Raw genomic sequence first — 461,373 nt, 5'->3', positions numbered from 1 at the left:
TCTTGAAGATACATCTATTTCCTATTATGCCCCCCTTCACACAAATAATAAGTATTTAGCTCAAATGCCACCCACTTTAATTTTTGTTGCGGAATACGATCCTTTATGTGATGAAGGAGAATATTTTGCAGAGACATTAAAAAATACTGGTGTTGATGTAAAACTTGTTCGATTTGATGGAAACGTTCATGGTTTTATGCAAAGTTTTCCGGGTTCACCAGATTACATGCGGGGATATGAAATAACTGCGGAATTTTTACTACGATGATGAACAAAAGTCTGTGCCTGTTAAGTAATGTTGGCACAGACTTTTAATTATTAACTGAACAAGAGTAGGCTTCATCAGCGCGAACTTGTATGCATCTGCACAAGTTTGTGGTTCAAGTGATGTATTCATCCGTATGAGCGATTCAGTTATCTGCACAAGTGATATATTCATCCGCACGATTATTCATTTATCCGCACAAGTGTTCTGCTTTTTCGCACGAGCGATTTAGTTATCTGCACGAGCAATATCTTCATCCGCACAAGGGATATATTTATCTGCACAAGCGACATATTCATACGAACAAGCGTTTTATCTATCCGCACGAGGAGATATATAAACTGTACGATAAAGCATTTTAATGGATTCACTATTTCCATCACACTTTTTTATTTTCTTCTTGGAAAATTTATGAGATAAATATTGATAAGGATAGGAGAGAGGAGTGGGGGATGTGAGCCAAATACAAACAGTTGTTGAATGGATTCGTTCATCGAAAAAAACAATTGTATTGACTGGTGCGGGTATGTCAACAGAAAGTGGGGTGCCCGATTTTCGTTCTGCATCTGGTTGGTGGACAAAAACTGACCCGCAGCAAGTTGCAACAGTTGATGCTTTAGAATCCAATTATCCGTTGTTTCATGAATTTTATTCTATGAGAATTAATTTACTGGACAAATGTTCTCCCCATGAAGGACATTATATTCTTGCGGATTGGGAGAAAAGAGGAATCCTTCAACACATTGCTACTCAAAATGTCGACGGATTCCATTCAAAAGCAGGCAACACCCAAGTAGAAGAGTTGCACGGATCCATCTATACATTTCGTTGCCATTCGTGTGGAAGAAGCGCTTCAAAAGAAGCTTTTTTAGCCAAGGAACATTGTGCTCATTGTCAAGGAAACTTAAGACCAAATGTTGTGTTATTTGGTGAAATGCTTCCTGAAAAAGCATGGCACAATGCATTATTAAATATTCAAAGTGCAGATTTAGTCATCGTTATTGGAACAAGTTTGGAAGTATATCCGGTAAACCAACTTCCTAAGATGACCAAAGGAAAAAAAGTGTACATCAATAAAGAAATTGCACATCATTCAACCTACTTTGATTGTATATTAGAAGGAAAAGCCAAGGAAGTTTTAATCAATTTACAAGAGCGATTAGAAAAAAATTATTAACTCAGCTTTCGCAGTCCAAAATCTTGTTTAAATGCTTGATGTAAATGGTTTTGGGAAGTACAAAATTATCATTTGACATTTTTTAAAACATAAAGAAAGACACCTATTCTTTTGGTAAAATATTGGTGACGAAACCAAATCCAAAAGAAAGGTGTCACCACTATGATAACGAATAAAGACTACTTTGCGCAATTACCAAAAGAAATTAAACAAGGATTTTCCGAATTAAATATTGGATATCATTTAAGAAAAGCGAATATTACGAAACTTTCCGGGTATTCTTGTCTTACTGTTTTCAAACTGATTTTTCTTTTAGTCTTCCAATATAAGAACTGGTTTCGTGCTTTTATGAGTAAACGATCTCAGGATCTGCCCGGAAAGGATACAGTCTATCGCTTTTTAAATACACCAACCTATCATTGGAGAAAGTTTCTGCTTTCATTAAGCAGTGAAATGATCCGTCTGCTTCAACCATTAACTTCAAAAGATCGTGTCACAGCTTTTGTGATTGATGATTCTGTCTTTTCACGAAACCGTAGTAAGTCGGTTGAACTGTTGGCTAAGGTTTTTGATCACTCTACCCATCAGTACTTGAAAGGGTTTCAAATGCTTACCCTTGGCTGGACCGATAGTTTTACTTTTATTCCCGTTGATTTTGCTCTTCTAAGTTCACCGAAAAAGGAAAATCGCCTGCAAGAAATCAATACCAATATTGATAAACGAACATCTGGCTATAAGCGTCGCCAGGAAGCTCTGAAATCAAAACCGGACGTGGCTTCAGCTTTACTTGATCATGCGCTTGAAAAAGGGATTATAGCTGACTATGTTCTCATGGATTCCTGGTTTACACAAGCGCCTTTAATTGAGAAGATTACGAACAAAGGGTTATTTGTCATTGGCATGGTGAAGCAATTAAAGCAGCGATACGTTTACAATGGTGAACGTTTCACACTGAATCAACTTTACAAATTGGCAAAACCTCACATGGGTAAAAAAGACATTCTCGGATCCGTTTATGCTACTTTAGACAATGGAATTCCAGTAAAAATTCTATTTGTACGAAACCGTAATAAACGGAGCGAATGGCTTGCCATTCTCAGCACAGATACAACATTAGAAAATGAAGAGATCATTCGTATTTACGGCATGCGTTGGGACATTGAAGTCTTCTTCAAATGCAATAAATCCCTTTTAAATTTAGAGAAAGAATTCCAGGGACGTTCCTACGACATGTTAATTAGCCATACAACCATTGTTTTTACACGATATATTCTCATTGCTTGGCAAATGCGAAAAGAGGAGGATCCTAAGACGATTGGCAACCTTTTTTACATCCTTTGCGAAGATGTAAAAGACATAGATTTTATTACTGCCCTTCAATCACTTATTGACCTTTTCCAAACTTTGGCGGAAGCCGAGGTTTCTTTGAACATGGACATCTTTAAAAATCAAATGAATAAATGGTTGGCCACTATACCTAATTATATCAAGCAATGCTTAAATATTTCTGTGTGCGAAAGTTGAGTTATTAATATTGTTTTATGTACTGGACCCTTCTCCATTGGTTTGAGGTGGGTCCATTCTATTTGAGTTATCATTATAGCAAATAACATAAGGTAGAAAATATGGTGAAAATAAAGAAAATTATTGATTGAAAAATCATTGAAATTTTCAATGTATAGAACCTAAAATAGAATGAATTACATTTTGCAAGAGGTGCTTACTTATGTGGGTCGGGGCAGCATTATCTACCATGTTTTGTTTTGGTGCAAATAATATGATTTTTAAATGGAGTACTACTAAAGGGTACTCAAAAATACATATTCAACTTTATTTTTATTTGATTGCTTTTATTTTAACATTGATTTATGGTTTAATTGTTGGATTACATAATCTGAACTTTGCTTCGGTTGTACTTGGAGCGATAATCGGAGTATTAAATACAAACGGCAACATTCAAATGTCTAAAGCCTTTGAAAAAGGACCAGCAAGCATCACCAGTTCATTAATTAGTATGAATGCAATCATTCCTATTTTAAGCGCAGCATTAATTTTTCATGAACATATTACGCTCCTGCAATGGATTGGCATTATCATCATGATTTGTTCAGCCGTTTTGATTCAATACACTCCTTCCAATCATATGCATATAGAATATTTACCTTGGATGATGAGAATTAGCTTTGCCATTCTCTCACTTGGTGTTCTCGGTATCTTGATGAAAGCATCTACATATTTGCACATTCAGCCACTCAGCATGTTAATTTGCATGTACGGCGGAGGTACCGTCTATTTAATGATTAACAGCTTCATTCAAAAAGAGAAATGGCAGACACCGGAAGCAAAAATTGGTTTTGTGGTAGGAATAATTAGTGTAATTGGATATAGTTGTTATTTCTTTGCTTTACAAACGGGAATTGCAAGTATAGTATTTTCCATTGTATCATTAAGCTGCTTAGTCGTAGTTTGTGGAAGTTTTGTCGTATTTCATGAAAAATTAAAATTGTATCAAATCGTCGGAATAATCACAGCTTTGATAGGAATTATTTTTACAAAGATATGATTCAGTGAGGGTCAAATGCGGCCCTCATTTTTCATTTCTATGAACAATTGTTGCTACATTTCAATATATATAAATAGTGGAAACACTAATAGAAAAGAGGTACGGAAGTGGTTACTTATCATTGGGGTGTTGATTCATCACAAAAAGTGACGACAGACCTTTACAATTGTGTTTTAAATAATTATGGGAAACCTGAGTTTTGGGGGAGATATTTAACACGTGTAGAAGGAGCTTCTGACGGTTTAGATCGCGAAGAAATTGAACTGCTCCACAATAGCGGAACAAAGATACTCCCAATATATAACGATTTTAAAAGAGCAGTTGGAGAGAACGAAGGAAGAATGGTTGCAATGTTTGCGTCTTATCATGCAAAACGGCTCGGTATTCGAAAGGGAACTCCGATATTTGCAAATGTTGAACGGTTTTTTGAAGTAGACAGCAATTGGATTCGTGGTTATGTCAATTACTTGTATAACACTGATTTTAAACCGGGCTTTTATCATGATCCGACGGAAGGAAACTTTGCAAATGCTTATTGTCAAGCTGTCAGCGATGATGAACTCGTTGCCAATCAAGCTATATTATGGAGTGCAGAACCAGCACCTGGCGTAACGAAAGCACAATTAGCACCGAAATTCGATCCAACAAAAGTATCATGTAAAGGAAATGTATGGATATGGCAGTATGGTAGAGATTCAAAAGTATGCCCAATCGATACGAATATTGCGGACAGCCGTTTATTCGAAATGTTGTATTAACTTTTATTTATAAAATCGATTGTTAATTTGGTTTACAAAACAATTTATGAACAACATTATTAAAATCATATTCAAATACGTTTGTGTTGTTTTTAAGGAGAAAAATCTGCTCAGTGCGGAATTTTCTCCTTTTTTTAGAAAATTATGTTAGAATAATAGAAAAAATGAACATAAATTACAACCATTAAATTACTATTAAGTTATTTATTTCTAATCGTTTTAGTTATATAATAAATTGAAAAATCTAAAAATTACATTTATTGGGAGAGGGTTCATTTGGGGGAAATTAAAAGTTTACATGCAAAGTATAGCATTAAAAAGAAGTTTATCGGTTGGTTTTTACTGGTTTCAGTGCTTTCCATTAATTCTAGTTTCATTTGTTATTCAAAACATGAATAGTAAAATTACTGTCAAAAAAGAAGAAGAAGCAATGCACAATCTTTTGTTAAGTAAAGCGGAATTTGTCAATCAATGGTTTTCCGCACAGATGGGAGAAATGCAAGTTGCAGCAGAAAGTGATGTTATGAAATCGATGGATTCTGAAAGTATGATTCCATATTTACAAACTCTTGAAGCGCGATCAAAAATATTTGAAACGATGTTTGTGCTTAATACGGATGGAACCGTTATAGCTCATTCAAAACCTGAAAGTATTGGATCTGATTATTCCGATCGTAGTTATTATCCAATTGCTTTAAAAGGAGAAAGTACATATTCTGAAGTATTAATATCTAAAGCTACCGGTAATCGAATCATCGTAGGGGCGACACCCATTAAAGATGACAACGGTAATGTAATAGGAATTATGTGTGGCTCTGCAAATTTTGAAATATTGGTCGACACACTATTAAAAAATGATGAAGATGTTTCTTCTAATTTAGTTTTAATTGACAATTTAGGATATATCCAAGTTGCTAATAATGAAGAAATAATTGGCAAACATATTGATGAGTCTAATCTTGAACAAGAAACAGTCAATATTCTAAAATAGAGCTTGAATAGTTCGGGCATTTCTTCTCTTCGTATAAATGGTGAACAATACATATTTGCACATGCTCCTATTGAATCAGTTGGCTTTGGATTAATTTTAGAAACGCCGGAAAAAATTGTATTAAATGAAGCGAAAACGATTCAGCATACTACATCACATTAATGAAGTATTAAATAGCTCAATGCAAACATCAAGCAGCATTCAAGAAATTGCTTCTGCATCAGAACAGCAACATGGTACAATGCAAGAAATTGTTTCGGCAGCAAATGAATTAGCAAAAATGGCAGAAACCTTAAACGAAACAGCGCAAAAATTTAAATTTTAAATAATTTTTTTCTAGTTTATTTACTTAGGGTTTCTAGAGAAATTTTTGACACCCTTACTTCTTCATAACAATTAACTTATATAAATCTCCCCTCCTCCGACAATCAAAGCAAGTTTCCTTCGCTGCAAAATTAATCCGTACATGACAATTAACCATCCAAAATGATTTTTCAGACTGCTCATTTTTCGTGTACAAATAGGGAAACATAATTATAAAAATATTGATTAGGTTGTGTTGATAGTTGATGAAGAAGTTATTTGTATTTTTCAGTTTATTACTGTTTCTGAACCAGCCTTTTGTGAATGCTTCCACGATTGATTTTCTTTTTTCTAATAATCAATCCATCAACATCGAGATAATTGATCCCGAATCAAAGGAGATAGTCCATTCCTTTCATCCGTATGATTATGACATCGAATTAGACTTAAATATCTTCAAAAGTGAAGTGGAACGATGGATTCATGAAATTGAACCATATTACTACAAAGAAATGTCCCTTGATCGAATTGATGAAGATGGTGAAATTATTAAAGGTTCCCCAAGAATTGAAGTCAATACTACACAGTTGTTAGAAGAAATATTAAGCCGCTCATTTACTGGTGGAAAGATTGAAATCCCATTAAAGATTACCGATAGCAACTATCGACTTACTGATGTTCCTCATTTAAAAGAAGTTGTACTCGCTTCCTTTACTACATTCTTTAATCCAAATAAAGCAGGGAGAAGTAAAAACATCGAGATTTCAGCTGCAGCTATTCATAACATCATTGTTGGCAGCGAAGATACTTTTTCCTTTAATGCAGTCGTTGGACCTAGAGAAATTGCTTACGGTTATCAAATAGCACCTGAAATCGTGAATGGAAAATTGGTAATGGGGATTGGTGGAGGCATATGTCAAACTTCTTCCACATTATTTAATGCTGTTGATCAGCTTCCAATTAAAATCATCGAAAGACATCATCATTCCATGGATGTTGGATACGTTCCAAAAGGAAGAGATGCTACGGTTTCATTTGGAGGCTTAGACTTCCAATTCCAAAATACAACTGGAATCCCTTTTCTCATTCAAGGTTATTACAGACCTGGGGCGATTACGGTTGAAATCAGAACTTCAAAAGAATATGAGGAATTATTGAAAAATGAATTAATGGAATCGGAACCAAATTCTTAAGCAATCCCAGATGCATATTTCATATTATTCGACTCACACTAATACTGAATTTTTTGAAGGAGGAGGAGCATTCAATGGCAAATCGAAAACCGAATCCAGACAATCGTTCAAACAACGTAGAACGATTACAAACAATGGTGAAAAATACAATTAAAAATATTCATGAAGCAGAAGCAAGTATGGAATTTGCAGGTCCTGAAGAAAGAGAAAAAATTAGAGAAAAGAATGAGCGTCGCCGTAAAGCAATTGAAGGTTTCCGTGAAGAAATTAAAGATGAAGCTGCTGCTCGTAAAAGAGGAGAAGTATAAAATAGTGAGAAACTGGCCTTATGTCAGTTTCTTTTTTATTTGAATATGATTGCTTTTTTTGAACTAGATTTTATCCTATTTACATTTAATTTTGATAAAATAATGAAGTGGATAATAGTTAAGTATGTTGGGGAGGGTCATTGCATATGAATATGGTTGAAACGCTCGTAAATCAAAGCCGTAATGTAATGGATCTAATGAAACAATTAAAAAAAATTGCTTCAGTCAAAGGAAAAAAACGTACCGAATTAATTGAAAAATTTACTGCTAACCAGCATTCATTTAATGTTTATACATATGCAAGCGAGGAAGCGAGACAATCGCAACAAGTAGAAACTCTTAAAGTGAAATTAAATGAATTTAGTAGCCAATTTGATGTTGCACGCTATGAGATGGATGGAGAAGTAAATGAAGAACAGGTAAACCTTTTATATAATGAAGTGTTAAATGCATATAACGAAATGGTAATAGCACTTGGATACGAAAAAGAAGTTATCGATATAAAAAAATTTTAAAGTAAAAAAGAAAGTGGATTTTTTGATCCACTTCCTTTTTTTATTTTTTATAGTCGTAAATTAATTCATCCGTTTTTGAATCAATAGAAACATATAAGTCATGATTATTGAAAAACCATTCATCATCTTTTTCAACATAAAAATGGATGCCATCTACAACCGTTTCAACCCCGATATTATGAGGCTTTTCACGGTTCATTCCTAAAGAAAAAGCTTCATGGAAAGGGGAAGAACCACCGTAACGAGCGTAAAACCTTATGTAATCACCTGATTCTACTTCCATTTCTTCTTTGAACCAAGCCAACGCTTCATCCGAAATAATAATTTTCATTTACGCCAAATCCTTTCGAAAAACATTATAACCACTTAACTTTCGGTTCCGTACCTTCTTTGATGCGTTTGATATTGGATTTATGTCGATAAAATATAAAAGTTGCTAAAATCAATACTAAGATAAATAATGCGTAATCACCAGTAAGTAACCAGTAAATAATGCTATAAATCACGGCTATGACAGATACAACCATTGACGATAAACTAACAATTTTCGTCAGTTTTAAACTGATGAAGAAGCCGATGATTAAAATTATAAAAAACGGCCATGAATAACCTAACAATACACCGCCTGATGTTGCCACAGCTTTTCCGCCACGAAAACCTGCAAAGATTGGGAACATATGTCCAACCGCGGCTATTGCTCCTAAAATAAGAGGATGTACTATCGTATCACTGAAAAACGGAAACATTGGTAGTATCGTTGCTACTGTACCTTTTAAAATATCCATGATGGTAACAACCATTCCAGCTTTTTTTCCTAATACGCGGAATGTATTTGTAGCACCTAAGTTACCGCTTCCATATTCTCGAATATCCGTTTTATAAAAGATTTTTCCAATCCATAATCCAGACGGAATCGAACCGATTAAATACGCACAAATGACTGCTATTACATTAATCATACCAAGATTCCTTTCAAAATAAACGTTTTACTATTAGCGATAATCATTTTACACTTTTTCTCTTATAAGAAAAAGGTCATTTTCGCTTTTTTCTATTATTCGCGAAAAAATATAGTACAGAAGAAGGAAATCATATGTGTAATCGTGAATCAAAGAAATGTCTTCATTTATTATATATGTTATCCTTTGTAAAATAAATAAAGCGATTGTGTTGGAAAGTATATTTATTAGGCAATCTTTTATTTTTTAAGATGAAAACAGTACAAAGTACACTTTATGAAAAATTTTCTTTTTTCTTTTCAAAAATTTGTTAAAATGAAAAGGATGCTCGAATGTACTAGTGATTGACAGATGGAACGATTCTCTGTACGATTTGTGATATAGAACGGATGTTTGTATTTGGAGGGATTTAATTTGGCAATCAATCAAACAGGGATCACATATGATGCCGATGCCATTCAAGTATTAGAAGGTTTGGATGCTGTACGGAAACGTCCAGGGATGTATATTGGATCCACTGACAGCCGAGGTCTTCATCACTTAGTTTATGAAATTGTAGATAATGCAGTGGATGAAGCCCTTGCTGGATTTGGTTCACATATCATCGTCAAAATCCATAAAGATCATTCCATTAGCGTTCGAGACTACGGTCGTGGAATGCCAACAGGAATGCATAAATTAGGTAAACCAACACCTGAAATAATATTCACTGTGCTTCATGCTGGTGGAAAATTTGGTCAGGGTGGATATAAAACAAGCGGTGGTCTACACGGTGTGGGATCATCCGTTGTAAATGCTCTATCTAGGTTTCTTGAAGTAACGATTTATCGTGATGGTCAAATTCATCGCCAACGCTTTGAAAATGGTGGAAAACCGGTAACAACCCTTGAATTAATTGGGACGACAAAAGAAACTGGAACACTCGTTCACTTTTTACCGGATGATACGATATTTTCCACAATAAAATTTAATTATGATACATTAGCTGAACGATTACGTGAATCAGCTTTTCTCTTAAAAGGTTTGACAATTGAACTGATTGATGAAAGGGAAGAAGGAAAGCGGGAAGTATTTTGCTATGAAAACGGAATTCAAGCATTTGTTGAATATTTAAATGAAGAAAAAGATGTCATCCATCCAGTAAAATATGTGGAAGGCACTCATGATGATATAGAAGTAGAATTTGCCTTCCAATTTAATGATGGGTATTCCGAAACTATTCTTTCCTTCGTCAATAATGTTCGTACTCGAGATGGCGGTACTCATGAAACTGGTGCCAAGTCTGCATTAACTCGTATCTTTAATGAGTACGCACGAAAAGTCGGTTTATTAAAAGAAAAAGATAAAAACCTTGAAGGTACCGATATAAGAGAGGGACTTTCCGCCATCATTTCCGTTCGAATTCCAGAAAGGTTATTACAATTTGAGGGCCAAACAAAAAGTAAACTTGGAACTCCCGAAGCCCGCACTGCTGTAGAATCTGTTTTATCAGAAAAATTGTTATATATTTTAGAAGAAAATGCAGAATTATCCGCATCTCTTGTTCGGAAAGCAATTCGAGCTGGACAGGCAAGGGAAGCAGCGAGAAAAGCTAGGGAAGAAGCACGAAACGGTAAAAAGGGCAAAAAAGCTAAAACAATTCTTTCTGGGAAGTTAACACCTGCCCAATCTCGCAATCCCGAAAAAAATGAATTATACCTCGTGGAAGGTGATTCTGCAGGGGGATCTGCAAAACAAGGTCGCGATCGCAGGTTCCAAGCGATATTGCCACTCCGCGGTAAAGTTATTAATACAGAAAAAGCAAAACTTACGGACATTATGAAAAATGAGGAGATTGCTACCATTATTCATACAATCGGAGCCGGAGTAGGTCCTGATTTTAATTTAGAGGATGCGGCTTACGATAAAATTATTATAATGACCGATGCAGATACTGACGGTGCCCATATCCAAGTTTTGCTACTCACATTTTTCTATCGCTATATGCGGCCATTAATTGAGGCGGGAAAAGTATATTTAGCATTGCCACCTTTGTATAAAGTGTCAAAAGGAAGCGGCAGAAACGAAATTGTAGAATATGCTTGGACTGAGCGAGAACTGCAAGAAAAAATCAAAAAAGTTGGCAAAGGATATATCATCCAACGTTATAAAGGTCTCGGAGAAATGAATGCTGATCAACTGTGGGAAACGACAATGAATCCTGAAACAAGAACGCTCATTCGAGTAACGATTGAAGATGGCGCCCGTGCAGAACGTCGCGTTACAACTTTAATGGGGGATAAAGTCGAACCTCGCCGTAAATGGATAGAATCAAATGTTGATTTTGGTATGGAAGAAGATACAAATACTTTAGTAACCGATTTCATCCAACATAAGGAGGAAGAATAATGGCGTCAACCGAACGATTTCATGAATTAACTTTAGAAGACGTGATTGGTGATCGTTTTAGTCGCTACAGTAAATACATTATTCAAGACCGAGCGATCCCCGACGCTCGAGATGGATTAAAACCTGTGCAACGTAGAATTCTTTATGCGATGTATAGGGAAGGGAATACCCATGAAAAACCATTCCGAAAATCTGCGAAAACAGTCGGTAATGTTATTGGTAACTACCATCCTCATGGGGATTCATCCGTATATGAAGCAATGGTACGACTTAGCCAAGATTGGAAAGCTCGCTATCCGTTAATTGAAATGCATGGAAATAACGGTTCGGTTGATGGTGACCCCCCAGCAGCAATGCGTTATACGGAAGCGCGCCTTTCCGTTGTAGCTGCAGAAATGCTAAAAGATATTGATAAACAAACAGTCGATTTCGTTCCAAACTTTGATGACCAAGACACTGAACCGACTGTGCTTCCTGCTAAACTTCCTAACTTACTTGTAAACGGTGCTACTGGTATTTCTGCAGGTTACGCAACAGATATACCACCTCACAACTTGTCAGAAGTATTAGATGGAATATTGATGCGTCTAGACCATCCAAATTGTACTGTAGATGATTTAATGACAGTCATAAAGGGGCCTGATTTTCCTACTGGTGCAATCATAGAAGGGATTGATGGCATTAAAAAAGCCTATGAAACAGGCAAAGGAAAAATTATTATTCGCTCCAAAGCAACAATAGAACCCATTAAAGGTGGAAAAGAGCAAATTGTCATCACTGAAATCCCTTATGATGTGAATAAAGCACAACTTGTAAAGAAAATTGATGAAATGCGTTTTGATAAGCGTTTAGAGGGGATTGCTGACATTCGAGATGAATCCGACCGAACAGCAGGACTCCGAATTGTCATTGAATTAAAGAAAGATATTGATGGAGAAGCCATTTTAAACTATCTATATAAAAACACAGACTTACAAATCACATATAACTTTAATATGATTGCTATTCATAATCGGCGTCCAACAATGATGACACTTCCATTAATGCTAGATGCATATATCGATCATCAAAAGGATGTTGTAACAAGAAGGACGAAATTTGACCTTCAAAAAGCAAAAGATCGATTACATATCGTTGAAGGTTTGATAAAAGCTTTATCCATTTTAGATGACGTCATTCAAACAATTCGTTCTTCTAAAGATAAACGAGATGCAAAAAACAATTTGCAATCGAAATTCCAATTTACTGAAGCACAAGCAGAAGCAATTGTTAACTTGCAATTATATCGTTTAACAAATACAGATATAACGCAGCTCCAAAAAGAGCATGAAGAATTACAAAAAACAACAGAAAAACTATCGAAAATATTAAGTAGTGAAAAAGAATTAATTAAGGTCATTAAAAAAGAAATCCAAGAATTGCGTAAAAAGTTTGACGAGCCTCGACGTTCCACTATCCAAGCTGAAATTAAAGAAATCAAATTGTCTCTAGACGTTTTAGTGCCAAGCGAAGATGTTGTCGTGACTGTTACAAAAGATGGTTATGTAAAACGGACAAGTCTACGATCTTATGCAGCGTCAAGCCCGGAAGATATTGCAATGAAAGAATCGGATTATTTACTATTTGAAGAGACATTGAATACTCAACATTACCTATTAATTTTCACGAATAAAGGTAACTACATTTATCAACCAGTTCATGAATTGCCGGATATTCGTTGGAAAGACTTAGGTCAACATATTTCAAGTATTGTTCCGATTGAAGAAGGCGAAAAAGTAATAGGTGCTATTGGCGTTGAAAACTTTGATGATGAAAACTTACATGTATTAACGGCATCAAAACAAGGACAAGTGAAGCGTTCGAGTCTAGCTGAATATCAAGTATCTCGATACTCCAAACCAATTAAGTCAATGAACCTAAAAAATGACGATGAAATGATTTATGCAAACCTTGTATCTTCCGATAAGGATGTTATCCTAACATCATATTTAAGCTATACAGTACGATTTAACATGGAAGAAATACCGATTACGGGTGTCAAAACAGGTGGGGTTAAAGGCATCAATTTAAAAGATGATGATCTATTAGCCGCAGTTAATGTAATTGAAAAAGATGCTAAACAAGATGTACTTGTCGTTACCCATCGAGGTGCAATCAAACGGATGAGTATTTCCGAAATCGAACGAACAGGCCGAGCTAAACGTGGTCTTGTCATATTGAAAGAATTAAAAACAAATCCTCACCGTATCTTTAACGTTTTGGTTGTTAATGAAGAAGATTCGGTACTTGTAGCAACGAAAAAACAAGTACAAGAGAAATTTGCAATTTCTGAACTCACTAAAGCAGATCGTTATTCAAATGGTTCATTGAAATTCGATATAAACAACGACGGTGAATTATTATTTGTAAAAATTCTCAAACCTATTCAAGAAGTCATAAAGGATTTATAATTAATAAGAACATAATATTGTGGATGACTCTATTATGGAGTTGTCCACTTTTAAATTGAAAAAAATTCGAAAACGGTTTACTATTGTTATCATCGTTTATTTTGGGGGAATCATTATGGGGAAATTAGTGTTATCCATTGAACATCGTTCGAAAGGAATGGCGTTAGTAATTCTTGCTGCATTGTTTTGGGGAATATCCGGTACTGTTTCCCAATATATGTTTCAACATTTACATATCAACACAGAATGGTTTACAACTGTTCGGTTACTACTTGCTGGATTGTTATTATTAATCATTGCCTATAATAAAGAAGGAAAACATATTTTTGACATATGGAAACAAAAAAATGACGCCATTCCATTAGTCATTTTCGGAATATTTGGTATGATTGGTGTTCAATATACATATTTAGCTGCTATCAAACACGGAAACGCGGCAACAGCAACGGTTTTACAATACTTAGGTCCAGGATTAGTGACAATGTATTATCTTATTATTGCCAAACGTCTACCAACATTAAAAGAACTGATTGCAGTTTTTTCAGCACTTTTTGGAACTTTTTTGCTTGTCACACACGGAAACTTTCAAACATTAACGATTTCAAAAGAAGCTTTTTTATGGGGGATTCTGTCCGCCCTTGGTTTAGCATTTTACACGATTTATCCAATTAAATTATTAAAAAAATGGGGATCCTTTATTACCATTGGCTGGGGAATGTTAATAGGGGGAATCGTTTTTAGCATTATAAGAGCTCCTTGGCAATTTGAAGGACAATGGCATATTGAGGCAAACTTTGCTTTCTTATTTGTCGTTGTTTGCGGAACCGTTCTTTCATTTTATTTTTATTTAGATAGCTTAAAATATTTAAGCGCCTCGGAAACAAGTTTACTAGCTTGTTTCGAACCATTATCCGCAACATTAACATCAGTAGCATTCTTAGGGGTTGCTTTTGGATGGATTGATTGGATTGGATCGTTATGCATTTTACTAACAATAGTTATTTTATCGAGAGAGTAGGGAAGGGAACCATCGAATTGAATAAAATGATAAAAAGAGGAAAGCTCATCTGCCTTCCTCTTTTTGTTTTGAGTAAAATGCATTGTTTATTTTTCTAATGATTTTGTTGTTAAAAGCCTTTTTTATTGGCTTATTTCACCAACATATGTGGCTGGATAAGTTGCTTCATCAAATTTATAAAGATACAATTTTGCGTTGATATTATCGCCTTTTTCATCAAAAGAAACGTCTGTTAAAACGCCTTTATAATCTTTGACGGATCGAACTGCTTCTGCTACCTCTTTTCTAGATGGTAACTCACCGTTATTGGCATGAATGGCTTTTTCTAATCCTTGTAAAAATACTCCCATCGCATCGTAAGCATATGCAGAATACGGCTCGATATCTTTATTAAATTTCGCCTTATAATTTTCAATAAACTGTTTACCTTCTGTTGTAGAGCTCGCATCTCCAGCAATATTTGTAATATACACATTTTTCACTGTTTCACCTGCAATATCGACAAGCGCCGAGGAATAGAGCGCATCTCCACCCATAATTGGAATTGTTATGCCTTTCTCACGTGCCTGTTTTATAAGAATTCCACCTTCGCCAAAAATACCTCCAAAGTAAATTAAATCAGGCTTTTTATTTAACACTAAGTTTAATACGCCATTGAAATCTTTTTCGCCAACAGTAATTCCCTCATACCCTACAATCTCAGCACCTAGATTTTCAGCTTCCTCTACAAAGGCGTCTGCCAATCCTGTTCCATATGTTGTTTTATCTTGAATAACAAAAATCTTTTTTGCTCCCAATCCATTCACCGCATATCTTGCTCCTGCAGGCCCTTGATGATCATCTCTTGCAACGATGCGATTAACTGTTGCCAGCCCCCGATCTGTCACTTCTGTTGCTGTACTTGCAGGGTTGACCATTGTAACATGATACTTTTCATATATTTCGGAAGCCGCAATCGATACGCCAGAGTTATAATGACCGATAACGCCGTAAATAGATTCATCTGCTCCAATCAAATTGGCATTGGATACGCCTTTTTTTGGATCTGCCTGATCATCGTATGGTTCCAATTGTAATGTAAAACCCATTTCCTCAAACTTCGCTAATTCTTCCTCTAATTTCATTTGAGCGCCTAATTTGATGGCTTCACCAATGATAGCATTACTACCAGACATTGGTGCATGAGCAGCAATTTTGATGACTTTAGAATTTGTTGAATAGGAAGTGTTATTAGAAGTATTCGATGTGCTGGTAGAACAGCCTGCTAGTATTCCAAATAAGAAAAGCAAAGTTAAAATAAGAATGGTAGTTTTCTTCAACATTACACCCTCCAAACCCGTCATATTCCAACTGCATACCAATTAAAGTTATTAAAGCTTTATGTGACAGATTTGTGATATATACCATCTAGCAATAAAAAAATAAAAATATTTCTACTATAATAAGAATTAAATAGAGAATAACAATTGGAGAAAAGAGTAGGGGAGTAATGGATAAAAGATGTGCAATTAAAAAATCCTTGAGTTATGAAACTCAAGGATCAAAGGGTTAGAATTAGTGAGAGACTTTATTAACGGAAATACCAGTTTGTGCGCGAACTTCAACTTCGCTATATTTTGCATAATCAGTTTCTTTAGATAAAATAGTTCCAATCCAACCGCAAATGAAACCAACTGGAACAGAAATAATTGCTGGGTTTGTTAAAGATACTAATGGCGTACCTACGAAAATCGCTTTACCTGGTTCTGGATTCCATACGTTTGGTGAAACTGCCACAAGAACTAAAGCAGTAATTAATCCACCAATGATAGCCCATACAGCACCATTAGAATTGAATCGTTTCCAGTAAATTGTGTAAATGATTACTGGTAAATTAGCAGATGCAGCAATACAGAATGCTAATGATACCAAGAACGCAACGTTAAGTGTTTGAGCTCCTAATGCAAGTAAAATAGAAATAACGGAAATGACTAATGAACCAATACGAGCAGCAATAACTTGCTCTTTTTCAGTAATTTTGCCTTTTTTAACAATTTGACCATAAATGTCATGAGATAGGGCAGAAGCACCTGAAAGTACTAGACCTGCAACTACCGCTAAAATTGTTGCAAAGGCAACAGCTGAAACGAATGAGAATAAAATATCTCCACCTAAAGCTTCAGCAAGTAATGGTGCAGCCATGTTACCAGCAGGGTTTGCAGCAACAATAGTTTCTTTACCAACGAATGCAGCTGCTCCAAATCCTAAGAAGATAGTTAATACATAGAAAATACCAACGATCCAAGTAGCCCAAATTACTGAAGAACGTGCAGTTTGAGCATCTTTAACTGTGAAGAATCGCATTAAAATGTGTGGAAGACCAGCAGTACCTAATACTAATGCTAATAATGTAGAAATTGTATTAATACCGCTCTTATAAAGCATACCAGGATTTAAATAAGCTTCACCTGCTTCGGTAGCAGTAGCCATTTCAGAGAACATTCTAATAATACTGAAATCAAATCTCCATAAAACTAAAAGTGAAATAATTGCAGTACCAAACATTAATAGAACAGCTTTAATAATTTGTACCCAAGATGTAGCAGTCATTCCTCCGAACAATACATAGATTGTCATCATGACGCCAACGATTAATACAGAAACCCAATAAGGAATACCGAATAATAATTGAATAAGTGCACCTGCACCAACAAGCTGTGCAATCATGTAGAACAATACGATAACAATTGTACTTAATGCAGCTGCTCCACGAACTTTTGCCATATCGAAACGAGCAGTAATCATGTCTGCTAAAGTGAATTTACCTAGATTTCGTAAAGGCTCAGCAACAATATATAATACAACTAAATAAGCTACTAAATAACCGATGGAGAAGTAGAAACCATCATATCCATATAAAGCAACGGAACCTGCAATCCCTAAGAATGATGCAGCAGATAAATAATCCCCCGAGATCGCTAGTCCATTTTGCCAACCTTTAAGGCCGCCGCCAGCAGTATAGAAATCACTTGCAGTGCTGGTTCTTTTAGAAGCCCAATAAGTAATATACAAAGTAACAGCAACAATAGCTAAGAACATGACTATAGAAGTAAGACTCATTGACCAGCACCTCTTTCGTATTCATCAATAATTTCTCTTGCTTCTTTGTCAAATTTGTTCGCTCTTCCCACATAGAAGTGTGCCAGTCCCCAAACCATTATAAAGAGACCAAATGAATAGAACCATACCCACGTAATTTCTCCAATTGCTTTTTGATGCAAAATTTCTGTGTACGATGTTAAAACTGGAAGAAGCATGTATAAGACAAAGAAAATTACTGCCATCGTCCAGAGAAATGAGTTTTTCTTTCTAGATAACTGTCTGAACGATTCCATTTTGGCGATTCTTTCGTAATCAATTTGCTTTCCGCTATCTTTCGCCATAAACATACCCCCTTATTTTTGATTTTTTTTTCTGTTTTGTGTGCGCAAAATTCTTTTTTAAGAATTTTACAACCTTAATTTTATTTAACAGTTCAAAAAATTGCAACAACTTTTTCTATAAATATTCCAATTTTTTTTAGTAAAAAACAAGATTAAAAGAGAAATTTTTTTCAAAAGTTAAGAAATATACAGTATGATAGATCTAATTGTTTACCAATTATTATACATATTTTTAGGATATTATAACAATGAAGGATAATGAAAAAAACAAAAAACAGAAAAAAGGGAAAAAAAGTTAGGAACAATGACCGAAGAAATGGGTGTGAATAGAAGTTAAAAATTATTGAAGGAATAACAATTATAGGAAAGTACAAGATCAACATATGTGAAATAATGATGATTCTATATATAGTTATGTATAACTGAAACATTTTATTAATTTAACAGTTCATATTATTAAATTTTTATTAATTTAAACTAATAAATCGGTAAAATAAATACAGTTATTTTAATTCTGTCTCACTATTACAAGTATTCTTAAATTTTGAGATATAACTTCTGATAAGATATATTATGTAAACTAAAAACAGAAATAAAAAATTAGTTTATTTTCATTCCATAAAATATGAATTCTTTCCCACCCATTGAATAATCAATAAATGGTTGAGTATCAATTTGTTGGTTTCAAAAGATTAAGACGGATGATTAATTGTTTATCAAAAGTTTTATTTAATTTGACTTTCCACATGTATTTTTGTCAGTATTTTTCTACTTAATTGATTTACACACGAATCACCCTCAATAACACTTTACTTTTGATATTTTAATCCAATTAACCGTAAATATAAGTGATTTCCCAACATCAATCTTTACTTATCAAAACTAAAATTGATATGTTTGGCCACCTATATATTATAATTAGAAAATTTATTATCTCGAGAGAAATGCTACTGAGGTTTTGATCGTTCCAGTGGCAGCAAAATATACTCCATCTCCATATTATATTTCGTTATAAATTGCTCTCGCTTTTTTCAGCAATCACTATTATATACGGTTGTTCCGTATATCATAAACAATTCTAAAATCAGACATTTCATTCATCGGAGATTTGCTTGGACTAAAATAAGTAATAGAGGATGGGTTATCAAATAATATATAATGTAAGATACAGATTTTTTCTATTTAACCTCTCTTCTGGGAATAATTATCTTTTAGAGCCCTACTTAGTAGTGCAATTGAACGGTCGATGTCAGCTTTAATCGTATCTTTGTAGGCTTTTACCTTCTCTTTGTCTCCCAGCCTATAAATATAAATCGTCTGCATTTCTGTCCCTTCTTTTGTTATTGGCTCCCTAACAACATAGCCCTCTTTTAACAACTCATGCAATGACTTATAAATTTCAGATTTTGTTGGTTTATAACCGAGATCTTTAAAATGATTTTGTAATTCTTCTAATATTTGAAGTCCATAAAGTCTTCCCTTCTCTGCTGCATGAAGCATATAAAGTTTTAAGTAAGCTCTTTGTTTAATGACAAATGTACTTTTCCCCATTTTATCCCTCCATAATAGCTGTACGTGTTTTTACTACATTTTAATAAATCGTTCGGAGCGAGTGTTTTCAATAAATAAAGGATTTTTCAGAACCATCCTCTATAAGAATATAATAAACGAGTTTATTGATAAAAGTAATAGGGCCTGACGAACTTTTTGTCAGGCCAAACCACTTATTATATGATTTTAAAATTTCTCTCCAGGTCGAAATTTATTGCTTTATAAGCATCAAATGGCTACTAAAAATTGCTTTTCAAAGGCACTTCAATTGTTCAGTTATCATAATAATGAGAGGATTTTATCTGAGATTGCTTGTTCAACATCGCCGCGCATCGATAAACTTTCCTTCGCAAAAGGTGCTAGTTGTTCGTTTGAACCAATCATCACGTTATGGAATGCATGTTCAAACATGGATATATCATTTGCATCATTCCCGAATGCAATATAAGTATTTTCCTCAATTCCCAATGACTTTAAAGCACTTCCTTTATGAATCCCCTTTGGACTAATATCTATTACATCTTCATTGCGATGTCTATGTACAAAAACTTCAAGTTTTAAGACCTGTTCAGATAATTTATCCATATCATTAGCTGTTAATAATAATACTTTTACAATTTTATCAAGAGAATCTATATTTACTTGTTTAGCTAATTTTCCTGGATCAATATTATGAAAAATTGGGTGTGTTTTCGGTCCAGTATAAGCATAATTCCATTCCCCATCAATCAAATAAGTAGCTTGATACAGATTAATCAGTTCTTTTAATTCTTCCACTACCTTCTTTGGAAATGTGTGACTTTTTATCACTTTTCCCTCTTTCCATATTAAAGAACCATTTCCGCCTATCATTGTCAGATCATGAAATTCTTTATCTATTACAGGCAGCATATCACGAATGGGGCGCGCTGAAGCAAAAATGATTTCATGCCCTTCTTCCCTCAACTTTTTTAACGATTGAAGAATTGTTTTTGATATCGGTTGCCCATTAAACACAATCGTCCCATCTAAATCGAACACATATATCAATGAACTCACCTTTTCTATGGAATAATACCATTTTAATGGTAGACTAAAATAGAGTACTTGTAAATAAACCCCAACAACATCTTTGTTTATGTCATATACACTGCTTTTCGCTCTGTAGTTCAAATCAAAATACGCTAGTTACAGAAACTGTGTAACTAGCGCTCGACAAATTGAGGTCGCCTACATATTGCATTGAGACGCCCTTTATATTTTAATTAGATTATGCTCTAGCAATGGTTAAGTTAGTAGTATCTGTACTTAATAATCTTGTTGCTCCGCTAATGAAAGTTACCCAAACTAAGAAATTATCTTGGAATGCAATGAAGATTCCTTGTTGGTTTGAAAAACCATTGCCTCCTACCAAAATAGTGTCACCGAATTCTAATCCTAAATTGTTAAAGTGTTTATCCATCACTTCATTCACCTCCATTCTTGAAGTTACTATAATAAATGCAAGTTTTAATAATTGATTTGAGTCATATGTACTAGAAATGAAGGAAAAAATTTCACATTTTTATAGAAAACATCTAACGTAAATCTCCTTCTACAAATGCCTATTCCTATTAAATAAAAATAATAACTACAGGCAAAATAACAGTAATTAGACAATCACTAACTTCCTGTATTATCTAAAATTTTTATATAATCCTTCAAATTTAATTGGAGTAACCATATCATTTTTACGTGCTAGTCCTTCCCCTTCCCCACTTCCCTTTTATCAACTCGAAAATATTTTCTTCAGCAATGAAAAGACTATCAATATTATTTAGGATGAATTTCCTCTACCTTAATTTTTTGATCTGCCCACTTGAGTTATATTGCCTCTCTTACAAATTTCGAGGAAAATTATTCTGTTACAAAACTAGCAACCTGGTTTTTCTAATCATTTTTGCTGCTCCATTTAAAAACATTTTTTTAGAAGTTCTATTTTGAATAAAAAATCATCCAAACTTTCGTGGATGATTTTTTTATAAATGATCATTTTTTACTTAATTATTGTTCATGTTCAATCAAACAAAATGAAGAATTTGTTAAAATTAATAAAATTAAATGCAAATTATTCATGATTATGATATAACTTTCATAAACTTTACAAGATAGTCTATTCGTACATATACATGGAGATACTGTTGTTTTTTCCATCAATTTATTCAAACAATTTATTCTACGTTATTATTCCTAAAAGGGTATAATAACAATATGGAGGTCGAGCATGCTTAAAATTAAAAAAATCGAATTTATTAAAGCAATATATGATGAATCTTTATCTCATAATATTTTTTCAATTGCTAACATCTATTTTTCAAATTATCCGCCTATTCTAGGTGCGTTAATATATTGGAAGAAAAATAATTCGCGGTCTGAATTTACTCGTGAAGGCGAATATAAATTTTATTACAATCTTGATGACATTACTTATTTTGCTGCTGTAAAATTTCCAAAAAATACGAAGTTAACGAGAGATCAAAAACAAGAATTATCCTATATTTTATTAGACGAAAGAGGTTCCATCGGGACATATACCATCAAAACTCATTCAAGCCGTCGAAAGCGATTTAATCCGAAAAAAACCCTTGAACAATTAAACATTCCTGATGATTTTGATGTCACGTCCATACCTGTTCATTACGGTCCGATTATTGATGAAACAAGTGCAGAAGAAATCCAAAGAGACAATCCGCATTTATCAAAGAAATTTATAATGGATTATTGCTACTGGAGATATAGTTTAATAAAGTTGCATCCAACGGAATTTGAGCCATATTTAAAATATGTAGATTTTGCTTATGTATGTTATGCATGTGATCAAATCACTGAAAAATATTTAATCGATCATTTAGATTTAGTAGATGTTGCCGCGCTGCAATATAATTATCCAGTACTCGCAAGACTAACTCCTTCATTTAAAAAATATATTGTTGACGAATTAATACGTAAAAAAGAAGAAATCAATCCTCATTTTGCAGATGAAATTGATGAATTTATTGAAGATGACACTTATTTTAGTGAATATGCAACCATTCATTTAATAGATGATGATGAATATGAGGAAGAAGAGGAAAAAATAGATTTCCAATTTTTTGAGTTTGATCGCGGTCCATTTAAATGGCCTGGCAGCGAACACATGGTAAAAGGGATTCCTTCCCTCGCTTGCCAGTTATATGATGACATGGGTTATAAAAAGCCAACAAATGAAGAAATGGATGAGCAATTTAACAAATACAATGCAAAACAAATTTCATTAATTAGTGCGATTTTAGAGCCCCATTGGTTAAATCGATTTAAAGATAAAATTGATTGGAAAATCGTATGTTTATATAATAAACATTTAACGGATGAATTTTTAAATGAGCATATAGAATACGTAGACTTTGAATGCTTAGGAAACAATTTAAGGTGTGTTTTATCGGAAGAATTCATTGAAAAACATATGAACCAATTCAATCACGATAAACCGGTACCATTAATTATTCGCTTTTTAACAGAGCAAATGTATTTAAATCATAAAGATAAAATCAAAGTAAATTCCGACTTACTTTTCCAATACTATGATTGTATTGGTGCTCCCGAATACAATCGTATACTCGATTTATTGGATGAATAGCTTCATTATCTTTTTAATTGAACGCCATTTTTAATGAAAATGGTGTTATTTTTTTACATACTGCAATTTTTTGCAAATAAATACCTCACTTGTTGTTACAAAACAAGTGAGGCTTTTAATCGACTTCAATTTTAAATATATCCAAATTATTAACCTCTTTCCTATAATCTAGCGATTTTATCTGATTATTTAACTTGTTCTTTCATTATTCGTGCATGCTCATTAAATCTGTCTAACTGTTCTTGAGATAAATGTTCGATAAAGTTTGTAAAATTGATTGGTTCAAGACCAAACTGCTCACATTTTGAAACATAATACTCATAGCCTTCTTGATAAATTGTCATACATATCCCCCTTTTATATTGTACTATAACAGTTGTTTTATTTTGATTCTAATATAGTACAGTTTTAATTTTCTGTCAACGGTAAAATGAAAGACTTGTCTAATGATTTAAACAAGTCTTTGCTAACCTTATATGAGGTTTTTCACCATTTTTGCGATTGTTGCTCCATCAGCCTTGCCAGCAAGGAGCGGTTTTGCAATTTTCATCGCCTCGCCCATATTCATTCCTTTTGTAATACCTGCATCCTCTAAAATTTTGACAATTTCTTCTTCTGATAATTGTTTTGGCAAGAAGCTTTGTAATATTTCCAGCTTACGATTTTCTTTTTCAATTAAGTCTTCACGGCTCGCTTGTTTTGCACCCTCTAACGCTTGTTGAATCTGTTTCAATTCACGATGAATAACCGCTACTTCTTCTTCAAATGAAAGTTCAGAGCCTTTTTCTTTTTCTGCTTGATCTAATGCAGATTTTAATAATGTTAGAACTCCTTTCGCCACAACATCTTTTTCTTTCATGGCTTGTTTTAATTGTTCAAAAACTGCTTTTTTCAACATAATTATGCTCCTTTATTGATGTTTTATGTATTTCATTATAATAAAAATATTCAACTATATTAATTAAAAGACATTCATTGCAATGGCTTACACTACATTTTATATAAATATGTGCTCGATTGAGCTTGCAGTATCACTACGACGATTGGAGCAGATGGTCATCTCAATGTTTCATTTCTTTTCATTCCTCCTCCCTACCCTTCCTAAATAAATTTGACGATTATTTCTGAAAATTGTTTAATTTATTGTGAATATTGAAATAGCTGTAGGATAATTTACTTAATTCAAGTAATATGAAACTAATGTAAAGGAGGCATTGAGAATGCAAGTTCGTACGACGAGACTCGAAGAAGAAGAAGCAAAAATTGTCTATCAAGAAACAGCTGGTTTAGCCATTATCACCATTCATCGACCGCAATTAAAAAACGCTTTGACAGCAAAAATGTGGGATCAACTAGCAAAAATCGCTACGCAATCTATAAAAAATCCAAAAAATAAAGTATTAATTCTTCGGGGATCTGGTGAGAATTTTACTGCTGGTTCAGATATAAAAGAATTCAATCGCATGTCATTAGAAGAAGCTGAAGAGGCCTTTGTTCGAATGGAAAATACAATCTCGACTATCGAAAACTTACCACTCCCTACCATTGGTGTCATTAACGGTCCAGCGATGGGAGCAGGTCTTGAGCTTGCATTAGCTTGTGATATACGAATTGGTTCTGAGAAAGCTCGCATGGGAATTCCGGTTGGGAAGCTCGGCATTACATTGAATAATAAGTTTGCAAAACGACTCGTTGATTTAGTTGGCCCATCAACGACAAAAGATTTTGTTTTCACTGGCCGTACATTTAAAGCAGAGGAAGCATATAGAGTCGGTATGTTAAACTACTTAGTACCTGAAAAAGATTTAACCCGTTTCTCTATTCGATTGGGAAAACTAGTGGCGAGCATGTCCCCTGCTTCATTACTGGCGGTCAAAAATTCGGTAAAAGAGTGCGTTAACTCAACTCCAGCTCTATGGCAAGGCTCCACGTCTTTTGTCGATCCTGAGGATTTTCCTGAAGGAGTACGTGCTTTCGTTGAGAAACGAATGCCTCAGTTTAGACGGAAAAACTAAAGCTTTGTGGGCTTTAGAAAAATCATTAGTAAATCCAAATCACGGCTATCGATTCCCTTTCGCCTAAAATCAATAACTGCAAGTAGATGTTTTCATATAATTCACACAAAATGAATAGTAAGACTGTCCGAAAAAGTATTGTAGTTTTTGGACAGTCCTTTACATTATTCCTTTAATAAAAATTTGCATTTGCATTGGTTCAAATTCAAAATGGCGTTGAAATTCAATGGAAATCTGCTTTTGCAATTCTTCGATAGCATTGACCACATCGTAATGTACTGGTGCTTTCATCTGAAGGGATATATAAATGTTGGGCGTCAATTTCTTCATTGTGAATTGTATAGAATCTACTTTCGCGATAACCGGATAATTCGAAACAACATAGTGAATTAAATCAATAAAAACATTCGGTGATATTTCAATTGTTTGACGATGAAAATCAGGTTGAACAATCGTCGTTTCTCCTAATTTCACTCGGTTCTTTGAAAAAATATCAAACCCTTTTTGAATAAAACGTTTAAAAAAATTTTGCTCTACTTGACGATAAGGAATGGGCATTAAATGTTTACCTTGAGTCGAGCGAATAAATTGAGCTAATTTAATCTCATTTTTCGATCGTATGTTATCAATATAATAAAACTGTTGAATTGGACCAATGTTCAATTGTTCAGCAATTTTTTTTGTCATTTTATCGCTCGTTCCAATAATTAAAATCGATTGAATATGATGTTTTTTTATTGCATCCATTACTTCTTTTCTATGTAATTCATCTTGAAAGATCGCTCTTCGAATAGCTTTTATCGTATTTTTTTCAAATTTTGCTGAAATACCTGCAATTTTTTGACCGTTCTTAATTAATAATCCATCATCAATGATTGCTTCAATTCGATGATCATGGGCGAACTGTAAAGCGCTCGTGCTTTTTCCAGAACCACTTGGACCACTTAGGGAATACACTCTCATATTTTCATCTCCAAAACTTTTACTATTTTTCTTGTATCATAAACAAAATTGTTAATTAAATCAAAAAACTTAATATTTACTGTATTGAAGAAAGATTAAAAGTATTGAAAGATATGTTAAAATATTTTTTAAATTCGAATTCGTCAAAATTAAGGAGTGTTATTATTGAATATTGTACCTTCTAAGAAGATGTCATTATTCCAACCAGCAATATTCGGTCAATTAAAGGATCATGCAAAAACATATCAAGAAAAAGGAATGAAAATGATTGATTTGAGCCTTGGAAGTCCAGATCTACCACCTCATGAAATGCTTCGGAATCACATGGCGGAAAAAAGCAAAAATCCTGCTGCCTATGGGTACACATTAACAGGAACAATGGAATTTAATGAGGCAGTTGCACGCTATTATAAGAGAGTCAATAAAGTAGATGTTAATGCCGAGTCAGAAGTTTTACTCACAATGGGTTCTCAAGAAGGACTAGTTCATTTACCAATCGCCTTTTGTGAGCCTGGCGATATCGTTCTCACGACAAATCCTGCTTATGTCGCTTATATTGCCGGCATTCACTTGGCAAGTGCCCGCCCCTACTACATACCATTAAATAAAGAAAGAGGGTTTCTTCCAGAATTAACAGCAATTCCTGAAGAAATTGCCCAGCAAGCGAAATTGCTCATTTTGAATTTACCAGGTAACCCTGTTCCGGCAATGCCTACTATCGAATATTTTACGGAAGTTGTAGAATTTGCAAAAAAATATAACATTATCGTACTACATGATGCGGCCTACTCAGAATTTTACTTTACTGGAGAGAGACCAATCAGCTTCTTAAATGCTCCAGGTGCAAAGGATGTTGGAATAGAAATCAATTCTCTATCAAAAAGTTTCAGCTTAGCTGGCGCCCGAGTAGCTTACATCGTTGGCAATAGAGAAATGATAAATATTATGAAACAATTGAAATCAAATTTAGATTACGGTATTTTTGAACCGATTCAATCCACTGCCGCACTTGCTTTAGACAATTCGGAAGTTATCACTGATCATTTACGTAAGACATTTGCTGAAAGACATCAAGTCATTACAAAAGGGCTAGAAAAAATCGGTTGGGAATATGCCCCATCAAACGGAGGGATGTTTGTTTGGGCGAAATATCCTTATTCCATTGATAGTGTGTCTTTCGCATTTAAAACTATAGAACAATCAGGAGTAATCATGGTCCCAGGAATTACATTCGGATCTGAAGGAGAAGGATATGTACGCATTGCCCTCGTTCAAGAAAAAGAATTGTTAGAGGAAGCGATTGAACGGTTACGCGAATTAAAAATTTAATATTATTCGAATTGATAAGCTATCATTCAATTGAATAGTTGAATGATAGTTTTTTCTTTATTTAGAACTGCGTTTATTACTTTAGTCTTGCAAGTTATTTCTTCTAAAAAATAAAAAACCGGCTAATAAATAGCCGATTTATTCTACATGATATTTATTCGTTTCATCTTCTTCAAATCGATTATAGCGCCTTTTAAATAATTGGAACATGTATGTCACTAACACTTTCAGCAAGGCATATCCTGGAATTCCTAATACGACACCAGCCACACCAAATAATGAACCCGCTGTTAATAATACGAAAATAATCGTAATTGGATGAATCTTTAATGAAGAACCCATGATATTCGGTGTAATAAGCTTTCCTTCAATTAATTGTACTATCGTCCATACTATAATTAATTTCAACACCATCAATGGTGAATTTACGATTGCAATGATGATGGCAGGTGTGATGGCGATGGCTGGCCCTAAATAAGGCACAACACTTGTAATCATCGCTAAAAATCCAAGTAAAAACGCATAATCTAACCCAATGATTAAAAATCCGATTGTCATCATGACGCCGATGCAGAAAGAAACTAAAATTTGACCCTGTATGTAATGACTGATTTGATGATCCATTGCTTTCATCACTTTGGATGCATCATTTCGCATGCGAGGAGGAAAAATACTTAAAATGAATTTTGGGAATTTTTCTCCTTCATACAATAGATAGAATAAAATAAACGGTACTGTTACTAAAGATAAAACGATTCCCGTTACCGTTGAAACAAATCCTGTGATACCACTCGCTACAGTAGTTGCTAAATTCGCAAAAGTTTCCCTTACCGTCGTAATTAAATTGTTCGTTACATCCAGTAATACTCGGTCATAATCAATATTGTATTTCGAGAATAGTTCATTCACACCAGAATTATTTAAAAACGTAACAATCCCTTCTACAACTGCCATGAAATAAACAGGAAACTCATGTACTAAATTCGTAAATTGATCCCGCAAAAATGGGAAGACAAGTAATACCAATAATGTAATGGCGCTAATCGCAATAATGAATATTAAAATAATTGACCAAATTCTCGGGATCCACCGTTCCAACAAATATAATAACGGTCTAAATAAATAATATAAAATGACAGCAAGAACTCCTGGGAGTATTACTACTTCAAACAATACTTGAATCGGGTAAAAGATAAACGAAACTTTATTAAAAACGAAAATTACGCAGCCTAATAATAAAAGAACGAATAGTGAGAAAAGTAAATTTTTACCTCCAAGGAATCGAATGTATTTTGTTGTCTGAAACATGGAATATTTATTTTGTTTTACTTCTTGCTCTAATTCTTTGTCTTTTTCCAAAAAATCACCTCATCAAATTTCGACAAAATTATTTTATCATGAATAATTTCTGAAAAAAACTTCTCTACTCCCCTATTTTTAAAAATTCATGCAATTTTTTCTTATTGGCCTCCAAGTCAATTTCAATGACCGATCCTGCATGTTGATAGGAGTTAAATCGATATGTCCCTTCTACAGGAATTGTCATCTTTTCGATGGAAGGTGATCCACCTTTTGCAATTGATAAAGCAGTTTTTAGTTCCTCTACAGAAGACATATCCGTGATGATATAGCCTTGTGCTGCACCGATAAGCTTTGGTAAATTTTTTACATTTTTCGGTTTTAACAATTCGTCTTTTAATGCTTCAATGACTTTTTGTTGACGCTCTACTCTTCCAAAATCACCTTCAGCATCGTGTCGAAATCTCGCATATCCTAATAACTCTTTACCGTCTAAACGTTGCAAACCTTTTGTTAAGGATACGCCAATATAAGCAGACATGTCTTTTTCAACTTCTATTTCAATACCATTTGGTGCCAAAATATCAATCATCGCTTCAAAGCTTTTGAAATCAATCACCATATAATGATGAATCGGGATTTCAAACATATGATTTAATGTATCTTTCAACAGTTGTACCCCACCTAAATAATAAGCGGTATTTAATTTCCAACGATCATATCCTGGTATATCTGCATAAATATCTCGCATGAAAGAAACTAACTTTAAATCGTTGGTTTCTTTATTCCAAGAAAGAACCATCATCGTATCGGATCGGGATTTTTCCTCTCCCCTACTATCCACACCAATGATTAAATAATTCTCGATTTTTTCTTTAGGTTCATCGGGTGTAAATTCTATTTCTTCTTTATTCTCTTCGCCAGCTAGTTCTAACCCCGTACGATATTGGTGAATAGAATATGCAATGATTGCAATCAGCACAATGAAAATTGAAAATAGTATTACTCTACCTTTACGTAAACGTTTTTTCTTATAACGTTTTTCACTTCTACTACGAACTTGATTTTCTTCCATATTCATTCCCCTCAGACATATAACTTTATAAAAATATAACGATAATCAAAACGATAAGTTCGATATCAATTATTATACTATGCTATTTTACGAAAAGCTTTTTTTGCATATGAAAGTTGTAAATTTGATACTATAAAGTTATCTTGTAACATTGTTAAGAATTTTAAGCAATAGGAAGTGAAAAAAATGGAAAAAGCAACATTTGCTGGTGGATGTTTTTGGTGTATGGTAAAACCATTTGTTGAATGGGATGGAATTGAAAAGGTAACATCAGGTTATATGGGAGGTCATGTTGAAAATCCTACATATGAAGAAGTTAAGTCTGGGAAAACTGGACATTTAGAAGTCGTACAAATCGAATTTAATCCAGATGTATTTCCATATGAAAAGCTTCTTGAAATTTATTGGATGCAAATTGACCCAACGGATGATGGAGGTCAGTTTCATGATCGCGGGGAATCTTATAAAACAGCCATTTTTTATCATACAGAAGAGCAACGAATCTTAGCGGAAAAATCGAAGAAACAACTAGAAGCAAGCGGCAAATTCAAAAAGCCAATCGTAACGGAAATTCGACCTGCCACACTCTTCTATGAAGCAGAAGAATATCATCAAGATTATTACAAGAAAAATCCCGAACATTACCTTGAAGACCGAAAAAAATCCGGAAGAGATGAATTCATACAAAAATACTGGAATAAATAAATGTTGAGCGGTTAAAAGTATGTTACTTTTGCCGCTCTTTTGATTTCTTTTAAAAACGCTCATTATGATTTGAAAGTTACTTCCCTGCTTTCCTAACTAAAAAACTTCCTTTTTATTTATCGGTAATTAGTTTACATAATATTTATATATTCATCTTAAATGGTGAAAAGTATTATTCAATAATCGATAGAAACATTCAATGTAACTGGGATTGGATTTAGATCTACTCATTACCTAAAGACTTTTGTAACCTATATCATTTCGTAGAACAAAATTGCTATAGGTGAAAATGATTAGATCACATCCATTTTTTTATAAAACAGTAGTGAAAAAATGAGAAAATTATTGTAAAATTTAATTATTCATTTCAATATTCCTTTTTATACCTTTTTATTACATTTTATTCCATCATGCGGAGGGAATGAGCATTGACTACATATGTTACAAATACTCGTTCAAATGAACCAACAATTTTTAACTTCACTGGAAACAAAATCAAAACAGAAGACAGAGAAATTGATGTATTGGTAAAATTTGAGGAACCTTTAGTCGTTGTACTGGGTTCTGTATTAGATGATGAAGAATGTGACAGATTAATTGAATTATCAAGAAATCGTCTTCAACGTTCCAAAATTGGTGTAGAAAAAATTGTTAGCGATATCCGAACTAGTAGTGGGGCATTTTTGTCGGATGTTCAAGATGACCTTGTATCAACAGTTGAAAAAAGAATTTCTTCTATTGTAGGTATCCCTGTTGAACACGCAGAAGGTTTGCATATTTTAAATTACAAACCTGGACAAGAGTATAAAGAGCATTTTGATTATTTCGCAGCAACAAGTAAAGCAGCAAGCAATAATCGAATTTGTACAGTTGTTTTATATTTAAGTGATGTAGAAGATGGCGGAGAAACCTATTTCCCAAAACTTGGATTAAAAGTGTATCCTAAAAAAGGAATGGCTGTATATTTTGAATACTTTTACAACAACCAAACTTTAAATGAATTAACATTACATGGCGGCGCTCCAGTTAATATAGGTGAAAAATGGATTGCAACGCTTTGGTTTAGGAGAAAGAAACTCGATTAATTTAATATGACAAATTTCCTTCTTTTCTTAAAAGTCATTGCCTATACATTATAATCCTCTTTTGCATTCCCCTTCCTACATAAAAATGCAGAATTGGATTACTCATGATTCCAATTCTGCTTATATTTTGTTAACCAGTCCCCATTTCATTACGTTGTTTTTATTCTATTCTTTCAAACTAATTCATCGTTGAATGCCAAACCTTCTATAGCTTTTCCCTTCACTTCTTGATATAATGGTGCCATTATGTGTAAAAGAGAAAAAGAAGTTAGATTCCATCTTTTTTGCACATTGAAGTAGTATTAAAGGAGGAACTTACATGATTCAAGTAAGTAATGTAGGTCTTCGTTATGGTGATCGCAAACTTTTTGAAGATGTAAATATTAAATTTACACCTGGGAACTGTTATGGTCTCATCGGAGCAAACGGAGCGGGAAAATCTACGTTCCTTAAAATATTATCAGGAGAAATCGAACCACAAGAAGGTCAAGTAATCATAGGGAAAGACCAACGTTTAGCGGTATTAAAACAAAACCATTTCGAATATGACGAATATACGGTATTAGAAACAGTGATTATGGGACATAAGCGCCTGTATGACGTAATGAAAGAAAAAGACGCCATTTATATGAAAGAAGATTTTTCAGATGAAGATGGCATGCGTGCTGCCGAACTAGAAGCGGAGTTTGCAGAATTAAATGGTTGGGAGGCTGAATCAGAAGCGGCCACTCTATTACATGGCTTAGGTATCAGCGAAGATAAACATTATATAAAAATGGCTGATTTAGAAGGTTCAGAAAAAGTTAAAGTATTGCTTGCTCAAGCATTATTCGGCAAACCAGATGTGCTGCTATTAGACGAGCCAACAAACCACTTAGATTTAAAAGCTATTCGTTGGTTGGAAGAGTTTTTAATCAACTTTGAAAATACTGTAATCGTTGTTTCCCACGATCGTCACTTCTTAAACAAAGTATGTACACACATTGCTGATTTAGACTTTGGACGAATTCAAATTTATGTGGGGAACTATGATTTCTGGTATGAATCTTCCCAACTAGCTTTAAAAATGGCACAAGAACAAAATAAGAAAAAAGAAGAAAAAATTAAAGAACTTCAGGAATTTATTGCCCGTTTCTCAGCAAACGCTTCTAAATCAAAACAAGCGACTAGCCGTAAAAAAATGCTCGAAAAAATACAATTGGAGGATATTAAACCATCCAGTCGAAAATATCCGTACATTAATTTCCAAATCAATCGCGAAATTGGAAATGACTGTCTATCTGTAGATGGCTTAACTGCAACACAAGATGGTCAAGTATTATTCAAAGATATTCGTTTCTTGATGAATCGCGATGATAAAATTGTGTTGTTAGGGAATCCTTTAGCAAAATCCGCATTGCTCGATATATTAATGGAAGAACGACAAGCTGATAGCGGTACATTTAAATGGGGCGTAACGACTTCGAGAGCCTACTTCCCTATGGATAACTCAAAATACTTTGAAGGCAATGAGAAAACATTAGTGGATTGGTTGCGCCAATTCTCTCCAGAAGATCAAACAGAAACATTTTTACGTGGTTTCTTAGGACGTATGCTCTTCTCAGGAGAAGAAGTAAAAAAATCACCTTCCGTGTTATCCGGAGGCGAAAAAGTTCGCTGTATGCTAGCAAAAATGATGCTTTCTGGTGCAAATGTGTTACTACTAGATGAACCAACAAACCACTTAGACTTAGAATCCATTCAAGCTCTGAACAACGGTTTAATTGCCTTTAAAGGTGCGATGATTTTCACATCCCATGACCATCAATTTATTCAAACAATAGCAAACCGCGTCATTGAAATTCAAGATGACGGGACTATTCTTGATAAACAATGCACATATGACGAATTCCTTGAATGGAAAGAAGCGCAAGGATTATTGTAATTTAGTGCAAGGCTGTTCGGATATTATTCCGACAGCCTTTTTTTGTGTATACATTAAGATTAGGTGAACAACAACACTTTATAGGATTATAACCAACATTCTTAGCAAGTTGCTTGCTCCAACGATAAACAAAACGATTTAATAGTCAAAATGATGAATATAATAGTCATTCTTTAACAAATATTAGTCAAACTTGCATCGATAATAGCCAACCACTAATTTTCCGCTTCAAAAATTTGTTTTATTAGTCAAAATAATCGATTTAATAGTCATTCTTCCAGTTATAATAGTCAAATTTTCATTAATATTAGCCAATCGCTAATTTTTCGCTTCAAAAATTTGTTTTATTAGTCAAAATAATCGATTTAATAGTCATTCTTCAAGAAATAATAGTCAAATTTCTATAAATAATAGCCATTCAATAAATAAACCCATTTTTGTTTACATAATATTATTATCATTAATTTAGTGTTTGAATTTATATAAAACTATATAATGATAAATACTAACCAATGAAAGGAGTCGATAACACTGAAGGCTTTTTATCTTTCTCTCTGCTTTTTGTTCCTGTTGATTGGCTGCCAACCCCAAGAAAACACAACTAATCAAAACGATGTTTCCCCAACCGATCAAAATGCTTCAGAAAATAATCATGAAGACTTAAGTCAATTTTTTAAACCTGATAAATCCATTGCGAAGTTCTTAGGAGACGGGAATGAATTTGCAACGTATACTGAAAAAACAACTTGGTTGGACAAAGAATATGTAGGCACGATTGTCGATAACGGCGGCGTAACCATGATGAATATTTACAAAATCGGCGATGATAAAATTGAAATCATTTACAAAGAACCGGTTGACCACGATGCAACTTTCCCTGGATTAGAAGAAATCAAATCAATGCAGCCAATTGAGACTTATTTTGCAAAACCAATTCAAGTCGGTACAACGTTCGGCAATTGGAAAATTGTCGACACAGGTATAAGTGTTGAAACCCCATATAAAACATTTGAAGATGTAATTGTAATTGAAGAAAACGGTGATAACTATGTAAACCGTAAATATTTCGCGGAAGGATTTGGAGAGATTAAAACTGAATATAAAATGAATACAGATCAAGGCGAAAAATATATTGTCACTTCCACTTTAGAATCCATTACAATGGATTAAAGTTTATACTTAATACTCAGCAATCACCAGACAAAAGGAATAGAAAAACCGAACGATTTTTTGAAACTCTATATTTAGTTTCAATATCGTTCGGTTTTTATTGTGATTGAAATAACAAAATACATATTAAATTTTATGAAAGTTCATTTTAGTTCTAACCCTACCCTCTTCTCCCATTATTCTGCGCCTTAGCCATCTAGAATATAAATTTCCAGTATTTCTGAGCATCTAGTACAATTTTCTCAAAATATGTTTCCCTAGTTTTTTGATGGAGACAACGGATTTCATGTAAAACTCATTTTCTAAGTGGGCATTTATAATTGTTGTTATATAGGATGATACATGTATAACTTCTACCAAATTCTTCATCAATAGCAATTTAATTTTTAAAATAGAATCTTTATCATGCATAATATGCTAAGCAATCATTCATTAAATTTGAGCTCTTCTTCGCAATCATATGATTAATTTTATATATGTAAATCAATGAAAATCATTTTCTGCTACTTTTGACTTATTTAATATAATGGATCTATTTTTAGAGATTAATTTCTACCCTTTTACATACGTATTAATGAGGAATTTCTGAAAATATGTAAGAAATTTCTTGAGAATTCTAGAATTTTACAAAAGGGAGGTTTTTTATGGTATTAGGATTTATTGCGCTTCTAGGTAGTTTAGCATTAATGATTTATTTGACGATGAGAGGCGTAAACTTGCTGATTGCAGCCCCTTTCGCAGCATTTATAGCGGCAATATTAAGCGGTATTACAATTTTCCCACAATTAGCTACTGAAGGAGATCCTGATTTTATTACAAGTTATATGGGCGGATTTACGGGATTCATTAGTTCTTGGTGGCTCATGTTCTTAGCGGGAGCAATATTCGGAAAGGTGATGGAAGATAGCGGTGCTGCAGATAGCGTTTCAAAATGGATTATCGAAAAAATCGGTGCTAAACATGCCATTTTAGCAGTTGTTTTTGCATGTGCTGTTCTTACTTATGGTGGTGTTAGTTTATTCATTGTTGCCTTCTCCGTATTCCCAATGGCATTAAGCCTATTTAAAGAAGCCAATTTACCAAGAAGATTCATCCCTGCTGCTTTGGCATTGGGATCAGTAACGTTTACGATGACTTCTGCTGGTTCACCGGAGATTCAAAACTGGATTCCTATTCAATATTTGGGGACGACGCCTTATGCTGGGTGGCAAGTTAGCTTAATTGTGGCCATCTTTATGGCTGTCGCAGGGTATTTTTGGCTAAAATGGATGGTCAATCGTGCTGTTGCGAAAGGTGAAAAATTTGTTGCAAAAGAAGCAGATAACCTAGATAAAGGGGAAAATCGTGCACTTCCTAGTCCTTTACTTAGTCTTTTGCCATTAATCGTTGTGCTCGGGTTTTCGTTTATTTTCCATGAAAAGTTAGGAACATCGGCATTAATCATCGCTCTACTAGGTGGAATTATTACAACTTATCTTATTAGCTTCAAGTATATGCAAAATCGTGATAAAGCAATTGCAGAAGGTGCACTGGGAGCCGTGATTGCCATTGCGAATACAGCAGCTGTGGTTGGTTACGGCGGCGTTGTAAAACAAACAGAAGCCTTTTTAACGACGGTTGACTATATGACAAGCATCCCTGGCAGTCCACTTATCGGTGGTGCTATTGCTGTTGCTGTATTAGCAGGTCTGACTGGTTCATCTTCTGGCGGTCAATCTATCGCTTTACCGTTAATTGCACCACATTACTTAGATATGGGGGTCAATCCGGAACAATTGCACCGTGTTGTTGCCATTGCTTCTGGATCGTTAGACACATTGCCACATAGTGGTTACGTTGTTACAACCATCACTGCCATTGCACAAGAATCGCATAAAGATGCTTATCCAGCAATGGGTGCTTTAACAGTCATTATTCCGTTACTCGGAACTATTCTAGCAATCATTCTATTCTCTTTAGGTTTATAAAAATAATGTTGGAGGTCCAAACATGAAAGGAAAAACACTTTTTGTTACAGGAAGTGCACAGGGAATTGGATTTAAAATCGCAAAAAACTTTGCTGAAGCGGGTGCAAATGTCGTCATTTCGGATATTCATCAAGAAAAATTAGATCAAGCATTAAAGGACTTACCTGATAATGTTTCAAGTGTTGTCTGTGATGTAACGAGCGAAGAACAAATTAAACAGGCAATTGATTTCACTGTTGAAAAATACGGTTCGATTGACATTTTAATAAACAATGCAGGCATACAACATGTAGCGTTCATTGAAGATTTCCCTACCGAAAAATTTGAATTAATGATTAAAATTATGTTGACTGCCCCATTTATTACGATGAAATATGCGATTCCACATATGAAAAAGAATCAATTCGGCAGAATCATCAATATCGCTTCGATCAATGGTTTAATTGGATTTGCTGGAAAGTCAGCATACAATTCTGCAAAACACGGTGTAATTGGTCTAACAAAAGTAGCCGCATTAGAAACAGCACCGCATCAAATAACTGTGAACGCGATATGTCCAGGCTATGTAGATACAGCTTTAGTTCGAGGACAATTTGAAGATTTGGCGAAAACTCGCAATATAGCAGTTGAAAATGTGTTAGAAGAAGTCCTTTACCCTTTAGTTCCTCAAAAGCGGCTAATTTCGGTAGATGAGATTGCTTCCTTAGCGCTTTTCTTAGCTAGCGATGCCGCTAAAGGAATTACAGGGCAAGCAGTTGTGTTAGATGGAGGTTATACCGCTCAATAAGCGAATGTTCAACATTTACTTAGATTGAAATAGTAATTAACATAATTTAAAGCAACATCTTCTCTTGGGAGAAAATGTTGCTTTTTGAATTGTTGTTGAAATTTATTATTCATTTACAACTTGTTCTTCTGTATCCTCATCAATTTTTTCATTCGTAGTTGGAGGTAAAATTTCTTTCTTCACAGTTTCGTCAGTGATTTTACTACTTGCATATTTCTTTTTCAATTCGAAGTATACATCCAATACTTCTCGGGCAATTTGATTGTTATGTGAAATATATTGGCTGAAGTTTGTTGTCACCCAAGGAATCACCACAGCATAAGCAACCTCAGGGTTTTCAAATGGAGCAAAGCCAACATGAGATACTGTTTGAGTTAATGTGCCAAATTTTTCTCGAATCGGACCATAGTAAACTACTTCCGCAGTACCTGTTTTCCCTGCTGCTGTAAACGGTGCATTTGCAAATTGAGCGCGGGCAGTACCTTGGCTGCCAATATATACTCTGCGAAGCCCTTGTTTTACATGATTAATTTCTTCTTCAGTATTTGAGATTCTATTCAAAATTTTCGGTTGGACTTCTTCAATTAACGGTCCTAAAGTTTTTCCATCTTTAGATGGTTCACGAATTTCTTTTAATAGTCTTGGCTGCACTCGATATCCACCGTTTGCTACCGTTGAAATATATTGCACCAATTGCATCGGTGTATACGTATCGAATTGTCCGATTGCTAAGTCTAGAATTTTACCAGGAGTATCCATGTTCCCTTGGAATCCTGCAAATTCATTCGGTAAATCAATTCCTGTATTGACACCTAAACCAAATTCAGCATAACCATTTCTCATTTTTTTCAAAACATCTTCTTTTAATTGTAGCCCCATATTATAGCGATAGTTTACTCCACCAATTTTCATAGCAATTTGGAACATATAGGAGTTTGAAGAACGCTCTAACGCTGTTAAATCATTCATTGCAATGCGGCCACCTCTGTTGAAGATGGAACTTTTCGATTTTGTACCTGCAAGCTTAATTGGTTGGTCAATTAAAACTGTACCAGGTTTTATAACGCCCTCTTTATATCCCATTAATATAGTAGCCGCTTTCACCGTTGAACCGGCTTCATAAGCTGTCGTAAATGTTCCGTAAGAATAATCAATCACATATGGTTTTCCCGTTTCTGGATCCTTTTCTATTTTCTTTCCAACCATCGCTAGTATTTCACCAGTATTCGGATTCATCATCACGAAAAAGGCACGATCCAATAAGGAAGATCCACCCATCGATTTTAATTGCAGCAATTTCTCTTCAACAATTTTTTCAGCAGCTGCTTGCAATTCAATATCGATCGTTGTTACTAAATCATTCCCAGGTTTCCCTTCAAAGGTCGTAATCATATCTATGACTTCGCCTTTTTTGTTCGTAATATTTTTCACAACAGATTTATGGCCTTGAAGTAATTCTTCATATTGCGATTCAAAATAACTTTCTCCAACCCGATCATTTCGGGAATAACCACGGGCTAAATAATAATTTAATTCAGACTTTGGAATCCCCTTACTAGGGACTGTTGTTCTACCTAATACCGATAAGGAACTTAACTTCACCCTTTTCCAATCGGTCGTCGTATTGACACCTGGCAATTCATATAATCGTTCAGAAACACGTGCAAACTCTTCATCGGATACATTTTCACTTTTAATAATTTGTGGAGACAAATAATATCCAGAAGACATTTCACGATAAATTGCTAACACTTCCAAATCAAAAGGCGTTAGCTCCGCCAATTCTTCTTCGGTAATTCGATCTCTCACTAATTGGTCGATTTCTGCTTGAGCCTTTTTCTCATCTTCATGTTTTTCCTTTATTTTTTTCTCTTCTGCTTTCGAAACTTTCGCATAGGCTTTTTCTGTATTTTTTAAAATCCAAAAGTCTTGCTTATCACGAAGCGTTACTCGTTTCGTTGGTTGTTCAATTAGCATAGCCAATTTTTCAGCGACTTCTAACATTTCTTCTTGAGACGTTGATTGAAACTTTGTATATGTAATGGCGTTTTGCGGATCGTTATCTACGAGAATTCTTCCATATCGATCATAAATTCTTCCACGAGGAACACTCGTATTGACCGCTACTTCTTCCGTTCTTTCTATTGCCCGAACATATTCTTCTCCTTTTACGATTTGTAAATAACCTAAGCGAAAAATGAGCATGGAGAACAAAACAAAAATCGAAATAAACAGGACGTTCATTCGAAATGAAAGACTGGTACGAGAGTTTCCTTTATTGTTTGTTTTCTTTACATTTCGCATATGTCCCCCCCTTTCAAAAAAACCCATACATGCTCTTTAGTATATCATTTTAAAGTTTGAGAAAAAAGGAGATTCCCTTCTTGATTTGTAACGGTTCTTTTTATTTTTAGGTTTCCTTTTTTAACATAAAGATATTACTTGGATTTTTCAAATTAAACATTCTTCGATGATTAGTTTAATAAAAATTAAAAAACATCAATAAATAAACGTTGATCAACTTTTTCTATAAAATAGAAAACGACTCAAGCTTCCTACATTATGAAGCCTAAGCCGTCAAACATTTTTATGTTGTTAACTTAGTAAATATTATTTTTTCAAATTGATAGGACTATCAGCAATAGTTCTATCAATTAAAATTGAATAATTTTCGGATCGTTTCCTTTCGAATTCATGATGCGAATTTGAGAAGGAACGATTTTTAAAACTACCATATTCGGATCATCTGGACCATCGAACCAAAATCTTAATACTTTGTTCCACACTTTTTCTTTCATTCCTTCATCGGATGAAACTTCCGCTTTTCCTTCTATTTCTAAATAGGCATCGCCAAATCCTTTCCCATCATAACCAATTAAAATATGTGTGTATGGATTTTTCGAAAGTTCTTCAACTTTATGGGTATTTTTGCTCGTAACCGTATACAAAGTGAAATTATCGTTATAAAACGTCATATAGCGAGTGTGAGGTTTATCTCCTTCAATGGTAGCCATTGTTCCAATTAACTGATTATTTAATATTTTTTCAGCAATTTCTTTATCTGTTTTTGGCATTGCAACCACTCCATTTGACCTTTTAAATTTTAGTATTTCATAAATTCTTAAAAATATGTGATTGTTAAATAACGGGTCGCCAATTTTTTAAAAATTCTTCAGTTCTTGCTCTTCCCAATTGAATTAATTGCTCTTTTGCATCATCATCTAAATCAAATTGTGTAGCACTATATTGTTCAACAGGAATGAAGATAATATTTTTTTCGTGTTTTCTTGAGATATATCGATTATCGTGGGCATTCATCATCGACTTAAATAATGCTTCAAATAAATTTAACCCATTATCAATTATCTGTGGTGGAATTTCTCCTTCTGGTCTGCTTAGTTTTAATCCTAGTAATGGCCTTTTTCTTTTACCGTTATCATAAATCCATAATGGAAAATTGCTTAATACACCACCGTCGACGAATACGGAATGTCCTTTTCCATTACTTAACATGACCGGCTCAAAGAAAAAAGGAATACCACAACTCATTCTCAACGCTTTTGCGACAGAAAAATCTCTCCAGTCCTTTCCATATAAATGCAAGTCATCAGGTATAACAATTATGCGACCATTCGTTAAATCGGAAGTGACAACTTTCAACGAATCCTTTGGCAAATCCCCAAATGCATACACATCTTTTTCTGCTAGTTTTTTGTACAACCATCTTTCTAGCGCTTTTCCTTTGTACAATCCTAATCGAAAATATAAATTCAGCCATTTTATAAAAGGAAGAGTTTTTGAAAATTTGGGTGGATCAAGAAGCGATTTTGTATCTAATTCTTCCAATGCCTTTTCAATCTCTTTTACGGTAAACCCTGCCGCGATAAATGCAGCTACAATTGAACCAGCACTCGTTCCTGCTACTCTTTTAAAAGTAAAACCCTTCTCACTCAAAACTTGATAAGCGCCAACAAACGCAAAAGCTTTTATTCCACCACCTGAAAAAACACCATCAATTTCCATTTTCTCTCTCCCTTATTTTTCATTGCTATACTTTAAGAAAAAATAAGGGATTTTAGAACGATTTATCGAAAATAATCGAATCAATAAGAAAAAATTCGCAAGTTCCATCATGATAACAGTGCAGACTGTTTATTCGGAAAGCTTGCGAATTTTTGCTAATATTGATTACTCATTTAAGATAGAAGGATTTTGCTTACTAGAGGGTTTACGTTTATTTTCATTTTGATTTTCTTTTTTAGCTTTTTCATTTTGACCTATCACATCTAAATCATCGGGACTTAAATCATATCCATATCCATACTCTTCCCGATCTAATTGATTTCTTTTCTTCTTTGACAATGTAGTCACCTCCATTGGACTTAATTTGTCACAAACCCATTATTTTATACTGGAATAGGAATCACTAATAATTACATCATTGAAATAGTAAAAAAAAAAACGAACCCAAATGATTCGCCTCTTACTTTAAATTCTCTTCTTATCCAGTTCTCTTCTATCCAATGTATAGTAGAAGCAACCGTTAAAAACGGAGACAATAAATCTTTTAAAAATTTTATAGAAGGTATTCCAAATGTGGAGTTTTGTTACCGTATATTAATAAAAGCATGCTTTATGCTTAAACTACAATTTGAAAGCTTTTCCAAGGTAGAAGAGTTTATCAATGATGTAAGTCCATACGCAACTAACGTCAACCATTTCATTTTTTCCAAGGTTCAAACAACGATGAAATTTAGTGAATGAAATTTAATATCTAGGCGCGGTCAAACTTACCGATAATCTTTTCAAAAATAAAAAAAGGAAAACCTATGTTTAGGCTTTCCTCATTTTTTAAAGTTAATTATTTTGCTGCAGCGTATTTTTCTGCTACAACGTCCCAGTTTACTACATTCCAGAATGCAGCAATGTAGTCAGGACGACGGTTTTGATATTTTAAGTAATAAGCGTGTTCCCAAACGTCTAATCCAAGGATTGGTGTTTGGCCTTCCATGTATGGAGAATCTTGGTTTGGCGTAGAAGTGATTTTTAATTCACCGTTATCTACTACTAACCAAGCCCATCCAGAACCGAAGCGGCCAGCAGCAGCTTTTGCAAACTCTTCTTTAAATGCATCGAAGCTACCGAATTTCGCATCAATTGCAGAAGCTAACTCACCAGTTGGAGTTTTTGAACCTCCAGGTGTTAAAATTTCCCAGAATAATGAGTGGTTTGCATGTCCGCCACCATTATTGCGAACTGCAGTTTGTTTATCAGCTGGAAGAGCATTGATATTTGAAATAAGTTCAATTAAATCTTTATCAGCGTATTCAGTACCTTCTACAGCAGCGTTTAAATTTGTTACATACGTATTGTGGTGTCTTGTATGATGGATCTCCATTGTTTGTGCATCAATGTGTGGTTCTAAAGCATCGTAAGCATAAGGTAATTTTGGTAATTCGAATGCCATTAGAATTTCCTCCTTTGTATAAATCAGTAATTTCCTACCTCTATAAGATTATCAAAATAGAGGTAGTCATTCAATGATTTAGCTCTTTCTAAGTGATTTTCATACTTTTGGCTGAAATCAATCCATTGTTTGTCTTTTACCAGTGACACACTGATATTTCAACCAAACTCACTATTTCCTTTTAGATGATTTTTTATACAAAAAACATATTATGCGATTGCAATTACAAAAACAATAATCATCACTAATTGGATCATCGTTTTTGTTGCAACAGATGTTAAGAAGCCAACAAGCGAGCCAATACCAGCTCGAACCGCTTGGCTAAATTCTTTTTTCGCAACTAGCATTTCCCCAATTACTGCACCTATAAATGGCCCGATAATAATGCCCAGAAATGGTATGATAAATGGTCCTGCTAATAAACCAATCGTGCTGCCCCAAAGTCCAGCCTTCGTTCCGCCAAACTTTTTCACGCCAATCAGATTCGCTAAAGTATCCGCCACAAACAATAAAATAACGAAAAGAATCTCGATGATCCAAAACCACCATAAAAGTTCTGCAAAGGAGAAAAACAAACCATAAACGATAAATCCTAATAGTATAAATAATACCGATGGAATGATTGGATAAACTAATCCTACAAAAGCCACGATAAAACAAATAATAATGAGCAACCAAGCAATGATTTCCAAGTTCTTCCCTCCATGATACAGTTTACGGACAGGTTTGCAAAAAGTTTCAATAAAATGTTTTTGTATGTTTTTTCTTTTCTTCATTTCATGATAAACTCTCAATGGAGGAGAAGAAAATGGTTACTCATTTACAAATATTCATACACAGCCTGTTTCAACCAAACAAGCTAGCTGCTTATCGACTATTAACAATCGGTAAAGTAATTCAATATGTATTTATTCTAATTGCGATTGTTACGATTTTTTCGTTTATACAATTTTTAACAGGGGTATCGAAAACTACTATTCAATTTGAAGGGTTGCAACAATATGTTGCTGATATTCAATGGCTGCTCTATCCTTTTGCACTTCTTTTATTACTCTTAACTTCTACCGTTTTATTATTTGTGAGAATTACCATTTACGCAGCCATCGGAACATTATTATTAAAAATATTCAATCGTCGCGGGGAATATCGACATATGTGGAGAACGACCGCATTAGCGATTACATGGTCAACACTACTATCTATCCTATTTTCATTTATGAATATATCTAGTTGGTTTGGAACAGTTGTTAATGCCATCATTACCATCATTCTATTAACAATTGCATCACTAAAATATCCAAAAATAGAAAAAAAGAAGTTCTGAATCCTTCCTTGCTTCATATAGTGGAGCAAGGAGGGTTTTTATATGAGATTTTTTCTATTAACATCTATCATCATCATAATCGTTACGGTCATTAAAATAGATTTAACTGAAGGAACAGTACCATTAATCGCGTTTTCTGAAAGCGTTGGCCAATGCAATGAACAACTAGCTGTAAAAACAGTACCTGTTATTACAAAAGAAGGGGATACTGTACAAGGGTTACTCGCCCAATATCCAACAGATGAAAGAATTTCAGTACCAGAACGAATGGCGGATTTTTATAAATTTAATCCACATATAAAAAATCAAGTCATAGCACCAGGTGAATTAATCAAAATACCGATTTACTCAAATAACCATGAATGTAAAAAATAAAAAAACGTGTTTCTTCCTTGTCGACACTATTTTACACTGCTAAAATAATGGAAGTGAAGGTACGGAAAAAGTACCTCAAGAAGGAGAGAGTTATTGATGAGTGAAATTATTCATCGTTCGAAAACACGTCCAGTACGTGTCGGCAATTTAACAATCGGCGGTAGTAACGAACTAATCATCCAAAGTATGTGTACAACGAAAACTCACGATGTGGAAGCTACTGTTGCTGAAATTTTACGATTAGAAGAAGCAGGGTGTCAGCTAGTACGTGTTGCTGTTCCAGATGAACGAGCTGCAGCGGCGATTCCTGAAATAAAGAAACGCATCCATATCCCTTTAGTAGCGGATATTCATTTTAACTATAAACTTGCCTTGATGGCTATAGAAAACGGTATCGATAAAGTACGCATTAATCCCGGAAATATTGGTCGTCGCGAGAAGGTTGAAGCCGTAGTGAATGCGGCAAAAGAAAGAGGTGTTCCAATTCGAATTGGTGTTAATGCAGGTTCCTTAGAACGCCATATATTAGAAAAATATGGCTATCCTACTGCAGATGGAATGGTTGAATCTGCTTTACATCATATTAAAATACTGGAAGATTTAGATTTCCATGATATTATCGTGTCGATGAAAGCTTCTGATGTAAATCTTGCTATCGAAGCTTACGAAAAAGCTGCACGTGCATTTGATTATCCATTGCACTTAGGTATTACAGAATCTGGAACGCTCTTTTCCGGTACAATTAAATCCGCTGCTGGTTTAGGTGCTCTTTTATCCAAAGGAATCGGCAATACATTACGTATTTCTCTTTCTGCTGATCCAGTAGAAGAAGTAAAAGTAGCTCGAGAATTATTGAAAGCATTTGGTCTTGCATCAAACATGGCTACTTTAGTTTCATGTCCAACATGTGGTCGAATCGAAATCGATTTAATTTCCATTGCTAACGAAATAGAAGAGTATATTTCAAAACTGAATGTACCATTGAAAGTAGCGGTATTAGGCTGTGCGGTAAACGGGCCGGGAGAAGCGAGAGAAGCAGACATCGGAATCGCAGGTGCTCGAGGAGAAGGATTACTCTTTATGAAGGGTAAAACCGTACGAAAAGTACCAGAAGAAACAATGGTAGAAGAATTGAAAAAAGAAATCGATAAATTAGCTGCAGAAATGTTAGCAGAACGAGAACAAAAAACAAATTGAATCTTAGGGGGTCCATATGAAGCAAAATAAGCCTCGTTTCGGTATTGATATTGATGGAACAGTAACGACTCCTGATACGCTGATTCCACATATAAATAAACAATACAATACAAACATCGTACTTGATGATGTCATCGAATATGATTTTTTAAGCGCATTCCCCCATCCGGTTGATCGAAACGAGTTTGCTCGTTGGTTTAAAGAAAATGAACCTTATTTATATTCAGTAAGCAAAATTGCAAACGATGCTCAACAAATCTTAAACAACTGGCATAAACAATATGAATTGTATTATATTTCCGCTCGAGACTTGCATTTATATGATGTGACGAAAAAATGGTTTGAACAGCATCAAGTACCTTATGATCATATTGAATTAATAGGTAGTCATGATAAATTGGAAGCTGCAAAAAAGTATCGCGTAGATGTTTTTTTTGAAGATAAACATGATAATGCGGTGATACTTGCAGAAGAACTCCAAATTCCCGTACTGTTATTTGACACGCCATACAATCGTAAAGTTATACCTTCCAACGTGATTCGAGTTCATAATTGGAAAGAAGCAAACGAATGGATTGAGCGTCATTTTTAGCCACATTTCAATCGCTAGACTTGTCCAACCTAATTGTGACATCGTCTAGCGATTTTTTTGTGAACGCTATTCGTTTTAAATCTCTAATGTTCCCCTCACCCAACGTTCAACAAATGTTTCAAAAGTAATTCCATATCGATTATAAATATCATGATATACAAAATACACTCCTAATTTTTCCAGCAGTTCATCATTGATTTTCATGAAAACTTCCCTTCTATTAAAGTTGAAAAACAAGAAATGTAAAGGAATTTTCTAAAATCTCCTAATACAACGATGAATTTTTTCGCTATGATGAAAATAGCCAATAGTTTGAACACTAGGAGGTTTTATAATGAGAAACATACATATTTCTGTTGTATTACTACTTGCTATGTTTCTATTAATAGGTTGCAAAAGTTCCGTCAGCGACATAAAGGAGGCAGTTTCTGGCATCCATACACAAGCAGAAAAAGCAAAAAGCGGTCTAACAATCGATGCATATACTTTGCGTGAGTATGAGATTGAATATAAAGACGAATTATTTACAGTTGACGAATTATTTAAAACTATTCTACGTGATGTCCAATGGGAATATGAAAAAAATCATAATAAGCATATTTTGCTAGTAAAAGGTACATGGAAGGAACCATTATTTGAACAATTACAGCTTACGGATGATGTAAAAGAAAAACTCTCAAAGAGCGGTAAAATTTTTATTGAATTAGTATTTATAGATGGACTGCTAAATTCAAATGAAACAACGGTCAGCATGAAATTAAATGAAGAATTGTTAGTGGATGAAAAAGGAGCAGAAAACCTTTATTACTTATACGATATTTATTTACAACAGAAAATGTAATGAAAATTTACTCTAGTAGTACTAACCATCACAAGGTTTGTACTACATTTTTTTAATGACTTATTCAAAATAAAATGCATAAACCCACAATTTTATTAAAAAATAACAATTTTTAGAAAAACCATTTCAACTTTTCAAATACCATTCTCTTCTGCCAAAAATACGACAAATTAAACATAAAACACTATCATTATTTCAAAAAATTATTAATGCATGTCAATAAATACTTTTGTTATAATTACTTTACAGTATTATCAAAATTCGGTGGGAAGTATATGTTTAAACAAGAACTAATCGACCTAACAAATGATGATTTATATTTATATTTATACACGATAGGTGAACAACTTCAACAACCAATTATAATCATTGATTTAAAACGGCAACCACTTTCCATTAAGTATTACAATCAACCATTTGCCCAATTAACTGGTTATGATATGGCTGAATTATTTAACAAGCATATTTCATGTTTATGCGGTCCAAATACCCTTCCCGAAACCGAACAAGATCTGGAGTTTCATATATTAAATAAGCTCACCTATGAAACAACAATGATTCATTACAAAAAAGATGGTACTGCTTTTTGGAACCAGCTTAGTATTCAACCAATTCAAAACTCCAAGAAAGAAACAACCTTTGTGCTTATTCAATGCAAAGATATTACTTCCGAAATGTTGGAAAAAATGCTTCACAAAATTGAACATGAAGTATATGTCGAATTAGGAAAGGATAGTAAACTAGAAGATATACTTCAACGAATTACCGCACAGGTAGAAAAAAATTATATTAGACAAGTTTATTGTGCTATACATGTTCTTCAAAAAGATGGTACTTTAAAGGCTATTGCCAGTCCCACGATACCCTTGAGTTGGATAGAGAACCTCGTCGGAATGGAAGTTAGTCCAACGACGGGTAATAGTGAAAATGCAATTTATATGAAAGATTTATCTTATATACAATCCATTCGCTCACAAGAGGATCATGAAAAATTACGGAAAATTATTTCAACCTATAACATTCAGTATTGCTGGTCAAAGCCAATTGTCGACAACGAAAAAAAGATGATTGGCACATTTACGATCTATATTCAAAAAAATTTATATTTGAAACAATCGGATATTGATTTTTTAAATAAACTGTCCCCTATTATCGCCTTGACAGTCAAACATTTTAAACAAAAAAACCTATTAAAACAATTAGCTTATTATGATATAAATATAGGAATTCCAAATTACCATTATTTTCATAAAAAATTAAACGAGTGGATTCAAAACGGTGTTGAAGGAGTCATTTTATTAATACAGCCAGGAGAATATACTTCCATAGTCGATATGTATGGGCGCAAAGTTGGCGACCGTTTAATTAAACAAATCGTTCATCGCATTGAAATGATTACTCAAAAAAGCCGAACGAATTTCAGTCGTTTTTCAAATTCTACTTTTATTTTAGGGAGCGTCATTCCTGTTAATAAAGTAGATGATTTCATTCATAAGATCATTAAATGCACTTCCCAACCTTTTGATGTAAATGGAAGGGAAATGTTTATATCATTAAAAATTGGCGTTAGTTATTTTCACCAACAACTGTCGATTGATGAAAGTATACGGCAAGCAAATATTGCTATCACAAAATCAAGAAAAAAAATAGGAACTGTCATTTCCCATTTTGAAAAAGAAACCGATCAACAAATACAAAGAGAACTGAACGTATTAAACGAATTAACAACTGGATTAAAAAATGATGAATTTTCCGTTTATTTGCAACCAAAAGTCCATTTATTGACAAAGGAAATTATTGGATTCGAGGCTCTTGCGAGATGGTATTCTCCTGTACTTGGAAATGTTTCGCCGGCTGAATTTATCTCGATAGCCGAACATAGCGGAAAAATTAGGGATATCGATCATGCTATTTTTGAAAAAGTATTACGATGGCAATGGGAAAGAAAGAAGCAAGGCCATCAATTGTATCCTGTATCCATCAATGTATCACCTGTACACTTTTATCATGATTCTTTTGCAGATGATTTATTAACCCTTGTCCGCCAATATCAAATTGACCCAAAATTTATTAAAATCGAAGTTACTGAGAACTTTGAATTATTTGATTTTGAAAAAGCAAAGAACATCTTATTAAAATTAAAGGAACATGGCTATGAGAGTTCGATTGATGATTTTGGAGTCGGATTCTCGTCATTAAGTTATCTACAACGGCTGCCTTTTTCAGAAATTAAAATTGATAAATCGTTTATTAATGAAATACATGATTCAGGTATGTATGCAATCGTAAAATCAATTGTTCAACTTGCAAAAAGTTTAAACATGCATGCGGTAGCGGAAGGGATCGAAACGTTGGAACAATATAAAACCCTTGTACAAATTGGTTGCCATACAGGTCAAGGTTATTATTTCCATAAACCAATGCCGATTGTAGAAGCTGAAAAATTAATCAATTCAAAATGAGGCTGGGACATAAACAAAAAATTAAAGGGGCAGTTGAAAGAGTTTTGATAAAAAATGGATATAACGAAAAATTGATTGTAGTGACGGGGCAAGTTTCTGTCGCGCACGCTTAGTCGCAAAGCGAAGCAAGTTCAAGGAAGTAAATTCAAAGCTTTCCTGCGACGATCCCTCTCGAGACACCGCAGGAGTGAAGGAATGAATCAGAGGAGGCTCGAGCCCAATGTCAGAAACTTATACAACCAATAATTTACAGTTAGTAGGCAACCATCTAGCTGTCTACTTTTAAAAATACTATTCAACCTACAAAGTGTTGATAATTTTCTAAAATCGGCTAAAAAAGGCAATAGGATGCCCGGGGCTTAAATTTTTATTTTTTTAAGCCCCTAATTTATTTACATTTAATAAACAAATAGGTTATATTTATCCTATGTATTGTTTATAGACACCTTTTTTGGTTTAGGGGATACTTTGTTGAGGACAGACCATTCCTTCGTGGGTAGCTTCTCCCAGATCGAATAGGTGTCTTATTTCTTATAATCACTTTCATGATTTTTGTAAACATTCTCTCTCTTTTGATTGGACAATCTTCTAATAATAAGTGAACCATCCTATCTTTTAATTTTCCTATTAAGATATTTGTGTTTACTTGATAATCATGTTTTCGTCTTTTTTTCTTACTCTCCTCATTAATTGTTTCATTGGCATCATTTCTCAATAAACTGACCATATTCGATAAATATATTGATGCATAGAAATCTTGTTCAATTGCGATTTTCGAACTACCCGTGAAATTTTCTATTTCGATTTTATTTTTCACATCATTATATTCTGTTTCAATTCCCCAGCGTTTAAAATAAAGAGATTTAAACTCAGAGATACCAAACTCTTCCTCGGTTAAATTTGTGACAAGTATTTCTTCCGTGCCAGAATCCAGTGGGAATCTAACTACACGAGCAGTAATCACTTGTTTCCTATGTATTATATGAATGTTTTGATCAGCATCTTTCGCTTCGACAATTTCCTTTATCGTATTTTTTTGACATCGCATCACATATTTGATACCAAGGGCATCTAAATAGGCAATAAAATCTCTCGATGGATACCCTCGATCAAATAAAAAAAGATCATTTTTTAATCCAATTTGTACGAGTTCTTCAATCATATCCTTTGCACTATCTCGCTCAGCTACCTTATATGGATTGATTCTAGAAGTAATAATGATTCCATTCTCAAGATCGTAAATACAAGAGGCACTAGCTCTTGCATAACTTGTCTTATGATTTTTTCCATACCCAAAATAATTTCGAAGCTCCTCAGTATCAGGGATTTGGAGCACACTTCCATCGATTGCGCAAAGTCTAAATCCACGATAAGTTTTAAAGGAATTTTCTTCATAATACCAATTCACAATCGCTTTTGTAAGTTTTACAAAAGCGAGAGGAGAAATCTTTTTTCGTGCGGCTGAATAGCCTTGTTTGGAAATACTAATTTCTGATAAATTAAATTTGTCGAAAAAGTCGTCAAGTTCAATTTGGAGGCTCTTTTTAACAAAGTTTAAGCTAAATAGAATAGTATTTTTAAAATTTAACTTCTTTTCTTTTCGTGTAAAATACGTTTCTTTTGTCCGAGATTCAAGCATAAACATCACATCATTCAGCATCTTTCGAGTAATCTCAATTGCGCCTAAAAAAGTACTTTTCGTTTTCAAAAAAACCACCATCCTCGTTTTATTAACCAAAAATTGGTATCTAAAACGATTTTGGTGGTTTTTTATAAAATACAAGAGTCCTTTTACCTATTTTTGTGAATGTTAAATTAAAGATTAATTTTCAAATAAACTTCCATTAAATGTAATCTTAAGTTGATGACATTGGGCTCGAGCCGGGCCCGCGGAAAAGCGTCCCCGGAACGGAAATCAATTTTAATAACATATCAAAAAAACATCATTTTCTCCAAGGAGAAAATGATGTTTTTTTAGATTTGTCCCAACCTCATTTAATTTCTTCCAATATAAAATGAACAAAATCTCTCATATTTTCTGGCGAAACGCCGTGTCCTACAGGATAGGTTTTATAAACAACTTTCGCTCCATGTTGCTCAAAAAATTCTTTACTTTTTTCACTCCACATAATTGGAAAATCGTAATCATACTCCCCGTGAGAAATGAATACTTTCGTTTCATCCATTTTATTTTTGTGATATTGTTCTTTCACAAAATCTGGTAAAAACCCTGACATTGATGCACATGCTTTAATTTGATTTCCCATCACGATGCATAATGTTTGTGCGATGACTGCTCCTTGATTAAATCCTGCAATACATATCTTCGCCGGATCTAATTGATATTCTTTAATTGCTTGTAAAATAAAATCTCTTGTAACAGCAATCACTTTATCAAAAACAGGTTGAATAGGCTTTCCTTCCTCTACAAAAGTATAGAAGGCATAACCTGGATCATGACTGATTGGTCCCCTTAAACTAAAGACATGGCAAACTTCTTTTATTTCACCTATGATTTGTAATAAATCTTCTTCATCGCTTCCTAATCCATGAAATAAAAAAATAGCTGGACTTTGTTTAATATTAATTTTCGGTTCAATATGTTTGAATGTATATAACGATTGCATTCTATTTCCTCCTCAAGTTTCCCTTACCTACAACGATTCATTCCCAAATCTTTTTTCCAAAATATTATTTTATTCTTAATTTCTATTTAAAAATAGTATGTTTCATTTACTAAAAATAACTGAAATTTATCAAAAATTTTGTCGATAACATAAATCTTTCTTATTATTTTTTTAAAATTTGTCTGATTTTTGAAATATGATTTGGAAAAATAGTTTTTAAACGATAAACTATTAGTAGAGTTGGTTAAAAATGTCTTGTTTTGACTGGGTGAATACAAAACAACATTCTTAGCAAAGGGGTGTTTGGAATGTATAGGGAAATTACAGTAGAACGAAGCATACTATATATTGAGCAATATCATGTAGACAAATTTATTGATTTAGCGAAACAAAATAGCCAATTCAATTATCTAGTTAAAGAAGGCGCATTAAATACCATCGATGCTTGGATTATCGCCTTCAATATTTGGCTTTTATTGCTGCCCAATAAATACAATATCATTCACTCAGCTGAGAAAACCTTATACTACTCCTCGAATTTCGTTATACTAAATGCTCTTCAAGACAATGTACATTTTAACCAATTAAAGTTCCGTGAAAATCGCCCAGAACTATTATATTATATCATGTCACTCCAACTAGCTACAGGATTAAACGAATGGATTTTACGCGTGATGATCAAACATGATTTAACATATATGATTGAAAGAAATAAAAAACGTATCTATTTTGATGCTCATTTAGGATCAGAAGATGAAATTCAATCCTTTTTAGAAGATCAATCGAAGTTTGTAAAGGCAGCTGTGAAACAACTGCATTCTACTAATTCATTTGATCGAATGATAAGAAATGCAATTGATGAAGCATACAAAGTATATAATAAACATCGTGAACGGTTAGCAAAAGAAAAATTGAAACGAGGATAGTACAATCTTGTTTCGACTACTTCAGGAGCAAAGGTCTATAAATTAGAAGCGAGGGTGTCCAGAAAGTTTTCGGCTTTCTAGACACCCTCTTTCCTATTTAATCATTAATTGTTTTCTAATGTTGAGACAACTTCAGAAATGACGATTACATTTTCGATTGTAGGGGCTTCTTCGCTATTACCGCTTGGACGTTTATGAGCTTCTTTAAATGCATCACTTGCTCTCCACGCCTCAAATTCTTCCAGTGAATCCCAATACATAACGACGTTCATTTCATCGTAGTCTTCAAATTGTGTACTTACGAGTACTTCTACTTTACGAAATCCTTTAAACGTTAATAATGGACCAGGTTGCGTGAAGAGTGGTGCCATCTTTTTTGCCAAGCCTTTTTTCACTTTTATTCGATTAGTAACTGTATACATATAAACAAAACTCCTTTTTTATTTTTGAAAATCATTGTAATTATTAGAACATGATTTTATTCGAACTGCAATTTATAGCCCTCAATCATCTAGTAAAATATCAAAATGGAACGTTTCATCCGTGATAGGCTCTACTTTTGCTAAGGCATATGTGGAACCCTTTTGAGAAAAGAAATCATATGTGGAACCTTCATTTCGTATTCCATTCATCACAATTGGATGAATTTCTTCTTCAGGAAACATTGTATCGAACCCTAAATTCATTAATGCTTTATTCCCATTATAGCGGATATATGCCTTCACCTCATCTTCCAAACCTGTTCCTCGATAAATTTCATCTGTATAACGCAATTCATTATCATATAAATCTAGCAATAATTCATAGCCCCAATTTTTTAATTCATCTTGTTGTTCTTTAGAAAATTGATTAAAAATGTTTTGTGCGAATATTCCAACAGCCACCCCATGAATGGATTCGTCCCTCAATATTAGCGAGATCACCTCCGCGCTGTTCCTTAAAATGCCTTGTCCCCCTAAATAAAGCGGATAGAAAAAACCAGAATAAAATAAAAAGGATTCGAGCATGACGGAAGCAAACATTGCTTTCCATAGGCTGACTAAATCATTTTCCTTAATAGACGAATATATATTGGCAATTTTTGAAGCCTTATATTGTAATTGTTGATTCTTTTTTACCCATTGAAAAATTTCTTCGATTTCGTCGTTATGACAAAGGGTTGTAAAAATATACGAATAGGATTTCGCATGAATGGCTTCAAAGGCACCAAATACCGTTAATACAGCTTTTTCTTGTAAATTGGGATTGTATTTTGCTATTTCATTCATCCCGATATTTGTTTGAATTGTATCGAGCAGCGTCAGTCCACCAAACACTTTTTTGTATGTTTCTTGATGCTCAAAATTTCTCCATTGTTGAATATCCTTTGAAACTGCAATTTCTTCTGGAAACCACATTTGTTTCCATTGTTGATCCCAAAAAATTTTAGCAAGACTGCTTGCTGACTGATTCCAATTGACTGCTTCGTATGTTAAATTGTACATGCTACACATTCCTCCAGTGATTGTAATCGTTGGCGTACATAATAGACCGTTTTGATTCCTCGCATCCAAGCATAAATATAGGCTTTCGCTAATTGTTCCGTCGTCCACTTGTCTGTTACATATAAAGTCATTGAGATACCTTGATCAACATGCTTTTGTGCAGCGACATATAAATCAATGATTTTATAGACATTCATGTCATATGCTTCTACGTATAAATGTTGATTGTCATTATTTAAAAATGGCATCGGATAAATCGTGCGGCTATCTGCATAATCTCGTATCTCTACTCGCTCAGTAATGGGTGCAATGGATGCCGTGCAAGAACGAACGTAAGAAATCGAGCCGGTTGGTGCGATTGCTAACCGATAAGCATTAAATAATCCGTATTTCATTACATCTTCTTTCAATTTTCTCCACATTTCTTTTGTAATGATTGGAACATTACCTAAAGCTTTTTTCACCAATTCACTAGGTTCCTTTTCCAATTTATTCACGTACTTTTCAAAATAATGACCATTTGCATATTCGCTTATTTCAAATCCGTAAAAAGTTTCACCTTTTTCTTTCGCAAGTAGCATCGATGCTTTTAATGAAAAGAAGTTCAATGCTTCCATAAAGTAATCGATAAATTCAATTGATTCTTTTGAACCATATAATATATTTTGAGTTACAAGATGTCCGTGCAAATTCATAACACCTAATCCGACAGAATGCATCATCTGGTTTGCTTTTTTTACAGATGGAACGTTTTTTATATTGGTCATTAAAGACACTTGTGTTAACAAACGCATGGCTGTATCTACTAACTCTTCAAAATGATGAAACTTTGTCGCATGGTGAATATCTAATGATCCAAGATTGCAAGATACGTCTAATCCATATTCATTTGGTGTATCTTGATCATTAATGATGCTCGTTTGTTGAACTTGTAAAATTTCAGTACAGAGGTTGGACATTTTGACTCTTCCAAGTTTTTTTAGTGGATGTTGTTTATTTACATTATCATCAAATATTTCAAAAGGATATCCGGATTCGAATTGGCTCTTTTTGATTTCCGTATATAGTTTTCTAGCATTGATTTGCTTTAACTTTCGTATATTTGGGTTGTTCAACAACTCCCCGTACATTTCCGTTATGCTTATTTCAGACATTCTTTTTCCGTATTCTCGATAAATATCATAAGGACTAAAAAGAACGATATCTTCATCTTTTTTCATCAGTTCAAAAAATATATCTGGAATAATGACACCAGTCGATAAAGTTTGTAACCGAATTTTTTCGTCGGCATTCGGCTTCTTAGAAGAAATAAATTCTTCAATATCCGCGTGGAAAATATTTAAATAAGCAACACCTGAACCATTCCGTTGTCCTAATTGATTGGAATAAGAAAAGGCATTTTCTAATAATTTTGCAACGGGCATAACACCGCTTGCCCGATTGGCGATACCTTTTATCGGATCACCCAAAGGTCTTAAATCCGTTAAATTTACCCCTACCCCTCCGCCAAGCCTTGAGAGTTCTAAACAATAACCGAGGTTTTCTGCAATGCTATTCATCGAATCATCCATGGATAATTTAAAACAACTTACCAATTCCCCACGCGCTTTTTTACCGCTATTCAGTGTGGTTGGTGTTGCTGGTTGAAAAGCCTCCATCATCGCACGAATTGCTTTTTCTGCCAACAATTCATCACCATTCGCTAAATATAAGGCGATAATGCTCATCCGATCCTCATAAGTTTCTAAAATTTCTTTTCCATCTCGACTTTTCATTGCGTAACTTTCAAAAAATTTGCTCGCGCTCATAAATGTCTGAAATCGAAAACGATAAGAATACGCAATGTCAAAAATTTTATTTATAAATTCGAAAGAATATTTTTGTAAAAATTCTTTCTCATAATATCCTTCTTCAATGAAAAAGCGAATCTTTTCTTCCAAACTAGAAAACTTCCGCATTTTCTGATTAACATGTTCGATAAAATATTGACGAGTAGCCTCTCGATCTTTCTCTAAATCAATTTTTCCTGTTTGGTGGTAGTGATTCAAAATTTCATTATTCAAAGTTAAATAGCTTTTCATCACTAAATCTCCTTTTGAATTACTCTGTTATAATAATCAATTATGGCATCATAATTTTTCTGAAATCCGCGTAATTCTATCTTTTGAACAATGGGAATTCCGTACCTTTCGTTAATCAAATGAGCAGAACGGCAAAAATAAGCATGGCCGAAATTCGAGTTCCCACTTGCAATAACACCCTTACAGAAACGAACATTATGTTGTAAAAACGTTTCCACGTTTCGTGGTACTTCGCCTAATCCATCGGTATAGGTGAACAATAAGAAGGGTTCATTCAAAATAAGATCATCGCGAATTTCAATGTGGGGTAATTCTAATTGATGAACGATAAAACGCACGTTGCCCGTTCGAGAAGCATAAGCAATCATACTGTGATCCTGCTAATGAATTTTTTTATATTTTCTATGTTATCCATTAGCTCTCCATCGATTTCGATTACAGGGACAGAAAGGAATCCAGCATTCAATAATTTTTCTTTCGCTTCTTCATTGTTATCAATCAAAATTTCTTCATATTTCCCTTCATAACCAAGTTGATTTAATTCGTATTTCATCAACAAACATTTTGGGCAAACTTTTTTTGAATATAATTTCATTTCCTTCTCCCTTTCTACCATTCTTTTATGAAAATAAAAAAGCCATACCTTTTTCGGTATGGCTTTGAAATGGAAACAGTCAGGTACTAGGAAATGGACCGTCTTGCTTCCATTTCCTAGCCCCCGAAGAAATGAGCAATTCACGTTTATTAGGCAGGTCTCCTGGCTTATGCTTCATCCTCCAAGTTCCCTTCCCATACAAATTTGTACAGTGGATTTGAACTTTTCGTCAGCAATTACAGTTGCGGGGACAGCGTCAGATTTTCACTGACTTCCCTTTTAATCTACTATATATAGTAGAACCTAATAAACGAAATGCTATATATTGTGTTTTCGTGTTTCATTGTAACATGTAGTATTGTTAATTACAAGCTTATTTGGTAAATGATACAGTATCTACTAAAATCATTCACTCGATACGTAGAACTTAAGAACGGTTGGTTAATTTTCCTCTTTTAATATCTCAGGAATACCATACCAAACGCGAATGACTTTCTCACTTTTCTCAAAAAGTTGTTGATACAATCTACCACAAGTATCTCTCAAATGACGATCCTCTTTTGAAAGCGGCACTATTCCACGTCCGATATCCGTACAAATACAAATTAGGTTTGTCTTATAATCTAAATTCATTAATTTCCCCATTATTTGTGATACGATTTCATCTTCCGATAAATCCGGGACGAGCAAAATCATTTTTTCAAAACTACCTATAATAACGTATTCATCTTTTGTAAAAGGGCCTTCCGGTATTTCGCCTTCATAAAAATAACAGCGATTCGCACCTATTTCTTTTAACATGTTACTTACAAATTTTCGTTTACCATTATAGGCGCCTCCAATAACTGATTGCATTCTCTTCCCCCTTTCAAAGATTCAATATCATCCCAACATAGGGTATAAATCATCCGATGCTGTGCAATAACATCTTGAAAACTTTTCTCTTTTTGAAATTTCGATAGGATAACACGAATGACACCACCGTGGACAACAAACACATATTCTCCACCACAGCTCACGATTTGATGAAAACAATTTAAAATCCGTTCTTTAAACGAAACAAAAGATTCACCATTTGGTGGCGCAGCTTTCTCTGGTGAATCAATCCACTGCCGATACGCTGGATTATCTTTTAATTCATCATAAGTTTTCATTTCAAAATCTCCAAAATGTAATTCCCTTAATTGAAAAAAAGGATGGTATTTTGCCTCGGGGAAATAAAGTTGCGCTGTTTCTATGCAGCGCTTTAAGTCACTGCCAAATACATCCTTAGTATGAATCGGTACTTGACAATTTGCTGTTTGTATGTATATCGATTCATTCGTCCATCCAATATATTTTCGCTCTAAATTCGCTTTCGTTTTTTCATGCCGAATTAAATGAACAGTAACAGCATTCCCCATAATGCCAATTCCATCCCTTCATATAAAGCACCTAGCAAGTCTCCCGTCATTCCGCCAAAATGGCGATATGTCCAATGCCGATAAATCCAAGTCATCACAAACATGCTAAATGTTAAAACAAATAGTTTATATTCATTTAACACAAAACCTGTTATGAGGATAATGAATATATAACACGCAATATAAATCCATAACGATTTTGCCTTCACATGTTTTTTAAAGTAGGCTGCCAATCCAGATTCCTTCACATTTACTGACAGATTGAAATAAATCAATATTGCTAATCGACATAAGACAGGTATGATGATAAAAAATAAATAAAAGTTTGTTGGGCGCTGATGTAAATACTCATAAAATATGCCGATTTTCAGTAGAACAATGAGCACTAGATTAATAGCACCAAAAGCTCCAATACGGGAATCGCTTAATATTTCTAGTCGTTTTTCTTTATCTCTATAAGAAAAATAAGCATCGCTTAAATCGATCCAACCATCGAGATGCAACCCACCCGTCATCATAATATTGATAATGACAATGATAATTGCTAAGAAAAGTGGAGTAAAATTGAAATAAACATCATTCAGTAGAATGACAAGTACAACGATTACCCCCATAAAGAAGCTAATGAAAGGCATTGTGCCAAACATCGCTGTAACAGTTTTATTATTCATTGGAAGTGTCTTCCGAATGGGGAAAGAAGTAAAAAATTGAAGAGATAATAATAACCCTACAATAATATTTTTCACAAAAACACCGCCTATTTTCTGCGTACGCGAATACCATAATCCAACTCATATGCTTCATCACAAATTGAGACAATCCATTGATGAAGAGTTCCGAGGAGTTTTCGATATAGTTGGACTTCTTTGAATGAAGATGGTACTTCATCAAGCACTTCATTTGAAACAATTAAGATGATAACACCATTTTCTTTCCATTGCGTTATTGCCTGTTGAAACTGATGCATCCAATGATAGATTTTATGTAATCGGTCTTCTTTTAAATGTTCGGTCTTGTATAAAATATTGTTCAGCCAAGTTGTTATACAATCCCATAATACAATGTCATTCTCTTGAAACCTTTGTACAGGCAAGTCATCAATTACGTCTATTGTATACCATGGCTTTTTCGAGCGTTCTCGATCCTTTTGATGTCGAACTATTCGACTTTTCATTTCTTCATCGAAGGGGACACCGGAAGCTAAATAATAGAGGCCTTTTTGGTTTTGGTCGAAAAACTTTACAGCCACACTTTCTGCAAAGGAACTTTTACCACTTCGAACCCCGCCTGTAATAAAAATGATTTTTCCCATTCTCTCCCCTCCTCTAATCTATTTTCCCCCAAAAATAGAGCTGTCCAAAATGAGTATATCATTTTATGGACAGCCTGCGAAAAATATATTTTATTTATCATTTCCATTCCATTCCGACACGCAAAATCTTATAATCCATTTTGACTTGAATATCCATCTCTTTATAAATTTCACGCCAAGCATCTTCTGTTTTTACATTTTCTTCCCAATATTTCGGATGATATGCACGCACCCTTGCACCAATTGCAAGTATATCCGATTCATCTTGCTGCAATTTTTTCACTAGACTATTTAAGGCTTTTCCTCCCAACTCAGATGCTGATTTTTCAAGTTCTTGTAATTTTTCTTTACTTAAATCATTCGTATAAAGTTGTTCTTCAACAAAACCTTCTACTTTGACATCGATAAATACTTTCGGTTTTCCGTCTTGAATTTCTACTGAGATTTTTGAAATTCTTTTGAATGGCTTTACAAGATAAACCCCTTTTTTATCACCAGGTACAATTACATTAGAATAACCAGCAGGATTTATTCCCTGCATCGCTAAAATAGCTCCTGTTTCCGTTGGCGTTAACGTACCAACCATTTGATAATCTTTAAAATAAACGAGTCCGTCAACCAAAATATGATCTCCCATCGGCTTTGCAAGAGGAATGATTGCATCCACACCTTCATCAGAAAAATCAATCCACACTTTCCCTAAATGCTCTTTCGGTAACTTTCCGAACTTTACAGCTTCTCTTAACGTATTAGCTAAATATAAAGAAGGGACTGTTTGAATGGGTGGTGTAGCATTTAATATTTCTAGTGCTTCCCCTTCCGTAACCATAATCCACGCAGTTCTTCTTACTTCAAAATCTCTTTTTAAAAAATCCATAATATCTTCAAGACCTTTTTTTGCAATTTTGTCACTGACAACAATCAATTGAATATGTCCTAAATAAATTTTTTCTGCAAGTTCTTGTTGTAAATTGGATAATACATCCTTCATTGAATATCCATATGTTACTAACAGCCAATCAGTCTCTGCGGAATTTGTATCTCCTCCTTCGGGTCCAAGCATAATTTTTCCTGGTACTGCTAATTGGGCTGCCACTTTATAAATGATTTTTTCCTCTGCTGGAAACTCTCCTTTCGAATGGGTGACTTCAGGCATTTCAATGTCTTCACCTTCTTCAGCAATATCAATCGATAAAGCTAAAATATTTGCCCTTTCTTCAAGTTCATAACGATCCCAACAACCACTTAACAAAAAGACAGCAATCAGAACAAAAGCGAATTTTAATTGAAACCTTTTCATTGCACTCCCGTCCTTTTTCGAAAATGGCCAATGATTAATAAACAAACTGGGAGTATAATAAATAGAAATAGACCTACATAAGTAATTTTTGAAGCATATTCATATATTTCATAAACATTATTTGGAATTAACGCAAAAACAAAAATTACCGGAATCATGAGCATTGTAATGAAACTATATTTATCTGTACGAAATAACTCTGCAGTGCCACGTACAATCACGAAGTAATACGAAAGCAATGTCGTAAATACAGCAAAAATCCAAGTAATTAAAATAATGGCGTCGATTCGTGATAAAACTTCTCCGGGTATTTGGATAATTCGACTAAGGGATAAAATAGGCGAATACATTTCTTGTAATTCCTTAGCACCAAATACCCCTAGAGAAACCACAATGCAATAAAGAATGGCTAATGCTCCTAAAAAGAACCCCCAAATTCCATTTTTAACACAATTTTCGTAATCCTTTATATACGGTATTAACATGGCAATAACAAAATAATTCGTTATGACCTGCGTCATGATGATGGCCCCAGACAAAAACTGTTTCACCGATAAATTATGGCCTAAAATCGGCAGTAAATGATATGTTTCAATATCTTCTAGGGCAAACAAAAAGAAAAACATTGGAATTAATAAAAATGGTAAATAAAAAAAGTGAATATAGGTGAAGGTAGAAACATTGCTATAACCGACTAAAGCACAAATTATAATCATGATAAGAATGGAAATTTCAATGGGTGTATTGGGCAAAAGCCCAGTTGCTAATACTTCCGCAAACTGTCTTACTTCAAGACCCATAATGACAATAAACACAATGACAATCATGTAATTAAATAAATTTCCAAAATATTTTCCTAACAATAGTCGATTACATCCAATGATTGTATGTTCTCGAAACTTCCTTGCTAATAGGGTAATAGCAATCACACTAATTAACGAGATGAGTATTCCAACGATACTTGCAAGTATGGCTGCTTCTCCTACTTCAGCAGCAATGAATCGAGGTAATACCAATAAAGATACACCGATGATTGTACTTGCAATTATGACAGCTAATTGAATCGAACTGATGGAATCTGTATGTTTCATATTTTTTCCCTTTCTTCTTCATCAAGGAAATTGTAATTCGTATAATCCTTCACTGTTTCTCCCACACGAACTGTATTCTTCGGATGAATGTTGGATGGACGTCTTTTTAATTTATGGAATGGAGCTCGAATAATGCTATCTTTTAAAGCTTTTATATTTAATGGTGCATATGGATCCATATATGGAACACCAAAGGATCGCAAAGAAAGCATATGATTGACAACGATCATGAGTCCTACGGCAAGTCCCAATAAACCAAGTGTACCAGCTAAAATGATCAGCAAAAAACGCAACATGCGGAAAGTATTGGCTGCATTATAAAATGGAACAGCAAAGGAGCCGATTGTAGACATTCCAATAATTACAACGGAGATTGGGCTGACAAATCCCGCTTGAACAGCAGCCTGACCAACCACAAGTACACCTACAATCGATAAGGCACCACCAACTTGCTGCGGCATTCGAACACTGGCTTCCCTCAACACTTCCATCGCCAATTCCAACAACAATACTTCAACGACGACCGGTAATGGAATGCTTTGCCTTCCACTGGAAGCTGCAACAACATATTTTGCTGGTATCAATTCCGGATGAAAAGAAATGACGGTTACGTATAAAGAAGAAAAGGTCAATGAAAAAACAAGTGCTAGGATTCGGAAAAATCGTACAAATGAAGAGATAATCCAATGCTCATTATAATCATCCGTTGCGTGATAAAACTGATTAAAAGTAGCAGGCGCAATTAATGCAGATGGACTGCCATCCATTAATATAGCAATGCGACCTTCCAGAAGATTCCCAACTATTTTATTCGGTCTTTCAGTATTGATGAGCTGAGGGAAAGGAGATGCCGGATTATCCTCTAGAAACTGTTCAACATAACCTGAATCTAAAACCCCATCAATTTTAATTGCATCAATTCTCTTCTTAACTTCTGTCACTAATGTGGGATTTACAACATCCTCAATATAACAGACAGCGAGTTTTGTTTTTGTACGAGTACCAACTTCCGTTTCTTCTACGCGGAATTCTGGAATGGGAAGGCGATATCGAAGCAATGCAACATTGATAGGCAATTGTTCAATAAACCCATCTCTCGGTCCTCGTACAACCCGCTCCGTATCCGGCTCCTCTATACTTCTTTTTTCTTTTTCAATTGCATCGATTTCCAGTGCTTCTTGAATACCATCAAAAAAGACAATCGCTTTTCCTTGAACAATGGCGCTGATAATTTTCGGTATGTCTTTAATCGCTTTCACATCATTAAAATAGAGTATATTCTCAATAATATATTGGGGTAAAATTATATTTTTTTCTTCATCCATCTCATGATCTTGAAGGGGTTTAATAACATCGTTATTAATGATGTCTTTATTGGCTAATGAATTAAGATAAATAATTGTAGATTGGGTTTCGTGAAATAATTTAAATGTCCGAACAGAGAAATCCATATCTTTTTGAAATATTTCTTTAAAAATTTGTACATTTTCTTCAAGACGATTTGTGATTTGTTTGTCTTTGTATTTATTGACAATATGACTTTCTGGAAATATTGGGGTTCTGTCTACATAATGATTGCTTTTCTTAAAGAACGGTGACAATCTGAATCACCTTCCTATTCTTTCATCATTTGCTGTTATTATGGCTCAAAATAGAAATAACATACATCTTCTTCATCCACTTAGTTATTGTTCAATTCTTTCTTTGCTTGATTTCTTTACCAACATATTTTAAGCTTTTCTTATTACAAAATCCCTTTCATTAAAAGGAGTATTACCGCTTTGGATACTATGAATCATGTTTCATATAATCGTAGTTTAATTGTCAGCATTTTACTTGCAGCATCCTTTGTTTCTTTACTTAATCAAACATTGTTAATTGTTGCTTTACCGTCTATTATGAATGAATTCTCAATCAGCCCAACCGAAGCTCAATGGGTGACAACGGGATTTATGTTAGCAAACGGAATTATGATTCCTATTACTGCATTCTTAATCGAAAAATTTAGTAGTAAATCTTTACTAATTACTGCTATTAGTATTTTTGGAGCAGGTACACTTCTCGGTGCTATTACTCCACACTTTTGGCTATTGATTGTTGCTCGTATCGTGCAAGCGATTGGTGCGGGGATGTTAATGCCATTAATGCAAACAGTCATTTTTTCAATTTTCCCAGTGGAAAGACGAGGTACTGCAATGGGGATGAGCGGTTTAGTGATTGGTTTTGCTCCAGCCATTGGACCAACTCTTGCAGGGTGGATCATTGATCACTTTTCATGGAGATCATTATTTTATACAGTCTTGCCATTTACACTAGTGGTGCTGGTATTAGCAATCTTTTTAATGAAAAATGTGACGGAACAAAAGGAAAGAAAACTCGACATATTGTCCGTCATATTATCTTCCATTGGATGGGGAGGTATACTTTACGCATCGAGTTTAGTAGGTACGTATGGATGGGGTAGTTTAAATGTCATCTCATCTCTTATAATTGGAGCATTTGCTTTAGTATTCTTCATTCGAAGACAGTTTAAGTTAAAGCAACCTATGTTGAATTTTAGCGTGTTTCAGTCAAAAGAATTTACACTCACAACAATCCTATCAATTGTTGTATTTGGGTTGTTAATCGGCATTGAAACAATCTTGCCGATTTATGTGCAAAATGTTCAACAAGGTTCTGCACTTACTTCGGGGGCAATGCTGCTTCCGGGGGCGATTATCACTGGAGCAATGTCGCCAATTTCAGGGAAATTATTTGACAGATTCGGGGCAAAAGGATTATCCATCGTCGGTTTTGGATTTACGGTTCTTTCGGCCATTTTATATACCTTCATCAACCAAGATACATCCGTTATCGTCATTACTGTCATATTTTCCATTCAAATGCTAGGCATGTCATTACTAATGATGCCATTAATGACTGCTGGAATTAATGCATTGCCACAATCATTAATTGCCCATGGAACAGCCATGCATAATACCATTCGAACTGTTGGTGCTTCAATTTTCACTGCACTCTTGGTTTCGGTGATGAGTTTGGGTAAATCGCAACAGATAACAAATAGCGATGAAATCTTTCAAGGAATTAAACTCGCATTTCTAGTGGCACTCATTTTTTCTTTTCTCGGACTTCTTCTATCTTTCTTCTTATCAAAAAAGAAAAAAACTCCGATGGAAAGTGTGAATTAAATTATAAAGGCTATGCCCTAAAAAAGTAAACGAGCGAATTGGAAAGAATTTCTCCATTCGCTCGTTTTTGCACAAATTGGGATAAAGCCCTGCCTTTTAATCTTCAAATAATTCTGGGTAAGTAGCTCGAGCAATTAATTCCCCACCATCAACAACTGTATATAAATAATCGGATTTATGTTGATCTGTTTCCTGTGAAGTTCCATTTTCTTTATTGTTCACAGCCTGCTAGTATCACGATTAATAATACAGTTAAGAACTAAATACGCTTCAATTCTTTTCCCTCGTTTCCATTTGCTTTTCTCTTTATACTTTTTCAACTAAAACTTCCTTCTCAAATCATTTCGGTGAAAAATATTTTTTTCTGGAGTGACAGTATTGCCTTTCAAGTATGAACCTTATCCGTTACATTGTGGACATTTCCCATAGATTTCAAATTTATGGGATTCGATTGTATATCCGGGAAGTATTGCTTCCAACTTTTCAATTGGACATAACGAAACTTCCTTCACATTTCCACATTCCATGCATATAAAATGATGGTGATGATGATCGATTTCGCAATGCATTCGGAAATTTCTCTCTCCATTGAATTCCGTTTCTTCTAATATACCTAATTCAACAAATGTTGCTAGATTACGATAAATGGTATCATAACTCATTCCAGGATAGTCTTTTTTTAATACTTCCAATAAATCACGAGCTGTTAAATACTTATCTGTTTCCTCAAACATTGATAAAATTAGCTCACGTTTATCTGTTTTTTTATATCCATGGGCTTTTAATATTTCCCACGCTCGTGTCCGATTCACAGCTGTGACTCCCTTCTAATCGAATTTAAACCATTTCTTGAATAAGATTACTACCACTAAAATGATGATCGATGTTATGACAATTGTTCCACCTGGTGCAAGATTTAAGTAAAACGCCAATATTAAACCAATAATAACCGCTAATTCGCCAAATAATACAGAATATATTACCGTTGCCTTAAAGCCTTTCGACAATCGCATGGCGCTGGCAACTGGCAACGTAATTAATGATGATACGAGCAATATTCCTACAATTCTCATACTAGCAGCAATCATTAATGCAACAACGAGCATAAATAATAGATGAATCATTTTTGAAGGAAGCCCTGATGCATTCGCATATTCTTCATCAAAGGATAAGACAAATAACTCTTTAAAAAATAAAGCTAAAAATAGGATTACAATAATCGCAATCGTAATCACAACAAATAAATCTTGCCTTGAAACAGCAGAAACAGTACCAAAAAGATACCCCATCACATCGGTACTAAAACCTTTTGCTAAAGAAATAAATATAGCACTTAATCCAATTCCACAAGACATAATGATTGGAATGGCTAATTCCTCATAATGTTTATATATAGCCCTTAACCGTTCAATCAAAATGGAACCAAGTACACTAGCCGCAATTCCAAAATAAATAGGATGAATAAAAAAGAAAACAGCGATATTTTGACTTAAAAATAACCCTCCTGTAATTCCGGCTAATGTTACGTGGGACAGTGCGTCGGCAATTAAAGACATTCTACGAACAACTATAAATACTCCAAGTAATGGAGCTATGAAGCCAATTATAAGTCCAGAGATGAAGGCATTTTGTAAAAATTCATAGTTGAGTAATGCTTCGATCATAGCCCTCTCTCCTTACATCGCCCGTACGGAATGACCGTACCACTTATAAATTTGTTCTTTTGAAATTTGATTGTATTGTTCGATGTCTCCGTAAAATAGAATTCTCCCATTTAAAAAAGCAACATGGCTGATTTGATTGGATGGTGTTTCAATGTCGTGCGTCACTAAAATAATGGTTAAATTATGTTTCTTATTTAATTCACCTAACATATCATAAAATGATTGTACGTTTTTCATATCAATTCCAACAGTTGGTTCATCTAATACGAGTAATTTTGGTTCAGAAATTAATGCTCTAGCAATGAATACTCTTTGTTGTTGGCCACCGGATAATTCTCCGATATTGCGATTGATAAATTTATCCATTCCTACAGCGCTTAACGCATCATTTACTCTTTTATTCGTATCTTTTGGGAGTTTTTTAAATAAACCAACTTTTTTCGTTAATCCGCTTTGCACAACTTCTTTCACCGTTGCAGGAAAGGCAGAATTGAAGGCATTTGATTTTTGCGAAACATATCCAATCCATTCACGGTGTTGGAATGAAGTGAATGGTTCACCAAAAAGTTTTATTTCACCTTTAGGTTTCAATAATCCTAAAATGATTTTCAGTAAAGTAGATTTACCAGAACCATTCGGTCCAACAATCGCTAAAAAATCCCCTTCATTCACATTAAAAGAAATATCATCTAATACAAGGCTCGAATTATATTTAAATGAAACATTCTGTAATTCCACAAAAGTTTTTTTCATCATTTCTCTTCTTTCTAATTCATAATCATTACGATTTACATTTTGTTAGTATAAGGGATTTAATTTTCTTTGTAAAGATTTCTTGCTTGATGAACGGAAAGGATGATGTTATGAATGCGATTGAATTTTGGGAATCCCTAATTTCGAAATCCGATAAAGAAATTCGGAAATTGGCGAAACAATATGGTGTGGATTTAACGATTGAGGAAATCCAACAGCTTCGTTCACTAGCCCAACAAGCAAACATCACCTGGCTTATTACAGGCATTCCTGAGAATGTGTTGAAACAAGCCGAGCAGATTTTAGGTTCTAAGAAGTATAAAAAATATAAAAAAATGCTTGATGATTTAAGAAATTAAATTTCTCTCAAGAAGCACTTAAAAAACGATGCGTTAGTTCAAAAAAGATACTACTGGCAATTGTGAACGAATGAAGGCTGTTTAGAAAGGTTTTCCTTCCAAGACAGCCTATTTTTTTTAAATGTTTGTTTAGTATTGTTCAATAATCGATTCCACAACTTTGTCAATGTCTTTTATTTTGTTAGTTGTTTGATTTTGCGTCATGATTGCAAATGCATACATTTTCCCACTATTAGCTTTTACATATCCTGCTAACGTATATACACCAGTAATGTGGCCAGTTTTGGCAAATACTCGATTTTTCAAATGTTCACCTAAATATCTTTCTCTTAACGATCCCCCGATTTGTCGATTCGTGTCACCTCCCACAGGCAAGCTGCTAAAAAAGATCGGGAAAAAAGGTTCTTCTTGAACTTTTACTAATAAGTTCGTTAACTCATTAGCAGTTGTACGGTTATAATGTGAAATCCCTGAACCATCTTCAAACTTCCACTGTTCCATTTTTAATCCTAAATCTTTGCCATATTGTTGAATGACCTTTAATCCATTTTCAAAATTTCCATTTCCATATACTTTTTGTCCCATTGTCTTTACTAAAATATCCGCAATGCTATTATTGCTTAATTTCAAGAATGTATGGTTGATATATTTCAGAGGGGGGGATTGTTTTCTATAAATCAACGTTGCATTTTTAGGTACAGATTTTCGAACAACAGATGTTTCATAAAATGCAATCCCTTCTTCCTCCAACGTGATTTTGAGAGCCTCGAGCGTGTTGAGCGTTGGGTCATATAATGTCACCCAATCTTTATGAGATGCCCCTAACGGAATATTTCCTGAAATTACCACCTCATTTGAATGATATTTACGAATGATTTCGATAGTATTTTTGTTATTCGAAGGAACCGTCATTGCGTAGTTCAATAAAATCATCCCACTATCATTCGGTTCCGTTTGTATGATTGGTTTATTTCCAATGGAAGTAGGGATTACATGAACAATGAGCGTTCCTGCATCGTAATCTCCATCCGGTGACATCGTTAATGCGCTTATTCTTGATGCGTAATAAAAACTTTCATCTTCTTTTGAAACGCCAGGAGAGAGTGCTTCACCATTAAAATAAAAATCATCGCCATATAAATTGCCTCTTACCGAATAAATGCCTAACAACTTTAAAATATCTGCAATTTGTAAAAAATGTTTCTTTTGAAAAGTAGGATCACCTTTTCCTTTTACATAAAGATTACCTTGAAGTTCCCCGTTGTTTACTTTCCCATCAATATAAACTTCTGTTGCAAACTGATGCTGTTGTCCCAATATATGTAATGCACTAGCTGAAGTAAGCAATTTTAATGTGGACGCGGGTTTCATTCCAATATCCCCATTTTTCGTATATAATAGCTCTCCAGTTTCTAGATCGCGAATGGACACGCTGATATCCTTTGTACCTAAATGGTGTGTTATTTTTTCATGGAGTGACATCGCTTGGCTTGGATGAAGATATTGGAAAAAGAAAAACACGATAACAATACATAATACACACTGTTTTTTCATCATGGCAGCCACCTTGAACCATTCTTTTACATTCTATTATGCTCGTATACGCCTTCTTTTATCGTCACTTTCACTTAAAATTTCCTTCATTAAAAAAAGGGACTTATTTCAGTCCCTAGTTGCGTAATGCTTCAATCCATTCCGGTTGAAATGTACTTGTTTTAAACATTTCAATTTCTTCTTTATATGGTGGCTTTTTATTTTTTGAATCTGTACCTACCCAAGGTGTTTCAAGTATTTTTGGGATTTCTTTAAATGCTTCGTGATGTACTATGTAATTTAATACATCAAAGCCGATATGGCCAAATCCAATATTTTCGTGGCGGTCTTTTCTTGCCCCTCTCTCATTTTTGCTATCATTTATATGAACCACTTTAATGCGGTCTAGACCAATGATTTTATCGAATTGTTCTAGAACACCATCAAAATCTTCTACAATATTATAGCCTGCATCATGAGTATGGCATGTATCAAAACATACGGAGAGTCGCTCATTATTCGTAACCCCGTCGATAATCATCGCAATTTCTTCAAAGTTTTTGCCACATTCTGATCCTTTTCCAGCCATTGTTTCTAATGCAATTTGAACAGGAGAATCGACTGACAACACTTCATTTAATCCTTCAATAATTTTTTTAATCCCCTTTTCTTCCCCTGCTCCTACATGGGAACCCGGATGTAAAACAATTTGTGTTGCACCGATCGCTTCTGTGCGCTCAATTTCTTTTTGCAAAAATTCCACCCCTAAAGCAAACACTTCAGGTTTTACAGTATTTGCAATGTTAATGATGTACGGTGCGTGGACAACAATATTTGAGATACCGTGTTCTTTCATATGCTTTAATCCTGCTTCAATATTTAAATCTTCAATAGCTTTTCTTCTTGTGTTTTGGGGTGCCCCCGTATAAATCATAAAGGTCGTGGATCCATATGATACAGCTTCCTCACTAGCAGCAAGTAACATCTTCTTGCCGCTCATGGATACGTGCGATCCAATTAACATTCTCTTCCCCTCATTTCTAGCGATTTCTTTTTCTTCTTTCTCTCTTCTTAATCTGTTCCATTTTCATTTTCATTGCCTTTTTATAGCCCGGCTTTACTTTTTTCGGTTTGCGCACTAATGCTTTAGCGAGTTGGTCTAACTCGTTTTCCTGTTTCACTCGTTTTTTTCGAGCGTGCCGTTCTTTTAACTCAATCCATTCACCTTTTTTAACATCTTTCTGTTGGAATGGAATACCCATTTTTTCAATTCGGGCTAAATCATTTTCATCGTCCGGTCCATATAAGGTAATCGCTGTACCTTGAAGTCCAGCACGCGCTGTTCTACCTACACGATGGATGAAAAATTCTAAATCCTCAGGTATTTCATAATTAATAACATGAGAAACACCTTGTATATCAATACCTCGAGCAGCTAAATCTGTCGCTACGATATATTGATACTCTAAATCTCGAATTTGCTTCATCATCTTTTTACGCTCTCTAGGCGTTAAATCACCATGTATTTGTCCTGTACGTATGCCATTTTCCGCTAAAAAGTCTGCAACTTCCTCAGCAGTTTTTCGCGTATTGCAGAAGATGACACATAAAAATGGATTAATCGCCTCACAAACTTCTAGTAGTCGAGTCGTACGAGATTTAGAGCGAATCGGTACAAGGAAAAATTCGATTCCTTCCGCCACCGGTTTTCGATCGTTCATTTGAATGTGTACTGGGGATTCCATATATTTTTTGAGGAATGGTTGCAATTTAACAGGGATTGTAGCAGAGAACACATACATTTCTAAATCTTCAGGCATTCGAGCTGCAAATCCATCTATTTCTTCAATGAATCCCATATCGAAGGCTAAATCCGCTTCATCTACTACTAAAATAGATGCTTTGTGAACTAGTAAAACATTTTCCTTTACTAAATCATGAATTCTCCCAGGTGTTCCTACAACGATTTGCGGTTGATTTTTTAATTTTTCAATTGTTCGCTGCTTGTCCGTACCCCCAATTAATAATTTTGCGGAAATTTCAGTGCCTTCTATCAATTGCTTTAGATGTTCAAAAATTTGAGTCGCTAATTCCCTTGTTGGTGAAGTAATTACTGCTTGGACTTCTGTATTCTCTACATCTATTCTTTGAACGATCGGTAATAAAAACGCATGGGTTTTGCCTGTCCCTGTATGGGCTTGTCCAATCGCACTCTTCCCTTGCAATATTAACGGAATCATCTCTTTTTGGATGGGAGTTGGTTCTTTAAAGCCGAGCTTTTGAATAGCATCCATAATAAATGGTTTGAATTGAAAATCTGTAAAGTTCGACATTTTTCGTACCTCCTAACATGAATATTATTGTACCAAATACGCTTTCTAAAGAACAATAAACAACTTTCGTTCATCATGCTTTCAACAGCGATTATTAAATAGGAACAATTAAACTTTTTGTCTAACAAATGGAAGCAAATAATAATACATAATTTTTTCATTGTTGAAATATGTACCGATTGTTTAATTAAAATGGAATATTAATAATAATAAAAAAATATCATAAAGTAATACTTTTGTTCTTGATTGTAAATAGATAGGAGGGGCACCATATGCATCATTTAAATAATGAAGTTGTTTTCATTGAAATCATGGGCGGGAAAATATTTAACGGCTCCTTAATTGATTCAAGTGATGAAATTTTCGTGATCCACGTAAATAATCAATTTGTATATTTGCCAACTGACCATATATATACTTTGGAAAGGGATATTGATAATGAAAATAATATTCAATCCCCTTCAGAAATACCGCAATTTATTACAAAAGTCAATCAAGATTTGACGTTATTCAATATTCTTTCCATGGCAAAAGGACTGCACGTAGAATTAATGGTGACAAGAAATGAAGCACTACATGGCGTCATTACGTCTGTAATGGATGACTATTTTGTATTTCAGTCACCCATTTATAACACTATGTACATTCCAAATAAACATTTAAAATGGATAATACCTCATATTAAAAATGATCTTCCTTACGGCATCAGTGAAACTGAATTCTTATCCTTATCGAAAAATAAGTTTCCAACATTTAAAAAGCAATTTGCTGAACAAATTGCCGAATTAAAAGGTCAACTGGTTATTTTAAATTTAGGCAAAGATTTTTCTCATATCGGAAAAATTAATCATGTAGAGGGACGATTCATTGAAATGAAAGATGGAAAGTCAAATACTATATACTGCAATCTTTCACACATACAAGTTGTCAATCCTGTATAAAAAGTTAAGTAAACTTTCAATTATTCGCACTCATTTCACTTAAATCTTACATAATTCTTAACATTCTACTTAAACGATAATTATTATATGATAGATTATTCATTTTTCCCCTTCGGCTTATAAAACTAGCGATAAAATGAAAAAGGGGTAGTCTGAAAAGTCATTTTGAGACGCCCCCTTTGCGGCTGTCGCTAGAGCTTTCGCCGCAGATAATTTGCGGCTGTCGCACAAGCTTAGCCGCAGATAAATTGCGGCGAGGAGGCGCGTTTGATGCCACCGCAGGAGCAAAGTTTTTAAGAGAAGTTTACTATAAGAAGTAAGGCTGTTCAGAAAGTGTTCGACTTTCTGGACAGCCCCTTTTACTCGTTTGGAAGAATAACGTTAATAGGTTTTGGTTCTTTAATTTTTGGAAGTATTTTATCCAGTGTCACAGTACGCTTTATTTCATGAGTAGATGGATCATTTTTATCAAACTTCTCTAAAAATGATATGACTTCCTTCACAATAGGAGTTGGTGTCGAAGCACCTGCTGTAACAGCAACTTTTTCAATATCCATCAACCACTCGATTTTTAACTCTGATATATCAGCAATGCGGTAGGCTGGGGTACCTGCAATTTCTTCAGAAACTTGAGTTAAACGATTTGAATTGTTGGAACGAGGATCTCCTACTACAATAAGTAAATCCGCTTCTCCTGCTTGATTTGCTACCGCTTCTTGTCGTACTTGAGTAGCCATGCAAATCTCTTTATGCTCTTCCACATGGGGATATTTTTCTTTAATGTAATCCATTAAATCCTTAACATCCCATTGGCTCATAGTTGTTTGATTTGTCACTAGCAATTTATCATTTTGTAAATTTAGATTGTCAATATCTTGTTTATTTTCAACTAAATAAACGTGGTTCGGTGCAACTCCAATTGCTCCTTCAGGCTCTGGGTGATTCTTTTTCCCTATATAAATAATGTCATATCCTTGCTGAGTCTTTTCACGGATTAATTCATGAGTGACTGTTACGTCTGGGCATGTAGCGTCAATTGCTACAAGTCCTTTTCTTTTCGCCATTTCTCTTATTTCAGGTGATACTCCATGAGCAGTGAAAATAACAGTCCCTTTATCTACTTTTTCAATGATTTCTTTTCGATTGCTTCCGTCAAGAGTGATAATCCCCTCTTTTTCAAAAGCATCCGTTACATGTTTATTATGAACAATCATTCCTAAAATGTAGATTGGTCTTGGCAATGATTTATCCAATGAAGCATTTCTTGCAATAACCATTGCATCAACTACACCATAGCAATAGCCTCGAGGATTTATTTTAATGACTTCCATCATGACAACTCCTTTTGTTGGTACATAACTTTATTATAACGGAGCTATGGTGTTATTACAAAGTTTCTATTCAAAATAATCGAACGGCGGTTGATAGATTTTTGGAATTGACGGTCTACTAATTTCCTCTTGTTTTAGATTTTTTTCATTTCTTCTTTCTTGTCTTGAATAATTTGAATGTGATATTTGTCTTTTTCCTTCCTCATTTGATTGTTTCCCTTGAGTTTGAGTTGGAAGCCCTTGAAACCCTTTATATAATTTCCATAGTGCAGGCAAATTCCGAAGCATCGGCGCTGCTTGTTGGATATAAGGTTGAAAACTTTGTGCTGTCGCTAAAAATCGATTAGCTGTTTCTAAAATGGAGTCCAATCTCGCTGTTCCTTTTGGTGGTTGAAAACCAGGTGGCATTGGTGGCGGATATGGTCCTGGTCTAAATCCGTATTGAGGAGGTCTTGGTGCGTAAAAATTAGGTCTTCCTGGAGGCATTTGGTTTGGAAAGTGATGTGGACGCATAGAAATCTCCTTTCTGTTTATTCCAAATGACGTAAGCTTTCTAAAAGCTATCATATGCAAATGCATTTTGAAAGGTACAGCAACAGGTAGTAGGCTATGCTGAAAAGTTGGTAAAATTCATGTCTTAGAATTTGGCAATTAATTTGCAAAATTTGACTATTATCTTTAGTAGTTTGACTAATAACTGTTAAGTTTTGGCTATTATCTTACTTTTCAGAGGTTATTTTTTTTAGATTGACTATTAAAATGACAGGAATGACGATTATTATTTTATGATTGGCTATTATTGTAACGAATTTGACTATTATCTTATTTTTCAAAAGTTCTTTTTATCCATTTGGCAATTATGTTCACAAGTTTGACTATTATCCACTGGAGATTGGCAATTATTGTCACATATTTGACTATTATCGGACCTTTCGTATACGAATTTTTCTCGCCTGTTTTCTGTACTCAAATAAAAATTGAGCGAATGAAAAACAAATTGTTTTCTCATTCGCTCATGTAACTTTAAATTTCCTATATAAAAATAAATGGTTCTGTATTTACTTCTGATTCAATAAATTCTACATCAAGCTTATTCTCCTTACACAGGCTTGTCATTTTTTCTTTAACGCCTTTAATCATCACTTTTTCAACATGATGGCCAGGGTCCACAATATTTAAACCAATCGCTTGTGCATCTTGAGCAACATGGAAATATATGTCTCCCGTTACAAATACATCAGCACCAGCTCTTTTTGCAATATGGATATATTTATTTCCATCTCCACCAAGTACCGCAACTTTTGAAACTGTACTGTTTTCATTCCCTACTATACGAACCATCGGAACTTGTAGTCGTTCTTTTACATATTCAGCAAATTGTCGCAAACTCATAGGTTCCTTCAACATTCCGATGCGTCCAATACCGTATTCATTCGTTTCTTGAGCTAGAGTATAAAGATCATATGCTGGTTCTTCATATGGATGTGCATTTAACATCGCTTTTAATATTCGGTTTTTCATTGATGTTGGAAATACTACTTCTATTTTTTCTTCATCGGTTACTTCGATCTCTCCAACATCACCGATATATGGATTGGCACCTTCTAATGGACGAAAACGCCCTTTCCCATCCGTTGAATAACTGCAAGAATCATAATTCCCAATCTTCCCGGCACCTGCTTTTGCTAGGACATATCGAAGTTCATCCGCATGCTCATCAGGTACAAACACTGCTAACTTCATTAAATGTTCTGAATACGTTTTTTCTAAAATTTCACGATTTTGTAATTGTAAAGCATCAGCCAGCAAATCGTTGACGCCGCCTTCAGCAACATCTAAATTCGTATGAGCTGCATAAACAGCAATATCATTTTTCAATAGCTTTTCATATAGTCTTCCGCTCGGTGTATCTGTTCTTAAATTCGACAATTTCCGGAAAATAGGTGGATGGTGGGCAATAATTAATTGGCACCCTTTCTCTATTGCTTCATCTGCAACTTCTTGATTGACATCAAGAGTAACTAGCACTTTTGTAACTACTTTATTTAAAGTGCCTATTGCGAGTCCAATCGGATCATTTTCCATACAAGCAAGTTTTTTCGGTGACCAGCTCTCAAAAAGTTGAATGATTTCGTTTCCATTAGCTTGTTTCATGAATGGATTACCTCCTCAACTAGTGCTATTTGATGAAGTAATTCTTGACGTTTTTCAACGATTTCAGGAGTCGGCTCCGCATTTTCTAATGATTTAAGTACTTTTTTCCAATGGTTTACTTCATTCGACCATTTTTTTAGAAATACCTCTGATTTTTCTTGAATTAATATGTTCCCCATGAAAATTTCTGCTTCAGTTAATTCCATGTTTCCTCGTTCTAATACGATGATTTCATAAATTTTTTGATCTTCCTCGACTATAGCTTCTTCAATAATCTTCCACTTGTTTTCTAATGCCCATTGTCGAATGACGCGTGCATGAATATTTGGTTGTAAGATGAGGCGATTAACGGTTTCGAGTTTTTCAGGATTTTTTTCTAAAATAGAAACGATTAAGGAACCACCCATTCCTGCAATCGTGATTGTATCAACATGATCGCTGCTCTCAATTGCTTCTAATCCGTCAGCAAGTCGAACAGTAATTTGATTTTCTAACCCTTCTTCTTTTACTTTCTTTAACGCTGACTGATAGGGTCCTTTCACTACTTCTCCTGCAACAGCTTTTTGGATGATTCCTTTATGGACTAAATAACATGGTAAATAGGCATGATCTGAACCAATATCTGCAACAATTGCCCCTTTTGGCACAAAAGAAGCAACTTTTTCTAGTCGTTTGGAAAGATTTTGTGCATTCATGTTGTACCCGCCTTTATTGTAAAATTCTAACTCTCATTATATAAAAAAATAAACCCTTAGTCGCCTTTTGCAACTAAGGATTTATTTTTTTATTCTAATGAACTGATGTACTCAGCAATCGCGCGAGCTTCGTCACCAGTTTTAAGACCTGGAGTCATTGGAGTTCCTTCAATACCGTTTTCTAAAACGTCAACGATATAATCTGCATCAAGTCCAATTAATGAAGGTCCCATACCACCTTTTAAGTCGCCGCCGTGGCAACCAATACAAGATTGAACTAGTGCTTCATCTCCTCCTGCACCTTCTTCAGTTGTTCCATGTTCACCTTCAGCTAATTCAGCTTGTTTTCCAACTCCATCTAATGACATAAAGAAGATAAGTGCGATACCGAATGCCATAATGAGGATATAAGGAACGATCGGATTATTTTTCATGTCTTTACCTCCCTTGTAGAATCATCAATGCTATAAATATAGAATATAGTCAACAACAATTATTGTACTTCATATTTCTTAAAACGAAAAGACCTAAACCATAACTTTTACAAGGAATGTAACAATTTCGACATTTTTTCACAATTTAGCCAAAGAATAAATTTCCGATTGAATAATGATATATTCATCATTTTTTCTATCAATTGTCTTTATTATTTCCTTTCAACAAAAAATTATATTTTAAAAATGAAATGAAAGTAACTTTTCGATGGAATTATAGGAAAAACAATTGATATACAATAATGATGATGAATCCTAGTACACCAGAAATTGTGAAATATAATAGTTTTAATTTAATACCTGTAATCGTCCACATAAAACAATTAGCTACTAATAAAGTATAAAGTACAACATTATTATTTTCGAAATATACTAAACTAACTTTTACTGAAATTCCAAAAATTAATAGCGCCGCAGCTACTTGCAAAATGGGAGCAATCAAATCATGCTTCTTTGCAAATTTGTATGAATATACAAGAAAAAGTATTGCTATTATTCCGACCATGAAAGCAGCGATATAAAAATATGCTGTCATAAGGAAAAGGAGTATTAAGAGTGCTGCTGTTATCGCCATTATTAATAAAGAAATAGTTGTTTTTTTACGTTTTTCTTTCATTTTAATTGATTTTTTAATACTAATATGATTTTGAAGTTGAATGTCTTCACCTTCAGTATAAAGTGTCATTAAAAAGTCGCAGTAATGTTCTGGTAATAACTTGTTTTGCTTCCAAAATAAGATTTCATTGATTATGATTTGTTTTTTCGGATTATCCATAAACATTCACCAAATTTGTTTATTTATGTATTATTGTATAGTATTTTCTATATTTCGACATCCGTACAAAGTATTACCAAAGAAAATTTTTTATACTTTCATAATAAAAAAGGTACCTAAAATTAGGTACCTTTACATTCCTCAGAATGATGTTACTCAAGAAAATCTTTTAGTCGCTTACTACGAGATGGATGACGTAATTTTCTTAGTGCTTTTGCCTCAATTTGGCGAATACGTTCACGAGTCACCCCGAATACTTTCCCTACTTCTTCAAGAGTGCGTGTACGACCGTCATCTAAACCGAAACGAAGACGAAGCACATTTTCTTCTCGATCTGTTAATGTATCTAAAACGTCTTCAAGCTGTTCTTTTAACAGTTCGTATGCTGCATGGTCAGCAGGAGATTGCGCTTCATGGTCTTCGATGAAATCGCCTAAATGCGAATCGTCTTCCTCACCAATTGGTGTTTCTAATGAAACCGGTTCTTGGGCAATTTTTAATATTTCACGAACTTTTTCAGGCGTTAAGTCCATTTCCTCTGCGATTTCTTCTGGCGTTGGTTCACGCCCTAAATCCTGCAATAATTGACGTTGGACGCGGACTAATTTATTAATCGTCTCCACCATGTGAACTGGTATACGAATCGTTCTTGCTTGGTCCGCAATTGCTCGCGTAATAGCTTGACGAATCCACCAAGTGGCATAAGTAGAAAATTTAAATCCTTTTCGATGGTCGAATTTTTCTACTGCTTTAATTAATCCCATATTTCCTTCTTGAATTAAATCTAAGAAAAGCATTCCACGACCTACATAGCGTTTAGCAATCGAAACAACTAATCTTAAGTTTGCTTCCGCAAGTCGTTTACGAGCTTCCTCATCACCTTGCTCAATACGTTCTGCAAGTTCAATTTCTTCTTCAGCAGTTAATAAATCTACACGCCCGATTTCTTTCAAATACATTCTGACAGGGTCATTGATTTTTACACCAGGAGGAACGCTTAAATCATTCAAATCAAATTCTTCTTCACTTGCTTCCTGTTTCGCAAGTGCTTCTTCTTCAAACTCTTCTTTTCCTTCCACACGAATATCATATTGGCTTTCTAATTCTTCAGCAAAATGAAAAATTTCCTCAGGTTCCAATTCAAATGGATCTAATTTTTTTGAAATATCATCCATGGATATACCATCATTTTTTGCTTTTTGTCGAAGAAAATTTTTCGCTTCTTCCAAGTTTTTTTCCAAAATTTCTCTTGAACGTTCTGACATATTGTCTGCCATAAACCTTCCTCCTTATAACAACCAATATCACTCAAATCGCAGATAATGTTTTTTTCAGTTCAATCATTCGTTGGACGAGTTCTAAAGCTTTTTTATATTCATGCATTCTTTCAGCTTCTTGGGAATCGTGCATGAGTTTTTCTATTTCAAGCTTTATGCGATGTTTTTTTAGTTGTTTTAAACAATCTTCAATCTCAGCCTCTTTAAATTCTGGATCACGCTCTATTAACGCAGCTTCCATAACAATTTTTCGAAGTTCTGCATCATCCAAAATTTCTAAAAACCTTTGATAATCCGCCGTGCCATGCTCTTCGTAAAAGCCGATTAACCGAACAAACACTGCCATATACTCATCATGAATAAATGGTTGCGAATCATCACTGTGTAAAATATTTTTCACTAGTTCCATATCAAACAACATATGTGAAAGGAGCAATCTTTCAGCACGTTCAGTCGCATTTAAATTTTTGGAATGAATTTGGCCACTAAATATTGTATTTTTTTGTTCAGCTCGTTTATAATTTTTAGAAAAGTCAGCATCTAATTTTCTGAATTGTGCATAAATAGCTTCTTCCGATATTTTTGTTTCTTTCGATAGTTCTTTAATATAAAGTTCTCGTTCGATAGGCGATGATTTACCAACAAGATGCTCAAGCACTTCTTGAATATATTGCAAAATATCATTTTCAAATTGAAAATTTTTATTGCGCCGTGCATACATCATCATAAAAGCCATGTATGCATGTGGTTTTTCAATCATCTGTACAAAGGACTCTGAACCATACTTCCGAATGTATTCGTCAGGATCTAATTGATCGGGTAGTATGACAACTTCAACATCCATTTGTTCGTTGTAAATCATTTCTGCGGCCCGTTTCGCTGCTTCCCAACCTGCATAATCACCGTCATAACAAACCACTACGTTTCGAACTAAGCGTTTTAGCCTTGTGATATGCTCTTTTGTTAAGGAAGTGCCCATCGTTGCCACAGCGTTGTCTATACCTGCTTTTTGCGCAGCAAGCACGTCCATAAATCCTTCCATCAATATAACTTGACGTTTTTTACGAATTGAAGCTCTAGCCTTGTCCAAATTAAAAAGAACTTCACTTTTTCGAAAAATCGGGGATTCTGGACTATTTAAATATTTCGCTTCTGATTCATTTGCCTCAAGAATTCGACCAGAAAAACCAATCACCTTTCCAAATTCGTTGCGAATTGGAAACATGATACGTCCTCGAAAGCGATCAAAGTAAGTATGGTCATTTTCCTTTTGGATAATGAGTCCACATTCAACCATTTCATCTAACGAAAAACCTTTTCGCTCTAGTAATACAGTCACTGAATCCCATACTGGCAATGAGTATCCTATACCATTGGATTCGATATCTTCCCTTGTAAATCCTCTTTTTAATAAATAATTTAATGCTTTTTCGCCTTCTTCTGTGTTCATCAATAAATGATGATAAAATTCAGCAACAAATTGATGGGCATTCATCATATTTTCTTCTTTTGGTGAATATCGGCGAAAATTTTTGTCCATACTTTGATTTTGGATATCAAGATGTATGCCGATGCGCTCCCCTAATTTAGAAACCGCTTCAGGAAAGGATACATTTTCGATATCCATGACAAAGGTTATAACATTGCCCCCTGCACCACAACCAAAGCAATGGAATATTTGTTTGTCTTCAGAAACAGAAAAAGAAGGTGTATTTTCACCGTGGAAAGGACATAATCCAAACCAATTTCGCCCTCTTTTTGTTAACTGAATATATTCGCTGATCACATCAACGATATCCGATTCTGTTCGGATTTTTTCAATTAATTCTTCAGGAATTTTGCCTATCATTCCATCACCAACTTTGTTGCTAAATAACACAATTCGATAAAAATTTAAAAATTCCTTTAAAATGCGACAAAAAACTTCACTTTTTAAAATATTTATTTATTATAAATATTTTTACCACAATTTTATTATTATAAAACATTCTTTATGATTTTTCTATACTTTTTTGTAAAAAAATGAAAAAACCTCCTCGATAATCTGGAGGTGTAAATAATTACTTATTTTTTAAACGCTCTAGTCGCTCAATGATGTCATTCGCTGTTTCTTCAACAGCTTTATTTGTAACATCGATGACTTGACAACCTAATTTTTCTACCACTTTATAAAAATGCGCAATTTCCCGTTCAATGCGATCTCTTTTTGCATAAATCGCATCATCACTTAGACCCAATGCAATTAACCTTTGTTTACGGATGACGTTTAGTTTTTCAGGAGAAATCACTAAACCAAAACATTTTCTTGAATCTACTTGAAATAATTCTTCAGGCGGTTCGACTTCTGGAACGATTGGAACATTGGCTACCTTATATCTTTTATGAGCCAAATATTGTGATAGTGGAGTTTTTGAAGTTCTGGATACGCCAATTAACACCACATCACTCAATAATATTCCTCTCGGATCTCTTCCATCATCATATTTTACGGCAAACTCGATCGCTTCTACTTTTTGAAAATAGTCATCGTCTAACTTATGAACTATTCCAGGTTCTTCTAACGGAGATTCTTCAAGTCTATGACTAAATAAATGAATAATAGGACCTAATAAATCAATGCAATCAATGTTATTTTGTTGACATAAATTATACATTAACTGACGTTTTTGTTTTTCTACTAATGTATACACTATAATTGCACCTTGCATCGCCGCAATTTCTACAATGTTTTTTATATGGTTATCATTTGAGATATGTGGGAATCTTCGGATAATGATGCCATCAAAATTTGGTCTAAATTGTGTAGCAGCTGCTTTAACCACTTGCTCTCCAGTTTCTCCAACAGAATCAGATACGACAAAGATTTTTAAGTTTTTCAAATTAGCACCTCTTACAAATCATTCGTCTCAGCTAATGAAATAAAAGCTTTTGTAATATTGGTTTTGGTTATACGACCCACAATTTCTAACCCATCTTCTTTCTCTTCTACAACTGGCAATGAGTCAACTTGTCGCTCGATCAATTTTTTAGCAGCATGAATGAGTGAATCATTCTTATGACAATACACAATATTCGGCATTCTCGTCATAATAATATGAACGGGAATCTTAGTTATAGCTTGAGTTCCAATACTTGTGCGAAGTAAATCTTTTCTTGAAAGCACACCTTGCAAACGGGAGCGATCATCTACCACAAACAAGGTTCCAACATCTTCTAAGAACATTTGACAAATAGCATCATAAGCTGTCATATTCTCAGATACAACAACTGGCATAGATTGGAAATCTTTAACTTTTAAATTCATCATTGACTCTGTTACAGAAGCCATCGTTTTTTTGCCAGAATAAAAATACCCGACTCTAGGTCTGGCATCTAGAAACCCTGCCATTGTTAAAATTGCTAAATCTGGTCGAAGGGTTGCTCGAGTCAAGTTTAATTGTTCAGCAATTTTCTCCCCTGTTATTGGACCCTTCTCTTTAACAATTTGCAGAATTTTATCTTGACGTTGATTGAGTTCTATTGGACTCACCGCCTCAATTAGTGTTATACTTTTCTTAAATATTATATACTATTTTCTTTATAATTGCTAAGAAAAGTCCTACATGATAAAATAATGTCACAACTAATTAAAAAATTACTATATTCAAATATTTTGGGCAATGACAGGACTATAAGTATCTTTTCAACAAACAGCGAGTAGGGATGGTGAAAGCCTACACGAAAAGAGAAACGGCATCCTCGAGCCATGATGAAAAAAAGAGGATTGCAATTCTATGAATGAAATGCAATCAATCGGGGTGGAACCGCGGGTGTAATTATGTATTCCAGCACTCGTCCCCGGGCTTATGCCCGGAGACGAGTGCTTTTCTATTATTATTATGAAAAATAAAAACAAATAGGAGGAACAAAAATGGCTGTTCAATCAATGGAAACTATTGTGAATTTATCAAAACAACGTGGATTTGTATTTCCAGGTTCTGAAATATATGGGGGACTTGCTAATACATGGGATTATGGTCCTCTTGGTGTGGAACTGAAAAATAATATTAAAAAAGCATGGTGGCAAAAATTTGTTCAAGAGTCTCCTTACAACGTTGGACTTGATGCAGCAATTTTAATGAATCCACGCACTTGGGAAGCATCAGGACATGTTGGAAACTTCAATGACCCAATGATTGATTGTAAACAATGTAAAGCAAGACATCGAGCTGATAAGTTAATTGAAGAAGCAGCTCTACAAAAAGGTGATGAAATTATCGTTGACGGCTTATCATTTGAAAAAATGGCAGAAATCATGAAGCAATATGATGTTTCCTGCCCTGATTGTGGTGCACAAGATTTCACTGAAATTCGCCAATTTAACTTAATGTTTAAAACATTCCAAGGTGTTACAGAAAGCTCTTCTAACGAAATTTATTTAAGACCGGAAACGGCTCAAGGTATTTTTGTTAACTTTAAAAACGTTCAACGTTCTATGCGCAAAAAACTTCCATTTGGTATTGCACAAATTGGTAAATCTTTCCGAAACGAAATTACGCCTGGTAACTTTACATTCCGTACGCGTGAATTCGAACAAATGGAGTTGGAGTTCTTCTGTAAACCTGGTGAAGATTTAGAATGGCAAAATTACTGGAAAGAATTTTGTAAAAACTGGTTGTTAAGTTTGGGCATGAGCGAAGAAAACATTCGCCTTCGTGATCATTCCGAAGAAGAATTATCCCACTATTCGAAAGCAACAACAGATATCGAATATAAATTCCCATTCGGTTGGGGCGAACTTTGGGGTATTGCAGACCGCACAGATTATGACTTGAAGCAACATATGCAATATTCTAATGAAGATTTCACTTACATTGACCCAGTCACAAATGAGCGTTACGTTCCTTACTGCATCGAACCATCTGTCGGAGCAGACCGTGTAACATTGGCATTCCTATGTGATGCATATGACGAAGAACAACTAGAAGATGGAGACAAACGCACAGTGCTTAGATTCCATCCGGTTATCGCTCCATTTAAAGCGGCAATTCTTCCACTATCGAAAAAACTGTCAGAGGAAGCAACTGAAGTTTGGAACGAATTGCGCAAATATTTCCCAGTAGATTATGATGAATCTCAATCCATCGGTAAACGTTATCGCCGCCAAGACGAAATTGGAACACCATTCTGCATTACTTATGATTTCGATTCAAAAGAAGACGGTCAAGTGACTGTGCGTCATCGAGATTCAATGGAGCAAGTGCGCATGCCAATTGCGGATGTAAAAGCTTATATTGAAAAACACTTACAATTCTAATATTGCTTACATGATGAAGAGGCTGGGACATAACTAATAAAGTGAACGAGCTGCAAAAAGATTTTTTGTAAAAAATTGATTGGAGTGACGGGGCAAGTTTCTGTCACGCACCCTTAGTCGCAAAGCAAAGCTTTCCTTCGACGATCCCTCTCGAGACCCTGCAGGAGCGAAGGATTGAATCAGAGGAGGCTCGAGCCCAATGTCATCAACTTAAGATTACATTTAATGGAAGTTTATTTGAAAATTAATCTTTAATTTAACATTCACAAAAATAGGTAAAAGGACTCTTGTATTTTATAAAAAACCACCAAAATCGTTTTAGATACCAATTTTTGGTTAATAAAACGAGGATGGTGGTTTTTTTGAAAACGAAAAGTACTTTTTTAGGCGCAATTGAGATTACTCGAAAGATGCTGAATGATGTGATGTTTATGCTTGAATCTCGGACAAAAGAAACGTATTTTACACGAAAAGAAAAGAAGTTAAATTTTAAAAATACTATTCTATTTAGCTTAAACTTTGTTAAAAAGAGCCTCCAAATTGAACTTGACGACTTTTTCGACAAATTTAATTTATCAGAAATTAGTATTTCCAAACAAGGCTATTCAGCCGCACGAAAAAAGATTTCTCCTCTCGCTTTTGTAAAACTTACAAAAGCGATTGTGAATTGGTATTATGAAGAAAATTCCTTTAAAACTTATCGTGGATTTAGACTTTGCGCAATCGATGGAAGTGTGCTCCAAATCCCTGATACTGAGGAGCTTCGAAATTATTTTGGGTATGGAAAAAATCATAAGACAAGTTATGCAAGAGCTAGTGCCTCTTGTATTTACGATCTTGAGAATGGAATCATTATTACTTCTAGAATCAATCCATATAAGGTAGCTGAGCGAGATAGTGCAAAGGATATGATTGAAGAACTCGTACAAATTGGATTAAAAAATGATCTTTTTTTATTTGATCGAGGGTATCCATCGAGAGATTTTATTGCCTATTTAGATGCCCTTGGTATCAAATATGTGATGCGATGTCAAAAAAATACGATAAAGGAAATTGTCGAAGCGAAAGATGCTGATCAAAACATTCATATAATACATAGGAAACAAGTGATTACTGCTCGTGTAGTTAGATTCCCACTGGATTCTGGCACGGAAGAAATACTTGTCACAAATTTAACCGAGGAAGAGTTTGGTATCTCTGAGTTTAAATCTCTTTATTTTAAACGCTGGGGAATTGAAACAGAATATAATGATGTGAAAAATAAAATCGAAATAGAAAATTTCACGGGTAGTTCGAAAATCGCAATTGAACAAGATTTCTATGCATCAATATATTTATCGAATATGGTCAGTTTATTGAGAAATGATGCCAATGAAACAATTAATGAGGAGAGTAAGAAAAAAAGACGAAAACATGATTATCAAGTAAACACAAATATCTTAATAGGAAAATTAAAAGATAGGATGGTTCACTTATTATTAGAAGATTGTCCAATCAAAAGAGAGAGAATGTTTACAAAAATCATGAAAGTGATTATAAGAAATAAGACACCTATTCGATCTGGGAGAAGCTACCCACGAAGGAATGGTCTGTCCTCAACAAAGTATCCCCTAAACCAAAAAAGGTGTCTATAAACAATACATAGGATAAATATAACCTATTTGTTTATTAAATGTAAATAAATTAGGGGCTTAAAAAAATAAAAATTTAAGCCCCGGGCATCCTATTGCCTTTTTTAGCCGATTTTAGAAAATTATCAACACTTTGTAGGTTGAATAGTATTTTTAAAAGTAGACAGCCAGATGGTTGCCTACTAACTGTAAATTATTGGTTGTATAAGTTTCTGACATTGGGCTCGAGCCGGGCCCGCGGAAAGCGTCCCCTGAACGGAAATCAATTTTCTTCAATTATCAAAAAAACACTATTTTCTCCCGTGAGAAAATGGTGTTTTTTATCTTTTGTCCCAGCCTCTTCTATTTTTGATATGTTGTTCATTATTTTAAAATCAGAATTATCTGAATTTAATATACATATTCTTCTCCCCTCTAGTATAATTGAGTTAAGGGATTTTGGATTAGGGGGGAGCTATATGCTGTTTAGTTCATTTACAAGTTTTAAGAAACAACAAGAACTTCAAGTTAGCGACGTTTTCAGCCAATTAAAGAATATTGTGACAGCGATATTAAAGCGAGAAGTACATTCCAATAGTTCCAACAGTCAATTAATATTCAATACAAATTTGAAAATTCAACAATATTTTCATGCGGCACAATATCACCGAAAACAGATCGATCTTACTACATCGCTTGGTGTGTTTCATAAAGAAGCTTACGAAAGTACAATAAAAAAATATAACCAACTTAAACTTTTGATGGATAGTTTTATTATTCTAAATATTGAAGAAGAACGAGAGAAAATTAATCATCGAATGAGACTTGTCGATGACAAAATTGAAAAGCTGTATTTGGAATTGAAAAATGTTAAACCCTTCCTAATTCCTGAGCAAGAGGAAAAATTTTGGCAAGCTTTTAAAGAAGATTTAATGCCTATTTTAGCTGAATTAAGATAATGATAGAAATATTAACACATTATAATTATCAATAGAAACAGGCGTCTAAAGTTTGTCGCCTGTTTTGTCTTTATTGTCTTTTTGTAACGAGTACAAAGCTTCTGATTTTTCAAGCTGTTCAATAAATGAACGAGACTTTAAACGCATACCTGTTTGTTCTTCATAAATCGTCGTTACAATTTTCTTGATAAAGTGTTTCGTTTCACGCTTTAACTCCAACTTTCCAATTTTCTCAATTGGAATAGTAGCAAACATGCGAATTAATTTTAATTGTGTTGGACTTAACCGAATAATATAGGGGTCAACATGAAAACAACGGTGGCAAAGAAATCCTCCTTGTGAAAAGGAAAAGGCAAATTCCCCTTCTACCGCACCACAGGATGCACATTGATGCAAAATAGGCCTTACCCCTGCATAAGGAAGAAACTTCCAATCAACGAACAATGCGATTGCTTCTGGATCATGCTCATCTTCAATCGCATATAAAGCTTGTTTCAACACTTCGTAAGGAAATGGTTGCGGATTCCCCTCTTCTATTAATCGATCTACCATTTCCACAATGTAACTAGCATAAGCTGCTCGTAATATATCGGTTTGAATATGTCGCATCGAATTGATAAGCTCACCTTGCTGTAACGTGCCTATACCCGAAGATCGTTGTACAATGAAAATACCATGCATAAAAGTTTGAGATATTGACGCTAACCTGCTCCGCGGTTTCTTAGCACCTCTAGCCATCACTGCAACTTTTCCAGCTTCTTTTGTCAACAGTGTAACAATTTTATTTGATTCCCCATAATCTCTTGTTTTTAAAACAATGCCCTCTAATTTACTTAGCATCTGTTGCACATCCCTTTTCACTGAGGCATTCTAGAATCTTATTTAATAATGATTTCGATAAAAGGACGATGAATAAATATTCATAAAGAGTGCGTCGTAAGGTATTAGACGCACTCTTAAACATTTTAATATTCATCTTCTCGATATCCAAAGTCTCTTAGGTATGTGATTTTATTTCGCCAATCCTTTTGAACCTTTACCCAAAGTTCTAAATAAACTTTTGAACCTAGGAGCATTTCAATATCTTTTCTTGCTTGAGTTCCGACTTCTTTTAGCAAAGAGCCGCCTTTACCAATGATAATCCCTTTCTGCGAATCCCGTTCAACCATAATCGTGGCATTCACGTGAATGAGGTTTTCATTTTTTTCATCCCTGCGAATTTTATCAATGACAACCGCTACAGAATGAGGTATTTCTTCTCTCGTTAAATGTAAGACTTTTTCACGAATCAGTTCTGATATGATAAAGCGCTCTGGATGATCTGTAACTTGATCGCTTGGATAATATTGAGGCCCCTCCGGTAAGTAGTTTTCAATTGTTTCAAGCAATCGTTCTACATTATTCCCTTCCAAGGCAGAGATTGGAATGATTTCTGCAAAATTCATTTTTTCTCTATAAGCATCAATAATTTCTAATAATTCATCTGGATGAATTTTATCTATTTTATTAATCACTAAAAACACCGGAGTATTCGTTTCACTTAACAATTCCATAATGAACTCGTCGCCTTTGCCAATCTTTTCTTCTGCATTAATCATAAACATAATTAAATCTACTTCACGCAGTGTATTTTTAGAGACCTTCACCATAAATTCGCCTAGTTTATGCTTCGGTTTATGAATTCCTGGTGTATCAATAAATACCATTTGGCTTTTTTCTCTCGTCAATACACCTTGTATTTTATTTCGAGTTGTTTGAGGTTTATCCGACATAATAGCAATTTTTTGGCCAATTACACGATTTAAAAATGTCGATTTTCCTACGTTTGGTCTACCAATAATTGAAATGAATCCTGATTTAAAACGATGATTGTCATGCATCTTTCATATCCTCCGAATTAAAAGCACTTGGTAATAATTGTTTTACAGTTGTTTTTTGTATTTTTCCTTGTAAATTTGCTAAATAAACAGGCATCTCTGGTGAACAAAATTCAGCCATTACCTGTCTACATGCACCGCATGGAGAAACGGGATTTTTTGTATCGGCAATGATAGCAATTGCCTCAAATTCTGTTTCCCCTTCTGAAACGGCTTTAAAAATTGCAGTTCGTTCTGCACAATTTGTCATACTGAAGCTAGCATTTTCAATATTACAACCGTGAAAAATTCTCCCGCTCTTCGTCAATAATGCGGCTCCAACAGAAAATTTAGAGTAAGGAGCATAGGCTTTTTCACGGGCGTGTTTCGCTTCATTCATTAACTTTTGTACTTCCATATGTACGGATACGCCTCCTATTACATGAGAAACCATTTAGGCAGAAAAATAATCAATCCAATGAAAATGCTTGCGATTGCGGAGATGAGGACTGCACCAGCCGCTACATCCTTGGCTGCTTTTGCAAGAGCATGATATTCTGGTGAAACAAGATTGACGACTGTTTCTATTGCAGTATTCACCATTTCTAACGCAATCACAAGGGCCATCGTTAAGATTAACACCAGCCATTCCGCTGAACTTAATTGCGAATATAAACCTGCAATCGTAACCAATACAGCACAAGTAACATGGATGCGCATATTTCGTTCTTTCATTGCAAATCGTATTCCTTCAATTGCATAGTGGAAAGAACGAAAAAATTTACGCATGCAAATCACGACCTAAGCCGTATGATGTGAGAATTTCCTCTTGTCTTGAAAACATTACTTTTTCGTCTTCTTCCGTCATATGATCATATCCTAATAAATGCAAAAATCCATGTACGGCAAGAAAACCAAGTTCTCTTTCAAATGTATGCCCGTACTCTTCTGCCTGTTCCCTCGTTCGATCGACAGAAATAATAATATCACCTAGAACACGAGGTAATTCTCCAACTCCAATAATTTCGATTTCTCCTTCGCCCATTTCTTCTAGGGCGAAGGAAATAACATCTGTCGGCTGGTCTTTGTCACGGTATTCACGATTTATTTCATGTATCTTTTCATTAGTTACAAAGGTAACAGAAACTTCTGCATTGTTGATATTTTCTAGTTTCGCAGCATGTTGAAGCAATTTTTCAACAAGTTCGATATGTTCATCGCTTAATTTATTTGTCTCATCTAAAAAATCAATTGTTAAAGTCATAGTCCCTCCTAATTTTTATCCTCTTTTGGATACTCAATTCTAGAGTGGAACGTGCCATTTAGTGTTTCACAAAGCACTTCTTCAATTATTTTTAACTCCTTAATGGAAATATCGCATTCATCAAATTGTTGTTCCTCTAATTTATTTTTAATAATCGATTGCACTAAATTGCGAATTTTGTCAGCATTAGGTTGCTTCATGGAGCGAGCGGCCGCTTCTACACTATCAGCGATGCTAATGACCGCAATTTCTTTCGTTTGAGGTTTTGGCCCCGGATAGTGGAAGATGGACTCATCTTTAACGACGCCTTGTTCTTTTGCTTTATGCAAAAAATATTTTAACGAACTTGTGCCATGATGTTGAAGTGCAATATCAATAATTTCTTGTGGCATTTTATGTTTTTGTAAAATTTCTGCTCCATCATTTGTATGGGCTATAATAATTTCCGCACTTCTTTCTGGTGGCAGCGAGTCATGTGGGTTGATGCCTGACATTTGGTTCTCGACGAAGAATGCAGGGCGTCTCGTCTTCCCAATATCATGATAATAACTTCCTACTCGAGCGAGCAATCCATCTGCTCCAATGGCTTCACAAGCTGCTTCCGCTAAATTTGCAACCATGATGCTATGATGATACGTTCCAGGTGTTTCAGTTAATATTTTTTTCAATAGCGGATGATTTGGATTCGATAATTCGATTAATTTCATTGTCGACAAAATTCCAAAGGCTGATTCAAAGAATGGCAACAATCCCATCGTTAAAGCGCCAGACAACAAACCTGAAACTACTGCTGCCACTCCGTAAAATAATAATTCTAACGGTTCATAATGGGATTGGGACATTAATAAATAGAATGCAATAAATAATATATTAATAATAACTACAATTCCACAACCCTTTAATATATCAGAACGATTTTCAATCGATTTCATAAAGTAAATGCATGCATAGCCACCAAGCAATATATACAATGCAATTTCCATTTGCAATACTGCCGAATACCCTTCTTGGAATATAACACCTGCCGATGCGGCCGTGAGTAATGTAACTAGGCTTGCAACTTTATGAGATGCTAATAAACTTACAAGCATAGTCGTTAAAGCAGAGGGAAATAAAAAGGCTATTTGGACTTCAAAATCATCTAACAAATTAATAAGTTCCATAAATCCGATTGAAAATAGATAAACAATTACCGTTGCAACAACTTGTTTTCGCTTTTTTTGCACATCGATATTAAGTTTGTCAAATAGTAAATAAAGAAAAGTCATTTGCAATATAACTAAAATGGCTAGTCCCAATATTGGTTTAATAGATGCCTTATTATTTGTCATCCCTAATAATTCCAGCTGTCGATATTTTTCTCTGTCGATCAATTCTCCTTCTTGTACGATAATTTGACCTTGTAAAATGCGAGTTGGTTCAACTGCTTCCCGTGCTCGTTGTTTTAATTCTTCAGTTTTTTCTTCATCCAACGTTTCCGTTTCGACAACTGCTACCCTTCCTAAAATAACTAATGGTGGTATAAGGGAATTACTAATACTCTCATGTACACGAATTTTTGATTCTAATTCATTGCGCACGGATGTGACATTTTCCTTGCGTATTGGGACCGATAGAGTATCTTTCACTAGTTGAATCAATGTGGTATGAGCTTTACTTAATTCCTTTTCATCCACAGTGATAAAAGACCATAAATGTTCATCTGTGAATCGCAGGGAAGTTTGACTTTCAGTGATTTCCTTTAATTTATCTTGAAGCAGTTGAATTTGCTCTTCTTTCAATAGTATTCTAGTACCGTTTCCGGAAATTTCTTTTCGGACGTCCAAAATAATTTCATATATTGTTTCAATAAGTGCCACCCGATGATCGACAATTTCTTCATCAAAGACATATACGGGTTCCACAGCATCTTCTGCTGCTTGTCTTTCCTTCTCTGTTTTCTCAGTATCTTCTACGGTTTTCACAGCTCGTATTGTTTCTGGAGCTAATTGAAATGGTTGGACATCATATGTATCTCCTCGAACATTGCCAAACATGATAAAAAACTGTAATAGGCCAGTAATAAATAATATAGAAATCAGTAATAGACGAAAACCGAACATGTCCAGTAATTTTATTAAGTGCTTGTCCATAATGCACCCCCAATATTGTATATTAATAGTTTATCAATTTCTCGTTCGTTTTTCATTGGTATAATTGGATTCTTTAGTAAATAAAAAATGTGTACGAACAGGCGTACACATTGTTATAGTTCTTGATCAAAATAGGCTTGAATAATTTTTGCCACAAGAGGATGCCGTACTACATCTCCTGCTTCCAAATAGGTAAAATGAATATCTTTCACATTTTTCAATACTCGTTCAGCAATCATCAATCCAGATTCTACATTTTTTGGTAAGTCGATTTGAGATTTATCTCCTGTAATAACCATTTTGGAACCAAATCCTAAACGAGTTAAAAACATTTTCATTTGCATATGGGTTGTATTTTGAGCTTCATCCAATATAACAAAAGCATCATCTAACGTACGACCACGCATATAAGCAAGTGGAGCAATTTCAATTGTTCCCCGCTCAATTAATCGTTGAGTATGTTCTGTTCCATAAATATCGTGTAAGGCATCGTATAATGGCCGTAAATATGGGTCAACTTTTTCTTTTAAATCCCCAGGTAAAAATCCGAGCGACTCTCCTGCCTCTACAGCTGGACGTGTTAGAATGATTCGTTTAACATGTCCATTTTTTAATGCTTGTGTTGCCATGACTACTGCTAAATATGTTTTCCCCGTACCTGCAGGCCCGATGGCAAAAACTAAATCATGAGAACGAATAGCCTTTATATATTCACGTTGACCAATCGTTTTGGCACGGATAGGCTTGCCATTATGAGTTCTACCTATTTCAACGTCATATAACTCTGAAAAATATTCAAGTGTTCCTTTATTTAACATTTCAATGGCACTGGAAACGTCTCTTAAATCAATATTAATGCCTTTACGAATAACTTTTAATAATTCTTTTAGCAACAATGTTACTTGCTTCTTTTGTTCTACTTCACCTGTAATTTGAATGATTTCACCGCGAGTAATGATACGACAATTAAATGATTCTTCAATTAACTTTATATTAGCATCGCCCATTCCTAGAAGCATAATTGCTTCATTTGGGTTTTCAACATGTAACTCTGTTAATTCTTCAGCCATATCTAATCTCCTTGACTAATTGGATATTCTTTCGCAATATTTTCGTTTACCAAAAAAAGGACTTTCCCTTTAACTTTATCATCATCGAAGGTAACGTGCAAAATATTTTCTTTCTTGATAATCGTTTTTGGAGGTAGTGATTTTAAAATTTTTTCGTGCAATAGCGGCAAAATAAATGAGTCGATTTGATCTTCTGACAGTTCTTGTACAGTTGTTATATAATTTTGCGTCTTTTTGATTTCGATGTAATTTGAAATCCAATTTGGCAATTTGATTTTTTGAAACGATGGCTCTTTCTCCTTTTCATCGCTATTTTTCAATCCAAATGTCCACTTGCTGTCAGCGGCTGAAATGTATTTGACTTTCCTCGGTATCTCAAAACTCGTTTCTAGCCAGTAATCAGCATATACTTCTCCCTGCGCGCCCACAGCCATATATTCATCTTCACCCACAGTAATGACTCCTGATACAAGAACATCTCCTTTATAAACAGTCATATTTGGCATGACTCGACGTTCACCGCTTGTAATATTAAAATGAGTTATCACGCCACTTTTCGAAGCAACTAAATGATATAGTCCGTCGCTTTTCTTTTCTTTATTTTCTGTTATTGGTGCTAGTTGAGGAACAATCGTCATACTGCTCCCCTTTTTGATAATATGCACCCAAGAAAGATCACGTACTTCTTCCATAATGGTTTGTCGTATTTCAAAATCGGATACAAGTTTTCGTTTTAACACAGGTTTGTCTAATTGTAATTTTTCATCTATTATCATTTCAACTTTCGCCTTCAATTCTGGCGTACTTGCTTCCACTTCAACTTTCCAAATAAATTGTGAACAGATGATGGGGATGAAAATCAACAGTATAATGCCAATAATTGTCCAACTAGTTTTTTGAAATATCCTTGATTGTTGCAAGTAACGAATTTTTACTTTCAAATTTAATTTTTTCCGCAATGAACGTACAATAGTCACATCTTTTCTAGAAATTTCAAATTTGACTTCATCCTCTAAAAACTCTAATTCTCGTAATTTCACCCGATTTTGTTGCAAGCGTCGAATCAATTCATGAACGTTTCCACTACGGGAAACACGAATTTCTACAGGGCGGCTATCGTATAATTTCATTTTCATTCACCTGTCGCTTCATTTCAAAATTTTTTAACTGATCAACATGTACTAAAATTTCTTCTTCTTTTAGTACATTAATATGTACTTTGTCAGCCTCAATCATCACGAGAAAGCCTTCATAATAAAACTTGCAATGATGCTCCGATGCTTCTAAAAATTTATAGTTACCAATCATCCGTAATTGGCGACAATTCATCATTTCAATTATAGGGTCAATCTGGAATAATTTTTTCAAAAAAAACTGCCCTCCCTTTCACCAAGTATATGCTTAGGAATGGGAGGACATGATTTTTTACCGTTTTTTCGATTTTGGTGGTCCTAAAATTTCTTGTGTAATGATAGCATTCCTTAACGCTTCTTTTGAAGATAAGAAAGGAAGTTTGTGATTTACCCTTGGATGAGATGTCGTTTCTTTCATTTTGACAGGTGTTTGATTTGAACGTTCTTTTAATTCGATTTTATTGGGTACAGGTTGTACTTGTTGTTGTATTGGTGATGGTTCTTGCGGTTTCATATCTACCATTACCGGCTCTTTTTTCTGGTTTTCTTCCTTTTCTTCCGTTAATTGTTTCATTACTTCTTTTGCAAATTCATCTAATGTTTTGATTTCAATTTTTGGTCTTTGACGATGCTTTTTTTGAATAGGAGGGGTAGATTGATCATGCCGCTTTTTCGACGAGCTAAAAAATGAACTAACTAGGGCTATGATGATAAATAGAATTAAACTCTCCAACTATAACACTCCTTTCTGGAGGAGTATCTCTTAATCCTCTTGTTGATTCTTTGTCACATTTGCAATAGAATCACGCATTGCAGTGTCCGCTTGAATATTTTTGTAATTCATATAATCCATAATTCCTAAATTACCAGAGCGTAAAGCTTCCGCCATTGCCAACGGTATTTGTGCTTCAGCTTCTACTACTTTTGCTTTCATTTCTTGAGTTCTAGCAACCATTTCTTGTTCTTTCGCTACTGCCATTGCACGACGTTCTTCCGCCTTTGCTTGAGCGATATTTTTATCTGCTTGAGCTTGCTCAATTTGCAATTCTGCCCCAATATTTTTACCAACATCCACATCTGCAATATCGATGGATAAAATCTCAAATGCTGTTCCGGCATCTAACCCTTTTTTCAACACTGTTTGAGAAATCAAATCTGGATTTTCTAAAACTTTAGAATGGGATTCACTCGAACCAATCGTTGAAACAATCCCTTCACCAACACGGGCAATCACCGTATCTTCACCGGCACCGCCGACTAAACGGTCTAAATTTGCACGTACAGTAATTCTTGCCTTAGCCTTTACTTCAATCCCGTTAAGGGCAACACCAGCAATAAACGGTGTTTCAATAACTTTAGGATTTACTGACATTTGAACCGCTTCTAATACGTCACGACCAGCTAAGTCGATTGCAGCAGCACGTTCAAAAGATAATTCGATATTTGCTCTTTGCGCAGCAATTAATGCATTTACAACGCGGTCAACGTTACCACCAGCTAAATAATGGGACTCCAATTGATTGATTGTCACATCTAAACCTGCTTTATGAGCCTTAATTAATGGGTTCACAATACGACCAGGAATTACTCGACGTAATCTCATTCCAATCAACGTTAAAATGCTAACTCGCACGCCGGCAGCTAAAGCGCTAATCCACAGACCTACTGGCACGAATGTAAAGAAAATTCCTAATACAATGATTGCAAAGACAATTCCAACAATGGAAGTGATGAATAAACCATCAATCAACATCATGTTTAATCTCCCTCTTTCTCTTTTATTTCTCTAACAACAATGCGTGATCCCTCTACTTCAATCACTTTAACTTTTTTGTTGGAATCGATGTAACTTCCTTCTGAAACAACATCGATTCTTTCATCATCCACTAAAACCGTTCCTGAAGGACGCAATGGTGTAACCGTTATTCCTTCTTTCCCAATTAAATCAATTCGATTGACGTTGGATACATAACCTTCTTCTGTGGAGGTTGCCTCCTTCAAGACGAGTTTGCTAAAGACATGTAAATTTTTTCCGAAAAATTTCACTAATACCACCATTCCTATTATGGCAATTGCCAATGCTATGATAATTGAATAAGCCATATGAACGATGCTTTCACCAGCAAATAATAGACTGATGATCATAATAGCACCACCAATGAGGCCTAAAATTCCTCCAGGTACAAATAGCTCAGCAATTAGTAAAACAAAACCAATTATAAATAGTATAATCGTTTCAAAACCAGCAAAACCTGCTACTGTGTGGCCGAAGAAAAATAAAATGAATGAAATTATACCAATGATACCCGGTGCCCCAAAACCAGGAGAAAATAGTTCTAGCACTAAACCTAGAGAGGCGATTGTTAACAATAAGGTTACCACAATCGGGTTCGTTAAAAATCTAGCCAGTTTTTCAGCAAATGTTTCATGAATGGAAAAAACTTCGCTATTCTCAAAACCTGTTTTCGCTAACAATTCATTTAAATTTTCAACCGTTCCATTAGAGTATTCTATTCGATAGGCTTCTTCAGCTGTTAGTGTTAACAGTTTCCCTTTCGGACTATTCAATTCTGGCAAATCAAGGCTAGCATCCGCCATCGCTCGAGCATAATCTGGATTTCGATTGGTTGATTCTGCTGCAGCTTGCATATTTTTAATCCATGCGCTATTCGCTTTTTCACTTGCAGCATTTCCATTCATATCGATAATTTGTGCCGCTCCCATCGTCGCATTTGGTGTCATATAGATTTCATCTGCATGAAGAGCGATATAAGCACCTGCTGAAAGAGCTTTTGAGTTAATGAATGCTATAATTTTGGCAGGCGTCTCATCCATTAATTTTCCGATATCGTAAGCGACGTCAACATAGCCACCAGGGGTATGTATTTCAAGTACGATAGCATCTGCTTTATTTTCAATCGCCTCTTTAAAGGAACGTTTTAAAAATTCATATAAACCTCTTTCGACTTCATTTTCTAAAGGAATGTGATACACTTTTTCTTTCGCAAAAGTATTATTCGGAAATAAGAAAAACAATGTAGCTGCTAAAAGTACAATCCATCGGAAAATGTGCGGCTTATTCATTTGTTCCCTCCTTCCTCAATATGGTTTACGTCTCAATTGAATGAAAAGTTTCAAATTTTTCATTTAATACTTAATTATATTGTACATGAAAATCAATTGTTGTTCCTCTGTTAAGTATGTTAATGATTAAATCATTAATGCAAAAAACCCTAGTATTTGCTAAACAAATACTAGGGTATGATTTACTAAGCTAAAGTGTATCTTACGCGTGTTACGAACGAAGGGTATAATTAGATTACCACTTGCGTTTACGTGCAGCTTCAGATTTTTTCTTACGTCTTACGCTTGGTTTTTCATAATATTCGCGTTTTCTAATTTCTTGAATTGTACCACTTTTAGATACAGTTCGTTTGAAGCGACGAAGAGCATCTTCAAGTGTTTCGTTTTTTCTTACGACAGTTTTTGTCATCTCTTTTCCCTCCCTCCGAACACACGTCAATACACAGAAAACATGCGTTAATTGTGTACTCGAAAATTATAGCGTATTGTAAAAATTGAGTCAATAGAAATCCTATAAAGTTTCTTCAATAATTCTGACTCCGCTGCTAGTACCAATACGATTTGCTCCAGCCTCCAACATTTTTTTCATATCAGAAAAACTTCTAATTCCACCTGAAGCTTTCACGCCAACATGTTGGCCAACAGTTTTTCGCATTAATGCGACATCTTCTACAGTGGCACCTTTTTTTGAGAATCCTGTTGAAGTTTTGACAAATGCTGCACCAGCATCAACTGCCAATTGACACGCTCTCACCTTTTCTTCATCGGTTAACAAACATGTTTCAATAATTACTTTTACAATTTTTCCACCCGCAGCATCAATAACGTGTTGAATATCTTCTTTCACTCGTTCATAATCACGCGTCTTAAGCAATCCGATATGAATGACCATATCAATTTCATCTGCACCTTGTTCAATTGCTTGTTTTGTTTCAAATATTTTTGTTTCCGTCGTTGAAGCTCCGAGAGGAAAACCAATGACTGTGCAAACTTTAACGCAAGTGTCCTGCAATAAACTTTTACAATACTTTACCCAATATGGATTCACACAAACAGATGCAAAGCCATATTTTCTTGCTTCTTCGCACAATTTTCCAATTTGTTCTTCCGTTGCATCTGGTGAGAGCAACGTATGGTCAATATATGAAGCATAGTTTGTTGTCATAGTAATAGCTCCTTTAATGTATTATTTATTCTTGTCCAATTGCCATTATGATAACATACGAAAATCATTCATATTAAGGTGAAAATTGTTCAATGAATAAAAAATGCGCATTCCTGTATCTGTACAAGAATGCGCAATGATTACTATTGAACTTGTTCTTCTAATACACGAACAAATTGCCCCTCATTATATGGATATCCCGCTTTTGTAATCTTCACTTTAACTAGTTTTCCAATGAGATCTGGCGTTCCTTCAAATACAACTCGCAAATAATTATCTGTATAACCGGCTAACATGTTTGGTCCAAATTCTTTCACATGTTCTTCAGGAATAACTTCCAATACTTCCCCCTCGAATCGAGAAGCGTATTCTTTCGCCAATTGATCATTTAATGTAATCAAGCGATGTACTCGTTCATTTTTAACTTCTTCGTCAATTTGGTTTTCCATTCTTGCCGCTGGAGTTCCAGTTCTTTTTGAATATGGGAATACGTGTAGCTCTGCAAATTTATGTTCAGCTACAAAGTTGTACGTTTCCATAAACTCTTCTTCCGTCTCACCCGGGAAACCAACGATGATGTCAGAAGTAATTGCCAAATTTGGCAATGCTTCTTTTAATTTATTTATTCTTTCCGCGAAGAAATCCATTGTATATTTTCGGCGCATACGCTTCAATACTGTATCAGAACCAGATTGGAGCGGAATGTGTAAATGATTCACAACGATTTTAGAATTTCTCAATACGTCAATGACTTCATCTGTTATTTGAGAGGCTTCAATCGATGAAATGCGCAAACGTTTAATTCCTTTTACATTCGCTTCAATATCGCGTAACAATTGAGCTAAATTATAATCTTTAAAGTCTTGACCGTATCCACCTGTATGAATACCCGTTAACACGATTTCTAAATAGCCTGCATTTACAAGTGCTTGAGCTTGTTTGATTACTGCTTGTGGATCACGTGAACGCATTAATCCGCGCGCCCATGGAATAATACAGAAAGTGCAGAAGTTGTTGCAACCTTCTTGTATTTTTAACGAAGCACGAGTGCGATCTGTAAAATAAGGAACATCCAATTCTTCATATACTCTATTTTTCATAATATTATGTACTGCATTGATTGGCTGTCTCTCTTTACGGTACTGTTCAATATAATCAAGCATTTTTACTCGATCTTGCGTACCTACCACAATGTCCACACCTGGAATTTCTAAAATTTCAGCAGGTGAAGTTTGTGCGTAACATCCTGTTACACATATCACAGCATCCGGATTTTGACGAATAGCTCTACGAATAACTTGGCGGGACTTTTTATCTCCAGTATTTGTAACAGTACATGTATTTATGACATAAACATCTGCTTGTTCTTCAAAATCAACACGTTCGTAACCCTGTTCTTTAAATAATTGCCAAATGGCCTCAGTTTCGTAATGATTTACCTTACAGCCTAATGTGTGAAACGCCACCGTTTGCAAGGCAACACACCTCTTTCATTCAAATTCATATGATATGGCAGAAAGGACATATAATGGCGCCGTTTCTGCACGTAAAATTCTTGGACCTAAAGCAACACTGAGTGCACCATGTTCTTTTAGAAGTTCAATTTCTTTCCTTGAAATTCCACCTTCTGGGCCAAAAATAAATAAAATGCACTTCGATTCACTATCATACACTTTTTTTAGCTGATCCGCAAATCTTGTGCGCTTACCCTTAGCCTCTTCTTCATCAGCAACAAATACTGCATCATATGAAGGAAATGTTTCCAATAGTTGTTTAAATGAAAGAGGAGGGGAAATAATCGGTACAAATGTTCGATGGGATTGTTCAGCAGCTTCCTGAGCGATTTTGGATAGCCGTTGGATTTTCTTATCACTCTTTTTTTCATCCCATTTGACGATGGATCGTTCTGCTACAAAAGGAATTAATGCATGCATGCCAAGCTCTGTCCCTTTTTGTGCTATAAATTCAAGTTTATCTCCTTTAGGCAAACCGCAAGCAATGTCTACTTGAATGGGCATTTCTGGAGAAGGAATTGTTTCACCCGTTTGCTCTACTAACACATCTTGTCCAACAGAAAGAATCGTACAAAGATAAGCAATTTCCTTTTGCACGACAATAATTTTGTCTCCTTTTTGCATGCGCATTACTTTCGAAATATGCCGAGCACTTTCGCCTGTAATTGTCAATTGTTTTTGTTCATTAAATGGTTCATCAACAAAATACCTTTGCATTATTTCCTCCTAAAAGTAAGGAGTTGCCCTAAAGACAACTCCTAAAATTATTTTTTCGCAATGATGGATACCCAATCCTCCAGCATTAATACTTCTTCAATATTAAAACCTGATTTTTCAAGAGCACTTTTCACAACTTCTTTTTTCGCACCGATGATTCCAGATGTAATAAAGAATCCACCCGGCTTGATAATCGAATATGCATCATCTGTAAATGTCATGATGACTTCAGCTAAAATGTTCGCTACGACAACATCCGCTTCCGTTTGTACCTTTTCTAATAGATTTCCTTGCTCCACTTCCACAATTTTCTCGACATGATTTAGCTGAACATTTTCTTGTGCTGACTTCACAGCTACAGGATCTAAATCGAAAGCATGCACTTTATTTGCACCTAGTAGAGCTGAAGCAATGGATAAAACTCCTGAACCGGTACCAACATCAATGACTACGTCGCCCGCTTTCACCGTTTTTTCAAGAGCCTGTAAACACATGACCGTCGTCGGGTGAGTTCCTGTACCAAAAGCCATGCCAGGATCTAACTCAATTATGATTTCGTCTGAATTTTTTGGATGATAATCTTCCCAAGTAGGTACAATCGTAAATCGCTCTGACACCTTAATTGGATGATAGTATTGTTTCCAAGCAGTCGCCCAGTCTTCTTCGTGAACTTCACAAGTTGTTAATATATTTTCACCGACATTAATATCAAAATTCTTTAAATTTGCGATTGCAAGTTTTATCTCCTCGATAGTTTCCGCTAAGAAGCTGGATGCAGGAAGATAGGCTTTAACGACCACCCCTTGTGCTGGATAATCATCGGGATTTAATTCATAAATTTCTCCATATTGATTTTCACGATTTTTACTAAGTTCTGAAGATTCTTCAATGACAACTCCGCTTGCTCCAGCCTCATGAAAAATATTCGATACCGCTTCCACCGCTTCAGTTGTTGTTAGTACTGATAATTCAGTCCATTTCACTTGCAATCACACTCCACTTTTCTATCATTATTCCTTATTTTGTTTCACCTTTAAAAGTTTTTTTCAATTTATCAAATAATGAACTTCCTTGTTCTTCAGAAATATCACCGCTAATTTCAGCAAATTCCCGCAATAGTTGTTTTTGCCGTTCTGTTAATTTCGTCGGAGTCACAACTTTTACATTCACGTATTGGTGACCTCTTCCATATCCATGAATATTTTTTACACCTTTATCTTTAATTCGGAATTGAGCGCCCGATTGAGTACCTGCTGGAATTTTTAATTTCACTTTTCCATGAATTGTTGGAACTTCAATTTCATCCCCTAAAGCTGCTTGAGGGAACGTAATTTTTAATTCGTAGTAAATATCGTCTCCATCTCGTTCAAAATAAGGATGTTTTCCAACACGAAAGACAATATATAAATCCCCAGGTGGTCCACCATTAATGCCTGGTTCTCCTTGACCAGATACGCGTAATTGTTGACCGTCATCGATTCCTTCTGGGATAGTAATTTTAATTTTTTTCCTTCTTTGTACAGTTCCTTTTCCAGCACAAGTCGAACATTTTTCCACGATTATTTTACCAGTGCCCTGGCAATAGCTACAAGTACGACGGTTGACAATGCGGCCTAATGGAGTATCAATAGCTTGGCTCATTTCCCCAGTACCGTTACACTTATCACATGTTTTTGGTGTTGTACCAGGTTTTGCACCAGAACCGTTGCACGTATCACATTGTTCTTCCCTCGGGATTTCGATTTCTGTTTGTTTACCAAATACTGCATCTTCAAAAGAAATGTTCATACGATATTGTAAATCGTCACCTTTTCGAGGGGCATTCGGATCTCTTCTGCGTCTTGAACCACCAAAGAAAGTATCAAAAATATCTTCGAAACCGCCAAAGCCACCGAAGTCACTAAATCCTCCGCCGCCAAAACCGCCTTGTCCATTGACACCTGCATGGCCAAATTGGTCATATTGTGCTCTTTTTTGATCATCACTTAATACTTCATATGCTTCACTAATTTCTTTAAATTTTTCATCTGCACCAGGTTCTTTATTAAGATCGGGATGATATTTTTTCGATAATTTTCGATATGCCTTTTTTATTTCATCCTTCGTTGCGTTTTTGCTTACGCCAAGGACTTCATAATAGTCGCGTTTCATACCTCACACTCGCTCTCTTTTACATAAGGTCTATTTTATCATATATGCTAAAGATTGAAATGAAGTTTATTTAAACCATGCAAATAAAAGATGAAAAAATTTAACACAGTTTTCTATTTCTATGATGTATCTGCCACAAACGCTACATTAAAAATTGCATTATTTTAATGTAAGCGTGTGCGAAAGATACTTTACCTTATAATGCTATCATTCAGTCTATATCATGGAAAAAGTCAAAGACCAAAAACGGCTTTGACTTTCTTGCTTTCCATTTATTCAATCAACCAATATTGACAATACAAATCGAAAGGCGGTCAACGAAGGAGGGTTTATTTATTAGAACCGCCTTTCGCTTATATCATTGGCAATTTATTATTTATCGTCTTTTACTTCCTCAAAGTCTGCATCTACTACACCGTCATCTTTTTTGTCTTCTCCTTGAGCATTGTTTGCTTGCGCTTGTTGTGCAGCTTGTTGATATACTTTCATCACTAACGGTTGTAAAACACCTTCAAGTTTTTCTTTTGCAGACTTGATATCATCAATTGAACCTTCTTTTAATGCTTTCGTTAACTCTTCTTTTGCATCTGTCACAGATTTCTTTTCATCTTCTGTAATTTGATCGCCTAAATCCGTAATTGTTTTATCAACTTGGAACACTAATTGGTCTGCTTCATTTCGAAGGTCTGCTTCTTCTTTACGCTTTGCATCCGCTTCAGCGTTCTCTTCTGCTTCTTTAATCATGCGTTGAATTTCTTCTTCTGATAAACCAGAGTTCGATTGAATAACAATTTTTTGCTCTTTGCCAGTGCCAAGATCTTTTGCTTTAACAGACACAATACCGTTTTTGTCGATATCAAATGTTACTTCAATTTGTGGTACACCACGTGGAGCTGGTGGAATATCTGTTAATTGGAATCGACCTAATGTTTTGTTATCTGCTGCCATTGGACGTTCTCCTTGTAAAACGTGAATGTCCACAGCTGGTTGGTTATCTGCAGCAGTAGTGAAAATTTGTGATTTTGATGTTGGAATTGTTGTGTTGCGTTCAATTAATTTCGTAAATACTCCACCCATTGTTTCAATACCTAATGAAAGCGGAGTTACGTCCAACAATACGATATCTTTCACGTCACCAGAGATTACGCCACCTTGGATAGCAGCTCCCATCGCTACCACTTCGTCTGGGTTTACCCCTTTATGTGGTTCATGACCTGTTTCACGTTTCACAGCTTCTTGTACAGCAGGAATACGAGTAGAACCACCAACAAGGATTACTTTATCGATATCAGATGCAGAAAGTCCAGCATCAGAAAGTGCTTGACGTACAGGGCCCATTGTGCGTTCTACTAAGTCTTTTGTTAACTCTTCAAATTTCGCACGTGTCAATGACATTTCAAGGTGTAGAGGACCTTCTGGGCCAGCTGTGATGAACGGTAATGAAATTTGTGTAGAAGTAACGCCAGATAAATCTTTTTTCGCTTTTTCAGCAGCATCTTTTAAACGTTGCATCGCCATTTTGTCTTTAGATAAGTCAATGCCATGTTCCTTTTTAAATTCTTCAACTAAATAGTCAATAATTTTTTTGTCAAAATCGTCTCCACCAAGTTTATTATCACCTGCAGTAGCAAGCACTTCGAATACACCATCACCAAGTTCAAGAATAGATACGTCGAATGTACCTCCACCAAGGTCGAATACTAAGATTTTTTGGTCTTCATCTAATTTATCTAAACCATATGCAAGTGCTGCAGCAGTAGGTTCGTTAATGATACGCTCTACTTCAAGACCTGCAATTCGTCCAGCATCTTTTGTCGCCTGACGTTGTGCGTCGTTGAAATAAGCTGGTACTGTAATGACAGCTTTTGTTACTTTTTCTCCTAAATAGTCTTCGGCATAGCTTTTCAAATATTGTAAAATCATTGCAGAGATTTCTTGAGGAGTGTATTCTTTATCCTCAATCTTTACTTTATAATCAGTCCCCATGTGAGACTTAATAGAGAGAATTGTATTTGGGTTTGTTATTGCTTGGCGTTTTGCCACTTCCCCAACTAGACGTTCTCCATTTTTAAAAGCAACAGCAGAAGGTGTTGTACGGTTTCCTTCTGGGTTCGGGATGATTTTAGGTTCTCCACCTTCTAATACAGCCACACAAGAGTTAGTTGTTCCTAAGTCGATACCAATAATTTTACTCATATTGAATTTTGCCTCCTATTTCACACAAATTTCATTCAAATTTCAATTATTCATTTACTGAAACCATGGAAGGTCTTAATACGCGATCTTTCAATTTATAGCCTTTTTGTAATTCCTTCAAGACAATGCCAGATTCTTTTTCTGAATCTGATTCTTGCATTACAGCCTGATGAACATTTGGATCAAATGGTTCACCAACAGCCGGAATCACTTCTAGCCCTTCTTTTTTCGTCGCATCTATGAGGGCATTATAAACCATTTCAATTCCTTTATATAGTGATTGAGCATCTTCTGAAGTAACTTTTACTTGAAGCGCCCTTTCGAAGTTATCAATTATCGGTAATAAATCTGTTAATAAGCTTTGAGCACGATATTTTTCTGCCGCTTGCAGGTCGAGCTGACTACGGCGACGCAAATTTTCAAAATCTGCTCTTAATCTTAAATAACGATTTTCTTCTTCTGCTAATTTTGCTTCTAACTCGGCTACTTTTGTTTTATATTCTTCTACTGAAAGTTCTGCTTGTGAACTTTCATCAGCCGATGTATCTTCCTCTACATTCACGACTTCCTCGCCTATTGTTTCTTCTGAATTCGAGAAAGTTGCTTCTTCTTTGAATGTTTGTTTTGTTTCACCGTTTTCAACTGCTTCTTCTAGTTGGTGTTTGTTTTCTGTTGTTTCGGACACTGATAATCCTCCTTACTGTCCATCATTCAATTTTTCCGAAAAAGTTCTTGATAAACCTCTTCTTACAATGTCAAGTAACGTCACGACCCGCTTATAGTCCATTCGCGTTGGCCCGATAATGGCAATGGCTCCGCTCTGCTCTTCACCAGCAGTATAGGAAGCGGTAATTACACTGCAGTTTTCGACTGCAATATGATTGTTTTCAGAACCGATTCGAATCGTAATGCCCTGTTTCACTGGCTGAAACAGTGAAATTACTTGGTTTTTCTTATCCATTAATTCCATCAACTGGCGGACTTTATTCAAATCATGAAATTCCGGCTGATTTAGCATATTTGTTTTTCCGCCAAAGTAAATTTTACTATCATTTTCCACAGATGCAACTTTTATTAACGAAAGAATGAGGGAATCAGCCATCTGAACATGTTGTTTTAATACTTCATATGTTTCTTTTTCTAATTTACTTTGCAAATGAATTAACGGCACACCAATTAACCTTTCATTAAGAATGTTAACTGTTTTTTCAATATCGGAAGCATCAAAACCTTCAGGTAATGCTATAACTTGGTTTTCTACATGACCCATATCTGTTACGATAATCGCAACAGCTGTTTGTTTTGAAAGAGGTATAATTTGAAAGCGTTTAACCCGATGATCCGTTACATTTGGACCAAGTAGAATCGCTGTATAAGATGTTAATTCGGATAAAATGCTTGCTGATTCACGTATGATTTGTTCAATTTCAACCTTTTGTTTTTCAAAAATGGATTGTATTAAATTTATTTCATGAACAGACATACGTTTCGGTTGCAGTAGGTGATCTACGTAATAACGATATCCTTTTTCTGAAGGAATACGTCCAGAAGAAACATGTGTCTTTTCTAAATACCCAAGCTCCTCTAAATCTGCCATTTCATTTCGAATTGTGGCAGGTGAGTAATTAATTCCTTTTTTCTTGGAAATTTGACGTGATCCAACAGGCTGAGCTGATATCACAAAATCATCAACGATTACTTGCAATATTTGTAATTGACGATCAGTTAACATTGAAACCACCTCTGTTAGCACTCATAAAAAGAGAGTGCTAATACTATAATTAAATTAACAAAACTATGAATTAGTGTCAACGAAATAACCTACTCGTACAATAAAAATTGTTGAAACACTTCATTTCCTAAAAAACGACCTTTTCTTGTTAGTTTTACTCGACCTTCCTCTTCCATCACTAACCCTTCATCCATCAGTTTGCTTATAATCTCACCATATTTTTCATTTAATGAAAATCCTATTTTCTTTTCAAACTGGTGGTACGAAACTCCTTCATTTTTTCGTAATCCGAGAAACATTTCTTCTTCACATTTTTCGTTAATCGAAACTTGATGGCGATGAAGAATTGGCAGCTGTCCCATATGGATGGATTGTAAATATTTTTTGATAGGTCCATAATTGGAGTAGCGAATGCCATTCATATACCCATGGGCACCAGCACCGAAGCCTGCATATTCATCGTTATCCCAATAAATTTTATTGTGAAGCGATTGAAAACCTTCTTTTGCAAAATTACTAATTTCGTATTGAGAAAGGCCGCTATCCTCCATACGCTCCATCAACAAATCATACATTTTCGCTTCCTGTTCTTCAGGTGGCAAATGCAACATTCCTTTTGAAAACTGAATGTAAAAAATAGTCTTTGGTTCCACAATTAATGAATATGCAGAATAATGAGGCAAGTTTAGTAGAAGAGCTTTTTCTAAAGTATCTTCCCACAGTTCAATTGACTGTCCAGGTAGCCCGTACATTAAATCAATGTTAATGTTCTGAAAACCAACAGCAATCGCATTGTCAATTGCTTTATAAACATCATCATTGGTATGTGTTCTCCCCAGTTTTTGAAGAAGTTGTTGGTCAAATGATTGAACCCCTAAACTTAAACGGTTGACCCCACCATTTTTCAATGCTCTTAATTTTTCTATTGTTAATTCATCTGGATTAGCTTCAGCAGTGAATTCTATTACATCGATGTTTAAATGTTTTGCAATTAATTCTAGCAAACGGCTGATTTGATTGGGAGATAATGCTGTTGGTGTACCTCCACCTAAGTAGATTGTTTCTATCTTTTCAAATTGCTCCGGCATATTATTTACAGCCATTGCAATCTCTTTCCCAACTGCTTCAATATATTCATCTACTGGCTGATTGTGAAAAAACACTTTATTAAAATCACAGTAATTGCATATTTGATGACAGAAAGGAATATGGATGTAAACTCCTCGAACCATTCTATCCCTTCTTTCTTTAACACTATTTATCTTACTATTGTACCGTTTCAATCATAAAATTCAATGTAACAAATAAAAAGCCACCCGATTATCGAATGGCTTTTCCAAATTTTTGTTTAACTTAGTTCTTTTCGTCATCCATTTTTAATACTGCCATGAATGCTTCTTGCGGAATCTCAACAGATCCTACTTGCTTCATGCGCTTCTTACCTTCTTTTTGCTTCTCAAGGAGTTTACGTTTTCTGGAAATGTCTCCTCCATAACATTTCGCTAACACATTTTTACGTATTGCTTTAATTGTAGAGCGGGCAATAATTTTTGTTCCAATAGCCGCCTGTACAGGTACTTCGAATTGTTGACGCGGAATAATATCTTTTAATTTTTCAACAATGACTTTTCCTCTTTCGTACGCAAAATCACGATGTACAATGAAGCTTAATGCGTCGACTTGATCACCATTGATTAAAATATCCATTTTCACAAGTTTCGAAGGTTTATAGCCAATTAACTCATAATCGAATGAAGCATAACCTTTTGTATTCGATTTTAAGTGATCGAAGAAATCATAAACGATTTCTGAAAGTGGCATTTCATAAAAGATGCTCACTCGTGTTGAATCAATGTAATCCATGTTGATAAATGTGCCACGCTTTTTTTGGCATAATTCCATTACCGCACCAACATAATCGTTTGGCACCATAATGGTTGCTTTGACATATGGTTCTAACACTTGGTTTATTTTTTGTGGTGCTGGCATCATGGAAGGGTTATCCACACTAACTTTTGAACCATCCGTTAATTCCACTTCATAAATAACAGATGGAGCTGTCGTAATAAGGTCAAGCTGGAACTCTCTTTCTAAGCGTTCTTGCACAATTTCCATATGCAATAAACCTAAGAAACCACAGCGGAACCCAAAACCTAATGCTTGAGATGTCTCAGGTTCAAATTGTAATGCAGAATCATTTAGTGCAAGCTTTTCTAATGCGTCTCGTAAATCGTTGTATTTTGCTGTATCGATTGGATAAAGGCCGCAAAATACCATTGGATTTAGCTTTCGATAACCTGGCAAAGGTTCTTTCGCCGGACGATCCGCATGGGTGATTGTATCCCCCACATTCGTGTCATGAATATTCTTAATTGAAGCAGTAATGTAACCTACATCACCAACCGTCAACTCTTCAACAGGAGTCACTCTCGGCGTATGTACACCTACTTCTACCACTTCATATTCCGCATTTGTTGCCATAAATCGAATTTTATCTCCAGGTTTTACTGTTCCGTTTACGATTCTTACAGAAACAATAACACCTTTATAAGCATCATATAATGAGTCGAAGATTAATGCTTGCAGAGGTGCATCTGGATCTCCTGATGGAGCAGGTACTTTTTCAACAATTTGCTCCAAAAGCTCATCAATACCGATGCCTGCTTTTGCACTCGCTAACACCGCATCTTCCGCATCGAGACCAATCACATCTTCAATTTCATTGCGAACTCTTTCTGGATCAGCTGCAGGTAAATCGATTTTATTTATTACCGGCAATATTTCTAAATCATTATCCAACGCTAAATAAACGTTTGCTAGTGTTTGCGCTTCAATTCCTTGCGCAGCATCCACAACTAAAATAGCTCCTTCACATGCAGCTAAACTTCTTGACACTTCATAAGTAAAATCGACGTGTCCTGGAGTGTCGATTAAATGGAAGATATAAATTTCCCCATCTTTTGCTTGATACTTTAGCTGAACAGCGTTTAATTTAATTGTAATTCCACGTTCTCGTTCTATGTCCATCGAATCTAGTAGCTGTTCTTTCATTTCTCGCTCTGTTAAAGCTTTCGTTTTCTCCAAAATGCGATCCGCTAATGTAGATTTTCCATGGTCAATATGAGCTATTATTGAAAAGTTTCTAATGCGTTCTTGTCGTTTTAAGCGTTCTTCACGATTCATATTTCCACTCCTAACAAATGCCTCCATGCGATTTGAATCTAACCAAAATCATTGTTTCGCAGGAGGCTTCTCACCTTTCACTATATACAGCTATTTTGTGTTGTTTTTCAACATGATTTTACAAAGTTACAATAAACTAAGTTGAATTATACTATGAAGTATGGCGTAAGCACAATAATAAACAAGATAAGCAAATAAAGGGAATCTTTATTCTTATTCTATAAAATAATCATAATTGCCTTATGAAAATAAAAAATAGCGTTTAAAAGCCATTCTCTTAAACGCTACTTGCAAATATAAATTTATTGTTTTGCAATACTATTCGCCACCGCTTGCGCCATTACGGCAACAGTACGATAAACTTCATCTTCTGTATTATCAATGCCACCAATCTCCACTAATATCATTTCTTTTGCCAAATCTTGATTATATACCCCATCCACACCGCTGCCTTTTTTCTCAATAATACCTCTTGAAATATTTGGTATAATTTGATTCATTGAATCACTTAAGGCTTGAGCAAGCGTTTTATTAGATTTATAATTTGGATTTTCTGCACCAATAACAAAAGCTACTTTCGCATAGGAAACATTTTTATGAACAATCGTTGTTTTATTTCGAGAAGTAGAATCTCGATGAATATCCAAAATCAAATCATAATGATTTGATTTTAATTCTTCGGCAATATATGGCCTAGCTGTTTTATAAGCCTCATGAAAAGCTTTGCCATTCTGCTTCATGACATTCATTACATCTACATCAAGAGTTGTCGCAGAAATTCCATTTAACCGAAAATAATCTTCAAACAAACTTTGCATGGAAAATAAATTTGAATGATCATCGTATACAGCGACCATTCCCTTTTCATTCTCCACGAAAGGCTTATACGTTTCATGGGAATGGGTAAACACGAGCAACACTTTAAAAGGATCTATTGGAGGCGCAACATCAGATACTACTAAATCATTCGATGCATAGACTATCTTTTCTTCTGGTGTGGCAGGAACAAATTTCTCGTTGTTTGGAAAAGGTAATAGTCCTGTAATGATCGGTAACAAGAAAAAGAAAAGCAATAACAGTACAAATCCTTGAATTTTTTTCATCAAAGCATCCTCTCCTTCCACTACGTTATGGAAGAAAGAGAATTTTTAGAACTAGTTCAATCTATCTTCTACCCAATTAAATAAACCATTGCTAATCAATACCGAATACTTCGTCATCCAAATGTCGACTTCTTTCGGCGTAACAATAAGTCTTTGCGAACCAGATAACAATACTTCCTCAAATAGTTGCCTTCTTTCAGCCTTTGACCAAGTCGACCATTCTCCAAAAATCGGTCGAACAACATTTAAATCGACATCTGAATTTGAATCCGATGTCCAAGATGTGACAGAAAGTTTGCCAGAAGGCTTGTCTTTCTCTTGAATTTTTGTCGCAATGGAACGAAATACCTTATCTACCGCATCGGCAATAATAACCGTAGCATCAACGACCGTTGGAACACCGATTGCGGTTACAGGAATACCTAACACTTCTTTTGATATTTCTGCCCGCTGATTTCCGACACCTGACCCTGGATGAATTCCGGTATTAGTTATTTGGATTGTTTTACATAATCTAGCTGTTCCTCTCGTTGCTAAAGCATCGATGACGATAACTAAATCGGGTTGAATTTTTTCTGATAATGCAAGTACAAAATCACTCGTTTCAAACCCCGTCTGCCCAGTTACACCCGGAGCATATAAAATAAATTGTTCATTATGTTCTTCTAACTGTCTTGATTGCATTGCATCAATAGTAAACGGACCTATCGCATCAGGTGTGATCGTCTTATTGCCGAGTCCAATTACTAATATTTTACTCTTCTTTGTTAACTTAATATTTTGATGAATTTCATCGATATATTTAACAAATGTTTTTTCCAACTGCTTCATACCATCGTGATCGTCAATATTCAATGTTGGAACAGTTAAGGTAAAATATTGGCCTGCTTTTTTTCCAATCTCTTTAGCTCCTTCTTGATTGACGGTCACCTTTGTCACTTTTACTCGATTTTCGTAAAATTCTTCAAATTTGACGCCTTCTGTCTCATCTAGTTTCTCTTTTTGTTGTTTCGTTTGATGTTGAACAACCTCTTCTGTTTCATCAATTAAATCGGTTCTATTCCAGATATTTTCTTGCATTTTTATCACCTCTTCTCTATCATGTTCAATCTGTCAAGTAAATATTCTTTCCATTTATGTATTGCAAATATAGATTACCTTCTGTATAATGTTTTTTGTTGTATTGACAAATGTTATTTTTGAAAAATTGTCATCTCGTATTTCAACTAGGAGGTGAAAAAATGCCAAATATTAAATCAGCAATTAAACGTGTAAAAACTACGAAAAAAGCAAACGTTGCAAACGCTCAAGCTAAATCAGCAATGCGTACTGCTGTTAAAAAAGCTGAACAAGCAATCGCAAGCGGTGCTGAAAACGCTCAAGAATTAGTGATTCAAGCTACAAGAGCTCTTGATAAAGGAGTAAGCAAAGGAATCATTCATAAAAATGCTGCAAGCCGTAAAAAATCACGCCTTGCTAAAAAATTAGCTCAAGCTAACTAAAATAAAAAGATCAATTGTTATTAAAACAATTGATCTTTTTTCGTCCAAACTTAATTTATGAAAACACTTAGGCTGTATAAAAAGCATAGTTACACAGTCTTTTTTGGATTCTTATTATGAATGCAAATTTATAAACTTTTTAATAAAAACATTTCCAAATATCTTTCCCGGTTTCCTCCAGTTGTTTTTAATAGGATATCAATTTCAGCAAGTTCATTTAGCGCCTTCAATAACCGCTCTTCACTTGGACGATCCCTTTTTTCTAGCATTAATTTTACTCTGTAAGGATGAATCTTCAATTGTTTCGAAATTTGTGTCGGAGGATAACCTTTCTTATGTAAATAGTAAACGTTATTCATCGTCCGTATATTGTTTGCTAATAAACCAACTAATTTTATGGGTTCTTCCTTTTGACGCAACAAGTCATGATAAATTCGAAGCGCTTCTGAAACGTTATGAGCAAGGTAAGCATTTAACATTTTAAACGCATCGTGTTCAAGGGTTTTTGCTACGAGATTTTCCACTAAATCGCTTGTAATCATTTTATCTTCGCCTAGATAGAGAACAAGCTTTTCAATCTCCCTTTGAAGCTGATTCATATTTTCTCCAACCATTTCAACCAGCTTGTCTATCGCTTCGTCTTCAATTTTTTTCTCAAAGCTCGCAACCTCACTTTGAATCCAAACAGCTAAATCTTTTTCCCCTAGCGCTTCTGCATGAAGCATGACGGATAATTCCTTCATCAACTTTGTGATTTTTTTTCGTTCATCCAATTTTTCATATGGCGCTGTAAAGATTGTTACTGCAAAATCGGAAGGATGATGTAGCCAGTTTTCTAGTCGCTTGACGTCATGCTCAACTTTTTCCGAACCTTTTTCGGCAGCTTTTAAAAAGGTTGCATTTTTCGCAATGATTAATTTACGCTCTGATAAAAATGGATATGTATCCGCTTCATCTATGACAAAGTCGACCGGTGACTCTTCCAAGTCAAACATCGTCATCTCCACTTCCTCGTCAACACTCAAGGCTTTTTTTATGCGTTCAATTGTTTCATCTATAAAGTAAGTTTCTTCGCCATAAATACAATATACTGGAGCGATTTTTCCATTTGCTATTTCTTTCCATGCCTTCGTAAACATTTCGTAAACCTCCAAACAATTCGTATTCATTAGTATACACGAATTATGAGAAGAACTGTATTTTTTGTATAAAATGTGTCAAAATAAAATAGAAATCAAAAAGAAATTCAATAATCTCTTATAGCTTTTTACTATCTATTGACTTATAATGGACTTTGAGTAGGAGGTTATCATATGGCAAATCATAATGAAAATTTCGTTACACATAACCCGTTCGAAGGTGATAATGCTTCTTGCAAACGTAATGATGCTATTGATGGTGCGGTTGGTTTCACGGTATCATTCTTATTTTTCACATTAATGTTCATTATTGCCGTAGTTATTGATGTTGTCGCTTAATATTTAATAGAGTGTAGACAAGGTTTCTCCCTTTGTCTACACTCTATTTTTCTTTTCAGTCAATAGTTGTTGTCACGGTTCTTATTTTCATTTCATGCGCTTTTGCGATAATTTCAATCGTCCCAACTTCCCCTGTCGTAAATGTTTTTAAACCCATTCGTTGAAATCGTTCTACAACTTCTTTATGAGGATGTCCAAATCGATTATTTTCTCCTGCACAAAAAATCGTGATTGCAGGCTGTAATTGTCGAATAAATTCTTCACTGCTGGAGGTCTTACTACCATGATGGCCTGCCTTCAATAAATCGATGGATGATAAAGTAGGATATCTTGAAAGCAGCTTTTGTTCTCCCTCCTTTTCTAAATCCCCAGTAAACAATGCATGAAAATGACCATGTTGAACATATAAAACGAGCGAACCATTATTCCCTTCATAATCCGTATCAAAAGGCCAAAGATATTGAAAAATCACTTCTCCATCACGCCATGCATTTCCAGCCATTTGTTCCTTAATAGGAACTTTTTGAATCTTTGCCTCAACCATTAAATCATTCATAACTGGCTTTTTCAAAGAAGAAGGCGTTACATGTATTTCTCGAACGCGAATCTCTTTTAATATTTCTTCAGCTCCTTCCACATGATCACTATCAGCATGTGTTAATATAAGCGTATCAATGCTTGAAATTCCCTTTCCTTTCAAATACGGAACGACTACTTGTCTTCCCACTTCATATCGAGTACCTTCTTTCCACTCTTCCTGTTGAAATCGTAAAACCCCTCCTGTATCAATCATGTACACTTTTTTTCGAAAAGGAAGTTCGATGACGATACAATCGCCTTGTCCAACATCCACAAAGGAAATAATTAAATGAGGGTTTATTTTTCCTTTAAAATGTAGTAGAAATACAGGAATTAGTAATACCAACACGATATATCGGATTTTTGCTCGACAATCGATGAAGTATAATGCCATCAACACACTGACATAAGCCAGTATCATCAAAAATAAGGAAGGTTTGCCTGGCACCCACATTTGGTAAGGCACAGATTGTAGTACGAAAGTAAATTTTGTTATGAGAAGCCGAAAAGGTTCATACACTGTAAAAAATAGATTGGATAAAGGAATTGGAATAAATGAAAGGATTAACAAAACAATATTGATTGGCAAAATAAGAAAGGAAAACAGAGGCACATAAAATAGATTGACGATAAACGAGGAGATACTTAGTTCATAAAAATGATATAGCAATAGAGGATAAACGATTAACTGGCAAACAAAAGTAATGAAAAACGATTTTAACCACCAAGAATTAATCGAATGCAAAAATCTACTAGAATAAATTAAACTAACTGTAGCTAAATAAGATAGTTGAAAGCCAACTTGATAGATAACCCATGGCTCAATCATCACAAAACCGATGAAACTGATGGCAAGAGCATCATCTATTGCAAGGCGACGTTTGTATCGTGAAATGATGATCAGCTCCAGAACAGTTACCGCCCGCCAAACAGAAGGAGCTCCACCTGCAACAATCGCATAAATTGGCAATAGAATTATTAGAAGAATGGTCGCAATCTCTTGCCTTATACGCAAACGAATTAGCCCTTCATAAATAATGAAAGCAAAAATCGCAATGTGCAATCCCGAAATGGCGAACAAATGAGTAATACCTAATTTTTGATAAGCCCTCGTTGTTTCATCATCCACATCATCTTGTAAACCGATTAGTAAAGCTTTTGCTTCAGGAGCAAGAGATGTTGGAAACGTCTTTTCAATATGTTTTTTCAAATGAAAACGCATAACACTAATTTTTTGATGGAAAGATGATTTCGTGTCAATATATTGAAGTCTATGAATTTCAAAGATACCTGTCGCACCTTTACTTTTTAAATACTTTTTCATATTAAAACTATAGGGATGTTGGGGTCTTTTAGGTTCCACCATTTCCCCTTCAACTAAGAATCTCTTTCCTTCTAAAGGCATCGATTCGAAAATATGTTTTTCTTCTTCAGAGCTGAGTTTATATGTCACATAGACTTTCCTACCATTTTCATCTTTCATCAACCCTCTTATCTTATCGCCATTTACTTTATATTCATGCGTCCACGTATAAATTCCCGTCAAGATGATGGGCTTTTCTATTTCTTTTAATTGGGTGGAGAAATAGAGAAAAACACTAATACTACAAAATAAAAGTATAGTAATTTGCACTGGATGAAACTTTATCAAATAAGCATGCAAAACTAGCGGTATAAGTAACAATAAAAGCCATGTGGTCTCATGCGCACTGAGGGAGGCAATGAGCACCGACAAGGCATAGTAAATCCACTTATGTTGAAATATCAAATAACTCCTTCACCTTCTCTTCATATAAGGATAATTCTTCTTTATCGGCGCCACTTTGTCGTAACTTCTCCAACAAATCTAAAACTATTTGATATTTCTCGTCTTTTAAAAAGTCAATTTTTGATTTATTAAACGGCACATGAACAACATTTACTCCGGCTTTATTTAATATTTCGATAGCATATGGATCATTTTTATAATCACTAGCATAGTAAACATTTTTAATGCCAGATTGGATGATTGCTTTAGTGCATTGCAAACAAGGAAAATGAGTGATATATATATCTGCTCCATTTGTTGAAATACCGTATTTTGCACATTGTAATAGAGCGTTAATTTCTGCATGGATTGCGCGCACACAATGGTTATCTCTTATATAACAACCTTCATCAATACAATGTTCATCACCTGATATGGAGCCGTTGTAACCTCCCGCAATGATTCGTTTATCCCGCACAATCGTAGCACCAACGCTCAAACGTGGACATGTGCTTCGTAAAGCCAATAAATGACTTTGAGCCATAAAATACTGATCCCAAGTAATGCGCTCCATATGATTACCTCCAAATGATTTCTATTTACTAGTATAGAAGAAAATAATTAAATATTAGTTATATCGTGATAAAATCCTTCAATTTTTCAAAGGTTTTTTCACCGATGCCAGAAACACTTTTTAAATCCTCGATTTTTTTAAACGGTCCATGTTCTTCACGATACTGGATGATTGCCTGAGCTTTTGAAGGACCGATTCCTGGCAAAGTTATTAATTTGGACTCATCGGCGGTGTTAATGTTTACTAACGACTCTTTCTTGCTTGATGAATGGCTTTGTTGAAGAGCTTGTCCTAACGGTTGGTATTCTTCATCCCGAAGAAGTTCACCTTTTTTTGGTATATAAATAACCATCTCATCTTGCAATTTTTGTGCATGATTAATATAGTTTGAATCAGCTTCTTCTTCATAACCGCCCGCTAATTGAATGGCATCGATAATTCGATCTTCTGTTGTTAATTCATATACGCCGGGAAATTTTACAGCCCCTTTTACATCAACAATGACTTTTGTAGAAGTGGATTCTTCCGATTGAAGGGTTTCCATATCATCGAAAATTTGTGGTTGAGGAATGGTTGAAACGAGTTCAGCGTCATCCGAACTGTCTTGCTGAAGTAAATAGATAGCAATGAATAGGCAAAGGATTCCAGGTGCTACAAGCATTTTTCCATACTTCTTTAAGAAATCGTGGAAAATCATAGAGCACCCCTTCTAGAAGGTAAATCATATGGAGTCACCTTTATCATACTCGATTTACCTTCTAAAGAAAAGATGTCATTTCACTGCACGAATAAAAATACGTTCACTTGTGTTGGTAGGTGATTGGTCTTCCCAATCAGCAGTTATAAATATTTGTGAAAAACCAACTTCCTTTAACCAATTTTCATAAGTTTCAATTGAAAAGGTTCTCTGATAATGTTGTTCATCAAAACGCTCATAAAGATTCGTTAAATCTTCCATTACAAAAAATGTGATGTCATGAACAACAGAATGCTCTTCTTCCCCTTTTTCTGTATACCAGATATAGAAAATATCGCCGTCATCATACGTAAAAGGGCTTTGTAAAAAGATTTCATCCATTTTATAAATGGAATGGACATCAAAAAATAGTTGACCTCCCACACGTAAAGTTGAATATACTCTTTTGAACGTTTCTTTCACTTGTTTTTCACTTTGTAAGTAATTGATTGAATCAATGGGAATGACAACAACATCTATATTTGAAAAGCCCTCTAAATCATCCATTGACATTTGGTAAAACGGTATCGTCAAATCCTCTTTTTGGGACCGTTCTTGAGCAATTGTAAGCATTGATTCAGATAAATCAATGCCACTAACTTGATAACCCGCTTTACTAAACAGTATCGATAATGTACCAGTCCCGCATCCGACATCTAATAATGTGGGATAATTGGAACTTGGTGCAAAGGCAGTAACCCACTTAACATACTGATCATATGGGATGTCTTCCATGAGAACATCGTACACTTCGGCAAAACGTTCGTAACTATTCACTGACACTCGGCACTTCGATTTGTGGTGCATCTCCCCATAATCGTTCTAAATTATAGAATTGTCGTTCTTCCTTATTGAATACATGAACGACCATATCACCTAAATCGATTAAAATCCAACGAGCAGAATCGTATCCTTCCATTCTTCTAACATCAAAGCCATTTTCTTCAGCTTTTTCCTTCACTTCTCTAGCAATCGCTTGAATTTGACGGTCTGAATTTCCATGACAAATAATAAAATAATCTGCCAGTAATGAAATGTTTTTCATATTTAAAATGACGATATCTTCTGCACGCTTATCGTCTAATGCTTTATAAACTACTTGCAACAAATCTACCATTGAGTCACAATTCCTCTCCTTTTTGTATTTACTATCTATTTTTTCGAATTGTCAAAAAAGCTAAACAAATTATTTATAATAATGATTATAACATTCGATGGAATCAGGGAAAATCGGCTGCTTTGTATGAACTAAAAAGGCAATGGAATGACGAATACATGCACACATCGCTTGATTTAAATCTTGTTGTGCTTTATTTCTTAACTTTTCTACTCCATCAAATGATCGATTCGGTTCAATCATATCGGCAATATAAATAATTTTCTCCAATTTCGACATGCCTGCTCTACCTGTCGTATGGAAACGAATGGCATTTAAAATATCTTCATTGGATATATGAAATTCATGTTCGGCAATCCAAGCACCTACAGGACCATGTAAAATTTCTGGCCCCCAATCCAACAATCTTGTATCCAGACCGTGTTCCTTTACGATATTTTTCATCCAATCTTCATCCGCATATTTCGCAACATCATGCAAAATGGCAGCTGTTTCTGCTGCTTTCACATCTGCTCCATATAGTTCAGCTAATTGAATTGCCGTTTCCATTACTCCTATTGTATGAATATAGCGCTTTTCTGGCATTCGAGATTTAATTCGATTCAATAATTCACTTCGCTCCATAAAGTCCTTCCTTTCGAATATAAGCTTCCACTTCCGGTGGTAATAGAAATCTTAATGTTCCACCTGTGGCAAACCGTTCACGTATTAATGTGGAAGATAAAGCTATATCTGGAGCTTCTACCATAATAATGTTATAAGGTGACTCCGACTTGGCACCAGGGCGCTTAATACCAACAAACTGAACAATTTTTACGAGTTCATCGATATGATGCCAAGTGTGGAGGGTATCAATCATATCTCCACCAATAATAAAATAAAACTCGACATCCGGCTCTCTTTCTCTTAATGCCACCATCGTGTCATAAGTATAAGACACTCCACCACGTTCCAGTTCAATCGTTTCCACCGTAAATTCTTTATAAGGTTTTATTAGTAATTGCACCATTTGCAGGCGATTTTCATCGGTTGATTCGTCTTCCTTTTTTTTATGTGGAGCAATTGCGTTTGGCATAAAGCGGACTTCATCAAGTTGTAAGGCATGATACACTTCATTTGCCATGATTAAATGTCCGATATGTGGAGGATTAAAAGTTCCCCCTAATATGCCGACTTTTTTCATTAAAGAACACCTGACTTTAAATTTTATTTAGGTAATTGAATTCTTTTATTTTTCTTTGAAGGTTTATATAACACAACTGTAAGGCCAATTAATTGTACAAGTTCAGAATTTGTTCCCGAAGCCAATGCTTCTGCTACATCGTGTTTATCTTCTTCACAATTATCTAGAATGCGAACTTTAATAAGCTCTCTGGCTTCAAGAGCATCTTCTATTTGGCGAAGCATTTGTTCATTCACTCCGCCCTTCCCTACTTGAAAGATCGGATTTAAATGATGGGCTTCTGCCCGCAAAAATCTTTTTTGTTTACCTGTAAGCATAGGTTCCTCCTAGTAATCTATTTTAATTGCTCTATTAATTTCTCCATCATTTTTTCGGTGTTTGGATATTGACCTAGCCAATGGTTAAATGCGATTGCTCCCTGATGAATAAACATTCCTAGCCCAGTTACAATCTTTGCTTGTCGTTTTTCAGCTTCTAACAGGAAAGGCGTCATTAACGGATTATACACGATATCGGCAACAATTGTTCCCTCTTGTAATAGATCCAATGAAATTGGGAGCTTGTTTTCTCCAGTTGAAAGCCCTAGAGAAGTTGCTTGAATAATAATACCATATTGATCTAATTGTTTTTCTGCTTGTTCAAGAGAAAGAGCAATCCCTTCACCGAGTTCTTGGATGATTGCTTCTGCTTTTGAAACAGTGCGATTGGCAATATGGATTTGTTCATAACCATATTGCTGCAACGCAAAAGCAATTCCCCTGCTTGCTCCTCCAGCTCCAATCATAAGCACTTTCTTCTCTTTGTTCTTTCCGACCGCCTCTTCTAAAGCATGTACAAAACCAGCACCATCGGTATTATAACCTTTTAATGAGCCATCATTTAGTCTAACAACTGTGTTGACTGCCCCCATCTTTTGAGCAATCGGATCGATGTCATCTAATAAAGGTATAATGGATTCCTTATGGGGAATTGTCACGTTCCATCCACTAGCACCTAGCAATTTTAAAGCAGCAACGGCTTCCTCCAATTGTTCGCTTTTCACGTGGATTGGAATGTAAGTCGCATCAATTCCCATTTCATGGAACCACGTATTATGCATGAACGGCGATTTTGAATGAGCGATCGGATCACCAATAACAGCAAACCATTTCTTCATTACCTAACCCTCTTCCAATACTTAAATTAAAGAAGAACGTATAAATACTTCTACACCTTTAGGCGCATGACAAGCAACGACAACATTTGGTTGTTGCACTGTAATCCACCCTAGCCCGGAAATGACGATATCTGTTTTACCTTCTTTTATCGAAAACTCGTGACGAACCATTGGAGGTAATTGGTTGATATACTCTTCCGAAGGCGGAGATAATAACTTGCCTCGGTGTTCATCATATAATGCGTCGGCTTTTTCCAATTTCGTACGATGGATTGGAAGTTCGTTTGATACATACACAGTAAACGAGTTGCGATTACCTTTAATAAAATCAAATCGAGCTAGTCCACCGATAAATAATGTCTGTTCAGCATTTAATTGATACACTTTTGGCTTAATTTCCTTCTTCGGTGTAATATACTTTAACTCACTTTCATGAATATGATGAGCCATTTGGTGATGATTGATAATACCGGGCGTATCGTAAATTGCTTTTCCATCTTCCATTGGAATTTCAATCATATCTAGCGTTGTTCCAGGGAAATGAGATGTTGTAATTAAATTCCCTTCTCCAGTAGCGCGTTTGATAATGCGGTTAATAAATGTAGACTTTCCTACATTGGTACAACCGACTACGAATACATCTTTTCCTTCACGATATTGATCAATTGTTTCAATGACTTCATCCATTCCGTGTCCTTTATGGGCACTTACTAGTTTTACCTCGACAGGATGTAATCCAAATTCTCGTGAAGCTCTCTTTAGCCAACGTACCACTTTTTCTCGTTTCACAGATTTCGGTAACAAATCCGATTTATTTGCTACTAGTAATACTGGATTATTTCCAACAAATCGATGAATACCTGGAATGAAACTTCCATTAAAATCAAAGATATCTACAATTTTTACAATCAGTCCATCATGATTACCTAAGCCATTTAATATTCTTAAAAAATCATCATCAGTTAATCGTACCGGTTGAATCTCGTTATAGTTTTTTAATCGAAAACATCTTTGGCAAATGACTGTTTCTTTTTCTAACGTTTTTGGCGGCGCATAGCCTGTTTCTTCTGGATTTTCAGTTTGAATTTTTACACCGCAGCCAATACAAGTTGGCATTTCTGTCATTATTGTTCCTCCCACATCGTAATTCCTTTTCTTTTTAATACTTTGAATAAGCGTCTTTCAACAAAACGGTTAAAGCGCGTAACAAAGCCATCCGACTCCGCTACAGGTCGAACTAAAAAAGTATAAAGTTGCAATCGTTTTGCACCTAAAATATCGGTAAGCAACTGATCGCCTACCATTGCCACTTCATTTCTATTTAATTGCAATTTATGAAGAGCAGCTTTATAAGCTTGTCCAAGCGGTTTTTTTGCACGATAAATATACGGTATTTTCAATGGTTCTGCAAACCGTTTTACTCTTTCTTCGTTGTTATTGGAAGCAATGATGATTTGGATACCTGCTTCTTGCATCAATCTCATCCATTCTGCAATTTCTTTCGTCGCGTCCTTTCGATTCCATTCGATTAATGTATTGTCCAAATCGGTTATTATACCTCGAATTCCAAGTGATTTTAATTTTTCTGGAGTAATTTCAAACACTGATGCAACAAATTCATTTGGTAAAAATAACTTATACAAAATCTTTTCCCCTCTTACAAAAATTTATTTCCCATTATAGCATATCCTTCAATTTGAAACCTATGTAGCACGAACATAACGATGGAACTCAATGCTACTCACATAATACTACAACAATTGAAACATTTACTAAACTATCAAATGTTAAACAGTTCTTTCAAGCCTTTTCTTATGAATTTTACTTTTTTCTACAGAATAAGCGTCGTTACGCATTTTTCCATACTTCAATTCATATAATGTCGAAAAAAGCGGAAAGGATGACCTCCTTGAGCGGAATATTGGCATCACTGATTCAGCTTTGGTTAGATATTCCCGCATTTCTAGGATACCTTAAAGGTCAGGCATTTCATAAACCATTCACATCAGAAGAAGAAGCAAAAGCGATTGAACGATTTTTAGCGGGCGATGAGCAAGCGCGACTTGATTTAATTGAACGAAATATGCGGCTTGTTGCCCATGTGGTAAAAAAGTTCCATCCCCCACACGAACAATTAGACGATTATATTTCAATCGGAACGATCGGGTTAATGAAAGCTGTGAGCAGTTTTACACCAGATAAAAAAACTCGCCTCGCAACATATGCAGCCCGTTGCATTGAAAATGAAATACTCATGCACCTTCGAGCACAAAAAAAAGTGCAAAAAGATGTATCTTTGTTTGAACCTATTGGGGTGGATAAAGAGGGACAATCTTTGCAAATACGAGACATCTTACAACTAGATGAAAAACCTGCAATCGAAAAAATCGAACAAAAAGAAAGTTTCGAACAATTGTATACGTATCTCAATACATTGGATACGAGAGAATTGGAAATTATTATTTACCGTTACGGATTAAATAATGAAGAACCTTTAACTCAAAAAGAAATTGCAAAAAAATTAAACATATCCCGAAGTTATGTATCTCGAATTGAAAAAAGAGCTCTTGTGAAATTGTACCAACAATTTAAACATAATCAAAATGAAAGAGAAAGAGAACGGGAAAAAAAGTAAAACAATGAGGGGCTGTCCAGAAAGTCGAACACTTTCTGAACAGCCTTACTTCTTATAGTAATATTCTCTTAAAAACTTTGCTCCTGCGGTGGTCACAAAACGCGCCTCCTCGTCGCAATTCATCTGCGGCGAAAGCATGTGCGGCAGCCGCAATTTATCTGCGGCGAAAGCTTGTGCGACAGCCGCAATTTATCTGCGGCGAAAGCGATAGCGACAGCCGCAAAGGGGGCGTCTCATAATGACTTTGCAGACGCCCCCTCAATTTTTATAATAAATAGAAAAAGCTCATTTAAATATTAATTTAAACGAGCTAATTGTTTATTATTTTGATTTTACAGAACCGTCATTTGCACCGTACCAAGCAATCAATCCAACAAGTGCAGTAATTGTTACAGAAACTAACATTAATGTTAACATCATACCTTTACCTCCTCCAAAAATGCATAACGAGCTTACATATATATTACTTTTTACCAAATGATGCAGTCAAGACCTTCTAGAATCCTTATAATTTCTCTATCGTTTTCAGAACAATTGCCGTTGAATGTTTCGCCGCCAATGGTAAAAACTCATCAAATGAAATGTCGGATTCTTTCCCTGCAATATCCGATAAGGCGCGAATGACTACAAATGGCGTTTGAAATTGATAACATACTTGGGCAACCGCAGCAGCTTCCATTTCACATGCTTTCATTTGCGGAAAATGTTTTCGAACCGCTTCAACTCGTTCAGGGTCATACATAAATGAATCACCGGAACAAATGAGCCCTACTCCATATTGATGTTCCCCTACTTCTTTTACCGACTCAACAGCCAGTTTCATTAACTTTTCATCTGCTTTGTAAGCAGGTGGCATTTGCGGTACTTGCCCCATTTCATATTTAAAAACAGTACAATCCACATCATGGTGTCTAACTTCATCTGATATTACAACGGAACCTACTTCTAAATCAGGGTCATAGCCGCCAGCAGAACCTGTATTGATAACAACATCTGGTTGAAAATGATGAAGTAAAATCGTTGTGGACATGGCAGCATTCACTTTTCCAATTCCGCTTTTCAATAAAACGACATCTTTTCCTTTATATGTACCAGTAGTATATTCACAATTTGCAATGGTCGTAACGGTTTTATTTTCTAATGCTTTTCGCAATAATTCAACCTCTTCTTCCATTGCACCGATAACTGCAATTTTCATATTTTAATTCCTCCTTGAAATCCACATCTATTCCAACTTAACGGAAATATCCATTGCAGTCAATTCATTACTTCATACGTGCCATCAATTTTTTTTAGTATTTCTACTTTAATTGGAATCCATCCTGCATTTTCAATCCATTTTATGTGAACTCGATATTTTTCTGTTTGATCTTTTGATGATACAACGGCAACTGCCCCTTTTCCTGTGCCATCATTTCTTACAGACCAATAAATAATATTATCTTCTTGTAATTCCACAGCATTTCGAATCGTCAATAATTTTTCTTCATAATCTACATGGCCCTCTTCAAAAGCAGAAACGTGCTCACCAGTTTGTCTCGTAGGCGTCACTTGCCAGTTGTTATTAACAATGACTTTTTCCACATTGGCATCTGAGGAAGTAGACACGATAATTTCATCATTGTTTTCATCATGAATGGACGAATTGTCTTCTTGCAGATTATTTGGCTCTTCATTTTTATTTGAAGCGTCTAAAGATTCTTCTTCATCCTTTTTACTATCCTGCTCCTCCAATTCTTCACTATCTTCATGTTCTTTTAATTCTTCCACTTTCGTATCTTCTCTAGCCACTTCATCTTCTTCATCATCTTTTACGATGAAATAAATATTGATCACAATTAACGTAAATACAATGGCTATCAATACATTGAGTATACGATTCATTTTTCGTTTATTATCTGAATAACGTTTCATTCTACGGCTATTTAATTCTTGTTTTTCCTTCGCCATATGATTCCTCCTTATATTTCTTTTTCCATATTACCAAGAAATTGAGATAAACAAATACTTCAACTAAATTTTTAATATTGTTGTCATATGAATATTACAAATGAAAAAGTCGACAAATTTTTATAAAATTTGTCGACTTTATTATCCATTAGTCGTTTGAAGAACGAATTGCTACGATTTTAACTTCCATTTCGCCGCCAGGAGTTGTTATTTTCACTACATCTCCAACTTTATGACCTAATAATGCTTTCGCGATTGGAGAATCGTTCGAAATTTTTCCTTCAAAAGGATCTGCTTCTGCAGAACCAACGATTACATACTCTTCTTCTTCGCCATCCGGCAATTCAATAAATGTTACCGCTTTACCAAGGGTAACGATATCTGCATCTTCTTCGCTTTCTTCAATAATCACTGCGTTACGCAACATATTTTCAATTGCAGAAATACGCCCTTCTACAAATGCTTGTTCTTCTTTTGCAGAATCATACTCGGAGTTTTCAGATAAATCTCCAAAACCACGAGCAACTTTAATACGTTCTACAACTTCTTTTCTTTTTTCTGTTTTCAAATATTCAAGTTCTTTTTCTAATTTTTCTTTACCCGCTAAAGTCATTGGGTATTGTTTTTCGTTTGACAAGACACTCACTCCTTAAGAAACATCACTTTTTCATCCAATCACATTACCATATTTTGTAATGCAATCGTTTTCTTTTTCTGAAGAAAAATTTCTTATATATGATAAAACCCGGTTATTAGAAAAGCATATGTTGCCTTTGGACAATTTAGAAGAATCCAACGGACGCTTTCTAATAACCGAATTTTATTTCAACAATATATCAAATTGTCATTTAATAGTGAATAATGTAAAAATCATGCAAAAGAATCAATACCATACTCATCATATTATACTATGAGTTTTGTTTCAAGAGCAGTTCTTATTTATTTTTTCTTCTCATCATATTGTATCGGTGAAGTGGTTTTTCGACTTTAAATTTCACGATTTGAAGTGGGTGGTTCGCCACCTCAATCGGTTCATTCTCTTCATTCCACATTTGACCGACTGTCATCGTAAATGTATCGATTTCTGGACCGAAGAATTCTACCGTATCTCCTGTTTTGAAGTAATTGCGCTGCTGCAATGTAACCATTTGTGTTTCCTCATCATAATCAAATACAAATCCAGCAAAATCCCATTCCGGCTTCTTCGCATGGAAACCAAACATTTGTTGTTTATAGCTTGGTTCCCCTTCAAAGAAAGCTGAAGCTGTGGCGCGGTTAGCACAACGATCCAACTCTTCCAGCCATTCCCGTTTAATTTTGAAGTTATCCGGATCGGCACAATAGCTGTCAATCACTTTACGGTAAACGGAAATTACTGTCGCCACATAGTGGATGGATTTCATGCGCCCTTCTACTTTTAATGAATCAATTCCTAATTCTATCATATGAGGAATGGATTCAATTAATTTTAAATCTTTCGGGCTCATTGCAAAAGGTGCGTCTCCTTCATTAAATAAAGGCTTTTCTTCCCCATTTACATTTTCATATAGATCATAATCCCAACGGCAGCTTTGACAACAACCGCCACGGTTTGAGTCACGAGCTGTCATGTGATTTGATAACACACAACGCCCAGAATACGCAATACACATAGCACCGTGAACGAATGTTTCAATCTCAATATCCACTTTTTCTTTGATTAGACGAATCTCTTCCGCACCTACTTCACGGGCTAAAACAACCCGATCCAAACCTTCAGATTTCCAGTATTTTACCGCTTTCCAGTTCGATAAAGATTGCTGAGTTGAAAGATGGATTTCCAACTCTGGCGCTACTCTTTTACATGTTTCAATAATTAATGGATCTGCTACAATGATTCCTTTTACACCTACGTCAGCAATTGCACGCAAATATTCTTCTAGGCCTGCCATATTTTCATTGTGGGCAAAAATATTTGTTGTTACATAAATTACTGCACCATATTTTTTGGCAAACTCAACACCTTCACGCATTTCTTCAATGGTGAAATTATCTGCATTGGAACGCAATCCAAATTCTTGACCACCGATAAATACTGCATCAGCACCGTAATGCACAGCTACTTTTAATTTTTCTAAACTACCCGCAGGAGCAAGTAATTCCGGCTTTTTCGTAATAATGCGTTTGCCATTTATTGTTTCACGAATGCTTTCATTTTCAATTAATTGTAACAATGGAGATCCCCCTTTCTTAATAAACTGTTTCCTTATAAATAAATCCAGTATCTAATGGACGTAATGGTGGTTGAATCGCTTTAATTTTTTCGAATAATTCATCTTTTATTTCATCATAAGCATCTTCCCCTTCATCGAAATAAGCATCAATTGCTTGTCGATAAAGGCTTGTTACTGTCGTAATATATTCTTCAGTTTGCAAAATTCCATCAATCTTCAACGAATCGATTCCCGCTTCGAAAAACTCTGTTAATTCATCAATTAAACAAATATCATTTGGCGAAAAAATATGCGTTCCATTCAAGTCTTCATATATCGGATATTTGTTGTTACGTTCTTTATCGTGTAAGAACATGTTTTTATTTTCTTTTCGATTTTCAATTTCCATTACTTCTCCTCGGTAAAGGAAATAATTTCCCAATAATTTCCGTTTTGATTGGAACATGCAAGTCATCCCATGTACTTGTACTTCAATTTCGTATTTGGAGTTTTCTTTTATTTCTAAAATCTCATCAAGGGATAACTCACGGGCTAATACTGCACGCTTCGCTCCTCGTTCTCCCCAATAATTTACTTGGAACCAGTTTGTTGCTGTTGTTTCTGGATTCCAATGTAGGGGAATTGTAATACCAAATTCTCGAACTGACATGAGAACTGCAGGGTCACCGAATAAAATCGCATCAGGTCCAATTTGTTGTAATTGTTTTAAATATTCATCCAACGCATCAATGCGATCATTATGGAATAAAGCATTGCAAGAAACATAAACTTTCTTACCTGCTTCATGGATGATTTGCGTGGCTTCTTTTACTTCGTCAATGGAAAATTCTCCGGCAAGTCTCAATCCAAATTTTTGTTCACCGATAACAAATGCATCGGCACCAGCCTCGATTAATTCTTTAATATGGGGTATTGATTTAGGCGTCACGAGTAATTCTGGTTTTTTCAAATGTCTTCACCTCTTTAAACAAATTAGTAAACCATCGCCAACGGGGACAAAGGTCGTAGAATAATCTGAATGGTTTTTAATCCACTCGGTAAACTCTTTTAAATTGCGAATCATCGAGCGTTTTCGTTTTGGTACTTCTTCCAATGGAATGTCCGATAATCCGTGCATGTAAATATTGTCAATATAAATGACTCCACCTGACGGAACTAGGGGAGAATATTTTTCAAAAAAGCGCATATTTTGCCCTTTCGCTGCATCAATAAAAACAGCATCAAAAGTAGATTGAAACTTCGTTACATCTACTTCTAACGCATCTCCTTCAATCACCGTAATTCGGTTTCCAACGTGACTTTCCTCAATAAACTGCTTAGCAAGTTGGACGCGTTGTTCATCTCTTTCGATTGTAACGATACGGCTATCAGGCACCGCTTCAGCAATGCGAATAGCCGAATAGCCAATTGCTGTACCAATTTCTAAAACTGTCTTCGGTCGTTGAATACGCAATATTTGAGTTAATACTTCGATTGCCGAAGCTTTCATAATCGGAACATGGTGATTTTGTGCATATTGTTCCATTTTTTGCAGCAATTCATTCCGAGGATGAATGAAGGACTCTATGAACTGATCTGAAAACTCCATGTTTTCTCTCCTTCAGATTATATATAAAAAGAAAAAAACCAAACGAGTTGGCTTTAATCAACTACACTATGGAAAAATCACATCTAATCATAACATGAAAATCAATGGAAAGCGAACATTCTTTACGATTTTCATATTGAAAAGTTTAGAATTCAGACTATTGACCGAATGATAAACAATATCGGAATGGAATGAATAAAAAATAGCAGTTAACCAACATGGTTAATTCTGCTATTTATCCTATCTTATTTATTATTTAAATAAAGACTTTTGTTTTGTAGATGTTCATCGTATGATTTCGCGAAGTGATTGTTCCCTTCTTTATCCGCTAAGAAATAGAGATAATCCGTATCTGTAGGATTTAAAGTTGCTTCAATTGAAACGACACCTGCATTGGCAATTGGACCTGGTGGTAATCCTGGGTTCACATAAGTATTGTATGGACTTTGAACTTCTAAATCTTCATATAATACTCTTTCTTTATGTCCGCCTAATGCATATAATACAGTTGGGTCCGTTTGAAGCGGCATGCCGATTTCTAATCGATTATAAAATACGCTTGCAATCGTCTCACGATCCGTCTTTTCAGTTGCTTCCTCTTCCAATAATGAAGCAAATGTTAATAGCTCATGAACTGTCATCTCTTTTTCTGCAATTAAAGCTTGATACTCATTGATGACATCGTTTGTTTTTTTAATCATCGGAATAATGATATCATCTAAAGTAACATCTTCTTCATAGAATGCGTAAGTCGCAGGAAATAAATATCCTTCTAACGGATAACGGATGTTGGAATCCAATACCTCTTCCGTAATAAGTTCAGGATAAGAAGCCATCATGCTATGAATGAATTCCTCGCTGTTTACCTTCTCCATAAACTGTTCTTTTGAGTATTTCGTCTTTTTTTCAATAATGTTAGCAATCTGCTCTAATGTTAATCCTTCTGGAATCGTTATCGCTAATACAGGTTCTTTATATACTTTTCCTGTTTTCAAGCTTTCTAAAATTTCATCTAAAGTCATGCTTGGCGACATCGTATAATTGCCTGCTTGGAAATTCGATTGATTATTAAATTTTGCGTAATATTTAAAGATAGTCGCATTTTTTATAATGCCATGTTCTTCTAATATTTTTGAAATGGTAGATAACCCAGAGCCCATAGGAATTTCTACTTGAATTTGTTCTTCCGATTGTGAATCAACAGGCTGTAATGCACTTTTTACAAATAACGTGCCAGACAACCCCACAATTACAATTAACGTCAAAATAATTAGCGTTACTGTTGTTACAATTCGACGAACTACTTTTCCTTCTTGTTTACGCAATTTTACTTTATCCATTATTTCATTTTTCTTTTGTTCTTGCTCCACTGGTTTCCCCCCTTGCGACTCTTAACATATGATATAAAATTATAAAAGAATTCACAATATTGAAATGCGCTTTCGGTTTCGCTTTGTATATGTATTTGTACGTTATTTCATAAGAAAAAGTTCTATCAATCTATAACTTTTTAATACATATGAATTTTCAAACAACAATTTATAACCATGATCATTCAATAAATGCTTTTATCATGTTTCCCTGCGGCATGAAAAATCAAACCGCAGGAAGTCTTCAGCCAAAACGAATGATTTGATTTTATTGATTCAAAAACTCAACTGTTTCTTCAATTTTTTTCCATTCCTCATCTGACTCGACTGGGAAAATTTCTTGTATTTCACCATCTTCAGAGTCGACGTAGCTTGCAACATAAAGGTTTTCAATTGGTTCCGTTTCATCGGTTGTATACACGACATATTTTTTTCCGAATTCATCTAATGTAAATCGATAAATAACTTTGCATTCTATTTCATTTCCTTCTTCATCCGTTGCAATAAATGCGTCTCTTTCTTCTTCAGAAAATGTATCAACTAGTGTATTGTATACTTCTTCAACCATGTCCCACTCTTCTTCTGTTTCCAATTCCTGAAAATTCGTCATTTCTAAATTTTCATCAAGTTCATATCGTACTGCTGAAATTTCTTCGCTTTCATTACCATCTTCATCGATTATCGTATAAATGCAATAAGAATAGTCGTCTGTATCAAAGGTAAATAATACTTTGCATTTCATCTCTACACCATCTTCTGTTGTTAAATAAAAATATTGTTGATCCATGTTTTCCTCCTAATATTTATAACCTTTTCAACTTTAGTGTGGAACGTTCCATGAAAAATAATCAAATCGATATTATTCACAAGTAGATCGATCTTAAGCATGAAAAAAGTAGGCAAAATTTTGCCTACTTTATATGATTATTCTTCATCGTCTTCTAGTTCAAATTCTTCTTCCAAAGAATTTAATACTTCTTCAATCATATCCCATTCTTCTTCCGTTTCAATCGGCTGAAGTTCTCCATCTTCTCCATTTTCAGCAGGAGTAAATGAAGAAGCGAAAATTTCGATTTGACCATCTTCATCTTCTTCCGCACCGACGATTGTATATAATACATAGGACTTTCCGAATTTCTCAGAATCAAAAGTGTGTATTACTTCGCATAATTGCTCATTTCCGTCTTCATCAATTACAGTAATATGTCTTTCTTCATAATCATGTTCATGTACCATGTTGGTCACCTCTTTTTAAGAATATAAATAAAATATATAATTATCCCTCGACATAACTGTCTTTAGGAAAGTATAAAACATGATGAAATCACTTTATTCACCCAACATGGGATCTTATTTAAATGATTTACTATCCAAATATCCTTGTAAAATCATGACCGCTGCCATTTTATCGATTACTTTTTTTCTCTTTTTTCGACTGACATCGGCTTCAATGAGCATTCGTTCAGCAGCCATTGTTGTTAAACGTTCATCCCAAAGTGTTACTGGCAAATTAAACGCATTTTCTAAAAGCTTCTTATAATTCTCGGAAGCTTCTCCTCGTGGACCGACAGTGTTGTTCATATTTTTAGGATATCCAACAACAAATTCGGTAACCCCATACTCTTTTACAAGCTCTTTAATTCGCTTAATCCCAAATTCGCCAGTTTCTTCGTCTATATGAATCGTCTCAATTCCTTGAGCTGTTAAACCCAATGGATCGCTGATTGCAATGCCAACTGTCTTCGTACCGACATCTAATCCCATTACTCTCATTGATTATTCCTCATTTGTTATTTCTAATATAGAATTTCACAAGCTCTTCTAAAATTTCATCACGTTCAAGTTTACGAATTAAATTTCGTGCATCTTGATGGCGAGGAATATATGCCGGATCACCAGATAACAAGTACCCTACGATTTGATTTGTCGGGTTATACCCTTTCTCCTCAAGTGCAGAGTACACTTTTAGCATTACTTGCTTGACTTCATCTTCCATTGATTCTTCTGGAAAGCTAAATTTCATTGTTTGATCAAACGAACTCAAGACCAGCACCTCGCTTTCGGAAATAAGGAGTTGGAAATTCTAGCTCCATTTTCTATATTATAACTGATTCAATTAGTCAGTGAAATAGATTTCTTTTTAATTATGATATAGATTTAACGTAATCATACACAGATTGAAGGGCTTCATCAAGTTTTGAAACTTCTTTCGCACCAGCCATTGCCATGTCAGGACGACCGCCACCTTTTCCTCCGCATTTCTCAGCTACTGTTTTGACGATGTTACCTGCATGATATTCATTACCAGCAATATCTTTTGTTACACCTGCACAAAGCATGACTTTATCTCCTTCAACAGCTCCAAGAACAATAACTGCTTTTTCAAGCTTCACTTTTAAATCATCCATCATTTGACGAAGTTGATGATTATCTTTTGCCTCTACTCGTGTAGATAAAACAGTTATATCGCCGATTTTTTGTGCTGAATCAAGAACGTTTGCCGCTTCAAGGTTTGCCAATTTTTGTGATAATGATTCATTTTCTCGTTGTAATTCTTTATATTCACTTTGCAAGCCTTGAATTCTCATTACTAAGTCTTTTGGATTTGCTTTAAATTGTGCAGCTGCTTCTTGCAAGATTTTTTCTTCTTCTTTTACGGCAAGATATGCCCCCTTACCAGTAACAGCTTCAATACGTCTTACCCCGGCACCAATTCCACCTTCTGAAACGATTTTGAACAATCCAATTTCAGATGTGCGGTTTACGTGTAAACCACCGCAAAGCTCAATTGAATAATCGCTTACTTGTACAACGCGAACGATATCTCCATATTTTTCGCCGAAGAGGGCCATAGCACCAAGAGCTTTTGCTTCGTCAATCGGCATTTCTTCAATAACTACTTCGATGTCGTCCCAAATTTTTTCATTGATGATTTGTTCAATTTTTTCTAACTCTTCTTTTGTTGCTTGTCCGAAGTGTGTAAAGTCAAAGCGTAAACGATCTGGACCTACATATGAACCAGCTTGATTTACATGTTCACCTAATACGTCTTTCAAAGCACGGTGCAATAAGTGCGTTGCCGTATGGTTTTTCACAATCAGTTTTCTTTCTTCTGCATTCACTTGCGCCTTTACATGATCGTTAAGATGCATTTCACCTGATTCAACAATTACTGTATGAAGATGCTGCCCGTTCGGTGCAAGTTGAACATCTTTTACAACAGCTTTGAATGTATCGCTCTCAAGAGTACCTTTATCAGCGATTTGACCACCCATTTCAGCATAGAATGGTGTTTCCGCTAAAATGACTAATACCTCTTCTCCTTCAGAAGCTACATTTACTTCCTGACCGTTTCCTACCATAGCAACAATGGTTGTGTCACATTCTGCCACTTCATATCCAACGAATACGGAAGGTTGTTTTAAGTTCGTTAATACTTCATTTTGCACTTGCATAGAATCAACATCAACACGTGCACTTCTTGCTCGTTCACGCTGTTTTTCCATCTCCGCTTCAAAACCTTCGTAATCGATTGTCATTCCTTGTTCTTCAGCATATTCCTCTGTTAATTCAATTGGGAATCCATACGTATCATATAAGCGGAACGCGTCTTCACCTGGTATTTCATTACGCCCTAATTTCTTTTCACGTTCAATTACTTCATTTAAAATTTCAAGGCCACCATCTAATGTTTCTAGGAAACGAATCTCTTCATTTTTCACAACTCGTTGAATAAATTCACTTTTCTCACTTACTTCTGGATAGAAGTCTTTCATAATTTCTCCAACTGTTGGAACGAGTTCAAACATAAATGGTTTTTCAATACCGATTTGTTTTGCATATCTTACAGCACGACGTAATAAACGGCGAATTACGTAACCGCGTCCTTCATTTGATGGAAGCGCTCCATCACCGATAGCAAATGCCACTGTTCGAATATGGTCAGCAATTACTTTAAACGGTGTGTTGATATCTTCTTTATTGTTGAAAATTTCTTTCAAATCAATTTCACCAGGTCGTTTGTAACGACGGTTTGCAAACTCTTCAATTTTTTCAATGATTGGCATAAATAAATCTGTATCAAAGTTTGTTGGTACATTTTGCACAACGGAAGCCATCCGCTCAAGACCCATACCTGTGTCGATGTTTTGTTTTGGTAGCGGCGTATATGTGCCATCTGGATTGTGGTTAAATTGAGAGAACACTAAGTTCCAAACTTCTAAGTAACGTTCATTTTCGCCACCTGGGAATAATTCTGGATCGTTTGGATCATTTCCATATTCTGGGCCGCGATCATAGAAAATTTCTGAGTTTGGACCGGATGGACCTTCCCCAATATCCCAGAAGTTTCCTTCAATGCGAACGATACGTTCTTCTGGTAAGCCAATTTCATTTTTCCAAATGTTATAAGCTTCTTCATCTTCTGGATGGATTGTTACTGAAAGGAGTTCTGGGTCAAATCCCATCCATTTTGGATCTGTTAAAAACTCCCAAGCATAATGAATTGCTTCTCGCTTAAAGTAGTCACCAATAGAGAAGTTACCTAACATTTCGAAAAATGTATGGTGGCGAGCCGTTTTCCCTACGTTTTCTATATCATTTGTACGAATGGATTTCTGAGCATTTGTAATACGTGGATTTTCAGGAATTTCACGGCCATCAAAATATCTTTTTAAAGTCGCTACCCCAGAGTTAATCCAAAGTAAAGATGGGTCATTCACTGGAATTAATGAAGCTGATGGTTCAACTGCATGGCCTTTTTCAACAAAAAAATCTAAAAATTTGCGACGAATGTCTGCTGCTTTCATTCAATATTACCTCCTACTAATATTTTTGAAATTAAAAAAAGCCTTCATCCCAATAAGGGACGAAGACATTAAATTTCGCGGTACCACCCTCGTTACAGTTTCATTTCATCACCTAAATACACGTTTAACCGTTTCATTTTGAAACTGTCACTCTAGCCACTGTAACGTAAGTGAACGGCAGGTTTTAACTGCACTCTGGAGTAGCTTTCCGCAATTGTCTCTAGTGAAGATTCTTTCAGCCTACGGAATCTCTCTCTTTCCACTGGACAAAAACGTACTCTCTCCATCATTGTGTTGAAAATATAGGTGTTCATAAATAAGTATGACGAATGGAAATTCTCTCTAAATTATATGAAAACGGTCATATCATGTCAATCAACTTCTTTGTTATTTACTTCTTAACATGGATGGTAGGACATATACTTTCCAAAAAAGTATAGATGGGAGAGCAGATATGGAAACGATTTCGATGGAATTTTACACTGCACTGATGTCCATTATTTTAATCGATCTTGTTCTTGCTGGTGATAATGCATTATTGATTGGAATGGTCGCAAAAAATCTGCCTTCGAAACAGCAAAAAAAGGTTATTATCATTGGAACGCTAGCTGCCATTTTTATGCGCATTCTCTTTACACTGCTTGCAGTGAAATTGTTAGAAATTGATGGATTACTATTTATTGGCGGCGTATTGTTAATATATATAGCGATAAAACTGCTAGTGACTGAAGAAAATACCGATATACGCGTATCAAAGAAATCCTTTTGGGGGGCTGTTTGGACAATCATGTTAGCAGATTTTTTAATGGGTATTGATAATATCATTGCAGTTGCAGGAGCAGCTTATGGAAATATGCTATTAGTCATCTTTGGTCTCCTTATCTCTATTCCCATAATTGTTTGGGGAAGTACAATTGTCATTCGCATTATCGATAGATTTCCGATTTTCATTTATATAGGTGCTAGCGTTCTTGCATGGACTTCTTCGAAAATGATTGTCCAAGATGCATATGTGCAACCGTATTTAACGAATCCTCTACCAATCATAATTTTCCAATTATTACTTATTTTCATTGTCATTGCCATTGGATTTTTCTTGCGTATTCGAAGTAAAAACAGTTTATTAAACAAATTGAATAATCATTAGCTTCTTGAAATAGAATGGGAGTACATGATTTCTGGGAGGGGTCAAATGCATCTAATTTATGAAGATGGTTTATTGCTATCAACAATTGAAATTTGCTATAAAGGGAAAAGTAAATTGTTAAGCCGAGTTGCAATCGATTCAGGTGCCTCCCATTCCTTTATCAATATTGATTCAGTACAAGAGATAGGTATCTATTTTGAAAACGGAGATTCGCTAGTTCGTCATTATGGAATCGGTGGCGTAGAATATAGTTTTATGAAAAAATTGGATTATGTAAAAATTGGCGAAAAGACGTTTCCTAATGTTCATATTGATTTTGGCACATTGCAAGGATTTAATATTCAAGGTTTGATTGGACTTGATATATTAAAATCCGGTGAATTTGTTTTAGATTTGAAACACTTAAAATTACTAACTCACTGAAAATGTAGGAAAAAATAGCCTGTTATACGAGCGAACTAGGATCCTAACTTCACTAGTCCGCTCATTCTGTTGGCAATCTCTGTTTTATATAAAAGATAATAGATTTTTACATTATGAATATCTCGAAATAATTTGTTGAAGCTTAGATTCAATATGGTACATATCCGCTTCTGTAAATGTAACGCGCACGTGGCTTTCATCCACATCCAACATTTCAGCAAACAATCCACCAAGTCCCCTTGCTCTTCTGTCCACTTCCAATAATAATTCCACGTAGCCTTCCTCTTGGGAAAGAAAAGCAATCTCTAGTTCATCTAATCGACCTCGAAACGGCCCTGTTACTGGAACAAATTCAAATTCTTGAATAAAAGGATAGTTTTTTCGGTATCGGAATGATACTTGTTCATTTTCCGCTTTTCGTAAACGAAAACCTAAATGTTGTACAGCATTTAACACATGAGAAGCCAATCTTGATGGACGAACTTCTATAAAGTCTTTATCTGTTGAATCCACACCGCTTTGAATGTCTAATTCCGTTTTCACCCATACTCGAGAATTTCCTATCGTTACAGGTGTGTCTACTGGCAGCACGAAAGAAAACGGGATGATTTTTGTTTCATTTGCTTGAATCATAAAAGGATTACTAATTTTGAATTTATGGAATGCAAATGGAACCGAAACTTTTCGATCATCGACTTCTTTTATATAAGTCGTATATAAAGTGAAATAAATCGTATTGATTTGTTGAGCAACATTTCCTCCATATACTTCTACTTCACCGCGCACCGTTTCACCAGCACTGTAGGAAGACTTCTCCAACTGAGTATCCACTTTTGCTGAACCAATACCAAAAGATGCTAGCATTTTGTTAAAAAATGACATAGTCCACTCTCCTTTATTTTACAGAAATCTCTCCTATATTACGAGTCTATTTTCAATAAAGTTTCAGTGAGGAGAATCATTTAGAAGAATTTTTTTATTTTTATAAGTTGTCCTCCAAAATCTAGTCATGATTTGTATAAATATTATTTACTTTTCCTCCACCTGCAGCTTTAACATCGTATGTTCCATGATAAATATGGTTTAAATATTCTCTAACTTAGATTTACAACATATAATCAATTCCACTTCTTACGATTCAGCGAATTTAATGATAATAAGAAAACTACATAACATGTAAATTTACTTGCAAAGTGAAATAATATGTGGTAAATTACTCTACGTGAAATAGATGACTAATTTTCTCATTTGGTCATATTTTATTAAAGCGAGGTGAATGTATTGAGTGTTGATAGAAAACAATTAATACTCGAAGCTGCAAAAAAATCCTTTTCTTTATTTGGATACAAAGCAACCACGATGGATCAAATCGCAAAACTTGCCAATGTGGGAAAAGGTACAATTTATACATTCTTTAAAAATAAGGAAGAACTATTTGATGAAATTATTACATCTCTTATTAAAGATATGAAAACTGAAGCAGAAAAAGCCATTAATCCTAATAGTAGCTTCGATGAAAACATTCATCGTGTATTATTAAGACTTCTAGAATTTCGACAGTCTCATCAGCTCACAATCAAACTTTTTCAAGAAGAAAGAGAACTGGGAACACAAGCTGTAGCAGAAGTAATACAGCGTGTTGAACAAGCAATCATTCACTACATGAAAGGAATTATACAAGAAGCAATTGACCGTGGTGAAATTAAAGAGTGCAATCCTGAAATCACAGCATTTGTTATGTTAAAAATGTATGTTGCTTTAATATTTGATTGGGAAAAGCAACATCCAGCTATTGATAAAGAAGAAATATCTAATTTATTTAAATTATATTTCATTGATGGATTGGCTAAGTAACTTTAAGGTTAAGGGTCTCAATATATTAGAGTACCCTATTATATTACGCAAAATTGACCAAATGAACAAAATAGTCATTACTTCCAGGAGGTAACAAAATGAAAAAATCGTCATTTATGGCGGAACTAAAATTTCTTCTTTCTAACCGAAAAATTCTCATATCGGTTATAGCAGTTGCGCTTGTTCCTGTACTGTATACAGGAATGTTTATTTGGGCATTCTGGGACCCATATGCGCACTTAGAAGACTTGCCAGTTGCCATTGTCAATGAAGATTCCGGTGCTGAATTTGAAGGAAAAACGTTGGAAATTGGGAAAGAACTTGCTGAAAAACTCAATGACAGTGAACAGTTTAATTTCAAAGTAGTTTCAAAGGAAGAAGGTTATAAAGGTTTAGAGAATCGAGATTTTTATTTGCTAGTGGAAATACCAGAAAATTTTTCTAAAAATGCAACAACGATTCTAGATGATGAACCGAAAAAATTGGAACTAAAATATGTTCCGAATGAAAGTACAAACTTCCTTTCAGCTCAAATTGGAGAAACTGCCATGAGAGAAATCAAAGCGGAAATCTCCAAAAATATCATTTCAACTTATTCCGAAACAATGTTTGATTCCATTTCAAAGTTAGCAGATGGAATTAGCCAAGCAAGCGATGGAGCAAGCCAATTAAAAGATGGTGTAGCTGATTTAAATGATGGTTCAAAAACATTGAGTGACAATCTTGCAACATTGGCTTCAAAAATGATTGAATTCAAAGAAGGCGTAAACCGTGCAAGTGATGGTTCAAGCTCGATTGCTGCTGGCTCTAGTCAATTGAAAGACGGTCTTCGTCAAGTGAACGAAAATCTTCCATCCCTTGTCGAAGGAACATCTCAAGTAGAAAATGGCCTTAAACAAATGAAAGATCAACTTCCAGCTCAAGTTGCTACAGGAATTTCTGAAAATCTTAAAAATAGTGTTGAGAATATTCGTAATGGAATCGATCAATTAGAAACTCAATTATCTGCAGAACTTTCAACACAACTGACAGCTGGAATTGTCAATCAACTATCAAGCCAACTTGCAGTACAATCCATATCAACCCAAACTCAACACTTAGAACAAATTCAGTCTGCTCTCGTTGCCAACAACATTATGAGTGAAGAACAAGCTGTTGCCTTTATCGCGCAGCTAGCAAGCAACGTTCCTACGAAGGAACAAATTGAAGAGCAATATAAAACCCAATTACAAGCCCAATTAGAACCTCAAATTTCTACGGGTATCAGCAAAGGACTTAAAGAAGGGTTAACACAATTTGAAACTTCACTAACAAATCAATTACTTGCTTCAGCTGATGGTATTGAAGATCAATTAAAATCTCAAACTGCCCCTGCCTTTGATCAATTAATTGCAGGTCTTGACCAAATTAATGCTGGACAACAAACATTGCAAAATGGTGTAAATAAGCTTTATACTGGTTCAGTTGATTTAACAAATGGCGCTGGGGAATTAAGCTCAGGCATGAAACAGTTAACTTCTGGTGCAGGTCAACTTCAAGACGGTGCAAATCAACTAGCAAATGGTTCAAATCAATTAAAATCCGGCACAGATAAATTGTTAGATGGTACAACGGAATTAGCTGACAAACTTGCTGATGGAGCTGAAGAAGCTGGTTCAGTTAAGGCAAATGAAGATACGTATGACATGATGGGTGAACCGGTTGTTATTCAAAAAGAGGCAGTAAATGAAGTGCCAAATTACGGAACAGGCTTCTCACCATATTTTATGTCACTAGGCTTATTCGTAGGAGCACTAATGTTATCCATTGTATTTGAATTAAAACGACCAGTCATCCGACCGAAAAATGCTTTCACTTGGTTTGGTAGTAAATTTGGTGTGATTGCCATTGTCGGTATCATTCAAGCACTATTAGTAGATTGCATTTTATTATTGGCATTAAAACTAGAAGTTGTAAATCTTCCGTTGTTCATCCTAACTTCCATAATTGTAAGCATTGTGTTTATGACACTTATTCAAATGCTTGTCACATTATTAGGAGACACTGGACGATTTATAGCGATTATTATATTAATTTTACAATTAACAACAAGTGCAGGTACATTCCCAATGGAGTTATTACCAAACACACTTCAACCAATCAATGCACTATTGCCAATGACTTATTCAATCCAATCCTTTAAAGCGGCCATCTCAAGTGGGGATATTTCATTCTTATGGCAGAACAACTTGATTCTATTAAGCTATATGTTTGCCTTTATCCTCATTACGATTGGATATTTTGCACTTTCAACAAAAAAATCAAAAGATGTTGAAATGACTGTAATAATGGATGAGTAAATAGTATGAAGGAAAATCTATTAAATTATTTAATGGATTCACATTGAACATTTCATTTAAAAAGGATAGATGAACAGGTTTCCTGCTTCATCTATCCTTTTCATATAATCATAATTGATTAAAATTCGTTAAACAATTTTGAATTACTGTCTACTTGACAGTTAGCAGTTCAAAGTTTTCGACTTTTTAGAAACCCACATTTTACGCATCCATTACACTAAGTGTTTCACAATATTTTTAGCATGTCTGTATGAAACCAGGCATTCATGCCCATTTTCCATTATTAATATTTTATTTTTTACATCATATTCGTGCAAATAATCAATATTTATTAGATAGCTGTTATGTGATCTACAAAATCTTGGATCCAATTTCTCTAAATCTTTTAATTTTCCATAAAACTCATAGATGCCATTTTTTGAATGCACTCTTATTTTATGAGGTATTGAAGAGGTTTCAAAATAATAAATATCTTCATAACGAATATTTTTTATATTCTCTCCTACTTTTATTTGAAGTACTTTTGTAGAACTATTATGGCCAAGTGTCAAATAATGTTGATATGCAGTTGTCAATGCTTCGATGATATTGTTAGCAAGTAATTGTTGATTCGACGTTTTAATAATGAAATCAAGAGCTGCTACTTTGTATTTAAAGGTTAATTTTAGTTTATTGGCAAAGGTCGTTACAAAAATAATAGTTGCTAATGGATCTTGTTTTCGTATAATTCTAGCTAATTCTAAACCGTTGATACTGCTATTCAATTCAATATCTAATATGTAACATTCAGCTGAATGATTTTCGATATAAGATATGACTTCTTCTGGTGTTGAAGCACATAATGCAATTTCAATACTTGGCAAATGAAAACTTGAATATCTTCTTATGACATTCTGCAGAAATTGTCTTTGTTCTAAATCATCTTCGCAAATTATGACCTTCAAGAAACATCACCTTTATCTTATTTCAATTTCTTGGATAAAGATATTTTCCTCAATGCTCGTATTCATTAGTACATTTGGGTAGTTATTTAAAATATCCTTAACATTGTTTAGGCCGTAGCCACGGTTTCCTTTTTTTGTTGAATAATGATTTTTATAAAGTTGATGAATATCTAATGTATTGGTGAAATTATTTTCAATAATCATTAATACTGAATTATCATTTGTTTTCATAATAGCAAGATTGATAAAGGGATTCTCACATTCAATACTTGCTTCTATAGCGTTGTCAATTAAAATCCCTATCATTCTTGATAAATCAATAATATCCATATAAATAGAATCGATTTTTTCTGGAATTTCGATTTGTATATCAATTTTCTTCTCTACAGCTGTTAATAGTTTTGTTAGTAATAATCCTTTTAGTTCCATCAGTTCTAAATTCCCTAAATCATGAATTAAGGCATTTTTTAATAGTGTATTTTTTTCAGTATTTATGATTTTTTCTTTAAAATATTTTTTTAAACCATCTAAATCTTTATTATCTATGTATCTCTCCATTGTAATTAAAATATTTTTATAATCATGACGAAATTTTTGCATTTCAATATTAATTTCATTTAATGAACTCATATATTGAGAAAACAATGCTTTTTGTATCTTCTCATGCTTTAATTTATTCGTTTCGTTGATACTATAAATAAGTAAGATGAACAAAAATGACATAACAATTAAGTAACATATTTGAATGATTAGATTAATTCTTGTTAGCTGCAATTCTTCGTATGATGTTGGAATAAAAATGTTCAAATATAAGACGATGACAGTTACACAACATAAAATACTGATGAGAAACTTGGTAATAAAATTAATGGGCAAATAATCTCGTTTATATAAATTTATGAGTAAATTAATGATTATAAATAATATTGCATAACAAAGTGCAAAGATTAGAGAGTGGAAAAAGACATTATTGTTTTTATTTAAAACCAGTTGGGCAATGTGGTCTGAAATCATTCCGATGAAAATAATTAAACATAAATCAATACATATTTTAAATAAATTAGAGTGAAAAATCAGAGCTAACACGATACTACCAAATAGTATAATGATGGCAATCCATGATTCCAGAAAATAAAATGAAACTAATGATATAACAGCTATTGATAGACTAATGGAAACAGAAAATAGATTTAATTTTATTTTTTGCAAATAAAAAATCGATAGGCAGATTACAGTAAATTCAATAATACTAACAATAAGTAAATCTGAAATTGCAACTCTCCCCTTTAAGCCTTGAATATATGATAGGGTTATCAAAAAATAATTCGTTTGATTGATTTGAGCATTATTTTAATCAAGGATAAGTTGGAAAATCACTATTTTTCATGATTGAGAAAAATAGTGATTTTTATATGTTAGTAATTTTGGGATGGCATATCCAAAACATTTATTTATCGTAACTTACATTCACTAATTAAGATAAATGAAATAGGATTATGGAAATATTTATACGAAAAAATAGCACACATTTCACATTATACACCATAATCCTATAATAAAAAATTTAGATGAAAGAAAATAATGAAGATGCTTGTAAATATATTAAGTTCAATAAATATTTTACTGTAAAACTCGCAATATACTTGTTAAGTTTAATAGTTTTTGTTACATCTAGGAGTAAAATTTAAACACTTATGACATAAAAATCCATTTAATCAAAATTTACATTAAGATAATGATGTGGTGGTGTTTATGAATTTTCTATCGAATATTGAAAATCGAATAGTCAATATGCTTACTCTAGAACATTACAATAATTTAGAGAGAGAAAAAATAAAATTTGGCGTGAGATTAATATTGAATGATATTTGGAAAATTATCATTATCTATCTGATTGCCATATTATTAGATTGTTTTTTTATCACTTTTTTCACTCACATTGTATTTTTTATTTTGAGACAAGTTTGCTTGGGGTTTCATTTTCAAAATAATTTTGTTTGTTTACTGATGAGTATACTTGCATTTCCAATTGGTGTAATCATCATAAAAGATATTCATCTAAGTATAGAATGGTTGATTTTATTCACTGGTGCAATGTCTTTATTTTTATTTATTTTTTCACCAATTGGTACGAGTAAACGTCCTGTTTTTAATTATAAACATAGACAGTATTTAAAAAAGAAAATAGCTTTTAGATTGTTTGTTTTATGGCTTTGTTTCATATTTATACCTTCCAGCAGAATTTTCATTTTTTACGGAATAACATTACAACTTATTTCTGTATTAACACAAAAATTTGTAGGAGGTAAAGAGAATGTTTAGAAAATTACTTGTCAGCAAAATTTCAGGTTTGGTTATTTTATTAGCTAATACAGCAACTACTATGGGATGTACATTAGTTTTTCATGAACCAGAACTTCCTGAAAGCTTAAAGAAAGAAAATCCTTTTAATTAATGGTATTATTTTAAGAAAAGAATTAGTGTTTTCTAAGTTGATAGAAAATTCTGTTTGGAAGTGTAGCATAAAAAGGGGATCGTTTTAAATTTTTAGACGATTCCCTTTTTTCTTATTCTTTCATTAAATTGAAGATATGGAATAATACATATTTGATAATTTGACTAAAAAATAGATAATTGCTAATCAAGAAAAGAGTCTGAGACAAAAGGTTTGCAGCCAATAGAAAAACCGAACGATTATTGAACTCTATTTCTGAGCTTCAATATCATTCGGTTTAATTAAATATCGAAAGGCTAATGATAATTCGATTTTAAGAAGACCAATTTTAATTCTGTACCAGCTTCTCCATTAACTCCAATAATCTTTTAGATAGAGATCAATTCCTCCTCATTTTTTTGAAACTGGATATGATGCAATTTTGCAAATACGCCATTTAAAGCAATTAGTTCCTCATAAGTGCCTTGTTCTTCAATTCCATTTTTCGTTACAACAATTATACGATCGGCGTTGCGAATCGTTGCAAGTCGATGCGCAATGACTAATGTTGTACGATTTTTGGACAACTCGTTCAAAGATTTTTGAATCATCATTTCTGTTTCAGTATCCAGTGCAGAAGTGGCTTCATCTAATATTAAAATTGGCGGATTTTTTAGGAACATACGTGCAATGGCTATACGCTGTTTTTGACCTCCTGATAATTTTAAGCCGCGCTCCCCAATCTGCGTTTCATAACCATCTGGAAGAGATTCGATAAATTCTTTCAAATGAGCCTTCTCAGCAGCCGCTTGTATTTCCTCAAAGCTTGCACCTAGTCTTCCGTATTCTATATTTTCACGAATTGTACCAGTAAATAAGAATACATCTTGCTGTACAATGCCAATCTGTTCACGCAACGATTTTTGTGTGATATCTCGTACGTCGATTCCATCAATAGTAATCGCCCCTGCGTTTACATCATAGAAGCGGGGAATTAATGAACAGATTGTTGTCTTCCCTGCTCCAGATGGACCGACAAATGCGATTGTTTGGCCAGCTTGGATATTAAATGAAATATTCCGTAATACCGGCTTTGATTCATCGTACTGGAACGATACATTGTTGAAAGAGATATTTCCTTGTAAATGAGGAACTGCTACAGCATTGGGACGATCCTGAATTTCCGGATCTTGCATCAGTAATTCCCGGAAACGTTTAAATCCTGCCATTCCTTTTGGATACAGTTCAAGTAATGCACTAATTTTATCAATAGGTTTAATTAATACATTTGTATATAATACGAAACTTACTAATTCACCATATGTCAATTTGCCATTATAACTCAACCAAGCACCTACCACTAAAATGACTAAAGTCAATAGTCGTGTCATAAAATAGATGCTCGAGTGTGTCCCTGCCATCACTTTATAAGCAAATAGTTTGGCAGCGCGGAAATATCCGTTTTGTTGTTTAAAGCGCTTCATTTCAAATTCTTCGTTTGTAAATGATTTAACAACCCGGATTCCTGAAACACTATCTTCTACTCTTCCATTAACATCCGCAATTTTACTATACATTTCTTTCCAAGCATTGTTCATTTTATTGTTGCAGTAAGTCACTAACCAAATTAAAAACGGTGTGAAAACAAGGGCAATAAACGTCAATGTCGGATTTACTTGGAACATAATAATGAACGCACCAATAAATGTCATCATTGCAATAAAGAAATCTTCTGGACCATGGTGCGCAAATTCACCAATATCAAAAAGATCATTTGTAATGCGGCTCATAATATGGCCCGTTTTTGTATTATCAAAAAATTTAAAGCTTTGTTTTTGGATGTGATTAAATAAATCGCGACGCATGTCGGTTTCAATATTAATTCCTAGTTTATGACCCAAGTAGTTGACAACGAAGTTCATGATGGTGCTTAAAATGTAAACAAGTAATAATAAAATGCTGACTTGTACAATTTTTCCCCAATCGCCTTCAGGTAATAAGACATCAATAAACCATTGCACCGCAATTGGGAAAAACAAATCTAAAATAGCCACAAAGACAGCACATGAAAAGTCGATGATAAATAATCGTTTATGCGGTTTGTAGTACGAAAAAAAGTGCTTTAACATTTTCTTTTCCTTTCTTTTGATAGTCATATCTTGAATTATACAAAAATTTTTTGCAAATGGATAACATTTGTAATTAGACTAATACTTTTTAAAAAGAAAAATAGGCAGAAGATTAAACTCTCCTGCCTAATTTACATCGTCATCCAAAATATTTAGTCACTCAAAACAGTTTGTACTGATGGATGAATCGAAAAGAACCCTTTTCTCATTACGCCATCAAGATGTAATATTGAAGTTGCTTCATCAATGATATTTCATATTAGATGTGACAGATTTCAATTCTTCTGCCATTGATGCAAGGGACTGGGCCGAAGCGGAAATTTCCTGCATCGCAGCCAACTGTTCTTCCACTGTTGCGACAACTTCTTCAGATGCCGCATTATAACCTTGAGCCACTTCCACAAGACCATCCAATTCTTCATTGACATGTTGAAGAGCTTTGGACATTTCTTTCACTGCTTCAGAAACTTCTTCCATTTGCGGCGAAATTTCTTTCGTTGTTTGGAGAATGTGGTTGAATTGTTCAATGGCTTCGCTTGTAATCTCTACCCCATCATCTACATTTACAGAAATCTGTTTCATCATCTTTACTGTATTTTCCGTATCATCTTGAATTTTCTTAATAATCGCCTGAATTTCTTTAGCTGATGATTGGGTTTGTTCGGCAAGGCTTCTTACTTCATCAGCGACTACAGCAAATCCTTTGCCATGTTCACCTGCACGGGCAGCTTCAATAGCCGCATTTAAAGCAAGCAAATTCGTTTGATCGGCAATTCCAGTAATTACATTTAAAATTTCATTGATTTGTTTTGAACTATCATATAAAGAATGAATAATGGACTGTGATTGGCTAACAGATGTATGAATGGATTTCATTTGTTCAACCGTTTTGGAAACAGCTTGGCCGCCTATGTCTGCCACCTGAATAGCTTTGCGTGAAAGTTCCGTCACGTTGGATGAACGTTCGGCGATGTCCTCCACTCCTTGCGAAACTTTTTTAAAGATATGGGATACATTCTCAACCATACTTGTCTGCGCTTCTGCATTTTTCGATACTTCTTGAATCGAATTGGACACTTGTTCAGTTGCTGCAGTCGTTTCTTCGGAGCTGGCAGACAATTGTTCCGATGTAGCCGCGACTTTTTCGGCTGTTTCGTCTATTTGAAGAGTCAAAGTACGCAACCCATCAATCATTTCATTAAAAGCCATTCCTAACTTTCCAATCACGTCATTTGTCGATATTTTTGCGTATTGGGTCAAGTCCCCTCCACTGACTTTTACGGCTAAATCACCCAATTGTTTAATCGGTCTGCTTAAAGATTTAATGATGAAAACAGCAGCAAAGATACCAAAGATAATCGCAATAGTTCCTACAATCCATGATAAATGTAAGATTGCTTCATTTGCTTCATCAATTTCTTTCTCATAAATCAGTCCGCCGATTTTCCACCCAGTCAATTCATCCGTAATGAAATGTAAAATTACGGATTCTCCATTTAATAGTCCATTAACCTGTCCTTTATCTTTCTCATACAATTTGTCGTAAATCGAATCTACGGCTTCGCTTCCCAATTCAGCAGATGGATGAGCAATATATTTATTGTTTTTGTCTAAAACGAGTCCATATCCCGCCTTGCCAATTTGAATGTTTTTCACTAATTCTTCCAACTTATCAAGATTGATGTCAATTCCTGCAACTCCAGTGCCATCATCGAGAGCTTTGGAGATGGTAATCACCATTTTTCCTGTACTTGCAGCAACATAAGGTTCTGAAATAAAGGTTTCTCCTTTATTCTCCATGGCTTGAATATACCAATCTCTTTCTCTAGGATCGTATCCAGCTTTAACCGCTAAATGTGCTGGTTCCTTCACAAATATTCCGTCTTCATTTCCTACATAGACGCCAGCAATTTCGGGATGGGATTCTTGATAAAATTTCAGCCATTTACGTATTTCAGAATGATTGGATTCTTGAAATTGGGATCCTCTTATACGATTTGACAATATTTGAATATCCGTCATTTTCGGTTGAATTAGATCCTTGATAACATCATCGATTCTAGATACATTAGCCGAAACATTATCCAATATTTGGTTTCTTAATTCTTCCTTGGATGTTTGATAAGATAATGTGCCAATTAGCAAAGAAGAAAGGATTACAATAATTGTAATGGAAATAAATAATTTTATATGAAAATTACGAAAGCTAAACTTGCTGATTTTTTTTGAAACTTTTTTCACTGATAGTCCTCCCCTAGTTGAAAAGTGGCATCTCCTTTGCCTAAAACTGATTTTGAAATTTTTGTTTTCTATTTGTTTAATTTATTTAGCTTAACTGGTTTGGAATAATGTTGATAATTAATGTTAAAAGTAAATCTTGGGAAAATAATTAAGATCTTCTCATACTTCATTTAACCTCCAGTATTTAAAATATAAAATTCATGCATTGATCCTAAAAAGAAATATCTTCTTTTCTAAATCAACACTTGCTGAAAAAAACCCATTATTATATCGATATAAATTTCTAACTTTTTGATATATTCTTTTAAAATCTTTATTTTGTAAAACTTTAGAATTATCGATTTATTTTTCATTTAGTGTAATCAGTCTAATTTTCCATCTTACCAAAATATGATTTTATCTCTTATAAAACAAAATTAAATAGTTTTAAAGTCACATTATCAGACTTTTACAATTTATAAAAAAAGCAGCGATTCATACTTATGAATGTCGCCTACTGGTTTTAGGGAATCATCAAACCTATTTAAGAGCATCAGCTACTTCTGTAACTGTCATGCCTGTATAATGCAACAAATGCTCCGCTCTTTTTATTCGAGTTTCAACAACATAGGATTGAATTGTTTGCCCCATAATTTCTTTGAATTTTTTTGAAAAATAACGTGGCGAAAAATTAGCGCGAGCAGCTAAACTTTCTACTGTATGATTTTTTTCGGGATGTTGTTGAACATAATTTGCCACTTCCCTGATTACCGCACAAGCGATCTTTTTATACACACAAGTGAGATCTCTATCCGCACGAGTGACCTTTTTATGTACACGAGTGGAATCTTTATCCGCACGAGTGACCTTTTTATATACACAAGTGAGATCTCTATCCGCACGAGTGAATTTTTTATATACACAAGTGAGATCTCTATCCGCACGAGTGACCTTTTTATGTACACGAGTGGAATCTTTATCTGCACAAGCGATCTTTTTATATACACAAGTGAGATCTCTATCCGCACGAGTGACCTTTTTATGTACACGAGTGAAATCTCTATCCGCACGAGTGAATTTTTTATATACACAAGTGAGATCTCTATCCGCACGAGTGACCTTTTTATATACACAAGTGAGATCTCTATCCGCACGAGTGACCTTTTTATATACACAAGTGAGATCTCTATCCGCACGAGTTATATCAAATCGAGTAGGAGGGAGCGATTAACTCCCGTCCTCTCACACCACCGTACGTACGGTTCCGTATACGGCAGTTCAATTAAGATCATTGACGCAAGTTTTCATAACGAGCTTCAAGACACTAATACGATGACCTCTGCTGACTTCTGACGGTTCAGCTACTTATCACTAAGTAGGTTATGAAGCGTACTTCACATATCCGCCAGACCTCCCCGGGTAAGTACATGCACTTTCACACCATCTATCCGCCTCATTTACTCGATATGACCTTCGACAGAAAGAGCTTTGTTTTGTTTTGCAAACTCACTCAATCATACCTAGCCTTATATGAGGTTCGTGTTCCTCGGACCGATGTTTTGCCTCCAGCTTCCTTCAGATTCCGCATCACCACGGACACCCTTGCGTTGAGCTAACCTCTACTTCTGTCTTCGGGGTTCGGGACTTACACCCTATAGTTCATGTACATGCCGGGCGCACGAAAAAGAGCGAATTTCCCTCATTCGCTCTTACATGTTTATTCATCTAAAAAATCATAAGGGGTGATACCATCCATCCCTATCATCGGATGGATTTTAGGTGCCGTTTCCGCATTCAAAACTGGTGGGAGTGGAGTTACTTCCAATGTTTCTTGCTGTTCAACATAGTTAATTAGAGAAGGATTTTTCTCTTGTTCATTGTCATTTATAACTTCCTGATGAGTATCACCCTCATCCATTCCCACTGGATTTAATCTTGAACATAAGGTCGTAAACCGTTCCAAATCGTCCGTGCGTTGAATTCCCTTCATGAATTCTTCTGGCTCTCCGCATAATATTAAATAATTTTTCGCACGAGTAATTCCTGTATAAATCAAATTTCTACGAAGCATTTTCGAATAGCTTCGAACAATAGGCATAATCACCGTTTGGAATTCACTGCCTTGCGCTTTATGAATGGAGCAGCAATAAGCCAAGGTAATTTGATTTAAGTCAGATCGTTCATACGTCACTTCATTGCCATCATAAGAAACGACAACGATATCTTGTTTTTCAACCGTTTCTTTCGCTTTTAAGATTGCTACAATTTCTCCAATATCACCGTTAAAAACATTACTTTCCGGCTGGTTGACCAGCTGTAAAACTTTATCACCAATGCGGAAAATCGTATCGCCATACTTTACTTCTTTTCGCGTGCCATCCTCGTTTGAATTCACAAGCTCTTGAATTTCTTTATTTAAATTATCAATACCAGCTGGACCCTTGTACATAGGTGCCAACACTTGAATATCGCGTATAGATTGACCTTTTGCCATTGCACTTTTTACAACTTGTGTGACGACGCTGGCAATTTGATCTTTTGAAGCTTTAATAAAAGAACGATCGGTCGTTTTTTCAGTAAAGTTAGTTGGAATTTGCCCTTTTTTAATTTGATGGGCCAGTTCGATAATCGTAGAACCATCTGCCTGGCGATATACTTCTGTTAGTTCTATGGTTGGCACGACTTTAGAAGCTAATAAGTCCTTTAATACTTGTCCAGGTCCAACCGGAGGCAATTGATCTTGATCTCCTACAAGAACCACTTGAGCATTGAGAGGAATACTTTTTAACAATTGGTGACTTAACCACGTATCTACCATGGACATTTCATCGATTATTACAAGACGGCCTTCGATTTCACGATCTGATACTTCCTCTTTTTCTTGACCATTAAAACCTAATAATCGGTGAATTGTCATCGCTGGTAAACCCGTAGATTCCGAAAGTCTTTTTGCAGCTCTACCAGTTGGTGCTGCGAGAATAATTGGAAACGGCTCTTCCCTCTTCGCATATTCTTTAGGATCTAAGGAAATTCCGTGAAGTTCTGCATACACTTCAACTAATCCTCGAATAACGGTCGTTTTCCCTGTTCCTGGCCCACCTGTTAAGATCATAACGGACGAGTTTAGAGCTTGTTCAATGGCTCTTGCTTGCGTTTCTGCATAAGTCACTTCCAAACGTTCTTCGACTTCTCCGATTGCTTTTCGTATCTCGTCTTTTGAAAAAATTTGACTTTGTTCATTTTGCTTTAAAAGTTGCAAAATTTTAGTGGCGATGCCAACTTCACTAAAATATAAGGATGGCAAGTAAATTCTCGTCTCTTCGCCGCAAATTTTCCCTTCCTCTTCCAATTCAATAACCGCTTTTGAAATAGACTCAAAAGGAATTTCTACAGGTTGGCTCTGTTCCAGCATACCTTTAACCTCAGGCAATACATGTTCCGCTTCTAAATATACATGCCCTTCAGATAAAGCAGCTTGATTCAACACATGTAAGACTGCTGCTTTAATTCGGTCGGGATGGTTTCCTGTTATGCCGATTTTGCTGCCCAATTCATCGGCTTTTGTAAATCCAACCCCTTCTACTTCTTCAATTAAACGATAAGGATTTTCGGTTAACAAATGAATTGTTTCTTCTCGATACGTTTGATATATTTTCATTCCTAATTGCGGTCCAAATCCCCATTCGTTCAATTGAATCATAATTTTATCCAAACCTAAATTTTGTTCTAAAGTGCTGCGAATAGTCATTTTTTTCTCTTCAGATAGCCTTGGAACTTCATCGAGAATTTGTGGATTTTCCATCATTTTTTTCAGCGCATCAGTCCCTAGCGTTTTGACAATCAACTCAGCAGTTTTTGGACCAATACCCGGAAATAAGTCACTCGATAAATAGTGAATGACACCTTGTTCAGTTGCAGGAACTTCCCTTTCAAACATTTCTACTTGGAATTGAATTCCGTATTTCGGATGATGCTTCAAACTTCCAAAAAAACGATAGTCATGTTCTTCATCAAGGGTTGGAAAATATCCTACAACTGTGATTTCTTTTTCTGTATATTGCAAATTGGTTTCCTTAATTTTTACTTTTACAATAGAATACATGTTGGATGCGTTATGAAAAATGGAAACAATTGGCCGGCCTAAAACAAAGGTTTTTGTCGTTTTGAGTATGGTGAAGTTTTCCTCCACTTTCATACGCTCCTCTCCGAAAAAATCTCTTTAATATGATACCATTATTACGGAGTGTAACAAAATAGGAACTTCCACTTCTCGATTAAATAATAGACCAATGATATGATATAAAAAATACTTATTGAAGGGATTCGAGTGCATTATGGAATTTAGACCTTGTATTGATTTGCATGATGGAAAAGTCAAACAAATTGTTGGCAGTACTTTAGGACAAGAAACTGTTGTAGAAAATTTTATTTCTGAAAAAGATGCTTCCTATTATGCCGAACTATTTAAAAAGGATGGTTTAACAGGTGGGCATGTTATCATGTTAGGCCCTGGAAATGAAGAACAAGCCCAATTTGCTTTAACTGCATATCCGAGAGGACTTCAAATCGGTGGAGGAATCACTGCGGACAATGCAAAAAAATGGATTGATACGGGTGCCAGCCATGTCATTGTTACATCATACATATTTCACGATGGACAATTAGATATGGAAAGATTAGAACGTCTAGTCCAAGAGATTGGAAAAGAACACATTGTCCTTGATTTAAGCTGCCGAAAACGAGACGGGAAATGGTATGTGGTAACAGATAAATGGACGAAATTCAGCGATTTTGAAGTCAATCAGGAAAATATTTCCTTTCTCGAACAATATTGTGACGAGTTTTTAATCCATGCCGTGGATGTGGAAGGGAAAAAAAACGGAATGCAGGAAGAATTAGTTCAGGATTTAGCGAAATGGACAAAGATTCCAACAACTTATGCAGGTGGAGTTCGATCATTACAAGATCTTGAAAGGTTTAAAAAATTATCAGGAGGAAAATTGCACGTAACGATCGGCAGTGCATTAGATATTTTTGGAGGCGATTTGCCATATCGAGATGTGGTGAATTATTGTAAATCATAGTTTTGATGAGCGATAGTGAATTATCCGATAGAATTTCTGTCACAACGACTTGACATCTATTATCGTGATAAGATAAATTTCGTTTCTGAAACAAATAATAATATGAAGCTTGAGGTTAACATCAATGTTGGGTATCTACGGGCTAGCATAGAAATTTCCAATTCAAAAGGCTATCTAGAAATCTTAACTTCTAGATAGCCTTTCTACATTCTAATTTTTATTCTTCAAGCGCTCCATTACCATATCATAAATATATTTTGCATGTTCATGTTCTGGTAGAATTGTAAAGGCTTGTTCTAAGTGATATAACGCTTCTTTTGCATCCTCTGTCGAGAGGGCGTAGAGCACACCTAAATTATAATGAGCATCGGCATTTTGTTCATCATGATGTAAGACATACTCCAATTCCTTTTTCGCTAAATCAAACATCTCTAACTTACATAATAAAATGCCGTAACTTAAACGAATTTGCATATCATCCGGCGCAAGTTCAGCAGCTCGTTGCATATAGGGAAGTGCCAGTTTTACTTTATTTTCCTTTTCTAATGCTTTCCCTAACATGTAATAAGCATCGGCACCTTCAATTCCATATTCAATCGACTTTTGATAAAGTTTTGCCGCCTCTACAAATCGCTCCGAATTATAATATAAGTTTGCTAAACCATAATAGGCCGTTGCTGCTTTTTCATCAAGAGTAATCGCTTTTTGAAAAAATCTCTCTGCACGCTCTATCTCGTTCATTGCGGCAAGGACATTCCCAAAATTAATATAACCTACTGGATCATCCGGATTTTGTTCAATTGCTTCCGTGAAAGCTTTCGCTGCATCTTCATAACGCTCTTCCTGCAATGCTTTGATGCCTTCTTCATTATAGTTCATGTTTTCACCTCTCATCAAAAATTGGCGACCAACTTAGCCGCCAATTATCCTACATAAGTTAATTTTTCACCATTTTTTAATACTTCATCAATTGTTCCTCCGCCTAAACATACTTCCCCATCATATAAAACAACAGCTTGTCCAGGCGTAATCGCTCGCTGTGGCACTTGGAACGTAATATGTGCCTTTTGATCATCTAAAAGCTCCACTTCTACTGGAGTATCTTCTTGTCGGTAGCGGAATTTAGCTGTACAAGTAAATTTCTTTGGTTTCGGTTGATTGGATGTGAAGCCCATATTTGTTGCGATTAATGATGTAGAATACAATGCTTCATTATGGAATCCTTGTCCCACATATAACACATTGCGTTTTAAATCTTTCCCCACAACAAACCAAGGTTCACCTTCACCGCCAATGCCAAGGCCGTGTCTTTGTCCAATTGTATAATACATTAGCCCATCATGTTTCCCCATAACTTTGCCATCAAGGGTTTCCATGTTACCAGGTTGCGCGGGCAAGTAGTGACTTAAAAATTCTTTAAAATTGCGCTCACCAATAAAACAGATGCCTGTCGAGTCTTTTTTCTTCGCCGTTGCAAGACCAGCCTCTTCAGCAATTTGTCTTACTTTCGGCTTTTCAATATGCCCGATTGGGAACATGACCTTTTGCAGCTGTTGCTGATTCAATTGATTTAAAAAATATGTTTGGTCTTTATTCCGATCGACGCCGCGCAATAACACGACTTCTCCTTCTCGCTCTTCCACTCGAGCATAATGCCCTGTTGCTAAATAATCAGCACCCAGCTTTAATGCATGCTCAAGGAAAGCTTTGAATTTGATTTCCTTGTTGCACATGACATCGGGATTTGGAGTTCTTCCAGCTTTGTATTCCTCTAAAAAATAGGTAAATACTTTATCCCAATATTCTTTCTCAAAATTTACCGCGTAGTAAGGGATGCCGATTTGATTGCAGACTTTGATGACATCTTCATAATCTTCCGTTGCGGTACATACACCGTTTTCATCGGTATCATCCCAGTTTTTCATGAAGATGCCAATTACATCATAGCCTTGCTGCTTCAACAAATAAGCAGCTACAGATGAATCTACCCCACCGCTCATTCCAACGACTACACGAATTTGTGATGGATCACGAGTTTCTACCATATATTTCACCTTTTCTATTTCTATGAATTTGTCATTCTTTTCACGATTTTGGCAGTACGTTCTGCTGCAATTTCAACATCTTTCTCTGTTAATCCTAAACCGAAACTAAAACGAATGGAATTACGAAGCTCTGGAGCACCTTTTCCAAACATTGCAACGAGCACGTGAGATGGGTCAATGGAACCTGCTGTACAAGCCGAACCACTTGATGCATAAACACCGTCCATATCCAAATTCACGAGGAACGATTCAACGTCCATTCCTGGAAAACTAATATTTAATATATGTTTAAGGAAATATTCATGATCACCATTTACCTTGTAAGTAATTTGTTCCCGATTTAATACATTTAAGAAGATCATTCTAAATTGAAGATATGTTTCCTGTCTTTTTTCCATTTCCTGCTGCGAGATTTCAACAGCTTTTGCAAAACCTACAGCAGCATGTACATTTTCCGTCCCTGCTCTCCGTTTTCTTTCCTGTGAGCCACCATAAAATGTAGCGATGAAAGGCGTTTTTTCCCGTTGATATAAAAAGCCAATTCCTTTTGGTCCATTAATTTTATGGCTTGAGACACTTAATAGATCAACGTGTAATTCATTAACATCGATTTTTTCTAATCCATAAGCTTGAACAGCATCGGTATGAAAAATCGCTTGATGGTCTTTTAGTAGTTCACCAATTTCTTTAATTGGTTGAATCGTACCTACTTCGTTATTTCCATACATAATCGTTACTAAAATCGTGTCATCTCGCAATGCATTTTTTACAGATTCAACAGAAATGCGACCGTTTTCATTTACTGGTAAATATGTTACTTCAAAACCAGCTTTTTCTAGCTGTTCACATGCATGTAGAACAGCATGATGCTCTACTGATGTTGTGATAATATGTTTACCTTTCGATTTTAAAGCTTGAGCTACTCCAAATATTGCTGTATTATCAGCTTCTGTTCCACCACTGGTTAAAATGATTTCTGTATCTTTCGCGCCAATGGATTGAGCTAAAATACTTCTCGCTTCGTCCAATACCTTTCTTGCAGATCGTCCTGCTGTATGGATGCTGGAAGGATTTCCATACACACGAGCCATTACTTCCGCCATAGAATTGATGACTTCTGGATGAACTGGTGAAGTTGCTGCATGATCTAAGTAAAACGTTTGCATAATGTGCCGATAAACTCCTTTATTCTTATGTGCAATTAAATATAGAACATATAACCGTCATATTCTGTCTCGTCAGTATAATTTGCTAAATCTTCAATCGTTGTCGTATCAAGTACCTGTTTTACTGCATCGCGAATGCGAATCCAAAGCTGTTGTTGTGGTGGTTCTTCTTCTTCAATTCCCTCCACTGGTTGGATTGGACCTTCTAATACACGAATCACATCGGCTGCTGAAATTTTACTTGGTGGAATGGCAAGCAAATAACCGCCGTATGCACCGCGCACACTTTTTACTAAACCAGCAATACGTAATGGAGATACTAATTGTTCTAAGTATGCCTCCGATAGATTTTTTTCTTCCGCAATTTTACGTAATGGGAGTGGACCATCCCCATAATGTTTTGCTAATTCAATCATAATTGTTAAACCGTATCTACCTTTTGTTGAAATTTTCATCTTACTACACCTCAAATTTCTATTCCCATATTCTTCGTCTAGTATAACATAACACCTTTTATTCCACTTGGAAAAGGTCTATTATAATTTATAAATGAAAAGTTTTTAAATTCATCGGAGGAAGTACTATGCAAAATGAACCATTGGCATTTCGAATGCGCCCAAGAAATATAGATGAAGTAGTTGGACAACAACATATTATTGGTAAAGATACCGCTTTATATAAAATGATTCAAAACGGACATGTTCCGTCAATGTTATTATACGGCGAACCAGGAATTGGGAAAACCTCTATTGCCTATGCGATTGCAGGAAGCACAAATTTACCTTTCTTTCCTCTAAACGCAACGATTGCTGGAAAAAAAGATGTTGAACAAATTGTATCAGAAGCAAGGCTCACAGGAAAAGTCATACTGTTTTTAGATGAGATTCATAGATTTAATAAACTTCAACAAGATACATTATTACCCCATGTGGAAGATGGGTCAATTATTTTAATCGGTGCTACGACAGAAAATCCATTTCACGATGTCAATCCAGCAATTCGTTCCCGATGCGGGGAGATTTTTCAACTAAAACGTTTGACTCTTGAGGAACTTGTCCAACTGTTAAAAAACGCATTGCATGATGAAGAACGAGGATTAGGTAAATATTCAATTGATATTCATGATGAACAAATAAAAAAAATTGCGATTGCTTCCAATGGTGATGCTAGGAAAGCTTTAACTTTGTTAGAATCAGTCTTTCATGCTTCAGAAGAAATAGATGACATTGTGCGTGTGGAAGATTCTACTATCGAACACTTGGCGAAACGCATCGGCGTATATGGAGATAAAGGTGGCACGCATTTTTATAATTTATTGTCCGCTTTGCAAAAATCTGTGAGAGGAAGCGATGTCAACGCAAGTTTATATTATTTAGCCCATTTGCTTGAAAATGGAGATTTAATTGCAGTTTGTAGAAGACTTTTGGTGATGGCTTATGAGGATATTGGCCTTGCGAATCCCCATGTAGGTGCCCATGTATATGCAGCAACAGAAGCAGCAAAAGTACTCGGCTTACCTGAAGCGAGAATTCCCCTTGCCAATGCAGTCATTGAAATGTGCTTATCTGAAAAATCCAATTCCGCATATCAGGCATTAGACGCTGCAATTAAAGCCATTCATGAAGGAAAAACTGGGGATATTCCTATGCATTTGAGGGATGCTCATTATGCGGGAGCCAAAACATTAGGCCACGTTGGTTACCAGTACCCTCACGACTATCCAATAGGCACTTTTGGTGGTTGGGTAAATCAACAATATTTACCAGATACACTTCAAGATATGGAATTTTATCGCCCTGTCATTGCAGGGGAAGAAAAAAGGATGGCAACAATCTATGAAAAGTTAAAATCCTTAAAAAATCATAACAGTCGAATCAATTTCATAAATCATAGTATTTCTGAAGTATAGAGTACCCCTATACTAAAAACTTTGTTTTTTTTTTAAAATTATGCAACTTGGTTTTGTTGCTGTAATAAAGCATTGATTCGATCAACTGCTAGTTTGCAGGTATTATAAATTAACGTCACCAGATTGAAATGCATTTTTGCTTTCTTTCCTGTACGATGACGGACATTGTTTAATTGAAAGTATTCCTTTAAATAAGCGTTAACGCGTTCGACTGCTGTACGTTCTTGATAAAGCTGTTTCCATCGTTCTGTCCCACGTGCTGGATAGGTAAATTTACGGATATCTATATCACATTTGATTTTGAAAACTTTTTGGCAAAGGGTGTCTTCTCGTAATGGGCAAGTTGCACATTCCTTTGGACGTGTGAATTTTAATGTATTGTACTTAGCGTCAAAGCTGTCATATTGGTAACTATGTTCACGCACACAGGTTGGACGAAAATGTTCATCGAATCCTATATATTCTCCTTCTCGGCGAACGTTGTAAGGAATCACGACTCGCATGGACTGTGATACGGCTTGACGGTAAATAGGTTCAACATCATAACCAGCATCAAATATAGCTATTGTAAAATGACCGTTTCCTAAGTGATGAAGTTTTTTCAATAATGGAATCGCAGCTTTACAATCACTTAAATTACCTGAGGACATCAAACGAGTGATGATATATTGACTTTTCGTCGAAACAGCTAAATGGGCTTTATAACCAAACCAGAATGTATTTTTTCCTTTACTATTCTTTTTCACACCCCATTTTGGCTCAATCGGTACATCCTTCCAAAGGGTTTCTAATGGGATATCCAGCTGTTCTTTCAGTTCTTTTTCATAGGTTGATTGATTTCCTTTTTTCTCTACTTGTTCGGCTAACCAAACAGCTCGTTCAGCTTTAGTTTTACGACCACGTTTTTTAGGAGTTTTAGGTGCTTTCTTTTCTGATGGTGTGAAAGCATCACGAGCTTCAAAGTGACTCGCATCGATGGCGACATGTTCATCATTTAGAAAGCCTTCCAACATCGCTGTTTTGATGAGTGTATCGTTCATTTTATCTAGCACATCTGATTCACTAATGACTTGAATCATGCGTGAATAAGAGCTTTCAGATGGTACGACATCAGACACAAGGAATCCACAGTCGAAACGAAATAAAGGATCATGGACCAAACGTTTGACTAAATCCTTCATTGTTGGAATTCGTTCGACAATACGAATAATCAGCGATTGAATCATTGCACCATAATTCAATTCACGTGGCGCACCTTTCAATGTCTTTTTAGAAAACAATTGAAAAATAGGTTGAATGTCAATCACACTAAAAATGGCATCATAACGATGGGAACTTTCCATTTCTAATAATTGATGGATGTCAAAAAGAGAAATTTGTTTTACAATAGTCATAGGGTACTCACCTCTTTCGTATGGTTTGTTTGGTTACTTACCATTATAACGAAATTTGGGGAGGTACCCATTTTTTATTGTCTTGAATCCCTTGAAAATCAAGGGGTGAGAATTATGAAATTAACTCAGTCAGTAAATCCTTAATTGAGATAAACCGAATTTGTTTTCAGATTTTATCGTAAAAAGGGCTTGTTTAAAAAGTCCATAAAAACAGAGCGAATGGAGAAAACAATGAGTTTTTCCATTCGCTCTGTTTCATATTTCCTGGTTTTCAACGTAAAGTTGTTCGATTTTTACTGTTTCCCCAACTTTCCAAAAAAAGCATCAAGTGGTAGCCATGTTTATTAATTTAGGATATTGTTTCCATATTGATTGCAAAATTCATTGAAAAAACGAATGCAGTCTTTTAAACCATTATTTTTATCAAGGTAATAGCGTTCAAATTCATCTTCTTCATGAAATAATTGATTAAATGTTTCGCTCATCTCTTGTAAAAATTCTAAATTGCGTCCTTGAACATCCGGTAAACAATTGGCTGCATCATGAAAAGATTTTTTTATTTGCTCTTTTTGTTCTTCAGTCATTTCCTTTACAAGGTTCATATATACAATTGTATTGAAGTATATAATTTTGCTTACGATATCAATAAATAAAGACCAATACATATCGCTTTCCGGCAATCTTCCATCTTTTCTTCGCACATAATTTTTGAAGTAAGTAACCAATTCATCCAATAACTGTTTTAACTCTTCAAAAGCCAAATCCCATTTTTTCGAAGTATCAATATAATCGAAGAGAATCCCATCCAATTCTTCTTGAAGCTGGACTAAATTCAATATGTCATTTCTTATTTGAATTTTTGGCATAAAATACCCCCTTGTATGCTCGTATTAAGTTTTACTATATCAATAAAATCCTTATTATTTTGAATGAAATAATAAAACGTGAAAAAAATGTATTAAATCTGTTTTTTTAGCTTCATTAATAGCAATTTCCGAATATGGGGGTATTTATAAAAAAGTACGATTCGATAGACCTTAAAAGCTACCATTTTCTATTGTCTCTTCATTATGATTACACACACTCATTATTTTATTAGAAAAATTATTTCTTTATTCATTCTAATTAGATAATTATTGTTTTACACGCTTAATTGGTATGTCTTTTAATACAGAGTTGATTACCCAGCTTGCACAAATAAGCCCACAAACGGATGGACAAAAAGCGTTTGATGATGGGGGCATTTTAGCTTTACGGATGGACGCATCGGGATTCCCTACTTCTTCGACAACATCCGGTCTTACGACAATTGGTGATTCATCGGAAAAGACTACCGTTATGCCTTTTTTTATACCTTCTTTTCTTAATTTCGTACGAATAACTTTTGCCATTGGATCTGTATGAGTTTTTGAAATATCTGCAATGCGGAATCTTGTTGGATCCATTTTATTTGCAGCACCCATACTGGAAATAATCTGGATATTTCGCTTTAAACATTCTTTCATTAAATGAATTTTATACATGATTGTATCTGAGGCATCAATGACATAATCAATATCATATTCAAATAGTTTTTCATACGTTTCTTCGTTATAAAACATGTGTAAATGAATAACTTCACATTCTGGATTAATATCTGCAATTCGTTCTTTCATAACTTCTGCTTTTGGTCTACCAATCGTTGATAAATACGCAACCAATTGGCGATTAACATTTGTGATATCTACCACATCTTTGTCTATTAAAATAATTCGCCCTATACCGCTTCGTGCACATGCTTCCGCAGCAAAAGAGCCAACTCCTCCAATCCCTAAAATTGCAACCGTTGTATTTTTTAATCTATCTAATCCTTCTTTTCCTATCGCAAGTTCGTTTCTAGAAAATTGATGTAACATACCTTTCTGCCTTTCATTCGAATTTTTCACATCGGAATTATATCATAAGTGTTGGTTAGAAGTGTATACGTTTATATTTCCAAAGTATTAATAAAATACAAAAACTCCTCCATCAAAAATGGAGGAGTTTAAAGCATGACGAATCCCGAAGATGCCGTAGTGCGTCATTAACACCGTTTTGAACCCGCTATCTCGCAGGTGGGTGCCCTCACTGACTTTTTAAACGTCCCCTATACTTTTGGCGTTCTGATGGGGCATGTTTGCCAAGTCAAAATATTGAGCTCCCTTTTTATTGTTGTTCGGTCAAAACTGTTAATATAGCATTCACAAACACTTCAGGATTCGTGTTGGTATTATCATAACATTAGTGGAAGTAAATTTCAATGAATATAGATTAAATTGTGTTAATTTTTTGTTTATTTTAATTAGAATTTGATTTTTTGCGTGCAAAAAACAAAAGAAAAATCAAATCCATTAATATTTTTAATATGAAAGGGGCTAGAAAGCTAAATCTTTCCAGACCCCCTCACTCTTCATAATCATGGTTTTTTATAAATCTTTGCTCCTGCGATAGTCGAAACAAGTTTCACTATTCTCATCATAATTTATCTAAACTTAGCGTGGAAGATAGTAACAAAGAAGGGGGCGTCTGAAAAGTCATTTTGAGACGCACCCTTTGCGGCTGTCGCTAATGCTTTCGCCGCAGATAAATTGCGGCTGTCACACATGCTTAGCCGCAGATAAATTGCGGCTGTCACACATGCTTAGCCGCAGATAAATTGCGGCTGTCGCACATGCTTAGCCGCAGATAAAATGCGACGAGGAGGCGCGTTTGATGTGACCACCAGAGGAGCAAAGTTTTTAAGAGAAGTTTACTATAAGAAGTAAGGCTGTTCAGAAAGTGTTCGACTTTCTGGACAGCCCCCCTTTTCTATACTTATTTATTAAATACATTCACTTTTAAATGTAATTCTTCTAGTTGTTTTGGTGAAACTTCGCTTGGCGCATCAGTCAGCAAGCAACTTGCAGTAGCAGTTTTAGGGAATGCAATCGTATCTCTCAAGTTGTTGCGACCTGCTAAAATCATCACTAAACGGTCTAATCCCATCGCAATTCCACCATGAGGCGGCACACCGTATTCGAACGCTTCAAGTAAGAAACCGAATTGTTCTTTTGCTTGTTCCTCTGTAAATCCAAGAAGTTTGAACATTTTTTCTTGTAAATCTCTCTCATAAATCCGTAATGAACCGCCGCCTAATTCATAACCGTTTAACACGATATCATAAGCTTGTGCTCGAACTTGATCTGGATTTGTATCCATTAATTCAATATCCTCATCAAATGGACGAGTGAACGGATGGTGAGCAGCAGTATAGCGTTTTTCATCTTCGTCCCACTCAAGTAATGGCCAATCTGTTACCCAAAGGAAAGCAAATTGTGATTCATCGATTAAGCCTAACTCTTTTCCTAGTTTATTTCGCAATGCACCAAGAGAAGCGGCAACAATAGAAGCATCATCTGCTCCGAACAATAATAAGTCTCCAGGTTCAGCACCAGTCGCATTTTTGATATCTTCTACAATTTGACCTTCAAAGAATTTCGCGATCGGACCAGTGAAACCTTCTTCCGTCACTTTAATCCAAGCTAATCCTTTCGCACCGTAAATCGCCACAAATTCTGTCAATGCATCAATATCTTTACGAGTAAACTTGTCGTTTGCCCCTTTAACATTGATTGCTTTTACAACGCCGCCTTTTTCAACCGCGCTCGTAAATACTTTGAAGTTGCTATCTTTTACAATGTCCGTAAGGTTGATTAATTCTAAGCCAAAGCGAACATCTGGTTTATCGGAACCAAAACGATCCATCGCTTCTTGGTAAGAGATGCGTGGGAATGGAGTTTGCACTTCAATTCCTTTTACTTCTTTCATGACAGCAGCTAACATGCGTTCTGTCATATCGATAATTTCATCCATGGACATGAAAGATGTTTCAATATCCACTTGAGTAAATTCTGGTTGACGGTCAGCACGCAAATCTTCGTCACGGAAGCAGCGAGCGATTTGGAAGTATTTTTCGAATCCTGCCACCATCAATAATTGTTTGAATAATTGTGGTGATTGCGGCAATGCATAGAATTCTCCTTCATGCACGCGAGATGGGACTAAATAGTCTCGTGCACCTTCTGGAGTAGATTTTGTTAAAATTGGCGTTTCCACTTCCAAGAAACCGTCATTTTGCAAGAAGTTACGGATTGTACGCGTTACATCAGAGCGTAATTTAAATGTGTTATACATAACAGGACGTCTTAAATCTAAGTAACGGTATTTTAAACGTACATCTTCATTGATGTCGACATAATCCTCAATGGCAAAAGGAGGTGTTTTAGATGTATTAATAATTTTAATATCCGTTGCGACAACTTCTATTTTACCAGTTTCGATGTTTGGATTTACTTGGCTTGGATCACGAAGTACAACTTTTCCTTCTACTTCGACTACAAATTCGCTTCGAATTTTATCTGCAATTTCGCGGGCTTGTGGCGCTTCATCACCAAATACAACTTGTACAATACCAGTGCGGTCACGAACATCTACGAAAATTAAACTTCCTAAATCTCTACGACGTTGTACCCAACCTTTTAAAACGACTTGTTGTCCATGATGTTCTTCTCTTAATTCTCCACAATGATGTGTTCTTTGAGCCATTTTCTATTCCTCCAATTTTTTAATCTATAGAAAGATGTTGTTTCAGATAATTTACGATTTCATTGATTTCTACTTTTTCTTGGTTTCCTGTTTCCATTTGTTTCACAACTACAACTCCCTCTTCAAGCTCCGTTTCACCGATAATCACGACAAATTTCGCTTGAAGACGGTCAGCAGATTTCATCTGGGCCTTCATTTTACGCATCAAATAATCCATATCTGCAGAAATGCCTTTTAAACGGAAAGAGCTAATTAATTCCACAGCTTTTAATTTAGCCTCATCACCAAGGGCAATGACATAAACATCAAGCGCGTCATCTAACTCTAATTCAACCCCTTCTGCTTCTAAAGCAAGGAGCAATCTTTCAATCGATAAGGCAAATCCAATACCTGGAACATCTGGGCCGCCAATTTCTTCTACTAGCCCATTATATCTTCCACCACCGCAAAGAGTTGTAATTGCTCCAAAGCCTTCTGCAGTGCTCATTATTTCAAAGGCTGTGTGAGTATAATAATCTAAACCACGAACAAGATTTGGATCTACTTCATATTCGATTCCTAGAACTTCTAAATATTTCTTCACTTGTTCAAAATATTCTCTTGATGTCGGTGTTAAGTAATCCGTTAATTTAGGAGCTGTTTGCATAAGCGAGTGTTCGCGGTCTACTTTACAGTCTAAAATGCGTAGTGGATTTTTTTCCAAACGATTTTTACAATCATCACAAAACTCATGAATGTGCGGTTTGAAATGATTGATTAGTGCTGTTCTATGAGTATCTCTCGTTTCTTTATCCCCTAAAGAATTAATCACTAATTTTAAATCTTTTAAACCTACTGTTTGGTAAATGTCCATTGCAAAAGCAATGACTTCTGCATCGATAGCAGGGTCAGCACTACCAATCGCTTCAACACCAAACTGAACGAATTGACGGTATCTTCCAGCTTGTTGACGCTCATAGCGGAACATTGGACCCATGTAGGAAAGTTTAATTGGTTGATCAGGTGCTCCATACATCTTATGTTCGACATAGGCACGAACCGTAGAAGCAGTTCCTTCTGGACGCAACGTTAATGAACGGCCACCACGGTCTTCAAATGTGTACATTTCCTTCTGAACAATATCCGTTGTGTCCCCTACACTTCGTTGAAATAACTCCGTATGTTCAAAAATAGGTGTGCGAATTTCTTTATATCGATAAACGCGAGCTAATTCTCGTAAAATGGATTCAATTTTTTGCCATTTAGGTGTGTTTTCAGGCAAAATATCTTGTGTGCCTCTAGGTACTTTAAAAGCCATTTCCTATCTCCTTTCTATAAACAAATTTTGGAACAAAAAAATGCTCTCATCCCTTATAACAAGGGACGAAAGCATATCACTTCCGCGGTTCCACCCTAGTTGATGTGTATGAACACACCCACCTCATAACGGATAACGGCCGTTTCCGTTTTTCCCTACTTAAATTTCAGGAAAAAGCCTCCCAAGTGTTCTTCGCAAATACCTTCTGTAGGAAAGATTGCAGCCAAGTCTTTCCCTCTCTGAACATACAGTAAATGCTACTCTCTTGTTCAAAGGCTATCGACACATTTTCACATTAATTTTAATCATAATTGTGCAACGAAAAGTTGTCAACTATTTTCAAAAAAGTATAGATTTATACATGGATAACATTTTACAATAAATAAAGAGATTTTCACATTATTTGTTATTTGAAAGTTGGATGTTTATGAAGCGCAATATACTTTTTCTTTGTATAGTAATGCTCATTTCTTGTATAACTACATATTTTTCAGGCTTCGTATTAGCCAACAATGAAGAATCTCGCATTGTTTTTGCGGAAAAATTGCATTTGAGAGAAGGTCCTGGTTTGTCGTTCGATATTATCGATACCCTTGAAAAAAACAAAAGATTGAAGGTATTGGATCGTCAAGGGGATTGGCTATATGTAGAGGTTAATGAGAAAAAAGGATGGGTCGCATCCTGGCTAACTCAATCAGAACAAATAAATAACGTCGAAAAATATGCTATCGCCCAAGTTAATCAATTAAATATTCGTTTGGAGCCGTCACTTTCTGCTCCTGTACTAGGTCAGTTACATACTGGAGAGCAAGTGGTGGTATTAAATGAAAGGAATGAGTGGGTTCAAATCCAGCATCAACAATTGACGGGATGGGTTTCATCCGAATTTATCACGATGAATGAAGGTACTATCGATGAATTAAATAACACGGTGAACGAAAAAACCGAATCGGCTGAAATAAAGGAATCAAATCATTTTACAATCATTGTCGATGCTGTAATCGTAAGACAAAAACCAAACTTAAAATCGAAAAAATTGGGCATTGCGAAAAAAGGAGAACAATTCGCAATTCTAGCTCGAGACCACCATTGGATTCAAATCGATTTTAATGGAAAGAAAGGTTGGATTTATAGCTTTTACGGCACATTCGACAATTCTTCGATAGAGGAACAAAAAGAAGAACAAACCATTACAATTATCTACAATGGGACAAATATTCGAAAAGAACCCACAACTTCATCGGACGTAATCATGAACGTTCAAGCTGGAGAACAATTTAATATCATTAATAAGGAACATGATTGGTATAAAATTCAACTTTCTGAAGATGCAACAGGTTATGTAGCAAGTTGGGTAGTTTCGACAAACGAACAATCCGTAAAACAAGATAAGAAAGATAATCGAAAGAAAGGCACTCTTAATGGCGTAACCATTGTGCTTGACCCCGGTCATGGAGGAAATGACCAGGGAACTGCTGGTCTAAGGAACACAATTGAAAAAGAAATTACATTAAAAACGGCAGAACTGTTAAAAACTAAATTGCAGCAAGCAGGAGCAGAAGTTTACTTAACAAGGGAATCTGATGTGTATGTGGGTCTACATAAGCGTGTATCACTCGCCCACCAACTTGCCGCGGATGCGTTTATAAGCATCCACTATGACGCAACTGAAGATCGGACAATCTCAGGTTTTACAACATATTATTTCCACTCTTATCAAGAGTCTCTTGCACAATTTGTTCATGATGGATTATCAGATCAGATCAAATTGCGGGATCGTGGCGTGCAACAAGGGAACTATTTAGTATTACGAGAAAATAAACAAAATGCGATATTAGTAGAATTAGGTTATTTAAGTAATCCAAGTGAGGAAAAACTGATTAATACTGACCTTTTCCGTGAACAAGCAACAATGGGCATTTATGAAGGGGTACTCCAATATTTTGATGCACAGCTAAAATAAAAAATTGGCTTTCTAGAAAGTTCAATCTTTCTAGAAAGCCAATTTATTTTATTTCGATTCCAAAATAATTGTAACTGGACCATCATTCACAAGGGATACATCCATCATGGCTCCAAAAATGCCTGTTTCAACTTTTAAACCTTGTTCACGTAAGGCATCATTAAAGGCATTCCATAAAGGCTCTGCTTGCTCAGGTCGAGCTGCTTCTACAAAGCTTGGTCTTCTCCCTTTCTTCGTATCTGCATATAACGTAAATTGAGAAACAGATAAAATATCTCCGCCATGCTCTTTAATTGAGTGATTCATTTTCCCCTCTTCATCTTCAAAGAGGCGAATCTCTGCTACTTTTTTTGCTAAATATCTCACATCTTCTATCGTGTCTGTATGCGTTATACCAACTAATAAAACATATCCTTTGTCAATTTTTCCCGTTACTTTTCCATCAACTGTTACTTTTGCTTCTTTACTACGTTGCAAGACCACTCTCATCGACAAACACACCTCAAACCAACTAATTAATAACCCGCTGTACGGAATAAATATCTGGCATTTGTTTAATTTTCTCTACAACTTTGTGTAATACAGAAATATTTGTAATAGCTATTGTTAAATGAAGCGTTGCAATTTTATCATGAGCAGCACGACCAGAAACAGCTAAAATATTCACTTTCGTCTCTGTAACCGCATGCATAACATCGTTTAATATTCCTGGGCGATCAAATGCAGATATTTCGATATCAACAGGATATTCTTTCTTCCCTTGTGCTTCACTATGTTCCCATTCCACTTCAATTAGGCGATCTTCTCCACCTGTTTGAACATTAGGACAGTCTATACGATGAACAGATACACCTCTACCCTTTGTAATAAATCCAACAATCTCATCTCCAGGAACTGGCGTACAGCAACGAGAAAGTCGAATTAACAAATTATCGATGCCTTTTACAATAACACCTAATTCACCATTCTGTTTCTTTTGTTTCGGGTTTTGCATTTCTTTTTGAATTTTTTCAAGAGCTTCTTCTTGCTCTCTCTCTCTCCGCTTTTTCTCAGCAAGGCGGTTCACCACTTGTTGAGGTGTAATTCCTCCTACACCTACTGCTGCATATAAATCTTCTTCATTTGTGAAATTTAATTTGTTCAAAACCCGTTGAATATTTTCTTCTGAAAGCACTTCTTTTACATCAAATTCTTGTGCTTTAATTTCTTTTTCAATTAAATCTTTTCCTTTGAGAACATTTTCTTCACGCAAGTGCTTTTTGAAGAATTGTTTAATTTTATTTCTCGCTTGAGAACTTTGAGCAATTTTTAACCAGTCTCTACTTGGCCCAAAAGATTGTTTAGAAGTTAAAATTTCAACAATATCCCCTGTTTTTAGTGGTGTATCAAGCGGTACCATTTTCCCATTCACTTTGGCACCAATTGTTCGATTTCCGACCTCAGTGTGCACTCGATAAGCAAAATCAATTGGAACACTTCCTGCAGGTAATTCAATAACGTCTCCGTTTGGTGTAAACACATAAACCATATCGGAGAATAAATCTAGCTTCAGCGATTCCATAAACTCTTCTGCGTTGGAAGATTCGTTTTGGAATTCTAAAATTTCGCGGAACCAAGTTAATTTTTGATCGATGCTTTCCTTACTTGGATTCAGTGATTTGCCTTCTTTATATGCCCAGTGTGCAGCAATCCCATATTCTGCAATTTTGTGCATTTCCTTCGTACGAATTTGCACTTCCAATGGGTCGCCATAAGGGCCGATGACTGTTGTATGAAGGGATTGATACAAGTTTTGTTTCGGCATAGCGATATAATCTTTAAAGCGACCAGGCATTGGTTTCCAAAGTGTATGTACGATTCCTAGTACCGCATAACAATCTTTGATGCTATCTACAATGATGCGTACAGCCAATAAATCATAAATCTCATTAAACTGTTTATTTTGTAAAACCATTTTCCGATAAATACTATATATATGCTTTGGACGACCATAGATTTCTGCATCAATTTCAACTTGATTTAATTGAGAGCGAATTTCGCCCATTACATTTTCTAAATACGCTTCCCGTTCCGTACGCTTTCTTTTCATTAAACTTACAATTCGATAGTATTGTTGAGGATTTAAGTAGCGAAGAGCCGTATCTTCCAATTCCCATTTCACCTTAGAAATTCCTAGGCGATGGGCAAGGGGAGCGAAAATTTCTAACGTTTCTTTCGCAATTCGACGTTGCTTTTCTGTAGATAAGTGTTTTAACGTACGCATATTGTGAAGGCGGTCGGCAAGTTTAATTAAAATCACACGAATGTCCTGTGCCATCGCAACAAACATTTTTCGATGATTTTCCGCTTGTTGCTCTTCCTTCGATAAATACTTAATTTTTCCTAGTTTTGTAACACCGTCTACAAGCAAAGCTACTTCTTCACCAAACTCGGCTACTAAATCTTCCCGAGTAACAGAGGTATCTTCCACTACATCGTGAAGAAATCCTGCAGCTACTGTTTGTGGATCCATTTGAAGGTCCGCTAAAATTCCAGCAACTTGAATTGGGTGAATAATATATGGTTCCCCTGACTTTCGGGTTTGTTCTTTATGTGCTTCTTTTGCCACTTCATAAGCTTTTTTCACAAATTCGACGTGCTCATCATTCATATAAGTTTTTACTTTCGAAAATACATCTTCGGGCGTCAAAATTTGCTCCTTCGCCATGATTTGTCCACCTTCAAAAATTTTTCTGTTTTATATATAAAATTAATTGTAAAAAAGTATAAATAAAATGTAAAGCCAAGTCTTATCATATTGCGTTTATCTAACAAAATAATATACCATTGTCAGATGAAAAAATATTTTTTTAAAAAAATTTTTGCTTATTAAAGTAAAAGAATCCGCACAGTTATTCAAAGTGCGAATTCTTTTTGGGAAATCAATATTGAAGCAATGTTTTGATCGGGTAATTTCCAATTTTTTCGCGGCCATTTAATTCTGTTAGTTCAATAATGAATGCACAACCAGCAACGGTACCACCAAGTTTTTCAACTAATTGAATTGTAGCATCCACCGTACCACCTGTTGCTAGTAAGTCGTCAATAATTAACACTTTTTGTCCTGGGGAAATTGCATCTTTATGCATAGCAAGTACATTCGTACCATATTCTAATGCATATTCAACACTAACTACTTCTCTCGGCAATTTTCCTGGTTTACGCACAGGTGCAAAACCAATACCTAATGCATACGCAACAGGACATCCGATAATAAATCCACGTGCTTCTGGCCCAACGATAATATCTGCTCCCACTTCTTTTGCAAATTCAACAATTTGATCAACCGCATATTTAAATGCTTCACCGTTATCCATTAACGGCGTAATATCTTTAAAACTAATTCCTTCTTTTGGAAAGTTTTGTACAATTGCTATATGTTCCCTTAAATCCATTCCATTTTCCTCCTTAGGAATAAGATAATTCCTTCATTCGATTATCAAACCATTGTTTTAACTCGGAATAAGTTGAGTATAAAAATATTTGTTCCAATTCGATTTGCTGTTGTCGCAATTGATATGTGGCAGCTTCAGTTAAAGAACGTTTACTTGCAAATTCATTGACGGAAAGCAAACCATTTTCTATTGTAACAAAACCGAGCTCAAAAAACACCTTTGTCATAAACTTTATTGTATCCACATTTAAACCAAAATGTTTGGATAGTTGATGAATATGTTCGTTTAAGTTAAAGAATGGGCGATTTTTTAGAAATGTATAGTATTGAGCAAAATGCTTTCGTGTTGGCATGCCATTAAAATATTGGGAATTCGGTGTGTAAAATACCGCATAAATACGTTGCGGTTTTGCAATTTCAATTAGCTTTTCCATTGTATGAATACGTTTTGGTAAATCCAATAATACAATATACGGTGAAAGAGAATTGTCAATTTCATCTTCAACTAATTGAATGGATGGTAGGACTGCTTGAAAATATTGAATTGTTTCCTCACGAAAAGCAATAAAGGATGATTCTTCAATAGGAATGCTTCCCACCCAATGATTGGCATTTACTTTTCCCCGATAATCAAATAACTGCCACTCAAGTGTCTGAACATCCGAAACTAAAAATTGCGGTTTTTTTCTACCTTGCCATTCATTGATTTGCAAATCACCAACTATGGATAATTTCACGCCATAGGAAATTTCATTGAATAAATAACCTTTATTAAAACCAACTGCATCAAGAATTCCATATGGATCTTCCAATTCCATTTTTATATGGTTCTCATTTGCACCGATTTTGCGCATTGAACGAATCGAAACTTGTTGTATAGTAAAAATCGGCTTTTCAAATCCAACACCAAATGGTTTCAACTTCTGAAATTCTTCAATTGCTTCAACCGTTACTTCACTTAAATCGATAGGAACATCAATGTATAATGTCGGCGTTAACATTTCATCGGATAAACATGTTGATGCTTGTTGATGAAGTCGTACTCTCAATTCATCGATATGTTCAGCTGAAAGCGTCATACCTGCAGCCATTGGATGCCCGCCAAAATGCGGAAGAATATCCCGATTTTTTGCTAGTTCATTGTATAAATGAAATCCTTCGATGCTGCGTCCTGAACCTTTTGCTAATCCCAATTCTGAATCGATCGATAACACGATTGTCGGTTTATAATATTTCTCTACTAAACGGGAAGCAACAATTCCAATTACCCCCGGATTCCATCCTTCTTTTGCCACGACAAGCACTAAAGAATTGCTAATATCCGGATTATTTTCAATCATTTCTATTGCTTCTTCAGTAATCGAATTGACATACTCTTTTCTCTCATTATTTTTTTCATTTAGCAATTTTGCTCCCATTGTGGCACTTGCTAAATCTTCACTCATTAAAAACTCTACACCGGGTTTTGCATCACCTAGGCGTCCTATAGCATTTAATCGAGGACCAAAATAAAAACCGATAATTTCTTCATCGATTTCATGCTGCTTTACTCCTGATGCTTCACATAAAGCTTGAACCCATGGGTGATTTGACTTTCGCAATTTCTCTAACCCTTTACGAACAATGTATCGATTCTCTCCAGTTAAGGGGACAAGATCTGCGATTGTGCCAAGTGCAACGTATTCAAACAAATGCTCAGGCACCTCTCCATATAATGCGTGGGCAAGCTTAAAAGCTACGCCTACCCCTGCCAATTCACCAAAAGGATATTTCCCTTCTGGTACCCTCGGATGAATAATGACGTCTGCTGGCGGCATTTCTTCCCCCGATTCATGGTGATCTGTAACAATCACATCCATACCAAGCTCTTTTGCTAAGCGTATCGGTTCGATGCCGCTAATTCCATTATCGACAGTAATAATCAGTTGGATTCCTTTCTCATGTGCCAATCTGAACAATTCTTCGTTTGGCCCATATCCATGTGTGAAGCGATTCGGAATCTCAAAATCTACATCTGCTCCTAAATCAAGCAATGTATGCAATATGACGGACGTACTCGTAATACCATCTGCATCATAATCTCCATAGATTAATATCTTTTCCCCTCGATGTAATGCTAATTCAATTCGTTCTACCGCTTCTTTCATCCCCGTTAACAAATAAGGATTATGTAGTTGGTCATCTTTCATATGTATAATATTTCTAGCTTCATCTAGTGTCTTCACTCTTGATGCTAATATTTTTGCAGTCAAACTAGAAAAATGTAAATTGTTTTGTAATTGTTGAACAAACATTTCATCGGGATTTTGGATCTTCCATTTTTTTGATGATTGTATCATTACCTCACATCCTCACGAAGTCCATTATACCTAAATTTCATAAGTATTGGATAAAAAACTTATATTAATCTAGTAAAGTTTATCTTCCAATAATAAATAAAAGATACTCCCTAAACTAGAGAGTATCTGAAATAGATTATTAAACTACTGGCTCGTCTGAACCCCATTGCTTCTTCTCTTTTTTCTTCACTGTCGTACCTTTTTTGCTCATTTCGCGCACTTTTAGTGTATACCATAGTTGTACTGCAATACAAATGGAGGAATACATTCCCGTTACTAATCCAATGAGTAAAGCGATTGAGAAATTTCGAATTGCTGGCGCACCAAAAATTAAGAGTGCAACAACAACTATGATTACCGTCAATACTGTATTTACGGAACGTCCCATCGTTTGACGGAGGGATTTATTGATGATTTCGGCAAGTTCTTCTTTCGATTTGATTTCGCCTTTATGGTCGATATTTTCACGAATACGGTCGAAGGTAACAATCGTATCGTTGATGGAATAACCGACAATGGTTAAAATTGCTGCAATGAAAGTTATGTCCACTTCTAAGCGCAATACGCTGAAAATTGCCACCATGAAGAATACATCGTGTAATAGTGAAACAATTGCACCTACACCCATTCTCCATTCGAAACGGAATGCCACATAAATGACAATACCAAGAGCGGCAAAACTTAGAGCGTAAATCGCATTTTTAACGAGTTCACGACCAACTGTTGGAGAAACTGTACTTACATTTGGTTCATGACCGTAGTCTTCCATCACTGCTGATTTTAAATCTAACGTTTCTTGTTGCGTGAAATCTTTTTTATAAGTGGCAACAGCAGTATCTTTATTTTCACCACTTATGACTAATTCATCTGCTGGGAATCCGATTTTCTCTAAATAATCGGCCATTTCTTCTTGGGTAGTCGGCTCATTTGAAAGTATTTCAACTCGCGTACCACTTGAGAAGTCAATGCCTAAGTTTAATTTAAAGATACCAAGCATTACAACCCCAATCAACAAAATAATCATTGAAATAGCATAAAACTTTTTGCGGTTATGAACGAAATCAATGCGATCGAAGTTTGTTGTTAAATCTAATGTTTCTACACCTTCTGAAGCGTCATGAATTTTTGATTTTCGAACGCCATAGAAGAATGGATTATCGAATTTGCCACTCTTAATGAGTAATCCAAGTAATGCACGTGATAACCATACAGAAGTTAAGAAACTTAATAAGATGGAAATGATTAACGTTGTCGCAAAACCTTTAACTGAGCTTGTACCAAAGTAGAAAAGTACAACCGCAGCTAGTAATGTTGTTAATTGTGCATCTATAATCGCGCTTAGTGATAGTTTAGATCCCATTTGGAATGCTTCTTTTGGTGATTTACCAACACGTATTTCTTCTCGAATACGCTCTGCTGTTAAAATATTCGCATCCACAGCCATACCAATACCAAGTACAAGAGCTGCAATACCTGGCAACGTTAATACTGCACCAATTAAATTTTGAATAAGCAGTACTAAATAGGCAAATACCGTTAACGTGATAATCGAAATAAAACCAGGTAATCGATAGTAAAGCAACATAAAGATGAAAATTAATAGAACACCAACAATACTAGCGAATACAGTGCTATTTAAAGCTTGTTCCCCAAACTGAGCGCCCACGGATGTTGCATAAATTTCTGTTAATTTTACAGGAAGTGCCCCCGCATTTAACATACTTGCCAAATTTTTCGTTTCCTCAACAGTAAAATTCCCTGAAATCATAACGTCTGTTGTATTTAAAGTTTCTTTTACAGACGCTGCTGAAATAAATTTCGGATCAGGCTTTGTTGCTTCTTCTTTATATGAGTCTTCTCCTTCAACAAAATCCATCCAAATAACAAGTAAGTTCTGACCTGGTGGCATTTGAGAAATTTTCGAAGTAATGTCTGCAAATTTTTGTGCATCTTTTAACGTCAATGTAACGATTGGTCGATTTTGTTGGTCGAAGGAAGCCGCAGCACCGCCTTCTTTCAAATCAGAACCGTCTAACAGTAAATTATCGTTTACATCACGAAATGTTAAATTCGCCGTACTTGATAACATTTCCCGAGCAGATGATTGATCGTCTATTCCAGCAAGCTGAACACGAATCCGATTCTCACCTTCAACCTGAATACTCGGCTCGCTGACACCGAAAGCATCGATACGCTTTGATAAAGCGGTCGTCGTATCTGCTACGATACTTTGAGTAATTTTTTGCCCTTCTTTTAAGGGTTCAACTTCATACAAAACTTCAAATCCGCCTTGTAAATCAAGTCCAAGTTTTACATCTTTTAATACTCCTTTTACTGTGAAGCCCATCGCACCAAAAAGTACGATTACAGCCAGTACAAAGGAAACGATCCGGCTTTTTGAATTCATTGATAAATCCTCCTTGATGCAATGTACAATAGCTTGTACATACATAAACACGTGCAAGCATATCTTTACAATAATCTCTTGAATTAGTACTCCGAAAATTTTTTCGTGATATTTCCACCAAATGAAGAATAAACTTGGAGTGGATAAGCTCAATCGAAATTATTGCAAAAATATACCTTTCCTTTTCTTATGTAACAAACTAATTATGAAACACGAAAGTCAACCTGTCAAACCGAATCTATACATTTTCTTTGTCAGAATTGTTATTATTTGTAGGATTTAATAATTCTCTCAATTCTTCTTGATTTACTTCAGAAAACCAATTCGTGCTTTGGAATTGTTGGATTTGCAAATAATTCACGATTTCTGAAGCTTTTAATGAAAAAATTGTTGATACGGCTTCATGAATTCGAATTTCATCCAAATTTTTCTTTCGCCACTTTTTTTGAAGACAATAATTCCAAATTTCTTCAATCGTAATACCTTCATACCCGTTTAAGTTCATTTCTTCTAATTTGCTCTTAAGCACAGGTAAAACTTTTGAAAATAAGCGCTCATGTTCGACCATAGGCAAATCACTCCATCGTTCTGTATTAACTGTTTTTAGGAAAGCATACAAATATTGTAACGAATAATAGAATAATTGAGAAGGGATTGTATGGATGGCATCATTTGTTAGAGGAACTATTTTTCTCACAGTTGTCATTTTTTTGTCAAAACTATTCGGATTTATTTATAGAATGCAATTTATGAGGGTAGCTGGCGAAGAAGCTGTTGGAGTTTATATGACTGCATATCCAGCGTATATTTTCTTCGTTTCAGTATTACAGCTAGGCATCCCTATTGCTGTAGCGAAAGTAATTGCAGAACTATATGCAAAACGCCAAATTGGACAACTTCATTCCGTCATGAAAACAGCATTTAGATGGTCAATTTTATCCATTATCTTATTTACACCGATTCTTATATTATTTATTCCATATTTGGCAGAAACGCTATTACATAATAAAGGAACAAAAATTACGCTATATATTGCGTTAGGGGCTGTACCTATTATTGTATTTTCCGGTTTAATTCGAGGATACTTACAAGGCATTGCCATCATTTCAGCAACAGCCTGGTCCCAAATGATCGAACAGCTGGTACGCATCGTTTTAATCTCTTTAGCATTGCCATTTTTCGTTGTGCCGGACAACCCTGAATTAACGGCTGCATATTCAATGGCGATTACTGCAGTTGGTGAATTTATTTCGTTTATTTATTTATACATTCATTATTTCATGAAAAAGAAAAAACTAAAAAAACCCTCCTCACAAAAACCATATCCGGCAATGCCTTTACTGCGTATTGCCGTTCCAAGTGCAGGAAGCAGATTGTTTGGCACATTCACATGGTTTTTGGAACCAATCGTCTTTTTGAAGGCTTTAACCATTGCAGGACTGACAGCTGCAGGAGCAACGACTTTGTACGGAATTATTTCTGGTGTACATGTACCGTTATTATTATTCCCTTCTTTTATTCCTAATGCTTTAGCGATCGTTTTAATTCCAGCAGTGAGCGATGCTGTAGCAAGGAGTAATACAAGGTTACTGAATAATCGCATCGGAATAAGTTTACGCCTTTCATCCATCATTGGTGCCTACGCTGCGACATATTTCTTTTTGCACGGTGATGAACTTGCTATGCGGCTCTTTCACTTAGAGGAGAATCGCGGATTTATGAAAATTTTAGCTCCAATTTTCTATTTTTATTATATCCAAAGCCCTCTACACTCCATTTTGCAAGCAATGGATGAAGCAAAACCTGCCATGATGAACTCCATTTATGGCGGAATCGGGAAATTATTCGTCATGTTTGTACTAGCATCTCAACCATTTATTCAAGAATATGGTGCAATTATCGCAATTGGATTTGGTGTATTAGTAACATCTTTTTTACATATGGCAACACTACGGGCGCATAAAATGATTAGTTCCGGTTTCCGATTCTTTGCAATTCCTTATGTGATTTTTATTCTTACTTGTTTTATTCAAAGTTATATTTTCAGTAAAATTTCCTTTAATTTTTGGACAAATAGTGCATTAACCATCATTGTTTTAACATTCTTTCTACTAGTAACAAATCAATTAAAATGGAGCGATTTTCGATTCTTACGTTCCATTCTTATTCGTCGACTTTAATTGAACATGCAGATCATAATTTTCATAACAACAATAAAAAATGTCTTCCGGCTTTTCATAGCCCTTCTTTTTTAAGTTTTCCAACAGCCATTCTCTATCTTTTTCAAGGAATTTTAGGTGCCGATCTATTATATATCCATCAACAATCAGTGGAAAGATGAGCGGGTCATCATCTTTTAAGAAAATCGATAGTCTACCAGACGGTTCAAGAAATGCATATTTAATTTGCTGTACGGAAGGAATGCGTTCTTCACGCATTTGTTGAAATAAATCGTCTAAATTATATCGTTGCTTTCTCATTTCTTCTTGGTTAATAACACCATCTTCCACAATCATCGATGGATCTCCGTCAATTAAATCACGGATTTTCTTACTTTTTAATGCAATCAACGAATTTAAATGCTGGATGGCGAGCAAAATAAGAATTGGAAAAACATTTTCAAATAACGGTTTATCTAAATCATCTAAAGCAAAAGCAACACATTCAGCAATGAGCACAAATACCACTAAATCCATAATGCTTAGTTCGCCTACTTCCCTTTTACCCATGAGGCGAAATACGAAAAGCACAAGCAAATATAAAAAGACCGTTCTGAAAAGGATTTGTAAATACAGTTCCATACATCCCACATCCTTTCTTTCCTATTGTTGGCCAAGCGTTCGTCAACTATACAAAAAAAGGGCTGTCCAGAAAGTCAATCACTTTCCGAACAGCCTTACTCCTTACTAGTAATACTCTCTTAAAAAACTTTGCTCCTCTGGTGGTCACAAAACGCGCCTCCTCGTCGCAATTTATCTGCGGCGAAAGCACTAGCGACAGCCGCAATTTATCTGCGGCTAAGCATGTGCGACAGCCGCAATTGATCTGCGGCGAAAGCGCTAGCGACAGCCGCAATTTATCTGCGGCGAAAGCACTGTGCGACAGCCGCAAAGGGGGCGTCTTGAAATGACTTTTCAGACGCCCCCTTTTATTCGTTGTCTATGGATTAATCGTTGATAACTCGTCCAATTGCTTGACGCTCAAATTTTAAGCGAGTTTTGCCATCAACTAGAAGATATACAGCAGAATCTTCTAAAGCATCTACTTCACCGTGAAGTCCACCGATTGTTACGACTTTATCTCCACGCTTTAAATTATTTTGCATTTCTTGTGTCGCTTTTTGTCGTTTTTGAGCCGGACGAACTAAAATAAACCACATTGCAACAAACATGATAATGATTGGTAATAAATTATATAATGTTTGCATCCAGTATATCCCCCTTTCTTTCTCTCACCTCATAAGTATAGTATAAAACGAAGGTAAAAATCGATTTTATTTTCTATTTTATTAGAAAAATTTCTTAAATTATTCAAAGTTTGCTTCTTTGCTTAAAAGTTTTTCGCATTTGGTTTATTAAATCCATATTGCTCAAAAAATTCATTGCGGAAATCAAGCAATCGATCTTCTCTAATTGCTTGTCTTACTTGTTCCATCAATCTCAATAAGAAATAAAGGTTGTGGTACGTTGTCAGCCTCAATCCAAAAATTTCTCCAGTTCGAATTAAATGACGAATATAAGCTCTTGAGTAATTTTTACATGTATAACAGTCACAGTTTGGATCAAGTGGTCCAAAATCTTTCGCATATTGAGCGTTTTTAATAACAAGACGGCCTTGGGAAGTCATTAGCGTTCCATTTCGAGCAATTCTCGTTGGCAATACGCAATCAAACATATCAATGCCTCGTATTGCTCCTTCAATTAAAGCATCCGGAGAACCTACCCCCATTAAATAGCGTGGTTTATTTTCAGGAAGTAGCGGTGTTGTAAATTCTAACACTCGGTACATCACATCTTTTGGTTCACCTACGGATAATCCACCTACAGCATATCCAGGGAAATCCAATTCTACAAGAGCTTCCGCAGATCGTTTCCTTAAGTCTTCAAATTCTCCACCTTGTACAATACCAAATAACCCTTGTTCTTTTGGACGTTGGTGCGCTTCTTTGCATCGTTTCGCCCAACGTGTTGTTCGATCCACGCTCTGTAACATATATTCATAAGTTGCTGGATATGGTGGACATTCATCGAACGCCATGATGATGTCCGCCCCTAAATCGTTTTGAATTTGAATGGATTTTTCAGGGCTTAAAAATAGCTTATCTCCGTTTAAATGGTTCCTGAAATAAACCCCTTCTTCTTCAATTTTTCGAAGGTCGCTCAACGAAAATACTTGGAATCCACCTGAATCGGTTAATATAGGACGATCCCAATTCATGAATTGGTGCAAGCCGCCTGCTTCTTTTACGATTTCGTTACCAGGTCTGAGCCATAAATGATACGTGTTGGATAAAATAATGCCCGCGCCCATCTCTTTTAACTCTTCAGGTGACATCGTTTTCACCGTAGCTTGGGTTCCAACGGGCATGAATGCTGGCGTTTCAAAGGAACCGTGTGGCGTATGGACAATTCCTAGCCTTGCTCCTGATTGTTTACATGTTTTGATATGTTCATATCGAATTGCAGGTTGTGTCATTTGTAAATTCCTCTCTTCATCTAAAGTATAAACAGTACTTCGATTGTTGAGTGTTATGCTTTTGGCCGAATAAACATCGCATCACCAAAACTGAAGAATCGATATCGTTCTTTAATCGCTTCACTATAGGCATGGAAAATCGTCTCTTTTCCAGCCAATGCACTCACAAGCATTACTAAAGTTGATTTAGGTAAATGGAAATTCGTAATTAAACCATCAATACATTTAAATTCATAGCCTGGATAAATAAATATATCTGTCCATCCTTGTTCCGCTTTGATTTTGCCATCATATTTGGAAGCGACAGTCTCAAGGGTTCTTGTAGATGTAGTACCGACTGCTATGACATTGCCACCTTGTTCTTTCACTCGATTAATCGTTTCAGCAGCACTTTCACTTATGCTATAAAATTCTGAATGCATTTCATGTTCTTCGACTGTTTCACTGCTTACAGGTCTGAATGTTCCAAGACCAACATGAAGGGTAATAAAGACAATTTCAACCCCTTTATTGCGAATTTTTTCAAGAATTTCTTCAGTGAAATGAAGTCCTGCTGTTGGAGCTGCTGCAGAGCCAATTTCTTTTGCATAAACTGTTTGATAACGCTCTCGATCTTCCAATTTTTCATGAATATATGGTGGTAATGGCATTTCACCTAATTTTTCTAACACTTCATAAAAAATGCCCTCGTAACTAAACTCAAATATTCGTCCACCATGATCAAGAACGTCCGTACAAGTCGCACGCAACAATCCATCACCAAAAGAAATTGTCGTGCCTATTTTTACCCTCTTTGCAGGTTTGACTAATGTCTCCCATCTATTCTTTTCCAATTGTTTTAACAATAAAACTTCGATATGAGCTCCCGTTTCTTCTTTTATGCCAAAAAGTCGAGCCGGCATTACACGGGTATCATTCAATACAAGACAATCACCCGCATTAAGCTCATCTACAATATGAGGAAATTGATGATGTTCAATTTCTTTTGAAAAAGGATTTACGATCAGCAATCTACTTGCTGCACGATCTTTTAGTGGTGTTTGAGCAATCAATTCTTCTGGTAAGTTGAAATCAAATTCTTCAATTTTCATACATAACTTCCTTTTACTTTGTTTCATCGTAATAAGTATAACCAAGATGTTCAAAAGCTAATTTTGTCGCCACACGTCCTCGTGGCGTACGTTGAATAAATCCAATTTGCATTAAATATGGCTCGTACACATCTTCTATCGTGATGCGTTCTTCTCCGATGGAAGCCGCTAATGTATCTAATCCAACGGGTCCACCATTAAATTGTACAATCATACTTCTTAGCAATTTATGGTCGATTTGATCTAAACCGTATCGATCCACTTGAAGTAATTCAAGAGCTTGTTTCGCAAGATCAAGGGTTATCGTTCCATCCCCTATCACTTGTGCATAGTCTCTTACCCGCTTCAACAAGCGATTAGCAATACGAGGAGTTCCGCGGGAACGCCTTGCAATTTCCTCTGCAGCTCTGTCATCAATCTCAACTTCAAACAGTTTACTACTTCTTTTTACAATTTCAATTAATGAATGTTCATCATAATAATCAAGTCTTAATAATACACCAAAACGATCTCGTAAAGGAGCTGATAAAGAACCTACCCTTGTTGTAGCTCCTACTAATGTAAAAGGCGGCAAGTCCAATCGGATAGAGCGGGCGTCATGCCCTTTCCCAACGACGATATCTAGGCAAAAATCTTCCATCGCTGGATACAGCACTTCTTCAATTGCTCGGGAAAGGCGATGAATCTCATCTATAAAGAGGACATCCCCAGGCTCTAGTGAACTAACAATAGCCGCTAAATCTCCTGGTCGTTCAATTGCAGGCCCACTTGTAAGCCGAATGTTTACATCCAGTTCATTTGCGATCACATTAGCTAGAGTCGTTTTTCCCAATCCAGGCGGGCCGTATAGCAACACATGGTCTAACGATTCTTGTCGGAATTTTGCCGCTTCAATAAAGATCTTTAAGTTATCTTTCACTTGATGCTGCCCGATATATTGAGAAAGCCTTTGAGGTCTCAAAGATAATTCAATTTGGTTATCCAATTCATTTGCTTCACTTGAAACGATTCGATTCACTTGCCGCCCTCCTTGTTACTTTGTCGTTAACAAAAGTTTTAATGCATATTTCATATAATTTTCCGTCGTTTGTAAATCTTCCTTTTCACTTAATAAAGGCTTAATTTTCTCTAATTCTTTTCCGGAATATCCGAGTGCATGAAGAGCCAACATTGCTTCTTCTAATTCATGTTGATATGGATTCACACCAAATAGCGGCAGTTCATCTTCAGCACTTGGAAGTTCCACTTGCTCAAGGAGCGAACCAAGTTTCCCTTTTAAATCTAGAATCATTTGTCTAGCAGTCTTCTTCCCGACACCAGGAAATTTCACTAAATACTTTTCATCTTCCATTTCAATGGCTGTAATAACATGCGAAGGATTGCCACTTGCTAGAATTGATAACGCACTCTTTGGACCGATACCGGAAACTTGTATAAGTTTTTTGAATAATTCTCGTTCTTCTAACGTTTTAAAACCATACAATTGCTGAGCATCTTCTCTTACATGCATATGTACAAATACTCTTTGTTTTTCCTCATTCACACGAAAAGCAAACGGATTCGGAGTGATGATTGCGTATCCAATCCCGCTCTGTTCTAAGACGACATATTCAGGTGTAATGCGCGTCACTTGTCCAATGATATAATCGTACATTTTCATTCCTCACATTCGGAGTGTTGGTATAAACACAATATTGAAACAAAAGAAAGACCGTCTTTTATGACGGTCAACTATTTACTATTCTATTTTATATTAACATAATCTCGTATTTTATCCTACTTCAAACATTTCTTGAATTTTATCAGTTGTTGCCATCAGTTCAGGCCAATGCCTTAACGCCTTTTCTGTAAATGGCATTATATATTCTAAGAAAGCATCTTTCTCATAATCACCTAGATGCAAGACATATTGCCATTCTCTTAACAGTTCATTAGGGTATTGCAAGTAATGTAATTTTGAAAGACAAATTTCCCTTAAATATTTATTTTCATTTAATAATGTTTCAATATCATAATCTACATTTGGTAGTGCCCGGTGCATCCATAAAATCATCTCTTCCGCCGCATCGCCAACAACCGCTAAATCAAAATCAATTAATTTCATTCCATCTCTTGTCATTAAAAAATTGTGGTGCACAACATCGCCATGTAGCAATGTCATCTTTGTTGGAAAAGAACCTGGGTTTTGACGTATCTTTTTTAACGCTTTATTCGCATAGAGAACAATATCGTAATATTGATGACGCAAATATTTTACCAGCTCATTTTCTTGCAATAAAAACCGTTCAAGTCTAGCATTCCATTTTTGAATGAGTTTCTGTTTTGGAATGACAGAATAATGGCTCCATTCAATCTGTTCATTCGTTTCGTGTAATGCCTTTAGTATCTTCACTGCTTTCTTTCTATGTTTTGTCTTGGAAAAATCCGCGCTATAACTATTCTTTTGCCAACTTTGAACAAGCAAATAAGGCTCTTCTGATTTTTTTAATGGAATGATATAAGGAAACTGAATTTTTTCTAATTCTTCATGAATTAGTGCTACTTTTTCAAATACATGAAATTGATCATATTTTTTTATGAATAGTGTTTCGTTACCTGCATGTTGCTTCCAAATATTATTTTTAATTTGCATTTAGTATGACCACGGTTTAAAATGTGGTGCACAAGGATTCATTCTCGGTGGATAATATTGCTGCATACTTGGGTCGAATCCTTGATTTATTTGTGGATACATTGCTTGTGGCATAGATTGAAACATCGGTGGATACATCCCTTGATTCATAGGATGATATCCTTGTGGCATTTGATAATAGTCGTATGATGGCATTGTTGCTTGTTCAAAAACATTGTAGTCCTGATGTCCTTCTTGCATTTGACTACTATAATCCTGACTCAATGTTTTTTCCCCTTCTTTTTGCTCATCTTGTGAAGTAGATTCAAAGAGCCAATCTGTATCATCATTCTGAGTTGTCTGATATTCTGTTGCCATTTGTGTCATCATAGGATTTTCTGCTTCACTTCCGTCATACATTCCTGCTTCGTACGGGAAGCTGTATTGCATATCCGGAGCTGGTTGGCCGGAGTATGGCATACCTTGTGAATAATCCATTCCATATGGCATCATTTGTTGATAATCCATTCCATATGGCATTGGATATTCAGGGCATGGCGGCAACATATGTTGGTTTGTGAAATACGGTTGAGCATGATGTTGCATATGGTCTTGCGCTTCTCTACAACCGCAACGCTCTACTTTGTGCGGTTTACAGTTGCAAGGATGTTGCGGCATGCATGGAATAAAAATAGGTTGTGGCACCGGAACATATTCAATGTGAGTTTGAGGAACCGGTACATATTCTTTCTCTACTACTTTTTCCTTCTCTTTTTCCGTTTCTTCTTTCATTCCTTCTGGTTGTGGAATTTTGATGAAAATCGGCTGTGGCATAACTGGTTGTGGGATTGGCATTATTTGTGGATGTTGCATGTGTCGTTGAATATTCAGATGTGGTGCAAAATCAAAGTGGAATTCTGTCTTTTCGTGTGGATGCATTTGTTGAATCGTCATCGGAACAATTTGTGGTACTGGTGGTGTTGGAGGAATTTCCGGCAATTTCATTTCTTTTTCTACTGGTTGTTTTTTCGGTGGTGTTTCGATTGGTTTGGCTTTCGGTGGAATCTCTACTTTTTTATCTTTTGGCGGTGTTTCAATCGTTTTTGCTTTATCTGGCATTTCTTTATGTCCATACGAGTGTTTCTGAGTTAAATGATCATCTGGTAAAATAATTTCCATACCAGGCACAATATAATCTGGATTTGCTAAATGTGAATTTAATCTTTTTAACTCCTCAAAATCGATACCATATTGCTTGGCAATTTTCCAAAGAGTATCTCCTTTTTGAACAATGTGAGTTCGCACAAACATCCTCCTTTTCTCGTTTTATAATATGACAATGAATCAAAAAAGACACAAAAATAATTCCCTTTACTACTCCTCGTGTTAAACTATGTTTAACAGGCTTATCCGTATACACATTATTTTATTAGAAGGTGTGATTGTATGAAAAAAATGCTTGGTGAAGAACGGAGAAATGAATTGCTAAATATCCTAAAGAATTCAAAAGAGCCCATTACAGGTACACAATTGGCAAAATATGCAAATGTTAGTCGACAAGTGATTGTTAACGACATGAATTTATTAAAAGCGCGAAATGAACCGATTATTGCAACAAGCCAAGGATATTTATATATGAATCAAGACGATACAACGGCTTTATTTGAAAAGAAAATTGTTTGTATACATAATGCTGAAGAAACAGAAGATGAATTGTTGACGATTGTAGATTGTGGGGTAACAGTAAAAAATGTAATTGTTGAACATCCGGTGTATGGAGAAATTACGGCTTCGATGATGTTATCATCCCGCATTGACGTAGAAAAGTTTCTTCAAAAAGTGAAGGAAACAAATGCAACTTACCTTTCTGTCTTAACGCAAGGAACCCATTTACATGTCATTTCAGCGCCGACAAAAGAACAAATTGAAGAAGCCGAAAAAAGGCTACGTGAAAAGGGGTATTTGATAGAAGAATAGTTCTTTAAAAAATTGTTGAAGGAAAAGTAATAAGCAGAACAATTATTAAGAATTAAGGCTGGTTAGAAAACAATATTACTTTCTACCAGCCTGTTTATGTTTATAAGAATCTTTCCATATCTTCTTTATTTGGTATTTTACAAGATTGCTTTTTTCCAAAAATATAACGATGTTTTGCAATAAAATCGTAAACTGTATCCCGAAGAATAGGTGGACATATCATCAATATAGAAAAAACTTTCCAAAACCCTTCTAGCCCTAGAGAAATGCGCAATACGGCCGATGATTTCGCATAATAACGTTGATTATCAATTAAAATCATGCTATTTAAATCTTTTGGAACTTGATACTGATTACATAACAATTTTCCTACTTCACTTTGTAGAGATGCAAACTGAAATTTTTTTTGAGAATCTCGTTTCATGATAAAATGGACACTTCGACTGCAAAAGTTACACTCACCGTCAAATAAGATGATTGACTTCAACATGATCACTCCGATGCATTATATGTATAATAAGTTCCGAGTGATTTCACTTTACAGCCAAGAGCATATAACTCCTCAAAGGCTCCTCTCATCATCGGTTCACTTTCATCTGCAAGCACATCAATAATAAAGAAATAGTTTCCTAATCCCGTTTTTAGTGGTCGTGATTCAATTTTGCTCAAGTTCAATTTTCTCCAGGCAAAAACCGAAAGCACTTGATGCAACGCTCCCGAAACAACATCTTGAGGCAACGTCAACATTAGCGTCGTTTTCGGTTGACCATCTGATTTTTCGATTGGTAAACGAGTATTGTGCTTTGATAATACAACAAATCGAGTATGGTTAAAATGGAAGTCATGAATATTGTGTTCCACAATTTCCAATCCATACTTTTCAGCAGAAGACGCATTGCCAATTGCTGCAATACATTTATCTGGATTCTCAGCGACCATTTTTGCCGCCTGCGCAGTGGAGGTGGTTTGATGCAACGGAACATGGCTAAAACGATAAAATAAATATTTATGGCACTGAGCTAAAGCATGTGAATGGGAATAAATACCCTCTAGTTTTTCCCAATTATCTTTTTGCGCTTTATTGACCATTAAATGCTGTTGAATTTTTAATTTAATTTCCCCGATGATATATAAATTTGCTTCATGAAATAAATAATCAATTGTTAGTGGTACACTGCCTTCTAAAGCATTTTCCAAGGGTACAACCGCATAATCCACTAAATCATTTGTTACTGCGTCAATGCATTCTGGAATCGTTCGATAAGCAATGTTCCATTCATTCGGGAAAAGTGAATTTGTTGCTAAGTACGTAAATGAAGCTTCCGGTCCTAAATAAGCAATCCGGTACTTCCATTCATTGTTTGTCACCATTTAGCCTCCCATCAATCAATAAATGGCTTATTATAAAGAATGAGTTATAATGCCCCCGAGCTTATCACTTCAGCAGCCTCGACAAATTCTAACTCATTCATTTTTTTGATTAATTCATTTAAGTCCATCATCATACTTGTAACGTCTAGTGATAGGGTAACATTGGCACGACCTTGAATCGGAATGGTTTGATGAATGGTTAATATATTGCAATGAGCTTCAGTAATAATTTCCAATACTTTTGCTAATGTTCCTTTTTGGTCTTGCAACTGAATAATCATCGTTAAAATTCTTTCTTTTACGATGGAGTGAAAGGGAAAGACAGCATCCCGATATTTATAGAAGGCACTTCTAGAAAGATCCACTTGCCTTACCGCATCCCATATGGAATTGACCTTTCCCGTCTCCAACAATCGCTTTGCCTCTAATGTTTTTTGCATGGCATCGGTGAGCACGTCTTCCCGCACTAAATAATAGCGTTGTTCAGCAACATTTTTCATCTCCATCCCCCCTACTATTCCACAAATTCAAATTCATAATCTAAAATGCGTACTGTATCTCCGTCCTTTGCACCTCGTTCTCTTAATGCATCATCCACACCTAAATGGCGAAGCTGCCTTGCAAATCGACGAATCGATTCATCGCGGCTGAAGTCAGTCATTTTAAATAATCTTTCAATTGTATATCCACTAAGCACATATGCTCCATCATCATCTCGAGTAATTTCAAATTCTTGCTCTTTCGCCTCGTGTTTATATAAAACAGTTGCATCACTTTCTTCAACTATATCATGCAGTTCAAAGTGAGGAGTTACTTCTAATAGGTCTGCAATTTCATGTAATAATGGTTTAAGCCCTTTTCGCGAAATCGCTGAAATTGGAAACACTTTTATGTCGTCGCCAATTTTCTTCTTAAATTCAACTAAATTTTCTTCTGCACCAGGCATGTCCATTTTGTTCGCTACGACAATTTGAGGTCGTTCTGTAAGGCGTAAATTGTATTGTTTTAACTCCTCATTTATCGTCACATAATCCTCGAATGGATCGCGTCCTTCCATTCCAGACATATCGATAACATGCACAATTACTCTAGTTCGCTCAATATGGCGCAAGAATTGCATCCCTAACCCCACACCTTGATGGGCTCCTTCAATTAAGCCCGGTAAATCTGCCATGACAAAGCTGCGACCATCATCTGTTTCAACTACTCCTAGATTTGGAACAATCGTTGTAAAATGATAGGCACCGATTTTTGGCTTTGCTGCGGAAACAACGGAAAGCAGTGTCGATTTCCCAACGCTAGGGAATCCTACAAGTCCAACATCTGCTAATACTTTCAATTCCAATATAACATTTAATTCTTGCCCAGGTTCTCCTTTTTCTGAAAGTTCAGGTGCAGGATTTGCTGGTGTGGCAAAGCGCATATTTCCTCGGCCACCTCTGCCCCCTTTTGCAATAATAGCGCGTTGTCCATGTTCAACTAAATCCGCAATGACGTTTCCAGTTTCTTCATTGATCACTACCGTTCCAGGTGGAACTTTTACAATTAAATCTTTTGCATTTTTTCCATGCATCCCTTTACTCATACCATTTTCACCTCGGGGTGCTTTAAAATGGCGGTTATAGCGGAAATCCATTAATGTACGTAATCCTTCATCCACTTCAAAGACGACATTGCCACCATTTCCGCCGTCTCCACCAGCTGGACCACCATACGGTACATATTTTTCACGGCGAAAGGCAACCATTCCATCTCCGCCATCTCCGCCCTTAACATATATTTTTACGTGATCTACAAACATAATTTCACTCCTTAAAGGTTAAAACATATTTCCAATCATTTATGGATTCTTTTTCAGTGGTAATGTCCAAATTGTTACTATATTTCTCCGAGCTAAAAGGTTTACTATTCCATTTTCCATGTAAATCAAAGGTGATTCGTAAGATTTCCTCTTTGGATTCAATCGTAAGCAACAACTCTTGTTCACTGTATGGATCTAAATAAGGATAAACATGTTGAATCGTCTTTTCTAAGTATTCTACAGTTTCTTCATCTTTTTTCACCTTTGGAGCAGTCGTTACATCTATTTTTAACTTTAATTCAATAGAGGGAAATCGATAATGAAAAGTTTGAATCCATTCAACGGTTTTAGGACAATTTAATCTATTTAAAATTGATAATGATTTATAATGATTACAGTAATTTTCTATAATCTTTTTTGCGTCATCAATTCGATTTAAATCTAAGTTCATTTTAATCAATTGCAACTGATTAATAAAATCATGATTAGCTGCTCTTAATATTTCATTGACAGTTAGCTTAGTCAATTTCCCCACTCCCATCCAATAATGCTCGGCAATACCTATTTAAGTATAGCAATTTTTTCTTTATATTTCTTCTATTGGAAGGAGTTTTTTTAGATAGAAAAAAGGACTGCATTTGCAGTCCTTTCATAATCAATCAAATTATGCTTCTTGTGCAACAGGGTATACACTTACTTTTTTCTTATCGCGCCCCATACGTTCGAAGCGTACAATTCCGTCAATTTTAGCGTAAAGTGTGTCGTCTCCACCGCGGCCTACGTTAGCACCTGGGTAAATTCTTGTACCGCGTTGACGGTAAAGAATTGAACCACCAGTTACAAATTGACCATCCGCACGTTTTGCACCAAGGCGTTTTGCTTCAGAGTCACGACCGTTCTTAGTAGAACCTACCCCTTTTTTAGAAGCGAAAAATTGAAGGTCTAATGATAACAAGTATTTCATTGTGTTCCACCTCCTACTTGCCTGTAGTTGATTTGGATATATTGACCGTAATTTTGTACCATTGAATAAACTTGCGCAGTCATTACTTGCACAATCAATTGTAATTTTTCATCTACTTCTGAATCTATATCCGTTGGCAAGTCTACTTTTAAGTAGCCTCCACCTTCATTTGCCTGCTCGATTTTCGGTTCAATATTTAATAGTGCATAAATAGCATTGACCGTACCAATCGCAATGGTCGATGCACCTGCACATACTAAATCTTTCCCTGATTCATCGTATTCAGCATGTCCAGAAAATTCAAAGGCAGATACACGGCGATTTTCGTCGTGATGTAGGGTTACCGTAATCATCCGGTCACCTCTTATGCGTTGATTGATTCAATTACTAATTTAGTATAAGGTTGACGGTGACCTTGTTTACGACGATAGTTTTTCTTAGGTTTGTATTTGAAAACAGTGATTTTTTTACCACGGCCTTCTTTCACAACTTTCGCTGTTACAGTTGCGCCTTCAACAGTTGGAGTACCAACTTTCACTGTTTCGCCACCAACGAAAAGAACTTTATCGAAAGTTACTACCTCGTTTGGCTCAACACCTAATTTTTCTACGTAAATTTCTTGTCCAGCTTCAACTTTATACTGTTTTCCACCAGTTTCGATAATAGCGTACATTACTTGCACCTCCTCTAGTCTAAGACTCGCCTGTAAGAAAGGTGATCATCATGACACTTTATAACCTTTCCAGAGCGGTTGTAGCACAGGTGCTACAAACAATAACATATGAAATGTTATCATACTGAATGTGTTAAGTCAATCGATTCAATACATATTTTTCAAAGGCGATTCGGTATTTTCGATAACGCCATTCTTGTATGATATGAAACCATAAGAAAATACTAAGAACAAATAAAAATAGTGTTTTTGGCAACAGAATAAATGTAATGATTACCGTCAACGTAATTAGTATGAAAGAGATTGCTAAAAACAATTCATATACTTTCGCTTTTTTACAAAAAAGTAAAATAAGCGCGAAAACAATTCTTCCTCCATCGAGAGGCCATACAGGTATTAAATTGATGCACAATAAAACGATTTGAATTTTAATAAAAGGCTTGGCCAATAAAGGATCTAGAAAAGGAGCCATCAACATACAACAAAATGTAGCGACAGGTCCTCCTAAGCTAATAAGGAGTTGCTTGTGAGGCGACAACGAGTAGCCACCTTCAAGTTCAATTTCCCCACCATACGGCATGATTACACATCGCTTGACTTTTACCCCTAACAGCCAAGCCATTAGAATATGTCCAAATTCGTGAATTAATAATGAAGTTAGAATAAGTGCATAATAGGAAACATTTCCATAAAGTATCATGCCAAATAAAAGGGGTAAAAATAATGGATGAATCGTCATACGCATCATGGTCGCATATGCTCTTTCATCCATAGTAATGTTTCTTCTAAATTAAGAATGTTCCCATCCTTCTCTACTTGAATGTACAAATCCCCTGGCTCTTTTTTCCCGATTGTGCCTCCCCTTTCAATAGATGTGTAAGGCAACAATGAAAAAGAATCCACATTTCCATAAGTCACAGTCGTATCATCCTCATAATATACTGAAATCGTTTTCCCCGTATCTTTTGAATATCCCGTATATACGACTAGACCATGATCAATCGCAATTAAGGGTACCGATTCTTCGTAGGTAAATAAGTACCCTTTGAAGTATGGCTTAACTTGTACAAATGTTAATAATTCTTGATTAATAGGCTCTGAGGAAACAGCAATCGTGTCATGTGCTTTCTTATCAAATATCTCCCTTAAAACATTTCTCATGAACGTTAAATCTTCAGAACTATATACAATTTTTTTCACATCAATGGAGATTCTTCCCGTTTCATGTAAGAAGTTACCAATCAGCACACCGGTACAAAGCAAAAATGAAGCGATCCATTTCCATTTTTTGTTCATACCCTCATCCATTCTCATTTTTCCTTAGTATATGAAAAATATGAAAATACGATTCTATATGTTGAAAAATGAGAATAAAGGGATGAATAATAAGACTGCTCAAAAAGTTAACATACGTTGTTGATTCTTTCTCGACTTTGCGGAAATCAATTTAAATTGCTATCAACAAAGCTTCAGAACCCTTTTTGTACAGTCTTTTTTCTCCTCTGTATTATTTTGAAAAGATTGAAATTAATTTTCTAAATACTCCTTTATGCTGTTCTTCAAGCGTCATCAATGGAACCGATTCTCCTAAAATTCTTCTAGCGATGTTACGATATCCCAATGAAGCTTTATTATTTGGATCCATCACGATTGGTTCACCTTTATTTGAAGAAGCAATAACGTCCTCACAATCGATTATAATTCCTAATAAATCAATGGATAAATGCGTTGTAATTTCATTGATATCCATTGCATCACCTTGGTTCATTAAATCTTTTCGAACTCGGTTAATGATAAGCTTCGGAGGATCAATTTGCTCTTGTTCGAGTAAACCGATAATTCGATCTGCATCACGCACTGCCGAAATTTCTGGAGTTGTAACAACAATAGCGCTATCCGCACCAGCTACAGCATTGCGATAACCTTGCTCTATCCCTGCAGGACAATCAATTAAAACATATTCAAATTCTCGTTTTAATTCTTCAATTAAACTTTTCATTTGCTCAGGTGTCACGGCATTCTTATCAGTTGTTTGGGCAGCTGGCAGTAAAAATAATTTATCGTCTACACGTTTGTCTTTTACTAAAGCTTGATGAATTTTGCAGCGCCCTTCAACCACATCTACTAAATCGTAGATGATGCGATTGTCTAAACCAAGAACAAGGTCTAAATTTCTGAGGCCAATATCCGTATCCACTAAGCATACTTTTTTCCCTTGAAGTGCTAGAGCAGTACCTAGGTTAGCTGTTGTTGTCGTTTTGCCAACTCCGCCTTTACCTGAAGTTATTACAATAGCTTCCCCCACATTAGCTACCTCCTTTTGTGTTTAGTAATGGTCGTATATTTCGCACTTCTTGTAATCGATCATATGAAATATTTCCATTTTTATTTATATATGCAAATAATTGCTCTGCATGTTCTTTTATAATTGGTTTTTCATTCGACATCACTTCAATCACATCTGCTATGTAAACATGAGTTGGTTCGAACCATGAAGCAGCTACAATGGCCTCACGATTTCCGTCAATCCCTGCATGAGCGATGCCTTTTAATTTTCCCAATACGAATATATTACCACCAGCTTCAATTTTTCCATTTGGATTGACATCGCCAACAATAATAATATCACCTGGCGCTTGAATGACTTGTCCTGAACGAACAATGCCTACATATGTATCACATTGATTTTCTTTAATTTTTGCATTGTTTTCATCCACTGTAATGACATTGCTAAACACTTTCGATACGACCATTTTACCAGGTTGCTCAATAATTTTAATTATTTCTTGTTTTTGATGTTCAAGAAGGTAGCGATAGCCTAAATCGAGAGAGACATTCACTCTACCATCAATTCCACCTTCTGATACTTTTTTCTCAAGTTCTTCAACCAGTTCTGCGTAGGCGCACTGATCATCAAGCCGAAGCACTAAACCGTCTTTTGTCCCTTTCATATGGACAAGCTGTTTTTTCATAAGAGTGACACCTCTCGCTTGATTAAAATTAAGATAGTTCGCGAGCTTTTTGCAATACTCGCGCATCTATTAAATATTTAAATGCCCAACCAAGCATAATTAAGTAGAGTAAATTAGCTAGAATTGAAGGGATTAATCGAATCAATAAAAACTCTTTAAAAGGCAAAGTGGTAAATTGAATAAAATGGAAGAAATAGTATAAAATAAGTTCCATCAATGCAACTAAAACTACTGACAGAATTGTCGTAATACTTAAATGTTGGTGGATATATTTTACAGACCAACCAGCTGTATAGCATACCAGTGGGTACAACACAGTGTATAAACCAATGATATCAATGTAAAACACATCGTACAAGAGTCCAAAAAACAAACCGTACGTTACCGCACGTTTGCGACTGTAATAAATAGAAATAAAAATTAAATAAAGTATAAGAAAACGAGGAACTAAATAAATTATCTCCCCGTTCCATTCAATCGGTGAGAACAATGCGAATTCAGGTTCTAATAAAAATAATACAATTGCAATAAAGGGAATCGTTAAGCGGATCCACATTATTCTTCACCCTCACCCGGTATGCCCGTATTATTTGTTAAGTCTGCATTTGTTCCATCACCATCAGAACCGTCGATGACCGTTGCACTACGCTTTGCAATAATGACTTCTTCTAACATTGAAAAATCAGCAGATGGACGTATATATGCCATTTTCGTTAAACCAAAGTCTTCCGTTGTCACTTCTGTAATTTCTCCAATGAGTATTCCTTTTGGGAAAATACCTCCTAAACCTGAAGTAACAACTTTTTCACCTACACTAATTTCTATACTGGAATCAATTCTTTTTAATATTAATTCATTACGCTCTTCGTCATATCCTTCAATTAAGCCAAAAGCGACCACTTTTTCACCTTGAACCATTGCTGAAACTCGGAAATTTGGATTGTTTGTATACAATAATTCCACTTCAGAAGTAAAAGGAGTAACTAAGCTTATTTTACCAATTAATCCTTTAGTCGTCATAACCGCCATGTTTTGCTTTACACCATGGGAAGAGCCTTTATTGATAATAATTTTTTCTTCCCACTGATCAGGATTTCTTGCAATGACTGTTGCACGAAGGGGATCGTAATCTCGTAAGCTCTCTTTTTTTTCCAATAGTTCCCGCAATTGTTCGTTTTCCGACTTTAAAGTATTTACTTCTGCCTGTAAAACTGCAAAATCTTCCAACCTCATTTTCAAGCGCTGGTTTTCTTCATAAGTATTTAATAATGATTGAATATTATAAAAGATACCTGTTATGTAATTAGCTGGCTTAGCAACAACACTTTGTGCTAAGCCAACTGAATCTTTAATGAATTGTTCGGGGAGAGTCGCATTTTGACGATCGCGTAATGAAAAGCTGATCAATGCCACAAGTAAAATCATACCAACTAAAAGTATAATGAGTTTTTTGTTCGAAAAATGTGGCATTGCTATCCCCCCTTATTTTTTCAACTGCTGAGATCGAATTAAATCAATATGTTCTAACGCTTTTCCTGTACCTAACGCAACACAATCTAACGGATTTTCAGCAATAAATACAGGCATTTTTGTCTCGTCACTTATTACTTTATCAAGATTTTTTAAGAGCGCTCCACCACCTGTAAGAACGATTCCTCGTTCCATGACGTCTGCAGAAAGTTCTGGTGGGGTTTTTTCTAATGTTTTCTTCACACCATCAATTATAGCTGCAATGGCTTCTTTTAATGATTCAGAAATTTCACTAGCTGAAATTTCAATTGTTTTCGGTAACCCTGTCAATAAATCTCGGCCACGAATTTCCATCTTTTCATCCATTTCATCAACACGTGCTGTACCAATTTCCATCTTAATCTGTTCTGCTGTTCTTTCTCCAATCGTTAAGTTATATGTTTTACGGATATAGCTTATGATTGCTTGATCCATTGCATCCCCAGCAATTCGAACAGATTCGCTTGTCACGATGCCACCTAAGGAAATAACGGCAACCTCCGTCGTTCCTCCTCCTATATCAACTACCATAGAACCAGTTGGATCCCAAACTGGAAGTTCTGCACCGATGGCAGCTGCAAAAGGCTCTTCAATTGTAAAGGCTTCTTTTGCTCCTGCTTGGCGAGCTGCATCAATAACTGCTCGCTGTTCAACAGAAGTAATACCATATGGTACACAAATCATCACATTTGGTTTTTTCCAATTTGAACTAGAATTTTTCAACGCCTGCTTTAAATAATATTGAATCATCGCAGTCGTAATATCGAAATCTGCAATAACACCATCTTTCATTGGTCGAATAGCTACTATGGAGCCAGGTGTACGACCAATCATATTTTTCGCATCATTTCCGACTGCAACAATATCACCTGTTTTTGTATTTTTCGCCACAACAGATGGTTCACGTAACACAATTCCTTTTCCTTTAACAAAAACTAAAGTATTCGCTGTACCAAGGTCTATACCTACATCTTTTTGTCCTAATCCAAACAAGTTTTGTACTTCCTTTCTATTTACGCCTTTCTTTCTCTAAGACTGTCCAAAATCATAAGTTTTATTATAGCGGATAATGTCGAAAAATTATAGTGTTACAAATAGTTTTTACCCGCTTTGCATGCAACACATATAATTTTCGCATTTATCATTGTATTGTGAAATAGCGATTGAAACAATGAAAAAAACATTATTTGAAATTACAATCTCATTACAAATCCACCTTTTATTAGACGAACTTTACGAAAACAGGTTCGTTGAAATAAAATCGTCACGAAAAAAAGCCGAAAATCCAAAAAATGGGGACTTTCGACTTTTTTGGAATCAACCTGTCATATTTGACTTATGAATTAAATATAACCTTGCTCTTTTAAACTAACGTATTGATGATCACCAATAATGATATGATCAATTAGTTCTATTCCAATAATAAATCCCGCTTCTTGAAGCCTCTTTGTCACTTCAATATCTTCGGGACTTGGTGTTGCATTTCCACTCGGATGGTTGTGGGCACAAATAATTGAAGCAGCTGAACGTTTCACAGCTTCTTTAAATATTTCACGGGGATGGACGATGGACGAATTCAAGCTTCCAATGAAAATCGTTTGCTTATGAATCACCTGATTTTTCACATTCAAATACAATGCTACAAAATGCTCTTGTTGTAAAGAGCCTATTTCAGGCATCAAAAAAGATGCAGCATCTTTTGGAGAGCGAATCGTAAAGCGTGAATCCATTTGCTTTTGAGATAGTCTTCTACCTAGCTCAATTGCTGCCAATAATTGCACTGCTTTCGCTTGACCGATTCCTTTAATTGATATAATTTCTTCCAACGTAGCATGTTTTAATTCATGTAATTTTTCAAAATAATTGAGCACACGATTTGCTAATGATAAAACCGATTCTTGCTTCGTTCCCGTTCTTAATAAAATAGCAATTAGTTCTTGGTTTGATAAGCTCTGCGGCCCCTGTTTTATTAGCCTTTCCCTCGGACGATCATCGATATGTAAATCGCGTATCATCAAATCAGGAAAAGTGCCGATGGACATATCATTACATACCCCCTATAGTTCGATAATTTTTAATTTCACCATTTTTTCAAATAGGGATGCAATCGGAAGTCCAACTACCGTATTATAATCACCTTCTATTCGGTCGATAAATAATGCACCAGCTGTTTGAATCCCATAACCACCAGCTTTATCAAAAGGGTCTTTTGTTTGAACATACATTTCAATCATCGGTTTCGGTAGGTTTTTAAAATATACGTCGGTTACTTCTACAAAGGATTCCGCTTGCCGATCTTTTGTTATGATAGCCACAGCAGTCATCACTTGATGGCGATTCGATGAGAGTTTTTCTAAATGGCGAATCGCTTCTTCCTTTGTTTTTGGCTTGTGAAGAAGCTCATCATTGAACACAACGATAGTATCTGCACCAATGATTGTTTTTCCAGGGCAATGACTTGCCACATCTTGCGTTTTTAATAGTGCTACTTTTTGAACATAATCTTTGAAGTCCCTCGCTTGCACTGAAGTCTCTTCCACACTGCTCGCCATTATTTCAAAAGGGACTCCTAGCTTTGCAAATAATTCTTTTCTTCTTGGTGAGGCTGACGCTAAAACGAGTTGATGACTTGTTCTAAATTTCATTTCCATTCCTCCTATACATAATATAGCCTAGGAATGGGATTTTGAAAAATTCATCGTACTTTAGGAAATAACAAATTTGACTGCCGTTTGTACCTTTAAAATTTAATTTTCAAACAGTCATTTTCTGTAAAATAGTGGGCTAACAGATGCATTCGAACAATTGATAAATCACTTGATATACTTGACAATGCAAAGGATATTGTCTGCCAATCGGGAGGAAAATCTTCTTTATTTTTGACACCTTCAAAATTAAATTTTGCAGGGTCATTACTTTTCAGTAAAGAAGGAAGATTTTTTAAAGCTGGTTCAGAACAACCTGCAGCGGATAATGTAAAAGGCTTGGCAAAGGAAGGAGGATCATCAGATTTCACGACCCCTTCTTTCGTAGTCGAAACACTGGACCAAACATAATAATCCCCATCAATTTCAACGACAGCGCTTGTGTTTAAACTAGCATAGCCATATACAAAATCTGTTGCAGCTTCAAAGCTTGAAAAAACTCCATGCTGATTGGCATAAAATTGCTCACTGTAGCCATCCTTCACATCTTCTTCATTCTCTTCTGTTTGTTGCGAGCTAACGGGAATTAATTCATTTTGATGTTTCTGCTCGGTATAAGTTGAATTCATGGAATTTAGTATAAGAATGAATAATAGAACACCTACAATCCCTGTAATAGAACCTAATAGAGCAGCCCTTACGATTTCTCGTCGCCCAATGATATGTGGAAATTTCATCGAATCACCCTTTTCAATTCAACAATCACCATTTCAAATCTGTAGTCGAACAATGTCTATATTATTTCATATGTTTATTTTTAATTGAAAATGATAATGGAACAAATCTAAAAGATAATTATTTGTAAGAAACCATTAGAAAAGGGTTTATCAATATAATAGAATTTCTAAGGTCTTGAGACATTAAATCATATTCTTAATTGATTGCGTATTTCTGCTAATAAATAAAGGGAACCGGTCACGAATGTAATCCCTTCAAAATTTACACTTGATTGAATAAATGGGATATAGTCTTTTAATATTACTTTTTTCTTCGCCTTTGAAAGATGCAGTAAATCTTTTGCTTTCGCTGCTCGATTATTTTGAAAATCGACAAAATAAAATTCATCGCTAATAGTTTCTAAGGAGCGCAACACTTTTTCAATATCTTTATCTGCAACCATTCCTAGAACGAAGCGAATCCTTTTATTTGGTAACTGTTGTTTAATCGTTTCGATAAGTTTCTCAATGCTAGCTGGATTATGGGCTCCATCAAAATAGACATTCGGAAACACTTGTTCAAAACGAGAAGGTAAACTTGTGCAACTCACTGCTTGTCGAACCAAATCGATCTGAACTTCAATTTGTAAGATTTTCGCCACCTCTATAAAAGCAGTAATTGCAAGTGCCATATTTTCTCCTTGGTGGGCACCTAACAACTTTCTCTTGAGTTTTTCAATTATTATTTTTTCCTTGAAATTTATATACTTTTCCCCTTGTTCATCTGCCTCAACAGTAAACGTCTCGTCATAAGCATACAAAGGTGATTGTTGAATATGGGCTTTTTGTTTCACAACAGTTAAAGCTTCTTCTGGTAATTTTCCGATCACCACAGGTTTCCCATATTTCACAATTCCTGCTTTATGCTGTGCAATTTGCTTAATCGTATGACCTAGAATTTGAGTATGCTCTAGGGCGATGCTAGTGATAATTGAAACTAATGGATTGACTACATTTGTGCTGTCTTCTAATCCGCCTAAGCCCGTTTCAAGAAGCACTAAATCTACTTGCTCATTAGCAAAATGAAGAAACGCTGCACATGTAAGGAGCTCAAAATCCGTTAATAATCCGCTGATTCCTGCGTGTTTCATTTGTTGAAAAACAACGTCCATTTGCTTTTGTGTAATCGGTTTACCGTTTATTTGAATTTGATCGTGTACATCCACCACACATGGTGACATAAATTTTCCAACGGATAGTCCATGATTTAGCGCCATTTGTTCTAAAAAGGCGATGGTTGAACCTTTTCCATTCGTACCTGCAACATGTACTACTTTAAGCTTTTCTTGTGGATTATGAAGCAATGTCAACGCTCTTTTTATCGACTCTAATCCCGGTTTTATCATACTGTCACTATGAACATTCCATCTTTCTTTATATTGTTCAAAATTGAGAATCATACGCTTCTTCCTTCATCTTTAAATATTTCCGAACTTCCGCAATGAATAAAATAGAACCTGTTATGATGAGTAATTCATCTTTCTCCAGATTCTTCAACTGCTGTTCTATAAGCATCTTCCAGTTTTCATTTACAACCTTAAAAGGATGCCCTGAACAACTTGCCAAATTCTTTGCTTTCGCAGCGCGCGGTATAGGTATCTCTGTGAAATAAATCGCTTCTGCAACTTTGTCTAACATGGAAATGCTCTCTTTATAATCTTTATCGTTCATCACAGAATAAATAAACTTATACTTATAGTCTGGAAATTGATTTATAAGAGTACCAATGAGCGCCCTAGTTCCTTCCGGATTATGAGAGCCATCTAATATAACTTGTTTACCAAACCGTTCGAAGCGCCCAGGCCAAAACGCTTTTTCTAATGCTGATTGAATGTGATGATCTGTCATATTAGAAAAACCGATGCTTCTAAGTATAGTTATTGCAGTTAATGCACAACTGGCATTTACGATTTGATGGGCACCCATCATCTTTAATGATATATCTAACTTCACATTGCCTAAATGGTACGTAAAATGCTGATTTGATGTATTCAACGTAATATTCGACACGAAAAAGTCTTCCCCATAAACAAATATAGGAGCTAGTTTTTGTTCTGCTTCGTGACGAATAATATTCATTGCTTCTTCATCCTGAACGGCGGTAACCACAGGTATATTTTTTTTAATAATCCCCGCTTTTTGATAGGCAATTTCTGTTAAAGTATCCCCAAGTATTTCAGTATGATCTAGAGATACTGTTGTAATAATAGAACATAATGGTGTGATGATATTTGTACAATCGAAACGGCCACCTATTCCAGCTTCAATAAGTGCAATATCAACTTCTTCTTCTGCAAAATACATAAACGCGATAAGTGTCATTAGTTCAAAAAAGCTAGGATAATACTCTCCCAGTTCATCAATAATTTTAAATAGCTGATTCGCAAGGGATAAAAATCGTTCATCTGGAATATCTATACCATTAATGGTGATTCGTTCATTCACCCGTTCTAAATGCGGTGATGTAAAGGTTCCTACTTTATATTGAGCATGTTGTAAAATTTCCTTTAAATAATTTAAAGTAGAACCTTTCCCATTCGAACCAGCAATATGTATAAACTTGACTTTTTCATGGGGATTGTTAATAAGTGGCAAAATTTTGTTCATTACCTGAAAAGGTTCCCCTTTATGCTTTTCAGCCTTTAAACCAAACATAAAATTCGTACATTCTTCCATTGATGTAAACAAATAACCCCGCCTCCTAACCATCATAATTTTACTCCAAAAGGAATGGCGTATCATCAAAGAAATGATTTTTGATAATAAATAAACTGCCTATGTAGATAACTCACTAGCTTGTGAGGATACATCTTTTGTTTGCGCAGATAGAATCCCTAGTCCTGTAAATATCAATCTACTTGTGCAGATAACATCCTTGCTCGTGGCTCGTGCGAGTGAATTTTTCACTTGTGCAGATAACACACTAGCTTGTGCAGTTAGATTCCACACTCGTGTAGATAACACCCCTGCTCGTGCGGTTGAATCCTCCACTTGTGCAGATAACACACTAGCTTGTGCAGTTGGATTCCACACTCGTGTAGATAACACCCCTGCTCGTGCGAGTGGATTTTCCGCTTGCGCAGATAACACACTAGCTTGTGCAGTTGGATTCCATACTCGTGTAGATAACACCCCTGCTCGTGCGGTTGAATCCTCCACTTGTGCAGATCCACTCTTGTTCGTTCACATTACACCAACTAGCTCAGATACAATTCCCTCTCGTTTGAATATATCCTTAGCTTGTACAGATTACTCCACCGGCACATGAAAAAATTCGCCAAGCCGAAAAAATACTTCAGCTTGAGCGAATTTCAAAATCAAAAAATGATTACATTTGCTTCAATTCATCCAAACGTTTTTTCACTGTATCATATTTTTCTTGATAGTCAGCAAGTTTTTCACGTTCTTTAGCAACTAGTGCTTCCGGAGCTTTTTTCACGAAGTTCTCGTTGGAAAGCTTGCCAGATACTAATTTTACTTCCTTCGCCCATTTATCTAACTCTTTTTCAAGACGTGCAATTTCTTCTTCTAAGTTAATGAGCCCTGCTAACGGCAAGAATAGCTCTGCACCTGTCACAACTGCTGTCATCGATTTTTCAGGTGTTGCAACCTGTTCCCCAATCACTAATTGTTCTGGATTACAGAACTTCTCAATATAAGCTTTATTGTCCTCTAGAATTTTTACTGTTTCCGCATCTTTCGCTTTAATAAATAAAGGAACTTTTTTGCTGATTGGCGTATTCACTTCTGCACGGATATTTCGAACTGAACGTATAATGTCCATAAGAAGTTTCATATGATTAGATTCTTCTTTGAAATTAAATTCTGGTCTTACTTTTGGCCACTCAGCAACAGTGATGGATTCTCCTTCATGTGGAAGGTGTTGCCAAATTTCTTCTGTAATGAATGGCATCATTGGATGAAGTAGGCGCATTGTATTGTCAAGCACATACGCAAGTACGGAGCGAGTTGTAAGTTTTGCCGCTTCATCGTCTCCATATAGTGGAAGCTTCGCCATTTCAATATACCATGAACAGAAGTCATCCCAAATGAAGTTGTACAATTCACGCCCAACTTCACCGAACTCATAACGTTCAGCTAAGTCTGTTACTTTTTCAATCGTTTCATTTAATCGTGTCAAAATCCATTTATCGCTAACACTCAATTCACCGGATAAATCAATTTCTTCGTATTTTAAACCGTTCATATTCATGAGTGCAAAGCGAGATGCATTCCAAATTTTATTTGCAAAATTCCAAATCGCTTCGACTTTTTCATTCGTATAACGTAAGTCTTGACCTGGTGTAGAGCCGGTTGCTAAGAAGTAGCGTAGAGAGTCTGCACCGTACTGGTCAATCACATCCATTGGGTCTACACCGTTTCCAAGGGACTTACTCATTTTACGTCCTTCCCCGTCACGAACTAAGCCATGAATGAGCACGTCTTTAAATGGGCGGTTTCCTGTAAATTCGAGCCCTTGGAAAATCATGCGGGATACCCAGAAGAAGATGATGTCATAACCTGTAACGAGCGTATTTGTTGGATAATAGCGTTGATATAATTCATGATGTGTATCCGGCCAACCCATTGTTGAGAATGGCCATAATGCACTAGAGAACCACGTATCTAATACGTCCGGATCTTGCGTCCAATTTTCCGCATCTTTAGGTGGTTCTTTTCCAACATAAATTTCACCCGTTTCATTATGATACCAAGCAGGAATTTGATGGCCCCACCAAAGCTGACGAGAAATACACCAGTCTTTAATATTTTCCATCCAATGAATATACGTATTTTCAAAGCGTGGTGGAACAAAATTCACTTTATTTTCTTCATCTTGTTGAAGTTTTAATGCCGCTTCTGCAAGAGGCTTCATTTTTACGAACCATTGTTTAGATAAATAAGGCTCGACTATTGCCCCAGAACGCTCAGAGTGTCCAACGGAATGCGTATGTTCCTCAATTTTTATTAAGTAGCCTTGTTGTTTTAAGTCTTCCACAATTTGCTTGCGGCATTCAAATCGGTCTAAACCTTGATATTTGCCAGCATTTTCGTTCATTGTACCGTCTTCATTCATTACTAAAATTCGTTCTAAATTGTGACGGTTTCCTACTTCAAAGTCATTTGGATCATGGGCTGGTGTAATTTTCACAACACCTGTACCAAATTCCATATCCACATATTCATCTGCTACGATTGGAATTTCACGATTGACAAGCGGTAAGATTACTGTTTTGCCGATGTACGGTTTATAACGTTCATCTTCAGGATGAACAGCTACAGCAGTATCCCCAAGCATTGTTTCAGGTCGTGTAGTAGCAACTTCCAAATAACCTGAGCCGTCCGCAAGCGGATATTTCATATGATAGAAGGCACCAGGGATTTCTTTATAAATTACTTCGATATCTGATAAAGCAGTTTTTGCTTCCGGGTCCCAGTTGATGATGCGTTCGCCGCGATAAATGTATCCTTTTTCATAAAGACGTACGAACACTTCTTTTACAGCATCAGATAAACCTTCATCCAATGTGAAACGCTCTTTTGTATAGTCCAATGACAATCCTAATTTTGCCCATTGTTCACGAATATGGCTAGCATATTCTTCCTTCCATTCCCACGTTTTTTCAAGGAATTTTTCACGACCCAAATCGTAGCGACTTTTTCCTTCTTCACGCAACTTCGCTTCTACTTTTGCTTGTGTTGCAATTCCAGCATGGTCCATACCTGGAAGCCATAATGCATCATATCCTTGCATCCGTTTCATGCGAATAATAATATCTTGCAATGTTGTATCCCAAGCGTGACCAAGATGCAGTTTTCCTGTTACGTTTGGTGGTGGAATAACAATGGAATATGGTTTTTTGTCACTATTTGGATCTGCTTCGAAAAATTTCCCTTCTAGCCACCATTTATAACGACCTTGTTCAACTGAATTTGGATCGTACTTAGTTGGCATTGTCACGTTTTCTGACATGAATGTTCCTCCTTTAGTTGATTGAATTTTGGCAAAATAAAAAACTCCTTATCCCAAAAAGGACGAAGGAGTTTCGCGGTACCACCTTTTTTCCATTTAGACAATAAATGTCTAAATAGCGCTCATCTCGATAACGGTGTTCAACCGACTTTTACTACTTCAATTTCATAAAAGTTGCTCCATGGCTACCTTCAAATGCGTGCATGCGGAAACTTTTCAGCTACCGTTTCCTCTCTTTAGCATGCAACATCATTTTACTCTTCCAATTCATCGCATCAATGTGTATTCAACTGCTTAAATCATTGTATAAAATTTAGCAGCAGTTTTCAAGTTTGAAGGAAATGAAAGGAGTGATTTCCATGTCATTATTCCACAAAAGACGAAAAAGTTATAATCCTTGGTTATTACCACCTTGGCTTCGAAAAATACGTTTTTTTGCAAAAAGCATTTGTATCCCAATTACAATTTTTCAAGCTATTCGCGTCGTTTTTATTCCTACGACAGGTGATGTATTACTGCTATTTCTACTTGCCCTCATTTCATGGTTGTTATGGACGGATATGATCTAAATTTCAATACGCTATAATTTTCAGAAAGCTCATTATAGAAGTCATCTGAATCAGAAGGAAGCTTAAACTTTTCATCAATGAATAGTTTACTAGATGATTCATTAACTAATTTTACTTCTTCCGTTTCTTTTCGAATTTTTTTTGCTTCTTCCACAAAGTTATATTCTTCAGGTGGTTCTACGGAAATGGACGGATTTTCATGTAGAGTAAATTCATCAGAATCCTGTAATCGTTGATTTTCATTCATTTTCGACGAATGGTCAGTAGTTTCAATCGTTCTTTGGGTTGTTTGTTGCAATGGTTCATTTACTAGTGGATGTTCTAATGTAGATGGCGGCTGGTCAGTTTTGGCTCTTTCTAATACTTCTCCTGTATTAGCCGCCACAACGGCTACTCGTTCAGCTACCTTCTCTTCAGATTCTACTTGGAATAATGCACCTACTACCGGTTCATCAAATGTGCATTTTACTTCCCATTTAAACGTACAGCTTGAGCCATCATATACAAAAAAGGATATATCATCAACAAGCAATTCTGGTCGACAATCTTTTGCAACTTTCTCACGAGGTAAATCAACTTCTAAAGGCAATGCGTATTCAAAGTAACCTTCATCACCTTTTAAATCTAAATGTTCAATTAACGTACCTTCGCTATAATCTGGCTTTATTTTTGGATTAAACTTCACTGTTGCTTTAATATGATAAATGCCTGTTAAACGAAGAGATTCTTCTAATTCTGTTTGTTGCCAACGCGGGATGACTTGGACCGAAACAACTTCTTCTACAATCCCATAAGCTTCTGGAAAAATAAATTGCGTCATCATTTCCCAATTGATTTTTGCCATATGTTTCCCTCCCGTAATACTCTATGCCCGAGAATCGGAAGTATGATTAAAGAATTAAAAATCCCTCATTACTTTATAAAATAAAAAAGAGTGTCTCTTCCTTATCAACGGAAAAGACACTCTAATTATTATCGAGCTAATTTTGCAAATACTTTGTGGAATGCATCTACCGTTTTTGCGATATGTTCTTCCGTATGTGCAGTTGAAATAAACAATCCTTCAAATTGGGAAGGTGGTAAGTATATTCCTTCTTCGAGCATGAGTCGATAGAACTCAGCAAATAATGTTAAATCGGAAGTTTGGGCAGATTTAAAATCAACTACATCTTCATTTGTTAAGAATAATCCAATCATACTTCCCGCGCGATTTATTGTATGCGGAATGTTATATTTTGTTGCCGCTTCACGAATTCCAGCTTCTAATTGGTCACCTAATTTTTTAAAGTAGTCATAAGATTCAGGTGTTAAACGGGATAATGTTTCAATTCCAGCAGTCATCGCGAGAGGGTTACCTGATAATGTTCCTGCTTGATACACTGGTCCACTTGGCGCAACCTTTTCCATGATTTCCCGCTTACCAGCATAAGCACCTACAGGAAGTCCGCCTCCCACAACTTTTCCAAGGCATGTTAAATCTGGATCAATGCCATAGTAACCTTGAGCGCAGTGATAATCGACGCGGAATCCTGTCATCACTTCATCAAAAATAAGCAAAGCACCATATTGTTTCGTAATTTCACGTAAACCTTCTAAAAATCCTCGTTTCGGTGGAACAACCCCCATGTTCCCTGCAACAGGTTCTACAATAACCGCGGCAATGTTGTCACCTAATTTTTCAAATGTTGCTTTTACTGCTTCTAAATCATTATAAGGAACCGTTGTTGTATTTTTTGCAACGTCTGCAGGTACGCCAGGGCTGTCAGGTAAACCAAGTGTTGCAACACCTGATCCCGCTTTAATTAATAATGAATCTCCATGGCCATGGTAAGAACCTTCAAATTTCATTATAATGTTACGGCCTGTGTATCCTCGAGCTAGTCGAAGAGCAGCCATCGTCGCTTCTGTTCCAGATGAAACAAAACGAACCATTTCAACTGAAGGTACTCTTTCAATAACGATTTGTGCTAATTTGTTTTCTAATACTGTCGGTGCACCAAAAGAAGTTCCTTTTGCTGCTTGTTCTTGAATTGCTTTCACAACTTCTGGATGAGAGTGCCCTAAAATTAACGGCCCCCAGCTAAGCACATAATCGATATATTCGTTGCCGTCAATGTCACGAATAATGGCACCTTCCCCAGATTCAATAAATATCGGTTCTGCATTAACAGATTTGAATGCACGAACAGGGCTGTTCACCCCTCCAGGCATTAAATTTACTGCTTCTTTAAATGCTTTCACTGAATTTTCATAGGTACGCATTTTACTTCTCCTCCAACCAACGAGCTACATCTTTAGCATGATAAGTAATGATTAAGTCAGCACCCGCACGCTTCATTCCAAGTAAAGTTTCTAACACAACAGACTTTTCATCAATCCAGCCGTTTTGTGCTGCTGCTTTCACCATCGCATATTCTCCAGATACGTTGTATGCAACTACTGGAACTGGGAAATTGTTTTTCACATCTCGAATAATATCCATGTAAGCTAGAGCTGGTTTAACGATTAAGAAATCAGCTCCTTCTTCAATGTCGGATTCAGCTTCACGGAACGCTTCTAAACGATTGGCTGGATCCATTTGATATGTTTTGCGGTCGCCAAATTTCGGTGCTCCTTCCGCTGCTTCACGGAATGGTCCGTAATAGCTTGAAGCATATTTTACAGCATAGGACATGATTGGAACATCTTGGAATCCAGCTTCATCTAAAGCATGGCGAATGGCCACTACAAACCCATCCATCATATTGGAAGGTGCAATGATATCAGCTCCTGCTTTCGCTTGAGAAACAGCTGTGCGAGCTAATATATCAAGGGATGGGTCATTCAAAATTTTGTCCCCTTCCACTAAACCACAGTGACCATGATCAGTAAATTCACATAAACATGTATCTGCAATGACCATCAATTGAGGATATCTCTCTTTAATTTGTTGAGTCGCTTTTTGCACAATTCCATGGTCATGAAAAGCACCTGTTCCTTGTGCATCTTTATCAGCAGGAATTCCGAATAAAATCACTGATGGGATTCCAAGTGATACCACTTCATCAATCTCAGCATCTAAATTATCCAAAGAAAGTTGGTAGACACCTGGCATAGATTTTACTGGATTTTTAATGTTTTCGCCCTCAATCACGAAAATAGGGTAAATTAAATCTTCTTTGTGTAAATGGTTTTCTCTTACCATAGAACGAATTGTAGCGTTTGCACGTAATCTACGATGTCTTCTGAATTCAAATTGTGACATTATGATTCCTCTCCTTTTATAATCGCTTCAATAACTGATTGCATCGTATATTTCTTCGGAAAATATGTAACAACGGCACCATATTTTTCAACGGCACCTTTAGTTATGTGACCAATGCAAGCGATTTTCATTTGGTTCCATCCTACTTGTGAAACTGCAAATTTATTGAAACAATCTACCGCTGACGGACTGGCAAAAATAACAATTGGATCATTATTCGTTTGAATCGTCTTTACTAGCGTTTCAATGGATTTTCTATTTTCAATCGTTTTATATACCGTCCATTCGTCGATATGAAATGGCAGCCCTTTCTTTATGGTGCCCTTTGCTAATTCCCCTCTAATAAATAAACATTTTGGTGACGTACCACTTACAAAAGGGAATTCTTTTACAAATGTATCAGCGCTGAAAATAGTAGGCATGAAATGAACCGTAAAGCCATATTGTTCTAACAGTTTGGCCGTCTTTTCTCCTACAGCAGCAATTTTACTAGAAAAATGTGCCAAGTTAAAATGATGACGTTCTATTTTTTTATAAAAAAACTCAACACCATTTTGACTCGTAAAAATAAGCCAGTCATAGTTTAGGCAAGAAAATAGTCGCTCTTTGTCCTCTATACTAATTACTTCTTCAGTTTGTATGAGCGGACAAACTACCGCTTCTCCCCCAAGCTGATCGATTTCGTCTATAATAGACAACGTTTTTTTTGAACCAGTTAGGATTATCGTTTTTCCTTCCAAAGGTTTATGCATTGTTCTCCGCCTTCACCTTAGCGATTAAATCATAAGCACCTTGATCAGTTAAAAGTTGAGCAAGTTTATTTCCAATTTCTACCGGGTCATTTCCTTGAATTGTTTCTTTGTAACAAATCGCTCCATCAGGTGATGCCACAAGTCCCGTCATTGTGATGACATCTCCATCAACCGTTGCATATCCTGCAATCGGTACTTGACAACCTCCATCCATCGCAGCTAAAAACGTCCGCTCAGCAGTTACCGCTTTCTTAGTGTTATTATCTGTTAATTTCGCTAGTTCTGTTAAAAGTTCTTCATCATCTTCACGACATTCAATTCCTAATGCTCCTTGAGCAACAGCCGGTAAGCAAATGTCAACATCCAAATATTCTGTTACAACTTCGCTTGACCATCCCATACGTTTTAACCCTGCTGCAGCAAGAATAATCGCATCATAACCTTCCGTCTCAAGTTTTTTCAATCGAGTATCGATATTTCCTCGAATCCATTTGATTTCAAGGTCTGGTCTCACTTGTAATAGTTGAGCACTGCGTCGTAAAGAACTTGTCCCTACAACTGCCCCTTCTGGTAAATCATTGAACTTAATATGATTTTTTGAAATAAGGGCATCACGAGGGTCTTCGCGGAACGGAATACAGCCGACTGTTAAACCATCCGGTAATACTGCTGGCATATCTTTCATCGAATGCACCGCAAAATCAATTTCTTTATCTAACAATGCTTTTTCAATCTCTTTTACGAATAATCCTTTTCCTCCTACCTTTGATAATTGAACGTCTAATATTTTATCACCTTTAGTGACAATTTCTTTAATTTCGAATTCAAAAGGAAAACCAGCTTTTTTACATTCGTTAATAAACCAATTTGTTTGGGTTAATGCTAATTTACTTTTTCGAGAACCTACAATAATTTTTCTCATGATGAACCTACCTTTCTGCTAATACCATAAATGAAATTGGGATAGCTTACTTCCCAAAAAGAAATTAATGAGTACAACGAAATAAGCATAAACTTGAGTCCAAGCAAATGACAGTCCCGTAATTATTCCTCGCTGCTTTAACATGATGATAGCTACATATATGACAAGCACTATGAAAGAACCGATGATTTTTGCATCAAAAAACGAAATTGCTCCCTCCACTTTCATAAATGCCGATTCTAGTCCTAATAGCAAACTAATCACCATGATTGGAAGGCCAATAATGATTGAATAATTCATCCAAGTCGCCATTTGAGATAAGGAGGGTAAACGAGACCAAAGTTTTGTATATTTTTTCTTTTTTAATAGGTGGTATAAAATTAAGTATAGCACTGAAAAGACAAATGAAAGGGAAAATGCTGCATACGATAAAATGGCAAAACCAATATGTATAAACAGCATTTCAGATTCCATGGTTTTTAATACTGGATTCAAATTATTTGGTGCAAACAGTCGAATTGTCATAAAAATAAATCCGAGTATATTAATAAAAAACACCGGTAAATCTGTTCTTGCTATGCAATGCAAGAAGATTGACAACGTTACAAGTAACCAAGCATAAAAATAAATCCCTTCAGAAAGCGATAATATAGGGAATCGTTTAGTCTCCAACACGCTTAATACGATAAAAGCTGTTTGCAATATCCAAACAATGGATACTAACCAAAATGCAGTTCTACGAATGATTTCTTTTTTATAAAAATAATCGACAAAATAAAACATTATACTTATCGCATATAGTATAACCATTATTTGGTAAAGGTTACTCATCACTTCAGTCATACGAAACCCTTCTCCATCTTATACGTCATTATGATTAAAATATAAAACAAAAGCGCTTCCGTATCATTAGTTTACCACATCGATACGAAAACGCCTCAAAATTCTTACTTAAAATGATAATTTTGGTTGATGTTCAATTCCGTCTTGAATTCGTTCTTCTTCAGCTTCTAACTTCAATTGTTGATTCTGAATTTCTTCTTGAACTAATTCTTCAATTCCAAAAATTTGTTGATACAAATGAAGTTTTTGATTGGCTTTTGGAGAGTTAGCAATTTCCTTCGCTTGAAGAATTGGTTCTTTTAACAATTGATTGATGATGGATTTCGTATGTTTATTTAAAATTTTACGTTCCCGTTCAGTTAGATTTGGCATTTTATTTTCAATACTTTTCATCGTTTCTTGTTGAATCATATTTGCTTTTTTGCGCAATGCCGCAATAACCGGTACTACTCCAAGCGTTGCAACCCAATCTTTAAATTCAACAATTTCTTGTTCAATCATTTTTTCAATTTGTTGAGCGGCCTGTTTTCGTTCTGCTAAATTCGCTTCTACAATTCCCTGTAAGTCATCAATATCATATAAGAATATGTTAGGTAATTCGCCTACTTTAGGATCGATATCTCGTGGAACTGCGATATCAACTAAAAACAAAGGTTTTCCTTTGCGTAAACGCTCTACAAACTGCATTAGTTCATAATCAATTACATACGTTGTTGAACCTGTTGATGTAATTAAAATATCTGTATCAAGCAAAGTACATTGCAATTCCTTAATCGATTTAGCATGTCCTTCAAATTTTTCAGCTAAAGACACCGCTTTTTCAAAAGTACGATTTAATACCGTTACTTTTCCAACGCCGCTTCCATACAGATTTTCCATAGCAAGCTCGCCCATTTTACCAGCGCCTAAAATCGATACATGTTTATTTTTTAGGGAACCAAATATTTTCTTTGCCAGTTCAACCGCAGCATAAGATACTGAAACGGCATTTTCGTTAATCGTCGTTTCTTTATGAGCTTTTTTCGCAAAAGTAATTGCTTGTTTAAACAAGCGGTTAAAAATCGTACCCGTCGAACCAATTTCTTGTGCCTCTAAAAAGCTTTTCTTGACTTGTCCAAGAATTTGAGTTTCTCCCAATACCATCGAATCGATTCCTGCAGTTACTCGGAATAAGTGTACTAACGATTGATCATTTTCACGAATAAATAAATAGCTCTCAAATTCCTCAATCGGAATGTTAAACCAGTTGGATAAAAAACGTTTTATATAATAACGTCCTGTATGCAGCTGATCAACTACCGCATAGATTTCCGTTCTATTGCAAGTAGACACGATTACATCTTCTAATATGCTTTTTTCTTTTTTTAACGCAGCCATCGCTTGTGGTAATTCACTTTCAATGAACGACAACTTTTCACGAATTTCGACTGGCGCAGTTCTATAATTCAAGCCTACAACTAGTGTGTGCATGAACTTAACACCTCTCACGAACTATTTCATAACCTCTATTCTAACATAAAGAAAGCGCTATCTAAACGCTAATTATGAAAAAGTTATGAAATAAGATTTTTTACTTTAAAATAATTCTAATATAAGAATAACAAAATTTGATTCCTGTTTCAATATAATAACCTTTATACATAGTATTCAACAAATTCCGACAATTTACTCTTCTTGAACATATATAAAAGGTTGACCTATAGGATGCTAGGTCAACCTTTATAAAATTGGAAGTTCTTACTGTTTCATAAGCTTCATAAACATTTTCAATTATGTATGGAATCACATGAACTTTTGTATTTCAGTCCATGTTTCTTCCACTCCTACTCCCGTTTCCGCAGAAAACAGGATGATTGGATCTCCTTTTTCCATTTCTAATGTTTCTCTTACCACTTTTTTATGTTTATCCCACTTGCCTCTTGGAATTTTATCTGCTTTCGTTGCAACTACAATCGCAGGAATATTGTAATGTTTTAAAAAATCATACATCATTTGATCGTCTGCAGTAGGAGGATGGCGCAAATCAACAATTAAAATAACAGCCTGTAATACGCTTCGACCAGTAAGGTATTTTTCAATCATTTTCCCCCAAGCTTCCCGCTCTTTCTTAGACACTTTGGCGTAACCATAGCCTGGAACGTCCACAAAAAACAATTGATTTTCGATTTTATAAAAATTTAACGTTTGTGTTTTACCAGGCTTTGATGACGTACGAGCAAGGGATTTTCGATTAATCATCTTATTGATGAATGAAGATTTTCCAACATTTGAACGGCCCGCCAAAGCAAATTCAGGTAGACCGTCGTCTGGATATTGTTCCGGTCTGACAGCACTAATTACCATTTCCGCATGACGAACTTTCATTTAAAAACCTCCAACAAGGGCGATATTCAACACTTCTTCTGCCGATCTAACCGGTTTAAATACTAATTCTTCTCGAACTGCTTCAGGAATATCGTCAATATCTCGCTCGTTGTCTTGAGGAATGATGATAATTTTTAATCCTGCACGATGAGCTCCTAACGATTTTTCTTTCAGTCCTCCGATTGGAAGCACTCGCCCTCGCAATGTAATTTCTCCAGTCATTCCGACTTCTTTTTTGATAGGTTTATTGGAAATGGCTGATACAAGTGCTGTTGCAATAGTAATTCCCGCTGACGGACCGTCTTTTGGTACTGCTCCTTCAGGTACGTGTATATGAATATCATGTTGTTCAAAATAATCCGCATCCAAATTGAGGCGTTTGGATAAAGAACGAACGTAAGAAAGAGCAGTTTGAGCAGATTCCTTCATCACATCTCCAAGCTTACCTGTTAAAATCAGTTTTCCTTTACCAGGTGTTAAAGATACTTCAATTTGAAGTGTATCACCACCAACGGATGTGTAAGCCAATCCTGTCGCTACACCAACTTGGTTTTCCGTTTCCGCTTGACCGTAATGGAATCGATGTTTACCAAGCATTTCAATCAATGTTTTCGAATTGACAGTAACCCGTTTTCTTTCGCCAGAAACAATGACTTTTGCCACTTTTCGGCAAACTGCAGCAATCTGACGTTGAAGACCACGAACGCCAGCTTCTCTCGTATAGTATCGAATTAAATCAACAATCGCTTCATCTTTAAAGATAAGTTGTGATTTTTTCAAACCGTTTTCATCAAGTTGTTTTGGAATAAGATGATTCTTAGCGATTTTGATTTTTTCAATCTCTGTATATCCAGCAATCGATATTACTTCCATACGATCTAATAGTGGTCCTGGAATTGTGCTTAAATCATTCGCTGTAGCAATAAACATTACTTGCGATAAATCATAAGGTTCTTCGATGTAATGATCGCTAAAAGTATGATTTTGCTCAGGATCCAATACTTCAAGCATAGCTGCTGAAGGATCACCTTTGAAATCATTGGACATTTTATCAATTTCATCCAATAAGAACACAGGGTTAATTGTACCAGCTTTTTTCATTCCTTGTATGATACGACCAGGCATCGCTCCAACGTAAGTGCGTCTATGTCCGCGAATCTCAGACTCATCACGTACACCACCAAGAGAAATGCGAACAAATTTACGATTTAAACTCTCCGCTATCGATTTTGCTAGAGAGGTTTTCCCTACCCCAGGTGGTCCCACTAAACATAAAATTGGTCCACGAATGGAATTTTTTAATTGGCGTACAGATAAATACTCTAAAATGCGCTCTTTTACTTTCTCCAGTCCATCATGATCGCGATTTAGAATTTCTTCTGCCAAATTAACATCAAGTCGATCTTCTGTTTTTTCTTTCCACGGAATTGTGACTAACCATTCGATATAGTTTCGAATGACGCCGCTTTCTGCGCTGGCAGCCGGTAATTTTTCATAGCGTTCAAGCTCTTTTAGTGCCACTTTTTGTGTGGATTCAGGCATTCCGGATTCTTCAACACGTTTACGAAGATCAGCAACTTCTCCTGTTTTCCCTTCTCGATCTCCAAGCTCGGCTTGAATCGCTTTCATTTGTTCGCGTAAATAATATTCTTTTTGAGTACGTTCCATCGCTTGCTTTACTTTTGTATTGATTTTCTTCTCTAAATTTAATACTTCTTGTTCATCATGCAAGCGAATCATTAAGTGGTCTAATCTTTTCTTAATATTGAAAATGCTTAATACTTCTTGTTTCTCAGAAATTTTAAATGGTAAGTGGGAAGCGATAATATCTGCTAGTCTTCCTGGTTCCTCGATGTCTAAAACAGATTCAATTGTTTCAGCAGTAATTTTATTTGAAGATTTCGCATACTTTTCAAAATAATTAACTACTGTGCGCATTAACGCTTCCATTTCCACGTCTTTTTCTTTCGAATCTTCATGCAATTCAATATCTACAGTTGTAAAATCATCGTTTTCTTGGTAATGAACAATTTTCCCTCGACAAATGCCTTCCACTAAAATGCGATACGTGCCGTTCGGTAATTTCAACATTTGTTTTACAGAGACATAAGTCCCAATCATATACAAATCTTCTTTTTCAGGTTTTTCTACCCGCAAATCCTTTTGCGTCGTTAGGAAGATTTTATTATCATTCATCATGGCATGTTCTAATGCAGCGACCGAACGTTTCCTACCAACATCGATATGTAATACCATTGAAGGAAATACGAGCAGTCCACGCAAAGGAAGTAGTGGTACATTTTTCTTTAATTCAGTCATGCGGGTTATTCACCTCCATTTGATACTAAAGAATGCACCCGCTTCTAGGCAAATTTAGTATGTGAAAAATTAAAAACATTTCACTTGGTTTTACATAGCAATTTCGATAAATTTAATCTTTCATAACAGCATTTACTATTCTCTGTTACATCAATTATTATTCCCGGTAAAATGTTATTTTGAACAATTTGACGCTCAATAAAATGATTTGTAAGTATTTGTAAAAATATGTAATTCTGATATTTGTTACAAAGAGCTGACTAACGAGATATGCATAAGCAAATTCGCAGTCAGCTCTTTATTTTAATGGTCATTATTACTGTTACTTGTAACTACTTTATGCGGAAGTTTTTTTATTGTCCTTCAAATCTTTTAATTCTGTACCGTCTTTTAAAATTAATTTTGGTTGCGCTTTGTCCGTAATCGTTTCTTTTGTAATAATACATTTCACGATATCATCGCGTGATGGCAATTCATACATCATATCAAGCATCGTATTTTCAATGATGGAACGAAGTCCACGGGCACCTGTTTTTCTTTCAATCGCTTCCTTCGCAATCGCTCGAAGTGCTTCCTCTTCAAATTCTAATTCCACATTATCAAATTCGAGCATTTTTTGATATTGTTTCACTAATGCATTTTTTGGCTCTGTCAAAATTCTTACGAGCGCTTCTTCATTTAACTGTTCAAGTGAAGCAATGACTGGTAAGCGACCAATAAATTCCGGAATTAAACCAAATTTCAATAAGTCTTCTGGAATTAATTGGGAAAGTAAAGATTCGCTTTCCACATTTTTATTTTTCATGTCGGAACCAAAGCCAATCACTTTTTGACCTAATCGACGTTTAATAATGCTTTCGATACCATCGAAGGCTCCACCAACGATAAATAAAATATTTGTTGTATCAATCTGTAAAAACTCTTGATGTGGATGTTTACGACCACCTTGAGGAGGAACGCTAGCTACTGTACCTTCTAAAATTTTTAATAATGCCTGTTGCACCCCTTCTCCAGATACGTCTCGTGTGATGGAAGGGTTCTCCGATTTTCGTGCAATTTTATCGATTTCATCTATATAAATAATCCCTTTTTCTGCTCGCTCAATGTCATAGTCAGCAGCTTGGATTAGTTTTAACAGGATGTTTTCTACGTCTTCACCAACATAACCAGCCTCGGTTAATGAAGTGGCATCGGCAATCGCAAATGGCACATTTAAAATTCTTGCTAAAGTTTGAGCAAGTAAAGTTTTCCCACTACCAGTTGGTCCAATTAAAATAATATTGGATTTTGATAGTTCCACATCATCTAATTTACTATTTGAATTGATTCGCTTGTAGTGGTTATATACTGCAACAGCAAGAGCTTTTTTAGCTCGCTCTTGTCCAATAACGTATTCATCTAAGATGCTTAAAATTTCCTTTGGCTTTGGAACATCTTGAAAATCGATTTCCTCTTCTGTACCTAATTCCTCAACAACGATTTCGGAACATAGCTCGATACATTCATCACAAATATAAACACCAGGTCCAGCTACTAATTTTCGCACTTGTTCTTGTGGCTTACCACAGAAAGAACACTTTAAATTACCTTTTTCATCATTAAATTTAAACAATTTGCTTCACCCCTATTCAAGCAACAATCTTACAGGATATTGAGCACATTAGCAAATAAGAAGTTTCCAAAGCTAATGGAATATTTTGTATAGCTTATGTATGCAAAAATTATTTAGTCATTGGTATAAAACAAGGCACGGTGGTATATGCCGTACCTTGTTATTGGAACTATTCAATTAATTACAATCCTTATGAGGAAAGAATAAATTATTCAGTAATTTTCGCATTCTCAACTAAGAATTCTACAGTTTTTTGATTGCGAATATCATTTTCTAACATTTCAGTAGTTCCGCCTAAAGCAGTAATAATTTTTTCTTTGTCCATTTTGAATTGTTCAGCCATTTTTTCAAGTTCTTGATCGATATCTTCTTGTGTTACTTCGATGTTTTCAGCTTTAGCGATTGCTTCTAGTGTTAATGAAATGCGCACGCGAGTTTCAGCATCTTCTCTGAATTGTTCATGCAAGTCTTCCTCTGTTTGACCAGAGAATTGATAATAAAGGTCTAAAGATATTCCTTGCATTTGTAGGCGTTGAGCAAATTCATCAATCATACGGTGAATTTCGTTGTGGATCATTGCTTCTGGAATTTCCATTTCAGCATTCTCAGCCGCTTTTTCCACTAATTCATCGCGAAGTGTGCTTTCTGCTTCATTTTTCTTTTGTTCAGCTAATTGTTCTTTTATTTTGTTGCGCAATTCTTCAACAGATTCAACTTCTGGATCTGCTTCTTTTGCAAATTCATCGTTTAATTCTGGCAATACTTTTGTTTTTACTTCTTTTACAGTTACTTTGAAAGTTGCATCTTTGCCAGCAAGTTCTTCCGCATGATATTCTTCAGGGAATGTTACTTGGATGTCTTTAGATTCGCCAGCTTTTAAGCCAACTAATTGTTCTTCAAAGCCAGGGATGAATTGGCCAGAACCGATTTCTAAAGGATAGTCTTCCCCTTCTCCGCCTTCAAATGCTTCATCGCCAAGGAAACCTTCGAAGTCGATTACAGCAATATCGCCTTCAACGATTGGTTCATCTTCTTTAATTTCATATTCTGCTTTGCGGTTTAATAAGTTTTGGATTTGTTCTTCCACTTCTTCATCTGTAACTTCAGTGCTTAATTTTTTCACTTCTAAACCTTTATATTCACCTAGTTTTGGTTCAGGTTTAACAGTTACAGTTGCAGTAAATGTAAAATCTTTACCTTTTTCAAAACTATCAAAATCGCCAATTTCAGGATAATCTACTGGGAAGATACCTGTTTCATCAACAGCTTTTGAATATGCTTCTGGTATAATTATTTCTAAAGCATCTTGATATAATGCTTCTACACCAAAACGTTTTTCAAAAATTTGACGTGGTACTTTTCCTTTACGGAACCCTGGCACTGTAATTTGGTTTACAACTTTTTTGAACGCTTGATCCAATGCTTTATTTACTTCCTCAGCAGGAACTTCAATTGTTAATACTCCAGTATTCCCATCTTTTTTTTCCCATTTTGCTGACATATAGTAATACCTCCAAAAATAAATTACAAATTTTAAGCATTTGTTTATACGATTTTGACAACCATTTTAGTATATCATAAGTAGCTCTAGTTTCAACATTTTTCATGCTTATTGTAGTTCTGATAGCTTTTCCAATTCTTGAATGAACTGATAGATTTCTTGATTAAATTCACTATCTTGTCCAAACAACTGATATACAAAATCGATATAACATTCTGCTACTTCATTTGATTGAAAATCCAACCACTCAAAAGGATACGTTACAATTGCATGTTTTGCAATTAAATATTCAACCATTTCTAAAACGGATGGTTCTTGTTGCAGTTTTTCACTAACTATATTTGAAATCATTTTATATTGTGATAACTCTGTTGGCAACCCAATTTTTGATGGGTTTACCACAATCATCCGGTCAAATTTACGTATCTTTAATTCAATATCAATATTTTGCTCATTCATTAATATAAGAATAAGACTTTTAACAAAAGGATGTGTACGGTGACTTTCAACAATATTTTTTAAGTGAACGATGATTGGTCTAATGTTTGCAAGGGATAATTCATGCAACTTATTCACCTGCTCAGCATGAGAAAAAGATAAAAAAGCATCTAATTCATAGAGTTCAGGTTCTAGCTGTTTGACAATCATCGTGAAATCATCTTGCTTATTCATTTTTTCAATAATATTCGCATTTAATTCTTTCAACCTATTAAATTGGTCGATTTTATCAGTTGGAATCGCTTCTTCTTCCAATAGTGAAGTAATAATTTTTTCAACTTTTTTATATTCCTTTAATTGCATACAAACGGTTAAATATAATTCCATTACTTCAAAATACATCGTTGGTCCGATATTGAGTAACTTTTCACATACTTCTTTAGCTTTTAGATAAGATTTTGCTTCATATAAAGAATAAGCATATAAACTCAATACGTACTCATCGCCATCAGTATATTTCAAAGCTTCTTCAAAATATTGATTCGCAGTTTCAAATTGATTTTTTTTAATATATTTTTGTGCTTCTAAAATGAGACGTTCTACTGTTCCTGGAAATACGACAACATTTTCATAAGCCGTATATGAAGTTTTTTTATTTTTCACTTTTTTCACTCCATGATGCAATACAAAATAATTCGTAACTTACTACTTACTTGCTTTTTACTAACATCATTCCCATTATTGTAAGTTATAACAATTCAATTCTTATTATAGTAAAAAATTATAACGGCCATCACTATTAATACGTTTTTTTTGGAAATTCCCTATAAATATTATTCATTACCAACTCAATTGTGATTATTATAGCAGTATTTTTAGAATCTAATTGCACAATCTGCTTTGTATAGATTTTTTCCATTTATTCACACTAATACGGAAAATCAATTGAAGTTGCATTATAGTGGAATTTTAGGGAAAAATCCAAAAGATGAACCATTACACTATGGCGAAATATTTGCTATTTGGACAATTGTTTGGGGAATAATGGTATGATTGCTTATTATCAAACATTGTCCAATCATACAGGAGAGCGAAAGCATGTGCGACAGCCGCAATTTATCTGCGGCGAAAGCACTAGCGACAGCCGCAATTTATCTGCGGCGAAAGCTCTAGCGACAGCCGCAATTTATCTGCGGCGAAAGCTCTAGCGACAGCCGCAATTTATCTGAGGCTAAGCGCTAGCGACAGCCGCAAAGGAGGCGTCTTGAAATGACTTTTCAGACGCCCCCTTCACCAATTCGACTTTCAAAGGAAATTATCGCACAATTCGATCTCCCTCTTCTAAATAGACGACTTTCTTTTCCAACTCTCTGACCCTTTTTTGTAATCTATTAATCATGATATTTTGTTGGAGTATAAAGTTTTTAATTTCTTCATAAGGAGCCTTGGGATTGTAATTCATTTTTCGTTCATTAGCATCTTTGTTCACAATTTGTATTTGAACTTTCTCCCCTGTCATTTCTTCCACTGTAAGCGCTATAAATTTTTTATAGCGATTGTTTAACCAATCTTTACAAACTTGGTTTTCTGTTAGGATGTATAACACGTCCCCATTCTATTCTGCTTCCGTTCTTGCAAACCACATATCATAGCTTGCTTTAGGAATTTTCCAACGAATACGTTCCAACACTTCCGACCAAAATTCCATCGAGTCCATCCCTTTCTGCGAATAAATTACGTATGTCCACATTGTTACAATTTTTCGCAAAAATTAATCAGGACACCTATAATTTATAGAAATATTTTTACATGACATAAAGTTTGCAGAAAATAAAACAAGGACGTCTAAAACGACTTTTCAGACGCCTCTTCAGTATTGATAAGAAATTTGTATTCAGCAGCAATCACCGTTGCACCTGTCTGTTTTTTTATTTTTTGTTGAAACGTGACCACGCCAGTACCATTACCTTTATCAGCTAAATCGGTTACCCTTAATTCTAAATGGATTGTATCCCCAATGAATGTCGGTTGTAAAAATCTCAGTTTTTCAATTCCGTAAAAAGCAGCTACTGTCTTAGGGCTCATATCTAATAAGCCTGTCCCTATGGATAATACAAGCATACCATGGGCAATCCGTTGTTTGAATCTCGTATTCTTTGCATATTCTGAGTCCATATGCAGCGGAAAAAAATCTCCGCTTACTCCTGCAAAATTGACAAGGTCGCTTTCCGTAATGGTCCGCCCGTTAGATGTCCATGTTTCGCCTATTTCAAACTGTTCGAATGGCTTGTTTAACATTATTTCTCTCCTTTATGAAGAAGATAATCGTATAATATTTAAATTTATGCATGAACAATTTAAAACATGAACATTCAACAAATCGTTTTAACATGAATTAACGGACTATTAATACATCACATTTTGAATAACGAACAATGCGTTCTGCCACAGAACCAAGCAACCATTTTTCAATTTTATTTAATCCTGTAGCACCGCAAACCATTAAATCGACTTCAACATTAGTTAAAATCGTTTTTGCAGCCCCTTCTTCTACCAATATTTCCACGTTGGCTACACCATCTTGTTCAGCATTTAATTTCATTTTGTTTAATTCTTCCCTAGCCTTTTCTTTCAATTCTTCGGCGTATTTTAAATCATAGGATGCAACAGAGCCAAAGGATTTAGTATCTACTACATTTATAATTAGCAAAGTAGATTGAAAACTTTTTGCCATTTCAATTGCTTGTTTTAACGCTCTTTTTGAACCTTCTGAAAAATCTACTGCAACAGCTATTTTTTGATAAATTGCCGCCATTCTTTTCACTCCTTTATGTAAATATAGCAAATCGTTGTAAAAAACTATATGAATATTTCATGACTATTTCCTAAAGTAGTTGGATAATCAAAAAATACTATAATAAAAAGTAGAAAAATAACTAATGAAATTAATACACCATCTCCCTAATATATAAGCAAGGTGCACCGTGGTTTAAGTATAATCTCTCTTTCCTATTGCGTTATAAGAATTATTCAGAGTAGTCTATATGAAATTTGTCTTTGTCGATTTCTGTTGCTAGTCCAGTATAATTGATTTTATTGTATTGTTCATATAATTCTGTCACTTCGTCTAACATATTGGGATCCAACCAAATGCTTCTTTTCCCCTTTTTATATAAAACGAGAGGATGCTGATTAAACAATTTTGCGTCAAGTATTTCACTTACATGTTGTATGTCAAAAGGTTCCGTTATCGGGCGAAACATTTCGATGCGATGTTCAGAAAGAAAATGTAGAATTTCAGACACTGTCCAATCATCTTTAAAAAAAATAAACGAAATCATTTCATAAGATGGTCCAGATTTTATAACTTGGACAAAACATCGATCCATTTGTATGCACTCAGTACGCTGAAAATTGAATGCATTTTCATAATTTTTGATGATGATGTATTCAAAGCAATCTGGATATTCACGTAGTTCGCCAATTAATTTATTGTATTTATATTGTAAAAAATTCACAACCTTACCCTCTTGCAATGAGTTCACCTGCCTATAATCCTTTTCAACACACTGAAAAGTAAGCGTTTACACAAGTATAAAAATAAATGAACATTTTTTTAATTTTATTTTATGATAATCATGCTCACAATTGAACTGTTATTGAAAAATAATCAATTTAATCATGCTAATAACAATAAAAATTCCAATGAGGATAATTGAATAATGAAAAAAGTCACTATTTTCATTATTTCTTTCAAACTCAATTATTCTTTTTTTATCATCTTTCGCCCGTCGATTCATCATCATCTTCCTTCCGTTACAAAGCCACATTTGTATATAGTTTTTTCGAACAATCAACCCTTCATTCTTCAAGCAATATACAATTGAAATAAAAAAATGTGTCACTGATGATGGCAATTAGATAAGCCGTTCAAATTTTTATCACTTACAATAATTCCGCATTTGTACCACACGGCAATGAAATTTTGCCATACATTAAGTACGAATAAAGGGGGTGAAAATATATGTCTTCAAACTACAGCTCAGTAGGAGGATTCTTCGGAAACAAGTGTGATTTCGTTTTACTTGTAGTATTATTCATCCTTCTTATCATTGTAGGATCTTGCTATAATCATGGATATTAATAAGTTCAGTAAATCCTCTTTACTTTCACTGTCCGCCATAAATTCCCCTTACTAACATCTTTCTTTTTTACGACCTAAAGCCATATCTTTAGGTCGTTTTTTTGTATAGAAAAATTCCATTTTGAACAACGAGTGGTTCAAAATGGAATTTCATTAATTTAACATTTTATGAGGCAGATTTTCATACATATCAAAGATCTCAGTTGCCGTTTCTTTTATCAGTTCTTCATCTCCATAATGAATAGCACTATCTAATTTTGCATAAATCAATAATAAAATACTTTTTGCTTCAGCCTCATCCAAATATTGAATCTTCTGTTTTACAATTTGAATTCGATTCAACTACGCCACCTCTCTTTCTCTCTACGTAGCTATTATACTTTAATAATTTATAAGCTTGTTAATCATGAAAGCAATTTATTAAAAAAAAAGACATTTCTAATAAAATATGACCACAAGTTTAGGCAAATTTCAACAAATATAGGCTGCCTTAAAAATTCAAATTTAAGACAGCCTATATTTTAGTGTTTATGAATTTATATTTACTAAAATTCTTCCTTTTGCTTGTCCTTTTAGTAAAATTGGGAAAGCATCAGGTAACTCTTCTAACGTCACTTCTTTATATAGAAAATCTTGTAAATTTTTTGGTTTATAATCTGTCGCTAAACGATTCCAAACTTCTTTTCTCGTACTATAGTCGCAATAGGCAGAATCAATGCCAAGAAGATCGACACCTCTTAATATAAATGGAAATACAGTCGTTGGTAAACTAGCTCCACCTGTTAATCCGCTTACCGCCACTTGACCACCGAGTTTAATTTGGCTCAAAATTGATGCAAGTGACTCCCCGCCAACTGGATCGATTGCTGCAATCCATCTTTGTTTTGCTAAAGATTTTGGTCTTCCGTTGCTTACTACTTCTTCTCTAGAGAGTACAGATGCGGCTCCTAGGCTTTTTAAAAATTCATGTTCTGTTTTCTTACCAGTACTTGCTTCGACTTCATATCCTAGTTTTGATAAAATCGCTACAGCAAAACTACCAACGCCACCTGTCGCACCAGTCACAAGCACTTTTCCTTGATTAGGTGTTAGCCCGTTTTTCTCAAGTCGATAAATGGACAAGGCAGCAGTAAAACCTGCAGTTCCAATAATCATCGCTTCTTTTAAAGAAAGACCTTTCGGAAGCGGTACAACCCAATCAGCAGGAATACGGGCATACTCACTATATCCTCCATAATGGGAAACGCCAATTTCATAACTTGTTGCGATTACTTCATCCCCTTCTTTAAAACGAGAATCCTCTGAAGCGACAACAACTCCTGATAAATCGATTCCAGGTACGAAAGGATAATTTTTCACTATATTTCCATTCGGGATGCTCGCAAGGCTATCTTTATAATTTACACCTGAATAATGAACTCGAATTAATACTTCTCCTTTTGGCAAATCATCAATGGACAATTGTTGAATATTTAAAGTTACATCTTCACCTTGCTTATCAACAACTAATGCTTTAAATTGCGACATTTCTATTTCTCCTTTCTTCAATTCTATTTTATATTTATTAACAATTTTCATAATATGTTAGATTTTATAAGGATATGTCCGATTCCTTTATATTAGAAAGATGACTAAAATTTTTTTATGATTTATTTATTAAATAAATAAAGCGAAAAAATTAATAACAAAATTGCTATAATTTTTTTACCAGTGATTGGATATGTCTCTCCTCCAAAAAATCCAAAATGATCGATCATGGCACCAATAATAATTTGTCCTAACACAACAGCCATTAATGTGGAGGTAACACCAATTTTATTGACTGAAAAAATAAGAATCGATACGTAAATTGCGCCTAAAATTCCGCCGATTAATTGCCATTTCGGTACTTCTGTAATAGCAAATATATTTCCTTTTCCGAAAAAGATAGTAAAGAAAAATAAAACAAGCGTACCAATCAAAAAAGAAATAAAAGAACCTTCAATTAATCCTACTTGCTTACCTAACCCTCCATTAACTTTACTTTGCACTGCGACTGCCGCTCCACCTATAGTTGCAAGCAATGCAACAACCAATTTAATCATATTGAATTCCCCTTTACTATAACCCTACTAAATTATATTTATGAAAAAAATATAAATTTATAAGTAACGTTATATGTTCTTCATAAATCTTTCTCGATAATACTTTAGAAGAATTTTCACCTATAAGTAGGTTATACTAGAAAAAGAATAAAGGAGGTAACAGAAAATGACTATTGATTTAAGCCTAGTATATATTGAACGCTGTGATAAAGAAACGGAAGAAATCCTTAAAAAAGAATCGGCATCTTTTTTAAATACATCGATTTCTTATTTCAAAAATCATTTAAATGAATTTCTTTATATTCAGTCCCCTGTATTTGATGAAATAAAAGTAGATGCTATTTCCATGGAAGTGGATGATGTATTTGGCACTTATATGGCCTTATTTGGATTAAAAGTTCAAAAGAAACATACGAAAACAATAAAAAATTTTTTAGAACAACACTTACATACCAATTCGATAAAAAACTATAGCGCTTTATTTGCTGGTGATGAAGGATTATGGGAAATCAACTTACCGCTGAATTTTATTGAAGGGTTTCAAGAAGATATGACCATTGAACAAGCCCTATTCTTGACATGCGACTTTATTCAAAAATTAGTGCAGCAAATTGAAATAAGCGAATAAACCTCCCTATTTTGAGGGAGGTTTTTCTATTTATGTAGTAATTGTTAACTTACTTAATTGCTCCACAATTTCTTTAGGCGTATGGACTACATAAGTTGGATTCTCCTTCATGATAAGCTCAAAACTATCCAATCCCCAACTAACCCACATAAAAGGCACTCCCACTTTGTTGCACGCTTCAATATCTCGCAATTCATCTCCAACATAAAGTATACTTTGAGGTGTAATTTGATGATGCTTCATAAACTTTTTCATCGCACGATCTTTTCCAAACAGCTTTTTTGCAGAAATCACTTCAGAAACGGTTGAAATTTGTTCTCGTTTTAAAATAGCTTCAATATTTTCCTTTTTATTTGAAGATAAAATAGCAATTGTATATCCCATAGAAGATATGGATTCAAGCATTTCTTTTACCCCATCAAACAACTTCACTTCATGAATATGCTCATGAAAATATTGATAAATTTTTGGTAAGATGAATGTTAGTTTATGCATTGGAAATTGATATTTTTTTGCTTTATTGGCATGGTCAAGATGTCGAATTTGTTGTAAATCCTCCAATTTTAACGGCAAATAGTTGTATTTCTCTGCATAAGCATTCCAAGCATCCACATACACTTCCGCAGAGTTGGCAAGAGTCCCATCAAAATCGAAAATAATGTATCTCACATTTCTATCCCCTTTTCTAATATGCTTCTTTTTATTTAAATTTTGCCGATAGTCAATTCATTCTTATATGGACAACAATACCAAATTCAAAATGAAGAAACAAAAAAACACACCATTTTCAATGAATGGTGTGGGTTATAAATGTGGAGAAACTCGCTTATTAGAGCTGAAAAAATTTTTTACGACTAGTGTGGAATAGGAAAATGATTCAACCTTCTTTAGAATGCCGAAGTCCAACCGCCATCCACAACTACTACTGTTCCATTCATGAAACTTGAATCTTTAGATGCTAAGAAAAGGGCAACTTGAGCAATTTCTTCTGGTTTTCCTGAACGTGGGGATAGTTTATGAGTTAATCCTGATCGTTCCATCCCCAATTGACTAACGTTCGTAATGCTTGCACCGATATTTGTTTCAACAGCTCCCGGTGCTATTCCGTTTACACGTATTCCTTTATGTGCATACATAAAACCAGCATTTTTCGTTAATCCAACAACTGCATGTTTTGATGCTACATAGGCAGCACCGGCATGAGCACCATTTAACCCCCCAGTTGAAATCGTATTGATAATCACACCTTCTTTGTTTTGTTCCAACCAATAATTAACAGCTTTACGCATAGCACGCATTACACCTTTTAAATTAATATCAAAAATGCGATCCCATTTTTCATCTGTAATTTCTCCTACAGGTTCAAATCCATCCATTATCCCTGCATTATTAACTAAAATATCTAAAGTGCCATATTCATCAATTGCCGTTTGGACCATGTTTTCAACATCTTCTAATTGAGATACATCTGCTTTTACAGCGATACAAGTGCCACCATTTTCTGCAATACTTTCCTCAACCGCCTTTGCTCCTTCTAAATTGTAATCCGCTAAGATGACTTTCGCTCCTTCTTTTGCATATAACTCTGCAATCGCTTTTCCCATTCCTGAAGCTGCACCTGTCACAATGGCTACTTTATCTTGTAATTTCAATTTCATCCCTCCGATTTTGCATTTTTTGAACACCCATCTTAATTTTCATTTTATTTTTACAAAAAAGTTATTCAAGCTCCGCCGATTAATAAATTTGTAAATTTTATGAAACTATTTACATTTTCCATTAATTCTCCTTTTGATACTTGTTTACTTATTCATTGAGCACTAGAAAATAATTAAAAATAATAAGATAAAAATCTCTCTTTATCTACACAAATGTACTTACCCTCTTTCAAAGCCATTCATACATTAGATTTAGAAGGGGGTGAGTTGAATGGGTTACAAATACGATAACTACGGCTATGGCGGTGGATATTGCAATGGCTTCGCTTTACTCGTAGTGTTATTTGTTTTACTAATTATCGTTGGAGCAGGATTCAAAGGATTCTATTAATTCTTCCGATTATACCACCACCTGTCCCAAATCGACACTACGATGAAAGTTAATAAGTCCCAACGAAATTTTTGTTGGGGCTTTTAAATTGAAATAAGAGGCCATACATGAACACTCAATTGTTTTGAATAATGAGGAATTGGATTAATAGCTTTAGAACTGTTATTCAATACTGTTGATAAATTATTATGTTCTACTTCCATTAACTCTACTTCATGAACGATCCACGGTTCATGATAAATATCACAACGAAGTAATTTTCCTTGTGGATTTGTTGTATAAAAGCAATATCTTTCCAATAACCATTCGCCTAACGTTCCATGCTTCATACGGGATGCTTGAGAATGAACATTATATTGACATTTGAATGGTAAAGAATAGATTCTACTGCTTTCAGAATGGAATTGCTTTTCTGATTTTAATAGCGACATTTCCAAGTATATATACGGTAAATGAAACAACACCTTTGCCAATTTGGCAGTTACCCTATGACGAATCGCCAACTGAAAAAAATAGATACCTGGTTTATTTCCAGCTTTTACATACGTTCGCACATTCAACCCTGGAATTCCTCTACCCATTGGAACAGATGGTATGCCACGAATGCCAATCGCCTTCGTCAAGTATGATACAATCGTAACCCAACCTTGTCCTTCAAATGTATCAAGCATAAGATTTGGAGGAAGGTGTGCTTCTAATACATCTTTTTTTACTGGGTAGTGAAGAAATAAAATATCAGTCCAAGTTTGTTTCATCAACCAAGGGATTTTTTTGGCAATACATCTTTATTCGCATTATAAATTTCTCCCATATCCATCCTCAATCATCGATAGATTTTTCTATAATATTTTCAATTTTTATTGAAATTATGACTAGTAAGCGAAAAGTATGAAATTTTTCAACTTGTCAATAATGATATTAGAATAGAGAAATCGGGAGGCTATTTCATGAATTTACAACGCGCAAAAGAAATCGCCGAATCAGGTGCAATCGCAAATGTTTTATATAACGGACAGCGCATCTACATTCAGCATGTTGATGAAACGAAAGGAACAGCCCGTATTTATCCTTTAGATGACCCGGAAAATGAAAAGGAAGTACCCGTTGAACAATTATTAGAAAATTGATATCCCTCTTTCATTATTGTAAAAGTGCGCAAAACCGTTGCGCACTTTTATGATTGGCGCAAATGCAAACAACTTACTTTTACGTTTTAAAAAAATATATGATATATTTAATGAATGTCAAACAAGACGGTCGAAATGGACTGTCTCTTTTTATTATCATATTTTCAAAAGGAAGATGAAATTGATTAAGCAACCGAAATATATTTATACTTTTGTTTACCATCCTGACGAATTTGAGCTTTGTCGAATGGAAAGGCGCTCTTTATTTGGAATTGATACTGAACAAAATTTTATTATCACCGATCGTAAAATCAATCCTAGCCGCAGCCCTTTTATAGAAGATTGCTTAGAAGTGTATGTTAAGGCACATAGTTTTGAGGAACTAAAACAGATCATTAATGGTATAAAATTTACGGATTCTACTTACAAAGTGGTATGTCTTAACAAAATGGATATCGGAAATACAAAGAAAATCCATCATCCTGAAAGACGAAAAATTGAAAGGCAAATTGGACAGGCTATTGATGGAGAACCAGATTTAAACCAACCTGATGTTATTTTTGGTTTGCTTTACATAAATGAATGTTGGTATTTTGGAAAAGCGACAAAAGCTGAATCAATTTGGCGTAAACATTTACATAAGCCGAACAGTTATTCAACGGCTCTTAGCACGAGAGTGGCTCGAGCGATTGTTAACATCGCAATTCCCGAACCAGAAGGCATTCGAGCTATTGACCCTTGTTGCGGTATTGGAACAGTATTAATCGAAGCGTTATCTATGAATATTGATATTGTCGGAAGAGATATTAGTCCGCTCGTTTGTGTTGGAGCAAGGGAAAATATCGCCTATTTTGGATACGAAACGACTGTGACAAAAGGCTCCATTGCAGATGTAAAAGATTATTACGATGTAGCAATTGTGGATTTACCATATAATATTTATTCTCATCTTTCACCAGAACAAGAATACGATATCATTCAACACGCACGGCGCATTGCTGACCGGGTTTTATTTGTCTCCATCAAACCGATTGATGATTTAGTGCAAAAAGCTGGATTTACTATAATAGATCGCTCAGTTGCAAAAAAATCAACTTTTGTTCGATTTATTTTATTGTGTGAATAAATTCTTTACATTTGGGATTCATCCTTAATGAAAATGTTTATTTATGATGATTATCTTTCTTATATTGGCAAAATATGATTAAGAAATACTAGATTTATGATTTAATTGGCTTGCTCATTAATGTAAATGAAAAATCATCCGCTCTTGATTGTCGGATGATTTTTTATTTTAAATTTATATCAACTAATTTTTTTGAAACTATTCTCCTTTTAAAATCATCCTCCAAAGAATAGATCAAGTATGTTCGATGCCGTTGATGATTGTTTATTATAAAATTCTGAATATCCACAGCTTTTACAGTAAACAACAATGAAATGATTATGTTGAATATCAAACATTTTTGATAAACCAGTACCCGACATGGCTACTTCCTTTGTTGCTGCATTGCGACTTCCACATTTAATACACCCATTTTTTTGCAAAATTATCCCTACTTTCCTTTCCATTCTTTTCTATTCTATACGATTTCAATGTCCCTATAGTTTCAACAATTTGAAAGCTTAATAGAAAAAGGAAAACATCACCTTTGTCTTAAGTGGAAAAGGTGATGTTTTATCTATTTCCTCATTTATTGACTTGCAGCTACCATTTCATTAATTTGTTTTGATATGGCATCCTTTGTCGTTGAAAGTGTAATAGCTAGTTCGTTATACAAAAGATTGCTTGCCTCTTCCAATAATTTTGTTTCTTGTATTGGTAACTTTTTTCCTTCATTTTCGAATTGTAATTTTCTTCTTAACAACGTATTCAATAATTCTGCTAGCTCTTTACGATTTTCACTGCTAATGACGGAATTGAAAAACTGATTGAGATCTGTATTTTTTTCAATCCATACTTTTGCAGGTTGTTTAAAAATATTCATTAAATTTTTTGCTTCTTCTGCTGACAACATTTTTTTTAATTTCGATTGGTCACCATCTACAGGATAATATAATTTTAAATCTGGATAACTAATAGGATGCAAGACATAATATAATTTTTCTTTACCAGAAAAAAGTTTCTCTGCAACATCATCAATTACACAAACACCGTGACCGCCATATAATAAATATTCACCTACTTGGTACATGAAAAATCCTCCCTGCAAATGTATACCTATCAACTTCGTTAAGGTTTGTAATCATCATTCAGCCGACTATTTAAACCTATTACACTCTATCTCTACATGAAAGATATTGATTGAATGGCGAGTAAAAGTAAAAAAGGAGTTTAATATAACTGCTTATAAGAAGAAGCAATACAATTAACGAGGAAAGCAATGTACCGATATGATTTCAAATTGGCATATTTTATAACATTAATACGTCTATCTATACAGTGTGATTAACAAATAATCAGCACATCAATAATTAAATAGAAACTTCTACATAAAAATCCTATGAGTTTTATACAAAATATGGGAAAAGTTTCCATTTAGATATTATTCATTTAAAGAACGCGGAGTTTTTATATTCAGGAAATTTTCCATTGCTAAAAGAATTGCTGAAATAAAGTTAAGAGGGTATTAGTGAGGAATATGGAATCGAACAGCTTTAATGAAAAGATTATTACGGAAACAGCACACCATATATTATATGCATGAAATAAAAAAATGATACCATCATGAAATTAACCCAAGAAATGTTGAAATCACCGCATTTCTTGGGTTCTTGCTCTTTCCTATTAAATTACCAATTTACGATTCTACTCCGATAAAATCGAAGTAATCATATGTTTTGAATCCCACTCGCCTCTAGAGATTGTAGAAAGTTGATATTTTCGAGGGAACAATTGTTGATGAATTTCATCAATAGAATAGCCTTTCTTTGATAAACTTTTCACCTGATCCGTTAACATATATAAATAATCGAGCTTTTGCCGAAATGCTTTTTTACCATCTTTTATATACCCTGCATGACAACAAAACATTTCTCCGAAATCAAGTTGTAATACTTTTTCGATTGATCGAATGATTTGCGGTATACTTTCTTCACGTAATATAAGCTTTGTACGTGGAGTGACAAATAAATCACCAGCAAATAGTTGGCCAGTTGATTCGTTTAAAAATGACACATGATCTGCTGCATGACCTGGTGTTTCAATGACACGCCATCTATATTTTCGTGATTCGAAACTTTCCTCATGGGGATTTGCACGATATGGAGGCCGAATCCCCCAAAAAAACTTTCGATATAACATATAATTTGCTTTTTTCTTACTTTTTTCAATTGACATAGGATGCAAATATATTGGTATACCTTTATCACTCAAATATTTCGCACAACCTTCATGATCTTCATGGGCATGGGTAATCACAACGCGGTCAATGGAGAGGGGTTCATAAAATCCTATAAACTGTTTTCTCATGACATGTGCTCCGCAGTCAATGACTACACCATCTTGGTAAAATGAATAAACGTTTAACTTGACTTGTGAAAATGCATTCTTCCCTTCAAAAAGTTTAACATCCCCTTGTATGCTTTCGAAAAAACTTTGTTTTAGCAGCAACTAAACCACTCCAATTTGCACATTTATCGAACGTTGTATATTACTTCAGTAGCGTATTATGTAAACATCAGATTTCTTGAATGAATTGCACTTCGTCATAACCACACTCTTGACATACCATTAAATGTGGACAAACTTGGTCCCGTGCCGTATTCGGATAACCGTCTCCCATTTTCACCGTCTCTTCATCATTATAATGTCCATAAGGATCGAAATAATCGGAAACCTTCCCTGAATCCTCCAACCTATTCTTGCAATTTGGACAAAATACTTCTAATTCCTGCAAAGAATTGCAAAGTGGGCATTGTGCCATCCTTCATTCACCTCAATCATCATTATTCACATGTAAAATCGAGTAGGAGGGAGCGATTAACTCCCGTCCTCTCACACCACCGTACGTACGGTTCCGTATACGGCGGTTCAATTAAGATGATTGACGCAAGTCTTTATAACTTCCGTGAATAGCTGTTCTCTTTATGCCAGTGGTCACTCCACCCTCCAAGAGGTCTCCCACGGGATTCACCGCTTCCTTCCTCAAGTGAGGTACTACGTTTTCTGTGTTCATCATGACTCACTGAATGCCAAGGGCTATTCTCTCTTAATTGTTCGGTCCTTCTTAGTTGTTCTAGACCAACTAATACTATGACCTCTGCTGACTTCTGACGGTTCAGCTACTTATCACTAAGTAGGTTATGAAGCGTACTTCACCTATCCGCCAGACCTCCCCGGGTAAGTACATGCACTTTCACACCATCTATCCGCCTCATTTACTCGATATGACCTTCGACAGAAAGAGCTTTGTTTTGTTTCGCAAACTCACTCAATCATACCTAGCCTTATATGAGGTTCGTGTTCCTCGGACCGGTGTTTTGCCTCCAGCTTCCTTCAGATTCCGCGTCACCACGGACACCCTTGCTCTTGGCTAACCTCTACTTCTGTCTTCGGGGTTCGGGACTTACACCCTATAGTTCATGTACATGCCGGGCGCACGAAAAAAGCATTCCTTCAAGGGAAAGAATGCTTAATATCTTATCTATAAGCTACATTAGATGTACACAATGTAAGCAAATTAAAATCTATTAAAACAAACAGCATTCTCATACATTTTTTAAATAAGCCAAATAGTAAAACAAACTTACAAAAATAGCTCCTCCAACTGCATTTCCCAAAAAGACAGGAACAAAATTTGTTATATACTGCCCCCAAGTCATTTCACCTGCAAAAATAGCTGCAGGAATAATAAACATATTTGCTACAACATGTTGAAAACCGATTAATACGAAGATCATGATAGGAAACCAAATGGATAAAATTTTCCCAGAAAATGATGTCGTGCCGTAACACAACCAAACAGCTAGCGCTACAAGCCAATTACAACCGATTGCAGAAACGAAAGCTTCAATAAAACTTGCATTTACTTTCGCCAATGCTGTACTTACCGTTTTGTTTAAAAAATCTCCTTCCGTTAGTCCAACGACATGTCCAAAAAAATAAGCTACAAATAATGCACCAATCAAATTAAAAACGGTAACCCAAAACCAATTTCTTAAAAGCTTTGTAAAAGTAATCCTTTTGGCAAAATAGGACATTGCAACTGCCATCATATTTCCAGTAACTAATTCGCCACCAGCTAACAAAATTAATATTAATCCAATTGGGAACACAGTTGCTCCCATGAAGGTTACAAAACTCCCCCATTCATCAGGCATTGTTCCCGTTATCCGAATAAATGCCAGATACCCTAATGAGATAAATGCCCCTCCTAAAAATCCTAAAATCAGCATTTGAAAAAGGGACATATTCGCCTTTTCTTCTCCTTTTTGAACGGCGATTTGGGCTATTTCCTTAGGACTGTAATCCATGTTAGACCTCCCAAGTCCTTTATTTTATAGAATAAGAGCTACATAGCCCGCGTTAATTTTTATAAATTTAGGAAATTAGTTGTTCAGAATATTTTTAATTCTTTTTATAGATTAATTATTATTAGGAGACAATATGTTATTCAAAATATTTTACCATTAAATAATGAGGGATACCTTCCTCCAAAAATTCATCCGAATTAATGATATAACCTAGCTTTTCGTAAAAAACTTTCGCATGAGATTGTGCATGTAACTTTACTTTTTGGCAGTCTTTTTCTTTTGCAATCTTCTCTAATTCTTGCACGATTAATTTTCCAATGCCAAATTTACGATATGGTTGCAATACACAAATTCTTTCCAATTTACCAAAACCATCTACGAAGCGTATTCTTCCAGCCCCAACAGGCTTGTCATCGACAACAATCAATAGATGTTCGCAAGGAGAAAGAAGGTTATCATACTCATCGATTTCGCTTTCCATTGGAACACCCTGTTCTTCAACAAATACTTCTTTTCGAATTGAAAAAGCTTTTTCTAATTGTTCCTCTGTCGACACACGAATTACTTCAATCTTCATGTTATCCCCTTCCCATTTTCAATAAAATCTGTATATTAATTTACCATTATTAATATAAAAATACATGTATTTTCAATTGCTATATAAAAAAATCCACTATACTAAATAATATCTGAATTATAGTACTTGGTAATAAACAGATGGAGTGATATTTATTAGAGTTCATCAAAATAAACATTACTATGTTATAAGATTGTTAAATTTTTAACTAGACATCACCCTCAATGGCGGTTACTATAGTATACGAAGGTATTCTGTAAATCTAAATGTATTAGATTTTGTTTTTAAAAACACGAATCATTAATTTCGTGTTACATTTTTTGCTAATACACTTTAGTTTACTAAACAACTAAATAATTAGATTACTAATATAAGGAGCGTATACTACATGAAACGTAAAATAGCTTTATTTTTCTTCATGACGTTGATCATCTTAGTATTAGCTGCGTGTGGTTCATCATCTAAAGAAGAATCAAATGGCACAAAAGATGAAGCAAAAGATAAAGAAACTTTAATAATTGGTATCGATGATAAGTTTGCACCAATGGGATTCCGTGACGATCAAAACGAAATCGTTGGTTTTGATATCGACATGGCTCGTGCTGCTGCAGAAAAAATGGGTGTTGAAGTGGAGTTCCAACCAATCGATTGGACTACAAAAGAAACTGAATTATCCAGTGGCCGTATCGATTTAATTTGGAACGGTTACACTATAACAGATGAACGTAAACAGAAAGTATTATTTACAAAACCTTACTTAGAAAACGCACAAGTTGTTGTAACATTAGTAGATTCTCCTATTACAAAAATCAATGAACTTGCTGGAAAACAAGTGGGAGTTCAAGCATTGTCTTCTGCATTGGATGCGTTAAATGAACATCCTATTAGCAATGAAGTAAATTTAAATGAATACAAAGATAATGTACTTGCATTAACAGACTTAAAAAATGGTCGCCTTGATGCAGTTGTAATCGACAAAGTTGTCGTTGAATATTACATGACACAAGAACCAGATACATTTACAATTCTTGAAGAAGAACTTGCTCCAGAACAATATGGAGTTGGTGTGAAAAAAGGAAATGAAGAATTACTTGAAAAACTGCAGGCAGCATTAGATGAAATGAATGAAGACGGTACTGCAGCTGAAATATCTGAGAAATGGTTCGGTGAAGATCGAGTATTAAAATAATATATATGCTAAAATAGAATGTCATTATTTTCGATAAGAGTTTCCATGTGACAATGGAACTCTTATTTTTTGGGAGGAAACATCATGGTTGATTACTGGAATCGGATTGTTTGGCCGATGCTTGAAGGAGCTCAAATGACCATTTTGCTCTTTTTCATTGCCATTCTTGTATCAATTCCATTAGGATTTATTCTAACACTTGCCGTACAAAGCCGTTTTAAGCCCCTTGCATGGCTTTCACAAATATATATTACCGTCATGCGAGGCACTCCCCTATTATTGCAGCTCTTGTTAATCTGCTTTGGATTGCCGATGCTGCCTGTGGTAGGAGAATATTTAGTATTTGATCGTTTCGTTGCGGCTTGTTTTGGATTCGTATTAAACTATGCAGCCTATTTTGCTGAAATCTTTAGAGGCGGGCTCATTTCCATCGACAAAGGGCAATATGAAGCAGCAAAAGTACTTGGCTTAACAAAATGGCAAACGACAACACGCATCATATTACCCCAAATGTTTCGAGTAGCCTTGCCTGCTGTTGCCAACGAATCCATTACGCTCATCAAAGATACCGCGCTACTTTATGCAGTTGCAGTGCCAGAATTATTACACTTTGCACAAACAGCTGTAAACAGAGAGTTTACAATTGTCCCTTACTTTATTGCGGGAGTAATTTACTTAGCGATGACACTCATATTGACGGTATTCTTTAAATGGTTAGAGCGTCGATATAAATACGAATAGAGGTGAAAAAATTGGCGCTAATAGAAGTTGCAAATTTGAAGAAATCATTTGGGAACCAGGAAGTATTAAAATCCATTTCATTTTCGGTAGATAAAAAAGAAGTTATTGCAATGATCGGCCCTTCAGGTTCAGGAAAGAGTACATTGTTACGCAGTTTAATTCATTTAGAAGAAATTGATAAAGGTAGTATTTGTATCGACGGCGATTTTTTAGTAAAAGATGGGCAATATGCTAACCAAGCAGATATACGAAAAATTACAGGAAAAATGGGAATGGTGTTTCAACACTTTAACTTATTCCCTCACTTAACTGTTAAAGAAAATCTGATTTTAGCCCCGAAACTTAGAAAATCCGAATCGATGGAAGAAATAGAAAAACGCTGTATGGATTTATTGCGAAAAGTGGGATTGTCCGATAAAGCGAATGCTTATCCTAGCAATCTGTCAGGCGGTCAAAAACAGCGTGTTGCTATTGCACGAGCCCTTATGTTAAATCCACAAATCCTGCTGTTTGATGAACCTACTTCTGCCCTTGACCCGGAATTAACGGGAGAAGTGTTGAAAGTCATGAAGGATTTAGCAGAAGAACATATGACGATGATTGTCGTAACGCATGAAATGGGCTTTGCAAGAGAAGTGGCAAATCGTGTGATCTTTATGGATGGCGGAGAAATAATTGAATCGAATGAGCCGGAACAATTCTTCCAACATCCTCAACATGAACGTACGAAAGCATTTTTACATAAAAATTGGAAATAAATAGATCCTGAAATTCATTTTGAGGCGACCTTCTGCGACGGGGATGATGACATTTTGATATGCCTCCGCGGAGCAAAAATTATAAAAATACTTAGCCTGACCAAAATTTTAGCACTTTTTGGTCAGGCCCTTTTTAATCTAAGTTGATTGTTTCGTTGAATAAAATACCAAAATAACGATATTTTATATGGATATTATGGATTTCTTCATGATGATTCACAGTGAGCCCATAAATTGTATCGTCTACTGTTGCTTTTCTTTCCCCTTGTTTTCTTAATACATTCTCCGGAACTGTTCCTTTTGGAATTGAAACATCCTGTATATTTTTAAACTCAATATTTTCCCTAGCTTCTGATTTTTCATCAATCGTTCCTTTAAAGCCCTCTAAAGCATTGCTAACTTGCATTTTTAAAACATTTGGATCTGCATTATTATTGACTTTTACCCCTGTTACTTTCAATTCTCCGAAACCTTTATTCCCTAAAGCAACCACAACCGTTTTATTATCTTCACTATTGAAAACTGTCCTTGTTGCTAATGGTGGGGTCGCTTTTATATAAATAAATATTCCACCGATTAAAATAACGAATATAAGTGCAAAAAGTAAAATTTTTTTCAAAGCCCTCATCCTTTAAAATGAAATTCCAAATCGGCAATACCAATTTTAGTTTATACTACTTCAATGCTGTGTTGAAGGATGTAAAAGGTAAAACTATGTGAAAATTCATTACAGAACCCACGCTTATTCTGAAATTTTGCCTTTATGTTTACAAGCAATATTGGTATATTGTAGTAAAGATGGTCTAAGGGGGATTGTAAATGGGAGAATATGTAATAAAACAATTTGTACGAACAAGAATCGTATTAAAACAAACTTTGGAAAACATTAAGCCCGAGATTTGTTTAACAGTTCCTTGGGGATTTAATAACAATATTTTGTGGCAAGCGGGACATATTTTAACAACTGCAGAATTTTTCTTATTTAAAGGGAAAGAGTCGATTCCGGAAAGTTATCAAAAACTCTTCGGTCCTGGTACGAAACCGGCTGATTGGCCAACGGATGTACCTTATATTGAAACTTTGCTACGCCAGCTGGATGAACAATTAGAACGCATTCAAGCAATTGATGTAAATACCTTTAATGAACAGTTGCCAAAAAGATTGATCGGAAATGAAACAAAGGGGGAATTAGCTGCTTTTGCTGCCTTCCATGAGGCTATGCATGTTGGACAAATTCAGGCAATGAGACGATTGATAGAATACAAAAAATAAAACTATTGGATTGGGGTTTCTGGGCTATCGATTTCGCCAAAGATCATTGCAGCAAATTAGTTTGGCAACATGTAATTATAGTTTGGACTCTGAACCTGAGGATGTCCAAAAAGTTTTTTTGAGACATCCTCGTATAATCATTGAACAAACTTAACGCTTTCGCCAATATTATATTCTTTTTGCTTTTCCTCTCCATCTTCCATCCACTTGACGGTCAACACCCCTTCGTTTAACCGCTCGATGATTTCTTCTTCCGAAATTTCACCCATATAAAGGACGATTTCTTCTTGTACAATATACTCCTTTTTAGCTGTATTATCATATTCAAAACCGCTTCCTGTCCAATATACATCTGATGTCAACAAATTCTTAAGAGATTCGGACATTTCCGTTTCGATATCTTCTATTTGATCCGAATACTTAAATTTAAATGAAAAATTCAACTTTCGAAAATATTTTTGGTCCGGATGTTCCACATATTCCAATGCTCCTAGGGTTTGATAAGTTTCATCATCGATGGCCGTGATTTCGGTCCGTATTTGCATATACGGTCTATTTAAAGAATACAAGTAACCAGCTGTAAAAAGAATGATAAATAAAATCGATGTAGCGAGTAGTGCAATTACTTTTCTTTTCAACTTGTAACACCCTTTTTCTCTTATTTCATCTATCGAGGATAGTGGTAATTTGAATTGGTATACATGAATAAATAATTCTTGATAAAATTATATTTTCCTGTTAATTGGAGAAAAATTCTATTGGTTAAGCTTCATCATATATTGTTTCGTATCAAAATAGTTATTTTATGCATTTCATGACGATAGGATTGATGAATAAACTCTTTAAAAAATGGTTCTAAATTTTTCTTTCCCATCGATAACGATTCATGCCAATTTGACACTTTCATCAGGACTCTTTATTATCATCATAGAGTATTAGGAAAGGTGACGTGCTTAAGATGAGACCACCATTAACAAATGGAGAGAGGGAGTCCCTTTTTCCATACGCTACAAAAGAACAACTCGATTTCATCATGAATAATATCAAACAAAGGTTTCGATCAAAATTCTTCAATAAGATGGCAGAGAAAAAAGTGACGCTCGTCCGTTCACAAGATATCACTTTGGAAGATATTGAAATCGATGCTAAGTACTGGGTTCTTGAAAATTATATTGACTACGGAAAAGGCAACTACTTGGGGCGATGTGCCTGCAATAGAAAATTAAGACGTGTGTTTACTGTAAAACATGAAGTGACTGGCAAAAGGATCGACTATGGCGAAGACCATTTTATGCAATTTCTCGGAATCGACAAAAAGATTTTATATGATATCATAAAAGACTTTTCCATTATTAATTTTGAACTTGATGAATTGCTTATAAAAATCAAAGAAAAACAATATGGCTACGATTTATTGGAAAGGGATTTTCACGGAATGGAATTGCCGGAAGATATACAAGCACATATCAACGCAAATGTTCCCTTATTGGACCGGCAAATTGATCGTTTGTCACGAAAATTGCGCGAATTGCAAAGAGAAACAAAGAAAAAAGAAGCAGAAGCCTTGACGAAAATGCTGGAAGAAGAAAATAAACGAATAATCGAACAAATGGAGCGGGAAAAAAGAAAATTGGAATCAATTGTTGAAAGAGTTCGTCAAAATCTCCCTCCAAAACCCGCAAAAGAAATGATTGCATATCAACTTATATTAAATGGCATTTCCAGTACCGTAGAAGTTTGCCACATATTAATTGATTATTTCAACCAAGATGGTACATTATCTGCCGGAATCCATAAAAGGCCAAGAATTCTGCCCTCGATTCTTCAATATCTCCTTAGCCAAGCTGAAAAAGGAAATTTAATACTAGTGGAAAAATTGGGAGTAGAGGATTGTATTTTTAAACCAAACGATTTCTCTATCCAATTTGAATTGGAAGAATTGGATGATGAAGATCACAAAGATCAAGGAGAAGAGCAACTTTCGTTATTTCTGTAACGTTCAACGAAGCTGAATCAAGCTAAAAATTAGAAAGGAACAGGTAAAGAATATTTATTTCAGCAAATTTATTCTATTGGGGGAGAATCATTTCTAATTACAATTTGGCAGTCAATTCGATGTCCAGAATCCATATCTATCTAAAAATAATTGGCGAATACGAATAGAGAAAGCAAATTCTAGAATAATTAAAATATTTGGATTAATAAACTTTCCAATAATTTCAATATTTTTATATTAGAAAACATTGTCATCATTCTTTATTGGTCATCAAATGATTGAATCCATATCCAATTTGTAACATTTGCTGAAAAATATTCTTTACACTATTAACCTAATTATCCATTAAATTTGTAATAATTGAAATACTGATATCATAATTGATGATTTTTATGTCATAAATGCCAAAATGATATACTACATTTATATATAGAATTTTATTAAAATTCCCTTTAATATTCATCATCAATATTCCATACACTATATCCAATCAGGAAAAATAATGACTATTTTTGTTTCTCAAACGAACTTTAACCAAGACATAAGAAAATCCCAATTAGGAATATTGTACCTAATTGGGAGCATATCAATTGCTATATTTCCGTTCTCTTTACGATTTATCGTTTGTCTTACGGTTCCTTTTATTTGCTACGTTGTGGTCAAATTCTCTTGCAATCTCTTCTGCCCTTTTTCTTCTATTATCCTTTTGGTTTCCTGTGTTTAAATTCATTTTTCGCTTCTTTTTCATTCTACTCACCTCCGTTGTCTTATTTTGTACAACTTTAGGGAAAATGCTTATGCCACAATCTAGAAAAGGGTGAAAATAATAGAAGGATGAAGTGCCAAATTACATATGGAATTTTAATAATCTTTTTATCGATACGATTTAGAAAAGAAAAATTAAATCCTAACTCTTTTATATGCTCTTTTCTTATTTTTTCAGCATACATCATTTTATCTGCGTTTTTGAAGATTTTTTACATAAGTCCAATCGAATGGGGTGAAAATGCCCATCCTAATTGATAATTCAATCGGCAAAATAGGATTGCTTTGGTTATACTTATCAATTGCGCGCCGTATTTTTGAAAAAATGGTTTTGACATCCTTTTCAGTTGTATTTTCTATTAGAACGACAAATTCATCCCCGCCATATCTTGCTATGGTCTCTGAATACAGTTGATTTTTCAATAAATTCCCCATCTGTATTAATAATTTGTCACCATATGTATGACCAAGGGAATCATTCATATGTTTCAAATTATCCAAATCACATATAATGATGCCAATGATCTGTTATCAAATGAATTTAGTTTTGCCTCTTGTTTCTCATAATAATTTCGATTAAAAAGTCCTGTTAGGCTATCATAATAACTAAGCTCTTCCAGTTTTTCTTCGAGAGCTTTTTGTACAGTAGTATCCCGGCTAAATACAACAATTTTTTCCAGCTCAACATTCTCGTTATAAAACGGAATGACCCGATCTTCGCAAACAAATGTATTGGCCATCTTTTGTTCTAAATCGTGATTGCAATGACTGGTTAAAATTGGTATTATTGGATATTTTGGAGTATTGCACATGTAAATCTTCTGGCCAATTTAATGAAATGATATGGAAGGAAATAATATTGAAAACAAATTAATTGATGTTACGTTTTTAGGAAATATATTTATTTTCAATAATAATCTATACGATTCAAGTAAGAAATTTTTTATTAAACATCCAATCTTTAATTCACGAAAAAAATCCCTACAGCCAATATTGACTGTAAGGTTTTAAAAACGTCTCAAGAGGTGCTTGATCAAATCATATGTGTACAAACGATCAATTGAAGGTGTAAATTAAGACGTCACCACGACGCCCTTCCTTTCATAACTTTGCCGGTGATTGTGACAACATTGTCTTTTTCCATAATGTTCAATTCTACCTGTTCCCCAACATAGACAGGCGATTGGAATTGCAAATGGAATTCAGCTGGAAATTGCATGATTTCTAATTCATTGGCTAAAATGCCCCATACTTTCGCCAAAGATAGCATCCCATGGGCCATTTTTCCCGAAAAGCCGTGAGCCTTGGCATATTCATTGTCAAGATGAATCGGATTATAATCTTCTGACAACTCTGCATAACCTTCGATATCCTTTTCTGTCACTTCAAACTGTATTTTTTTCAATTACACCACCTGCTATCAAATGAGAGATTCCGTTAAAACAGAGATGATTCTGCTGATCAAATATTTCCAATTCCTGAAGAATAAATAGTTTATTATGACGGAATGAATGCTTTGATATTTTAACGGTACCGGTATAAATTTCATCCGCATACATGATTCTGTACAGCCGGCATTCCTGTTTCCTGAGAATGACCGGTTCGGAAAGCTTCCAAGGTAATTTAATGTGACGGTAGGCAATCATCGCCATCGCCGGTGGCACAGGTATCCCTTTATACCCCTGCTCCAATGCCGCTTCCATATTGCGAAAGATCGGATTTTTCACTCCGGCTAATTCGGTATAACGAAGAACTTCTTCTTTTGTAAAACAAACTGCATAACTCTCCGATTTCAATTCATCACCTCATTTATTTAAGAGGTACTTTGATATAATATGTCCCTGTTCTTCTATGCCAACCATTTGGCCGCTCGGTGGACATAGTTCATTCCTGTTCTCCAATTGCTTCAAACAACATTGCCACCCCTACGCCTCCGCCACTGCCGATAGCAGCAAGGACATATCTAGTCCTTGGATGCCGTTGAACTTCATAAAATAATCTTGTTACTAAAACCGCACCCGATGCACCGTATGGGTGGCCAATCACAAGTGCACCACCATGAACATTTATTTTTTCCAATGGAATCGACAGCTCCTGAGTACAAGCAACAATTTTGGACGCAAACGCTTCATTTATTTCAATAAGATCAATATCATCAATCGTCAAAGCATTTCGTTCAAGCAATTCTTTGATCGCAGGCACCGGAGCAAATCCAGGGTAAAAAGGATGCACACCCGACACTTGGCTGTCGACATAACGAAGCAGCGGTTTATATCCAAGTTTTTCCGCCAGACCAGCTTCCGTGACAAGAACTGCACTTGCACCATCATGAATTCCGCAGCTATTTGCCGCTGTTACCGTTCCATTTTTCACAAAAACGGGATTCGCCCGTTTCACTATCTTCTCCATATTCCGTTTACGCTGCCATATTTCATCGCATTCCAAGCCGTCTACAGGAAAGATTTCCTCATCATAGATTCCATTGCTGTAAGCATTCCGGCTTCGCGTCCAGCTTAACAAAACATACTCATCCTGCATTTTTCTTGTAATGCCAAACTTCTCAGCTACATATTCCGCAGCCACTCCCATATCCGGATCCCCGATTCTCTCTGGTGAAAACCGGGCACGCTTCGGGAAGGGAGAGGTGCTGACGCTTTCAACTCCTCCTGCCATATAGCACGATCCGGCACCTGCACGAACAAAAAGACAAGCCATGCGAATAGCCTCAAGTCCTGCAGAACACTGACGGTCAATAGTGATTCCGGGCACGGAGAAGGGAAGACCTGCCTCTAAAGCTGATAAACGTGCGATATTGCCTCCAGGACCAACAACATTGCCAAGTATGACGTCATTAATCTTCTCCTCGATTCCCTTGGCTAAAAAAGAAAGAAGCGGCGCCGCTAATTGATGTGCCTGCAGATGACATAAAGCCCCGTTTTCACGGGCAATCGGAGTTCTTTTCGCTGCAACAATTACCGCATCTCTCATGTCATCATTCTCCTTTCGCACCTACTTCTCTTTACCGCGGCAGCTCATCCCTTTCTATCATGGGGTGTTTACAATCATTAATCGAAGTGGCATTCACCAGTCTTTTCTCCAGCAACCTCAGAAGCTCTCCACGGGCGATTTTCCCGCTGGTAGTCATAGGCATTTCTTCTGTAAAATACCATTTGCGCGGCACTTTATATGAAGCCAAATGCGTTTTGCAATACCGCTTTAATTCCCGTTCAGATACATCTCCCTGTATAATACCTACCGCAATTTGCCCCCAATACGGATCGCTTAATCCAACCACAGCCGCTTTTTCCACTTTCGGATGCTTCGTCAAAACAGCTTCGATTTCCTCAGGGAAAAGATTTATACCACCATACAAAATCATATTATTCTCCCTGCCCGCGACATAGAGATAACCTTCCTCGTCGATCCATCCCATATCATTGACCGTCACCCAACCTTGTTCATCTGCAATTGATTTCGCGTATCCACCCGGTTCTGTGATATAACCAATAAATGTCATAGGGCTTTTTACATAGATTTTCCCAATTTCTCCGACACCGGCAATTTCTCCATTATGGCGGCGAATCTGAACCTTCACATTATGAAACGGCCTGCCAACAGAATCTGGCTTTCTTTCATTATTAGAAAATGAAACAAAACTAAGCTCACCTGCACCATAAAACTCAAACAATGTCAGGTTTGGAAACATTGAGCGGATTCTATTTCTCGTATGTACCTCTAATTTCGCCCCAGAAGAAATTAATTTCAACGGTTGCTTCACCGATGTGTTTTTTTTAAGAAGCGCCTCAGCCATCGTCGGAACAATATACACTACTGAAACCGGATGATCCCTGATAACTGAAAACATTTTTTCAGGGGAAAATTTGTCCAATACATACACGGTTCCACCGATAAACAAAGTACTCATCGCTCCAAATAACGAATGGGAATGAAAAAGCGGACCGGGAATCAGCACGTGGTCGTTTTCCTTGATGCCAAATTCACGGCGAGTGCACACAAAACTTTCTATCCAAGACAAGTGCGAACGGATAAAAGCCTTTGGCGAACCGGTTGAGCCTGATGTAAATCCAAGATAAAACGGAAGCGAATCGTCTAAATCCGGAAAGTTTTTCTTTGGTGGCATTTCCGCAATTTTTTCTTTGCATTCTTCCCAAATCCATACATTCTGATTAAACCCTATTTCTTTTGAAAAAAGATTTGTTGTAGTAATGATGACATCAGGTTGGGCAAGTTCAATACGTTTTTGCAGTTCTTCTTTCTTCCATTTTAAATCAAGGGGAACTGCCTTCCATCCGGCAGCAGCTGCCCCTGCAAAAACCTGCAAAAACGGAATTCCATTCGGCAAATGGATGCCAACTGTTTTATGATGGGAATCCATTGCCTGAAACCATGTGGCCGTTTTCCGTACCGCTTTATCCCATTCACGGTATGTTAAAACTCCATCTTTCGTTATTAGTGCAGCTTTATTGGGAAAAAGCTTTGCATGCTTTGAATAGGGAGAAGTAATCACACCTTATCCCTCCCTTACTTGTGCTGTAGACGATTTAACAAAGTTTTGGGCAATAATCGGGTATTTCTGTAATTTGTAAACAAGGATTGAAGCAATAATTGCTTTCATGAAATCTCCTGGAATATAAACAAGACTCAATTTAATCGTTTCAAGTATTGGAAGGTTCATTACAAAAGCCTGCACAGGAATACCTGTTAAATAGACAGAAAAAATGCCAATCGTTAAATTTGTTGCGATAATATGTTTAAATTTCAACGTTTGAATTTTAGAAAAAATAAGGCCGATGTTAAAAGCAGCAATTACATATCCTATTAAATAGCCGCCACTCGGACCGAAAAAGACTCCAATTCCACCGCGTCCACCGGGTAAAAGCGGCATTCCTGCAGCTACAATCAATAAAAAGACAATGATGCTCAACGAACCAAGCCGAGCACCGAGTATACCTCCTGCCAAGATCACACCTAACGTTTGTAAAGTAATTGGTACAGGAGTGAACCCCAATGTAATAGGTGGAACCAATCCCAAAATTCCCATGATTCCCGCAAACAATGCAACATAAGTAATCTCTTTAATTTTCATTCTTACATCCCCTTTAGTAAACCAAAATATAAAATAGGTTGACATAAATTTACCTCGTAATCTACATTTATGTCAACCTATTTTCGGATTAAGTTTACTATTTTAGAGCAAAAATTTTTTTGATGGAATTTAAGGATTCCTCATCACGTAAAGAGAGCTGAATATTTACTTTCAAATATATAATCCGTAGTAACTTTAGTATTATTGCGACTTACATTTGTATAAATTTTGGAATTATCCATTGAAAATAATTTTTTCTTAACTATTTCATATACTGTTTTTGGCAATTAAAAAAATGCATGAAATGGCAATTGAATTTATTCGATATCTTGAATAATTATTCGTATCTATAATCCCTTGACACGGAGCCTCTGCGGGCATGATTTCTTGCAAAGGGGGCAAGCCATAATTATATTTGGACTTTGCAAGGCAAAGTAGCCTATCATGCCCGCCACTCCATGTAAAGCGTCAAATATGCAAAAATTTATGCATAACCTTAATTGCCAAACACTACAAAAATTAATTACCATCAACATCATATACATCTTCATAAGTCATACCTAATTTAATTTTACTATCATCTATTTCTGAGTTAAAAGGTATTGAATAACCTTGTTCCTCTAAGTATTTAACAGTACGATACATAAAAAGAATAACATGTTTATTATTGGAATGACCCAATTCATAACTCACAATAGAACCATCATGCAAATCAATAATGGCACTTAAATAGGCTTTTTTTCCGTTCCCATATTTCAGCTCCGTTACATCTGTACACCATTTCATATTGGGCTTTTCTGCAGTAAACTCGCGATTTAATCGATTTTCAGCTACGTGTTGAACAGGTGATTTCAAAAGCAATCCAAACCCTGAAACCTTATGAACATCCACTCGTACATAGCGATCGAGGATTCCAATATACGTCCAAAAAATATAAGGAGATCATAGACGAAGCACAATGAACACAAAGTATGTCTTGTGTGGGTCAATGCATCGATAACGCTCCAATTGAATCCTTTTGGAGTAAATTCAAATGTGAAAAATATCATTTGAATACCTATGATTCATATCAAGCACGGAAACAATCGATTGATGAATATATTTATTTTTATAACAATTTCCGTTATCAGAAAAAATTAAACGGCTTAAGTCCCTTAGAATACAGGGCTCAAGCCGCTTAGTAACATTTTTATTTTTTACACTGTCTACTTGACAGGAAGCAGTTCATTTTAGACAGCCTATATCTCTTTTTTTATTCTTTTGGCTCTAAATCTTCAATAGAATCTATATCCATATAGCTTGGTACCACTAATCCAACTTTTGCGCCAACCAAATTTTCGCCTAAATCGATTATATCGCCTTTGTATTGTTCATAGAACGATCCGTGCGTTACAGGCAACCAAGGAGCAACTGAAGCATCCCCTTCCCCGTTAGCAATTGCTTGGAACATGATAATTGGATCTACTGGTGTAATCGTTACATCATAGCCAAGTTGCTCTAATACAAATTTCACAACATGACTTGATGCTTCTTCCGTTTCCCATGGAGTCGACACCAATTCAAATTTCTCACCGTTAACGGATTGTAAACCTTCCATCCACTCGTTTACTTTCTCTTGGTTTTGTTCTGCCCATTTTTTTGCAGCTTCTTCAAATGTAACTGTTTGGGCATCTAGCATCACTTGCTCCATATCTTCTGGTTCCCAGTAAAAGCGATCCAACATTTCATAAGCAGTTGGGTGTTCTTCTTTTAAGTCTTTTCTAACAATCGTATTAATATTTTCCACTTCACCGAATGTGCCTTTTGGATCTTCTAAATATTTCAAATCATAAGTTGCAAATTTCCAATGAGGATTCCAACCTGTCACAATAATGGGCTCCTCACTTTGAATGGCTTTATCTAACATCGTCAACATGCCAGCAGTTGAACTTTCTGAAACTTTCCATCCTTTTAGATTTTCATATTCATTTAACGCCATTTCTGTTAATTGCATCATTCCAGCGCCCGGTTCTATACCCGTTATTGTATAATCGAGGGCTTGGCTGATACTTACTTGCTCTTCATTGCTTTGAGTTCCCAGAGATGTGTTGTCGCCACAACCTGCTAATACTAAAGATGCGGCGACTCCAAATGTTGCACCAATCGTTTTCACATATTTCATCTTATCTACCCCTCCAAAATGAATATCATTTCGGTAGGTTGTTCAAATCAATCCTATACGAAAAGTTTTATAATGCATTGCAACTGAATAAGCACACCCAACTTCAATTTACCGAATATTCAGACATAAAACTTTGTGATGTACGTTGTAATGCCTGGTAAAACTTCTCATCAACTTATTTTTGCCCAACCGACCGATAATGTAAGGTTAACATGATTTATATCTCATTACTAGGCATAGGGTTCCAATCGATTGGATTTCGTACTAATTTACTAAATTTAATTGATTTATTTTATATTTTTTTCAAATATACCCATTTATTTAATATTCAACCATGCAAAATGAAATGGTGATTTATAATCAAAAATCTCCCAATTAGGAATCAGTTCATTCATTACTTACCTAATTGGGAGCATGACAAAACGGTTTTGGTTACTGTTTATTACGATTTATCATTCGTCTTGCGGTTTCGTTTATTGGCAACATTGTGGTCAAATTCTCTTGCTATCTCTTCTGCTCTTTTTCTTCTGTTATATTTTTGACTGCCCGAATTAAGATTCATTTTATTTTTTTCATCCTTTTCAACTCCGTTGTCTTATTTTGTACAACTTTAGGTGAAATTGCGTACACAATTTAGCAACATCATTATTTTGTAATTGTTACTTCAAAAGAATCAAAGATGATTTCTTCATTATCATTATAAAGTTTCGGTGTAATGATAAGTTCTTTTGTTCCGCTTTGAATGTTTGCAAACGTAAAAGACCCTTTCGCAGCGTGTTTCGTCGTACTGCCTGTCAAATTCGTAATCATTTCGTAAGTATTACCGAACTCGTCTTTCACATCAAAACCAGTCACATACGGCAAATTGTATAGCGCGTAATTAGACGGCATCTGAATATTGTAATGAAGATTGATTGTATAGCCAGTTATATCAAGTGAAGGAACAAAGATTGTAAAACCATTTTTCGAATCTCGATAATTGGCTTTTATTCCTTTCACATCAATCTTTTTTAAGTGAAATTCATATGCCCAATCACCTTCAAAGTTTTCATTTGTATCATGATTCCAAACACTTCTAGGATTCCAAGTTAGTTTTACAGTGCTTGGCGATCGTCCATTTAATTCAGGTGTCAGCGTAATAACCCCAACATAAGATGTATCTGACCGTTTTTTCGTCCAAGTAACGGAAGAGCCTTCGATTTCTCCATTGATTTTAATAGGCTTATCAAAACTTGGATGTTCACCTAAATCTTTTTCCGTTTCAATGGCAAAGGTAAGCGTTACTGTCGTTCCGTCGTAAATTGCATCAACAATTTCAATTGTAATTCCATTGCTTTCTTGAATGGCACCAATTCCCGTCGCATAGTCTTCAAAATACTGAAATTGCGATGTCTCGCCTTTAAAATATTCGACAATTTGGTTCACTAATGGGATATGGGAAGCGATTGTTGGCGAGTAAAAGACTAAAGTTGAACCAATTCCTCCAGCAAGTAAACAAGATGCAGCGATATATTTCATTGAATGGTTCTTTTTTTTCTGTAAAACAAATTGTAATACTCGTTTTTTCTCAAAACGGCTGACTTTTTCAGGCTCAATTTCATCCACATTTAATTGAAGCATTTTCTTTAATTCATCCATTCTTTTCACTCCCATCAGAAAGGATTTTTCCTAACTTTTTCTTCCCTCGATATAATCGATTTTCAACGGCAGATTTGGTAATTCCTAATGCATCTGCAATTTCTCCATTCGTAAGATCTAAGTAATATTTCATTAAAAATAGTTCACGTTCTGACTCAGGCAATAATTGCATTTTTAATAAAATCCTTTCTTTTTGTTCTTTGTTCAAATAAAGCAATTCCCCCGTTTCGAAATTTATTTGTTCATTGGAATGCTCCAATGAAACCACTTCCATTTTTTTCTGTTTTCGATATATGTCGATCGCTTTATATTTTGCAATTGTGCCAATCCATTTTTTTAATTCTTCTTCACTTCCGCTAAACTTTTCACTATTTTGCCAAACAGCTAAAAAAACATCATTTATACATTCATCAACCGCCCCGTTTCCACATGGTTGTTCTAAAATTTGTTTAGCGATGGCCTTTACATAAGGCATATATGTATCAATAACATAAGCAAGTGCTTTTTCATGTCTTAGCTTCAATTTCGAAATCACATCTTTCACTTGCTTCACTCCTTTCACTTATACCAACGAAAAAAACTGAAAACACTCTCGTAAAAACAAAAAAACATATCCTCTTTCATGAGAGATATGTTTCATTATATAGAAAATGTTTTAACTTGAAGGAGGCTTTGTAATAAAATTCCGAACTGACCTAAAACTTTTGTAATTCTTCAATCCAAGTAATGATTCTCCGCGTACGTTGGATATTGAATGGAGGGTTTTTACTTTTAAAAAATTCCAATACTTCTTCTAATAAAGAAACATAATAAGATTTCTTCATTTTCCAAAACTCAAGCATTTTTGGAGGCAATCCTTTGCAATGGACAACTCCGCCAAACTGATCATGCCATTCATAATCCCCACGAAAAATTGCACGTCTGCCGTCCTGAAATAAAAATTCAACAATTTCATAACGTTCATATCGTTTTCTTTCAAGTTGTCGAACATCACAATCAAATAAAGCATCCATCCATTCTAGACTATGAATGCCGTACCAATAATATCCTGGCATCTTCTCTTGTAGTGGTAAAGGACCAAACCCATAGAGAAATTCAACGTCATCCTTATGAATGCCTTTTAATAGTTCGCTAAATCTGAGACTTGAAGATGAAAATATAGGCGTTTCATATCGTGTAGCCAACTCAACCATCCGATCAAAATTCTCTAACCCAATGGTAATGGGTTTATCAATGAATATGGGTTTCTGAAAGGAGACGATTTTTTCAAACCATTGCAAATGATTTCTTCCGTCAACCGTTATAATCCACCAAGCATCTACTTCTTCATTCAATGTCTGAACATCATCAAATTCTGGTATATGATAGGATAGTAATACATCTTTATATTTTTTGGCTCGGTCCCGACTAATCGGCAAATCTTCAGAATAGCTTTCAATAAAACCACTAAACTCCACATCGTTTATATAAAAAGGATGATTTTCATCATGTAACATACTCGAAAATATTTCAACATGGGAAGTATCATTACCGATTAATCCGATTTTCATAACTTGCCTCCTTAAAGACATAACATTGTCTAGGTCTACCTCTGCCATTTACTTTTTCCAAACCGAAAAACTCAATTAAATTGGAATCTAGCCAATTTGAAATAATGCGATTGGCAGTCCGTTTTGTAACGTTTAAATTAATGGCTACCTCATCAGATGTAAAATAATTTAAATTGTTTTTCAATAAATATTTCTTAATTGTTTCAATTTGCCTCGTTTGAAATTCTTTCTCATGATCTGTTAATTGATAAACGGTCGGTATATTAATAATAATTGGCCCGATGACATTACGTTCTTCATTGACGATAAACGCAATATTCGTTGAATGTTGCTGACATTGCTTTAATGCCACATCTGCATGGAAAACTGAAACAGGGATGGACATACCAAATCCTACCCCTAACATCACCTTTAACTCTTTATATTGATTGATTTCTTTAAAGATATTTAGAACTTTATAGCCTTCCGTTATTCGTTCAAAATCGCCTCGATAAGCAATGAAATGATATTCAGTTTCACTCACGGGAATAATATAGCCATACATATCATCAACAAATCGATAAAGGGCTTTTTCTAACTTATTTTTCACTCGTGCTTTTTTATTTAGCGATTGTACATTTTGATCTTTAAATTCTATTAGGAATTTTCCGTATATCACTTGGTTCTCTCTTTTTCTTCTTTGAGTCGAAGAAAGTAAAATTCGTTCAATGCAAACGATAATATCTTGTTGCGTCGGTTTCAGCCAAACGACTGGAAGATGATATTGTTTAAGCGCATCTTGCACTTTCTTAATTGAAGTAATAATTCCTACATTGGATTTCCCTTCAATTGCTTCAAGATGACGTTGTACTATTTTTTCATATCCCTCTACTATTCCTAAATGTTCAACAATTGTATAATCAATTCCTTCAATTTCACAGATCACGCTTTGTATATATTCTTTAGCTAATCCATCGATGCTAATAAATTGAATTGGATGATCTTTAATTAAGTAAAAAAGAGCTTCAAAAAAACCAGAACCTTTTAAAGGGATGTAATAGGATTCAATGGAATCATTTATATGATCTTTTACTAATAAGTAGGTTGTCCTACTGGAATACAATATGCAATCGACTTTATTCATTAGCTCTTTTGTAAAAGTAATCGCATCGTAAATTTCATCGGAAAATCGATAGACTACTTCAATATTCGGAAACATTGAAAAACTTTTTTTGATTAGTTTTTCAATCCATGTTGGCCCAATAAAGCCTATTTTGATCATCCCATTCAACCTCCAAATAAAGAATAATCGAATGATTTAATCATAAACCATTCGATTACTATTTTCTTATACTGACTGCTTATTTAGAAAATTTTTTACAAATTCATCATCGTGAAGATGAGGGTACAATTTATAAACTTCATCAATTAATTCCAACTGTCCTTTGCTCAGCACTTCCCGTTCGCTTAAACATTTATTCGAGCGAATTAATCCTTGTCGACGCAATACTTCATTGATACCTGCAATACTTCCTTTAAAATGATTATGCGAATCGAAAAACGCTGCATTTGCATGGGTTACTTCTTGAGCAATCTTCATCCATTTGGAATGAATAACATCTTTTTCCCGTTCTTCTTTAATGCTACGGAATAGTTCCACAGCTTTTGAAGTCCAGACTGCCCAATGACCTAACAATCCACCGGCAAATCGTTTCTTCCTAATTTCACCATCGACTTCCTCTTCAAATACTGTGAATAAATCATGAATTATTGAATCGTCATTGCCTGTATAAAGGGCAATCTCATTCCAGCGGCTTGAGTGTAAGACCGCCCGTGCCACATCTATTGTTAAATACCTGTCGAAAGGAGCGACTTTAATTGCATAGACATTCGGAATTTCACAAAACTGTTTCCAAAAATCAGTGGTAAAAACACGGCCTCCAACTGCTGGCTGTAAATAAAATCCTATAATTGGAATAATAGATGCAATTTCCCTTGCTCGTTGCAACAATTCTTCTTCAGTATAATGAAATAGCCCATTATTGCTTAATAATACAAGATCATATCCAATTTCTTTTGCAAATTGTGCTTCTTTTATCGCTTGCTCTATTTCCCCACTGACCCCTGCAATTTTAATAAAATCCGATTTTGCATGAGCAGAAATTTCTTCTATAGCTGTTTTTAATACTTGTTGATAAAACTCGAAAACTTGGTGAATCTCAAACTGTGTCGTATGAACTCCAACCGCTACACCATCTACCCCCGACTCGATATAATATCGTGTCAATAGACGTTGCGATTCTTCATCAAAAGATTTATCTTCAAATAATGCTAACGGGTGAGCAGGTATAAATGCGCCATCCATTAATTTTTCTTTTACCACATCTCTTAACATTAAAACTGCCCCTTTCGCTCTTGGAAATGGCTCGGTTTATTGAGAAGCTCACCATTATGTTGAATCCAATCGGCAATTAATTGAATCATTTCTTTTACAGAAACGGATGGATAACCAAAAGTTTGATGTGCTTTCGACGCATTGCTTAATAATGCTGTATCCGCTTCTTCACCAACGATGTTAGCTTCTTTCCCAAAGATTTTGGCAAATTCATTTGCTAACCAACGTACCGATAACAATTCAGGTCCCGTCACATTAAAAATTGTCGGAGGTGTAGAAGCATGTATTAATGACCGAATCGCAAACTCATTGGCATCTCCTTGCCAAATGACATTTACATGCCCCATCGTTACATCTATCGGTTGATTATGATAAACCGCTTTTGCAATTTCCACTAACACGCCATAACGAAGATCAATTGCGTAATTTAGCCGAAAAATGGACATCTTCGTTTGATTTTTATGAGAAAAATACGTAAATACTCTTTCTCTTCCTAAAGTCGACTGACCATACTCTCCCACCGGATTAGGTGTAACCGACTCATCACAGCCACCCATTTTTACTTCTGTTAGCGGATAGACATTCCCTGTAGAAAATACGACGATTCTTGAATCTTTATAATGCTCGGCAACACGACCTGGCAAGTAACTGTTCATCGCCCAAGTAAAATGTTCGTTTCCAACGGTTCCAAATTTATTTCCCGCCATAAAAATGACATTTTTGACCTTAGGTAGTTGCTGAAGCTCTGAATCATTTAACAAATCACAAGAAATTGTTTCAATGCCTTTCGAATTTAGTTTTGTTTCTAAATCTTGATTAGAAAATCTTGAAACACCGATTACTCGCTGATTTGTCCCCGCTTCATTAATCGCATTTTTTAATAGATAGGCTAGAGTTGGCCCCATTTTCCCTCCAACCCCAAGGATGATAAAATCACCCTTTAACTTTTTCACATCCTCAATTAATGCTTTTGTTGGAGTAGACATAAATTCTTCAAGTTGTTCAACTGTTGCAATCATTGCTTTTCCTCCTAAGATAAGAATATATTTTTGAAGTTATTAAATGCTAAATAAATGAGTAGCAATAACCCAATAATACCGAGTACATTACTAAACAATTTATTTTTCAAGTCCCCCATAATTTCTTTTGAGTTGGCGATTACTAAAATGGCAATTGCGATAAACGGAACTACAAAAATCGTCACACCTTGAGCAAAGGTAATTAAGTTCACAGGGTTTCCGTCAAAAATTAATGCAATAAACGAACCAAACAGCATTACAATAATGATGGCGATTTTCACTTTCATCGATGATAATTGATGCCCTAACCCCAGACCATCAGCCAGTAGCCCGCCTCCAATTGTGGCATTTCCTATTAATGATGAATAGGAAGCACCGAATAAACCGAGTACAAAAATAAACACTGCAAAACTACCAAATGATGGTTTTAAAATACCCGCCATTTCAATAGCATTGTTCACCAAAATTCCTTCAGTCTTTAATACAGTTGCAGCAGTAATCATAATTAAGAACGAAATAAATCCTAATAAGAAAATCCCGAAAATTGCTTCAAATTTGCTCTCTTGAACCTCTTTTCGAGCAACTCCTTTTTCACGAACTAAATACGATTGATAGAGAGCCCCTACGACTGAGAATGAAGTTGCAATTAAACCAATCACTAGCGCCATACTACCTTCAGGGAATCTAGGTACAAATCCGCTAAAAATGTCCACAATAGAAGGTTTTACGATGATTAACGTAATTAAGAAGGCGAATAACATCAAAATGACTAAAGCCAACATCAATTTTTCCAGCACTTTATAAAATTGAGATAAAAATAATAAAGCTACGCCAAGTAAAGTACCTACAATAATCCCAATTTTTGAGCTGATGCCAGTAATCGCTTCAACCGCAATCCCCGTTCCAATTGCATTTCCTGCTTGGAATGAAGAACAAACTAAAAACGAACCAATTCCAATAATGCCCCCTGCCCATTTCCCCCATTTTTCTTTCACTAGATTAATAAACGTATCTTTTCCGGCAATCCCAATTCTTGCTGCCATTTCTGTATAACAGGCCATTAAGATGACAGCGACAATGATAGACCACACTAATTCGGTTCCATAAATTGCGCCAATTTTTGAGTTTAATGTGATGGAACCTGGCCCTAATACAAGTGCCGAAGTAATAAGACCAGGACCTAAAATTTTCAAAAATTTCAAAAACCCATTTCCTCCATTTTGATGATTCCCAGAGATTGAAGCATTTACCTCTTTGTCCTTCATCACCATTTCTTCCATCCCCCCTTTTATTCAGAATTTTCTTTAATTTAATTTTATTGAAAATCTTAGTCCTCGAACATGACCTAAAATTGTCCTTAAATCAATAGTAGAATTTCTTTGATTTTATAAGCACTTTAATGAATTCAGAAGAACAGGCTCGGAGACTTTTGCGGATACCATCAATCGAGTAGGAGGGAGCGATTAACTCCCGTCCTCTCACACCACCGTACGTACGGTTCCGTATACGGCGGTTCAATTAAGATCATTGACGCAAGTTTTCATAACGAGCTTCAAGACTTTTCAGCCCTTGGTTTCTCCAATAGGAGTTACCAAGGGTTCTGTGTAATATTGGACTATTTGAAATACGCCAATAACTCTTCCGAGTATTTCCCCATTCATACGCTTGCCCTTGTGGTACGCCAAGTTGAATAAGGTTGCGTATCTTTGTTTTCGGTTTCTTCCAGTTCTTCCATAGACACATTCGAAGTCTTCTACGAATCCATTTATCTAATCCAAGGAATATAGATTTGGTGTCTGCTAACGCAAAATATCCACACCATCCCATTAGATATTGATTCAGTTTCTGAATGCGGTATTCCATCGGGTAGGGCATCTTGCGTGATGTGATTTCACGAACTTTATTCTTCACTCGTTTAAGGCTTTCTTTTGCGATACGAACCTTTGGCTCTTTATGATAGGTAAAGCTAAATCCTAGAAACTTACGTTTCCATGGACGTTCGACCGCTGATTTCTTTTCATTTACTTTCAGTCGTAGTTTTCCTTCAATAAATCGCTGGATACTTGCCATTGTGCGAAGTCCTGCTCGTTTACTTTTCACGTAAATGTTACAGTCATCCGCATATCGAACGAATTTGTGTCCTCTTCTTTCCAATTCTTTATCTAGTTCATCTAGTACAATGTTAGATAGTAGCGGACTTAATGGTCCTCCTTGTGGAGTTCCCTCAAATGTGCTTGACACCACACCATTAATCATGACGCCCGATTGTAAATACTTACGAATCAATTTCAGTAATGGTTTATCTTGGATTCTCTTCGCGAGTGTACCCATTAATCTGTCATGGTTGACCTTATCAAAGAATTTCTCCAAGTCCATATCTACGACCCATCGATGTCCATCTCTTATATATTCTTTCGCTTTCCTCACCGCATCATGAGCACTTCGGTTTGGTCGAAATCCGTAGCTGTTTTCAGAGAATGTAGGGTCATACACTTTTGAAAGTACTTGGGCGATTGCTTGTTGAATCAAACGGTCTGTTACGGTAGGGATTCCTAGTAAACGAACACCGCCGTCTGGTTTCGGGATTTCGACTCTGCGGACTGGCATTGGTTCATAAGTTCCCTTGAGAATTGCCTCCTTAATAGATAGCCAGTTTTCGACTATGTGCTGTCGTAAGTTTTGTACGGGCATCATATCTACTCCATGGCTTCCTTTATTCTGTTCTACACGTTTTAATGCTTGAAGCATGTTCTCCCGTGACAGGATTTGATTCAAAAGCATCGTTATTCTCCTTCCGTGAATAGCTGTTCTCTTTATGCCAGTGGTCACTCCACCCTCCAAGAGGTCCCCCACGGGATTCACCGCTTCCTTCCTCAAGTGAGGTACTACGTTTTCTGTGTTCATCATGACTCACTGAATGCCAAGGGCTATTCTCTCTTAATTGTTCGGTCCTTCTTAGTTGTTCTAGACCAACTAATACTATGACCTCTGCTGACTTCTGACGGTTCAGCTACTTATCACTAAGTAGGTTATGAAGCGTACTTCACCTATCCGCCAGACCTCCCCGGGTAAGTACATGCACTTTCACACCATCTATCCGCCTCATTTACTCGATATGACCTTCGACAGAAAGAGCTTTGTTTTGTTTCGCAAACTCACTCAATCATACCTAGCCTTATATGAGGTTCGTGTTCCTCGGACCGGTGTTTTGCCTCCAGCTTCCTTCAGATTCCGCGTCACCACGGACACCCTTGCTCTTGGCTAACCTCTACTTCTGTCTTCGGGGTTCGGGACTTACACCCTATAGTTCATGTACATGCCGGGCGCACGAAAAAAATGCACAACGAGCAAGATACTCATTGTGCATTTACGAAAAACAATTGCATCCATTCAAATCATATAATGTTGTAAGTTAATCATCCATCTTCATTTGTATCATTTCACCTGTTGTCCCATCGATTTTAATATCGATGTCTTGTGTTTGATTTTTATACTCAATAGTATATATTGGTTTTCCTCTTTCTACTTCAAGTGACCAACCAATTGGAGAAAGGTCTTTTACTTCATCATTAGTAGCTGCCTTTTCAATAGCTTCATTTGGTTCTATGATATTTGAAAAATCTAAAGCTTCATCACGATTGACTTTTGATTCAACTTCATTGACTTTTATTTCTTTCGTCGTTGCATCAATTTCTACTTCATACTCTTTTGTAGAATCATAACCATCAATATCATAATACAATTGACCAAAATCTGATTCTAAGTCAATCGACTCGATCTTTGCATCTGGATAAGCTTCTTTAAAGATATCGATTGCCTCTCTCATCGTTACAACAGGATTTGTAATATTGGATTCATTTTGTGCAATAGTCGATTCATTCGAGTTGTTTGTCGTATTGACTTCAGTTGTAATATTTTTTGCATTCGTGCTACATGCAGCTAGTAAAGATAGCGTGAATCCAGCAATGATTAGTTTTTTAATCATTTCTATACTCTCCTTAATGGCATATTTCGTATTTATATTTTGAACAATTCTGTGATAAACATACTGTTTTGTAATTCTGTTGTTAAATTGTGAAGGCCTTCCTTGAATTCACTATTGCGACTTTTGCTATTTTCTAGGAAATAAACTTTTTTAATAAAATTAAATAGTTTTCAGCTTTCTCCCTCTCAAACAATTGCATGATAGCGTTAGTATTGTGTAAAAAACAGAAAAAAGCACCGCCAACAACATTAGCGGTGCCTGTAAGGAAAATCTACATCTTGCTTAATGTTTCCATTATCAATAATTGTTCCCATTTTCCTGAAGAGTATGTAATAAAGGGAGAAACAGATGGTCCACTTACTCGGTTAATCTATATTGACTACTTTGATTAACCGAAAGCCAAAAATTAAGGAAATAATGTATCCAATAAAGGCTAACAATAAAGTGAAATTGTTAAAGCTAAAATTGATTGATACAAGTGTTAAAATAATTATTCCTATAAGTAGATACAACATTTTATTCATATTTCTAATTATAACTTTAACTTTTGGTTCGATTATTTTTTTAAAAGCTTTAATAGAGAGCTATAAAACCTATCAGTAACATTGCAAAAATTGGATAAATTATAGAAGAATATGAATTTTTGAATGTTATATTTTGAAGTTTATACAAAACATCTACTAACAATAATAGTCCTGTTACATAAAAAACGATACCTATACCATAAACATATTTCCTATACATTAAATTCCCTCCAATTGCATTACACTTATAATCTATTTTGATTATTATGTCTATTAATTTTGAACATTTTTTACTATTTATTCCATTTATGGTATATAATACACTATACTAAAAAAGGAAGTAATTACAATATGAGTAACAAGATACGAATAAAACAGTTCAAAAGATTGATTCTTCAGCAGCGGATGCAATAGCAGACGCTAATTATAAATATATTAAACTCGTAGGAAACGAGGCAGGTCATATTGAATTGCGATTTACCGCAACAGGAAATTATTATATGCATGATACTTATATAGGTACTTCTCGTTATTGACTAATAAGTTTCATCGGATAAACCGCTATTCTAACAGCTCATGGAATTTTGTAGTGAACAAGATTTCATGAGCTTAAATGCTGGATTCTATACTACTAAATATGGTGATGTTATCAGAACATACAAGAGTTCAACAAATCTTTAAAAAGTAACCGCCTAATTAAAACTTTTAGATGTTTTGTAATCATTAAATCAACATCAAAAGGTACTTTTTCAACGAGTGGTTCAAGTGCTAAAACACATGTTAAGTAAAACCCAAAAAATGATTTTTTCTAATCTATTTCCATGAAAAAGAAAAAAGCCCGAAACCTCTTTAAATATCAAGGATTTCGAGCATCTGATTAGTTGATTAAACTTATTCGTTATTGTACAAGTAGCGTCCTAGAAGGGATTTATACCTAGAAAAAACATTGTGAGATAAAGAAAGCCATACCCGCTAGAAACGATTCCAAGATAGCTTCTCAAACAATTCCGAAATTAATCGAATTGATCGCATTTATAAATACTCTTATTTCAATACGTACTCCGCAAGCACACGCTGCACATTGTATATATTCGTCGATCTATTGAACGTCTTTTGAATCGGTAACTCACTACCGGACACCCAAATTTTTAACTCCGCATCTAAATCGAATGTGCCAGCGTTTTCCACTGAAAAATGCAATATGCTTCTGTACGGAATAGAATGATATTCAACTTTCTTCCCTATCATCCCCTGCTTATCTATCAGTATCAATCGTTTATTAGTAAAGACAAACATATCTCTTATGACTTTATAAGCGTGCTCTACACTTTCCGAAGGTATTAAGATTTCTTTCAATTCTTCATTTATTTTTTCAACACTGACTTCGCTAGCATTTCCCATTAAACCGTCGAATACCCCCATTACATAACACCCCTTTGGTATTGTTATTAAATTTTAATATACCATAATTTGTATAAACTTGAAAACAATTCAATAATATTGTCCTAAGGCTTGAAAAATATTTGCAAATTTTTACCCCTAAATATAAAAAAGTTGCTAGCAAGCTCTGACTGTCAGATGAGCCCGTTTGAGCAGGTCGGTTTGGGGGTTTTAAACGCAAAAAATAGCAACCAACTTTATTCGTTGATTGCTTTTCTTTTTATGCTTTCTATTAATTTTATTGCTACATCAAATGGCCTGTTTCCACTAAGCCAATTTCTGACGATTCAACATCGTTAAGTATATGCTTCTATGATGAACACAATGAACACTTATAGTAACTTAATATCTAGAGCGGTTCAAGAGCTGCATCTCAATTTGATAAATTTTTAAAGAGAAAGTTTGAAAATGGAACATTTTGGAACATTTTTATTTCATGCAAATTAATGAATAAAAATAAAAAGCCTTACAACCATTGAGGAAGTAAGGCTTTTGTGTAGCGTCCCAGGAGGGATTCGAACCCCCGACCGACGGCTTAGAAGGCCGTTGCTCTATCCAGCTGAGCTACTGAGACATTTTGTTTTCCCAAAGGACAATATTTATTATATTAGCGTAGTGTGAAAATGTCAACGGGTTTTTAAAAATTTTTTCAACTCATTTTCACACTACGAACCATTTTACAATTCTTCCAATGGATACTCTTTTTGAAATATTTCTTCCCCTTGATCCGTATACGCAGTAACTTTCCAAATTGAATCATTATACTCTAACACTGCGTAACTCTTTTCATCAATGCCCCGAGGCTTTAACAAGCTCCCGGGATTTACAAACAGAATATTGTCTATCAATTCTGCACCAAGTAAATGGGAATGTCCAAACAACACTGCATCTGCTTCTACTTCCTTTGCACGATAAAACAGATTCATGGTTGTCGACTTTACATTGAATAAATGTCCATGTGTTACATACACTTTTTTATTCTCAATTTCAAACTGCAATTCTTCAGGAAACCGGCTATCCCGGTCACAATTGCCGCGAACTCGCTTTACTCCTTCTAGATATGGGTGTTGATAATCCAGTTCACTATCCCCACAGTGAATGACCACATCCACTCCTGGATGTCGCTCCTTAACTACTTGTATGATTTCTGCATCCCCATGGGTATCACTCATCACTAATAATTTCATTGTCTCCACCCTTATTTTTTACTTTGCATCCAAGTATTGAAAAATATGCCTAGTAAAAATTTTAATAAAATCTGCTTGAAATGTAAAAGGTTAATTGCTGACAAAATACGACTTGCTGTTTTACTTAATGTACACAAGTAAATCTTTGTTTCGCATATCATTAAATAATTGCAACATTTGCTTAAATACTTGTGACTAAAATACTCGCAACTTTATCCTAAATAAAAAAGAGGCTGCTTGAGCCCCTTTACTTTAAGCTTTTTTCACAAATTCAGATTTTAACTTCATTGCACCAAAACCATCAATTTTACAATCGATGTTGTGATCTCCCTCTACCAACTTAATGTTTTTTACTTTAGTGCCAATTTTTAATGTGGAAGAACTTCCTTTTACTTTTAAATCTTTAATGATTGTCACTGTATCGCCATCTTGTAAAAGATTGCCGTAAGCATCTTTTACTACCAAGCCTTCCTCTTCAGTATGGTCGCTTTCAGTCCATTCATGAGCGCATTCTGGACAAATAAATACGTTTCCATCTTCATACGTATATTCTGAATTACATTTTGGACAGTTTGGTATCATTTCTTTTTCCTCCATATTTACATCATTACCTACTACTATAATGAAGTCTTAACGAGATTTCAAATGTTTATGGAAATTTTCAAACTGTCCACTTTATTTTAATACATTCGGCAACTCTTCTGTTAACTTCCGAATCGCATTTCCTCGGTGGGAAATTGCACCTTTCTCTTCTGGTGTAAGTTCTGCCATAGTACGACCTAATTCTGGTACGTAAAAGATTGGATCGTAACCAAAACCATTAGTACCTCTTTTTTTGTGCAAAATTCTGCCTTCACATGCGCCTAAGAATGTTCTCGTTTCGATGTTTGGACCGCTAATAGCGATGGCACAAACGAAGCGTGCTGTGCGCTCTTCATCCGGAATCCCTTGCATTTTTTCAAGCACTTTTTGAATATTTGCTTCATCATCATGATCTCCCGCATAACGGGCGGAAAATACCCCTGGTTCACCGCCTAAAGCATCGATTGCCAAACCGCTATCATCCGCAATAACGAGTTTACCAAGGGCTTGTGAGAGGGCTTCTGCTTTTAATATTGCGTTTTCTTCAAAGGTTGTACCTGTTTCTTCAATTTCCATATCGCTCGCTATATCTAGCATTGTTACAACCTCATAATGAAGTGGCTTGAAAATCGCTTCAAAATCTTTTGCTTTTCCTTTATTTTTCGTTGCAATTACAACTTGTTTCATCATTCTTTTGACTCCCCAACTTCTAGAATGAATTTTACATCTTCACCAAGTACGGACTTTTGTATTTCAATTAATTCTCGAATTCCTTTTTCACCGAGAGCAAGCAACGTATTTAATTCTTCTCGAGAGAATGTCGCTTCCTCCCCAGTACCTTGTATTTCAACGAATCTGCCGCTTCCAGTCATTACTAGATTCATATCTACCTTTGCTTGAAAATCCTCTGAATAATTTAAATCTAAAACCGCTCCAATCGGTTCTACAAATCCGACGCTTGTTGCTGCTAAAAAATCAGTAACTGGAAACTTTTCAAATGGAGATTCTTTATGGCGCTTTGCAAGAGCTTGTGTTAATGCAACGAACGCCCCAGTAATAGAAGCTGTTCTTGTTCCTCCATCTGCTTGTATAACGTCGCAATCAATCCAGATAGTCCGCTCTCCAAACGCTTCTAAATCAACAACTGCCCGCAATGCTCGTCCAATTAAACGTTGAATCTCCATCGTACGTCCACCGATTTTACCTCGTGAAGATTCACGGATAGTACGTTCTTGCGTTGCTCTTGGCAACATGGAATATTCTGCAGTAATCCAACCTTTTCCTTGCCCACGCAGAAAGCTAGGAACTTTATCTTCTATCGTAGCTGTACAAATTACTTTTGTATTACCTACTTGAATTAAAACAGATCCTTCTGGATGAATTAAATAATCTGTTTCGATTGTTACAGGTCTTAATTGATTTACTTCTCTTCCATCTACTCGCATGTACTTTCCTCCTACAAATAATCGCACAATATATTAACATACATTTTCTCCAGAAAAAAGTCATTGCACATTTTTGAAACTTTTTTGGCATACAATCTTTATAGCTTGTAGCTCTGTACTACAAGTAAAAAAGCTCGAAAAGTGCCTTTCGAGCTTTCTTCATGTCTCATGCAATTCGGTATAACCGAATGATTTTGCTGCTTGATGTACCGAATCGCATGAGACTCAAAATGATTTGAGCATCATGGATTTTTTGAGTTGTTAAAATTGAATTTTTCTTACATCTAAGTGTTTCATTTCTAACCAATTTTCAGCAATTGTACGGAAAATGGGCACCGAGCCGGTCACATAGAAAATATGATGTGGTTTATGATTTTCATTTCGGAGTAAGTGATGTTTTGTTAATAGCTCTTTTACTTCTTTTGCAGTTTCTTCTGCTGATGATAAAACAGTTACATTAGGTCCAACTACCTTTTCGATATGATGTTGAATCATCGGATAGTGAGTACAACCTAAAATGACTGTGTCAAAACTTTTATTTTCAAGCGGCTTTAATCCATTCGCTACAAGGTCGAATGCAAATTGTCCTTCATATTCTCCACTTTCAACTAGCGGTACAAATGTCGGACACGCAAGAGGAATAATTTTCGCCTCCGTATTTAAAGCAAGCAGTGCACGTTCATATGCGCCACTTTTAATTGTTCCTTCTGTTGCAAGAACCACAATTCGATTGTGCTTCGTTTTTTTTACAGCTGCTCGGGCTCCCGCATTAATGACGCCCACTACCGGAATTGAGAGCTGTTCTCTTAAAACATCTAATGCTACTGCCGTTGCCGTATTACATGCGATAACAAGCAGTTTTATATTCTGTTTTTCCAACGCTTTTGCTAACTGTATAGTAAAGGCGAGAACCTCTCCACTTTTTCGTGGGCCATAGGGGCACCTTGCAGTATCGCCAATGTAATAAATCGTTTCCTTTGGCAAAACTTTGATGATTTGTTTTGCAACAGTTAAGCCGCCTACTCCTGAATCGATAACGCCTATTGGGGCATTCACTTATACCGCCTCTATCCTATTTCATTTGTATGATATATTATTATCTATTCTATTTTGACCTAATTCTTTACTAAGTTCAATGATTCTTTTATTCATACAATTGAACAGGAAAAGACAGTTTTTTATTTGAATCCCCTCATGTTAAACATCGCGCCATTGATCCATGCAACTGCCCGATTGTTGTAATTGTAAATCAGATAATCATTGACATTTTTTGAATAAGTATTTTTCATCAATAATACGATTGTAGCCTTTTAAAATTCATTTTAGGATTTAAAGCCACTATCTTTAATCGATTAATGCAATGAAAGCTCGTCAAGTCTTAACAATTCAATCAGTGCCTGTGACCTACTAGAAACGCCCAGTTTTTGAATTGTGTTTGAAATATGGTTACGCACCGTTTTTTCGCTTATGCCCAACTTTTGTGAAATTTCTTTTGTGGAATAATCTAAAATTAATAATTGAAATATTTCCCGCTCTCTTTTCGTTAAAAGCGAACGATGCTGCGGGCTACTCATAAGGCAACACCCTCCTATCTCCTCTCTATGTAAAGTATGTCATGAGGGTGGAGGCTGTGAGGGCATTTTAACTATTTCCCATATAATATTACTTTTTGTTCTTCAGTCCAGCGATGAGGTTTACCAGTTTCTTTATTGATTTGCACTAAAGCCCCTCTGCCAGTTAAAACGATTTCATCTTTTTCATTTTTTACCATGTAGTGAAGATCTAGAGAGGAGTTTCCAACCCGTGCTGTTTTTACATAAATTCGCAGTTTTTCTCCGTAATAAACTTGTTTTAAATAGTCGCATTGCAAATCTGCCGCAACTGGAATACATTGCTCATCTTGTGAACCCCAATTGTTCTTCACATTCAACCATTTAAAATATTCAATGCGTGCATGTTCAAAATATGAAAATGGTACTACATTATTTAAATGGCCATACATATCAACATCTGAAAAACGAACAATCTCTTCCGTGTAAAATGTAAATTCCTTCTCCCATTGTTCAAAATCTTCAATATACATTTCTTTCATTTTCCCATCCCCTTTAACCAAAGTTTTATTTATATAATAAATATTATACAATAGTAGATTCATCGAGGAAATGAATGAAAATGTCGAATATTGGAAGGGGATGACGGTGGATTTTTTTATTGAAAGAGGATTCGCAATGCAACTGTACAGAAATAAACTGCTTACTATACTATGCAGCATCATGAAAATTGGATAATTGTTCTATAAAAAAATTAAAAACAGCCAAAATCGATAAACGATTTTGACTGCTTCTAAAACATATTAGTCTACCATATGGTCAGAACCGAAGAATTTGCGGAACATGTGTACAGTCGTTGCTCTGTTTAATGATGCAATAGAAGTTGTTAAAGGAATTCCTTTTGGACAAGCAGCTACACAGTTTTGAGAGTTACCGCAGTTTGCAAGTCCGCCTTCACCCATAATTGCATCTAAACGTTCGTCTTTGTTCATTGCACCTGTTGGATGTGTATTGAATAAACGTACTTGAGAAAGTGGTGCTGGACCGATGAAGCTAGATTTCTCAGAAACGTTTGGACAAGCTTCGAAACAAACACCACAAGTCATACATTTTGACAATTCGTATGCCCATTGACGTTTGCGTTCAGGCATGCGTGGACCTTCTCCTAAATCGTAACTTCCGTCAATCGGAATCCACGCTTTTACTTTTTTCAATGCGTTGAACATACGGCTTCGGTCAACTTGTAGGTCACGAACAACTGGGAAAGTTTTCATTGGTTCTAAGCGAATTGGATGTTCAAGTTGATCAACCAACGCAGAACATGATTGGCGTGGACGGCCATTAATTACCATCGAACAAGCACCACAAACTTCCTCTAGACAGTTCATGTCCCAAGTAACTGGTGTTGTTGGTTTTCCATCAGCAGTCACTGGATGTTGACGAATGTACATCAATGCAGAGATTACGTTCATACCTGGACGGTAAGGTACTTCGAATTCTTCCCAACGGCTTGCACCATTTGGATTATCTTGACGTAAAATTCTAAATCTTACTGTTTTTCCAGTTTCCACTTGTTGTGTAGTCACGATTAATTACCTCCTTTCGAAGAGTAGTCACGTTTACGAGGCGGAATTAATGAAACGTCTACTTCTTGGTAAGTAATAATTGGCTCACCTGTAGATGGATCAAATTTCGCCATAGTTGTTTTTAAGAAGTTTTCGTCGTCACGTTCTGGGAATTCTGGTTTATAGTGTGCACCACGTGACTCGTTACGTAATAACGCACCTTTTGTAATTACTCGTGCAAGATATAGCATGTTTTTCAATTGACGAGTAAAGTGTGCACCTTGGTTGCTCCATTTTTGAGTATCGTGGATGTTAATGTTTTCCCAACGCTCTAACATGTCACCAAGTGTGTCATATGTTTTTTGTAGGCGATCGTTGTAACGTACAACTGTTACGTTGTCAGTCATCATTTCGCCTAGTTCTTTGTGAAGTAAATATGCGTTTTCATTACCTTTGTCCATTTTTAGGATGTTATCCCATTTTTGTTGCTCTTGTTTTACATAAGAATCATATAAAGATTGTGGTAAATCTTCCGCATGTTTTGTTAAGCCTTGCATATATTTAACTGCGTTAGGTCCTGCAACCATACCACCATAAATCGCAGAAAGTAATGAGTTAGCACCTAAGCGGTTTGCACCGTGTTGTGAATAGTCACATTCACCAGCAGCAAACAGACCAGGAATTTCAGTCATTTGATCGTAGTCAACCCATAATCCACCCATTGAGTAGTGAACCGCTGGGAAGATCTTCATTGGTACTTTACGTGGATCGTCACCAACGAATTTTTCGTAGATTTCGATGATACCACCAAGTTTGATGTCTAATTCATGTGGATCTTTATGAGATAAGTCTAAATATACGATGTTTTCACCATTGATACCTAATTTTTGGTTTACGCATACGTCGAAGATTTCACGTGTCGCAATGTCACGTGGTACTAAGTTACCGTATGCAGGATATTTTTCTTCTAAGAAGTACCATGGTTTACCATCTTTATATGTCCAAATACGTCCACCCTCACCGCGAGCAGATTCACTCATTAAACGGTTTTTGTCATCGCCAGGAATTGCTGTTGGGTGAATTTGGATGAACTCACCATTTGCATATGAAGCACCTTGTTGATAAACAATTGATGCTGCAGAACCAGTATTGATTACAGAGTTTGTTGATTTACCGAAGATGATACCAGGACCACCTGTTGCCATAACTACAGCATCAGAGCGGAATGCTTTAATTTCTGATGTGCTTAAATCTTGTGCTACGATACCACGGCAAACTCCTTCGTCATCAAGAACGATTCCAAGGAATTCCCAGTGTTCGTATTTTGTAACTAAACCTTCTACTTCGTAACGACGAACTTGTTCGTCAAGCGCATATAATAATTGTTGACCTGTTGTCGCACCTGCAAATGCAGTACGGTGATGCAATGTACCACCGAAACGACGGAAGTCAAGTAGACCTTCTGGAGTACGGTTGAACATAACTCCCATACGGTCGAACATGTGAATGATACCAGGTGCTGCTTCACACATGGCTTTTACTGGTGGTTGGTTCGCTAAGAAGTCTCCACCATAAATTGTATCGTCAAAGTGGATCCACGGAGAATCCCCTTCACCTTTTGTATTTACTGCACCATTAATTCCACCTTGTGCACAAACTGAGTGTGAACGTTTAACAGGAACTAATGAGAATAGTTCTACTTCAGTACCCATTTCGGCTGCTTTCATCGTTGCCATTAGACCAGCTAAGCCGCCACCAACAACGATTAATTTCTTTTTGGCCATGATTATTTCTCACTCCTCTTTTCTAATTGGACGTTCTATCTATGCTTGTATCATACGAATGCTAGAATTGCAGATACACCGATAATGCTTAAGATGACGAAAAATGCCATTGTTATCCATGTAACTACTTTTTGAGAATGTGTTGATTGTGTGATACCCCAGCTTACGCAGAATGACCATAAACCGTTAGATAAATGCAATGTAGCGGAAAGGATACCCACAATGTAGAATCCTAACATCCATGGATTTGCAACGATTTTTTCCATCATTTCAAAATTTACTTCCGCACCAAATGCTTTTTGGATGCGAGTTTGGAACATGTGCCAAGCAATGAAGATTACTAGGAACACACCAGTAAGTCGTTGCAATAAGAACATCCAGTTACGGAATGTACTGAAGCGCTTATTGTTTGGTGTTGCTGTAAAGGCAATATAAATTCCATATAAACCGTGGAACAGAATAGGAATGTAGATAACAATCCACTCAATAAGTAATAATAGTGGACCTGGAATATAATCCATTACTCCTGTTGCACTGTTATATGTCTCTTCTCCCCCTGTTGCAGTAAAGTTTAGAGACAAGTGGAACACTAAAAATAGCCCTACAGGAATAACACCAAGTAAAGAATGTAGTCGGCGCCAGTAAAACTCATTTTTTGCCAAGACTGATACCCCCTTAAAATAAGTAGTCAATAAGTCGTCACAAATTGTAAACGCTTTATGCATTGACTGTTTTATTCATAATGGTACAATATTATGACAAGTTCATTGTACCCCCACGAACTATTACCGTCAAGGTTAGTTGTGCATATTTATTTTCCGAAATTTGTCTAATATTCGCTACAAAACCTTCTATTTTTTCTCTATTATGTTATTTTTCTCTATTTTAACTTTTTTCAAATTCTCTGTTGTTAAAAAAGAAAAATTCTAGAAAGAGGTTCTTATTATATGTCATTGTCGAAAGATTCGTTTCCTTTATTTGGATACGAACTGCTAAGAGATTATTTAGTGCCATCCATTTTAGGAAAGCATGAAAAAGATATTCTATATTGGGCAGGAAAAGATTTAGCTCGCAAATTTCCATGCACCGATATTCCTTTAATCATTTCCTTTTTTAAAGATGCCGGATGGGGTGATCTTACCCTTGAAAAAGAAATGAAAGACGGATTTGTGTTTAGTTTGACGAATGAACCGGAGTTGCTAAAGATTAATGAAAGAAATTTTCGCTTAGAAGCTGGCTTCATTGCCGAACAAATCCAAAACTTTAAAGGTGTTTTGACGGAATGCTATGAAGAGAAAAAAGAAAAACAACTAGAAGTAATTTTTACAGTAAAGATGGATTTAAAAGAAAAAATTGAACGCTAAGGGGCTTTATTCGCCCCTTTTTATACCCATTCCTCAGCAAGATTAAATTCATCATGCAGTGCATTTGCTGCACGAATCATATCATCTTGTGGCACAACGACAGATACTTTAATTTCAGATGTAGAAACCATTTTAACAGGGATATTTTCTTGACATAAGCGTGCGAACATGCGGCCTGCTACCCCTGGATTGGAAACCATGCCCGAACCCACGATTGACACTTTCGCTAAACCAACTTCAAAATCAGCAAATTGAAAACCTAACTCCTCTTTATGTTCTTCAAGCACTTTTACCGCATTTGTTAAATCCTCTTTTACAATTGAAAACGATATTGTCGGTTTTACTTCACTCATCACAGATTGTACAATAATATCTACGTTGACATGATGCTTTGCTAGGGTATTAAACAAGTTGGCAAGGGAAGATTTTTCTAGTATTTCATATCCAACAGTAAAGCGGATAATATCTGTTTCATAGGCGACACCACGAACAATTAAATTTCTCTCCATTTCAATCTCTCCCTTAATCAATGTACCTCGAAGATTTTTCGTACTCGAACGAACAACAATTGGTATATCAAATTTTTTTGCTAATTCGACTGCTCTCGGATGAACAATTTTCGAACCTAAATAAGATAATTCTAACATCTCATCATATGTAATATCTTTCAATTTACGAGCCTGTTGAACTACATTAGGATCTCCTGTATATACCCCGTCAAGATCCGTATAGATTTCCACGCGTTCTGCATCAATGCTTTTTGCAATCGCTACCGCTGTTGTATCAGTCCCTCCAGCACCGAGAAGGGTGATGTTGCCCTCATCATCAACACCTTGTCCGCCTGCGACTATGACTATTTCACCTTTTTTAAAATGCTCAATAATGACATTACCATCGATTTGATGTATGCGAGCATTTCCTACTGATTTTCTTGTTGTTTTCATGCCAAGTTGCCAGCCTGTAAGGGAAACAGCTCTAAAGCCTCTTTTTTGAATAGCAATGGAAAGCAAACTGCTTGCAATTTGATTATTGGTAGAATGGATTGCGTCTAACTCTCTTTCGGATGGTGCATCCGATAAAGAGTAAATAATTTTTTCCAAACCCTCATTTACAGGTGGAGAGGATGGAACGACTGCTACTACATTGCGTCCAAACTTCTTCTCTTCGATGAGTCTTTTTGCTATTTCTCCAATGTTTTCAGATGATGATAGATTCCATTCATCCAACTTCACTACAATATTAATCATCGCTACACTCCCCTTATTTTCATAAGCCATGAAATGAAGTTTCCGAATCTTATATAATTAAAGAAAAAAGCAACTCTTCACAAAGGATGGTGAAAAGCTGCCTCAATTTTCAGAAAACACTTTATGAGATAGCTCTCCAGAACCATTTAGATTCTGACAATCTTGCATTTCTTCAATGCAAAACCAGCCAGTAAACTGGAACAAGCAAATTTACCGCTTCGGCAATCTCCCCTTTCCCTAACCTTCTTCAGACTTGTTCCTCTCCTCCAGTTAGGTACTCATGAATCTCGCACCTCTATCTATATCTAAACTTATTTACTTTTAAAATACATTATCATACAGTTATTCCTTTGGCAATGTGTCATTATGGAAATACTGATAGATTGTTTCTGCAACCACTTTTGGCATTTTCGCTTCCATTAATTCTTCCACAGAAGCCTGTTTGATTTTTTTCACTGAACCAAAATGACTCAGTAATTGTTTCTTACGTTTTGGACCGATTCCTTCAATTTCATCAAGGACAGAGCGTAAAGCGTTCGTTTGATGTTGTTGCCGCAAAAATGTAATAGCGAAGCGATGGACTTCATCTTGTATTCGCTGAAGCAAGTAAAAAGCATCACTTGTTTTTTTCAGCGGGATCGACACAGGTGGTTCCCCGTATAATAGTTCAGATGTTCGATGCTTCTCATCTTTTGCTAGTCCTGCAATGGGAATTGATAATCCAAGCTCATCTTCCAACACTTCTCGTGCAACTTCAATTTGCCCTTTACCACCGTCAACAATAATTAGATCAGGAAGCGGCAATTGTTCTTTTAATACACGGGTATAGCGCCTGCGAATCACCTCTTGCATCGCTCCATAGTCGTCATGTTTCGCCGTATTTTTTAATTTATATTTGCGATATTCTTTTTTTGCCGGCTTTCCATTAATAAATACGACCATTGCGCTAACAGGATCTGCTCCATGCATGTGGCTGTTATCAAAGGCTTCAATTCTATAAGGCGTTTCAATATTTAGAGCCTCACCTAATTGTTGACAAGCGCCAATTGTCCTCTCTTCCTGGCGTTCAATTAATTGGAATTTCTCTTCGATTGCAAGCATTGCATTTTTCTTTGCTAAATCCACCAGTTCTTTTTTTGTGCCACGTTTTGGCACTAATACTCTTATATTTAATAATTTTTCTAAAATGCTTTTATCAATTGTTTCTGGGACCAATATTTCTTTTGGCTTTAAATGTTCTGTATCATAGAAACGCCCTACAAAAGTTAAAAATTCCTCTTCCGGATCACGGTAAATAGGGAATACAGAAACATCTCTTTCAATTAATTTTCCTTGTCGAACGAAAAAGACTTGAACACACATCCACCCTTTTTCAACTGCATATCCAAATACGTCCCGATTCGTTTGGTCTCCTGAAACGATTTTTTGCTTTTCCATAACCGTTTCGATATATTGAATTTGATCTCGATATTCTTTTGCTCTTTCAAATTCAAGCTTTTCCGCAGCCTCCATCATTTTTTTCTCTAATTCTTTTTTTACTTGTTCATGGCCGCCATTTAAGAATTTTATGATTTCATTTGTCATTTCTTCAAAAATTTTCGGATCTATATCTTTAACACATGGAGCTAAACATTGCCCCAAATGATAATACAAACAAACTCGATCTGGCAGTCGGTTGCATTTTCTTAATGGATAGATGCGGTTGAGGAGCTTCTTTGTTTCATTCGCGGCAGATACATTCGGATAAGGTCCAAAATATTTAGCTTTGTCTTTTTTCACTTTTCTTGTCGTAATAATTCTTGGATAAATTTCATTGGTAATTTTAATATAAGGATAACTCTTGTCATCCTTTAACATTACGTTATATTTTGGATCATATTGTTTGATTAAATTGAGCTCCAAAATTAAAGCCTCTAAATCACTTGAAGTAACAATATATTCAAAATCTTCTATTTCACTAACTAGCAGTTGAGTTTTACCATCATGGGAACCAGTAAAATAGGATCGAACTCTATTTTTTAAGACTTTTGCCTTTCCGACGTAAATGACTGTTCCTTGTCGGTCCTTCATTAAGTAGCATCCAGGCAAATCTGGTAACAGCGCCAATTTATTTTGAATTGTTTCATTCATGGAGTATCACCTTACATTTAATTAACCTACTTAACCCTATTATACGAATATCTTAAAGCAAAAATCGAGAAGTTTTCTTTTATCCCAATCAAATCAATAATCATATCCAAAATAAAAAATCGAGCACAAACAAAATCTTTGTGCTCGGTTGAATTTTATTTATTGTTGTTGATGAATTCAACTAATGCTTCTTTTGGTTGGAAGCCAACAGTTTTTGCAATTAATTGGCCATCTTTAAATAAAAGCAAAGATGGAATCGACATAATTTGATATTCAGCAGCTGTTGCTGGATTGTTATCAACATCAACTTTTACAATTTTCACTTCTGAACCCATTTCGGCATCGAGTTCTTCTAATACAGGTGCAATCATTTTACAAGGTCCACACCAAGCTGCCCAGAAATCTACTAATACTAAACCAGAAGAGATTTCTTGTGAAAAGTTTTGATCAGTAGCATGTACAATTGCCATTTATAAAATGCCTCCTTAATGTAACATCTTTTAGTAGTATAGCACGTTAAAAATTCAAAGGGTAGTAAAGTGTTTTAAGAAATTGAAATCCGTTCATCTAACAAACAAATTCCTTTAATGATTTACTTTTTCACAATAAATAACCACATCTCTGAGATTTGAGATGTGGTGAGGAGATTACCAGTTTTAGATTTTAAGAATTTACTTTTAATGCTTTAATTTCTTCAATTAATAACGGAACGACTTCAAATAAGTCGCCGACAATTCCATAATCAGCAACTTTGAAAATGTTTGCTTCAGGGTCTTTGTTAATTGCAACAATTACTTTTGAGTTAGACATACCTGCTAAGTGCTGAATTGCGCCAGAAATACCACACGCGATATATAAATCTGGTGTTACCACTTTACCTGTTTGACCAATTTGCATTGCATAATCGCAATAACCCGCATCACAAGCACCACGGGAAGCACCTACTGCACCGCCCAGTAAGTTAGCAAGCTCTCTTAATGGTTCAAATCCTTCGGCTGATTTTACACCGCGACCGCCAGACACGATTACTTTCGCTTCAGATAAATCAACACCTGTTGTTGCATTGCGAACAACTTCTTTTACAATCGTACGCAAGTTTTTAATATCTACAGATACAGATTGAACGTCTCCTGTGCGGCTTTCATCTCGATCAAGTGGCGCAATATTGTTAGGACGAACTGTCACGAACACGAATCCTTCTTTAATTTTTACTTTTTCAAAAGCTTTACCTGAGTAAATTGGACGAATAAATAGTGCATCATCACCTGTTCCTTCAATCTCTGTTACATCTGAAATCAATCCAGCTTGCAGGCGAGATGCCACTTTAGGTGATAAATCTTTACCTAAAGATGTATGCCCAATAACGATTCCTTCAGGTTTTTCTTGTTCCACAAGAGCTAATAAAGCTTGGCTGAAGCCATCTGAAGTATATGTTTTTAAATGTGGATGTTCCACAACGAGCGCTCGGTCAGCTCCATATGCAATTAATTCCTTTGCAAGATCTGCTACTTGATCGCCCAATAACGCGCCTACAACTTCTCCACCATCTGCGATTTGCTTTGCTGCAGCAATTGCTTCAAATGAAACATTACGTAAAGCACCGTCACGTACTTCTCCTAATACCAATATTTTTTTTGCCATTGTTTTCCCTCCATTACCGTACGAATCTAACGAAATCTAATACTATTCAATCCATTCTAATTGTTCGGAAAATTTAAATTACTTTCGCTTCCGTATGAAGTAAATTTACTAATTCTTTCACTTGGTCTTTTAGTTCACCTTCTAAGATGCGACCCGCAGATTTTTGTGGTGGTAAAAATACTTCCACTGTTTCAATTTTTGTTTCAACATCATCTTCATCGATATCTAAATCATCTAATTCTAACTCTTCAAGCGGTTTTTTCTTCGCTTTCATAATACCTGGTAAAGAAGGATATCTCGGTTCATTCAATCCTTGTTGAGCTGTAACTAATAAAGGCAAGCTCGTTTCTATAATTTCAGAATCTCCTTCAACGTCACGAACAACTTTCACGTTATTTCCATTAATTTCTAATTTCGTAATCGTTGTTACATAATTAATACCTAATAAATCAGCAACTCTTGGTCCAGTTTGACCAGAACCACCATCAATTGCAACATTTCCTGCCAAGATTAAATCTGGCTCTTTGTCTTTTAAATATTCAGCGAGAATATAAGCTGCACCGCTGTGATCCAGCTCGTCCAAATCATCTTCTGTATTGATTAAAACCGCCTCATCAGCACCCATTGCAAGAGCTGTGCGCAGTTGTTTTTCCGCTTCTTCATTGCCGATGGAGATTACGGTTACTTTTCCACCATGTTGCTCTCTTACTTGAATTGCCTCTTCAATGGCATATTCATCATATGGATTGATAATGAATTCGGCGCCGTCTTCTTGAATTTTTCCATCTTGAATGACGATTTTTTCTTCTGTATCAAAAGTGCGTTTCATTAATACGAAAATGTTCATGTAAATTACCTCCTAAAAATTATTTGCCACTAAAAGTAGGTTGGCGTTTTTCAATAAATGCTTGAATTCCTTCTTTTGCATCTTCTGAATTAAATACAATGCCGAATTGCTCTGCTTCCGCTTTGATTCCTTCTTCGAATGATTTCTTACTGTATTGTAATGCATGAATAGCAGCTTTTAATGAAACCGGGCTCTTTTTGGCAATTTTTTTCGCCAATTCTAATGCTTGCGGTAAAAGTTCTTCTTGTGGTACAGCCTTATTTGCTAGCCCCCATTGTACGGCCTCTGCCCCTGAAATCGGCTCTCCTGTAAAAATCATTTCAGCAGCCTTTGCTAATCCGACATATCGCGGTAATCTTTGTGTTCCACCAAATCCAGGAATAATTCCAAGATTTAATTCAGGAAGACCCAACTTCGCGTCTTCAGCGACATATCGAATATGGCAACTCATCGCAAGTTCCAATCCACCGCCAAGTGCGGCACCATGAATTGCTGCGATGACAGGTTTTGGGAAAGATTCCAAGCGATCAAAAACAGCTTGTCCATTTTCTGCGAGATTTACTGCCTGTTGTTCAGATGAAACATCTGTGAACTCTTTAATATCAGCTCCTGCTGAAAAGAAACGTCCTTCACCGTGAAGTAAAACAACTCGAACATCATTATTATGTTCAACTTCAGTCATCAATTCGTCTAATTCACGGATTAGCTGTTGTGCTAGTGCATTTGCTGGCGGACGATTGATTGTTACAATCGCAACACCGTCTTCTGCTCTCCATTTTAGAAATTCCATGAAGACACTCCTTTTAATTATTTTTTAGACCATTCAATAGTAGATGCTTTACTTTAGGTGCATTATCTAAGAGGCTGTATCTGAAATCATTCATCACCCAAGACGTAATTGTCTCATCGATTGTTCCAAATACCATTTGTCTTGCAACTCTCACATCCATTGTTGGATTAAATTCGCCATTCATCATGCCTTCTACCAATATATTATCAAGAAGATTCAAATATTCTTTTAAAATTGCATTAATCTTTAACCTAAGCTCCTTATTTGATTGGCGCAATTCTAATTGGGTGACTGTCGCAAGGTGTTTATTATTGGCCAACACACTAAAATGGTTGTCTATCATTTTTGATAGTTTGTCAGAAGCGTTAGCACCAGTTTGAATGATTTCTTCTAAATTTTCAATAAAAACTCTCATTTTTTCTTTAAACAAGGAAATTAAAATATCCTCTTTATTTTTAAAATACAGGTAAATGGTCCCGTCTGCAACACCTGCTTGTTTAGCAATTTTTGAAATTTGTGTTTGATGATAGCCATTTTCGGCAATCGCAATAACTGCTGCTTCAATTATTTGCATGTATTTCGGTTTATCTCGATTCATGATGTTCACCACCAAAAAAATAAGAAAATATGAATGATTATTCATTCATATTTTCATATTATAATTTCATGAACTTTCTGTCAATAACTAATGCTATTTCGCTTGAAGCTCCTTAGCTTTCTGTTTTTCCTCATCAATTAATGTTCTTCTTAAAATTTTTCCTACTGCTGTTTTCGGTAGTGAATCTCTAAATTCATAAATGCGAGGTACTTTGTAAGCAGCTAAATTATTGCGGCAATATTTATTTAATTCATCTTCCGTCACTGTTTTACCCTCTTTTAATACAATGAAAGCTTTCACCGTTTCTCCCCGATATGGATCTGGAACTCCAACTACAACACATTCTTGAACCGCTTCATGTTCGTACAATACTTCCTCTACTTCTTGCGGATAAATATTAAATCCGCCAGCGATAATGACATCTTTTTTACGATCTACAACATAGAAATATCCTTCTTCATCCATATATCCTAAATCTCCAGTTAAGAACCATCCATCTGCAAACACTTTTGCAGTTTCCTCAGGGCGTTTCCAATATCCCTTCATCACTTGAGGTCCACGAATCGCGATTTCTCCTACTTCTCCAGGTGGTAAAATTTCATTTTCTCCTGGTTTCATAATCACCGCTTCTGTATCAGGCCAAGGAACTCCAATCGAGCCAACTACTCGTTTTCCCCAAATAAAGTTTGCATGGGTTACTGGTGAAGTTTCCGTTAAGCCGTAGCCTTCTACAAGTTTCCCACCAGTGATTTCTTCAAATTTTTCTTGTACTTCCACAGGTAGTGGAGCAGAACCACTTATACATGCATTGATGGAAGACAAATCATATTTAGATAAATCCGGATGGTTTAATAGACCAATATACATTGTTGGTGCACCAGGGAATAAAGTAGGTTTTTGTTTATCAATGGTTTTTAACACTTGTTCCACTTCAAATTTAGGAAGCAATACCATTTTGTTTGATTTCATGACGGATAAAATCAGCACTGTAGTCATGCCGTATACATGGAAGAAAGGAAGCAATCCTAATATAATTTCTTTTCCTTCCTCACATTTATATAACCATGCATCACACATCATTGTATTGGCAATTAAATTTTTGTGAGTCAACATTACCCCTTTAGGAACGCCAGTCGTACCACCAGTATATTGAAGAAGGGCTAAATCTTCTTCAAAATTAAAAGGCACATCAATTGGTTTCGGTTTTTCAACCTTCATGATTTCCGTGAATAAATGTGTGGAACCTCGATGTTCTACTTTGACACTAAAGCCATATTGTTTCTTCTGAATAAAAGGATATACGAGATTTTTCGGAAATGGAAGATAATCTTTAATACCCGTGATGATAACGTTTTCAATTTGTGTTCGATGAATGACTTTCATGATTCTTGGGTATAAAATATCCAATGCCAAAATTACTTTTGCTTCAGAGTCCTGCATTTGATACTCTAATTCCCTCTCTGTGTAAAGCGGATTTGTTTGAACGACAATTCCTCCTGCATATAAAATACCGTAATAAGCTATAACTGCCTGTGGACAGTTTGGTAACATGATTGCTACCCGATCTCCTTTTTCAACCCCTAAAAAACGAAGATAGTTGGCAAATTTTAATGCTGATTCATACAGCTCTTGATAATCCAATTCCCTTCCCATAAAATGTATTGCACATTTTTTTGGATTTTTTTCGTATGCTCTTGTCAAAAATGTTTGGACGGGAATTTCTTCATACTCCAGCGTATGCGGTATCTCAGCAGGATAATGTTTAAGCCAAATTTTACTAGACATCAACACATCCCCCTTGCGCAAATGTTCAAATTTTCTTGCAATTGTTACATTTATTATAATTGAAAAGAAATGGTCTTTCAAACTATTTTTTTAGAATTATAATTTTTTTCTACTTTAATTCTTAATTTTTCTTATTCATTCAATAATTTTAATACTATTTTCTATGACGAAAAATGTCGAATAATAGGGTTATTTACTATTTTGATATAACTATTAATAACTTTGTAACAATAAAAAAACTAGTAGAAACGCATGTTAACGTTTCTACTAGTATTAAAATTTTAATAATAACCATTATAGTGAAAGTAAATAATAAAATCCTATAATAAAAAATAAGACAGCTACAACGATAAGCACTTTTGCTAATTTGTCCATTGGAACCTCCTAAATGATGCTGGCACCGATGACGAAGGAAAGTCCAAGTGAAATGGTGAATGAAATCAATCCAACTGAACGATTATCCGCTGCAATCTCCTGATCGACATTGAAATGGGGGGTTAAAAATTCATATAAAAAATATGCGATGATAAGCAAAATAAACCCGTACAACCCCCAACCAATCATTTCAAAAAAAGTATTATGCCTTTCAATGGAATAGCGGAATATATTGCAAACACCTAGTATTTTTCCTCCAGTAGCAAGGGCGACGGCAACATTTCCTTTTTTAATTTCTTCCCAATTTTTATATTTTGTCACCATTTCAAATAAGACCATTGAAACTATTAAACATAATACAACAACACTAAAATAGCCTGCTGTTTCTATTAAAGGATGTTGCCAAAAAGTTGTACCCACATTCACCATCCCCTTTATTTTAATTCAACGACAGTTACTCCTAAGCCACCTTCACCAGCTTCACCATATCGGAAAGAACGAACTCGTTTATGTTTTTTCAAATATTCTTGAATTCCTTGGCGTAAAGCCCCTGTACCTTTTCCATGAATAATTGTTACACGGCTATAGTTGGCAAGTAGGGCATCATCAAGATATTTTTCTGTTTTCATGATGGCATCTTCTAACCGTTCTCCTCGCAAGTCTAATTCTAATTTAACATGACTATTGCGATTTTTCACCGTTGTCAATGTAATTCTTTGTTTTTCTTTTTCTGGCTTCACATATTCTAAGTCTGACTCATCCATTTTCATTTTTAATATACCGATTTGCACAACCCACTCATTATCGGAAACTTTTTCAATTAGCGTTCCTTTTTGACCGTAGCTTAATACTTTTACTTCATCACCAGGTTGTAAGTTTTGTGCTCGTTCACGAATTTTCGCTTGTTTTTTCAAAATTGGATTTTCTGCTGGTAATGCGTCTTCTAAACGCTTTTTCGCTTCGATGATTTCATGGTCTTTAATAACTTGATTAGCATTTTGCTGCATTTCACGTAATTCTTTAATGATATGTTCTGCTTCTTTTTTCGCATCCTCAATAATTTTCCGCGCTTCTTCCTTCGCTTTTTGTTCAAGGCTTTCTTTCTTTTCGTTAAATGCACTCAATTTTTCTTCTAACTGCGCATGCAATTGTTGTGCTTCTTCTAAAATTTCATGCGCTTCCTCTACTTCCTGTTCAGCGCGGCGTCTGCTTTCTTCTAATGAAGCAATCATCGACTCTACTTCTCGACGGTCAGTACCTGTATAAGATTTCGCTTGATTAATGATGGAATCTTTTAAGCCGAGACGCTTCGAAATTTCAAATGCATTGGATCGTCCCGGAACGCCTATTAATAATCGATAAGTAGGACTAAGGGTTTCAATATCAAATTCAACACTTGCATTGATAACTCCTTTTCGGTTATACGCATATGCTTTTAATTCAGGATAATGGGTTGTAGCCATAACGCGCGCCCCTTTATCCACAACTTCATCTAAAATTGATATCGCAAGTGCCGCCCCCTCTTGCGGATCGGTACCTGCCCCAAGTTCATCAAACAAAATTAACGAGTTTTCATCAAAGTGTTTTAATATATCGACAATGTTCACCATATGGGATGAGAAAGTGGATAGCGATTGTTCGATGGATTGCTCATCACCAATATCCGCAAATACTTGACTGAAAACGGAAAGCTCTGAGCCATCTAATGCAGGTATTGGTATTCCCGCTTGTGCCATTAAGGTGCACAATCCAACCGTTTTTAATGTGACGGTTTTCCCCCCTGTGTTTGGCCCAGTAATCACAATTGCTGTATATTCTCGACCAAATTCAATTGTATTCGGCACCGCTACATACATTGGGATTAGGGGATGTCTTGCTTGTATTAGACGAATATATCCTTCATTGTTCACGCTTGGCTTTGAGCATTTTTGTGCCACACCGTATTTCGCCTTCGCTAATATGACATCGATATCCGCTAGTATTTTAACTAGTTCAAATAAATCGTTCGCTACTTCTTGGACTTTTTCCGTAAGGGCAAGTAAAATCTTCTCTATTTCAGCCTTTTCACGAACCTTTAAACGTTGAATTTCATTATTGATTTGCACAACTGATTCCGGCTCAATAAATAAAGTTTGCCCTGAAGAAGATTGATCATGAACAATCCCGCCGTAGTAGCTTCGATATTCCTGTTTTACCGGGATAACATAACGGTCATTTCGAATTGTTACGATAGTATCCGAAAGCATTTTTGCTGCGTTAGGGCCTCTCGTTAAACTATCAAGTTTTTGTCTCACTTTCGCTTCTTCTGAGCGCAATTGTTGTCTTATTGACCGTAATTCCACGCTAGCGGAATCCAACACCGTTCCATTTTCATCAATGCAATGATCAATTTCATGCTGTACCGCTGTTAAAATCGGCATATTATTTTTTCTTTCAATAAAATGTGGTATTTGAATTTCTTCATCATTTTCGATATCTTCAATAAAATTTCTTAAAATTCGACTTGCTCTAATAGTACTTGAAATTTCCATCAATTCCATTGCACTTAGCATACCGCCTATTTGTGCCCGCTTTGTATGTGGACGAATATCAAAAATACCTCCCATTGGCACATGTCCTTTTACCCGTAGGATGGCTAGTCCCTCATCCATTTCTTCTAAAAGTTCAACAACCTTTTCAAAGTTTGGCTCTGGCACAAGCTGCTCTATTTGTTGCTTCCCTAAGGAAGATGTACAAAAGTCTGACACTTGCTCACGCACTTTATCGAATTCAAGGGTTTTTAATGCTCGTTCAGCAATCACTCTGAACACTCCTGTCTGTACATATGTTTACTTATTTTTCCGAATAAAATTTTTGAACTGTTCAACGCTCCATGTATTGACAACTAGTTCTTTTTTCAACCACGCTTTTTGCGCATATTTTGTACCGATTTCCATATAATCAAGTTGTTCAATCGCATGGGCATCTGTATTGATTGCAATAGGAACACCAAGTTCCATCGCTAGTTTCAAATGTTCTATACATAGATCTAATCGGTATGGGCTAGCATTCAATTCCAAAATTTTCCCATACTCTTTCGCCCAATGAATTAATTGTTCAACGTTAGGATTATATCCTTCACGTTCACCAATAATTCGACCAGTTGGATGTGCAATCATATGAACGTAGGGATGTTGAATCGCCGCAAATAATCGTTCCATAATTTTTTCTTGAGGTTGAGAAAAACTTGAATGAATGGAGGCGATCACAAAATCCAGATTTTTTAATACGTCATCATCATAATCGAGGGAACCATCAGGCAAAATATCCATTTCTGTTCCCGAAAATAAAGTAAAATCAGGGTGAGCTTCATTAAAAGCTTCAATTTCTTCACGCTGTTTTTTTAACCTTTCCGGTGTTAAACCATTTGCTACTTTCAAATATTGAGAATGGTCTGTTATCACTCCAAAATGATAGCCTTTTGAAATAAGCGCTTCTCCCATTTCTGCTACGGAATGAGCACCGTCAGAATAAGTGGTGTGCATGTGTAAATCAGCCTTAATATCTTCTATTGTAACCAATTCTTTAATTTCATTTAAACGATCCAATTCTTGTCCCGTTTCGCGAACAGTGGGCGGAATGTAAGGAAGTCCAAAATGAGCGAAAAACTCTTTTTCCGAATGGAATGTAAGGATTTGTCCATCTGGTTGTTCCACACCATATTCGCTAATTTTCTTCCCTTGTTCTTTTGCTAATTGACGCATGCGAACATTATGATCTTTTGAACCGGTAAAGTGATGAAGTGTTGTGATAAATTCTTCATTTGCCACTAATCGAAAATCAACGTTGACAAGCTCGTCCAAATCCAATACGACAGACACTTTTGTGTCTCCACTGCTAACGATTTCTTTTATTGTTAATTCAAATAAAAGCTGTTCCCTAACTTTTTCAGGACTTTTTGTGGCAATGACAAAATCCAAATCTTTGCTCGTTTCATTCACCCGACGGAAACTCCCGGCAACAGAATATCGTTCAATTTCTTCAATGGATGCAAGTAGTTGATTTATTTCTCTCACAACCGATTCAAGATACCAAATAGGAAGTCTTCCTGTTCGTTCTCCAAATTGTTCAAGTTCCTTCAAAATTTTCTCTTCCGTTTTCGGTCCAAACCCAGGCAACGATCGTACCTTTTTGGATTCACAAGCTTCCTTCAACGCTTCACGACTACTCACTCCAAGTTCCTGGTATAGCTTTGCAAGTTTTTTACCGCCAAGGCCAGGTATTTTTAATAGAGGGATTAAGCCTTTCGGTATTTGTTTTTCTAATTCGATTAATTGTTGGGACTCTCCCGTTTGAATCAGCTCTTCAATGACTGCTCCCGTGCCTTTTCCAATCCCTTTAATTTTCGTAAAATCATCAATTTCTTCAAGACTTCGTTCATCCAACTCTAATGCATTCGCCGCTTTTCGAAAGGCGGATACTTTAAACGGATTTTCTCCTTTAAGCTCCAAATACAACGCAATTTTTTCCAATGTACGAATGACAATTTTTTTATTCAACTGTCCCACCCTTTTTCTATTTTAAACCGCAAAAAAGTATCTCCGCTGTGTTGATGGAAGATACTTTTGACAATCATTTCGTTGTTTATTAATTTTCCAAATAAATATACCATAGTTTTTGGAATAATTGAGTTACGATTGGGGTATGTTCAAGCATGAAATTGGCAATAAACGAACTTCCCATGAGTTTTTGAATAGCATCAATTGGTAATAATGCGAAAACATATAATAAAATAAAAAGTATAAAATAAAATTCCACGAAGCATAGTAATGCCCCTAAAATGCGATTAAAAGATTTTAATACTGGTAAAAATGTTAAAAAATCAAATACCGAAGCAACAATTTGCATGGCAAGTTTAACAACAAAGAAGATTACCGCAAAAGCAATAATACGATAAAATGTTTTATCTACATCCAATGCATCCAACACTAATGTAAGAGAAGAGTCCGGCTGCAACCCCGGATATGGAATCCATAACACAAATTTTTCTGCTAGCGGTTTATAGTAAATGTAAGCCACGATTAACGCAACAAGAAAACCAACAAGATTAATTGCTTGCATGATAAAACCGCGCTTCATTCCTATTAATAAACTAGCAGCAAAAACAAAAAGCAATATGATATCTAACATGCAGTTCAACCCTTCAGTTTTTTCAATTCTTCTTCTAATCTCTCAACTTCTTCTTTGAGCTTTAAAAACTCATGAACACTGTTCACTGCGGTTAACACAGCTAGTTGAGTCGTATCGAGAGATTGATTATGTAATTTAATTTCCCTCATTTTATCATCTACGATAGAAGCGACTAATCGTAAATGACCAATGGATTCATTACCTACTAATTTATAAGTATGGCCATATATTTCGACTTCTATTTTATTTTTCTCTTGCTCAGCCAAGTGGGCACCTCCTAGAAGCTCGATATTTTTTCATAGGAGCTGTTAATTACATATATTTATGTTTTATTAGAATCAATAAGTTTATCATATCATCTTTATTCGTTGTCATACAACCTAGAGTTAAAAGGGATATTGTAGAATTTCATTCTCAATCTCCTTTTGGTAAAATCAATTTAAATCTTTCTTGGGAGAAAGGGTCGTATCATGAACAATATCGTCTTAAAATTATTACCACAACAACTCAATGAAATAGAAACGTATTACTTAAAACATAAGGTAGAACGTAATGCACCTGGTGTCGTATTTGCAGCAAAACTCCCCGATGTAGCCATCACCGTATACAGTTCTGGAAAAGTAATGTTTCAGGGTTTAGGAGCTCAACGGGAAGCTAGCCGATTTAACGAATTCGCTCTAACTGATGAAAACAATCAACAAAACATAAACTCAATAGGAGATACACTTCCAGAAAACTTTTCAAAATTGTCTGTTATTGGATCTGATGAAACAGGAACTGGAGACTATTTTGGTCCAATTACAGTCGCTGCTGTCTACGTACCAAATGACAAAATTGAACTAGTAACAGAACTGGGAGTAAAAGATTCTAAACAACTAAACGATCAAGCAATCCGAGAAATTGCACCTCATTTAATTGCAACTTGTGTTCATAGCCTTTTAACATTACGCAATGACAAGTATAATGATTTGCAAAGCCGCGGCTTTACTCAAGGAAAAATGAAAGCCATGCTGCACAATCAAGCTTTAAAACATGTGCTCCATAAAATTTCACCGGAAAAACCGGATTATATATTAATTGATCAATTCGCAGAAAGAGACACGTACTATCAATATATTCAAAATGAAAAAGAAATCATTCGCGAAAACGTTCTTTTTTCGACAAAAGCTGAACAGCAACATATCGCTGTTGCAGCCGCCTCCATCATAGCGCGTTATGCTTTTTTAATCGAAATGGATCGCCTATCTGACATTGTTGGGTTTCCCCTTCAAAAAGGCGCTAGTCATTTAGTCGATGAAATGGCAGCAAAAATTTTGTTGCAGCAAGGTGAAAATGTTCTCCGTTCTATCGCAAAATGGCATTTTGCGAACACTAAAAAAGCCAAAAGGATTTATGAAAACTTCGCAAGTAGATGACTAACATTCAAAATGGTCGATTGTGGAATCGACCATTTTATATTGCTATTCATTCCAATCATCTAAGTACAAATTGGTAAGAAATAGGGTGATATTAACCATTTAAAATCTTTAAAATTTTATCCATTACAATTAAGTTATTGACAACAACTACATGCAATTTTTTCCTCGCTCTGCTAATGTTTTGATAAAGCATTTTCGTCGGTTGATAATACGGCTTCTTGAAATTCATTTTGGCTGCTAATTTATGATTCGGTTTATAGTAAAAGGAATCATCAATTACTGCTACAACATGATCGAATTCTTGCCCGATTACGTCAGCGGTTGTTACTGCTAATGGATTGCTTTGATTGTTGGAGCGATCAATAAACCTTGAAGGGGTGAAATCAATCACTTTCCAACCAGCTTGCTGTAAAAAACACAGGTAACTCTTTGTCGCTTGAATGGATGAGAAATATTGAATGCTCACATTGGAATATTGTTGTACAGGCACTTCCGTCGATAGATCAAACAACTTCTTAATAAATGAATGGATTTCTTTATTATAACGAACAACTTCTGTTAACTCATACTTCACAGGTTTCAATGTCGTCTCGATGATTTTTGGTACTTTATTTCTCATTTCAACAGTCGTTAATACTTGATTAGGGTCGTACGAGAATATACATTTCGTTTTTGATTTTTCTAAGAGATGAATGAAGCTCTGTAATTTATGAATATATAAACGCTGTACTTCATCGAAAATAATTAAGTCATATTTTGATAAATCCGTTTCTTTATGTATGACCTTTTGAAACTTACTAATTGGCACAATTGGCCATTTGTATTCTTCAATTAGCTTCAAATGTCCTCCATTTAATCGTCCGCAGTTAAAAATGATGACATTTTTCGATTGTCGAATATACTCTTTCGCAATGTCATAAGTGAGTAAGGATTTTCCTGTACCAGGGCCACCTTCAATCGCAAATATTTTTGATTGATTCGTCGGCTTGGCATGAATGATTTCTCGTTTATATGTACTTTGTTGGGCACTTAAAAAATATTTATCTTCCATAAATGCTTCTGTAGAATTGAATGGGGATACTAAGTAATTCGACGGATCAAACAAATCATCTAAATTTTCTATGACTTGTATTTGTTGTTGTATTAATTTATCAATTAAAAAGTGAAAATCAACTTCTTCAATTTGATGGTTTTCGTTTAACTTATATAATCTATTGATTGATGAAACATAGGTAAAATTGTATACATCCACATCTAGAAATTTTAAATAATGACGGTTTTGTACAAGCTGTTTCGTTATCTTTTCTACATTTCCTTCCCGCTTCAATTCAATATTGATGACACAGTCTTTCCCAATTCTTAATAAATCAAATTCCTTTCCGATTTGCTTAATCATATAGCCGACGTAATAACCATTGTAAATATGTATAACTTTAGATTTCTTTCTCAACTCTTCAACGAAAGCATGTAAATCATAAAATTCACTCGTTCGGATTCTTGGGTTGATTCCGAACTGCTCCAGATATTGTATAAAATTCGTTTCATATAAATCTTCTTTTGCATTCAGCAAAGAAAATAAATTGATCGGCTTCACCATAATATCCCCTTTATGAAAAAGCTACTTTAAAGTGAATTATATAAAATTACTACTTTGAAAGCAAAATATGGTATTGATGATAAAAAGCCCGACTAATAAGTTTGCACATTCTAGTAAGGCTCTAGTATTATATTTCTCTGCGACGGTCATATGAAACGCACCTCTATCTGCGATGAAGCGTAAGCGGCAAACGTAAAGAAAAGCGCCTAAAAATGACTTTTTAGGCGCCTCTTTTATCATTATTTTTGAATAAACATTTGTGTCCAGTAATGGCCATCCTTCACGTAACCAACACCGATGTGAGTGAAGTTTTTGTTTAAGATGTTTGCACGATGGCCAGATGAGTTCATCCAAGCTTTCACCACTTGTTCTGGTGTGCTTTGACCCATCGCAATATTTTCACCCGCAGATTTATATTGGATTCCGTAGTTTTTCATCATGGTAAAAGGTGAACCATACGTTGGACTTGTATGATCAAAATATTTTTTATCGTGCATATCTTGAGATTTATGTTTTGCAACTCTAGCAAGTTCCCAATCAGATTTTAATGCTGGTAGACCTGCTTTTGCACGCTCAACATTCACAAGTCGTACTACTTCTTCTTCGTAAGCCAACCCTTCTTTTTCAGGGATATTAATTTTTTGACCAGGGTATATTAAATTAGGGTTTTTTAACTGTGGATTCGCATTAATTAATTCTTGTACACCTGTTTGTGTTTTTACAGCAATTTTCCAAAGCGAATCTCCTGAAACAACCGTATACGTTCCTGCAGCTAAAGCCGTTGCAGGTACTAATAATCCAATTGATAGTACAAGTGCTCCTGCACCTCTTTTTAATTTTTTGTACATTTCCTTCAATCCTTCCTTCTTGATGTAAATTCATCATAAAAGGAATGATTGATGAATTCATCACAAAATTTTTGGAAGGATTTTTACAGTTTTGTTACGTTGAAATATTAATCTACCAACCCTTTGATAGAATAAGTTTCTTCTTTTTTATCTCGTAAAATTATTGAAATATTTTTGAAATAGGAATAAATTACTAGATATTTTTATATTAGAAACAACCAATCTCTTTATGAATTGGTAATTATTTTATTATAAATAGGAGGCTATTTTATTTCGAGTCTAAATGATACTCCATAAAAGCATCGATCCAGTACGTTTCTATTTGTTTATTTTGCTCATTGATGAATGAGTAATCTTCAACTTCTATTTCATATTGTACAAATCTACTTTTCGTTAAATCTTTTAAATAGTAGTACGTTGTAATATGTGCTGACTTTGGTAAATTTTCTATTAACTCAATCAATTGCCCTTTATTAATTGACAATGTTCCTTCCTCCTAAACTTCACATATTAATCTATCCACACTTTAAAATATATTGTTACTCACTATAAGTTATTCATTAATAATATGAAATTATTTTATTAAAAATAATTATGGATATATATTAGTTAAGTTAATACAGTTTGTGAGATTGCCAGCTTAACTCGTGAAACTGGTGTGGTTAATACACAATCTTGTACATTTAGCATTCACACACGTGCACCTAAAACTCCGCTTGTGAGGAATTTATGACAAACTTTGAGATGCATAACATCGTTGAAAATGCTCATATTAAAAACGAAAGGAGAGTTCTACAATGGATTATCGAATGGATTTAGAAAACAATAGACGCCATTTTGATTTTGTACGCGGCAAACAATCTGTGGGAAGTAATGGAGCAAGTCTCGAAGAATTTGGAATGGAAGAAGAATTTCATATTCCAAAAAAGAAAGAAAATCCATCAATCCGTGAACGACATGATCAATTTTTGGATAACGAATAACAAATGAAACAAACAACCTCCTGCATTCAATAATATGACTATAAATAAAGACAATACGGTATACCTCAAAATAAAAAATTATCATCCAAATCGGATGATAATTTTTTATTTTCAACCACTCAATCATCATTTAATAATCTTACTAATAGCTTTAAATTCATCTCCACGAGCAATTTGTTGCATTTCGAACAATGCCATTTCAACACTCGTTATTTTTGCTCCACATTGTTTCATTTTTTCTAAACCTATTTGTGTATTTAAAGCTGTACGAGAAGAAACGCAATCCGCTAAAACTTCGACTTCATAACCATTTTGGAGCAAGTGAGCTGTCGTTTGGTACACACAAATATGCGTCTCAATACCGGCAATTAACACTTTTTTACGACCTGTTGCTTCAAGTGCAGCGACAAATTCCGGTGTATCATATGCGCTGAACGTAATCTTTTCAATTGGTTTCTCATCTGCTAAATGCTGTGAAATTTCTTCTACAGTTGGCCCTAAACCTTTCGGATACTGCTCAAGCCATAAAATAGGCAAACCTAACACTTTAGCACCTTGTACCATATTGGCGATATTTTGAATCACAAATTCACTGTTGTCCACGATGCGTGCAAGTTTTCCTTGAATATCAATCAATACAAGTACAGTATCTTGTTTCGTCAACAAACTCCTCATCCCCCTTCAATCTTCCTTTTATTTAATTCTACAAAATATTGGTATTTCCTTGTATATAAATTTTCTTTCAATAAGAACTTGATTATAAGATAGGTTATAATACAAGTAGCCTTAAAATAATGCAAAAGAAATGGATGATGTATGTGATTCGTTTAAGCTGGCTTATAAGTATCGCCATTTCCTTTTTCGGTTTTGTACTCGTTAGTCAATTGTATGAGGTGCAACCGAAAGGAGCAACTGGTAATTTAGGATTCATTGGCATCATTTTCTTATTCCCTTTTATTATATTGAGTTTAATTACCACTTTTCGTTATTTCTTAACTGTAACAGGCTCTGCAAAAAGAATTGAAAAATTTATAGGCATTGCCGGTGGAATATTGCTTCTTGGATTATTTGTGAATTTTTCATCTACGCAATCAATAGAAGGAGACTTCTCTGAATTTAACAATTCGAAAAATCTAGTCTTTTTTAATATCTATACATTCGGATTAATCCATACAATTAGTGGTATACTTGGAGCTTTATATGGTGTTATGAAACCAAAACCAATTGAAAATATAGAAGAATCCAATGTAGAATAATATTTTTCATTTTAATGGTTCATTTTTTAACAGTTCAAGCATTTTCTTTTTATACGCTTCCACTCCAGGTTGGTCAAAAGGATTTACTTCCAGTAACTTCGCACTCATGGCACATGCTTTCATAAAGAAATAGATTAAATAGCCTAGATGATAGGCATCAAGCTTTTGCATTTCTAGTTGAATAACTGGCACTCCACCTTCTGCATGGGCGAGGGCTGTGCCTTGTTTTGAGGTTGCATTGATTTCGTTAAAGGAGCGGCCTGCTAAATAATTTAATCCATCTTCATTTCGACTATCATATGGTACGGCATAATCCCCGTCGATTTCATGAAAGTGGAGAAGCGTTTCAAACAAAATGGGGCTTCCTTCTTGAATAAATTGTCCGATTGCATGCAAATCAGTGGAGAACGTAACACATGTAGGAAATAGGCCTTTTCTTTCTTTGCCTTCACTTTCACCAAATAACTGCATCCACCATTCGTGAAACTTCTTTAATGAAGGTTCAAAGGATGCTAGCATTTCCACACTGTAACCTTCGTTATATAAGATATTTCTTATAACTGCGTATTGGTATGCATGATTACGTGTTAAATCTACCGCTTTTAATTCCAAAGCTGCATTTTTTGCACCATCCATGAAAGATCGAATATCTATTCCAGATACAGCGACTGGCAACAGCCCCACTGGCGTTAATACTGAATACCTGCCCCCGATATTTGAAGGGATAGCGAACTGTTTATACCCTTCCTTCTCTGCTATATTTTTCAAAATTCCTCTTTCAGGGTCTGTTGTTACTATAATCCGATTAACTGCATTTTCACCATAGCGTTTTTCCATATACTGCCTTAGCACGCGGAATGCTAAAGCTGTCTCCATCGTGCTTCCAGATTTTGAAATGACGTTGATATAAATTTCTTTATCATCTAAATAATGAATTAATTGCTCTAAATAAGCCCCGCTCATATGATGACCAACGTATATAACCTCAATGCCCTCTTTGAGAACACCAAAATAAGGAGATAATGCTTCTTGAACGGCACGGGCTCCTAAAAATGAACCACCAATACCAATTACAACAAACACATCCGCATTTATGCATATTTCACTTTTCAAATCCTCAATTTCATTAAATAACGCCTTATGGTCCATTAATGGATAATTAATCCAACCAGTCATATCCTTTGAATTTTCTAATTCAAAGTGAATTTGTTTAACTCGATCTTTATATGCTTCCATATCTTGATAATCGAATAAACAATTCAATAATGTTGTTTGAACAGAATGAGTTGTCAATGGAATTGCCTCATTTCTTATTTTTTTACTTTGAGCATTTTGCAAAATTAGATTTTTTGGATAAAAGTATAAAAAATAAAGCACTCGACAAATAGCTACCAGCATGTTATTTTACAAAATATTACAATAATCCTGTTTTTGGGCATACCTACAGAATTTTTCATATTGAATTTTTTTAAGCGGCTTTCTTCCCTTTATTTTCCTTTGCCATCGCTAGCGCTGAAACAAGTAATACAATAGCGTTCAGGTAAATATGGGTCTTTACTTTTTCAATTCCCCATACATGTAGGGAGTTCGCCGTAAGGTAGCTTTTCATTCTTGAATTACAGCGTTCTACACTTGTCCTCTCGTTGTAAAGCTCTTTCCAACGTTTTGTATCACGGTGCGGATTGGAATATCGGCGCACATCCTTTTTGATGTCGACTTTTACCACCATTCCATAGTTGGAAGATGAACAGGCTGCCATTCCTAATGGGCAATCCACTTTGCCGGTTGCGTGAGGACATCTGAACTTGAGCTGGTCCTTATCAGCTCCCCAATAAGTCATTTCATAACCCATGGAACAACGCGGAGTTCCATTGGAAGAAATCCCTTCAGGAGGCTCTTTTTCGTTGCGCAAATTGAGCGGGATAATGGCTTGCGCTCCAATGTTTTTGGCTGATTCATAGTTTTTTAGTTGGTCATATCCGCCATCCATGATCAGAAATTCAATTTTGGATTTGGTACGCTCTGCCACTTGCTCGATTAATTCTGGTGCGACTTCTCCATCGTTCACATGGGCAGGGGTTACTTTTATGGCCATTGGCAGTTCGCTTGCGGTATCGACTGAAAGATGCATCTTATAGCCAAACCAGGTAATTTTATTGCCGAAGGAATCATATTTTGCGCCCCAATTGGCATTACCCGTTTGTTCACTACGCTTTTTGGGCTGTTTCTTTTCATAGGCATCAATGGCGGCACTGTCGATGGCCTGGTGGCTGCCGTCAATTATTCCTTCCTCCTGAGCTAACTGTACCAAGTCAAGGAAGATCTTTTCAGCCAGCTTTTTTTTGGTAAGTGCTGCAAAAACCCGGCTGAGAGTGGAGATAGACGGTGCGGGGCGATCAATCGATAAACCGCATTGATAACGGAAACGAAGGTCTTTATCCAATCGATGATGAAGGGCGGTAAAGGTGTCGATGCCTTCGAGTGGGGCAGCGATGAGAGCCCTTAGAATCCCTTCTCTGGAATGACCGTCAGCCCCTCGGGGTGAAGAACTTCTCAACTGTTTAGCATAAGGGCGTAAATCAAGCGAGCTAAAAAAGATAGGTAATTTCTCTTTTGACTCTAATTTTTGCAGTTCTTCAAAGGAAAATAGGCTTTCTTGTAGAATATACAAAGTGACTTCCTCCTTTTGAATTTTTTGTTGTTTCGTCACTTCAAAAATTCTACATTTTAGGGGTGAAGTCCTTTTTTATGTCTTTGAAATCCTTATGGCTCTTGGGTCAAAAAATATGCAAAATGCTCACTTTAAATATTCTTATAGAATCTTGAAATTTTTTCATCGTGATTTACAAAACTCTATTATCAATTAAACATAATCACTACTTATAATTTATTATTTCATTTAGCATTTCATTAATGGGAACGTGTTTGTATTGATAATTGTTGCGCTTTATCGATAATGAAACGTTTTACTTCTTCTCGCAAATCTTCACGCTGCAACGCAAAATCAATTATCGTTTCAATGAATCCCATTTGATTGCCGACATCATATCGTTTTCCTTCAAAGCGATATGCAAACACACGTTGAATCGTATTCAATTCCTCAATAGCATCCGTTAATTGAATTTCTCCGCCTTTTCCCATTTTCTTTTGTTCTAAGTAGCGGAAAATTTCGGGTGTTAAAATGTAACGTCCTATAATCGCAAAGTTGGAAGGTGCTTCTTCTTTTGTTGGTTTTTCTACAAACATTTTCACTTGCATTAACGGTGAATCGGTGGAAATTGGATCAATCACACCATAACGATGGATTTCGCTATCAGGTACTTCCATAACGCCAATTACACTAGAAAAAGTTTTTTCATATTGATTGATTAATTGTTTTAAACAAGGAACATCACTTTGAACAATGTCATCTCCGAGCAACACAGCAAAAGGTTCATTACCAATAAATTTACGGGCACACCAAATGGCATGTCCAAGGCCTAGAGGTTGTTTTTGGCGGATATAATGAATATCAATATCCGATGATACACGTACTTTTTCTAACAAATCGTACTTCTTTTTTTCAATTAAATTTGCCTCCAGTTCAAAGGCGTGATCAAAATGGTCTTCAATCGCCCGTTTTCCTTTTCCGGTAACGATGATAATATCTTCAATTCCCGAAGCAATCGCTTCTTCAACAATATATTGAATGGTTGGTTTATCTACAATCGGTAACATTTCTTTCGGCATGGCTTTCGTTACAGGTAAAAATCGTGTTCCTAAACCTGCAGCTGGGATGATGGCTTTTCTAATTTTTTTCAAGCAATTTCACTCCTCATCCATTAGTTTACATCAAGAAAATTATACAATATTTTCCCATTCCACTCATACTAAACACAAAGAGCAATGATGAGATAAAAATAGGCTGGAATCTAAATCCAGCCTTACTTTAAATATATAAATTTTAAAACCTTTAACGAATTATAGCACCAGCTTCTTTTAATGCTTTCAATACTTTTTCATGTGCATTTGTTACTTCTTCATCTGTTAATGTTCTTTCAGGATCAAAGTATGTTAATGTGAAGGCTACTGATTTTTTATTGGCATCGATATTTTCTCCTTCATATACATCAAATACTTTTACAGCTTTTAATAATTTCGTACCTGATGTACGAATGATAGATTCAAGTTCTCCAGCAGGTACAGAGCGATCTACTTCAATGGCAATATCTCGTGTAACAAGTGGGAAGCGTGGAACCGGTTCGTATTCTACTCCTTTTGCATCAGTGCGCAACAGAGCAAGTAAATTTAATTCCGCTACATACGTATCTTTTAAATCCCACTCTTTTCGTTCTGATGGATGAAGACCACCAATTACTCCAATACGTTCTCCATCAAGTAATATATTTGCTGTTTGGCCAGGATGTAATCCGTCCATTGCTGCTTTCTCAAAAGTAACTCGTTCAGTTAATCCTAGTTTTTCAAGCAATCCCTCTACAATGCCTTTTGCTGCGAAGAAATCTACATTGCGTTTATCCCCTAACCAAGCATCGTCTACCCATTTGCCAGTTATGACAAAGGCAACATGCTCTTCTTCAAATGGTAAACCTTCCTCCGTCTTCCCGAGGAATACAGACCCAATCTCATACAAACTAGCAGAATCCGCTTGACGCGCCAAGTTATAACTTGCAGCTTGCAATAAGTGAGGGATTAAACTTTGACGTAAAGTTGAACGGTCTTCACTCATCGGCATTAACAATTTCGTTGTTTCTTCTTTTTTCAGTGCAAATTTTTGAGACAATTCAGCAGAAGTTAATGAGTAGGTGATTGCTTGATACAATCCAGCTCCTTCTAAGAAATTGCGCACAATGCGGCGCTTTTCTTGATACGGAGTTAAGCCACCAATATGCATTTTACCTTCTGGCAATGTCATTGGAATTTCATCGTAACCGTAAAGTCTTGCGATTTCTTCAATGATGTCTTCCTCTATTTTAATGTCTTGTCGACGAGTTGGCACATTAATGATTAATAAACCTCGTGCTGCTTCCACCTCAAATTTTAAGCGTTGTAAGATGGAAATCATATCTTCAAGGGAGATTTTCATTCCTAATTTTGCATTAATTTCATCTGGTGAAATTACAATTCGCGCTGGTGTTTTATCGAGCTCATCAACTAATACGGTACCTTCTAATACTTCTCCACCAGCTAATTCACTAAGAAGTTGTGCAGCTCGTTCTTGAGCTTCTAAAACTCGATTTGGATCGACACCTTTTTCAAAACGAACTGATGAGTCGGAACGCAATCCTAAATCTTTTGAAGTTTGACGAATGGAATGACCAACAAAATAAGCTGATTCAAGTATAACCGTTGTTGTGTTTTCTGTTACTTCCGAATTGGCACCACCCATTACCCCTGCGACAGCAACAGGTTCTTTTCCATTTGTAATGACTAAATGATGACTCTGTAACGTGCGCTCTTGATCGTCTAAAGTAACAATTTTTTCGCCTTCATTCGCTAATCGAACAACGATTTCACCTGTGCCTAGTGAATCGTAATCAAAGGCATGAAGCGGTTGACCATATTCTAACAATACATAGTTCGTAATATCGACTACGTTATTGTGTGGACGAATGCCCGCCGCCATTAAATAATGCTGTAACCATAATGGCGATTCTGCCACTTTTACATTTTTAATGACTTTTGCAGCGTATAATGGATTTTCTTTAGTAGCTTCTACTTTAACTTTAATGTAATCTTCCGCTTTTTCGTTTGAAGTTTCATATTGAATTTCTGGTAATTTGACATCTTGCGATAAAATTGCTCCCACTTCATAGGCTACACCTAACATTGAAAGTGCATCGGAACGGTTAGGAGTTAAATCAAGCTCCAATACAGAATCTCGTAAACCGATTAATTCTAAAGCATCGCTGCCAGGAACTGCATCTTCCGGTAATACGTATATTCCTTCCGAATATGCTTTTGGTACAACGCGCCCTTCAATTCCAAGTTCTTGCAATGAACAAATCATTCCATTCGATTCTTGACCGCGCATTTTCGCTTTTTTAATTTTGATTCCACCCGGAAGTTTTGCACCAGGTAATGCAACGATTACTTTTTGGCCGGCTTCCACATTCGGTGCACCACAAATAATTTGTCTTACATCCGTACCTACATCTACTTGGCAAACGCTTAATTTATCTGCATCTGGATGCTTCTCCTTTGATACGACATGACCAACAACGATATTCGTCATTCCTTGAGATCGATCGATGACGGAATCGACTTCAATTCCAGCACGAGTAATTTTTTCTGCTAAATCTTCAGGTGACAGCCCTTGTGTATCTACATATTCTTGCAACCAATTTAATGAAACTAACATATTAATACCCCCTTACCCTTCTGTACGTCGGAATTGTGATAAGAATCGAAGGTCATCGATATAGAAGTTTCGAATATCTTCCACACCATATTTCAACATCGCAATACGTTCTACACCGATACCAAAGGCAAAACCAGAGAATTTCTTCGGATCATATCCACCCATTTTCAGTACGTTAGGATGCACCATGCCGGCACCTAGTATTTCAATCCATCCTGTATGTTTACATACGTTACAGCCATTTCCTCCACAGCGGAAACAAGAAATATCCATTTCAACAGATGGTTCTGTGAACGGGAAGAAACTTGGGCGCAGACGAATTTCTCGATCTTCACCAAACATTTTTTTCGCGAGTCTATCTAACGTACCTTTTAGGTCGCTCATACGAATGTTTTCTCCTACCACAAGCCCTTCAATTTGCATAAATTGGTGTGAGTGAGTAGCATCGTCTGTGTCACGACGATACACTTTTCCCGGGCAAATAATACGGAACGGTTTGCCTTTTTTCGCAAGCATTGTTCTAGCTTGCACCGGCGATGTATGCGTACGTAATAACGTTTCTTCCGTAATGTAGAAAGTATCTTGCATGTCCCGAGCAGGATGCCCTTTTGGCAAATTCAATGCTTCAAAGTTATAGTAATCCATTTCCACTTCTGGACCTTCTGCAATTTCATATCCCATGGAGATGAATAAATCTTCCAATTCTTCAACAACACGCGTTAAAGGATGTCTGTTGCCAAGGCGCACTTTACGTCCAGGAAGTGTTACATCGACGGATTCCTTTTCTAGTTGTTCTTGAATTTGTTGTTCTTCTAATACTTTGACACGTTGCTCCAACACTTCAGTTACTTTTTCACGAACTGTATTAGCTAGAGCCCCCATTTTAGGACGCTCTTCAGGAGAAAGTTTCCCCATTCCTTTTAATACTTCCGTAATGGACCCTTTTTTCCCTAAATATTGAACACGAACATCATTCAGTTCTTTTAAGTTCGTGCATGCAGCAATTTTCTCAATGGCTTCTTGCTCAATTTGTTTTAGTTGCTGTTCCATCATGTAACCTCCTTAAATGAAAAATATTTTTCGTTTGAATAATTACCAGTTTTTGTTATAAAATTAACAATTTTTGTTACACACTCACATGTTACAAATCAAATAAAAAACCTCGCCCCAAATCAAGGGACGAGGAACATTCGCGGTACCACCCTAGTTATTGCAAAATGCAATCACTTCATTGACATAACGGCATTCGCCGGCAATCCTTTACAGAACTTTACTCTGGTCCTGGATGCTGCTCGCGGGGTGAACTTCAATATTCGCTGCATACATAAGCTTCCAGTCATGGCTTATGCTCCCTGAAATGCAGTGTTTGAATATTTACTCTTCCCGCTCCAACGCATTTCCACTTTATTCACATATGATTGGAAAAATCTTAGACTATTCTACGATAAATTGGATTATGTTTCAAGTATCTACCTTAGTACAATTATTCAATCCCACTACCGTCGCATAAATGATGTCTGAATTTTCAGTTTTATTTTTTTTCTGGACTTTAGAGAAAAAACGAAAACACCTAAGCGAGGGTAGTAAACATCCATTTTTTTACTATAACCTATGACTTGTGCAACAACGACTGGCAAACCTTTATGGGACGCCGTTTCCTTCGATTTTTCGTAACCAAATGTGAGCGGATTTCCACAAAGAAGCCTTCAAATAGCGACTAATTTGTAAGTAACTGCGTTCGCTATTCGTGTTCAGCTGAGCTAAAACATTCAGACAGTACACTATCATGGCTACGTACACTTGATGATGTACAGCTTGTTCACTGTGACCAAAAAACTTTTTAATGTTCAGATGTTGTTTCATCCATTTGAAAAAAAGTTCGATTGCCCAACGTGATTGGTAGATTTCTGCAATTTCATCTGCGTCAATGTCAAACCGATTTGTCAGTAAATGAAGCTCATTTCCTTTTGTATCATGCAATTTGAGTAAGCGAAACACGTTTTCAGAACGATTTTGTGGTGTTCCAATGACAACCATTTCATCAGAGAATACGGGTGAATCTTCTGGTAACGAAAAGGATTCTAACACTCGGACAACAGCGTTTTTACGCAAACGGGTCACAAAGAAATAGCCATCTTCCGTCATTTGATCAAAGCGCCCATAATCCAAGTAACCACGATCAAACACGTACATGCATTCTTTGTCATCCACGAATACTTCTAGTTGACCACGATCATGTTCGTTGGCATTCGTGAGTACGGCTTTATCTGGATAGGAGAGTCCTTTTTCCATAAAAACAAGTCGTAAGTGAAGCTTTACTCCTGATTTTGTTTTTCGAAACTCTGCCCACTGATGATTGGTCAAATTAAGCGGTAATGTACTCGAATCAATGATTTTCAAAGGCGTTGTCACTTTTCTTCTTGTTTGGAAATTGGTTTTCCGATGAATTTGTGCCACTAAATCGAGAAAAATCGTTTGAAAGAACTCAGTTGGGATGGTATTGATTCGTCTCCCTAACTGTGAAAAACTAATCGATTCCAATCCCGTTGCTCGTTGTAATTCTTCTAAAAAGACAGCGTCACTCAACGCCCGTAAACTCTCGGTTTCATGGAGTTGGGCATACAAAAGCAGTTTCATAAATGAAGCCATATAAAGCTTCTTGGTATAGTGATTTAATTGATGTGTTTTCACTAGGTCGTCAAATAATGGACGATTAATCGGTGAAAACCATTGTTCAAATGATGTTTTTCGTGTAAACTTATCCATGCTTTTGTCCTTTGTATTGGATTTGGATGGTTTACTACCACCCAACCATTATAAAGGATTTTTTTGTGTTTGGATTATATTTCAGAAAATTCGGTTTATTTGAAGGTGTTAAATTATTTTAATGCGACGCTAGTGATTATTTTTATATGTTATATTGGTATAGTCGTTAACAATTTTATAGGAAGGTTGCTGAATATTCATGTTAGATATGGAATTATCATTAATTATTACATTATTTCTTTTTGGTTTTTTAGCGGCCTTCATCGATTCGGTAGTTGGGGGCGGTGGACTGATTTCATTACCTGCTTTAATGTTTACTGGCTTAAGTCCATCAGCAGCGGTCGCCACAAATAAATTGGCAGGAACTCTCGGTTCCCTTACGAGCACAATCTCTTTTTATCGATCTGGAAAGATGGATTTACATACAGTAAAACACCTTTTTCCTTTTGTCTTTATAGCAGCAATGATTGGTGCATGGACCGTTCACTTAATGGATCCTAATATTTTAAAACCATTAATGCTAGTCATGTTAGCTGCTGTCGCTATCTATACTATTTTCAAAAAAGATTGGGGCAGTATTTCAACTTATCAGAAGTTATCTACAAAAAAGTATATTGGTTTCTTCTTGTTAGTTTTTGCTATCGGATTTTATGATGGATTCCTTGGCCCTGGGACCGGTTCCTTTTTAATTTTTGCCTTTTTATTAATTGGTTTTGATTTTTTAAAAGCGGCTGGAAATGCAAAATTTTTAAATTTCGCAAGCAATATCGGTGCTTTGATCATGTTCATTTTTCTAGATCAAATCAATTATAGTTATGGGATTATTATGGGGTTTGGTCAAATTATCGGTGCTATTATTGGTTCAAGTTTTGCAATCAAACGAGGTTCTGGTTATGTACGAGTTTTATTTATCGTTGTTACAGTTGCGTTACTTGCAAAAAATACATACGACTATTTTATAGGATAGAAAAAAAGAAGGAATTTCCTATTTCCTTCTTTTTATACTTTATCTAGCTCATATTCATCTACTAAATAAATGCTTCCTTTAACTTTTTTACAGTTTCGTTTAATTTCGGCAACTGTGTTTGAAAGTTCATCAACATCATTAAAATTTCTCTCTTTATTTGTAAGAACTGCAATTGATAACGACATAATACTAAAACTCTCTAATTTTCCAGAACGATCTTTTATTTTTAAGTTCAAATCTGCTAAATGTTTTTCGTCATAAAATGATGGAATCGTTTGATCAAAATCATCAATAATAGCTTCACAAATTGATTCCACATTATAGTGAGGAACAATCGCCATAAAGTCATCACCACCGATATGGCCAAGAAAGTATCCAAATTGCATCAAATGTTCTTTCAATATATCAGTTAGATGTAAAATAACTTTATCTCCTTGATTAAAACCGTACAAATCATTATAGGCTTTAAAAGAATCTAAATCGAAATAAATAATACTGTATCTTTCTAATGATAAAGTATCTAATAATTTTTGATTAATTATATGATTACCTGGTAAGTTACTTAATGGATTTAAAAAGCTAGCTAACTCCACCTGGATTTCAACAAAATTATTTAATAGAGCACGTATACTTACAACTCCAACATATTCCCCATTTTTCGTTACAATAACATCATCATATAGATCTTCTTCCCGTTCCATCGCCATTCGGCTCACTTCTACAATTGGATGGTCATAGTCAACAATTAAAGGATTTGTTTTTGCAACAAGTTTACTTTCCCTTCCCATGTAAAGATTATAACCGTACAGTGTTCCGATTTTTTGATAGAAATGTGTTCTTGTAATATGTCCAATTGGCTTTTCATCTTCAACAACAACAATTCCCCTTAAATTTGGGTTCTCCGAAAATAATCGATCTACTTCTTTACTTTTTACTTTCGGGCCAACAGAAGGTACCTTTTTGGCAATCCTGCCAATCTTCATTGCAGATACGTTTGTATACGTTAACATTTTATCCCTCACCTATTTACATACGTGATCTTTATTTTGGAAGTGTTCCTAATTTCACATCAATATCTGGTCGTCCAATGGCATAGCCTTGTCCATAATGGATTCCGATTTTTTGAAGAAATTGAATCTCCTCCATTCGTTCAATCCCCTCAGCTATAATTTTTGTTCCAGATTGTTCTGCAAAGTTGTAAATAAGCGATACAATTTGTTGACTCGGTTCTACCGTATCAATATGTTGTATAAGTGTTCTGTCGATTTTTACAAATTCCGGTTTTAAATATACGAGGGATTTTAAACTATTGTAACCTGAACCTACATCATCAATTGCAATTCGGTATCCTTGGTTTCGATAATGGTCAAGAACCCGTTCGAACTCTTGATAATCCGTCACTGCACTTTTTTCTGTCAATTCAAAAACAACATTCTCTGGAGATATGTTTAGTTCATTTAATAGTTGACGTGTTTCCCCAAAATTATAATTTTTATCTAATAAAACATATGGATGAATATTTATAAATAAAACAAATTGATGATTGTTAAATTTATTATCTATTCTTTCTAAAAATCGATTGAAAGAAAGATTACGGCAAAACCTTTCGAATTTAAACACTAAATCTGTTTTTCCTACAAAATCATAAAATTGGTCAGTAGTGGGGAATAAGTCTGAGCTGTTTGGACGATTTAATGCCTCGAAGCCAAATGTTTCATTCGTTTGAATATTAACGATCGGTTGGAACACGGTAGTCATATCACCATGGCGAATAATTTTTTCAAGTTCATGAATGCGTTTTACATACATTAAATCTTCTTGGTAATGGTTAAATATTCGCTTTAAATATGAAATCAAATTACTATTTTTCTCTTTCGTAAATAAGGCTGATATCATAGTTACTCCTTGTTGATTTAAGGGATTATTACCTATTTTAATACAGTAATGTTAATTTTGTGTTAACGCTCTATATGCTAATTGTAAAGGTAAAAAATAAAAATAAGCCCTTCAGAGCGTAATAATCTTCCAGGCTTATTCTTCTTACAAATTCCTCTTAATTTCGTTGATTTTCTTTGTTAATTCATTAAATTGAGTATCTAGTTGTTGATACTTTTCATCTGTTGGTGTTAAAAAACTTAGCTTCCCTAACACTTCTTGCCGCTCCGTCTCTAACATTAATAGCAATTCTTTTTGATCATTGCTTTCAATTGGTTCCTTGTCGTATTGTTTAACAATTCTTTGATTTTTAATGGATAACTGTACATTTGTCGTTTTTTCAATAAAATAACGGTCGTGAGATACGACAATGACAGTTCCGTTATAGCTTTCTAATGTTTCTTCTAACTGTTCACGAGATGCAATATCTAAATGGTTGGTCGGTTCATCTAGTATTAGCACATCCTTTTCTTCAAGGATATAAAACATCAATTTACACTTAACACGCTCACCCATACTCATATTGCCAATTGGTTCTTCCCAAGCTGTGGCAGAAAAACCAAGATGCTTCATTAAATTTTGTACTTTTCCTCTTTCTTCAAATGTTTCTCTGAAAAATAGCTCAGCCGGCGTTTTCTCATTGGGTAAATCAAATACTTCCTGCGTTAAATACCCAATGGATGCTGATTTTGACACCCATATCTCACCTTCTGCAAGTTCACGTCCCATAAATATATTTAATAATGTAGTTTTACCACTGCCGTTCGGACCTGTTATGGCTACTTTTTCACCGTATTGAATGGTGAAGTTGGCATTTTCAAATAACAATCTATTACCGTACATCTTAGTTAAATTTTTTACTTCTATAAATCGTTTACCTCGTTTAGCTCCACTTTGAAGTGTAAAGTTCACTTCATATTCAGGATTAACTCGCTCAACCTTAGCTTTTTCCAATTCTTTTTCGAGCCTTTTTTTCTTTGACTTAATTTGCGTATCCATTCTTTTTGCTTTTTTACGATAATATTCTTTATAGCCTTCTTGTTTTGTTGATTGAGCATGAGCTTTTCGGGACCAGGAAGATAATTCTTGGATTTGTATTTCAACTTTTTCAATCTTCTTCTGTTGTTTTTCATATTCCCTTTTTTGGGATTCCCTTCTTTTCTTTCGTTCTTTCACGTAACTCGTATAGTTTCCTTTATGTTCATAAAGTTTTTTATCTTCAATTGCCCAAATCTTAGTAGCTACTTGATCTAAAAAATAACGGTCATGGGAAACGATTATTACAGTCCCATTGTATTGTTTTATTTCTTCTATTAGAAGATCTGTACTTTCTTCATCTAGATGATTTGTCGGTTCATCTAGCAATAATAATTTTGCATTTTTTGATATCCCTTCTGCTAAGCGCGCCTTTAACTTTTCTCCACCACTTAATGTTGAAAAAGAATTAGGTGGTACAGACCATTTCGAAAAACGCATTGCAGCTTCTTGATTTAATGAGTTTATAGAAAAGTCTTGCATTTCCTGTTCTACCATGGCAATTGTCGCATTAGAAAACCATGTTAACTGACCTTTTGACGGTTGAATTTTTTTGCTTATAAGCTGTAAAAGTGTAGACTTACCAGCTCCGTTTTTTCCTATAATACCTATACGATCCCCTTCTTGTACCGAACCGGTAATATTATCAAAAATTAAGTGATCCTTAATTTCATAACTAATTTGAAACTTTAATAATTCTTGCATACATATCCCTCACTTTTGGGAAGAAAAAAATCCTCCCATAATTTTGGAAGGATTAGTCAGCAAAATGAATACAACATGTAAAATGAATGATTAATAAAGCTAACTTTTATAAAAGTAGCCTAATACATTCATATTGCACTGTTATTCATTTTATTTATATAAAAATGGGCAGACTAATCCTATTTTTTATTGAATAAATTCAATTTACATAAAAAATAAGATTAGTTATCCATTGTCCACCCATCTTCCTTTCAGTCATTTTTCAAAGCCATTATATCATATATACGAGTGAGTGAAAATAATGTACTTATTTGCTTCCTAATGCAACTTTTATGTGGACTAAATAAAAAGGCTTTATAGAAGATTGAATTAAAAATTTCACTCAATTAATGAATATTTTCACGGGTACATCGAACGTTTTTAAGTACTACTTTACTTTTTGGAATGCTCGGTATTTTATCCTTTGTTATATATAGTTCCTTCATAATCCATTTTATTCAGTAAATACTCTAGACTTAATTTCATCATTTCAATTGTTAATTGTTCTCCAGGGCAACGATGGGTTGTTTCATATTCTCCTCCTCCTTGAGGAATAAAACTAAAAAGATCTCCTTGCCACTTTGCAAAACGTTCAGGATAAAACTCATCGAGGTTTTCCCACATTTTCGGATCGTGATTTGTTCCGTAAATATCTAACAACACTAATGTACCTTCTTCAAACAGATAATCATTCCAAGTAAAATCCGCTTTCACCTTTGCAGCAACAAATGGGAAAAAGGGATAATATCGTCTTACTTCTTGAATAAAAAAGTGAGCATAGTCTGGGGTTGTTTTCAGCTTAGTTCTTTCATGAGGAAATTGGTTTAATGCCATTACACACTACCGTCGCATAAATGATGTCTGAATTTTCAGTTTTATTTTTTTTCTGGACTTTAGAGAAAAAACGAAAACACCTAAGCGAGGGTAGTAAACATCCATTTTTTTACTATAACCTATGACTTGTGCAACAACGACTGGCAAACCTTTATGGGACGCCGTTTCCTTCGATTTTTCGTAACCAAATGTGAGCGGATTTCCATAAAGCTGCTTTCAAATATCGACTTATTTGTAACGTACTTCGGTCACTATTCGTGTTCAACTGAGCTAAAACATTCAGACAGTACACTATCATGGCTACGTACACTTGATGATGTACAGCTTGTTCACTGTGACCAAAAAACTTTTTAATGTTCAGATGTTGTTTCATCCATTTGAAAAAAAGTTCGATTGCCCAACGTGATTGGTAGATTTCTGCAATTTCATCTGCGTCAATGTCAAACCGATTTGTCAGTAAATGAAGCTCATTTCCTTTTGTATCATGCAATTTGAGTAAGCGAAACACGTTTTCAGAACGATTTTGTGGTGTTCCAATGACAACCATTTCATCAGAGAATACGGGTGAATCTTCTGGTAACGAAAAGGATTCTAACACTCGGACAACAGCGTTTTTACGCAAACGGGTCACAAAGAAATAGCCATCTTCCGTCATTTGATCAAAGCGCCCATAATCCAAGTAACCACGATCAAACACGTACATGCATTCTTTGTCATCCACGAATACTTCTAGTTGACCACGATCATGTTCGTTGGCATTCGTGAGTACGGCTTTATCTGGATAGGAGAGTCCTTTTTCCATAAAAACAAGTCGTAAGTGAAGCTTTACTCCTGATTTTGTTTTTCGAAACTCTGCCCACTTATGATTGGTCAAATTAAGCGGTAATGTACTCGAATCAATGATTTTCAAAGGCGTTGTCACTTTTCTTCTTGTTTGGAAATTGGTTTTCCGATGAATTTGTGCCACTAAATCGAGAAAAATCGTTTGAAAGAACTCAGTTGGGATGGTATTGATTCGTCTCCCTAACTGTGAAAAACTAATCGATTCCAATCCCGTTGCTCGTTGTAATTCTTCTAAAAAGACAGCGTCACTCAACGCCCGTAAACTCTCGGTTTCATGGAGTTGGGCATCCAAAAGCAGTTTCATAAATGAAGCTAATTGATGTGTTTTCACTAGGTCGTCAAATAATGGACGATGAATCGGTGAAAACCATTGTTCAAATGATGTTTTTCGTGTAAACTTATCCATGGTTTTGTCCTTTGTATTGGATTTGGATGGTTTACTACCACCCAATCATTATAAAGGATTTTTTTGTATTTAGATTATATTTCAGAAAATTCGGTTTATTTAAAGGTGTTAAATTATTTTAATGCGACGCTAGTGATTCAATCCGTTTAATGAAAAACTCTTACTTTTACTTCACTCGAGAAGCAAAAGTAAGAGTTCGTTAATCGATGAAATGATATAATAAGATCCCTGTAGCAACTGCCACATTCAACGATTCTGCTTGTCCTAAAATCGGAATCATCACATTTTGAGTCGTTTGCTCGAGCAATTCCTTTTGAACACCGCTACCTTCATTTCCTACAATTAAGGCGAAACTTCCTGACTTATGTAATTTCCTATAATCAACTGCATTTTCAAGAGCAGTTCCATACAAAGGAATGTTTCTTTCTTTTAATTTTTCAACCCAAGCCATTAAATTTCCGCGAATTACCGGAATATGGAAGTGAGATCCTTGCGCCGAACGCAATGTCTTTGGATTATATATATCTGCACAGCCTTTTCCTAAAACAACCGCATCGATTCCAGCAGCATCCGCTGTACGAATCATCGTTCCGATATTTCCTGGGTCTTGCACTGCATCAATAAGCAATAATTTTTTCCATGATGCCTGTTCAGTTTCCGAAATCATGGCTTGTTTGCAATGTGCAAATATACCTTGTGAAGTTTCTGTTTCTGCAATGTCCTTCGCAATGGAGTTCGTTACTTCCACTATCTTTACATCATTCAATGACCATTCACGGGGAATTTCAACCCCTTCGCGTACAATGACTTGAATGACTTGCCCCTTATTTTTTAGCGCTTCCTCTACTAAATGAAATCCTTCGACAATAAATTCTCCTGTTTTTTCTCGCTCTTTCCTATTGGTAACTAGCTTTTTCCAATGTTTCACATAAGCGTTTTGAGCCGATTCTATGCGTTTCATTATTGATAAACCGCCTTTATTCATTTTTTACATCTTGATCTAAATTTACTAATGCTTTACTAAGTCGATGAATATGTTCTTCTGTTGTATCCATTCCAAAAGAGATTCGGAAAAATGTACGTGCTTCCGATAAGCTATGCGCCATTGCAAGAATCGCCTTTGTTCCTGATGCACTGTTGATATCGCAAGCACTTCCGGTTGAAATGCAAATTCCTTCTTCATTTAATCGCAACATCACGTATTGCCCTTCCGCCCCCTTCATACATAAGCCACATATGCTTGGGAGTTGATGAGCTTCGTCTGCTTCAATAAAATAGCAGTTTGTATCTTTTATTGATTCTTTTAATTGGTTTCGCAAACTCCAAAATTTATTGAGGTCATACTGGTAATGCTCTACGCTTTTGGCAAAAGCAAAAACCGCTGGGGTATCGACCGTACCGCCTCTTAAGCCCCTTTCATGAGTCACACCTGGAAAAAGTGGCAATATTCTTCTGCGCGGATTTAAATATACCGCACCACAGCCTTTTGGTCCACCAATTTTATGGGCGGATACTGTGATGCCATCAACAAATTTTGAAAATTCCGTTACATCTAATTTGCAGAAGGACTGAACACAATCTACATGATATGAAATATTGTATTTTTGTGCAACTTCGGCAATTTCTTTCACCGGTTGAATAGAACCAATTTCTGAGTTGACATGTTGTATTGTAATGAGAACTGTATCTGGGCGAATCGATTGTTCTAACAAGCTTACATCAACTATACCTCGTTTTGTTAACGGTAGTTTTGTAATTTCATAACCTTCTTTTTCTAGAGTATTTATAGCAGCATGTACACTCGTGTGTTCTGCGCTTGACGTGATGATATGTTTCCCTTTTCCTGCACGGGCTAAAGATATTATTGCAAGGATATTCCCTTCTGTACCACTTCCAGTAAATATGATGCCGTCCCGATTAACGCCTAATTTTTTTGCCACAACCTCTCTTGCGTTTTCTAACAAAAAGGCTGCTTGTCCACCTGCATCATGCAAACTGGATGTATTACCATATACGCTTTTTGCAGCAAGACTGTAAGCCTCAATACTTACATCCATCATCGGGGTTGTCGCAGCATAATCTAGATAAATCATTGATATTCCCCATTTCTACAAAAATTATGGACTCTTAGCATACTTTACAAAACGGAAATTATGAATGAAAATACTTGTTTTATCATTTATTTTATGTAAATATATGTGTCAAGACAACTGTAAAGGGGAAGAATCTCGTGGCTCCCATATTCGTAATGACTTTCCATCAATTAATGAGGATTGGCAAAATAAGTGGATTATCTTCAAACAAGGAAAATTACATGTGAGGGACGGACTTTATGAACAAAATCAAATTACAAGAAATGTTGAAACAGTTTTTTAATGAAGATATCGGAGACGGTGACTTATCAAGCGAAACCATCTTTTCCCGTATAGATCAAGGATCTTTTACTTTTTATGCAAAGGAGGACGGGATCTTTTGTGGAGCTACGATAATCGAAACCGGATTTAAGTTGCTCGACCCTTTCCTTAACATCACCTTGCTGAAAGAAGATGGGGATGAACTTCATAAGGGGGATCAAATCGCTATCATAGAGGGTTCTTTACAAAGTTTGCTTAGCGGAGAACGGGTCATTTTAAATTTAATTCAACGGATGAGCGGCATCGCAACGAACGCAAGAAAAGCTGTTGAATTAACTAAAGGAACAAATGCAAAAATATGTGATACCAGAAAAACGATGCCAGGTCTAAGAATGCTCGATAAATACGCTGTGCGGACAGGCGGTGCCTATAACCACCGAAGCGGCTTATACGATTGCATTATGTTAAAAGACAATCACATTGCTTTCGCTGGAAGCATTTCAAAGGCCGTACAATTAGCTAAATCAAAAATTGGTCATACGGTAAAAATCGAAGTGGAAATTGAAACGAAAGAACAATTGTTAGAAGCAATTGAAGCTGGTGCGGATATTATCATGTTTGATAATCGAACTCCTGAAGAAATTAAACAATGGTTGCCGTTTGTTCCAGAACATATAACAACGGAAGCTTCTGGGGGCATTACGTTAGACAATTTGCGAAAGTACGCAGAATCTGGCGTAGAATGGATTTCCCTTGGCTCCCTTACCCATTCGGTTAACGCTTTAGATATTAGTGCATTAGTAAAAAGAAAGGATGTTGAATAATGTCAACAATTTGCACACTTCCAACTCAAGGTATGATGCCTGAAAAATATCGTCGCTTGTCTCGTGATGAAATGGAAAAGAGAGTTCGTGAAATAAAGGAAAAATTAGGTGATCAATTATTTATCCCTGCACATCATTATCAAAAAGATGAAGTAATCCAATTTGCTGATGCAATAGGCGACTCTTTGCAACTGGCGCAAGTAGCTGCTAAAAATAAACAAGCTAAACATATTGTATTTTGCGGTGTGCACTTCATGGCTGAAACAGCTGATATGTTAACAACCGATGAGCAAATTGTTTACTTACCCGATATGCGAGCAGGCTGTTCAATGGCGGATATGGCAAATATTTATCAAACGGAAGAAGCATGGGAGAAGTTAACAGCCCTTTTCGGCGATACAATTATCCCATTAACATATGTCAACTCAACTGCTGCGATAAAAGCATTCACCGGGCGGAATGGCGGTGCTTGTGTCACTTCATCCAACGCCAAAAAAATGGTGGAATGGGCGTTTACGCAAAAAGAGCGAATCTTTTTCTTACCAGACCAACATTTAGGAAGAAATACAGCCTACGAAGTAGGAATCTCTTTAGAACAAATGGCTGTATGGAATCCGATTTCTGGAGAATTCAAGTATGAAGGCAATGTCCAAGACATAAAAGTGATTTTATGGGATGGTTATTGTTCTGTTCATCAAGGATTTACAGTGGAGAATGTTCAAGAAGTTCGAGAAAACTATCCTGAAATGACAGTCATTGTTCATCCAGAATGTTCTTTTGAAGTAGTACAAGCAGCAGACCTTTCAGGTTCTACTAAATATATCGTAGAAACCATCAAAAATGCTCCTGCTGGATCGAGTTGGGCAATCGGAACAGAAATGAACTTAGTGAAACGAATTATTGCTGAGCATCCCGACAAGCACATCATCTCACTCAATGAAAATATGTGCCCTTGCCTAACAATGAACCGTATCGATTTGCCACATTTCCTTTGGGCGCTTGAAATGATTGAAAATGGTGAACAAGGAAATGTCATTAAAGTGGACCGAGAAACAACGGAAGAAGCATTGTTGTCATTAAACCGTATGCTTCAATTAGCATAAAATCACATACACATTACGCAAGTTGCGCTAAGAAGAACTTTACTCCAAAAAAGTTTCTCCAAGGAGTTATTGAAAATGACGCATAATTTCATCGAGTGGTAACAAACTACTACTCGAGGAGGCGAATGGTATGAACTTTCAAATAAGAGAAGCCATTACAGCAAATGTTAAAGGAGACAACCCACAAGATTTTCAGGAAACAATTCAAGATGCAATCGCTCGGGGAGATGAGCACCTACTTCCAGGACTCGGCGTCTTTTTAGAAAAGTGGTGGCAAACTTCTACTGAAGAAGAGCATGCAAAGTTTACCGAAACATTGTCAAAAGCATTTCAAAATTAGAGGGCTGGAGAATGGATTCTCCATGCCCTTATTTAATATAACCCCCATTCCATTTTTAAAATTTCCTTCAAGCTTTTTAGTTGTTCTTCCCCTATATGTTCTGCAATGATATTCTCCAATTCTTTTTTTAAAGCGATATATTTTTCATAGCAAGCTTCTCCCGAAGGTGTCAGTTCAATATATTTATCTCTCAAATTCGCTTTATTCGTTTCCACCAAACCTTTTTGCTCTAATTGTTTGATAAATTTATGGGTTGCTTGCCTTGTAAAATGAACTTGTTTCGCTACATGAGAAATCAATGGCTTATCCTTATAAACTATTGATAAAATAGCAAATTCTGAATTTGTTATGTAAATATCACTAATATCTTGCCATTTTCCTTTCTTTATTTTTTTCAATACCATCCATTTCCCTTTAATTAAATCAAACAACAATTCTCCCTTATGATCATTCAATCATCTCACCCCTTTGTAGACTAGCAACTATATCAATAATGAATTTATTATTCAACTGTTAATATTACTATCATACCTGAATAGGTCTAATTCGTCATTTACCACAAAAAAGAGAGCGTTTATACTAGTATGAGAATTAGTAAAAATATCATTATTTCATAAGTTTATCCAAACTAGTATTGAAGGAGGGAAAGAAGTGGGAGTACATTACAATTGGAAACAATGGCTATGGAGTAGTTTTATCATTTGTATGTTAATTTTTTGCGTAAAAGTAAATCATGGAGATGCTGCTACTTTTAAAGATGTTCCTGAAAGTCATCCGTCAATATTCGAGATTGAATTTCTTGCGGATTCAGGAATTATTAAAGGTTATCAAGATCAAACCTTTAAACCTTCTAACAATGTTACAAAATCCCAAGTCGCATTAATGATTACAAGAGCATTAAATCTTAATGTAGAGAATCGACCAGCTCCAGGATTTCAAGATTTAGGAAAAATCGATGAAGTTACTTATAAGGCCATCGCAGCAGTTGTGGATGAAGGGATTTTTCCAAAAGGAGATACTTTTAGGCCCTTTGAACCCATTACGCGCGGTGAAATGGCTCAAGTATTAGTTAATGCATTTCATTTAAAAGGTACAACAAACCAAGAGTTTAAAGATGTTTCCAAAAACCATACATTCTATCAAGCAATAAAAGTATTAGCTGCAAATAACATTACAACCGGATTCGAAGATGGCACTTTTAAGCCTTCTCAACCTCTTACTCGCGCTCACTTTTCCACTTTTATGTCTCGGATTATTGAACCTGATTTTATTCCTGTTTCAAGTGGATTTGGGTACAATAAACAGTACCAGTACATATATGAATTAAATGAGGGCTATACCGCTCGAGAATATTTTTCGTATCTTTCATCTGACGAACTAGGGGATTGGTGGCAAGTTTCCGACGAAAACAATCAATACATCCATTATGTAAATCGCATCGATAAAAAAGGCTTCACTTTTACTGGTTACTTAGAAAATGAAGAAATTATCACAGATTTTCATATTCCGTATCCAGTAAAACTTGGAACGAGTTGGTCTTATTCATTTAAGGATGAGTATCAACCAGTAACCTATGTCGTAACCAGCATGTCGGAAAAAATCACAACACCTGCTGGAACCTTTCATCCTGTAATGGAAATTGTTAGTTCCGATGGTTACCAATATTATTATTCGAAAGAATTAGGCCACATTTGTACGAAAGATTTGCAAACAAATGCGATTGTTTATCAATTAATTGATTTAAAGAAACGGTCTTCTAAATAAAATATTCCTTCATGTAAAAAGGCAATCCAGCGCCTCCTGGATTGCCTTGTATCTTTTATTTATACCGATGCTTCATTCCACCTAGAAATCCACATCGAGTGAAAACATGTTAATCTGCATAGTAGTAGAGATAAAAGTTTCCCCTGCCGCTTGCGCTTTCGGGGCAGAGCTACAACATATTTTCTTCCGTTCTTTTTATGCTAATAGAGATAATAGCACTGCTTTTTGGGCATGGAGTCGGTTTTCTGCTTGCCCCTGCCGCTTGCGCTTTCGGGGCAGAGCTACAACATATTTTCTTCTGTTCTTATTATGCTAATAGAGATAATAGCACTGCTTTTTGTGCGTGTAATCGGTTTTCTGCTTGCTCGAAGACGTATGAATTTGGTCCATCGATTACTGATGTTGCCACTTCTTCTTCGCGATGAGCTGGCAAACAATGTAAGAACATAAAGTCAGGTTTTGCATGAGCAACAAGTTCCTCATTGATTTGATAACCTTTAAAGTCTATTAATCGCTGAACCGCTTCCTCTTCCTGCCCCATACTAGTCCATACATCTGTATAGATTACATCTGCATCTTTCACAGCTTCAATTGGATCATTTGTTACGACAACCGTGCTGCCATTTTTCTCTGCAATCGCTTGAGCCTTCTTCATGATGATTTCATCTGGCTCATACCCTATTGGAGTTGCAACCACAATATCCATTCCAACATGGGCAGCTGCAACTACCAGCGAATGGGCAACATTATTTCCATCGCCAACATAAGCTGTTTTTAAACCTTTTAATTTTCCTTTATTTTCAACGATTGTTTCAATATCGGCCAATGCTTGACATGGATGATAAAGATCCGTTAATCCATTAATCACAGGAATTGTAGAGTATTCAGCTAACTCCTCTACCATCTTATGGGAATTTGCGCGTATCATAATGCCATCTAAATATCCTGAAAGCACAAGGCCAGTATCAGAAATTGGTTCACCACGACCAAGTTGCATATCTCTTGCATTTAAGAAAATCGCTTTTCCACCCAATTGATGCATTCCTACTTCAAAGGAAATACGAGTACGAGTTGAATTCTTCTCAAAAATCATTCCGATTATTTTTCCATCTAATAGTTTTGGACATCTTCCGTTTTTCGTTACCTTTTTCATTTTTATTGCAAGACTAATTAGTTCTTGCACTTCTTCACTTGTATAATCAAGCAGCGTTAATAAATCTTTGCCCTTTAAACTAGAAACGGGCTTTAGCTGCACTTCTTCCAACAGTTTCATTGATTCTTACCGCTCCTTTAACGTTTGGTTGTATTCATTATACAATTGCATATTTATTAAATCAAGTGTATTTTTATTATATTTTAATCTTTTTGCCAATAGAAGGGATATTCAATCAAAACGAATAAAAATTCAACAGAACTGGTTTATTTTTGATTTTAATTAATATTTATGCGCACAAATTAAAAAGATGTCCATTCCATTCTATTCATAATAGTACATGTTATGCATAAAGATAACTTCAAGTGTTCTAAATGCCAATAAAAAAGAGAGGATGTTTAATCCTCTCAATCAAATTTAATTTTATTCACCGCATCCCAATCAAGCCGCTTTACAATTTCGACCATTAATTTTACTGCATTTTCAAAATCATCACGATGCAAAATGGATGCATGGGAATGAATATAACGAGTAGCAACGCCAATGGAAAGGGTTGGTACACCACTTCCAGTTAAATGAATAGAACCGCCATCCGTTCCACCACCAGGCATCGTTTCAAATTGATATGGAATCTTGTTTTCTTCTGCAACATCTATTACAAAATCCCGTAATCCTTTATGCGATACCATTGAAGCATCGTAAATAACGATTTGCGGCCCTGCTCCTAGCTTCGATGTCGATTCTTTTGCAGTAATTCCCGGCGTATCACCAGCAATTCCAACATCTACTGCAAAGCCAATATCCGGTTGGATTTTAAACGTGGACGTTTTCGCACCTCTTAAACCTACTTCTTCTTGTACATTGCCGACACCATACACGATATTTGGATGTTTTTCATTTTGTAATCGTTTCAACACTTCGATGGCAATGGCACAACCAATTCGGTTATCCCAAGCTTTTGCGAGTAACAATTTGTCGTTTTTCATCACATTGAATTCAAAATAAGGAGTAATCATGTCACCAGGTCGTATTCCCCAGCTTTCCGCTTCCTCTTTTGAAGATGCACCAACATCGATAAACATGTCCTTTATATCTACAGTTTTCTTTCTTTGTTCTTGAGGCAGGATATGTGGCGGTTTTGAACCGATTACGCCAATGATTTCTTCTCCTGAACGAGTTGTAATCGTTACCCGCTGAGAAAGCATAACATGAGCCCACCAGCCGCCTACCGTTTGAAATTTAATAAACCCCTTTTCATCAATTTGTGACACCATGAAGCCGACTTCATCTAGGTGACCGGCAATCATAATTTTTGGGCCTTTTTCATCGCCACATTTTTCAGCAATTAAGCTTCCTAAATTGTCATACTCAATCTTATCAGCAAACGGTTCGATATATTTTTTCATTACTGCTCTCGGCGCTTTTTCATTTCCTGGGATGCCGTTTGCATCAGTCAAATCTTTCAACATTTGCAGAGTTTGATCCAAATTCATTATGAATATCCTCCTTAATATCCATTGCGTTGCCGCTCGTAATTTTTCTCGTTTTTAGCAATGTATGCTTGGATAATATCATCCAATGTGAAACCTAAATTATAGGCAAGCACTCCATAATATTTCCACACTTGCAAGTAATTATCCTCTGTCGGATTATGAATAAATGATAATATTACATCTTGTGTTTGTAAAAACCACGTCGTTAAGTTTTCCTTTTTCTTAATTTCCGGCCAAGCATCTAATCGATAGCCTTTCTCATTTCCTAATGAGAGCAGAAAATGAATAGAATCTACAAATTCCTCTAAAATCACTTCTCGTTCAGAAGGTCCTTTCGTGCTCCAAAATTTAAAACAGCGAGTTTCATTTGCTAACTCTGCTAGTTCAATTGTTAGCGCCAATCCTTTTTCTAAAAACACATCACGGTTGATTTGCTGATTTTTTTGAATAAATGAATCCAGTTGTGCTTGCATATTAAACAGTTCTTTAAATTCCATTAATTTTATCCCTCATTTTCTATAAAAAATGAAACTATATATCTATCCTAATCGTATAGGATATGATACCTTTTATACAAGGGGGAACTTTTATGGGTTTTCTTTTGCGCATTATAGTTATTGTCCTCATTATCTATTTATTTTATAAAGCTGTTCGCTACTTAACAGATCCAAAAAGGAAATTAGATGAAGCCTATGAAAAGGGGCAATATTATTTTTATGACGATGTAAAAAATGTACGAAAAAACTTCTTTATTTCTTATAAAGGGGCATTATTTGAAGGTGAAAAATATTTAGGGACAACCGAAGATGCCTTTGAAGTTGTTTCGATTTTCGTCTGGGTGCATGATCCAATGAAACTTCACGGTATGACGAAAGATGATTTCAAATTTTTAGAGAAGGAAATTTTAATGAATTATCCTAAAGCGAAAATCAATTGGAAAAATCCTATTGAAAAATTGATGAAAGAAGAAGAATAATCATCCTCTAAATAATGTTTTAATTGTTCGTTGATGGACAGGGGGCTTGTCCAAATAATATTAGTAAACTCTCTGTTGAGTGAATCATTTGAAAAATAAGCGGCTTGAGCCCTAAATCTTTATAGGCTTAAGCCGTTTAATTCTTTAAAGAGCGAAGTGAATCATCACAACATACTCCATCAAATTAGAATGAACGATTTATATACATGATGAGCATTTTGCAAAATTAGATTTTTTGGATAAAAGTCATTAGCATTGCATAAATATAGTTAGAATTTTCTGTTAATTAATTTTTGTGAATTTGTGCCAAAAAGACAAAACCTAAAGAAAGGTGGCACTGCCCATTTGGTAAATATATACAGTTAAACCAGAGCGACAACGACAAAAGGGAGATTATGGACTGGCTCGCCCATCAAATTTTCGCAACCAAACATAAGCTGGTTTCCACAGAGCTCTCTTTAACCAACGAGTAATTCGAAGTAGAGATTTCTTACTTTTCATCTCCAATTGAATGAGAACATGTAAGCAATACGTGATAAGGGCTAAGAAAATTTGATTTTGAATAGCTGTTTCACTCATTCCATAAAAGTGCTTAATTTCTACGTGTTGCTTGAGCCATTTGAAAAAGAGTTCAATAGCCCAGCGAGATCGGTAAATATCACTTATCTCTTCTGGTTTTAAATCAAATCGGTTGGTGATGAAACGAAGTAAGTTCCCTTTTGTGTCCATAACTTCTAGTAGACGAAAGACATTTTCAGTACGATTTTGTGTGGTACCAATGTAGACCATTTTATCGGATAGAACGTGACAATCATCAGGAAGTGAAAATGTATAGACTTCACGAATGACTGCGTTTTTCTTCAGTCTTGAAACGAAGAAATAGCCATCATCTGTCATCCGATCAAAACGTTCATAGTCCACATAACCGCGGTCAAACACATACATGGCTTCTTTATCATCCACTAGGACTTCGAGTTGATTTCGGTCATGTTCTTTTGCTGTCGTAATCACTGCTTTTTCAGGATAGACGGTGTCTTTATCCATGAAAACGAGCCGTAAGTGTAGCTTTACACCAGCTTTTGTTTTACGGAATTTTGCCCATTTATAATTGGTCAAATTCAACGGGAGTGTACTTGAATCAATGATTTTCAGTGGCATATTCTTTCCGGTTTTATAATGGTACCGTTGAATTTTCCAAACAAGATCCAAGAACAAATTTGCAAGAATTAGTGGGTTGATCTGATTGTTTTTTCGGGATAGCTGAGAGGCACTTATCGATTCAAATCCGAGTGCTTTTTGAAGATCTTCGTCTACAAGTGCATCACTCATTTCCTCTAAGCTCTTAAATTCGAGCAGCTGGGCTACCAATAAAAGTTTAATATAGGCTTCTGTTGTCAGCTTTTTTGTGTAATAGTCCTGTTTCAATTCTTTGACTTGTTCGCTAAGTTTTTGAATATTTATGGGTGAAACCCATTTACCAAATGATGAAATTAGTGTATTCTTGTCCATAACGTTTATCCTTTACGATTGGATTTGGACAGGAACCACCTGTACTTCCATTGTAAAGGATTTTTTTGTTTCGAAAGCAATAAAAAATTGAACATTCTTAGTATTTTGAATCATCAGATTTAATTAGTGCAATGCTAGTGGATAAAAGTATAAAAAATAAAGCACTCGACAAATAGCTACCAGCATGTTATTTTACAAAATATTACAATAATCCTGTTTTTGGGCATACCTGCAGAATTTTTCACATTGAATTTTTTTAAGCGGCTTTCTTCCCTTTATTTTCCTTTGCCATCGCTAGCGCTGAAACAAGTAATACAATAGCGTTCAGGTAAATATGGCTCTTTACTTTCTCAATTCCCCATACATGTAGGGAGTTCGCCGTAAGGTAGCTTTTCATTCTTGAATTACAGCGTTCTACACTTGTCCTCTCGTTGTAAAGCTCTTTCCAACGTTTTGTATCACGGTGCGGATTGGAATATCGGCGCACATCCTTTTTGATGTCGACTTTTACCACCATTCCATAGTTGGAAGATGAACAGGCTGCCATTCCTAATGGGCAATCCACTTTGCCGGTTGCGTGAGGACATCTGAACTTGAGCTGGTCCTTATCAGCTCCCCAATAAGTCATTTCATAACCCATGGAACAACGCGGAGTTCCATTGGAAGAAATCCCTTCAGGAGGCTCTTTTTCGTTGCGCAAATTGAGCGGGATAATGGCTTGCGCTCCAATGTTTTTGGCTGATTCATAGTTTTTTAGTTGGTCATATCCGCCATCCATGATCAGAAATTCAATTTTGGATTTGGTACGCTCTGCCACTTGCTCGATTAATTCTGGTGCGACTTCTCCATCGTTCACATGGGCAGGGGTTACTTTTATGGCCATTGGCAGTTCGCTTGCGGTATCGACTGAAAGATGCATCTTATAGCCAAACCAGGTAATTTTATTGCCGAAGGAATCATATTTTGCGCCCCAATTGGCATTACCCGTTTGTTCACTACGCTTTTTGGGCTGTTTCTTTTCATAGGCATCAATGGCGGCACTGTCGATGGCCTGGTGGCTGCCGTCAATTATTCCTTCCTCCTGAGCTAACTGTACCAAGTCAAGGAAGATCTTTTCAGCCAGCTTTTTTTTGGTAAGTGCTGCAAAAACCCGGCTGAGAGTGGAGATAGACGGTGCGGGGCGATCAATCGATAAACCGCATTGATAACGGAAACGAAGGTCTTTATCCAATCGATGATGAAGGGCGGTAAAGGTGTCGATGCCTTCGAGTGGGGCAGCGATGAGAGCCCTTAGAATCCCTTCTCTGGAATGACCGTCAGCCCCTCGGGGTGAAGAACTTCTCAACTGTTTAGCATAAGGGCGTAAATCAAGCGAGCTAAAAAAGATAGGTAATTTCTCTTTTGACTCTAATTTTTGCAGTTCTTCAAAGGAAAATAGGCTTTCTTGTAGAATATACAAAGTGACTTCCTCCTTTTGAATTTTTTGTTGTTTCGTCACTTCAAAAATTCTACATTTTAGGGGTGAAGTCCTTTTTTATGTCTTTGAAATCCTTATGGCTCTTGGGTCAAAAAATATGCAAAATGCTCATGATTAATATAATCTGTATTGCAGACAAAAATGGCAATCCAAATGCAAATACTGAGTGTTTCGTTTTATGGTGGAATAGATACATCCCGATTAGCCCACCACAGGCACCTCCGATGATTGCAACGAACAATAATGTTCTTTCTGAAATACGCCACTTCTTTTTTCTCGCTTTTGATTTATCAATCCCCATCAATGTAAAACAAATCGCTGATAGAATCATCATGTAAACAATAAGAATTTCATTCATATGCGCTTCTCCTAAAAGAAAAAGACTGATAGGATGTCCTACCAGCCTTTAAAGTTGTTGTTTAAATTCGTGAAAAAATGAGTCAATTTCTTATTTCGCAATTGCTTTTTTCGCTTCTTCAGCAAGTTGAGCAAACGCTTGTGCATCGTTTACTGCTAAGTCAGCTAACATTTTGCGGTTTACTTCGATACCAGCTTGTTTTAAACCGTACATTAAACGGCTGTAAGAAAGGCCGTTTTGACGAGCAGCTGCGTTGATACGAGTAATCCATAATTTGCGGAAATCGCGTTTTTTCTGACGGCGGTCACGGTATGCGTATAAACCAGATTTCATTACCGCTTGATTTGCTGTTCTATATAAAGTGTGTTTTGAACCGAAATAACCTTTAGCTAATTTTAATACTTTTTTACGACGTTTGCGCGTTACTGTTCCACCTTTTACGCGTGGCATATTAATTACCTCCTGCTATTCTCTCGAAAATTAAATTTTTATATAACGTTCAATTATTTTTTGTACGCAAGTAAAGTTTTAATGCGTTGGTAGTCACCTGCAGTCATCACTTTAGCTTTACGCAGTTGACGTTTTTGTTTTGTCGTTTTGTTTGCAGCTAAGTGGCTACCGTAAGCACGGTCAAATTTAAATTTACCTGTACCCGTTCTTTTGAAACGCTTAGCAGCGCCACGATGAGTTTTCATTTTTGGCATAGTATTTCCTCCTAAACCTTATTTCGTAATCATTATTTTTCATTTTTTGGTGCAAGTACTAAAAACATGCTTCGGCCTTCTAATTTTGGCTTTTGTTCTACTGTTGCATATTCTGCACATTCTTCAGCAAAACGATCTAATACCCGCTGACCAATATCTGTATGCGTAATTGCGCGACCTTTGAAACGCAACGTACATTTTACTTTATCTCCTTTTTGAAGGAACTTGATTGCGTTTCGAAGTTTTGTTTGGAAGTCATGCTCATCAATTGTTGGGCTTAAACGTACCTCTTTCATGTGGATGACTTTTTGATTTTTGCGAATCTCGCGCTCTTTCTTTTGCTGCTCAAATTTAAACTTGCCATAGTCCATAATACGAGCGACAGGTGGCTTCGCTTGTGGTGCTACTAGGACAAGATCCAAGTTTACACGAGCAGCCATTTCTAACGCTTCATTACGGGATTTAATTCCTAATTGTTCACCGTTTTGATCAATTACACGAAGTTCACGTGCACGTATCCCTTCGTTGACGTATATGTCTTTGCTAATAAAAATCCACCTCCAAGGTTGTGTCGCGAATACACGGTTTGGAAACATCCCTGGTTGAACGTCGCTGTTGATTCTGTTATGTCCATAAAAAAAGACGGACATTTCAGAAGATGTCCGCCCGCCGAAAAATACGCAAAAAGAGCGTATTCATTTTTCATTTATTCCAAACCTGCCAACTGCTTGAAGCGTCGAAACAGGTGAGAAGCGGGCAGCCTCTACTTTCAACCACAAACTTGTATTCTTAACCTTTGTTATCGTAACATTCATATTTTAGAATGTCAAGTTTTTATCAATACATTCCTTTGAAAGAAAAAATAGAAAACTTTAAAATCCAAAATTCTTTAACGAATACTAGCTATCGTGCAATGATTAAAATTATAAACTAAAGCATTTTAAAAAATCAAGATGCCCTTTGCTAAGCTCCGGGCATCTTCCACACTAATCAAAAATACAAATCATCTTTGTATCCCGTTTACACTCTTGCGTCCTTTTTGATATCTTCAAGGAATTGTTCGAATGGAACTGTTTCGGAATCTTTAGATCCATATCTGCGAATATTTACCGCATTCGCTTCCACTTCTTTATCTCCTAATACCAACATGTATGGGATTTTCTTCATTTGTGCTTCACGGATTTTATATCCTAACTTTTCTTCACGAACATCCAATTCTACGCGAATACCAGCTTTACGAAGTGTTTCTTCCACTTGTTTTGCATAATCAAAATGCACTTCGTTTGATACAGGTATCACTACTGCTTGAACTGGTGCCAACCAAGTTGGGAACGCACCTTTATACTCTTCAATTAGGAATGCAACAAAGCGTTCCATTGTCGATACAATACCACGATGAATTACAACTGGACGATGTTTTTCTCCATCTTCTCCGATATATGTTAAATCAAAGCGCTCTGGTTGCAAGAAGTCAAGTTGCACAGTTGATAATGTTTCTTCTTTACCAATAGCAGTTTTTACTTGTACATCCAATTTAGGACCATAGAATGCCGCTTCGCCTTCCGCTTCAAAATATTCAAGGCCTAGGTCATCCATTGCTTCTTTTAACATGCTTTGAGCACGTTCCCACATTTCATCGTCGTCATAATACTTTTCTGTATCTTCTGGATCACGGTAAGATAAGCGGAAACGATAATCTTTAATATCGAAATCTTTATAAACATCTAAAATTAAGTTAACTACTCGTTTAAACTCATCTTTAATTTGGTCTGGACGAACGAAGATATGGGCATCATTCAACGTCATTCCGCGCACACGTTGTAATCCAGATAAACCACCAGATGCTTCATAACGGTGCATCATACCAAGTTCGGCAATTCGAATCGGCAACTCGCGGTAAGAGTGCATGCTGTTCTTGTACACCATCATATGGTGTGGACAGTTCATTGGACGAAGCACAAGTGTTTCGTTATCCATTTCCATTGGAGGGAACATATCTTCAGAATAGTGATGCCAATGTCCAGATGTTTCATATAAACTTTTAGAACCTAGCACTGGAGTATATACATGCTGATAACCAAGACTGATTTCTTTATCAACAATATAGCGTTCGATGATGCGACGAATTGTTGCACCATTTGGCAACCAAATTGGTAACCCTTGCCCTACAGTTTGAGATAAAGTAAATAGCTCAAGTTCCTTACCAATTTTACGGTGATCTCGTTCTCTTGCCTCTTCAAGCATTTGTAAGTGTTGTTTTAAATCTTCTTTATTGAAGAATGCTGTGCCGTAAATACGTTGAAGCATTTTGTTGTTAGAATCACCACGCCAATATGCTCCAGCTAAAGAAAGCAATTTAAACTCTTTTAATTTGCCTGTAGATGGAACGTGCACTCCACGGCAAAGATCGAAAAATTCCCCTTGATAGTATATAGAGACTTGTTCCCCTTCTGGAATCGCATCAAGTAATTCCAATTTATATTCATCGCCGATTTCTTCATAAATTTTGCGCGCTTCTTCGCGAGTAACGTTTTTACGTACGATCTCAAGGTTTTCAGAAATGATTTTTTTCATTTCTTTTTCTATTTTTGGAAAATCATCTGCAGATATTGGTGTTGGTGAGTCGATATCGTAGTAAAACCCACCTTCAATTACAGGACCAATCCCAAGTTTCACACCAGGGAATAAACGTTTTACTGCTTGAGCTGTTAAATGAGCAGTAGAGTGGCGCAATATTTCTAATGCATCTTCATGTTCTGGTGTAATGATTTCAATAGCACCATCTTCCTCAATTGGTGTTTTTAAATCTAATAACTTACCATTGATTTTACCTGCTAACGCTTTTTTACGTAATCCTGGGCTGATGGAAGCTGCCACATCATCAGTAGAAGTTCCTTTAGGAAACTCCTTTACAGCACCGTCTGGAAATGTTAATTGAATCACTTCAGACATACTCAAATTCTCCTTTACTATATTTTTTGATGCAAAATTTTTAGCTATTCTGTATTCATAGAAATCAAAAATTAATAAAGCTAAACAGTTGAAACCTAAAATAAAAAAACGCCATCCCAATAAAGGGACGACGCGATCGCTCGTGGTTCCACCCTTCTTCCTTCCGAAATAAAATTTCAGACGAAGCTCTAGGTCGGTGTAACGTACCGAAAACGTTAGCGGATTGTTCCCCGCTAATGCTCCGAGGTAGTAAAGTGTTGCGTCGTACTAGGAAACTTCCAGCCTAGGTTTCCCTCTCTATAAGCCGTTTCACAAACTTCGTGTCCTCTTCACCGCAAAATATTTTTCATCATCATAATGAAAGTATACGCTGAGTTTTTTAGAAATGCAACTATCGAAATAGACAAAGCTTTTTAAAGTCTCCTATTTCTTCCTGTCATTCGAATAGGAAACGTCACGGCTTTAATTCGCTCCATAATTCTTGCCGCTTTCACTACATCCATCTCACCACGAGAAGTTTCTGCTAGATGAATTTCCAATTGTTTATAATCTAAATTCGATGTAATAAAGGTTGGTAGCTGCTCACTCATTCGATAATGTAAAATGGATCCTAAGATTTCATCCCTCGCCCAGCTTGTTAATGATTCCGCACCAATATCATCGAGCATCAATACTGGAGCTTGTTTCACATAATCGACTTTCTCCTGAAGTGTTTGATCGTGGATGGAATTTTTTAATTCCCTTAAAAATTCAGGTACAAATACAAGAACTGACGGGACTTTTAAACTGGCGAGTTCGTTGGCAATCGCACCTAGTACAAAGGATTTCCCAACACCAAACTCTCCATACAAGTAAAACCCTTTTTTCGGTAATTCCCCTGAATTTTTGATATGAGCAACAAAATCAGCTGCATAATTAAGTATTTCAACCCGCGATTCATCATCAATCTCTAAATCTTTCAATGTTGCAGATAATACATCTTTTGGCATGTACATGCTTGAAATCATCGATTCAATTTCTCTGCGTTCATCCTCAATGATTTTTTGTTTGCATCGTTCATATTCAACATCTATGGAATTTTGAGCGATATACAGTTTTGGAACAAACCCTTTTAAATAATTAGTGCATTTTTCTGTCGAACCGCAGTTGCAACATTCGCTCGTTTGGCTAATATATTCATATAGCTTTGCTAAACTGCGTTCAACCATCTCTTTATTAACCACATCATCATGTTCTTTTAAAAATTTTTGAACGTTCGGATGTTCTAAAATTTGATTTCGGATGGCATTGTATCTTTCTTGAAAGGATGGAATTTGCACTTTATTTAAAGATTTTTTGATCGATTCGATGGTTGGTCACCTACCCGTCTACAACTCCAAGTTTTTGCAATATTTTTTTACGTTCTTCTTCAAAGTTAATTTTTTGTTTTGTGGACTGTTCTTCCTCTTTCCGAGGTTCGTTTCGTTTATAGAACCATTCTGGTATCTTTTCTTCCCTTATATTTCTGTATGGCTGTTTTCTATAGTTTAAATTAGAAGACTTTTTCTCTTCGTTTTCTTGTTTCCACTTATTATATTGATCCCGTTCTGTGCGAGCAAGTTCCATTGCTTCCTTCGCCGTTCGAACATTTTTCCTCATCCAATGGTCCGCAATTCGTTCAACATATTTGCGTGGCAATTTCATGTCTGTAGTTAGCATAACATATTCAAGCAATACATTGACAACTCCGACGGGCATGCCATGTTTCAATATTAAATCTTCTGCTATTTCGACAGAAGATGGCACTGGCTCTTTTCCGTTATTAATGTCTCTTAACACTTGAACGGGTGGGGTTGTTTCAAGGTAATCAATTAACTCTTGTTCTTTCGTTAAAGGCTGATTTTGTATTTCTTGCGGTTTCATTTCAAAAGTTTTTTCAAGTTTCGGCACTTCTTTAGAAATCGTTAATTTATAATAATCTGATGCAGCTTTTTTCAATCTATCTAACGAAATTCGCATTTCATCATCAATCGCTAAAATAACAACCTTCTGCATATCAAGTGGAGAGAATTGATAGAGGAAGGCTATCTTTGCAATCCATTCTTTTACTTCAATTGTAAATACACTGGTAGGAATCAATTGTTCCGATAACCCAGCTTGCAATAAAGCAAAATCAAATTGTTCATAATAGAATGGATAATTGCGATTTTTTGTTTCTAGGTTGGGTTCGATGAATTCTTGGGGAACATTCGTATGAATGGGTTTGTACACATCCATAAATGTTCTTGATACTTCTTTAAAAGAATCCATGTTCATTCGCTTGATGAATCGTTTCCGAAGTTTACGGTATGCTTGTTCTCCAATTTTACTGAAAAGAAACATCGATAATAACGGATCTTGAAAAAATGTCTCTGCATCAAGAGGACGCACTAATTCATATAAAAAGAAACGATTTTCTCCTTCTTCTTTTCGATATGTTCTTAATAAACCGATTGCTTCTAATGAAATACGGGCTTGAAACACTTTACCAATCGGCATATCTAACACATTCATTAAATAATAATGATTTAAAGTTTCCCTATGAGCATCTTCACCTTCTGCCCATAAAGTTAAATATAGGCTAATAGGTTCCGGACCAGTAAGTGGCTGATAGAAAAGCGTTAATAGTTGTCGTTCATGGGAAGATAGAGAATGAGGGAGAATAATGTCAAAATGATCCTTCGGTTGAAGCTCTTTATACAAATGAACCAATTTTGCTTTCCCCCTATAACTACTTTTTTGGCTGTCGATTCAATAATTCTGTTAACTCTTGCATAAACACATTAATATCTTTGAATTGTCTGTAAACAGATGCAAAACGAACATAAGCCACTTCATCCACCTTTGCAAGCTCATCCATTACCATTTCTCCAACATCTACAGAACTTACTTCCGAATTTCCTAGTCTTCTTAATTCTTTTTCAATAGAAAAGACGATTTGTTCAAGTTGTTCTAATGATACTGGACGTTTTTCGCAAGCGCGAATTAGCCCTCTTAACACTTTTTCTCGGCTAAATTCTTCCCTGGACCCATCTTTTTTCACTACAATTAATGGCGTTTCTTCTATTTTTTCAAAAGTAGTGAATCGGAAACCGCAAGATTCGCATTCACGACGTCTACGTATCTCTTTATTATCATCAACGGGTCTGGAATCTATGACACGCGTTCCATTGTAATAACAACTTGGACATCTCATAAAAATTTCTCCCTGTCTAGTATATTTAACATTATTATATCAAATAACATAGGAAGTAACACTTTTCCTAGTACATAATCTCTAATGGAAGATGATAGGTTTTCATTTTAATATACTTCCAACCAAAAATCGAGGTTATTTATATTGAATTTCATTAGAATGATTGGTAGCACTTTCAATGCATATTTTTCGGGAGTTTTGTATATAAATAGTAATGAAAGATTATTTTATCAAGTGATATTACATAACTACAGATTATATAAAAAAGTGTAGACAAAGTCGTTGTCAGACGATGTCTACACTTTATCAACTATTTATTATGCAGTTACCGCTTCAAGTGCTTTTACAACTTTTTTCGTTAAATCAATTACGCGTGCAGAGTAACCCCATTCATTATCGTACCAAGCCATTACTTTAACTTTTCTTGTACCCATTACCATTGTTAATTGTGCATCAATTGTAGATGAATATGTTGTTGTATTGTAATCAACAGATACAAGTGGTTCTTCGCTATAGTTTAGGATACCTTTTAATGAACCTTCACTTGCTTTTCTGAAAGCTTCGTTCACTTGTTCAGCTGTTACATCTTGTTTTAAGTCGACTACTAAGTCTACTAATGAAACATTTGGAGTTGGTACACGAAGAGCTAAACCATGGATTTTTCCTTCCATTTCAGGAATTACTTTACTTAATGCTTTTGCTGCACCAGTCGTAGTTGGAATAATGCTTTGACCACATGCACGAGCACGGCGTAAATCTTTATGCATGTTGTCTAGATTTTTTTGGTCATTTGTATATGCGTGAACTGTTGTCATTAAACCGTTTTCAATACCAAATTGTTCATGCAACACTTTTACAACCGGAGCTAAGCAGTTTGTTGTACAAGATGCATTTGAAATGATGTGGTGTTTTGACACGTCTAATACATCATCATTAACACCCATTACAATTGTTACGTCTTCGTTTTTACCTGGCGCTGTTAAAATTACTTTTTTTGCACCTGCTTCTAAATGAAGAGCTGCTTTTTCGCGATCATTGAATTTACCTGTTGCTTCGATAACTAAGTCTACTCCAAGTTCTTTCCACGGTAATTTTGCAGGATCGCGTTCAGCAATTAATTGAACACGTTTACCGTTGACGATTAAAGCATCTTCCTCATACTCTACAGTTCCATCAAAATGTCCATGAATTGTGTCATACTTAACCATATGTGCTAATGTTTTTGCAGGATAGCTAGCATTAACTGCCACTATATTTAAATCTTCTTGAACAATCGCTTGTCGGAACACCATGCGGCCAATTCGTCCAAAGCCGTTAATTGCAATAGAAACTGTCATTAATATAAGCCTCCCGTTTTACTTCAATTATGTTTACTATTTCTCAATTAGTATAGCACATTATTATAAAAGGTGTACCAATAATTCTAATAATAAAAAAGTTATTATTTTCAGAAAAATAAATGATTAAAGGGAAAAAGGTATTACTATGAGAAAATTATTTAAAATTACTGCTTAAAGTCTAACATTTCCATCGATTGCTGTTTTCATTACGTGAATGAAATGGAAAAAATTCACTTCACACAATGTTTAGAAATCAATAATTTGATCATCAATCGATGTAAAGCTTATGAAAGAACTCCCCATTCTTTCAAAATATGCTCTAATTGTTTTCGCGTCTCTTCAATTGTTCCATTATTATTTATAACCGCATCGGCTCCTTGTTCCTTTACTGCTAATGGCAGCTGAGAACGAATGCGGGCTTTTGCATCTTCCGCAGTTAATTGATTTCTTTTCATTAATCTTTCCAATTGTACATCTTCCGATACCGTCACGACTAAAATTTTATCAACAAAATGTTGAAGTTTACTTTCAAATAATAATGGAATGTCCATAATGACGGTTTTTTCACCATTAGCGATATATTCATCTCGCTGTCGCAACATTTCTTTCCGAATAGCTGGATGAATAATGCCATTTAACGTTTGACGTTTTTCTTCATCATTGAAGATAATGAATCCTAGCTTTTGCCTATTTAATTCTCCCGTCTCTGTTAGTACCTCTTCTCCAAATGCTTCAACAATTCTCTTTAACGTTTCGCTGCCAGGCTCCACTACGAGACGAGCCACCACATCTGCATCAACTATTGGCAATCCATATTCTTTTAACATGTTACTTACGGTACTTTTTCCACTTGCGATACTTCCAGTTAAACCAATAATCATATATAACACCCTTTTAACGTTGACATTTTGGACAATAAATGCTTGTTCTTCCTCCGATAATCATCGATTTCGTACTTGCATTACATGCTGGACAAACCTTTTTACCATACATTTTCAATCGATGTTGCATCCCGCCTGCTTCGCCATTGATATTGCGATAATCAGAGATTGTTGAGCCTCCCCTTTCAATACTTTCAAGTAAAACTTTCTGAATCTCTTCAAATAATGCGATTTTCCGCATTACACTGATTCGCCCAGCCTTTCTCGCAGGATGTATGCCTACTCGAAAAAGCGCTTCCGTTGCATAAATATTGCCGCAGCCGGAAATCACTTGTCCATCCATAATGACTTCCTTTATCGGTTTGTTTTTATATTTAGTAAGCTCACATTTTTCTAAAAAGTAGTTTAATGCAATTTCATCAAAAGGTTCAGGAGCCATTTGTAAAAGAGGTGGGTGCTCATCAATTGTATTTAGCAATCTCAATTCGCCAAATCTACGAATATCTGAAAATACGAGCAACTCACCAGTAGATAGTTGAAATGTGGCATGAATATGATTTCGAAACTTTTCTTCTAAAATTTCATTTTCGTTCTGAACAATAAACCAAGCACCAGTCATTCCTAAATGATTAACGAAAAGATATGGTGTATTATTTTTTTCTAAATCAATAAAAATATATTTGGCGCGGCGAAGCACCTTTTTGATTGTCATGCCGCGCATCTGTTCTTCAAATTCCCTTGGTTCCATATTTTTCACTATGCATTGTTTTCCTTGTTGATGAGCATCACAAACCGTTTTAGATAGGGCAACTTCTAAAATTGTCTTACCTTCTATTTTCGGGGATAGCGCCCGAACAACCCCTTCCACTTCTGGTAATTCAGGCATAATTTCACTTCCTTATTTCGCATCATACCAAGTATTTCCATAAGAGATGTCCACTTTTAATGGCACATCAAGTAAAATGGCACTTTCCATCACTTCTGGTACAATTTTTTCTAACTTTTCAATTTCTTCTTTCGGCGCTTCAAAAATCAATTCGTCATGTACTTGCAAAAGCAGTTTCGCTTGTAACCCTTCTGATTTCAATCTTGCGTCAATATCTAGCATCGCCTTTTTAATGATATCTGCCGCACTTCCTTGAATTGGCGTATTCATTGCTGTGCGCTCTGCAAAACTTCTTAAATTAAAGTTTTTGCTCGTAATATCAGGTAAATAACGTCGGCGGTTTAAGATCGTTGTTACATAACCTTTCAATTTTGCTTCTTGCACGATGTTATCCATATATTCTTTTACCCCTGGAAAACTTTCAAAATACTTTTCGATAAATTCTCCAGCTTCTTTTCTTGAGATATCGAGGTTTTGGGATAGTCCATAATCGCTGATTCCATAAATAATTCCGAAATTAACCGCTTTTGCCGCTCTTCGCATATTAGAAGTAACGTCCTCTTGGGATACATGAAATACTTCCATTGCTGTTCGTGTGTGAATATCCATCCCTTGATTGAAAGCTTCCACTAAATTTTTATCCTTCGACATATGTGCAAGCACGCGCAATTCAATTTGTGAGTAATCGGCGCTAAATAACAGCCAGCCTTCATGGGAAGGTACGAAAGCTTTCCGTATTTTTCTTCCCTCTTCTAAACGAATCGGTATGTTTTGCAAGTTCGGATCTGTAGAAGAAAGCCGTCCTGTTGATGTCAAGGCTTGCATAAAACGAGTGTGAACTTTGCCGTCTTTTGGATGAACTTCTTTGATTAATCCTTCAATATAAGTGGATTGTAATTTCGCAAGAGTTCTATATTCTAAAATCAACTGAACAATTTGATGTTCCGACTTTAGTTTTTCAAGTACATCCGCTGCCGTGGAGTAACCTGTTTTCGTTTTCTTTATGACCGGCAATCCTAATTTTTCGAATAAAATTACTCCCAACTGCTTTGGTGAATTAATATTAAATGTTTCGCCAGCCAACTCATAAATTTCTTTTTCAAGCTTCGCGATTTTATCTTCTAATTCTTGTCCCATAGTTTCAAGGGTAGAAATATTAACTTTAATCCCTTCGCTTTCCATCTTTCCTAAAATAACAGCCAAAGGCAATTCTAAATCATGGTACAAATCAAACTGTTCATTTTCTTTTAACTTATTTGTTACCCGTTCCTTACAGCTCCAAATCGCAAATGCTTTTCTGCAAACATGTTCAGCTAAAACTTCTTCACTTGGCAATGCCCATTTTGCCCCTTTTCCGTAAACAGCATCGTTGGAACGCACATCTGTATAGCCAAATTCCTTTGCCAATGTAGCTACATCATCACCTGAAATGGCAGGATTGACAATATAAGATGCAAGTAGCAAGTCGAATTCCACGCCTCGCAAATTGATGCCATGACGTTTTAATATACATTGCGCAGCTTTTAAATCCGACATATATTTTTTCTTCGTTTCATCTTCAAAGTAAGATTTTAGTCTTTCGCTCTTTTGCAAAACTTCTATTGGAACGAAAAAGGTATTTGAACCATCTGTAAAGCCAAAGCCTAATATATTACATGTATGATAATGCTCATTTTGCAACTCAACATGAACAGCCATCGTATCAGTAAAAAGTTCTTCCGTAATTTCACGAACGATTTTAAATGAAAGGGCAGCTGTTTCTTTTTCTTCAATTTCAAAATCTGATTTTTCAATTAGCGATTTAAATTGTAACTCTTTCCATACTTCAAGAACCGCTTCCTGATCAGGACCTGGATAATTTAAATCATTAAGAGAGATTTCAATTGGTGCATTTGTATTAATTGTCGCCAATTGTTTGCTCATTTTCGCCTGCTCTTCATTTGCGATAAGCTTTTCTTTCATTTTTGATTGTTTCATTTCATCGATTTGTTCATATAAATTTTCGATTGTTCCATATTCCTTTAACAATTTAATAGCCGTCTTTTCTCCAATGCCAGGAACTCCCGGAATATTATCAGATGCATCTCCCATAAGACCTTTCATATCGATAATTTGTATTGGAGATAGTCCATATTTTTCCTGAATATGTTCGGGTGTATATTGTTCAATATCTGTCATTCCTTTTCGAGTAACATAAACCTTTACTTTCTCTGTAGCGAGTTGCGTTAAGTCTTTATCACCCGAAACAATGACAACATCGATGTTTTCCTTTTCCGCTTGTCGAGCTAGCGTACCAATGATGTCATCGGCTTCATACATTTCTAGTTCGTATCTTTTGATGCGATAAGCGTCAATTAACTTTTGTAAATACGGAAATTGTTCTGATAATTCCGGCGGCGTTTTTTGACGTCCGCCTTTATATTCTTCAAAAGTTTGATGGCGGAACGTCGTTTTTCCAGCATCAAATGCAACGAGCATCTTCGTCGGTTGTTCTTCTTCTAAAATTTTTTGAAGCATCGTTGTAAAGCCATAAACCGCATTTGTATGAATCCCATTATCATTCGATAATAGGGGTAATGCAAAAAATGCTCGGTAGGCTAAACTATTTCCATCTAGTAATAATAATTTCTCTTTCCCCACTCATTTGCACTCCTTCAACGTATAAATCATCTTCCATTACTTTTACACAGTTAATCCCATTATAAAACACGTATTTGCCGAAATACGACAAATACGTGTTTTTTTCTTAACTTTTTATTTAGTTTGCGATCATTCTAATTCGTTTGATTCATTTCTTCGAAATAAAATATTTCTTCATAAATAACTGTCATGATAAAGGCATTCAAGAAGGCAATCACAAGATAAAGGGGCATGCCACCTAATTCAGGCTCCATCCAAGAACGGAAAAATACTTCCACAATCCCTACTTGAGTAAAGTAAAAGATCATACCAACTCCCACTTGCCAGATGGAGCGTTTATTATCACGATTGTTAAAACGGAACACTTTCTTAAAACTATTTCGAACATCTTCGGCAATAATGATAGAGAAGATGAAGATAATGATAAATAAAACGGGGATATGAAATAATTTAATTTTTAAAAAAGCGTAAGGTGTTGAAAAATATAATGCTGTCATACTGCATGCCATTATTACAGCAAGCAATGTGTTTTGAATCCATTTATTTAAACGGTACATCCTTTCGCCTCAATTCTATTATTACTATATAGTATTATATACTGAGGTTAATAGGATGATAAAGTTGTAATTATTGCTAATACCACAAAGGAATAAAATATTCCTACTCCATTATTCATCTAATCCTTCTACTAACTCATTGTTTTCAATGTAGCCCGATAATATTTTGGCGTAAGGTGAATTTGAAGGAATAATAATAACCGTATCATCACCAATCGTTTTCTTATAAGTTTCTAATGTCCGATACAATTGATAAAATTCCGGATCTTTTGAGAAAGCTTCGTTATAGATTCTTGCAGCTTCTGCTTCCCCTTCAGCGATAATCAAAGCAGCTTCTTTTTTGGCTGTCGAAATCATTTCTTGCACTTGTCGATCGGTATTTGCCACTATACGATTTTTTTCTGCATCCCCTTCAGATAAATACTTTTGAGCGATTGATTCTCGATCAGAAATCATTCGTTTATAAACAGATTCTTCGTTTTCCTCTGGTAAGTCAGTACGGCGAATGCGAACGTCTACAACTTCTATTCCATAATTGTCCGTTTGCAATAATTCATTTACTTTCGTTGTAATTTTTTCTGAGAGGCTGCCCCGATCAGAATTTTCATCATTAATAATATCATCGTAATTGATTTGTCCAAGTTCCGTGCGCAACACCGAATAAATGAACTCTTCCATACGCGCTTCTGCATTGACTAAGGATCTCGCATTCGTAATTAAAGATTTTGGATCTGTCACACGCCAAACCGCATAGTTGTCAATAATGATTCGTTTTTTATCCAACGTATTGATTTCTTCTTCAGACATGTTATGGATCATTAAGTTTTTCGGTAATGTAGTGACACTTTGGATAAATGGAATTTTCATATAAAGTCCCGGCTGATCTTGATATTTAATGACTTCACCAAATTGGCGAACGACTTTATATTCATTCTCTTTCACAATATATAAATTTGCTAATAAAATTGCAATGACTGCTACTATTATGGTAAGTATGATTGCTAGCTTTCCATATTTTTTCGGATTAAATGATGGCTTTTTATTAATGATTTCAACATTTGGAATATGGTTCGCTTCTTTATTTTTCTTTTCCTTATTTTTCTTTCCAAAAAGGTTGCGGATGAACTTTTCTAAATCCCCGTCATAGTAATTGTTGCTCATTGACTACCGCCTCCTTCTTTACGCTCTTTTTCTGTATTTTGTTGTACAGTTTGAGGTTGTAGCGGCAAATATTTTAATGTTTCTCCGTTATCGTTCATAATGTAAATTTGCGCACCCGGTAATACTTCCTCTAATGTTTCTAACACAAGTCGTTGGCGTGTAATTTCTCGGTTTCCAACATATGCATTATAAAGTTTATTGAAAAGGGCTACGTCCCCTTCCGCCTGTTGAATACGTGCTATTTTTTCCCCTTCGGCACGGGAAATGATTGCATCTTTTTCCCCTTGAGCTTCGCTAATTTTTTGGTTTTCATATTTTTTTGCTTCGTTAATTTTAGTATTTTTCGTTTCGCGGGCATCTGTTACAGCTGTGAAGGCAGCACGAACCTCCTCATTTGGCAATTCGATGTCTTGTAGTTTCACTGCCAAGATCGTCACGCCAATATCGTAATCTTCCATGACAGATACTAGTAAGTCCCTTGTTTTTTGCTCGATATCTGCTCGTCCATCCGTCAATGCTTCATCAATTGTTGAACTTCCAATAATGGAACGAATCGCACTTGAAGTAGCATGATGTAGAAGCTGTTTAGGGTCTTCGGATTGGAATAAATACTTCACTGGATCAGAAATCTTATATTGTACAACTAAATCGGTGAGTACAATATTTTCATCCCCAGTAATCATTTTCGTTTCGCTATCTTTCGTTACTATTTCTCCATCTTTTGTCGTCTTATAACCGAACTGTAAACTATATGTTTCTTTCGAAAGAATTTCTACTTTTTGTACTGGCCATGGCAATTTAAAATGCAAACCGGAATCTGTAATGGTTTCTGTTGCTTGTCCAAACGTGATAACAACGGCTTGCTCCGATTCATCGACTGTATACCAAGTAGTAAATATCGCAATAATACCTATAATTGAAATAATTGCTAACCCTGTTGTAAGCAACGCTCTTTTTACACTCATAACCTCTCCCTCTCTTTCTTTTCTAAAATTACATTAGCTAATTTACGTAACATTTACAAATAAAGTTTCACAGAAATGAAAAAAATTAATAAAATTATAGTCTTTTTATTAATATAAGTTATAAAATAAAAAGCCGCCTACAACGGACGGCTCTTTTATTTAGGCAAATTACTAAATTTAAAAAGGGGGTTTCATTTAGAACAATAAACGTAGAGTATGAAGCTTTCATAACAAAATTGTAAAGAGAATGTTAAATTTCTCGATAAATGGGAATCATCACCCGCATACAAGTTCCTTTGCCAACAGTGCTTTCTACTTCTATTTTCCCTCGATGGGCTTCTACTAAATGTTTTACAATTGCAAGCCCTAACCCAGTGCCCCCTGAATTTCTGCTTCGTGCTTTATCAACGCGATAAAAACGCTCAAAAATGCGTGGAATTTCACTTTTCTCAATTCCAATTCCTTGATCTTCCACTTCCACAATTCCATAATGTTCATTTTCTTTCATGCGCAATGTTATGACCGTATGATTTGGGGAATAGGTAATACTGTTTGCAATGAGGTTTGTAAAGATTTGAATTAAGCGGTTTTTGTCCCCCAGCACCATCACATCTCGTTTAATATCAACATCAAACTCCATATTTTTATGATCCATTTTCGGGCTTGTTACTTCGACGGCACGTATTAACACATCTTTTAAACTTGTTGGGACTAATTTTACTGTATAGCCATGTTGTTCAATTTTCGATAAATCTAATAAGTCTTGTATTAGCATTTGAAGTCGATTACTTTCTTGATAAATAATTTCTAAAAAGGATAGCAGCATTTTTTCATCTTTAAAAGCACCATCCAACAAAGTTTCAGAAAAACCTTTAATCGATGTAATCGGCGTTCTAAGTTCATGAGAAACATTCGCCACAAAGTCTTTTCGAATCTGTTCTAAACGAATCAGCTCAGTAATATCATGCATAACGATGACAATCCCTAACCAGCGACCGTGATCTCCTACAACAGGTGCCCCATAAACTTGTTCATAAATTTTTTCGTTATTCATTTCTATTTCGATTTGTTGTCGAAAAGGAAGCTCTGTTAAAAATACATGGTCTATAAATTTCTCCAATTCCCTAGGAAGACCTAGAGTTAAAAAGTTTTTTCCCTTTACTTCATTTAATGATAAATTAAATTCTTCCAAAAACTGACCATTAACAATGGATACTGTCCCTTCCCTATCAATCATGATAAGGGCGCTACCCATGTTTTCAATTAACGTCTTCAAGCGCTCATCTTCTATTTCTCTCATTTTTTCAATTTCTTGAAGATTTCGCGCTAAAATATTAATGGAATTTCGCAATTCAATGATTGTCGCTGGTCCACTGGCATAAGTTCTTGCGCGATAATTCCCTTTAATCAATTCTCGTGCTGTTTCAGTCACATTTTCTATGGGAATGAGCAATTCTTTAATTAATCGATTTGCGATGTAGGCGATTAATAAAAATGCAAACGTTAATAAAATCGCTAAAATAAAAGCTAGCTGATACTTAATCTGTTCAATTTGTTCCTCTGTAAAGGGAATATCGTTTTTCATAAAATAACTTTCCATATAGAAAGGAAATAGCTGACCTAGTACAATACCAAGGACAGCTATAATTGAACCCGTTAGCATAATAAAGATGAAAAACAATCGATTGCTTTGAGATTTCATTGTTTAGGCTCCTCAAATTTATAACCGATACCTCGCACCGTTTTGATAAACTTCGGTTTCCGGCTGTTTTCTTCTATTTTATCCCGCAAATGACTTATATGAACATCGACAATACGTGTATCACCCGCAAAATCATAGTTCCAAACGGCACTCAACAATTGATCTCTAGTCAATACACGATTTTTATTTTCCACTAAGTATACAAGCAACTCAAATTCTTTAGGTGTAAATTCAAGTGGTTGATTGTCTAGAAAAGCTTCATAACGTTCTGGATAAACTTCTAATTTTCCAAAATGATAATATTTTTTTTCTTTCTTTTCTTCTTGAAAACTTGAATTGAAACGGCGCAACACAGCTTTGACCCTAGCAATTACTTCTCTAGGACTAAAAGGTTTTGTCATATAGTCGTCAGCACCTAATTCAAGTCCCAATACTTTATCAAATTCATCATCACGAGCCGTTAACATGATGATGGGGATATTTTTCTTTTGACTCCTTAATTCTTTACAAACTTCCATCCCGTCCATCGTCGGCAACATTAAATCTAATAGAATTAAATCCGGCAAGTGCTCAAGGGCCATATCAAGCCCTTCTTTGCCATCGTGAGCGAGCAACACTTCATACCCGACGCGTTCTAAATTATACTTTAGCAATGTAGCAATCGATACTTCATCTTCTACAACTAAAATTGTTTGATTTGTGGACATGATTAATCCTCCATATTGCCTGTGATTTGAAACCCCCATTTCAAATCAGTAATTTGTTTATATTGGAGGTAAAACTTTTAATATGCCATGTAAGACTTGTTGGTGACTTTTATTCATTGCATCTACTTGAATACTTACAATATTATTTTCGTAGTCAATGTGCTGGACTTCTAGCAGAAATTCGATTGTTTCATAATGATATACCGGTTCTAAGTATATAATATTTTGCTCGCGAATATGCGAACCTGGACCGGGTAAATGCTTAGAAATGGCACTTGTCACGATTCCATTCAACATAATCGTTGGGACAATTGGCTTTTTAAAAAATGTATCTTTTGCATATTCATGCTGAATATATAATGGATTATTATCATTTGTTAACCCTAAATATATAAGCAAGTCTTTATCTTCAATTGTTTCAACTAAGTGAATCCTTTCACCAACAGTAATTTCATCAATTTTCTTGCCAATCTTGGTTCTTGCCCCGTTTAGCAAATCGAAAAATTCCCCCTAATTGGTTACTTTAGTAACATAGTATCAGTTTTTTCAGAAAATAGCCACAATAAAAGGACACAAATTAAGATAAGGCTTTCATAACATTTCTTACAGATTCAGCGGATTTTTGTAATGCTTCTTTCTCTTCTTCCGTTAATTCTAACTCGAAAATTTTCTCCACACCATTAGCTCCAATCAAAGTTGGTACGCCTAAATATATATCTTCAAAACCATATTCCCCTTCTAAATAAGCAATTGTTGGCAATATACGACGCTGATCTTTTATAATCGCTTCTGCCATTTCCACTAATGCAGCTGAAGGAGCATAATATGCCGAACCATTTCCTAATAAGTTGACAATTTCTCCTCCACCCACTCGAGTTCGTTGAACAATTTCTTCAAGTCGTTGTTTTGAAATCAACGTTTCAATAGGGATTCCACCTACGTAAGAATAACGAGTGAGCGGCACCATTGTATCTCCATGTCCTCCTAAAACAAAACCAGTGACATCTTTTACAGATACATTTAATTCCTCTGCCACAAAAGCACGGAATCGTGCTGTATCTAATATGCCAGATTGTCCCATCACTTTATTTTTCGGAAGACCGGATTCTTTATATGCTACATACGTCATAGCGTCAACTGGGTTCGTTAATACAATAATTGTTGGATCTGAAGAATACTTCATGATTTCTTTTGTTACCGATTTTACGACTTTTTGATTGATTTGTACTAAATCATCACGGCTCATTCCAGGTTTTCGTGCTACGCCTGCAGTGATGATGACTAAATCTGAATTAGCTGTTTTCTCGTAATTTGATGTCCCGATAACATAAGAGTCAAAACCTTGAATCGGTGCTGCTTCCCACATATCCAACGCTTTTCCTTTTGTTGGATTTTCTGCTTCGGGAATATCGACTAATACAACATCTCCCAATTCTTTTTGTGCCAATAAAAAAGCTGTCGTAGCACCAGTAAATCCTGCTCCAATCACAGAAATCTTTTTTCTTTTTAAAGTCATGGATTACACCTCTTTCACAAAAATAATAAATAAAAAGGGTCGTCTCAATCTGTTAATTGAGACGGCCCAATTCAATCCGATTACTCGGTAAGCCTAAATATACAATTCTACAAAAGATATATTATTCCTTCTAGAAACTGATCAAATTAAAGGTTTTTAATTAATTCATCTGCGAATTCAGAGCATTTAACTTCTGTCGCACCATCCATTAGACGTGCAAAGTCATAAGTAACAACTTTTGAAGCAATTGTTTTTTCAATTGATTTGATAATTAAATCTGCTGCTTCTTTCCAACCAAGGTGTTCAAACATTAACACACCAGAAAGAATTACAGATGAAGGGTTCACTTTGTCTAATCCAGCGTATTTTGGAGCAGTTCCGTGAGTAGCTTCAAAGATTGCGTGACCAGTTACATAGTTGATGTTTGCACCTGGAGCGATACCGATACCACCAACTTGTGCAGCTAATGCGTCAGAAATGTAGTCACCATTTAAGTTCATTGTAGCTACTACATCAAACTCTTTCGGACGAGTTAATACTTGTTGTAAGAAGATGTCAGCAATTGTATCTTTTACGATAATTTTACCAGCTGCTTCTGCTTCAGCTTGAGCTTCGTTTGCAGCTTCAACGCCTTTTTCAGCTTTAATGCGATCGTATTGATCCCAAGTGAATACTTTATCACCGAATTCACGTTCAGCTAATTCATAACCCCATTTTTTGAAGCCGCCTTCAGTGAATTTCATGATGTTACCTTTATGAACTAAAGTTACTGATTTGCGTCCTTCGCGAATAGCGTATTCAATAGCAGCACGAACTAGGCGCTCAGTACCTTCGATAGAGATTGGCTTAATACCAATTGCAGAACTTTCAGGGAAGCGGATTTTATTTACGCCAAATTCTTCTTGTAAGATGCTAATTAATTTTTTTGCATTCTCTGATTGAGCTTCGTATTCAATACCAGCATAAATATCTTCTGTGTTTTCACGGAAGATTACCATATCAACATGTTCAGGATGTTTTACAGGAGATGGAACACCTTCGAAGTAACGAACAGGACGTAAGCACACATATAAGTCAAGTTGTTGACGTAATGCTACGTTTAATGAACGAATTCCTCCGCCTACAGGAGTTGTAAGAGGACCTTTGATTGCAATTAAGTATTCGCTAATTTTATCTAAAGTTTCTTGTGGTAACCACTCACCAGTTTGATTGAATGCTTTCTCACCAGCAAGAACTTCCAACCATTGGATTTTTCTTTCGCCATTGTATGCTTTTTCAACAGCTGCATCAAATACACGTTGAGCTGCTGCCCAAATATCTGGTCCAGTACCATCTCCTTCAATGAAAGGAATAACAGGGTTGTTAGGTACTACTAATTTACCGTTTTCTACTGTAATTTTACCGTTAGTCATGTATGTTGCCTCCTATATTCATGAGTCTAGGACTGTGTCGTTTAACACAGTCCTAGTGTATTTTAGCATATTTTCTAAAAATTTTCTTATTAGATTAGAATAAAAAATTATCTTTCATCAATTGGAACGTATTGTTGACGTTGTGGTCCAACATATTCAGCACGAGGACGAATTAAGCGGTTATTTGCATATTGTTCAAGAATGTGAGCAAGCCATCCAGATGTACGAGATACTGCAAAGATTGGTGTGAATAGGTCATGCTCAATGTCTAGTGAGTCATACACTGATGCAGAGAAGAAGTCAACATTTGCTGGAAGACCTTTTTGTCCAACTACGATGTCATGAATTTTCACAGACATTTCGTATAATTCTGTTTTTCCTCTTAATGCTGTTAATTTTTCACTCATTACACGTAAATGTTTAGCACGTGGGTCTCCTTTGCGATATACGCGGTGACCAAATCCCATGATTTTTTCTTTGTTATTTAATTTATTCATAATGTAAGGTTCTACGTTTTCAATTGAACCAATTTCAGTTAACATTTTCATTACTTGTTCGTTAGCTCCACCGTGAAGCGGCCCTTTTAATGCTCCAATTGCAGCTGTAATACCAGAGTAAACGTCAGAAAGTGTAGCGACACATACGCGCGCAGTAAATGTTGAAGCATTTAATTCGTGGTCCGCATGCAGAATTAATGCTTTATCAAATGCTTCTACTTCAATTGGCTCAGGATCTTTACCATGTAACATATATAAGAAGTTTGCTGCATATCCTAATTCAGGTTTTGGAGAAACAGGTTCTAAACCTTTACGTACACGAGCAAATGCTGTTACAATTGTCGAAATTTTTGCTTGAAGACGAATTGCTTTGCGATAGTTCGCTTCATCACTCATTACGTCAGCTTCTTCATCATACGCACTTAATAAAGAAACCGCTGTACGTAATGCAGCCATTGGATGAACTTTATCTAGAGGCATTGATTTAAATACATCGATAATTTGTTGAGGAATTTCAGCATTTTCAGCTAATTGTTTTTTAAGTTCTGCTAATTCTTCTTTATTTGGAAGACGTTGGTGCCATAATAGATAGATTACTTCTTCGAAAGTAGCATTTTCAGCCAAATCATCGATACTATAACCTACATATGTAAGTGTATCGTCGATTATTGAACTGATTTTTGATTCAGCTGCAATAATACCCTCTAAACCGCGTGTTGCTGTCATATAAAATCGCTCCCTCTCTTTAAATTTTAAAAAAATGTAAGTGCTTATTGTAAATGCTTTCTTTTTCTTCTATGACACTTACAATTCTTTCGCTCATAATGAACCTATTATTAAATCGCTTACATGGTTAATTATAATAAATTTTGACGGCTTTGTGAATAATTTTTCAAAAATAAAGAAAAAATCGTATTTTTAATAAAATCACCACTTAAACGAGAATAATTCCACGTTAACGAGATTATAATTACTTGGACTAGGGGTGTTAAATTTGCAATTGAATAAATTTTCAACCTATTTGAATAAAAATGTAATTCAGTTGCTCGTGCTGATTTTATATTTTATTTTCCTTTGGCTCTTATTACCCATTTCATTCGCAATATTTTTTGCATATATGTTATATCCAATTATTCACTTTTTCCATCAGCGACTGAAACTACCATATATCATAAGTGCCATCATTATATCTTTATTAATCTTCCTATCAATTTATTCCTTCTTTTATATCACCATTCAAAGTATTATTGCCATTTATCCAGAAATAAAAATACAAGTAGATAATCTTCAATTATTTGATTCCGAATATTTAATGGTATTAGAAAACATATTTAATGAGTCTTTATCGTATATCGATACTGCTATTATGAGTTTGGCTAGTTATTTGCAAGACTTTTTTCAATACATTTTTGAGCTCTTTATTTTTCTAGTGGCTTTCTTCTTTGCCTTGTTTGAATCGAGAAGAAATCGATACTGGTTTTTTATCTATGTGCCTAAACCATATCGTAAAGAATGGAAACAATATTTCTCCAAGGCGATGAACTTATTTAGCTATTTCTTATATGTAGAATTTCAGTTGTTCATTATTACCTTTTTCCTTCTTAGTATTGGACTGGCATTACTAAAATTTGAAAATCCAATAAACAAAGCCTTTCTAATCTCTTTTGCAGATGTATTGCCATTTTTCGGAATTGGGTTATTTCTCATTCCTATCGCCATATACTTTTTTGCAATTGGAGATAAGTTCGTAAGTTTAGCATTGGTTTTGCTTTATGTATTTATACAAATAACAAGGCAGCTAACTGAGTCATTATTATGGGCATCCACTTTCCAATTGCGAACAGTCCACACATTTTTAATCAGCGCTGCCTCTATATTGTTGTTTGGGGTTTATGGTATATTGCTGAGTCCATTTATATTATTAATAGCTGTGAAAGTCAAACAAAAATCTATCGCTGGATAATAATCATTTCACTGTTTTTCATTTTTTTACGAATCCATTCTAAGATTATCGGTTTATAGAGACGTCTTGTCCATGGAAGAACCAAAGTAAAAGCAATTATATCCGTGAGAAATCCTGGTAATAAAAATAATACTCCTCCTAAAAATACGAGAAATGCATCGATCATCGCTTGTCCTGGTGGTTCTCCCCGTCGAATGCTATTCTGAATAGTTTGTACGGATTCCAATCCTTGCTTTTTTGTTAACATCGCTCCAAATAAACTTGCTAATACAATTAATAACAATGTACTTAAGATGCCTAACCAATTACCGACGACAATGAAAATTGCAATCTCTATAAGAACAAACGCAATACATATGGAAAATAACTTTTTCAAATAATACCCTCCATTAGAGTAATTTTTTGACTATCATATATACGAAATTGCTAGGCTAAAAGTTTCAATTACAATAATATCGTAATAATAAATTGGGCTGTTAAAAAGTTTTCTACTTTTTAGACAGCCCAATTATGCTAATGCTTACAATACGCTTGCGTGACCTTTATAGATAACACCAGTTTCAGCATCCATTGTAATCTCTTGTCCATGTCGAATGATTGATGTTGCTTCTTTCACACCAACAATGACAGGGATGCCTAAGCTTAGACCAACGACAGCGGCATGGCTTGTTAAGCCACCTTCTTCAGTAATAATGCCCGCACATTTTTCAATTACCGACATCATTTCCCGATCGGTTCCAACCGTTACAAGGATACAACCTTCCGTATCATAAGCTTGTGCTTCTTCAGCATTTTTCACAACGATCGCTTTTCCAACGACAGATTGTTTTCCAATTCCTTGTCCACGAGCTAATAAATCACCTATCACATGGACTTTCATTAAGTTCGTTGTTCCTGATTCTCCTACCGGCACTCCCGCAGTAATCACAACAATATCACCGTGATTTACATAACCATATTTCAACGCTTCATCCACAACTAATTCTAAAATTTCATCCGTTGTCGTTACTTTATGTGTGACAATCGGATTAACGCCCCACACAAGCGTCAATTTTTGAGCAGTTGAAGGAGAATCTGTAATGGCGATAATCGGCACACCTGGACGGTATTTAGCAATCAATTTTGCTGTAACTCCGCTCGCAGTTGGTGCAAGCACCGCTTTAACACCTAAGTTAATTGAAGTGTATGAAACTGCTTGGGAAATGGCTTCGGTCATCGTTGTCTCTTTTTCACGACTTCTTGTTTGTACTATCGAACGATAATCCAGCGAGTTTTCTGTAAATACTGCAATTCTGTTCATCGTTTTCACAGATTCAACTGGATACTGACCAGCGGCTGTTTCTCCTGAAAGCATAATGGCATCTGTTCCATCAATGATTGCATTTGCCACGTCGCTTGCTTCCGCACGAGTAGGTCGCGGATTTCGCTGCATAGAGTCTAACATTTGTGTAGCCGTGATGACAGGTTTTCCTACTTGATTGCACTTTTTAATTAATGCTTTTTGAACGAGCGGCACTTCTTCAGCAGGAATTTCCACTCCTAAATCTCCGCGAGCAACCATTAATCCATCAGAAACTTCAATAATTTCATCAATGTTATCTACGCCTTCTCGGTTTTCAATTTTAGGAATGATTTGAATGTGTCCGCCACCATTTTGTTCGAGCAATTCTCGTATTTCCAGCACATCTTTTGCTGTTCGCACGAAGGAAGCAGCGATAAAATCGACTCCTTGTTCAATTCCAAATAATATATCTTTCGCATCTTTCTCTGTAATTCCAGGTAGTTTTATTGAAACTCCAGGGACGTTCACACCTTTTTTATCTTTCAGCACTCCGGCATTTTCAACAATCGTATGAATTAATCCTTTATCGTAATCTTTCGCTAATACGCGCAATGCAATTAATCCGTCATCCAACAATATTGTATCGTTTTGATTAACATCATAAATTAATTTGTCATACGTAACGGAAAAACATGTTTCGTCTCCAAGAACTTCTGTCATTGAAATATCGATGACTTGTCCTGTTTTTAAGTGAACTTCCCCGTTTTTCATTGAATGTGTTCGAATTTCTGGACCTTTTGTATCAAGCAAAATTCCGACAATTTTATTTAATCGATTCGCTACATCTCGGATTGTTGCGATACGCATAGCATGTTCTTCATGTGTACCATGCGAAAAGTTAAGTCTCGCAACATTCATTCCGGCTTTAATAAGTTCTTCGAGAACTTCTGGAGATTCGCTTGCGGGTCCTATAGTACATACAATTTTTGTTTTTCTCATATACATTCTCTCCATTTTCTAGATTAAATTGAAAGTTCTTTTGATAAAGTATATAGACTAGTATCTGCTTTATGTTTTGCTGTAAAAATCTCCCGTAAATCATAATCGTAAACTTGATGATTTTTTATACCAACTGCACGACTCGTTTTCCCTTCCAACAATAATTCGACTGCTCGAGCACCTAGACGACTAGCCAATACCCGGTCAAATGCTGACGGTGATCCTCCCCGTTGAATATGCCCTAACACGGTAATCCTCGTTTCGATTCCTGCTTTTTCTTTTAGCATGTTTGCAAGTTTTGAGGCTGGCATAACTCCTTCTGCAACGATAATGATGCTATGTTTTTTATTTCGCGCTTCTCCACGCTTCATGCGCGTAATAATATCATCTAAATCATACGGCTCCTCTGGTATAATAACAGATTCTGCACCGGCTGCAAGTCCCGACCATAAAGCAATGTCACCTGCATCTCTACCCATCACTTCTATAATAAAGGTATTTTCATGACTTGTTGCAGTATCACGAATTTTATCAATTGCACTGACAACTGTATTGAGTGCCGTATCAAAACCAATCGTAAATTCTGTACCAGCAATATCATTATCAATCGTTGCAGGAACACCAATACATGCTAATCCTAATTTCGTTAGCTCATAAGCTCCACGGAAAGAACCGTCGCCTCCAATTACTACTAAGCCTTCAATTCCAGCTTCTTTCATTTTTTCAATACCTTGTAGTTGATATTTCTTTTCTTTAAATTCTGGGCAACGGGATGAAAACAGCTTCGTTCCTCCTCGTTGAATAATCCCACCTACAGATCCTAAATCTAATAACTCTATTTTACCTTTTATAAAGCCTTCGTATCCATGGTATATTCCAAAGACTTCAACCCCATGATAATTGGCTTTTCGAACAACTGCACGAATTGCTGCATTCATGCCAGGTGAGTCACCGCCGCTCGTTAAAACACCTATTCTTTTCACCCTACTCCCTCCATTCAAATGCTCATAATGTTAACAATAACATAAAAAATTTCTATTGAAACTAGAAACTTTCATGTATTCCATTACTTATCATCGATAATAAACTGTTCATGTAAATGGAAAATGACAAAATCCTCACCATTGGATTTTGTCATTAGAAGGGTGGAAAGTCTAGTAATTTTATTGAACAATTTCTTCAATAAAATCTCCCATTTTACGGAATTTATCGTAGCGGTCTTGAATAATTTCCTCTTCCGACAATGCAGTTAATTGATCAAGCCCTTTTTTCAAATATTCCTTTAAGATTTTCGCTTGTGATACTGGGTCACGATGTGCTCCTCCTGGAACTTCAGGAATGATATCATCAATAATTCCCATTTCTTTTAAATCTTGAGCTGTAATTTTCATTGCCTCTGCTGCTTGTTTTGCAAGGCTAGCATCCTTCCATAAAATTGAAGCAGCACCTTCTGGAGAAATAACGGAGTATGTGGAATTTTCCAACATATAGATGCGGTTCGTTACTCCTAATGCCAATGCACCGCCGCTACCACCTTCTCCAATTACTACACTAATGACAGGCACTTTTAAACCAGCCATTTCAAACAGATTTTTGGCGATTGCCTCACTTTGTCCGCGCTCTTCTGCCGCTTTTCCTGGATAAGCGCCCTTTGTATCAATAAAACAAATAATAGGGCGTCTGAATTTCTCCGCCTGCTTCATTAAACGCAACGCTTTTCGATAACCTTCCGGATGGGGCATCCCGAAATTTCGTCGAATATTTTCCTTTGTTGCTTTACCACGTTGATGACCGATTACAGTAATCGGCTGTCCATCAAAAAAGGCAATTCCTCCAACAATCGCTTCATCATCAGCATAATAGCGATCACCATGGAGTTCAATAAAATCTGTAAAAATTTCTTTTATATAATCGAGAGTTGTTGGACGTTCAGGGTTTCGCGCTACTTGTACACGATTCCACGGTTCCATGTTCGAATAAATTTTAATTTCCAATTGGCGCAATCGTTCTTCCAATGTTTTAATTTCATCGGACATATCTACATCCGCATTCTTTGCCAGTTCCCTTAACTCATCAATTTTTTCTTTCAGTTTAATAATAGGTTCTTCAAATGACATCGGTTTAGACATGAGTTACTCCTCCTTTGCGGTGCAATTTCACGATTGTTGCCACCTTATCACGCATCTCTTTTCGATGGAAAATAGCATCTAATTGACCATGTGCAAGTAAGAACTCTGCTGTTTGGAAGTCATCAGGCAACTTCTCACGCACCGTTTGCTCGATTACCCTTCTCCCAGCAAACCCAATAAGCGCTTTTGGCTCAGCAATATTGAGATCTCCTAATGAGGCGAAGCTTGCCGATACTCCACCAGTAGTTGGATCAGTCATGATGGATAAGAAAAGTAAACCTTCGTCACTGTGACGTTTTAAAGCAACGCTCGTTTTGGCCATTTGCATTAAGGAAATAACTCCCTCTTGCATTCGTGCACCGCCGCTCGCAGTAAAGATAATGAATGGCACTTGCATTTCCGTAGCTTTTTCGATTGCACGGGTAATTTTTTCGCCAACAACAGATCCCATTGATCCCATGCGGAAATGAGAGTCCATCACAGCAACAACGACCTCTTCCCCTTTTAACGTCCCGCTTCCTGTTAAAACCGCTTCGGATAATCCTGTTTTCTTCATATCCGCTTCTACTTTTTCTATATATGATGGGAAGTTAAGAGGGTTTGTCGTGCGTAAGTGTTCATCAAACGGCGTAAATGATTCAACATCTAAAAAGGAGTCGATCCGTTCCCAAGCAGTCATTTTAAAATGATGGTCGCAATTTGGACAAACTTTTAAATTCGTTTCAATTTCTTTTGTTAAAAAGATTTTTCGACATGATGGGCATTTCGTCATTAAATCTGCTGGAAATGAGCTTTCATTTTTAGAATTTACAATAACCCCTTTTGTTTTTTTCCGATTTAAATTTAGCAAACTTTTTATTGCCACGATTTTTCCCCCTACTATATTTATTCTTCATGCGATTTTAAAAAATCTAACCATTCAGTATATGCCTCAATAGCTTCTTTTTCATAACCAAGCTGCAAAGATTTTAATAGCCTTTGTAATATTGGCTTTTCTTCTTCCGTCGTCATTTTTTTAACGCATTGGCACTATAAGCCACAAGTTGAATCCATATTCTAAGAGCTAAACGATTTTCTGATGCAATGAGAAGTTCACGTAAAATATGATCTCGAATTACTTCTGTTTCCAATTCAATTTTTAAAAATAAACTTTCCCAAACAGGAAGTTGTCTTAATCGTTTATCGGAGCAAATAATTCGTATCGCTTCTCTTTCATGAATTTCCCGTGTTTTATGAACATCGCGTATTGATTGATTTTCTTGCAATATAAAAGTAGCTAGTAATTCAACTAATCGATATTGTTGAGAGGAAGCTAAAAAAGTACCACCGCCTTGGCGGGTCTCAATAATTCCTAGCAATTCTAAACTTCGTAACGCTTCTCTTACCGAAGATCTACCAACGCCTAACTTTTCTGATAAAACTCTTTCCGAGGGGAGCTTATCACCAGGTTGAAGTTTTTCAGCGATAATAATGTCTTTTAATTTACTAACAATTTCTAAAAAGACTTTTTTATTTTCTTGTTTCGTGTCCATGTTCACCTCAAAACGTTTTAACAACCCCTTATACCGATCGTTTATTAAAATACAGTAATCCCCAACATTATCATTTAAATCCTCACATAAAGTGGTCAGACCACTTTTGTACAGTTTACAAAATGTTTTCTGCTTTGTAAAGAAAAAACTGTGCAAAATCGCACAGTTTTTGTAAATTCAAACAAAAATATCTCGCTATTGAACATTTCTTATCATTTTCACTTTTATTTGAGGTTGGTTGTAGCGATATTCTACATTACCTTCTAAATAGATTAGCACCTCTTCTTTTATCCATCCTAGGCATTCATTATATTGTTTCGGAAACAGAGTTGCTGAAACCGATCCATATTCATCTTGAATTTGAACAAACGCCATCAGTTCACCTTTTTTTGTGCGTATTTGACGAATAGACTCTACTATTCCTACAAGTTTTACTAAGGCGTTTTGCGGAAGGCCATTCAACAGAAAACTATTTGTATTCACATGTAGTTTGTTGCGGATGTTTGTAACCGGATGTTCCGATAAATAAAATCCTATGACTTCCTTCTCGAATTCCAGTTTCATTTTATTTGGAATCGGCGCTGCTTCCATATATTTCGGTTTTCCAAATAGCGAGGTTTGTGAAGTAAATAAATCTTCTTCCTCTGTCGGCCGAACTATTTTTGCATGTTTTTCTGCTGCTTCAATCGTTGCAAGAAGCGTCGCTCGATTCTTTCCAAAATCGTCTAACGCACCTGCTTTAATCAATGGCTCTATCCATTTACGGGCGAAATAGTTACCGCTTAAGGAAACAGCCAAATCGAATATATCATGAAATTTACCTTGTTCTTTTCGAGCAGAAATTAATTTTTGTAAAAACGTTTGAGAAACGCCCTTGATTGCTGATAAGCTGTAGCGAATATTTCCATTTTCAACTGAAAATACCCGATTGCTTTTATGAAGGGAAGGCCGTAGTATCGATATACCTTTGCTTCTCGCTTCCATTATTAACGAGAATAATTTTTCTTGATTTCCTGTGGCAAAGGTCATCATGACAGCATAAAATTCCGCTGGATAATTTGCTTTCAAATAGGCCATCTGATAAGAAATCATGCTATATGCAACCGCGTGGCTTTTCGCGAAACCGTAATCTGCAAATCGCACAATTTGTTGATATACCGATTCTGCCACCTCTTTGCTATATCCTTTATGGATTGCGCCGTTGACAAAGGCTATTCTTTGCTCTTCCAATACCTCACGTTTTTTCTTGCTTACCGCTCTTCTCAATAAATCAGCCTGTCCTAGTGAGAATCCTGCTAGAATGTTGGCAATTTGCATAATCTGTTCTTGATATACTATGATGCCATACGTTTCTTTTAAAATTGGCTCTAAATCAGGGTGTGGCATCTCAACGGACTGCCCCCCTTTTTTCCTAGCTGCATAAATCGGAATAAACTGCATTGGTCCAGGTCTATACAAAGCATTTACTGCAACAATATCGGAAAATTGTGTAGGTACAATTTCCCTCAAAGCATTCTTCATTCCCTCCGACTCCAGCTGGAATATGCCTGCTGTATCCCCTTTTTGCAACAATTCAAAGGTTTTATGATCATCCAATGGGATTTCATTTAAATCAATTTTCTCATTTCGAGCATAGTAAATCATTTTTTGAATTTGCTCAATCATTGTTAAGTTTCGTAAACCTAAAAAGTCCATTTTTAATAGACCTACTTGCTCCACTTCTTGCATAGGCCATTGTGTAATAAAAATCCCATCATGTCCCTTTTCAATCGGAACGACCTCAACTAAAGGAACTGGACTTAACACGACACCGGCTGCGTGAGTGGAAGCATTTCTAGGTAATCCCTCTAATTTTAACGCCGTTTCAAACCAACGTTTTCGAATAGACTCCTCTTCAATCCATCTTCTTAAAGGTTCACTTGTATGGTATGCTTCTTTTAATGTAATCCCTAATTTATTTGGAATGAGACGAGAAATCATTTCAAGGGTGTCAGATTCAAAGTTGAACATTCTCGCTACATCCCTAGCGACAGCCTTTGCCGATAGACTGCCAAAGGTGATAATTTGCGCTACATGTTTCTCCCCATATTTTTTTGCCACATACTGAATTACTTCCTGTCTTCTCGTATCGACAAAGTCAATATCGATATCAGGCATCGTTACTCGCTCAGGATTTAAAAATCGCTCAAATAATAATCCGTAACGAATCGGGTCGACTTGAGTAATGTATAAGCAATAAGCCACAAGTGAACCAGCTGAGGAGCCTCTCCCTGGTCCAGTTAAAATTTGCTGCCCGCGAGCAAAATTCATAAAATCTGCAACGATTAAGAAATAATCAGCAAAACCCATGGAACAAATAATTTCTAACTCATGATTTAATCGATGGATATAGATTTCATTTGGTGCATTCGTTTTTAACCGCTCTTTTAATCCCTTCAACGCTAACATTCTCAATACTTGTTCCGCACTTTGTCCTTGTTGTAAAGGAAATTTTGGCAGTATATGGCCTTTTTGAGCGATGTCTACTTGGCAACTCAAAAGCATATTTCTGCTCTCTTGCAGCCACTCTTCACGATCATTAAACCAGTGAAGCCAATCATGTTTAGTAGGAGTATAATATCGTTTGTAATTTTCATTGATTTGTACTTGTTCGCTTAATTTAACGCCCATTTCAATACTTCTTGCAACTCTATAACTAAAGGCATCTTCTCGATTTAAATATAGACATTCATGAATCGCCATGATAGGAATTTGCAATTTTTCACTCAGGTGAATGACTTCATTTTCAAAAGGAGACTTTTCTCCTTCAAGCCTTGAAATACCTAACCATATTCGCCCTTTGAATAACTTTTGCAACAGTTCGATGGAAGAGGGATGCTCTACCCATTTGGCATCATCACTTATAGTTGGAATTACGACGGCAATTCCGTTAGAGTATCCTTTTAGCCACTGAATAGGCAATAACTCATCATCTCTAATGGCAATGCTGCTAGATATCTTCAGCAGGTTTTTATATCCATCGTTGTTTTGTGCGTATATTAGAAGGGGGAGAACGATGTGATCAAACTGCACTCGAGCAGTAAGACCTATAACCGGATGAATACCTGCATTTTTTAATTCATGGTAAAAAGGCAAAAGCCCGTACAATTTTGTATTGACAATTGCACAAGCTTCTGCCTTTTGTTCAATTAAAAAAGGGATGAGTTCTTCCAAACGAATCGTACTCTTTAATAAATCTGCACTTGTTCGTACTTGTGGATAAATGGACAATCTGCATCCCTCCTGTATTTATTAATATTCTTTACAAAGTTGTTTTAAATCTGCAATTACTTGGTCTACTTCTTCCCATGAATAAGCAGTTGCACCAGAAGCTAGAGGATGTCCACCTCCATGGTATTTTTTGGCGAGCTCATTGACAATTGGACCTTTTGAACGCAGTCGCACTCGAATCTCATGAGGTTCTTCGACAAAGAACGCCCATGCCCGAACACCTTTAATATTACTTAGTGACCCTACTAAAGAAGAAGTTTCGGAAGTAGTGACATTGTATTCCTCAAGCAGTTCTTTTGGTAGTTTAATATATGCAGCGCCATTTTCGTCCATTGTAAAGTTTTGATATACATATCCTTGCAATTTCAATAGGTTTGGATCCATTTCATACATGCCATTATAGATTTCGTTGCGATTGAACTGATAATTAACTAATTGCCCTGCAACTTCAAAGGTTTTAGTAGTTGTGCTAGGATATAAAAATCTCCCTGTATCTCCCACAATGCCTGCAAAAAGAAATTTCGCACATTCTTCAGACATTTTCCATCCTTTGTATTCTCGACCTTCTTCATACAATTCGTAGATTAATTCGCTACAGGAACTGGATTCCGTATCAACCCATACTAAATCTCCGTATGCATCATCGTTAGGATGGTGATCGATTTTTACGAGAAAATTTCCATTAGAATATCGGTCATCATCAATTCTCTCAGTATTTGCAGTATCCGTTACGATGACAAGAGCCCCTTTATATTCTTCATCGGAAACTTCATCAGGATGAGCCAAGTAGGATAATAATTCATCATGCGTACCAACTGCATACACTTTTTTATTGGGATAATTATCTTTAATTAATGTTTTTAAACCGAATTGTGAACCGTATGCATCAGGATCCGGACGGATATGTCGATGAATAATAACTGTATCATATTGTTCAATAGTATCAATGATTCGTCGCTTCAAATTGGTACCCTCCAAAGTTATTGAAAATTTTTTAATATATTAGCATTTTTATAAAAAAATCGTTACAATAATTTTAGTTTGTTTAGGAGGTTCTGAAAATGTTAAATGCGTTATTTGTAACTTTCATCATCATTTCATTTGCCGCCTATTTTTACTATAAAACGAAACAATTTCGCACTTCATTGCCGATACAAAAAAAATGGTATAAAGCGAAAGCCGGTGTTGCTTTAGGTCTTTTCGTTGTATTTTTTGGTTTAAATACCTTCATTATTCAAGATACATTATTAGGTAATATAGTTGGTGTTGTTTTCGTTGTTGTCGGACTAATGGAATCTTATCACAGTTATAAACGTGCAAAACATGAAGGAAAATTTGTTCAACAAGAATATGAATTAAATAAGCAATAATCGATTTATGAAAAAGTTGTCCAATTTCTTTTGGACAACCTTTTTCATTTACTAACGATCTAACAGCTGGAAAGTAGCCATCGCTTTTCCAACAAGCGCTTCTTCGTGATAAACATCAAAATCCATTTTTACGAATTTTCTACTCATATCTAATATATGTGGAACAACTTTTAACACATTATCCATTTGAATTGGTTTAATATAATAGGTTGCAATGTTTTCTACTACCGCATCTCCACGTTTTCGTCTTTTTAGTGCAATTAATCCAACTTCCGTCAACAATGTTGTAAAGGCACCATAAGATATCGCACCATACTGGTTTGTCATTTGAGGCGTTACTGTAAATTCAACTATTACTTCTTCCTCACCAAGTACTTTCATTTCACTTTTTACGATGTCATCAATCGTTTCACCATGTTGCGGTTGATGTTGGGACGTTTGCAATGCCTTTAATACATCTTGACGGCTGATTACACCTTGTAAATATCCATCATCATCCACGACAGGAAGTAAATCAATCCCTTCCCAAACCATTCGGTGGCCTGCAGAAGCGACGCTTGTTTTCATTGACACGGAAATCGGTTGTTTTGTCATTACCTTATCAATTAATTCATTTTCATCTTTCCCAATCACGTCTTTAGCAGTGACAATCCCCACTAATTTATTATTTTTTGAAACAACCGGGAATGCTCCGTGCGTTGTGTGGGCATTTAATGCATGAAAATCAGCAACCGATTGTCCGACATTTAATTTTGCTGTATCTTCCAAACGTACATAAATATCTTCTATTAGCAAAATATCTTTTTTAATGAGTTGGTCATAAATGGCACGGTTAATCATCGTTGCTACTGTAAATGTATCATAACTAGATGAGATGATTGGCAACTCCAGTTCATCCGCGAGTCTTTTATTTTCTTCTGTCGTATCAAATCCACCTGTAATTAATACTGCTGCACCAGTTTTTAAAGCGTTGTGATGAGCTTTAAAACGGTTACCAACAATTAAAAGACTTCCAGGGTCGGTATAGCGCATCATATCTTCTAATTGCATTGCACCGATGACAAATTTATTCAACGTTTTATGCAACCCAGCTTTTCCACCGAGCACTTGTCCATCTACGATATTGACGATTTCCGCGAAAGTTAGACGTTCAATATTCTCCTTCTTTTTCTTTTCAATTCGAATCGTTCCTACGCGTTCAATGGAACTCACCAAACTTCGATTTTCTGCCTCTTTAATTGCTCGATATGCCGTACCTTCGCTTACTTGCATTTCTTTTGCAATTTGTCGGACTGATATTTTTTCGCCAATAGGAAGTGACTCGATATATTGCAATATTTTTTCATGTTTTGTGGACATCGATATCACCTATTTTCATCGTACTTTCTCCTCCCATAGTGTAACATATTTTCAATTATGTATAGAAAAAAATCGAGAAAGTAGTCATGGATATTTTACAATAATCGACAAAATCTCCATAACTCACTTTCTCTATTGCTATTCATTTAAAAAACTTTTTGATTTTATGTTTTATAAGTTTAAGGCAATTCTACTTTTTGCCCTGCTTCTAAAATTTGAACTTTACTATTTTTCACCAACTTCGCAAAGTCATTCGGATCTTGTTTGATGAGTGGGAACGTATTGTAATGAATTGGTACAACCGTTTTAGGTCTTAATAATTCCACAGCATATGCCGCATCTTCAGGGCCCATTGTAAAGTTATCACCAATCGGTAAAAAGGCAACATCAATTTCATTTCGGTCACCAATTAATTTCATATCACCAAATAACGCTGTATCGCCTGCATGATAAATTGTTAAACCTTCCGCGTAGAACAAGATTCCACCAGGGTTTCCTGCATTAACAACTTCTGTTTCAGTTTCATAAGTAGAACCGTGGAAAGCAAGCGTATATTTTACTTTACCAAATGGAAATTCATAAGCTCCTCCAACTCCCATTGGATGGGCATTGACACCTTGTTTTTGTAAATATACTGCCAACTCATTTAGCGCCACTACTTGCGAATTGTTCGCTTTCGCCAGCGCTATCGTATCTCCAACATGGTCATTATGACCGTGTGTCAATAAAATCACATCTGGCTTTTCTTCCTCAACTTTTAAATCAGTTAAAGGGTTTCCTGTAATAAACGGGTCAATTAAAATCGTTGTGCCATTTGTTTTAATTTTTACGACGGAATGACCATGGTAAGAAATTTCCATTATGTTTCCCCCTTTAAATAAATAAAATTTCATCATTTATATTTCTACAAAACCTTCTTTTTTCCTTCTTTTTGCTATACTAATACTGTTATATTTCCTTTTATGTAATATATAAACCAAACTTGGAGGAACGTCTAATGAGCAAAATGATAAATATCCAATCTTACTTAAAGGAGCAGGAAATTGATATAGCCTTCGTTACAAATCCAGATAATGTATTTTATTTTTCAGGGTTTAAAAGTAATCCCCACGAAAGATTACTAGGTATTTCGATTTTTCAAAATGCAGACCCATTCATCATATGTCCGAAAATGGAAATCTCTGATGTGAAATCTTCGGGTTGGTCATTTGATATTGTTGGTCATAGTGATACCGATCAACCATGGAATATATTAGCTAACGAAATACATTCTCGTACGAACAATATTTCAACAATTGCTATTGAAAAAGGGCATTTAACAGTTGAACGATTTGAAGCTCTACAAGCCTTCTTCCCTAATGCTCGTTTTGTTCCAATTGATAATCAAATAAACGAGCTTCGGGTAATGAAAGATAAAGAAGAACTGGATAAATTAAGAAAAGCCGCTGAATTAGCCGATTATGCAATTGATGTCGGTGTAAAGGCCATCAAGGAAGGTATTACTGAACTAGAAATTGTTCACATTATTGAAAGTGCTATTAAGGAAAAAGGTTATTCCATGTCCTTCGAAACGACTGTATTATCTGGTCCAAAAGCTGCATCTCCACACGGTACTCCAGGAAATCGCACTATTCAAAAAGGCGACTTTGTGTTGTTTGATTTAGGGGTAATTTACGAAGGATACTGTTCCGATATCACTCGCACCGTTGCATTCGGGGAAATTAACGAAGAACAAAGAAAGATTTATGAAACAGTAAAAAAATCAAACGAAGAATCCATAAAATCAGTGAAACCTGGAATTCGCTGCATGGATTTAGATAAAATTTCCCGGGATATAATTTCTGATGCAGGATATGGTGAATATTATACTCACCGATTAGGCCATGGTCTTGGTATTTCAGTACACGAATTCCCATCAATTACTGGAACAAATGAAATGAAATTAAAACCAGGAATGGTATTTACAATTGAACCTGGCATTTACAAATCCGATGTGGCTGGAGTTCGTATAGAAGATGATGTTGTCGTAACGGAAAATGGTGTTGAAGTCCTAACAAAATATCCAAAAGAATTAATCATTATCCAATAATTGAAAGAGCTTCCCAACGTCTATTAGATATTGGGAAGCTCTTTTATTTTAGACGGTCGTTTTTTTCTTTCCTAAATATGCTTCGACAATTCGCTCATCCTTGAGTAAATCATCCGCAGGTCCTTCAATAATTATTTTTCCCGTCTCCATTACATATCCATAATCAGCAATTTTCAATGCTTGTTTTGCGTTTTGTTCCACAAGCAGCACCGTCGTTCCATCTTCTTTGATTTCTTTAATTATATTAAATATTTCCGCAACAATTAGAGGAGCTAACCCCATAGAAGGCTCGTCTAATAATAATAGCTTCGGTTTTGCAAGTAATGCACGTGCAATTGCAAGCATTTGTTGTTGGCCGCCAGATAACGTACCAGCCAGCTGTGATTGGCGCTCCTCCAAAATCGGGAATCGTTTCATTACATTTTGTATATCTCTTTTCACATCATGATCTTTACGATGATAAGCGCCCATTTCAAGATTTTCTAAAACGGTCATGGTAGATAGAATTGCACGACCTTCTGGAACGAGGGAGATACCTTTCCTCAAAAGTTGGTGTGGACGCATTCCCGTTACATTTTGTCCCAAAAATTCTACCGTTCCCCTTTTTGGTTTTATAAGGCCAGCAATTGTTCGCATCGTCGTTGATTTACCAGCGCCATTAGCTCCAAGAAGTGTTACAATTTTTCCTTCTTCCACTTCTAAATGTATTCCTTTTAATGCTTGAATTTGTCCATAATACGTTTCAATGTTTGTTAACTTAAGCAATTGTCTCTTCCTCCTCTTTACCGAGGTAGGCTTCAATCACCGCTTCATTATTTTGAATTTCATCCGGTGTCCCTTCTGCCAATTTCTCACCAAAATTCAGAACGGTAATTCGATCACACAACCTCATGACAAGCGACATATCATGCTCAATAATGAGTACTGTAATTCCCATAGATTGTATTTTTTTTATTAAATCAAATAAATTATCCGTTTCCGTTTCGTTCATGCCTGCTGCCGGTTCATCAAGCAACAATAAAGTCGGATTGCTTGCTAATGCTCTAGCAATCTCCAATCTTCTTTGTTGACCATATGCTAAATTCTCTGCAAATTGGTCTTTCAATTGACCAAGTCCAACTAATTCTAATAATTCTTCACTTTTTTCTTTTAATAATTTCTCTTCTTGCTTTTGAGATTTCGTTCGAATTACGCTTCTGAAGACTCCCGCTGAAATTCTTGAATGCCCACCGACCATTACATTTTGTAACGCTGTCATTTGCGGAAACAGTCGAATATTTTGATAAGTTCTACAAATGCCTTTTTCGGTTATTTTATATGGCTTTAGTTTTGTAATTTTTTCTCCATTAAAAAAAATTTCACCTTCTGTCGGTTCAACAATATTTGTAATGCAATTAAACATCGTCGTTTTACCAGCACCATTTGGACCAATTAATCCATAAATTTCCCCTTGTTGAATTGTAAAAGAGATATTTTTTAATGCGGTAATCCCGCCAAAACGTTTTGTAATGTTTTTCACTTCAAGGACCATTAGCTAGTCCCCCTTTTAATACGTTTTCCTTTTAATCGATAAAACAAATGAAGATCTAATATTCCTTGAGGGCGAACAGCCATTAAAATCACGAGCATAATCCCATAAAATATATATCGATAGTCACTTACAAAACGTAGTACTTCAGGCAATAATGTTAAAATGGTTGCTCCAAAAACGGAACCAATTATTACTTCGCTGCCGCCAAAGACTGTAAATATCAAAATTTCTACTGCGCGATGATATGAAAAATCAGATGGAGAAATATAGCCAATTGTATGTGCAAATAGTGCACCAGCAAGTCCTGCGATAAAAGCTCCTTGTGCAAATGCTAATACTTTATAGTACGTGATATTGATTCCCATTGACTCCGCCGCTTTTTCGTCCATTTGTATGGAAGAATAAGCTCGTCCAATTCTTGAATTTTGTTGACGAATGACAAACCATAAAATGAATAAAACGATTATTAATAAAACAATGACAAGGGATAAATAAACAAATTGATTATTTTTCAAACCTAGAGCACTAGGTTCTATTCCGATACTTTTTGCAAACTTTAGCAATTCCCTCCCCAACTGAGGAATACCAGTTAAACCAACTGAGCCTTTCGTCAAGCTTTCCCAATTGACAAAGAGAACACGAATAACCTCTCCAAATCCTAATGTTGCAATTGCCAAATATACACCCGTTAATCTTAATGATGGGATTCCAACGATAATACCAATTACACCTGCTAAGAGGGCACCCACTAAGATTGTTACATAAAGTGGAAGTTCATAATGAATCGTTAGAAGGGCGGATGTGTATGCACCAATTCCCATAAATCCTGCACTTCCTAAAGATAACTGCCCACTTGATAACGGAACATATATACTAAGGGCTAACATTATGTTAATTAATATGAAACATAAAACTTGTAAATAATATGGATTTAATAGTTCTCCTAACATTCTTATCACCTGCCCTCTGCCGTCTTGGATCCAAATATACCTTGTGGTCGAATTAATAAAATAAGAATTATCATGATAAATGCGATAGCGTCTCGATATCCCGAATCGCCATAAGCAACAAGCAACGTTTCAGATAAACCGAGGATTAGCCCCCCAACCATTGCTCCTTTCACATTGCCCATACCACCTAAAATAATGATGGCAAGACCCTTTAACCCCATAGATAAACCCATTTGTGGACTTACCGAGTTAAAGGCCATACCTACTAAAATACCTGCTATGCCTCCCATGCCGGAAGCGATAATCACCGTTAATGTGATGATTTTTTTCGTATCCACTCCAAGAATACTTGCTGTTTCTAAATTTTCTGCCGTAGCTCTCAGGGCTTTACCAGCTTTTGTTTTTGAAAGCCAAACGGATAATCCGACCATTAATATGACGGAAATAACAAAAATCGTAATTTGTACTAAATAAATTGTTATTGAACCAATTTCAAAACGAATTTCTGCAAAAGCAGTTCGAAATGGCTTATTTCCAGCTCCGAACATATGATGAGATAAATTTTCAAGAAAGATTGATACACCAATCGTACTAATTAGTGGAGCCAAATGGGATACTCCCTTTTTCCCTCTAAGAGGGCGTAAACTGAAGATTTCTAACAGATAACCTAATAAGGAAGTAACGACTATCGACGCAAGAAAAGCAAGCCACAACGGCCAACCTAATACACTCGTCGTCAATACACCAATAAAAGCTCCTACCATAAAAATTTCGCCATGGGCCATGTTGATGATGCCTAATACGCCAAAAACTAGAGTAAACCCAAGGGCGACAATCGCATAAATACTTCCTAATGTAATCCCATTAATCAACTGTTCAATTAGCAATAACCATCACCCTTTTCATATAAGGAAAAGTAGAATTCGAGGTTATTCCTCGAATTCTACAAACTTCCCATCTTTTATTTCTACAACTGTAACATCCATCACGACATCACCAACTTCATTGAATGAAAATAGTCCTAATATCCCTTCAAAATCTTTCGTCTCAGCTAGTGCATCTCGGAATGCATCTCGATCATCACCTGTTCCCGCTCTCTTTAATGCATCTGCATAAATATAAAGAGCATCATATGCTTGCGCAGCAAATTGGTCAGGCTTTTTCCCATATTCCTCTTCGTATTTTTTGTTAAATTCAACAATTTTTGGATCTGCAGAATCCCCGAAATACGGTGTTCCTACAATTAAACCGTTTGCAGCATCGCCTGCAATTTCTAAAACTTGAGGGGAGTTAAATCCATTTCCTCCAACGAACGGAACAGTAATGCCCATCTTCCGCGCTTGATCGATAATAACGGCTCCTTCGTTATATAAAGCAGAAGCTAAAACTAAATCTGGATTCGTATTTTTGATTTTCGTTAGCTGTGCTTTATAGTCGCTTTGACCTTTTTGATATGTTTCAATTGTTGTAATTTCTAAGCCCATTTCTTCCGCAGTTCTTTTCATCACTTCAAATCCCGCTTTTGTAAAAGCATCATCATTCCCATAAATAATGGCAACCTTTTTTGCTCCTGTTCTTTTTACTGTTTTTTCCATTGCAGCAGGAATTGCTAACGCTTCCGGAATTGAATTTCGGAATACATAATCTCCAATTTCAGGAATTCCGTCCGCTGTTGTAGATGTACCCATAATTGTAATACCGTTTAAATCAGCTTCAGGTGCAACCGCGAAAAATTCCGTACTAAGCGTTGGTCCAATAATTGCAAGAATAGAATCATCGGCCATTAATTTTTGACCGGCATTTACCGCTTGTTCCGCTTCACCAGCAGAATCTTCAATTACTAATTCAATATTCACTTCACCTTTTTCATTAATTTCCTTTTGAGCTAATTTCAACCCTTGTGTAATCGCCTCTCCATAGGCAGCCCCTGCACCAGATAGGTATGAAATTACCCCGATTTTTGCTTGAATTACCTCTCCAGATGTTTCGTCTTCAATACTTGTTTTACTTTGTCCTCCGCTGTTTGTTGATGTTGATGAACTACCACAAGCTGTTAATAGAATTAACATGAATGTTGCTAAAATAATTAGAAACTTTTGCATTTTGAATCCCCCTAAAAATTCAATTCTATTAATTTACACTATTGGAGTAATGTAAATCTCTATTTATTATTCTATTAATCGAATTTTAAAAATATTACAAACTCTATTTATAAAAATTTCTAATAAAATAAAAAAATACTTGGAAATACATAAGTATTCCCAAGTATTTGAAATAGTTATAATTAGTCTTGCAACAGTGTATCAGCAGATACATATTCGCGTTGCTGCTCATCTGCAACCGCTTTATACACAACATATCCATTTAACGTGTTTAGACCTTTTTTCAGTGCTTCATTTTCTAAACAAGCTTGTTTATATCCTTTATTGGCAATTTGTAACGCATAAGGAACCGTTACATTTGTCAACGCAATTGTTGATGTTCTTGGAACTGCTCCTGGAATGTTCGGAACTGCATAATGTAAAACACCGTATTTTTCAAATGTTGGCTTATCGTGAGAAGTAGGGTTGTTCGCTGTAATTTCCGTACTTCCACCCTGGTCGATCGCAATATCAACGATAACAGAACCAGGCTTCATTTGTTTTACCATTTCTTCCGTTACTAATTTAGGAGCTCTTGCACCAGGAATTAGAACCGAACTGATTACAAGATTTGATTGTTTCACAGACTCTGCGATATTATACGGATTAGAAATTAATGTTTTAACAGAAGATCCAAAGATATCTTCTAATTGACGTAAACGATCCGGATTCAGTTCAATAATTGTTACATCTGCACCCATGCCGATAGCAACGCGTGCAGCATTTGTTCCAGCTACTCCCCCACCGATAATTGTAACTTTTCCTCGGGGTACACCAGGTACACCGCCTAATAAAATTCCATTACCACCATTTAATTTTTCTAAATGATGCGCCCCAATTTGGACACTCATTTTTCCAGCAACTTCACTCATTGGTGTTAATAATGGTAATGCTCGATTTGGTAATTGCACTGTTTCATATGCAATTCCAATTACTTTTTTATCTAATAACGCTTGTGTTAATTCGTATTCAGGTGCTAAATGCAAGTAAGTGAAGAGGATTTGTCCTTCATAAAAATATTTGTATTCGCTTTCAATTGGTTCTTTTACTTTTAAAACTAATTCCTGTGACCAAGCTTCTTCAGCAGTGTCAACAATTTTTGCTCCCGCAGCAATATAGTCTTCATCAGTGAATGAAGAGCCTAGTCCAGCACCTTTTTGAATATATACTTCATGACCAGCATTCGTTAACGTTACAACCCCTGCAGGTGTCATTGCTACACGATTTTCATTATTTTTTATTTCTTTAGGTATTCCAATTTTCACGAAAACTCCCATCCTTTGCTTGAATATTCGTAATAAAAAATCAATCACCACTATTCTATCAATTGTTAAAAAAAAATTAAATTATTTTTTGAAAAATTTTTCTTCCAAATTTCTTCACATTATTCATAATTGTAAATATAAAAAATTACAGTATTGTAGAAAATCATTTACAATAATTAGAAGATTTTGTGAATGTTTTTCATTTTTAACTAAAATAGCATTCTCATTGTCTGAAAATTTGATATAATAGAAACATAGTTAAAGGAGGTAAACAATATGACAAAGTATAAGAGTATTGTGGTGGCTGTGGATGGTTCTAAAGAAGCAGAATACGCTTTTAAAAAAGCAACTGAAATCGCTAAACAAAACGAAGATGCAAAATTAAACTTAGTGAATGTAATTGATACTCGCTCTTTTGCAGCAATTGAAGCATATGATCGCTCAATCGCTGAAAAAGCACAGGCGTTCTCTGAAGAATTACTTGAAGGATATAAAAAGAAAGCTGAAGAAGCTGGCGTAAAAAATGTGAACGTAATCATTGAATACGGATCTCCAAAAACAATCATTACAAAAGAATTATCCAAATTAGTAGATGCTGATTTAATTGTCTGCGGTGCTACTGGTCTAAATGCCGTTGAACGTTTCTTAATCGGTTCAGTATCAGAAGCAATTGTTCGCTCTGCAAAATGTGATGTTCTTGTAGTTCGCACGCCTGAAAATTAATCTAGTATAGATTTTAACCCTTTATGATTTCGAAATCATAAAGGGTTTTTTTGATTAACATAAAATATTAAAGTTTTTGTTATCTTTTTGCAATAGAAGTTTTTGTCGAATTATGATACAACTATATCTGTTCTCAATTAACCGCCGCTAAAACGCTCATTTTGCTTTTTTAGTTGGCTTCTACTCCTTTGAGTTCACAATAAATATAGAAAGAATGATTCTATTGAAACGAAATTCATATTTTGATAATGCAAGAGCAATATTGATTTTCCTCGTTGTGTTTGGTCATATGATTAGTGAGTATATAGAAAATGAAAGGATTCTAGCAAATATTTATCTTTTCATCTATACATTTCATATGCCAGCATTCATTTTAATTTCTGGTTATTTTGCAAAAAAAGTTTATAAACAAGGCTATTTTAAAAAACTCATCAAAAAACTCCTCATCCCTTATATTATTTTTCAAGTGTTGTACACTTTTTACTATGATTTAATATTTGGAGACTCGATAGGTTATAGTTTATTTATCCCAAGATGGGGACTTTGGTTTTTGATGAGTTTGTTATTTTGGAATATTCTCTTATATTTCTTTGGAAAATTAAAATATGGACTTCCAATCGCAATTCTTATTTCTCTATTAATTGGCTATGATACTGAAGTGGATGAATTTTTAAGTTTGTCCCGCACCTTTTTCTTCTTTCCGTTTTTCTTAGCTGGATTTCATTTAAAAGAACAGCATTTTGTCAAAATAAAATCCAAAATCAACGTATTTATTGGCACAGTACTTGCCATCGTAGGTTTTATCATCATAGTTCTCTATGTACCAATCGACTTCAGATTTTGGTTATTTGGAAAAAGACCATATGAAGAAATAACGAATCTCTTAGAATATTCAGCACTCATAAGATTAAGTACATACGGTATTCAGCTGTTAGCGTTGTATACCTTTTTTTCCCTCGTTCCTAAAAAACAATGCTATCTTACATCCATCGGCCAATCTACAATGGTGATTTATTTGCTTCATATGGCTATTGTTCGAGTTTTCCGTGAGTCTTCAATAAAGTCGTATATCATTGAATCAAGCCAATATTGGTTATTGTTTGTATTCAGCTTATTAATTGTATACTGTTTGTCAAGAAAACCGGTCGTCCACTTCGTTGATACGTTATTGTACAAAAAATTTTAATAGGTGTTTAAAGGGGTGTGTCTATAAAATTAGACATCTCCTCTTTTTTTATAAATTTCCTATTTTCTCGCATTTTGTTCTTTCCAAATTTTCACTTTTTCAAAGAAGTATAATAATGCTTGCTTATTGGATAAATTCGGCACCTTCGCTAATAATACTTCTTTTGGCGGCCTCATCGTATCACTTTTCTTTTGCAATATTAAAATGCTTTTTTCATGCAATTTCGATTTAAAAATATTTTCTGGAAGCTGCATCACAGCTTGAATCCACGCATACTTCTTCAAAAATTTATGCAACATTTCAGCTTGTTCCGATTCAAATAAAGTTGCAGGGATTAAAAAAATCAAATAACCGCCATCTTTCGTATAATTTAATGCTTGCTCAATATATAAGTGATGAGCGTAACTCATCCCTTCTTTAGAACACAATTCATAGTTTTTTGCAATATCATCATTCGGATAAAATCCTACTGGTAAATCACAAACTACCACATCTACAGGGTCAACTAGCAATGGCCTTAACGCATCTTGGTGGTATAACTGAATTGGTTGTTCAATAAGCTCTGCAATTTCCCCAGCTAATTGAATTAACAATTCATCCACTTCCACACCCGTTGCGAACACTTTTCCATCCAATTTGTTCATAATCGTAAACAATAAATTACCTGTTCCTAAAGCCGGGTCTAAAATTGAAATTGTTCCATCTTTTAATGTTTCCTCAAAAAATTGTTCAACGAAATACGTTATTAATAAGCCTAAAGAATCTGGTGTCATTTGGTGATTTGGTTGAGAAGATTCGCGCATTCCTTTTAATATAGAAAGCTGAATTGCTTTACGCATTTCTTCCTTCGTTGCTGCTTCAAAGGGTAATTCATATTTTCCATCAAGTATCCCCTTAAGAGTTGTTAAGACACTCTCTAAATATGTAGAGGACTCTGTTTTTTCAAGTTCCTCTGTTTTTTTATTGATAAAGGTAAATATTTGCTCTATCTTTTCCATCAAATTCTTCCTTTCATTAATTTCCATTTTTTTATGGAGTTACGATTAGAACGACAGGAACATAGTAGAAAATAAGTGTAGACAAAGCCATCTTTGACTTTGTCTACATAAAAAGTTGTTATCATAAAACTATCATATACGATAAAAGAACTTCTTGCACCATCGTATGTTAAATCAATTCTTTAACAGCGTTAATTGCCGCTTCATAATTTGGATGGTTTGTTGTTTCAGGAACATATTCTACATATCGAACTATACCTTCACGATCGACAACAAACACCGCACGAGCTAATAAGCGTAACTCTTCAATTACAACTCCATAAGCTTTTCCAAATGAAAGGTCTTTATGGTCTGATACTGTCACTACTCGATCAATACCAGCTGCTCCACACCAGCGTTTTTGAGCAAAAGGTAAGTCAACAGAAACAGTATAAACAACCACATCTTCCCCTAATTTTGCTGCTTCTTCATTAAAACGGCGAGTTTCTGCATCACAAACACCTGTATCAAGAGACGGTACAGTAGCGAATAAGCGAATTTTACCTTCAGAATCTTTTAATGTTACAGGTGTTAAATCATTCGCAAGCACCGTAAAGTCTGGTGCAATGTCACCAACTTTCACTTCATTTCCTAACAATGTTACTGGATTATTTTTAAATGTCACTTCAGCCATTTGAATATTCCTCCTTCTTTTCTACTTATTTCATCTTACTAAACCCCTTCACGTATAAGCAAATAACTTAACTTGAAAATTAAAAAACCATTCAGCTTCTAAAATTTTCATGACACTGAATGGTTTTAGTAACTCTATACTGTTTGATGATTTGATTCAATCATTTTTTCTTTTATAACTTTTTTTTCATTTTTCACATACACTTTTTCATGCACCACAATGGTTTCTGCTATATAATCTTGTAGTCCTTGATTTTTGGGAGTAAATGCAACAGCAATATAAGGAAGCCAAATTGTATTGTTAATAAAACGAGAGACTAACTCTCTAAACAATACTGTACTCCAAGATAGTTTTTGTTCTTTCAGTGACTTTACTTTTAAACCGAAAATCATTTTGCCAATAGTTTGCTGCCAAAACTTTGTCATAAGTACAAAATATCCATAATAGAAAAATCCTGAAATAATCGTAATAGGAGCATACCAAACCGAATTAGATAAATTCCAACCCATCATATAGAAAATGGGTTTAAATAAAATACTGACGATTGCAGTAACAATAAGACCATCTGTAATAAATGCCCAAAAACGAATCCAAAAACCAGCTGTTTTTTCTTCATATTCTGTAATGATTTCCGTTTCTGAAAATGTTTTTGGAAATTTTTCCTTTTGCTCTAGTTCTTTCTCTACACCAGCTTGCTGATCAGGCTTAATTTCTTTATCTGTCTCCACTTTGATTTCTTCTTCATTTGCAACGAACTTTTGAGCAATTTCCGAAGTGTGTGCATTTTCAATTTTAAGCTCCTCTTGGTCTCGATCGTTTGCTGAGTTTTGTTCCATTTGTTTGTTTTGTAAAATGTCATTATTCGACTCATGGGCAGAAGTTTTCCGGTTATTATCTTGATTATAACTCGTCATATTCCAGCCCTCCTTAATATTGGCCATATAAATACATTAATCGTGGTGCATCATAAGAATTCATCAATTTTATTAGCATTCTCTCTTCTGGTGAAGGGCCAAAGAGTGTTCCCAGTTTCATTGTAAATAAAGAAGCGAAACTACCTAAATTTGACTCATATTCGAACAATTCAGCGTCTTCCAATCCATAATCTTCTCTTAGTGACTGAATTGCATCCTCTAAACTTCCAAGCTCATCGACTAAACCAGCTCTTAACGCTTGACTACCACCTAAGATTCGTCCGTCCGCAACTTTTTTCACTTCCGCTTCAGTCATTCCTCTTCCTTGCTCTACTATATCTACAAATACTTCGTAAGATTCATTAATCATCTCTTGAATCATCGCTTTTTCTTCTTCTGTCGTAGGTCGAGTACCACCGAACATATCTTTATGTGGACCGGATTTGATTGTTTCAAATTCAACACCCAATTTTTTCGCTAGCTCTGCATAATTATAACTTTGTATGATAACACCAATGGAACCCGTAATTGTTTCACGATGGGCAAAGATTTTGTCTGCTGGAGCGGAAATATAATAACCACCTGATGCAGCCATGGATCCCATTGAAACGTATATTGGAATACCTTTTTCTTTTATTTTTAGCAATCTTTCATGAATTTCAGCAGATTCAATAACTCCACCACCTGGTGAATTGACAGATAATACAACCCCTTGGACTGTATCATCTTCCAAAATTTGGTCCAATGAAGCAAGAACCATTTGGTGATCATATTCCAGCGGTACCCAAGGTGAACTTGAACCAACATCTTGAATTACTCCATCTATAGATAGTAAAGCAATTCGTTCATTAAAAGCCCCTGGTTCGAGGACCGTCTCTGCAAGTTCTACATCCGTAAGCGTCTCAAATCCACTTAAAAGGTCACTCTTGAGAAATGACATTAACGCATTGATTGCGATTGATGCAATCAGCAAAAAAACTGCTGCGCCTAACGCTATCCATCTTTTTAAATTCATCTAATTTACCTCCTTCACTTTACATACGTTTTTCAACAACAATTGTTTCAAAAAAATGATAAATTTTTCTATGCTAGTATAAGATTACATAAAAGAAATGGGCTGTCCAGAAAGTCGAACACTTTCTGAACAGCCTTACTTCTTATAGTAATATTCTCTTAAAAACTTTGCCCCTGCGGTGGTCACATCAAACGCGCCTCCTCGTCGCAATTTATCTGCGACGAAAACTCTAGCGACAGCCGCAATGTATCTGCGGCGAAAGCATGTGCGACAGCCGCAATTTATCTGCGGCGAAAGCATGTGCGGCAGCCGCAATTTATCTGCGGCGAAAGCATGTGCGACAGCCGCAATTTATCTGCGGCGAAAGCATGTGCGACAGCCGCAAAGGCGGCGTCTTGACATGACTTTTCAGACGCCCCCTTGACTTTGATATCACTTCATGCAATAGATAAGTATTTAATTAATTATTTTAGAACTTGCTTTTGCATTTCTCTTTGACGCAATTCTACGCGTCGAATTTTACCGGAAGCCGTTTTTGGTAGCTCGTCGATAAATTCGATTGCTCTTGGATATTTATATGGTGCAGTAATACTTTTTACATGCTCTTGTAATTCTTGAACAAGGGTAGGGCTATCCTTTAATGATGGATCTTTTAAAACAACGAATGCTTTTACGATGCTTCCTCGAATCTCGTCAGGACTTGCAACAACCGCACATTCTTTTACCGCAGGATGTTTAACAAGGGCATCTTCCACTTCGAAAGGCCCAATTGTATAACCGGAAGATATGATAATATCATCTCCACGGCCCTCAAACCAGAAGTATCCTTCTTCATCCTTGTATGCACGGTCACCTGTTAAATACCAATCTCCACGGAATTGTCTTTGCGTACGCTCAGGATCATTTAAATAACCTTTAAACAATGCAGGTGTAGAAGAATGAACTGCAATATCTCCAACTTCTCCTGGTTTTGTTGGTTCTCCATCTTCATTGATAACATCCACAATATTTCCTGGAGTTGGTTTACCCATAGATCCTGGTTTTGATTTCATGCCGAGGAGTGTTCCAACAAGCAATGTATTTTCAGTTTGTCCATAACCATCTCGAACTTGTAAGTTAAATACATTTAAGAATTTATTGATTACTTCACTGTTTAACGGTTCCCCAGCAGAAACAGCGCTTCTTAAATTGGATAAATCATAAGATTCTAAATCATCCACTTTCGCCATCAAGCGATATTCTGTTGGTGTACAGCATAATACATTAATCTTGTAATCTTGCAACATTTGCAAGGAGTTTTTCGGATCGAATCGTCCTGTATGAACAAATGCTGTCGCCCCGCTTCCTAAAATAGCTAAGAATGGGCTCCAAATCCATTTTTGCCAACCTGGTGCTGCTGTCGCCCAAGCTAAATCATTTTCTTTTACACCGAGCCAGTGCTCAGCTGCTGTCCGTAAATGTGCGTATCCCCAACTATGAGTATGAATAACCCCTTTTGGATTTCCTGTCGTTCCACTTGTATAAGATAAGAAAGCAACATCTGAACTTTTCGTCTGCACTTCATTAAATTCATCGGATAAATTTTCAAGCTCTTTTTCTATTTGAATCCACGGTTCATTCGCTTCACCGTAAACGAATAGATTTAATCCATTTAACGATTTTACATCATCAAATTGAGAAATTTCATTTGAGAAGGCAACAATTCCTTTTGCACCTGAGTGTTCGATGCGGTAGTCAATATCTTTTGCTCTTAACATTTCAGAGCTTGGAATGATCGTAATCCCTGCTTTTAATGCACCAATGTATGTAGCATATGCTTCAGTAGAACGCGGAACCATGACAAGGAGAACGTCGCCTTTTGTCAGTCCATGTTTTTTAAATAAATTTGCTACTTTATTTGCTCTTTTTAATAACTCTACAAACGTGATTTTTTCTGTCGTACCGTCTTCACGGTGTACCAGTAACGCCACTTTGTTTTCATCTTTTGCCCATTTTTCGAATTCATCTGCAATATTATATTTCTCTGGAGCTAGTAAATCCTCTCTTTTCAAGCAAATTCCCCCTCAACTTTCAAAAATAAAAATATTATTCCAATGATAATATATTCAATAATATCATCAAAATATTCTAAATAGTATATATATTTTTGTTTAAAAAGTAATTTTTTTGAGAATGAATGAAAAAAATTATAGAAAAAAAAGCTAGTAGCATACGCTACTAGCCTTGTATTACTTATTGTTGAGTTCCACGTAATTGTGACTCAGCCATTTGCACTAGACGTTTAGTGATTTCTCCTCCGACTGACCCGTTTGCACGAGCAGAAGCTTCCGGTCCGAGTTGAACACCAAACTCTTGTGCAATTTCATATTTCATTTGATCTAATGCTGCATTTGCACCTGGAACTAAAAGTTTATTTCTGCTGCTGTTGTTGTTTGTAGCCATCTCTCTCACCTCCTTGTGCATTTAGAATGTGCTGTAATTATTAATTAATACATAAAAGGTGAGAGGTAAATTGTTCATATATTACCGATTCGATGGTACAAAATTATTCAAATTATAATAAATGCTTAAATTTCTCTACTTTCATACGTTTTTCAGGCAACGTATAAATTTCGCGATTTTTCACTGCTCGTTCAATATACTCATCAAAATCTACTTGAGATTCGAAATAAGTTACTCGATCTATCTTTGGTCTTGTTTTCGGATTTGCTGGTGTAAATATTGTACAGCAATCTTCGTACGGTTTAATGGAGATTTCGTACGTGCCAATCTTTTGAGCAATATCAATAATGTCCAGCTTATCGAATGAAATCAAAGGTCTAAGAATCGGTGTATTCGTTACTTCATTGATAGCCGTTAAACTTTCTAATGTTTGGCTTGCTACTTGTCCTAAACTTTCACCTGTAACAAGCCCCAAAGCGCCAATTTCTTCACGAACACGATCTGCAACTTTCATCATCACTCTGCGTGTTGTTGTCATTAACATTTCTTTTGGTACTGAATCTTTAATTAAAACTTGTAATTCAGTGAATGGTATAACATGTAAATGAATAGAAGAACCAAATTTTGTTAATTCATTTGCTAAATCTTTTACTTTTTGCAATGATTGTTCACTCGTATAAGGTGGGCTATAAAAATGAATGGCATCAATTCTTACGCCCCTTTTCATCATTAAATATCCTGCTACTGGGCTATCAATTCCACCAGAAAGCAATAATAAAGATTTTCCGTTCGAACCTACAGGCATACCACCTGCACCATAAATGATTTCAGACATTAAATAAGCTGCTTCTTTTCGAATTTCAATTCGAAGTTCCACATCAGGATTTTTTACATTTACTGATAAATTTGGATTATGTTTTAATAAAAATCCTCCAACTGCTAATTGTATATCATATGTTTTGAGTGGGTAAGTTTTATCTGATCGATGCACTTCCACTTTAAACGTGATTTGCTGATCTTTATAACGATCCATTATTTTTTGGGCTAGCTGTTGGATGTTTTCAATTTCCCTATCGCATATAGCAACAGGACTAAACGATTGAATACCAAACACACTAGGCAATTTTTCCATCAATACATCAAATTGTTTTTCATTATCAAGCTTAATATACATTCGATCCCGCTCTGCTTGAACTGTCAGAGGGGCAATATCAGAAAAAGTATATTTGATATTATTTTTTAATCGGTGAATAAAATCTTTGCGATTTCGACCTTTTGTAGTGAGTTCACCATATCGTATTAATATTTCATTCCAAAGCATCATTTTTATACTCCTTTTAATTCTTTCATAACTTCTTTAAAAATTTCTTTAAATTGTTCTATTTCTTCCTCGGTATTTTTTGCGCCAAAACTTATTCGAATAACCCCTTCTTTAAAGTGAGAATCTACATTTAAAGCTTCGACAACATGGCTTGTTTTCTTTTGTTTTGAAGAACATGCGCTAGATGTAGATACAATGACACCTCTTTTTTGCAATGCATTAATTATCACTTCGCCTTTTAAATCTCGCACGCTAAAAGACAAAATATGTGGCGCCCCTTCTTTAGTTGAGAGTAAATAAATATGATCACCGAAAGTATTGAAAAAATCCATCAGATGATCTCGCCACTTTTTAAATTTTGCATAATTTTCTTGTAGATGTTCAGTTTCAATTCGACAAGCTTTTGCTAGTGCAACTACTTGTGGAACAGGAACAGTTCCGCTTCTTAATCCAAATTCTTGACCGCCACCTACAATTAGTGGTGCAATGTTTAATTTTCTTTGAAATGCGATGATTCCTGTTCCTTTTATTCCATGGATTTTATGACCCGAAATTGTTATTATATCCGGTCCGACATCACCGTTAAATTGAACTTTCAATTTTCCAAAACTTTGTACTGCATCCACATGAAAAATGGCACGAGAATGTTGGTGAATGATTTTGGCTGCTTCCTCAATCGGTTGAATTGCTCCCATCTCATTATTGACATGCATCATGCTAACAAGAATCGTATCTTTACGAAGTTTGCTGCACAATTCATCTATGGATATTACACCCTTATTATTCACCGATAAATACTCGACTTCATATCCATCTTTTTCTAAAGTTTTATATGCTTCCAACACTGATGCGTGTTCAATTTCAGTTGTAATTATATGTTTCCCAATATGCTTATTTTTTTTTGCAACGCCAAAAATTGCAAAGTTATTTGATTCTGTTCCTCCTGAAGTAAACAAAACGTGTTCCGGTTTTGTTTTGATTATGTGAGCAATTTGATTTCTTGCTGCTTCTAATAATTCATTTACTTCCACACCAAAGGCATGAATTGAAGCAGGATTCGCAAAATAGTTATTATTTACTTCAAGAAATGTATGTAATACTTCATCATGTGGTTTCGTTGTAGCACTATTGTCAAAATAGATCATGAATACCAACCTTCTATTTATAATTTTTATGACAATTTCAAAAGAAAAGGGTTGTTCAGAAAGTGAACACTTTCCGGACAACCAACCTTCTCATTGTGACTATTAGCATCAAAAAATCATCCAAAATCTATCAAATGAATGGATAACAGCAAATTGCAATATCAATTTCCGATAATGCAATTTGTTATTAATATTATATCGTGAATAACCTTATCGTGCATAAACTAATGTTTCGTTTTTTCGAACATTTCTTCTTGAACGAGTTCTTGAATGCGTTGAATTGCTCCTTGTTCCGCCAGTTCCACAGCTTCTGCTGCTTCTTCCAAAGCTTTTACATAGCGGAAATTGTGGAACGATTCTTCCGCTTGAAGTAACAATTCATGGACCCTTGGATTTGAACGATATCGGTTTCCATATTGAATGATACGCTCTATTAACATCACATTTTCGATCATCTCTTTAGCATGTTTTTGCACATCTTGAATACATTTTTCCGCTTGATCTAAATTGCTATTTACCAAATTCATGTTCAACGGAACTTCTTGGAGGCTTTGCATAACAATAAATAATTGCTCTTCTGCTTCTTCTAAGCGAGCATCCATTTCTTCTGGTATACCCGGAATGTTTGCTCTATGTAACATCCGGTCTGTTTCTTGCAGGATTTTCTTTAAAGACTGAAGTTTTGCTCGAGCTTTATTTTCATCAATTCGCAAATTCTTTAACCGGTTTGAAAACTGATCTTGTACCTCTTGAATTTGCTCAATTTCATTACGAATTTCGATTAATTCTTCTTGCAAACTTGAGTATGCGGATTTTTCATCTCTTACACGGGATAACAATACTTCAAATCTTTTTTGTATCACTTCCAATTGTTTTAATCCGAGTTTTGGAATTTCAGCCTCTTCTTCCGGCAAACGATAGCTATTTTGCACATATTCTGCTTCTGTACTTACTTCTTTTGTAGCTTTCAAAACTTCATTTAAAGTTTTGTATGTACTATCGCAATTTTTATCGACATAGTTTTTTGCATAAACTTCTTTTTCAAGTAAATCGTAAAAATTGTCGATTTCATCATTGATTTCTTGGATTCTTGTCGACACATAAGAAATATTTAAATTCGCTAATTCCTCTTCTAATTTCTTTAATTCTTGTTCAATACGGTCAAGGTTATCTGTTAATTCAAGATGCTGCAAGTAATAGGATTGTTCTTCCATTTCCCGGTGACCATTTCTTAATTCATGAATTGAGGACGGTATTTTTGTTTGAATGTCTGTTAATAAAGCAGGAATTTCATTAATTAACCCATTTATTTCTTTCGATTTTTCATTGAGCAAAAGAACAATCTCTCTGGCATTCAAATAATTTCCTTCTTCAGTTAACTTATCATATTCTTCAAATTTCTTCGGAAATTCTTCTAGCATTTTTTCCAAATTCTCAATCGCAGGACCAAAGGAATATTGATGAGCTAGAAGAGTTTTGCGAGCTGAACGATAAAGTTCCTTCAATTGTTCTATTTCAATGCGATTCTTTTCTTCACTGCCAATTAATTCTTCTAATTCAGATAAGATCTCATTTTTGATTTGATCACATTTATCAATATAATCTTCTATATCTTTTTCAATCATCGAAGCTTTTTTAAATTTAAACCGGTCAATATATTCTTCAGCATCGAACAACATGGAATCAATTTTGATGATGTCAACATCTACCACTTCAGTCCATTTATTTCGCCAACGTTCGAATAATTCTTCCGTCTGACCGTTCATATTCAAATTTTTTACCTTTGTTAATTCTTCAAATATAGGATAATGTTGAATTTGTAATTTCTTTTTTTCCAGTCGCTCTATTACAGCATTATGTTTTTTCCGGATGATTAGCCCGAACGTTAATAATGCTAATAGTACGATGATGACAATGATGATATACTTCATCGTAAGCCTCCTATTCCACACTCACGCAAATTGGCTATATGTTATATAATATACCATGTTTTTAAACTTTTGTTTTAAAAAATGAAGTATTTCATGAAAGTAATATAATTCTATTTAAAAGTAAAAGGAGTTGAAAAAAATTGAAAAAAGACGGGCACATTCATACTCCCTTTTGTCCCCATGGAACAGCTGATTCGCTGGAAGGATATATAGAAAAAGCAATTCAACATCAATTTACAGATATTACGTTTACTGAACATGCACCTCTACCAGCAAATTTTGTTGATCCCACACCCGAAAAGGATAGCGGAATGAAACCGGATTTATTGCCAACTTATATAGATACATTGCACAAATTAAAACAACAATATGAAAAAGATATCACCATTCATATAGGTTTAGAAGTGGATTATATTGTTGGTTACGAAAACGAAACGAAAAACTTATTAAATAGTGTTGGTCCTTTTCTTGATGATGCCATCCTGTCCGTTCATTTTTTAAAATGGAAAGATGAATATGTTTGCATCGATTATTCAGAACAAGAATTTATGAAATTTGTAGAAAAAGTTGGAAGTGTTGAAGCGATTTATGAATTGTATTATGATACTGTTATTCAATCAATTGAAGTGGACCTTGGTGTATATAAACCTCGTCGCATCGGCCATCCTACACTAGTCCATAAATTTCAACATGCCCATAAAGTTCATGTAGATGATGAACAGCGCATTAAAGAAATATTAAATAAAATGAAGGCATTTGGAAACGAACTGGATGTAAATAGCGCAGGGTTAAGCAAAAAATATTGTTTAGAGCCTTACCCTCCATTCCCAATGATTGAGTATGCTAAATCGATACATCTGCCACTTGTGTTTGGATCTGATGCTCACTCAATCAATGATTTGCATCAACATTATGAAAAAATTTTCCGCAAATAGGAGGTACTATGTTTACGAAAACTGAATATAAAGGTAATCTCAAAGAGCAATATGACATGTTATCCAAGCAACTCTCCGCTTTACTCGAAGGAGAAGATGATATCATTGCGAATTTAAGCAACGCTAGTGCATTGTTAAATCAATTTTTAACAGACATCAACTGGGTTGGATTTTACTTAATGAAAAATGGTGAACTTGTCCTCGGACCATTTCAAGGATTGCCTGCTTGTGTACGAATCCCAGTAGGACGTGGCGTATGTGGTACCGCTGTACAGAAAAGAGAAACGATCGTCGTAGAAGACGTTCACCAATTCCCTGGTCATATTGCATGCGATGCTCGAAGTAATTCAGAGATTGTCATTCCACTAATAAAAAACGATGAAATCATCGGCGTCCTTGATATTGATAGTCCACTGAAAAATCGCTTTACAAACGATGACAAGCTGGGATTAGAAAAATTTGTCCAAACATTAATCCAATATTTATAAAAAAATTACTACGTTTTCGTAACTTTTACGAACGTAGTAATTTTTTATGGCCTCAAAGCCCTTACATCCTCATAAATACAAACCTTATTTTTTCCGCTATTTTTTGCAACATATAAAGCTTTATCTGCCTGCAAAAATAATTGCTGATATTCCGGTCGATTTTGTTTATGCCAAGTAATTAATCCAGCTGAAACGGTCACTTTAGGAACAGTTATTTTTGGAATTTGCGACACGATTTTTTTAGCTAGATGATATGCTTCCGATTCAGATATATTTGGCACATAAATGCTTAATTCTTCACCGCCCCATCGAGCACAAATCCCTTTTTTTCCAACTTCCTCAATTAACTTTTCTCCAATTTGAATTAATACTTGATCGCCAACTTGATGACCGAATGAGTCATTAATTTGTTTAAAGTCATCAATATCAAGCAATAAAAACATACCGCTTTCATCGTTTGTTAATGATTGATTCACAAATTTATCAAGATAACTTCTAGCATAAAGCTTCGTTAAATGATCATGATCGACCATTTCTTGCAATTTATGTCTCAGAATATTATTCGATATCGCTAATGATGAGTGATGGATTAACGATTGCATTAATTTAAAGCTATCAAAAGAGAAAAAGTAAGCGTCTTCATGTAAAACAATGCTAAAGCCGATAATTTTTTGTCCAGCAATCATCGGTATGGCCATCATCGACTTGAATTTCAGATCGCTTGAAATGAGTCGGCTAAAATCTGCGATGAATAAAGAGTCCTTCGATTTTTCAAAATGCTTTGCGACAAAATCAATGTAAAAAATGCCCTCAGCCGATTTAAATAAACTGGTAGAAGCATTTGCTAATTGAAAACATTCCTTCTCCGCAAACACAAAACATAACTCGTTAGGTTGGAAAGATTTCATTAACTGCTTCTTTAAAAACGTAAGCATTTCAACTATATCTAGCTCTGAATTCAATCGATGACTCGTTTCATTAATTAGTTGCAAATCATCGATTAAACGATGAGATTGATGATATAATTTTGCGTTTTCTAATGCATTGCCCGCCGTATGTGTAAGCATTGCAATGTATTCCTTTTCCTTTCTGGAGAATACATATTGGATTGGTGCTTTCACTTGGAAAATACCGTAAATTGCTTGTCTCCCTTTTATCGGTGCGTTTAAAATGCAACTGTTTAATTCCTCTGATTTTTCAATCGTAATTTTACCCGATACAAATGCTTCAACTGTTGCAGCGCGCTCTTTTAAATAGTCAAACTGTTTAATTTTAAGGGAAGTCTTCTGTTCTTGATCATTCGACAATATTAATTCTACTTCAAATTCTGAATAGTTTTCTTGGATTGTGGTAATCACGTTTTCTAATATGATGTCGATATCCATCGTAGAGTGAAATAAATCCGTCATACTATATAATTTTTTAAATTTCTTTTCGTTCGTGCGTACTTCTAAATTATGAATGAATGCTCGAAGAAATTTTGAGATGTTATCGACGAATTCACAAAAAACTTCTGATTCAGAAAACTTTTTCCAAGTAGGACTCGATTGACATAATAATAATCCGAATACTCTTTCTTCTTCCCTGAGTAACACCATATCAGTGAAATCACGATAGTCAAAAAGCTCCTTTAAAGATGGTGGTATGGAAGCCCTAGCTTCGACCATTTGCGGTATCTCTCTCTGTTCTAATATGGAAATTGCGCTTTTATACTGCTTTAACGTATCATTTTCAACGAAGAGAATATCGCATTTCTTTATATTAAAATGTTGCACCAAACACTTTTTAAGCATATTGATAAATTCTTTCAAATCACGCTCATCATCGATGGAGCTAAATGAAAGGTTCAATAATTCCGACTTAAATTCCATTAATTTCAGCCGATCTTCTGACATGAAATCACCTTTTCTTGACTAACAAGATAACAACATACTATATAATTATACCATTTTTTAAAACTAATTTCCTACTCATATTTTAGCTTTAAAGACATATTGTAAAATAAAATTTTCTTTTCTGTATCATTGATTAATGTTATGAAAAAAACAGTTGAAATATCTCTAAACATTAGCAATTCAATTATTTTCCCTTGACTGAAGTTCTAAAAAATTATAAAATTACCTTCGTGTAAAATAAATGCAGCAGTTGTATAAACTTGTGAATGTATTTTATTCCTCTAATAGTCACTGATTATTAGAAGGTGTATTGAGTAACCCTAACGGCTGCTAGGGCGAAAATACATGAAAATAAAATACACATAAGTTCGGATACAACTGGTTTTGTTTTACAACAAAAAAACCAAAAGGAGGAGACAAGATGTCTCGTTATACAGGACCATCATGGAAAATCTCTCGTCGCCTTGGTATTTCACTAAGCGGCACTGGTAAGGAATTAGAAAGACGTCCTTACGCACCAGGTCAACACGGACCTACTCAACGTAAAAAATTAACAGAATATGGTTTACAGCTTCAAGAAAAACAAAAACTTCGTCATATGTATGGTATGAACGAACGTCAATTCAAAAACCTATTCGTTAAAGCGGGTAAAATGAAAGGTGTTCATGGTGAAAACTTCATGATCCTTCTTGAATCTCGCTTAGATAACTTAGTATATCGTTTAGGTCTTGCTCGCACTCGTCGTGCAGCTCGTCAATTAGTAAACCATGGCCACGTTACTGTTGATGGACAACGTGTTGATATTCCTTCATACAGCGTAAAACCTGGTCAAGTAATTTCTTTACGTGAAAAATCTAAAAACTTACAAGTTGTAAACGAAGCAATTGAAGCAAACAACTTTGTTCCAGAATACTTAACTTTCGATGCAGAGAAAAAAGAAGGTACTTACGTTCGTTATCCTGAACGTTCTGAATTACCATCTGAAATTAACGAATCTCTAATCGTTGAGTTCTATTCTCGCTGATTTATCGCTTTATTACAAAAAGCCCCGGAAACTTTGTTATCAAGTTTCAGGGCTTTTTTCATATGGAAAACTTTATTTCAATTAATAGTGAAACAAACAAATCTGTTAATACCAAGGCATTAAGTATATTCAATCGTTTTGCTATTATGTTTCTTTCGGGTAATTTTCCCCCATTGGCAACGTTTTTTTCGATATCAGATAAACACCGAAACTCTAATCAGCGATAAAAAATAACGGAATATAGCAATTTCAATCATGACCATTAGTAATGCAATCATCACATCTGACCCATGCAGTTTTAATCCTTGAGTATATACTCGCTGGAAAAATGCTGTAAGAGACAATAAGATTCCATAACATGTATAAATTAAAAATAAATTAATCATAAATGGAACATTCAATAAATCGAATGATTCCAATTACCATCATTATTAAAGTGAATATTGTTAAATAACAAAATTATATTTATTTACATTTTTTAATCTTTTTGGTTTAATTGTTTCGTAACATGTCAATAAAATATTATGCAGAATTAAGTGCATTATTACTATTTTGGTATTAATAAGTAAGTCTTAATGAAAGAAAATTTCAAAACCCCATTATATCTACTATCTAATGGGGTGGAATTTTTTTCAAAAGGACAAAAATTAAGGCTTGATTGACATCATTTGTCAATCAAGCCTACTCGTTTATTTCTATCAAGTATTAAACGTATTTAACCATATGATATTTCTTTTTACCACGTCGGATAATTGTAAATTCATCGTCTAAACGATCTTTGCTACCAACAATGTAATTTACATCAGTTACTTTGTCTCCATTAATAGAAATGGCTCCATTCGCTACGTCTTCTCTTGCTTGACGTTTTGATGGCGAAATATTTGCTTCTACTAGTAAATCTACAATATTTTTGTCTTCTTTCGCGATTTCTGCAGTAGGTACATCTTTAAATGCATCTCTCATTTCACTGGCAGATAGTGATTTTAAATTCCCTGAGAATAGTGCATCTGTAATGCGTTTTGCTGTTTCGAGCGCTTCTTCGCCGTGAATTAGTTTTGTCATTTCTTCTGCTAATACCTTTTGCGCTTTGCGTAAATGTGGTTCTTCTTCCACAGATACAGCAAGAGCTTCAATTTCCTCTTTTCTTAAGAACGTAAAGATTTTTAAATATTTAACAACATCCGCATCAGCTGTATTAATCCAGAATTGATAAAATTCATATGGACTAGTTTTCTCAGGATCTAACCAAACTGCACCGCTTGCCGTTTTACCAAATTTTGTGCCATCCGCTTTTGTAACAAGCGGCATTGTAATACCGTAAGCCTTAGCCTCTTCATTATGGGTTTTGCGGATGATTTCAAGACCTGTTGTAATGTTGCCCCATTGGTCTGAACCCCCAACTTGTAATCGCACATTGTAATGATCGTATAAATAATTAAAATCAATACCTTGCAATAAAGTGTAAGAGAATTCAGTAAATGAAATACCTGATTCAAGACGAGAGGCAATGGTATCTTTTGCAAGCATGTAATTAACATTAATAAGCTTTCCGTAATCACGCAAGAAATCGATGACATTCATTTGGCTAATCCATTCATAGTTATTCACTAAAATAGCACTGTTTTCACTATCACCGAATTCAAAAATGCGCTCCATTTGTTTTTTTAGTCCATTAACATTTTTTTCTATTTGTTCTTTTGTAAGAAGTTGGCGTTCTGTAGATCTTCCAGATGGATCACCAATCATTCCTGTTGCCCCACCAACAAGTAATACAGGTTTGTGACCTGCTTGTTGGAAACGACGCAGTGTCAGTAGTGGCACAATATGACCAATGTGCATGGAATCAGCTGTTGGGTCCACCCCTACATATAATGATATTTTTTCTCCACTTAATAGTTTTTCTAATCCTTCTTCATCAGTTTGCTGATATATTAAACCACGCCATTTTAAATCTTCTAATAACGCATTTGTCATACTTGATTCCTCCTATTTTGTATTTATTAATGAAAAGGGATAGTGTGTTCAATACATATTTTACCAAATTTAGGTCGAAGAAATTTTGCAATAAAAAAAACTGCATGCAATCATGCATGCAGGGACGCTATTCACGTGGTACCACCCAGCTTGGAGAAACTATCTCCCACTCATTCATCCTTATCGCGGAAAACGTTCAAGCTCCAAGAACGTAATTCATGTCTTCATTATGACTAGCTTGCACCAACCGCTAGCTCTCTAATACACAGTGAATGAAAACACTACTTCAATCTCTTCAACGCTTGAAAATATATGTAAATCATAAAAAACTATAAGTCATATTGTACTCGTAAAATTTTCATTGTCAACAACTATACTCCGATTATATAGAATTGTGCTATAATATACAAGATTTTAGGAGGGGATTGAGTGAGAGAGTGGCTTCAACAATTTATCAATAAACTAATACGAATAAACGAAAAAATTGAAACGATCGTTACATCTAAAGATACAAGTAAGTTGCGCATTACATTAAGTGTGCTTTGGAATCTAGGACTCGTCTTTTTGATACTTTTTCTAACCAGCTTTGTATTTGTATTTTCCATTGGGGTAGGCTATTTTGCTTCATTAGTAAAAGACGAGCCTCTGCATACGAAGGAAGAAATGCGTAAACAAATTTATAACTATGAAGAAACTAGTGAAATGTATTTTGCTGGAAATATTTACATAGGCAAAGTTCGTACAGATTTAGATCGACAAGAAACAACGCTTGATCAAGTTTCACCCCTTTTAGTGCAGGCAGTCCTTGCAACGGAAGACGAATACTTTTATGAGCACAATGGGATTGTGCCAAAAGCGGTACTTCGAGGATTAATTCAAGACTTTACAAATGCTTCAACCCAAACTGGTGGTTCTACTTTAACGCAGCAACTTATTAAGAACCAAATATTAACGAATGAAGTGTCATACGAACGAAAAGCGAGAGAATTGTTGCTTGCATTCCGTCTTGAGCATTTTATGACAAAAGATGAAATTTTAGAGGCGTATTTAAACATTATTCCATATGGCAGAAATGCTTCTGGCCGGAATATTGCAGGAGTGGAAACAGCGGCGAAAGGAATTTTTGGTGTAAGTGCAAAGGATTTAAATTTACCGCAAGCTGCATACATTGCCGGAATTCCACAAGCACCTTTTGCTCATACTCCTTATACGCAAAAAGGACAACTAAAAAGTCCAGAAGGTTTACAACCTGGAATCGAACGAATGAAAACCGTCTTATATCGAATGAAAGAAGTTGGCTATATTTCAGAAGAGGAATATCAAGAAGCTCTCAACTATGACATTACAAAAGATTTCAAAGAACCAGAATCACAAACGTTAAATTACCCATATCTAACTTTTGAAATCGAACGCCGAGCAAAAGAAATTATGGCAAGAGTATTAGCTGAAAAAGACGGCATCGATCCTAAACGTCTTGATGAAGAGGAAAATCTTTACGAAAAATATATAATACTTGCGGACAGAGATATACGTTCAGGCGGCTACCGCATATATACGACAATCGATAAAGACTTATATGATGCAATGAACAATGCAGCAAAGGAATTCCAATATTATGGTCATACTTTTACGAAAACAGAAATTGATCCAGAAACAAAACAAGAAGTTGAAGTCCCTCTTCCTGTGCAAGTAGGCAGTATACTAATCGAAAATAAGACAGGAAAAATATTGAGCTTTGTTGGAGGAAGAGACTTTGAAATTACCGAGTTAAACCATGCAACTCAAGCATATCGTCCGAATGGTTCAACGATGAAACCGCTACTTGTTTATGGTCCAGCGATCGAATATGGTGTGATTGGCGCAGGAAGTCCTGTTGTTGACGTCAAATTCAAGTATAAAGGCTGGGCTCCAACTAACTATATCCAAAACGAAGAGCGGGGAATCATACCGGCTAGGGTAGCATTAGCTCACTCTCAAAACTTAACAGCAATCCGTTTATACGACCAAATTATCGACAGAAGACCTGCTGAGCTATTAAAGAAAATGGGATTCTCAAAATTAACTGAAGGGGATTTTGTTAATCTAGCTACTTCTATCGGAGCATTAGAATACGGAACAACAGTGGAAGAAAATACAAACGCTTTTGCCACATTTGCAAATGGCGGGAAATTTATTGACGCTTATATGATTGATCGGATAGAAGATGTAGACGGCAATATTATTTACAATCACACTCCAGAGCCAGTTCAAGTGTTTTCCCCTGAAGCATCATACATCATTACTGATATGATGAGAGATGTATTGGAATATGGTACTGGTACTAGAGCACGCAGTACATTAAAATTCTCATCTGACTTTGCAGCAAAAACAGGTACAACTCAAGAATACAAAGACGTATGGTTCGTTGGATACAATCCAAATGTTTCTTTAGGGGTTTGGTTAGGTTATGACCAACCGAGAACTTTATATCAATTTAACAATGTATACTTCCAACCAAGTACTCGTGTAAATTTATTATGGGCAACTTTAATGAATGCGGCTTATAATGCAAAACCAGAATTCATTGGTACGAAAGAGCGATTCCAACAACCGAAAGATGTCGTACATGCATCCTTCTGTGGCATCTCAGGAATGGCGCCATCAAACACATGTAGTAATGCTGGTTTAGTACAAAATGACTTGTTTATTCGTAAATTTGTTCCATCCAAAGTAGATAATAGCTTCATCTCATCTGAAACGAGAACGGTTAACATCAACGGTGAATCTTATCTTGCTTTGGATTCAACACCACCTGAATTTACTTATACTTCTAGCGGAATTTCATTAAATAAAGAATTTGTTGATAAATTACTAGGCCGTCTCGGCGGAAATCCTGATAAACTCTTAGGAAAACAATCAATCCGAGTTGCATCTGCAAAGAGCTTTGACGCAGACCAAGTTGCACCTCAACCAGTAAATGCAACAATTAAAGGAAATGTTTTATCATGGTCATCTTCCGCTTCCAATGACGTTGTCGGTTATCGTGTTTACGACCTTTCCGACGGCGGTAAAAAATTAATCGCTTCCGTTAAAAGTGATACTCGCAGCATTACTGTTGGAAAAGGAAAATACGGAGTCGTCGCAGTTGATATTACGGGACTAGAATCCGCCATTTCCAACGTGCAAGCAGGAGAACCGTTACAAGAAAATCCTAAGGACGATCATAACGAAAACGAACAACCAAACGACAACGAACAAAATGAAACTAAAAAAGAAGAAAATGACCAGAACCATCAATAAAAACTGTTATTCCACAACAATGGCAACCCACATCATCATTTATAAACACGTCGTCTGAAATGATTTCAAGACGCCAATTGTAACACTATCGCAGGAACAAGTGTTATAAAAAAATAAGTGAGGGCGTCTGAAAAAAAGTGATATGCTCCCTATTAGGTAGACAGATGAAAAAATAAAAATTCATCTAACCTAATAGGGGGCTTTCATTATGACCTTTTACAAGTATCCTAAAGAGTTCATGTTAAAACTGATTCATTTTTAAGTGCCATTATTGATTTGTATGATGGTTCTATTGTGAGTTATGAATTGGGTCATTCCAATAATAATCAATTAGTTTTTAAAACCATACGAAAAGCAATCCAAACCCTGAAACCTGATGAACATCCACTCGATCGAGGATTCCAATATACGTCCAAAAAATATAAGGATATCATAGACGAGGCACAATGAACACAAAGTATGTCTCGTGTGGGTCAATGCATCGATAACGCTCCAATTGAATCCTTTTGGAGTAAATTCAAATGTGAAAAATATCATTTGAATACCTATGATTCATATCAAGCACTGAAACAATCGATTGATGAATATATTTATTTTTATAACAATTTCCGTTATCAGAAAAAATTAAACGGCTTAAGTCCCTTAGAATACAGGGCTCAAGCCGCTTAGTAACATTTTTATTTTTTACACTGTCTACTTGACAGGAAGCAGTTCACCCTTTCTTTTTATGCGAATACCTTTTTTAAAATGTCGATGGCTTGATCGATTTCTTCATAGCTTACCGTTAGAGGAGGCAATAATCGAATTACTTTTGTACCAGCCGAACAAACTAATAAACCAGCTTCTTCTAGTTTACTAATAGCTGGCGCCACTTCATTTTCCCCTTCTAAACCAATCAATAACCCTCTACCTTTAACTTTAAATTCTCCATTATGGAAAGTTGCTTTTAACTTTTCACCAAAATAATCTGATTTCTTTTTTACCTCATCTAAAAATTCTTGTTGGAATACAATGTCAATAACTTTTTGAGCAACAGCAACAGCTAACGGATTTCCTCCAAAAGTTGTACCATGTGTACCTGGACTAAAAGTATCAAACAATTCTTTTGTTCCTAATATACCACCGATTGGAAATCCTCCTCCGAGTCCTTTAGCTATTGACACAATATCCGGTTTTAAAGGGGTTTGTTCGAAGGCGAAACGGGTACCTGTTCTACCGATTCCTGTTTGAACTTCATCAATGATTAATAAAATTCCATTCTCTGAACAAATCTCTTGAATAGCTTCAGCAAACTCATCGGTAACCGCATTGACCCCGCCTTCACCTTGAATGACTTCAAGCATGATGGCAGCAACTGTATCATCAATTACACTCTTTAATGCATCCACATCATTAAATGGTAGATACGTAAATTTGTCCACTAACGGACCAAAACCGTTATGAATTTTTCCTTGTCCTGTTGCACTCATTGAACCAAATGTACGGCCATGGAATGATTGTTGAAAGGTAATAATATGGTGTTTTCCAGTATGTTTACGTGCGAGCTTAATAGCCGCTTCATTTGCTTCTGCTCCGCTATTACAGAAAAATGCGTATGAAAAGTGTGTATCCTTTACGAGTGATTGCGCTAGTTTTTCCTGACCCGGTATTTGATATAAATTGCTAGTATGCCAAATTTTCTCGCTTTGTTCCTGAATTGTTTTGACAAGTTCCGGATGAGCATGACCCAATGATAATACAGCAATTCCGCTTGTAAAATCCAAATATTCTTTGCCATTTTGATCTTTGACGATGGTCCCTTTCCCTTCAACAAGAGCAATGGGTCTTCTTGCGTAAGTATTAAAAAGTGCACTCATTTTACTAACTCCTTACTGATTATTGTTGTCCCTGTTAACGTATCATCAACGATTTCTACTTTCGGGATGCCTGCTTTTAATACTTGAATCGCTCCCTCTACTTTTGGTATCATCCCCCCTGTAATTTCGCCTTCTTCAATCCACCGATGAATGAGTTCAGGTGTAACTTCTTTTTGATATTTTCCACCAATGCGAATTCCAGCTACATCGGTAACAAGCAGTAAACGTTCAGCACCTACTGCCAACGCAATTTCACTAGCTACTGTATCACCGTTAATATTCAATCCTTGTCCTTCTTTGGAAACGCCGATGCAACTAATGACCGGCACCACTTTCTTTGTGGTAAGGATATCGATAATATCAGTATTTATATGCTTTATTTCTCCCACATATCCATAAGTTTCATAGTCTAGTAATTCACACTGAAGAAGATTCATATCAAATCCGTTTATACCGATTGCTTGAATGCCTGCTCGATTTAAATCGTAAACGAGTTTCGGATTCACTTGGCCAATTAAAATCGACTGAACAACTCCCATTGCCTCTCTATTTGTTACTCGAATACCATTTATTTTATGCGATGAAACTTTCCTTTTTTCCAATTCTCGGTTTATGGCCGGACCTCCGCCGTGGGTAATGATGATATCATACCCTTCTTCTTGTAATGTTTTAAAATTGGAAAAGAAGGCCTCATTTAAGCCTTCTAATGTACTTCCACCTAATTTAATGACAATTCGTTTACGAACGGTAGCTTGCATTGATTTGTACATAGTCATAAGATAAATCGCACCCCCATGCAAACCCGTGTCCTTCTCCTTGACTTAATGAAACATAAATTTTTATTTCATTTGCCTTTAAAATTTTTATTAGTTCTTCTTCATTAAATGGAACGGGTTCACCATTTTCCACCATTTTTTTATCACCAATTTTTATCATAATTTTGTCTGGGTCAACTGTTGCTCCACTATAACCAACAGCCGCAATAATGCGTCCCCAGTTAGCGTCACAACCAAATACCGCCGTCTTCACTAATGGAGAGCCTACAACCGCTTTTGCAATTTTTCGTGCTTCTTCATCTGAAACAGCCCCATCTACTTCTACCTCAATTAGTTTTGTTGCGCCTTCTCCATCTCGTGCAATTGCTTTTGCCAAATCTTCTGCAACCATTTGTAAAGTTTTATAAAAATTGTTCCAGTCTGGGTGTTCCGGTGTTAATGGGTTATTCCCTGCTAAACCATTCGCCAACACCAATACCATATCGTTAGTTGAAGTATCTCCATCAACTGTAATACAGTTAAAAGTTAAGTCTGTAATTTCTGATAACGCTTTTTGTAATACATCGGATTCGATATTCGCATCTGTTGTAATAAATCCAAGCATCGTCGCCATATTTGGTTCAATCATTCCAGAACCTTTTGCTGTACCTGAAATTACGACTTCTTTTCCATCGATAGTTGTGGAATAAGTTGTGTTTTTCATGACCGTATCTGTCGTTAAAATTGCTTGTGCAAAATCGATGCCATTTTCCAATGTATTTCCTATCTCAATTTTTTTCACACCTTCACGGATGTAATCCATCTTTAGCATCTCACCGATAACTCCAGTAGAAGAAACTCCCACTAATTCAGGATCGATACCTAATTTTTCTGCAGCTAATTTTTGCATTTCATAAGCATCAAGCAACCCTTGTTTTCCTGTGCAAGCATTGGCATTACCAGAGTTGACAATTACCGCCTGCATTTTTTTCGTTTCATAAACAACTTCTTTCGTTACTTTAATCGGTGCAGCTTGCACTTTGTTTGTTGTAAATACGCCTGCAACACTCGCTGGTACTTCACTATATAAAAGTGCTAAATCCTTTTTCTTATGTTTAAGTCCACAATGGATTCCAGCAGCTTTAAACCCTTTCGGTGATACAATATTTTTACTTGATAGCTTCATCTCTACTATAGATTCCATTTTTTCTCCTCCATTTCTATCAAACGCAAAATTAAATAAATAATGGTACGACATTTAAGCCAGTCGTTTGCGGCAGATTCATTTGAACATTCATATTTTGAATTGCCTGCCCTGCAGCCCCTTTAACTAAATTGTCAATTACACCAATGATGGTAGCCCGATTTGTCCGTTCATCTACTTTTGCAAACACATCGCAATAGTTCGAACCTTTTACTCGACTCGTTCCAATTGTATCGGCATCGGTAATCACACGAACAAACGGATGTTTTTTATACGTTTCTAGTAAACATTCCGTTAAATCTTTTGTAGTTACTCCATTTGCCACCGGTGCATAGGAAGTCGCTAAAATTCCCCTCGTCATGGGCACTAAATGCGTATTAAATGTAATGGTTGTTTTAACGTTCGTAAACATTTCAATGGCTTGCTCTATTTCCGGAATATGTTGATGTTCATTAATCTTATAAATTGATAAGTTTTCATTCGTTTCACTAAAATGCGTCATTTTTGTTGGTTTATTTCCAGCACCTGATACTCCGCTTTTTGCGTCTATCACTAAGAAGGAAGGATCAATTAAACCATTCTTAATTAGCGGAAGGATTGATAAGAGTACTGCAGTCGGATAACAGCCTGGATTTGCTATAAAATCAGCCTCCTTAATGTTCTTTTCATTCCATTCTGTTAAACCATATACGCTTTTTTCTATAATTTCCGATGGAGCAGGTTCTTTCTTATACCATTTTTCATAGTCTTGTAGATTTTTTAATCGATAATCTCCAGATAAATCGATTAATTTTGGTCCTCTTCCTACAAGCGGAGGTAAAAGTTTGCTCGTCACCCCACTAGGTGTACTTGCAAAGACAACATCATATTTCCTCAAAGTCTCATAATCTATTTTTTGTAAAGGTACATCTTGAATATTCAATAAATGACCATATTTTGACGAAAATATAACTCCTTCTTCAGAAGAAGTAAACAAGTCCATCCTTTCTACTTCAGGATGATTATGTAAAAACCGAATCAGTTCTAATCCACCATATCCAGTAGCTCCAATGATTGCCACCTTCATCATTCTCACCTCTTCTGTAAGATAATGTATAGTATAAACCTGTATAAATATAAAGTCAAATGTATTTTTATATATTTTCAAAAAATTCTATAGAACAAAAAACGAAGGATATTCACTTATTTATAAATGAATTATCCTTCGGTAGATGCATAAATATTATCTTGTTCAATAAATCACATGATGTGTTCTAGCAATTCATTGAATTAATCATCTTCCATCGTCGATAAGTCACCTGTTGGAAGATTTAACTCCCAAGCTTTTAATACGCGGCGCATGATTTTACCGCTTCGAGTTTTTGGAAGTTTATCCCTAAACTCAATTTCTCTAGGTGCCGCATGGGCAGCTAAACCCGTTTTAACAAACTGGCGAATTTCCTCTTTCAATTCTTCTGTCGGTTCAACTCCAGGTCGTAATGCAATAAAGGCTTTAATGATTTCTCCGCGAACTGGATCTGGCTTTCCTATAACACCCGCTTCAATAACATCTGGATGTTCTAGCAATTTGCTTTCTACTTCAAACGGTCCAACTCGCTCGCCAGCTGTCATAATTACATCATCGACACGACCTTGGAACCAGAAATATCCATCTTCATCTTTATATGCTGAATCTCCTGAAACATACCATTCTCCATTTAAGAAATATTGTTCATAACGCTCAGGATTTTTCCAAATGGCTCTCATCATGGCAGGCCATCCTTTACGAATCGCTAAGTTACCCATCGTATATGGCGGCAATTCATTTCCTTCATCATCGACAATAGTAGCATATACACCTGGAATTGGTTTTCCCATGGAACCTGGTTTTATTTCCATGCTTGGATAGTTGCAAATCATATGTCCACCTGTTTCTGTCATCCACCAAGTATCGTGGATGCGATGGCCTAATTCATTCATTCCCCAACGAATGACTTCTGGATTTAATGGTTCTCCTACTGAGAGCACGTGTCGCAATGAAGATAAGTCGAATTGTTTTAATACGTTTGTCCCAGCACCCATTAACATTCTGAAGGCTGTTGGTGCACTATACCAGACAGTAACACCATATTCTTCAATTGCACCATACCATTTTTCAGCACTAAATCTCCCTCCAATGATTACATTTGTTACACCATTCAACCATGGACCAAAAATCCCATAAGCAGTTCCTGTCACCCATCCTGGATCTGCTGTACACCAATAAATATCATCTTCATGCAAATCTAATACCCAACGAGCAGTTTGATATTGTTGAATCATTGCATTATGAACATGCAATACTCCTTTTGGTGCCCCCGTTGATCCAGATGTATAATGTAAAAGCATTCCATCTTCTCGATCTACCCAAACAATATCGAAATGACTGGATGCTTCATCTAATCTTTTATTAAAATCAACGATTTTTTCATTTTCTTCTACTTGTTCCCCAACAAGAAATACTTTTTCTAAATGTGGTAATTCATCTAACGGCACTCGATTTAATAATTCTGGAGTTGTAACAAGTGCCTTTGCTTCACTATTTGATAATCTGTCATATACCGCTCCTTCCATAAATGCTTCAAAGAGCGGACCTACAATTACCCCCAGTTTCAAAGCACCAAGCAAAGAAAAATACAATTCTGGAGATCTCGGCATAAAGATAAACAATCGATCCCCTTTTTCAAGGCTTGCATACTGTTTAAACACGTTGGCAGCCTTGTTCGTCATGCGCTTCATATCATAGAATGAGTAGGCTTCTTTACGTTCCCCGTTATTAAAGTAAAGAGCTACTTTGTTTTTTCGATCTGATTCTGCATGACGATCGATTGCTTCGTAAGCAGCATTTAGTTTCCCCGTCGTATACCAACTAAATGCTTTCTCTACTTCCTTCCAGTCGAAATTAGCATATGTTTCATCATAGTTTTTTAGATGATAATCCCCGTGAACAACTGCTAATTTCTCAGTCGTTTTCATCCCCATGAAATATCCCCTTTCTTTTTTGATATTTTACATTTTACAACGAATTATTATAATTAGCAAAATATTTTTAACTTTTAGTTAATTTGTTTATTTTTCACAAATTTCTGCGTTAATGCACAGAATTTATCATATAATGTTAGTAATAGAAAAACGGAGGTGATGCTGATTGCAACATATAAAAAATTATTACAATGCGCAGTTGAAAACGCCTTATGGCACCGTCATCGTCGAAGGACCCATACCGCCAGAAACACTAGAACAATATGAATTTCATGAAAATTTAACTTCTTTTCGTCCTCCACAGGAACAAAAAAGGGCATTAATCGAGATAGCTAAATTAATAGAAGGTAGAATTATTATCGCTCGCAATGAAAATACCGTCATCGGCTATGTCACATATCTTTATCCTGATCCACTTGAGAGATGGTCAGAGGATAAGATTGAAAATATGCTAGAATTAGGAGCAATTGAAGTAATACCATCCTATCGGGGAGCTGGGGTAGGAAAAAAACTATTAGAAGTTTCCTTTATGGGAGATGAAATGGAAGATTACTTAGTTATTACTACAGAATATTATTGGCATTGGGATTTAAAAGGTACAGGACTAAATGTATGGCAATATCGAAATATGATGGAAAATTTAATGAAAACAGTTGGCTTTGAATATTGTGCGACCGATGATCCAGAAATAACATCACATCCAGCCAATTGCCTAATGGTTCGTATAGGCAAGCGAGTGAATCAAGATTCCATCGAACGATTTGACAGACTTCGATTTAAACATCGATACATGTATTGATTTAGGAGGATGAGTATGATTGTCGAACAAATTATGAAAAGAGAAGTGTATGCGCTTACACCGAAAGATACATTAAACGATGCCCTTAAATTGATGAGAGAAAAAAGTATCCGCCACATTCCCATTGTAGATGATGAAGAAAATGTCGTTGGTCTTATTACATCACACGACGTCAAAAATGCATTACCTTCTTGTCTTAAAGAAGAAAATAATCCGACTATTTATGATACACCACTAGAAAAATTTATGGTAAAAGATGTCATCGTTGGTCATCCACTTGATTTTGTTGAAGATGTAGCGATTACATTTTACGAATCAAAAATTAGTTGCCTACCTATAGTTTCTGGAGGGAAGCTTGTAGGTATCGTTACATCTTCGGATTTACTGTATGCTTATATTGAATTAACAGGTGCACATCAGCCTTCATCGAAAATTGATATCCGGTTAAAAGATAAAGTTGGAACATTAGCGGATGTCCTAACACTTATAAAAAAACATCATGCAAATGTGTTAAGCATTTTAGTATTTCCTGATACAGAAAACAATGATAGCCGCATCATTTCAATTCGCATTCGAATGATGAATCCTTTATCAATTATTACTGATTTACGAAACAACGGCTTTGAAGTATTATGGCCTAATGTGCCAGGGGTGAATCTATGAAAAATGCAGTATTTGTATACTCACCAGAACAATTAAGCTACAAGTTTTCTGACAGCCATCCATTTAACCATAAGCGGTTACTTTTAACTATTGATTTACTAAGAAATATTGACGCCTTATCAGATGATGATATCATTCCAGCAAGAGTAGCAACTGATGAAGAACTTGAACTGGTCCATGATCCAAAATATATCGACATCGTAAAAAAAGCAGGACATGGCCTCATAACAGCAGAACAAGCAGAACCATACGGCATTGGAACAGAAGATACCCCGATATTTCCGAACATGCATGAAGCAAGTAGTTTGCTTGTCGGCGGTACATTGCAAGCGGTAGATTATGTAATGCAAGGAAAAAGTAAACATGCCTTAAATCTCGGTGGTGGTTTGCATCATGGTTTTCGTGGAAGAGCAAGTGGCTTTTGTATATACAACGATAGTTCGATTGCAATCCGTTACATACAAGAAAAATATCAAGCTCGCGTTCTTTATGTAGACACAGATGCTCATCATGGTGACGGTGTACAATGGACATTTTATGATGATCCTAGCGTTTGCACATTTTCCATTCACGAGACAGGCAGATATTTATTTCCAGGTACGGGAAATATCAGTGAAAGAGGAAACGGACAAGGTTATGGAACTTCATTTAACTTTCCTCTTGAAGCCTTTACTGAGGATAATAGTTTTTTAATGGTGTACGAAAAAGCTTTAAGGGAAGTCATTGAATATTTTAAACCCGATGTACTTTTCACCCAAAATGGCGCAGATGCCCATTATTTTGATCCTTTAACTCATTTGCATGCCTCCATGAAAATATACCGAGAGATTCCGAAACTCGCTCATGAATTGGCACATGAATATTGTGATGGACGATGGATTGCCGTTGGTGGCGGCGGTTATGACATGTGGCGAGTTGTGCCACGGGCATGGTCACTGATTTGGCTAGAGATGAATGATTACCCCATTCCAACAGGAAAACTGCCTGAAGTTTGGTTAAACAAATGGCAAAAAGAGGCGCCGGTGCTGCTCATTCCAACGTGGGAAGACCCAAATCCATTATTTGAACCGATTCCAAGAAAAGCGGAAATAGAAGAAAAAAATGCACAAATGCTCACAAAAGCATTAAATATCATCAGAAGTGAGAAAAAATAGCATTCATATAAGAAAAAGTGTAGACAAAATCATTTGAGACTTTGTCTACACTCTTTTATTTTTTGGGTTTTTCTTTTACTGAATCACGTTTTTCAATTCGATAAGGTAAAATAACATTTTGATCTTCTACTTTTTCTTTATTCAAGAATTTCGTTAATAATCTCATTGATACTGCACCGATTTCATATAAAGGTAGTGCCACACTCGTTAATTGTGGTCTTACCATACGAGCTAATTTCGAATTTTCAAAACTAATGACCTCAATATCTTCCGGTACTTTTATACCGTGATCTTGTGCAGCATGAATAATTCCAATTGCTAATTCATCACTTCCAGCAAAATAGGCAGTCGGCGGATTTTCGATTTGGTTTAACTCTTTCCATGCTTCCACTCCACCGTCATACGTGCTGTCTTCAGCAACAATTAACGATTCATCCACATCTAATCCAGCATCTTTCAATGCTTTTTTATAAGCTTCTAGCTTATATTTGACGTTGATTGTATAACTTAACGGTCCGCTAACGAATGCAATACGTTTATGTCCATTCGTAATTAACATATTTACCGCTTCATAAGTTGCTTGGAAATAATCGATATTAACTGAAGGTAACTTTTGAGATTCATCAATTGAACCTGCAAGAACAATCGGTACAGGGGAATTTTCCATTGACTGAAGTAATTTCGGTGTAACTGCGTCGCTCATCATTACAATTCCATCAACTTGTTTTCCTAACATTGTGTCAAGCAGTGACAACTCTTTGTCTTCATTTTGGTCAGAGTTGGCCAAAATAATATTGTAGCGATACATCGTTGCAATATCTTCAATCCCTCGAGCTGCTTCAGCATATATATTGTTTGAAATATCCGGTATGATAACTCCTACTGTTGTAGTTTTTTTGCTCGCAAGTCCCCTTGCTACCGCATTAGGACGATATTCAAGACGTTCAATCACTTCAAGCACTTTTTTACGAGTAGAAGGCTTAACATTTTGATTACCATTTACTACTCGTGACACTGTTGCCATTGAAACATTCGCTTCCCGTGCAACATCATAAATTGTAACAGTCAAAGGTTTTCCCTCCTTTTTCATTTTATTATTGTCTTCATAATACGATATTTTGCTTAATTTTTTCAATACAAAGCAAAAGTTCAAAAAAATATAATATTTTAGATATAATACTAGTAAATTATCACCAAATATTCGAGTAAGAAAAAACTACCCAATCTTAGTGATTGGATAGTATAAAACATTAAGCTTTATATTCATATTGTTTCATGAATTTTTGAAGCTCTTCAAAGAATTGGTCAAATTGCTGTAAATCCATTTGTTGTTGTGAATCGGATAATGCTACTGATGGATCTGGATGCACTTCCGCCATCACACCGTCTGCCCCGATGGCAATAGCTGCTTTAGCGCAAGGCAATAATAAGTCTCGGCGTCCAGTTGAATGAGTTACGTCAACAAATACAGGCAAATGTGTTTCTTGTTTTAAAATCGGAACCGCTGAAATGTCTAGTGTGTTGCGTGTTGCTTTTTCATAAGTGCGGATTCCGCGTTCACAAAGCATGATATTTTCATTACCTTTAGACATGATATATTCTGCTGCATGAACAAATTCATCGATTGTAGCAGCTAATCCACGTTTTAATAATACTGGTTTGTTCGTTTCACCAACTGCTTTTAGCAATTCAAAGTTTTGCATGTTTCGGGCACCGATTTGAATGACATCAACATAATCCAAAGCTTCTTCAATATGAGCAGGTGTGACAATCTCAGTCACTACCGCTAATCCATATTCTTCAGAAATGCGTTTTAAAATTTTTAAACCTTCTAAACCTAATCCTTGGAAGTCATATGGAGAAGTACGAGGTTTGTAAGCACCCCCGCGGATGAACTTTAATCCTTTAGCTTTAATTGAAGCGGCTACTTGTGCTGTTTGTTCATATGATTCTACTGAACATGGACCGAAGATGAATGTTGGCTCGCCAACCCCGATTTTTTCATTATTAATTTCAATCACTGTATCTTCTGGTTTTTTCTTACGTGACACAAGCAATTCTTTTTTCGTATCTGATTCTAATTGTTTCAAAGCCGTTTTAAAAATTGTTTTAAAGATATAATCAACCGTCATTTGATTTAACGGACCTTTATTATGCTTTTTTAATAAATCTAACATATGACGTTCACGTAACGGGTCATATCGTGTAACGCCTTGTTTTTCTTTAATTTTACCAATTTCATTTACAATTTCAGCACGTTCGTTAATCAAACGAAGAATCTCTAAATTTAGTTCGTCAATTTGTTGTCGAAGTGCTTCTAATCTTTTTTCACTCATTTCCTAATTCTCCTCCTCCACTTAAATACAACACTTTCAGAAGACTGAAATGTATGTTACATTTTAAGATAATATCCATATTATAATCAAGAAAATTCAGAATGTCACGTTTTTAATTTAACGCTTCAACTCGTTAAAGTGTATGGAGATAATAATAGAAAGGAAGCGGTTGCATTGAGTTCCAAAATATTTGCTTTAGATATCGGAACCCGGTCGGTCGTAGGAATTATTTTAGAAGAGGAAAATCAACAGTACCGGGTTGTGGATATACTTATGAAAGAACATAAAGAGCGGGCAATGATTGATGGCCAAATACATAATGTTTTATACGTGGCAGAATTAATAAAAGAATTGAAGTCAGAATTAGAAAAAAAACACGGTCCTTTAACAAAAGTGAACGTTGCTGCAGCAGGGCGTGCACTAAAAACTGAACAAGCTCTTGTGACAATTAATATTAAAAATCGGCCAATTTTTACACAAGAAGATATCAATCGACTTGAATTACAAGCTGTACAACAAGCGCAAGTTCAACTTATTCAGAGTCATGAAAAAGATGAAAAAAATCATTTTTATTGTGTTGGTTATTCTGTACTTTACTACAAGCTTGATGGGCAAGAAATTGGGAGTCTTTTGGATCAGCAGGGAAATGAAGCGACAGTTGAAGTGATTGCAACATTTCTGCCACGAGTAGTAATTGAATCGCTGTTTGCTGCATTAAAAAGAGCAGATTTGGAAATGGAGGCATTAACCCTCGAACCAATTGCAGCAATTAATGTCTTAATTCCTCCAACAATGCGTCGTTTAAACGTAGCGTTAGTCGATATAGGTGCTGGTACATCGGATATCGCAATTACAAATAATAACACAATTGTGGCCTATGGGATGGTTCCAACAGCTGGTGATGAAATTACTGAAAGTTTGTGTGATCAATATTTACTCGACTTCCCTGTCGCAGAATCTATTAAACGTAAATTACATACAGAAGAAATGATTACGATTCAAGATATATTAGGATTTGAACAAGAAATCCCAAGCGTGGAAATCGTTCAATCGATTGAGCCATCCATAAAACAATTGGCAACTGCCATCGGAAATGAAATATTGCGATTAAACAACCAAATTCCACCAAAAGCTGTTATGCTTATTGGAGGGGGAAGTTTAACACCTAAACTACCTGAAGAACTTTGTAAAATCTTACAATTGCCAGCAAATCGTGTAGCCGTTCGGGATATTAGTGCCATTCAGAACTTAATAAAAGATGAAACCATTGAAGTAAGACCTGATCTTGTAACTCCAATCGGTATTGCGATTGCGGCTAAAAAATCTCCTATACAATATATGTCAGTTAAAGTGAACGATCAGGTTGTTCGACTATTTGAAACGAAAGAAATGACGGTAAGCGATGCTTTTTTAGCTGCGAAGATAAGTGCAAAACATTTATATGGTAAACCAGGACAAGGCATATCCATTACCATCAACGACCGGGATATTTTCATTCCTGGTGAACACGGAAATCCAGCAACGATATTGGTGAATGGTCAAGAAGCTTCAACTAAATCAAAAATTCAAGATGGGGATGAAATTACTATCATCCCTGGAGAAGATGGTAAAGATGCTCATGCTACAATTCGTGATATTATTGACCAAGCATCCACCAAAAAAATCAATTTCAACGAACAAACATATTTTGTTGAACCAATTGTAAAATTAAACGGAGAAAGAGCATCCCTCGATACTCCTATAAAAGACCGAGACCAAATTATCTTTGAACCTATTGAAACAGTACAAGACTTTTTAGAGCATATTAACCGACATGATGTCATCCAATTCCAAACGTTTTTAGTTAAAGTTGACGGTCAACCGGTATATTTACAAAAGTACAGTGGCACATTCTTATTGAATGGTAAACCTGCCAAATTAACGTACCCAATTCAAGATGGGGATGTATTAACGATACAAACCCCAACGACGATGCCAACAGTTCGAGTCGTGTTAGATCAATTAGATATTGCATTAGAAGACTCTATTACAGTAACTTTTCAAAATGAACCATTACAATTGAAAAAAACAAAATATGAAGTTCTCATGAATGGTGTAGTCGTACAGCCAACTACAATTGTGTATAACGGTGCTTCTTTACAATTGGTGAATAAAGATGGTAGCCCTTGGATTTTCCAAGACGTTTTTAAATTCTCCAACTGGCAAATGCCTCCTGATTTTAGAGGACAATTCATTATTCTTAGAAACGGAAATCCAAGCTCTTTTGACACAGAAATTTTTGGTGGCGATATTTTAGAAATTCAATTAATTGAACAACCAGCTATGGGATAACGGCTGGAAGAATGCTGAATTTTAATCTAAATTAAAAAAGCAAATTGAGAAAACTCATTGTTTTCTCAATTTGCTTTTTTCCGCTTAGATAGATGAAGGTCTAGCAATTTCTGAAATATCCATCCCATCATAAACATCATTTAAATTTTCCTCATAAGAAACCGTACCATCATCAATAACTTGTGGCGATTTTACTTTTTTTGCTTTAACTTTATCTACTAATTGAGATGACTGCTCTTTAATTTGACTTGAAAGTTGAACAGTTTTTTCTTTAGCTGTTGATGAAAGAACAAGCCCTTTTTGTCGAATATTAACTGCTTGTTGCGCAACATCACTTCGCAAATCTTTTCCTGTTTTTGGAGCAAGTAGTAATCCTACAGCAGCTCCTACAATTCCCCCAACTAATGCACCGATTACGAAATCTTTCATATTGATTGTTTCCTCCTCTCTAGTTTCATGGACTAGGGATTCTTGAGGTAACTGTTGTTTTTTTACTTCGTTATAATTTGGTTTTTCCCCTGACATACATTTTCCCCCTTTATCTACTTTTTACGGCGTTTATATTTCGTCGTACTCGTATTATCCACTACCTCCACCACTTCTTGTTGGGCTTTTCGCTGTTTCCATTTTTCTGCTATATCCATTGCCACATTGCTCCATTGAACTACTTGAGCAATTTTTTCTTCATTTTTACTTACTTCTCTCGAAATGGATTCAGTAATTTGATTAATCGAGTTATTTAAATTGTTTACTGATACGCCTATATTTTTAACTGCATCTACTACAGAATTCAGCTTTTCTGATTTTTCTGTAATATCAGCAGCTAACGTATTAGTTTTTTCTAATAGAGAAGTCGTTTCACGGGTAATGCCTTCCATTTGTTTTTCAATACCTGCAATGGTACCTGCAATACTTTTTAATATTCCTTTTAATGAGAATAATGTCGCACCAATGCTTATGCAAAGAACTAAGAAAGCGATTGCTGCTACAAGTGCTGAAATATATAGTATCACTTCCATGTTGAAGACCTCCTAGAATGATGAGTTGTTTATATAATTCGACAAAATTTTTATTATTCCTTCTTCTGCTAAAAAAAGGAGCATTGAATTAGCTCCTTTTTTGAAATATGAAAAATTTTCGTATCATCTTGAAAGGAACTATGCACCCATTTGGAGTATTGATTCAAATGCCTTTTGGAACTTATTAACATCTCCTGCTCCCATAAATAGGAAAACCGCATTTTGATGTTTATTTAATTTATCAATTGTTTCAGCGTGAAGTATTTCACTACCATCAATAATGGCAGCTAAATCTTCAATCGTTAGTCTGCCATTTTGTTCACGAGCTGAACTGAATATTTCACAAAGATAAACCGAATCCGCATTTTTTAAACTATCAGCAAATTGTTGTAAAAAAGCTTCTGTTCGGCTGAATGTGTGTGGTTGAAAAATTGCCACAATTTCTCGATCAGGATATTTTTGTCTTGCTGATTGAATCGTTGCATTAATTTCTGTCGGATGGTGTGCATAATCATCAACAAGAACATTATTGCCAATTATCGTCTCAGTAAAACGTCTTTTTACTCCTTTGAATGTTTTTAATTTTTCTTTTATTACATTTGCAGGGATTCCTTCATAATGACATAACGCAATGACTGCCAATGAATTTAAAATTGCATGGTCTCCATACAATGGAATGAAAAATCGATCATAATATTCATTGCGAATATATACTTCAAAACTCGTACCTTGTGTTGATTTTTCAATATTTTTTGCTATGACATCATTCCTTTCTCCCAATCCATAATAAATCACCGGTACGTTAGCACGAATTTTTTGTAAATAATGATCATCACCACAAGCGATAATGGCTTTTTTAACTTGTAACGCTAATTCTTGGAATGCCGAAAATACATCATCGATTCCAGAGAAATAATCTGGATGATCAAAATCGATATTGGTCATCACTGCATAGTCCGGATGGTAAGCTAGAAAATGTCGTCGATACTCACAAGCTTCCATAACAAAATATGATGCATCTTTTTTACCTGATCCAGTACCGTCACCAATTAAATAAGATGTTGGCTTAAATCCACCTATCACATGGCTTGTTAGGCCGGTGGTCGATGTTTTTCCATGGGCACCTGTAATCGCTATTGATGTAAATTTCTTTATATATTCACCCAGAAATTTATGATAACGAATAACTTCAACGCCTAATTCATTTGCTCGTACGATTTCAGGATGACTATCAGAAAAAGCATTCCCTGCAATGACAGTCATTCCGGGTTGAATATTATCCGGATCAAATTTTAATATTTTAATATTTCTTTCTCTTAAAGGTTGTTCGGTAAAATAATATGTTTCTACATCCGATCCTTGTACCGATTCACCGGAGTCAAACAATATTTGAGCGAGTGAACTCATTCCCGAACCTTTTATTCCTGTAAAATGATAAATTGTCATGTGCAAAAAACCTCCCAGGGATTGACCCTAATGAATAAATATTATATATATGTCTAGTTTATACATTTTTAGTTAATCAAAAACCTATTACATTATAGCATTTATTTTTCATTTGTCTTGAAAAAAAGTGAGAGGGGGCGGGCCCCTCTTTTTCATACGGATGCGCTTTGGGAAATCAATCGAATAATTCCGCTAAATCTGATTCTGTAATATACACTTCCCTAGGTTTACTTCCTTTTTGTTCAGATACAAATCCGTAACTTTCAAGCATTTCAATTAAGCGGGCTGCTCGGTTGTATCCGATGTGATATTTTCTCTGAATGGAAGATGTTGATGCGGAACCCTGTTCATACACAAAGCGGCAAACGTCTTCGAACAATTCATCTTGTTCTTCAATCATCTCTACTTTTTTAAGCAATTCTTCTTGTTCAAAGAGATACTCAGGCTCTCCTTGCTCTTTCACATGCTCGATAATTTCTTCAATCTCATCATCTGTAACATAAGTACCTTGCAATCGAATAGGGTCTGTCATCCCGTTTCCTAAATAAAGCATATCGCCTCGGCCAAGTAAACGTTCCGCTCCTTGACTGTCCAAAATTGTTCTTGAGTCGATTTGGGAAGATACAGAGAAAGCAATGCGAGTTGGGATATTTGATTTTATTAAACCCGTTATGACATCAACGGACGGTCTTTGTGTGGCAACGATTAAATGAATTCCACAAGCCCTCGCTTTTTGAGCAATTCGGCAAATGGATTCTTCCACATCTTGTGGAGCCATCATCATTAAATCAGCTAACTCGTCGATAACGATTAATATATATGGCAGTTTTAAACTATTTTTCCCCTCTTGTTCAACAAGTTTGTTATATCGAGGTAAGTCTCTTACACCCGCATGGGCAAACAATTGATATCTTCGTTCCATCTCATCTACCGCCCACTTCAGTGCTGCGGTTGCTGCTTTCACATCCGTAATGACTGGACTGACGAGATGTGGAATGTGATTAAACGGTGCAAGTTCCACCACTTTCGGATCAATTAACATTAATTTCAATTCACTTGGTTCTGCCTTCAATAACAGGCTGACTAAGATAGAATTAATGCACACAGATTTTCCCGAACCAGTTGCGCCAGCAATCAATCCATGAGGCATTTTACGCAAGTCAATCGTTACTGGTTTACCAGTTAAATCTAGTCCAAGGGCTGCTTCAAGAGGCGATTCCGATTGTAAGAAACTTTCACTATTTACGACTTCAGATAGTCGAACTGCACGTGATATGCGGTTTGGAATTTCAATTCCAATGGTGTTTTTCCCTGGAATCGGTGCCTGTATGCGTATATCTTTCGCAGCTAAAGCAAGCTTTAAATCATCTGCAAGATTTCGAATCTTGCTTACTTTCGTCCCATGACTTACTGTGATTTCAAACTGCGTAACAGCTGGCCCTTGCATAATGGATTCAACATTCGCATTGACTTGGAAATAAGAAAGTGCTTCCACAAGCGTTTCCGCCTGACGTTCCATCCATTCCCGATCTTCTGTCGATTCTTCCGGTGGTGCCAAATATTCTAAAGGCGGCTTCAAATATTTATATTCAATTTGATTCTTCTCCGTTTGTTCAGGAATTTCAATTGGTTGGGATTCCTTTAAGTCGTTTGTCTCCTTTTTTTGGAGTTGCTGTTTTTTTGCTAATTTTTCTTTATCAGACTTTAACATGATGACATTAAATGGTATTGGTTTTGTCTTAGGTTGTTCTTGTTTAATTGGAGCCGATTCATTTGAGAGTTCTTCTTCTAAAGCCGGCTCATGTATCTCACTATGATTAGATAACTCCATTTGAATATCATCAGAAAGTGGTTCTTCTACTTCCTTTTGTACATTTAATAAATCTTCAATTCTAGTTTGATTGTTGGAAAGTTGTGCTTCGTTCAATACCGATTCTAAACGGAGCGATTCAGAGATTTGTTGAAGACCATTTGCTTCATCCTCTTTCAACGAATCGCCTGTTTCATATTCATTTTGGAAATTGGAATGATTTATGCTCTCTACTTCATTCATCGAATTGAATTCATCTTTATCGACAGTATGTTGTGTTTCCTCTATTTGTTCACCCGTTTCACAAGCCCTATCTTCATGAAGGTTCAACGGTTCATTTTGTTCCTTCTCGATTTGCTCTTGTAAGTCTTCATCATGTTCTGCTTCTAATAACGTATTCGCTTGAAGTAAAGAACTTTCAACAGTTGGTTCCACATTCTCTCGATACCCTAATGCAAATTGTTTGTTAACCTCACTCGTTTCAACTGATTCTAAGTCGTCAATTACTTCTATCGCTTTTCCATGATTATTTTCAATTATATGAACCTCTTCTGCTATTGGTTCTGTAAGGATAAGAGGTTCATTAGAAAATTCTTTCTCTTTATCAACTAATAGATGTACATCTCCATCATTCTGAACTAATTTTTCTTCATCATTTTCTTTTGTCTTTCTTGCCTCTTCAATTGTAATCGAAAATTCTTCTTTTGATTGATGGATGAATTGTTCTACTTCTTCCTTCACTTGTTCTAGCTTTTTGTCAATCTCTTCAACAACAGTAGTGCTCGCTACTTCTTCTGATGCTATAATTATTTCTTTCGACTGTTCAAGAGAAGTTTCTTTTTCAGTATTCATCTCAAATTTCTGTTCAGTTTGTTCTTGTGTATGAGTATACAAAGCATTTATTGGCTTACGTTTCTGAAATCCATACACCGGTGAAGGTACATCGGTAGGAATAAATCTTTTTCGGCTTGGTTGTGGTTGACTTTTTTCTTTTACAATTGGTTGTTCCTTTTGTATAGGTTCTCTTTTAATTGTTTTCTCAATTAAACGCTCATTACGTCGGGATGTAATATCATAACTGACACTTGTTGTTTTTTTCTTATTTTGTTTTCGCATTTCTAACAGTTCATGGATTCTTGACACTTCCACATCATATACAAGTGAATTTTTATGATGTTGAGGTTCGATATTCGAAATAAAATCATTATAAGACTTTGGTTGATGAGGGGTCTGGTCCGACGCTTGTAATTCTTCGTCAGGGATTAATGGAAATCGAAATTTCGCTCGATTTTGTTCTTTCTTTTCGTATATAGGTTCTTGCCACTCATCTTCTTCATAATAGTCATATTCATCTTCAACTTCGTCTTTAAATATCAACTTATTCAATGTACGTTTGAACCAATTCATCAATCATCACTCTTTCTAATATCATACCTTTTATAATTATATGATAATAATCGGTAATGAAGCTACATTCTTTATAGAATACACCTTTCATATATGTATTGGTAAGCGAATTCATGCATTTGAACTATGTATTCGCCACTAAAGAATACCATAAGTTTTATTGCAGATTCTTTACATTACAATAACATTCAATTAAAAAAGGCTAGGACAAATTGTCCTAACCATGTTTAGAGTGTAGAAGGGATTTGAAATGCTGAACCAATTTCAGCGTCATCTTCTAAAACTAATATACCTTTTTCTTGAGGAGCATTTGGAATTGCTAATTCTCTAGCTGAACAAATCATGCCATAAGAATCTACACCACGTAATTGAGAAGGTTTAATTACCATTCCTGAAGGCATAACCGCGCCAATTTTGGCAACTACCACTTTTTGACCTGCTTCAACATTTGGTGCTCCACAAACGATTTGTAATACTTCATCCCCTACATTGACTTTACAAACACTAAGCTTATCTGCATTTGGATGTTTTTCCTTCTCTTCCACATATCCGACAACAAATTTTGGTGACAAGTCAACGTTTATAGTTACCTCAACATTATTTTTATTTAATGCAGATTGGATTTTTTGAACAAGCTCCTCTGTTACTTCCACATTACCATTCACATTCAATTCAACATATTTACTTGCATTAAATAAATTAAACCCTTTCACTTCACCAGTTGTTTTTTCTTTGATAAGAGCTACATCCCCTATTCGCTCTACTGATGGTGTTACAACTTCCTCAGTTGTAAGTTGCACTAATAAAACATCGCCTACATGTTCTTTATTGTACGCTGCAATCATTGATCTTTCGTCTCCTTTTTTATTCGATTTTTTGCTAATATGAAAATCGGCGTCAGCTCTCCATTATCATATACGAAGGATAGTGATGTAATCGGTACACGGCCAATTGAAAAGAAATGCATCGTCATTTGGGCTAGCACATCATAACCTGTTTCATTTCGAATATCCCCAATGATTAGCACGTCTTGATGAGGAACGGAAATTGTCATATCTCCTTTAATTTTTTCCCTCATCTCTTTTAAAAAGGTTTCATTTAATATGCGGCTCGCATCATAGCCATCGTTTTCATTAACAAAATAAAATATGTTTCCTGCTACTTCATCTTTTTTTACATTCGTTGACAACTTTTTTACTGAAAAGCGGGCTATTTCCCGGATTTGTTCACCAGTAGCATTTAATTTCGAAAGCATTGACTCATCAATTAATCGATAAGTTGTACCTAAATCCAAAGCATAAAAAATGCGGGTTTCTGCCGTGTGATCTGACGTAATGAAGGGATGCCCCTCTTTCGATTTCAATGGGAAAGAAGTGGAACGAATAATCGGGAAAATGTTAGATAATTGATGTATTTCTTCAGCTTGCTCTTTTTCCATCGCAATAAAAGTCTGTTCAATCGTATAGACTACATCTTCTAACGCTTGTTCTTTTCTCTCATTATATTTTGCGATAATCTCAGGAAGATTAATATCCATTCCTTTTCCAAGATTTTTATGATCTAAACGTAATTTATTATCTTTGCGATTGTACGAGTAATTAAACCTTTCAATACCTAATCGTCTTTTTAACTCTTCTACAAGCTGCTCAGATTTCACTAAAATCACTTCCTTATGTGCACAAATAAACGGCTCACTTCAGTGAACCGTTTTAATTTTCATACATTTATTGTATCAGAAGAAACATTGGACAGTCGATTAGAATGAATTTTAGTACAGTACTTCTACTGAACGAGCAATTAACATCATTTCTACTAACTTATTATCCATATGCTTATTATTGGATATCGTAGAAACTTTTACACCACCGCTACTAGCAATCAGTTCGAATTGCCCTTCATCATGTTCCAGTACCATTGTAAATCCAAAAGCACCATCTAGTTCAACTGGTTGCTCTTTTACTATTTTTTTCGTTGAATTATTTTTCAATAAGTCATAGTGAAGCTGACTATCTTCTTTTTCATTAACATTCACAAATAAAATATATTTATCTTTTCCTTTTGATAGTATGTAATTGTTTTCATCAACTGTTTCTTTTATGCTATATCCTGATGGCAAGTATAACTCGATTTGTCCAATCTTTTTATTTGGTTCTCTTGGCGATTCTTCAAATACTGTTTGTGCACTAGCTACACCTATATTGATTTGCTCTTCTACGGATTTTCCACAACCGGCTAATCCAAGCAACGATATACAGCTAATGGTTAATAGTAACCATTTTTTCATTTTTCATTTCACTTCCTTTACCCATACTACATTTTAGTAGGATATCGAATAGAGTGCAATCTTAAAGTCTAATTTTAGAATAATAGATAAAAAATAGGAAAATTTAATCATTATTTCTCCTTTTTTGTAAAAAGATATTGTCCAATCAATAATGTAACGATATGTTCAAACATTTCCTTACGATCAACCAAATTCGCTGTTAATACGCCAATTGCTCCTTTATGATGGCGCGTATCTTTTTCATTCGTATACTCATCCATAACAGGACCTAACTCTTTTCCCGCGCGTAGTTTTTTTGCAATTTCTTCAGGCAACATAAATTGTGCTCCAGCTGCAGTTAAAACTTGACCATTTTTTAATGCCAATGCACCCCAATTGCAACAATACATGATTCCATCTATTTCACGAACTCCGCCTTCAAGACCAAAATTCAATTCTGCCCCCGTTGCTTCTAACGTATTTAAAGCACGGTTAATAGCGCCTTGTCGGGTTTCTTCATCAGAAAATGGTTGAGATGAAACATTTGAAGGAACATCCACTTCTAGAAATTCAATATCATCAAAATATGTATTCACTACGTTTTGCACCGCTTTTACTTTTGCACGGTTATGTGTTCCAATTGCTACTTTCATGTTGCACCCTCATTTCTCTTTACTTTATTATGTTCTAGTTATTTCATAGAAATTCATTACATTGTTTTTACAGGTATGTTACAGAAACAACAAACTGTGGATTTTCGCTACATGGGGAAGCGAAAGGACAGGAACACCGCCGCCTTTCGCTCATATCAACAAATAGAAATTCATTTGGACAAATTCCCCAATTATATAGAACATCAAGATTCTTTTTAAGGATTTTGAAGAATTGTATCAACAGTCGTACGATCTAATGCTCGAATTAGCTTAACTAATAGTTCTTTCGCAGCTAAATAATCGTCAACATGAATTATGGATGCAGATGTATGAATATAGCGAGAACAAATGCCAATAACCGCACTTGGAATGCCGCCGTTCATCGTATGAACTTTTCCAGCATCTGTACCACCATGTGATACAAAATATTGATATGGAATTTGGTTGGATTCTGCAGTGTCTAATATAAATTCTCGCAATGTGCGATGAGTTACCATCGTCGGGTCGTATATTCTCAATAATACGCCTTTACCTAACTGGCCGAATTCCTTTTCACTTGTCATATCATTTGCAGCAGAGGCATCTAATGCAAAAAATAAATCAGGTTGAATCATGTAAGAGGATACTTGTGCACCTCGTAGTCCTACTTCTTCCATGACATTGGCACCAGAATAAAGATGATTCACCATTTTTTCATCTTTTAATTCCTTTAAAAGTTCGATGGCTAGTCCGCAACCATATCGATTATCCCAAGCCTTTGCCATTATTTTTTTCGGATTGGCCATTACGGTAAATGGACAAACTGGTAAAATGGATTGTCCAGGACGTATCCCCATGTTAATGGCATCTTCTTTACTGTCAGCTCCGACATCAATGAGCATATCTTTTATATCCGTTGGTTTCTTACGTTGTTCTTCTGTCAATAAATGAGGTGGAGTAGATGCAATCACTCCGGGTATTTCTCGTTCATTTGTATAAATTATCACTCGCTGTGCAAGCAATACTTGACTATTCCAGCCTCCTAACGTTTGAAAGCGAATCATTCCACGGTCGGTAATGCTCGTTACCATAAAAGCTACCTCATCCATATGACCCGCTACTAAAATTTTGGGCGCATCCTTTTCTTCCGACTTGCGCAAGCCAAAAATTCCACCTAAATTATCTTGTACAATTTCGTCTGCATATTTTTCGAGTTCTAAACGCATAAATGCTCGCACTGAATGCTCATTTCCAGGTGCCCCTGGAAGTTCCGTCAATGTTTTAAATAATTGTAAAGTCTCTTCATTCATTCGGAACACTCCCTCATTATTTACTCGTTCTATTTTAACATAATCAATTGAAAACGTTGGAAATTAAGAAAGGTTTGTTCTAAACGAAAAGATTTATTTAATTGGATCCTTAAAAAAGGGAAATCTAAGTTATTTATAGAAAAGAGTATATATTCGATTTATCCTGCTTTCAGAAGACTGAAAAAATGATTTCATGATAAAATGGAAATTAGGAGGGAAAAGTTAATGAATTTACGTGATTTTATGTTAGGTGTAACAACCGGTTTAGCTGCGGCAGTCATTATAAAAGAAGCTTCAGAACGTATACAACCGTTTATGAATGCAAATCAAGTATTGGAAAATATTAAAGATGAATTTAGAAAAGAAAGCCCTATCGATGGTTCATGGATTTATATGAAGCCTGAAAATTATCATAACGGGGTTATGACAATCCCTGTTTATCGAGGCGGTATTTCAAGAGTATTAGATGGTGAAGTGGAAAACTTTGAATTTGCAGCGGATGCTCGTTCAGGAGTAATCGTTGAACTAAAGAAAGCATAAACAATGCTTTAAAATAAAAAAGATGGGATGCCCCATCTTTTTTATTTAAAATTGAATTTTCGCTTCTTTACTTCTTTTCAATGAATCAATTATGTCTTTCCCTGATTCATCCCACTGTACCATACGATAATACGCATCGTGATAAAAAATAAATTTATATCCATTCGTATAAGCTTCTTTTAATAGCTTCTCTTTAGCAAAAATGCTTGTCATTGGATAATCATCATATGCCATTACCCATAGAGGGTTTTGATGGGCATGAGTTGGCATAATGTCCGCCATATGAATTAACGATTCGCCTTTTTGCTTCAATTTCACAATGGCATGTCCGTCACTATGGCCGCCTGTATGAATCATTTCAATTCCTGGTGCAACTTCAATAAAGTCAGTAAAAGTAACAACTTGGTCTTGAATCGGCTCCCAATTTTCCGCCCAGTACGTTGCTTTTGAACGAATATTCGGATTGCGCATTTCATCCCATTCAATTTGGGAAACATAAATTTTGGCTTTTGGGAAAGTGGAAACCAATTCGCCCCCTTCATATTTCGTCAATCCACTGGCATGATCAAAGTGCATATGGGTCATCAAGATTCCATCAATATCCTCAACTGTCAAACCTAATTTTTGTAAGCTCTCTTCAATATTTGACTGTTCCGTTACACCATAGTTGCGGATTTGCTTTTCATTTAATTTATTTCCAATTCCGCTGTCAATCATATAATTTTTTCCATTATATTGAATGAGAATTGGTTCACAGGCTAGTTCGATTTGATTTTTTTCGTTTACTGGGTATTTTCTTGACCATAGTGGTTTTGGAACAACCCCAAACATGGCACCCCCGTCTAGTGACGTTACGCCACCATCTAACCATGTCAATGTCATATCGTGAAACTGTAATTTGTCCATCCATTTCTCCCCCTAAAATATGAAAATGTCTATGAAATCAATTGAAACTTCAATTGGAATTTATCAAAAAATGGTGAGGGAAGTTTCAATAGATTATCAAAATGATTTCTTTACAAACTGAGCTTCTAATCGATAAATCGGCTGACCTAAAGAAGAAAACTTTTCTTCATACTCAGTTCGTATATTATCTTCTGGTTCATTTGCATGTAAATCTAAAGAAACATCTTTCAACTTCATGCCATATTGGGACATTGATACCAATGAATATTCAAAAAGCCCTCGGTTATCTGTTTTAAAGTGGATTTCACCTTCATCTATCAAAATCGACTCATAGATTTTCAAAAACTTTTCATGAGTCAATCTACGTTTTGCATGCCGTTTCTTTGGCCAAGGATCAGAGAAATTCAAGTAAAGGCGATGTACCTCATTTTTTTGAAAAATTTTCTCCAATTCTTCAGCGTTCACTCTCAATAATCGCAAATTGGGAGGCGAACCTGCTTCCAACGCTTTTTGTAATGCTTTTACAATAACTTTATCAAATAATTCGATTCCAATATAATTAATTTCTGGATTGGCTTGAGCCATGCCAACAATAAATTGCCCTCTTCCAGAACCGACTTCAATATGCAGCGGACGATCATTTCCAAAAAGCTCATTCCACTTCCCTTTATATTCTTCGGGATTCGGAATCACCATTTCAGGATGTTGTTGAATAAATTCTCGCGCCCATGGTTTATTACGTAATCTCACTTTATACCCTACTTTCTATGTGTTTCATTCATTTTACGTATGCAAACGATGTTTTTTTAAAATAACTGTTTTCTATTTATAGAATAAATTATTATGTAACAATTACAACCGTTCATAAAGAAATTAATTTTTCCAGGAATGGAGATACTCTTATTTATTACATTTTCTTCTTTATGTATATCAACGAATAAGTAGTTGTTTATTTTACTGCTCCAAATTTTGAGGATTCAATATATCGCGGCTATGTGAAGTTGTCTCCACATTATTCAAAATCGCATGTGCCGCTTGTAATTGCACTTTTTTCAAAGGAGATGGAGAATATTTTAATTGCTGTAACCACGTTGTATATCCACGCTTATCAATGATTTGAACGTTAAAAGGCGTCAGCGAATAATCAAAATAGCCATTCCGTGATAGCAATATTTTTCGAATCGGGAAATCTACCTGATGCTTATTAAATAGTTGTGACACAATTGTTTCCATTCGATTTAATTGAATGAACGGATTCAACATTTTCTCACTTCTTTTTCCTACTTTTTTCGTCCAGAATCGTTCTCCGTCACCAACATATACAGCAGACTCTTCTTCTTCAACAAGCGTGATACATAAACATTCAGTCGGCGTTAAGATGATGACATCCAGTTCTATCGGCGCTTTTTTTATTTTAATAATAGGATAGTAAAATACTAAATAATTATCAGGCAAACGCTGGAGAAGTGTTCTTAAAAAACTGTCTCTAAAAAAACGAGGATCGACATATGATTTTTCTAATAGCGTTGAACTCGCCCATTTTATTTGAAAATGGAAAAATTGATCAAGAAACATACGTTTTAAGTCTTCAATACTATCTGGATGATAAACGATATGTGGCTCAAAGTACAAAGTGGACTCTTCATCAACTTCTCCTTCTTCATCCGACATCGCTTCATGGGAGATATCAACAGATTCCATATCCTCTTGTTCTTTTATTCGCTTTTGATTGAACCATTTTTTTATAAAGGAGAAGCGGTTCAGTTGTTCATCTTCTTCAATATGTTCCCAAGATAATGGTTCTTCTCCAGTTAGCCATTGTTGTTTTACCTTTTCCCATTGGGTTCTTTTTAATCTGACATATTGTGTTGGATATCTTGTTAAATCAATTTGATATCTCGAAATATAATCCTGTAGTTTTATCAGTTGAGCCAATGAAAACACTCTCCTACATACTCTCTCGAATTCATTTTACATGACTACTTTAAAAATTCATAGTAACGCTCACATTTAAAAATGAAAAAAGTACCCTCAAAGTATGAGGATACTTTTGTTTTAGTGGTTTAAAAGCAAAACTAAACTATTCTCAATTCAGATTATATATGAAGCGGTTTTGGAATTTTTGTTTCAAATTGTTTTTGTAATTTACGAGTCCATTCTCCAACTTTTCCATCTCGAATCAACTTACCATCTATTTCAATAACCGGCGTAATTTCAGAAGTTGTACTTGTTACAAATAATTCATCCATTTTCAATGCTTCATGAGTTGTAAATGGAATTTCTTTTACAGGCATATTAATTTCATTTGCACAAGCTATGACAACGTCGCGAGTGATTCCTTTTAAAATCATATTGTTTGCAGGATGCGTATACAATATACCATCTTTTATTCCAAATACATTTGAAGAAGAGCCTTCTGTTACTGTATTATTTCGATGTAGAATCGCTTCATAGCAGCCTTTTTCATGAGCTTCTTGTTTTGCTAATACTGCACCAAGCAAGTTCAATGATTTAATATCACATCGTAACCAACGGATATCTTCCACAAAGGTAGCTTTTACACCTTTTTCAAGATTTTCTAATGGTCGTGGATTTTCTTTCGTATAACCGATGATTACTGGTTTTACAGTATTCTCAGGGAATTGATGCGCACGAGGCGAAGTTCCGCGAGTAACTTGAAAATAAATATGCCCAGTGTTTAATTCATTTTTTTCCACTAATTCATGTAGCAATTGATGAAATTTATCCTTTGTATATGGAATCGTAATTCGTATTTTTTCAGCTGATGCATATAATCGGTCTATATGTTCTTTTACAGTAAACATTTCACCGTTATATACTTTCACAACTTCATATACGCCATCACCGAATTGATAACCGCGATCTTCTTTATCAATTTTGACTTCTTCATCTTTCACAATTTGGTCATTCCATAAAGTGTATCCCATTTTCCCACATCCTTCATTTTTTCGCTGCTAATTCAATAATTGCTTCTGCATATATTGCAGCAGACTTCACTAAGTTGTCAATGACAACATACTCATCTTTTTGATGAGCCACATCAGGTTCTCCAGGAAATAAACTGCCGAATGCCACCCCTTTTTTCAACACTCTTGCATAAGTTCCGCCACCGGTTGATAGTGGTTTAGATTCATCGCCAGTATATCGTCGATAAACTTTTAATAATGTTTGAATCAATTCATCATCTTCAGGAATGTAATGAGGGCTTGAATTTGATATTACTGTTAAATTAAAAGGATATTTCGATAAACGCTCTGTGGCTTCTCGAATTTTTTCTTCATATGGATAAGTGACAGAATAACGCATGCTGACGAGTATATTTCCTCCTCTCTCTGAATCAAAAGAAACTACTCCAGCATTCAATGTTGTTGGTCCTGACATTTCGTCTATATAATCGAAACCTAGAGCTTTCCCATATACATCACTAAAAGCATCGACAATAAAAGAAACAAATGCTTTACTTGCGTCGGTTGATAAATGTTGTTTTAAAAATTTCGCAAGCATAACGGCAGCATTTATTCCTTTTTCTGGTTCCATTGCGTGGGCAGATTTTCCTGTTACCGCTATTATAACCTGTTCTCCCTCTCTAGTGAAGGTTGCTTCTTCATTAAATTGTTTAAAATATTCATAGAATTCTTTTTCAAAATCCGATGAAACATTTTTTACTATCGCTTTTGCAAAATCAGGAACCATATTATGTCGATCACCTGATTTAAAGGAAACGAGTTGCTCATTATGAGACAAAGGACTCGTTTGAGAAAACTGTATTACGGCAATTCCCTTTTCAGCATTGATGAGAGGAAAGTCTGCATCTGGAGCAAAACCTATATCAGGCATTTCTTCTTTTTTGAAGTAATGTTCAACACACCGGAATCCTGATTCTTCATCAGTGCCTATAATTAAGCGAACCCGTTTGGATAGTGGGATACCGGCATCTTTCACCATTTTCATAGCAAGATATGCCGCCATTGTCGGTCCTTTATCATCAATGGCACCACGGCCATACAACTTTCCGTCTTTTACGATCCCTTCAAATGGTGGATAAGTCCAATTATCACCAGCTGGAACAACATCTACATGACAAAGAATACCGAGAATTTCTTTTCCCTCTCCCATTTCAATGTGTCCTGCATAATGATCTACATTTTTCACTTTAAATCCTTCTTTTGAAGCTTTCGAAAGAAGCCACTCTAACGCTTTCTTAGGTCCATTTCCAAATGGTGCATCTTCTGTTTTATTCTCTTCATCCAATACACTTTTAATTCGAATAATTTGCTGCAATTCTTCAATCAATTCGTTTTTTCTTTGTTCTGCTAATGTCAAAAAGTTCATGTATTTCACCTCTTTGATTAATAATTAAGGAGTTTCAAAAAAATTAAAAAGGTATAAAACCCTTTATATTAACGTATTCTTTGAATAATAAAACACAAAAATTATCTTTATATCGTTTTGAATTGTGGAAAAATTAATAGTTTATTGCTATAATGATTCTGTCAAATGTATTTTTTGACAAAAAATTCTGAAAAGGGGATGTCTAGGACAGAAATTTAGACCTCTCATTCATTTGTTAGTCGTCCGCTGGTCTTTGCCATGTGAATTAAGATGAAGGAGTGGTTCATGAATATGAAACCCGCTACAAATAGAATGCTAACTCGCATTAAAGACGTGTACTTGTACATTCGGGAGAATGGAACAGTAACTACACAGGATTTAGTTGAAGAGTTTAACATCACTCCTCGCACCATTCAAAGAGATTTGAATGTGTTAGCCTTTAACAACTTGGTAGAAAGTCCAAGTAGAGGCAAATGGACAACGACGAAGAAAAAAGTAAAATTAACTTCATAGAGATAGAAATACAATATATGCTATATTTTATTGCATACAGAAAATTAACGAGTGACCTTACGTTGGGGTCACTCTTTTTTATTCACATACTCTCTTATTGATTTTATTTCTTCATCTGTTAGCTCACGATATTCCCCATATTTTAAATTAGAATCCAATGTTAAGTTCCCCATTGATAAACGTTTTAAAAATATTACTTTTTTATTGACAGCTTCAAACATCCTCTTTACTTGATGAAATTTACCTTCGTAGATCGTTAATTCGATTTCAGAAGTATCTCCGGACTTTAAAATAGTCAATTCTCCCGGTTTTGTAACCGAGCCATCATCCAACACGACTCCTTCTTTGAAGGCCAAAATATCTTCTTCCGTTACGACGCCATCAATTTTTGCATAGTAGGTTTTCGGCACATGTTTTTTCGGTGATAACAGCTGATGGGCTAAATTTCCATCATTCGTTAACAACAATAATCCTACAGTGTCTTTATCTAATCTACCAACGGGAAAAGGTTGATAGTGTCGATCGATTGGGCTTAATAAGTCAATCACGGTCTTTTCTCGAAGATCTTCCGTTGCCGAAATAACACCTTTTGGCTTATTCAACATTAAATAAATGAATTCTTTATAATCTAATTTTTCTCCGAGCACAAAGATTTCTTGACTCATTGGGTCTACGTGCATGGCAGGATCTTTCACAACTTTCCCATCAACCGTCACATGCTCTTTTTTCAACAACTGTTTTACTTCTTTTCGAGAGCCAAATCCAGAATTGGCGAGTATTTTATCTAAACGCATAATTTTCTACACCTACTTTAACCCGAATTTCCCTGCTATACGAGAAATTCGCTCTCCTAATAATTTTTGAGCTAACCCTGTTTTAAAGCTTATAAATGCATAAACATATACGCCAATCGCGACACAAATGGATACCACAATTAAACTGGTCAATTTACTATCAACTGGTCCAAATAACCATACTAGTCCTTTATGCGCCAACAACACGCAAGCAGCCATCACAGCTGTTAAAATAACAATGAGAAAAGTGCGTCTTAATACAATTTTCGATTGATAATTTAATACTTTCTTTAAAACGATGATGTTTATGGCAATCGAAACGGAATAACCAATTGCTGTCGAAAGAATTGCTCCATCCGCTTGCATTGCTTCAATAAGCGGCGTATTCAGCACTAACTTTATAAGAATACCTGTTAACAAACTGAAAACAATCCACTTTTGAAAGTCAATGCCTTGTAAAAGTGCGGATGTTACTTGGAATAAAGCGAATAAAATCGCTACTGGAGCATAGTGAGCAAGCACTTTCGCTCCCATTTCACTTTGAGCATACAAAAGGAAGTAAATTTCATGAGATAATAATGCAATTCCAATTACTGCAGGCAATGTGATGAAAAATAATATTTGATAAGACTTATCCATTGCCCCTTTCAATAATTGAAATTCACCACTGTTGAAATATTTTGCAATCGTTGGTACCAGTGCTAAAGATAAGCTAGTTGCTAGCATTACGGGAATAATAACTACTTTGTGAGTTGTAAAGTTAATCATACTTAAATATAGGTCAGATACTTCTGACATCCCAATATTTTTCATCGCATTATTAAATGTCAACATATCGACTAATTGGAAAAGAGGGTTGGCGATTCCGACGAAAATCATCGGTATGGAATAGCGTATCACTTCCATATAAATTTCAGTTAATTTAATGTCAGAGTTTCTGCTGCTTTGACTTCTAAGCTCATTCATTTGAGGTCGATATTTTTTCCAATAATAAAATAATACGAAAAGTCCTCCGATTGCTCCGATAAAGGCAGCAAATACTGATAATGCAATAGCTGTTTCAGCTTTCCCTTTTAAAAGGATCATCACAATGAATGAAGCACAAAGTAAGAATAAAATGCGCACAATTTGTTCCACTAGTTGTGAGTATGCTGTCGGCTCCATAATTCCATATCCTTGGAAAAAGCCACGCCACAAACTCATAAATGGAACGACAATTAAAGCAAAACTAACCCATCGAATCACTGATGCCACTTGTTCCACTGTGAAAACTTGCTCTTCACTTCGGATGACGATTTCTGCAATCGGTGATGCAAGTAAGTTTAATAATAAAAATGTCAAAAATCCTGTGATCATCATTGTGAGCAGTCCAGATTTTAACAACTTCCGTCCCGCTTCATAATCGCCAATCGTATTATACTTAGCTACAAACTTTGATACTGCAACTGGTGCGCCGGAAATGGCAACAGACAGCATGATGGTATATGGAATATAAGCATATTGGTAGAGGATGACGTTTTCTTCTCCGACAATTGCATAAAAAGGGAATACATAGATTAATCCAAGTACTTTCGATAAAAACATGCCGATTGTTAATATAGCTGTACCTTTCATTAAAGAGGACATCAAATTCATCCATTCTATAAAGGATTTTTTATAATCATCACATTCATTATTATGTATTTTTAACGTTTATGCAGTTTATTAGTTCTTTTTAATTCAAGTAAATAATCATGGTATATAATTTTACATCAAAAAATAAGCACTACCTCATATTCTTTTGAGATAGTCCTTTATCAGAAACTATAAAATCTATAACATTGAAAGAATCGCACCGGTTCCCCAGATACAGAGAAAACCGGTACGAAACAAACTCATGAACAATTCATTTTTATTTCTCATCAATAAAGAAACGCTTATACCACACAAGGAAAACATATACTGTCCAAATGTATCTTGCGCGATTTACTTTATTATGGTAATGCTCATCTAAATATTTCATTAATTGATTCGTATCAAAAAATTCCTTCGCATAATCAGATTGAAAGGCTTCTTTGACCATATTATAATACTTCTCTTCTCGAAGCCAATGGCGAATTGGAACAGGGAAACCGAGCTTTGGACGCTTTGCCCATTCTTCAGGAAGCTCTTTTAAAGCAGCAAGCCTTAATGCAAATTTTGTATCTTTTTCATTCACACGATAATTCGTAGGAATGTTTTTTGCTAATTCCATCACTTTTTTATCTAAAAACGGTACGCGCAGTTCCAAAGAATGAGCCATGCTCATCTTATCTGCTTTCAATAAAATATCTCCCGGCAACCAAAGATTTAAATCTAAATATTGCATTTTCGTTACGTCATCTTCATATGGTACTTCATCGTAAATCGGTTTTGTTATTGAATGAACACTAGGGCCAGTACGATAAGCTGGTTTTAATACGTTTAAGGCATCTTCTTCATCCCACACAACTGCTTCCCCAATGAAGCGTTCTTCGATTGTTTGTCCACCTTTTATTAAGAAGTTCGTATATTTATTTTTCGGAAGTTTCTTTGCAATAGCTCCAATGATTTTTCTTAAGCCGAACGGAATTTTTTCATAGGTTTCCATTCGCTTCGAAGGTTGGTACCATTCATAACCTCCGAAAATCTCGTCTGCTCCTTCCCCAGATAAAACAACCGTTACATCTTTACTCGCTAATTCACAAAGGAAATAAAGCGGTACCGATGAAGGGTTGGATTGTGGTTCATCCATATGCCATTGAATGGTAGGCAGTTTTTCAAATACATCATCAGCAGATACATATGTGCGTTTATTTTCGATATTGAGAATATCGGATAATTCTTTTGCATGATCCGTTTCGTTGAACATTTTTTCGTAATTTTTAAATCCAACAGAGAAAGATGTATTCGGGCGCAATAATGAAGTTACGTAACTGGAATCAATCCCTCCAGATAAAAAGGAACCAACTTTCACATCACTTATTTTGTGGGCCTCAACTGATTCTTTCACTGTTTTTTGGATTTCTTCAACATAATGTTCCAACGTGCCATCTTTCGCATGGTATTTTTTATCCCAATATTTTTCCATTTTTACGATTTTGCCCTCTTTAATGATCATGTAGTGGGCAGGTCGTAATTTATAAACTCCTTTAAAGAACGTTTCGTCCATAGATGAATATTGGAATGTTAAGTACGGACGTAAAGCATCTTTATTTAATTCTTTAATAAATGAAGGATGGGGCAAAAATGATTTAATTTCAGATCCGAAAATGAACGTATTATCTTTTGTATTTTTTGTATAATATAACGGCTTAATTCCAAAACCATCGCGGGCTATCATCATTTGATTGCGGTTTTTATCCCAAATACAAAAGGCAAACATACCGCGCAGTTGTTTTACAAACTCTTCACCATATTCCATGTAACTATAAATCAGCACTTCGCTGTCTGATTTCGTTTTAAATTGATAGCCTTTATTAATTAGCTCTTCCCGCAATTGTTGGAAATTATAAATTTCCCCGTTAAAAACCAAAACGATGCTTCCATCCTCACTATAGAGAGGCTGATTTGCTGCATCAGTTAAATCGATGATGCTTAGACGACGAAATCCTAGGGAAACTTTTTCATCAATATGTATGCCTCCGCTGTCTGGTCCACGATGTATAATTGTATCCATCATTTTTTCAATTGTTTGGTGATGGTCTATTTTCTCCGTTCCATGTATATATCCAATAAATCCACACATTACTTTTCGCCTCAACTTTCTGCATAACAAAATTATTTTATCAGAAATTGCTCCGTAATCATACCGAATTATGATTATAAAACGATTCTACTTAAGATTCAATGAATCTTCTCAATTGTACTAAACTCGACAAAGCTAGACAATTTCTAGATAATTTTTCTATATGGACTTGCTACTTATATTTTTTCCAAATGCTATTCCTTTTTACAATTCCAAAAGATTTATATTTTCATCCATCCAGCGTGTATAATATAAATTGAAAAAAATCTAAATGAAAGAGAGATTTTCCTATGTACGACTGTATTGTAATCGGAGGCGGTCCATCCGGTTTAATGGCAGCTATAGCGGCTGGTGAACAAAAGAAAAAAGTCTTGCTAATTGAAAAAGGAAATAAACTTGGAAAAAAACTTGCGATTTCTGGCGGCGGTCGCTGCAATGTTACCAACCGATTACCGGTTGAGGAAATCATTAAACATATACCGGGCAATGGTCGTTTTCTTTATAGCGCCTTTTCCATTTTTAATAACGAAGATATCATACAATTTTTTGAAAGATTAGGTGTACCGCTTAAGGAAGAGGATCACGGGCGCATGTTTCCTGTCTCCAACCGAGCACAAGATGTGGTTGATGCCTTGACGCGTGAATTAAACCGCTTGAACGTAGAAGTACGATTACAAACTTCTGTCAGCAAAATATTAATGGATGATGAAAAAGTTTTAGGGGTTCGTCTACAAGATGGTTCTGAAATTCGTTCAAAAACAGTAATCGTGGCAGTTGGCGGCAAAGCGGTTCCTCAAACTGGTTCGACTGGAGATGGATATCCTTGGGCAGAACGAGCAGGTCATACAGTTACAGAATTATTCCCGACAGAGGTGCCGATTATATCGAAGGAGCCTTTTATTCAATCTCGGGACTTGCAAGGTTTATCATTAAGAGATGTAGCGGTTTCCGTATTAAATAAAAAAGGAAAACCCATTATTACTCATCAAATGGACATGCTCTTTACTCACTTTGGGATAAGTGGACCAGCCATATTGCGGTGTAGCCAATTTGTTGTGAAAGAATTAAAGAAAAATAGTGGTGCACCTGTTCCAATTCGTATACAAACCTTAACCAACTATAATGAAGAAACTTGTTTCCAATACTTAAATCAACTTCTAAAAAAGGAACCGAAAAAATCGATAAAAAATTTATTAAAACCGTTAGCTCCTGAGAGATGGCTATTATTTTTACTTGAAAGAGCAAATATCGATGCTTCAAAATCTTGCGCAGAAATTTCACAAGAACATATACGAAAATTAGCTCATGAGCTTGTATCATTTACAATGGATGTCCATGGTACGCTGCCTTTAGAAAAAGCATTTGTTACTGGTGGTGGTGTGTCCATTAAGGAAATTGATCCTAAAACGATGGCCTCGAAGAAAAAGAAGGGATTATATTTTTGTGGTGAAATTTTAGATATTCATGGTTATACGGGAGGCTATAATATTACAAGTGCTCTTGTAACAGGACGTATTGCAGGAATGAATGCAGGAAAATAAATTTCATTGCTTCTGCCATGTCTTATCGAACAGGAGAGAATTTTTTACTTAATTCCCTTTTCGACATGGCAGAAGAATGAAATGAAAAATATGTTTATGCGTTTGTTTTCTCTTTATGGAATTCCCTTCCATCCGCAACTGCATCTACATATCCAGCACGGATGACGAAATCTCCTAAATACTCTCCTTCAAGCCGCTCATTTGCATAATGTTCAAAAATCGGCTTTAAAGTAGCTAATATTTCTTCTTCTCCTATATTTTCTTTATACAATTTAGCAAGTCGAGTACCTTGGAAACTTCCTCCTAAATGTAAATTGTATTTTCCAGGACCTTTTCCGATGAATCCAATTTCAGCCATAGCTGCTCTAGAACAACCATTCGGACAGCCAGACATCCGAATCACAATATCTTGATCAAATAAGCCGTATTCTTTTAAAATTGGTTCAATTTTTTGAATAAGGGTAGGTAAATACCGCTCAGACTCAGCCATCGCCAATCCGCAAGTTGGCAATGCAACACAAGCGATCGAATTTCTGCGTAGAGCTGAGTAATTGTCACTTTCCGTTAATTGATATTTTTCAATGATTTTATCAATGTTTTTTTTCGATCTTGGGCTTACATTGGCAATGACTAAATTTTGATTTCCTGTGAAGCGAAACTCACCTTTATGAATTTCAGCAATTTCTCGTAATGCGGTTTTTAATGGATAATTTTCAAAATCGCGGACACGGCCATTTTGAATAAATAATGTGAAATGATATTTACCATCTTCCCCTTTAACCCAACCATAACGATCGCCCGTGTGTTCAAAACGGAAGTCACGAGCTTCTTCAAATTCATATCCTAATCGTTTTTCGATTTCTTTCTTCACATTTTCTAAACCAAGTCGATCGATGGTGTATTTGAAGCGAGCATATTTACGTACTGAACGATTACCGTAGTCTCGCTGTACAGTCATAATTTTTTCACAAACATCAACGATTTTATCTTTCGAAACATATCCTATAATTCTCGCTAACTGAGGATAAGTGTTTGTATCCCCATGAGTCATTCCCATTCCTCCACCGATTGCCACATTGAAACCAACCAATTCATCATTTTCAACAATGGCAATTAAGCCGATATCTTGAGAAAAGACATCTACATCATTAGCAGGTGGAACAGCGATACCAATTTTAAATTTACGTGGTAAATAAAGAGCACCGTAAATAGGTTCTTGTTCCTCATGCGTATCTACAACTTTTTCATGATCTAACCAGATTTCATAATAAGCGTTTGTTCGAGGCAATAAATGTTGGCTGATTTTTGCTGCGTAATCAGATACTTCTTGATGCAGTTTAGATTGATAAGGATTTGCATTACACATGACGTTGCGATTTACGTCTCCACATGCAGCAATTGTATCAAGCAAAATACTATTTAACTCTTGTAAATGTTTTTTCATATTCCATTTTAAAATTCCATGGAATTGGATTGTTTGTCGTGTTGTAATTTTGATTGAACCGTTTCCATATTTATCAGCCAGTTCATCTAATTTTATCCATTGATTTGGTTTTGCAACTCCAGCTGGCATACGCAAACGCACCATAAATTGGTATGCCGGCTCTAATTTTTTACGTTCCCTTTCTACCCTTTGATCCCTGTCATCTTGCAAATAACTTCCATGGAATTTTAATAATCGATTATCCCAATCAGGAATACCGGATGTAACTTCATCTTGAAAAGATTCAGCCAATGTTCCACGCAAATAGTTACTTGCTTGCTTAATCTCCTCTACATCACTAGGTTTTCCCTCTTGGGGTGGTAACACAATTTTTTTTGTCACGTTTGCTTCCTCCTTTAGTAAACATCCCGCTGATAACGTTTTTGCTTACGCAATTCTTCTAAATATTCCAATGCATCCTCTTCCGACTTGTTGCCTTCCTGTTGAATAATTTGGAGCAATGTCTCTTGCACATCTTTTGCCATGTTTTTATCACCGCAGACGTAAACAGCTGCCCCTTTTTCTAACCATGCATACAATTCTTTTGCACGTTTAAGCATTTTATGTTGTACATATACTTTTTCTTCTTGGTCTCGGGAAAAAGCAATATCTAGCTTCGTCAACACTCCAGATTTAAGCCAGTTTAACCATTCCCTTTGATATAGGAAATCTGTTACGAAATGTTGTTCTCCAAAGAACAACCAATTTTCTCCACTAGCACCTCGCTCTTCTCGCTCTTGAATAAATGCTCGAAACGGAGCAACACCTGTTCCTGGACCAATCATAATGATAGGCGTATCATCATCTGGCAGTTTAAAGTTCGGATTTTTCTGAACATATACTTGCACTTGATCTCCCACTTCTAATTGATCGGCAACATATGTTGAGCAAACCCCCAGTCTTTCTCTACCATCTACTTCATAACGAACAACACCAATTGTGACATGGGCTTCTTCAGGATATGCTAATAAGCTGCTTGAAATGGAATATTGTCTAGCAGGAATTTTACGTAAACAGTTGATGAAATGTTGAGCATCCCATTTAAATGGTCCAAATTGTTCCACAACATCTAATAAGTCTCGACCATTTATAAATTGTTTTAAAGTTTCCTGATTTTCGATTAATGCATGGAAATCTTTATTTTCCGTATACTCTGCGATTTTCTTCATTAACGGTTTTGTTAAAAGTGTTATTTCAAATGTTTTTAATAGGGCTTCTTCAAGTGTAACGGCTATTCCATCCACATCGACTTTTGTGTTCGCCTCAAATCCTAATGCAGAAATTAAAGAGTTTACAAGATTTTGATTGTTAATCGGGATGATGGCTAAACAATCTCCAGGTTCAAAAGCAATTCCTGAGTTTTCAAGAGAAAGTTCCAAATGAATCGTTTCTTTATTGGAACCTTGACCATTTAAATTAATCTTTTCAATGATTTCTGCAACAAATGGATTTTTGCGTGAATATTTCGTCTCTTCTTGTAATACAGCCGCCGCTGCTTCTTGTTCAAAAGGAGTAAATTGTGTAAATTCACTATGCAATTTTTCCTTTACCGCTTCAAACCATTTTTGTGCTTGTTCTGCATAATCAACATCACAATCAACCCGTTCCACTAGTCGTTTTGCCCCTAGTTTTTCTAGCTGAATATCAAAATCTTTACCAGTTTGACAGAAATATTCATAGCTAGAGTCGCCTAACGAAAGAACAGCGTATTGTACATGATTCAATTTTGGCGCTCGTTTTCCATGTAAAAAGCTGTGGAAAGCGATCGCATTATCTGGTGGCTCCCCTTCGCCGTGGGTACTTGCTACAATCAGTAAATATTGAACCTTTTTCAACGCATTCGTTTTATAATCACTCATTGATGAAACCGAAACTTCTAAACCTATCTGTTGAAGCTGGTCGCCAAACTTTTCTGCAAGTTTTTGTGCGTTTCCAGTTTGACTGGCATAAAGGATTGTCACATGTTTTTGAATTGGGGAAGATGCAACGGCTTGTTGAGTCATTTCTCTAGGAGCCTCTATAACGCCAATGTTCGCACTTGCAGTTAAATATCCAGTTAACCAAATTTTTTGTTGGAGAGTTAACGTTGCTAACACTTCATTTAACTGCTTTACTTGTTTTTCATTAAATGGACTATTGATGACTTCTAACACTCTGCACACCTCGATAAAATAAAATTATTTTTTTACTTCAATCGAATCTTTTCGTTTTTTTCGATTTGAATTATAAAATTATCTTGAACAATTAAAGTGATTGAACCATAATTCATTGTGCTAATCATTTTTTTAATGCTTTCCATTGCCTTCTCAAAATTTTGTTGTTTTTTATCCATTTCAATCACTCCCTACAAATGAATATAGTGATTCTTCAATTCTCTCAATAAAAACTTGACGCACATTGTCGTCATAACCTAAACATTCACACAACACCACTTGTTCTTTCGAAAATCCTTGTTTCGCTACCCTTTTCTCAATGCCTAATTTTAATAACCCTGTAAATAACAAATAAGGAATTATGAATACCCGATTTTTGCTGTCATTTAATTTCATTAATTTTTCGTCGAAGGATGGTCCGTTACCATACAAAAAGCAAATATCAACTTTTGCATATTCGTATGTTTGTTGAAGGAGTTTTGCAATTTCTCCTAGTTCCTTCTGTACACTTGGATCACTGCTTCCCCTCCCAATCAACAAAATCTCCGTTTTCTTTGGGTCTACTGGACTTTGTTCCATTACTCGGCTGTGTAAACTATGAATAAGCTTTTCATGAACGCCGAGAGGTTTTCCAATCGTAAAGGTAACAAAAGGATATCGTCTTTTTGCTTGTTCGATTTCAGATGGAATATCGATTTTTGCATGATTTGCAGAAAGCAATAATAGTGGGATTACTGTAATGCATGTTGCTCCTTTCGAAACACATTGCTCTATCCCTTTTAAAATCGATGGTTCTGCCAGTTCTAAAAAACAATATTCTTGAATGCCAACATCGATATAGGGTTTTACTGTTTCAATAAACTGAATCGCTTCTTTTACCCCCTCTTTTACTCGGCTACCATGAGCAACATACAACAATGCTTGCAATCTCATCTCTCCTGTTTACATAGTTTCGCGTAAAGTCGACTGACATTCTTCAAACCACGCAATCTTTTCACGCATGTTTACAACTTCTCCTACTATAATCATTGAAGGTTTTTGAATCTTCTCTTTGTTTGCGATTCTTACAATTGTTTCTAACGTACCCGTAACAACTCTTTGATGATCGGTAGTTCCCCATTCAATTAATGCTACAGGAGTAGTTGGATTTCGTTTATATTTCAACAATTGCTCTGTAATGTATGGCAAATTACCAATACCCATATAAATTGCTAACGTATCGACTGATTCTGCCAAACCTTTCCAATCAATACCTTCGTCTTTTCCCTCTCTCATATGACCAGTAATGATCGCAAAGCTCGAACCAAAATCTCTATGAGTTACAGGAATTCCAGCATATGCAGGAGCAGCAATACCAGAGGTAATGCCTGGCACAATTTCAAACGGAATGCCCGCTTCCCTCAAGACCTCTGCTTCTTCTGCCCCACGCCCAAATACGAAAGGGTCTCCTCCTTTCAACCTTGTAACAATTTTCCCTCTTTTTGCATGGTGTACAAGCAATTGGTTAATTCGCTCTTGTATGACATTATGTAATTTTGGTAACTTTCCGACAAAGATTAGTTCAGCGTTTTGTTTCGCATAAGAAAGCAACTCTTTTGATACAAGACGGTCGTACAAAATAACATCTGCTTGTTGAAGACATCTCAAACCTTTTACCGTTATTAAATCGACACTGCCAGGACCAGCCCCTACAATATATACTTTTCCCATTTTGTTCCCTCACGTTTTTCCTGAAATATACAATCAATGATGATCATGAATACTAAAAACCTTAAATTCTTATAAAACAACTAAGTTTTATGTTTTTTATATATTACGAAATACCCTATAGCTTTTCAATACTTTTTTCCAAATTAAGAATAATGGATTCATTTTTTTAAATCAGCCAAACCAATTACAACCCGATTTAAAAACTTACATTAACAAAAAGGCCATAATATCCCCTTGAACACAAGTACTCGTGTCTTTATGGTTCATCCGGAGAATATTACGGCCTCTAGTTTTCTAGTCAGCACTTTAATTCATAGTAATTTGGTATAAATAATAAGGTTAAAAACTTGATAAGTCAATAGAATTTTTATAATTCTATAAATTTAGTAAGAATTATTTACATAAAAATAACAATGACTCAAAAGATTTCTTACTTTTGAGCCATTGTTTTCAACAAATGCTTTTTATTTCACAACAATATTGACAAGTTTTCCTTGAATGGTAATCACTTTAACAATTTCTTTTCCTTCAACAAGTTCTTTCACTTTTTCATCTTCTTTTGCAATTTCTTCTAATTGTTCTTTTGATGCATCTTTCGCTACTTTCACTTTTGAGCGGACTTTCCCGTTAACTTGAACTACAATTTCAACTTCATCATCAACGAGTTTTGATTCATCATAAGTTGGCCAAGGTTCATATGTAATCGTACCCTCATGGCCTAAAATTGACCAAAGTTCTTCACCAATATGTGGTGCAATTGGAGAAAGCATTTTTACAAAGCCTTCTGCATACTCTTTTGGTACTACTTCAACTTTATAACATTCATTGATGAACACCATTAGTTGAGAAATTGCTGTATTGAAATGTAAGTGATCGTAGTCTTCAGTCACTTTCTTTACTGTTTGATGATAAACTTTTTCCAGCGTTTTATCATCGGACTCTTGAATTTTATTAGAAAGTGTCCCATCTTCGTTTACAAACAGTCTCCAAATTCGATCTAAGAAGCGTCTTGCTCCATCTAGCCCCTTCGTAGACCATGCAACAGAAGCATCTAGAGGACCCATGAACATTTCATAAAGTCTCAACGTGTCTGCACCATGGCTTCTCACAATGTCGTCAGGGTTTACAACGTTACCTCTTGATTTAGACATTTTTTCATTATTTTCTCCTAAAATCATTCCTTGGTTGAATAATTTTTGGAATGGTTCTTTCGTTGGAACAACGCCAATATCGTATAAGAATTTATGCCAGAAGCGAGCGTATAGCAAGTGAAGAACGGCATGTTCCGCCCCACCAATGTAAATATCTACTGGCAACCAGCGCTTTAAAAGCTCTTCATCTGCAAGTTTTTCTTTGTTATTTGGGTCGATATAGCGCAAGAAATACCAGCTGGATCCTGCCCATTGAGGCATTGTATTAGTTTCACGACGACCTTTCTTACCTGTTTTCGGATCTACGACATTTACCCAATCTTCAATATTTGCTAGTGGAGATTCTCCTGTACCACTTGGGCGAATATCATTTGTTTTAGGCAAGCGAAGAGGTAACTCTTCCTCAGGTACTGTTGTCATTGTGCCATCTTCCCAATGGATAATCGGAATTGGCTCGCCCCAATAACGTTGACGGCTAAATAACCAATCACGCAGACGATAAGATACTTTTCTTTCTCCTACGCCTTTTTCTTCCAACCACTCGATGGCTTTCTTAATTGCATCATCTTTTCCTAAACCATTTAGGAAATCGGAGTTGATATGTGGTCCATCTCCAGTAAACGCTTCTTCTTCAATATTTCCGCCTTCTAAAACAGGAATGATTGGTAAATTGAACTTTTTCGCAAATTCATAGTCACGTTCGTCATGTGCAGGAACCGCCATAATAGCACCTGTTCCATATGAAGAAAGCACATAGTCCGCAATCCAAATTGGAATAGCTTTTCCGTTAACAGGGTTAATGGCATATGCACCAGTAAATACACCTGTTTTTTCTTTTGCTAAATCTGTACGTTCTAAATCAGATTTAGACTGTACTTGTTCAATATAAGCATCCACTTGTTCTTTTTGTTCAGGAGTCGTAATTTCTTTTACTAAATCATGTTCCGGTGCAAGAACACAATATGTCGCTCCGAACAATGTGTCAGGACGTGTTGTGAACACACGGAATTGTTTGTCAGTACCTTGTACAGTAAATGTAACTTCAGCACCTTCTGAACGGCCAATCCAATTTCTTTGCATTTCTTTAATGCTTTCAGGCCAATCCAACTCATCTAAATCTTCCAATAAGCGGTCAGCGTATGCTGTAATTTTTAGCATCCACTGTTTCATTGGTTTACGTATTACCGGATGCCCTCCGCGTTCTGATTTACCATCAATAACTTCTTCATTGGCAAGCACAGTACCAAGAGCTGGACACCAGTTTACAGGTACCTCATCAATGTATGCTAATCCATGTTTATATAATTGAATAAAAATCCATTGTGTCCATTTATAATATTCTGGATCTGTTGTATTGATTTCCCGATCCCAGTCATATGAAAATCCTAATTCTTGAATTTGACGTTTGAAGTTCTCGATATTTTGTTGAGTGAACTCTGCAGGATCGTTACCTGTATCTAATGCATATTGCTCAGCAGGGAGTCCAAACGCATCCCATCCCATTGGATGAAGGACATCATAACCTTGCATGCGTTTATAACGAGATAATATATCTGTCGCTGTATAGCCTTCTGGGTGACCTACATGCAAACCTGATCCAGATGGATAAGGGAACATGTCCAATGCGTAAAATTTAGGTTTCGAATTATCGTTTAATGTTTTAAAGGTTTTATTTTGCGCCCAATACGTCTGCCATTTCTTCTCAATTTCTCGATGATTGTAACTCACGGGTACTTCCTCCTTGACCTAATTTATTGCAACCTTTTTTACTACATACGTGAAACAATAAATTGCCTATCCGTATATTATCCTAAAAGTGGTAGAATTAACGGAATTTTTAAAAAAATAAAAAAAACTCGCCCCAACCCAAAGAGAAGGGACGAGAGTATGTTACTCCCGCGGTACCACCCAAATTAGTGACACATGCACTCAGCTCATACCCTTAACGCGGTGAACGGTTTTAGCTACTACTTTTCACTAAAACAGACTCAAAGGCGAGTTCGATTTGTCTGCTTACTAGCTCCCACCAACCGCTAGCTCTCTGTTAAAGCGTCAAAATCTACTATTCCTTCTCCTAGTCGTACATATTTTCAATGAATTCATTTTAATGGAAATATAGAAATTATACAAGCCCTATGAATCACTAGCGTCGCATAAATGATGTCTGAATTTTCAGTTTTATTTTTTCTGGACTTTAGAGAAAAAACGAAAACGCCTAAGCGAGGGTAGTAAACATCCATTTTTTTACTATAACCTATGACTTGTGCAACAGCGACTGGCAAACCTTTATGGGACGCCGTTTCCTTCGATTTTTCGTAACCAAATGTGAGCGGATTTCCACAAAGAAGCCTTCAAATAGCGACTAATTTGTAAGTAACTGCGTTCGCTATTCGTGTTCAACTGAGCTAAAACATTCAGACAGTACACTATCATGGCTACGTACACTTGATTATGTACAGCTTGTTCACTGTGACCAAAAAACTTTTTAATGTTCAGATGTTGTTTCATCCATTTGAAAAAAAGTTCGATTGCCCAACGTGATTGGTAGATTTCTGCAATTTCATCTGCGTCAATGTCAAACCGATTTGTCAGTAAATGAAGCTCATTTCCTTTTGTATCATGCAATTTGAGTAAGCGAAACACGTTTTCAGAACGATTTTGTGGTGTTCCAATGACAACCATTTCATCAGAGAATACGGGTGAATCTTCTGGTAACGAAAAGGATTCTAACACTCGGACAACAGCGTTTTTACGCAAACGGGTCACAAAGAAATAGCCATCTTCCGTCATTTGATCAAAGCGCCCATAATCCAAGTAACCACGATCAAACACGTACATGCATTCTTTGTCATCCACGAATACTTCTAGTTGACCACGATCATGTTCGTTGGCATTCGTGAGTACGGCTTTATCTGGATAGGAGAGTCCTTTTTCCATAAAAACAAGTCGTAAGTGAAGCTTTACTCCTGATTTTGTTTTTCGAAACTCTGCCCACTTATGATTGGTCAAATTAAGCGGTAATGTACTCGAATCAATGATTTTCAAAGGCGTTGTCACTTTTCTTCTTGTTTGGAAATTGGTTTTCCGATGAATTTGTGCCACTAAATCGAGAAAAATCGTTTGAAAGAACTCAGTTGGGATGGTATTGATTCGTCTCCCTAACTGTGAAAAACTAATCGATTCCAATCCCGTTGCTCGTTGTAATTCTTCTAAAAAGACAGCGTCACTCAACGCCCGTAAACTCTCGGTTTCATGGAGTTGGGCATACAAAAGCAGTTTCATAAATGAAGCCATATAAAGCTTCTTGGTATAGTGATTTAATTGATGTGTTTTCACTAGGTCGTCAAATAATGGACGATTAATCGGTGAAAACCATTGTTCAAATGATGTTTTTCGTGTAAACTTATCCATAGTTTCGTCCTTTGTATTGGATTTGGATGGTTTACTACCACCCAACCATTATAAAGGATTTTTTTGTGTTCAGATTATATTTCAGAAAATTCGGTTTATTTGAAGGTGTTAAATTATTTTAATGCGACGCTAGTGCCTATGAATACAAATCTTAATGTATATTATTTTAGACTAAATTTCCTCATATGGCTAGTTTTTCACCAGTTATTCTGTATTTCTTTTCTTTATTTCCTTCAGTATATTTGAAACAATTCGAACAACGTAATAAACCGCTCCCCCAAATCCGATAATGGCTAGAGCAAAAAATGTGGAATGCTTGAAAAAACCCAGTATCATGCTTAGAAGATAAATAAAAAAGAACATGATGAATCCAATAACATTTCCTATCCCCATTATTTGAAATATCAACCTTAAACTCCCCTTTATTCTTCATGATTGATATATTATTACCTATTATAACCAATATTGTAAATTTTAATATAAATCATATAAGCAATATTAATAAGATTACAACGCTTCCTCTTCAATGTTATAATGTGTAATGGTATTCCGCTCATGAATCAACATCTAACCCAACAAAATGCAAATGTTTTCGTGAATACCAGTAAGGAGTGAAACAATTGACAGAGCAACAATTTCCATTCCCTTCCGATGGGAAACGTTATTATACATGGAATCGATATTTGCGTGATCAGTTTGGCCATAAAGTATATAAAGTAGCATTAGATGCAGGCTTTGATTGTCCGAATCGAGACGGAACAGTGGCATATGGAGGTTGTACTTTCTGCAGCGCTGCCGGCAGTGGGGATTTTGCCGGTGATCGAGTTGACCCAATTCCGGTCCAATTCGAAAAAATTAAAGCAAAAATGCAGAATAAATGGAAAGACGGTAAAACAATGGCCTATTTCCAAGCATATACAAATACTCACGCACCTCTACCTGTTTTAAAAGAGAAATTTGAAGCTGCACTAAATTGTGAAGGGGTAATGGGTTTAAGCATCGCTACTCGCCCCGATTGTCTACCAGATGACGTCGTAGAATATTTGGCAGAATTAAATGAAAGAACATTTTTATGGGTTGAAATGGGACTGCAAACGGTACATGAAAGAACAGCGAATTTAATCAATCGAGCTCATGATTATGCTACATATGTTGAAGGAGTCGAGAAACTTCGCAAACATAATATACGTGTTTGTACCCACATCATTAACGGTTTACCATTAGAAGATTACGATATGATGATGGAAACGGCACGTGAAGTGGCTAAGTTAGATGTTCAAGGCATCAAAATTCATCTCTTGCATTTATTAAAAGGAACACCGATGGTAAAACAATATGAAAAAGGCATGTTGCAATTCCTTGAAAGAGAAGAGTATATCAAACTTGTAGCAGACCAATTAGAAATTCTTCCGCCAAACATGATCATCCATCGCATTACCGGTGATGGACCGATAGAGTTAATGATTGGACCAATGTGGAGCGTGAACAAATGGGAAGTGTTAAACGGCATTGATGCTGAATTAGAACGTAGAAACTCCTGGCAAGGAAAATATTATAAGGCGGAAGTGAACAAATAATGCTAGAACGGGTTTTACCTTACGCAAAAACTTTATTATCATCTGTAATTAATGAAGGTGATATCGCCGTTGATGCAACCGCTGGAAACGGCCACGATACATTATTTTTAGCAAACCTTGTAGGGGAGACTGGTTTTGTCTATGCCTTTGATATCCAACAACAAGCAGTAGATGCAACAATCCAACGATTAAAAGAAAACGGATTAGAACATAGAGCCCGTGTCATTTTAGATGGACACGAACAACTTTCTAAATATGTTCAAGAAGAAGTTGCGGGGGCTGTCTTTAATTTAGGCTACTTACCTGGTGGAAATCATGACATTATCACCAAAGGAGAAACAACTATTTCTGCAATTGAACAATTACTATCACTTTTAAAGATTGGCGGCATGATTGTTTTAGTGATTTACCATGGTCACGAAGGTGGGAAAGAGGAAAGAGATGCGGTGATTGAATTTGTAAAATCTCTTCCTCAAAAATATGTTCACGTTCTTCGCTATGAATTCATTAATCAAAAAAACGACCCTCCGTTTATCATCGCTTTGGAGAAAATAAAAAAACTGCCGGGCTTAAAATAAAGTCCGCAGTTTTTCTTTTTCTACATTTTTGCTTTTTCTTTATTTACTTGTTGTTGATTTTGCGATTGATTACGCTCTACCCAGAAATCTGCATTTTTGATACCTAGCTTAATAGGATCAAATACAGGATCTTTTCCAGCTTTTCTTTGTTCCTCATAATCTTTTAAAGCAATGAAGGTAGGCTTCGCTAATACAATAATTCCAATGACATTTGTCCAAACCATTAAACCAAGTCCAATATCCCCTAGTAGCCAAGCTAAATCTGATGTTCTTACTGAACCGTAAAATACGGAAGCAAGCATTACAATTTTTAGAATCCAGGTAATCGTTCCTTCAGTGCGACCGGAGAATAAATAAGCAACATTTGTTTCTGCAATATAGTAGTAAGCCATTAATGTTGTGAATGCAAAGAAGAATAACGCAAAGGCTACAAATGCAGCACCGAAATTATCTAATCCAGGGAATGCTCCAGTAACAGCAAGCTGAGTAAATTCTGTATAGCTATGCCCTGGCACATGTTCAACAATTAATTCTCCATCAGGACTATTCACATTCGTATTGTAAGTGCCCATGAATAAAATCATTAACGCTGTTGCGGAACATACAAGCAACGTATCAATATAAATAGATGCTGCTTGCACTAGACCTTGCTTCACTGGATGGGATACTTCCGCAGCTGCTGCAGCATGTGGACCTGAACCTTGTCCTGCTTCATTGGAGTAAATAGCACGTTTTACCCCCCACGCAATGGCTGCACCAATCATACCACCGAATGTTGCATCTACACTAAATGCGCTTCGAATGATTAATCCGAACACTGCAGGCACTTCTGAAATGTTCATGATAATTACGACAATTGCTACTAAAAGGTATGCAACCGCCATAAATGGCACGATAATTTGGGCTGCGTTTGCAATACGTTTTACCCCACCAATAATGACAAATCCTAATAAAGCAATGACAGCTAATCCTGTCATCCAAGGTGAAATGTTAAATGCAGTGTTCATTGCTTTGGAAATAGCATTTGATTGAACTCCAGGCATCAAGATAGCCATCGCTAAAATGGCTGCAATCGCAAACACTACCCCGAACCAGCGTTTTCCAGTCCCCTTTTCCATATAATACGCCGGTCCACCACGATAAACCCCTTGTTTCTTAGTTTTATAGATTTGCGCTAAAGTTGATTCAACATAAGCTGTTGATGCTCCAATAAATGCAGTAATCCACATCCAAAACACTGCACCCGGACCACCAAATGCAATAGCGCTGGCCGTACCAATAATATTTCCGGTACCGACACGTCCTGAAAGCGCTATCGTTAATGCTTGGAAAGAAGAAACTCCAGCTTCAGATTTCTCCCCAGTAAACATTAAAACAAACATTTCTTTAATTTTTCTAACTTGAGCAAATCGGGTCATAATCGAGAACACAAGTCCTACGATTAAAATCCCATAAATCATGATTGGCCCCAAAAGGATGCCGCTAATCCAGTTTAAGAAATTTTCTAACATACATACACCCCTTTAAGTTTATGTATCACGAATATTTTTTATATTACAAAAACTTATGAAAACAATCAATATTTTTTGATATCATTTTTTTTAAAAAATTATTAATTTTATATTAAAAAAGGAATGTCCATATCGAACATTCCTCCAATTTCAATATAATTCAATTAAACTATATATCCTATAGATCGTAGAACATTATTCATAAAATCTCTCATGTATAGAAATACTTCTTCCCTTTCATAATCATGAAAAATATTGTGATAACTATGGGGCCAGTCTTTATATTGAAATTCACTTGTTTTTTGCAATAATAGCCACTTTCTTGCCGTTTCTGAATCCGCCACTTTATCTTGATTAGGGGTAATCAGCAAAATGGGCAATGACAATGTCTTATCCTGAGTCATCAAATTTTTCATTAATTGTTGAATGTCTCGATACCATCGAACGGTAACATTGGAATGATATGGTACATCATCCTCCATCTCTAGAAAACCATCAGAATTTCGAGTAAATAATCGTCTATCAAACTCCATCGACACTTTTTTGCTTGGTGCTATGTTCATGCTTGCTAGTGCACTTGTAAGTAAATTGGAATGTTTATGCAACTGTAACCATGGAGCAGTTAATACTAGTCCAGCGCATTCCGTCTTCGTTGACCTTAAAAATTGAATTGCAAGGGTTCCGCCCAAGCCATGCCCAATGATAAATACTGGTAAATGATATTGAAGAGCGCTTTTCATGAGCTGTTTAATGAAAAGTAAATATTCGTCAATTAATTCATCATGAACCCTCGTAAATTTTGACCCTTCTTCATGCCCTGGTAAATCGCCCATCACGACATGATAACCTTCCGTCATCAATTTTTCTATTAACCATGCATACCAACGGTGGTTTTCAAAAGCGCTATGTATTATTACTATAACAGCTTTCGGTTGCTCTTTAGTTTCCCACTTCCACATAGCGTTCCTCCTAAATCCACTAAACTTCTGTCATTACAAGTTAGTTTTGTTCTATTTTCAAATATTTTCTTATTTGCTAGGATAATATACATAATAATACTTTAGAAATGAGGAGCTTTGCGATGATTTATCCTTATAAAGATAAAGAACCTAATATCGATCCTTCTGTATTTATAGCAGACCATGTAACGATTACTGGAGATGTTACAATTGGCGAAGATACGTCAATTTGGTTTGGAACTGTGATTCGCGGAGATGTTGCACCAACGATTATTGGAAAACGTTGTAGCATCCAAGATTTAAGTTGTTTACATCAAAGTCCCAATAACCCTCTAATCATAGAGGATGAAGTCATCGTTGGTCATCAGGCTACTTTACACAGTTGTATTGTACGTAAACGCGCTTTAATTGGCATGGGATCCATCATATTAGATGGTGCTGAAATCGGAGAAGGAGCACTCGTTGCAGCTGGAAGTTTAGTACCTCCTGGTAAAAAAATCCCTCCAAATTCTGTCGCTATGGGCAATCCTGCTAAAGTCGTCCGTCAAGTAACAGAAGAAGATCGTAAAGATATGGATCGCATTATTCAAGAATATGTTGAAAAAGGGAAATATTATCAGTCATTAAAGAAATAAAATTCAAGTTATTATTATTTATACAATATTAAATTTACATTGAAAATTAAAAATGCAGGCGTTCATATTTGCCTGCATTTTTATAAAATAATTATAATCCTGCCTTCTCTCTTAATAATTTGGCCACATCTGTTCTTTCCCATGGCAAATCGATATCCGTGCGACCAAAATGACCATATGCAGCAGTTTGTTTATAAATTGGACGACGCAAATCTAGCATTTTAATGATACCCGCAGGTCGTAAATCAAATAGTTCTTTGATCCACTCAACTAATTTGCTCTCACTTACTTTACCTGTTCCAAAAGTATCAATTGAAATGGATACAGGACGTGCAACACCAATTGCATAAGCTAATTGAACTTCTACTCGATCAGCAAGACCAGATGCTACGATGTTTTTTGCTACATAACGCGCAGCATAGGCAGCAGAACGGTCCACTTTTGTAGGGTCTTTTCCAGAAAATGCTCCTCCACCATGACGAGCATATCCACCATAAGTATCCACAATAATTTTGCGTCCAGTTAGACCCGCATCTCCTTTTGGTCCACCAATGACGAAGCGGCCAGTCGGGTTAATGAAGTATTTAGTATCTTCATCAATCAACTCTATTGGAACAATTTCCTTAATAACTTTTTCCATCATATCTACTTTAATTTGCTCAAGAGTAACTCCTTCATCATGCTGAGTAGAAATGACGATTGTATCAATGCGACGAGGTACATTATTTTCATCATATTCTACAGTAACTTGTGTTTTACCATCTGGTCGTAAATACGGAATCTCTTTTGATTTCCGAACTTCTGATAATCTTCTTGCAAGTCGATGAGCTAAACTAATCGGTAGAGGCATCAGTTCTGGAGTTTCATTGCAAGCAAATCCAAACATTAATCCTTGGTCTCCAGCACCAATCGCTTCGATATCCTCATCAGTCATATATCCTTCTCGTGCTTCTAAGGCTTGGTCTACACCTTCTGCAATATCTGGTGATTGTTCACCGATTGCAGTGAGCACCGCCAAGTTTTCTGCATCAAATCCAAATTTTCCACGCGTATAACCAATTTCTGCGACAGTGTCCCGAACAATACTTTGAATATCGACATAAGTTGTCGTAGTAATTTCTCCGGTTACAAGCACTAATCCAGTTGTAACAATTGTTTCACAAGCAACCCTTGCATTTGGATCTTCTTCTAGTATCGCATCCAATATTGCATCGGATATTTGGTCACAAATTTTATCTGGATGACCTTCTGTTACGCTTTCTGATGTAAACAGTCGACGATTTGACATTAAATTTCCTCCTAAATTTACGAGACGAATCTCTGCTATGATACGGTACTCATTATCCATTTTGCCTTAGCAACATTCGCCCGTAAGGAACAGTGCGAAGATGATGAAAGGCTTTAAGAAATTTTTATCTTTTTATAGGTTTTATAGGTTGAATGAGTACGACATTTGTGCTTGAATAAAAAAAGTTCCTATCCACATGCATGAGGAAAGGAACTAAACATTCTACCTTTCACTCTTATCGTTCAAGGGAATCCCTTGCATCAGGTTAGCACCACGCATTATTATAGTAATGCAGGTTGCCGGGTTTCATAGGGCCTTAACCCTCCACCAGCTCTGGATAAGAGTATCCGTTCATCCAACATGTTACGTAATATACTATACAATGTCAAATATTTTTTCCTTTTTCTCAAATTTGACATAACCCGGTATTCTATAATTTACTTGTAAGTAGGTACTCTTGTTACAAGCAAAAAATTTTCATAAATAATTTTAAGAATTAGTATAGATTATTTCATCTAATGTGTTATACTAATTTCTGTATTATATAACCAACAATTAATTTTCCTAAAAATAAAAAAAGGATGGTATTTAATCGATGAATTCAGTAGAAATTGCAAATGAGCTGAAGGAATTATTAAAAAGTGGAAATATAAACACTCAATTGTCAGTGCCTCAATTAGTTGAAAAGGCGGTAACTCGTGGAGAAGCCAAATTAACAATTGATGGTGCAATTGTTGCTGAGACAGGTAAATATACAGGCCGTTCTCCAAAAGATAAATTTATTGTCGAAGAAGAAAGCATTAAAGATAAAATTGATTGGGGTAGTGTAAATCAGCCAATCTCTGCTGAAGTGTTTGATAACTTGTATATAAAAGTATTAAATTACTTAAAAGAAAAAGACGAGTTATTTGTATTTAAAGGCTTTGCTGGAGCAGATAAAGAATCTCAATTATCTATTCAAGTAGTAAATGAATATGCTTGGCACAACCTTTTCTGTCATCAATTATTCATCCGTCCAACAAAAGAAGAATTAGCTTCTCATACAGCTGATTTCACAATTATTTCTGCACCTGGTTTCAAAGCGAATCCAGCTGTTGACGGAACAAACTCAGAAGCATTTATTATCGTATCATTCGAAAAGAAAATTATATTAATCGGTGGTACGGAATATGCTGGTGAAATGAAAAAATCTATTTTCAGTATCATGAACTACTTGTTACCTGAAAAAGGCATTCTTTCAATGCATTGCTCTGCTAACGTTGGAGAAGATGGTGACGTAGCGTTATTCTTTGGTTTATCTGGTACTGGAAAAACAACTCTTTCTGCTGATAGCGATCGTAAATTAATCGGTGATGATGAACATGGTTGGTCTGACAACGGTGTGTTCAACATTGAAGGTGGCTGCTACGCTAAAACAATTAATTTATCAGCTGAGAAAGAGCCAGAAATTTATAATGCCATTCGTTTTGGTACAGTGTTAGAAAACGTTGTAATCGATTCAGAATCACGCATTCCTGATTACGATGATAATAGCCTAACAGAAAATACACGTGCAGCGTATCCAATTCATTACATTGATAATATTGTAACGCCTTCTATTGCTGGTCATCCGAAAACAATTATTTTCTTAACTGCTGATGCTTTTGGAGTGCTTCCTCCAATCAGTAAATTAACGAAGGAACAAGCAATGTACCACTTCTTAAGCGGATTCACTTCTAAATTAGCTGGTACTGAACGCGGTATTACTTCACCTGAACCAGTATTCTCTACATGCTTTGGTTCTCCTTTCTTACCACTTCCAGCAACAAAATATGCTGAAATGTTAGGTGAGAAAATCGATGAACACAACGTTCAAGTATTCTTAGTGAACACTGGTTGGACTGGTGGCGAATATGGTGTAGGTAGCCGCATGAAGCTTTCATATACTCGCGCAATGGTACGTGCTGCTATCAGCGGTAAATTAAACGATGTTGAAACAAAACAAGATCGTATTTTCGGATTACACATCCCAACTGCAATTGAAGGGGTTCCAAGCGAAGTGCTAGATCCTCGTGAAGCTTGGAAAGATAAAGAAGCTTACGATCAAAAAGCTCGTTATTTAGCTGATTTATTCAAAGAAAACTTCAAGAAATTTAACAACGTATCAGAAGATATTTTGAAAAAAGGTGGACCATTGGTTTAATATCAACGTTCCATCCATTCTAAACTCATATTAAGATTAAAGAGGCGCCTAATAAGTCATTGAGGCGCCTCTCTTTACGACTGATGCTCATTCATTCGTCGCAGATTCATTGCGACGAGGAATCGCGTTTGATGTGACCAACGCAGGGAAAATATAATCATCATAAAGAATTTGAGCCTGATCAAAAAATATTACACTTTTTGATCAGGCCATTTAATTTTGATGGGCTTTTTTATCAATCTTTAATGAAAAACGGTTCTAAGTGTTTCAATAATTAAAGGGAAAAGAGTGAATTGAAATCATCGCTTCTTTCCTTTTTCTTTCATCCAATTGCAAATAGAACGGACCGTTTCTCTATTGATATGGGGTGGAAAATGGTGTGCCAAATTGGCCATATACCACGTTTCAAATTCTTTTCCTGATTCCTTAAGCGCCTTTTCAAGCTTATAGGACTGTTCGATCCTAACATTGGAATCTTCAGTACCGTGGATAATAAGTACCGGTGCATGAATGCGGTCCACTTCATAAATTGGTGAGCGTTCTTCATAAATTTCCGGATATTTTGTTGGAGATCCACCGATAAGTCTCTTTAGCGTACGTCTTAAATCAACCCGTTCTTCGTACAAATCCGCCAAATCAGCTACACCCGACCAAGTGACGATTGACCGAATATCTTTACTCAAAATCCCCATCCATAAAGCCATTAATCCTCCCCTTGAAAAACCAAAAAGGTGTACCGAATCATTATTGGCAATTTCTTTTAATAATTGGATGCTATGCAGTGCATCAAGACGGTCATCGCCCCCAAATTCATCGCGACCTTCTCCACCTCGATTTCCACGATAATACGGTGCAAATACAATAAACCCATTTGAGGCAAATTGCGCAATTCTAGCTGGCCTTACCATTCCTACCGACTGCAATCCACCACGCAAATATAATAATGCTTCATATGAACCATCTCCAATAGGTCTAGCAAGCAATCCTTTCACTCGAAGCCCTTCCGACCAATAAACGATTTCCTCAAGCTCTACATTTGGATTAGGAGAAGGATATTTTCTAATTAATTCAATGCTACCATTCTTTTTCAAGTTGTTTCACTTCCTGCAAAATTTTTTTCATCCCTTCATCCTTCATATAAAAACTTGCATATGGATGTTGTAATACTTCCTCCGTTGTTAAAAAAAGTCGCCCGACCGTTTCGTATTGTTGAACAAAAGGTTCGATTCGAGCCACCTTTGCAACAAATACGGCTTTACAAAATGGGATTTTTTCATAAACAGTATAATGGGCAAATAATTTCAAATCCGTAATATGTACGAGCGTTTCTTCATAAACTTCCCGCTTAGCTGCTTGTTCTATTGTTTCTCCCAATTCCACTTTACCTCCAGGAAATTCCACACCCCGTTTTTGATTGATTGTACAAAGCCATTTTCCATCTTTTTGTACAAGCACCAGGACATGCTTCGGCTCAAGTGGAAACGGAGGACCTTCAAAACTTAGTTCGACTTTATTATTGTTTAAATCATAAAAAGTAAACATCCCTTCAACTCCTATACATTTAGTGTAGCGAAGGGATGTGTTCTATTCAATTATTGAAATAGGGCAATTGTTCCACAAATTCTTTTATTTTTTCATCGCCAAACTCATGAATTAAAGCATAAATTTTTTTCAATCGATTATCAATTTCATCATTCTCTTCATCAAGATGGTATGGAAGATATGGTAAATGAGCTCTTACTGCATTATCAAATTCTAAAGAGTTTAACTGATTAAATAGCTTTTTAAATATAAACACTTTATCCGGATCCAATTCAATCTTAAACTCACAAGGTTCACCGGTAGGAATGTAATTATAAGATTGGTTTAAGACGTTCACATACAGCGTTGTCTTTTCGATAGTAATCACCCTCCTTATATTCATTATGGTGAAATATAATTAGGGCTATTCAAAAGAATAAAAAATCCTCAAAAGTTCTATCATTGAACTCTTGAGGATAGACATTCCGTTATTTACCTAAAAACGCTGATAACATCCATGTATGTTTTTCTAGACTTTGGAAAGTTGCGTTCAACATATCTTCTGTACGATCATCGCCTTGATTTGCCGCCTCTTCCATTGCTTCTTTAATCAGCTTCATAGTGGATTGGAAGTCATCAATAATCGTTTGAACCATTTCCTCTGATGTTTCTGAACCTTTTGCTTCTTGTACTCTCGATAATTCTAAATGCTCTTTTAATGTTGCAACTGGCTTTCCGCCTTTTGTTAGAATACGCTCTGCTACTTCATCTAAATTTGCCGTAATTTCATTGTATAATTCTTCAAACTTTTCATGTAATGTAAAGAAGCTTGGACCTGTTACATACCAATGGTAATTGTGAAGTTTAGTATATAATACTGAGTATGTTGAAACTAATTCATTTAACTGTGCAATTAATTTATCGTTTGTCATCATTTCACCTCATTTTACAGATTTTCCATCCTTTTGTTAAATTATACTATAAATGTTGTTTTCATAATTTTACAATTACATGAAATCTCAGAAAACAGTTCATATATAGTATGATATTTTTTATTGAATTTATCCAAATATTATGTTCACCTTGTATTCAACAATCAGAAGAATAATTATGTTAGTATATAGGTAGAGGTGATGATATTGAATATGTCTGGTATCTTACTATTAGTAGGCGTTATGTATTTCGTCATAATGATTGGTGCAATCGGTTTCTTTATACTTATGAAAAGAAAAGGTCGATTTTAAATAAGTATAGTAAGGAATGAGAAATTCGAACAATGAAATATCCTTTTATTTGGCTTATTCAATTTTATAGAAAATTTATTTCTCCTCTCACACCACCAACCTGCCGATTTTATCCAACTTGTTCTCAATATGGACTTGAAGCATTTGAAAAGCACGGTGCTATTAAAGGCTTTATTCTTACTACAATCCGCATTTTAAAATGTCATCCTTTTCATCCTGGGGGTTTTGATCCCGTACCTGAAAAGTGGCCTTCGAAAAAAAATTAATTTCGAAGGTTTTTCTTATTGTATTTATTCACTTGTTCATGGTATTATTGATTTCGTGAAAATTACATAAATCGTAATCATTACTATTTGATGAAAAGGAGAAATATAATGAGAAATTTGATTTTCCTCTCATTACTAGCGATGACGCTGCTTTTAACTGCCTGCACCAATAATGAATCGAATCAAGAAAAGAATAACGAAATTAATATATATACTACTGTATACCCACTACAATATTTTGCAAAACAAATCGGTGGAGATTATGTGAATGTTTCTTCTATCTATCCTCCTGGAGCAAATGAGCACACTTTTGAACCAACACAAAAGGATATGATCGCTTTAGCAGATGCAGACGTATTTTTCTATATTGGATTAGGTTTAGAAAGTTTTGTGGAAAATGCGAAAAAATCATTGGCAAATGAACACGTAAAATTTGTTCCAGTAGCAGAAAAAATTGATGAACAAAAACTACAAACTTCTGTTGGACATTCCCACGAGGAACATGAACATGAACATGAACACGACCACCACCATGGAGAGGTCGATCCACATGTTTGGCTCTCTCCTACGATCTCTAAAGATATAGCATTGACGATTAAAAATGAACTTGTCAACCTTCTTCCAGAACAAGAAAATACGTTCAATACAAACTATGAGCAATTAGTAAAACGTCTCGATGAATTAGATCAACAATATAAAGACTTAGCAAGTCATGCTTCATCCAAAACATTTTTTGTGTCCCATGCAGCCTTTGGATATATCGCAGGAAATTACGGGTTAACACAAATCCCCGTTGCTGGATTAAATTCACAAAGCGAACCATCCCAGAAGGAACTTGCAGAAATTGTTGCTCTTGCTAAAAAACATCAAATAAAATATATATTATTCGAACAAAATGTATCATCAAAACTAGCATCTGTCATTCAACAAGAAATTGGTGCTGAATCACTAATATTACATAACCTCAGTGTATTAACAGAAGATGATATAAAAAATAATGAAGATTACTTTACATTAATGGAAAAAAATTTAAAAACGTTGGAAAAAGCTTTAAATTATTAATCCTAAGGGAGCGATTCAGAAGGCTGCAGCTTTCGATTCGCTCTTATTTTTCCTTAAATTAGGTACATAATGCATGGAATAGATAACCTTATCAAATCATCACTATTAAAAAAGTAGTACAAACCAGCTTGTACTACTCATGGAGGTTAAGATAACAATTCTTTTAATTTTCGACGCAACAATTTATTGGAAGCATTTCTTGGTAATGCATCAACCACGTAGACTTCTTTTGGTACTTTATACTTCGCTAAATGTTGAAAACAATATTCTTTAATTTCTTCAGGTGAAACATCTTTTTTCAATACAATGAAAGCAACTGGAACTTGTCCCCATGTTGCATCCTCCACTCCACAAACACCCGCTTCTTTGATTGCAGGATGCCCCATTAACACGTTTTCCACTTCTGCTGGATAAATGTTCTCTCCACCGGAAATGATTAGGTCTGAACGGCGATCAACGACATATAAATACCCTTCATTATCTACATAACCTATATCACCAGTATGTAACCAGCCGTCTTCCGTCGATGGTTTCGCTTCGTAACGTCCAATATATCCTGGCGTCACATGTGGTCCGCGGATACAAATTTCCCCTTCTTGATAAGGACCGTCTGCTCCTAATATTTTAATCTGATTAAAAAATAATGGTTTACCAGCCGAACCGATTTTCCGCAAAGCATCTTCCGCAGGTAATGTCGCTGTTTGAGAGGAAGTTTCCGTCATCCCATAAGTTTGCAATACTTTCAATCCCCGCTGTTCTGCACGAATTAAATAATCTTTCGGAATAGGGCCACCTCCTGCCAATATCAACTTAAATGATGGAGATGCCTTCTGATTTCGTTCTTCAAGGATATGTAAAATTCGCTCAAGCATCACCGCTACTACCGAAACATTTGTTACCCTACCGAAAACAATATCCTCTGCAATTTGTACATGATCAAATTTTCGATAGAGCTTTACTTCGTTGCCGTATAATAGAGAACGAACTAATATCGAAAATCCACTAATATGAAAAAGAGGTACAGCACAAAGCCAAACATCTTTCTCGGATAAACCGATATTCAAAACTGAAGCAACGGCACTTGATTGATGGTTTTCTACCGTTTGACGCACGCCTTTTGGAAAACCTGTTGTGCCGCTCGTATACATAATGGAAATCGTCTGTTGCAGCGGCCATTCACGGCTTATTTCAATTGGCTTACAATCGCTATTTTCGATTTCAGAGAATCGCAAGTAGTTCACATCTTCAGGCAGTAATGACAGATCATTGTCATTAACTAATACCATTGAGACTTGTGCATCATTGATTTGATAAACCAATTCACTAGTAGTTAGTTTACGGTTTAATAACACCATTTCACATTGTAAATGCATACATCCATACATAATAAAAATCAAACTCGAATCATTTTCTCCAAGAATCGCAACACGGCTTCCCTTGTCTATGCCTAATGCCTTTAGTTGTTCCGCACGTTTTACAGAAATCTTTTTGATTTCTTCAAAAGTCCAGTAATTACCTTCAAAAGATAACCCAATTCGATTTGGCGTTAAATAGGCTCGCTGTAGAATCCAATTAGGGTACATTATAATTCCTCCCTTTCTCCCCTTCATTTTACTAAAAAAATTTCACAAATAAAAATTAACAATCAGACTCATTGGTTATCATGATTTACAAAATCCATCCAAAATGAAAAAGGCTGTCTTGAAAGAAGAAACTTTCAAGATAGCCTATTTTCAAAAACGAATTATCGATATCTAAATCAAGGGAATCTTGGGAATTGACCAAAGTTTGGTTTACGTTTTTCTTTAAACGCATCTCGTCCTTCTTTTGCTTCATCCGTTGTATAGTAAAGAAGCGTCGCGTCTCCAGCGAATTGTTGAAGTCCTGCAAGTCCATCTGTATCTGCATTCATTGCGGCTTTTAAGAAACGAATGGCAGTTGGTGATTTTTCAAGGATTTCTTCACACCATTTTACCGTTTCATCTTCCAATTGTTCTAAAGGTACAACCGTGTTTACTAATCCCATTTCTAACGCTTCTTGTGCATTATACTGACGGCATAAGTACCAGATTTCACGAGCTTTTTTATGTCCAACGATGCGTGCTAAATAGCCAGAACCGTATCCAGCGTCAAAGGAACCAACTTTCGGACCAGTTTGTCCAAATATAGCGTTGTCTGCAGCAATCGTTAAGTCACACACTACGTGTAATACGTGTCCGCCACCGATGGCATATCCAGCAACCATCGCAATAACTGGTTTTGGAATTACGCGAATTAGTCGTTGTAAATCTAGTACGTTTAATCGTGGGATATTGTCATCGCCAACATACCCACCATGACCGCGCACCTTTTGGTCACCACCAGAACAGAATGCTTTATCACCTTCACCTGTTAAAATGATAACACCGATATTTGCATCATCACGAGCACGGGAGAAAGCATCAATTAATTCTTCAACCGTTTTTGGTCGAAATGCGTTGCGTACTTCCGGACGATTGATTGTAATTTTTGCAATCCCATTATAAAATTCATACTTTATATCTTCATAAGTATGTAAAGTTTTCCACTCACGAGTCATATGAGTAACCTCCCCGAATTTTATAAGACTTCCTTAATTATTGTAGCAAATTGTTCCGGATTTTCCACGTGAATTGAATGGCCTACATTAGGAACGTTAATATGTTTCGCATTTTGTAGCTGTTCAAGCATTTGTTCAGCAATTTGGACGAATTTTTGATCTAATTCTCCAGTTATGAGTATAACGGGAAAGGAGAGACGAATTAATTTTCGCCATAATGAAGGTTGGGCACCTGTCCCCATTCCACGCAAACTATTAGCAAGCCCCGTTTCTGATTGGCTTAACCGTTCTTCTCGAATCGCTTGTTGTATTTGTTCAGGTAATGTCTTTTGGGATGCAAAAAGGGGGATGTTTTCCCACTTATCTACAAACCATTGAATTCCCTTCTCTTCAATTTCATCAGCCAATAATTCATCCGCCTGTCTTCTAGCCAGTTGTTCTTCTTCGGTATGTAAACCTGGCGATGAACTTTCTAATATTAATTGTTTAATCCGCTTAGGAAAGCGAACTGCGTATGATAATGCTACTCGCCCTCCCATTGAATAACCTAATAAGTTAAAATAATGTAATCCCAATTGATTAAATATTTCTTCCAAGTCCTTCACTTGTTCAATCATAGAATATCGTGAAGAATCTTTTGGCGCTTCCGTTTTACCATGTCCAATTAAATCAATTGCGACAATTTTTATTGTATTTGGCAAGTATTCAATTACTTTATTCCAGGTGTTAGTTGTTCCAGTAAAACCGTGTAACAAAACAAGAACTTCTTCTGCACCCTCATTCCATATATCCACATTGACCTGTATTCCACGAATATTTAAAGTAGCCATTCTTTCAACTCCGAATTTATATGTTGCCATAACTTTCGATGTGCCTGAACATTTTCATTTCGGTTTGTTCGAATTTCTATTAATCTTAATGGTTTGTCCCCTTTATCAAAAATCTTTTCTTTTTCATCAAAATGGTTGATTAGCAAATAGTCCATTCCATACATGTTTGCTACATCTTGAAATTTCAGTGCAGTCGGAGTTCCAAATAAGTCCTCATAGTATTCTTTTACGGTTGCTTGAGACAAGTAGGAAAAAATCCCCCCACCATCATTATTTAATACAAAAATAGTCATATTACACGGTTGATAGCGGGTTAAAAGAAACGCGTTAATATCATGTAAGGCTGCCAAATCTCCAATCAATAAATACGTTTTTCGATTTTCTCTCCCTTTCGAAAATCCAAATGCCGTTGAAATGACTCCATCAATACCGTTTGCCCCTCGATTAGCAAAGATTTGAATATCCTTTGAAGTAGGCAACAAAAAAGTATCAATATCTCGTATTGGCATGCTACTGCTCACAAATAAATCACTTTTTTCTGGCAATTGTTCTAACAAATAGCGAACGAATGCCCCTTCATCTTTTTCATGTTGAGTATATGCAAGTATATGTTTTTTAGCTATATCATCAGCTGTTTTCCAAAGAGTAAAATATGATTCATTAATCGTTGACTGGATAATCATTTCCTCTAACCATGATTCGATGGTTGCATGGATAAAATGTGTTGAAACGGAAGTTGAATCTCGAAACATCGGATCCTCATCGATTACTATATAGTTTTTTGGCTTGGATTCCATTAAAAAAATCGTTAAAAATTTTGAAACTGGTTGTGCACCAAAACGGATGACTGTATCGCAAACTGCCAATTTTTTAAACTCATCGCTTTTTAAGAGCGCATCATATGTAGCAATGACATACTGTTTACAATCTTCTGGGATATTCGCTCTCATATTTGATAAACTTTCAACTAAAACAGGCCATTGTACTTTTCGAATAAATGACCATAAATATTCTAACTTTGTACCAAGTGCAAGTTCACCGATTACGATTATTCCTCTTCGTGTTTCTTTGATAATCGATGATAGCGCCTTCATCGCTTCATAGTGTGGGGTAATCGTGCCATTGAAACTTGCCAAAAATGATCTTTTTGGTAATTCATTTTGAAAATCAATCAACAATGGCTCACGAAACGGAATATTAATATGTACCGGACCTAATGGATGAGTCTTAGCAATATTGACAACTCGTACAATATGACGTTCAACAAATGGCAGAGTTACACTGTTATCATCAGGTATTGGAAATTCAGCAAACCATTTGACATGATTTCCATATAAATCAATTTGATTGATTGCTTGTGGAGCCCCTACTTCACGCAATTCATGGGGACGATCAGCTGTAATGACAACGAGCGGAACTCGTGCATATTTTGCTTCCACTATAGCAGGATAGTAGTTTGCAGCAGCAGTACCTGATGTACACAGTAATACTACTGGTTTCCCTTTTGACTTTGCCAATCCTAACGCAAAAAACGCCGCAGATCGTTCATCCACTTGTCGATACAGATTCAATTCTTTTGTTGATGCAAATGCATAGGCTAACGGAGTTGACCGTGATCCAGGGCTAATGACTACATCTTCCACACCATTTTGGACAAGAGACGCTACAATTTGATACACATAATCCGTCAAAATTTTACGTTCACTCATTAAATTGTCCTCCTAGAGCCCGCAACATCGGACGAAACTTTACTAACGTTTCTTCATATTCCGTCATTGGATTTGAATCTGCAACAATTCCACCGCCAGCATATAAGTATGCTTTCTTATCAATTAATGCTGCAGATCGTATAGCAACGGCAAATTCTCCATTTCCATCAGCATCAATCCAACCGATTGGTCCTGCATATAATCCCCTGTTCATTTTTTCGAACTCACGAATAATCTCCATCGCTTTATTTCTAGGAACTCCACCTAACGCGGGAGTAGGATGCAAATGTTCTACTAATTGCAATATTGTTGCATGATTGAATAATTTTCCTTCAACAGGCGTATATAAATGTTGTATATCACGAATTTTTAATAATTTAGGACGCTTTGGCACTTTATACTCTTCACAATGTTTGCTAAAAATATTTTCAATCATATCGACAACATATTGATGTTCTTTTAAGTTTTTGGAATCACTTAATAGTTGTTCCCCTAGCAATTTATCTTCTTCTGCTGTTTTTCCCCGTTTGATAGAACCAGCAACACAAGCAGAATAAGCATACTGATTTTTCACCTTTACTAAACGCTCAGGGGTAGCACCAAAAAATAGTAAGTTTTTCCGCTCAAGACCAAATAAATAACTTTCCGGCTGTTCATTCATAATTTGATAAATGATTTGAGGCGAAGTTAACGCATCTTTAAAATCCAATTCTAAAGAACGGGCGATTACTACTTTATCTGCTTCGTTTTTTTGAATTAAATGGGTAACATTTTCAACTGCATGGAAATAGTAATCTTTATTTCGCTCATGAATCGAGTGTATTTTCGGCTTTTCATATGTTTTCAATTCTTTCACTTGAGCTGCATGAATTAATTGGTCCCGTTCTTCCCTTAATTTTTCAAAATGTATCGAAGAATCTTGTTGTTCTGTAATCAAATGAATGCTGACATAAGTTTTCTCATGTTGTTTTATTAATTGAAAAGTAGCTACAGTAAAATAACTTTGAGGAAAATCATTCCACTCACCATTTTCTTTATTTTCCGGATCAAAGGTAAAACCTCCGAATAAAATAGGTTGAGGTTCCTGCTCTTCCATTACAATATTTTTCGTTAATTTTTTCCATTGGTGCTCAATATCATAATAACGTTGACCGTTTTTATTATTTTCCAATACGATTGCTTGTCCAAGTCCAACAATCGTTAATGTTTTTTCCCTATTTTGCCAAAAAAACCTTTCCCCTCTATATTGCTGTTCTCCTGCTGCATAAAAAGCTAAAGGGGACAATTGATTCACTTCAATCGTTTCAATATAAAAGGACAATTTATTTGATGCCACTTCAACTTCAGTGGTTTTAGACCACTTTTGCTGCATGAAAAAAACCTCCGTAAAAAAGCAATGTAATTTGCCATAAAAATAGCAGAATCTTATTTCTGCTTTCCTAAAATAATTATTCTGATTGCCTTTCCGAACAATGCAATATCTATTTTATCATATCATTTTTTTAGGTTTAATAATAATACTTTCAACTATTCTTTCTGTGAAATTATTTATAAAGTTTTTATCCTAAAATCTCCAATTTTAGGAGTATATAGTTTTTATTTCCCTATCTCTATATTAAGTCGTTGCATTTAATTTTCTTATATAATTCATAAATCCCTCTTCTGAAAATAATTTCACCTCATCATCTGTAAACTCTTGACGCAACGTTTCAATGATATTTGGAAATTCAGAAGCATTTGATAAATTGCTTACTGACAATGGGTCCATCCCGTCAAAATCAGAACCAAAACCGATATGTTCCACTCCTACTAAATTAGCTAAATATTTTATGTGCTCAACCAATTTTTCGATTGTCGTTGTTTTCTTCTCCTTTTCTATAAATGGGGGATAAAAAACAACATGGATACGTCCACCTTTTTCTACAAGCATTTTCACTTGTTCATCCGTTAAATTTCTTGGATGATCACAGAGAGTGCGTGAATTACAATGGCTAGCAATCACTTTTTTTGCAAGCGGTAATAATTCATAAAATCCTCTTTCATTTAAATGCGCAACATCTATGATAATATCTCGTTCATTTAACAATTCAATTACCTTTTTTCCAAAAGGTTTTATACCCTTTGTAGAATCTTCTGACGTGCCATAGCCAACTTTATTTTCATAATTCCAAGTTAATCCGACTATCTTAACGCCTGCATCCAAAATGATCTTTAATTTTTCAAGATCATCATCTATGGCATCACAGCCTTCCAAACTTAATACGGCTCCTATTTGCCCTTCTTCGAGCTCATCAATTTGCTTCCAATCTTTAATATGAACCATTTCCGGCTCTTTCAATACACATTTATTGAAGGCTTCAATCTGACGTAATACTTCTTGAAATTTCTGCTCTTGAGGAATATCTGGATGGATAAATATTGCAAATACTTGAATTTTTACATTCCCTGCCTTTAATCTTTCAAAGTTAGAATATATTCTAGAATCATTGCGAAAATTGGCATCTTCAAATCGTGCTAATTTTTCTAATACATCGCAATGTAGGTCCACTACTTTCATCTATTCTCCACTCCCCATACTCTTTTGTTTTTATAGTATTTATCACTAGCGTCGTATAAATAAGTTTTGAAATTTCAGATTTTATTTTTCTGGAAAATTAGCGAAAAACGAAAACACCTAAATAAAGGTAGTGAACATCCATTTTTTACCTATAGCTTAAGACGAGTGCAACAACGACAAATCAACCTTTAAGGAACGCTCTTCCCTTCGATTTTCCGTAACCAAATGTGTGCAGATTTCCATAAAGCCGCTTTCAAATATCGACTTATTTGTAACGTACTTCGGTCACTATTCGTGTTCAACTGAGCTAACACATTTAAACAGTATACAATCATAGATACGTATACTTGGTTGTGTACGGCTTGTTTACTGTGGCCGTAGAACTTCTTGATATTCAAGTGTTGTTTCATCCATTTGAAAAAAAGTTCAATGGCCCAACGTGACTTATAGATTTCGGCGATTTCATCTGCATCCATATCAAAACGATTCGTCAGTAAATGAAGTTTATTTCCTTTTGTATCCAACAATTTGATGAGACGGAACGCGTTTTCAGAACGATTTTGCGTGGTTCCAATCACCACCATTTCATCGGAGAATACAGGCGAATCTTCAGGTAACGAAAATCGTTCTAACACACGGACGACAGCGTTTTTTCGTAAACGTGAAACAAAGAAATACCCATCATCCGTCATACGGTCAAATCGCTCATAATCTAAGTATCCCCGATCGAACACGTACAGGCATTCTTGATCATCAATGAATACCTCTAATTGACCACGATCATGTTCGATTGCGTTTGTCAGTACGGCCTTGTCGGGATAAGAAAGTCCTTTTTCCATGAATACAAGACGCAAGTGAAGCTTCACGCCCGATTTTGTTTTTCGGAACTCTGCCCATTTGTGGTTCGTCAAATTCAGTGGCAACGTACTCGAATCAATGATTTTTAGTGGCGTTGTCAGCTTTCTTCGCTTTTGAAAATGTGTTTTCTCATGAATTTGAGCCACTAAATCAAGAAAAATCGATTGAAAGAAAACCGTTGGAATGGCGTTGATTCGTCTTCCTAATTGGGAAAAGCTAATCGATGGAAGACCTGTTGCACGTTGTAATTCTTCAGAAAAAACAGCGTCACTTAAAGCTCGCAAACTTTCGGTTTCATGTAATTGAGCGTACAACAGTCATTTCAGAAATGAAGCCATATAAAGCTTCTTTGTATAGTAATTTAATTGATAGGCTTTCACCATATCGTCAAATAAGTTGAAATGAATTGGTGAAAACCATTGTTCAAATGATGTTTTTCGTGTAAACTTATCCATGGTTTTGTCCTTTGTATTGGATTTGGATGGTTTACTACCACCCAACCATTATAAAGGATTTTTTTTTGGAAAAATATAGTTACAGAAAATTCAGATTTATTATGTCTATTGATATTTTTTATGCGACACTAGTGAGTATTTATGGCTCTATAATATTTGTGTTGGTGGATACAACCAGCACCATTTTTTTACACAAAAAATGATAAGCCCGAAATATGTGAGATAAATAAAAAAATGCGCACCCTTCTGGTACACACGACGAATAGCCCTTCAATCCCAAGTTTTTTCGGCTCTATAATATTTGGTGTTGGTGAGTAAAAACCAGCACCAATTTTTTTGAACAAAAAAAAATGAGACAGTGACAAAACTCTGGTAAAATGTAATCGACCAAAACCACATTTACAAGGAGTGATGTCACATGTCTCATCATTATTCTATACGTAATTTATTAAATATTAAAGACAAAAATATCACATTTGATGAAAATTTTTGTGCAGAAGAACTCATTAAAGGGGTCCAATCAAAAGTCTTTTATGGCCAATTAACTTACCAACCAAAAGCTTGTTATGCTTGTGGACATGTCTTTGATGATCAAATCATTAAACACGGTTTTAAAACGTCTCTCATTAAAATGCCTAGCATTTCAGGTTTTCATACCTACTTAAAATTGCGTAAACAGCGTTATTTCTGTAAACATTGTCATGCCACGTTTACTTTAAAAACGAGCGTCGTGGCTAAAAACTGTTGTATTTCCAACAATACTAAAGTAGCGATTGCTTTAAATGCCAAAGATAAAATATCCGAAAAAGATATTGCGATGAAACATAATGTTTCTCATGCCACTGTCAGTCGTGTCATTGACAGCTTTTATAGCTACTATCAACCAAATGTTCACTACCTTCCAAAGCATTTGTGTTTTGACGAGTTTAAATCAGTGAAATCCGCAGCTGGAGCGATGTCCTTTATTTTCTGCGACTCTGAAACGGGGGAGATTGTGGATATCGTGGAGGACCGGAGATTACATGTCCTCAAAGAGTATTTCTTACGGTATTCCAAGAAGGCGAGAGATGCGGTAAAAACGATTGTCATCGATATGTACAGCCCTTATATTTCCTTAATCCAAGAAGTTTTCCCTAAAGCGGAAATCGTACTCGACAAATTCCATATCCTCCAACTATTTAGCAGAGCTTTAAACAAAACGCGCATCAACGTCATGAATCGGGATAAAAAGAATTACAATAAATTGAAAAAATACTGGAAGCTCCTTCTGAAAGATCAAACAAAACTTGATTATAAGAACTATAAATATCATCGTTGCTTTAAAAAGCATATGTGTGAGGTGGAGATTCTCCACTATCTCATTGATTTAGATTCTGAATTAAAAGCGTCCTATGAGTTATATCAATACGTGCAACATTGCATTAAAATCAAAGACTTTGAGCTCTTGAAGAAAACCTTGGCGAATAAACAGAACAGCGTTTCCAGCTATATGAAAACCGCCATCAAGACAATCAACAAATACATCAATTACGTCGAGAATACGTTGAAATATGATTATAACAACGGCATTTTAGAGGGGATTAATAACAAAATCAAAGTGATTAAACGCATTTCTTTCGGTTATCGATCCTTCTATCACTTTAGAAACCGAATATTCATTACCCAAAACTTAGCGAAAATAAAAACAGCTTAGGGGAACCTCGAATTTCCCCTAAGCCATCCGATTACATATTACCAAATAATGTCACTAAAATTTATTCACCAACACCATTTGACAAAGAACCAATATTCATTACCCAAAACTTAGCGAAAATAAAAACAGCTTAGGGGAACCTCGAATTTCCCCTAAGCCATCCGATTACACATCACCAAATAATGTCAATAAAATTTATTCACCAACACCATTTGACAAAAAGCCGGTTTTTTTATGACCCCTACGGGATTCGAACCCGTGTTACCGCCGTGAAAGGGCGGTGTCTTAACCACTTGACCAAGGGGCCATGGCTATGTATGGCGGAGAAGGAGGGATTTGAACCCTCGCGCCGGGTTACCCCGACCTACACCCTTAGCAGGGGCGCCTCTTCAGCCTCTTGAGTACTTCTCCTTATGGCTCCGAAGGTAGGATTCGAACCTACGACCAATCGGTTAACAGCCGATTGCTCTACCACTGAGCTACTTCGGAATATATGGTGGGCCTAAATGGACTTGAACCATCGACCTCACGCTTATCAGGCGTGCGCTCTAACCAGCTGAGCTATAGGCCCATTGGAGCGGGTGATGGGAATCGAACCCACGACATCAGCTTGGAAGGCTGAGGTTTTACCATTAAACTACACCCGCATCAAGTGGGTCGGGACGGAATCGAACCGCCGACACTTTGATCTTCAGTCAAATGCTCTACCAACTGAGCTACCGACCCGTATTTATGGCGGTCCCGACGGGACTCGAACCCGCGATCTCCTGCGTGACAGGCAGGCATGTTAACCGCTACACCACGGGACCACTTTGGTTGCGGGGGCAGGATTTGAACCTGCGACCTCCGGGTTATGAGCCCGACGAGCTACCAGACTGCTCTACCCCGCGATAATAATTATTTTATGTTATGGTGGAGGAAGAGGGATTCGAACCCCCGCGCGGTTTGACCCGCCTGTCGGTTTTCAAGACCGATCCCTTCAGCCAGACTTGGGTATTCCTCCATTTGTTTCTTATCTATCTTTTCAACCTTTGGTGGACCTTGCAGGACTCGAACCTGCGACCGGACGGTTATGAGCCGTCTGCTCTAACCAACTGAGCTAAAGGTCCTTAAGATGGCGGTGGAGGGGATCGAACCCCCGACCTCACGGGTATGAACCGTACGCTCTAGCCAGCTGAGCTACACCGCCGTCAATTGTTATTCATTTATAATTTGGTGGAGCATAGCGGGATCGAACCGCTGACCTCCTGCGTGCAAGGCAGGCGCTCTCCCAGCTGAGCTAATGCCCCGTAGTTCCTGCTGGTCGGGAAGACAGGATTCGAACCTGCGACCCCTTGGTCCCAAACCAAGTGCTCTACCAAGCTGAGCTACTTCCCGGTTCACTTTTTTGGCGCGCCAGGCAGGAGTCGAACCCACAACCTTCTGATCCGTAGTCAGACGCTCTATCCAATTGAGCTACTGGCGCTAACTTCTATTTTACATGGTGCCGAGGACCGGAGTCGAACCGGTACGGTAGTCACCTACCGCAGGATTTTAAGTCCTGTGCGTCTGCCAATTCCGCCACCCCGGCATTATTGGAGCGGAAGACGGGGTTCGAACCCGCGACCCCCACCTTGGCAAGGTGGTGTTCTACCACTGAACTACTTCCGCAATTTTTCTAAGTGGTGCGGGTGAAGGGAGTCGAACCCCCACGCCGTAAGGCGCTAGATCCTAAGTCTAGTGCGTCTGCCAATTCCGCCACACCCGCAAGTGTTTATTGATGAGCCATGAAGGACTCGAACCTTCGACCCTCTGATTAAAAGTCAGATGCTCTACCACTGAGCTAATGGCTCATGATGGTGCCGGCGAAAGGAATCGAACCCTCAACCTACTGATTACAAGTCAGTTGCTCTGCCAATTGAGCTACGCCGGCATATATCATGGTGGAGGATGACGGGATCGAACCGCCGACCCCCTGCTTGTAAGGCAGGTGCTCTCCCAGCTGAGCTAATCCTCCATATCAAGCCTAGCAACGTCCTACTCTCACAAGGGGAAGCCCCTTACTACCATCGGCGCTAAAGAGCTTAACTTCCGTGTTCGGTATGGGAACGGGTGTATCCTCTTTGCCATCGTCACTAGACTTATTAAGGACAAGAATTATTTTATCATATTCAATCTCTTTTTCAAGAGATTTATTTTATTTTTTTATTATTTTTATGACCCCTACGGGATTCGAACCCGTGTTACCGCCGTGAAAGGGCGGTGTCTTAACCACTTGACCAAGGGGCCATGGCTATGTATGGCGGAGAAGGAGGGATTTGAACCCTCGCGCCGGGTTACCCCGACCTACACCCTTAGCAGGGGCGCCTCTTCAGCCTCTTGAGTACTTCTCCTTATGGCTCCGAAGGTAGGATTCGAACCTACGACCAATCGGTTAACAGCCGATTGCTCTACCACTGAGCTACTTCGGAATATATGGTGGGCCTAAATGGACTTGAACCATCGACCTCACGCTTATCAGGCGTGCGCTCTAACCAGCTGAGCTATAGGCCCATTGGAGCGGGTGATGGGAATCGAACCCACGACATCAGCTTGGAAGGCTGAGGTTTTACCATTAAACTACACCCGCATCAAGTGGGTCGGGACGGAATCGAACCGCCGACACTTTGATCTTCAGTCAAATGCTCTACCAACTGAGCTACCGA

At 35.7% G+C, this 461,373-nt stretch carries 438 protein-coding genes, 27 tRNA genes, 1 rRNA gene, 1 other RNA gene, 4 pseudogenes, 3 riboswitches and 8 other annotated features (2 of these 482 cut by a window edge); of the genes and pseudogenes, 98 read left to right on the top strand and 373 right to left on the bottom strand.

What is annotated here, in order from left to right; genetic code table 11:
- The 10 genes from NSU17_RS15490 to NSU17_RS15445 form a co-directional block, all read left to right on the top strand.
- Window positions 1-268, top strand: partial view of an alpha/beta hydrolase gene (locus NSU17_RS15490; RefSeq protein WP_340705450.1) — the end only. The gene continues 620 nt to the left of window position 1, outside the view; the window shows 268 of its 888 coding nt (coding positions 621-888); its start codon lies off the left edge, out of view; the stop codon is at window positions 266-268.
- A 451-nt stretch (window positions 269-719) separates the two neighbouring features.
- On the top strand, window positions 720-1,442 hold the full coding sequence (locus tag NSU17_RS15485) for an SIR2 family NAD-dependent protein deacylase (protein WP_340705449.1): 723 nt from the start codon (window positions 720-722) through the stop codon (window positions 1,440-1,442).
- 162 nt (window positions 1,443-1,604) lie between these two features.
- On the top strand, window positions 1,605-2,966 hold the full coding sequence (locus NSU17_RS15480) for an IS4 family transposase (RefSeq protein WP_328101957.1): 1,362 nt from the start codon (window positions 1,605-1,607) through the stop codon (window positions 2,964-2,966).
- A 202-nt stretch (window positions 2,967-3,168) separates the two neighbouring features.
- Entirely contained in the window at window positions 3,169-4,005 is an 837-nt protein-coding gene (locus NSU17_RS15475) for a DMT family transporter (protein WP_340705448.1), read from the top strand.
- 107 nt (window positions 4,006-4,112) lie between these two features.
- Window positions 4,113-4,763, top strand: coding sequence for a glycoside hydrolase domain-containing protein (locus tag NSU17_RS15470; RefSeq protein WP_016838092.1), 651 nt, complete (start codon window positions 4,113-4,115; stop codon window positions 4,761-4,763).
- Between the two features lie 298 nt (window positions 4,764-5,061).
- On the top strand, window positions 5,062-5,754 hold the full coding sequence (locus NSU17_RS15465) for a PDC sensor domain-containing protein (RefSeq protein WP_340705447.1): 693 nt from the start codon (window positions 5,062-5,064) through the stop codon (window positions 5,752-5,754).
- 124 nt (window positions 5,755-5,878) lie between these two features.
- Entirely contained in the window at window positions 5,879-6,079 is a 201-nt protein-coding gene (locus NSU17_RS15460) for a hypothetical protein (RefSeq protein WP_340705446.1), read from the top strand.
- A gap of 244 nt (window positions 6,080-6,323) precedes the next feature.
- Window positions 6,324-7,250, top strand: a complete 927-nt coding sequence (locus NSU17_RS15455; RefSeq protein ID WP_340705527.1) for a VanW family protein — start codon at window positions 6,324-6,326, stop codon at window positions 7,248-7,250.
- Between the two features lie 74 nt (window positions 7,251-7,324).
- Complete coding sequence (tlp, locus tag NSU17_RS15450; RefSeq protein WP_016838095.1) at window positions 7,325-7,558, top strand: small acid-soluble spore protein Tlp; 234 nt, start codon at window positions 7,325-7,327, stop codon at window positions 7,556-7,558.
- Window positions 7,559-7,704: 146 nt separating this feature from the next.
- On the top strand, window positions 7,705-8,073 hold the full coding sequence (locus NSU17_RS15445) for a hypothetical protein (protein WP_340436482.1): 369 nt from the start codon (window positions 7,705-7,707) through the stop codon (window positions 8,071-8,073).
- 40 nt (window positions 8,074-8,113) lie between these two features.
- Here the strand turns inward: NSU17_RS15445 and NSU17_RS15440 are convergent, their stop codons facing one another.
- Both NSU17_RS15440 and plsY read right to left on the bottom strand, forming a co-directional pair.
- Window positions 8,114-8,404, bottom strand: a complete 291-nt coding sequence (locus NSU17_RS15440; RefSeq protein WP_016838097.1) for a HesB/YadR/YfhF family protein — start codon at window positions 8,402-8,404, stop codon at window positions 8,114-8,116.
- Window positions 8,405-8,429: 25 nt separating this feature from the next.
- Window positions 8,430-9,032, bottom strand: a complete 603-nt coding sequence (gene plsY, locus NSU17_RS15435; RefSeq protein ID WP_340705445.1) for a glycerol-3-phosphate 1-O-acyltransferase PlsY — start codon at window positions 9,030-9,032, stop codon at window positions 8,430-8,432.
- A gap of 414 nt (window positions 9,033-9,446) precedes the next feature.
- Between plsY and parE the strand changes: the two genes are divergently transcribed.
- The 3 genes from parE (at window position 9,447) to NSU17_RS15420 (ending at window position 14,888) form a co-directional block, all read left to right on the top strand.
- On the top strand, window positions 9,447-11,420 hold the full coding sequence (gene parE / locus NSU17_RS15430) for a DNA topoisomerase IV subunit B (RefSeq protein WP_340705444.1): 1,974 nt from the start codon (window positions 9,447-9,449) through the stop codon (window positions 11,418-11,420).
- Window positions 11,420-13,870: a DNA topoisomerase IV subunit A gene (gene parC, locus NSU17_RS15425; RefSeq protein WP_340705443.1), complete on the top strand. Its 2,451-nt coding sequence runs from the start codon at window positions 11,420-11,422 to the stop codon at window positions 13,868-13,870. Before parE ends, parC begins: the two co-directional genes overlap by 1 nt.
- A gap of 115 nt (window positions 13,871-13,985) precedes the next feature.
- Entirely contained in the window at window positions 13,986-14,888 is a 903-nt protein-coding gene (locus NSU17_RS15420) for a DMT family transporter (RefSeq protein WP_096552512.1), read from the top strand.
- 122 nt (window positions 14,889-15,010) lie between these two features.
- Here the strand turns inward: NSU17_RS15420 and NSU17_RS15415 are convergent, their stop codons facing one another.
- From NSU17_RS15415 to NSU17_RS15390, 6 genes are all read right to left on the bottom strand, one after another.
- A complete protein-coding gene (locus tag NSU17_RS15415; RefSeq protein WP_340705442.1) occupies window positions 15,011-16,210 on the bottom strand; it encodes a branched-chain amino acid ABC transporter substrate-binding protein in 1,200 nt (399 codons plus the stop codon).
- A gap of 232 nt (window positions 16,211-16,442) precedes the next feature.
- Complete coding sequence (locus tag NSU17_RS15410) at window positions 16,443-17,987, bottom strand: solute symporter family protein (RefSeq protein ID WP_340705441.1); 1,545 nt, start codon at window positions 17,985-17,987, stop codon at window positions 16,443-16,445.
- The gene (locus tag NSU17_RS15405) at window positions 17,984-18,310 is read right to left on the bottom strand and encodes a DUF485 domain-containing protein (RefSeq protein ID WP_016838104.1); all 327 of its coding nucleotides are present in this window, start codon (window positions 18,308-18,310) and stop codon (window positions 17,984-17,986) included. Before NSU17_RS15405 ends, NSU17_RS15410 begins: the two co-directional genes overlap by 4 nt.
- A 1,182-nt stretch (window positions 18,311-19,492) precedes the next feature.
- The gene (locus tag NSU17_RS15400; protein WP_096551123.1) at window positions 19,493-19,861 is read right to left on the bottom strand and encodes a helix-turn-helix transcriptional regulator; all 369 of its coding nucleotides are present in this window, start codon (window positions 19,859-19,861) and stop codon (window positions 19,493-19,495) included.
- 279 nt (window positions 19,862-20,140) lie between these two features.
- Window positions 20,141-20,890: an HAD-IIB family hydrolase gene (locus NSU17_RS15395; protein WP_096551125.1), complete on the bottom strand. Its 750-nt coding sequence runs from the start codon at window positions 20,888-20,890 to the stop codon at window positions 20,141-20,143.
- Between the two features lie 220 nt (window positions 20,891-21,110).
- Window positions 21,111-21,305, bottom strand: coding sequence for a hypothetical protein (locus NSU17_RS15390; protein WP_340436591.1), 195 nt, complete (start codon window positions 21,303-21,305; stop codon window positions 21,111-21,113).
- Window positions 21,306-22,103: 798 nt separating this feature from the next.
- Here NSU17_RS15390 and NSU17_RS15385 point away from each other — a divergent pair.
- The gene (locus tag NSU17_RS15385; RefSeq protein WP_340705440.1) at window positions 22,104-23,495 is read left to right on the top strand and encodes a nucleoside-diphosphate sugar epimerase; all 1,392 of its coding nucleotides are present in this window, start codon (window positions 22,104-22,106) and stop codon (window positions 23,493-23,495) included.
- A 185-nt stretch (window positions 23,496-23,680) separates the two neighbouring features.
- On the opposite strand, the gene NSU17_RS15380 is transcribed toward NSU17_RS15385, so the two are convergent.
- Both NSU17_RS15380 and NSU17_RS15375 read right to left on the bottom strand, forming a co-directional pair.
- Window positions 23,681-23,839, bottom strand: a complete 159-nt coding sequence (locus tag NSU17_RS15380; protein ID WP_016838111.1) for a hypothetical protein — start codon at window positions 23,837-23,839, stop codon at window positions 23,681-23,683.
- Between the two features lie 128 nt (window positions 23,840-23,967).
- Window positions 23,968-24,393: a GatB/YqeY domain-containing protein gene (locus tag NSU17_RS15375; RefSeq protein WP_340705439.1), complete on the bottom strand. Its 426-nt coding sequence runs from the start codon at window positions 24,391-24,393 to the stop codon at window positions 23,968-23,970.
- Window positions 24,394-24,715: 322 nt separating this feature from the next.
- Between NSU17_RS15375 and NSU17_RS15370 the strand changes: the two genes are divergently transcribed.
- On the top strand, window positions 24,716-25,510 hold the full coding sequence (locus NSU17_RS15370; protein WP_340436593.1) for an enoyl-CoA hydratase/isomerase family protein: 795 nt from the start codon (window positions 24,716-24,718) through the stop codon (window positions 25,508-25,510).
- Window positions 25,511-25,669: 159 nt separating this feature from the next.
- On the opposite strand, the gene NSU17_RS15365 is transcribed toward NSU17_RS15370, so the two are convergent.
- The gene (locus tag NSU17_RS15365) at window positions 25,670-26,473 is read right to left on the bottom strand and encodes a hypothetical protein (protein ID WP_340705438.1); all 804 of its coding nucleotides are present in this window, start codon (window positions 26,471-26,473) and stop codon (window positions 25,670-25,672) included.
- 165 nt (window positions 26,474-26,638) lie between these two features.
- Here NSU17_RS15365 and NSU17_RS15360 point away from each other — a divergent pair, with 165 nt between their 5' ends.
- Window positions 26,639-27,802 carry an aminotransferase class I/II-fold pyridoxal phosphate-dependent enzyme gene (locus NSU17_RS15360; protein ID WP_340705437.1) on the top strand — a complete coding sequence of 388 codons (1,164 nt, stop codon included), beginning with the start codon at window positions 26,639-26,641 and terminating at the stop codon, window positions 27,800-27,802.
- A 138-nt stretch (window positions 27,803-27,940) separates the two neighbouring features.
- Here the strand turns inward: NSU17_RS15360 and NSU17_RS15355 are convergent, their stop codons facing one another.
- Window positions 27,941-29,110 carry an AI-2E family transporter gene (locus NSU17_RS15355; RefSeq protein ID WP_340705526.1) on the bottom strand — a complete coding sequence of 390 codons (1,170 nt, stop codon included), beginning with the start codon at window positions 29,108-29,110 and terminating at the stop codon, window positions 27,941-27,943.
- 115 nt (window positions 29,111-29,225) lie between these two features.
- Window positions 29,226-30,176 (bottom strand): LCP family protein, encoded by a 951-nt coding sequence (locus tag NSU17_RS15350; RefSeq protein ID WP_340705436.1) that lies wholly within the window; start codon window positions 30,174-30,176, stop codon window positions 29,226-29,228.
- Window positions 30,177-30,362: 186 nt separating this feature from the next.
- On the opposite strand from NSU17_RS15350, the gene msrA reads away from it, so the two are divergent.
- The 6 genes from msrA to NSU17_RS15320 all read left to right on the top strand — a co-directional run bounded on the left by msrA (window position 30,363) and on the right by NSU17_RS15320 (window position 37,814).
- A complete protein-coding gene (gene msrA, locus NSU17_RS15345) occupies window positions 30,363-30,881 on the top strand; it encodes a peptide-methionine (S)-S-oxide reductase MsrA (RefSeq protein ID WP_340705435.1) in 519 nt (172 codons plus the stop codon).
- 428 nt (window positions 30,882-31,309) lie between these two features.
- A complete protein-coding gene (locus NSU17_RS15340) occupies window positions 31,310-31,966 on the top strand; it encodes a 2OG-Fe(II) oxygenase (protein WP_340436601.1) in 657 nt (218 codons plus the stop codon).
- Between the two features lie 319 nt (window positions 31,967-32,285).
- Complete coding sequence (locus tag NSU17_RS15335; protein ID WP_340705434.1) at window positions 32,286-33,890, top strand: ABC-F family ATP-binding cassette domain-containing protein; 1,605 nt, start codon at window positions 32,286-32,288, stop codon at window positions 33,888-33,890.
- A gap of 570 nt (window positions 33,891-34,460) precedes the next feature.
- A complete protein-coding gene (locus NSU17_RS15330) occupies window positions 34,461-35,060 on the top strand; it encodes a hypothetical protein (protein WP_340705433.1) in 600 nt (199 codons plus the stop codon).
- Window positions 35,061-35,704: 644 nt separating this feature from the next.
- A complete protein-coding gene (locus NSU17_RS15325; RefSeq protein WP_340705432.1) occupies window positions 35,705-37,027 on the top strand; it encodes a GntP family permease in 1,323 nt (440 codons plus the stop codon).
- Window positions 37,028-37,049: 22 nt separating this feature from the next.
- Window positions 37,050-37,814 (top strand): 3-hydroxybutyrate dehydrogenase, encoded by a 765-nt coding sequence (locus tag NSU17_RS15320; protein WP_340705431.1) that lies wholly within the window; start codon window positions 37,050-37,052, stop codon window positions 37,812-37,814.
- Window positions 37,815-37,919: 105 nt separating this feature from the next.
- On the opposite strand, the gene NSU17_RS15315 is transcribed toward NSU17_RS15320, so the two are convergent.
- The 4 genes from NSU17_RS15315 to NSU17_RS15300 form a co-directional block, all read right to left on the bottom strand.
- Complete coding sequence (locus NSU17_RS15315) at window positions 37,920-40,118, bottom strand: penicillin-binding transpeptidase domain-containing protein (protein ID WP_340705430.1); 2,199 nt, start codon at window positions 40,116-40,118, stop codon at window positions 37,920-37,922.
- A 350-nt stretch (window positions 40,119-40,468) separates the two neighbouring features.
- Window positions 40,469-40,888 carry a pyridoxamine 5'-phosphate oxidase family protein gene (locus NSU17_RS15310; protein WP_096551145.1) on the bottom strand — a complete coding sequence of 140 codons (420 nt, stop codon included), beginning with the start codon at window positions 40,886-40,888 and terminating at the stop codon, window positions 40,469-40,471.
- 64 nt (window positions 40,889-40,952) lie between these two features.
- Window positions 40,953-41,837, bottom strand: coding sequence for a patatin-like phospholipase family protein (locus tag NSU17_RS15305; protein ID WP_340705429.1), 885 nt, complete (start codon window positions 41,835-41,837; stop codon window positions 40,953-40,955).
- A 165-nt stretch (window positions 41,838-42,002) separates the two neighbouring features.
- Window positions 42,003-42,191, bottom strand: coding sequence for a hypothetical protein (locus NSU17_RS15300; protein WP_172597866.1), 189 nt, complete (start codon window positions 42,189-42,191; stop codon window positions 42,003-42,005).
- A 39-nt stretch (window positions 42,192-42,230) separates the two neighbouring features.
- Here NSU17_RS15300 and NSU17_RS15295 point away from each other — a divergent pair, with 39 nt between their 5' ends.
- On the top strand, window positions 42,231-42,578 hold the full coding sequence (locus tag NSU17_RS15295; protein WP_340705525.1) for an Lrp/AsnC ligand binding domain-containing protein: 348 nt from the start codon (window positions 42,231-42,233) through the stop codon (window positions 42,576-42,578).
- A 97-nt stretch (window positions 42,579-42,675) separates the two neighbouring features.
- Here the strand turns inward: NSU17_RS15295 and NSU17_RS15290 are convergent, their stop codons facing one another.
- Window positions 42,676-43,281, bottom strand: coding sequence for a superoxide dismutase (locus NSU17_RS15290; RefSeq protein WP_016838971.1), 606 nt, complete (start codon window positions 43,279-43,281; stop codon window positions 42,676-42,678).
- Between the two features lie 209 nt (window positions 43,282-43,490).
- Window positions 43,491-43,973, bottom strand: a complete 483-nt coding sequence (locus NSU17_RS15285) for a DUF456 domain-containing protein (protein WP_340705428.1) — start codon at window positions 43,971-43,973, stop codon at window positions 43,491-43,493.
- Between the two features lie 116 nt (window positions 43,974-44,089).
- Here NSU17_RS15285 and NSU17_RS15280 point away from each other — a divergent pair, with 116 nt between their 5' ends.
- The 4 genes from NSU17_RS15280 (at window position 44,090) to NSU17_RS15265 (ending at window position 46,769) form a co-directional block, all read left to right on the top strand.
- Complete coding sequence (locus tag NSU17_RS15280; protein ID WP_340705427.1) at window positions 44,090-44,605, top strand: DUF1189 family protein; 516 nt, start codon at window positions 44,090-44,092, stop codon at window positions 44,603-44,605.
- A gap of 42 nt (window positions 44,606-44,647) precedes the next feature.
- Window positions 44,648-44,980, top strand: coding sequence for a hypothetical protein (locus tag NSU17_RS15275; RefSeq protein WP_340705426.1), 333 nt, complete (start codon window positions 44,648-44,650; stop codon window positions 44,978-44,980).
- Between the two features lie 96 nt (window positions 44,981-45,076).
- The gene (ispG, locus tag NSU17_RS15270) at window positions 45,077-46,177 is read left to right on the top strand and encodes a flavodoxin-dependent (E)-4-hydroxy-3-methylbut-2-enyl-diphosphate synthase (protein ID WP_096551157.1); all 1,101 of its coding nucleotides are present in this window, start codon (window positions 45,077-45,079) and stop codon (window positions 46,175-46,177) included.
- Between the two features lie 16 nt (window positions 46,178-46,193).
- The gene (locus tag NSU17_RS15265) at window positions 46,194-46,769 is read left to right on the top strand and encodes a 5' nucleotidase, NT5C type (protein WP_016838976.1); all 576 of its coding nucleotides are present in this window, start codon (window positions 46,194-46,196) and stop codon (window positions 46,767-46,769) included.
- A 75-nt stretch (window positions 46,770-46,844) separates the two neighbouring features.
- On the opposite strand, the gene NSU17_RS15260 is transcribed toward NSU17_RS15265, so the two are convergent.
- Entirely contained in the window at window positions 46,845-46,973 is a 129-nt protein-coding gene (locus NSU17_RS15260; RefSeq protein ID WP_016838977.1) for a hypothetical protein, read from the bottom strand.
- A gap of 130 nt (window positions 46,974-47,103) precedes the next feature.
- On the opposite strand from NSU17_RS15260, the gene NSU17_RS15255 reads away from it, so the two are divergent.
- Together NSU17_RS15255 and NSU17_RS15250 are read left to right on the top strand one after the other, a co-directional pair.
- Entirely contained in the window at window positions 47,104-47,610 is a 507-nt protein-coding gene (locus tag NSU17_RS15255; protein WP_096551159.1) for a hypothetical protein, read from the top strand.
- Between the two features lie 275 nt (window positions 47,611-47,885).
- Window positions 47,886-50,072 (top strand): EAL domain-containing protein, encoded by a 2,187-nt coding sequence (locus NSU17_RS15250; protein ID WP_340705425.1) that lies wholly within the window; start codon window positions 47,886-47,888, stop codon window positions 50,070-50,072.
- A gap of 436 nt (window positions 50,073-50,508) precedes the next feature.
- On the opposite strand, the gene NSU17_RS15245 is transcribed toward NSU17_RS15250, so the two are convergent.
- Both NSU17_RS15245 and NSU17_RS15240 read right to left on the bottom strand, forming a co-directional pair.
- Window positions 50,509-51,789 (bottom strand): IS4 family transposase, encoded by a 1,281-nt coding sequence (locus NSU17_RS15245; protein WP_340705481.1) that lies wholly within the window; start codon window positions 51,787-51,789, stop codon window positions 50,509-50,511.
- Window positions 51,790-52,063: 274 nt separating this feature from the next.
- Window positions 52,064-52,699, bottom strand: a complete 636-nt coding sequence (locus NSU17_RS15240; protein ID WP_340705424.1) for an alpha/beta hydrolase — start codon at window positions 52,697-52,699, stop codon at window positions 52,064-52,066.
- 308 nt (window positions 52,700-53,007) lie between these two features.
- On the opposite strand from NSU17_RS15240, the gene NSU17_RS15235 reads away from it, so the two are divergent.
- The gene (locus NSU17_RS15235; protein WP_340436018.1) at window positions 53,008-53,625 is read left to right on the top strand and encodes a hypothetical protein; all 618 of its coding nucleotides are present in this window, start codon (window positions 53,008-53,010) and stop codon (window positions 53,623-53,625) included.
- Between the two features lie 104 nt (window positions 53,626-53,729).
- Here the strand turns inward: NSU17_RS15235 and NSU17_RS15230 are convergent, their stop codons facing one another.
- The 12 genes from NSU17_RS15230 to NSU17_RS15175 form a co-directional block, all read right to left on the bottom strand.
- A complete protein-coding gene (locus tag NSU17_RS15230) occupies window positions 53,730-54,047 on the bottom strand; it encodes a heme oxygenase (protein WP_339288422.1) in 318 nt (105 codons plus the stop codon).
- 81 nt (window positions 54,048-54,128) lie between these two features.
- Window positions 54,129-55,109: a class 1b ribonucleoside-diphosphate reductase subunit beta gene (nrdF, locus tag NSU17_RS15225; RefSeq protein ID WP_340705423.1), complete on the bottom strand. Its 981-nt coding sequence runs from the start codon at window positions 55,107-55,109 to the stop codon at window positions 54,129-54,131.
- Window positions 55,097-57,190: a class 1b ribonucleoside-diphosphate reductase subunit alpha gene (gene nrdE, locus NSU17_RS15220; RefSeq protein ID WP_340705422.1), complete on the bottom strand. Its 2,094-nt coding sequence runs from the start codon at window positions 57,188-57,190 to the stop codon at window positions 55,097-55,099. The genes nrdF and nrdE overlap by 13 nt, the downstream gene beginning before the upstream one ends.
- Window positions 57,191-57,192: 2 nt before the next feature.
- The gene (gene nrdI, locus NSU17_RS15215; protein ID WP_340436011.1) at window positions 57,193-57,558 is read right to left on the bottom strand and encodes a class Ib ribonucleoside-diphosphate reductase assembly flavoprotein NrdI; all 366 of its coding nucleotides are present in this window, start codon (window positions 57,556-57,558) and stop codon (window positions 57,193-57,195) included.
- Window positions 57,555-57,785, bottom strand: coding sequence for a glutaredoxin family protein (locus NSU17_RS15210; RefSeq protein ID WP_340436008.1), 231 nt, complete (start codon window positions 57,783-57,785; stop codon window positions 57,555-57,557). Before NSU17_RS15210 ends, nrdI begins: the two co-directional genes overlap by 4 nt.
- Before the next feature lie 135 nt (window positions 57,786-57,920).
- A riboswitch (cobalamin riboswitch) is annotated at window positions 57,921-58,107 on the bottom strand.
- 119 nt (window positions 58,108-58,226) lie between these two features.
- Entirely contained in the window at window positions 58,227-58,640 is a 414-nt protein-coding gene (locus NSU17_RS15205) for a bifunctional adenosylcobinamide kinase/adenosylcobinamide-phosphate guanylyltransferase (protein ID WP_016838987.1), read from the bottom strand.
- Window positions 58,592-59,188 (bottom strand): histidine phosphatase family protein, encoded by a 597-nt coding sequence (locus NSU17_RS15200; protein WP_016838988.1) that lies wholly within the window; start codon window positions 59,186-59,188, stop codon window positions 58,592-58,594. The genes NSU17_RS15205 and NSU17_RS15200 overlap by 49 nt, the downstream gene beginning before the upstream one ends.
- A complete protein-coding gene (gene cobS, locus NSU17_RS15195) occupies window positions 59,161-59,934 on the bottom strand; it encodes an adenosylcobinamide-GDP ribazoletransferase (RefSeq protein ID WP_340705421.1) in 774 nt (257 codons plus the stop codon). Before cobS ends, NSU17_RS15200 begins: the two co-directional genes overlap by 28 nt.
- A gap of 11 nt (window positions 59,935-59,945) precedes the next feature.
- Complete coding sequence (locus tag NSU17_RS15190) at window positions 59,946-60,500, bottom strand: bifunctional adenosylcobinamide kinase/adenosylcobinamide-phosphate guanylyltransferase (protein WP_340705420.1); 555 nt, start codon at window positions 60,498-60,500, stop codon at window positions 59,946-59,948.
- A gap of 97 nt (window positions 60,501-60,597) precedes the next feature.
- Window positions 60,598-61,800, bottom strand: coding sequence for a Ger(x)C family spore germination protein (locus tag NSU17_RS15185; protein WP_340705419.1), 1,203 nt, complete (start codon window positions 61,798-61,800; stop codon window positions 60,598-60,600).
- Window positions 61,797-62,891, bottom strand: coding sequence for a GerAB/ArcD/ProY family transporter (locus NSU17_RS15180; RefSeq protein WP_340705418.1), 1,095 nt, complete (start codon window positions 62,889-62,891; stop codon window positions 61,797-61,799). Before NSU17_RS15180 ends, NSU17_RS15185 begins: the two co-directional genes overlap by 4 nt.
- On the bottom strand, window positions 62,888-64,492 hold the full coding sequence (locus NSU17_RS15175) for a spore germination protein (protein WP_340705417.1): 1,605 nt from the start codon (window positions 64,490-64,492) through the stop codon (window positions 62,888-62,890). The genes NSU17_RS15180 and NSU17_RS15175 overlap by 4 nt, the downstream gene beginning before the upstream one ends.
- A 189-nt stretch (window positions 64,493-64,681) precedes the next feature.
- On the opposite strand from NSU17_RS15175, the gene NSU17_RS15170 reads away from it, so the two are divergent.
- Window positions 64,682-66,079 carry a DHA2 family efflux MFS transporter permease subunit gene (locus tag NSU17_RS15170; protein ID WP_340705524.1) on the top strand — a complete coding sequence of 466 codons (1,398 nt, stop codon included), beginning with the start codon at window positions 64,682-64,684 and terminating at the stop codon, window positions 66,077-66,079.
- A 96-nt stretch (window positions 66,080-66,175) separates the two neighbouring features.
- Here the strand turns inward: NSU17_RS15170 and NSU17_RS15165 are convergent, their stop codons facing one another.
- The 4 genes from NSU17_RS15165 to NSU17_RS15150 form a co-directional block, all read right to left on the bottom strand.
- Window positions 66,176-66,301, bottom strand: coding sequence for a hypothetical protein (locus NSU17_RS15165; protein ID WP_340705416.1), 126 nt, complete (start codon window positions 66,299-66,301; stop codon window positions 66,176-66,178).
- A gap of 176 nt (window positions 66,302-66,477) precedes the next feature.
- Window positions 66,478-66,891 carry a Fur family transcriptional regulator gene (locus NSU17_RS15160; protein ID WP_096551184.1) on the bottom strand — a complete coding sequence of 138 codons (414 nt, stop codon included), beginning with the start codon at window positions 66,889-66,891 and terminating at the stop codon, window positions 66,478-66,480.
- Between the two features lie 15 nt (window positions 66,892-66,906).
- The gene (locus NSU17_RS15155; protein ID WP_340434310.1) at window positions 66,907-67,743 is read right to left on the bottom strand and encodes a metal ABC transporter permease; all 837 of its coding nucleotides are present in this window, start codon (window positions 67,741-67,743) and stop codon (window positions 66,907-66,909) included.
- 12 nt (window positions 67,744-67,755) lie between these two features.
- Complete coding sequence (locus NSU17_RS15150; protein WP_340705415.1) at window positions 67,756-68,496, bottom strand: metal ABC transporter ATP-binding protein; 741 nt, start codon at window positions 68,494-68,496, stop codon at window positions 67,756-67,758.
- A gap of 110 nt (window positions 68,497-68,606) precedes the next feature.
- On the opposite strand from NSU17_RS15150, the gene NSU17_RS15145 reads away from it, so the two are divergent.
- Entirely contained in the window at window positions 68,607-68,855 is a 249-nt protein-coding gene (locus tag NSU17_RS15145) for a hypothetical protein (protein ID WP_340705414.1), read from the top strand.
- A gap of 129 nt (window positions 68,856-68,984) precedes the next feature.
- On the opposite strand, the gene dacB is transcribed toward NSU17_RS15145, so the two are convergent.
- From dacB to NSU17_RS15130, 3 genes are all read right to left on the bottom strand, one after another.
- A complete protein-coding gene (gene dacB, locus NSU17_RS15140) occupies window positions 68,985-70,409 on the bottom strand; it encodes a D-alanyl-D-alanine carboxypeptidase/D-alanyl-D-alanine endopeptidase (RefSeq protein ID WP_340705413.1) in 1,425 nt (474 codons plus the stop codon).
- A gap of 115 nt (window positions 70,410-70,524) precedes the next feature.
- Entirely contained in the window at window positions 70,525-71,412 is an 888-nt protein-coding gene (locus tag NSU17_RS15135) for a deoxyribonuclease IV (RefSeq protein WP_016839001.1), read from the bottom strand.
- Between the two features lie 16 nt (window positions 71,413-71,428).
- Window positions 71,429-72,721: a DEAD/DEAH box helicase gene (locus NSU17_RS15130; protein ID WP_340705412.1), complete on the bottom strand. Its 1,293-nt coding sequence runs from the start codon at window positions 72,719-72,721 to the stop codon at window positions 71,429-71,431.
- A 272-nt stretch (window positions 72,722-72,993) separates the two neighbouring features.
- Here NSU17_RS15130 and NSU17_RS15125 point away from each other — a divergent pair, with 272 nt between their 5' ends.
- Complete coding sequence (locus tag NSU17_RS15125; RefSeq protein WP_339288403.1) at window positions 72,994-73,662, top strand: hypothetical protein; 669 nt, start codon at window positions 72,994-72,996, stop codon at window positions 73,660-73,662.
- Between the two features lie 359 nt (window positions 73,663-74,021).
- Here the strand turns inward: NSU17_RS15125 and NSU17_RS15120 are convergent, their stop codons facing one another.
- The 10 genes from NSU17_RS15120 to NSU17_RS15075 all read right to left on the bottom strand — a co-directional run bounded on the left by NSU17_RS15120 (window position 74,022) and on the right by NSU17_RS15075 (window position 83,917).
- A complete protein-coding gene (locus NSU17_RS15120) occupies window positions 74,022-74,993 on the bottom strand; it encodes a 4-hydroxy-3-methylbut-2-enyl diphosphate reductase (protein ID WP_340705411.1) in 972 nt (323 codons plus the stop codon).
- A gap of 66 nt (window positions 74,994-75,059) precedes the next feature.
- Window positions 75,060-75,506 carry a VrrA/YqfQ family protein gene (gene vrrA, locus NSU17_RS15115; protein WP_172597869.1) on the bottom strand — a complete coding sequence of 149 codons (447 nt, stop codon included), beginning with the start codon at window positions 75,504-75,506 and terminating at the stop codon, window positions 75,060-75,062.
- A gap of 519 nt (window positions 75,507-76,025) precedes the next feature.
- Window positions 76,026-77,147, bottom strand: a complete 1,122-nt coding sequence (locus tag NSU17_RS15110; RefSeq protein ID WP_340705410.1) for a Nif3-like dinuclear metal center hexameric protein — start codon at window positions 77,145-77,147, stop codon at window positions 76,026-76,028.
- Window positions 77,144-77,842, bottom strand: a complete 699-nt coding sequence (locus NSU17_RS15105; RefSeq protein WP_096551197.1) for a tRNA (adenine(22)-N(1))-methyltransferase — start codon at window positions 77,840-77,842, stop codon at window positions 77,144-77,146. Before NSU17_RS15105 ends, NSU17_RS15110 begins: the two co-directional genes overlap by 4 nt.
- Before the next feature lie 89 nt (window positions 77,843-77,931).
- Window positions 77,932-78,276 (bottom strand): c-type cytochrome, encoded by a 345-nt coding sequence (locus NSU17_RS15100; RefSeq protein ID WP_340705409.1) that lies wholly within the window; start codon window positions 78,274-78,276, stop codon window positions 77,932-77,934.
- Window positions 78,277-78,550: 274 nt separating this feature from the next.
- Window positions 78,551-79,111 (bottom strand): hypothetical protein, encoded by a 561-nt coding sequence (locus NSU17_RS15095; RefSeq protein WP_340705408.1) that lies wholly within the window; start codon window positions 79,109-79,111, stop codon window positions 78,551-78,553.
- Window positions 79,112-79,263: 152 nt separating this feature from the next.
- Window positions 79,264-80,388, bottom strand: a complete 1,125-nt coding sequence (gene rpoD, locus NSU17_RS15090; protein ID WP_016838553.1) for an RNA polymerase sigma factor RpoD — start codon at window positions 80,386-80,388, stop codon at window positions 79,264-79,266.
- A 31-nt stretch (window positions 80,389-80,419) separates the two neighbouring features.
- On the bottom strand, window positions 80,420-82,237 hold the full coding sequence (gene dnaG, locus NSU17_RS15085) for a DNA primase (protein ID WP_340705407.1): 1,818 nt from the start codon (window positions 82,235-82,237) through the stop codon (window positions 80,420-80,422).
- A 211-nt stretch (window positions 82,238-82,448) separates the two neighbouring features.
- Window positions 82,449-83,267 (bottom strand): pyruvate, water dikinase regulatory protein, encoded by an 819-nt coding sequence (locus tag NSU17_RS15080; protein ID WP_340705406.1) that lies wholly within the window; start codon window positions 83,265-83,267, stop codon window positions 82,449-82,451.
- Window positions 83,268-83,278: 11 nt separating this feature from the next.
- The gene (locus NSU17_RS15075; RefSeq protein WP_016838556.1) at window positions 83,279-83,917 is read right to left on the bottom strand and encodes a helix-turn-helix transcriptional regulator; all 639 of its coding nucleotides are present in this window, start codon (window positions 83,915-83,917) and stop codon (window positions 83,279-83,281) included.
- Window positions 83,918-84,298: 381 nt separating this feature from the next.
- On the opposite strand from NSU17_RS15075, the gene NSU17_RS15070 reads away from it, so the two are divergent.
- From NSU17_RS15070 to NSU17_RS15060, 3 genes are all read left to right on the top strand, one after another.
- On the top strand, window positions 84,299-85,684 hold the full coding sequence (locus NSU17_RS15070) for a glycine--tRNA ligase (protein WP_340433155.1): 1,386 nt from the start codon (window positions 84,299-84,301) through the stop codon (window positions 85,682-85,684).
- Window positions 85,685-86,046: 362 nt separating this feature from the next.
- Window positions 86,047-87,318: an IS4 family transposase gene (locus NSU17_RS15065; RefSeq protein ID WP_340704345.1), complete on the top strand. Its 1,272-nt coding sequence runs from the start codon at window positions 86,047-86,049 to the stop codon at window positions 87,316-87,318.
- 455 nt (window positions 87,319-87,773) lie between these two features.
- The gene (locus NSU17_RS15060) at window positions 87,774-88,253 is read left to right on the top strand and encodes a hypothetical protein (protein WP_340705405.1); all 480 of its coding nucleotides are present in this window, start codon (window positions 87,774-87,776) and stop codon (window positions 88,251-88,253) included.
- 45 nt (window positions 88,254-88,298) lie between these two features.
- Here NSU17_RS15060 and recO read toward each other — a convergent pair whose 3' ends face one another.
- From recO to gpr, 25 genes are all read right to left on the bottom strand, one after another.
- Entirely contained in the window at window positions 88,299-89,093 is a 795-nt protein-coding gene (gene recO / locus NSU17_RS15055; protein ID WP_096551207.1) for a DNA repair protein RecO, read from the bottom strand.
- Window positions 89,094-89,218: 125 nt separating this feature from the next.
- A complete protein-coding gene (gene era / locus NSU17_RS15050) occupies window positions 89,219-90,133 on the bottom strand; it encodes a GTPase Era (protein WP_340433160.1) in 915 nt (304 codons plus the stop codon).
- Window positions 90,126-90,527 (bottom strand): cytidine deaminase, encoded by a 402-nt coding sequence (locus NSU17_RS15045; protein WP_340705404.1) that lies wholly within the window; start codon window positions 90,525-90,527, stop codon window positions 90,126-90,128. Before NSU17_RS15045 ends, era begins: the two co-directional genes overlap by 8 nt.
- A 20-nt stretch (window positions 90,528-90,547) precedes the next feature.
- On the bottom strand, window positions 90,548-90,898 hold the full coding sequence (locus tag NSU17_RS15040) for a diacylglycerol kinase family protein (RefSeq protein ID WP_340705403.1): 351 nt from the start codon (window positions 90,896-90,898) through the stop codon (window positions 90,548-90,550).
- A complete protein-coding gene (gene ybeY, locus NSU17_RS15035; RefSeq protein WP_340433167.1) occupies window positions 90,891-91,373 on the bottom strand; it encodes an rRNA maturation RNase YbeY in 483 nt (160 codons plus the stop codon). Before ybeY ends, NSU17_RS15040 begins: the two co-directional genes overlap by 8 nt.
- Before the next feature lie 8 nt (window positions 91,374-91,381).
- Window positions 91,382-93,505 (bottom strand): HD family phosphohydrolase, encoded by a 2,124-nt coding sequence (locus NSU17_RS15030; RefSeq protein ID WP_340705402.1) that lies wholly within the window; start codon window positions 93,503-93,505, stop codon window positions 91,382-91,384.
- Window positions 93,506-93,618: 113 nt separating this feature from the next.
- A complete protein-coding gene (locus NSU17_RS15025; RefSeq protein WP_016838565.1) occupies window positions 93,619-94,575 on the bottom strand; it encodes a PhoH family protein in 957 nt (318 codons plus the stop codon).
- A 2-nt stretch (window positions 94,576-94,577) separates the two neighbouring features.
- Window positions 94,578-95,705, bottom strand: a complete 1,128-nt coding sequence (locus tag NSU17_RS15020) for a sporulation protein YqfD (RefSeq protein WP_340705401.1) — start codon at window positions 95,703-95,705, stop codon at window positions 94,578-94,580.
- A complete protein-coding gene (locus NSU17_RS15015) occupies window positions 95,689-95,943 on the bottom strand; it encodes a hypothetical protein (protein ID WP_016838567.1) in 255 nt (84 codons plus the stop codon). Before NSU17_RS15015 ends, NSU17_RS15020 begins: the two co-directional genes overlap by 17 nt.
- A 57-nt stretch (window positions 95,944-96,000) precedes the next feature.
- Complete coding sequence (locus tag NSU17_RS15010; RefSeq protein WP_340433177.1) at window positions 96,001-96,441, bottom strand: hypothetical protein; 441 nt, start codon at window positions 96,439-96,441, stop codon at window positions 96,001-96,003.
- 30 nt (window positions 96,442-96,471) lie between these two features.
- A complete protein-coding gene (gene floA / locus NSU17_RS15005; protein WP_445684083.1) occupies window positions 96,472-97,464 on the bottom strand; it encodes a flotillin-like protein FloA in 993 nt (330 codons plus the stop codon).
- A 2-nt stretch (window positions 97,465-97,466) separates the two neighbouring features.
- A complete protein-coding gene (locus NSU17_RS15000; RefSeq protein ID WP_340705400.1) occupies window positions 97,467-98,792 on the bottom strand; it encodes an NfeD family protein in 1,326 nt (441 codons plus the stop codon).
- Window positions 98,793-99,027: 235 nt separating this feature from the next.
- A complete protein-coding gene (gene rpsU / locus NSU17_RS14995) occupies window positions 99,028-99,201 on the bottom strand; it encodes a 30S ribosomal protein S21 (protein ID WP_016838571.1) in 174 nt (57 codons plus the stop codon).
- Window positions 99,202-99,303: 102 nt separating this feature from the next.
- Window positions 99,304-99,957, bottom strand: coding sequence for a deoxyribose-phosphate aldolase (deoC, locus tag NSU17_RS14990; protein WP_340433185.1), 654 nt, complete (start codon window positions 99,955-99,957; stop codon window positions 99,304-99,306).
- A gap of 143 nt (window positions 99,958-100,100) precedes the next feature.
- Entirely contained in the window at window positions 100,101-101,432 is a 1,332-nt protein-coding gene (mtaB, locus tag NSU17_RS14985) for a tRNA (N(6)-L-threonylcarbamoyladenosine(37)-C(2))-methylthiotransferase MtaB (RefSeq protein ID WP_340433188.1), read from the bottom strand.
- Window positions 101,433-101,447: 15 nt separating this feature from the next.
- Window positions 101,448-102,188, bottom strand: a complete 741-nt coding sequence (locus NSU17_RS14980) for a 16S rRNA (uracil(1498)-N(3))-methyltransferase (RefSeq protein ID WP_340433190.1) — start codon at window positions 102,186-102,188, stop codon at window positions 101,448-101,450.
- A gap of 47 nt (window positions 102,189-102,235) precedes the next feature.
- Complete coding sequence (gene prmA, locus NSU17_RS14975) at window positions 102,236-103,171, bottom strand: 50S ribosomal protein L11 methyltransferase (RefSeq protein WP_340705522.1); 936 nt, start codon at window positions 103,169-103,171, stop codon at window positions 102,236-102,238.
- Between the two features lie 34 nt (window positions 103,172-103,205).
- Window positions 103,206-104,339: a molecular chaperone DnaJ gene (gene dnaJ / locus NSU17_RS14970; protein WP_340705399.1), complete on the bottom strand. Its 1,134-nt coding sequence runs from the start codon at window positions 104,337-104,339 to the stop codon at window positions 103,206-103,208.
- Between the two features lie 372 nt (window positions 104,340-104,711).
- Window positions 104,712-106,535 carry a molecular chaperone DnaK gene (gene dnaK / locus NSU17_RS14965; protein WP_340705398.1) on the bottom strand — a complete coding sequence of 608 codons (1,824 nt, stop codon included), beginning with the start codon at window positions 106,533-106,535 and terminating at the stop codon, window positions 104,712-104,714.
- A gap of 46 nt (window positions 106,536-106,581) precedes the next feature.
- Window positions 106,582-107,220: a nucleotide exchange factor GrpE gene (grpE, locus tag NSU17_RS14960; protein ID WP_340705397.1), complete on the bottom strand. Its 639-nt coding sequence runs from the start codon at window positions 107,218-107,220 to the stop codon at window positions 106,582-106,584.
- A gap of 12 nt (window positions 107,221-107,232) precedes the next feature.
- A complete protein-coding gene (gene hrcA, locus NSU17_RS14955) occupies window positions 107,233-108,267 on the bottom strand; it encodes a heat-inducible transcriptional repressor HrcA (protein WP_096551233.1) in 1,035 nt (344 codons plus the stop codon).
- Between the two features lie 89 nt (window positions 108,268-108,356).
- Window positions 108,357-109,499 carry a radical SAM family heme chaperone HemW gene (gene hemW, locus NSU17_RS14950; protein ID WP_096551236.1) on the bottom strand — a complete coding sequence of 381 codons (1,143 nt, stop codon included), beginning with the start codon at window positions 109,497-109,499 and terminating at the stop codon, window positions 108,357-108,359.
- A gap of 121 nt (window positions 109,500-109,620) precedes the next feature.
- Window positions 109,621-111,450, bottom strand: coding sequence for a translation elongation factor 4 (gene lepA, locus NSU17_RS14945; protein WP_016838581.1), 1,830 nt, complete (start codon window positions 111,448-111,450; stop codon window positions 109,621-109,623).
- A 302-nt stretch (window positions 111,451-111,752) separates the two neighbouring features.
- Entirely contained in the window at window positions 111,753-112,553 is an 801-nt protein-coding gene (gene spoIIP / locus NSU17_RS14940) for a stage II sporulation protein P (protein ID WP_168412334.1), read from the bottom strand.
- Window positions 112,554-112,604: 51 nt separating this feature from the next.
- A complete protein-coding gene (gene gpr / locus NSU17_RS14935; protein ID WP_340705396.1) occupies window positions 112,605-113,633 on the bottom strand; it encodes a GPR endopeptidase in 1,029 nt (342 codons plus the stop codon).
- A 161-nt stretch (window positions 113,634-113,794) separates the two neighbouring features.
- Between gpr and rpsT the strand changes: the two genes are divergently transcribed.
- A complete protein-coding gene (gene rpsT, locus NSU17_RS14930) occupies window positions 113,795-114,055 on the top strand; it encodes a 30S ribosomal protein S20 (protein WP_016838584.1) in 261 nt (86 codons plus the stop codon).
- A 128-nt stretch (window positions 114,056-114,183) separates the two neighbouring features.
- Here the strand turns inward: rpsT and holA are convergent, their stop codons facing one another.
- Window positions 114,184-115,194, bottom strand: a complete 1,011-nt coding sequence (gene holA, locus NSU17_RS14925; RefSeq protein ID WP_340435284.1) for a DNA polymerase III subunit delta — start codon at window positions 115,192-115,194, stop codon at window positions 114,184-114,186.
- Window positions 115,195-115,368: 174 nt separating this feature from the next.
- Between holA and NSU17_RS14920 the strand changes: the two genes are divergently transcribed.
- Complete coding sequence (locus NSU17_RS14920; RefSeq protein ID WP_340435286.1) at window positions 115,369-115,533, top strand: YqzM family protein; 165 nt, start codon at window positions 115,369-115,371, stop codon at window positions 115,531-115,533.
- Between the two features lie 55 nt (window positions 115,534-115,588).
- Here the strand turns inward: NSU17_RS14920 and NSU17_RS14915 are convergent, their stop codons facing one another.
- The 11 genes from NSU17_RS14915 to NSU17_RS14865 form a co-directional block, all read right to left on the bottom strand.
- Window positions 115,589-117,595, bottom strand: a complete 2,007-nt coding sequence (locus tag NSU17_RS14915) for a DNA internalization-related competence protein ComEC/Rec2 (RefSeq protein WP_340435288.1) — start codon at window positions 117,593-117,595, stop codon at window positions 115,589-115,591.
- A gap of 268 nt (window positions 117,596-117,863) precedes the next feature.
- Window positions 117,864-118,433, bottom strand: coding sequence for a ComE operon protein 2 (locus NSU17_RS14910; RefSeq protein WP_096551254.1), 570 nt, complete (start codon window positions 118,431-118,433; stop codon window positions 117,864-117,866).
- A 58-nt stretch (window positions 118,434-118,491) separates the two neighbouring features.
- Window positions 118,492-119,130 (bottom strand): helix-hairpin-helix domain-containing protein, encoded by a 639-nt coding sequence (locus tag NSU17_RS14905; protein ID WP_340705395.1) that lies wholly within the window; start codon window positions 119,128-119,130, stop codon window positions 118,492-118,494.
- A gap of 75 nt (window positions 119,131-119,205) precedes the next feature.
- Window positions 119,206-119,946 carry a class I SAM-dependent DNA methyltransferase gene (locus NSU17_RS14900; RefSeq protein ID WP_340705394.1) on the bottom strand — a complete coding sequence of 247 codons (741 nt, stop codon included), beginning with the start codon at window positions 119,944-119,946 and terminating at the stop codon, window positions 119,206-119,208.
- The gene (rsfS, locus tag NSU17_RS14895; RefSeq protein WP_168412852.1) at window positions 119,939-120,286 is read right to left on the bottom strand and encodes a ribosome silencing factor; all 348 of its coding nucleotides are present in this window, start codon (window positions 120,284-120,286) and stop codon (window positions 119,939-119,941) included. Before rsfS ends, NSU17_RS14900 begins: the two co-directional genes overlap by 8 nt.
- Window positions 120,287-120,355: 69 nt before the next feature.
- The gene (yqeK, locus tag NSU17_RS14890; protein ID WP_016838592.1) at window positions 120,356-120,910 is read right to left on the bottom strand and encodes a bis(5'-nucleosyl)-tetraphosphatase (symmetrical) YqeK; all 555 of its coding nucleotides are present in this window, start codon (window positions 120,908-120,910) and stop codon (window positions 120,356-120,358) included.
- A complete protein-coding gene (locus NSU17_RS14885; protein WP_340705393.1) occupies window positions 120,897-121,469 on the bottom strand; it encodes a nicotinate-nucleotide adenylyltransferase in 573 nt (190 codons plus the stop codon). Before NSU17_RS14885 ends, yqeK begins: the two co-directional genes overlap by 14 nt.
- Window positions 121,470-121,492: 23 nt before the next feature.
- Window positions 121,493-121,786 carry a ribosome assembly RNA-binding protein YhbY gene (yhbY, locus tag NSU17_RS14880; RefSeq protein WP_016838594.1) on the bottom strand — a complete coding sequence of 98 codons (294 nt, stop codon included), beginning with the start codon at window positions 121,784-121,786 and terminating at the stop codon, window positions 121,493-121,495.
- A gap of 17 nt (window positions 121,787-121,803) precedes the next feature.
- Complete coding sequence (gene aroE / locus NSU17_RS14875; RefSeq protein ID WP_340705392.1) at window positions 121,804-122,625, bottom strand: shikimate dehydrogenase; 822 nt, start codon at window positions 122,623-122,625, stop codon at window positions 121,804-121,806.
- 21 nt (window positions 122,626-122,646) lie between these two features.
- Window positions 122,647-123,750: a ribosome biogenesis GTPase YqeH gene (gene yqeH, locus NSU17_RS14870; RefSeq protein WP_016838596.1), complete on the bottom strand. Its 1,104-nt coding sequence runs from the start codon at window positions 123,748-123,750 to the stop codon at window positions 122,647-122,649.
- Window positions 123,750-124,268 carry a YqeG family HAD IIIA-type phosphatase gene (locus tag NSU17_RS14865; protein WP_340705391.1) on the bottom strand — a complete coding sequence of 173 codons (519 nt, stop codon included), beginning with the start codon at window positions 124,266-124,268 and terminating at the stop codon, window positions 123,750-123,752. Before NSU17_RS14865 ends, yqeH begins: the two co-directional genes overlap by 1 nt.
- Window positions 124,269-124,534: 266 nt before the next feature.
- Between NSU17_RS14865 and sigK the strand changes: the two genes are divergently transcribed.
- Window positions 124,535-125,260 carry an RNA polymerase sporulation sigma factor SigK gene (gene sigK / locus NSU17_RS14860; RefSeq protein ID WP_096551273.1) on the top strand — a complete coding sequence of 242 codons (726 nt, stop codon included), beginning with the start codon at window positions 124,535-124,537 and terminating at the stop codon, window positions 125,258-125,260.
- Window positions 125,261-125,765: 505 nt separating this feature from the next.
- Here sigK and mtnN read toward each other — a convergent pair.
- The 12 genes from mtnN to alaS all read right to left on the bottom strand — a co-directional run bounded on the left by mtnN (window position 125,766) and on the right by alaS (window position 137,189).
- Window positions 125,766-126,458 carry a 5'-methylthioadenosine/S-adenosylhomocysteine nucleosidase gene (gene mtnN, locus NSU17_RS14855; protein WP_016838600.1) on the bottom strand — a complete coding sequence of 231 codons (693 nt, stop codon included), beginning with the start codon at window positions 126,456-126,458 and terminating at the stop codon, window positions 125,766-125,768.
- A 59-nt stretch (window positions 126,459-126,517) separates the two neighbouring features.
- Complete coding sequence (locus tag NSU17_RS14850) at window positions 126,518-127,210, bottom strand: YrrS family protein (RefSeq protein WP_016838601.1); 693 nt, start codon at window positions 127,208-127,210, stop codon at window positions 126,518-126,520.
- A 148-nt stretch (window positions 127,211-127,358) separates the two neighbouring features.
- Window positions 127,359-127,847 (bottom strand): transcription elongation factor GreA, encoded by a 489-nt coding sequence (gene greA, locus NSU17_RS14845; protein WP_096551275.1) that lies wholly within the window; start codon window positions 127,845-127,847, stop codon window positions 127,359-127,361.
- A gap of 298 nt (window positions 127,848-128,145) precedes the next feature.
- On the bottom strand, window positions 128,146-129,411 hold the full coding sequence (locus NSU17_RS14840; protein ID WP_340705521.1) for a peptidase U32 family protein: 1,266 nt from the start codon (window positions 129,409-129,411) through the stop codon (window positions 128,146-128,148).
- Between the two features lie 28 nt (window positions 129,412-129,439).
- Window positions 129,440-130,372 (bottom strand): peptidase U32 family protein, encoded by a 933-nt coding sequence (locus NSU17_RS14835; RefSeq protein WP_340435307.1) that lies wholly within the window; start codon window positions 130,370-130,372, stop codon window positions 129,440-129,442.
- A 6-nt stretch (window positions 130,373-130,378) separates the two neighbouring features.
- Window positions 130,379-131,011 carry an O-methyltransferase gene (locus tag NSU17_RS14830; RefSeq protein WP_340705390.1) on the bottom strand — a complete coding sequence of 211 codons (633 nt, stop codon included), beginning with the start codon at window positions 131,009-131,011 and terminating at the stop codon, window positions 130,379-130,381.
- Between the two features lie 245 nt (window positions 131,012-131,256).
- Complete coding sequence (mltG, locus tag NSU17_RS14825) at window positions 131,257-132,381, bottom strand: endolytic transglycosylase MltG (protein ID WP_340705389.1); 1,125 nt, start codon at window positions 132,379-132,381, stop codon at window positions 131,257-131,259.
- Between the two features lie 268 nt (window positions 132,382-132,649).
- Window positions 132,650-133,168: a DUF1292 domain-containing protein gene (locus tag NSU17_RS14820; protein WP_340705388.1), complete on the bottom strand. Its 519-nt coding sequence runs from the start codon at window positions 133,166-133,168 to the stop codon at window positions 132,650-132,652.
- 137 nt (window positions 133,169-133,305) lie between these two features.
- On the bottom strand, window positions 133,306-133,617 hold the full coding sequence (locus tag NSU17_RS14815) for a DUF1292 domain-containing protein (protein ID WP_016838608.1): 312 nt from the start codon (window positions 133,615-133,617) through the stop codon (window positions 133,306-133,308).
- A gap of 114 nt (window positions 133,618-133,731) precedes the next feature.
- Window positions 133,732-134,154 carry a Holliday junction resolvase RuvX gene (ruvX, locus tag NSU17_RS14810; RefSeq protein ID WP_340705387.1) on the bottom strand — a complete coding sequence of 141 codons (423 nt, stop codon included), beginning with the start codon at window positions 134,152-134,154 and terminating at the stop codon, window positions 133,732-133,734.
- Between the two features lie 10 nt (window positions 134,155-134,164).
- Window positions 134,165-134,425, bottom strand: coding sequence for an IreB family regulatory phosphoprotein (locus NSU17_RS14805; protein WP_016838611.1), 261 nt, complete (start codon window positions 134,423-134,425; stop codon window positions 134,165-134,167).
- Window positions 134,426-134,525: 100 nt separating this feature from the next.
- The gene (alaS, locus tag NSU17_RS14800; protein WP_340705386.1) at window positions 134,526-137,189 is read right to left on the bottom strand and encodes an alanine--tRNA ligase; all 2,664 of its coding nucleotides are present in this window, start codon (window positions 137,187-137,189) and stop codon (window positions 134,526-134,528) included.
- A 52-nt stretch (window positions 137,190-137,241) separates the two neighbouring features.
- Window positions 137,242-137,488 (bottom strand) — a binding site (T-box leader).
- A 155-nt stretch (window positions 137,489-137,643) separates the two neighbouring features.
- On the opposite strand from alaS, the gene NSU17_RS14795 reads away from it, so the two are divergent.
- Together NSU17_RS14795 and NSU17_RS14790 are read left to right on the top strand one after the other, a co-directional pair.
- Window positions 137,644-138,336: a TerC family protein gene (locus NSU17_RS14795; RefSeq protein ID WP_340705385.1), complete on the top strand. Its 693-nt coding sequence runs from the start codon at window positions 137,644-137,646 to the stop codon at window positions 138,334-138,336.
- A gap of 45 nt (window positions 138,337-138,381) precedes the next feature.
- Complete coding sequence (locus NSU17_RS14790; protein WP_340705384.1) at window positions 138,382-138,759, top strand: aspartyl protease family protein; 378 nt, start codon at window positions 138,382-138,384, stop codon at window positions 138,757-138,759.
- Between the two features lie 111 nt (window positions 138,760-138,870).
- On the opposite strand, the gene NSU17_RS14785 is transcribed toward NSU17_RS14790, so the two are convergent.
- Window positions 138,871-139,641 (bottom strand): sporulation protein, encoded by a 771-nt coding sequence (locus NSU17_RS14785; protein ID WP_340705383.1) that lies wholly within the window; start codon window positions 139,639-139,641, stop codon window positions 138,871-138,873.
- Between the two features lie 399 nt (window positions 139,642-140,040).
- Here NSU17_RS14785 and NSU17_RS14780 point away from each other — a divergent pair, with 399 nt between their 5' ends.
- Window positions 140,041-140,613: a TetR/AcrR family transcriptional regulator gene (locus NSU17_RS14780; RefSeq protein WP_340705382.1), complete on the top strand. Its 573-nt coding sequence runs from the start codon at window positions 140,041-140,043 to the stop codon at window positions 140,611-140,613.
- Between the two features lie 98 nt (window positions 140,614-140,711).
- A complete protein-coding gene (locus NSU17_RS14775) occupies window positions 140,712-142,952 on the top strand; it encodes a YhgE/Pip domain-containing protein (protein ID WP_340705381.1) in 2,241 nt (746 codons plus the stop codon).
- Window positions 142,953-143,164: 212 nt separating this feature from the next.
- Here NSU17_RS14775 and NSU17_RS14770 read toward each other — a convergent pair whose 3' ends face one another.
- A complete protein-coding gene (locus NSU17_RS14770) occupies window positions 143,165-143,896 on the bottom strand; it encodes a LytR/AlgR family response regulator transcription factor (protein ID WP_340705380.1) in 732 nt (243 codons plus the stop codon).
- 12 nt (window positions 143,897-143,908) lie between these two features.
- Window positions 143,909-145,213: a GHKL domain-containing protein gene (locus NSU17_RS14765; RefSeq protein WP_340705379.1), complete on the bottom strand. Its 1,305-nt coding sequence runs from the start codon at window positions 145,211-145,213 to the stop codon at window positions 143,909-143,911.
- Window positions 145,214-145,648: 435 nt separating this feature from the next.
- On the opposite strand from NSU17_RS14765, the gene NSU17_RS14760 reads away from it, so the two are divergent.
- Window positions 145,649-146,218 (top strand): accessory gene regulator ArgB-like protein, encoded by a 570-nt coding sequence (locus NSU17_RS14760; protein ID WP_340705378.1) that lies wholly within the window; start codon window positions 145,649-145,651, stop codon window positions 146,216-146,218.
- Complete coding sequence (locus NSU17_RS14755; protein ID WP_016839648.1) at window positions 146,211-146,351, top strand: cyclic lactone autoinducer peptide; 141 nt, start codon at window positions 146,211-146,213, stop codon at window positions 146,349-146,351. Before NSU17_RS14760 ends, NSU17_RS14755 begins: the two co-directional genes overlap by 8 nt.
- Before the next feature lie 368 nt (window positions 146,352-146,719).
- Here the strand turns inward: NSU17_RS14755 and NSU17_RS14750 are convergent, their stop codons facing one another.
- From NSU17_RS14750 to NSU17_RS14740, 3 genes and pseudogenes are all read right to left on the bottom strand, one after another.
- Entirely contained in the window at window positions 146,720-148,459 is a 1,740-nt protein-coding gene (locus NSU17_RS14750) for an ABC transporter ATP-binding protein (protein WP_340436023.1), read from the bottom strand.
- A gap of 243 nt (window positions 148,460-148,702) precedes the next feature.
- On the bottom strand, window positions 148,703-150,700 hold the full coding sequence (locus tag NSU17_RS14745; protein WP_340705377.1) for a methyl-accepting chemotaxis protein: 1,998 nt from the start codon (window positions 150,698-150,700) through the stop codon (window positions 148,703-148,705).
- Window positions 150,701-151,225: 525 nt separating this feature from the next.
- Window positions 151,226-151,447, bottom strand: a pseudogene (locus NSU17_RS14740) (helix-turn-helix domain-containing protein); the annotation flags it as partial.
- Between the two features lie 31 nt (window positions 151,448-151,478).
- On the opposite strand from NSU17_RS14740, the gene NSU17_RS14735 reads away from it, so the two are divergent.
- On the top strand, window positions 151,479-151,910 hold the full coding sequence (locus NSU17_RS14735) for a hypothetical protein (RefSeq protein ID WP_340705376.1): 432 nt from the start codon (window positions 151,479-151,481) through the stop codon (window positions 151,908-151,910).
- A gap of 486 nt (window positions 151,911-152,396) precedes the next feature.
- On the opposite strand, the gene recD2 is transcribed toward NSU17_RS14735, so the two are convergent.
- The gene (gene recD2 / locus NSU17_RS14730; protein ID WP_340705375.1) at window positions 152,397-154,874 is read right to left on the bottom strand and encodes an SF1B family DNA helicase RecD2; all 2,478 of its coding nucleotides are present in this window, start codon (window positions 154,872-154,874) and stop codon (window positions 152,397-152,399) included.
- A gap of 139 nt (window positions 154,875-155,013) precedes the next feature.
- Between recD2 and hisA the strand changes: the two genes are divergently transcribed.
- Window positions 155,014-155,763 carry a phosphoribosylformimino-5-aminoimidazole carboxamide ribotide isomerase gene (hisA, locus tag NSU17_RS14725; RefSeq protein WP_340705374.1) on the top strand — a complete coding sequence of 250 codons (750 nt, stop codon included), beginning with the start codon at window positions 155,014-155,016 and terminating at the stop codon, window positions 155,761-155,763.
- 210 nt (window positions 155,764-155,973) lie between these two features.
- Here hisA and NSU17_RS14720 read toward each other — a convergent pair whose 3' ends face one another.
- From NSU17_RS14720 to cymR, 4 genes are read right to left on the bottom strand one after another with little or no spacing between them, the layout of a single operon-like run.
- The gene (locus NSU17_RS14720; RefSeq protein ID WP_340705373.1) at window positions 155,974-156,642 is read right to left on the bottom strand and encodes a tetratricopeptide repeat protein; all 669 of its coding nucleotides are present in this window, start codon (window positions 156,640-156,642) and stop codon (window positions 155,974-155,976) included.
- 44 nt (window positions 156,643-156,686) lie between these two features.
- The gene (gene mnmA, locus NSU17_RS14715) at window positions 156,687-157,808 is read right to left on the bottom strand and encodes a tRNA 2-thiouridine(34) synthase MnmA (protein WP_340705372.1); all 1,122 of its coding nucleotides are present in this window, start codon (window positions 157,806-157,808) and stop codon (window positions 156,687-156,689) included.
- A gap of 20 nt (window positions 157,809-157,828) precedes the next feature.
- On the bottom strand, window positions 157,829-158,974 hold the full coding sequence (locus NSU17_RS14710; RefSeq protein ID WP_340705371.1) for a cysteine desulfurase family protein: 1,146 nt from the start codon (window positions 158,972-158,974) through the stop codon (window positions 157,829-157,831).
- A 35-nt stretch (window positions 158,975-159,009) separates the two neighbouring features.
- Window positions 159,010-159,429: a cysteine metabolism transcriptional regulator CymR gene (cymR, locus tag NSU17_RS14705; protein WP_016839403.1), complete on the bottom strand. Its 420-nt coding sequence runs from the start codon at window positions 159,427-159,429 to the stop codon at window positions 159,010-159,012.
- Window positions 159,430-159,557: 128 nt separating this feature from the next.
- Between cymR and NSU17_RS14700 the strand changes: the two genes are divergently transcribed.
- Window positions 159,558-160,883 carry a replication-associated recombination protein A gene (locus NSU17_RS14700; protein WP_340705370.1) on the top strand — a complete coding sequence of 442 codons (1,326 nt, stop codon included), beginning with the start codon at window positions 159,558-159,560 and terminating at the stop codon, window positions 160,881-160,883.
- A gap of 38 nt (window positions 160,884-160,921) precedes the next feature.
- Here NSU17_RS14700 and NSU17_RS14695 read toward each other — a convergent pair whose 3' ends face one another.
- The 6 genes from NSU17_RS14695 to hisS all read right to left on the bottom strand — a co-directional run bounded on the left by NSU17_RS14695 (window position 160,922) and on the right by hisS (window position 168,176).
- The gene (locus NSU17_RS14695; protein ID WP_340704380.1) at window positions 160,922-162,277 is read right to left on the bottom strand and encodes a transposase; all 1,356 of its coding nucleotides are present in this window, start codon (window positions 162,275-162,277) and stop codon (window positions 160,922-160,924) included.
- A gap of 344 nt (window positions 162,278-162,621) precedes the next feature.
- On the bottom strand, window positions 162,622-163,143 hold the full coding sequence (locus NSU17_RS14690; protein WP_340705369.1) for a hypothetical protein: 522 nt from the start codon (window positions 163,141-163,143) through the stop codon (window positions 162,622-162,624).
- Between the two features lie 267 nt (window positions 163,144-163,410).
- Complete coding sequence (locus NSU17_RS14685) at window positions 163,411-164,172, bottom strand: tRNA threonylcarbamoyladenosine dehydratase (protein ID WP_340705368.1); 762 nt, start codon at window positions 164,170-164,172, stop codon at window positions 163,411-163,413.
- Between the two features lie 138 nt (window positions 164,173-164,310).
- Window positions 164,311-164,517, bottom strand: a non-coding RNA gene (gene ssrS / locus NSU17_RS14680) — 6S RNA.
- A gap of 592 nt (window positions 164,518-165,109) precedes the next feature.
- Window positions 165,110-166,879 carry an aspartate--tRNA ligase gene (gene aspS, locus NSU17_RS14675; RefSeq protein WP_168412378.1) on the bottom strand — a complete coding sequence of 590 codons (1,770 nt, stop codon included), beginning with the start codon at window positions 166,877-166,879 and terminating at the stop codon, window positions 165,110-165,112.
- 19 nt (window positions 166,880-166,898) lie between these two features.
- Window positions 166,899-168,176, bottom strand: coding sequence for a histidine--tRNA ligase (hisS, locus tag NSU17_RS14670; protein WP_096551327.1), 1,278 nt, complete (start codon window positions 168,174-168,176; stop codon window positions 166,899-166,901).
- 58 nt (window positions 168,177-168,234) lie between these two features.
- Window positions 168,235-168,458 (bottom strand) — a binding site (T-box leader).
- Window positions 168,459-168,603: 145 nt separating this feature from the next.
- Here hisS and NSU17_RS14665 point away from each other — a divergent pair.
- Complete coding sequence (locus NSU17_RS14665; RefSeq protein ID WP_340705367.1) at window positions 168,604-170,139, top strand: SH3 domain-containing protein; 1,536 nt, start codon at window positions 168,604-168,606, stop codon at window positions 170,137-170,139.
- 48 nt (window positions 170,140-170,187) lie between these two features.
- Here the strand turns inward: NSU17_RS14665 and dtd are convergent, their stop codons facing one another.
- From dtd to NSU17_RS14635, 6 genes are all read right to left on the bottom strand, one after another.
- A complete protein-coding gene (gene dtd, locus NSU17_RS14660) occupies window positions 170,188-170,628 on the bottom strand; it encodes a D-aminoacyl-tRNA deacylase (RefSeq protein ID WP_340705366.1) in 441 nt (146 codons plus the stop codon).
- 22 nt (window positions 170,629-170,650) lie between these two features.
- Window positions 170,651-172,846, bottom strand: a complete 2,196-nt coding sequence (locus tag NSU17_RS14655; protein ID WP_340705365.1) for a RelA/SpoT family protein — start codon at window positions 172,844-172,846, stop codon at window positions 170,651-170,653.
- Window positions 172,847-173,060: 214 nt separating this feature from the next.
- Window positions 173,061-173,573: an adenine phosphoribosyltransferase gene (locus NSU17_RS14650; RefSeq protein ID WP_016838387.1), complete on the bottom strand. Its 513-nt coding sequence runs from the start codon at window positions 173,571-173,573 to the stop codon at window positions 173,061-173,063.
- A gap of 13 nt (window positions 173,574-173,586) precedes the next feature.
- Window positions 173,587-175,911 (bottom strand): single-stranded-DNA-specific exonuclease RecJ, encoded by a 2,325-nt coding sequence (recJ, locus tag NSU17_RS14645; RefSeq protein WP_340705364.1) that lies wholly within the window; start codon window positions 175,909-175,911, stop codon window positions 173,587-173,589.
- Between the two features lie 139 nt (window positions 175,912-176,050).
- Window positions 176,051-178,318: a protein translocase subunit SecDF gene (secDF, locus tag NSU17_RS14640; protein WP_340705363.1), complete on the bottom strand. Its 2,268-nt coding sequence runs from the start codon at window positions 178,316-178,318 to the stop codon at window positions 176,051-176,053.
- A 238-nt stretch (window positions 178,319-178,556) separates the two neighbouring features.
- Window positions 178,557-178,886 (bottom strand): post-transcriptional regulator, encoded by a 330-nt coding sequence (locus NSU17_RS14635; RefSeq protein ID WP_016838390.1) that lies wholly within the window; start codon window positions 178,884-178,886, stop codon window positions 178,557-178,559.
- Window positions 178,887-178,980: 94 nt separating this feature from the next.
- Here NSU17_RS14635 and NSU17_RS14630 point away from each other — a divergent pair, with 94 nt between their 5' ends.
- Complete coding sequence (locus NSU17_RS14630) at window positions 178,981-180,498, top strand: putative polysaccharide biosynthesis protein (RefSeq protein WP_340705362.1); 1,518 nt, start codon at window positions 178,981-178,983, stop codon at window positions 180,496-180,498.
- Here NSU17_RS14630 and NSU17_RS14625 read toward each other — a convergent pair.
- From NSU17_RS14625 to NSU17_RS14590, 8 genes are all read right to left on the bottom strand, one after another.
- The gene (locus tag NSU17_RS14625; protein ID WP_340705361.1) at window positions 180,469-181,119 is read right to left on the bottom strand and encodes a DUF421 domain-containing protein; all 651 of its coding nucleotides are present in this window, start codon (window positions 181,117-181,119) and stop codon (window positions 180,469-180,471) included. The two genes, NSU17_RS14630 and NSU17_RS14625, sit on opposite strands and share 30 nt — an antisense overlap.
- Before the next feature lie 365 nt (window positions 181,120-181,484).
- A complete protein-coding gene (yajC, locus tag NSU17_RS14620; protein ID WP_016838393.1) occupies window positions 181,485-181,745 on the bottom strand; it encodes a preprotein translocase subunit YajC in 261 nt (86 codons plus the stop codon).
- 122 nt (window positions 181,746-181,867) lie between these two features.
- Window positions 181,868-183,013 (bottom strand): tRNA guanosine(34) transglycosylase Tgt, encoded by a 1,146-nt coding sequence (gene tgt, locus NSU17_RS14615; protein WP_340436531.1) that lies wholly within the window; start codon window positions 183,011-183,013, stop codon window positions 181,868-181,870.
- Window positions 183,014-183,066: 53 nt separating this feature from the next.
- A complete protein-coding gene (queA, locus tag NSU17_RS14610) occupies window positions 183,067-184,104 on the bottom strand; it encodes a tRNA preQ1(34) S-adenosylmethionine ribosyltransferase-isomerase QueA (protein WP_340705360.1) in 1,038 nt (345 codons plus the stop codon).
- A 13-nt stretch (window positions 184,105-184,117) separates the two neighbouring features.
- A complete protein-coding gene (ruvB, locus tag NSU17_RS14605; protein ID WP_340705359.1) occupies window positions 184,118-185,122 on the bottom strand; it encodes a Holliday junction branch migration DNA helicase RuvB in 1,005 nt (334 codons plus the stop codon).
- Window positions 185,123-185,137: 15 nt separating this feature from the next.
- Window positions 185,138-185,758, bottom strand: coding sequence for a Holliday junction branch migration protein RuvA (ruvA, locus tag NSU17_RS14600; protein WP_340705358.1), 621 nt, complete (start codon window positions 185,756-185,758; stop codon window positions 185,138-185,140).
- A 117-nt stretch (window positions 185,759-185,875) separates the two neighbouring features.
- Window positions 185,876-186,736, bottom strand: a complete 861-nt coding sequence (locus tag NSU17_RS14595) for a phosphotransferase (RefSeq protein ID WP_016838398.1) — start codon at window positions 186,734-186,736, stop codon at window positions 185,876-185,878.
- A complete protein-coding gene (locus tag NSU17_RS14590) occupies window positions 186,737-188,020 on the bottom strand; it encodes a LysM peptidoglycan-binding domain-containing protein (RefSeq protein ID WP_340705357.1) in 1,284 nt (427 codons plus the stop codon).
- A gap of 141 nt (window positions 188,021-188,161) precedes the next feature.
- Here NSU17_RS14590 and NSU17_RS14585 point away from each other — a divergent pair, with 141 nt between their 5' ends.
- The gene (locus tag NSU17_RS14585; RefSeq protein ID WP_340433953.1) at window positions 188,162-188,692 is read left to right on the top strand and encodes a transcription repressor NadR; all 531 of its coding nucleotides are present in this window, start codon (window positions 188,162-188,164) and stop codon (window positions 188,690-188,692) included.
- Window positions 188,693-188,792: 100 nt separating this feature from the next.
- Here the strand turns inward: NSU17_RS14585 and NSU17_RS14580 are convergent, their stop codons facing one another.
- The 39 genes from NSU17_RS14580 to NSU17_RS14385 all read right to left on the bottom strand — a co-directional run bounded on the left by NSU17_RS14580 (window position 188,793) and on the right by NSU17_RS14385 (window position 225,459).
- Window positions 188,793-189,182: a thiol-disulfide oxidoreductase DCC family protein gene (locus tag NSU17_RS14580; protein WP_340705356.1), complete on the bottom strand. Its 390-nt coding sequence runs from the start codon at window positions 189,180-189,182 to the stop codon at window positions 188,793-188,795.
- Window positions 189,183-189,184: 2 nt separating this feature from the next.
- The gene (gene pheA, locus NSU17_RS14575) at window positions 189,185-190,060 is read right to left on the bottom strand and encodes a prephenate dehydratase (protein ID WP_340705355.1); all 876 of its coding nucleotides are present in this window, start codon (window positions 190,058-190,060) and stop codon (window positions 189,185-189,187) included.
- A gap of 47 nt (window positions 190,061-190,107) precedes the next feature.
- A complete protein-coding gene (locus tag NSU17_RS14570; RefSeq protein WP_340433958.1) occupies window positions 190,108-190,563 on the bottom strand; it encodes an ACT domain-containing protein in 456 nt (151 codons plus the stop codon).
- A 14-nt stretch (window positions 190,564-190,577) separates the two neighbouring features.
- Window positions 190,578-191,864 carry a GTPase ObgE gene (gene obgE, locus NSU17_RS14565; protein ID WP_016838404.1) on the bottom strand — a complete coding sequence of 429 codons (1,287 nt, stop codon included), beginning with the start codon at window positions 191,862-191,864 and terminating at the stop codon, window positions 190,578-190,580.
- Between the two features lie 4 nt (window positions 191,865-191,868).
- The gene (locus NSU17_RS14560) at window positions 191,869-192,390 is read right to left on the bottom strand and encodes a Spo0B domain-containing protein (RefSeq protein WP_340705354.1); all 522 of its coding nucleotides are present in this window, start codon (window positions 192,388-192,390) and stop codon (window positions 191,869-191,871) included.
- 138 nt (window positions 192,391-192,528) lie between these two features.
- The gene (gene rpmA, locus NSU17_RS14555) at window positions 192,529-192,819 is read right to left on the bottom strand and encodes a 50S ribosomal protein L27 (RefSeq protein ID WP_026019082.1); all 291 of its coding nucleotides are present in this window, start codon (window positions 192,817-192,819) and stop codon (window positions 192,529-192,531) included.
- Between the two features lie 5 nt (window positions 192,820-192,824).
- Window positions 192,825-193,181, bottom strand: coding sequence for a ribosomal-processing cysteine protease Prp (locus tag NSU17_RS14550; RefSeq protein WP_016838407.1), 357 nt, complete (start codon window positions 193,179-193,181; stop codon window positions 192,825-192,827).
- A gap of 11 nt (window positions 193,182-193,192) precedes the next feature.
- Window positions 193,193-193,501, bottom strand: a complete 309-nt coding sequence (rplU, locus tag NSU17_RS14545; RefSeq protein WP_016838408.1) for a 50S ribosomal protein L21 — start codon at window positions 193,499-193,501, stop codon at window positions 193,193-193,195.
- 12 nt (window positions 193,502-193,513) lie between these two features.
- Window positions 193,514-193,591 (bottom strand) — a sequence feature (ribosomal protein L21 leader region).
- Between the two features lie 43 nt (window positions 193,592-193,634).
- On the bottom strand, window positions 193,635-194,273 hold the full coding sequence (locus NSU17_RS14540) for a M50 family metallopeptidase (protein WP_339288331.1): 639 nt from the start codon (window positions 194,271-194,273) through the stop codon (window positions 193,635-193,637).
- Window positions 194,246-194,809 carry a peptidoglycan DD-metalloendopeptidase family protein gene (locus tag NSU17_RS14535; RefSeq protein ID WP_016838411.1) on the bottom strand — a complete coding sequence of 188 codons (564 nt, stop codon included), beginning with the start codon at window positions 194,807-194,809 and terminating at the stop codon, window positions 194,246-194,248. The genes NSU17_RS14540 and NSU17_RS14535 overlap by 28 nt, the downstream gene beginning before the upstream one ends.
- Window positions 194,810-195,008: 199 nt before the next feature.
- Entirely contained in the window at window positions 195,009-195,806 is a 798-nt protein-coding gene (minD, locus tag NSU17_RS14530) for a septum site-determining protein MinD (RefSeq protein ID WP_016838412.1), read from the bottom strand.
- Window position 195,807: 1 nt separating this feature from the next.
- Window positions 195,808-196,473: a septum site-determining protein MinC gene (locus NSU17_RS14525; RefSeq protein WP_016838413.1), complete on the bottom strand. Its 666-nt coding sequence runs from the start codon at window positions 196,471-196,473 to the stop codon at window positions 195,808-195,810.
- Between the two features lie 28 nt (window positions 196,474-196,501).
- Window positions 196,502-197,029: a rod shape-determining protein MreD gene (mreD, locus tag NSU17_RS14520; protein ID WP_016838414.1), complete on the bottom strand. Its 528-nt coding sequence runs from the start codon at window positions 197,027-197,029 to the stop codon at window positions 196,502-196,504.
- The gene (mreC, locus tag NSU17_RS14515) at window positions 197,029-197,943 is read right to left on the bottom strand and encodes a rod shape-determining protein MreC (protein ID WP_340705353.1); all 915 of its coding nucleotides are present in this window, start codon (window positions 197,941-197,943) and stop codon (window positions 197,029-197,031) included. Before mreC ends, mreD begins: the two co-directional genes overlap by 1 nt.
- 12 nt (window positions 197,944-197,955) lie before the next feature.
- On the bottom strand, window positions 197,956-198,975 hold the full coding sequence (locus tag NSU17_RS14510) for a rod shape-determining protein (protein ID WP_340433968.1): 1,020 nt from the start codon (window positions 198,973-198,975) through the stop codon (window positions 197,956-197,958).
- A gap of 350 nt (window positions 198,976-199,325) precedes the next feature.
- Complete coding sequence (radC, locus tag NSU17_RS14505) at window positions 199,326-200,024, bottom strand: RadC family protein (protein WP_340705352.1); 699 nt, start codon at window positions 200,022-200,024, stop codon at window positions 199,326-199,328.
- A 15-nt stretch (window positions 200,025-200,039) separates the two neighbouring features.
- Window positions 200,040-200,627, bottom strand: coding sequence for a Maf family protein (locus tag NSU17_RS14500; protein ID WP_340433972.1), 588 nt, complete (start codon window positions 200,625-200,627; stop codon window positions 200,040-200,042).
- Between the two features lie 95 nt (window positions 200,628-200,722).
- Complete coding sequence (locus tag NSU17_RS14495; protein WP_340433974.1) at window positions 200,723-201,364, bottom strand: hypothetical protein; 642 nt, start codon at window positions 201,362-201,364, stop codon at window positions 200,723-200,725.
- A gap of 188 nt (window positions 201,365-201,552) precedes the next feature.
- Complete coding sequence (locus NSU17_RS14490; protein ID WP_340705351.1) at window positions 201,553-202,803, bottom strand: bifunctional folylpolyglutamate synthase/dihydrofolate synthase; 1,251 nt, start codon at window positions 202,801-202,803, stop codon at window positions 201,553-201,555.
- Entirely contained in the window at window positions 202,787-204,091 is a 1,305-nt protein-coding gene (locus tag NSU17_RS14485) for a bifunctional folylpolyglutamate synthase/dihydrofolate synthase (RefSeq protein ID WP_340705350.1), read from the bottom strand. The genes NSU17_RS14490 and NSU17_RS14485 overlap by 17 nt, the downstream gene beginning before the upstream one ends.
- Window positions 204,092-204,178: 87 nt before the next feature.
- Window positions 204,179-204,562, bottom strand: a complete 384-nt coding sequence (locus NSU17_RS14480; RefSeq protein WP_340705349.1) for a hypothetical protein — start codon at window positions 204,560-204,562, stop codon at window positions 204,179-204,181.
- 169 nt (window positions 204,563-204,731) lie between these two features.
- Window positions 204,732-207,377 (bottom strand): valine--tRNA ligase, encoded by a 2,646-nt coding sequence (locus NSU17_RS14475; protein ID WP_340705348.1) that lies wholly within the window; start codon window positions 207,375-207,377, stop codon window positions 204,732-204,734.
- 55 nt (window positions 207,378-207,432) lie between these two features.
- Window positions 207,433-207,657: a binding site (T-box leader), on the bottom strand.
- Window positions 207,658-207,911: 254 nt separating this feature from the next.
- Window positions 207,912-208,790 carry a hypothetical protein gene (locus NSU17_RS14465; RefSeq protein WP_340705346.1) on the bottom strand — a complete coding sequence of 293 codons (879 nt, stop codon included), beginning with the start codon at window positions 208,788-208,790 and terminating at the stop codon, window positions 207,912-207,914.
- 128 nt (window positions 208,791-208,918) lie between these two features.
- Window positions 208,919-210,208: a glutamate-1-semialdehyde 2,1-aminomutase gene (gene hemL / locus NSU17_RS14460; protein WP_340433986.1), complete on the bottom strand. Its 1,290-nt coding sequence runs from the start codon at window positions 210,206-210,208 to the stop codon at window positions 208,919-208,921.
- A gap of 1 nt (window position 210,209) precedes the next feature.
- Window positions 210,210-211,190 (bottom strand): porphobilinogen synthase, encoded by a 981-nt coding sequence (gene hemB, locus NSU17_RS14455; RefSeq protein WP_096551369.1) that lies wholly within the window; start codon window positions 211,188-211,190, stop codon window positions 210,210-210,212.
- Window positions 211,190-211,942 (bottom strand): uroporphyrinogen-III synthase, encoded by a 753-nt coding sequence (locus NSU17_RS14450; protein WP_340705345.1) that lies wholly within the window; start codon window positions 211,940-211,942, stop codon window positions 211,190-211,192. Before NSU17_RS14450 ends, hemB begins: the two co-directional genes overlap by 1 nt.
- Complete coding sequence (gene hemC, locus NSU17_RS14445; protein WP_016838430.1) at window positions 211,935-212,864, bottom strand: hydroxymethylbilane synthase; 930 nt, start codon at window positions 212,862-212,864, stop codon at window positions 211,935-211,937. Before hemC ends, NSU17_RS14450 begins: the two co-directional genes overlap by 8 nt.
- Before the next feature lie 18 nt (window positions 212,865-212,882).
- Window positions 212,883-213,707, bottom strand: coding sequence for a cytochrome c biogenesis protein CcsA (gene ccsA, locus NSU17_RS14440; RefSeq protein ID WP_340705344.1), 825 nt, complete (start codon window positions 213,705-213,707; stop codon window positions 212,883-212,885).
- A 108-nt stretch (window positions 213,708-213,815) separates the two neighbouring features.
- Window positions 213,816-215,177 carry a glutamyl-tRNA reductase gene (gene hemA, locus NSU17_RS14435; RefSeq protein ID WP_340705343.1) on the bottom strand — a complete coding sequence of 454 codons (1,362 nt, stop codon included), beginning with the start codon at window positions 215,175-215,177 and terminating at the stop codon, window positions 213,816-213,818.
- A 312-nt stretch (window positions 215,178-215,489) separates the two neighbouring features.
- Window positions 215,490-216,071 (bottom strand): ribosome biogenesis GTP-binding protein YihA/YsxC, encoded by a 582-nt coding sequence (gene yihA, locus NSU17_RS14430; protein WP_340705342.1) that lies wholly within the window; start codon window positions 216,069-216,071, stop codon window positions 215,490-215,492.
- The gene (lon, locus tag NSU17_RS14425; RefSeq protein ID WP_340705341.1) at window positions 216,072-218,390 is read right to left on the bottom strand and encodes an endopeptidase La; all 2,319 of its coding nucleotides are present in this window, start codon (window positions 218,388-218,390) and stop codon (window positions 216,072-216,074) included. It lies immediately after the preceding gene.
- A 337-nt stretch (window positions 218,391-218,727) separates the two neighbouring features.
- Window positions 218,728-220,002, bottom strand: coding sequence for an ATP-dependent protease ATP-binding subunit ClpX (gene clpX, locus NSU17_RS14420; protein WP_096551379.1), 1,275 nt, complete (start codon window positions 220,000-220,002; stop codon window positions 218,728-218,730).
- A gap of 208 nt (window positions 220,003-220,210) precedes the next feature.
- Window positions 220,211-221,503, bottom strand: a complete 1,293-nt coding sequence (tig, locus tag NSU17_RS14415; RefSeq protein ID WP_340705340.1) for a trigger factor — start codon at window positions 221,501-221,503, stop codon at window positions 220,211-220,213.
- Window positions 221,504-221,611: 108 nt separating this feature from the next.
- Complete coding sequence (locus NSU17_RS14410; RefSeq protein WP_096551383.1) at window positions 221,612-222,604, bottom strand: tetratricopeptide repeat protein; 993 nt, start codon at window positions 222,602-222,604, stop codon at window positions 221,612-221,614.
- 652 nt (window positions 222,605-223,256) lie between these two features.
- Window positions 223,257-223,547: a hypothetical protein gene (locus NSU17_RS14405; protein WP_340705339.1), complete on the bottom strand. Its 291-nt coding sequence runs from the start codon at window positions 223,545-223,547 to the stop codon at window positions 223,257-223,259.
- Between the two features lie 9 nt (window positions 223,548-223,556).
- Window positions 223,557-223,649, bottom strand: a complete 93-nt coding sequence (locus tag NSU17_RS14400; RefSeq protein ID WP_340705338.1) for a DnaA N-terminal domain-containing protein — start codon at window positions 223,647-223,649, stop codon at window positions 223,557-223,559.
- A gap of 137 nt (window positions 223,650-223,786) precedes the next feature.
- Window positions 223,787-224,239 (bottom strand): MaoC/PaaZ C-terminal domain-containing protein, encoded by a 453-nt coding sequence (locus NSU17_RS14395; protein ID WP_340705337.1) that lies wholly within the window; start codon window positions 224,237-224,239, stop codon window positions 223,787-223,789.
- Window positions 224,240-224,336: 97 nt separating this feature from the next.
- Window positions 224,337-224,756: a universal stress protein gene (locus NSU17_RS14390; protein ID WP_096551391.1), complete on the bottom strand. Its 420-nt coding sequence runs from the start codon at window positions 224,754-224,756 to the stop codon at window positions 224,337-224,339.
- A gap of 211 nt (window positions 224,757-224,967) precedes the next feature.
- Window positions 224,968-225,459: a hypothetical protein gene (locus NSU17_RS14385; protein ID WP_340705336.1), complete on the bottom strand. Its 492-nt coding sequence runs from the start codon at window positions 225,457-225,459 to the stop codon at window positions 224,968-224,970.
- A 506-nt stretch (window positions 225,460-225,965) separates the two neighbouring features.
- Between NSU17_RS14385 and NSU17_RS14380 the strand changes: the two genes are divergently transcribed.
- On the top strand, window positions 225,966-226,085 hold the full coding sequence (locus tag NSU17_RS14380; RefSeq protein WP_340705335.1) for a YjcZ family sporulation protein: 120 nt from the start codon (window positions 225,966-225,968) through the stop codon (window positions 226,083-226,085).
- A gap of 153 nt (window positions 226,086-226,238) precedes the next feature.
- Here the strand turns inward: NSU17_RS14380 and NSU17_RS14375 are convergent, their stop codons facing one another.
- The 3 genes from NSU17_RS14375 to NSU17_RS14365 all read right to left on the bottom strand — a co-directional run bounded on the left by NSU17_RS14375 (window position 226,239) and on the right by NSU17_RS14365 (window position 228,169).
- Complete coding sequence (locus NSU17_RS14375; protein ID WP_016838445.1) at window positions 226,239-226,427, bottom strand: hypothetical protein; 189 nt, start codon at window positions 226,425-226,427, stop codon at window positions 226,239-226,241.
- A gap of 186 nt (window positions 226,428-226,613) precedes the next feature.
- Window positions 226,614-227,612, bottom strand: a complete 999-nt coding sequence (locus tag NSU17_RS14370) for an NADPH:quinone oxidoreductase family protein (RefSeq protein WP_096551397.1) — start codon at window positions 227,610-227,612, stop codon at window positions 226,614-226,616.
- A 122-nt stretch (window positions 227,613-227,734) separates the two neighbouring features.
- The gene (locus NSU17_RS14365; RefSeq protein WP_096551399.1) at window positions 227,735-228,169 is read right to left on the bottom strand and encodes a DMT family transporter; all 435 of its coding nucleotides are present in this window, start codon (window positions 228,167-228,169) and stop codon (window positions 227,735-227,737) included.
- A 166-nt stretch (window positions 228,170-228,335) separates the two neighbouring features.
- On the opposite strand from NSU17_RS14365, the gene NSU17_RS14360 reads away from it, so the two are divergent.
- A complete protein-coding gene (locus NSU17_RS14360) occupies window positions 228,336-228,797 on the top strand; it encodes a branched-chain amino acid aminotransferase (RefSeq protein WP_340705334.1) in 462 nt (153 codons plus the stop codon).
- Between the two features lie 30 nt (window positions 228,798-228,827).
- Here the strand turns inward: NSU17_RS14360 and NSU17_RS14355 are convergent, their stop codons facing one another.
- Window positions 228,828-229,466 carry an HAD-IIIA family hydrolase gene (locus NSU17_RS14355; RefSeq protein WP_340436280.1) on the bottom strand — a complete coding sequence of 213 codons (639 nt, stop codon included), beginning with the start codon at window positions 229,464-229,466 and terminating at the stop codon, window positions 228,828-228,830.
- Between the two features lie 218 nt (window positions 229,467-229,684).
- Window positions 229,685-230,449, bottom strand: coding sequence for an SDR family oxidoreductase (locus tag NSU17_RS14350; protein WP_016838455.1), 765 nt, complete (start codon window positions 230,447-230,449; stop codon window positions 229,685-229,687).
- A 277-nt stretch (window positions 230,450-230,726) separates the two neighbouring features.
- Between NSU17_RS14350 and NSU17_RS14345 the strand changes: the two genes are divergently transcribed.
- Window positions 230,727-230,846 carry a YjcZ family sporulation protein gene (locus tag NSU17_RS14345; protein WP_016838457.1) on the top strand — a complete coding sequence of 40 codons (120 nt, stop codon included), beginning with the start codon at window positions 230,727-230,729 and terminating at the stop codon, window positions 230,844-230,846.
- Window positions 230,847-230,929: 83 nt separating this feature from the next.
- Here NSU17_RS14345 and NSU17_RS14340 read toward each other — a convergent pair whose 3' ends face one another.
- Entirely contained in the window at window positions 230,930-231,601 is a 672-nt protein-coding gene (locus tag NSU17_RS14340) for a YqjF family protein (RefSeq protein ID WP_340705333.1), read from the bottom strand.
- A 192-nt stretch (window positions 231,602-231,793) separates the two neighbouring features.
- Here NSU17_RS14340 and NSU17_RS14335 point away from each other — a divergent pair, with 192 nt between their 5' ends.
- Window positions 231,794-231,973 (top strand): small acid-soluble spore protein H, encoded by a 180-nt coding sequence (locus tag NSU17_RS14335; protein ID WP_016838461.1) that lies wholly within the window; start codon window positions 231,794-231,796, stop codon window positions 231,971-231,973.
- 175 nt (window positions 231,974-232,148) lie between these two features.
- Window positions 232,149-233,099, top strand: a complete 951-nt coding sequence (locus NSU17_RS14330) for a TRM11 family SAM-dependent methyltransferase (protein WP_340436275.1) — start codon at window positions 232,149-232,151, stop codon at window positions 233,097-233,099.
- A gap of 215 nt (window positions 233,100-233,314) precedes the next feature.
- On the opposite strand, the gene NSU17_RS14325 is transcribed toward NSU17_RS14330, so the two are convergent.
- The 6 genes from NSU17_RS14325 to NSU17_RS14300 form a co-directional block, all read right to left on the bottom strand.
- Window positions 233,315-233,521: a zinc ribbon domain-containing protein gene (locus tag NSU17_RS14325; protein ID WP_016838465.1), complete on the bottom strand. Its 207-nt coding sequence runs from the start codon at window positions 233,519-233,521 to the stop codon at window positions 233,315-233,317.
- A gap of 146 nt (window positions 233,522-233,667) precedes the next feature.
- The gene (locus tag NSU17_RS14320; RefSeq protein WP_340705332.1) at window positions 233,668-234,168 is read right to left on the bottom strand and encodes a CarD family transcriptional regulator; all 501 of its coding nucleotides are present in this window, start codon (window positions 234,166-234,168) and stop codon (window positions 233,668-233,670) included.
- 614 nt (window positions 234,169-234,782) lie between these two features.
- Complete coding sequence (locus NSU17_RS14315; protein WP_340436271.1) at window positions 234,783-235,586, bottom strand: MBL fold metallo-hydrolase; 804 nt, start codon at window positions 235,584-235,586, stop codon at window positions 234,783-234,785.
- A 67-nt stretch (window positions 235,587-235,653) separates the two neighbouring features.
- A complete protein-coding gene (locus NSU17_RS14310) occupies window positions 235,654-235,899 on the bottom strand; it encodes a hypothetical protein (RefSeq protein WP_096551409.1) in 246 nt (81 codons plus the stop codon).
- Between the two features lie 784 nt (window positions 235,900-236,683).
- The gene (locus NSU17_RS14305) at window positions 236,684-237,448 is read right to left on the bottom strand and encodes a formate/nitrite transporter family protein (protein ID WP_340436448.1); all 765 of its coding nucleotides are present in this window, start codon (window positions 237,446-237,448) and stop codon (window positions 236,684-236,686) included.
- 136 nt (window positions 237,449-237,584) lie between these two features.
- Entirely contained in the window at window positions 237,585-238,025 is a 441-nt protein-coding gene (locus tag NSU17_RS14300; protein WP_340436450.1) for a GNAT family N-acetyltransferase, read from the bottom strand.
- 388 nt (window positions 238,026-238,413) lie between these two features.
- Here NSU17_RS14300 and NSU17_RS14295 point away from each other — a divergent pair, with 388 nt between their 5' ends.
- The 3 genes from NSU17_RS14295 to NSU17_RS14285 all read left to right on the top strand — a co-directional run bounded on the left by NSU17_RS14295 (window position 238,414) and on the right by NSU17_RS14285 (window position 240,713).
- On the top strand, window positions 238,414-239,214 hold the full coding sequence (locus tag NSU17_RS14295) for an amino acid ABC transporter substrate-binding protein (RefSeq protein ID WP_168412606.1): 801 nt from the start codon (window positions 238,414-238,416) through the stop codon (window positions 239,212-239,214).
- An 84-nt stretch (window positions 239,215-239,298) separates the two neighbouring features.
- The gene (locus NSU17_RS14290) at window positions 239,299-239,955 is read left to right on the top strand and encodes an amino acid ABC transporter permease (protein ID WP_340434772.1); all 657 of its coding nucleotides are present in this window, start codon (window positions 239,299-239,301) and stop codon (window positions 239,953-239,955) included.
- 11 nt (window positions 239,956-239,966) lie between these two features.
- Window positions 239,967-240,713, top strand: coding sequence for an amino acid ABC transporter ATP-binding protein (locus tag NSU17_RS14285; RefSeq protein WP_340705331.1), 747 nt, complete (start codon window positions 239,967-239,969; stop codon window positions 240,711-240,713).
- Window positions 240,714-240,846: 133 nt separating this feature from the next.
- On the opposite strand, the gene NSU17_RS14280 is transcribed toward NSU17_RS14285, so the two are convergent.
- Window positions 240,847-241,332: a hypothetical protein gene (locus NSU17_RS14280; RefSeq protein ID WP_340705330.1), complete on the bottom strand. Its 486-nt coding sequence runs from the start codon at window positions 241,330-241,332 to the stop codon at window positions 240,847-240,849.
- Between the two features lie 200 nt (window positions 241,333-241,532).
- Between NSU17_RS14280 and NSU17_RS14275 the strand changes: the two genes are divergently transcribed.
- The gene (locus NSU17_RS14275; RefSeq protein ID WP_340434779.1) at window positions 241,533-241,985 is read left to right on the top strand and encodes a DinB family protein; all 453 of its coding nucleotides are present in this window, start codon (window positions 241,533-241,535) and stop codon (window positions 241,983-241,985) included.
- Window positions 241,986-242,122: 137 nt separating this feature from the next.
- Here NSU17_RS14275 and NSU17_RS14270 read toward each other — a convergent pair whose 3' ends face one another.
- Window positions 242,123-242,623 carry a hypothetical protein gene (locus NSU17_RS14270; protein WP_340705329.1) on the bottom strand — a complete coding sequence of 167 codons (501 nt, stop codon included), beginning with the start codon at window positions 242,621-242,623 and terminating at the stop codon, window positions 242,123-242,125.
- Between the two features lie 320 nt (window positions 242,624-242,943).
- Here NSU17_RS14270 and NSU17_RS14265 point away from each other — a divergent pair, with 320 nt between their 5' ends.
- A complete protein-coding gene (locus tag NSU17_RS14265; protein WP_340434783.1) occupies window positions 242,944-243,981 on the top strand; it encodes a hypothetical protein in 1,038 nt (345 codons plus the stop codon).
- Between the two features lie 610 nt (window positions 243,982-244,591).
- Here the strand turns inward: NSU17_RS14265 and NSU17_RS14260 are convergent.
- From NSU17_RS14260 to NSU17_RS14220, 9 genes and pseudogenes are all read right to left on the bottom strand, one after another.
- Window positions 244,592-244,729, bottom strand: coding sequence for a hypothetical protein (locus tag NSU17_RS14260; RefSeq protein ID WP_340434785.1), 138 nt, complete (start codon window positions 244,727-244,729; stop codon window positions 244,592-244,594).
- Window positions 244,730-244,935: 206 nt separating this feature from the next.
- Window positions 244,936-245,229 carry a GGDEF domain-containing protein gene (locus tag NSU17_RS14255; protein ID WP_340705520.1) on the bottom strand — a complete coding sequence of 98 codons (294 nt, stop codon included), beginning with the start codon at window positions 245,227-245,229 and terminating at the stop codon, window positions 244,936-244,938.
- Window positions 245,230-245,234: 5 nt separating this feature from the next.
- A complete protein-coding gene (locus NSU17_RS14250) occupies window positions 245,235-245,558 on the bottom strand; it encodes a hypothetical protein (protein WP_340705328.1) in 324 nt (107 codons plus the stop codon).
- Window positions 245,559-245,827: 269 nt separating this feature from the next.
- Complete coding sequence (locus tag NSU17_RS14245; RefSeq protein WP_208650071.1) at window positions 245,828-246,151, bottom strand: MaoC family dehydratase; 324 nt, start codon at window positions 246,149-246,151, stop codon at window positions 245,828-245,830.
- Window positions 246,132-246,542, bottom strand: a complete 411-nt coding sequence (locus tag NSU17_RS14240; protein ID WP_340705327.1) for a hypothetical protein — start codon at window positions 246,540-246,542, stop codon at window positions 246,132-246,134. The genes NSU17_RS14245 and NSU17_RS14240 overlap by 20 nt, the downstream gene beginning before the upstream one ends.
- A gap of 88 nt (window positions 246,543-246,630) precedes the next feature.
- Window positions 246,631-247,734: an acetyl-CoA C-acyltransferase gene (locus NSU17_RS14235; protein WP_340705519.1), complete on the bottom strand. Its 1,104-nt coding sequence runs from the start codon at window positions 247,732-247,734 to the stop codon at window positions 246,631-246,633.
- A gap of 31 nt (window positions 247,735-247,765) precedes the next feature.
- Complete coding sequence (locus NSU17_RS14230) at window positions 247,766-249,274, bottom strand: AMP-binding protein (protein WP_340434798.1); 1,509 nt, start codon at window positions 249,272-249,274, stop codon at window positions 247,766-247,768.
- 3 nt (window positions 249,275-249,277) lie between these two features.
- Complete coding sequence (locus NSU17_RS14225; RefSeq protein WP_340434800.1) at window positions 249,278-249,853, bottom strand: biotin transporter BioY; 576 nt, start codon at window positions 249,851-249,853, stop codon at window positions 249,278-249,280.
- Window positions 249,854-250,372: 519 nt separating this feature from the next.
- Window positions 250,373-250,705, bottom strand: a pseudogene (locus tag NSU17_RS14220) (DDE-type integrase/transposase/recombinase); the annotation flags it as partial.
- 119 nt (window positions 250,706-250,824) lie between these two features.
- Here NSU17_RS14220 and NSU17_RS16000 point away from each other — a divergent pair.
- On the top strand, window positions 250,825-251,034 hold the full coding sequence (locus NSU17_RS16000; RefSeq protein ID WP_445684082.1) for an IS3 family transposase: 210 nt from the start codon (window positions 250,825-250,827) through the stop codon (window positions 251,032-251,034).
- 71 nt (window positions 251,035-251,105) lie between these two features.
- Here the strand turns inward: NSU17_RS16000 and NSU17_RS14215 are convergent, their stop codons facing one another.
- The 22 genes from NSU17_RS14215 to NSU17_RS14110 all read right to left on the bottom strand — a co-directional run bounded on the left by NSU17_RS14215 (window position 251,106) and on the right by NSU17_RS14110 (window position 273,319).
- Window positions 251,106-252,014: a glycine betaine ABC transporter substrate-binding protein gene (locus NSU17_RS14215; protein ID WP_340705326.1), complete on the bottom strand. Its 909-nt coding sequence runs from the start codon at window positions 252,012-252,014 to the stop codon at window positions 251,106-251,108.
- A 645-nt stretch (window positions 252,015-252,659) separates the two neighbouring features.
- Window positions 252,660-253,652, bottom strand: coding sequence for a DUF4179 domain-containing protein (locus NSU17_RS14210; RefSeq protein ID WP_340705325.1), 993 nt, complete (start codon window positions 253,650-253,652; stop codon window positions 252,660-252,662).
- A complete protein-coding gene (locus NSU17_RS14205; protein ID WP_340705324.1) occupies window positions 253,645-254,196 on the bottom strand; it encodes a sigma-70 family RNA polymerase sigma factor in 552 nt (183 codons plus the stop codon). The genes NSU17_RS14210 and NSU17_RS14205 overlap by 8 nt, the downstream gene beginning before the upstream one ends.
- Before the next feature lie 151 nt (window positions 254,197-254,347).
- Complete coding sequence (locus NSU17_RS14200) at window positions 254,348-255,202, bottom strand: Gfo/Idh/MocA family oxidoreductase (RefSeq protein WP_340705323.1); 855 nt, start codon at window positions 255,200-255,202, stop codon at window positions 254,348-254,350.
- Complete coding sequence (locus NSU17_RS14195; RefSeq protein WP_096551424.1) at window positions 255,180-256,463, bottom strand: hypothetical protein; 1,284 nt, start codon at window positions 256,461-256,463, stop codon at window positions 255,180-255,182. The genes NSU17_RS14200 and NSU17_RS14195 overlap by 23 nt, the downstream gene beginning before the upstream one ends.
- 66 nt (window positions 256,464-256,529) lie before the next feature.
- Window positions 256,530-257,576, bottom strand: coding sequence for a dihydrodipicolinate synthase family protein (locus tag NSU17_RS14190; RefSeq protein ID WP_340705322.1), 1,047 nt, complete (start codon window positions 257,574-257,576; stop codon window positions 256,530-256,532).
- Complete coding sequence (locus NSU17_RS14185; RefSeq protein ID WP_340705518.1) at window positions 257,576-258,592, bottom strand: NAD-dependent epimerase/dehydratase family protein; 1,017 nt, start codon at window positions 258,590-258,592, stop codon at window positions 257,576-257,578. Before NSU17_RS14185 ends, NSU17_RS14190 begins: the two co-directional genes overlap by 1 nt.
- Window positions 258,593-258,606: 14 nt before the next feature.
- Window positions 258,607-259,866, bottom strand: coding sequence for an Nramp family divalent metal transporter (locus NSU17_RS14180; RefSeq protein ID WP_340705321.1), 1,260 nt, complete (start codon window positions 259,864-259,866; stop codon window positions 258,607-258,609).
- A 253-nt stretch (window positions 259,867-260,119) separates the two neighbouring features.
- The gene (ltrA, locus tag NSU17_RS14175) at window positions 260,120-261,376 is read right to left on the bottom strand and encodes a group II intron reverse transcriptase/maturase (RefSeq protein ID WP_340704337.1); all 1,257 of its coding nucleotides are present in this window, start codon (window positions 261,374-261,376) and stop codon (window positions 260,120-260,122) included.
- Between the two features lie 631 nt (window positions 261,377-262,007).
- Window positions 262,008-262,580, bottom strand: coding sequence for a PepSY domain-containing protein (locus NSU17_RS14170; protein ID WP_168412596.1), 573 nt, complete (start codon window positions 262,578-262,580; stop codon window positions 262,008-262,010).
- Window positions 262,581-264,148: 1,568 nt separating this feature from the next.
- Complete coding sequence (locus tag NSU17_RS14165; protein ID WP_340705320.1) at window positions 264,149-264,526, bottom strand: PH domain-containing protein; 378 nt, start codon at window positions 264,524-264,526, stop codon at window positions 264,149-264,151.
- 518 nt (window positions 264,527-265,044) lie between these two features.
- Window positions 265,045-265,118, bottom strand: a tRNA-Arg gene (locus tag NSU17_RS14160).
- 103 nt (window positions 265,119-265,221) lie between these two features.
- On the bottom strand, window positions 265,222-265,731 hold the full coding sequence (locus NSU17_RS14155; protein WP_016837208.1) for a metallophosphoesterase: 510 nt from the start codon (window positions 265,729-265,731) through the stop codon (window positions 265,222-265,224).
- Between the two features lie 252 nt (window positions 265,732-265,983).
- On the bottom strand, window positions 265,984-266,313 hold the full coding sequence (locus tag NSU17_RS14150) for a zinc ribbon domain-containing protein YjdM (RefSeq protein WP_340705319.1): 330 nt from the start codon (window positions 266,311-266,313) through the stop codon (window positions 265,984-265,986).
- Window positions 266,314-266,406: 93 nt separating this feature from the next.
- The gene (locus tag NSU17_RS14145; RefSeq protein WP_340705517.1) at window positions 266,407-267,000 is read right to left on the bottom strand and encodes an XTP/dITP diphosphatase; all 594 of its coding nucleotides are present in this window, start codon (window positions 266,998-267,000) and stop codon (window positions 266,407-266,409) included.
- A complete protein-coding gene (rph, locus tag NSU17_RS14140; protein ID WP_340705318.1) occupies window positions 267,000-267,758 on the bottom strand; it encodes a ribonuclease PH in 759 nt (252 codons plus the stop codon). Before rph ends, NSU17_RS14145 begins: the two co-directional genes overlap by 1 nt.
- 261 nt (window positions 267,759-268,019) lie before the next feature.
- Window positions 268,020-268,814: a glutamate racemase gene (gene racE / locus NSU17_RS14135; RefSeq protein WP_340705317.1), complete on the bottom strand. Its 795-nt coding sequence runs from the start codon at window positions 268,812-268,814 to the stop codon at window positions 268,020-268,022.
- 296 nt (window positions 268,815-269,110) lie between these two features.
- Window positions 269,111-269,332 carry a helix-turn-helix domain-containing protein gene (locus NSU17_RS14130; protein WP_016837203.1) on the bottom strand — a complete coding sequence of 74 codons (222 nt, stop codon included), beginning with the start codon at window positions 269,330-269,332 and terminating at the stop codon, window positions 269,111-269,113.
- A 71-nt stretch (window positions 269,333-269,403) separates the two neighbouring features.
- Window positions 269,404-269,850 carry an acyl-CoA thioesterase gene (locus NSU17_RS14125; RefSeq protein ID WP_340705316.1) on the bottom strand — a complete coding sequence of 149 codons (447 nt, stop codon included), beginning with the start codon at window positions 269,848-269,850 and terminating at the stop codon, window positions 269,404-269,406.
- Window positions 269,851-270,111: 261 nt separating this feature from the next.
- Window positions 270,112-270,894 (bottom strand): succinate dehydrogenase iron-sulfur subunit, encoded by a 783-nt coding sequence (gene sdhB, locus NSU17_RS14120; RefSeq protein ID WP_408647293.1) that lies wholly within the window; start codon window positions 270,892-270,894, stop codon window positions 270,112-270,114.
- 2 nt (window positions 270,895-270,896) lie between these two features.
- Window positions 270,897-272,657, bottom strand: coding sequence for a succinate dehydrogenase flavoprotein subunit (sdhA, locus tag NSU17_RS14115; RefSeq protein WP_016837200.1), 1,761 nt, complete (start codon window positions 272,655-272,657; stop codon window positions 270,897-270,899).
- 50 nt (window positions 272,658-272,707) lie between these two features.
- Window positions 272,708-273,319: a succinate dehydrogenase cytochrome b558 subunit gene (locus tag NSU17_RS14110; RefSeq protein ID WP_340705315.1), complete on the bottom strand. Its 612-nt coding sequence runs from the start codon at window positions 273,317-273,319 to the stop codon at window positions 272,708-272,710.
- Window positions 273,320-273,604: 285 nt separating this feature from the next.
- Here NSU17_RS14110 and NSU17_RS14105 point away from each other — a divergent pair, with 285 nt between their 5' ends.
- Complete coding sequence (locus NSU17_RS14105; protein WP_016837198.1) at window positions 273,605-274,021, top strand: YslB family protein; 417 nt, start codon at window positions 273,605-273,607, stop codon at window positions 274,019-274,021.
- 20 nt (window positions 274,022-274,041) lie between these two features.
- Here NSU17_RS14105 and NSU17_RS14100 read toward each other — a convergent pair whose 3' ends face one another.
- From NSU17_RS14100 to zapA, 13 genes are all read right to left on the bottom strand, one after another.
- Window positions 274,042-275,268, bottom strand: a complete 1,227-nt coding sequence (locus tag NSU17_RS14100) for an aspartate kinase (protein ID WP_340705314.1) — start codon at window positions 275,266-275,268, stop codon at window positions 274,042-274,044.
- Between the two features lie 121 nt (window positions 275,269-275,389).
- A riboswitch (Lysine riboswitch) is annotated at window positions 275,390-275,574 on the bottom strand.
- A 36-nt stretch (window positions 275,575-275,610) separates the two neighbouring features.
- Window positions 275,611-277,398, bottom strand: coding sequence for an excinuclease ABC subunit UvrC (uvrC, locus tag NSU17_RS14095; RefSeq protein ID WP_340705313.1), 1,788 nt, complete (start codon window positions 277,396-277,398; stop codon window positions 275,611-275,613).
- Between the two features lie 155 nt (window positions 277,399-277,553).
- Window positions 277,554-277,868 (bottom strand): thioredoxin, encoded by a 315-nt coding sequence (trxA, locus tag NSU17_RS14090; protein WP_016837195.1) that lies wholly within the window; start codon window positions 277,866-277,868, stop codon window positions 277,554-277,556.
- Window positions 277,869-278,061: 193 nt separating this feature from the next.
- Window positions 278,062-279,039: an electron transfer flavoprotein subunit alpha/FixB family protein gene (locus NSU17_RS14085; RefSeq protein WP_340705312.1), complete on the bottom strand. Its 978-nt coding sequence runs from the start codon at window positions 279,037-279,039 to the stop codon at window positions 278,062-278,064.
- A gap of 73 nt (window positions 279,040-279,112) precedes the next feature.
- A complete protein-coding gene (locus NSU17_RS14080; protein WP_340705311.1) occupies window positions 279,113-279,886 on the bottom strand; it encodes an electron transfer flavoprotein subunit beta/FixA family protein in 774 nt (257 codons plus the stop codon).
- Window positions 279,887-279,905: 19 nt separating this feature from the next.
- On the bottom strand, window positions 279,906-280,676 hold the full coding sequence (locus NSU17_RS14075; RefSeq protein ID WP_016837192.1) for an enoyl-CoA hydratase: 771 nt from the start codon (window positions 280,674-280,676) through the stop codon (window positions 279,906-279,908).
- Between the two features lie 13 nt (window positions 280,677-280,689).
- Window positions 280,690-281,274, bottom strand: a complete 585-nt coding sequence (locus NSU17_RS14070) for a TetR/AcrR family transcriptional regulator (RefSeq protein WP_016837191.1) — start codon at window positions 281,272-281,274, stop codon at window positions 280,690-280,692.
- A gap of 93 nt (window positions 281,275-281,367) precedes the next feature.
- Window positions 281,368-283,059, bottom strand: coding sequence for a long-chain-fatty-acid--CoA ligase (locus NSU17_RS14065; protein ID WP_340705310.1), 1,692 nt, complete (start codon window positions 283,057-283,059; stop codon window positions 281,368-281,370).
- Window positions 283,060-283,443: 384 nt separating this feature from the next.
- Window positions 283,444-283,863, bottom strand: a complete 420-nt coding sequence (locus NSU17_RS14060) for a DUF350 domain-containing protein (protein ID WP_026018975.1) — start codon at window positions 283,861-283,863, stop codon at window positions 283,444-283,446.
- Between the two features lie 5 nt (window positions 283,864-283,868).
- A complete protein-coding gene (locus tag NSU17_RS14055; protein WP_340705309.1) occupies window positions 283,869-286,235 on the bottom strand; it encodes an endonuclease MutS2 in 2,367 nt (788 codons plus the stop codon).
- A 27-nt stretch (window positions 286,236-286,262) separates the two neighbouring features.
- The gene (gene polX, locus NSU17_RS14050; protein WP_016837187.1) at window positions 286,263-287,972 is read right to left on the bottom strand and encodes a DNA polymerase/3'-5' exonuclease PolX; all 1,710 of its coding nucleotides are present in this window, start codon (window positions 287,970-287,972) and stop codon (window positions 286,263-286,265) included.
- Between the two features lie 88 nt (window positions 287,973-288,060).
- A complete protein-coding gene (locus tag NSU17_RS14045) occupies window positions 288,061-288,603 on the bottom strand; it encodes a CvpA family protein (RefSeq protein WP_016837186.1) in 543 nt (180 codons plus the stop codon).
- Window positions 288,604-288,608: 5 nt separating this feature from the next.
- A complete protein-coding gene (zapA, locus tag NSU17_RS14040) occupies window positions 288,609-288,869 on the bottom strand; it encodes a cell division protein ZapA (RefSeq protein ID WP_016837185.1) in 261 nt (86 codons plus the stop codon).
- A gap of 204 nt (window positions 288,870-289,073) precedes the next feature.
- Here zapA and rnhC point away from each other — a divergent pair, with 204 nt between their 5' ends.
- Window positions 289,074-290,018 carry a ribonuclease HIII gene (gene rnhC / locus NSU17_RS14035; protein ID WP_340436224.1) on the top strand — a complete coding sequence of 315 codons (945 nt, stop codon included), beginning with the start codon at window positions 289,074-289,076 and terminating at the stop codon, window positions 290,016-290,018.
- Between the two features lie 94 nt (window positions 290,019-290,112).
- Here rnhC and NSU17_RS14030 read toward each other — a convergent pair whose 3' ends face one another.
- From NSU17_RS14030 to NSU17_RS14020, 3 genes are all read right to left on the bottom strand, one after another.
- Window positions 290,113-291,618, bottom strand: a complete 1,506-nt coding sequence (locus NSU17_RS14030; RefSeq protein WP_340705308.1) for an ATP-binding protein — start codon at window positions 291,616-291,618, stop codon at window positions 290,113-290,115.
- 239 nt (window positions 291,619-291,857) lie between these two features.
- Window positions 291,858-292,466 carry a SafA/ExsA family spore coat assembly protein gene (gene safA / locus NSU17_RS14025; RefSeq protein ID WP_096551448.1) on the bottom strand — a complete coding sequence of 203 codons (609 nt, stop codon included), beginning with the start codon at window positions 292,464-292,466 and terminating at the stop codon, window positions 291,858-291,860.
- Between the two features lie 268 nt (window positions 292,467-292,734).
- On the bottom strand, window positions 292,735-292,950 hold the full coding sequence (locus tag NSU17_RS14020) for a hypothetical protein (RefSeq protein ID WP_016837181.1): 216 nt from the start codon (window positions 292,948-292,950) through the stop codon (window positions 292,735-292,737).
- A 313-nt stretch (window positions 292,951-293,263) separates the two neighbouring features.
- On the opposite strand from NSU17_RS14020, the gene NSU17_RS14015 reads away from it, so the two are divergent.
- Entirely contained in the window at window positions 293,264-293,449 is a 186-nt protein-coding gene (locus NSU17_RS14015) for a hypothetical protein (RefSeq protein ID WP_340705307.1), read from the top strand.
- A 126-nt stretch (window positions 293,450-293,575) separates the two neighbouring features.
- Here the strand turns inward: NSU17_RS14015 and NSU17_RS14010 are convergent, their stop codons facing one another.
- Window positions 293,576-294,124, bottom strand: coding sequence for a hydrolase (locus tag NSU17_RS14010; protein ID WP_238536174.1), 549 nt, complete (start codon window positions 294,122-294,124; stop codon window positions 293,576-293,578).
- Window positions 294,125-294,243: 119 nt separating this feature from the next.
- Here NSU17_RS14010 and NSU17_RS14005 point away from each other — a divergent pair, with 119 nt between their 5' ends.
- Window positions 294,244-294,705: a hypothetical protein gene (locus NSU17_RS14005; protein ID WP_340705306.1), complete on the top strand. Its 462-nt coding sequence runs from the start codon at window positions 294,244-294,246 to the stop codon at window positions 294,703-294,705.
- A 6-nt stretch (window positions 294,706-294,711) separates the two neighbouring features.
- Here NSU17_RS14005 and NSU17_RS14000 read toward each other — a convergent pair whose 3' ends face one another.
- The 6 genes from NSU17_RS14000 to NSU17_RS13975 form a co-directional block, all read right to left on the bottom strand.
- On the bottom strand, window positions 294,712-295,998 hold the full coding sequence (locus NSU17_RS14000; RefSeq protein WP_340705305.1) for a glucose-6-phosphate isomerase: 1,287 nt from the start codon (window positions 295,996-295,998) through the stop codon (window positions 294,712-294,714).
- A gap of 175 nt (window positions 295,999-296,173) precedes the next feature.
- Entirely contained in the window at window positions 296,174-297,376 is a 1,203-nt protein-coding gene (locus NSU17_RS13995) for a transposase (RefSeq protein ID WP_063210481.1), read from the bottom strand.
- 239 nt (window positions 297,377-297,615) lie between these two features.
- Window positions 297,616-298,506, bottom strand: a complete 891-nt coding sequence (gene galU, locus NSU17_RS13990; protein WP_340705304.1) for a UTP--glucose-1-phosphate uridylyltransferase GalU — start codon at window positions 298,504-298,506, stop codon at window positions 297,616-297,618.
- A gap of 151 nt (window positions 298,507-298,657) precedes the next feature.
- Complete coding sequence (gene pheT / locus NSU17_RS13985; RefSeq protein WP_340705303.1) at window positions 298,658-301,063, bottom strand: phenylalanine--tRNA ligase subunit beta; 2,406 nt, start codon at window positions 301,061-301,063, stop codon at window positions 298,658-298,660.
- Window positions 301,064-301,075: 12 nt separating this feature from the next.
- Window positions 301,076-302,113: a phenylalanine--tRNA ligase subunit alpha gene (gene pheS, locus NSU17_RS13980; RefSeq protein WP_340435486.1), complete on the bottom strand. Its 1,038-nt coding sequence runs from the start codon at window positions 302,111-302,113 to the stop codon at window positions 301,076-301,078.
- Between the two features lie 122 nt (window positions 302,114-302,235).
- Window positions 302,236-302,464, bottom strand: a binding site (T-box leader).
- Window positions 302,465-302,704: 240 nt separating this feature from the next.
- The gene (locus NSU17_RS13975; RefSeq protein WP_340705302.1) at window positions 302,705-303,829 is read right to left on the bottom strand and encodes an IS4 family transposase; all 1,125 of its coding nucleotides are present in this window, start codon (window positions 303,827-303,829) and stop codon (window positions 302,705-302,707) included.
- Window positions 303,830-304,028: 199 nt separating this feature from the next.
- On the opposite strand from NSU17_RS13975, the gene NSU17_RS13970 reads away from it, so the two are divergent.
- On the top strand, window positions 304,029-304,796 hold the full coding sequence (locus NSU17_RS13970) for a TSUP family transporter (RefSeq protein ID WP_208649648.1): 768 nt from the start codon (window positions 304,029-304,031) through the stop codon (window positions 304,794-304,796).
- A 32-nt stretch (window positions 304,797-304,828) separates the two neighbouring features.
- On the opposite strand, the gene NSU17_RS13965 is transcribed toward NSU17_RS13970, so the two are convergent.
- The 7 genes from NSU17_RS13965 to NSU17_RS13935 all read right to left on the bottom strand — a co-directional run bounded on the left by NSU17_RS13965 (window position 304,829) and on the right by NSU17_RS13935 (window position 312,686).
- On the bottom strand, window positions 304,829-305,806 hold the full coding sequence (locus tag NSU17_RS13965; RefSeq protein WP_340705301.1) for a GGDEF domain-containing protein: 978 nt from the start codon (window positions 305,804-305,806) through the stop codon (window positions 304,829-304,831).
- A gap of 31 nt (window positions 305,807-305,837) precedes the next feature.
- On the bottom strand, window positions 305,838-306,692 hold the full coding sequence (locus tag NSU17_RS13960; protein ID WP_340433280.1) for an EAL domain-containing protein: 855 nt from the start codon (window positions 306,690-306,692) through the stop codon (window positions 305,838-305,840).
- Between the two features lie 144 nt (window positions 306,693-306,836).
- Window positions 306,837-308,471, bottom strand: coding sequence for a ribosomal protection-like ABC-F family protein (gene abc-f, locus NSU17_RS13955; RefSeq protein ID WP_340705300.1), 1,635 nt, complete (start codon window positions 308,469-308,471; stop codon window positions 306,837-306,839).
- A 456-nt stretch (window positions 308,472-308,927) separates the two neighbouring features.
- Window positions 308,928-309,344, bottom strand: a complete 417-nt coding sequence (locus NSU17_RS13950) for a cytochrome P450 (RefSeq protein ID WP_340705299.1) — start codon at window positions 309,342-309,344, stop codon at window positions 308,928-308,930.
- 151 nt (window positions 309,345-309,495) lie between these two features.
- Window positions 309,496-310,593: an IS4 family transposase gene (locus tag NSU17_RS13945; RefSeq protein WP_340705298.1), complete on the bottom strand. Its 1,098-nt coding sequence runs from the start codon at window positions 310,591-310,593 to the stop codon at window positions 309,496-309,498.
- Window positions 310,594-310,792: 199 nt separating this feature from the next.
- Entirely contained in the window at window positions 310,793-311,554 is a 762-nt protein-coding gene (locus NSU17_RS13940) for a TrmH family RNA methyltransferase (protein ID WP_340705297.1), read from the bottom strand.
- 16 nt (window positions 311,555-311,570) lie between these two features.
- Window positions 311,571-312,686, bottom strand: a complete 1,116-nt coding sequence (locus tag NSU17_RS13935; protein ID WP_340705296.1) for a cysteine desulfurase family protein — start codon at window positions 312,684-312,686, stop codon at window positions 311,571-311,573.
- Between the two features lie 64 nt (window positions 312,687-312,750).
- On the opposite strand from NSU17_RS13935, the gene NSU17_RS13930 reads away from it, so the two are divergent.
- The 4 genes from NSU17_RS13930 (at window position 312,751) to sspI (ending at window position 315,214) form a co-directional block, all read left to right on the top strand.
- Window positions 312,751-312,969 carry a hypothetical protein gene (locus tag NSU17_RS13930; RefSeq protein ID WP_340705295.1) on the top strand — a complete coding sequence of 73 codons (219 nt, stop codon included), beginning with the start codon at window positions 312,751-312,753 and terminating at the stop codon, window positions 312,967-312,969.
- Window positions 312,926-313,771, top strand: a complete 846-nt coding sequence (gene nadC / locus NSU17_RS13925; protein WP_340435594.1) for a carboxylating nicotinate-nucleotide diphosphorylase — start codon at window positions 312,926-312,928, stop codon at window positions 313,769-313,771. The genes NSU17_RS13930 and nadC overlap by 44 nt, the downstream gene beginning before the upstream one ends.
- The gene (nadA, locus tag NSU17_RS13920) at window positions 313,771-314,874 is read left to right on the top strand and encodes a quinolinate synthase NadA (protein ID WP_340435596.1); all 1,104 of its coding nucleotides are present in this window, start codon (window positions 313,771-313,773) and stop codon (window positions 314,872-314,874) included. Before nadC ends, nadA begins: the two co-directional genes overlap by 1 nt.
- Before the next feature lie 130 nt (window positions 314,875-315,004).
- On the top strand, window positions 315,005-315,214 hold the full coding sequence (gene sspI, locus NSU17_RS13915) for a small acid-soluble spore protein SspI (protein ID WP_016837164.1): 210 nt from the start codon (window positions 315,005-315,007) through the stop codon (window positions 315,212-315,214).
- Window positions 315,215-315,246: 32 nt separating this feature from the next.
- On the opposite strand, the gene NSU17_RS13910 is transcribed toward sspI, so the two are convergent.
- The gene (locus NSU17_RS13910; protein WP_232019845.1) at window positions 315,247-315,669 is read right to left on the bottom strand and encodes a MarR family winged helix-turn-helix transcriptional regulator; all 423 of its coding nucleotides are present in this window, start codon (window positions 315,667-315,669) and stop codon (window positions 315,247-315,249) included.
- 196 nt (window positions 315,670-315,865) lie between these two features.
- Between NSU17_RS13910 and NSU17_RS13905 the strand changes: the two genes are divergently transcribed.
- Complete coding sequence (locus NSU17_RS13905; protein WP_340705294.1) at window positions 315,866-316,978, top strand: S-layer homology domain-containing protein; 1,113 nt, start codon at window positions 315,866-315,868, stop codon at window positions 316,976-316,978.
- A 307-nt stretch (window positions 316,979-317,285) separates the two neighbouring features.
- Here the strand turns inward: NSU17_RS13905 and argF are convergent, their stop codons facing one another.
- The 3 genes from argF to NSU17_RS13890 all read right to left on the bottom strand — a co-directional run bounded on the left by argF (window position 317,286) and on the right by NSU17_RS13890 (window position 320,121).
- Window positions 317,286-318,251 carry an ornithine carbamoyltransferase gene (argF, locus tag NSU17_RS13900; protein ID WP_340705293.1) on the bottom strand — a complete coding sequence of 322 codons (966 nt, stop codon included), beginning with the start codon at window positions 318,249-318,251 and terminating at the stop codon, window positions 317,286-317,288.
- A 287-nt stretch (window positions 318,252-318,538) separates the two neighbouring features.
- Window positions 318,539-319,627 (bottom strand): M42 family metallopeptidase, encoded by a 1,089-nt coding sequence (locus NSU17_RS13895; RefSeq protein WP_340705516.1) that lies wholly within the window; start codon window positions 319,625-319,627, stop codon window positions 318,539-318,541.
- An 11-nt stretch (window positions 319,628-319,638) separates the two neighbouring features.
- Window positions 319,639-320,121: a dUTP diphosphatase gene (locus NSU17_RS13890; protein ID WP_096551473.1), complete on the bottom strand. Its 483-nt coding sequence runs from the start codon at window positions 320,119-320,121 to the stop codon at window positions 319,639-319,641.
- Between the two features lie 92 nt (window positions 320,122-320,213).
- Here NSU17_RS13890 and NSU17_RS13885 point away from each other — a divergent pair, with 92 nt between their 5' ends.
- Entirely contained in the window at window positions 320,214-320,600 is a 387-nt protein-coding gene (locus NSU17_RS13885) for a sigma-w pathway protein ysdB (protein ID WP_340705292.1), read from the top strand.
- A 393-nt stretch (window positions 320,601-320,993) separates the two neighbouring features.
- Here NSU17_RS13885 and NSU17_RS13880 read toward each other — a convergent pair whose 3' ends face one another.
- The 23 genes from NSU17_RS13880 to citZ all read right to left on the bottom strand — a co-directional run bounded on the left by NSU17_RS13880 (window position 320,994) and on the right by citZ (window position 345,804).
- A complete protein-coding gene (locus tag NSU17_RS13880) occupies window positions 320,994-322,109 on the bottom strand; it encodes an IS4 family transposase (RefSeq protein ID WP_096549683.1) in 1,116 nt (371 codons plus the stop codon).
- A gap of 256 nt (window positions 322,110-322,365) precedes the next feature.
- On the bottom strand, window positions 322,366-323,568 hold the full coding sequence (locus NSU17_RS13875; RefSeq protein WP_096550413.1) for a transposase: 1,203 nt from the start codon (window positions 323,566-323,568) through the stop codon (window positions 322,366-322,368).
- Window positions 323,569-323,674: 106 nt separating this feature from the next.
- Window positions 323,675-323,944: a DUF1294 domain-containing protein gene (locus NSU17_RS13870; RefSeq protein ID WP_340705291.1), complete on the bottom strand. Its 270-nt coding sequence runs from the start codon at window positions 323,942-323,944 to the stop codon at window positions 323,675-323,677.
- A 90-nt stretch (window positions 323,945-324,034) separates the two neighbouring features.
- Window positions 324,035-324,394: a 50S ribosomal protein L20 gene (gene rplT / locus NSU17_RS13865; RefSeq protein ID WP_016837149.1), complete on the bottom strand. Its 360-nt coding sequence runs from the start codon at window positions 324,392-324,394 to the stop codon at window positions 324,035-324,037.
- A 53-nt stretch (window positions 324,395-324,447) separates the two neighbouring features.
- Complete coding sequence (gene rpmI / locus NSU17_RS13860) at window positions 324,448-324,648, bottom strand: 50S ribosomal protein L35 (protein ID WP_096551475.1); 201 nt, start codon at window positions 324,646-324,648, stop codon at window positions 324,448-324,450.
- A gap of 32 nt (window positions 324,649-324,680) precedes the next feature.
- Window positions 324,681-325,184, bottom strand: a complete 504-nt coding sequence (gene infC / locus NSU17_RS13855; protein ID WP_016837147.1) for a translation initiation factor IF-3 — start codon at window positions 325,182-325,184, stop codon at window positions 324,681-324,683.
- A 92-nt stretch (window positions 325,185-325,276) separates the two neighbouring features.
- Window positions 325,277-325,423 (bottom strand) — a sequence feature (ribosomal protein L20 leader region).
- A gap of 245 nt (window positions 325,424-325,668) precedes the next feature.
- Window positions 325,669-327,600, bottom strand: coding sequence for a threonine--tRNA ligase (gene thrS / locus NSU17_RS13850; protein WP_340705290.1), 1,932 nt, complete (start codon window positions 327,598-327,600; stop codon window positions 325,669-325,671).
- Between the two features lie 413 nt (window positions 327,601-328,013).
- Window positions 328,014-328,949, bottom strand: coding sequence for a primosomal protein DnaI (dnaI, locus tag NSU17_RS13845; protein ID WP_340705515.1), 936 nt, complete (start codon window positions 328,947-328,949; stop codon window positions 328,014-328,016).
- Window positions 328,950-328,959: 10 nt separating this feature from the next.
- Window positions 328,960-330,330 carry a replication initiation and membrane attachment family protein gene (locus NSU17_RS13840; RefSeq protein WP_096551481.1) on the bottom strand — a complete coding sequence of 457 codons (1,371 nt, stop codon included), beginning with the start codon at window positions 330,328-330,330 and terminating at the stop codon, window positions 328,960-328,962.
- 19 nt (window positions 330,331-330,349) lie between these two features.
- The gene (nrdR, locus tag NSU17_RS13835) at window positions 330,350-330,814 is read right to left on the bottom strand and encodes a transcriptional regulator NrdR (protein WP_016837143.1); all 465 of its coding nucleotides are present in this window, start codon (window positions 330,812-330,814) and stop codon (window positions 330,350-330,352) included.
- A gap of 317 nt (window positions 330,815-331,131) precedes the next feature.
- Window positions 331,132-332,151, bottom strand: coding sequence for a glyceraldehyde-3-phosphate dehydrogenase (locus tag NSU17_RS13830; protein WP_096551483.1), 1,020 nt, complete (start codon window positions 332,149-332,151; stop codon window positions 331,132-331,134).
- Between the two features lie 287 nt (window positions 332,152-332,438).
- On the bottom strand, window positions 332,439-333,035 hold the full coding sequence (gene coaE / locus NSU17_RS13825; protein ID WP_340705289.1) for a dephospho-CoA kinase: 597 nt from the start codon (window positions 333,033-333,035) through the stop codon (window positions 332,439-332,441).
- 13 nt (window positions 333,036-333,048) lie between these two features.
- Complete coding sequence (gene mutM / locus NSU17_RS13820; RefSeq protein ID WP_340705288.1) at window positions 333,049-333,921, bottom strand: bifunctional DNA-formamidopyrimidine glycosylase/DNA-(apurinic or apyrimidinic site) lyase; 873 nt, start codon at window positions 333,919-333,921, stop codon at window positions 333,049-333,051.
- A gap of 12 nt (window positions 333,922-333,933) precedes the next feature.
- Window positions 333,934-336,561 (bottom strand): DNA polymerase I, encoded by a 2,628-nt coding sequence (gene polA, locus NSU17_RS13815; RefSeq protein ID WP_340705287.1) that lies wholly within the window; start codon window positions 336,559-336,561, stop codon window positions 333,934-333,936.
- A 134-nt stretch (window positions 336,562-336,695) separates the two neighbouring features.
- Window positions 336,696-337,118 carry a DNA polymerase I gene (locus NSU17_RS13810; RefSeq protein WP_096551489.1) on the bottom strand — a complete coding sequence of 141 codons (423 nt, stop codon included), beginning with the start codon at window positions 337,116-337,118 and terminating at the stop codon, window positions 336,696-336,698.
- A 111-nt stretch (window positions 337,119-337,229) separates the two neighbouring features.
- Entirely contained in the window at window positions 337,230-338,279 is a 1,050-nt protein-coding gene (gene hflC, locus NSU17_RS13805) for a protease modulator HflC (RefSeq protein WP_340705286.1), read from the bottom strand.
- Complete coding sequence (hflK, locus tag NSU17_RS13800; RefSeq protein WP_340705285.1) at window positions 338,276-339,244, bottom strand: FtsH protease activity modulator HflK; 969 nt, start codon at window positions 339,242-339,244, stop codon at window positions 338,276-338,278. The genes hflC and hflK overlap by 4 nt, the downstream gene beginning before the upstream one ends.
- A 250-nt stretch (window positions 339,245-339,494) precedes the next feature.
- The gene (gene pnpS, locus NSU17_RS13795) at window positions 339,495-340,946 is read right to left on the bottom strand and encodes a two-component system histidine kinase PnpS (protein WP_340705284.1); all 1,452 of its coding nucleotides are present in this window, start codon (window positions 340,944-340,946) and stop codon (window positions 339,495-339,497) included.
- The gene (locus NSU17_RS13790; RefSeq protein WP_016837134.1) at window positions 340,943-341,653 is read right to left on the bottom strand and encodes a response regulator transcription factor; all 711 of its coding nucleotides are present in this window, start codon (window positions 341,651-341,653) and stop codon (window positions 340,943-340,945) included. The genes pnpS and NSU17_RS13790 overlap by 4 nt, the downstream gene beginning before the upstream one ends.
- Window positions 341,654-341,710: 57 nt before the next feature.
- Window positions 341,711-342,148, bottom strand: a complete 438-nt coding sequence (locus NSU17_RS13785; protein ID WP_340705283.1) for a MaoC/PaaZ C-terminal domain-containing protein — start codon at window positions 342,146-342,148, stop codon at window positions 341,711-341,713.
- 82 nt (window positions 342,149-342,230) lie between these two features.
- A complete protein-coding gene (gene mdh / locus NSU17_RS13780; protein ID WP_340433231.1) occupies window positions 342,231-343,169 on the bottom strand; it encodes a malate dehydrogenase in 939 nt (312 codons plus the stop codon).
- 146 nt (window positions 343,170-343,315) lie between these two features.
- Window positions 343,316-344,581, bottom strand: coding sequence for an NADP-dependent isocitrate dehydrogenase (gene icd, locus NSU17_RS13775; protein ID WP_016837131.1), 1,266 nt, complete (start codon window positions 344,579-344,581; stop codon window positions 343,316-343,318).
- A 107-nt stretch (window positions 344,582-344,688) separates the two neighbouring features.
- The gene (gene citZ / locus NSU17_RS13770; RefSeq protein ID WP_340433226.1) at window positions 344,689-345,804 is read right to left on the bottom strand and encodes a citrate synthase; all 1,116 of its coding nucleotides are present in this window, start codon (window positions 345,802-345,804) and stop codon (window positions 344,689-344,691) included.
- Between the two features lie 268 nt (window positions 345,805-346,072).
- Between citZ and NSU17_RS13765 the strand changes: the two genes are divergently transcribed.
- Complete coding sequence (locus tag NSU17_RS13765; RefSeq protein WP_340705282.1) at window positions 346,073-347,041, top strand: AI-2E family transporter; 969 nt, start codon at window positions 346,073-346,075, stop codon at window positions 347,039-347,041.
- Here the strand turns inward: NSU17_RS13765 and NSU17_RS13760 are convergent.
- From NSU17_RS13760 to NSU17_RS13720, 9 genes are all read right to left on the bottom strand, one after another.
- A complete protein-coding gene (locus NSU17_RS13760) occupies window positions 347,028-347,417 on the bottom strand; it encodes an FxsA family protein (RefSeq protein ID WP_340705281.1) in 390 nt (129 codons plus the stop codon). The two genes, NSU17_RS13765 and NSU17_RS13760, sit on opposite strands and share 14 nt — an antisense overlap.
- Before the next feature lie 144 nt (window positions 347,418-347,561).
- Window positions 347,562-349,322, bottom strand: a complete 1,761-nt coding sequence (pyk, locus tag NSU17_RS13755; protein WP_340705280.1) for a pyruvate kinase — start codon at window positions 349,320-349,322, stop codon at window positions 347,562-347,564.
- Between the two features lie 23 nt (window positions 349,323-349,345).
- Window positions 349,346-350,305, bottom strand: coding sequence for a 6-phosphofructokinase (gene pfkA, locus NSU17_RS13750; RefSeq protein WP_096551507.1), 960 nt, complete (start codon window positions 350,303-350,305; stop codon window positions 349,346-349,348).
- A gap of 180 nt (window positions 350,306-350,485) precedes the next feature.
- Window positions 350,486-351,451, bottom strand: a complete 966-nt coding sequence (gene accA / locus NSU17_RS13745; protein ID WP_096551508.1) for an acetyl-CoA carboxylase carboxyl transferase subunit alpha — start codon at window positions 351,449-351,451, stop codon at window positions 350,486-350,488.
- Window positions 351,444-352,316, bottom strand: coding sequence for an acetyl-CoA carboxylase, carboxyltransferase subunit beta (gene accD / locus NSU17_RS13740; protein WP_016837124.1), 873 nt, complete (start codon window positions 352,314-352,316; stop codon window positions 351,444-351,446). The genes accA and accD overlap by 8 nt, the downstream gene beginning before the upstream one ends.
- Window positions 352,317-352,336: 20 nt before the next feature.
- Window positions 352,337-352,462, bottom strand: a complete 126-nt coding sequence (locus NSU17_RS13735) for a hypothetical protein (protein ID WP_340705279.1) — start codon at window positions 352,460-352,462, stop codon at window positions 352,337-352,339.
- Complete coding sequence (locus NSU17_RS13730; RefSeq protein ID WP_340705278.1) at window positions 352,459-352,983, bottom strand: FadR/GntR family transcriptional regulator; 525 nt, start codon at window positions 352,981-352,983, stop codon at window positions 352,459-352,461. The genes NSU17_RS13735 and NSU17_RS13730 overlap by 4 nt, the downstream gene beginning before the upstream one ends.
- Window positions 352,984-353,178: 195 nt before the next feature.
- Window positions 353,179-356,253 carry a DNA polymerase III subunit alpha gene (gene dnaE / locus NSU17_RS13725; RefSeq protein ID WP_340705277.1) on the bottom strand — a complete coding sequence of 1,025 codons (3,075 nt, stop codon included), beginning with the start codon at window positions 356,251-356,253 and terminating at the stop codon, window positions 353,179-353,181.
- Window positions 356,254-356,274: 21 nt separating this feature from the next.
- A complete protein-coding gene (locus tag NSU17_RS13720) occupies window positions 356,275-357,216 on the bottom strand; it encodes a DHH family phosphoesterase (protein WP_340705276.1) in 942 nt (313 codons plus the stop codon).
- A 98-nt stretch (window positions 357,217-357,314) separates the two neighbouring features.
- Between NSU17_RS13720 and NSU17_RS13715 the strand changes: the two genes are divergently transcribed.
- Entirely contained in the window at window positions 357,315-357,623 is a 309-nt protein-coding gene (locus NSU17_RS13715) for a YtpI family protein (protein ID WP_340705275.1), read from the top strand.
- Window positions 357,624-357,674: 51 nt separating this feature from the next.
- On the opposite strand, the gene NSU17_RS13710 is transcribed toward NSU17_RS13715, so the two are convergent.
- Together NSU17_RS13710 and NSU17_RS13705 are read right to left on the bottom strand one after the other, a co-directional pair.
- Window positions 357,675-358,982, bottom strand: a complete 1,308-nt coding sequence (locus tag NSU17_RS13710) for a DRTGG domain-containing protein (protein ID WP_016837119.1) — start codon at window positions 358,980-358,982, stop codon at window positions 357,675-357,677.
- A gap of 179 nt (window positions 358,983-359,161) precedes the next feature.
- Window positions 359,162-359,842 (bottom strand): metal-dependent hydrolase, encoded by a 681-nt coding sequence (locus NSU17_RS13705; protein WP_016837118.1) that lies wholly within the window; start codon window positions 359,840-359,842, stop codon window positions 359,162-359,164.
- 137 nt (window positions 359,843-359,979) lie between these two features.
- On the opposite strand from NSU17_RS13705, the gene NSU17_RS13700 reads away from it, so the two are divergent.
- Complete coding sequence (locus NSU17_RS13700; protein ID WP_340705274.1) at window positions 359,980-361,071, top strand: M24 family metallopeptidase; 1,092 nt, start codon at window positions 359,980-359,982, stop codon at window positions 361,069-361,071.
- Window positions 361,072-361,119: 48 nt separating this feature from the next.
- Here the strand turns inward: NSU17_RS13700 and NSU17_RS13695 are convergent, their stop codons facing one another.
- The 6 genes from NSU17_RS13695 to ald all read right to left on the bottom strand — a co-directional run bounded on the left by NSU17_RS13695 (window position 361,120) and on the right by ald (window position 366,958).
- Window positions 361,120-361,836: an ABC transporter ATP-binding protein gene (locus NSU17_RS13695; protein WP_340435872.1), complete on the bottom strand. Its 717-nt coding sequence runs from the start codon at window positions 361,834-361,836 to the stop codon at window positions 361,120-361,122.
- Entirely contained in the window at window positions 361,829-362,602 is a 774-nt protein-coding gene (locus tag NSU17_RS13690; RefSeq protein ID WP_016837115.1) for an ABC transporter ATP-binding protein, read from the bottom strand. The genes NSU17_RS13695 and NSU17_RS13690 overlap by 8 nt, the downstream gene beginning before the upstream one ends.
- Complete coding sequence (locus NSU17_RS13685; RefSeq protein WP_016837114.1) at window positions 362,602-363,552, bottom strand: branched-chain amino acid ABC transporter permease; 951 nt, start codon at window positions 363,550-363,552, stop codon at window positions 362,602-362,604. Before NSU17_RS13685 ends, NSU17_RS13690 begins: the two co-directional genes overlap by 1 nt.
- Window positions 363,553-363,557: 5 nt before the next feature.
- Window positions 363,558-364,439 (bottom strand): branched-chain amino acid ABC transporter permease, encoded by an 882-nt coding sequence (locus NSU17_RS13680; protein ID WP_016837113.1) that lies wholly within the window; start codon window positions 364,437-364,439, stop codon window positions 363,558-363,560.
- 42 nt (window positions 364,440-364,481) lie between these two features.
- Window positions 364,482-365,654: an ABC transporter substrate-binding protein gene (locus tag NSU17_RS13675; protein ID WP_340705273.1), complete on the bottom strand. Its 1,173-nt coding sequence runs from the start codon at window positions 365,652-365,654 to the stop codon at window positions 364,482-364,484.
- A gap of 182 nt (window positions 365,655-365,836) precedes the next feature.
- A complete protein-coding gene (gene ald / locus NSU17_RS13670) occupies window positions 365,837-366,958 on the bottom strand; it encodes an alanine dehydrogenase (protein WP_340705272.1) in 1,122 nt (373 codons plus the stop codon).
- A gap of 276 nt (window positions 366,959-367,234) precedes the next feature.
- Between ald and NSU17_RS13665 the strand changes: the two genes are divergently transcribed.
- On the top strand, window positions 367,235-367,681 hold the full coding sequence (locus tag NSU17_RS13665; RefSeq protein WP_016837110.1) for a universal stress protein: 447 nt from the start codon (window positions 367,235-367,237) through the stop codon (window positions 367,679-367,681).
- A gap of 223 nt (window positions 367,682-367,904) precedes the next feature.
- Window positions 367,905-368,867: an acyltransferase family protein gene (locus NSU17_RS13660; RefSeq protein WP_340705271.1), complete on the top strand. Its 963-nt coding sequence runs from the start codon at window positions 367,905-367,907 to the stop codon at window positions 368,865-368,867.
- Window positions 368,868-368,926: 59 nt separating this feature from the next.
- Here NSU17_RS13660 and NSU17_RS13655 read toward each other — a convergent pair whose 3' ends face one another.
- The 9 genes from NSU17_RS13655 to ezrA all read right to left on the bottom strand — a co-directional run bounded on the left by NSU17_RS13655 (window position 368,927) and on the right by ezrA (window position 379,306).
- Window positions 368,927-369,865 (bottom strand): class I SAM-dependent methyltransferase, encoded by a 939-nt coding sequence (locus NSU17_RS13655; RefSeq protein ID WP_340705270.1) that lies wholly within the window; start codon window positions 369,863-369,865, stop codon window positions 368,927-368,929.
- A gap of 169 nt (window positions 369,866-370,034) precedes the next feature.
- Window positions 370,035-370,538: a thiol peroxidase gene (gene tpx, locus NSU17_RS13650; protein ID WP_340435880.1), complete on the bottom strand. Its 504-nt coding sequence runs from the start codon at window positions 370,536-370,538 to the stop codon at window positions 370,035-370,037.
- A 134-nt stretch (window positions 370,539-370,672) separates the two neighbouring features.
- Complete coding sequence (locus NSU17_RS13645) at window positions 370,673-371,452, bottom strand: RDD family protein (protein ID WP_340705269.1); 780 nt, start codon at window positions 371,450-371,452, stop codon at window positions 370,673-370,675.
- Between the two features lie 13 nt (window positions 371,453-371,465).
- The gene (sppA, locus tag NSU17_RS13640) at window positions 371,466-372,467 is read right to left on the bottom strand and encodes a signal peptide peptidase SppA (RefSeq protein ID WP_340705268.1); all 1,002 of its coding nucleotides are present in this window, start codon (window positions 372,465-372,467) and stop codon (window positions 371,466-371,468) included.
- Window positions 372,468-372,931: 464 nt separating this feature from the next.
- Window positions 372,932-374,518, bottom strand: coding sequence for an acyl-CoA synthetase MbcS (gene mbcS, locus NSU17_RS13635; RefSeq protein ID WP_340705267.1), 1,587 nt, complete (start codon window positions 374,516-374,518; stop codon window positions 372,932-372,934).
- A gap of 181 nt (window positions 374,519-374,699) precedes the next feature.
- A complete protein-coding gene (locus NSU17_RS13630; RefSeq protein WP_016837103.1) occupies window positions 374,700-374,909 on the bottom strand; it encodes an alpha/beta-type small acid-soluble spore protein in 210 nt (69 codons plus the stop codon).
- A 112-nt stretch (window positions 374,910-375,021) separates the two neighbouring features.
- Complete coding sequence (thiI, locus tag NSU17_RS13625; RefSeq protein ID WP_340435896.1) at window positions 375,022-376,230, bottom strand: tRNA uracil 4-sulfurtransferase ThiI; 1,209 nt, start codon at window positions 376,228-376,230, stop codon at window positions 375,022-375,024.
- Window positions 376,231-376,235: 5 nt separating this feature from the next.
- Complete coding sequence (locus NSU17_RS13620) at window positions 376,236-377,375, bottom strand: cysteine desulfurase family protein (RefSeq protein ID WP_340705266.1); 1,140 nt, start codon at window positions 377,373-377,375, stop codon at window positions 376,236-376,238.
- A 224-nt stretch (window positions 377,376-377,599) separates the two neighbouring features.
- A complete protein-coding gene (ezrA, locus tag NSU17_RS13615; protein ID WP_340705265.1) occupies window positions 377,600-379,306 on the bottom strand; it encodes a septation ring formation regulator EzrA in 1,707 nt (568 codons plus the stop codon).
- Window positions 379,307-379,446: 140 nt separating this feature from the next.
- Between ezrA and hisJ the strand changes: the two genes are divergently transcribed.
- The gene (gene hisJ, locus NSU17_RS13610) at window positions 379,447-380,241 is read left to right on the top strand and encodes a histidinol-phosphatase HisJ (protein ID WP_340705264.1); all 795 of its coding nucleotides are present in this window, start codon (window positions 379,447-379,449) and stop codon (window positions 380,239-380,241) included.
- Window positions 380,242-380,249: 8 nt separating this feature from the next.
- Window positions 380,250-380,729: a GAF domain-containing protein gene (locus tag NSU17_RS13605; RefSeq protein ID WP_096551553.1), complete on the top strand. Its 480-nt coding sequence runs from the start codon at window positions 380,250-380,252 to the stop codon at window positions 380,727-380,729.
- A gap of 44 nt (window positions 380,730-380,773) precedes the next feature.
- Here the strand turns inward: NSU17_RS13605 and NSU17_RS13600 are convergent, their stop codons facing one another.
- Complete coding sequence (locus NSU17_RS13600; RefSeq protein ID WP_340705263.1) at window positions 380,774-382,624, bottom strand: sensor domain-containing diguanylate cyclase; 1,851 nt, start codon at window positions 382,622-382,624, stop codon at window positions 380,774-380,776.
- Window positions 382,625-383,045: 421 nt separating this feature from the next.
- Between NSU17_RS13600 and rpsD the strand changes: the two genes are divergently transcribed.
- Window positions 383,046-383,648, top strand: coding sequence for a 30S ribosomal protein S4 (gene rpsD, locus NSU17_RS13595; protein ID WP_016837096.1), 603 nt, complete (start codon window positions 383,046-383,048; stop codon window positions 383,646-383,648).
- Between the two features lie 194 nt (window positions 383,649-383,842).
- Here the strand turns inward: rpsD and NSU17_RS13590 are convergent, their stop codons facing one another.
- Window positions 383,843-384,034 (bottom strand): hypothetical protein, encoded by a 192-nt coding sequence (locus NSU17_RS13590; protein WP_340705262.1) that lies wholly within the window; start codon window positions 384,032-384,034, stop codon window positions 383,843-383,845.
- Between the two features lie 319 nt (window positions 384,035-384,353).
- Complete coding sequence (gene tyrS, locus NSU17_RS13585; RefSeq protein ID WP_340705261.1) at window positions 384,354-385,622, bottom strand: tyrosine--tRNA ligase; 1,269 nt, start codon at window positions 385,620-385,622, stop codon at window positions 384,354-384,356.
- Window positions 385,623-385,739: 117 nt separating this feature from the next.
- Window positions 385,740-385,930, bottom strand: a binding site (T-box leader).
- Between the two features lie 121 nt (window positions 385,931-386,051).
- Here tyrS and NSU17_RS13580 point away from each other — a divergent pair.
- The 3 genes and pseudogenes from NSU17_RS13580 (at window position 386,052) to NSU17_RS15990 (ending at window position 389,570) form a co-directional block, all read left to right on the top strand.
- Window positions 386,052-388,901, top strand: a complete 2,850-nt coding sequence (locus NSU17_RS13580; protein ID WP_340705260.1) for a transglycosylase domain-containing protein — start codon at window positions 386,052-386,054, stop codon at window positions 388,899-388,901.
- Window positions 388,902-389,165: 264 nt separating this feature from the next.
- Window positions 389,166-389,351, top strand: a pseudogene (locus tag NSU17_RS15995) (IS3-like element ISEnfa5 family transposase); the annotation flags it as partial.
- 9 nt (window positions 389,352-389,360) lie between these two features.
- The gene (locus NSU17_RS15990) at window positions 389,361-389,570 is read left to right on the top strand and encodes an IS3 family transposase (RefSeq protein WP_445684081.1); all 210 of its coding nucleotides are present in this window, start codon (window positions 389,361-389,363) and stop codon (window positions 389,568-389,570) included.
- A gap of 56 nt (window positions 389,571-389,626) precedes the next feature.
- Here NSU17_RS15990 and NSU17_RS13575 read toward each other — a convergent pair whose 3' ends face one another.
- From NSU17_RS13575 to acsA, 5 genes are all read right to left on the bottom strand, one after another.
- Window positions 389,627-390,757, bottom strand: a complete 1,131-nt coding sequence (locus NSU17_RS13575; protein WP_340705259.1) for an acetylornithine transaminase — start codon at window positions 390,755-390,757, stop codon at window positions 389,627-389,629.
- Window positions 390,754-391,533, bottom strand: a complete 780-nt coding sequence (gene argB, locus NSU17_RS13570; RefSeq protein ID WP_340705258.1) for an acetylglutamate kinase — start codon at window positions 391,531-391,533, stop codon at window positions 390,754-390,756. The genes NSU17_RS13575 and argB overlap by 4 nt, the downstream gene beginning before the upstream one ends.
- Window positions 391,496-392,716 (bottom strand): bifunctional ornithine acetyltransferase/N-acetylglutamate synthase, encoded by a 1,221-nt coding sequence (gene argJ, locus NSU17_RS13565; RefSeq protein ID WP_340705257.1) that lies wholly within the window; start codon window positions 392,714-392,716, stop codon window positions 391,496-391,498. Before argJ ends, argB begins: the two co-directional genes overlap by 38 nt.
- A 31-nt stretch (window positions 392,717-392,747) precedes the next feature.
- Window positions 392,748-393,782: an N-acetyl-gamma-glutamyl-phosphate reductase gene (gene argC / locus NSU17_RS13560; RefSeq protein WP_340705514.1), complete on the bottom strand. Its 1,035-nt coding sequence runs from the start codon at window positions 393,780-393,782 to the stop codon at window positions 392,748-392,750.
- A 203-nt stretch (window positions 393,783-393,985) separates the two neighbouring features.
- Window positions 393,986-395,716 carry an acetate--CoA ligase gene (gene acsA / locus NSU17_RS13555; protein WP_445684080.1) on the bottom strand — a complete coding sequence of 577 codons (1,731 nt, stop codon included), beginning with the start codon at window positions 395,714-395,716 and terminating at the stop codon, window positions 393,986-393,988.
- 166 nt (window positions 395,717-395,882) lie between these two features.
- Here acsA and NSU17_RS13550 point away from each other — a divergent pair, with 166 nt between their 5' ends.
- The 3 genes from NSU17_RS13550 to NSU17_RS13540 are packed head-to-tail and all read left to right on the top strand — an operon-like array spanning window position 395,883 to window position 398,332.
- Window positions 395,883-396,515, top strand: coding sequence for a GNAT family N-acetyltransferase (locus tag NSU17_RS13550; protein WP_340705256.1), 633 nt, complete (start codon window positions 395,883-395,885; stop codon window positions 396,513-396,515).
- A gap of 15 nt (window positions 396,516-396,530) precedes the next feature.
- Window positions 396,531-397,178 (top strand): CBS and ACT domain-containing protein, encoded by a 648-nt coding sequence (locus NSU17_RS13545; protein WP_096551576.1) that lies wholly within the window; start codon window positions 396,531-396,533, stop codon window positions 397,176-397,178.
- Window positions 397,175-398,332: an acetoin utilization protein AcuC gene (locus NSU17_RS13540; RefSeq protein ID WP_340705255.1), complete on the top strand. Its 1,158-nt coding sequence runs from the start codon at window positions 397,175-397,177 to the stop codon at window positions 398,330-398,332. Before NSU17_RS13545 ends, NSU17_RS13540 begins: the two co-directional genes overlap by 4 nt.
- Before the next feature lie 55 nt (window positions 398,333-398,387).
- Here NSU17_RS13540 and ccpA read toward each other — a convergent pair whose 3' ends face one another.
- Both ccpA and NSU17_RS13530 read right to left on the bottom strand, forming a co-directional pair.
- Complete coding sequence (ccpA, locus tag NSU17_RS13535) at window positions 398,388-399,401, bottom strand: catabolite control protein A (RefSeq protein ID WP_340705254.1); 1,014 nt, start codon at window positions 399,399-399,401, stop codon at window positions 398,388-398,390.
- Between the two features lie 181 nt (window positions 399,402-399,582).
- On the bottom strand, window positions 399,583-400,668 hold the full coding sequence (locus tag NSU17_RS13530) for a bifunctional 3-deoxy-7-phosphoheptulonate synthase/chorismate mutase (protein WP_016837078.1): 1,086 nt from the start codon (window positions 400,666-400,668) through the stop codon (window positions 399,583-399,585).
- Window positions 400,669-400,842: 174 nt separating this feature from the next.
- Between NSU17_RS13530 and NSU17_RS13525 the strand changes: the two genes are divergently transcribed.
- The gene (locus NSU17_RS13525; protein WP_340705253.1) at window positions 400,843-402,999 is read left to right on the top strand and encodes a cell division protein FtsA; all 2,157 of its coding nucleotides are present in this window, start codon (window positions 400,843-400,845) and stop codon (window positions 402,997-402,999) included.
- 84 nt (window positions 403,000-403,083) lie between these two features.
- Here the strand turns inward: NSU17_RS13525 and NSU17_RS13520 are convergent, their stop codons facing one another.
- From NSU17_RS13520 to NSU17_RS13480, 9 genes are all read right to left on the bottom strand, one after another.
- Window positions 403,084-403,524 carry a YtxH domain-containing protein gene (locus NSU17_RS13520; RefSeq protein WP_096551584.1) on the bottom strand — a complete coding sequence of 147 codons (441 nt, stop codon included), beginning with the start codon at window positions 403,522-403,524 and terminating at the stop codon, window positions 403,084-403,086.
- Between the two features lie 17 nt (window positions 403,525-403,541).
- A complete protein-coding gene (locus tag NSU17_RS13515) occupies window positions 403,542-404,018 on the bottom strand; it encodes a DUF948 domain-containing protein (RefSeq protein ID WP_016837075.1) in 477 nt (158 codons plus the stop codon).
- 138 nt (window positions 404,019-404,156) lie between these two features.
- Window positions 404,157-405,464 (bottom strand): UDP-N-acetylmuramate--L-alanine ligase, encoded by a 1,308-nt coding sequence (gene murC, locus NSU17_RS13510; RefSeq protein WP_340705252.1) that lies wholly within the window; start codon window positions 405,462-405,464, stop codon window positions 404,157-404,159.
- A gap of 175 nt (window positions 405,465-405,639) precedes the next feature.
- Window positions 405,640-408,681, bottom strand: coding sequence for a DNA translocase FtsK (locus tag NSU17_RS13505; RefSeq protein WP_340705251.1), 3,042 nt, complete (start codon window positions 408,679-408,681; stop codon window positions 405,640-405,642).
- A gap of 227 nt (window positions 408,682-408,908) precedes the next feature.
- Window positions 408,909-409,526 carry a YtpR family tRNA-binding protein gene (gene ytpR, locus NSU17_RS13500; protein ID WP_340705250.1) on the bottom strand — a complete coding sequence of 206 codons (618 nt, stop codon included), beginning with the start codon at window positions 409,524-409,526 and terminating at the stop codon, window positions 408,909-408,911.
- Window positions 409,523-410,338 (bottom strand): DUF1444 domain-containing protein, encoded by an 816-nt coding sequence (locus NSU17_RS13495; RefSeq protein WP_340705249.1) that lies wholly within the window; start codon window positions 410,336-410,338, stop codon window positions 409,523-409,525. The genes ytpR and NSU17_RS13495 overlap by 4 nt, the downstream gene beginning before the upstream one ends.
- A 111-nt stretch (window positions 410,339-410,449) precedes the next feature.
- Window positions 410,450-410,965: a hypothetical protein gene (locus NSU17_RS13490; RefSeq protein WP_340705248.1), complete on the bottom strand. Its 516-nt coding sequence runs from the start codon at window positions 410,963-410,965 to the stop codon at window positions 410,450-410,452.
- 110 nt (window positions 410,966-411,075) lie between these two features.
- Window positions 411,076-411,597, bottom strand: coding sequence for a DUF84 family protein (locus tag NSU17_RS13485; RefSeq protein ID WP_340705247.1), 522 nt, complete (start codon window positions 411,595-411,597; stop codon window positions 411,076-411,078).
- Window positions 411,598-411,812: 215 nt separating this feature from the next.
- The gene (locus tag NSU17_RS13480) at window positions 411,813-412,886 is read right to left on the bottom strand and encodes a M42 family metallopeptidase (protein ID WP_340705246.1); all 1,074 of its coding nucleotides are present in this window, start codon (window positions 412,884-412,886) and stop codon (window positions 411,813-411,815) included.
- Between the two features lie 225 nt (window positions 412,887-413,111).
- Between NSU17_RS13480 and NSU17_RS13475 the strand changes: the two genes are divergently transcribed.
- Window positions 413,112-413,426: a hypothetical protein gene (locus tag NSU17_RS13475; RefSeq protein ID WP_016837067.1), complete on the top strand. Its 315-nt coding sequence runs from the start codon at window positions 413,112-413,114 to the stop codon at window positions 413,424-413,426.
- 45 nt (window positions 413,427-413,471) lie between these two features.
- On the opposite strand, the gene NSU17_RS13470 is transcribed toward NSU17_RS13475, so the two are convergent.
- The 5 genes from NSU17_RS13470 to pepV all read right to left on the bottom strand — a co-directional run bounded on the left by NSU17_RS13470 (window position 413,472) and on the right by pepV (window position 418,685).
- Window positions 413,472-414,332 carry a YtnP family quorum-quenching lactonase gene (locus NSU17_RS13470; RefSeq protein ID WP_340705245.1) on the bottom strand — a complete coding sequence of 287 codons (861 nt, stop codon included), beginning with the start codon at window positions 414,330-414,332 and terminating at the stop codon, window positions 413,472-413,474.
- Window positions 414,333-414,428: 96 nt separating this feature from the next.
- The gene (gene trmB, locus NSU17_RS13465) at window positions 414,429-415,082 is read right to left on the bottom strand and encodes a tRNA (guanosine(46)-N7)-methyltransferase TrmB (RefSeq protein WP_340705244.1); all 654 of its coding nucleotides are present in this window, start codon (window positions 415,080-415,082) and stop codon (window positions 414,429-414,431) included.
- 204 nt (window positions 415,083-415,286) lie between these two features.
- Entirely contained in the window at window positions 415,287-416,267 is a 981-nt protein-coding gene (locus NSU17_RS13460; RefSeq protein ID WP_340705243.1) for a nuclease-related domain-containing protein, read from the bottom strand.
- Window positions 416,268-416,428: 161 nt separating this feature from the next.
- Window positions 416,429-417,280, bottom strand: coding sequence for a D-amino-acid transaminase (gene dat, locus NSU17_RS13455; RefSeq protein ID WP_340705242.1), 852 nt, complete (start codon window positions 417,278-417,280; stop codon window positions 416,429-416,431).
- Window positions 417,281-417,293: 13 nt separating this feature from the next.
- Complete coding sequence (gene pepV, locus NSU17_RS13450; RefSeq protein ID WP_340705241.1) at window positions 417,294-418,685, bottom strand: dipeptidase PepV; 1,392 nt, start codon at window positions 418,683-418,685, stop codon at window positions 417,294-417,296.
- A 291-nt stretch (window positions 418,686-418,976) separates the two neighbouring features.
- Here pepV and NSU17_RS13445 point away from each other — a divergent pair, with 291 nt between their 5' ends.
- Entirely contained in the window at window positions 418,977-419,198 is a 222-nt protein-coding gene (locus NSU17_RS13445) for a DeoR family transcriptional regulator (RefSeq protein ID WP_026018962.1), read from the top strand.
- A gap of 68 nt (window positions 419,199-419,266) precedes the next feature.
- Here the strand turns inward: NSU17_RS13445 and NSU17_RS13440 are convergent, their stop codons facing one another.
- The 3 genes from NSU17_RS13440 to asnB form a co-directional block, all read right to left on the bottom strand.
- Window positions 419,267-419,992, bottom strand: a complete 726-nt coding sequence (locus NSU17_RS13440) for a pseudouridine synthase (RefSeq protein ID WP_096551610.1) — start codon at window positions 419,990-419,992, stop codon at window positions 419,267-419,269.
- A gap of 12 nt (window positions 419,993-420,004) precedes the next feature.
- Window positions 420,005-421,618, bottom strand: a complete 1,614-nt coding sequence (locus tag NSU17_RS13435) for a putative polysaccharide biosynthesis protein (RefSeq protein ID WP_340705240.1) — start codon at window positions 421,616-421,618, stop codon at window positions 420,005-420,007.
- 265 nt (window positions 421,619-421,883) lie between these two features.
- Entirely contained in the window at window positions 421,884-423,737 is a 1,854-nt protein-coding gene (asnB, locus tag NSU17_RS13430) for an asparagine synthase (glutamine-hydrolyzing) (RefSeq protein WP_339288207.1), read from the bottom strand.
- A gap of 290 nt (window positions 423,738-424,027) precedes the next feature.
- On the opposite strand from asnB, the gene NSU17_RS13425 reads away from it, so the two are divergent.
- Window positions 424,028-425,278, top strand: coding sequence for a BaiN/RdsA family NAD(P)/FAD-dependent oxidoreductase (locus tag NSU17_RS13425; RefSeq protein WP_340705239.1), 1,251 nt, complete (start codon window positions 424,028-424,030; stop codon window positions 425,276-425,278).
- Window positions 425,279-425,372: 94 nt separating this feature from the next.
- Here the strand turns inward: NSU17_RS13425 and cysI are convergent, their stop codons facing one another.
- The 7 genes from cysI to NSU17_RS13390 all read right to left on the bottom strand — a co-directional run bounded on the left by cysI (window position 425,373) and on the right by NSU17_RS13390 (window position 435,186).
- Complete coding sequence (cysI, locus tag NSU17_RS13420; RefSeq protein ID WP_340705238.1) at window positions 425,373-427,103, bottom strand: assimilatory sulfite reductase (NADPH) hemoprotein subunit; 1,731 nt, start codon at window positions 427,101-427,103, stop codon at window positions 425,373-425,375.
- Between the two features lie 14 nt (window positions 427,104-427,117).
- A complete protein-coding gene (locus tag NSU17_RS13415) occupies window positions 427,118-428,914 on the bottom strand; it encodes an assimilatory sulfite reductase (NADPH) flavoprotein subunit (protein WP_340705237.1) in 1,797 nt (598 codons plus the stop codon).
- Window positions 428,915-428,946: 32 nt separating this feature from the next.
- Window positions 428,947-429,060 carry a DUF2292 domain-containing protein gene (locus tag NSU17_RS13410; protein WP_408056479.1) on the bottom strand — a complete coding sequence of 38 codons (114 nt, stop codon included), beginning with the start codon at window positions 429,058-429,060 and terminating at the stop codon, window positions 428,947-428,949.
- A 34-nt stretch (window positions 429,061-429,094) separates the two neighbouring features.
- Complete coding sequence (locus NSU17_RS13405; RefSeq protein ID WP_340705236.1) at window positions 429,095-429,847, bottom strand: sirohydrochlorin chelatase; 753 nt, start codon at window positions 429,845-429,847, stop codon at window positions 429,095-429,097.
- A gap of 9 nt (window positions 429,848-429,856) precedes the next feature.
- Window positions 429,857-430,624, bottom strand: a complete 768-nt coding sequence (gene cobA / locus NSU17_RS13400; protein ID WP_340705235.1) for a uroporphyrinogen-III C-methyltransferase — start codon at window positions 430,622-430,624, stop codon at window positions 429,857-429,859.
- A 464-nt stretch (window positions 430,625-431,088) separates the two neighbouring features.
- Window positions 431,089-433,503 (bottom strand): leucine--tRNA ligase, encoded by a 2,415-nt coding sequence (gene leuS / locus NSU17_RS13395; RefSeq protein ID WP_340705234.1) that lies wholly within the window; start codon window positions 433,501-433,503, stop codon window positions 431,089-431,091.
- A 144-nt stretch (window positions 433,504-433,647) separates the two neighbouring features.
- Window positions 433,648-433,860 (bottom strand) — a binding site (T-box leader).
- 201 nt (window positions 433,861-434,061) lie between these two features.
- Window positions 434,062-435,186 (bottom strand): IS4 family transposase, encoded by a 1,125-nt coding sequence (locus NSU17_RS13390; protein WP_339287653.1) that lies wholly within the window; start codon window positions 435,184-435,186, stop codon window positions 434,062-434,064.
- A gap of 620 nt (window positions 435,187-435,806) precedes the next feature.
- Between NSU17_RS13390 and NSU17_RS13385 the strand changes: the two genes are divergently transcribed.
- Together NSU17_RS13385 and NSU17_RS13380 are read left to right on the top strand one after the other, a co-directional pair.
- Window positions 435,807-436,763, top strand: coding sequence for a TIGR01212 family radical SAM protein (locus tag NSU17_RS13385; protein ID WP_340705233.1), 957 nt, complete (start codon window positions 435,807-435,809; stop codon window positions 436,761-436,763).
- Window positions 436,760-437,341, top strand: a complete 582-nt coding sequence (locus tag NSU17_RS13380) for a class I SAM-dependent methyltransferase (protein ID WP_340705512.1) — start codon at window positions 436,760-436,762, stop codon at window positions 437,339-437,341. The genes NSU17_RS13385 and NSU17_RS13380 overlap by 4 nt, the downstream gene beginning before the upstream one ends.
- Window positions 437,342-437,361: 20 nt before the next feature.
- Here NSU17_RS13380 and NSU17_RS13375 read toward each other — a convergent pair whose 3' ends face one another.
- Window positions 437,362-438,852 (bottom strand): alanine/glycine:cation symporter family protein, encoded by a 1,491-nt coding sequence (locus tag NSU17_RS13375; RefSeq protein WP_340705232.1) that lies wholly within the window; start codon window positions 438,850-438,852, stop codon window positions 437,362-437,364.
- A gap of 164 nt (window positions 438,853-439,016) precedes the next feature.
- Entirely contained in the window at window positions 439,017-439,811 is a 795-nt protein-coding gene (locus NSU17_RS13370; protein WP_340705231.1) for an alpha/beta hydrolase, read from the bottom strand.
- 122 nt (window positions 439,812-439,933) lie between these two features.
- Between NSU17_RS13370 and NSU17_RS13365 the strand changes: the two genes are divergently transcribed.
- Window positions 439,934-440,446, top strand: a complete 513-nt coding sequence (locus NSU17_RS13365; RefSeq protein WP_016837043.1) for a gamma carbonic anhydrase — start codon at window positions 439,934-439,936, stop codon at window positions 440,444-440,446.
- Between the two features lie 91 nt (window positions 440,447-440,537).
- On the opposite strand, the gene metK is transcribed toward NSU17_RS13365, so the two are convergent.
- Window positions 440,538-441,734: a methionine adenosyltransferase gene (gene metK / locus NSU17_RS13360; protein ID WP_340705230.1), complete on the bottom strand. Its 1,197-nt coding sequence runs from the start codon at window positions 441,732-441,734 to the stop codon at window positions 440,538-440,540.
- A gap of 232 nt (window positions 441,735-441,966) precedes the next feature.
- A riboswitch (SAM riboswitch) is annotated at window positions 441,967-442,078 on the bottom strand.
- A 251-nt stretch (window positions 442,079-442,329) separates the two neighbouring features.
- Here metK and pckA point away from each other — a divergent pair.
- The gene (gene pckA, locus NSU17_RS13355) at window positions 442,330-443,916 is read left to right on the top strand and encodes a phosphoenolpyruvate carboxykinase (ATP) (RefSeq protein WP_340705229.1); all 1,587 of its coding nucleotides are present in this window, start codon (window positions 442,330-442,332) and stop codon (window positions 443,914-443,916) included.
- 299 nt (window positions 443,917-444,215) lie between these two features.
- Here pckA and NSU17_RS13350 read toward each other — a convergent pair whose 3' ends face one another.
- The 4 genes from NSU17_RS13350 to NSU17_RS13335 form a co-directional block, all read right to left on the bottom strand.
- Window positions 444,216-445,007 (bottom strand): alpha/beta hydrolase family protein, encoded by a 792-nt coding sequence (locus NSU17_RS13350; RefSeq protein WP_016837040.1) that lies wholly within the window; start codon window positions 445,005-445,007, stop codon window positions 444,216-444,218.
- Entirely contained in the window at window positions 444,991-445,458 is a 468-nt protein-coding gene (locus NSU17_RS13345) for an NUDIX domain-containing protein (RefSeq protein WP_016837039.1), read from the bottom strand. Before NSU17_RS13345 ends, NSU17_RS13350 begins: the two co-directional genes overlap by 17 nt.
- 46 nt (window positions 445,459-445,504) lie before the next feature.
- Complete coding sequence (locus tag NSU17_RS13340) at window positions 445,505-445,825, bottom strand: hypothetical protein (RefSeq protein ID WP_016837038.1); 321 nt, start codon at window positions 445,823-445,825, stop codon at window positions 445,505-445,507.
- Window positions 445,826-445,925: 100 nt separating this feature from the next.
- Window positions 445,926-446,369 (bottom strand): Dps family protein, encoded by a 444-nt coding sequence (locus tag NSU17_RS13335; protein ID WP_340705228.1) that lies wholly within the window; start codon window positions 446,367-446,369, stop codon window positions 445,926-445,928.
- A 344-nt stretch (window positions 446,370-446,713) separates the two neighbouring features.
- On the opposite strand from NSU17_RS13335, the gene yidD reads away from it, so the two are divergent.
- On the top strand, window positions 446,714-446,947 hold the full coding sequence (gene yidD / locus NSU17_RS13330; protein WP_096551638.1) for a membrane protein insertion efficiency factor YidD: 234 nt from the start codon (window positions 446,714-446,716) through the stop codon (window positions 446,945-446,947).
- Between the two features lie 108 nt (window positions 446,948-447,055).
- Window positions 447,056-448,009, top strand: a complete 954-nt coding sequence (locus NSU17_RS13325; protein ID WP_340705227.1) for a metal ABC transporter solute-binding protein, Zn/Mn family — start codon at window positions 447,056-447,058, stop codon at window positions 448,007-448,009.
- Window positions 448,010-448,155: 146 nt separating this feature from the next.
- On the opposite strand, the gene NSU17_RS13320 is transcribed toward NSU17_RS13325, so the two are convergent.
- The 7 genes and pseudogenes from NSU17_RS13320 to NSU17_RS13290 form a co-directional block, all read right to left on the bottom strand.
- Window positions 448,156-449,592 carry an o-succinylbenzoate--CoA ligase gene (locus tag NSU17_RS13320; protein WP_340705226.1) on the bottom strand — a complete coding sequence of 479 codons (1,437 nt, stop codon included), beginning with the start codon at window positions 449,590-449,592 and terminating at the stop codon, window positions 448,156-448,158.
- A 176-nt stretch (window positions 449,593-449,768) separates the two neighbouring features.
- The gene (gene menB, locus NSU17_RS13315; protein ID WP_016837033.1) at window positions 449,769-450,587 is read right to left on the bottom strand and encodes a 1,4-dihydroxy-2-naphthoyl-CoA synthase; all 819 of its coding nucleotides are present in this window, start codon (window positions 450,585-450,587) and stop codon (window positions 449,769-449,771) included.
- A 20-nt stretch (window positions 450,588-450,607) separates the two neighbouring features.
- Entirely contained in the window at window positions 450,608-451,417 is an 810-nt protein-coding gene (gene menH / locus NSU17_RS13310; RefSeq protein WP_016837032.1) for a 2-succinyl-6-hydroxy-2,4-cyclohexadiene-1-carboxylate synthase, read from the bottom strand.
- The gene (menD, locus tag NSU17_RS13305) at window positions 451,405-453,126 is read right to left on the bottom strand and encodes a 2-succinyl-5-enolpyruvyl-6-hydroxy-3-cyclohexene-1-carboxylic-acid synthase (RefSeq protein WP_340705225.1); all 1,722 of its coding nucleotides are present in this window, start codon (window positions 453,124-453,126) and stop codon (window positions 451,405-451,407) included. Before menD ends, menH begins: the two co-directional genes overlap by 13 nt.
- Window positions 453,119-454,498: an isochorismate synthase gene (locus tag NSU17_RS13300; protein WP_340436321.1), complete on the bottom strand. Its 1,380-nt coding sequence runs from the start codon at window positions 454,496-454,498 to the stop codon at window positions 453,119-453,121. The genes menD and NSU17_RS13300 overlap by 8 nt, the downstream gene beginning before the upstream one ends.
- A gap of 243 nt (window positions 454,499-454,741) precedes the next feature.
- A complete protein-coding gene (locus NSU17_RS13295) occupies window positions 454,742-455,683 on the bottom strand; it encodes a dipeptidase (protein WP_340705224.1) in 942 nt (313 codons plus the stop codon).
- A 188-nt stretch (window positions 455,684-455,871) separates the two neighbouring features.
- Window positions 455,872-456,996: pseudogene (locus tag NSU17_RS13290) on the bottom strand (IS4 family transposase).
- A 418-nt stretch (window positions 456,997-457,414) separates the two neighbouring features.
- Here NSU17_RS13290 and NSU17_RS13285 point away from each other — a divergent pair.
- Window positions 457,415-458,689 (top strand): ISL3 family transposase, encoded by a 1,275-nt coding sequence (locus NSU17_RS13285; RefSeq protein ID WP_340705223.1) that lies wholly within the window; start codon window positions 457,415-457,417, stop codon window positions 458,687-458,689.
- A gap of 235 nt (window positions 458,690-458,924) precedes the next feature.
- Here the strand turns inward: NSU17_RS13285 and NSU17_RS13280 are convergent.
- The 27 genes from NSU17_RS13280 to NSU17_RS13150 form a co-directional block, all read right to left on the bottom strand.
- Window positions 458,925-458,996, bottom strand: a tRNA-Glu gene (locus NSU17_RS13280).
- 11 nt (window positions 458,997-459,007) lie between these two features.
- A tRNA-Ser gene (locus NSU17_RS13275) sits at window positions 459,008-459,100 on the bottom strand.
- 3 nt (window positions 459,101-459,103) lie between these two features.
- Window positions 459,104-459,178 (bottom strand) — tRNA-Asn (locus NSU17_RS13270).
- Between the two features lie 5 nt (window positions 459,179-459,183).
- Window positions 459,184-459,260, bottom strand: a tRNA-Ile gene (locus tag NSU17_RS13265).
- 2 nt (window positions 459,261-459,262) lie between these two features.
- Window positions 459,263-459,336: transfer RNA gene (locus NSU17_RS13260), tRNA-Gly, on the bottom strand.
- A gap of 6 nt (window positions 459,337-459,342) precedes the next feature.
- Window positions 459,343-459,415, bottom strand: a tRNA-Phe gene (locus NSU17_RS13255).
- Window positions 459,416-459,422: 7 nt separating this feature from the next.
- Window positions 459,423-459,498: transfer RNA gene (locus NSU17_RS13250), tRNA-Asp, on the bottom strand.
- A gap of 4 nt (window positions 459,499-459,502) precedes the next feature.
- Window positions 459,503-459,579, bottom strand: a tRNA-Met gene (locus NSU17_RS13245).
- Window positions 459,580-459,599: 20 nt separating this feature from the next.
- Window positions 459,600-459,692: transfer RNA gene (locus NSU17_RS13240), tRNA-Ser, on the bottom strand.
- A gap of 29 nt (window positions 459,693-459,721) precedes the next feature.
- A tRNA-Ile gene (locus tag NSU17_RS13235) sits at window positions 459,722-459,798 on the bottom strand.
- 6 nt (window positions 459,799-459,804) lie between these two features.
- Window positions 459,805-459,878: transfer RNA gene (locus NSU17_RS13230), tRNA-Met, on the bottom strand.
- A gap of 24 nt (window positions 459,879-459,902) precedes the next feature.
- A tRNA-Ala gene (locus NSU17_RS13225) sits at window positions 459,903-459,978 on the bottom strand.
- A gap of 11 nt (window positions 459,979-459,989) precedes the next feature.
- Window positions 459,990-460,066, bottom strand: a tRNA-Pro gene (locus NSU17_RS13220).
- Window positions 460,067-460,077: 11 nt separating this feature from the next.
- A tRNA-Arg gene (locus tag NSU17_RS13215) sits at window positions 460,078-460,154 on the bottom strand.
- Window positions 460,155-460,170: 16 nt separating this feature from the next.
- A tRNA-Leu gene (locus NSU17_RS13210) sits at window positions 460,171-460,259 on the bottom strand.
- A gap of 5 nt (window positions 460,260-460,264) precedes the next feature.
- Window positions 460,265-460,339: transfer RNA gene (locus tag NSU17_RS13205), tRNA-Gly, on the bottom strand.
- Window positions 460,340-460,351: 12 nt separating this feature from the next.
- Window positions 460,352-460,436: transfer RNA gene (locus tag NSU17_RS13200), tRNA-Leu, on the bottom strand.
- Between the two features lie 13 nt (window positions 460,437-460,449).
- A tRNA-Lys gene (locus NSU17_RS13195) sits at window positions 460,450-460,521 on the bottom strand.
- 4 nt (window positions 460,522-460,525) lie between these two features.
- Window positions 460,526-460,601 (bottom strand) — tRNA-Thr (locus NSU17_RS13190).
- An 8-nt stretch (window positions 460,602-460,609) separates the two neighbouring features.
- Window positions 460,610-460,685, bottom strand: a tRNA-Val gene (locus NSU17_RS13185).
- Between the two features lie 7 nt (window positions 460,686-460,692).
- Window positions 460,693-460,808, bottom strand: a 5S ribosomal RNA gene (rrf, locus tag NSU17_RS13180).
- Window positions 460,809-460,885: 77 nt separating this feature from the next.
- Window positions 460,886-460,957: transfer RNA gene (locus NSU17_RS13175), tRNA-Glu, on the bottom strand.
- An 11-nt stretch (window positions 460,958-460,968) separates the two neighbouring features.
- Window positions 460,969-461,061, bottom strand: a tRNA-Ser gene (locus tag NSU17_RS13170).
- A gap of 3 nt (window positions 461,062-461,064) precedes the next feature.
- Window positions 461,065-461,139 (bottom strand) — tRNA-Asn (locus tag NSU17_RS13165).
- 5 nt (window positions 461,140-461,144) lie between these two features.
- A tRNA-Ile gene (locus NSU17_RS13160) sits at window positions 461,145-461,221 on the bottom strand.
- Between the two features lie 2 nt (window positions 461,222-461,223).
- A tRNA-Gly gene (locus NSU17_RS13155) sits at window positions 461,224-461,297 on the bottom strand.
- A gap of 6 nt (window positions 461,298-461,303) precedes the next feature.
- Window positions 461,304-461,373 (bottom strand) — tRNA-Phe (locus NSU17_RS13150); it runs 3 nt beyond the window's last position.

The sequence above is a fragment of the Ureibacillus sp. FSL K6-2830 genome (assembly GCF_038004145.1).
In the GTDB taxonomy this organism is placed as follows: Bacteria; Bacillota; Bacilli; order Bacillales_A; family Planococcaceae; genus Ureibacillus; species Ureibacillus thermosphaericus.
The sequence above is the reverse complement of the archived record's forward strand: the minus strand, read 5'-3'. Positions and strand labels throughout refer to the sequence as shown.

Coding starts and splice junctions, on each gene's coding strand:
- NSU17_RS15480 (WP_328101957.1), top strand. CDS start 1,605: ATGATAACGAATAAAGACTACTTTGCGCAATTACCAAAAGAAATTAAA.
- NSU17_RS15475 (WP_340705448.1), top strand. CDS start 3,169: ATGTGGGTCGGGGCAGCATTATCTACCATGTTTTGTTTTGGTGCAAAT.
- NSU17_RS15465 (WP_340705447.1), top strand. CDS start 5,062: ATGCAAAGTATAGCATTAAAAAGAAGTTTATCGGTTGGTTTTTACTGG.
- NSU17_RS15460 (WP_340705446.1), top strand. CDS start 5,879: ATGAAGCGAAAACGATTCAGCATACTACATCACATTAATGAAGTATTA.
- NSU17_RS15455 (WP_340705527.1), top strand. CDS start 6,324: ATGAAGAAGTTATTTGTATTTTTCAGTTTATTACTGTTTCTGAACCAG.
- tlp (WP_016838095.1), top strand. CDS start 7,325: ATGGCAAATCGAAAACCGAATCCAGACAATCGTTCAAACAACGTAGAA.
- NSU17_RS15445 (WP_340436482.1), top strand. CDS start 7,705: ATGAATATGGTTGAAACGCTCGTAAATCAAAGCCGTAATGTAATGGAT.
- NSU17_RS15440 (WP_016838097.1), bottom strand. CDS start 8,404: ATGAAAATTATTATTTCGGATGAAGCGTTGGCTTGGTTCAAAGAAGAA.
- plsY (WP_340705445.1), bottom strand. CDS start 9,032: ATGATTAATGTAATAGCAGTCATTTGTGCGTATTTAATCGGTTCGATT.
- parC (WP_340705443.1), top strand. CDS start 11,420: ATGGCGTCAACCGAACGATTTCATGAATTAACTTTAGAAGACGTGATT.
- NSU17_RS15420 (WP_096552512.1), top strand. CDS start 13,986: ATGGGGAAATTAGTGTTATCCATTGAACATCGTTCGAAAGGAATGGCG.
- NSU17_RS15415 (WP_340705442.1), bottom strand. CDS start 16,210: ATGTTGAAGAAAACTACCATTCTTATTTTAACTTTGCTTTTCTTATTT.
- NSU17_RS15410 (WP_340705441.1), bottom strand. CDS start 17,987: ATGAGTCTTACTTCTATAGTCATGTTCTTAGCTATTGTTGCTGTTACT.
- NSU17_RS15405 (WP_016838104.1), bottom strand. CDS start 18,310: ATGGCGAAAGATAGCGGAAAGCAAATTGATTACGAAAGAATCGCCAAA.
- NSU17_RS15400 (WP_096551123.1), bottom strand. CDS start 19,861: ATGGGGAAAAGTACATTTGTCATTAAACAAAGAGCTTACTTAAAACTT.
- NSU17_RS15385 (WP_340705440.1), top strand. CDS start 22,104: ATGCTTAAAATTAAAAAAATCGAATTTATTAAAGCAATATATGATGAA.
- NSU17_RS15380 (WP_016838111.1), bottom strand. CDS start 23,839: ATGACAATTTATCAAGAAGGCTATGAGTATTATGTTTCAAAATGTGAG.
- NSU17_RS15375 (WP_340705439.1), bottom strand. CDS start 24,393: ATGTTGAAAAAAGCAGTTTTTGAACAATTAAAACAAGCCATGAAAGAA.
- NSU17_RS15370 (WP_340436593.1), top strand. CDS start 24,716: ATGCAAGTTCGTACGACGAGACTCGAAGAAGAAGAAGCAAAAATTGTC.
- NSU17_RS15365 (WP_340705438.1), bottom strand. CDS start 26,473: ATGAGAGTGTATTCCCTAAGTGGTCCAAGTGGTTCTGGAAAAAGCACG.
- NSU17_RS15355 (WP_340705526.1), bottom strand. CDS start 29,110: ATGTTTCAGACAACAAAATACATTCGATTCCTTGGAGGTAAAAATTTA.
- NSU17_RS15350 (WP_340705436.1), bottom strand. CDS start 30,176: ATGGAAGAAAATCAAGTTCGTAGTAGAAGTGAAAAACGTTATAAGAAA.
- msrA (WP_340705435.1), top strand. CDS start 30,363: ATGGAAAAAGCAACATTTGCTGGTGGATGTTTTTGGTGTATGGTAAAA.
- NSU17_RS15335 (WP_340705434.1), top strand. CDS start 32,286: ATGATTCAAGTAAGTAATGTAGGTCTTCGTTATGGTGATCGCAAACTT.
- NSU17_RS15325 (WP_340705432.1), top strand. CDS start 35,705: ATGGTATTAGGATTTATTGCGCTTCTAGGTAGTTTAGCATTAATGATT.
- NSU17_RS15320 (WP_340705431.1), top strand. CDS start 37,050: ATGAAAGGAAAAACACTTTTTGTTACAGGAAGTGCACAGGGAATTGGA.
- NSU17_RS15315 (WP_340705430.1), bottom strand. CDS start 40,118: ATGCGAAATGTAAAGAAAACAAACAATAAAGGAAACTCTCGTACCAGT.
- NSU17_RS15310 (WP_096551145.1), bottom strand. CDS start 40,888: ATGCCAAAAACAGATAAAGAAATTGCTGAAAAAATATTAAATAATCAG.
- NSU17_RS15305 (WP_340705429.1), bottom strand. CDS start 41,837: ATGGAAATTGATGGTGTTTTTTCAGGTGGTGGAATAAAAGCTTTTGCG.
- NSU17_RS15300 (WP_172597866.1), bottom strand. CDS start 42,191: ATGGAGGTGACTACATTGTCAAAGAAGAAAAGAAATCAATTAGATCGG.
- NSU17_RS15290 (WP_016838971.1), bottom strand. CDS start 43,281: ATGGCATTCGAATTACCAAAATTACCTTATGCTTACGATGCTTTAGAA.
- NSU17_RS15280 (WP_340705427.1), top strand. CDS start 44,090: ATGGTTACTCATTTACAAATATTCATACACAGCCTGTTTCAACCAAAC.
- NSU17_RS15275 (WP_340705426.1), top strand. CDS start 44,648: ATGAGATTTTTTCTATTAACATCTATCATCATCATAATCGTTACGGTC.
- ispG (WP_096551157.1), top strand. CDS start 45,077: ATGAGTGAAATTATTCATCGTTCGAAAACACGTCCAGTACGTGTCGGC.
- NSU17_RS15265 (WP_016838976.1), top strand. CDS start 46,194: ATGAAGCAAAATAAGCCTCGTTTCGGTATTGATATTGATGGAACAGTA.
- NSU17_RS15260 (WP_016838977.1), bottom strand. CDS start 46,973: ATGAAAATCAATGATGAACTGCTGGAAAAATTAGGAGTGTATTTTGTA.
- NSU17_RS15255 (WP_096551159.1), top strand. CDS start 47,104: ATGAGAAACATACATATTTCTGTTGTATTACTACTTGCTATGTTTCTA.
- NSU17_RS15250 (WP_340705425.1), top strand. CDS start 47,886: ATGTTTAAACAAGAACTAATCGACCTAACAAATGATGATTTATATTTA.
- NSU17_RS15240 (WP_340705424.1), bottom strand. CDS start 52,699: ATGCAATCGTTATATACATTCAAACATATTGAACCGAAAATTAATATT.
- NSU17_RS15235 (WP_340436018.1), top strand. CDS start 53,008: ATGTATAGGGAAATTACAGTAGAACGAAGCATACTATATATTGAGCAA.
- NSU17_RS15230 (WP_339288422.1), bottom strand. CDS start 54,047: ATGTATACAGTTACTAATCGAATAAAAGTGAAAAAAGGCTTGGCAAAA.
- nrdF (WP_340705423.1), bottom strand. CDS start 55,109: ATGTACAATTTAACATACGAAGCAGTCAATTGGAATCAGTCAGCAAGC.
- nrdE (WP_340705422.1), bottom strand. CDS start 57,190: ATGAAAAGCTATTTAACTTTGAATAATGAAATTTTGAATCACTACCAC.
- nrdI (WP_340436011.1), bottom strand. CDS start 57,558: ATGATTGCTTATGCTTCTCGAACGGGCAACGTGCGTTTTATCGTTCAT.
- NSU17_RS15210 (WP_340436008.1), bottom strand. CDS start 57,785: ATGAAATTATATTCAAAAAAAGTTTGCCCAAAATGTTTGTTGATGAAA.
- NSU17_RS15205 (WP_016838987.1), bottom strand. CDS start 58,640: ATGCAATCAGTTATTGGAGGCGCCTATAATGGTAAACGAAAATTTGTA.
- NSU17_RS15200 (WP_016838988.1), bottom strand. CDS start 59,188: ATGGGGAATGCTGTTACTGTTCATTTAATTCGGCATGAAAAAACGAAA.
- NSU17_RS15190 (WP_340705420.1), bottom strand. CDS start 60,500: ATGGGAAAAATCATTTTTATTACAGGCGGGGTTCGAAGTGGTAAAAGT.
- NSU17_RS15185 (WP_340705419.1), bottom strand. CDS start 61,800: ATGAAAAGGTTTCAATTAAAATTCGCTTTTGTTCTGATTGCTGTCTTT.
- NSU17_RS15180 (WP_340705418.1), bottom strand. CDS start 62,891: ATGAAACATACAGATTCCATCAGTTCGATTCAATTAGCTGTCATAATT.
- NSU17_RS15170 (WP_340705524.1), top strand. CDS start 64,682: ATGAATCATGTTTCATATAATCGTAGTTTAATTGTCAGCATTTTACTT.
- NSU17_RS15155 (WP_340434310.1), bottom strand. CDS start 67,743: ATGATCGAAGCATTACTCAACTATGAATTTTTACAAAATGCCTTCATC.
- NSU17_RS15150 (WP_340705415.1), bottom strand. CDS start 68,496: ATGAAAAAAACTTTTGTGGAATTACAGAATGTTTCATTTAAATATAAT.
- NSU17_RS15145 (WP_340705414.1), top strand. CDS start 68,607: ATGAATGCGATTGAATTTTGGGAATCCCTAATTTCGAAATCCGATAAA.
- dacB (WP_340705413.1), bottom strand. CDS start 70,409: ATGAAAAAACAGTGTGTATTATGTATTGTTATCGTGTTTTTCTTTTTC.
- NSU17_RS15135 (WP_016839001.1), bottom strand. CDS start 71,412: ATGTTAATTGGATCGCACGTATCCATGAGCGGCAAGAAGATGTTACTT.
- NSU17_RS15130 (WP_340705412.1), bottom strand. CDS start 72,721: ATGTCGAACTTTACAGATTTTCAATTCAAACCATTTATTATGGATGCT.
- NSU17_RS15125 (WP_339288403.1), top strand. CDS start 72,994: ATGCATCATTTAAATAATGAAGTTGTTTTCATTGAAATCATGGGCGGG.
- NSU17_RS15120 (WP_340705411.1), bottom strand. CDS start 74,993: ATGGAAGTCATTAAAATAAATCCTCGAGGCTATTGCTATGGTGTAGTT.
- vrrA (WP_172597869.1), bottom strand. CDS start 75,506: ATGCGTCCACATCACTTTCCAAACCAAATGCCTCCAGGAAGACCTAAT.
- NSU17_RS15110 (WP_340705410.1), bottom strand. CDS start 77,147: ATGAAACAAGCTAATGGAAACGAAATCATTCAACTTTTTGAGAGCTGG.
- NSU17_RS15105 (WP_096551197.1), bottom strand. CDS start 77,842: ATGAATGCACAAAATCTTTCCAAACGACTAGAAAAAGTTGCTTCTTTT.
- NSU17_RS15100 (WP_340705409.1), bottom strand. CDS start 78,276: ATGAAAAATAATCCGATCGTTCCTTATATCCTCATTATGGCATTCGGT.
- NSU17_RS15095 (WP_340705408.1), bottom strand. CDS start 79,111: ATGGATAATCCGAAAAAACAAATCATAATCAATGAAATCTTATTTTGG.
- rpoD (WP_016838553.1), bottom strand. CDS start 80,388: ATGGCAGACAATATGTCAGAACGTTCAAGAGAAATTTTGGAAAAAAAC.
- dnaG (WP_340705407.1), bottom strand. CDS start 82,237: ATGATAGGCAAAATTCCTGAAGAATTAATTGAAAAAATCCGAACAGAA.
- NSU17_RS15070 (WP_340433155.1), top strand. CDS start 84,299: ATGGCTGTTCAATCAATGGAAACTATTGTGAATTTATCAAAACAACGT.
- NSU17_RS15060 (WP_340705405.1), top strand. CDS start 87,774: ATGCTGTTTAGTTCATTTACAAGTTTTAAGAAACAACAAGAACTTCAA.
- recO (WP_096551207.1), bottom strand. CDS start 89,093: ATGCTAAGTAAATTAGAGGGCATTGTTTTAAAAACAAGAGATTATGGG.
- era (WP_340433160.1), bottom strand. CDS start 90,133: ATGCATGACAATCATCGTTTTAAATCAGGATTCATTTCAATTATTGGT.
- NSU17_RS15045 (WP_340705404.1), bottom strand. CDS start 90,527: ATGGAAGTACAAAAGTTAATGAATGAAGCGAAACACGCCCGTGAAAAA.
- NSU17_RS15040 (WP_340705403.1), bottom strand. CDS start 90,898: ATGCGTAAATTTTTTCGTTCTTTCCACTATGCAATTGAAGGAATACGA.
- ybeY (WP_340433167.1), bottom strand. CDS start 91,373: ATGACTTTAACAATTGATTTTTTAGATGAGACAAATAAATTAAGCGAT.
- NSU17_RS15030 (WP_340705402.1), bottom strand. CDS start 93,505: ATGGACAAGCACTTAATAAAATTACTGGACATGTTCGGTTTTCGTCTA.
- NSU17_RS15025 (WP_016838565.1), bottom strand. CDS start 94,575: ATGGCTGAAGAATTAACAGAGTTACATGTTGAAAACCCAAATGAAGCA.
- NSU17_RS15020 (WP_340705401.1), bottom strand. CDS start 95,705: ATGAAATTATACGATAGCCGCCCTGTAGAAATTCGTGTTTCCCGTAGT.
- floA (WP_445684083.1), bottom strand. CDS start 97,464: ATGATGTTGATTGATGGTTTATTCATCACTTCCATTGTTGGAATTGTC.
- NSU17_RS15000 (WP_340705400.1), bottom strand. CDS start 98,792: ATGAATAAGCCGCACATTTTCCGATGGATTGTACTTTTAGCAGCTACA.
- rpsU (WP_016838571.1), bottom strand. CDS start 99,201: ATGACAAAAACTGTCGTAAGAAAAAACGAAACACTTGAAGATGCTCTT.
- deoC (WP_340433185.1), bottom strand. CDS start 99,957: ATGACAACAAACTATGCTTCATATATTGACCATACGTTGCTCTCACCA.
- NSU17_RS14980 (WP_340433190.1), bottom strand. CDS start 102,188: ATGCAAAGGTATTTTGTTGATGAACCATTTAATGAACAAAAACAATTG.
- dnaJ (WP_340705399.1), bottom strand. CDS start 104,339: ATGAAACGCGACTATTATGAAGTCCTTGGCGTAAGCAAAAACGCAACG.
- dnaK (WP_340705398.1), bottom strand. CDS start 106,535: ATGAGTAAAATTATTGGTATCGACTTAGGAACAACTAACTCTTGTGTG.
- hrcA (WP_096551233.1), bottom strand. CDS start 108,267: ATGTTAACTGATCGTCAATTACAAATATTGCAAGTAATCGTTGATGAT.
- hemW (WP_096551236.1), bottom strand. CDS start 109,499: ATGGTTCGAGGAGTTTACATCCATATTCCTTTCTGTCATCAAATATGC.
- lepA (WP_016838581.1), bottom strand. CDS start 111,450: ATGAATCGTGAAGAACGCTTAAAACGACAAGAACGCATTAGAAACTTT.
- spoIIP (WP_168412334.1), bottom strand. CDS start 112,553: ATGAAAAAAATTCAAGGATTTGTACTGTTATTGCTTTTCTTTTTCTTG.
- gpr (WP_340705396.1), bottom strand. CDS start 113,633: ATGCAAGAAAATATCTGGAATAGAACCGATTTAATTGATGAAACAGAA.
- rpsT (WP_016838584.1), top strand. CDS start 113,795: ATGCCAAATATTAAATCAGCAATTAAACGTGTAAAAACTACGAAAAAA.
- holA (WP_340435284.1), bottom strand. CDS start 115,194: ATGTTTACGAAGGCATGGAAAGAAATAGCAAATGGAAAAATCGCTCCA.
- NSU17_RS14920 (WP_340435286.1), top strand. CDS start 115,369: ATGGCAAATCATAATGAAAATTTCGTTACACATAACCCGTTCGAAGGT.
- NSU17_RS14915 (WP_340435288.1), bottom strand. CDS start 117,595: ATGAAAGATGAAAATGGTAGGAAAGTCTATGTGACATATAAACTCAGC.
- NSU17_RS14910 (WP_096551254.1), bottom strand. CDS start 118,433: ATGGAGCGCATTACTTGGGATCAGTATTTTATGGCTCAAAGTCATTTA.
- NSU17_RS14905 (WP_340705395.1), bottom strand. CDS start 119,130: ATGATTTTCCACGATTTCTTAAAGAAGTATGGAAAAATGCTTGTAGCA.
- rsfS (WP_168412852.1), bottom strand. CDS start 120,286: ATGGTAGATTTGTTGCAAGTAGTTTATAAAGCATTAGACGATAAGCGT.
- yqeK (WP_016838592.1), bottom strand. CDS start 120,910: ATGGAGCGAAGTGAATTATTGAATCGAATTAAATCTCGAATGCCAGAA.
- NSU17_RS14885 (WP_340705393.1), bottom strand. CDS start 121,469: ATGAAAAAAGTCGGCATATTAGGGGGAACTTTTAATCCTCCACATATC.
- yhbY (WP_016838594.1), bottom strand. CDS start 121,786: ATGCTTACAGGTAAACAAAAAAGATTTTTGCGGGCAGAAGCCCATCAT.
- aroE (WP_340705392.1), bottom strand. CDS start 122,625: ATGAAGAAATGGTTTGCTGTTATTGGTGATCCGATCGCTCATTCAAAA.
- yqeH (WP_016838596.1), bottom strand. CDS start 123,750: ATGACAGAAATGCCAACTTGTATTGGCTGCGGTGTAAAAATTCAAACT.
- mtnN (WP_016838600.1), bottom strand. CDS start 126,458: ATGAAAATTGCAGTTATCGGTGCAATGGAAGAAGAGGTTGAATTATTG.
- NSU17_RS14850 (WP_016838601.1), bottom strand. CDS start 127,210: ATGGCGAAGGAAAAACAAGAATTAAATAGCCGTAGAATGAAACGTTAT.
- NSU17_RS14830 (WP_340705390.1), bottom strand. CDS start 131,011: ATGGAGTTTTCAGATCAGTTCATAGAGTCCTTCATTCATCCTCGGAAT.
- NSU17_RS14820 (WP_340705388.1), bottom strand. CDS start 133,168: ATGGATCAACAATATTTTTATTTAACAACAGAAGATGGTGTAGAGATG.
- NSU17_RS14815 (WP_016838608.1), bottom strand. CDS start 133,617: ATGGTACATGAACATGATTATGAAGAAAGACATATTACTGTAATTGAT.
- ruvX (WP_340705387.1), bottom strand. CDS start 134,154: ATGAGAGTAATGGGATTAGATGTCGGTACGAAGACAGTTGGCATTGCA.
- alaS (WP_340705386.1), bottom strand. CDS start 137,189: ATGAAAGCAGCAGACATTCGTCGCAAATTTTTAGATTTTTTTGTTGAA.
- NSU17_RS14795 (WP_340705385.1), top strand. CDS start 137,644: ATGGAAACGATTTCGATGGAATTTTACACTGCACTGATGTCCATTATT.
- NSU17_RS14790 (WP_340705384.1), top strand. CDS start 138,382: ATGCATCTAATTTATGAAGATGGTTTATTGCTATCAACAATTGAAATT.
- NSU17_RS14785 (WP_340705383.1), bottom strand. CDS start 139,641: ATGTCATTTTTTAACAAAATGCTAGCATCTTTTGGTATTGGTTCAGCA.
- NSU17_RS14775 (WP_340705381.1), top strand. CDS start 140,712: ATGAAAAAATCGTCATTTATGGCGGAACTAAAATTTCTTCTTTCTAAC.
- NSU17_RS14760 (WP_340705378.1), top strand. CDS start 145,649: ATGAATTTTCTATCGAATATTGAAAATCGAATAGTCAATATGCTTACT.
- NSU17_RS14755 (WP_016839648.1), top strand. CDS start 146,211: ATGTTTAGAAAATTACTTGTCAGCAAAATTTCAGGTTTGGTTATTTTA.
- NSU17_RS14750 (WP_340436023.1), bottom strand. CDS start 148,459: ATGTTAAAGCACTTTTTTTCGTACTACAAACCGCATAAACGATTATTT.
- recD2 (WP_340705375.1), bottom strand. CDS start 154,874: ATGAAAGTGGAGGAAAACTTCACCATACTCAAAACGACAAAAACCTTT.
- hisA (WP_340705374.1), top strand. CDS start 155,014: ATGGAATTTAGACCTTGTATTGATTTGCATGATGGAAAAGTCAAACAA.
- NSU17_RS14720 (WP_340705373.1), bottom strand. CDS start 156,642: ATGAACTATAATGAAGAAGGCATCAAAGCATTGCAGGAAGAGCGTTAT.
- mnmA (WP_340705372.1), bottom strand. CDS start 157,808: ATGGTAGAAACTCGTGATCCATCACAAATTCGTGTAGTCGTTGGAATG.
- NSU17_RS14710 (WP_340705371.1), bottom strand. CDS start 158,974: ATGCAAACGTTTTACTTAGATCATGCAGCAACTTCACCAGTTCATCCA.
- cymR (WP_016839403.1), bottom strand. CDS start 159,429: ATGAAAATTTCAACAAAAGGTAGATACGGTTTAACAATTATGATTGAA.
- NSU17_RS14700 (WP_340705370.1), top strand. CDS start 159,558: ATGCAAAATGAACCATTGGCATTTCGAATGCGCCCAAGAAATATAGAT.
- NSU17_RS14695 (WP_340704380.1), bottom strand. CDS start 162,277: ATGACTATTGTAAAACAAATTTCTCTTTTTGACATCCATCAATTATTA.
- NSU17_RS14690 (WP_340705369.1), bottom strand. CDS start 163,143: ATGCCAAAAATTCAAATAAGAAATGACATATTGAATTTAGTCCAGCTT.
- NSU17_RS14685 (WP_340705368.1), bottom strand. CDS start 164,172: ATGTTACATCAATTTTCTAGAAACGAACTTGCGATAGGAAAAGAAGGA.
- aspS (WP_168412378.1), bottom strand. CDS start 166,879: ATGGCTCAAAGAACACATCATTGTGGAGAATTAAGAGAAGAACATCAT.
- hisS (WP_096551327.1), bottom strand. CDS start 168,176: ATGGCTTTTAAAGTACCTAGAGGCACACAAGATATTTTGCCTGAAAAC.
- NSU17_RS14665 (WP_340705367.1), top strand. CDS start 168,604: ATGAAGCGCAATATACTTTTTCTTTGTATAGTAATGCTCATTTCTTGT.
- dtd (WP_340705366.1), bottom strand. CDS start 170,628: ATGAGAGTGGTCTTGCAACGTAGTAAAGAAGCAAAAGTAACAGTTGAT.
- NSU17_RS14655 (WP_340705365.1), bottom strand. CDS start 172,846: ATGGCGAAGGAGCAAATTTTGACGCCCGAAGATGTATTTTCGAAAGTA.
- NSU17_RS14650 (WP_016838387.1), bottom strand. CDS start 173,573: ATGGATTTAAGGGAACATATAGCAATTGTACAAAACTTTCCAAAAGAA.
- recJ (WP_340705364.1), bottom strand. CDS start 175,911: ATGATACAATCATCAAAAAAATGGAAGATCCAAAATCCCGATGAAATG.
- secDF (WP_340705363.1), bottom strand. CDS start 178,318: ATGAATTCAAAAAGCCGGATCGTTTCCTTTGTACTGGCTGTAATCGTA.
- NSU17_RS14635 (WP_016838390.1), bottom strand. CDS start 178,886: ATGGTCGAACATGAGCGCTTATTTTCAAAAGTTTTACCTGTGCTTAAG.
- NSU17_RS14630 (WP_340705362.1), top strand. CDS start 178,981: ATGGCATCATTTGTTAGAGGAACTATTTTTCTCACAGTTGTCATTTTT.
- NSU17_RS14625 (WP_340705361.1), bottom strand. CDS start 181,119: ATGGAACTGTATTTACAAATCCTTTTCAGAACGGTCTTTTTATATTTG.
- yajC (WP_016838393.1), bottom strand. CDS start 181,745: ATGCAAACATTATATAATTTATTACCAATCATTATCATGTTTGTTGCA.
- tgt (WP_340436531.1), bottom strand. CDS start 183,013: ATGACACAACCTGCAATTCGATATGAACATATCAAAACATGTAAACAA.
- queA (WP_340705360.1), bottom strand. CDS start 184,104: ATGAAAATTGAAGAATTTGATTTCAACTTACCAGAAGAATTGATTGCT.
- ruvA (WP_340705358.1), bottom strand. CDS start 185,758: ATGTACGATTATATCATTGGACAAGTGACGCGCATTACACCTGAATAT.
- NSU17_RS14595 (WP_016838398.1), bottom strand. CDS start 186,736: ATGCAAATTAAAAATAATATTTGGAAGCAACATGCAGGTAACGAAACA.
- NSU17_RS14585 (WP_340433953.1), top strand. CDS start 188,162: ATGAAAAAAATGCTTGGTGAAGAACGGAGAAATGAATTGCTAAATATC.
- NSU17_RS14580 (WP_340705356.1), bottom strand. CDS start 189,182: ATGTTGAAGTCAATCATCTTATTTGACGGTGAGTGTAACTTTTGCAGT.
- NSU17_RS14570 (WP_340433958.1), bottom strand. CDS start 190,563: ATGAAAAATGTTGCTGAACAACGCTATTATTTAGTGCGGGAAGACGTG.
- obgE (WP_016838404.1), bottom strand. CDS start 191,864: ATGTTTGTAGATCACGTAAAAATATATGTTAAGGGCGGAGATGGCGGA.
- NSU17_RS14550 (WP_016838407.1), bottom strand. CDS start 193,181: ATGATTACGGTAACCCTACATCACGACGAAAATCGCCGTGTATCTGCC.
- rplU (WP_016838408.1), bottom strand. CDS start 193,501: ATGTACGCTATTATCGAAACTGGTGGAAAACAGTATAAAGTTGAAGCT.
- NSU17_RS14540 (WP_339288331.1), bottom strand. CDS start 194,273: ATGGATGAAAGAGCATATGCGACCATGATGCGTATGACGATTCATCCA.
- NSU17_RS14535 (WP_016838411.1), bottom strand. CDS start 194,809: ATGGATGAGGGTATGAACAAAAAATGGAAATGGATCGCTTCATTTTTG.
- NSU17_RS14525 (WP_016838413.1), bottom strand. CDS start 196,473: ATGAAAAAACAGCTTGTCCATATGAAAGGGACAAAAGACGGTTTAGTG.
- mreD (WP_016838414.1), bottom strand. CDS start 197,029: ATGTGGATCCGCTTAACGATTCCCTTTATTGCAATTGTATTATTTTTA.
- mreC (WP_340705353.1), bottom strand. CDS start 197,943: ATGCCACATTTTTCGAACAAAAAACTCATTATACTTTTAGTTGGTATG.
- radC (WP_340705352.1), bottom strand. CDS start 200,024: ATGTCCATCGGCACTTTTCCTGATTTGATGATACGCGATTTACATATC.
- NSU17_RS14500 (WP_340433972.1), bottom strand. CDS start 200,627: ATGAAATTTAGAACAAGTCATCAACTCGTTTTAGCGTCAGCCTCACCA.
- NSU17_RS14495 (WP_340433974.1), bottom strand. CDS start 201,364: ATGAAATTTCCACATATCATTGGGCGACGAGAAATCGTAAGGGCTGCT.
- NSU17_RS14490 (WP_340705351.1), bottom strand. CDS start 202,803: ATGATTCTCAATTTTGAACAATATAAAGAAAGATGGAATGTTCATAGT.
- NSU17_RS14475 (WP_340705348.1), bottom strand. CDS start 207,377: ATGTCAGAAAACGTGACAATGCCAACTAAGTACGATCCAAATTCAGTT.
- NSU17_RS14465 (WP_340705346.1), bottom strand. CDS start 208,790: ATGGCAAAAATCAATTGGGAAATGATGACGCAATTTATTTTTCCAGAA.
- hemL (WP_340433986.1), bottom strand. CDS start 210,208: ATGCGTACCTATGAAAATTCAGTGAAAGCATTTAAAGAAGCAGTAAAT.
- hemB (WP_096551369.1), bottom strand. CDS start 211,190: ATGTCACAATTTGAATTCAGAAGACATCGTAGATTACGTGCAAACGCT.
- NSU17_RS14450 (WP_340705345.1), bottom strand. CDS start 211,942: ATGCATAAACCTTTGGAAGGAAAAACGATAATCCTAACTGGTTCAAAA.
- hemC (WP_016838430.1), bottom strand. CDS start 212,864: ATGAGAAAAATTATTGTAGGTTCTCGAAAAAGTAAATTAGCATTAACC.
- ccsA (WP_340705344.1), bottom strand. CDS start 213,707: ATGACTGAAGTGATGAGTAACCTTTACCAAATAATGGTTATACTATAT.
- hemA (WP_340705343.1), bottom strand. CDS start 215,177: ATGCACACACTAGTTGTAGGCTTGAATTATAGAACTGCGCCAGTCGAA.
- yihA (WP_340705342.1), bottom strand. CDS start 216,071: ATGAAAGTTCGTCATGCGGAAATGGTAATTAGTGCTGTCAGACCGGAA.
- lon (WP_340705341.1), bottom strand. CDS start 218,390: ATGACTGAATTAAAGAAAAATGTACCACTACTTCCTTTGCGTGGACTG.
- tig (WP_340705340.1), bottom strand. CDS start 221,503: ATGTCAGCAAAATGGGAAAAAAAAGATGGGAATACTGGAGTATTAACA.
- NSU17_RS14400 (WP_340705338.1), bottom strand. CDS start 223,649: ATGGAATTTTGGTCGGAAGTGTTGGAACGTATTCGTTGGAAAATTCCT.
- NSU17_RS14395 (WP_340705337.1), bottom strand. CDS start 224,239: ATGTTAAACAAGCCATTCGAACAGTTTGAAATAGGCGAAACATGGACA.
- NSU17_RS14390 (WP_096551391.1), bottom strand. CDS start 224,756: ATGGCGGCAATTTATCAAAAAATAGCTGTTGCAGTAGATTTTTCAGAA.
- NSU17_RS14380 (WP_340705335.1), top strand. CDS start 225,966: ATGTCTTCAAACTACAGCTCAGTAGGAGGATTCTTCGGAAACAAGTGT.
- NSU17_RS14370 (WP_096551397.1), bottom strand. CDS start 227,612: ATGTCGCAATTTAAAGCATTAGTTGTTGATAAGCAAGGTGAAGATGTA.
- NSU17_RS14365 (WP_096551399.1), bottom strand. CDS start 228,169: ATGATTAAATTGGTTGTTGCATTGCTTGCAACTATAGGTGGAGCGGCA.
- NSU17_RS14360 (WP_340705334.1), top strand. CDS start 228,336: ATGACTATTGATTTAAGCCTAGTATATATTGAACGCTGTGATAAAGAA.
- NSU17_RS14345 (WP_016838457.1), top strand. CDS start 230,727: ATGGGTTACAAATACGATAACTACGGCTATGGCGGTGGATATTGCAAT.
- NSU17_RS14340 (WP_340705333.1), bottom strand. CDS start 231,601: ATGAAACAAACTTGGACTGATATTTTATTTCTTCACTACCCAGTAAAA.
- NSU17_RS14335 (WP_016838461.1), top strand. CDS start 231,794: ATGAATTTACAACGCGCAAAAGAAATCGCCGAATCAGGTGCAATCGCA.
- NSU17_RS14330 (WP_340436275.1), top strand. CDS start 232,149: ATGAAATTGATTAAGCAACCGAAATATATTTATACTTTTGTTTACCAT.
- NSU17_RS14320 (WP_340705332.1), bottom strand. CDS start 234,168: ATGTACCAAGTAGGTGAATATTTATTATATGGCGGTCACGGTGTTTGT.
- NSU17_RS14310 (WP_096551409.1), bottom strand. CDS start 235,899: ATGGCACAATGCCCACTTTGCAATTCTTTGCAGGAATTAGAAGTATTT.
- NSU17_RS14305 (WP_340436448.1), bottom strand. CDS start 237,448: ATGGATTACAGTCCTAAGGAAATAGCCCAAATCGCCGTTCAAAAAGGA.
- NSU17_RS14300 (WP_340436450.1), bottom strand. CDS start 238,025: ATGAAGATTGAAGTAATTCGTGTGTCGACAGAGGAACAATTAGAAAAA.
- NSU17_RS14295 (WP_168412606.1), top strand. CDS start 238,414: ATGAAACGTAAAATAGCTTTATTTTTCTTCATGACGTTGATCATCTTA.
- NSU17_RS14290 (WP_340434772.1), top strand. CDS start 239,299: ATGGTTGATTACTGGAATCGGATTGTTTGGCCGATGCTTGAAGGAGCT.
- NSU17_RS14275 (WP_340434779.1), top strand. CDS start 241,533: ATGGGAGAATATGTAATAAAACAATTTGTACGAACAAGAATCGTATTA.
- NSU17_RS14265 (WP_340434783.1), top strand. CDS start 242,944: ATGAGACCACCATTAACAAATGGAGAGAGGGAGTCCCTTTTTCCATAC.
- NSU17_RS14260 (WP_340434785.1), bottom strand. CDS start 244,729: ATGAAAAAGAAGCGAAAAATGAATTTAAACACAGGAAACCAAAAGGAT.
- NSU17_RS14255 (WP_340705520.1), bottom strand. CDS start 245,229: ATGAATGATTCCCTTGGTCATACATATGGTGACAAATTATTAATACAG.
- NSU17_RS14250 (WP_340705328.1), bottom strand. CDS start 245,558: ATGTGCAATACTCCAAAATATCCAATAATACCAATTTTAACCAGTCAT.
- NSU17_RS14235 (WP_340705519.1), bottom strand. CDS start 247,734: ATGAGAGATGCGGTAATTGTTGCAGCGAAAAGAACTCCGATTGCCCGT.
- NSU17_RS14225 (WP_340434800.1), bottom strand. CDS start 249,853: ATGAAAATTAAAGAGATTACTTATGTTGCATTGTTTGCGGGAATCATG.
- NSU17_RS16000 (WP_445684082.1), top strand. CDS start 250,825: ATGTCTTGTGTGGGTCAATGCATCGATAACGCTCCAATTGAATCCTTT.
- NSU17_RS14215 (WP_340705326.1), bottom strand. CDS start 252,014: ATGAAATATGTGAAAACGATTGGTGCAACATTTGGAGTCGCCGCATCT.
- NSU17_RS14210 (WP_340705325.1), bottom strand. CDS start 253,652: ATGGATGAATTAAAGAAAATGCTTCAATTAAATGTGGATGAAATTGAG.
- NSU17_RS14200 (WP_340705323.1), bottom strand. CDS start 255,202: ATGAAAATCGGATTAATCGGTAATGATACTTCCCATGTTGAAATATTT.
- NSU17_RS14195 (WP_096551424.1), bottom strand. CDS start 256,463: ATGATCAAAATAGGCTTTATTGGGCCAACATGGATTGAAAAACTAATC.
- NSU17_RS14190 (WP_340705322.1), bottom strand. CDS start 257,576: ATGTTAAGAGATGTGGTAAAAGAAAAATTAATGGATGGCGCATTTATA.
- NSU17_RS14180 (WP_340705321.1), bottom strand. CDS start 259,866: ATGGTGATGAAGGACAAAGAGGTAAATGCTTCAATCTCTGGGAATCAT.
- ltrA (WP_340704337.1), bottom strand. CDS start 261,376: ATGCTTTTGAATCAAATCCTGTCACGGGAGAACATGCTTCAAGCATTA.
- NSU17_RS14170 (WP_168412596.1), bottom strand. CDS start 262,580: ATGATTAAAAAACTAATCATTGCTGGATTCACGCTATCTTTACTAGCT.
- NSU17_RS14165 (WP_340705320.1), bottom strand. CDS start 264,526: ATGGGGGTATTCGACGGTTTAATGGGAAATGCTAGCGAAGTCAGTGTT.
- NSU17_RS14155 (WP_016837208.1), bottom strand. CDS start 265,731: ATGAAATTATTAGTGATGAGTGATACCCATGGGGATGCAGAAATCATA.
- NSU17_RS14150 (WP_340705319.1), bottom strand. CDS start 266,313: ATGATACCAAACTGTCCAAAATGTAATTCAGAATATACGTATGAAGAT.
- NSU17_RS14145 (WP_340705517.1), bottom strand. CDS start 267,000: ATGAAACAAGTTGTAATTGCAACGAAAAATAAAGGAAAAGCAAAAGAT.
- rph (WP_340705318.1), bottom strand. CDS start 267,758: ATGCGAGTAGATGGAAGAGAAGTAAATCAATTAAGACCTGTAACAATC.
- NSU17_RS14130 (WP_016837203.1), bottom strand. CDS start 269,332: ATGAGTAGCCCGCAGCATCGTTCGCTTTTAACGAAAAGAGAGCGGGAA.
- NSU17_RS14125 (WP_340705316.1), bottom strand. CDS start 269,850: ATGAAAGAAATGTATATTGAAGATTTTGAACAATGGGAGAAGGAATTT.
- sdhA (WP_016837200.1), bottom strand. CDS start 272,657: ATGGCCAAAAAGAAATTAATCGTTGTTGGTGGCGGCTTAGCTGGTCTA.
- NSU17_RS14105 (WP_016837198.1), top strand. CDS start 273,605: ATGTCATTGTCGAAAGATTCGTTTCCTTTATTTGGATACGAACTGCTA.
- NSU17_RS14100 (WP_340705314.1), bottom strand. CDS start 275,268: ATGATTAATATTGTAGTGAAGTTGGATGAATGGAATCTATCATCATCT.
- uvrC (WP_340705313.1), bottom strand. CDS start 277,398: ATGAATGAAACAATTCAAAATAAATTGGCGCTGTTACCAGATTTGCCT.
- trxA (WP_016837195.1), bottom strand. CDS start 277,868: ATGGCAATTGTACATGCTACTGATCAAAACTTTTCACAAGAAATCTCT.
- NSU17_RS14085 (WP_340705312.1), bottom strand. CDS start 279,039: ATGGCAAAAAAAATATTGGTATTAGGAGAAGTACGTGACGGTGCTTTA.
- NSU17_RS14080 (WP_340705311.1), bottom strand. CDS start 279,886: ATGAACATTTTCGTATTAATGAAACGCACTTTTGATACAGAAGAAAAA.
- NSU17_RS14075 (WP_016837192.1), bottom strand. CDS start 280,676: ATGGAATTTCTAAAATGGAGAGCAGAAGACGGTGTTGCGATTGTAACA.
- NSU17_RS14070 (WP_016837191.1), bottom strand. CDS start 281,274: ATGAATCGAGATAAACCGAAATACATGCAAATAATTGAAGCAGCAGTT.
- NSU17_RS14065 (WP_340705310.1), bottom strand. CDS start 283,059: ATGTCTAGTAAAATTTGGCTTAAACATTATCCTGCTGAGATACCGCAT.
- NSU17_RS14060 (WP_026018975.1), bottom strand. CDS start 283,863: ATGGTGAATGTGGGTACAACTTTTTGGCAACATCCTTTAATAGAAACA.
- NSU17_RS14045 (WP_016837186.1), bottom strand. CDS start 288,603: ATGTTAGATATCATATTGCTTTTTGTTTTTGCTGCTAGTTTATTAATA.
- rnhC (WP_340436224.1), top strand. CDS start 289,074: ATGAACAATATCGTCTTAAAATTATTACCACAACAACTCAATGAAATA.
- NSU17_RS14030 (WP_340705308.1), bottom strand. CDS start 291,618: ATGGTGAAGCCGATCAATTTATTTTCTTTGCTGAATGCAAAAGAAGAT.
- safA (WP_096551448.1), bottom strand. CDS start 292,466: ATGTACAAAAAATTAAAAAGAGGTGCAGGAGCACTTGTACTATCAATT.
- NSU17_RS14015 (WP_340705307.1), top strand. CDS start 293,264: ATGGATTATCGAATGGATTTAGAAAACAATAGACGCCATTTTGATTTT.
- NSU17_RS14010 (WP_238536174.1), bottom strand. CDS start 294,124: ATGAGGAGTTTGTTGACGAAACAAGATACTGTACTTGTATTGATTGAT.
- NSU17_RS14005 (WP_340705306.1), top strand. CDS start 294,244: ATGCAAAAGAAATGGATGATGTATGTGATTCGTTTAAGCTGGCTTATA.
- pheT (WP_340705303.1), bottom strand. CDS start 301,063: ATGTTAGTTTCATTAAATTGGTTGCAAGAATATGTAGATACACAAGGG.
- pheS (WP_340435486.1), bottom strand. CDS start 302,113: ATGGAACAGCAACTAAAACAAATTGAGCAAGAAGCCATTGAGAAAATT.
- NSU17_RS13975 (WP_340705302.1), bottom strand. CDS start 303,829: ATGGATAAGTTTACACGAAAAACATCATTTGAACAATGGTTTTCACCG.
- NSU17_RS13970 (WP_208649648.1), top strand. CDS start 304,029: ATGTTAGATATGGAATTATCATTAATTATTACATTATTTCTTTTTGGT.
- NSU17_RS13965 (WP_340705301.1), bottom strand. CDS start 305,806: ATGTTAACGTATACAAACGTATCTGCAATGAAGATTGGCAGGATTGCC.
- NSU17_RS13960 (WP_340433280.1), bottom strand. CDS start 306,692: ATGATATCAGCCTTATTTACGAAAGAGAAAAATAGTAATTTGATTTCA.
- abc-f (WP_340705300.1), bottom strand. CDS start 308,471: ATGCAAGAATTATTAAAGTTTCAAATTAGTTATGAAATTAAGGATCAC.
- NSU17_RS13950 (WP_340705299.1), bottom strand. CDS start 309,344: ATGGCATTAAACCAATTTCCTCATGAAAGAACTAAGCTGAAAACAACC.
- NSU17_RS13945 (WP_340705298.1), bottom strand. CDS start 310,593: ATGGATAAGTTTACACGAAAAACATCATTTGAACAATGGTTTTCACCG.
- NSU17_RS13940 (WP_340705297.1), bottom strand. CDS start 311,554: ATGAAACGCATAGAATCGGCTCAAAACGCTTATGTGAAACATTGGAAA.
- NSU17_RS13935 (WP_340705296.1), bottom strand. CDS start 312,686: ATGATTTATCTAGATTATGCTGCGACAACCCCGATGATGGATGTAAGT.
- NSU17_RS13930 (WP_340705295.1), top strand. CDS start 312,751: ATGAAAATACTTGTTTTATCATTTATTTTATGTAAATATATGTGTCAA.
- nadC (WP_340435594.1), top strand. CDS start 312,926: ATGAACAAAATCAAATTACAAGAAATGTTGAAACAGTTTTTTAATGAA.
- nadA (WP_340435596.1), top strand. CDS start 313,771: ATGTCAACAATTTGCACACTTCCAACTCAAGGTATGATGCCTGAAAAA.
- sspI (WP_016837164.1), top strand. CDS start 315,005: ATGAACTTTCAAATAAGAGAAGCCATTACAGCAAATGTTAAAGGAGAC.
- argF (WP_340705293.1), bottom strand. CDS start 318,251: ATGAAACTGTTGGAAGAAGTGCAGCTAAAGCCCGTTTCTAGTTTAAAG.
- NSU17_RS13890 (WP_096551473.1), bottom strand. CDS start 320,121: ATGGAATTTAAAGAACTGTTTAATATGCAAGCACAACTGGATTCATTT.
- NSU17_RS13885 (WP_340705292.1), top strand. CDS start 320,214: ATGGGTTTTCTTTTGCGCATTATAGTTATTGTCCTCATTATCTATTTA.
- NSU17_RS13880 (WP_096549683.1), bottom strand. CDS start 322,109: ATGGACAAGAATACACTAATTTCATCATTTGGTAAATGGGTTTCACCC.
- NSU17_RS13870 (WP_340705291.1), bottom strand. CDS start 323,944: ATGAATGAAATTCTTATTGTTTACATGATGATTCTATCAGCGATTTGT.
- rplT (WP_016837149.1), bottom strand. CDS start 324,394: ATGCCACGCGTAAAAGGTGGAACAGTAACGCGCAAACGTCGTAAAAAA.
- rpmI (WP_096551475.1), bottom strand. CDS start 324,648: ATGCCAAAAATGAAAACTCATCGTGGCGCTGCTAAGCGTTTCAAAAGA.
- thrS (WP_340705290.1), bottom strand. CDS start 327,600: ATGTCTGAAGTGATTCAATTAACATTTCCAGACGGTGCTGTAAAGGAG.
- nrdR (WP_016837143.1), bottom strand. CDS start 330,814: ATGAGATGTCCAAGTTGTTATTACAATGGAACGCGTGTCATAGATTCC.
- NSU17_RS13830 (WP_096551483.1), bottom strand. CDS start 332,151: ATGACAGTTTCTATTGCAATTAACGGCTTTGGACGAATTGGCCGCATG.
- coaE (WP_340705289.1), bottom strand. CDS start 333,035: ATGATTATTGGTTTAACTGGAAGTATCGCAAGTGGAAAAAGTACCGTA.
- mutM (WP_340705288.1), bottom strand. CDS start 333,921: ATGCCTGAATTACCAGAAGTGGAAGGGGTTGTTCGGGCGCTATCCCCG.
- NSU17_RS13810 (WP_096551489.1), bottom strand. CDS start 337,118: ATGTACCGTTTAAATAAATGGATTCAAAACACATTGCTTGCTGTAATA.
- hflC (WP_340705286.1), bottom strand. CDS start 338,279: ATGAGCAACAATTACTATGACGGGGATTTAGAAAAGTTCATCCGCAAC.
- hflK (WP_340705285.1), bottom strand. CDS start 339,244: ATGAGTGTAAAAAGAGCGTTGCTTACAACAGGGTTAGCAATTATTTCA.
- pnpS (WP_340705284.1), bottom strand. CDS start 340,946: ATGAAATCTCAAAGCAATCGATTGTTTTTCATCTTTATTATGCTAACG.
- NSU17_RS13790 (WP_016837134.1), bottom strand. CDS start 341,653: ATGTCCACAAATCAAACAATTTTAGTTGTAGAAGATGAAGTATCGATT.
- mdh (WP_340433231.1), bottom strand. CDS start 343,169: ATGACTTTAAAAAGAAAAAAGATTTCTGTGATTGGAGCAGGATTTACT.
- icd (WP_016837131.1), bottom strand. CDS start 344,581: ATGACTAACGGTAAAATTACAGTAGAAAACGGTAAATTAGTAGTACCT.
- citZ (WP_340433226.1), bottom strand. CDS start 345,804: ATGACAGCAACACGCGGTTTAGAGGGTATTATTGCAGCTGAATCAAAA.
- pyk (WP_340705280.1), bottom strand. CDS start 349,322: ATGAGAAAAACAAAAATTGTATGTACTATAGGACCCGCAAGCGAATCT.
- accA (WP_096551508.1), bottom strand. CDS start 351,451: ATGTCTAAACCGATGTCATTTGAAGAACCTATTATTAAACTGAAAGAA.
- NSU17_RS13735 (WP_340705279.1), bottom strand. CDS start 352,462: ATGACGACGGAAGAAGAAAAGCCAATATTACAAAGGCTATTAAAATCT.
- NSU17_RS13730 (WP_340705278.1), bottom strand. CDS start 352,983: ATGGACACGAAACAAGAAAATAAAAAAGTCTTTTTAGAAATTGTTAGT.
- NSU17_RS13715 (WP_340705275.1), top strand. CDS start 357,315: ATGTTAAATGCGTTATTTGTAACTTTCATCATCATTTCATTTGCCGCC.
- NSU17_RS13710 (WP_016837119.1), bottom strand. CDS start 358,982: ATGTCCACAAAACATGAAAAAATATTGCAATATATCGAGTCACTTCCT.
- NSU17_RS13705 (WP_016837118.1), bottom strand. CDS start 359,842: ATGGAAATTTCTTACCATGGTCATTCCGTCGTAAAAATTAAAACAAAT.
- NSU17_RS13700 (WP_340705274.1), top strand. CDS start 359,980: ATGAGCAAAATGATAAATATCCAATCTTACTTAAAGGAGCAGGAAATT.
- NSU17_RS13690 (WP_016837115.1), bottom strand. CDS start 362,602: ATGGTCCTTGAAGTGAAAAACATTACAAAACGTTTTGGCGGGATTACC.
- NSU17_RS13685 (WP_016837114.1), bottom strand. CDS start 363,552: ATGTTAGGAGAACTATTAAATCCATATTATTTACAAGTTTTATGTTTC.
- NSU17_RS13675 (WP_340705273.1), bottom strand. CDS start 365,654: ATGCAAAAGTTTCTAATTATTTTAGCAACATTCATGTTAATTCTATTA.
- NSU17_RS13665 (WP_016837110.1), top strand. CDS start 367,235: ATGACAAAGTATAAGAGTATTGTGGTGGCTGTGGATGGTTCTAAAGAA.
- NSU17_RS13655 (WP_340705270.1), bottom strand. CDS start 369,865: ATGGAAAAGATAGAGCAAATATTTACCTTTATCAATAAAAAAACAGAG.
- tpx (WP_340435880.1), bottom strand. CDS start 370,538: ATGGCTGAAGTGACATTTAAAAATAATCCAGTAACATTGTTAGGAAAT.
- NSU17_RS13645 (WP_340705269.1), bottom strand. CDS start 371,452: ATGACGAGTTATAATCAAGATAATAACCGGAAAACTTCTGCCCATGAG.
- sppA (WP_340705268.1), bottom strand. CDS start 372,467: ATGAATTTAAAAAGATGGATAGCGTTAGGCGCAGCAGTTTTTTTGCTG.
- NSU17_RS13630 (WP_016837103.1), bottom strand. CDS start 374,909: ATGGCTACAAACAACAACAGCAGCAGAAATAAACTTTTAGTTCCAGGT.
- thiI (WP_340435896.1), bottom strand. CDS start 376,230: ATGCTTTGGAATGAAATATTAATACGATATGGTGAACTCACTACAAAA.
- NSU17_RS13620 (WP_340705266.1), bottom strand. CDS start 377,375: ATGATCTATTTTGACAATAGTGCTACAACGAAACCACATGATGAAGTA.
- ezrA (WP_340705265.1), bottom strand. CDS start 379,306: ATGAAGTATATCATCATTGTCATCATCGTACTATTAGCATTATTAACG.
- NSU17_RS13605 (WP_096551553.1), top strand. CDS start 380,250: ATGTTTACGAAAACTGAATATAAAGGTAATCTCAAAGAGCAATATGAC.
- NSU17_RS13600 (WP_340705263.1), bottom strand. CDS start 382,624: ATGTCAGAAGATCGGCTGAAATTAATGGAATTTAAGTCGGAATTATTG.
- rpsD (WP_016837096.1), top strand. CDS start 383,046: ATGTCTCGTTATACAGGACCATCATGGAAAATCTCTCGTCGCCTTGGT.
- NSU17_RS13590 (WP_340705262.1), bottom strand. CDS start 384,034: ATGATTAATTTATTTTTAATTTATACATGTTATGGAATCTTATTGTCT.
- tyrS (WP_340705261.1), bottom strand. CDS start 385,622: ATGACAAATGCGTTATTAGAAGATTTAAAATGGCGTGGTTTAATATAT.
- NSU17_RS15990 (WP_445684081.1), top strand. CDS start 389,361: ATGTCTCGTGTGGGTCAATGCATCGATAACGCTCCAATTGAATCCTTT.
- NSU17_RS13575 (WP_340705259.1), bottom strand. CDS start 390,757: ATGAGTGCACTTTTTAATACTTACGCAAGAAGACCCATTGCTCTTGTT.
- argB (WP_340705258.1), bottom strand. CDS start 391,533: ATGACTATGTACAAATCAATGCAAGCTACCGTTCGTAAACGAATTGTC.
- argJ (WP_340705257.1), bottom strand. CDS start 392,716: ATGGAATCTATAGTAGAGATGAAGCTATCAAGTAAAAATATTGTATCA.
- argC (WP_340705514.1), bottom strand. CDS start 393,782: ATGAAGGTGGCAATCATTGGAGCTACTGGATATGGTGGATTAGAACTG.
- acsA (WP_445684080.1), bottom strand. CDS start 395,716: ATGGGGATGAAAACGACTGAGAAATTAGCAGTTGTTCACGGGGATTAT.
- NSU17_RS13545 (WP_096551576.1), top strand. CDS start 396,531: ATGATTGTCGAACAAATTATGAAAAGAGAAGTGTATGCGCTTACACCG.
- NSU17_RS13540 (WP_340705255.1), top strand. CDS start 397,175: ATGAAAAATGCAGTATTTGTATACTCACCAGAACAATTAAGCTACAAG.
- NSU17_RS13530 (WP_016837078.1), bottom strand. CDS start 400,668: ATGAGTGAAAAAAGATTAGAAGCACTTCGACAACAAATTGACGAACTA.
- NSU17_RS13520 (WP_096551584.1), bottom strand. CDS start 403,524: ATGTCAGGGGAAAAACCAAATTATAACGAAGTAAAAAAACAACAGTTA.
- NSU17_RS13515 (WP_016837075.1), bottom strand. CDS start 404,018: ATGGAAGTGATACTATATATTTCAGCACTTGTAGCAGCAATCGCTTTC.
- murC (WP_340705252.1), bottom strand. CDS start 405,464: ATGACAATTTATCATTTTACAGGAATAAAAGGTTCGGGAATGAGTTCA.
- NSU17_RS13505 (WP_340705251.1), bottom strand. CDS start 408,681: ATGAATTGGTTCAAACGTACATTGAATAAGTTGATATTTAAAGACGAA.
- ytpR (WP_340705250.1), bottom strand. CDS start 409,526: ATGATTGCAGCGTACAATAAAGAACATGTAGGCGATGTTTTATTAGTG.
- NSU17_RS13490 (WP_340705248.1), bottom strand. CDS start 410,965: ATGAAAAAATGGTTACTATTAACCATTAGCTGTATATCGTTGCTTGGA.
- NSU17_RS13485 (WP_340705247.1), bottom strand. CDS start 411,597: ATGAAAGTAGCAATTGGAACACATAACCGTGCAAAAGTAAAAGCGGTG.
- NSU17_RS13480 (WP_340705246.1), bottom strand. CDS start 412,886: ATGAATGAAGAGACTTTACAATTATTTAAAACATTGACGGAACTTCCA.
- NSU17_RS13475 (WP_016837067.1), top strand. CDS start 413,112: ATGAATTTACGTGATTTTATGTTAGGTGTAACAACCGGTTTAGCTGCG.
- NSU17_RS13470 (WP_340705245.1), bottom strand. CDS start 414,332: ATGGACAAATTACAGTTTCACGATATGACATTGACATGGTTAGATGGT.
- dat (WP_340705242.1), bottom strand. CDS start 417,280: ATGGGATACACTTTATGGAATGACCAAATTGTGAAAGATGAAGAAGTC.
- pepV (WP_340705241.1), bottom strand. CDS start 418,685: ATGAACTTTTTGACATTAGCAGAACAAAGAAAAAACGAATTGATTGAA.
- NSU17_RS13445 (WP_026018962.1), top strand. CDS start 418,977: ATGAAACCCGCTACAAATAGAATGCTAACTCGCATTAAAGACGTGTAC.
- NSU17_RS13440 (WP_096551610.1), bottom strand. CDS start 419,992: ATGCGTTTAGATAAAATACTCGCCAATTCTGGATTTGGCTCTCGAAAA.
- NSU17_RS13435 (WP_340705240.1), bottom strand. CDS start 421,618: ATGTCCTCTTTAATGAAAGGTACAGCTATATTAACAATCGGCATGTTT.
- asnB (WP_339288207.1), bottom strand. CDS start 423,737: ATGTGTGGATTTATTGGATATATACATGGAACGGAGAAAATAGACCAT.
- NSU17_RS13425 (WP_340705239.1), top strand. CDS start 424,028: ATGTACGACTGTATTGTAATCGGAGGCGGTCCATCCGGTTTAATGGCA.
- NSU17_RS13410 (WP_408056479.1), bottom strand. CDS start 429,060: ATGGAAAGCATTAAAAAAATGATTAGCACAATGAATTATGGTTCAATC.
- NSU17_RS13405 (WP_340705236.1), bottom strand. CDS start 429,847: ATGAGATTGCAAGCATTGTTGTATGTTGCTCATGGTAGCCGAGTAAAA.
- cobA (WP_340705235.1), bottom strand. CDS start 430,624: ATGGGAAAAGTATATATTGTAGGGGCTGGTCCTGGCAGTGTCGATTTA.
- NSU17_RS13390 (WP_339287653.1), bottom strand. CDS start 435,186: ATGGATAAGTTTACACGAAAAACATCATTTGAACAATGGTTTTCACCG.
- NSU17_RS13375 (WP_340705232.1), bottom strand. CDS start 438,852: ATGTTAGAAAATTTCTTAAACTGGATTAGCGGCATCCTTTTGGGGCCA.
- NSU17_RS13370 (WP_340705231.1), bottom strand. CDS start 439,811: ATGTGGAAGTGGGAAACTAAAGAGCAACCGAAAGCTGTTATAGTAATA.
- NSU17_RS13365 (WP_016837043.1), top strand. CDS start 439,934: ATGATTTATCCTTATAAAGATAAAGAACCTAATATCGATCCTTCTGTA.
- metK (WP_340705230.1), bottom strand. CDS start 441,734: ATGTCAAATCGTCGACTGTTTACATCAGAAAGCGTAACAGAAGGTCAT.
- pckA (WP_340705229.1), top strand. CDS start 442,330: ATGAATTCAGTAGAAATTGCAAATGAGCTGAAGGAATTATTAAAAAGT.
- NSU17_RS13345 (WP_016837039.1), bottom strand. CDS start 445,458: ATGTTTACTTTTTATGATTTAAACAATAATAAAGTCGAACTAAGTTTT.
- NSU17_RS13335 (WP_340705228.1), bottom strand. CDS start 446,369: ATGACAAACGATAAATTAATTGCACAGTTAAATGAATTAGTTTCAACA.
- yidD (WP_096551638.1), top strand. CDS start 446,714: ATGAAATATCCTTTTATTTGGCTTATTCAATTTTATAGAAAATTTATT.
- NSU17_RS13325 (WP_340705227.1), top strand. CDS start 447,056: ATGAGAAATTTGATTTTCCTCTCATTACTAGCGATGACGCTGCTTTTA.
- NSU17_RS13320 (WP_340705226.1), bottom strand. CDS start 449,592: ATGTACCCTAATTGGATTCTACAGCGAGCCTATTTAACGCCAAATCGA.
- menB (WP_016837033.1), bottom strand. CDS start 450,587: ATGACTCGTGAGTGGAAAACTTTACATACTTATGAAGATATAAAGTAT.
- menH (WP_016837032.1), bottom strand. CDS start 451,417: ATGGCTACTTTAAATATTCGTGGAATACAGGTCAATGTGGATATATGG.
- menD (WP_340705225.1), bottom strand. CDS start 453,126: ATGAGTGAACGTAAAATTTTGACGGATTATGTGTATCAAATTGTAGCG.
- NSU17_RS13300 (WP_340436321.1), bottom strand. CDS start 454,498: ATGCAGCAAAAGTGGTCTAAAACCACTGAAGTTGAAGTGGCATCAAAT.
- NSU17_RS13295 (WP_340705224.1), bottom strand. CDS start 455,683: ATGAAAGTAGTGGACCTACATTGCGATGTATTAGAAAAATTAGCACGA.
- NSU17_RS13285 (WP_340705223.1), top strand. CDS start 457,415: ATGTCTCATCATTATTCTATACGTAATTTATTAAATATTAAAGACAAA.